This is a genomic window from Streptomyces sp. NPDC050287, from assembly GCF_044459385.1.
Taxonomy (GTDB): domain Bacteria; phylum Actinomycetota; class Actinomycetes; order Streptomycetales; family Streptomycetaceae; genus Streptomyces.
In genome coordinates this window covers 1-349,949 of record NZ_JBITIY010000010.1, presented here as the reverse complement: position 1 = coordinate 349,949, position 349,949 = coordinate 1, and the positions used below count along the sequence as shown (strand labels likewise).

Here is a 349,949-nt window from a genome sequence, read left to right as displayed (position 1 = left end):
ATCACATGACAGGTGGAGGTGCCCATGATGGCCACCATCCGGCCGGGCTCCACCGCCTTCGCCGCGGGCGCCGTCACATGCGCGTCGACGTTGCCCACGCACACCGCGATGCCCTCCGGCAGACCCGTCCACGCCGCCGCCTCAGCCGTCAAGTGCCCGGCCTTCGCGCCCAGTTCGCCGATCGGGTGCTCCAGTTTCTCCGTCACGAAGTCGGCGAAGCCGGGGTTGAGTGATTCCAGGTATGCGCGGGAGGGATAGACGCCGTCCTGCAACTGGCCTTTGTAACCGGCGGTGCAGGCGTTGCGCAGGTACGTGCCGCACAGCCGCCAGACGATCCAGTCCGCCGCCTCCACCCACCGCTGGGCGCGGTGGTAGATCTCGGGGTCCTCCTCCAGCACCTGGAGGGCCTTGGCGAACTCCCATTCCGAGGAGATCTTCCCGCCGTACCGCTCCAGCCACGCCTCCTTCCGCTCCGCGGCCAGTGCCGTGATCCGGTCGGCCTGCGCCTGGGCCGCGTGGTGGCGCCACAGCTTCACGTAGGCGTGCGGACGACCGGAGAGGCCGGGAAGCTCGCACAGCGGCGTGCCGTCCGCGAGCACCGGCAGCACCGTGCACGCGGTGAAGTCGGTGCCGATGCCGATGACCTGCTCCGGCCGCACACCGGCGGTCGCGAGCGCCGCCGGCACCGCGTGGCGCAGCACGTCGACGTAGTCCGACGGCACCTGGAGGGCCCAGTCCGGGGGCAGCCGGGTACCGTCCGGCAGCTCCCGGTCCAGGACCGCGTGCCGGTACCCGTGCTCGGCGGTCCCCAACTCCGCCCCGTCCCGTACGCGGACCACCACGGCCCGGCCGGACAGCGTCCCGAAGTCGACTCCTACGACACAGGGTTCAGGGATTCCGGCTGTCTCGTCTGCGGCGTTCACCATCAGTCTCCTCACATTGACGTATTCGATATATCGATCACTGTTCGATCATCTGAGCGCACCGAGGCGGAGGCTGCGCTCGGACCGGCGGATTCGACGGACGTGCCGGCTGCGGCTCCTGCCGAAGTAGCGCGCGCCCGGTCGAGCAGGATGGCGACGCCGAGAGCCGCTCCCTGCACCACCTGCTGGTCGTACGGGCTGACCTTGAGCGCGAGCAGTCCGTTGGTGATGAACTCGAGCAGGATCGCGCCGGATTGAGGGAGAATCGCATGCGGCCGGCGACTCACGTCGCCGACCTCGGGCCCCCAAGTGGGCTTAGTAGAAAGGTCTTTCGCCCTGCGGCACGCACGTGTGACGGCCCCTGGCAAGCGGGGGCGTGGTGCCGCAGTCGGATGGTCGGCGTTACATCGAGTGGATGCGGCGCGTGACGGAGTTCCCTTTCTCTGGGCAGGCCGGTGGTGCGACCGAGTCGTCGGTCAGTGCTGGGGGCGGGTCGCCGAGGTTCGCACCACCAGACTGGGCGGGATGACGATGTGGGGGGTCTCGTCGGACGCCGGGATCCCGGCATCGGGATCGCCGACGATCTCGATCAGCGCGCGCAGGGCACGTCGGCCGAGTTCGTCGAAATCCTGGCGGACACTGGTCAGTGACGGGCCGAAGTACTCGGTCTCCGGCATGTCGTCGAAACCGACGACGCTGATGTCCTCGGGCACTCGGTGCCCGGCCTGTTGCAGCGCCCGCAGCAGACCGAGTGCCATGTGGTCGTTCGCGCAGAACACCGCGGTGACATGGGGGTCGGCGGCGAGCCGCTTCCCGAGCTCGTATCCCGTGCCGGCCGTCCAGTCGGCGCCGGCCAGCGGTTCGGCCACCGGAGCGCCCCGCTTTTCCAGAGCGCTGCGCCAACCGTCCTCGCGCTCCTGCGCGTCGAGCCAGGAACGCGGCCCGACCAGGTGGTGCACCGTGCGATGGCCGAGGTCGAGCAGGTAGTTGGTGGCGAGTTCGGCGCCTGCCTCGTTGTCCACGGCGACCGAGGCCAGCGCGGTGTGGGTGCCGCAGCCGACCGCGACCAGGGGCACGTCGGGCGGTACGTTCGCCAGTGCGCCGACCGCGGAGGTCTGCGGGGCGATGACGACGATTCCCTCCACGCCCTGGTCCCGAAGCCGGTCGACGGCGTCCAGCACCGAACGCCGGTCGAGCGTGCCGACCGCGGCGACGGTGACGAAGTACTCGTGCTGTCTGGCCGCCTGCTCGATGCCGTAGAGCATGCAGGCCGGGCCGTACAGCGTGGTGTTGAAGCTGATCACACCCAGGGTGCGGGTGCGGCGGGTGGCCAGGGTGCGGGCGGCGGCGTTGGGGCGGTAGCCGAGTTCGCGGACCGCGGCGAGCACCCGGTCCCGGGTGGCGGGCCGCACGTTCGGGTGGTCATGGAGGACCCGCGAGACGGTCTGGTGCGAAACGCCCGCGATCCGCGCCACGTCCGCCATCACCGGTGCGCGATCCGCTTCCATGCCCCACCTCCTTACGCGCCCATCACGTTCCGAGCGGTGCGCTCCCCGGCCGGGGCCGGTAGTGCCGTGGGGGCATTGTTAGCGCACACATTTTGGCTGTCAATCTCTCCGCCCATTGTCTTTCGGAATTCTTGCCCGCGCCACCAGGGAGCCAAAGCCGCCCTGACCTGCTCACCCGTCACCCATGGCAGGGCCGGGGGGTGCCGGCCGAGCCCCGGAACCAAAGCAACGCATGACCTTTGTTTCCACACTCTTGACTGTCGGACTGTGTTGCCTGCAGTTCACCGCAGCGTAAAAAGATGGTGTCGCGAGACCGGTGGAACAGTCACCGACCACGTGAGAACGGCGCAGTCACACCACCGTGGTCCAGCTCCAACAGAGCGACCGACAGCTCGACCGTACCCCTCGTCTCCCTACAGCTCGGATGAGTGGACGGCATCCGTGCCCCTCATTGTTAGCGCTCACAATCCCCCGAGCGGTCGACGTCCCCCTGCTCTCTGCGCACACGGCGTCGCACCGGACAAGAACGCAAGACGGAAGAGGTTCACAGTGACAGCCAGACACCTGAGAGGACTCCGGCTGAGGGTGGTGGGCGCGGTCCTCGCGCTGCTCGCCGGCATCCTGGCCGGAGTCGTCAGCACCGCCGGGACGGCTCAGGCCGCTTCCTCCCTGCCCTGCGACATCTACGCCTCCGCGGGGACGCCCTGCGCCGCGGCGCACAGCACCACGCGCGCGCTCTACGCCGCCTACAACGGCCCTCTCTACCAGGTCAAGCGGACCTCGGACTCCGCCACCACCAACATCGGCGTACTCAGCGCCGGCGGCTACGCCAACGCCGCGGCGCAGGACTCCTTCTGCGCCGGTACGACCTGCGTCATCACCAAGATCTACGACCAGAGCTCGCACCACAACGACCTGACCATCGAGGGGCCGGGTGGCAACGGCGGACAGGACGTCGGCGCGATCGCCGACGCCCTGCCGGTCACGGTCGGCGGCCACGCGGCGTACGGCGTCTTCGTGTCCGCCGGCGTGGGCTACCGCGACAACAGCACCACGGGTATCTCCACCGGCAGCTCGCCCGAGGGCGCGTACATGGTGACCAGCGGCCACCACGTGAACAACCGTTGCTGCTTCGACTACGGCAACGCCGAGACGTCCGGCAACGACACCGGCAACGGCCACATGGACGCGATCAACTTCGGTACGGAGTGCTGGTTCTCGTGTTCCGGCGCCGGATCAGGCCCCTGGGTCGAGGCGGACCTGGAGAACGGACTCTTCTTCGGAGGGAACGGCTCGAACTCGAACAACAAGGGCAACTCCAGCGAGTTCGTCACCGCCCTGGAGAAGAACAACGGCACGACCACCTACGCGATCAAGGGCGGCAACGCCCAGTCGGGCTCCCTGACCACCTGGTACAACGGCGCCCTGCCCAACCTCGGCGGATACACCCCGATGCACCTGGAGGGCGCCATCGTCCTCGGCACCGGCGGTGACAACAGCAACGGGTCCGACGGCTCCTTCTTCGAAGGCGTCATGACCTCCGGCTACCCGACCGATGCCGCCGACAACGCGGTGCAGGCCAACATCACCTCCGTCGGCTACACCACCCCGGCCACCGGCTTCCCCGTGGCCGGCACCGCCTACCGGCTGACCAACACCAACTCCGGCAAGGTCCTGGACGCGGTGAACTGCGGTACCGGAAACGGCACTTCGATCGACATCTGGGCCTCGCTCGGCAACACCTGCCAGCAGTGGAAGTTCGCCGGCGCGGGCAACGGCCACTACACCATCACCAACGTCAACAGCGGCACCGTCCTGGACGACAAGAACTGCGGGCAGAGCAACGGCACCGCCGTCCAACTGTGGGCCTCACTCGGCAACACCTGCCAGCAGTGGGACGTCACCAAGACCGGCAGCCACTACACCCTCACCAACGTCAACACCGGAATGACGCTGGACGTCGCGAACTGCGGAACGGCCAACGGCACCGCGGTCCGCCAGTGGCAACAACTCGACAACACCTGCCAGCAGTGGAACATCGCCCCCTGACCGAACCGACCGAGTCACCGCCGACGGCGGCGAGCACCGCGGCACCGAGGGCCGTCACCGCCCGCCCTTCGCCGGCGGTGGCGGCCGCTCCACACGGGTGCTGACCGTCGTGGGCTCGACCAGGGACAGCGACTGGCAGGGCACCGCGACGGGCACCCGGGTGGCGAGTGCCGACAGTGCCGGGCTTCGGACCCGGCCGCGCGCCGGCACCGACATCCCCTCCTCGACCGACAAAGGCGCTCGGGGACGAGGTGACAGTGAAGCCGTCCACCCCAACCCCCCATCCCCCCAACCCCGCAGTTGCACTGACCGACTTGTCTCCCCCCAAAGGAACGTCGCACATGTCTTCAGAAGCCGGGCTGCCCCGCAGGTCCGTCCTCACAGCCGCCCTTGGCGTCGCGTCCCTTGCCGGGACATTCGCCGCCTCCGCTCCCGCCCGGGCCGCCGAGCGCTCCGCCGCGGCCGCGGCCGCCCCCGCCGCGGACCTCCCCGCAGCTGCCTCGCACTGGACCTTCGACGAGGGCACCGGTACCTCCGCCGCCGACTCCTCGGGCAACGGTCGCACCGCTGTCCTCCAGGGCGCGGCCACCTGGGACACCGGCAAGGTCGGCGCCCACTGCCTGAACCTCCAGGCAGGCGGCAACGCCGCGGCGTCCGGGCCGGCCCTCGACACCTCCCAGGCGTTCTCGGTGGCCGCATGGGTCAATCTCGCTCAGGCGGGCGGCTACCAGACCGCCGTCAGCATCGACGGCAAGGTCGTCAGCTCCTTCTACCTGGGGCTGCGCGACGACACCGGCACCTTCGCCTTCGCCCGGCTGAACGGGGACGCCACCGGAAGTGCCGCCGTGGCGGCCGCCGCCTCGGCCCCCGCCATCGGCGTCTGGACCCATCTGGCCGGCGTCAGCGACCCCGCGGCCGGCGTCACCCGCCTGTACGTCAACGGCGTGCTGGAAGGGGAAACCGCCTACACGGCAGGCTGGGCCGGCGGCGGCGACACCGCCATCGGCCGCGCCCTCTACGGCGGTGGGCACGTCGACCAGTGGCACGGCCTGATCGACGACGTGTGGATGTTCCCGTCCGTCCTCACCTCCGACCAGGTCGCGGCGCTGGCCGGGGTACCGGTGGAGACCACGACACCGCTGCTGAGCGTGGACGTCGCCACTCCCCTGCACGCCGTGTCCCCCATCCTTCCCGGCCTGATGTTCGAGGACATCAACCACTCGGGCGAGGGCGGCATCTACGCCGAACTGGTGCAGAACCGCTCGATGACCGCCGACGACACCGCGCCGGTCCACTGGTCCGCCGTCGGTGGGGCGACTCTCTCGCTGGACACCGCCACTCCACTCAACGACGCGCTCAAACGTTCCCTCAAGGTCGTGCTGCCGAGCGGCACCGGGGCCGGAACGCGGTCCGGGGTGGCCAATGACGGCTTCTGGGGGATACCGGTGCGGCCCAGAACCACGTACACAGCCCGGCTGTTCGCCAAGGCATCGCGCCGGATCGGGCCTCTCACGGTGACCATCGAGTCGGCGGACGGCTCGACGGTGTACGCGTCCGCACCCGTGCCCCACGTCGGCACCACGTTCCCCGACCGCCCTTTCGAGCTCACCCTGCGCACCGGTCCAGGCGCTCCCGTGGTCGGTGACGCGAGGCTGACCGTCACCACCGCCGACCCCGCCGCCGCGGGCGAGACCCTCTGGCTCCAGCACGTCTCCCTCTTCCCACCCACCTACAACAACCGTCCCAACGGACTGCGCGTCGACCTGATGGAGAAACTGGTCGCCCTGAAGCCGAAGTTCCTGCGCTTCCCCGGCGGAAACTTCGTCGAGGGCAACACGATCGCCACTCGGTTCGACTGGAAGAAGACCATCGGTCCGGTCTGGGAGCGTCCCGGCCACATGGACGACGCCTGGGGCTACTGGTCCACGGACGGGCTCGGACTGCTGGAATACCTGGAATGGGTCGAGGACATGGACGCCCAGCCGGTCCTCGCCGTCTTCGCCGGCTACTCGCTGAGGGGCGAACACGTGACCGGTGACGCACTCAAGCCCTACGTCCAGGACGCACTCGACGAGATCGAATACGTCACCGGCCCCGTGACCAGCACCTGGGGCGCGAAGCGCGCCGCCGACGGACACCCGAAGCCGTTCCCGCTCGAGTTCGTGGAGGTCGGCAACGAGGACTTCTTCGACGGCTCCGGATCGTACGAGGAGCGGTATGCGGCCTTCCACGACGCGATCAAGGCGAAGTACCCGCGACTGAAGCTGATCGCCACGACGCCGGTGACGAGTCGTGAGCCGGACCTGATCGACGAGCACTACTACCTCGCACCGTCCGCCGCTCAGGCCTCCACCCACAAGTACGACAGCCGGGACCGGGACTCGACGAAGGTCTTCGTCGGGGAATGGGCCGCGCAGGAGGGCCGTCCCACACCCGACCTCAACGCCGCTCTGGGCGACGCGGCATGGCTGGCAGGGCTGATCCGCAACTCCGACCAGGTCCTCATGGAGTGCTACGCGCCGCTCTTCTCCCACGTCAAGGACAACGTCTGGGCGACCAACCTGATCGCCTACGACAACCTGACCAGCTACGCCTCACCCAGCTACTGGGCGCAGCACATGCTCACGAGCCGGCTGGGCAGCACAGTGCTGCCGGCCTCCGCCCGTGCACTGCCGGCTGTCGCCACCGTCGCCACCCGCTCCGGGAGCCGTCTCTACCTGGCGGTCGTCAACTGCGGGGCGGAGAAGGTGAATGTGCCGGTCGAACTGAAGGGGCTGGCCAAGGGTGTCGAGAGGAACGCCACCGCCACCGTCCTGACCGGACCCTCGCCCACCACCACGAACACGCTGACCGAACCCAGCACCGTGGTGCCCAGGACCGGCACCGTCACCGGCGCCGCTGCTTCCTTCACCAGCACCCTGCCGCCGCTGTCCGTCACCGTCCTGGAACTCACCCTGACCTGATCCGCTCCGGCAACCACGCGGGCCGTGAAGGTCCCGCTCTGCCACGCCGAACTCGAGTCCTGATCCGTCCTCACCTGGCATTATGGAGCGACCGGCGAACCACTCGTTCTGTGTCGCAGTGAGGGCAAGAGGCAGTGCCACATCAGAATCCAGCTGACGATCACCTGCACGCCCTTCACCAGCAGGGCTGGGAGGCCGCGTGTTCTCTCCACCGGCACCTGAGCAACGGAGGTGAGTTGGCCCCGGTCGCCACTCCAGGGGTGCTGCTCGAAGTGGGTGAGATCGCATACGGCGACGTATCGGCGCACTACGCGCGCTTTTACGGCACGAATGTGACCTACAACCAGCGCTCGGGCTTCTACTTCGGGTCACCGCTGTTCGTCGCGGCCGGGCTGATCGGGGACACGGTCGCCAACAACAGCGCCCGGAACCGTGCGCAGGCGATGGCTCAGGCGCAATGGCGCGACTTCTCCTCCTGCCGCGCGATACTCACCGACCGTCGCATGTTGCTGCACGTCGCGGCCGAGAACCGTTGGGTGTCGCTGAGGCACCACGAGATCATCAGCTTTCTTCCCGTGATCGAACAGTGGGCGCTGTTCACCGACTACCAGCAGTGGGAGCCGATGCGGTTGGCCGGGCCGACCGTGCCGTGGCTGGCCGCCGCGACGATCTCCGTGCTCAACCGGGGCCGCTCCGAGTACCAGCAGCTTCCTCCACTGCCGCTGCCGAACTGATGTCTTCGTCGACACGGCCACCGCGGCACTCGTCGTCGCGTTTTTGAGCGCCGCGCCGGACGCGAGGCCGCCGTTCTGCCCTGCTGTCCGGCTCGCGCACGTCGGCGGCCGCGGCGCGTCCCCTGTCTACGCCGCCGCCTCCCCCGCCGGGGCGATCTCCGGCACGCCGCCCGCGCGCTGGGTGAACTGGGTCCGGTGGAGTTCGGCGTACCGCCCGTCCAGAGCCAGCAGTTCGTCGTGGGTGCCGCGTTCCACGATCCGGCCCGCCTCGACGACCAGGATCTGGTCGGCGCCGCGGACGGTGGACAGGCGGTGGGCGATGACGACCGCCGTCCTGTCCTGCAGGGCCTCGGCGAGCGCCTCCTGGACGGCGGCTTCGGAGGTGTTGTCCAGGTGGGCGGTGGCCTCGTCGAGGATGACGACGCGCTGGCGGGCCAGCAGGAGCCGGGCGATGGTCATGCGCTGGCGTTCGCCGCCGGAGAGCCGGTAACCGCGTTCGCCGACCACGGTGTCGAGGCCGTCCGGCAGGGACCGTACGAGATCGTCCAGGCGGGCGCGGCGCAGGGCGTCCCAGAGCTCCTCCTCCGTCGCCGTGGGGCGGGCCAGGAGGAGGTTGGCGCTGACGGTGTCGTGGAAGAGGTGGCCGTCCTGGGTGACCATGCCGAGGGTGGAGCGCAGGGAGGCGGCGGTCAGGTCGCGGACGTCGACGCCGCCGATGCGGACGGCGCCCTCGTCGACGTCGTAGAGGCGCGGCAGCAGCTGCGCGATCGTCGACTTGCCGGCGCCGGACGAGCCGACGAGGGCGACGGTCTGGCCGGGTTCGGCGCGGAAGGAGAGGCCGTGCAGGACCTCGGCGCCGCCCCGGGTGTCGAGGGACGCCACCTCTTCGAGGGAGGCGAGGGAGACCTTGTCGGCGGAGGGGTAGGCGAAGCGGACGTCGTCGAACTCGACGGAGACCGGGCCGTCGGGGACCTCGCGGGCGTCCGGCTTCTCCTCGATGAGGGGCTTGAGGTCGAGCACCTCGAAGACGCGCTCGAAGCTGACCAGGGCGCTCATCACCTCGACGCGGGCTCCGGCGAGGGCGGTGAGCGGGGCGTACAGGCGGGTCAGGAGGAGGGCGAGGGAGACGACGGCGCCCGGGTCGAGGGTGCCGCGCAGGGCGAACCAGCCGCCGAGGCCGTAGACGAGGGCCAGTGCCAGGGCCGAGACCAGGGTCAGGGCGGTGATGAAGACGGACTGGGCCGTGGCCGTGCGGACGCCGATGTCCCGGACCTGGCCGGCCCGGACGGCGAACTCCTCGGACTCCTGCTCCGGGCGGCCGAAGAGCTTGACCAGGGTGGCGCCGGGTGCGGAGAAGCGCTCGGTCATGCGGGTGCCCATCGCCGCGTTCAGGGCGGCCGCCTCCCGCTGCATACGGGCCATCCGGCTGCCCATGCGCCGGGCGGGGATCACGAAGACCGGCAGCAGGACCAGCGCGAGCAGGGTGATCTGCCAGGAGATGGTGAGCATCACGGCGAGCGTGAGCACCAGCGTGACCAGGTTGCTCACCACTCCGGAGAGGGTGTTGCTGAACGCGCGCTGGGCGCCGATGACGTCGTTGTTGAGACGGGAGACGAGCGCTCCCGTACGAGTGCGTGTGAAGAACGCCACCGGCATGCGCTGCACATGATCGAACACCGCGGTCCGCAGATCGAGGATGAGCCCCTCCCCGAGCGACGCCGACAGCCGTCTGCCGAGGATGCCCAGCGCCGCCTCCACGACGGCGATCAGCGCGATGAGCAGGGCCAGCCGGACGACAGTGCCCTCGTCGTCGCCGGCCACGATCGCGTTCACGACACGCCCGGCGAGGACCGGGGTGGCCACCGCGAGCAGCGCGGTCACCACCCCGAGGGCCACGAACCGGGCGATGCGGCGGCGGTGCGGTCGGGCGAACGCGCCGATGCGGCGCAGCGTCGCGCGGGCCAGGGGTCGGCGCTCCTGCTCGGCGTTCATGACACTGTGCAGCTGTGTCCAGGCCGTGGTCTCCATGCTCATGAGAGGAACAGTAGAACCTCAAGCAAGATTGAGGTCAACGAATGCCGGCAGTCCGCTCCTGCGAAGGATCCGATGACCGTACGTAAGGCCCTGTCCCCGCTCCCGCAACCCGCAGTTGGCGCGGGGTGGACAACCTCTCCCACTGTGACAGCGGTACACATCCCCGAACTCCCCGACATCCCTCACACTCCCGACCTCCCCGACTGCTCCCAGGGACGACTCCCCCGTCGCGTCCCGGTCCGTCGGATCCGCCAGATCCTGTGTCTGCTCCCGCTCCTGCTCGTCACCGTCGTCGCGGTCCAGCACCGCTCGGTGCTCGCCGAGGGCTTCGGCCACCTGCGCGGCGCCCAGTGGCCCTGGCTGGTGGTCGCGGCCGGTGCCACCTGTCTGACCTGGGTGGCCGCCGCACTGACCCGGCAGGGCGCCGTCGTCGAGGCCCTGCCCAAGCGCCGACTGCTGGCCACGCAGTTCGCGGCCGGGGCGGCCAACCATCTCCTGCCGTCCGGCCTGGGTGCGAGCGCGGTCAATCTGCGGTTCCTGACGGTGTGCGGGCTTCCGCTCGCCCGCTCGTCCGCCGCGCTCGCCCTGTATCTGCTGGCCGAGACGGTCGGCCGGCTGAGCCTGCTGGCCGCGCTGCTCGTCGTCTTCCCGGACGCGCTGCGGCTGGGCTCGCTGCTGCCCGACGGGGCGGTCGGCCCGCTGCTGTCGGCCGTCGCCGCGGTCCCGCTGGTCGCCGCCGGCGTGCTGGCCTGCGTACGGCGCCTGCGGACGGCCGTGTGCTCCTTCCTGCGGACCGCGCTGAGCGAGGCCCGCTCGGTGCACACCCGGCCGGCCCGGGCGTTCGCCCTGTGGGGCGGCTCGCTGGCCTTCCCGGCGCTGCAGGCGGCCGGACTGGCCGCGGTGGGGCAGGCGATGGGGCTGCCGGTGCCGCCCGCGCACATGGCGGTGGCGTATCTGGCGGCGACCGTCGCCGTCGCGCTGGTGCCCACACCGGGCGGGATCGGTTCCGTCGAGGCCGCGCTGGTCGTGGCCCTGGTGGCGGCGGGCGGCCCGGCCGCGGTCGCCACCGCGGTGGTCCTGGCCTTCCGGATCATCACCGTCTGGGTGCCCCTGGTGCCGGGAGCGTTGACGCTGGGCGCACTCGTTCGGCTGAAGGTGATCTGACCGCCTGAGCGAGTGTGGCCCGACCGTCCGGACCGACTGTCCGGCCCGGTCGTCCGCCCCGACTGTCCGGTCCAATCGTCCCGCCCGACTGTCCGGCCCGGTCGTCCGGCCCGGTCGTCCGGCCCGGTCGTCCGGCCTGACCGTCTCAGACCGTGATCCGCACCGGCCCGCCTCTCGGGTCCACGCGTCCGGTCCAGCGGGCCGTCAGGGTCACCGTCCGGTTCGGTACCGCGGTCCCGAGGCGCGCGCGGTGCAGGAGACGGCCGTCCTGGGTGACCCGCAGGAGCCGGCGGGTCAGCGGGACCGTCGTGCGCAGGACGTACGGCAGCCGGTCGCCCGGGGCGACACGGTTCGGCGCGATCCAGCGCAGGGGCGGGTCCACGAGCAGCGGGACACCGTCGGGCCGGTCCGCTCCGGCCAGGGTCCGCAGGACCGCGCCGGCCGCGTGAACGCCCTCGCGGGTCGCGGTGGCCGCGTTCTCCACGGCGTGCAGCACGCTGCCGACGGCGAAGACACCGGGGCGCGAGGTGTGCAGGGTGCCGTCGACGACGGGGCCTTTGGTGCCGGGGTCCAGGGTGAGGCCGCCGCGCCGGGCCAGTTCGTGGTCGGGTACGAAGTCGCCGGTGAACACGACGGTGTCGCAGGGCAGTACGGCCGTCCTGCCGTCGCGGTGGCGTACGCGCACGCCCGACAGCCGCCCGTGACCGAGGAGTTCGGTGACGGTGGTGTCGGCGAGGAGCGGAATGCCCTGCCTGAGGCGGCAGTCGAGGGCGCGGACGGGGGCGGTCTGGGGGCGCGGCAAGTCGGTGACCATCGCGACGACCCGGGCTCCGGCACTCCGTACGGTGTCGGCGGCGGCGTACGAGACGTCCTCCGCGCCGACGACCACCGCGCGGGTCCCGATGTGCTGCCCGTACAGATGCACCGCCTGCTGGAGTTCCCCGGTGGTGTACACACCGGCCGGGCGGGTGCCGGGCACGAGCCGGGCGGCGCGCGGACGTTCGCGGGCGCCGGTGGCCAGGACGACCGCCCGGGCCCGGAGGATCTCGGGCCCTTGTGGGCCGACGGTGCGCAGGGCCAGGGGACCGGCCCAGTCGAGGGCCGTCACCCCGGTGCGGACGACGGCTCCGGCCTGTTCGGCGGCGGTGACGAGGAGGCGGGCGTAGGCCGGGCCGGTCAGCGGATGCAGCAGAGTGCCGTAGCCGCCGTGGGCACAGTGCCGGGGCACTCCCCCGGCCTGCCGCTCCCGGTCCAGGACCTCGACGCGGCCCGCCCCGCCGACGGCCAGCCGCGCGGCGGCGGCGAGCCCGGCGGGCCCGGCACCGACGACGAGGACGTCGACGTCACGCTCGGCGCTCACACCCGCCTCCGCCCTCATCCATCCGCCCCACGATCAGTCCCCGCACCATCGCGGTGCCCGAGGACGTCAACCTCACGCCCGGCACTCACACCCGCCTCCGCCCTCATCCATCCGCCCCACGATCAGTCCCCGCACCATCGCGGTGCCCGAGGACGTCAACCTCACGCCCGGCGCTCACACCCGCCTCCGCCCTCATCCATCCGCTCCTCGATCAGTGCCCGCACCGCCGCGCCGCAGTAGAAGCCCTGGCAGCGCCCTGCCCTCGCCCGGGTCCGGCGGCGCAGGCCGTCCGGGCCGGACGGCGGGATGGTGCCGGCGAGGGCGTCGCGGATCTCGCCGCGGGACACCCGTTCACAGTGGCAGACGAGGCTGCCGTACTCCGGGTCGGCGGCGATGAGTTCGGGCCGCTGGTACGGGCGTGGGAAGGCCTCGCCGAGGTTGGGCATGCGGACCGGTTCCAGTTCCTCGGCCGGCCCCAGGTCCAGCCCGGTGTCGGCGAGCATCTCCGTGACGTACGAAGCGATGGCGAGCGAGGCGGTCAGGCCGGTCGAGCGGATGCCGCCGACGGTGACGTACGCCTGGTCGGGGTGGGCCGAGATGCGGTAGTCGTCGTACTCGGTGGCGGCACGCAGGCCCGCGTAGACGGCGGTGACCTCCTCGTCGAGGAGTGCGGGCAGGATGCGTCGGCCCTTGTCACGGAGGACCGCGAGCCCGTCGGCGGTGGAGCCGGTGTCCCGTTTGTCGTCGAGGTCCTCGGCGGTGGGGCCGAGGAGGACGTTGCCGTACACCGTGGGCGCGACCAGCACGCCCTTGCCGAGAGCCGTGGGGACGGGCAGCAGGATGTGGCGGACGAGGTCGCGGGCGAGCTTGTCGAAGACGAGGAGCTGGCCCCGGCGCGGGGTGACGGTGAAGTCGTCGTGCCCGAGCAGGCGGTCGAGCGCGTCGGCGTGCAGACCGGCCGCGTTGACCAGGCGGCGGGCGCGCAGGGTGCCCCGGCCGGTGTCGAGCACATGGACACCGTCATGCCGACTCGCCTTCCGCACCTGGCAGTTGAGATGCAGGTCGACTCCGTGGCGGACGGCCTGGGTGGCGTACGCCAGGGTCGTCGTCCACGGGCAGACGATGCTCTCGCCGGGTACGTGCAGGGCGGCGAGCGCGCTCGGGCCGAGGTGCGGTTCGCGCTCGTACAGCTCGGCGGGACCGATCAGCCCTGTCTCCCAGTACTCGTTGCGCTCGGCCTTCTCGGCCAGGCGGGGCAGCGCGGCGAGCTGCTCCTCGTCCCAGGCCACGAGGAGCGCGCCGACCGGTTCGACGGGGATACCGGACTCGGCGGCGTACGCGCTCAGCAGCCGGGCGCCGTCGCGGACCAGGCGGGCCTCCAGCGAGCCGGGGACCGCGTCGAAACCGGTGTGCAGGATCGCGGTGTTGGCCTTCGAGGTGCCCTGACCGATGTCGTCCTGCGCCTCGACGAGGGCGACGCGCAGGCCGGGGTGACGGGCCAGGGCACGGGCGATCGCGCAGCCGACGACTCCGGCACCGACGACCACCACGTCGTACGCCGCCGAGGGCAGCGGCCCGCGCCGGGTGACCGTCATCGAGGCATCCTCGCTTCCGCACCCGACCGCACCGGCACGCCCCGCCCGAACGCGGTCGCGGCGGGCAACGTCCCCCACCGGGTGACCGTCATACGGCCGCCCCGCCCAGCAGCGCGGCCACCGCGGCCCGGAACCCCGCCAGTCGCTCGGCGGCCGCGTCCGCGGAGATGCGCGGCTCGTACACGGCGGCGGGCTTCCAGTCCGGCAGTGCCTCGGCGACCGTCATGCCCGGTTCGGTGCCGAGGCGGGCCAGGGCGCCCACCCCGAGAGCGGTCGCGTCGGGCAGCGCGGACACCTCCACGGGGCGTTGCAGCAGGTCGGCCTGGGTCTGCATGAGCAGGGCGGAGCGAGTGAGGCCGCCGTCGACGCGCAGGACGTCGAGCGGGTCGCCGAGGTCGGTCGCGGCGGCCTCGGCGAGCGCGACCACCTGGGCGGCCAGGCCCTCGCACAGTGCCCGCACCAGGTGCCCGGGGCCGGTGTCCAGGCCGAGTCCGCTGAGGGAGCCGCGCAGGTCACCGCGCCACCAGGGGGCGGCGAGTCCGGCGAGGGCCGGGACGAAGGTGACGCCGCCGCTGTCCGGCACGGCCCCGCCCACGGTGTCGAGGTCGGCGGCGCCGGCGATGACGCCGAGGTCGGTGAGCCAGCGGACGGCGGAGGCGGCCGTGTACACCTGGCCGTCGAGGCAGTAACTGGTCCGTCCGTCGAGCCTCCAGGCGACACAGCTGACCAGTCCGGAGGTGCCGCGCGTGGGTGTGCCGCCGGTGTGGGCGAGCAGGAACGCCCCGGTTCCGTAGGTGCACTTGGCGCCGCCGGGCGCGGTGATCCGCTGGGCGAGCAGGGCGGCCTGCTGGTCGACGAGCACCGCCGTGAGCGGGATATCGGCTCCGAAGGCGGTGCTGACGCCGATGAACTCCGCCGCGTCCACGACCCGTGGAAGTCGCTCACCGGACAGGCCGTACAGATCCAGTGCGCGCGGCGACCACTCCACCCGGTCCAGGTCCAGGAGCTGGGTACGTCCGGCGGTGGCGGCGTCCGTGACGTACGCGCCGGTGAGGCGGTGGACCAGCCAGGCGTCGCTGGTGGTGACGACTCCCTCGGTGGTCAGGTGCCGTCGAATCCAGGCCATTTTGGGGGCGGCGAAGTAGGGGTCGAGGGGCAGGCCGGTCAGCTGCCGCAACTCGTCGGCGTGCGGGGTGAGTTGGGCGCACACGGACTCGGCGCGGCGGTCCTGCCAGACCAGGGCGTCGGTGAGGGGGCGGCCGGTCGCCGGGTCCCAGGCGAGCACCGTCTCGCCCTGGTTGGCGAGGCCCAGCGCGACGACGGGCTCACCGGCCTCGGCCAGCGCGCGGGTCCCCGCCGCCACGACCGAGTCGTACAGCTCGGCCGGGTCGACTTCCACCAGGCCACCGGACAGGTGGCGGGGCCGTACGGCGGCGAACCCGGTGCCGAGGACTCCGCGTTCGGGGCAGATCACGAGGGCCTTGGTGCCGGACGTGCCCTGATCGACGGCGAGCACCGGACCTTTCATCACGCCCCCTTAGTCGGTGATCACCGCTCGACAGCCTGCCGCCGTCTCCGGTACCGCGTCAAGCACCCCTGACCAGCGACGACATCCCCTCTTTTACTGGCTCGCGGCCAGTCGACTCACCGTCGCGGGAAAGATGTTCGGAATCCTCCGGGAACCGTGGAAGGCACCCGGCCGGCGCCCCTATAGTGACCGCCGACCCACGCCATCTCCCCAACCGCCGCCCACGGGAGGGCTGTTGTTACTCCACCGTGCCGTCGTCCTGCCCGGCCCGGAGTCCGGGGCGGGCGGCTGATGGCCAGAGACGGAGCCCGGCCCGCCTACGATCCCGCAGGCCACGACACCGAACTGCGCGCCGCTCTCCAGGAGGTGCGCGCCGGGCGCTGGATGTCGATGCGCACCCTGCTGGAGCGGGCCACGCCGTGGTGGCAGTGGACGCGGCGCACCCAGGTCCTGGCGGCCGCCGCGGCCGGCACCGACGTGGTACGGGCCTGGCTGGCCGAGGAGCCGCACAGCGTGCCGGCCGCGGTGATGCGGGCCCGGGTGGCGGTGGAGCGCGCGTTACGGGCGCAGCGAGAGAGCCATCGCCGTACGCACCAACTGTGGATCGAGGCCTGGGACGTGAGCGACGCGGCCACCCGGGCCGCGCCTCAGGACCCGGTGCCCTGGATCTGTCTGCTGGCGCTGGCGCAGCTGGACCGACGGCGGCTGTGGGAGGAGCACCGGACGGCGCCGCCCGCGCCCATGCTGCCGCCGGGCCCGTGGGGGCTGCTGGCCGAGGCGGACAAGCGCGACCCGTGCAACCGCGAGGCCCACCACCGCATGCTGCAGTTCCTGTACGCGCAGGCCTCCTCGGAGCGGCTGGCTCAGGCGGCCGGCTACGCGCACCACGTGGCCGAGTCGGCCCCGCCGGGCTCCCCGCTGCACATGCTGCCCCTGTACGTCCGGGTCGAACGCTACCGTCGCGGCAGCGGGCGCCGTGCCGCCCTGGACCTGCACTGGGTCGCCGACGACGCCACCCGTGAGGCGGGCCAGGCGTACGGGGCGTGGTTCCAGCGGGCCGATCCCGCCGAACGCTCCCCTGTCGACCTCAACCATCTGGCCCACGCCCTCTGGGGTGCGCTGCGGTTCGAGGACGCTGCCCGGGTGTTCGAGGCGATCGGCCCGTACTACACCCCCCTGCCCTGGGCCTGCCGCGCCGCCGAGCCTGGCGATCGGTCCGGGGCCGCACAGATCTTCCTCCAGGCACGTGCGCGCAGCCGGTCGGCGGCGCACGGGCCCGACGCCTGACACGCGATCCGAGTGCCCTCTTCCCCCCTCGCATCGGAGGTCCGAGCATGTCCCCCACCCCTGAACCGTCGCTCACCCCCGCCGTCCCGCAGCACGACGAGGAACGGCGGCTGCGCGAGCTCGGTTACCGGCCGGTGCTGGCCCGCCGTATGGGCGGCTTCGGCAACTTCGCGATCAGTTTCTCGGTGATCTCGATCCTGTCCGGCTGCATGACTTTGTACGGCTTCGGCATGGGCGCGGGCGGCCCCGCGGTGATGCTGTGGGGCTGGGCGGGCGTCGGTCTGTTCGTGCTGTGCGTGGGACTCGCGCTGGCGGAGGTGACCAGCGCGTATCCGACGTCCGGCGCGCTGTACTACATGGCCGACCGGCTCGGCGGGCGCCGCTGGGGCTGGTACACGGGCTGGCTGAATCTGCTCGGTCTGCTCGGCGCGATCGCCGGTATCGACTACGGGGCCGCCCTGTTCGCGGGGGCGTTCGCCAACCTCCGGTGGGGGTTCGAGCCGACGCCTCAGAAGACGATGCTGATCTTCGTGGCGATCCTGCTGCTGCACGCCGTACTGAACCTGTTCGGGGTGCGGCTGGTCAGCGTGCTCAACTCGATATCGGTGTGGTGGCACCTGGCGGGCGTGGCGCTCATCGTCGGCGCGCTGGCGATCGTCCCCGACCACCACCGGTCGCCGTCCTTCGTGTTCACCGAGTTCGTCAACGACACCGGCTGGTCCAACCCGGTCTACGTCGCCGGGATCGGCCTGCTGCTCGCCCAGTACACCTTCTCCGGCTACGACGCCTCGGCGCACCTGTCCGAGGAGACCTCCAACGCGTCGGTGTCGGCCGCGAAGGGCATCGTGCGGTCCATCTGGGTGTCGTGGCTCGCCGGGTTCCTGCTGCTCGCCGGTCTCACCTTCGCGATCCAGGACTACGACGCCACACGGGCCACCGACACCGGGGTGCCGCCCGCGCGGATCCTCCTCGACGGCCTCGGCACGACCGGCGCGAGCGCGCTGCTGCTCGTGGTGATCGTGGCCCAGTTGTTCTGCGGCAACGCCGAGGTCGCGGCGGCCAGCCGGATGGTGTTCGCGTTCAGCCGGGACAAGGCCCTGCCGGGCTCGGCCCTGTGGCGCAAGGTCAGCCCCCGCACCCAGACCCCGGTCGCCGCCGTGTGGCTTTCGGTGGTGGTCGCCTGTCTGCTCGCGCTGCCGTCCCTGTACTCGGCGACCGCGTACGGCGCGGTGACCGCCATCAACGTCATCGGGATCACACCGGCGTACGCCATTCCCGTGCTGTTGCGTCTGCGCGCGGGCGACCGTTTTCAGCCGGGTCCCTGGCACCTGGGCCGGTGGAGCAGGCCGATCGGCGGGATCGCGGTGGTGTGGGTGGCCTGTGTGACCGTCCTGTTCTGCCTGCCGCAGTCCTCGCCGGTGACGGTGGCCACGATGAACTACGCGTCCGTCGCGCTCGCCGTCGTGCTGGTCCTGGCCACGGTGTGGTGGTTCGTCGCCCGCCGTTCGTACGGCACGCCCACCACGGCCGCGTACTCCGACCGGGAACAGGCCGAACTGGCCGAGGGAATCGTCTGAAACCAGACGTTTCGGCGCCACTCGCGGTACGAAGTCCCGTGCCGGATACGGCAGGATGAGCGGTCGCGCCGACCACGGGGGCCGTCTGGCGGCGCGACCGCACATCCCGGAAAACAAGCAGGTGGCAACGTGACGCAACTTCACATCCGGCCGTCGGCGCAGGCCTTCGCCGCGGTACTTCTCTCCGGCGGTGACCGGTGAAGCGGGACCTCACCATGGACGACCTGGTGATCGCCGGAATCGCCGTGATCGCGGGTCTGCTGGCGGCGTTCCTGCTCCGCATGCTGCTGCGCTGGCTGGGCAAGCACGCCGACCGCACCCGCTGGGGCGGCGACGACGTCATCGTGGACGCGCTGCGCACGGTGGTGCCGTGGGTGGCGATCACGGGGGGTGCCGCGTCCGCCGCGGCGGCGCTGCCGCTGACCTCCGCCCTCCAGCGCACCGTCAACCAGGTCCTGACCGTGCTGCTGATCTTCGTGGTCACGGTCGCGGCGGCCCGGCTCGTCGCCGGCCTGGTGCGGTCGGTCACCCAGTCCCGCTCCGGCGTCGCCGGGTCGGCCACGATCTTCGTCAACATCACCCGGGTGCTGGTCCTGGCGATCGGGTTCCTGGTGGTGCTGCAGACGCTGGGCATCTCCATCGCGCCCATGCTCACCGCCCTGGGCGTCGGCGGTCTGGCGGTCGCCCTGGCCCTCCAGGACACCCTCGCCAACCTCTTCGCGGGCATCCACATCCTCGCCTCCAAGACCGTCCAGCCCGGCGACTACATCAAGCTGGCCAGCGGCGAGGAGGGCTACGTCGAGGACATCAACTGGCGTCAGACCACGGTCCGCGCGCTCTCCAACAACCTGATCGTCATCCCCAACGGGGAGCTCGCGAAGACGAACATGACCAACTTCATGCGTCCCGAGCAGCAGTTGACGATCCTGGTCCAGGTCGGCGTCGCCTACGACAGCGACCTGGAGCAGGTCGAGCAGGTGACCTGCGAGGTCGTCACCGAGGTGATGACGGAGATCACCGGTGCCGTCCCCGACCACGAACCGCTGGTGCGCTTCCACACCTTCGGCGACTCCCGGATCGGCTTCACGGTGATCCTGGGTGTCGGCGAGTTCAGCGACCAGTTCCGGATCAAGCACGAGTTCATCAAGCGCCTGCACCGGCGCTACCGCGAGGAGGGCATCCGCATCCCGGCGCCCGCGCGCACGGTGGCGTTGCAGCAGGGCACGGTGGTCATACCGCACCAGCGCGGCACGGAGGACGAGCCGGACGAAGTCCCCTCCGCCCGGCTCGACTGAGCCCTGCCTCAGCCGGTCCCCTACAGGGTGGCCGAGTTGTCGTGGTGGTGCCTGTCCATCCGGTTGTCCGGGGCGACGAGCGAGGAGCTCACCGGCGTGACCGTCCAGTCCGGGTGGCCGGGCATCCGCGGGGTCTTGGTGCCGTAGAGCCAGTCCCGCAGGAACCCGGACAGATCCTGGCCGGAGATCTCGGAGGCGAGGGCGATGTAGTTCTCGGTGCTCGCCGTCGAGTTGCGGTGGCGCTCCAGGAAGGTGCGCTCGATCGAGCTGAAGACGGTGTCGCCGACCAGCTGCCGCAGCGCGTACAGGACCAGCACGCCGCCGAGGTAGCGCTGGCTGTCGAAGAGGTTGGCCGCGTTCGGCGAGGCGACCGGGCCGGAGGTCCCCCGCCACTGGTCGCCGCGCGCGTACGTGTCCTTCATCCGGGCTTCCATCGTGGTCAGGCCGAGCGAGTCGGTCCAGCCGCGCTCGTAGCGGTACAGCAGCCCGTAGAAGTCGGCGTGGCCCTCGTTCAGCCACAGGTCGGCCCAGGTGGCGGGGCTGACGCTGTTGCCGAAGTAGGAGTGGACCAGCTCGTGCATCATGTGCGAGCCGATCTTCGACTCCTCCTGGAGCAGGAAGTTCGGCTTGTAGAGGGTGAGGGTCTGGGTCTCCAGGCCCGTGAAGTCGAAGGCGTTCGGGTCGTCGGAGTTGCAGGGCAGCAGTCCGTACGTCTCGAACGGGAACGCGCCGAGCCGCTGCTCGAGCCAGCTGACCAGCCCCGAGGTGAGCGAGAGTGCGGGCTCCAGGGCGGCGGCGCGGGCGGTGGGCACGACGTCCCTGAGGGGCAGGCCGTTCGGGCCCTGCCGGTTCTTGACCACGTAGTCGCCGACCGTGATCTGCACCAGTTCGGTGGCCATGGGCTCGCGGGACCGGTAGGTGTACGTGGTCCGGCCGTCCGCGTGGGCCTCGGTGCCGACGAGGTGGCCGCCCGCGACCCCGCGCAGTGTTTTGGGGACGGTGACGCGGATGGTGAAGTCCGCCTTGTCCTGCGGGTGATCGTTGCAGGGGAAGACGGTGTGCGCCGAGTCGGGCTGGGGACACACGGCGAAGCCGTCCGGGGTGGGGACCCAGGCGGTGTGCGCGAGGGCCCTTCGCGGGTCGGCGGTGTACGCCACGACGACGGTGGCCGCGCTCCGGTCCGGCAGGCTGCGGACCGGCGTGATCCGCAGCTTCTCGCCCACCTGCTCGAACTCGGCTCCGTGGCCCGCGACGCGGACGGACGTGATGTCCAGCCCGAGGGCGTCCAGGGAGAACCGGCTCAGGGCCTGGGTGGTGGTGATCTTCAGCGTGGCCGTCGCGGTGACGAGCCTGGTCGTGGCGTCGTAGGCCAGGTCGAGGCAGTACGCCGAGACGCGGTAGCCGTCGTTGCCGAGGCCAGGGAAGACGGGGTCGCCGAGGGTCTCGGCACCCGGGGAGGAGGCCGCCGGGGCCGCCTGGGCCGGGAAACCGACGGTCAGGGCCGTCGCGGTGCCGATCAGTGCGGTGGCCGGGGCCGTCACTCTGGTGCGATATCTCATGGTCCGCTTTCGCTCGGACAGCCGGGTGGTCAGGGCCGGCCGTCGGTCAAAGGGCGATCACCATGCAGGACCACAGGATCAGACGCGTCGGTTGCCTCAAGGGACGCACCGGATCCCCACAACGAGGCGAGGACCGCTGTCGAGCCCGGGTCGGCCACGAGATATCTTGATGTCGAGCAATGTTGCAGACGTGGAGCGGAGCACCCGGTGACTGACTCGACCATCATCTATACGCACACTGACGAGGCCCCGGCCCTGGCGACGTATTCCTTCCTGCCGGTGGTCCAGGCGTACGCGTCGCAGGCGGGTGTCGCCGTATCGACGCGGGACATCTCGCTGGCCGGCCGCATCATCGCCCTGTTCCCGGAGTACCTCGCCGAGGACCAGCGGATCCCGGACGCCCTGGCGGAGCTCGGCGAACTCGCCAAGACGCCCGAGGCGAACATCATCAAGCTGCCGAACATCTCGGCGTCGATCCCGCAGCTCAAGGCCGCGATCGCCGAGCTGCAGAGCCAGGGCTACGCGCTGCCGAACTACCCGGACGACCCGAAGACCGACGAGGAGCGGGACATCCAGGCCCGCTACGACAAGGTCAAGGGCTCCGCGGTCAACCCGGTCCTGCGCGAGGGCAACTCCGACCGCCGCGCCCCCGCGTCGGTCAAGAACTATGCAAAGACCCACCCGCACCGCATGGGCGCCTGGACCCCCGAGTCCAAGACCGACGTGGCGACGATGGGCGTCGACGACTTCCGCTCCACCGAGAAGTCCGCGGTGATCTCCGAGGCCGGCTCGCTGAAGATCGAACTGGTCGGCGACGACGGCTCCACCACGGTCCTGCGCGAGTCCGTACCGGTCCTCGAGGGCGAGGTCGTCGACGCCTCCGTCATGCACGTGGCCCCGCTGCGGGAGTTCCTCACGGCGCAGATCGCCAAGGCCAAGGCGGACGGCGTGCTGTTCTCCGTGCACCTCAAGGCCACCATGATGAAGGTCTCCGACCCGATCATCTTCGGTCACGTGGTGCGCGCCTTCTTCCCGAAGACGTTCGCGAAGTACGGCGAGACGCTCGCCGCGGCCGGCCTCACCCCGAACGACGGTCTGGGCGGCATCCACAAGGGCCTGGAGTCCCTGCCGGAGGGCGCCGAGATCAAGGCCTCCTTCGACGCCGAGCTCGCCGAGGGCCCGGCGCTGGCCATGGTCGACTCCGACAAGGGCATCACCAACCTGCACGTGCCGTCCGACGTCATCGTCGACGCCTCGATGCCGGCGATGATCCGCACCTCCGGCCACATGTGGGGCCCGGACGGCCAGGAGGCCGACACCCTCGCCGTCCTGCCGGACTCCTCCTACTCCGGCGTCTACCAGGCCGTCATCGACGACTGCCGCGCCAACGGCGCCTACGACCCGTCGACGATGGGCTCGGTCCCGAACGTCGGCCTCATGGCGCAGAAGGCCGAGGAGTACGGCAGCCACGACAAGACCTTCGAGATCCCGACCACCGGCACGGTCCGCCTCGTCGACCAGGCGGGCAACGTGGTGATCGAGCAGACGGTCTCCGCCGGCGACATCTTCCGCGCCTGCCAGACCAAGGACGCCCCGATCCGCGACTGGGTGAAGCTGGCCGTCACCCGCGCCCGCGCGACCGGCAACCCGGCGGTGTTCTGGCTGGACGAGACCCGCGCCCACGACGCCAACCTGATCGCCAAGGTCAGGCAGTACCTGACCGAGCACGACACCGAGGGCCTGGACATCCGCGTCCTGAACCCGGTCGAGGCGACCAAGCTGTCGGTGGAGCGCATCCGCCGCGGCGAGGACACCATCTCCGTCACCGGCAACGTGCTGCGTGACTACCTCACCGACCTGTTCCCGATCCTGGAGCTGGGCACCAGCGCCAAGATGCTGTCGGTCGTCCCGCTGATGGCGGGCGGCGGCCTCTTCGAGACCGGCGCCGGCGGCTCCGCGCCGAAGCACGTCCAGCAGCTGGTCAAGGAGAACTACCTGCGCTGGGACTCCCTCGGCGAGTTCTTCGCACTGGTCCCGTCCCTGGAGCAGTACGCCGACTTCACCGGCAACTCCCGCGCGAAGGTTCTCGCCGACGCCCTCGACCGGGCCACGGCGACCTTCCTCAACGAGGACAAGTCCCCGACCCGTCGCGTCGGCGGCATCGACAACCGCGGCAGCCACTTCTACCTGTCCCTGTACTGGGCGCAGGAGCTGGCCCGGCAGACCGACGACGCCGACCTGGCGAAGGCCTTCGCCCCGCTCGCCGAGACGCTCGCGGCGAACGAGCAGAAGATCGTCGACGAGTTGAACGCCGTCCAGGGCAAGCCGGCCGACATCGGCGGCTACTACCGGCCCGACCCGGCCAAGGCCGCCTCGGTCATGCGTCCCTCGGCCACGTGGAACGAGGTCCTGGCGTCCCTGAGCTGACGCGAGCGGCCCGACGGCCCCTTCTGTCCCGCGCCGGTCGGCGTACCTGCCCGGCCGGGGCGGGGCTGTGCCGGGGACCGGGTGCCGGGCCTCGCCACCAGCGGGGGCCTGGACGGCCGTGCCTCTCGAGAAACGGGTGCGCGATCACCTGCCGGTTGCTGACGGGCACGCTGCTCCCTCCGCCCTTCCTCGTCGTCGCGATGTGGCACCTTGATCGTGCGCCACGCCACTGACAACGCCCCCGGGAGCAGCCCATGACCCCTGCCCTGCCGTCCTTCGAGTCGCTGCCCGGTGCCGCGGGGTCGCCGGTGATCCTGCATGTGCCGCACTCCGCGCGGGAGATACCGGGTGAGGTGCGGGCCGGCATCGTGCTCGGGGAGGAGGCACTGGAGCGGGAGCTCGACCACATCGTCGACGCGCACACCGCGGAGCTCGCCAAGGCGGCGTCCGAGCTGTCCGGCGTCACCCCCTGGCGGTTCGTCAACCGGCTGTCCCGGCTGGTAGTGGATCCGGAGCGGTTTCCGGACGAGCGGGAGGAGATGCTCGCCGTGGGGATGGGGGCCGTCTACACCCGGACCACTCACCGGGAGCTCCTGCGGCCCGCGGACACCGACCCCGAGCCGTTGCTCGCGCGGTACTTCCGGCCGTACGCCGACGCGATGACCGAAGCGGTGGCCGAGCGGCTGGCCGTGGCCGGGCGGGCCGTGATCATCGACGTGCACTCCTATCCCACCGAGGCGCTGCCCTACGAGCTGCACGGGGACGGGCCCCGGCCGCCCGTCTGCCTGGGCACCGACTCCTTCCACACGCCGGAGAAGCTGCTCGCCGCGGCCCGGGAGGCGTTCGCCGGGTGCGGGGAGCTCGGGCTCGACAGCCCGTTCGGCGGAGCGTATGTGCCGTTGGCGTTCTACGGCCGGGACGCGCGGGTGAGCGCGCTGATGGTGGAGATCCGCCGGGACACGTACATGAGCGAGCCGGGCGGGCCCGCTGGGCCCGGGCTCGGCCGACTGGCCCATGCGCTGGCCGCCCTTGTCGACGCCGTGACCGGCTGACTTCGGTGAGGACACGGTGGACACCCTCGGCGAGAGCGACGCCCTGGTCGTGATCTCCGAGGAGACGGCGCAGTAATCTCAACTCCTGTGTCACGACGACGAGTCGACGGGAGCCACCACATGATCACCGGATACGTCATCGGCGAGAGCCTCCGCCCCGGCGCGGCGTTCGAGCCGCGGGGACTGCGGTTGCGCAAGGTGAGCCGCGTGGACGCCGCGGACACCGCGACCGACGCGCAGCCACGGATGTGGACGTTCGTCGAGTGGGAGTCCGACGGCGACGACATCGACGGGCTCGCCCAGGCGTTGGCCGACGCGCTGGAGCCCGAGAACGGCTGGTACGCCGACTTCACCGCCGGGGACGAGCGGGTGGTCGCCTTCGCCGGGAAGGTGTTCCGCTACCGGCACGGCGACGCGGCGGCCCGCGCCGAGGCGATCGCGTACGGGCGGTCGGCCGGGACGCCCGAGCATCAGCTCGACTGGCCGGAGTGACACCGGGTGGCACCAGGGGGTACCGGGGACACGGGTGTACCGGGGCGTCATGACGCCACCGGTTCGGCGTGTACGTCGTCGGGGTGGTTCAGGCCCAGGTGGTCGCGCAGGGTGGTGCCCTCGTACTCGGTGCGGAAGACGCCCTGTTCCTGGAGCAGGGGGACGACCTTGTCGGCGAAGACGTCGAGGCCGGTCGGGGTGATGTGCGGGACGAGGATGAAGCCGTCGGCGGCGTCGGCCTGGACGTAGTCGTTGACGGTGCGGGCGACGGTGGCCGGGGAGCCGACGAAGTTCTGCCGGTTGCCCATCTCGATGACCAGGTCACGGATGGACCAATTGTTGGCGGCCGCGCGTTCGCGCCACTCGCGGGCGGTGGCCAGCGGGTCGCGGTACATCCGCACCTGGGCGCGGCCCCGGGCGATGGTGTGCTCGCCGGGGTCCGGGTCGATGTCGGGCAGCGGACCGTCCGGGTCGTAGGCGGACAGGTCCCGGTTCCAGACGAATTCCAGGTGCTTGAGAGCGGTGGCCCCGCTGACCTGCTGGCGGCGCACCTCGTGGGCGAGTTCCTCGGCCTCGGCATCCGTGTCGCCGAGCACGAAGCTCGCGGCGGGCAGGATCTTCAACTGATCGTGGTGGCGGCCGTACTTGGCGAGGCGGTTCTTGACGTCCGTGTAGAAGGCCTGCCCCGCCTCCAGGGTGGCGTACCGGCTGAAGATGGCGTCAGCGGAGGAGGCGGCGAACTCGCGGCCCTCCTCGGAGTCGCCGGCCTGGAAGATGACGGGGCGGCCCTGCGGGGAGCGCGGGACGTTGAACTGGCCGTGGATGTCGAAGTGCCGGCCGGTGTGGACGAAGGAGCCGGCCTTCGCGTCGCGCAGGAAGGTGCCGGTGGCCTGGTCGGCGAGGATCTCGTCGCCCTGCCAGGAGTCGAAGAGCTCACCCGCGGTGGCCAAGAATTCCTGGGCCCGCACGTAACGCTCCTCCTGCGCGAGGAAACCGCCGCGGCGGAAGTTCTCGCCGGTGAAGGCGTCCCAGGAGGTGACCACGTTCCAGGCGGCGCGTCCGCCGGAGAGGTGGTCGAGGCTGGCGAACTGGCGGGCCACCTCGTAGGGCTCGTTGAAGGTGGAGTTGATGGTGCCGGCCAGACCGAGGTGCTCGGTCACAGCGGCGAGCGCGGCCAGAACGGTGAAGGTGTCCGGGCGGCCGACCACGTCCAGGTCGTAGATCTTCCCGCCCTGTTCGCGCAGCCGAAGTCCCTCGGCGAGGAACAGGAAGTCGAACCGGGCGCGTTCGGCGGTCCGCGCGAAGTGCGCGAAGGAGCTGAACTCGATGTGACTGCCGGCCTCCGGGTCGCTCCACACCGTGGTGTTGTTGACGCCCGGGAAGTGGGCGGCCAGATGGATCTGCTTCAGCGGCTTGCTGGTCATGTCGGTGCGGGTCCTTCCGGCTCAGGCGGTCGCTGCGGCGTAGCGGTTGGCGGGGCGGGCCAGGCCCAGCAACCCGCGCAGGGTGTCTGCCTCGTACGCGCGCCGGAAGGCATCCCGGCGCTGGAGTTCGGGGACCAGACCCCGGGTGATGGCCGGCAGGTCGTGGCCCGCGACGGCGGGCCGCAGCCGGAAGCCACTCAAACCTTCCGCCGCCAACTCCTGAAGCAAATCGGCGAGTTGAGCGGGCGTACCGGCGAAGATGCGGGCATCACTCTGGTACGGCTCACCCGCGAGGGCGTCGAGCCGTGCGCGTCGGTCCTGCGCCTGCGCCTGGTGGTCGTCGAGGAAGACCACCAGGTCACCGAAGACGTGCACGGGTTCACCGGCGCGCTTGGCCGCCTCCTGCTCGGCGCGGATCTCGGCGACGATCGCACGGGCCTGGCCGGCGTCGTGCGCGGTGACGTAGCCGACGTCGGCCTGGCGTGCCACCAGCCGGTACGGGACGCTCTGGTGGGCCAGCGCGGTCACCAACGGCTGCCCCTGCGGCGGGCGCGGGGTGATGGAGGGGCCCTTGACGCTGAAGTACCTGCCCTCGAAGTCGATGTAGTGCAGCTTGTCCCGGTCGATGAAACGGCCCGAGGCCACGTCCCGGATCTCCGCGTCGTCCTCCCAGCTGTCCCACAGCCGGCGCACGACCTCGACATGGTCGGCGGCCTCGTCGAAGAGGTCGCTGAGCTGTTCCTGCCCGGCCGGCGTGCGCAGCTCATCCAGGCTCAGCGGCGGGAAGGCGCGGCGGCCGAAGTGGTCGGCCTCGTGCGGGCGGGCGGTGATCTGCACCCGCAGACCGGCCCGTCCGGTGCTCACATAGTCGAGGGTGGCGATCGCCTTGGATATGTGGAACGGCTCCGTGTGGGTGGCGATCACGGTCGGCACCAGCCCTATGTGCCGGGTCAGAGGCGCGACCCGGGACGCGATCAGTACGGCGTCCAGACGGCCACGGACCTGGTCCGTACGGCCGTCCGGCTCACCGTAATGCGAGGACTGCAGGCCCAGGCCGTCCTCGAAAGTGACGAAGTCGAGCAGGCCGGCTTCGGCCTCGGCGACGAGATCGGCCCAGTACCCGGCGGTGAACAGGTCCCGGGGCCGGGCCACCGGCTCACGCCAGGACGCGGGATGCCAGCCGGTGCCGTCCAGGGCGACGGCGAGATGAAGAAAAGGGGAGGAATCGGAGGAACGGAGAGGAAAAGAAGGGGACACGGGTGGGCGCCTTCCTGGAGGTCCGTACGAGATCGCCGGGCCCGCGGGCGGGCAGGGCACGGCGGCTGGGGGAACGGCGTCAGGAACGACAGAGGGAGCCGGCCACGCGCTGCAGGTCGATGTGGGGCCGGGAGTGGAGGTGGACGGAGCGGAACACGTGCCGCACGGCCGCCACCTCCCTACGTCCGGCGCGCGAGGGCGCCTGGCCGATCTCGTCGTGAGTCACAACACCGCGGCCTCGCCGGATGTTCCTGGGCCGCGCACGCGCGCACCGGCCGGGCGGCCGGACCGCGGTCGCGGCGGTCAGAGTCGGTGCACACCGCTCCGGTCAGGACGTGCGGCCGGCGTGGGACGCCCAGTCCAGGATCTGCACGGCGGCGCCGGCGGCCTCCAGGCCCCGGCAACGGGCGTGGTGCCGGCGGGCGATGCCGGCGAGGTCGAGCTGGGAGCCGAATTCCGGGTGGGCGGTCAGGCGGCGGGCATAGGCCCACAGAGTGGGGTGACCGGCGATACGGTGCACCGCGGCGGCGTCCAGGTGGTGCCGGTGCACGGTGTCCAGTTGGACCAGGGTGACCCACAACTCGACGTCGGCCGCCGTCACCTGATCCCGGATCAGATACTCCCGCCCGACGAGCCACCGCTCAAGTGAACCCAGCGTCTCCAGCAGCCTGTCGAGCGCCGCGTCCTGCGCCGCCGGTTCCGAGGCCGACGTCGGCGCCGCGCCGGCCTGTTGCGCCGCCTCCTCGATGCCCTGCCGGCACAGCCGCTCGACGGCCTCGATCTCCGACTCGGCTCCGCACGGATACAGAGCCGGGCGGCCGCCGCCGAAGTGCCGGGCCAGGTCGCGGGTGATGTCGGGGGCGTGCGTGCTGACGATCCGGCCCGACCAGCCGTCGCTGAGCACCGGCCCGGCGGCCGGCCCGGCATAGCGGTGCGCACTCGCCTCGTACAGCGGCCGCAGGGCGGAATGTCCCCCGTCGGGGCCGTCGGGGACCGCGTCCAGGAACGTGACCGGACAGACGTCGTCCAGACCGAGCAGGCTGTGCACGACGGCGATGCGCAGGCCGTTCGGACAGGAAGGCGCGAGATGGAGCCGGTAGCGGCGCGGCACGGCGTAGTGCCCGCTGCGCGCGTCACAGCCGATCCTTCCCCGGAACGCGGGGGCGGGCTGGGCGGAGGGGACGGCGGAAAGCGGTGTGACGGACATGGGTCTCCCCGGGGTGTCGGGTGCGCAGACGTACGCGCGGCGGAAGCGTCGTCGAGGGCGGCCGGACTCAGCCCAGGGGGCTGATCGCGCTGCAGACCCGCAGCAGATCGATGTGCCGGCGGGAGGTCAGCAGAGGCGACGGCGGCGACGTACGGCTCACTCGACCGCTGGCCGACTCATCACGCATGCTTCCCTACCTGTTCACTAGGATTCCCCTCTGGAGGGTCGATCCGCCCCGGGCGTGCGTCAAGGGGGCGTCCAGGGAGCGGGCACGACGGACGCCCGCCGCCCGCCATCGGCGGACGGCGGGCGGCGGCGTAGCTGTTCCGGCCCCTTCGGGTCAGGCCTGGGCGAGGACTCCGTTCGTGGAGGCACCGGAGGCGATTCCGTACGCCGGCTCGGGCACCGACAGTGGTGCGAGCAGCGTGGAGGGGCGGCCGTCCACGCCGACCGGTACGTCGCCGTCGATGGTGATACGGCGCAGGGTGCGCTCGTGGGCGTCGGAGTCGTCGACGCCGTAGTGCTGGGTGGCGCGGTTGTCCCAGATGGCGACGTCCCCGGCGCGCCACTGCCAGCGGACGGTGTTCTCCGGGCGTTCGACGTGCGCCTGGAGGACACCGATGAGGGCGCGCGAGTCATGACCGGTGAAGCCGGTGAGCTTCTGCAGGAAGCTCCCGAGGACCAGCGTGCGTTCGCCGGTCTCGGGGTGAACGCGCACGACCGGGTGCTCCGTCTGGAACTTGACGGCGGTGAAGACCTTGCGGTGCTGTTCCAGCTCTCGGGACGGCGCCTCGGGGCGGGTGGCGGCGTAGTCGTAGTCGTTGGTGTGCACACCGCGCACGCTGTCGGCCAACACGCGCAGGGGTTCGGGCAGTTCGGCGTAGGCGGCGGCCGTGTTGGCCCACAGGGTGTTGCCGCCGTAGGGCGGGATGACCTCGGCGCGCAGGATGGAGAAGGCCGGGTAGGCGGGCACGAAGGTGACGTCGGTGTGCCACTGGTTGGCGCGGCCGCCGTGGTCGTTGTCGATACCGAGGGCGTACCGGCCGTCCACGGAGGGCACGGTCGGGTGCGCGACGGGTTCGCCCAGCAGCCGTCCGAACGCCTCGTGCCCCGCGGCGTCGAGGTGGTGCTGGTCGCGGAAGAAGACGACCTTGTGCTCAAGGAGGGCGGCGCGGATCGCGGCCACGGTGGCCTCGTCCAGGTCACCGCCGAGGCGTACGCCGGAGATCACGGCACCGATACGGCCGCCGACCTTGTCGACCGTGAGTGTGGTGGCGGAGGTGGAGGTCATGTCGGGGCCTTTCGGTGGGTGCCTGCTGTTGGTTGCGCTCGGAGCGGAAGGAAATCGGCGCAGGTGAGTGCGTGGACCTACCAGGGAAATCTGTCGGCAGGCCGGTCAGGAGAGACGGGCAGCGGCGCTGTGGGTCAGCGACACGCGCAGACGGCGGGGGCTGGACACCCCAGGCCGGCACGAAGCCGCGGAACGAGGAGATTCATCGCGGTCACACCCACGAGCTTGGGCATCGCCCGGCGCCCGGTCAAGGCTCCCCGGCCCCGCTTCACGACCCTGCAACACCCCCGACACCCCCGACACCCCCGAGGCCCCCGACACCCGCGAGGCCCCCGACACCCCCGGGGTTCTACACACCTCCCTGCTGCCGGCCTGGCACTCCCCCGTGGCCCCGACCCGGCACTCCCCTGTCGCGCCGGTCACCCCTGGTCGCCAAACCGCTTCCGCACCCGGCATGTTGGAGCCCACCGCGCTTGAAACGGATCGCGCACGGAAGGACCGCCATGTCGACCACCGTTCCCCCTGCCGCCCGCCCCTCCGGCGACGGCCGCCGGGAGGCCAACGCCGCGTCGGTGCTGCGGGCCGTGCTCGACCACGGTCCGGTGGCCCGCAGCGGGATCGCCCGGCTGTCCGGGCTGAGCCCCGCGGCCGTCTCCCGGCAGTGCACCGACCTGGCCCGGCTCGGTCTGGTGCGCGAGGTGCCCGAGCTGATCGCGGCGAGCGGTGTGGGCCGTCCGCAGATCCCGGTGGACCTGCACACCGGTGCCGCGGGCGGGCCGTTGGTCGCGGGGGTGCACATCGGGGTGCCCTCGTCCAGCTTCGGCCTGACGGATCTGCGCGGCACGGTGATGGCCAGGCAGGACGTCCCGCACGACGGGATTCTGGCCGCCGGACCGCGCGAGCGGGTGGGCCGGGCGCTGGCGGCGTTCCTCGCCGACCGGACACCGGCCGGCGCCCGGATTCTCGGGGTGGGCGCGGCCATCGGCGGCTGGGTGGATCCGGCGGCCGGCACCGTCGTACGGCATGACGCGCTCGGCTGGCACGGGTATCCGCTCGGAGCGGACCTGCGGCGGCACACCGGGCTGCCCGTCCGGGTGGACAACCACGCCCGTGCCGTCGCACAGTCCGAGTTGCTCTTCGGCCGGCCCGCGGCCCGGCGTTCCCTGCTGCACCTGTTCGTCGGGAACGTGGTGGACGCGGCGCTGGCCATCGCGGGCGTGGTGCACAGCGGGCCCCGCTCGGGCGCGGGTGACGTGGCGCATCTCCCGGTGCCGGACAGTTCGGCGCCCTGCCCGTGCGGCCGTACGGGCTGCCTGGAGGCGACCGTCTCCGACACCGTCCTCGCCGGGAGCGCGGTCCGGGCGGGGCTGATTCCCGAGCCCGACGCGGGGCTGCTGGTGGACGCGGCGGCGGCCGGGGACCGGCGGGCCGACGCGTTGCTGCGGGAGCGCGCGCGGGCGGTGGGCCGGGCGACCGGGCTCCTCCTCGACGTGCTCAACCCCGACCTGCTCGTGATCACCGAGCGGTCGAGCGCGCTCCATCCCGAGTACCTCGACGAGATCCGGACGTCCGCGATCACCCACGCCCACGTCTGCGACGACCCCGAACGGATCGTGGTCCCGCACGCCGGTCCGGACGTCCTCCTCGTGGCGGCGGCGACCGTCGTCCTGGGCCCGTTGTTCAGGAGCCCGTTGCAGATCGACGCCGGGTGACCGACGAAGTCCGCGGGGTGGACCGACCGGCGAATGGATCACTTGAGGCGACGTGGGGTGGGGCGTTCAGTCCCGCGGTGCGACGCGGATACGGTTCCCGTCAGGATCGGCTGCGAGGAAGGTCAGCCCGAACCCCGCATCATGAGGCTCGCGCAGGATCGTGACCCCGTTGGACTTCCACTGCTCAAAGATCGCGTTGACCTCGTCGGGTCCACCGTCGATGGCCAGGCAAACCTCACTGGTGCGCGGGACGTCCGGTGACAGATGCTCGAACTGGCCAGACCACAGACCGAGGTCAGCGCCTGGCCCGAGGTCGAAGGTGATGTATCCCGGAGTCTCGAACGAGGGGCTCATGCCGAGGAGGCCGCCGTAGAAACGAGCCGCGGCGGGAGCGTCGTTCACGTAGACGATGGACACGACGGATGTGGTCATGGCTGTTCCTTCTCACAGGCGGTAGATACGCATCCACCAGCCTGACCGGGATATGCGCCGCGTCGTGTCGCAATTCCTGAAAAAATTGGTGTGTGACCCCAGACCGCTTCTTCACCCTGATGCTGCTCCTCAATTCGAGGAATGCCGCGACCACACAGGAACTCGCCTCAGCGCTCGGGGTGTCCCTTCGAACCATCACCCGGGATCTGAACTGGCTCCGCGACGCCGGTCTGCCGGTGACCGCACACCGGGGCCGCCTCGGAGGCGTGACCATGCTGCCCGGATCCGGACTCGACCTCACGCGACTCACACCGGGCGAGCGTGATCATCTGTCGCTCACCGGGCTGGATGAGAAGCAACGTGCGGAGCTCAACGCATCGGTCGAAAGCCGGCGCGCGCTCTCCAAGATCGCCGCTGCACAGCCACGTCGAGTTCATGAGCTCCTGCCGCTCACCGACGTAGTGCACGTGGACAGCCGCCCCTGGCGTCAGGCACGAGCTTCCGGCACGACTCCGGCTTCGCTGATCGGCGCAGTGCGGCGAGGTCACCGGCTACGGATCGAGTACGACAGCCCACGCGAGTCATGCCCACGCGACCTGGTCGTCGATCCCTACGGGCTGTTCGCCAAAGCCGGCATCTGGTACCTCGTCGCCGACTGTGCCCAAGTGCCACGGATGTACCGACTCGAACGGATCACGACGTGGAAAGAAGCCGACCAGCCACGACGGATCCGCGAGAAACAGACCCTGGCCACCGTCGCTGCGGCGCTCATTGCTCAGTGGGAACACAACCACGCGATAGAGGTCAGCGCCACCATCGACCAGACCCAGATCGAGCGAGCGCAACGGATCTTTGGCCTACGACTCGCCTGGGACGACCACGAAGAATCCGCCACCGGCCGCAAGGCAACAATCCGCTTCCTGCATCTGGAGGACGTGCGAGCACTACTGCCGTTCGGGAGCGCCATCACTGTGCACGGCCCCACCGAAGCCAGGGCTCACCTTCACGACCTCGCCACCGATCTTGCCCACCACTATGCGCCGTCACCAACGTCCTGACCCGCAACAACTAACCGCCCCAGCCGGTAGCGGCCACCACCTCACGGGCGATGTCCACGACGGGCCGCCCGTCCGTCACCACCCTCACAGTGTCAGCAGCTACCCGCTCGTCCAAGAGCCGTGCCTTGCGGGCGCTCGCCTTCAACTCCTGCTCCAGTTCCGAGCCGAGCTCCCGGCCCGCCAACCGCTCGCCGGCGGTGGTGTCGGATGCGGTGAGCAGAACCCGTACGATCCGCACGCCTGCCCCCATGGCACGCTCGAACATGCCCGTCGTCTCGGGCAGCACACTCAGGGTGTTCGTATAGATCAGGCGGCGGTAACCGCGCTGGGCGAAGTTCCCCCATACGGCAGTCAGATTGCTCTCGGTGATCTCCGAGCGGTGCGGATCCCCGTCCGGAGCCGGATGCACCTGCCCCATGAAGTCACCCTCGATGACTGCGTGAGAGACCGCCACGGCTCGCAGCCGTGCCGAAACCTCCCAGGCCACCGTCGTCTTGCCGACACCGGCACGCCCTCCGATGAGCAGTACCTCCGTGTGATCCATGAAGGCAGCTTGCCAGCTCGCGACCGCATCACGCGATCCGATATCGCTCTATTCCTATGGCCGCAGCCCTACCCAACCAACAAGATCACGATCTACAGCTGGAGTACTGGCGACCCAACAGGTCTTCCACGATCAACACCAGCCGGGACAAGCGCGCCCTCCCCTGGAGTCATCGGTACATCGGGTGTATCGGTAAGCCTGAGTGCGCTCCACGTGGCTGTCAACGTCCTCATCAGTCATACAAACCGGCTCCGATAGGCCGTCTTGGGTCGTTATGGCCGTCATGAGCACATCAATGATTCTGTTCGAAGTCCTTGACTCCTCCGATGTATTGAGGTTGCCTGCGTTCTCGTTCCTCACTGCGCATTCCGCGTTCGGCCGTTGGCCGACCCCGACCGGAAGGACCGCGCCGCATGCGCAAGGTCACGATCAGACACGTACTCGCGGCTCTCCTGGCAGTACTGGCATCGGCTCTCCTGCCGTTTCCGGCGAGCGCGGCCGCGTCCGGCGACCAAGGAACCGCGACCGGCAGGCCCGGCTGGACCGGCACCTGGGAGGCCGCCGCGTCCGCCACCGCCACCGAACTGCCGGGCCAGTCGGTGCGCAACGTGATCCACACCAGCGTCGGGGGCCGCGCGGCCCGGATCCGGGTGTCCAACCGGCTCGGTACGGCGGCGCTCGAACTCGGCGCCGCAGCCGTCGCCGTACAGGAGGCCGACGTTCCGAAAAGCCCGAACGCGGTGGCCGGAACGGTGCGTACGGTCACCTTCGGCGGCGCCGCGTCCGTCGTGGTGCCGGCCGGCCAGGACGTGGTGAGCGATCCGGTCCCGCTGCGGGTGCCCTCGGACGCCAACCTGCTGGTCAGCCTGTACACGCCCAATGATTCGGGCCCGGCGACGTATCACCGCTCCGCCCTCCAGACCTCGTTCCTCGCCCCGGACGGCAACCACACGGCGGACCAGGACGGCGCCGCGTACACCACGACCACCGGCTCCTGGTACTACCTGACCGGCGTGGACGTGCTCGGAGCGCCGGCCGCCGGCAGCGTCGTCGCGCTGGGCGACTCGATCACCGACGGGTCCGGGTCCACGGCGAGCGCGAACCACCGCTGGCCCGACCGGCTCGCCGACCGGCTGCGCGGGCTGCCCCCACGCGCACGCCTCGGCGTGCTGAACGCCGGCATCGCGGGCAACCGCGTTCTGCTGGACGGCACCGGCCCCAGTGCCCTGTCCCGGCTGGACGCGGACGTGCTCTCCCGCAGCGGCGTCCGCGCTCTGGTCGTCATGGAGGGCATCAACGACATCAAGGGCAGCCCGAACCAGACCGATCCCGACGCCTTCGCGGCCGCGTACCGCGACATGGTGGCGCGCGCCCACGCCCGCGGCATCCGCGTCGTCGGCGGCACGATCACCCCGTACGGCGGGAACGGCGGCTGGACCGCGGCTCGCGAGGCCGTACGGCAGTCCGTCAATGACCTGATCCGGAACGGCGGCATCTTCGACGCGGTGGCGGACTTCGACGCCGCCGTCCGCGATCCGGGCGCTCCCGACCGGATCCTGCCGGCCTTCGACTCGGGCGACCACCTGCACTTCGACGACGCCGGCCTCCAGGCGATGGCCGACGCCGTCGATCTCCACTCCCTCACCGGAAAGGACACCCCATGAACAGGCGAACGGTCTTACGAGCCGGAGCCGGCCTGCTGGCAGGCGGCGCCGCGCTCGCCCTGCCGCCGGCCCCGCTCGCCGGCGCCGCGCAGGCGGCGCCCGCCGCCGACCCGACCGACGGCTGGACACAGACCTCGTTCACGTACAGCTGGCACAAGCCCTGGAACCTCGACCTCAGCGAGCGGCACAGCTACAGCGGCGGCGTCCACCGCATGTGGGCGTACGCCACCGACGAGCCGTTCGATCAGGACAGTGCCACCGATCCGCGCACCGAGATGCGCTGGAAGGTCGACTACGCAACGGGCAACCACATGTGGGACGCCGACGTCTACCTCCCGTCCGGCACCGACGGCGCCACGTTCGTCCAGATCCTGCGGGGCGTCCACCCCGCGGGCACCTACGCCACCGACATCATGCTCAACGTCTACAACACGAGCGGTGGCACCGTGCGGCGCTACGACGGCACGGTGCTCAAGACGGGTGCGTACAACACCTGGTTCAACGTGAAGATCGCCCACCAGGCGAGCAGCGGGACCGGGACCGTCAAGGTCTACTTCGACGACTCCCTCGTCCTGACGGTCGACGACCGGGGCCCCGCCACCCGCTACTTCAAGAACGGCGTCTACAACCACGGGTCCGGCCGCGCCGAGGCCCGCTTCCGCAACATTCGCTACTGGACGAGGTGACCGTACCGTGCGCAGACGACAGGCCCTCGCCCTGCTCGGCGGCACCGTCCTGGCCGGCGCGGCCGGCCCGACCGGGCGGGCGTACGCCGCCGACGAGGTGTACTTCCAGAACCGTGGCAGTGTCGAGGGCTGGGACTACGCCTACACGCAGAAGAACGGCGTGATCGCGACCGCCGACTCCCCGGTGTACAAGGGCGCCCACTCCCTTGAGGCCACCCAGACGTACATCGGCGAGACCGGTGGCTACCACTCGGAGGTCATCCAGCGCGGCGCACAGAGCGTCGGCGAGGACAAGTACTACGGCCAGGCCATCCGGCTCGCCCCCGACTGGGAGTTCCATGACCAGAACGTCACTTTCCAGCAGTGGTCCCCCGAGGACCCTGAGGGGCCCTGGCTCCTGATGTTCGTCATCGGGGACGAGATCCGCTTCGGCGGCTCCGGCGGGATCAAGGGCACGGTGGGCGCCATCACGGCCCTGCGCGGTACGTGGCTGCGCGTCGTCGCACGCCTCAAGCTGGCGGGCAGCGGCGCGGGCGCCTTCGAGGTCTGGCTCAACGGGAGGAAGACCGTCAGCATGACCGGCATCACGGTCCTTCCCTCGACCTCGAAGACCATCCGCTGGTCGAACGGGATCTACTGCACGGCCTGGCGGAACGGCACACCGAGCGGTCCCGACGTGCTGACGGTCCACCACGACAATCACCGGATCGCCTCGTCCTACGCGCTCGCCGAACCGGCCAACTGGTCCTGAGCACGCCGCGTCACCCCAGCGGTACGACGCGGTCGGGAGCTGGGGTGGCGCAACGGGCGAGGCCGGGCCTTTTTCCGAGCCGTGGTGACTTCGGACCTCCTCCCGCTTCGGACCCCTCCCGCAACCGCGCGATCGTGGGCGCGGCCACTCCTTCCGGGCCGTGCCTGCCTACGGTCCCGGTGTCACGAGTCCTGTCTCGTAGGCCACCACCACCGCCTGGGCCCGGCTGCTCAGGTCCAGTTTGTTCATGGTGCGGTTGAGGTGGGTCTTGACCGTCGCTTCGCTGATGCAGAGCCGGTCGGCGATGTCCAGGTTGGACAGGCCGCGCGCGGTGAGCTTGAGGACTTCGACCTCGCGTGAGGTCAACGCGTCCAGGTCGCACGGGGGTGGGGCGCCGGGGTCGGAGCGGGCCTGGCGGGCGAAGGCTTCGACCAGGCGCCGGGTCACGGTGGGTGCGAACAGGGCGTCGCCGCCGCCGACCGCGGCAACCGCCGCCAGCAGCCGCTCGGGTCCCGAGTCCTTGAGCAGGAACCCCGACGCTCCGGCCCGCAGCGCCCCGTACACGTATTCGTCGAGGTCGAAGGTGGTCAGCACGAGCACTCGGGGCACGGGGGCGGCCGCGTCGGCGAGGATACGCTCCGTGGCCTCGATGCCGTTCATGCCGGGCATGCGGATGTCCATCAGGATCACGTCGGGCCGCGTCGTAGCGGCCAGTCGCACCGCTTCCTCGCCGTCCGCGGCCTGGCCGACGGTCTCGAAGCCGGGCGCGGCGTCGAACAGCCCGACGAGCCCGGCGCGGATGAGGAACTGGTCGTCGACGACGAGGACTCTGGTCATCTGGTGCGTTCGTCCCTCCACCGTGCGGCAGTTGCCGAAGTCGGCAGGGTCAGGCGGACCGCGAAACCGCCTTCGGCGCGTGGGCCGACGCTGATGGTCCCGCCGTAGAGCTTGGCCCGCTCCCGCATGCCGATCAAGCCGAGTCCGCCGTCCGACGAGACCATAGCCGGAATCTTCCCCTCTCCGTCGTTGGTGACGCTGACGGTCAGTTGGTGCTCGGCGTAATGAAGTCGCACCTGCGTGGTGGCGTGGCGGCTGTGTTTGAGGACATTGGTGAGGGCTTCCTGGACGACCCGGTACGCGCACAGCTCGACGCCGGGTGGAAGCGGGTGCGCGATGCCCTGGACTTTCAGTTCGACGGGGACGCCGCCGGCCCGGACCCGCTGCAGCAGGTCGCCGAGGCGGGCGAGGGTGGGCATGGGGGCGGCCGACTCGGCGCCGGCCAGGTCGTGTTCCCGCAAGACCTTCAGCATGCGCCTCAACTCGTCGAGCGCCTCCGTGCTGGTGTCCTCGATGGTGGTGAGCGCGTTCCGGGCCGTTGTGGCATCGGAGTCGAGGACGAACCGGGCCAGGCCCGCCTGCACGGAGATCACCGACATGTGGTGGGCGACGACATCGTGCAGTTCGCGGGCTATGCGCCCGCGTTCGGCGGCGACCTCACGGCGGGCCCGCTCGGCCTGCTCGGCCCGCAGCTGCTGGGCGAGTGCGTGGGAACGGCGGGCCAGGGTGCCGGACCACACCAGCACCGAGCAGTACAGCAGCACCTGGCCCACGACCAACCCGGTGGACAGGTTGTCGCTGATCAAACCGGCGTACACCCACTTGGCGGTCATCGCGGCCGCGCAGCCGACGGCGATTCGTGCCGGGTGCACCGATGCCACCGTGTACAGGACGAGCATCGAGCCGAACGCCGAGGCCACCGGCCAGTACCCCAGGCCGATGTAGACGACGCCGGCCGCCTGCACGACTGCGAAGACCACCAGCGGTGCCCTGCGCCGCAGGGCGACGGGCAGATGCGCCAGGGCGAGGAGCACGTAAGCGCTCGCGTCGAGTTCGGGCCAGCCCTGCGCCACCGACGACTGCCCCAGCCGGACAGCCACCGCGGTCATGGCGAGCGCGATCACCGTGTCGACAGTGAGCGGCCGAGGCGTACGCATGCGCATCGCCGCAGCGTATGCCCAAGCCGCACGTGGCAGCGTCAAACTTCCGTGGTACCGCGGAAGTTGCAGGTACCTCCACCGCTACCGCACACAGTTGAGCGGGAATTACACCCGCCACCCGACGCGGAGGGTGCGCCGCCGACCTTACGGTCATCGGACACGGCGCCGCCCGACCAGCGGAGCCATACAGCTTCGTGGGCTGCTCGCAGGAACCCAACGGGGCGTTACCCGGCTCGCGCCGGAAGGAGCCAGCATGACCACACGCACACGCACTACACGGGCGACGCTGTTGCCGATCACCACGCGGAAAACCATGGCGCGCGGCAAGCGGGGTCTGGGGGCTGCAGCCACCATGGCCATCGGAGGCGTACTGGCGCTGGCTCCCACACCCGCGTCGGCGTCCGTCTCTCAGGGCTACGTCGTCGGCGCGGGCGTGGTCACGGATGACTGGGGAGACGAGGGGCCGCTGTCGGCGTCGCAGCACTCCAACTCCTACGCTGTGGGCCTCTGGCAGTGGGTGCTGTGGGCGGAGGCAGCCCCGGAGACGAACGGAACCGCATTCGATCTGGGAGACATCGACTGCCGCTTCGGCGCGAACACCACCTACGCGACCAAGCAACTCCAAAAGCGATGGAGGCTCAGTCAGGACGGGATAGTCGGCAAAGCAACCTTCAGCAGGGCCGACAATGAACTGATCCTCTTCGAAGGCAGTGGGTTCGACACCGTCGCCTACAGTGGCAGCGAAGGTGACATTTACTTCAACCGCGACGACGTCGGTGTGTACACCTTCCCGGTGGTTTACAAAGACGACGAAATCCTTGATGCCAGTTACAGCGCGGCTCCTGCCGAGGTCTGCGAATACGGCAACTGAGCGCGGCATGTCCGTGGCGTGAAGACGGCTGCGCGGGGTGTTCGAGTACCACCGGGCGGGGCAGCCGCCTGCACGGTCGACGCCGTGGCCGCCCCAACCGAGTCAGACCTTCAACAGAAGGAGCCAAAAATGCGCATTCCGCTCATCAAGCGCACCGTCGCCGTAACGGTCGCCGTGGTAGCCGGAACGGTGGTCTTCACCGCGCCCCCCGCCTGAGCCAGTTCTTACAAGGGATGCGCGTACCCCCGTCGTCTGCATCACACTCGCCGTAGACCCCACCGCCCGCCGGCGAGGCGGGTGACGACGAACCCGCAGCCGGGCGACATCGCGGCCTTCGACTGGGATGGGGGCAACAACTACACCGGCGGGCATGAGCACATAGGCATCGTGCGATCGGTGAGCGGCGGCGCCGGCTTCACCACCGTCGAAGGCAACACCGGCAATCCCAACGGCGGATCGGACGGTGTCTACGTCAAGTCCCGCAGTACGAACAGCGGATACGACGTGCTGTTCATCCGAGTCCGCTGACCGGCTGACCGGCCGACCGGTGTTGGGGTTCCCCGCACTGCGGGGAACCCCAACTCGGCATCAGTGCACCCCTTGTGCCCTCAAGACGGCGCCCGAGATGAACATCCGCGTGGGCAGGAAGTGACTCGGCTCGTCTCACCACAAGTGCTACAGGCTGGGCATATGTACTGCCCGGGGCGACTCGCGGCCCAGCACGGAACCGCCAGGAAGGAACCGCCGACACGGCGGTCCAGGTCAGGTTCGTGGGCACCGGCGACGCCAAGACCAACCGGATCGAGCAACGGAAACCTGTGGCCGCAGGCTACGCAACGGCGGAGCTCCCACCGAGTGCGGCAGGAGGAACAAGCCGCGGCGAACAGGTCCGCACGAGGCTTGAACACCGTCTGGCGCTGCGCTCCCGTCTTGACACAGACCGGGCACACTTCGAGAAGCTCGGTCCTGGTGGCTGCGTCTTCCACCGCCGCGTACACGGTGCGCAGCCTCTGGGCTTCGTGCTCGGCTGCCCGTCCGCCGCCGCGGCGCCCTCGGGTGCCTTTCAGGAGCGTGGCAAGCCGGTCCAACTCCTGCGGTCGCGGCGCACGCACGACCGCGACGCCGTCGGGTCGGGCTTCGAGCCAGTCGCAGTCCGCGAGAGCGGACCGTTCGCCTGTGGACATGAGCACCGTGTGGGGATATTCGCGGGCGTCGGCGCCCAGGGTCGCCCACTGGATGGCCCGCACCAGACGGGCGACACTGAAAATGTCCAGTGGGGACAGGGGGGCCACGTCCGCACCATGCCCGGGCCCGACCCTGTCGCGGTGCCCGATCCGATACACGGACCAGACCACGTCGGTTTCCGCGTCCTGCCGCGGTTGGAGCAGGCCTGGATGGACGATGAGGTCGTTGTCGTCCTCGGCAGGCGGTCGGTTCCTGCGGATGTCAGCGATCGCGTCTGCGACCGAGGCGGGGTCGGGAGCCGCGCACAGGTCAGTCGTGGCCGGCAGGACGTTCAGCGCCCGCCGCCCACGCCAGTGCAGGGTGAACTCTCCTGTCCGGGACCAGGTGACCGTCAACGGCGCGCCCCGCATGCGGAAGCGGGTGGTGCGGCCAGGGGCGGGAGCCGGCTGGTCGGCCTCCGGTACGGCCTTGAGCAGCTTGCAGGCGAGAAGCAGGAGGAGACCGGTGAAACATTCGAAGCTCATGCGGACTTGCTGTCGGCGGCGGGCCACTTCGGCGGCCCCCGGACGCACGGCCTCGATCGCGGTGCAGGCCTGCCAGAGCAGGGCCACCCGTCGGTAATGCGGGTCGCTGCTGAACAGATTGGTCGGATGCAGTTCGCGGGGTGGTATGGAGCGGTGGTCGACGGCGCGTGCCAGAGGCGAGCTCAGCATGATCTCCACCGCCGCGAGGGACGATTCGAGTGTGCGCAGGCGCACCTCCGCGGCCGCCTGGTGCCTGCCGGAGTCCTCGACGTTTCTCAACAGTCCGGTCAGCTCCCGTCGTGCCCGCCAGGAGCTCTCCTCGGAGGACATCAGCAGGCCGTGTACGTCGCTCACCATCCTGCTCAGGTCCCTCAGTTTGGCGATGCGCTGCTGCAGATGCGACCGCATCACGTTGAGGACGGCGACAGCCACCCGGTTCTCGTAGATGTCGGCGTCCTCCTCACTGCGCCTGGCCAGGAGACGGCTGGGCCGCACACCGGCAAGGGTGTAGGAGTCCCAGTCCTCCGGGCGGGCGGCCAGACGTGCCGCCGCTCCGGTGGCGATGGAGCGTACCCGGGACGTCGGCAGGGTCTCCTCCACCGTGCGCAGGCGCGTGTACGGGCGGTGACACACCGTACGCAGTGCACCGGACTCACGCTCGAAGACGTCTTCCACCGGGAGCGCTTCCGTCTCGTCGGACACGTCGAGAATGATCGGCGGCATGGCCAGCCAGTCGTCGAGCGTGGTGGCCTCGGCCAGACGGGCCGACAGCGCCAACAGATGACGTACGAGAAGGGAGTCGGGATCCGGCTCGGTCGCTTCCCGGCTCATCGCCGACCACGCGAGCTAATCTCGTCGTCCAGCAGGCGTTGCGTCGCCACGGGTTCGTGAGCGCTGTCGAACAGCATCAGGCTCTCGACGAGGTCGGTGCGCAGCGTGTCGAGAGTGTCGGCATGGATGTCGTACCGTCCCCGGACGGAGCGGAGGATGCGCGTGGCCATGAGATGGTCCAGTGCCTCTCCCGGACTGCCTCCGGCGGCGACGACGACGGGGGCGAACTCCTTGATCTGCAACTCCAGCCGGTTGCCCCAGCCGATGCGCATGTCCTCCGCGAAGCGTCTGCGCCAGTGCGTGTCGAGGAAGCCGATGATGCCGGCGGCCTGCGTCCCGAAAGTGGCCTGCGCTTCGGTGAAGGCCTGGTGGAGACCGCGATGCGCGAGGGGTTCGGGCAGCGCGGTCGCCCTCTCCGGGAGGTCCGGGTGCTGCCAGGGCAGTTCCAGGACGAAGGCCCGGTCGTACGTCTTGTCGGCGAATCCGACGGTCGTCTCGTCGTGGTTGGCGGTTCCGATGAACCAGACGTTGTCCGGGACGGCGATGTGTGTTCCGTCGATGAGCAGGCTGGGAGGGTTTCTGACCGGCGCCGTGGTCAGCGCCAGTCTGGGCCGGTCCTTGATGGCGAGTGCCGACAGCACTCCGCTGAAGTACTGCTCGGGATGGGAGAGGTTCATCTCGTCGAGGACGATGAAGAAGGGCCGGTCCTTGAAGGCGGGGCACTGGGCGCGGTAAAGAGCCTTGGTGAACTCGGATTCGTAGAAGATCCGGTCGAAGCTGTTGTAGTAGCCCATCAGGTCCTGCGGGTCACGCCAGCCTGCCTGGACGGGGACCACGGCCACGCTGTTGTCGCTGCCGAAGGCGGTGGCCAGTGCACGGGCCAGGCCGGTCTTGCCGATACCGCTGATGCCCTGGAACAGGTGCAGGCGGCTCATCGCCATGCCTGCCAGGACGAGGCGCAGCTCCGACAGGCCATAGGAGAGGCCGGCCTTCTGCCGGATGACCGCCTGCATCCGGCGCACGAGGTCGGGCAGTTCCGGCGTGTGCGGGTCGGACGGCCACGGCGTGCCGAACTCGCGGTCCATCTGCGAGCAGGCCGGGAAGGCATGGCCCTCCTTGCCGGCCTGGGCGGTGGCCTTGAGCTTGGCCGCTTCCTCATTGAGGAGTTGCTGGAGTTGGTCGTTGGCCGCCTTCAGCCAGTTGTTGGCTTCCAGATAGTTCTGGCGTTCGTTGACCGCGATGCGATCACGTTGCAGTGCGGACTCCAGCTCTCCGCGCTCCCTGACCAGTTCTTCGTTCTCGGCGGCCAGTTGCGTCACCTGCTGCCGCAGTTGCTCGAGCAGGCGCGCGTCGGCGCGTGGTGCTGTGGCGTTCTCCTCCGTCAGGCGAGCGTTCTCGGCGCGCAGTTCGGCCATGCGCTCGACGACCTGCTCGAGGGTCATGCCGCCGAGAGAGGCCAGTGCGCTGTCGTATGCGCCGAGGCGAGCGCTCAGGCGTTCATTTCCCTCGGTGACCGCCGCCAGCCTGCGGCGGTCCTCCTCGACCTGCTGCAGCAGTTGGTCGGTTCGGCTCGCCACCTCGCGCTCGATTCGTTCCGCGCGGCCGGCTTGCTGCTCCCTGAGCGCGGCTTTGAGCTGCGTGACGTCCTCACGTTCGTCTTCAAGCCGGAGCTGGGCCGACCGCAGGTCCCTCTCGCGCTGGGCGAGGTCGCTCTCACGCCGGTCCAGGGCCGCCTGCGCGTCCGCCAGGCGATGCTGCGCCTCGCTCCACCGGGTCCGCCAGGCTTCGTGTTCGGCCTCGAGAGCGTCCGCCGCCGCCCGGCGCTGGTCCGCCAGCCAGGCTTCCAGTTCTCGGCCGGCCTCCAGGCGACGCTGTGCGAACTCTGCTTCGGCCGCTTGCTCCCGGTCGGACCGGTCCCGCTCACTGCGCTCGAGGAGTTCCGCGCGGACGTCGAGGGACGCGCGCTGTTCCTGGAGGGCTGCGGCCTCCTCCAACTGGCGGGCCAGCGTGGCATCGAGCTCCTCGCGCTGGGCACTGAACCGCTCCCCCTGTGCCGCCAGGGCATCTGTGGCTTCTGCCTGGCGCTTCGCGAGCGCGCGGTAGAGCTGCCAGGCCCGCTCGAGCTCGGAGGCCGCGCTGCCGGGTTCGTCACCCGCCGCGAGAACCACCTGGGCCTCGGCCGCGACCTCCTGTATCTCCGTGAGCAGTGCCGCGGTGCCGTCCGCTGTCTCCGTGAACGGCGGCACGGTGCCGTCCTCGTCCTTCGGATCGGCGGTGGATCCCGCGGGAGCCGGCTGAGGGGCACGGGTGGCCGCAGTGCGCTGGGAGGCGGCAGGCTGGCCCGGCCACACCGCTCCCTTTACCTTGCCACGCGATCGCGGCTGCCTCTTGCCCATGGCGTCAGTTCACTCTCTTGCTCGTGGTGGATCGGCCACCGCTCAGACCGAGCAAGTGGCGGGCTGCTTCGTAGGCGAGAGTCCGGATGTGTTCCAGCTCGTCGGGGGCCGGGGCACCGGTCGATCCGTGCGTTGCGTTGTTGCGCAGGATCCGTGACCGGTCGAGATCTTCCAAGAGCGTGGGCCGCTGCCTGATGAACGTGCCGAAAGGATGGTGCGGGTTGTCTCCGGCTGCCCAGACGGCTCTGATGATGTCCCCCGCCAGTCCGTTGGCCGGTCTGGCGCAGTATTTGCGCATGTCCGGTGGCACGGAGGTGGCACCCAAGCGCTCGGCGGTCAGTACGAACGCGCGCTCGCGCACCCCTTGCACGCGGGACGTCTGCAGTTGGGCGGGGAATCTTTCGTTGAGCCCGGGAAGTATGCACTCGAAGACCCGGATCGCGTTGCGGGCGGCGTTCTCGCGCTCCCGGGCGGTGTCCTTGACGAGCGCCAACTCGATGTCCGCGAGATGGATGAACACCTCCGGATGGTCCCGGATCTCCTCGCCGAGGATACGCACGACGTCGGCGCGGGCGTCCTCGGCGAGTTCTCGGTCGACCTTGCGGGCGGCGGCTGTCCGATCGCGGCGGATCTTTCCGAGCAACTCGTCGATCAGCCGGCCCAACTGCTCGTCGCTCTCGGCGCGGCTGGCCAGCAGGTCGGCGAAGGGCCGCCCGTCGCCCACCGCGAACGGGTCGTCGACGGTCCACGGACGCCCTGACCCGTCGTCGCCCTCGACGACGTAACACACCAGGTAGGCCGGGTTCGCGGTCCCGTGGAACGCGATCCGCCGTGCCGCCACGGCGGTGTTGTCGCGATCGCGGGAAGCTCCCCGAAGACCCCGAGCCGCCAAGTCGTGGCTTTTGCACGCTTCGAGCACATCCCGCTCCGACGGGCGCATCGACGTGCCGTTGGTCCGGAGCGTCAGTGCGCTGACCTCCCTGGACGCGCCGGCTGTGCCGAACTGGATGGTGACCCAGCGACCACGGTGTTCCCGAAGGTCGGCGCGTACCGGGTCTGCGATCAGGATGCGGGGCAGCAGCGCCCCGGAGGTGGGATCCTGGAAGACACGCACGAGCCGGGGGTCCGTCTCCGCCACCTCCCCCTCGGCCACGGTCTGTCTCCCCGCCTCGGTCAGCGCAAGACCGGGCCCCATGAGCCGGCCCTCCACCAGCCGGGCGATCACTGTGCGGCACAGGGCGGTGTCCAGACCGATCAGCCGGGACATGTCGCCCACGTCCCGGACTCCGGCGGCGCACAGGCGCAGTACCACGGTCTGGAAGACGTCCAAGGTGCGGGAGTAGCCGGTCGGTGCTGTCACCTGGTGGACCCACACCGGCAGCAGGACGGGCCGGTACCGTTGCCGCGGCGGGAAGGCCAGCTGGAAGACCGGGGTCTCACGGTCGAACGACACGGCCGTCCGCCCCCTTCCGGCACAGTTCCAGGAACGCGGCAAGAGGCTTGACCGCTGAGGGGCTCCCAGGCCCGAACATGTCGTCGTCCCCGACCACGGCGAGCAGTCGCTGCTGTCGGCTCATCGCCACGCACAGCCGGTTCGTGACGGTCACATGGCCGTAGGCGCGCTTGGCATCGGCGCGTGCGTCCGGTGCGCAACTGCGCACGGTGGAAAGGTAGGTGACGGAGAACTCCATCCCTTGGAAGGCGTCGACGGTGCCGACCCGCAACCGGTCGAGCGGTGCGCCGTCCTCGTCGCGGCAGAGCCGGGGCACGGGGCGCCATCCGCCCGCATCGGTGAACTCGGCGAGCCCGGCTTTCTTGAGTTCCTTCCAGACCTCGGTGACCTGCGCCGCGTAGAACGAGATGACTCCGAAGGTCATCCGCGGGTACCGCTCGATCAATGCGGCTATCTCCGCCGCGATGGCAGCGGCCTCGGCGGGACGGGCGCGGCTTGATCCCCGCTGTGTTTCGCCGCCCGCTGACAGCGGCACGGGAAGCCATACCGCGGGGACCTCGCCGTACCGGTCGATCCCGTGCACGAACTCGGCGGCGTCACGGCCGTTGCGCAGTCGGCGGTCGTAGAAGTTCTCGCTGACGAAACTGCCGAGAACCGGGTGCATGCGGAACTGTGTGTCCAGCCGGACGAACCGGTGATGCCCGTCCGACGAACCACGCTCCCACTGCCGGGCCAGTCGCTGGAAGAGGCTTTCCTGCAACCGGTCGCGCATGTCGTCGCCGAGCGAGGTCAGTTCACGTTCCACATCGGGTTCCAGCATGTGCGGAAGCTGTTGGTGGTCCCCGACCAGCACGATCCTGCGGCGGGCCTGGGCAAGCGGGATGAGGAGGTCCAGCGGGTTGGCCCGGGCCGCCTCGTCGACGATGACGGACTCGAACACTCCGTCCTGACGGCCGACAGCGACCATGGCTTTGGAGACGGCCTGCTGGCAGGTCGAGGCGAGCGAGACGGTGTAGGCGCGCAGGGTGTTGTCGACGCCTTCCGGATCGCTGCGCAGATCGTCCCGGTAGTCGAGCAGCGCCGCCGCTATGGCGTCGGGTGACCGGGTCACGTCCTGTGCGAGTTGTGCGGCGAGCCGGTCCAGGAGGTCGACGATCGCGGGATCGGCCACGGTGACCTCCGGCAGCCGGATGCGCGCGGTGAGACGGTCGAGCAGGATGTCGCGCAACCCGGAGAGTGAATCGAGCAGTTCGGGCGGCGGCGACGTGGCGGCGACCGCCGCCCGCAGCGGCTCCCGGTACGAGATGCCGTCCAGCAGCGGGCTGTCGGCGAGATCGAGCCGCGTCAGCAGTGCTCGGGCGGTGCGGGGCCCGTCGTCGTGGAATCCGGTCGCGGTGCAGCGTAGAGCCCGGATGTACGGCAGGAGGTCCGCGCGAACCTCGGGGTCGGCCACCGCGGCGGCCCGGAGGCGGTGCTGGTCGGCACTGTCCCTGTGACTTCGGAGTTCCGACACCAGGGACGGTTCAGCGATGTCGCCCAGTTGGTCGAGCACCTGGTCGAGGAACTGGGGCAGGAACTCGGGCGGGACCGGTGCCACCCGGTAGGTGGCGGCCAACTCGGCGGCGGCTCGCCGGGCAGCCAGATGACGTCCCGCCGGGCGTTCACGCAGCCGTAGGTCGGCGGCGCGGGCCGCCTCGATGCGCCAGGTGTCGAGCGCGACTTTGCTGCCCCGGCCTCGGGAATCCACCTTGAGCGGAGGCAAGCCGAAGACCCAGCCACGAGTGACCAGGTGATCCACCGCGGCGTGCTGGAAACTCGTCAGCAGGGTGCTGCCGGCGACATCCCCGCCCTGGGCCAGGTCGCCCAGTTGGTTGACCAGAGCGGCGATCACCTGTGTCTTGCCTGTACCCGGCGGTCCTTGGATGATCGCCACATCGGGGGTGTTGAGGGCGGCGAGTACCGCTTCCCGCTGCGCCGGCGTCGGCCCGTGAGGAGCGAAGCAGTTGAGTGCGGAAGGGGAGAGCTCGGTGATCCGCCGTGGTGGCGGCTGCGGCCAGGAACGGCCCTCCAGCAGAGTCGGCAACGCGGGAATGTGCGTCCCGTCGGTGCGCAGCTTCTGCATGGCTTTCTCGCGCCGGTCGAGGCGGCGCTGATCACCGCGGTGTGCCAGGTAGAGCCACCCCTGGGACGGCGGGTCCTCCTGGTCGTTGAGGGTCGCGGCAAGCCGCAGCGTCTCGGTGACGCTGTCGTATCCGAGTGGTTCGCCGACCCACGCGTGCACCTTCTGCGCGCGGGACGCGACCAGCCACTCCCGATCGGTCAACGCCGTGTCCGTCACGGAGGCCGGAACCTCCGCCGCCGCCTCGATCTCGGCGCGTTCGACCGCTGTCGTGTTCTCCAGGGCAGCTCGCGTGCGGGGCAGCGCACGGTGGAGATCCACCGTGAAAGCGCAACGGCCGTCAGGCTCGACCTTGACGTCGGTGTACCGAATGATTCCGAAGTCGCGGATGCGTCCCCTGATGTGGCGGGCCTCCAGTTCCTGGTACCTGTCCCACATGGCCAGGTAACTGTTCTGACTGGCCACCAGGTCGAGTCCCTGCTGGATCCTCTCCCGGTCGCGCTGTCTGGCCGTCATGTCGCGGAACTCGACAGCACCGACGGCCAGCGCCTTGCGACCGGTGCCGTGCCGGTCGTGGACCGAGCTGAGCAGGCGGACGATGCGGTACCCGGCCGTGTGTTTCTCGACGTCGGCCATGAGCCCGGGCCCGTGCACCCGAAAGCCGGCTTCGAAACTTCCGGCTGGTCCGGCCGAGACCACCATGCGCCGGACGTCTTCGGGAGCCCCGGGACGTGGGCCCAGGAACAGTTCGCGTCTCATGAAGTCCAACGTGGACCCGACGTTGACGGTGTCCGCCCGGTCCGCGTACTTCATGGCGTCCTCGATGACCGCGTCATCGACGTCGAGCAGGAGTCCGGAGCTGAGCGGAACCGCGAGCCCGACGGCGGGCGCGTAGATGTGCGCCCGCAAGGTGAATGGTTGGTCCGCGTCGGACGCGGACGCGTCGGGCCTTCCGGCACGAGGACGGTGCGGCGGGACAGCCGCGGGCGGCCGCGGCCGGACCGGATGAGCGGTCACCGTCACACAACTGGTCCCGGCTGCCACGACGCCGTCGAGCTTTCGTTCGTCCTCAGGACGGGCCGGCGTGACTCCGAACGTGGCGGACTCGGTGACCAGGTCGAGGTGGCCTGTGGGCCGACGGTACAGGCGGACCTCGCTGCCGTCGGGAATGGGCTGGTCGGTGAACCCCTGCGGCACCCGACGCCAGTGGAACGACAGCAGAACGGGCTCTCCGGGCATACGGGCCGGCATGACCGGTCCCCTGGTCCGAACGCTCATCCACTCGCCTCCAGAGCCATCAGGCGTACCCAGCGGTGGATGACGCCCGGCTTCCCGAAGTGCAGCGTCCAGGTGCGGCCGTCGACGGGTACCGTTGCCTGGCTTCCCTGGCCGATCTCCCGCCATGGCCGACCGTCCTGATGGTCCAGCCAGAGGCTGTCGCGTGAGAGGTTCAGCACCGTGGCGTCCCGGCCCTGGAACTGCACCTGGGCGACCACGGCGTCGGGCCGATCCGGTGCGGGGGAGGTATGGCGAGCGGTCAGCGTTGTCCCGGCACCGGAGCGCAGCACGGTGAAGTCGGGCAGGGGCACCTCTGTCAGATCGACACCCGGGACATCGTCGCCGCGGCCCGACTGGGCTTCGGGCTCGATGCCCACCGGACCGGTCAGTCCGTGACGCAGCACCCAGACTCGGTCTCTGGGCCTCCCGCACGCGAGGCAGGAGAGCGCGGCGGCACGGTAGGTCCACCCGCATGCCGGGCACCCGACGGTCTGTCCCGCCGCGGAGTGCAGGGCCGCGGCCCACCGGGCAGCGGGCGGCCGCAGCAGAGGGTCGCCCACGGCGTCCACGAAGCACCGGGTGGCCAGGTCCCACAGCTGACCGGACAGCACTTCCCGTCGGGGCGTGATGCCCGACGTGCACTCATTGGTGTGTTCGGTGGGGTGATCGATCCAGGGAAGGCGAAAGCGGTCCGCGTACTCCTGCTGATAGGCAGGGTCGGAGTCCAGGACCTCATCGCCTCGAAACGGGTGACTCGCCGTGAGGGTCTCGAAGATCAGTACGCCGAGTGCGTGCGCGTCGGCCAGCGTGGTGGCGCCGCTGCGCCCCGACACGATCTCCGGTGCCCCGTAGCCCGGAGTGTGGACCGGTGCGGATTCGACTGTCGAGACCAGACCGAGATTGTCCACGTCGATGAGCCGGATCTCGTGCTGCTCGGGAGCGGCGGAAACCAAGACGTTCGACGGCGACAGGTCCTGGTACACCAGGGCGCGCGCATGGAGAAGGGCGACGGCGTCCGCGAGTCTGGCCAGCAGTCGCAGTCGGCGTTCCAGCCCTCCGGTGCGCAGGTACCAGGCTGCCAGGTCGTCCTCGTCGGGGACGCACAAGGTGTCCAACGGAACCATCTCGTCGGCCAGTTCCATCACGTAGCCGAGCTTCGGCGGAGCGAGCAGGGCGAGCACGCCGGCCAGCGGGACACCGGCCAGCGGCAGGCGCTGGATGCGGCGCAGCCGGGCATGAACGGCCTCTGCCGCCTCCTGGGTCGGCGCAGTGATCATCTTGACGGCGGTGCGTCCGCCTCGGGCCAGCCACACCTCACCCTGGCCTCCGGCTCCGATCGAGTGAGTCAGTGACCACAGTTGGTGGTACTCGTCCTCGACGGGCCGCAGCAGACCGCCGAGGTCCCAGCGCGATGCCACTGGTCGGGTTCCTCTCGCCGCGTGCCTCAGCCGGCTCAGGCGCCGAAGTCGGACAGGTCCTCGGGGCTCAGCACCGGTGTCCGGTCCGGCCGGGTGCTCTGGGCACGCTGAGTGACGGTGACCGTGACCCAGCGGAAGTACTGCTGGATGCGTCCGACGTCCTGTGCCTCGAACACACCGTTGGCCTCGTCGCTGACGAAACGGCGGAGCACTGCCTTGGCCTGCTCGGTCATGTCAGGACCGATGGCGATCGCCAGCCGGGTGGCCTTGGCGCCCTTCGGGGAGTCGAGCAAGGAGTCGAGGGCTTCTTCCCACTCGTCGGTGGGCATCCCGTCGGACACGAGGACGAGAGTGGGAGAGAAAGCCCGGGCCGGGACGACGGACTCGTCCCGCAGGACCAGATCAGCGAGTTCGAGGGCCGCGCCGAGCGGGGTACCGCCCCGGGCCTCCATATCGGTCCAGGAAGCCTCCGCTGCGGGCACCAGTTCCTGGTGCAGGACGGCACGGTCCTGGCTGAAGGCGATCACTCCGACGTGGATGACGCCTCGTCCGACGTCGGCCGTCGCGAAGTCGCCGAGCATGCGGCGGATGCACTCGTTGAGCACATCGATCTTCTCCTGGGGCTCCCCCATGCTTCCGCTCACGTCCGCCAGCACGAGTACCGGTAACGGACGCGCCTTCGCGGCCATGAAGCGCGGCGCACCACCCACGACGACCCCCCATCGTCCTCACCGCACTGGCAGTTGCACACCGACGCGCCTGGTTGCGGCAAGGTCATTCCTGACGCTGAGGCAGACAAGGTACTACGAATCGCGCCGGGCGGTCCCCCGCCGACGGCCGCTGCCCGCCGGCCCGCCGACGCGGTCCGTGCCCAGGGGGCGACCGCGCCGATCTGCCCGAGTGACCTCAAGGCCCCGCTCGCGGACAGGGGCACCGGCAAGGTGAACGTGTACGGGTTCCCGGACACGAACCCGGGGGCGATCGTCAGTCAGCAGGTTCGGGGGGCCGGCGCGGTCGCCTCTGAAGGCTCCGTTTCCAGCAAATGATCAAGAGGCCGGTTCAGATCTCCTCTGAACCGGCCCCTGACCCGCGACTTCGTAAAGTCGGGACGACAGGATTTGAACCTGCGACCCCTTGACCCCCAGTCAAGTGCGCTACCAAGCTGCGCCACGTCCCGGTGCGCTCGCACGGTTGCCCGTGTGAGCGCGTGGATCAACCCTACCGCATGCGGGTACGTCAGCCGCGCGCGCCGGGAGCCACGGGCTGCTGCTCCGCGCCTGGTGTCCCGGCGTTTGCGAGCGCGGGGCCGGTCGTCCGGCCGCCGCGCCGGGCCGGGACCAGCAGGGCGGCCAGGGCCGCGGCCAGGCAGAGCAGGGCGAGCAGGGTGAAGCCGTGGGTGTAGCCGGAGTCGTACGGCAGGCCCGAGGGCTGGAGGCGGCCGGTGACCAGGACGCTGGTGACGGCGGCGCCGATGGATCCGCCGATGGTGCGGATGTTGGCGTTCATGCCGGTGGCGGCGCCGGTCTGGTCGGCGGGGACGCTGCCCACGATCAGGTTGGCCATGGAGGCGAAGGCGAGTCCGATGCCGAGACCGAAGACGCCCGCGACCAGGGCGATCTGCCACTGCTCGTCGTGCCACCGGGCGAGGAACCCGCAGGCCGCCGCACCGAGTGCCGCGCCTGTGGTCAGGAGTTTCTTGGCGCCGAGCACCGGCTCCAGCCGGCCGCTGAGGACACCGGAGAGGAACATCGCGACCAGCATCGGAAGCATGAGCAGTCCGGCGGCCGTGACGCTGGCGCCGAAGCCGTATCCGGCCGAGGACGGCGTCTGCACGAAGCCCGGCAGGAAGGACCAGATCGCGTACATGCCCGCGCCGAAGAGGAACGCGGCGGTGTTGGTGGTCCACACGGCCGGCAGCCGCATGACCTTCAGGTCGATCAGCGGGGTGCGGGAGCGGGCCTCGGCGGCGAGCCACAGCGCGAACAGCACGACGGCGGCGGCGAACAGGCCGAGCACCCGGGCGGAGCCCCAGCCCCACACGGCCGCCTGGCTGAGCGGCAGCAGCAGGGCCACGAGCCAGGCCGACAGCAGCGCGGCACCCAGCCAATTGACCTGCCCCTGGGCCCGGTTGGACGACTCGGGCACATACCGTACGGCGATCAGCGTGGCGAGGGCGACGATGGCGACCGGGATCCAGAACAGCCACCGGTAGTCGAGCGCGGTGACGATGGGCCCGGCGGCGACCATGCCGACGCCGCCGCCGGCCGCGATCACGGCGGACAGGTTGCTGATGCTGCCGCTCACCTCGGACGGGGCGAACTCGTCCCGGATGATGCCGAAGGAGAGCGGGAACAGGGCGCCGCCGACGCCCTGGACGACCCGGGCGGCGATGAGGACGCCGATGCTCGGGGCGAGCGCGGCGAGCAGACAGCCGACCGCGACGGCGACCAGGACGGCGACCAGGGTGCGCTTCTTGCCGATCAGGTCGCCGACGCGGCCGAGGATCGGCGTGAAGATCGAGGCGGACAGCAGATAAGCGGTCATCACCCAGGTCGCCGTGGACTGCGAGGTGTGCAGCGCGTGCTGGACGGTCGGCAGGGCCGGCGCGATCAGCGACTGCAGCATGGAGAACACGCCTGCACCGGTCGCGAGGACCGCGAAGGTGAGACGGGTGGACTTGCGGGGCATGGAGAGCCTCTCCGAAGACAGGATGCGGCCGAGGCCTCGGTCCGCGGTCGGACGGGACCCGGTGCGCACTGCGGGCAGCACGGGGCACGCCGACGGCCACGGTGAGCGGTCGCGGAAAGGTGGTGGACGGGGACGGACGGTCGCGCGGTGCGGCGCCCGTGGGGTACGGGGACGTGGTCCCGTCGGCGATGCGCGCGGCCGCACGCATCCACGGCGAACACACCCCGCACTGGTAAAGTGGAGGTACACCTCCACTGTAGCGGAGGCGTACCTCCGCTTCAACCTCGCGCCGCCCCAGGAGGCACCGTGACCACCCAGCCGTTTCCCGTCAGCGAGATCGTCGCGTCCCGACGACCGCACCGGAAGGACGCGGCGCGCAACTACGACGCCCTGCTGGCCGCCGCCCGTGAGGCGTTCGCGGAGCACGGCGCGGAGGCCGCCCTGGAGGACATCGCCCGGCGCGCGGGCGTCGGCATCGGCACGCTGTACCGGAACTTCCCCACCCGCCGCCACCTCTTCGAGAGCGTCTACGCGGACGAGGTCAACACCCTGTGCCGGGTCGCCGAGGAGGTCGCCGACCGGGAGCCCTGGGAAGCCCTGACCGCCTGGCTCGACCGGTTCGCGGGCTACGTGGTGACCAAGCGGGCGGTCCGCGAAGCCCTCAACGACGAGTCGGAGATCTTCGCCGCGTGCCGCGATTCCATGCTCCGGGCCGGCGGCCCGCTCTTCGAGCGCGCCCAGCGGGACGGCGAGGCGCGCACGGACATGGACTTCGTCGACCTGCTGCGCATGGTCTCGGGCATCGCCGCGACGACCTTCGACGACGACGCCCAGCGCGACCGGGTGCTGTCCGTCGCCCTGGACGGAGTGCGCGCCGCCCGCTGACCACCAGGGACTGGTTATTCATTGTCATATCCAAGTAAGTTCGGCCGCATGTCCCTCCTGGCCAGGCCCGCAGTGGCCGCCCTCGCCGCCAAGACGATGCAACGCGCGACGGCACTCGCCGACCGGCGCTCCGGCGGGCGCGGCTCCGCGGCGGCCTCGCACGCCCGGTTCCCCGAATTCCCTCGTAACGTACGGGAGTTGACCATCCCCACCTCGGTCGCGCCGGCCCGGTCGACGGTGTATCTGCCCCCGGCCGGCGAGACCGGGACAACCGCCCCGCCGGTACACGTCAATTTCCACGGCGGCGGCTACGTCATCGGGCTGACGGAGATGGACGACCCGCTGTGCCGCTTCCTCGCCGCCGAGGCGGGGGTCGTGGTGATCAACGTCGACTACGTGGTCGCCCCGCAGCACCCGTTCCCCGCCCCGCCCCGGCAGGCGTACGAGGTCGTCCGCTGGGTGGCCGAGCACGGCGGGGAGCAGGGCTGGGACGGCGGCCGGCTCACCGTGGGCGGACAGAGCGCCGGCGGCGGACTCGCGGCGGCCGTGGCCCGGCAGGCGCTGGAGGAGGGCGGCCCCTCGATCGCCCTCCAGGTCCTGCACTATCCCCCGCTGGACCTGGCGACCCACGCCAAGGACAAACGCGCCGCCATCGGCAAACCGGTGCTGCGGCCGTGGATGGCCGACGTCTTCGACACGTCGTACGTCCCGGACGAGCGGCTGCGGACGGACCGGCTGGTGTCGCCCGCCCATCCGTCGGACACCGCGGATCTGACCGGCATCGCCCCGGCCCTCGTCGTCACCGCCGCGTACGACCTGCTGCGGTCGGAGGGCGAGCGCTACGCCGGCCGGCTGCGGAAGGCCGGCTCCCTGGCCGAGCACCATGACGTGGCCGGGGCCGACCACGGGTACGACGGCTCGGACGACGCGAAGGCGCGGGAGACGTACGCCCTGATCGCCCGCCATGTGCGGGAGGCGGGCCGGGGCTGAGACCGCGGCTTGTCGGCCCCGTGTTTCAGGGGCCTGGGCTCGTGGCGGCCGCCTCCAGGACGACGTCGGCGACCCGTGCGGGCTGCTCGACCAGGACGGTGTGACCGGCGTCGGGAACCGTGACCAGGTGGATCCGGGGGCAGGCCTCCAGCGCCTGCCGCTCGCCGTCCGTCAGACCGATCTCGTCGTGGTCGCCGCGCACCACCCAGGCGGTGACGCCGGAGTCGCACAGGCGCGCGACCAGCGACGGGTACCGGTCGAGGTACTCGTAGTAGCGCCGCACGATCCGCCGGCACGTGTCCGGATCATTGTGGCCCATGTCCGCCGCGAGCGCGTCCGCCCGCCGGGGCGGCAGCTCGCGTTTCATCGCCATGGGCAGCAGCTTGAGCATCCCCGCCCAGGCGGCGGTGGAGATCCCGGGCACCCGCCCGACGGAGTTCATCACGCCCAAAAACCTCGCCTCGTCCCCGCGTGAGAACGTCGGCGACAACAGGACCAGGGGCCCCGGGAACAGGCCCTCCGCAGCCATCTCGATCGCCACGTTCGCCCCGAGACTGTGGCCCACCACCACGTCACAGGCCGCATCGGCCGCGAAGTCCGCCATCAGGCGGGCGTAGCTCTCCATGGTGACGTCGTCGGGTGCCGAGGTCCCGCCGAACCCGGGCATCGTCGCCGCCACCAGCCCAAGGCCCGCCACCGCCGGCTCGGCCATCACGTCCGCGTAGAACTCGGTCGTGCACAGACCGCCCGGAATCATCAGCACCCGGTGCGGGGCGCCATCGACCGGCCCCGCACGCCGGACATCCCAGCTCTCACTCATCCTCCGAGCGTGACGCCGTACGCCGTCCCTCGCATCCGCAGCAGTGGGTGCCGCCGTCCCCGGCGTGCTCAGTCGACCGGCGGCGTGCCGTGCGTGTGGAAGGACTCGATGGTCTTCAGCCCCCAGGCCTGCCCCTTCTTCCGCTCGTCCTCGGTCCAGGTGACCAGCGGCCAGTCGGGCGCCAGCACCAGCCGGGTGAGCGGGTTGCACAGTTCGACGCGATTGCCGCCGGGCTCGTAGACGTACAGGAAGAAGGTCTGCTGGATGGCGTGCTTGTGCGGGCCCGTCTCGATGAACACGCCCGTGTCGATGGCGAGGTCGGCGGCGCGCAGGATGTCCTCGCGGGTGTCGGTGGCGAAGGCGATGTGGTGCAGCCGTCCGGTGGAGCCGGTCCAGTCCTCGGTGTAGAGGACGTCGTACGACTTGTCGGTGAAGGTCAGCCAGCGTGCGGCGATCCTGCCCGTGTCGAGCCGGATCTGCTCGGTGGGCCGGGCACCCAGCACCCGTTCCTGGAACCGCGCGTTGCCGAGCACGTCGGCGGCGAGGAAGTTGATGTGATCCAGCCGTCGCACTCCCACGCCCCGGGAGGGCTTGGCCTGCGGCTGGTTCTTCAACGCCGGTCTCAGTTCCCCGGGGGCCCGGTAGTACTCGCTCTCCCAGTAGAGGGCGTGCTCGTGGCCGTCGGGGTCGGTGGTGACGTACAGCTTGCCGAGGCCGGGTTCGTCCTCCACCCAGCGGCCGCCGGTGCCGCCCGCCTCCTCGACCGCGGTGACCCGGCGGCGGAGTGCCTCCTCGCTGGAGGTGCGCAGGGCGAGACGGCCGAGGCCGGGCTGTGCGCGGGCGGTGAGCACCAGGCTGTGGTGCTCGTAGTCGTCGAAGGTGCGCAGGTAGACGGTGTCGCCGTGCCGCTCGTTGACGGTGAGCCCGAGGTAGTCGGTGAAGAAGGCGACACTGGCGTCCAGGTCCGGGGTGAACAGCTGGGCGTGGCCGATGTGGGCGATGTCGCCGAGCGGCGGGGTCATCGTCGATCTCCTCGGGTGGGAGGGGGCAGCGGTGCCGTGCCCGCGGGCCTGGGGAAGACGGCGCCGTCGAAGATCTTGCGAGCGGTGCGGACGACTGCGGTACGGCGGGCGCGGGGCAGGCCGTCGGGAGTGGTCCCGAGGCTGCTTTCGATGTCGAGGAACCCCGTGGGATGTTCGATACGGACCCGGTCACCGGCCGCATCGAGTTCCGCCAGGCCGGCGCCGACACCGCCTTCGACGCGCAGGCCGGCGGCGACACCGGCCGCGCCAAGCACCCCGATCGCCGGGTGGCAGCGCACCGGAATGAAGGTGCGGGTGGTGACCGCGCCGCCCTCGCGGGGCGGGGCGAGCAAGGTCAGCTTGGGCACCGTGGCGTTCGAGACGTCACCGAGGCCCATCAGCCGGCCCGCCTGCAGGCGGATCGTGCGGAGCCGGTCGGCCAGAGCCTGGTCGGCCTCCAGCTCGGCGGGTGACTCGTATCCCGTGACCTTGAGCGCGGCGGCCTCGATGAGGACCGTCGTACGGTCCGGGCACAGGGCGACCCGGCCAGGACACCTGGCCGCGCCCGACACGCCGCCCACGGCGGGCGCGATCAGCCGGTGCGTCCGGGCGGGGCCGTCGTACCCCTTATTTCCAGCGTGGGGGCCGCCAGGTGGACCCGCCCCGGTCCCCCGGCTCCCTCGAAGCGGTCGAGGAGGCAGCGGGCCGCGCGGCGCCCGACCTCGTGGCCGGCGTTGTCGACGGTGGTGAGCCACAGGTGGCGCAGCCGGGAGATGCTCGTGTTGTCGTAGCCGGTGACGGAAAGGTCCTCGGGGACGCGCAGGCCCAGTTCCTCGGCGGCCGAGAGGGCGCCGACGGCGGCGATGTCGTTGACGGCGACGACGGCGGTGGGCCGCTCGCTCCGGCCGAGCAGCCGGACGGCCGTGCGGAAGCCGCCCTCCTCCGTCATGTCGCTGAGCTCCACGGGCGCCCGGTCCGCGAGGCCATGGGCACGCATCACCTCCTCGAAGCTGCGCCGCCGGAGCTCGCCGACGGCGCCGTAGCCCGCGAGGTGCGCGACATGGCGGTGGCCGAGGCCGATGAGGTGCTCGGTGACCAGCCGGGCCCCCTGCGCGTCGTCGCCCGCGACGACGTCCACCCCGGCCGGGGCCGGCTCGCGGGCACCCGCCACGACGACCGGTATGCGGGCGGCGGCCGTCTCCAGCGCGGCCGGGTCGGGCAGGGTGCCGACCACGACCAGGCCGTCGACCTGGAGGTCCAGGAAGGGACGGGCGAGGTCCTGGCCGGTGCGGCGGTTGAGACGGGCGTCGCCGAGCAGCATGTGCAGGCCGTGGTCGTGCAGCAGCGGGTTGAGGCCGTCGAGGAGGTCGACGAACCAGGGGTTGCGCAGGTCGTTGAGGAGGACACCGACGGTTCGGGTGCGCTGCTCGCTCAGGCTGCGGGCGGCGGCGTTGGGCCGGTAGCCGAGTTCCCGTACGGCCCGCAGCACGGCCTCCCGCTTCTCGGACCGCACCTGTCCTGAGCCACGCAGCACCAGGGAGACCAGCGACTTGGAGACGCCTGCCCGCTCGGCCACGTCCCGGATGGTCGGTTGTCCCATGAGATGGACCGTTCCATGTGGCCCGGCAGCTTGTCAAAGGGTTGACACCTGCCCATCATCGCGCTCAGGGTGGCTGGACAGCGTGTGGACCGGTCCAAGAAGGGTTGTCATGGTGGATTCGCTCGGTGTCGCCGTCGTCGGATTCGGCTGGATGGGCCGGGTGCACACCCAGGCGTACGCCCGTGTCCTGCACCACTACCCTCAGCTCGGTCTGCGCCCGGAGCTCATGGTCGTCGCCGAGGAGGTGCCCGGCCGGGCCGAGGAGGCCGCCGCGCAGTTCGGCTTCGCCGCCACGGCCCGCGACTGGCGGGAGGTGGCGGCCGATCCACGGGTCCGGGCCGTCAGCATCACCGCGCCGAACTTCCTGCACCGCGAGATCGGTGTGGCGATGGCCGAGGCCGGCAAGCACATCTGGATCGAGAAGCCGGTCGGCCTCACCCTGGCGGACGCGCGGGCGGTGGCCGGCGCGGTCGCCGAGGCGGGCGTCCAGGGCGCGGTGGGCTTCAACTACCGCAACGCGCCCGCCGTCGAGACGGCCCGTTCGCTGATCGCCTCCGGCGAGATCGGCGCGGTCACCCATGTCCGGGTGCGGCTGTTCAGCGACTACGCGGCGCACGCCGAGGGGGCGCTGACCTGGCGGTACGAGCGGGAGCGCGGCGGCAGCGGGGTGCTGGGCGACCTGGCTTCGCACGGCGCGGACCTGGCCCGTCATCTGCTCGGCGACATCGTGTCCCTGGCCGCGGACACGGCGGTCTTCGTCCCGGAGCGGGCCCGCCCCACCGGCGCCACCGCCGGGCACAGCCGTGCCTCGGGCGGCGAACTCGGCCCGGTCGAGAACGAGGACTACGTCAACTGTCTGCTGCGGTTCGCCTCCGGCGCGCGCGGTGTCCTTGAGGCCTGCCGGGTCTCGGTCGGCGAGCAGAACAACTACGGCTTCGAGGTGCACGGCACCAAGGGCGCGGTGTTCTGGGACTTCCGCCGGATGAACGAGCTCGGCGTCAGCCGCGGTACCACCTACCAGGACCAGCCGGTCAGCACGGTGTACGTCGGCCCGGGCGACGGCGAGTTCGGCGCGTTCCAGCCGGGCGCGGCGAACGCGATGGGCTACGACGACCTGAAGGTCGTGGAGGCCTACCGCTTCCTCCGCTCGGTCGCCGAGGGCGTCCCGTACGGGGCCACACTCGCGGACGCCGTGCACAGTGCCGCCGTACTGGAGGCGATGGCGCGGTCCGCCGAGAGCCGGGCCTGGGTGGAGGTACCCCCGGGACGGTGTCCCTAGGACCACCCCGGATCCGGATTCCAGGCCCCGCGACGACGGGCCCGGTGGACGGCAGGCTTCGAAGGGCGCCGGCAGCACGCCGGCGCCGGACGGATCCGTCTCACCGACTCCCGGGGGAATCCATGAACGACATCCTCGCCAGGCGCCTGACGGGCCTCGCGGGCATCACCGCCGCGCTCGCCCTGATCGTGGAAGTACCGCTGTACTTCGTCTACTCGGGCCCGCCGCCGGACGCGAACGTCCTGTCCCGGCTGCTGCTGGGCATCATCGGGCTGGCGTCTCTGGTGGTGTTCGTGACGGCCTTCCGCGAGCTGGTCAAGCGGGTCGGTCCGGCCCACGAGTGGGTCGGCTCGCTGGCCTTCGCCACCGGACTGGTGTACGCGACGATCACCCTGGTCTCCATGGGTCTGGAGGCGGGCGCGGTCATCGCCGCGGACCGTCCGATCGACCCGACGATCGACGTCAGCGGCACCTACATCCTGTACGGGTCGATCTCCCGGCTGATGCTGGCGCTGTTCCTGACCGCGTTCGGGTACGCCGTCTCCCGCACCCGGCTGCTGCCACGCTGGACCGGCCGGTCGGCGTACGTCCTCGCGGGCGTCAATCTGGCCTTCGTGCCGTCCCTGTTCTTCGGCAACACGCCCGCGAACTTCTACGCGGCCAACGGCTGGGGAACCACCGCGCTGATGGGCGCCGTCCTGAGCTACTGGCTGCTGGCGCTCGGCATCTCCGTCTACCGCAGCGCTGGATCACCGGTACCGCGGACCTGACACAGCCTCCCGCCCCGGGCAACCGCTCACCCGGCGGGCGCCTGGGGCGGCATGTTGTACGGCGTGACCACCTGGATCGCCGACGGCAGGCTCGGCCCGGCCGGGGGCAGGGCGCCATGGGCCCGCATGACGATGTGGCAGGCCTCGCGCATGTCCTGGCGCAGGTCGTGGTGGAGCACGGCGGACAGGCGGTGTTCGCGCAGCAGGCGGGTGTTGTCGTGGTCGAGGTCGTGCGCGACGAACACCGCGCACTCGCGGTCCAGGTCCTCGAAGGCCCGCAGGGTGGCGATGTTGCCGCCGCCGATCGAGTAGACGGCACGGATGTCCGGGTCCCGCTCCAGCGCGGCCCGGACGAGGTCGTACTGGGTGGCGTCCAGGCCCTGGCCCTCGGCGATCTCGACCACCGTGCGCCCGGGGTGGCGGGCGCGCATGGCGCTGCGGAAGCCCATCTCGCGCTCCTCCTCGTTGCGGAAGAAGCCGCTGCTGAGGCTGGTGAGCACATTGCCGGGACGGTCGCCGAGCCACTGGCCCATCAGGTAGGCGGCGGTCGCGCCGGCGGCCCGGTTGTCGCTGCCGACGTAGGCCAGGCGGGACGTGGAGGGCAGGTCGGTGACCAGGGTGACGACGGGGATGCCGGCGTCGGTGAGCCGGCCGACGGCGGCAGCGACCTCGGGAACGTCCGGCGCCTTGAGGACGACCCCCTGGGAACCGCGCCGGGCGATCCGGTCCAGTGTCCCGGTCAGTTCCCGCACCGGGCCGGTCTCCCGGAAGTGGAAGCGTGAGCGCACGACGGCCGGGTGCAGGGACGGCAGCTCGGCCTCCAGTGCGGCGCGGACGGCGGTGGAGAACCGCTCCGGCGTCTGCATCACGATGTCGATCATGAAGGTACGGCCGACCAGCCGGACCTGGGTACGCTGCCGGTCCAGGTCGGCGATGGCCTGCTGGACCTCCCTGGCGGTGCTCTCGCGGACCCCTCCCCGCCCGTTGAGGACCCGGTCGACGGTGGCCTCGCTCAGGCCCGCCTGACGTGCGATCTCCCGGATCGGGAAGGGGTGGCCCACCGACGGCTCCTTGAGGGGTTTTTGATGGCTCGCTGCTGGTTGTTGGAGGGGTTTGTACTGACAAGAATGGCAGAGCCGCGTCGCCGTCGGGCGACCGGATCCGTGTCGCATTCCGTGACCGAAAGTAGGACGACGATGTCCCTCATCGCCGCTCAGCAGCGGGCCTGGCTGACCGAGCAGGACTGTGACCTCGATGCCTTCCGCTCGCTGATCGACCGTACGACGGACCTCGCCGACTACCCGCACGCCTCGGCGGTCGAGCAGAACGTCCTCGTCTACGACAGTGAGCGCCTGCGTAACGCCGAAGCCTCCCGTGAGGTGCGGGCCGAGCTGGTCCGTGCCTTCGCCGACGGGCCCGGTGTCGTGGTCTTCCGGGGCGCCTTCCCGAACCCGGCGGTCGTCGACCGGCTCACCGGTGTCTTCGACGCCCTGATCACCGAGCAGCGCGCCTCGGGCGCCGACGCGGGCGACCACTTCGCCAAGCCGGGCGCCAACGACCGGGTGTGGAACGCGCTGGAGAAGGCCGCGCTCTACGACCCCGAGGCGTTCGCCGACTACTACGCCAACGACATCCTGGCGCTGGTCTCGGCCGCCTGGCTGGGCCCCGGCTACCAGGTGACCTCGCAGGTCAACGTGGTCAACCCGGGCGGCGCCGCGCAGACCGCGCACCGCGACTACCACCTGGGGTTCCTCTCGGACGAGGCCGCCGCGGCCTACCCGGCGCACGTGCACCGCCTCTCCCCCGTGCTCACGCTCCAGGGCGCGGTCGCGCACTGCGACATGCCGGTCGAGTCCGGTCCGACGCTGTACCTGCCGTACTCGCAGACCTTCGAGCCGGGCTACCTGGCCTGGCGGCTGCCGCGGTTCCAGGCGTACTTCAAGGCGCACCACGTCCAGCTTCCGCTGGCCAAGGGCGACGCCGCCTTCTTCAACCCGGCGCTGTTCCACGCGGCCGGCACCAACCGCACCCTGGACGTGCGGCGCGTCGCCAACCTGCTCCAGGTGTCCTCCGCCTTCGGCCGCGCCATGGAGACGGTGGACCGGGAGGCGGTCGCGAACGCGGTCTACCCGGTGCTGCGCGGACGGCTGGCCGGCGGCGTCGGCGACCAGTGGCTGGAGCGTGTGATCGCCGCGAGCGCCGAGGGCTACCCATTCCCCACCAACCTCGACAGTGACCCGCCGGTCGACGGACTTGCCCCGCCCTCGCAGGCGGACGTCGTACGGCGGGCCCTGCGCGAGGGATGGACCCCGCGGACTCTACGGGACGAGCTGCGGGCCGGCGCCGTACGGCGCGAGAGCTGAAAGGGCCTGGATCTCATGGGACTTCTCGACGACAAGGTCGTCCTCGTCAACGGCGGCAGCCAGGGCGTGGGCGCCGCCATCGCCCGGGCCGCGGTCCGGGAGGGAGCGCTGGTCGCCGTCACCGGGCGGCGCACCGAGCCCGGCGAGGCCCTCGTGGCGGAGCTGGCCGCGGCCGGCGGCAAGGCGATGTTCGTCCGGGCCGACCTCGCGGACGCCGAGCAGGCGAAGGCCTCCGCGGCCGAGGTGGTCGAGGCGTACGGCAGGATCGACTGCCTGGTGAACTCCGCGGGTCTCACCTCCCGGGGCACCCTGCTGGACACCACGCCCGAACTGTTCGACCAGCACATCGCCATCAACCTCAAGGCGCCGTTCTTCGCCATGCAGGCCGCCGTCGCGGACATGGTGGGCCGGGGGGCGCCCGGCACGGTCGTCAACATCATCACGTCCTCGGCGCACGGCGGGCAGCCGTTCCTCGCGCCGTACGTCGCCGCGAAGGCGGGGCTGATCGGCCTGACCCGCAACGCCGCGCACGCACACCGCTTCGACCGGGTCCGGATCAACGGCCTGAACATCGGCTGGACCGCGACCGAGGGCGAGGACGCGACACAGAAGGCCTTCCACGGCGCCGGGGACGACTGGCGCGAGCAGGCCGCCGCCCGCCTGCCGATGGGCAAGCTGGGCCAGCCGGACGAGATCGCCGACTTCGTCGTCTTCCTGCTGTCGGACCGGTCCGGGGTGGTCACCGGGTCGGTGATCGACTGGGACCAGAACGTCCTCGGCGGCCTCGACTAGCTCCCTCTCCCCAACGTCCTCCCCCCCCCCGCTCTCTCCGCCGGCACCCTCCCCGCACAAGAAACCAGGAGCTGCACCACCATGCGCATCGGAATCCTCGGCCTCGGCCGCATCGGCGCGTTCCACGCCGAGACCCTCTCCGGACTCGACGCGGTCGAGTCGCTCGTCCTGGCCGACCCGTTCGCGGACGCCGCCAAGTCCGCCGCCGAGCGGTTCGGCGGCGAGGTCGCGGACTCCCCCGAGGCCGTGCTGGCCGCCGGGGTGGACGGCATCGTCGTGGCCGCCGCCACCGACGCCCACCCGGCGCTGATCCTGGCCGCCGTGGAGGCGGGCGTGCCGGTGTTCTGCGAGAAGCCCGTCGCGAAGACCATGAGCGAGGGCGTCGAGGTGCTCCGGGCCGTCCAGGGCGGGGACGTGCCGATCCAGATCGGCTACAACCGGCGCTTCGACGCCGGGTTCGTCGCCGCCCGGGCCGCCGTGCACAGCGGTGAGCTGGGCAAGCTGCACACCGTCCGGTCGACCACGCTGGACCCGGCGCCGCCGCCGGCCGCGTACATCGCCGCCTCGGGCGGCATCTTCCGGGACTGCTCGGTGCACGACTTCGACATCATCCGCTGGGTGACCGGCCGCGAGGTGACCGAGGTGTACGCGGTCGGCGGCAACCGGGGCGCCGACTTCATCAAGGCGGCGGGCGACGCCGACACCACCGGCGCGATCCTCACCCTGGACGACGGCACCATCGCGGTGGTCTCCAACTCCCGCCACAACGCCCGTGGTTACGACGTCCGTATGGAACTCCACGGCTTCACGGACTCCATCGCCGTCGGCCTGGAGGACAAGCTGCCGCTGCGTTCGGTGGAGCCCGGGGTGACCTTCCCGGCAGGCACCCCGCACGACTTCTTCATGGACCGCTTCACCGCCGCCTACCGCGCCGAACTCACCGCGTTCACCGAGGTCGTCGCGGGCACCCGGCCCTCCCCCTGCACCATCGAGGACGCTCTGGAGGCCGGCTGGATCGCCGAGGCCTGCACCCTGTCGCTGCACGAGCACCGGCCGGTGACGATCGCCGAGGTCCGCACCGCCTGACGGCCGGTCCCTTCTCGCGTTCCGGGCGCCAACCGGCTTACGGCGCCCGGAAGTTGTCGGTGTTCGTTTACGGTCATGAGATCTTCGCGTACGACCATTTCAGGTACGGCCATGAAGATCCGCCCACGCGCAACGGACCGAGGAGCGACGCCCATGAACGCCGGCCAGCCGCGAGAACAGTCCCGAGAAGAGTCACGAGGAGAGTTAGGCGACGACCGCCGCACCGGCGCCGAAGGCCCCCGCAGTGTCGTCGTCATCGGCGCCGGGCCGAGTGGCCTCACGGTCGCCCGGGAACTGGAGCGTGCCGGACACCGGGTGACCGTCCTGGAGGAGCAGAGCACGGTGGCCGGCAAGTGCCAGAGCGTGGACGTCGACGGCCTGGCCTACGACCTCGGCGGACACATCTGCACGCCCCGGTACGAGCGGATCGCGGAGTTGGTGACCGAGCTGAACGTCGAGACGGAACGCACCAGTCGCTACCGCGTCCTGGACGCCGAGGGGCGCGCCCCGAGCCGCCAGGCCATGTCGTTCCTCCGCGACGACGCCTTCGCGCGCTACCGGGCCCTGCGCGAACGTGAGTTCCCGCGCATCGGCGAGCCCGGTCTCACACACTCCGCGCGGGCGCTCGCCGCTCCCGTCACCCAGTGGGTCGCCGAGCACGGCATGCAATCCATGGCCGCGTCGTTCGGCACCGGTTACACGGCGGCGGGGTACGGCTTTCTCGACGACGACATGCCCGCCCTGTACTTCGTCAAGTACGCCGAGATGACGGGCCTGTTGTCCCGCCGATCCGAACTGCTCGGCCACGCGGGCGCGTTCACCGTCGTGGGCGGGTTCGCCACACTGTGGCGCCGGATCGCCGAGGAGTTGAAGGACGTACGGTGCGGGGTACGCGTGACGTCGGTCGAGCGGCACGGTGGCGGGGCCGGGGTGCGGGTGCACACGGACTCCGGCCCGGTGACGGCCGACGACCTCGTGCTCGCCGTCGCCCTGGACAGCATCCTGCCGGTCCTCGACGCCGGCGAGGAGGAGCGCGACCTCGCCGGACGGATCCGCAGCAACGCCTACCACACCACCCTCGCCACCGCGTCCGGCCTGCCGGAGGACGCCTTCTACTTCCTCGAGGGCCACACCGCGACCCGCGAGGCGAACGGGCACTGCGTCTCGTACCACCACCGCTACCCGGGCAGCGACGTGCGGACCTTCTACTCCTACGGCCGCCCCGAGGACGTCTCCGCGCTGCTGGCGGACGACGTCGCGGCACTCGGCGGACGGCTGGAGGAGGTGCACCTGCGGCGCGAGTGGGCGTTCATGCCGCACTTCGGCAGCGCCGACCTCAGGGACGGCGCCCTGGACCGGCTCGACGCGCTGCAGGGCCGGGACCGCACCTACTACGTCGGCGGCCTGCCCGCCTTCGAACTGATCGAGTGCACGGTCGCCCACGCCCAGGACCTCGCCCGCCGCCACTTCCCACCCACGGGCGACGCGCATCCGCGCCCGGCCGCCGCCGGCCTGCCGACCCGTCACGACCGAGAGACCGAGAAGGAGCCGCAGGGATGAGCGAACCGAACCCGAAGCCGCTGCGCATCGGAGTACTGGGAGCCGCGCGGATCACCGAGCGTGCCCTGATCGAACCGGCCCGGGCGCTCGGCCACCGCCTCGTCGCGGTGGCCGCCCGCGACCGGTCCCGCGCCGAGGAGTTCGCCGCCGCGCACGGCGTGGAGCGGGTCGCGGGCTCCTACGCGGAACTGCTGGCGGACCGCGAGGTCGAGGTCGTCTACAACCCGCTCGCCAACGGCCTGCACGGGCCGTGGAACCTCGCCGCCCTCGCCGCGGGCAAGCACGTCCTGACCGAGAAGCCGTCGGCGAGCAACGCCGAGGAGGCCGCTCAGGTGCGGGAGGCGGCCGCGAAGGCGGGGACGGTCTTCATGGAAGCCTTCCACTACCTCTTCCACCCGGTCACCCGACGGCTGCACGAGATCCTGGCAAGCGGCGAGATCGGCGAACTGCGGCACGTCGAGGCGCTGGTCGCGATCCCCGCGCCGCCGGACACCGACCCGCGCTGGTCACTGCCGCTGGCCGGCGGCGCCCTGATGGACCTCGGCTGCTACGGCCTGCACGCCCTGCGCATGCTGGCGCCGTGGGCGGGCGGCGCGCCCCGGCTCGTCTCCGCCCGCGGCGGGGAACGTGCGGGCGCGCCGGGCGTCGACGAGTGGCTGAACGCCGAACTGAACTTCCCGAACGGCGCCACCGGCGCCGCGCGCTGTCACATGGCCTACGGCACGCTGGAGATGAGCTGCCGCGTCGTGGGTTCCCTGGGCGAGGCGAGCGCACCCAACTTCGTGCTGCCGCAGCTGGACGACCGGGTCGTGGTCCGTACGGCACAGGGCGAGCGCACGGAGCGGTTGGGTACGCGGTCCTCGTACACCTACCAGCTGGAGGAGTTCGCGGCGCGGGTTCGCGGGGGCGCTTCCCTGCCGTTGGACGCGGACGACGCGCTGGCGACGATGACGCTGATCGACGCGAGCTATCGCGCGGCCGGGTTCGCGCCCCGGCCACGGACCACGACGGGCGGCTGACATCCGGGGGTCCGGGGGCACGAATCCCCCGCTCACCGGTACAGCGCGGGCCGCTCCACCAGTTCCACCTCGACCCGGCCACCCTCCTCCAGTGCCCGTACGCCCGCCTCGCAGACCGCTGCCGCGGCGTAGCCGTCCCAGACGCTCGGGCCCGTCACCTCGCCCTGGCGGGTGGCGTCGACCCAGGTCTGGAGTTCGCGGTCGTAGGCGTCGGCGAAGCGGTCGGTGTAGTCCTGGGCGATGGTGCCGCCCCAGCGGCCGGCCATGTTGGTGACCATGGCGTGGCCGTCGCCGACACGGGCGGTGCCGCGTTCGCAGACGATCTCGGCCTGGACCTGGTAGCCGAAACCGCAGTTGACGAAGATCTCGACGTCGGCGACCGCGCCGCCGTCGGTCTCGAACACGACGAACTGGGGGTCCTGGATGTCGTCGGGCGCGTTCGCCGACGGTCGTGGCCGCAGCACCGTGACCGCCGTGATCTCATGGCCGAGCAGCCAGCGGGTCACGTCCGTCTCATGGGCGACCGAGTCGCTGATGAGCATGTCGCTGCTGAACCCGGGCGGACTGGCCACGTTGCGATGCCGGTTGTGGAGCAGCAGAGGACGCCCCAACTGGCCCGTCCCCAACAGGGACTTGAGCTTCATGTACTCGGCGTCGTAGCGCCGCATGAAGCCGACCTGGACGCGGCGCCGGCCCAGGCCGGTCTCCGCCTGAAGGACGCGCAGCGCGGAGGCCGCGTCCGGGGTGAGCGGTTTCTCGCACAGGACGGGCAGGTCGTGCTCGAAGGCAGTCAGCAGGGCCGCCTCGTGGGCGGGGCCCGGAGAGGCGACCAGGACGGCGTCGACGTCGGCCGCGGCCATCGCGGCGGCCGGGTCGGTGTAGGCGGTGCAGCCGGCGACCGGGGCCGCGACGGCCTTCGCACGTTCCGCGTCGACGTCGACGACGGCGGTCACCCGCGCTCCGCTGATGACCTGGTGGATGCGACGGACGTGGTCGGCGCCCATCCGTCCGGTGCCGATGACGGCGACACGGAGTTCTTCGCTCGTGCCACGCTGGGTCATGGTCGTCCCCTTCAGGCGCCGCAGGACCTCAGGAACTTACGGGTGCGTGCCGCGATGGGCAGCGGACCGTCCGGCTCGACCTGCCTGACGTGCTGCCAGGCGGACTCCCGGACGGAGGGGCCGCGGTGCGGGCCGGTGAGGCCGGTGCCCGCGGAGACCTTCGGGTTCCCACGGGCCACCTCGTCGGTGAGACGGACCGGGTCGGCCGGCGGACAGCCGTACGGACCCGGCTCGATCCAGGAGCAGCCCGCCTCGGCGACCTCGTCGAGGAAGCGTTCCCAGGGCACCTGTTCCGGGTCGTCCGGGAACCGCGCACCCCAGGAGTCCGAGGCCGGGCCGACCCGGATGAGGTCGAGCGCCGAGGTCATCTCAGGACGCCCCCTCGCCGGTGGCCACCACGGGTGCGGTGAGGTCGCCCTCTTCCGGGAGCTTCTCGACGTCGACGCCGCTGACCTGGGACAACTCGTGCTTGAGGGCGGCTAGTTCGGAGCCACCCGCCATGTGGTTGGTGAGTTCTTCCAGGCTGACCTGCTCGCGGGAGGCGGACAGTTCCATGGTGCCCAGGCGCAGGACGCTGAAGTGGTCGCCGACCATGTAGGCGTGGTGCGGGTTGTGGGTGATGAAGATGACGCCCAGGCCGCGGTCGCGGGCGGCGGCGATGTACTTCAGGACCACGCCGGACTGCTTGACGCCGAGTGCGGCGGTGGGTTCGTCCAGGATGAGGACGCGGGCGCCGAAGTAGACGGCGCGGGCGATGGCCACGCACTGGCGCTGGCCGCCGGAGAGCGTGCCGATGGGCTGTTCGAGGTCGTCGAGGACGATGCCCATGTTGCGCAGTTCCTCGTCGGCGGTCTTCTTCATCCGCTCGATGTCCAGGCGGCGCACGGGCCAGGGGCCCTTGGTCATCTCGGAGCCGAGGAAGAAGTTGCGCCACACCGGCATCAGCGGGACGACGGCCAGGTCCTGGTAGACCGTGGCGATGCCCTTGTCGAGGGCCTCGCGGGGGGTGCTGAAGCGGACCGGGGTGCCGTCGACGTGGAAGTCGCCCTCGGTGTGCTGGTGCAGCCCCGAGATGATCTTGATGAGGGTGGACTTGCCCGCGCCGTTGTCACCCAGCACGCAGGTCACCTCGCCGGGACGGACCCTCAGGTCGACGCCGTGCAGGGCGCGGATGTTGCCGTACGCCTTGCCCGCGCCGCGCAGTTCGACGAGCGGGGCGTCCGTCTCGGGGGCCGTGTCCTCGATGACGGCTCCGTGCGTACCGGAGTGCGTGTCGGACTGCGGTGAGGTCTTGTCGGTCGTCATTCGGGTCACCTCCGGGTCGCGGTCCGCTGGACCCACAGATTGATGAGGACGGCGCCCAGGAGCATCACGCCGAGGAAGGCCTTGAACCAGTCCGGGTTCCAGTTGGCGTAGACGATGCCCTGCTGCACCATGCCGAACATGAACGCGCCGAAGACCGGGCCGATCGCCGAGCCGTAGCCGCCGGTGAGCAGGCAGCCACCGATGACCGCGGCGGAGATGTAGATGAGCTCCTGGCCCACGCCCTCACCGGACTGCACGGTGTTGAACGAGAACAGCTGGTGCATGCCGACGAACCAGGCGCCGAAGCCGACCAGCATGAACAGGGAGATCTTGGTGAACGTCACCGGTACGCCCACGGCCCGCGCGGACTCCTTGTTGCCGCCGACCGCGAAGATCCAGTTGCCGTACTTGGTGCGCAGCAGCACCCAGGTGGCCAGGGCCGCGAAGACCAGCCAGTACACGATGGTGATCTTCACCGCGACGCCGCCGACCTCGAACGAGGAGGCGAAGACCTTCCTCGCCTGGTCGAAGCCGTCCATGGAGCTGATGTCGTCGGTCGCCACGTTCCCGGTGACCAGCTTGGTGACCGCCAGGTTCGCGCCTTGCAGGATCAGGAAGGTGCCCAGGGTGACCAGGAAGCTCGGCAGGCCGGTGCGGACCACCATCCAGCCGTTGAAGAAGCCGACCGCCAGCGACACCACCAGTGCCACGATCACCCCCATCCACACGTTCAGGGTGAGCTGGTAGGCGAGCATGCTCGCGGTGAGCGCCGAGGTCACCACCGCGACACCCGACGAAAGGTCGAACTCCCCGCCGATCATCAGCAGCGCGACCGGCAGCGCCATGATCCCGATCGTCGACGACTGGTACAGGATGTTCGCCATCGCGCTGCCCTCACGCACCGGCGGGGCCGCGACCAGGAAGAAGATGTACACCGCGACCGCACCGAGGAACACACCGATCTCGGGGCGCGCCAACAGCCGCAGAGGCAGTGGCTGTTGCCTGGTCCGGCCGTCGGTCTCCTTCCGGCCGGGAGCCGGCGGTGCGGGCACCGCCGGCGCAGCCTGCTGGGTCATACCCATCACCTGGTGCCCTTCGCGGCGAAGGCGGCGACCCGGTCGACGTTGGACTTGTCGACGAAGGCCGGACCGGTCAGCACGGGCTGCTCACCGCCGCCGCTGTAGTTGCCGTTGTACTTGTAGAGCCACAGGGAGTCCACGGCCAGGTAGCCCTGGAGGTAGGGCTGCTGGTCGACCGCGAACTGGATCGTGCCCTTGTCGATCGCGGTGGTCAGGTCCTTGTTCAGGTCGAAGGTGGCGATCTTGGCCTTGCTGCCGGCGTCGGACGCCGACTGCACCGCGGTCAGCGCGAAGGGGGCGCCGAGTGTGACGACGTAGTCGATGGACTTGTCCTGGCTGAGCTTGGCGGTGATCGTCGACTTCACGGACGGCATGTCGGTGCCGTTGACGTTCAGCGTCTGCAGCTTGCCGTTGAAGGTCTTGTCCACACCGTCACAACGCTGGGTCAGACCGATGTTGCCCTGCTCCTGGATGACACATATGGCGTTCTTGGCGCCGGCCGCGTTCAGCCGCTTGCCGAGCGCCTCGCCCGCCACCGTCTCGTCCTGGCCGAAGAACTCCATGAGACCGAGCTTCTGCCACTCGCTCACACCGGAGTTGAGGCCGACCACGGGGATGTTCGCGGACTTCGCCTTGTTCACGACGTCCTTGAGGGCGTCCGGCTTGGCCAGCGTGATGGCGATGCCGTCGACCTTCTGGTCGATCGCGTTCTGCACCAGGGTGGCCTGGGTGCCGGCGTTCGGGTCGGCCGAGTAGACGAGCTTGATGTTGTCCTTGGCGGCGGCGGCCTGCGCGCCCTTGCGGACGATGTCCCAGAAGGTGTCACCCGGGGACTGGTGGGTGACCAGCGCGACGGTCATCCGCGGCGTGGTGGCCTTGCCCGCGGAGGCCCCCGCGTTGCTCTCCTCGGCCTTCTTGCCGCCGGAGCTGCTGGAGCAGCCTGCGAGAGTCAGAGCTGCCGCTGCGGCGACGGCCACCACGGGGGCCATTCTGCGGGAGCGGTAGCGAGAAGAGCTGTCCATCTTTCCTGCACCTCACTGAGCGACGGGAGAACGTCGGGAAAGGGAAGGGGATCACGGGGATCCGAGGGGGCCGGGACCTGGAGAGTTCCGGGTCGTACTCCGCGAAAAGCGGCTGTTGCGCTGGGACCGGATCCAATCCCTTGCCACGCCCGCTGTCAATACTTTGTTAAGACATCATTTCACAAGCAGGTCCGAATGTAAGTACAAAGTATTGACAGTGTCGCCCCTCAAGTCCTACACCTGGGGCAACGGGCCCGCACGGACCCGCCTCCCCAGCCCGGGCAGAGGAGCGTCGCGCATGGACGGATCAGCCCAGCAGTTCGACGTGATCAGTATGGGCCGTATCGGAGTTGATCTCTACCCGCTGCGGCCTGGAGTGCCTCTGGCACGCGTGGAATCCTTCGGCAAGTTCCTCGGGGGCTCCGCGGCGACCGTGGCGGTCGCCGCCGCCCGCCTCGGCCGCCGCGTCGCCGTGATCACCCGCACCGGCGCCGACCCCTTCGGCACCTACCTCCACGACACGCTCACCGAGTCCGGCGTGGACGATCGCTGGGTGACCCCGGTGGACGGCCTGCCGACCCCGGTGACGTTCTGCGAGATGCTCTCCCCGGACGACGTCCCGCTGTACTCCTACCGCCGGCCGAGCGCCCCCGACCTGCAGATCCACACCGACGACCTGGACTACTTCGCCATCCGTGCCGCCCGGATCTTCTGGATCACCGGCACCGGTCTGAGCGAGGAACCGAGCCGGTCGGCCACGCTCGCCGCGCTCAAGGCCCGGGGCAGGGCGGGCACGACCGTCTTCGACCTGGACTGGCGCAAGACGTTCTGGGCGAACCCGGAGGACGCCCGCCCGTACTACGCCGAGGCCCTGCGGCACGCCACCGTCGCCGTCGGCGACCTCGACGGGTGCGAGATCGCCACCGGCGTCCGCGAACCACGCGCGTGCGCCGAGGCGTTGCTCGCGGCGGGCGTCGAACTGGCCGTGGTGAAGCAGGGCCCGAAGGGCGTGCTGGCCATGCGCCGGGACGGCACCACCGCCGAGGTCCCACCGGTACCGGTGGAGGTGGTGGGCGCCCTCGGCGCAGGCGACGCGTTCGGCGGGGCACTGTGCCACGGGCTGCTGTCCAGCTGGGAAACACAGCAGGCCGTGCGGTACGCCAACGCGGCGAGCGCGCTCGTCGCCTCCCGCCTCGACCGCGCCCCCGCGATGCCGACCGCACCCGAGGTCGAGGCCCTGCTCGCGGGCGTGCCCGAGCCGCGCACCGCACAGCACGCGGACATCCCGGCACCGCGCGCGACGGCCTGAGCGGGAGGCCTCGAGTGATCAACACCCTCATCGGTCGATGGCGGGGAGGGTCCGGTCGTGCGGAGCCGGTCGGCTCTCGCGGGCTCGCCGTGGCCGAGCGCGCCGACCGGGCTCACCGCGCCGACGTGTGAGGATTCCGGTCCGGGGTGCTCGGTCGCCCGCCGCTTCGGTCGGGCGGGATGCGGGCATGCCGACGCGCACGCGCGCAGGCGCGCAAGAAGACCGTGATCGACGCCAAGCACGGCATGCTGCGGAGCGCTGGGCGGGTGGGGGCGGGCGGTCCCTTTCTGAGCACCGGCACTCGGATGCCGCTGCGCTCCCGGACCGCTCGAGCACTGGTGCTCCCGACGCCCGCTCAAGCTTCCCTGGGCCTGCTCCTCGGGGAGTCTCCGCGGCCGCCCGCCGGGCCCGTCTCCTGCCCGGCCTGCCCGGCCTGCTTGGCGGCGACAGCGGAGCGCACCGTGCCGACGGCGAGCGGTGTCCTCAGTGCGCCCCGTCCAGCCGTGCCCGCTGGTCGGGGGTCAGTTCCAGTTCCACCGCCGCCAGGTTCTCCTCCAGCTGGACCACCGACGACACCCCGACCAGCGGGATGATCGGCAGTGCGCCGCCCAGCTGCCAGGCCAGGACCACCTGGTTGACGGTCGCGTCGGTGTCCCGGGCCACCTCGCGCAGGGCTGTGAGGCGGGCGGGCGTGCCGGGGTGGTCGTAGCCGGGCAGCAGGGGGCGTTCGGGGTGGGTGTAGGCGCCCTTCAGGAGGGGCGAGTAGGCGACCAGGGTCAGGGCGGGCTCGGCGCGCAGGTAGCTGAGCAGGTCGGGGCCCGCGGCGCCCAGGGTGCCGTCGGGGAAGAGACCGTCGGGGAGGTCGGTGCGGGGGCGGAGGTAGCTGTGCTCGTACTGGAGAACCTCGTAGCCGGGCAGGCCGGCGGCGGTCGCGAGGGCGCGGGCGCGTTCGACCCGCCAGACGGCGTGGTTGCTGACGCCCAGCAGGCCGACCGTGCCCTCCGCGACCAGTGAGGCGAAGCCTTCGACGGTCTCGGCGAGCGGGACGGTGCGGTCCTCGATGTGGGCGTAGAGCAGGTCCAGTTTCTCCACGCCGAGACGCTCGCGGCTGCGCTCCGCCGACTCACGGATCACCTTCGCCGACAGGCCTTCCGGGTTGTCGACGTAGCTCGTGCCGGGGGCCAGGGGACGGGCACCCAGCTTGGTGGCGATGACGATCTCGCCACCGATGCCGCGGCTGCGCCGCCAGCGGCCGAGGAGTTCCTCGCTCTGCCCGCCCTGGCCGCCGTCCTCCCAGAAGGCGTAGTTGTCGGAGGTGTCGATGAAGGTGCCGCCTGCCTCGACATACCGGTCGAGTACGGCGAAGGCGGTCTCCTCGTCGGTCCGGGAACCGAACAGCATCGCGCCGAGCGCGAGCGCGCTCACCTCCCGGCGGTGGGCCGGGTCGGTGCCGATCGTGCGGTACTTCATGGTCGTCCCTCCCGTTCGTGCCCGCACTCGGGGCACGAACGGGAGTCTTCATCTTGAAGCGCGCTCCAAGTCAAGGGACTTCACGTGCGGCGGGCGAACGGGCCCTCCAGCGCCGCCCACTGCAACAGCATGATCGTCTTGGCGTCGGCGATCTCGCCCGTCCGGATCAACTCCAGGGCCCGGCGGAAGGGGAGTTCGAGGATCTCGATGTCCTCGCCCTCCTCGTCCAGGCCGCCTCCTTCGTGAGTGTGGGTCGAGGGGCCGTAGGCGGCGGCGTAGAAGCTGACGCGTTCGGTGACCGAGCCGGGGCTCATGTAGACGTCGAAGACGTGCCGTACCTCGCCGATGGTGTGCCCGGTCTCCTCGACGACCTCGCGGCGTACGGCGATCTCCGGGTGCTCGTCCTCGTCGTCGAGAAGCCCGCCAGGGGTCTCGATCAGCATGCCGTCGGGGTGGCCGTTGACGTACACCGGGAAGCGGAACTGCCGGGTGAGCAGCACCGTTTCGCGGTCGGCGTCGTACAGGAGCATCGTGGCGCCGTTGCCGCGGTCGTGCGTCTCGCGCTGCTGGGTGCTCCAGGTGCCGTCGGCGCGCAGGTAGTCGAAGGTGGTGGCGCGCTCGACGTACCAGTGGCTGGACAGCAGGGTCACGTCCCGCACCCTGACCCGCGGGTTGCCGGTGAGGTCCCGGCCGGTGCGGTCGAGGCCGGTGCGGCCCCGGCGGTCGGGGGTGTCGACGCCGGCGGTCATCGGGGGCCTGCCGGAAGGACGGGGAGGAGCGAGTTGGTCATGCTCGCTTCTACCACTTCCGCTTCCACCACCGCGGACCGGGTACTCGGCGCCTCGCACAGCGAGCCGTGTCCCGCGCGCCCGGGACCAGGACGAAAGGGAGCAACGCCGTGACCGCACCGGAGCACCCCGCCGAGCGTCATCCGCAGCCCGAGTTCCCGTCCCAGGACCAGCCGCATCCCGGCTGGACGGGACCGATGGACCCGCCCCCGGACCACGGCGAGGAGTCCTACCGGGGCAGTGGCCGGCTGGAGGGCCGCAAGGCCGTGATCACCGGGGGTGACTCGGGGATCGGCCGGGCGGTGGCCATCGCGTTCGCCCGGGAGGGCGCCGACGTCCTCTTCACCCATCTGGACGACGAGAAGGACGACGCCCAGGAGACCGCCCGCTGGGTGCGGGACGCGGGGCGGCGTGCGGTGGCCGTGCCCTGTGACATCCGCGAGGAGGGCAACTGCCGGGCGCTGATCGACCGGGCCGTGGAGGAGTTCGGCCGGATCGACGTGCTGGTGAACAACGCGGCGTTCCAGATGTCGCAGCCCGACGGGATCGAGGCCATCTCCACCGAGCAGTTCGACCGGGTGCTGCGGACGAACCTGTACGGCATGTTCTGGCTGTCGAAGTTCGCGCTGCCGCACATCCCGGAGGGCGGCAGCATCGTCAACTCCACGTCCGTGCAGGCGTACAAGCCCAGTCCGCATCTGCTGGACTACGCGATGACGAAGGGTGCCATCGTCACCTTCACCCAGGGGCTGGCCCAGATGCTGGCCGAGCGGGGTGTGCGCGTCAACGCGGTCGCGCCGGGCCCGGTGTGGACCCCGCTGATCCCCGCGACCATGCCGGACACCGTGGAGTTCGGGAAGCAGGCCCCGCTGGGCCGCCCGGCCCAGCCCGCCGAGATGGCCCCGGCGTACGTCTTCCTGGCGTCTCAGGAGGCGTCCTTCATCACCGCGGAGATCGTCAACGCGACGGGCGGCACGCCGTTGCCGTAGCGGTGGGCCGGGACCCAGGCGTCGACCGGGCTGATCAGGTGCGCGGCTTGCGGGTCGCGGCGAACTCGTCGGCGACCGTGAGGTCGAAGTCCCCGTGGTCGCTGCCGAGGCCCTGCGCCACCAGTGCCGCCGCCGCGCAGCCGAGGACGGCGGCCTCGCGCGGGGTACGGTCCAGGCTCACGCCGCGCAGGTAGCCGGCGGAGAACGCGTCACCGCACCCGGTCGTGTCGACGACGTCGATCGCGAAGGCCGGGACCGTTTCGGTGCCCTCGGCGGTGACCAGGAGTGCGCCGTCGGCGCCGCGCGTGACCGCGACCACGCCGACACCGGCGGCCCGGAGTTTCTCCGCACCGGTCAGCAGGTCGTCCGCACCGGTGAAGCCGAGGAGCTGGTCGTCGTTGGGGAGCAGGTGGTCGACGTACGGCAGCGCCTCCTCGATCTGGTCGAAGCTGCCGAGCACACCGGGCGCCAGGAGGTCCATGGAGGTCACCACGCCGTGCTCCTTGGCGTACGACAGGATGCGCGCGGCCACGTCGACGCCGATCAGTTCCGGGCCGCCGAGGTGCAGATGGGTGGCCTCGGCGAGAGCGTCCCAGGGCACGTCGTCGAGGCCGTAGGTGACGTTGGCGCCGAGCAGGTGCAGGGAGGGCCGGTCGCCGTTGGGGCGGATGGGCAGGACGCTCGCGGAGGTGGAGGTGTCGAAGCGGCGGACCAGCAACCCGGTGTCGATTCCCGCCCGGTTCAGCAGTTGCACCAGCAGGTCACCGGTGGGGTCGGTCCCGATCGCGCCGGCGGTGCGGACGGACGCGCCGAGCTTGGCCAGGGTGAGCGCGGTGCCGCCGGCGGTTCCGGCGGCGGTCATCCTGATGTCGTCGACCAGCGTCGCGCCCTGGCCCTCGGGTATCGCCTCCACCGGCCGTACCAGTACGTCCAGTACGTGCACGCCCATCGTGACGACCTGCTGCGCCTTCATCGGGTTCCCTTCTGCACGGGTGGTACGGGTTGGGTGGTGCCGTAGTTCCGGGCGACGGCGGCCTCGATCACCGCGAGCTGCTGCCGCTCGTCGAGGACGCGGGGCGGTCCGAGCGCGGCCGCGCGCTGGTAGACACCGCAGGCCCACTCCAGCAGCAGCGCGTGCTCGACCGCCTTGTCGAGGGTCGGCGCGTGGGTGAGGGCGCCGTGGTTGGCCATCAGGACGGCACTGCGGCCGTCGAGCGCGGTGAGCACCGACTCGGCGAGTTCCGGGGTGCCGAAGGTGGCGTACGGTGCCACCCGTACGGTGCCGCCGAGTGTGAGCAACTGGTAGTGGACACACGGGAGTTCGGCGAGCACGCAGGAAAGGGCGGTGGCCATGGGGGCGTGGGTGTGGACGACCGCGCCGGCGCCGTGGCGGTGGTAGACGCCGAGGTGCAGATCCAGCTCCGAGGTCGGCCGCAGGGTGCCTGCCACGACCTTGCCGTCGAGGTCCACGACGCTCACCTGGTCCGGGGTCAGCGCGGCGAGCACCGCGCCGGTGGCGGTGATCGCGACCCGCTCGCCCACCCGCACGCTGACGTTCCCCGCCGTCCCGATGAGCAGGCCCTCGGCTCCCAGACGGCGGCAGGCGTCCGCCACGGCGGCCCGCTCCTCGCTCAGTTCCGAGCTTGAGTCGGTCATGCGCGCGACGGTAACGTAAACCTGAAACAATGTCACGTTCACCTTTGGAGGTTGTTCGCGTGAGCGAGCCCACCGCGGGCCTCGACCGGGCGGCCGGTCTCGCCTCCCTCCGGCGTACGCCCCAGCAGGCGCGCAGCAGGGCCCGCCTGGCCCGGGTCCTGGAGACCGCCGAGCGCGTCCTGATCGACGAGGGGACGGGGGCGCTCACCACGACCCGGATCGCGGCGGAGGCGAAGGTGTCGGTGGGGTCGCTGTACCAGTACCTTCCCGACCGCGGCGCGATCATCGAGGCGCTCGCGGCGGGCTACTTCGCCAAGCTCGAAGCCACGATGGACACCCTGGTCGAGGCCGCGACGGTGGAGCGCTGGGAGGACCCGGTCGGTGTCCTCGTCGACGCCTATGCCGAGATCTACCGCACCGAACACGGCTTCCGGGCCCTCTGGTTCGGCAGCGGCCTGACCGAGCGGACCCGGGCCGCCGACCGCGCCCACAAGCGCCGGATGGCCGACGGGATCCGCCGCGTCCTGCTCGCCCTCGACGTCCCCCTGCCGCGCGACGACGAGGCGCTCGCCCGGGCCTGTCACGCCGCGGTCCTCGCCGCCGACGCCCTCGCCCAGGAGGCGTTCCGCCGCGACCCACAGGGCGACACGGCTCTGCTCGACGAGGCGAAGACCATGCTGCGGGGCTATCTGACGGCCCTCACAGCGCGGTCCTGACGTCGGTGCGGGCACCGCACGCCCGGGCTGGAGCCGGCTGTGCCGGCCGGCGCGCGGGCGCCGACCCCGGGTCCGGGGGTGAGCAACGCGGCCGGCGGGGCCGCCGGACTTCGCGAAGCGTCGGACCCACCACCGGGGCGGCACGGTCGGTCAAGAGTGGTTCGCGGGTATCGGGGACCGAGTTGGTCCGTGATGGCGCCTCCGGTGCCGGGCGACCGCGTCCTCTTCGGCGCAGCGGACAGTGCGGCAGGCGACGCCGGCCGTTGCGTGAGGTGTCGCCGAAGGCGAGGCGTGGCGGTATCCGTGCCGGGCGCGGAGCCCAGGCGGTCGGCGCCGGCGAGGCAGACGACGTAGGCGAGTCCTCCTGGGGATTTCTGTCCCGGGGCCGACCTCTGCGGCGGAAGAACTCAGCCGGACAGCAGCGGGGCATCACGGCCTTCGCAGCTGCTGGAGCAGCCGCCTGTCACGGTTGGTGCGTGACGCTCACCCGCACGGTCAGTGCGCCCCTGTTGTCCTGGGAGCAGGGGCCCGCGGCGTCGTTGATGCTCAGGTGCAGGGTTCCGGTCTCGGCGGCCCGGAAGGTCAGTTTCCGTCCGACGGTGTGGAGGGGGGCCTTCGGCTGAGCGGTGAGGCGTGCCAGCAGCGCGCCGAATCTGGCCGCGGGCTTGACCTTGCAGCTCTTCGCCCCGTCGAGGGACCTGTCGGTGTTCGCGTCGTAACCGGCCGGCCCGGTCAGGGGCTTGCTCCGGTAGTCGACCGTCCACTCACCCGACACGAACTGTACGGTGACCCGGTCTCCTCGCTGGACGGCTGCTCCGGTCACCTTTTGCCAGCCGGTCGTGGACCGGACGACCTGACTGGTGGTCGTCGTCTTCGGGTCCTCGTTGGGCGGCAGTACCCCGGTGAGGAAGAGAGCGCCCACGGCTCCCGCTGCCAGCACCATGGCAGATGCCAGTGCCCACCACAGTCCCTTCCCGCCCCTCGGGCGGGACGGCTGCCGGTGCGCGGGCTTGAGTGACGTGGTGTGCCGTGCCGTCGGCGCGGCCTCCCCCGTCGGGACGACCTGGCCGCTGGTCACGGTTTCCGCGTCGGCCAACGGGTCCGAGGGCCGCGACACGCGCACGGTCGGCGTCGGCAGCGGCCCGGCATCCGCCTCCCCCGCCGCGACGCGCCGCAGCGCGGAACGCACGCCGGCCGGCGAAGGGCGCTCGTCCGGAGCCTTGCGCAGCAGCGCATCGACGACCGGCCGCAACGGGCCCAGCGGTTGCGGAAGGACGGGTTCCTCGTACGCCACCGCGTGCAGCGTCGCGGGCCGTGCCGGTCTGCGGAACGGGGACTGACCGCCGCAGACCGTGGCGAGGGTCGCCCCCAGGGACCAGAGATCGGAGGCCGGGCCGACCTCCGATCCCATGACCCGTTCGGGAGCCATGTACTCGAGGGAACCGACCAGTTCGCCGGTGGTCGTCAGGAACTCGCCGTCGTCCAGGGCGGCGATGCCGAAGTCGGTGAGGACGGCGGTGTCGTCGCCGCGCAGCAGCACGTTGGCGGGTTTGACGTCACGGTGCAGGGTGCCGGCCGCGTGCACGGCCTCCAGCGCGTCGAGCAACTGCAGACCCAGGACGGCGGTGTGCTGCGGGGTCAGCGGTCCGGACTCGGCGACCCGGTCCGCCAGCGAGGGCCCTTCGACGAGTTCCATCACGATCCACAGCCGGTCCTCGGACTCGACCAGATCGTGGACGCCGACCACGTGCGGGTGCGGCACCCGGGCGACGGCCCGCGCCTCACGGATCGCACGGCGCAGGCGGATACGGTGCTCCTCGTCGCCGTGGGTGAGGATGTGCAGTTCCTTGACGGCGACCGGGCGGTCCAGCAACTCGTCGTGGGCGCGCCAGACCGTGCCCATGCCGCCCCTGCCGAGGACAGCGCGGAGCAGATACCGACCGGCGATCAGCCGTTCCGAGCCGCGTGCCGCACGCGTCGCCGCCTGGTGATCGCCGTCTTCGGATATCACGTGCTCTCACGTTTCCTTCCCGGTGGACTGGGCGCCCGCCGGTCGTCACTGGTTCAGTGGCCGCCGACTCTATGGCCGTTCGGCCGTCGTTCGCTCGAACGGGGCCGAGCATAGCGGAGCACGTGTTTTGTCATATGCGAACAACTGCCGTCCATGAAAGGAGCTTTGGTGGCCTTACGACCTCACGGCTGGTCTCTTCCGCCGGGTTCCGGCTGCCTGCCCCGCCCGACGCCACTACGGCGTCACATCCTTCGCGAAAGCCGACTCTCGCAAGATAAGGAAGTCGGCCCTCTTCTTGCAAGTGAACTCTCGTAACGAGGGCCCGATGCTAGGATGTCGACGATTCTCGCAGCGGGAGGACGAGAACGAGGACGAGAACAACCGGGAACAAGGGACCAGGAGGAGTCGCACCATGACGGCGCAGGCGGGCACCGGCCGCACCAACCAGAAGCAGCGCACGCGGACGGCGATCCTGGCTGCCGCCCGGGAACTCATCGGCACGGGCGCCGAGGTGACCATGCCCGCGATCGCCCGCGCCGCCCTGGTCTCCGAGGCCACCGCCTACCGGTACTTCCCCGACCTCCCGTCACTGATCAGCGAGGCCCTGGCCGGCGTCTGGCCGCCCCCCGCCGAGGCCCTCGCACCGGTCGCGGACTCCACCGACCCCGTCGAACGCATCGCTTTCGCCTGCGAGTTCCTGCTCCGCGGCATCCTCGCCCGGCAGGGCTCGGTACGCGCGATGATCGCTGCCACCATCACCCGGCCGGAGACGGTGCCCACACGACCGGGCATTCGCTTCGGACTCATCGACCATGCGCTCCTCCCCCTCGAGGACACTCTCGGCGCCACGGACCCGGACGCGTTCGCCCAGCTCAAGCGGGACCTGGCGGTGGTCGTGAGCGCCGAGGCGCTGTTCACCCTCACCGATCTGTGCGGGCTCGCTCCGGAGGAGGCCGTCACCAGCGCCGTACGGACCGCGACCACCCTGACCCGGGCCGCCGCAGCGCGCTCCCTCACGTAACCGCCGAGCTCGTCCGCGGCGGCCGGACCGGACCGGCCCCTCGCGAGGAGGAGGTCGGTCCGGGCGGCCCCCCGTGGTGTCGTGGGTTCAGGTGACCAGCAGGCCGCCGTCCATGTGCAGGTCGTGGGCGTTGATACCGGTGTTGCGGAGCAGGAAGTCGGTGGCGTCGGCGATCTCGGCCATCGTCACCAGCCGTCCGATCGGGGTCTGAGCCGAGTGGGGTGGGTCGGGAACGTCGCGCCACTTGGGGCTGTCACCGATCAGACCCGGGTGCAGGGCGTTGACGCGGTGCGGGGCCATCTCCACCGCGAGGGTCTTCACCAGGCCGGAGATTCCGGCGTTGAAGGTGGTGACGACCGTCGAGCCGGGGTACGGGCGTTCTTTGGCGAGCCCGCCGAAGAGCACGACGGAGGCACCCGGGTTGAACCGGTCACGCAGCACGCGGACGGTTTCGGCGTAGCCGACGAGTTTCATGGTCACGGCCGCTACGGCGTCCGTGATGTCGAACCGCGCCAGCGTGTTCGCGGCCTGTCCGACGGCCGTGATGACGACGTTGTCGACGTCCGTCACACCGGCCAGCGAGGCGCTGATCGTTTCCGGCCGGCCAAGGTCCAGGGCCAGCCCTCGGGTGCCGGCACCGATCCGGGCGGCGGTGGCCTCCGCCCGCGCCTTGTCCCTGCTGGTGATGGTGACGGCGTCGCCGCGATCGGCGAAGTGCTGGGCGATCACGCCGCCCAGGCCGCCGCTGCCGCCGACGATGAGCGTGCTGGTCATGCCGTGACCGTCCTTGCGTCGTGGGTTGTCCGGAGGTTGCTCAGGGTGGTGCGGGCCTGCTCACGCATGGCCGGGACGAGCGGAAGAACGGCGTGCGGCAGGTTCGCCGCGACCGCCTCGAGCTCGGCGGGCGTGCCCACCTGCTCGAAGAAGCCGATGTGGAGGTGGGCACCCATCGGGGGAGCCGAGGCGATCACCGCACGGGAGAACTCCGTCCAGGCCTGGTAGTCACGCAGTTCAGCCGGCCCGTCCGGCGGCGCGGTGTCGCGCTGCGCGGCGTCGGCGAGCAGGGGCGTCGCGGCCCGGTGCATCTTGTGCAGCAGGCGGGTCTCGGCGATCGCCGCGGACTCCGGCGGATTCGTGCTCACCAACACAGACTCCATCTCTCCCAGGGATCCCGAGAAACTTAATGGCCACTTGGATATTAAGAGTAACAGTGCCCGCCGGGACTCCGACGAGGACCTCGACGACCGGCACTACAGTGATCACATGAAGGAGTCGCCATGAACGACCGGGAGACGCCCGAGGAGCCGCCGCGCAAGCGCCGGCGGGACCCGGAGGGGCACCGGGCAGCCATCCTGGAGGCGGCCCGCCACACCTTCGCCGAGCGCGGTTACGCCCGCACCACCCTCCGTGAGATCGCCGGCCGGGCCGGTGTCACCCACGGCCTGATCTCACGTCAGTTCTCGTCCAAGGAACGGCTCTTCCTCGCGGCGGTACCAGGCAACCGCGACCTGGAGCGGGTAGCGGCCGGAGACCGGGCGACGCTGCCCGACCGGATCGCCCACGCCTTCGTCCAGCGGATGGAGACCGACGCCGTCCACGACCCCCTCATCGCCCTCGTGCGCAGCGCCGCGTCCGACGAACGCGCCGCCGCTCACCTCCTGGTCGCGATGCAGGAGCACAGCGCCGCCGTCTACCGGTCCGTGCTCTGCGCCGGCGCCCCGGCAGCGGCCGGCGACGACCTGGACACCCGGGTCGCACTCGTGGGGTCACACATGATCGGCGTGGCTTTCAGCCGGTACATCGCACGAACCGAACCACTCGCCTCGATGCCACCCGAGCAACTCACCGAACATCTCACCCGGATGCTGCGGCACATCCTCCTTGACTGATACGGCAGTTGTAGACAGCCGTTGGTGAACCTTTCTGATCATGGTGTGGTGTCGGCGGGCGCGTGCCGGCGGCGGTGGCAGAGGCGGGCGCGGTGTTGATGTCGTCGGCGCCAGGTGGACCACCACAGCAGGTGGTCGCGGTCTCGTCCGGGCGGCGGAAGGATCAAGGCCCGCGGCAGGCGGAGGAGTTCGTGGCTGCTGAGGGGACGGGTCGGCCTCGCAGGGATCGTCGCGGGTGGCCTGTGCGGTGCGTTCGAGGGCGGCTGCGGTGGCCAGGAACGCGTAGGCGACCAGGGCGATCACGCTCCAGCGGGGCCGGACACTCTTCACCGACCGCGTACGACCGGCGTCCAAATCGCGCCGCAGTCCCGTCGCAGCGACCGGGTGGATATCCGGGCCGTCGCGGGCTCCCGGCCGACCCGGGGCCGTACACGAGCCGGATGATCAAAGGCTGATTCTTCATCCGGCGGTCCCGGGTCCCGAGCCAGAACACGCTCCGGCATCCTGCCTGTGCGGTCAGCAGCCTTTGAAGTGCTGGTCCGCGGACCAGCCGGTGTTGGCCCAGGCCTGCGCATTCGGAGGGGTGAAGCCGGGGAACTGCTTCGCCAACTGGGCGAGCAGCCAGTCGGTGAAGCGGGCGGCACCCTGCGGGCAGGTGTGGATGCCATCGGCGCTGCGGTCGGCCCGGCCATCCTTGACGCGCTGGTAGGTACTTCCCCACACCGCACCGGAGTCGAGCATGCTCGCCCTGCCGGAGGAACCCGCTGCGACCGCTCGGGCGACGCCAGGGGCGCGGTCCAGGTCGGTCATGTGCGGCCGGTAGAAGTCGTCGGGCTTGATCGGTGGCGCGGTGACGAAGACCAGTTTCGCGCCGGTGCCGGTCACCGTGGTCAGCAGCTTTTCGTAGGCGGCCCGCTGCTCCTTTCGGCTGCCCCAGTCGTAGGTGGTGAGCTGGTAGACGACCACGGTGGGTTCGGCAGAGGTGATCTTCTTGGGCAGCGTCTTCCAGTTCTTGTCGGAGAACGGTCCGACGACGTTCCCGCCGCCGTCGGAGGCGATTGACTGGAACCCGACGCCGCCGGCCTTGAACGCGGCGGCCAGGGGCAGCGCCTCGCCCACCGCGACGGAGTCGCCCATGAAGAGCACCTCGGACAGGCCCGGCCCGGCGGACTGCCCCCCTCCGGCTGACACGTCGGACGCCGGCCGGCCGGAACCGGTGGACTGGCCGGAACAGGCGGCGGTCATCAGGAGCAGACCGGTCAGGCCGAAGAAGAGATTTCGTGTCTTGGTCATGGCCTCGACGGTGCCGCCGCTGTGTCCCGTCGCTTCCGCCGTCATGTCGCGGTTGTGTCGCAGAGACCGCCACCACCGACGGCCGGTCCGGGCACTGCCGATACTGCAAGGGTGGCGGAGATTCTTATCATCGAGGACGATCCTTTGGTCCGGCGCGGGCTCCAACTCGCGCTCGGTCGACATGGCCATGATGTCCGCACGGCGGACACCGGCGAGGACGGGCTGCATGACTTGCACACGTCCGTACCGGACCTGGTGGTGCTCGACCTGATGCTGCCGGGCATCGACGGATTCGAAGTGTGCCGTCGTATCCGGGCGGCATGCGAAACACCCGTGATCATGCTCACCGCGCGTGGCGACGACTTCGACGTCGTGAGCGGTCTGGCGGCGGGCGCGGACGACTACGTCGTCAAGCCGGCCCAGCCCACCGTGCTCGACGCGCGGATCCGCGCTGTGCTGCGCCGCGCCCCCGGCACACCCGACGACCTACGGGTCCACCGCGACCTGCACATCGACACCATGACGCTGACGGTGTCGTTGCACGGCACGCCGGTGATGCTGACACCGACCGAGCTGCGGCTGCTGCTGACCCTGTCCCGGACTCCCGGCCGGGTGTTCAGCCGACAGCAACTGCTGCAGGAGGTGTGGGAGCACGACTACCTCGGTGACTCCCGGCTGGTCGACAACTGCGTACAGCGGCTGCGGGCGAAGATCGAGGCCGATCCTGCGACCCCCGAGTACGTGCAGACCGTACGCGGGTTCGGCTACCGGTTCGGACCGGTATGAACCGACGGCTGTGGCCACGCGGGCTACGTGCCCGGCAGCTGATCGCCTTCACGCTGGTGACCGTGCTCGGTGCCGCCGCGGCGGCCTGGTCGAGTGCCAGAACAGCAAGCACCGCGCTGGTCACCTCGACTCAGGCACGGCTCACCGAGACCATCGTCAGCCAGATCGGCGCGACCACTCCCCAGCTGGCCTATCCGCCGGACCAGGGTTCACTGGACCGGCTGCGCGCGGCCGTCGGCGCGAACACCCTGGTGACCTACCGGAACCTGAGCTCCGTGGACGGCGGCGCCGGCGAACTGGTCACCGATACGCTGCGCGACGCCGTGCGCACCCGGAAACGGCTCGTCACACAGCGCATCATTGCCCGCGGCAGGCCGTGGCTCCTGGTCGGCACGCCCGTCACGATCACGGCGACGGACGGTACCCGCACCCCGTCGGGCATCGAGGTGTACAGCGTGCGCGACCTGACCGGTGTCGAGGAGCAGATCGACGGTCTCGCCAGGTCCGCGGCCGGCACGGCCGCCTTGGCGCTGCCTCCGGCGCTGCTGCTGGCGCTGTTGGCCGCGGGCAGCGTGCTGCGCCCGGTGCGTGAACTGCGCGACACCGCACGCAGGTTGGCCGCGGGCGACCTCGAGGCGCGGTCGCCGCCCCAGGGCGCCGACGAATTGGCCGAACTGACCGTCACCATCAACGAGATGGCGGAGTCGGTGCAGACGTCGATGGCGGCGATGCGGCGGATGCAGGCCGACGCGAGGAGATTCGCCGCCGATGTCTCGCATGAACTGCGCACCCCGCTGAGCACGCTGACGGCGGTGGTGGAGGTGCTGGCCACCACGGCCGACGGGATGGAGGCGGACGCCCGGGAGTCCGCGCAGTTGGCGATCACCGAAACCCACCGGCTGGTCCGGCTCGTCGAGGAACTGATGGAGGTGTCCCGCTTCGACGCCGGCACCGCCCAGCTGCGGGTGGAAGAGGTCGAAGTGGCCGGTGCCGTACGGGACTGCCTGCGCGCCCGGGACTGGCTGGACCGGGTCGAACTGGTGGCACCGCACGGGATCCTGCCGCGGGTGGACCGGCGTCGACTGGACGTCATCGTGGCCAACCTGGTCGGCAACGCACTGCGGCACGGCGAACCGCCGGTGCGCGTGCACGTCCAGGCCTCCCCCGAGCATGTGTGGATCGAGGTCACCGACAGCGGACCGGGCCTGCCCGAGCACGTGTTGCCGTACGTGTTCGACCGCTTCTACAAGGTCGACGCCGCTCGCACCCGTACTCCGGGCAGTGGGCTCGGGCTGGCGATCGCGCAGGAGAACGCCCGTCTGCACGGCGGCGGCCTCACTGCGGGCAACGCCGAAGGAGGCGGTGCGCGATTCGTGTTGTGGCTGCCGCGGGACGTGGAGGAGCTGTGAAGCGGATCTGGTGGGCGGTGGCCACTGCGCTGCTCGCGGGCTGTGGAGTCCAGCCCTCCAGGGTGGCCGACGGGGGTGAGCCCCCGACCGGCCTGGCGCGCGGGACGACGCTGTACTTCGTCGACGCGCACGACGAACTGCGGCCGCGGCTGCGGCGAACCGGCCGCCTGGGCACGATCTCCGAGGCGCTGGCACTGCTGTTTTCCGGGCCCGGCGACTCGGGCCTGCGCACGGAGATCGCGTCGGACGCGACGACTCGGACCGTGGTGACCACCGCACCGGGGGTGATGCAGCTCATGGTGCCGATCACGATCCACGATGTGACCCCGCTGGGCATCGACCAGATCGTGTGCACGGCTCTCGGCGTCCATGTGCAGGGCGGCGGGTCGAAGAGCATGAAGGTACGGGTCAGCTTCATACAGCCCACCCCGGAGTCGGACGAGCGGCGGACCTGCCCACTGATCAGATGACGAGGTGGGCAGGTGATCAGCGCAGTTTGGTGATGTCGATGGTGGGCGGGGCCGGGGCGGGCAGCGCGAGCCACAGCATGGTGAGGCCGGCCATGAGCGCTGCGAACGCGAGCAACCCGCCACGCCCCCTGGCCCATTCGGCGCGGAACCGGATCGGGTCTTCGACCAGGTACTTCGACAGCGCGGCCAGACCGATCGACACGGCGCACACCACGAGCGTCCAGGACCACCCGCCGAGTCCCGTCCGCTGCGGGGAGAGCAGTACGAAGACGGGCCAGTGCCACAGGTACAGGCTGTAGGAGATCAGTCCCAGCCACCGCAGTGGCAGCCGGGCGAGGACTGTGGCGACCGGCCCCCGCGGAGCCCGCACGACCAGCCCGACCAGCAGCGCGGCGGCCAGCGAGTGCGCGAACAGTCCGCCGGTGAACAGCCCTGACGAGTCCACGCCGTCCACGAGGAACCACATCGCGCCGATCCCGGCCGCCAACAGCACCGACACCGCACCCGCCCATCGGCCGGCCGCACGCGCCGGCAGCGCACGCACTGGTGGGGTGGCGATCACGGCGCCCAGCAGCAGCGAGAATGCCCGGGTGTCGGTGCCGGTGTAGACCCGGGTCGGGTCCGCCGGGTCGACGAGAGCGACCATCAGCACCAGCGACACGGCGGAGGCCACCGCCGCTGTCACCGCGACCCGGCGGCCCACATCCGTCCGCTGCCCGCACCGGGCGACGATCAGCACGATCACCGGCCACACCAGGTAGAACTGTTCCTCGACCGCGATGCTCCACAAGTGCTCGAACACCCGGTCCGGGCCGAATCGGTCCCAGTAGCTGGCCGACTCCGCAAGCAGATGCCAGTTGACCAGGTTCAACTGCACCCACGGACCGTCCGCGAGCGTGGTCCGCACGATGTCCGGTGGCCCCACCGCCCAGACCAGCACAGTGACAGAAGCGAGCATGGTCACCAGCGCGGGCAGCAGACGCCGGATCCGCCGCCCCCAGAAGGCGCCCAGCGACAGGGCTCCGGTCGCTTCGATCTCCCGCAGCAGCAGGTCGGTGATGAGGTAACCGGACAGGGCGAAGAAGAGATCCACCCCGAGGAAACCACCGGAAAGGTGGCCCGTGTGGAACAGCAGAACGCCGAGGATCGCGATGCCGCGCAACCCGTCCAATGCGGGCACATACGGCCGGCGCCCGGCGGTCGACGAGGCGGCTCTGGGCAGCTGAATGTGCGTCATGGAGCCGACTGTGCTGTGCCCGCGTCGAATCGACGTCCCAGTCGGGTCGCAGTCATGTCGTAGCAGACTTGCGGGTCCGCCTACCGGCACCGCTACACCCGCCCCGTGTCCTACTACCGCTGCTTCGCCCCCGGGCCGGTGACTCTGGCTCGGCTGGTGTCACGTAACTGATCCCGCAGAGCCCACAGAGACCGCCCCGAGAGGATCGGCCGGAGCCCGTGCTCAGGGTGGTCCGAGTCTTCTTCTCGCCACCACCGGACGAGTGGACGAGACGCGCGTCGCACGCAACTCTGACGGAGCAGGTCTCGACCGAAGGAAAACTTGCCGAACAGGTCGGATTCCGCGGACCGAGTGTCACAAGCAAGGTCACTGCCCGGACTCCTATCATGCAGACCGAAGTTTCCAGAAAACTCCGAGAGGAATTCCGTCATGAAGGTGGTAGTGACATGAAGGTGGTAGTGATCGGTGGGACCGGGCTCATCGGCTCGAAGGTGGTCGCCGGGCTCAGCGAGCACGGACACGAGGCGGTCGCCGCCGCGCCCACCACCGGCGTCAACACGCTGACGGGCGAAGGGCTGGCCGACGTCCTGCAGGGCTCGTCAGTCGTGGTCGACGTGTCCAACTCCCCCTCGTTCGATGACGAGGCGGTCATGGAGTTCTTCCGGACCTCCACGGCCAACCTCCTGAAGGCGGAGGGGGGTGCCGGTGTGACGCACCACGTGGTGCTGTCCGTGGTCGGCACCGACCGCCTCCAGGAGAGCGGGTACTTCCGTGCCAAGCAGGTCCAGGAAGAGCTGGTCAAGGCGTCCGGCATCCCCTACACCATCGTCCACGCCACCCAGTTCTTCGAGTTCGCGAAGGGGCTCGCCGACGGGGTCACCGAGGGCGACACCGTGCGCCTGCCCGCCGCCGGGATCCAGCCCATCGTCTCCGACGACGTGGCCGCCGCCGTCGTCCGTTCCGCGGTCGGTGCCCCGGTGGGCGGTGTGGTGGAGGTAGCCGGCCCCGAGGCGTTCCAGCTCGAGGAGTTCATCCGTATGGGACTCGCCGCTCAGAACGACCCCCGCGAGATCGTCACGGACCCACAGGCGACGTACTGGGGCGCCGAGTTGCAGGAGAACACGCTCCTGCCGGGCGCGGACGCGCACATCGCGGAGACCACGTTCGCCGACTGGCTCGCGCAGCAGAAATAAGCCCTTCGGGTGACCCTCGCCACCCGAAGAGGGACACACCCTGCCTTTTGGCCGAGCGCAAGAAAGCCACGATTCATCACTGCTGCTCCGTGCCGGATTCCCCACGGCGGGATCGCTCCCATTTCCTTCTGGTCCAGGTTCTTTCCGGTCCAGTTGCTTTCCGGTCCAGTTGCTTTCCGGTCCAGTTGCTTTCCGGTCGAGTTGAGTTCCGCGAGGCCGAATGCCGAAAGAGAGGTGCATGGCCGAATTAAATGCCTCCGGCACCATCTGGCCGCGCGGCGGCGCGTAGCTGCCGTTGTGGTCAAGGGCCCCGCGGTCAGCCCGGTGCCGCGGCAGCGACACGGCGGCGCGACATGCCTCGACCGAGCCCGCCGTCACCATCCGGCGGGAAGGGCTGACAGGCCATGCAAGGGTGTGGATCGACGACCGTGACCTGTGCCTCGCCCGGGCGCAGCGTCAGCATGGACGTCGAGCCGCCCGGCTGGTGATCCGAGCGGACCGGTCGCCGGAGCGTGCCGTGGTACGGCTGGACCGGAACCCCGCGAGGTGCGACTTCGGCGTCCTGGAGGGCCGTGGCCGCGGACCTGGAGGCCGCCGTACAGGCCCCGACCGGCACCGCACGGACGCCGGCGGCCCTGCGGCCCCCTTTCGCGACGGGTGAGCGGGGCGGGCACCGGGGAGGGCCGTCACCGGCCCTCACTTCAGTGTCGCGTAGACGATGAGGTTGTTCACCGGGTGGCCCTGGGCGTCGAAGTCGCCGTCACAGGTGATCAGCCGCAGGGCGCGGTCCTGAGTGGGGCCGTAGACCTTCTCGGTGGGGAAGGAGTGCTTGCTGACGCTCTCGGTGCCGGTGACGGTGAAGTGCGCCGAGTCTCCCCGCGCGTCGGTGACGGTGATGTCCGCGCCCTCGGTGATCTTGTGGAGGTCGTGGAAGACGGCCTTGCCGTAGCGAGTGTCGTTGTGGCCGATGATGACGGCGGCCCCGGGTTCGCCGGGCACGGAACCGCCGGTGTACCAGCCGGCGGTCATGCCCTTCTCGGCCGGGGGGACTTCGACGGTTCCGTCCGTGTTGAGGCCGAGCTCCATCAGGGAACTGGTGATCCCGATCGAGGGGATGGCCACCTTGGCGGGCGCCGCCGGCCGCTCGGTCCGCGCGACGTCGCTGACGGGCGAGGGGGTGCCGGAGGCGGTGACGGAGACCGGGGCGGGGGCCTTGTCGGGGGCGGCGGACGAGCAACCGGTGAGCACGATGAGGGCCACGGGGACGACGAGGGCGAGGCGGGCGAGGACCGGCAGCGAGCCGAAGCGCCGTACCGGAGGGTGTGCAGGGGACACGACGGACTCCAGAGCAGGGGTGGGTGCAACAAGCGGTGGCGCCGCCCGACGGGGGACGGCGCCACAGGTGTACGGGTGGGGCGGCGGGCCGGATCAGCCCTCGCGCCGTGCGGCGGCGCGGCGGCGCACCACGAAGGTGCCCGCGCCCGCGAGGAGGAGGGCGCCGGCGGCCGAACCGGCCAGGGCGGTCGTGTCGGTACCGCTGTCGCCGGCCACGGCTTCGCCCGCGGCGACGCCGCCGCGCGGCATCCGCTTGGCGTCCTCGGCCTTCCGGGCCTCGGCCACCGCCTCCTTCTTCTGCTCCTGGGCCTTTGCCTCCTTCGCCTTCCTGACGTCCTCGGCCTTCTTCTTGGCCGCGTCCGCGTCGTCGGACGGCTTGGCGGACGTCGACGGGCTCGGTGTGGCGGCGAGGGCAGCGGTGGCCGGGGTGAGCAGCGCGCCGGTGGCCACGGCGGTCAGCACGGCGAGACGCAGGGTGAGCTGGCGGGACATGTATGACTCCAGTTCTGGCCCGGCCTCGGTGGCGCGGGCATGACCGAAGACTTGCTGCTACTTGTGAAGAAGCTGTCAGAGAGCCATGGTCATCGCATCAGGGCCGGGGAGGGCCGCCGCCACCGAAGTCCGGCAGGGCCGGCGGATCCGGCAGGGCCGGCGGGTTCTGTGGGGTTGGCAGGGCCGGCAGCCTCAGGGTGAAGACCGAGCCCTGTCCCTCGGTGCTGACCACGTCTGCCGTGCCGCCGTGCGCCTCGGCGAGCTTGAGGACGATCGCCAGGCCCAGTCCACTGCCGCCGGTGCTGCGGTTGCGGGACTTCTCCGCTCTCCAGAAGCGGTCGAACACGTGCGGGAGGTCGTCCGCCGGAATGCCGTTGCCGGTGTCCGCCACTTCCACGGCCACCTCGTCCCCGGCGTCGTTGACGTACGAACGCAGCGTCACCCGGCCGCCCGGCGGTGTGTGGCGTACCGCGTTGGAGAGCAGGTTGCTCACGGCCTGCCGCAACCGGACGGGGTCGGCCTCGATCAGCGGCGCAGGCGACCGGGTCCGCGACAGAGCCGACCCGGTCGTCTTGGCGACCCGCACGGTGACGCCCGCGGTCTCGGCCGGTCCCTGGTGGGCCGCGGCGACCTGGCCGAGCAGGTCGTCCACGCGTACCGGCTCCAGGTGCAGCCGCAGCGCGCCCGCGTCGGCCGCCCCCAGGTCCTGCAGATCGTTGATGAGGTGCTGGAGCTGCACCGCCTCGTCGAGGAGCGAGGAGACGAACGCCGGGTCCGGCTCGGCCAGACCGTCGTGGGCGGCCTCCAGCCAGCCGCGGATGTTGCTCAGTGGGGTACGCAGCTCGTGGGCGACGTCGCTGACCATGACCTTGCGCTGTTCCTCCAGCCGGGTCCGGTGCGCGGCCATGTCGTTGAAGGCCGCCGCCAGCCGTCCGATCTCGTTGTCCGCGCCGACCGGCACGGGCGCCGAGTCCAGACCGTCCCGCATCCGCTGAGCGGCGCCGGTGAGCGCGTGCAGCGGGCGTACGAGCCGGGCTCCGGCGATCACCGAGGCACCGACGGTGAGGGCGAGGACGAGGGCCGTGACACCCGCGATGCGTGCGGTGTTGGCCGGGGAAAGGTCGAACCCGGGCACGCTGACCGCGCCGGGGCCGTCGATGAACAGCAGGGCGGGCAAGGCGACATACCCCGAGAGCTGTTCGCGGCGGGCGCTGACGACACACGCGGCCACGGCCCGGTCGTCCCCGCTGTCCCAGGTCCTTGGCGCGTCGACCGGGCTGTCGGCCGCGTCCGCTTTCCTCTTTTCTGCCAGCTGCCGCTCGGCCGCCACCTCGTCGCTGAGGCCGGTCTCCGGCACGGGGACCGGTGCCGCCTGGCCGGCGTCCGTGCCCGCCTGGCCGTATCCGCGGTCCCAGGACAGGCCCAGGTTCAGTTTCACGCCCGTGCGGCCCTGCCGCTTCAGGCAGGCGTCGGCGAGCAGTTCGAGCGCGCGCAGGGCCTTCTTCTCGGTGGTGGTGGGCTCGGCGGCCCCGCTGGCTGCCAGACACTTCAGCTCCAGGGAGCGGTCGGTGCCGTCGCTCACGAACTGGATCCGGGGCCGTCCGCTCGGGCTCTCGACGACATCCGCGGCGATACCGGCCGAGGCGAGGCATTCCACGCTCCGGGCGGTGGCCTTGCGCAGGGCCGCACGTTCCTTCGCGGGCAGCAGGAACGGCCCCACGGCCCGTGGGTCGACGCGGTCCGAGCCGACCGGAACGGCGTCGGGCACCAGCACCGTGTCGACCGACAGGGGGTCGACGACCGCCGACGCCTGCCGCGGCAGCGTCGAGGTGGAGGAGGTGGACGAGGTGCCGTCGGCGGAGTCGAGGAGCGGTTGCCGGTCCTCCGTGGTCAGCACGATCCGGCGCCCGGACTGCCGGGCCAGTTCGCGCACGGTGGCGGCGGCGCCGTCCCAGCCGGTATGGCCGGCCGCGTAACCCAGCAGGGTGTTGTAGATCTTCGCGTCGGCACTGAGGTTCTGCCCCTGCTCCTGGCGGATCGCGACGGACGTCGTCTGCACGGCGAGCCAGGCGGTGGCGGCGACCGAGCACGAGGCCACCAGCGCCGAGACGGTCAGCAACCGGCCGAGCAGGCTCTTGCGGAGCGGCAGTCGCGTCCGCCGGTCACGCTTGTCGTGCCGGTCGTGCCGGTCGTGCCGGTCGTGCCGGTCACGCCGGTCACGCTTGTCACGACGACGCACGGCGTGCGCCCTTCGCCGGGTCGGTCAGCTTGTAGCCGACGCCGAAAACCGTGAGCAGCCGGACCGGCCTTCGCGGGGCGCGCTCGATCTTCTTGCGCAGGTTCATGACGTGCACATCGACGGTGCGGCTGCTGATGTACGTGTCGAAGCCGTGCAGCCGAGCCAGGAGCTGCTGTCTGGTGAAGACCCGGTCGGGTTCCGCCGCCATCGCGGCGAGGATGCGGAACTCGCCGGGCGTGCACACCACCGGGCTCCCGCCGACCGACACCTCGTGCCGCACGAGATCGACCCTGAGCGTGCCGACCGACAACGCCTGGTCGTCCTCGACGAGGGCAGGCGCGGGCAGGGAAATGGGCACGGGTACGGGTACGGGTACCGGGGCGGGGGCGGGTACTGGGGCGGCGGAACGCCGATTGCGACGCAGCAGCGTGCGTATCCGGGCCACCAGTTCACGCGGGCTGAACGGCTTCGTCATGTAGTCGTCGGCGCCCAGATCCAGCCCGAGCAGCAGATCGTCCTCGGTGCTGCGGGCCGTCAGCATCAGCACCGGTACCTCCCGGGACTCGGCACGCAGGATCCGCACCACGTCGAGGCCGTCGGCCCTGGGCATCATCACGTCGAGAACCAGCAGGTCGGGTTCCCGGTGCCGCACCTCCTCGAGAGCCGCACGGCCGTCCTCGACGACCATGACCGCGTGTCCCTCGTGCTCCAGGTAACGGCGCACCAGTTCTGCCTGCTTCGTGTCGTCTTCTGCGACCAGGATGTTTGCGCACACGCCGAGGATCGTAAGCGAGCGCATTGCCGCGGGACGGCTGTAAGTGGCTTTGCCCTGACGTGAGTTGCAGTCCAGCCGCAGATCTTGGCCTGCTCTGGCCGACCGGCTGACGAACCTGATCCCCTTTGCATGGCTGCCGGATCAGCGCTCTCCGCACACCTCAGCGCGCCCCGCGTACAGCGCTCGCTGCCGGTCCTGGTCCTGGTCCTGGTCCTGGTCCTGGTCCCCAACAATGATCAAGGGCCCGTTTCGGAATGCCTCCGAAACGGGCCCTGACCTGCGACTCTCACGAGTCGGGACGACAGGATTTGAACCTGCGACCCCTTGACCCCCAGTCAAGTGCGCTACCAAGCTGCGCCACGTCCCGATGCGCTTCCCGCGACGAGGTGCGGGAACGTGCGAACAGAACTTTACCGCACGTCGGAGGCCTCCTCGAAGGCGGGCGCGGGGCGGCCGGGGCCCTTCGTGCCGGGCGCGGCACAATCGACGTATGGGCAGCGCATCCGCAGGGCGACAGATCGGCGCACGGGACCGGGACGACGAGGGGCGGGCCCGCAACGCCCGGCCCCGGGACGGGCTCGGGCGACCGCTGCCGTACGGCGCGGACGGCGTGGAGCGACAGCCCGAGGGCGTTGTCCGCGCCCCGGAGGAGAGCGTCGCCGAGGCGCAGAAGCTGTTGGACGCGGGCAAGCCGTTCCACGCGCACGAGGTTTTCGAGGACGCCTGGAAGTCGGGCCCCGAGGAGGAACGCGAGCTGTGGCGCGGCCTCGCCCAGCTCGCCGTGGGCCTCACCCACACCGCCCGGGGCAACGTGACGGGCGGCGCCCGACTGCTGCGACGCGGTGCGGGGGCCGTGACGGAGTGGGCGTCGGAGACCGGACGCCGACGGCCGTACGACATGGATCTGGCGGGGTTGGCGACCTGGGCGCGGGGGCTGGCGGAGGACGTGGAGCGGGACGGCGGCAGCGTGGACGCGGGGGCTCGGGCGCCGCGGCTTCGGGGACGGGCCGGGTCGTCGTAGGCGCGGACGGGTCGCGCCCACGGCTTTCAGCACCGATCCCCGGCGCCGGTGCCGGATCACCGGCGCGGGTGCCGGATCACCGGCGAGGATGCCGGGGCACCGGCGCGGCTATCGCTCGCCGCCCCGACCCCTGCCACCGCGGAAGCCGCAGGCCCCGAACAGACTCGGTGATCGGAATGTCGGTGCCGTGAGGCAGACTCGGGGCGTGCGAAAGATTCATGTCATCGGTATCGGCGCGGGCGACCCCGACCAGCTGACCCTGCAGGCGGTCAAGGCGCTGCGGAGCACGGACGTGTTCTTCGTCCTGGACAAGGGCGAGGCGAAGGCGGACCTCGTGCGGCTGCGCCGGGACATGCTGGACGCGCATGTGCCGGAGGGGACGTACCGCGTGGTCGAGGCGCGGGACCCGGAGCGTGACCGGGCGGCGGGCGGCGCCGCGTACTCGCCGGCCGTCGGGGACTGGCGCAGTGCCCGTGCCGGGATCTACGCCCGGCTGATCGCCGAGGAGCTCGGAGCGGACGAGAGCGGTGCGTTCCTGGTGTGGGGGGATCCCGCACTGTACGACAGCACGATCGGCATTCTGGACGAGATCCTCGACCGGGGCGAGGTGGACTTCACGTACGACGTCGTACCCGGGATCAGCAGTGTCTCGGCGCTGGTCGCCCGGCACCGCACCGGGCTGAACCGGGTCGCCCGGCCCGTGCAGATCACCACGGGCCGCCGGCTCGCCGAGGGATTCCCCGAGGGCGTGGACGACGTGGTCGTCATGCTCGACGCCCACCAGACCTTCCGTCAGTACGCCGACCAGGACATCGACATCTACTGGGGCGCCTACATAGGTACGCCGGACGAGATCCTCGCCGCCGGTCCGATCGCCGAGGCCGCGCCCCGTATCGAGCGGCTGCGTGCCGAGGCGCGGGAGCGCAAGGGCTGGATCATGGACACGTATCTGCTGCGCAGGCGCCCCGGGGACTGACCGGGAACCGTACCGGTCATCGCGGGCCGAGGCGCAGCCACGTCAGCACTCCCCCGACGTCGGGTGCCGTCGTGACGCCCTCCGGCAGGGCTGGGCGGCGGACGATCACGACGGGCAGGCGCAGGTCACGGGCCGCGGTGAGTTTCGCGGACGTGGCCCGGCCCCCGCTGTCCTTGGTGACCAGGACGTCGATGCAGTGGTCGTGGAGCAGGGTCGACTCGGCGGCGACCGTGAACGGGCCGCGAGCCAGGAGCACTTCGGTGTGCGGGGGCACCGGCGGCCGGGGCAGTTCAACGGACCGTACGACGAAGTGGAGATCCGTGAGGTGGGCGAAGGCGGCCAGGCCCAGCCTGCCGGTGGTCAGGAAGACCCGGCGGCCGAGTCGCGGCAGCAGGTCGGCGGCCGCGGCCAGGGAGGCGACGGAGTGCCAGCGGTCCTCGGGGCCGGGTCGCCAGCCGGGGCGGCGCAGCACCACCGCCGGGACGCCGGTCGCCGCCGCGGCGCGTGCCGCGTTCGCCGTGATCGTCTCGGCGAAGGGGTGGGTGGCGTCGACGAGCGCGTCCACGTGCTGCTCGCGCAGCCAGTCGGCCAGCCCGTCCGCCCCGCCGAACCCACCGATCCGGACCTCCCCCGTGATCGCCCCCGGCCGTGCCACGCGCCCGGCGAGCGAGGTGGTGACGCGGACACCGCGGCGCGCCACGAGTGCGGCGGCCAGCTGACGGGCCTCGGCGGTGCCGCCGAGGATGAGGACGTGCGGGGACATGGCGAAAGCCTACGAGTCCCGGACGGCGAGCCGGGCGGGAGGCCGGGCGTCGGCCGCTGTCCAGGCCAGGTCCCTCAGCGTCCGCACACGAAATGCCCGCGTGGTCCGGCGGGACGCCGAGTACAGGCCGCTGTCCAGCCCACGCCCCTTGGCGTCCGCACACGGAATCCCCCTGCGGTCCAGCAGGAGCCCGAGTACAGGCCGCTACCCAGCCCACGCCCCTTGGCGTCCGCACACGGAATGCCCCTGCGGTCCAGCAGGAGCCCGAGTACAGGCCGCTGTCCAGGCCACATCCATCAGCGTCCGCACACGGAATCGCCGCGTGGTCCGGCAGGAGGCCGGGTCAGGCCGCTTTCGGGACCACGTTCCGTTATCGTCCGGACATGGCATCCGTACGCGCGGTACTGATCGACATCGACGGGGTGCTCACCGTGTCCTGGCGGCCGTTGCCCGGGGCGGTCGAGGCGCTGCGGGAGATCCGCGACGCGGGTCTGATGGTCGCTCTCGTCACCAACACGACGTCCCGGACGCGGGCGTCGATCGCCGCGAATCTGGACGACGCGGGGTTTCCCGTGGCGGCGGAGGACATCCTCACCGCGCCCGCCGTCACCGCCGCGTATCTCGCCGAGCACTGGCCCGGCGCGCGGTGCGCGCTGCTGAACAGCGGCGACATCCGGGAGGACCTCGGGGACGTCACCGTCGTCGATCCGGCGGACACCGACGCCGCGGTGGACGTCGTGGTGGTGGGCGGGGCCGGGCCCGAGTTCGGGTACGCGGCGCTCGACGGTGCCTTCCGGCATCTCCAGCGGGGAGCACGGCTGGTGGCCATGCACCGCAATCTGTACTGGCGCACCGAGGACGGCCTGCGGCTGGACGCCGGTGCGTTCCTGGCGGGTCTGGAGCAGGCGGCGCGGGTCGAGGCCGAGGTCACCGGCAAACCGTCGCCGGCCTTCTTCGCGGCGGCGCTGGCGCACCTCGGCGTCGGTGCCCAGGACGCGCTGATGATCGGGGACGACATCGAGTCCGACGTCCTGGCGGCGCAGCGCGCCGGGGTCACCGGGGTGCTGGTGAAGACCGGCAAGTACCTTCCGGAGACCCATGAGGCGGCAAGCGGGACGCCGGACCACGTGCTCGACTCGTTCGCGGACCTGCCGGCGCTGCTGCGTGGCTCAGCGGACCAGTAGCTGTACGCCGCCCACCACCGTCGCCGCGATGACCAGTTGCTCGAACAGGCGCTGGTTGATCTTGTGCACGGCCCATTTGCCGAGGAACGCGCCGGGCACGACGAACACCACGAGCACCGCGTCGAGGAGCAGCGAGTGGCCGTCGATCAGGCCGAGGCCGACGCTGAAGGGAACCTTCGACACGTTGACGATCAGGAAGAAGAAGGCGGAGGTCCCGAGGAAGCCGAGCTTGCGGAAGCCCGCGGACAGGAGATACATCGACATCACCGGGCCGCCGGCGTTGGCGACCATCGTGGTGAAGCCGCCGAGGACGCCGTAGGAGCGTGCCTTGACGCGCCCGGCGCGGGTGGCGACCGTGTCCGGCTCCTCCTCCGCGTCGGCCGTGCGGCGGCGCCAGACCGTCACCCCGGCCATCAGCAGCAGGATCGCGCCGATCGACGTGCGGACGACCCCGTCGTCGGCCCACACCAGGAACAGCGTGCCCCCGACCACGCCCACGGCGACCGCCGGGAACAGCCGCCACAGTGTGGGCCAGTGCGCGTGCCGGCGGTAGGTGAGGACGGCGAGCACGTCCCCGGCGATCAGCACCGGCAGCAGGACACCGGTGGAGGCGCGGGCGGGCAGCACCGCGGCGAAGATCGCCAGGCTGACGGTGTTGGCCCCGCTGACGGCGGTCTTGGAGAAGCCGACGAGCAGGGCGGCGAAGGCGAGGGCGGCGAACTCCCAGCCGGAGATGTGCCAGAGGGTCATCGTGTTCATGCGAACACTGATGCTATGTGCAAGGAACGGAGGGCCGTAAGGAGCGTCTCGTCAGATGGCCGGTGTCGGAGTGGACCGGAGGCGAGGCAGTGCCTCCCGACCCGTACCCCACTCCCCTGCCCCGCCTCCACAGTTCGTCGTCGAAGTGACCTTTCTTGCGTGTCCGCGCGACAAGTTGGTGGCTGCGCGGCGCGAACGGAGCGGGACGAAGGGCGCGCGGCTCATCGACTCGGCGCCGCCCGCGAGCACGATGTGTCGACTGTGGACCCGTCGCCCGCTCCCTGGCAAGATCCCCGGGACACCGCACCCGACCCGCCGGAGGAGACATGACCGACTCCCGGGAGCACGTCCTGCCCGGCACCCGCGGCACGATCAGCGTGCGGGAATGGCCGCTCGAACAGCCCCGGTACGTCGCCCTCCTCGTCCATGGATACGGCGAGCACGTCGGCCGGTACGACGAGCTCGCCGGTGTCCTGGTCGGCCACGGCGCCGCCGTGTTCGGGCCCGACCATCTCGGCCACGGCAGGTCGGCGGGTGAGCGGGTGCTGATCGAGGACTTCGAGGACGTTGTCACCGACGTGCACACCGTGGCCGCACTGGCGCGGGCCACGCATCCGGACGTACCGATGGCCATGGTCGGGCACTCCATGGGCGGCCTGATCGCGGCCCGCTACGCCCAGCGGTACGGCGACACGCTCGCCGCGCTGGTGCTGTCCGGGCCGGTGATCGGCGCCTGGGAGCTGCCGGGGCGGCTGCTGGCCCTCGACGAGATCCCGGACACGCCCGTCAGCCCGGCGGCGCTCTCCCGTGACCCGGCGGTCGGGGCGGCGTACGCGGCGGATCCGCTGGTCTGGCACGGGCCGATGAAGCGGCCGACGGTGGAGGCGTTCGCGCGGACCCTGGAGACCGTGTCCGAGGGCGGTGACGTGGGGCGGCTTCCACTGCTGTGGCTGCACGGCGAGGAGGACCGGCTGGTGCCGCTCGCCGGGAGCCGGGTCGGTGTCGAGGCGTTGTGCGGGGGCGGGGGCCGGCTGACCGAGCGGATCCGTCCGGGCGCCCGGCACGAGGTGTTCCACGAGACGGACAGGGCGCTGGTGTTCGCGGACGTGACGCGTTTCCTGGACGAGGTGCTCAGGGGCTGAGGCACCACCTGCGGGCCGTTCCCACCAGGTGTTTGCCCCAGTTCGCCCTGGGCACCCGCGCTGCCATGGAGTGGTTGCGCAGTGCTGCCTGCGTCGGAGAGGACCCCGAGTTGTTCTTTCCCGTGGGCACGACCGGACCGGCGCTGCGAGAGATCGCGGCCGCGAAACGCGTCTGCGCCCGCTGCCCGGTGATGTCCCCGTGTCTGGAGTTCGCGCTGGACAACGGGCAGACCTCGGGTGTGTGGGGCGGGACCTGCGAGGAGGAACGGGACGCGCTGCTCCGTACGGCCAGAGCCGACGTGAGAAGGGGAAGCATCGTATGACCGTCGTGAAGAGCACGATTCCCGAATCCGCCCGACAGGTGGTCGGGGACGCTCTGCAGAGCACCCTGGTGGATCTTCTCGGGCTCTCCCTGATCGGGAAGCAGGCCCACTGGAACCTGGTGGGACCCCGCTTCCGCTCGATCCACCTGCAGCTCGACGAGGTGGTGTCGGCCTCCCGCGACTTCTCCGACACGGTGGCGGAGCGCTCGGCGGCGCTCGGCCTGCCGCCCGACGGCCGGCCGGAGACCATCGCGTCCGCCTTCACGCTGCCGAGCCCGAAGGACGGCTGGGTGCGGGACACCGACGTCGTCGAGGTGATGGTCGAGTCCCTGGAGGCGGCCATCGGGCGGCTGCGTGAGCGCATCGAGGCAACCGAGAAGGCCGATCCGGTCACCCAGGACCTGCTGATCGGCATCACCGCGGAGCTGGAGAAGCAGCGCTGGATGTTCGACGCGGAGAACTGGCCCAAGGACAACTGACCGCCGCCCGGCCGAACACGCACGGAGAGCCGGACACGTACCGAGAAAAGGGGCACTTGATGACTGACGCCCTCGAACTGGACGCGCTGTGGGAGGACTTCCACCGCGTGGTGAACATGACCTCGCAGGAGCTGGCCGCCTGGCTGCGGGTCCGTGACGCCGACGAGAACACGGAGCCGCTGCCCGAGAACGCGGGCACGCCGACAGGGCAGCATGTCCTGGCGATCCTGCAGAAGCGGCGCACGGATCTCACCGACGACGACGTCCGCGTGATGTACAAGGTCGTGGACACCGTCACCGAGGCGACCGACGTGGAGAACGAACCCGCGGCCGAGGACACACGCCGGCGGCAGCGTCTCATGACGATCGGCCACGATCCGCTCAAGCCGTGAGCGAGCGACAGCGCATCGTACGGTAACTCGTCGGCGCTGACCGGGCGGACGTTCGCCCAGGAGGCGGGCATCGCGCTCAAGGACACCCCGCGGCCCCCGTACCGGCTGCTCGTCCTCGCCGTCCTCCTCACCGCCCGCATCCGGCGGCCCGGTCGCGGTGGCCACCGCCCGTGCCCCGCACCGGGCGGGCGGCGCGACCCGCGCCGCGTGGCCGGGGCGGACCGGCAGGAGCGGGACGACACGCTGTGCCGCGGCGGCTGTTCGGCGCTACGACGAGAGAATCGCCCCCCTCCCCCCTCTAGGCCTGTTGCGGAAGTGGCGCCGTATCCCGAAGACAAGGCGCTGTCCGGTGCGGAACGCCCACGTCTGCCGAAGGACAGCACCCGGACCGGCTGATCCAGCCGGCCGGAAACACCAACCGTCCGTTCTCACCGCCGTGTTGGTGCGTGCGGTACTGGACGAACAGGTGGCCGAAGACTGTCTGCGCCGCGCGGCGCGATCATGCCAGACTGCTCGCACGCCCTTCCGAGCCACCGGGCAGGGCTTGTCGAGCAGAGGAGCACCGTGTGACCGGGACCGAGTCGGCCGTCCAGCGCATCGACACGAGCAGACCGCATCCGGCCCGGGTGTACGACTGGTTCCTCGGCGGCAAGGACAACTACCCGGTCGACGAGGAGCTCGGCCGTCAGATCTCAGCGATGCAGGCGGACGCCCCACGCCACGCCCGCGCCAACCGCCGGTTCATGGAGCGCGTCACGCATGCGGTCGTGCGGGAGACGGGAATCCGCCAGTTCCTCGACATCGGTTCCGGCATCCCCACCGAGCCCAACCTGCACCAGGTCGCCCAGTCCGTCGCGCCGGACGCCAGGGTCGTGTACGTCGACAACGACCCGATCGTCCTCGCCCATGCCGCGGCCCTGCTGCGCGGCACCCCTGAGGGGGCGACGCACTACGTGCAGGCCGACGCCCGTGAGCCGCAGCGCATCCTCGAACAGGCCGCGTCGGTGCTGGACCTGGACCGGCCGGTCGCCCTGTCGCTGATCGCCCTGCTGCACTTCGTCGCCGACGAGGACGGCGCCCACGACCTCGTGGCCGCCCTGGTGGGCGCGCTGGCGCCGGGCAGTTGTCTGGTCCTGTCCGCCATGACGGCGGACTTCGATCCGGAGAACGTGCGCAAGGGCATCGCGGCGTACACGGCGAGCGGAGTGACGCTCGTGGCCCGCTCGCACGCCGAACTGAGCCGTTTCTTCACGGGACTCGACCTGTGGGAGCCGGGAATCGTGTCCCTGTCCCACTGGCGTCCCGCTCCGGGCGAGGAGCCGGAGGGCGACGGTCCGGTGTCCCTGTACGGCGCGGTGGGCATCAAACGCTGACCGGCATCAGGCGCTGACCGCCGTCATGCGTTGACCGTTCAGCCCAGCAGCCACCCCTGGAGTCGGCGGGTGACGCCGCGGTGCAGCACGGCGAGCGACACGATCGCTCTGCCCGTCCGCGACGCCCTCACCGCACTCGCTGTCCAGGCCGAGGACCGCACCGGCTACGGGCGCACCAAATTCCGCCGCTGGATCGACGCCGACCGCGACGGCTGCAACACACGCTCGGAGGTGCTGATCGAGGAAGCCGTCACCGGCCCCCACCAGGGCGCGAACTGCGCACTGACCGGCGGCTCCTGGTATTCGCCGTACGACGACACCTACTTCACCCAGGCCCGCGCCCTCGGCATCGACCACTTGGTCCCGCTTGCCGAAGCATGGGACTCCGGCGCCTCCGCCTGGACCAGCGCCGAACGCCAGGCGTACGCCAACGACCTCGACGACGCCCGCGCACTGATCGCGGTGTCCGCCGCCGGCAACCGCTCCAAGGCAGACCAGGACCCCACCACCTGGCAGCCCTCGGCCATCGGCTACCCCTGCACCTACGCAACCGACTGGGTCGCCATCAAGACCAGGTGGAGCCTCGCCATCGACCCCGCCGAGCAGACAGCGATCTCCGAGATCCTCGACACCTGCCCCAACGCGCCCATCAAGGTCACCCTCGCCCGCTGACCCATGCGGATAGGCCCGTGAGGGGTCCCCGAACCGTGGTTCGGGGACTCTTTCGGCGTCTGACGGCTCCGGCTCCGGTCGGGGCCGGATATGCGGCCCATGAGACGGCTGGTCGCCTATGGAGTCGACTGGATGAGTGGCCGGTCCCGGCGTGGCCTCAGGTGGCGGCGAGGATGTCGAGGACCGAGATCACCGTGGCGCCGGGCTCCAGGCCCTTCGGGGGATGCGGACCGTACGCCAGGTTCGCGGGGATGACGGCGAGGATCCGGCTGCCGACCCGCTGGCCGGCCAGGGCGCGGTCCCAGCCCGCGATGACGTTGCTCTGGCCGATCACAACCGGCAGCGGGCCGCCGTCCGCCTGGGAGCTGAGGAACAGGTGCGCCTCGTCCTTGCCGCGGGCGGTCTCCCACGCGGCCGAGGAGTGCTGCAGGACCAGGGTCTGCCCGGCCTGCACCACCGGACCGGTGCCGTCCACCATGCGCTTGACGACGAGCCCCTTGGGGGCCGCCTGGTCGGGGACGGTCAGGGTTGCGGTGGCGTCGTCCTTGTTCATGTGGACCTCGGGCAGCGCGTCGGAGACCGAGTTCTGCTCGCCGGGGACGAGGGCGTGGGCGCCGATGACGTTCAGGATGTCGACGGCGAATACGAGAGTGTCCTTGCCGGTGACCCCGAGCTGGGTGCTGCCGGTCGTCCCGTACGCGGCCGCCGGGGGTGCGACGACCAGGATTCTGCTCCTGGCGCGCTGGCCCTGCACGGCCCGGTCCAGGGCGGGCAGTGTCGCGCCCCGCCCGACGGCGAAGACCTGCGGCCGGGCGCCCTTGCCGTATGAGCCGGGCAGCGCCTTGCCGGTGCGCCACACCTTGGCGGTGTAGCGGACGACGACCACATCGCCGGGGTGTGCCGAACGTCCCCGTCCCTGTGTCCGCGGCGCGACGACGAACTTGCCGCTCGGCGCGGCCTTTGGAATTGAGATCGTGGCCCGGCTCCCGAACTGCCCGGAAAGGGTGGGCAGTGCGCCATCTGTGTGCACCACGGCGGGCCCGGCTGCCTCTGTTTGCACCGGCGCCGAGGGGGCCGTGAGCGGCCGGTGCCAGCCGTCCGGCCGGGACTGGGGGGATGAATCGTTGCTGCTGCACCCCACGAGCACGAGGGCTGGTGTTATCAGCAGCGCTGCGAATCGACGCATTTCTTTCCCGAGGATTGGGTCGGGCGACCGCCGAGGACTCGGATCGGTCGCCCCACCGTGGACTGTCTTCCGTTCAGCGCCAGGCCTTTCAGGACCAGCGTTCCGCCCGTGTCTCTGTTCGCCGTGGGACTCAGGCATCGTTTGAGGGTGGTTCCCCCGCGGGCTCTTTCGGCACACGGGGTTCTCTCACGAACTTCAGCTGTCCGGCCTTTCGAAGCTGAAACATTGCCGAAGTCCAAGCGGCCGCAAGCAGAAAGGCAGCGGTCTCGATGAACTGATGTTCATAGTCGCCGAATTCGACACGTAGCTCCACATAGAAGCCGATGAAAAGGAAAGCCACAAAGGCTTGCATAGCGGAAAACAAGATGAGCTTTGACATGTTGCCTCCTTCAGTCCATGGTTCAGCGGGGCCGTCACCTGTGAGAGCCCTGGCCGACACCGGATGAGCTCCGGCCAGGCGGCCAACCCGGTCGCCTGGCCGGAGCCATCTATTTCCTCAGGTGCGTCAGGCTGCTAGGCCGCGGGCAGACTCAACAACTCCGGTACCAGTGGTAGACCTTGGGATACCAGAACCCATGGTATTTCCACGCCGAATAAACGCCGAGGCACTTATGCCTCTTTACGGCTCTCTTTGCCATCCAGACGACCCACGCTGCGTAGCCGGACAGCAGGGCTGCCACTGCCATCCCGTACGGGCCCCCAGCCCAGCCCAACGCGAAGCCGAGGACGATGCTCCCGAATCCGACTGCGTAGGGCCCCTCGTCCGACAGCCAGTTGGTGGCCCACTTGTTGAAGTAGATCCGGACGGAGGCGCCCTCGTGCCAGCCGGCCTGCTTGCACCAGCAACTCTTCCAGAACCCCCACAGGTGCCACGTGACCTTGCCGAAGTAGCGATACAGCGTGGTCCAATGGTGCCACTTTCCGTTGAGGTCCTCCTTGTTCACCGGATCGGCGGCCGAATAGTCGTAGGCGTTTGCGCTGCCGCCCGGGACCGGGTCGACCGAGAGAAAGCGGCCCAGGGTCGGATCGTACAGTCGTACGCCCATGAGGAAGGCTCCGGTGAGAGTGTCGCTGGAGCGCTGCTTCCCGCCGAGCCAGCCATAGCGGGTCTGGCTGCTGCCCGGTGCTGTGTTGCCGTACTCGTCGGCACGGAGCACGACCGGATTCTGGGTGATGTCCACGGGGAGTTGGACGCTGACGTCTCCGTGGATGTTGGTCAGCTGGAGCACCGTGTCGCCCGTGGCGGAAGTTGTGGCTTCCATGTTGCCCGTCAGCCCTTGGACGTTGCGGGCGATGACGCTCCCCGGGTCCTGGGTGATCCACGACGGGCTGTCACCGTCGTCGCCGTAGTGGCTGGTGGTGTGGCCGGTCTGGCTCCAGATGCCGCCGGCCTGCGTCTCTGTCGTGGAGGTGGCGAGGCGCTGGGCGGCGTCCAGGTCCCAGGTCTGGCGCGTGGTGCCCATGGTCTGCCGGCGCACCAGGTCGCTGGCGTAGTAGTCGATTGTGGCGCCGTTGGCCTGGGTCGTGGTACGGCCGAAGGCGTCGTAGGTGACACCGCCGGCGATGAGCCGGTCGGCGCTGTCGTATGTGGCGGTGGCCGTCGTGGCCCCGGTGCCGGTGCACCCTGCCGCGGGCGCGCTGAGCGAGGTCGCGAGCGAGGTGCGGTTGGTGTTGTTGTCGAAGGTGTATTCGCGTCTGGTGCAGGTTCCGTCGGCCGCGGTGTCGTCGGTGCGGATGAGACGGCCTGGATTGTCGTAGGTGTAGTCCTGTTCCGCGGTGTCGCCAGCGGTTCCGGTGTGGTGAACGATCCTGCCGTGAATGGAGTAGTCGACGGTGTCGGCGAGAACGATCGTGCTGTCGCTGTCCCGCGTGTAGATCGCCGATGTCTCGGCGCCGGCGGTGTCCGCGTCGACGGTGAGGGTATAGCCGCCGGGCAGGTGCTCAGCGGCGAGGTCGCCTTCGATGTCGTAGGAGGCGCTGAAGGTTCCGGCGACCGAGTCGGTGATCGAGGTGGCCAGGCCGCGTGGGTCCATGGTGGTGTCGTAGGTGTAGGTGGTGTTGGACGGCACGGAGTCGGTGGTCTTCACCGTCCGGTCCAGGAGGTCGTACTCGGTTGTGGTGGTGTTCCCGGCGCCGTCGCTGTAGCTGATCTGGCGACCGAGCTTGTCATAGCTGGTGGCGGTGGTCTGACCATTGCTGGTGATTGTGGCGGTCTGACCGTTATCGGAGTTGTAGGTGGTGGTCGTCTGGGAGACCGCGGTGCCCACACCGCCGGTCATGCTGATGTTCGTGATCCTGCCGGCGGCGTCGGTGGTCGGCGTGGTGGTGCGGGTCACGCCGTTGGCGGTCTCCGTCGCCTGCGACGGCTGGCCCCAGAAGTCGTACTCAATTGTCCTCGTGGGCAGTCGGGTGGGGTTGGTACCGCCGCCGGTGATGTCACCGCCTGGTCCCGTGGAGCAGACCAGTCCCGCCCATTCCGGCCTGCCGTTGCACGCGCCGGTGCCCGTGGCCGACCAGTAGGTCGTGACCGTCGTGCCCGCGTCAGCGCCGGTCGACTTCGGCAGGGTGGTCTTGCTCACCCGGCCTTGGGAGTCGTAGACCGTGGTCTTGGTGAGGTTCTTGCCGCCGGCGTCCTGGATCGTGCTGGTGGTCTGACCCTTGACCCAGTCGTAGGTGGTCTTGTTGGCCACCGTGTCGGCATCGACCGGGTAGCCGTCGACATGCGCTCCAACGGTGACCGTGGTGGGCATGTCCTGGATCGTGGCCGAGCCGTCCGTCGGGCGACCCTCGTCGTAGGTGGTGACGCTGTGCCGTCGTGCGGCCACCTGCGTGCCCGCCGGCAGGCTGGTACCACCCGTACCGGCCTGGAGGGTGCCCGTCAGCGTGACAAAGTGCAGCGGCTCGTACATATCCGGCTCTCGCACCCCGTCACTGGAGTAGTTGTGGAGGGTGGACAGCGCCTGGGCGCGCTCAGCGGTCGACGCGTCGCCGATTCCGAGGCGGACGAGGGTGTCCAGTTGCCGACCGCTAGTGGCCAGCGCCAACTCCCGGTTTGTCGCGGTCAGTTCGCGAACGGTGTCACCACGGGGGTCGTACTCGGTCACGGAGATGTGCCCGCCGGGGGTGGCGGTGTTCACCTCCCGGCCCGAGGCGTCTGCGTAACTGATCCCGGCGCGCTTGTACGCGGCCGCAGTCAGCGCCTGGCCGTCGTGCGAGACGGGGACGGCATCCGGCGGGAACACCGCGGTGGCGTCGGTCGGCACATCGCTCTGCCCCCAGGCGGCGACGTCGGATGTGCCCATCGCGTATGGCGCGCTGGGGCCGGTGAGCGGCACGTCGTAGACCAGGCTGGTGGCCGCGGTGCCCTCCGGGACATCCGCGGTGCCCTGCCTCAGGCCAGGCCGCGAGGCCGCCAGCAGCATGCCGTTACCGGCTGTGGCGGCGTTGCCGGCCTGGCCGTACGTGAAGGTCCACGGCAGCTGTCCGGGGTCGGTCAGCTGGGTGACCCGGCCGGCGGTGTCGTAGCTGTAGTCGGTGAACAGTGACGGAACGATCTGCGGATTCCACACCCGGCGCAGATGCTTGGCATCGTCGTACAGGTACATCTGCACCGACTTCGACGTTGCCGCCGATGCGCCCGGCTCCGTGGCCCACAGACGGATCTCCTGGACCTGCCCGGCAACATTCCCGAACGCGGTGGGGGTGGCCGTGGTGGCAGTGGAGTAGACGAACTCCAGCAGACGGCAACCCCTGGTGGACGGGGTAACCGCGCAGGTGTCCGCGGACACCGCCGAGGTGGGGGCGATCACGTACTTCGGGCGGGCCAGGGTCTGGCCGCCGGAGACCACCTTCTCGGACACCACCGTGGTGGTTGAGTTCGCCGCGGAGAGATAACTGGTGGCCACCTGCCATGTGGTGGCGGCAGGGTCGACCTTGACGAACGTGGTGGTCGTGTCGGCGGTGTCCTTCAGCGTGAACGATCCGGTCAGTGAACCGGTGAGTGTAAAGGCCTCTGAACCTGGCTCCGGCTGCCAGCCACCGCCGCTGGTGGCGGTGAACCCGGTGCCGACGCCGTGGGAGTCGACCAGTTCGACCGAGGTGGCCGACGTCTGGCGGATGTCGCTCCAGTCGGAGTCGGAGGTGTCCGCGGTGACGCCCGAGATCCAGTCGGGGCCGAAGATGGCCACCTGCCCGTTGGTGTCCTCGCTCGTTGCGCTCTGCCGCGACGAGGTAGTGCGGTCCACCGACAGGCCAAACGCGGAGGCGTCGGGGGCGGAGAAGGTGAAGTCGCCGGTGAGCATGTTCACCTCACCCGGCCCCACTTCCTGCGTGGGTGCGTCACCGGCCTGGCGGTCCACCGTCACCGTCACCAGTTGGGAGTAGCCGGTGGTGGTGCCGTCGGTGAAGACGGCATGGATGTCGATCGGGCCGTCCTCGGGCAGGCTGGTGGTGATGTTCCACGTGAGCGCCGGGGGCGCGCCGTTGGGTGCGGCCAGGGGCCACGCGGTGACCGGGGTGCCGTCGGCGTTCTTGGACACATCGGCCAGCGGCACGGTGTGCCAGGAATCGGTCTCACCGCGCCGGTACTCGTACGTCACACCGGTGTAGGTGGTCTTGCCGGTGGCGGACAGGGCGACGCGCCGGGCGGGCCGGGCGCCGTCACCGGGCGAGATGACGGCCGCGCCGTCGGTGCCGACACCGAAGGCGTACTGGGTTGTCGCGGTGGACAGGTTGCCGCCGGAGTCGATGGTCTTGGCGTACAGCGTGTGCCAGCCGTCGGCGGGGGTGATGGAGATGTTCAGCGGGTCACCGCCGCTGCCGTCCACCGTGTCGTACACGCTCTTGGCCATCGACGGGTCGTCCAGGCCCCACTTGAAGCCCTGCCCGTCCGTCGAGGCCGTGTCCAGGGTGCAGGTCACCGCGCCGGGCGCCTTCGCCGACCAGGTGTTCTGCGGGTACGAGGGGCAGCTGATGGTCGGGGCCGCAGGCAGCGCCGTGTTCAGCACGAACGTGCTGTACCCGGTCCAGGATCCATAGTCGGTGGAGTCGTAGCCCCGCACCCTGTACCGCAGATGCGAGCCCGCCGGGAAGGCGCTGGCTGAGGGGATCGCCAGAGTGGTCGTGGAACCGGACGCCACACCCGCGCTGGTCGCGGTGTAGGTGTAGGTGGTGTCGTTGTACGCGGGGTCCGCGGTCACCTCGAACTGGGCCTTGACCGTGCCGCCGTCCGCGTCCGTCACCTTCGCCGACAGGGTCGGCGTCAGCGAGGTCACGTACCGCTTGCCGTTGTAGGCGTTCACCGCCGAAGGCGAGATCGCGGCAGCGGTCGGGACGGCCGGGTAGGAGTTGTAGGTCACCACCAGCTTCGGCGCGTACCCGGAAGTGGTGTAGTTCGCCGAACGGAAGCGCCGCCAGTTCGTGGAAGCCGTCTCATCCGAGCTGCGCAGCTGGATGCCGTTGTTCGCCACACCGTTGGCCCAGTCCTGGACCATCCCGGTCAGCGTCCAGTTCGACCAGTTCCCCGGACACGAGGAGTCGTAGCCCCAGTGGCCGCTGTTGGTGGCCATGTTGGTCGTCGTGGTCGACGGCTGCGCGCCCCAGGTCAGGGTCGTGGTGTCCAGGGCGGAGGTGATCCGCTTGGCCTGGGTCACCGCGGTGCTCGAGCAGCTGGAGGAGTAGTAGGAGTACAGCGACATCGTCGCCGACTGGATGTGCTTGCCCGTAAACGCCGACGTGCTGAACTTCAGATACGACCGCGCCGTGTCCGTCCCGCCGTCGTACGTACCCGACTTCAGCTCCTGGGAGGAGATCTGCGAGTCCAGGTAGTCCGGGTTCTGCACCCAGGTGTCAGTGGTCACCGCCAGCGTGGTGGTCGGGTCCACGGTCACCGGATAGGCCGCGGTGGCCAGGAAGTCCTGGTCAGGGGTGAGCACGAGGCTCTGCGAGCCGTCCGACGCGGTCTCGATCGTCGTGGCGACCCGCTCCTGGTGCGCCGACTCCCCGGACGCCGGGTCTTTGGACGCGTCCCACATCATCGGGGCGGGCGCCTCGGCCACCAGGTCACCGGCGCCGTTCTTCAGTAGCAGGTGCCCGGAGTCCGCCTGGGACAGCTTCAACCCGTCCAGGTGCAGCGGAATCCGGTAGGACACCGTGTCGTTGACAGGCTGCTGGGCCAGCTTGATGTTCTCCGAGAAGCCCTGCGCCAGCGCGGTGACCGACAAGGTCTGCCCGCTGCCCAGGTTGTAGGAGGCCGTGCCGCCCTTCACGGACGGGGCTGGCAGTGTGTCCTGCCAGCCCAGCCCGAAGGACTCCTTCCCCTCGGCCACGGAGGCCAGTTGGGTGTCACCGCCGTCGGAGACCGCGATGTCCGCGGCCGCCGCTGCCGGCGTGAGATCGGCGCCGGTGTCCGACAACGAGGTGTCGATGCCCTTCCAGGCCCCGTCCTGCTTGACGCGGATCGGCCCGGCATACGTCTCGGTCTGCAGCTCCCCACCGGGCAGCGCGTACGTCGTCGAGTCCGCCGTCCGCGCCGCCAGCACTTCGATCTTCCGGTTCTGCAGACGGGCCATCAGCACCGCCGACGCCTCATCCTGCGCCTGGGCAGGGCCCGACGTGGATGAAGCGGTTGATGTGGACTCAGGTGCCGTGGTGGCCGTATCCACGGCGAACGCCGTCCCAGTGTCCCCCGCGACCACCGCGGTCTCCACCGCCATCGCCAGCACAACACCCATGGCTATCTGCCGTAGCCGCCGGGCCTGCCTCTTCTTCGGTCTGCCACGAGTCGCAGGTCTGTGACGCATGATCAGTTCCCTCCCTGACACTCCGCGTTGCGGAGCCAACAGAAAACTGACTGATCTTCACGCAAGGGCACAGCTCACCCATGACAGCTATACGGCAGACTCACGTTAAACCCATGAAATCGCCATGGCGCATAAAAATAGCCACGCTGGCCGAAAGCTTGCGGTATCCCTGTTGCACCTTTTGTGCACTTTGAATCTGGCGTCGCCTGACGATGGAACCGCAGATGCGTTCCCCAGCCCACTTAAAGACTTTCCAAAGAGATGAAAGAAGAAGTGGATCAATCGGCAATAACTCGACAAAAGCCCTGGTGGGTCACCTTGCCTACTCCGTACGGCTAGGCGTTGACGGCTACCAAAATAATTCACTCACTGGCCACCCTGCCTTACATATCACGCCACAGCGGGGACACCACCATCGCTGAGGAGCTCGGGAAAGCCGTCGTCTCTGACTGAGGTGTGGACCTGGCACAGTTCGCCTCGTACGGTCCCCGACAGCTTCACTGCCCGGGGACCGGACACTTTGCATCACGGCTACAGGCCGATCTCGATGTGCTCCACGTCGGTGAACTCCCGAACAGACAGCGATCTCCGAGATCCTCGACACCTGCCCCAACGTGCCCATCAAGGTCACCCTCGCCCGCTGACCATGCGGATAGGCCAGTAACGGGTCCCCAACGGTGGTTGGGGGACCTTTTCGGCGTCTGACGGCTCCGGCCGGGCCGGATATGCGGCCCATGAGACGGCTGGTTGCCTGTGGACAGACTGGGCGCTCTTTCGCTGTGGCCTTGCGGGGACTGATCCTGGTGATCGGGGCACTAGCCTGCGCGTTTCACTTGCCGCGGTGTCCGGATCTTGACCGAAAACGCGAAAGTGCCCTCTGAGCTGGGAAGATGAGGCTTGTCGAAGGTCTCTGTCATCCCAGCAGGAAGGGCACTTTCTGCGTGCACACTACCGCCTCGCGCCCCAGGGCCCCTTCCGGTGGATCTCGGTGCGACGCCGCGGAGATCCACCGGAAGGGGCCCTGAGGACGTCCCCCTCACCCGAACAGGCCCGTGCGCTGGTGGGCCGCGAGGTCCGGTGGTGCGCTGGGGAATCACCGGCCCCATCGTCAGGAGGCGTCCCGTCATGACCGCTCGTCCGCCCTTGCCCGTCCGATTGCTCTCGTCGGCCCTGGCGGCGGGCGCACTGCTGGCCGCTTCGGCCTGCTCGGACGTCGACAGCGGCGCGCAGGCCGCGGACGGCACCGCGTCGCCGGTCGTGGAAGGGTCGCCCTTCGCGGAAGGGTCGCTCCTCGGACGGTCTGCCGCTTCGCTCGTCGCGAAGCCACCGTCCCCCTCCGCGTCCGGCCGCCTCACCGAGGCCGGCGCGCGGGCCGCGCTGGTCACCGAGGCGGACATCGAGGACGACTGGACGAAGGTCTCGGACGCCGCGTCCTGGCGGGACAAGCTGCTCGTCGGCAAGGTCGACGTCGCCGACTTCCTCACCGCCAAGTCCCAGGCCGCCGACTGTCAGCGGCTGCTCGACGCGCTCTACGGCGACGACCTGCTGGGCAAGCCGGCCGGGGCGTCCGCGCTGGAGGGCTTCCAGCAGGACGACTCCCGGCTGCTGTACCAGGTCGCCTCCTACGACCGGGCCACCCTGGACGCCTCCCTGAACTGGCTGAAGTCCCTGCAGTCGACGTGCGACGAGTTCACCGCGACCGACTCCGCGGGCGGCAAGCGGACGGTCCAGGTGACCGAGGCCTCCGTGCCGAAGGAGGGAGACGCCCGGCAGGGGCTGCACGTGACAGTGCAGGGCACAGCGGCCGACGCGCCCGCCACGCTCACCCTGGACATCGCCGTGGTACGTGTCGGCAACGACGCGATCACCGTCACCGCGGGCGGTCTGGACGGCGGCGAGGCCGACTCCGTCGAGCAGGCGGTGCGGCAGGGCACGCCGCGTCTGAAGGACGTACAGGCCGGCCGGACACCGGCCGCCACCCCGAGCGAGGTCGACTGACCGCCACCCGTCCCGCCCCCCTTTTCCCCCAACTCTCTTCCCATCCCGTTCCCTTCCCGCTCCCCTCCCGTTCCGCTGCTGCCGTTCCCGGGACACGGCTGATCATCGGACGGCACAATGGCCGCGACGGCCACAGGCGCGAGAAGGAGCACAGAAGTGAGCGAAAGCCACACCCCCTCAGGCACGTCGGCGAGGTTGAACACCGGTGTGGCCCACAACGCACGCGTGTGGAACTACTGGATCGGCGGCAAGGACAACTACGAGGTCGACCAGCAGGTCGGCGAGCACGTCGCCGGGATGTTCCCGATCATCCGGGACATCGCCCGCGCCGACCGCTGGTTCCTGGGCCGCGCGGTGCGCTTCCTCGCCGAGGAGCAGGGCATACGGCAGTTCCTCGACATCGGCACCGGGCTGCCCACGGTGGACAACACCCACGAGATCGCCCAGCGGATCGCGCCGGACTCCCGGATCGTGTACGTCGACAACGACCCCATCGTGCTGGTGCACGCCCGCACCCTGCTCACCAGCACCGGCGGCGGCGTCACCGACTACATCGACGCCGATGTGCACGACCCGGACGCCATCCTCGAACGCGCCTCCCGGACCCTGGACTTCAGCAAGCCGGTCGCGGTGATGATGCTGGGCATCCTCAACTTCGTCCTCGACACCGAGGAGGCCCGTGACATCGCCCGCCGGGTGATGGCGGCGATGCCCTCCGGCAGTCACCTGGCCCTCACCCACCCCACCTTCGACTCCGACCTCGGCGGCGAGGGCCAGATCCCGGCGATGAAGTTCTGGAACGAGAACGCCACCCCGCCGATCACCGCCCGCGGCCGCGAGGACATCGCCGCCTTCTTCGAGGGCCTGGAGCTGCTGGAGCCGGGGCTGGTGTCGTGTTCGCGGTGGCGTGCCGACTCCGACTCCCCCGTCGTGGTACCGCAGTTCGGCGCGGTGGCCGTGAAACCCTGACGCAGTCGCCGGTCCGGCCGCGGGTCCGGCCGGGCCCGTCGAGGAGGACGTATGACCACGCTTGCCGATCCCGTCCCCGGTGGACGTCCCGGGGACGTGGAACGGGCCGCCACGCTCGCCGGGGAACTGTCCGGGCGGGGCGTGCACGGCATCGTCCTCGCGTACGTCGACACCGCGGGCGTCACCCGCGTGAAGACCGTCCCGACGGCCCGGCTCGCGTCCGCCGCGGCCTGGGGTGTCGGCATGTCTCCGGTGTTCGACACCTTCCTGGCGAACGACTCGATCGTCACCACGGAGGTGCTCGGCTCACCGGACGGCGATCTGCGTCTCTACCCCGACCTGGACCGCCTGGTGACGCTGGTCGGGCAGCCCGGGTGGGCGTGGGCGCCGGTCGACCGGATCACGCAGGAGGGCGAGCCGCATCCCGGGTGCGGCCGGACGGTCCTGCGGCGGATCGTCCGGGAGGCCGCCGAAGAGCACGGCCTCAGCTTCCGGGCGGGCATCGAGGTCGAGTGGGCCGTGGCCCGGGGGCCGTCCGGCGGCGACTTCGTTCCCGCGACGACGGGACCGGCGTACAGCGCCGCCCGGCAGGTCGAGCTCAGCGACTACACCGCCGACCTGCTGGCAGCGTTCGCCGCGCAGGAGGTCGAGGTCGAGCAGCTCCATCCCGAGTACGCGGCCGGGCAGTTCGAGGTGTCGGTGGGGGCGCTCGACCCGGTGGCGGCGGCCGACCGGAGTGTGCTGGTGCGACAGACGGTGCGTGCGGTGGCGGGCCGCCACGGCCTCGCCGTCTCCTTCGCCCCGGCGGTCCTCGCGCAGGGTGTCGGCAACGGCGGCCACATCCATCTCTCCGCCTGGCGCGACGGCGTGAACCTGCACTCCGGGGGCACGGGACGGTACGGCATGACGGAGGAGGCCGAGTCGTTCGCGGCGGGGATCCTCGCGCACCTTCCCGCTCTGACGGCCGTGACGGCGCCGAGCCCCGCGAGCTACCTCCGGCTCAAACCCTCCCAGTGGGCCGGGGTGTTCACCGCGTGGGGCCGGGAGACGCGGGAGGCGGCGGTGCGGGTGGTCACCGGGACGGCGGGCGTGCGCGACCAGGCCGCGAACCTGGAGGTCAAGCCGGTCGACCTGGCCGCCAACCCGTACCTCGCGCTCGCCTGTGCGATCGCCGCCGGGCTGGACGGGCTGACGTCCGCGGTGCCGTTGCCCGAGGAGATCACCGGAGATCCGGCCCGGTTCGATGCCGAGAAGGCGGCGGCCCGGGGAGTGCGCCGGCTGCCGACGTCCCTGGAGGAGGCCGTCGCGGAGTTCCGCCAGGACGCCCGGCTGCGTACCGCGCTGGGCCCGGTCCTCGCGGACGCGGTGATCGCCGTACGCCTGGGGGAGATCGCGGCCGTCGACGGACTGGACGACGAGCGGGTGGCGGCGGCGTACCGATGGAAGTACTGACATGAGCACGGGCCCCGTCCACGAGGCGCTGGCCGGCGCGCGGCTGGTGGACCACCACTGCCACGGGGTCGTCACCGGCGACCTGGACCGACCGGCGTTCGAGTCGCTGCTCACGGAGGGCGCCCCCTGGCCGGGGATCTCGCCCTTCGACACCCCGGCCGGCATCGCCGTCCGCCGGCACTGCGCGCCCCTCCTCGACCTGCCGCGCCACGCCCCCGCCGACGTGTACCTGGCCCGCCGGGCCGAACTCGGCGCCCTGGAGGCCACCCGCCGCTTCCTCGCCGCCGCCGGAACCGACGTCTTCTGCGTGGACACCGGCTACACCCCCGTCCGTCTCACCACGCCCCGTCAGCTGGCGGAAACGGCGGACGCGACCGCGTACGAGGTCGTGCGGCTGGAGAGCGTCGCCGAGGCGGTGGCCGCGCGGGGAGTCGAGCCGGACGCCTACGCCGAATCGTTTCGGGCGGCGGCGGAGGAGGCCGTACGGCAGCCCGGTGTGGTGGCGGTGAAGTCGGTCGCCGCCTATCGCACCGGCTTCGACCTGGATCCGGTGCGGCCCTCGGACCCGGAGGTCACCGAGGCGGCCCGGCACTGGCTCGCCGTCGGTGGGCGGCTGTCCGACCCGGTGCTGGTACGGCATCTGCTGTGGACCGCCGTCGACCTGGGGCTGCCGCTCCAGCTGCACACCGGGTTCGGCGACGCCGACATCCGGCTGCACCGGGTGGACCCGACCCGCCTGACGGACTGGCTGCACCTCACGGCCGGCACGGTCCCGGTGCTCCTGCTGCACTGCTGGCCGTATCAGCGCCAGGCCGCCTACCTCGCCGCGGTGTTCGAGCAGGTGTACCTCGACGTCGGTCTCACCCTGCACCACGTCGGCCCCGCGCGGGCCCGGGCGATCCTGGCGGAGGCGCTGGAGATCACCCCGTTCCGCAAACTGCTGTACAGCTCCGACGCCTACGGCGTGGCCGAGTTCTACCACCTCGGCGCCCTGGCCTTCCGGCAGGGCCTCGCCGGTCTGCTGCAGGAACGGGTGGACGCCGACGAGCTGAGCCTGCCGGACGCGCTGCGCATCGCCGCATGGGCCGGGGGTGACAACGCTCACCAGGTCTACCGCTTTTCCGCCACCTCCTGAAAGTATGATCAAGCAATGTCTGACATGACCGATACCACGTCCGGCTGGCTCAGCTCCGACGAGCTCGAGTTCGCGCGCGCCCGTATGCCGATCCTGTACGTCGAGGCCGTGCCCGTGCGCGTCGACGACAGCGGCGAAGTCACCAGCATCGGACTCCTGCTCCGCATCGGTCCGGACGGGACGGTCAGCCGTAACGTGGTGTCGGGCCGGGTGATGCACCACGAGCGCGTCCGCGACGCCCTGCTGCGCCACCTGGAGAAGGACCTCGGCCCGGTCGCCCTGCCCCGCGTCCCGGCCTCCCTGCAGCCCTTCACCGTGGCCGAGTACTTCCCGACCCAGGGCATCACGCCGTACCACGACCCCCGCCAGCACGCGGTGTCCCTCGCCTACGTGGTGCCCGTCGCCGGTGACTGCCGCCCCCGGCAGGACGCCCTCGACCTGGTCTGGGTCAGCCCGCAGGAGGCTCTGTCACCGGCGCTGCAGAGCGAGATGCCGGGTGGCCACGGGGTGCTGCTCAAGCAGGCGCTGGCGCATGTGGGCTGCGTGATCTGAGGCGTCGCCCCGGCGGCGTTCAGTGCAGGTCGGCCGCCCGCGCGGGGTCGTTCACGACGGGGTCGTCCTCGACGGGGCCGTCGTCGAGGAAGCCGCCCGACTGGTGCTGCCACAGCTTCGCGTATGCGCCGTCGGACGCGAGCAGCTCCTGGTGCGTGCCCTGTTCGACGATCCGGCCGCGGTCGAGGACGACGAGCTGGTCCATGGTGGCGACGGTGCTCAGCCTGTGTGCCACCACCAGCGCCGTCCGCCCCTCCATGAGCCGCCACAGCGCCTCCTGGACGAGGATCTCGCTCTCGGAGTCCAGGGCGCTGGTCGCCTCGTCGAGCAGCAGGATCGGCGCGTCGCGCAGGATCGCCCGGGCCAGGGCGACCCGCTGGCGCTGGCCGCCGGACAGCTTGATCCCGCGCTCGCCGACCATCGTGTCGAAACCGGCCGGCAGCGCGTCCGCGAACTCCGTGACGTGCGCCGCCTCGGCCGCGCGGCGGATCTCGGCGTCGGTGGCGTCCGGGCGGGCGAAGGCGATGTTGTCCCGGAGCGTGCGGTGGAACATCGCCGGGTCCTGCGGCACGTAGGCGATCAGGCTGCGCAGGTCGGCCTGGCGCAGTCTGCTGATGTCCTGGCCGCCGATGAGGATCCGGCCGCCGTCGATGTCCGTCATCCGCAGCAGCAGCCGGCCGAGCGTGGTCTTGCCGCCGCCGGACCGGCCGACGAGGCCGAGCTTCGTCCCGCTGGGCACCGTCAGATCGAGACCGACGAAGAGCGGCTCCGCGCCCGCGTGCGCGAAGGTCACCCGCTCGAAGCGGACGTCGGCGCCCCGGGTGAGCAGCGGCTCCGGCGACGCCGGGTCGAGCACGGTCGGCGGCGTCAGCAGCAGCTCGGTGAACTGCGCGGCCTCCGTCATCGAGCTCTCCAGACGGCGGTAGATCTGGTTGAACTCGAACATGATCCGGGTCGCGTTGCTGTAGTAGGTGAAGGCGACCACGACCGCCTCCACCCCGTGTGCGCCCCCGCCCAGCGCGACCGCGAGCAGCAGACCCAGCGCGTTGGTGGCCACGAACATCGGCGCGACCAGTGTGTCGATGCGCAGATTCCCGTAGTCCCACGACCGCAGCATGAGCCGCCGCGAGGCCGCGACCCGGGACCGGTGCTCGGCCGCCTCGCGCTCCTCGGCCGCGAAGGCCCGGACCGTGTCCATGTTCATCAGGCTGTCGGCGACATGGCCCGACATCCAGGCGATCGCCTCCTCACGCTGGTCGACGAGCGCCTGCCGGCGACGGATGAGAGGCGTTACGCACACCACCGTCAACGCGATCATCACCAACAGCCCGAGGACGAGCAGGGGTTCGTAGCGCCACAGCACCACCGCCCCGAACAGCAGCGGCACCAGGCTGCCCACGACCTGGAACGTCAGCGTGTCGACGAACAACTCGAAGCGCGAGGCGAAGCTGAGGACCCGCTTGGTCAGCGACCCGGCGAAGTTGTCGTGGAAGAACGCGGCGTCCTTGGCGAACAGTTCGTCCATCCCGATCACGTACAGGTGCTCGATGCCGCGGGCGTCAAGACGGTTCATGCAGTGCAGACCGACGCGCCACAGCGCCTCCGACAGCAGCAGGACCCCGGCGAAGCCGAGGACGTAGGGCAGCATCGAGCCGACGGTGACACCGGTGTCGCCGGCGATACGGCCCACGAGCTTCGCGACGACCAGCGGCGCGAGGTAGTTGATGCCGATGTTGCCCAGCGCCGACATCACCATCGCGGGCACCGTCAGCAGGCGCAGCCGGGACAACTCCCGTAAGTAGTAACGAAGTGCGAGGAGCACCGAGCCCTTGCTCGGCGTGATCCTGCGCGGTTCGGGCGATCCCATCCCACCCCCCGAGTCGTGGGTACGGCCAAGCCGGACGGGCCGGGCCAGGAGTCGGAGTGTCCCGCGGGGGCACGGACGGAGTCCATGCGTTTTTGGAGCGTCCCGGTGCACTCAGGGGGCGCCCGGGGTACGTATTCTTCGACCGTGGCTGAGACCGACCCGACGCGGCTCCCCGATCCGACGCGGCTCCCCGATCCGACGCGGCTCCCCGATCCGACGCGGCTTCCCGAAGCGATGCGCCTTCCCGCCATGCCGCTGCACGATCCGTTCGTCGTCGCCGACGAGAAGACCCGCACGTACTACCTCTACACGTCCAACGACCCTTCCGTGTCAGGCGTGGACGGCACCGGCACGATGGTCTACCGCAGCCACGACCTGCGCGACTGGACGCGTCCCGTGGTGGTCTTCCTGGCCGCCGAGCAGAGCGGGATCTGGGCGCTCGACGGCGGATGGGCACCCGAGGTGCACGCGTGGGGTGACCGGTACTACCTGTTCACCACGCTGCACAACCAGGACAAGCAGCTTCCGGTGCCGCCGCCCGACCGGTGGGGCGTGCCGTTCCAGCTTCCGAACCACATGCGCGGCACGATCACGGCCGTCTCCGACTCGTTGCTGGGCCCTTTCACCGTCGTCGACCCCTCACGCCCCACCCCGCCCGCACACCTCATGACCCTCGACGGCACGCTCTACGTCGACCCGTCCGGGCAGCCCTGGATGGTGTACGCGCACGAGTGGCTGCAGACCGTCGACGGAACCATGGAGGCGATCCGGCTGGCTCCGGACCTGTCCCGGACGATCGGGGATCCGGTCTTCCTGTTCAAGGCGTCGGACGCGTCCTGGATCAGCGAGCAGATCCCCGGCGGCGTTCCCCATCAGCTCCCGCCGTACATCACGGACGGCCCTCAGCTGTACCGCACCCCTGACGGGTCCCTGCTCATGCTGTGGTCGACGTACGAGAAGAACCTGACCACCCAGGACGGCACCCTCGGCGGCGGCTACGTCCAGACCTACGCCGTCTCCCCCTCCGGCGACCTCACGGGACCGTGGCGGCAGCAGCGGCCCCTGGTCCGCGACGACAGCGGTCACGGCATGCTGTTCCGCACGTTCGAGGGCCGGCTGATGATGATCCTCCACCGCCCCTTCGACAACGCGCGGGGCAAGCTGTACGAGATGCAGCTGCTCGATCACGAACTACGGGTGCTCCGTCAGCGCACCGACCTCGATGGTGACCATTGACCGGCCCCGCGACCAGACCTCGACGGCGGCTTTGGCTTCCGCCGTGCCGGCTGGGGCCGCGGGATTGACGCGGCCGGGCAGGAGCACGCACAGCGGGCCTGCCGCTGTCGGCAGACCCGCTGATGAACACCGTCGGGACGACAGGATTTGAACCTGCGACCCCTTGACCCCCAGTCAAGTGCGCTACCAAGCTGCGCCACGTCCCGGTGCTGTCTGACCTGGGGTTTCCCCTGGCCGGACGCGCAGGAAAACAATACCGCACTCGGGTCGGTGGTCGCGCACTCGTTTACGCGCACCCCTCGGTCGGGGGCGCGGACGTCCACGGCTTGACCTCAACCTTGGTTGAGGTCGCACGATCGTCCGTATGGCGATCACCGAGGAACGAGGACGTACCCACGGGTACGCGGAACTGCCCCGGCTGATGGGGCTGATGACGGGCGACGAGAAACACGGACCGGCGGCGACGTCCACGCTGGACGCGCTGTGGGTGCTGTACGACCGGGTGCTCCGGGTGACTCCGCGGCGGCTGGACGATCCGGGCCGGGACCGGTTCCTGCTGTCCAAGGGGCACGGGCCGATGGCGTACTACGCGGTACTGGCCGCCAAGGGCTTCGTACCGGTGGATTGGCTGCCCGGTTTCGGCTCGTACGACTCTCCGCTGGGCCATCACCCGGACCGGGTGCTCGTGCCGGGGGCGGAGATCGGCAGCGGGTCGCTGGGGCACGGGCTGCCGATCGCCGTGGGCGTGGCGCTCGGACTGCGCGCGCAGGGGCTGCACGAGCCTCGGGTGTGGGTCCTGATCGGGGACGCCGAGCTCGACGAGGGCAGCAACCACGAGGCGATCGCGTACGCCGGGCCCGCCGGGCTGGAGCGGCTGCACACCGTCGTGATCGACAACTCCTCCGCGTCGCATGCCCGGCCAGGCGGGATCACCGCCCGTTTCGAGGCCGCCGGCTGGTCCACGGTGACGGTCGACGGCCGCGACCACGAGGCGCTGTACGGCGCCTTCACCGCCGCTCACCCGGGCCGCCCGCATGCCGTGGTGGCCCGGGTGGAGCCGAAGTCCACGTGACGTCCGTCCGCGTCGCGGCATCCCACTCCCTTCCAACGAAAGGCCCTGACTTCCATGGAGACCATGCGTGACCGTTTCGCCCCGGTCGTCTCACGGCTGCTCGACGAGGATCCGCGGGTCGCGGTGGTCCTCGCCGAGATCGGCCGGGACGGACTCGCCGAGGCGCAGCGCCGGCATCCGGACCGGGTCGTCAACGTCGGCATCCGCGAGCAGCTGCTCGTCGGGGCGGGCGCGGGGCTGGCCCTGACCGGGCTGCGGCCCGTCCTGCACACATTCGCCAGCTTTCTCGTGGAGCGGCCCTTCGAGCAGGTCAAGCTGGACCTCGGGCACCAGGACGTGGGGGCGGTGCTGGTCAGCGCAGCCGCGTCCTTCGACTGGCCGGCGGGCGGATACACGCACATGGCTCCCGGCGACGTGGCCCTGCTCGACACCCTCGACGGCTGGACCGTGCATGTGCCGGGGCATCCGGACGAGGCCGAGGCGCTCCTGCGGCACGCGGTCGCCGCGGGCGACGACAAGGTGTACGTACGGCTCTCGGTGCAGTCGAACCGTCGGGCGCACCCGGTCGACGGCGCCCGTTTCCGCACCGTGCGCGAGGGACGTTCCGGTGTCGTCGTCGCCGTGGGACCCGTACTGGACGACGTCCTCGACGCCGTGGCGGACCTGGACGTGACCGTGCTGTACGGGACGACCGTGCGCCCCTTCGACGCGGGCGCGCTGCGCCGGGCCACGGAGTCGGCCGGGACCGATGTCGTGCTCGTCGAGCCGTATCTGGCGGGCACGTCGACCCAGGTCGCGAACGACGCGCTCGCCGACGTGCCCCACCGGGTGCTCGGCCTCGGGGTGGGGCGACGTGAGCTGCGGCGCTACGGGGACGTGGCGGAGCATGCCACCGCCCACGGACTGGACGCCCGGTCGCTGCGGGAGCGGATCGGTGGGTTCGTCGGTGGACGGGAAAGGGCGGGGGCGGGGGCCGCACGCTCGTGAAGCGGGCGCTCGTGAAGCGGGCGGCGCAGAGCCTTCGTCGTGCGGGCGGCGCAAAGCCTTCGTCGATTCCTCCGGGACACCCTCAGCCCATGGCCGGGCGTCCCCACTCGGGGTGGGCGTCGAGCAGTCGGGTGGGGGCCGCCTGGCGCCAGGAGTCGGCGAGGATGTCCCGTAGTTCGTCCTCGTCCTCCAGCGCGGCGAGGCGGGCCCGGACCCAGGCGAACTGCGCCTCGTGGTCGGCGATCCAGAACTTCTCCGGCTCGGCCAGGACCAGTTCGTCGCGTTCCACCTTGGGGCAGCGCACGGCGAGGGAGGTCTCGTCCTCGGGAAGGGTGGCGAACATCTTGCCCGCGACCCGGAAGGTGGGCATGCTCCAGGCCATCTTCTCCGTCGTGTCCGGCAGGGACAGGGCGATCCGTCGTACGTCTTCGGCATCCGGCATGACAGGCACCGTAGCGTCTGGCACTGACAATCACCTGGTGAGGGAGCTCGCCGCGGCTTCGGCACGTGCCCCCACGTACTTGTAGTAGAGGGTCGTCGGCCGCAGCACTCCGGACGGGTTCGCCGCGTAGTCGGGGATCACGCCGGCCACGGTCCAGCCGGCCGTGCGGTAGAGGCGCTCGGCGGGGCTGTCGGTCTCGGTGTCCAGGTGGAGGAGAGTGACGCCGGCCTCGACCGCGGCCCGCTCGGCGACGGCCAGGAGCCGGCGGCCCAGGCCCTGTCCGCGGGAGTCCCGGTGCACCATCAGCTTGACCAGTTCGGCGCGGTGGCGGCTGTTGGGCTTGTCCGGGAAGGCCAGAGTGACCGTGCCGACGGTCCTGTTCCCGTCGTGTGCCGTCCACACGGCGAGGTGTCCGCTCGCGGCCGCGGCGGCGCGCTCCTTCCACCAGGCGACGGCCGCCGCGCGGTCGAGCGGGGCGAGGAATCCGACCGAGGCGCCGTCGTCGACGGTGTCGACCAGCAGGTCCGCCAACTCCTCGACCGCGGCTTCCAGCCGGGCCGCGTGCAGCCGGGTCACGATCACGGCAGCACCACCGCCACCACATACCGTGCGGCGTCCGGGCCGGGGCACCGGAAGCGCGTCGGGCCCCACACCCGCATCCGCAGGCAGTCCCCGGTGTCGAGGTGGTGCTCGACGTCCTGCGCGGTCACGTCGAGTGCCCCGGCCAGCACCCAGATGTGCTGTTCCAGGCCGGGCACGGGCGGGCGGTCGTAGGCGATGTCGGCGCCCGCGGTGAGCCGTCCCTCCACCAGTTCGCCGCGCAGTCCTGGGTGCGGCGGGGACACGGACCGTCGTACGAACCCGGAGGCCCGGTCCTCCCACAGCGGTTGCCCGGCGGCCCGGACCAGCAGCGCCTGCTCCGCCTCGACCTCGCTGAGCAGTTGGGACATGGTCCGTCCATAGACCTGGCACAGCCGGTTGAGCAGGGAGGCGGTGGGACTGATCTCCGCCCGCTCCGCCCGGGACAGGGTGGACCGGCTCACGCCGCTGCGTTCCGCCAACTCCCCCAGCGTCCAGCCCCGTTCGGCCCGCAGCTCGGCGAGGCGGGCGCCCAGCCGGGTGTCGACGGGGTCCGCGGTGAGGGTGCTCGCCGCACTCTCCGCGTCTTCCACGAGGTCTTGTCTCATATACGGGACGCTATCCCAGAAATGAAACAGCCAGGTTACATCCGGGCAGCGTCCTCCAAAGTGCGTCCGGCACCGGGCGCATCAGGGTGCCGCTCCGCTCCCCGCCGTACGGCACCGGGCGGAGCAGCACCCTGATCCGCTCCCCGCCGTACGGCGGCGAACACCCGGCGGGTGGGGCGACCCGTCGACGGGCGTACGGCCCCGCCCTGAGGTCGATGCCGGGCAGCGCCGAGCGCGGGACGAGGGCCACGCCCGCGTCGGCGGAGTCCGGTGCCGGCTGCCGGGCGGCGCCGGCTGCCGGGCGGCGCCGGCGGGCGTCGCGGACGGACTGGCGGCCAGTTTCCCGCCGCCCTGCGGATTCGGTACCCCCGGTCCATGATGGTCGTGCGAGACTCGGCCTCCTAGGTCGGCCGACCGGCAGGGAGCCAGCGATGACCACAGCACAGGACCTGTTGATCGTCTCCATGGGGGTGGAACCCGACGCCCCAGTCCACACCGGTGATCTTTCACTGGCTCTCGCGGGAGCCGAGCTGGTCGACCTCGTCGAGGCCGAGGCGGTCACCCTGGACGGCGACCTGATCGTGCCGGGCCTCCAGCCGGCGACGGGCGACCGTCTCCTGGACGATGCCGCGTCCTCGCTCGTCCGGCAGCAACCGTACGAGTCGACCGAGGACTGGCTGTGGCGCCGGGGCCGTGGTCTGGCCTCGGCCTATCTCGGCGCGCTGGAGTCGGACGGGCTGATCACGCGGGCCCGGGGCCGCTGGCTCCCGGTCCCGACCGGTCGCAGGTCCTTGACGGACTCGCCGCTGCGGCGCCACGCCGAGGAACGCCGGGCCTCGGGCGAGCCCGTACTCGCCGCGCTGGCGGCGGCCGTCGGGATCGAGGACAAGGCGACCGACTCCGCCGGGCGCCCGGAGGCGCCGGACGACGACCTGAGGGGCGCCGGCACGGGCGACGCGGTCGAGGCGGTGCTGGCGGCGGTCGGCGACGCGGTGACGGAACTGGAGTCCGTACGGCAGCGGCGGACCATCGAGGACGCGGCCTTCGACAACGTCTGGCGAGCCCCGTGACGGCGGCGGACCTGGGCCGGCTGGGCTGGGCAGGCCTGGGCTGGTCTGGGCTGGGCTGAACCGTTCGCCGGTCGTCCCGGTCGTCCCGGTCGTCCGCCGGTCGCCGGTCGCCGTACGACGCTCACAGCGGCAGCCCGTCGGCCTCCCGCTGTTCCAGGCGGGCCGCCAGGTCCGCCGCTGTCGCCTTCATGCTCTCCAGACCAGCCCTCCCCCAGGCCCGCGGCTCGGTGTCGGCGACGCACACGGTGCCCAGCACCATTCCCGTGCTGTCGATGAGCGGAGCCCCCAGGTAGGAGCGGATGCCGTACTCGTCGACCACGGGGTTTCCGGCGAACCGGGGATAGTCGCGCACGTCCTCCAGCACCAGTGCCTTGCGCCGCACCACCACATGGGGGCAGAACCCGTGGTCGCGCTCCATGTGGCGGCCCAACACAGGAGCGCTCTTCCCGGTGTCCGTCAGGGGCGTGTCGTCCGGGACACGCAGGCCGGCGAAGAACTGCCGCTGTTCGCCCACGAAGTTGACCATGGCGTACGGCGTTCCGACGCGCTGGGCGAGGTGGTGCGCGAAGGCGTCCAGCGCGGGCTCCGGTCGTTCCCCCAGGCCCAGCAGGGCCAGCCGTCGGGCACGGGCCGGGGCCTCCTTGTCCTCGGGGGTGAGCAGTAGTCGACCGGCCGGGCGGGGCAGGTCGTAGCTCATGGGCGGGCTCCGTCGCTGTGGACGCAGGTCATGTGCGGCTCCGTGGCAGGGTGTGCGGGGGTCACATGTGGGCGCCGTGGCTCGGCGCGGGGGCCGGGCTGTGCGCGATGAGGTGGCGTACCAGGGTGAGCAGGGTCTGCACCCCGGAACTGGAGATCCGGGCGTCGCAGCTGACCACCGGGATCTCCGGGGCAAGGTCGATGGCGGCGCGCACCTCCTCCGGGTCGTAGCGGTACGAGCCGTCGAACTCGTTGATCGCGAGGATGAAGCCGAGGCCGCGCTGTTCGAAGAAGTCGACGGCGGCGAAGCAGTCCTCCAGACGGCGGGTGTCGGCGAGGATCACCGCTCCGAGCGCGCCCTCCGACAACTCGTCCCACATGAACCAGAACCGTTCCTGGCCGGGCGTGCCGAACAGGTACAGGACGTGTTCCCGGTCGAGCGTGATGCGACCGAAGTCCATGGCGACCGTCGTCTCCACCTTGTTCTCGATGCCGTCGAGACTGTCGGTCGCGGCGCCGACCGTGGTGAGCAGCTCCTCCGTGCTGAGCGGGGCGATCTCGCTGACCGCGCCCACGAAGGTCGTCTTGCCTGCTCCGAACCCGCCCGCCACCAGGATCTTCAGTGCGGTGGGGAAGGGGTCAGAGCTGTCGTCGTAGTCCATCGAGCACTGCCTCCAGAAGGGCCCGGTCTGTCGGGTTGTGGGTGAACTCGGGTGGCTTGGTGGTCAGCGCCCCGCAGTCGACGAGGTCCGCCAGCAGCACCTTGGTGACCACCGCCGGCAGCTTGAGGTGGGCGGCGACCTCGGCGACCGAGACGGGTGCGCGGCACATGTCGAGGACCTGCGCGTGTTCGGGTCCGAGGTAGCCGAGGGGGGTGGCTCCGGTGGCCATCACGTGCGACAGCAGGTCGAGCGCGATGGTGGGCCGGGTGCGGCCGTTGCTGACCGTGAAGGGGCGTACCAGCCGCCCGGCCGCGTCGTCGAGCCAGGGCCCGTCACCGGCCGCCGCCACGCTCAAGGCCTCATCGCCGTTGATTCGACGGCGTGCTGCCGGGGTGCGGTCACCAGGTAGGGGCGGACGCTCTTGACCAGCATCGCCATCTCGTAGCCGAGCACCGCCGCGTCGGCCTCACGGCCGGCCAGTACGGCGAGACAGGTGCCGGAGCCGGCGGTGGTCACGAACAGCAGGGTCGAGTCGAGTTCGACGACGACCTGGCGGACGTCTCCGCCGTCGCCGAAGCGGACGCCGGCACTGCGGCCCAGCGAGTAGAGACCGGAGGCCAGGGCCGCCATGTGGTCGGCGCTGTCCGGGTCGAGCCCGTGGACCGACTTCACGAGCCCGTCGCAGGACAGCAGGACCGCGCTGGTGGTGTGCGGTACGCGCTGCACGAGGCCGCTCATCAGCCAGTCGAGATCGGTTACATGGCCGGTCGGCGCTTCGCTCGCCATGGTGGATCGACTCCTTGAGGTACGAAGGTCTGCGGGAGCGCTGGGGGGTGGGGTGACAGCGGGGGTGGTCATCCGGCGGGTGCGCTCCCGTCGTGCCGGGTGCCGTGGTCGATGTCGAGCCCATGAGCAGCGGGGCCGGGCCCGGTTTCGGTCCCGTCGTCCCGCCCCCGTGCTTCGCGTGACACCGGCGTGGGCAGGGGGCGTACGCCCGTCGAGGACGTCGAGGACGTCGAGAACGTCGAGAACGAGGACGGGGAGAACGTGGAGGACGCGGAGGTCGTGTCGGTGCCGTCCAGCATGCGGTCGGCGTCGATGTGGGCGACATGAGCATGTCCACGGTCCCCGTGCTCACGGTCCGCGTGCTCACGGTCCGCGTGAGGGAAGTCCATGGAGGTCGACCCCAAGGGGCGCCGGTCCAAGGGGGACCGTTCGCCGGACTCCCCGCCGCCGGAACCCATGTGGGCTGACGGCATGGCGGCTGAGCCCATGTGGGCCGACGCCATAGGAGTCGCCGTATCACCAGGTGCGGGCTCCAGGTGCTGCTGGGCCTCAGCAAGGCCGATCCCGCGTTGGAATGCTGCCATCAGGCCCGGGTCGTGCCCGGCCAGGTATTCGGGGTCCTGGCGCGGGGCCGGCCCGTCACGCAGTTGGGGTGCGATGTGCTCCTGGGCCCGGCGCCGGGGCAGCTGGGGCTTGCCCATGGTGCCGCGTACGGCACCGCCGCGGGGAGTGGGCGGCGTGGCCGTGTGTTCCGCGACGAGCGGCCGGTCATCGGGTCTGATACCGGGCACGGCCTCCGCCGGTGTGGGCCGCTCGGCCCGCGCGCCGCGCACGGGGAGCGGCGCCGGCCTGCCGCTGTTCGTGTCGGAAGCCGACATCGCCCCGGACCCAGACGTCGACCGCCTGGCCGGCGCGGTGCCCCCCGGGTGCCCGGGCCCCCCGGTCAGCTGCCGGCGCGGCGTGCCGGGCGGCGGGGAGGACGGCGGCGAGATCGGCGCGGGGGGTGCGGGCACCTGCGCGTCCCGCGCGCTCGGCGCCCCCCGGTGGGCTCCCCCGGCCCCGTGCTGCCGCGCCGGTACGGCCGGAACCGCCGTGCCCGTCGAACCCGCCGCGCCGTCCGGTGGCCGCGGTACGACGCCGGGGGCGCCCGGCACCGCGCCCAGCAGGGCCTGCGGCACGACGAGGACGGCCTGGACGCCGCCGTAGATGTTCGTCTGCAGACGGACGTGGATGCCGTGCCGCTTGGCGAGTTGGGAGACGACGAAGAGCCCGATGCGACCGTCCGCCAGCAGGCTGGCCACGTTCACCTGGTCGGGGTCGGCGAGCAGGGCGTTCATCCGGCTCTGTTCGACGACGGGCATACCGAGTCCGCGGTCCTCGACCTCGACCGCGAGCCCGGAGGTGACGAGGTTGGCGCGCAGCAGCACCTGGGTGTGCGGGGCGGAGAACACCGTGGCGTTCTCGACGAGTTCGGCGAGCAGGTGGATCACGTCGGCGACGGCGTGGCCGCGTAGTTCGCCGTCGATCGGGGGGACGAGCTTGACCCGGGAGTACTGCTCGACCTCGGCGATCGCCGAGCGCAGCACCTCGGTCATGGAGACCGGGTTGCTCCACTGCCGGCGTGAGACGGCGCCGCCGAGCACGGCGAGGTTCTCGGCGTGACGGCGGATGCGGGTGGCGAGGTGGTCGACGTGGAAGAGGCCCTTGAGGAGGTCGGGGTCCTCGATCTCGTTCTCCAGCTCGTCGAGGATGGAGATCTCGCGGTGCACCAGGGACTGCAGGCGCCGGGCGAGGTTGAGGAAGACCTCCAGCTTCTGTTCACTGCCGGCCTGGCTGGAGAGCTGGGCGGCCTGGACCACGGCGGCGACGGCCCCGTCGTGGGCGCGGGCGAGGTCCGCGGCGAGCAGTTCGAAGTCGTCGGCGTCCTCGGGCGGCCCGCCGGGCGGCTTTCGGCGGGGCGGTCCCTCGCCGCGGCGCAGCGCCTCGACCAGTGCCCGCAGATCGGCCTCGCCACGTGCGCTGCTGCGGCGCAGCGCGCCGATCCGGTCGCTGACGGACCGCGCGGCGCGGTCGGCGGCCACGGCGGCGATCAGTACGGCCGCGCAGGTCACCGAGACGGCACCGGCGAGCACTCCCCACAGGGTGAGGCCGGTCCGGACGCCGGTGGAGCGCACGGTGAACAGGACCGCGGCACAGCCGCTGAGGGCGACGGCGACGGGCGGCAGCACGGCGAGACGCATCAGCTGAGGCCGTATGTGGGTCTCGGGCAGCGCGTAAGCGGCGCGGGCGGCCGGCCGGCCGTGCCGCCCGCCTTCACGGCGGTCTGCGCGGGCGGCCGGTGCGCGGAGGTGAGACATCGGTGTCCTCGTCGTACGGGTCCGTCGGTCCTGGTTGCCAGGGTGCACATGCCGGTTGCGTGCCGCGGGCACGCGCATGCGGGCGTCGGTCGAGAGAACCGGCCTTTCCGGCCTCGCGTCGCCCGACGGACACTGACAGTAGTCGTCAACCTGTCAGGTGCGGTGGGCAGTTGACAAACTCGCACGAGGAGCGTCGCACTCTGGTATGAGGCGTCGTACGACAGACCGATAAGCCCCCCGAAACACCGGTCGTCGAACGGTATGCACTTGATCGCACCTGGTCAGAAGCGGTCACAAAAAGGCGGCGAGGGCCAAGGAGCCTGACGCCCCCGGCCCTCGCCGTTCACCTGTTCCGCGCCCGCGGTCGGTCCGCCGACTCGGTTTCCGGGTCTCCCGCACCTCCGCCCGCACCCCTCGAAACGTCACTCACCGTATCGGCCTTGGCCTGGTCTTGAGTCTCCGAGTCGGCCGTGTCCTGTCCTGAGCGCAGCCTGGGTGCGGGCGGGGTGGGCTCAGGTCGCGTCGGGCTGCTGCAGGCTGTCTCCGCGGTTGTTGATCGCGATGTAGGTGCCGATCCGCCGAAAATCGTTGATCACGCCGAACAGACTCTTGTTCGACGGCAGGAGAGCCAGGAGAGAAGGTTCCGCCCCCAACTGGGCCTGGAGCATCTCCTTGTAGGCGTTGTAGACCCTCGCCGTGTAGTTGGGCTCCTTCGCCGCGTTCATCCGGTAGTCGTTGGTGAGCGCGATGGAGGCGACGTCCATGAGGTAGCAGTCGATCAGGTCCGTGACGTCCGCCGGCTTCGCGCCCTCTTCACCGGTCCGCGCGTCCTGCGCGAGAACCTTGGCCATCCCCACGACGATGTCGCGGTAGATGCGGTGCCGTGTGCTGCTGGGGAACGCGGCCATGATGTGGTCGGCCTGACCGGCACCGTCGGTGTTCATGGTGCGCGGGGTCTTCAGATCGGACAGACCCGGAACCGGCAGCGGGATCCCCCGGAACATCTCCTCCTCGTCGGGGATGTTCCGGTTCCGGGAGGCCAGGGGATGCAGGCCGATCTCATGGGCGAGCATGCCCATGATGTAGCCGATCTCGTACTTCTCGAAGTAGTAACTGGCGAGGTTGATGTCCACCCCGTCGTCCCCCCGGTCCCGCACATCCGCCGGCGTCTCCGTCGTCCGCACATGCAGAGTGATCCGGCACGGACGGCTGCCGATGTAGTCCCGGATGGTGTCGTGCTTCTGCAGCACGTCAATGATCCGGACGGCCTTGTCGCGGTACTTCTCGTCGGTGTGCTTGAGGTTGGTGAACTCGAAGTTCCCCGACTTGAAGGGGACGAAGGTCGGCTCCGGTGCCGGTGCCGGTGGCACGGTGTTCGGGTCCGGCGGCATCTGGGCCGGGACTCCGGTGATCGCGGTGCCGTCGGTGCCGTCGGTGCCGTCGGTGCCGTCGGTGCCGTCGGCAGGTTGGGGCAGGGAGACCGGGTCCACCCAGACGGACTCGCGGAGAATCGGGGTGACGGCGTGTCGGGCCGCATCCCAGCTCTGGTCGGCGCTCTGCTGAGGCTGCGGGGTCACCTCGCCGATCAGGGCAGCGAGCAGGTCCAGGTGGCGCCCGCGCAGACCAGCGGCAGCGAGGGAAGAGTCCTCGGGCTTCGCTTTCAGGTCGCCCAGCAGGCTGCCCGGGATGTGGGGGCGGTGCGGGGAGTCGGCGTCCCGGTACTCGTCACGCAGACCGAGCTGATGAGTCAGCTCATGCACCAACTGGACCGGGTCGGCATCCGCCCACCACGTGTTCTGGTCCATCGCCCGGTCCCGGCCCGCCAGGTTCACCGTCAGATGCGGGGCATCGGCGGGATCGACGTACTCGACGGTGACGTGCAGCCGGTCACCGTTGGGCAACCGGTAAGCCGGATCGTTGAGGAACTCCCGCACACCCGCGTCGAGTTGATCGCGCACATGGGCGACCTGACCCTCCGGACCCCGTATCGCCAACCGCACCGTGAGATCCGTGACCTGCTCACCCCCGTACGAGAACCGCCGGGCATCAAAGCCGGAACGCACCACGAACCGGGGACGACTGTCTTGCGGGCCGCGCAACTTCGGTGTGGCGGGCGAAGTTTGTCGACTGGTCTTCTCGGCCTGCCGATCGCTGGTCGTCTCCTGCGGGAGCCGAGGGCGGGCCTCGTCCGTCGGGACAGGCCGCTGGATGCTGTCGCCGCGGTTGTTGGTCGCGATGCTGGTTGCGAGCCGGGTGAAGTCCCGTACGACACCGAACAGTCCCTTGTCGGTGGGCAGCAGGGAGCGGGCGGGGCTGTCGGCGGCCATGTGCTCCATGAGCAGGGACTTGTAGGCGTTGTAGACCTTGGCGGTGTTGCCGGGTTCTTTGGCCGCGTTCATCCGGTAGTCACTGGTGATCGCGATGGAGGCGACGTCCATGAGGTAGCAGTCGATCAGGTCCGTGACGTCCTTGGGCCTGGCTCCCTCCGAACCGGCCTGCGCGGCCTCGGCCAGCATGTCGGCCATCTTCAGGACGATGTCGCGGTAGATGCGGTGTCGTGTGCTGCTGGGGAACGCGGCCATGATGTGGTCGGCCTGACCGGCACCGTCGGTGTTCATGGTGCGCGGGGTCTTCAGATCGGACAGACCCGGAACCGGCAGCGGGATCCCCCGGAACATCTCCTCCTCGTCAGGAATGTTGCGGTTCCTGGAGGCCAGGGGATGCAGGCCGATCTCATGGGAGAGCATGCCCATGATGTAGCCGATCTCGTACTTCTCGAAGTAGTAACTGGCGAGGTTGATCTCGACCCCGTCCTCACCCCGGTCCCGCACGTCGGCCGGGGTCTCCGTCGTCCGCACGTGCAGCGTGATCCGGCACGGACGGCTGCCGATGTAGTCCCGGATCGTCGGGTGCTCACTGAGGAGTTCGATGATCCGGACGGCCTTGTCGCGGTACTTCTCGTCGGTGTGCTTGAGGTTGGTGAACTCGAAGCTGCCCGATTTGAACGGGATGAAAGTCGGCTCCGGTGCGGCGGGTACGGTGTCCGGGTCCGGCGGCGTGTGCGGCGGGACTTCGGGGGTCGCCATGCTGTCGGACGGTTGGGGCAGGGAGACCGGGTCCACCCAGACGGACTCGCGGAGAATCGGGGTGACGGCGCGTCGGGCCGCATCCCAGCTCTGGTCGGCGCTGTGCTGAGGCCGCGGGTCCAGTTCACCGATCAGGGCAGCGAGCAGGTCCAGGTGGCGCCCGCGCAGACCGGCGACGATGAGCGAAGGGTCCTCGGGCTTCGCGTTCAGGTCGCCCAGCAGGCTGCCCGGGATGTGGGGGCGGTGCGGGGAGTCGGCGTCCCGGTACTCGTCACGCAGACCGAGCTGATGAGTCAGCTCATGCACCAACTGGACCGGGTCGGCATCCGCCCACCACGTGTTCTGGTCCATCGCCCGGTCCCGGCCCGCCAGGTTCACCGTCAGATGCGGGGCATCGGCGGGATCGACGTACTCGACGGTGACGTGCAGCCGGTCACCGTTGGGCAACCGGTAAGCCGGATCGTTGAGGAACTCCCGCACACCCGCGTCGAGTTGATCGCGCACATGGGCGACCTGACCCTCCGGACCCCGTATCGCCAACCGCACCGTGAGATCCGTGACCTGCTCACCCCCGTACGAGAACCGCCGGGCATCGAACCCGGAACGCACCACGAACCGCGGTCGGGTGTCCCGCGGGCCCCTTGGGACGGGCACGGTGACCTCTGCCTCTTGGGGCCCGGGTGTCGCCCCGGCTTCCGTCGCCCCTTCGGCGGGAGGGTTCTGGGGCAGCCGCGGCCCCACTGCTCCCGTCTCCGGCGCCGGGGAGCCGGTCATGGCATCGGTGTCCAGCTCCTCCTCGCCGGATTCGTACTCCGACGAGGACGTTGCCGCGTACTGCGGGTTCGCGTTCTGGGTCCTCTCGCCCTGGAGGACTCCGTTGTGGTCCAGGTACGCGCCGATGTTCTCCGCGTTGTCGCGGATGTGGTTCCACAGCTGCGGCCGCTGCCGCATCCACTGCGGCATGCGCCAGCCGGGAAAGAACATCCCGTGGGTACCGGACGCCTGCACCCGATAGCCGAGCCCGCTCCCGACCTGCTCGTTGACCGCCTGATAGGCGAGGTCGCAGGAGGCGCAGGCCATCTTGAACCCGCCCATGCTGAGCACCTGGGGGTCGTCCGGGTCACCGGGGTGGTTCTCCCAGTGCTCGACCCAGTGGCCGAGCAGAGTGAGCTCGCCGTGTTCGGAGCCGTACGATCCCGCCACCGCCGTCCCTTCCCGGCCGCTGACGTTGAGGATCCTCGGGTTGGCCAACGCCCGCTTGACGAGGTCGAGTTCGGGGGAATCCGGGTGGTAGAGCCGGTACCAGCCGGTGGCCAGGGCGCGCAGCTTCGTCCGGTCCCGCAGCTCCCGTGCGATCCCGGGCCGCCTGCGCGCCAGCCACTGCTCGTCCCGCCGCCACTGCCGCCGGTCCGCTGCCAGACTCCGCCGCTCCTCCTGGACCGCCGCCTCGTCGGACTGCAGGTTGTCCCACCGCTGCTGAAGCTGGTCGTTCCACGCCCCCGACTCGTACAGCTCGTCCAGCCGCGCCTGCTCCTCCTCACGCTGGTCGAGGTCCCGCTGCCGCTGTTCCAACTGCCGCGACCACTGCCGGTGGCGCTCCTCGTCCCTGCTCCACTGCTCCAGCTTCCGCTGCCGCGGCGCCCCTCCTGCCTCCTGCCCGGTGACGAACCACCGCAGCTCCTCCTCCACCAGGTCTGCCTCGTCGCTGGTGAGCGCCTTCGAGCCGGTGTTGCCCGCGATGCCGAGTGAACCGTCCGGCAGCAGGCCGACGGCGATGTGCGGGGTGACCTGGGCGTCCGCCTGACGGTCATCCTTCTTCAGGACTTCCTTCACCAGGCGGGCCACCCGGTCCAGCATCCGCAGCGTCACCTCACGGTCCCGTTCCGAGGTGCCGGTGGGACGCGTCTGCGTGAACGGGCCGCCCGTACCGAGGCCGAGCGCCTCCCGCAGTTCGTCGTACTCCTCGGGCTGGAGCCGGCCGTCCTGCTCCGCCTGGTCCAGAGCCTCGGGGACACCGGTGCCCGTGTGCACGGTGAAGGCGCTGTCGAACGCCACGTCCGGGAATCCGCCCAGCCGTGCGTTGCGCCGCCGCACCACGTCCAGCAGCGCGTCGGCCCGCAGCTCGGGCTCGCCGAGCAGGTCGGCGAACTCGGCCGCGAACTCGCTCTCCGGGCCGGTTCGTGCGGCCGCTTCCTCGCTCTCGGACTCGGAGGCGGGGTCGGGGGCGAGGTCCATGTCCGCGTCCGTGTTCGCGTCCATGTCCGAGTCCGTGCCCGTGTCCATGGCGGCGTCCGGCATGGCGGCGTCCGTGTCCATGGCGCTGTCGGCGCCGGACAATGTGCTCAGTTCGTACGCCTCCTCGTCGCCCTCGAGTCCTGGGAGCTCGCTGCCGGTCGGGGACGCGGGGGACGGGGGCAGCGGGAGGGCCGCCGGGTCCTGTCGCGGGGCGGGCGGGGGTGGTGGTGGGGCGTGCGGCGGCACGGGCGGGGGCGGGGGCGGGGGCGGGGGAGCGTGCATCGGCAAGGGCTCGGGCGCAGGAGCATGCGACGGCAAGGGCTGGGGCGCTGGAGCATGCGACGGCAAGGGCTGGGGCGCTGAAGCATGCGGCGGCATCGGCGGGGGCGGAGGAGCGGTGTCCACTGCGGCTGTGCCGGCAGGAGTCGTGCCCTGCGTCTCCGGTCCCGTCTTCTCCGTGCTGCTCGCTTCCGGCGTCGTCCTCGGCTCGGGGGCAGGGGTGCGCAGGGTCAGCGGGACGAAGTCGCCGCCGCGTCGGCGGAGCTGGAGGTGCGGGTCGCCTTCGGCGGGGGGACCGGGGTAGGTGTGGGCGGTGCCGTTCTCCTCGATCAGGGTGACGGTGGTGCCGGTGGCGGCGGCCGCCCACTCGGCCATCGCGCGGTCGGCCTCGGGGCCCCAGGAGGCCTCGGCGAGGTGGCGGCGCAGGTGGCTGTCGCGGGCGTCCGCGCTCGGCGTGGGGGCGCCGGGACGGAGGTTCATGGGCGGGGGCTTGAAGAGGGAATCGCGCTCGGCCGGGTCGCCCGGGAGGCCGTTCAGGCGCATCAGCTGGGCGGGGGGCGCTCCGGCGCGGGTGCGCAGCCGCGCTGCCTCGCGGTGGTGCAGTCCTGGCTGCCCGGCCGCCTGGCGCAGGGCCGTGGAGAGCGCGCCGAAGAAGCCGTTGCCGCGGCCGGTGGGGGTGCCCTGGGTGTAGGTGGCGCCGTCGGGTGCGGTGAGGACGCCGTTCCGGTCGAGGCGGTAGCGCGGGCCGGTGCTGTCGGCGGGCGGCAGCCAGGGCGGGGTGGTGTGGCTGCGGTGCGCGGGCGGCTGCGTGGACGGCTGCTCGGAGGTGGGGCGCGTGGGGGCCGCGTTCGATGCGCCCGCCTCCGGAGTGCCGGTGTCGGCGGTGGAGTTGGCCGGGGCCGGCAACGGCGTGGCGACCGGGGGCGGGGTGCCCGGCGGGAGGGCGGCGTGGAAGAAGTCCTCGGCGGCGAAAAGGACCGGGTCGGTGGCCGGGCGGACGGCGGCCGGGTCGGTGCCGTGCGGGAGGAAGAGCTGCTGGTGGCCCTGGGCGGTGACCACGGTGAGCGGGGCGCCCAGGACCCGGGCGGCGAGCGCGGGCAGCAGGTCGGCGCCCCCGTGGTCGCCGGCCCGGCGCTCGGGCGGGGCCGGTTCGCCGTCCGTGTCACCCTGGCCACCCAGGTCAGCCGAGTCACCCCTGCCACCGGTGTCAGTCGTGTCAACGCGGTCGCCTCTGCCACCGGTGACAGCCATGTCACCCGCGCCACCCGGGCCGTCCTGGCGCGGCTCGCTCGCGAAGGGACGGGAGAGGGCGGCGGTGGCAAGCGCCACCCGTTGGGCGGGGGTCGGCCAGAACGTCTGCGGGAGACGGCCGAAGGTGTCGAACTCGGCCTGCTGCGCGGAGGTCAACTTCACGCCGGCCGCGTCGAGTTCGTCCTCGGTGAAGGTGTCGGCGGCGTCCAGTGCGAGGGCGTCGAGCAGGTCCTCGTTGCCGTCCTCGCCCAGCGCCCAGGCGAGGCGGTCGCGGGTGGCGTCGACGGCCTCCGCGGTGACCGCCGGGTCACCGGGGTCGGCCGCGAACCGGTCGGCGAGGTCGGTGCCGAGCAGTTGGGGCAGCCGGCCCCGGTCCTGGGCGACGGCGAGCAGCGCGTGGAAGAACGAGGCGCCGTCGTGCGGCATGTCGTGCACCTCGCGCACGGTGGCGCCGTCCGGCGAGGTGAGGGTGCGCGGAGCGGAGTCGGTGGGCTCGGTGATCGTGTACGGCTCGGGCGCCTCGGAGCGCCATTCCGGCGTGGCGTACTCCTGCGGCCGGTCCGGCACCGGGACCGAGGCCAGTTGCTGGTGGTGGGCGGTGAGGCGGGTGGCGGCGAGGTGCAGGCGGTGGTGGTCCGCGGCGGCGGCGTCGGTGCGCTGCTCCCAGAGGCGAGCCTCCCCCCGGGCGGCCTGCCAGGCGGCGACGGCCGGGGACTCGGCCACGGACCGGGGCAGGACGGTGGCCCGGTCGGGGTTGTCGTCACCGAGTGCGGCCTGTTCCTGCGCGGTCAGGTCGAGCCAGCTCTCGCGGGCCCGTGCCCGGGCGTCGTAGTAGCGCTTCTCGGCCTCGGCGAGGTCGCCCTGGGCCTTGGCCATGTCGTCCCAGGCCGTGCGGACCTCGTCGGGGAAGGTGGCGTCGTCGAGGAGGCCGTAGTCACGGGCGATGTCCTCGCGCAGCCAGACCAGGGCCGTGGTCTCGGCCTCGGCGGCACGCGGGCCGCGCCTGGCCTTGCCGAGCGCGTGCAGCGGGCGGCTGTCGGTGATCCGGTGGTCCACCTCGGCCACCGACAGCCAGCTCACCGGCAGCGCGAAGAGCATGCTGCGGTCGGTGACGACCTTGAGGTGGGTGCCGAGGGTGGTGTCCGCGGTGCCCTTGAGGGCGGTGGCGTCGTTCGCGCCGCCGATCGGGACCGTGGCGCCCGGGTTGGTCACGCCCGCGTTGCTGGTGCCGGCCAGCGGGGAGGTGCCGACCGCTCCCTCGACGTTGTCGGTGATGCCGGCCTCCAGCGCGTCGGAGGTCTTGTGGCGCTGCATGGCCTCCATGCGCGGCTTGTTCTCCACGGTGAGCAGCCGGGCGCCGCGGCGGTGCATCTTCGCGTAGAGGCGGGAGTCAGCGGTGTGGGACTGGCCGAAGAGGCGGGCGGAGGACTGGGCGGGCAGCGGCGAGCCGTTCGGGCCGAGTGCCTCGCGGAAGCCCGCGGTCAGCCCCACCTGGGCGGTGGCCTCCTGCTGGGCCTGGGCGGGGGCGGTGCCGAGGCCAGTGAGCGGGGTGAGGCGGGCCATGCGCACGTGTGCGGCGAGGGACTTGCCGGTGTGCCGCTTGCCGAGGTCGCTGTCGCCGAGGCCGTCCGCGCGGGCGGTGGCGAGGGTGAGGGCGTCCTGCACGTTGGCCGCGCCGCGGATGTCCACCGCGAGGATGCCGGAGCCGACCTGGTCGTCGAAGGGGAGGACGTCCGAGTCGGCGCTGTCGGGGCCGCCGGTGCCGTTACCGGTGGCGGAGGTGCGCCAGGCGGCGATGCCGTCCGGGCGGGCCTGCGCGGCGGTCAGCATCGTCACCGCGCGCTCCGGTTCCGGCACGTCCTGCTCGGTGAGCGCGCCGTCGGAGCCGTCGCCGTCGGGGGTGAGCAGGCTGGCCGGGAGGATCTCGTTGAGGCTGCCGACCGGGGCGAAGGCGCGCGGAGCGAGGGGGTCGCCGGCCGCGTCCGTCATGGTGACGGTCAGCACGTAGCTGGTGACGATCTCGGCGTGCGCCTGGGTGGTGGCGATGTTCGGCATCGCGGTGCTGCCGCTGGTCGCGGTCCGGGCGCTCGACCGCTGCTTGGCGGCGGTGCCCTGAAGCGACGGGCTGGCGGTGAGGACGCCGCCGCTGGTGGCCGCGGCGCGCTGGGCGGCGCTGAGCGTCACGTCGGCGCCGCGGTCCTGGGAGGTGCCGACGGCGTCGTCGCGGGCGATGGTGCGGTAGTCCTCCAGCTCGAGATTGGTGCGCAGCTTGTCCACGGTGGTGGTGACGGGGCTCAGTTGGAACCGGAGCTGCCCGGGGCTGCCGCCGACCGGCAGGTGGTGCGGGCTGGACCAGGCGCGGTAGCGGACCGGCAGGGTCATCCCGTCGGTGGTCAGCTCGTGCAGATGGGCGCGGAGGAAATCCGGCGAGAGCCGCTGGAGGACCTGCTCCCGGTCGTGCGAGGGCACCCCGATCCTCTCCAGCGGTCCCATCAGCTGCCGCGCCGCCTGGCTCGCGTCGAGTTGTCCGCTGGGGTGAGTGGGGAAGCGGCGGCCTCGCAGGAAGCCGGGCACCCGGTAGCCGCCGCCGAGGTTGTGCGGGGTGGTGGTGCCCAGGCCGTCCGGGGCGAGTCCGGCCTCGATGGCGTCCTGCATGGGCAGGTGGAACATCACCGCGTCGCGGATGCGCTGGAGCGCTGCGGCGGCCCGGCGCGGGGCGAGGCGGCGGCCGAGGCGCTCGGAGAGGCGCCCGGCCGCGGAACTGATCCGGGTCCCGGCGCGGGTGCCCACCGTACCCATCGCGGCGGTCCAGCGGTCCCGCACCGCGACGGTCTCGGCGGCGTCGGCGACCACCAGATACATCCGCCCGGCGAAGGTGAGGGTGGTGTTACGGCCCCGGGTGAGGGTCTGCGAGACGCTGCGGCCCTTGCCCCAGGCGTACTGGAGGGCGGTCGAGTAGGTGCCGGTCACCGCCTGGTGCCCCGGGGCCTGCTGGAGGGGCGAGTCGGAGCCCTGGAGGCCGACGGTGGCGTGCGAGACGGTGCTCGCGCTGCCGAGGACGCGGTGCTCGTTGCCGATGGTGGCTTCGAGGCTGGCCGGCTTCGGGTCGCTCTTCACGCGTATGTTGTGCAGTTCGCCGCGGACCGCCGCCTTCAGGTAGTGGGTCTGGAGCGGTCCTGCGCCGGTCAGTCCGGCGATGCGGGAGCCGAAGGGGCCCAGGTACTGGCCGAGTTGACCTGCCACGCTGAGGTTCGCCATCGCCCGGCGCAGCGCGGTGCGTACCGGGGCGCCGGGCGCGCCGACATGCCAGGACGTGCCGGTGGCCCGGTCGGCGGTGTCCTGCACCAACTGCTGACGCTGCCGCCCGCCCTCGGTGCTGAGCACCACGTGCGGGGCGCTCAGCAGCTTCCGGGTGAGCCGCTGGTCGGCCGATTCCGTCCTCGGCAGCGGGCGGGTGCCATCGAGGAGCTGGTCCGCCTCGACGGAGGAGAGCCGTTGCGGTGCGGGGGCGGGGGCGGGCGCGGGCGTCGGGGTCGGCCCGCCGGGTGGCAGGTTCGTCTGACTGGGGGGCGGGGTCGTCTGAGCGGGTGGCACGGCCGGCTGACCAGGTGACAGGGCCGTCTGAGCAGGTGGCGGGTCCGCGGGGGCGTGGCGGTCGGAGCCGTGCGCGGCGGGCACGGCCAGCTCGACGCGGCCCACGGTCTCGTTGCCGCGGGTGAACAGGGGCCGTTCCTCGACCTTGCTGACGAAGACGCCGGCGCCGAGCAGACCGACCGTGGCGAGCCGGGCCCAGCCGCGCGGGCGGCGGTGGCCCTCGAAGGAGGCGCCCAGTTCCACCTGATAGCTGTAGAGGTCGGCGCCGTTCTGGAACATGAGGTGGTCGTGGGCGACCGCGACCGTGTTCCGGGTGGCCTTCTGGTCGGTCCTGGCGTAGCGGGCGCCGACGGTCACGTTGCCGGTCTGGCGCGGCAGCCCGGCCTCGGGCACCTTGTTGTGGTCACGCGGCGAGATGCCCAGCTCGGCCCCGCCGGAGAGGGTGCTGGACGCCTGCTGCCCTTGGCCGGAGACCTCTGTGCCGATCACCGCGTTGCGCAGCGAGCGCTCGCTCATCGTGGTCTCGAACTGCCGGTCGGTGAGGCGCGCCCTGAGGATGAGAGTGTGGTGGCCGCGGCGCACCTTGCCGTCCTCGGTGAGGGTGACCGGCACCCCGGTGGTGGTCAGGTCGTCCAGGCTCTGCGCCAGGCTGGGCCGGTTCAGGGCTTCGCGTACCTGACGGTCGTTGTGCAGCGCGGTCCGCATCCGCCCGTCGCCGTACCAGAACCTGGCCAGCCGCGGGTGCCGCAGCATCAACGGCGGGACGAACAGCGACGGGTACGAGCGGTGCAGGGTGTCCAGGACGGCGTGCGTGAAGACACGCAGAGGGTCTTGGGGGGTGGGTTGCTGGGTCTGGGTGGGTTGCTGGGTCTGGGCCTGCTGGGCGGGCGGCTGTGGGGTCTGGTTCTGCTGCTGGGTGTGCGACTGAGGCTGGGGGTGTACCTGCGGCTGCGGTTGTACCTGCGGCTGGGACTGGTTCTGTACCTGGTTCTGCGGGCTGATGGGTCGGAAGCCCTCGGCGCGCACCTGACCGCTGAGGTGGACCGGGTCCTCTCGGGTGAGATACCACGGCACCGGCGGCTCGGCGTCCGGGTTGGGGCCCGCCTGGCCCGGCGTGCGGCTGTCCCAGCCCGCGAGGCGACGCGCGTCCTGGGTGGAGATCCAGTCCAGGCTGACCACCCGGACCGGGCGCGCGGCCGACGGCGGCTCGCCGGGCTTGCGCACCATGAGGGTGCGTTCCACCCGGTAGAGCGCGACCGGGTGGTTGCGGACGCGGCCGGTGGTCTTCCGGGCCGCGTCGGTGCCGAGGTAGTGGCCGCGCCCGGTGGTGAGGTCCGCACGGACCAACGGGCCGCCCTGGAGGCGTACGTCGGTCTCCGGGCCGGTGAGGGTGTAGTTCGGCCCTCCGGTGACCTGGACGCCGACGCGGGTGTCGCGGACGTGGCCGCGCTCGTTCTGGTAGGTGGTCTGGGTGAGGTCGCGCAGCTCGGCCTTGACCGACTCGGTGACCAGGGTGGCCCGGTGCGGCACCGACCGCTCCACGATCAGGTGCCCCAGCGGGTGCTGTCCGCTGCCCCGGGTCAGCTCGGGCCCGGTGACCGGCCCGGAGAACCGGCCGAACAGGGCGAGCAGCCGCCCCGGCCGGACGTACGAGACCAGGGTGCGGTGCGCCGAACTGCCGGGCCGCGCACCGGAGATGGCGAGCGCCACGTCCTCCGGCGGGTCCGTCAGGTGCAGCCCTGTGGTGTCGCTGATCCGGGGCTCGATCCCGTCCGGGAAGGTGAGCGTCTTCGGTGCCCGCCGGGGTCCCTTGAAGGGCACGGTGAGGTCGTCCGGCAGCCGCCAGCTCAGCCCGTCGCGCATGGCGAACTCAGCGGTGTGGACCTGCTTGCGCTGCCAACCGGGCTTTGATGCGGGCGAGTTGAGCTGGTCGCTCTGGTTGTTCGGGCTGCTGTCCTGCTTGGATCCGGTGGCCGGACCGGTGGTCTTCGGTGCCTCGGTGACGCGGTCCACCCGCACCCGGTAGTAGACGTCGTCCAGGTGCAGGTGCGAGCCCTCGTGGGCGCGCCACTCGGACTGGTTGTACGCCTGGGTGCCCTGGGTGTAGTCGGTCCTGCGGGTCCAGCCCAGCGAGACGCCGATCTTCAGCAGCCAGTTGAGCGGCGGTCCCATGCTCAGCGCCCCGGCGATCCGGCGCCCGACGCCGACGCTGCGCCCGCCGCCCGTACCGGCCTGGCCGCGTCGCATGGTGTCCAGCCGGACGGTGCCGCCGTTCACGTCGGAGAAGCGCTCCCAGCGGTGGTACGGGATGGCCTCGACCGTCAGCTCGTGGCCGACCCCGGACTTCTCCCGGCCCACGAAGCGTGCGCCGCGCGGGGCGGTGAAGGCGCCGGGCTGTTCGGTCAGCAGGCGCAGCAGTTCCGCCTCGTCGAACTGGGCGCGCAGGTTCTTCGGCAGCTTGCCCAGGATCTCCTGGGCCACCTGCTCGGGCGCGCGCAGGGTGGTCTTGCCGACGCCGGTGAGGAGGCCGGTCGGGGGGCGCTGCGTGGACCTGTCCGTACGGCCGGCCGGGGTACCGTCACCCGGGTCGGCGTCCGGGCTGATCAGGACCGTGGGCAGCCGGCTGCCGTCCTCGAAGGTGACGGTGGGCGGCGCCGGGGCGGGCGGTCGGGCGTCCGGGCCGGTCAGCAGCCGTGCCGGGCGATGCCGGTCGAGTTGGGTCTCCAGCGGAACCGGATCGCCCCGGTCGGGAGTCTCGGTGTCGGGGCCGTAGAGGTCGGTGACCCCGCCCATGCCGCGCAGCCACTCGCCGAAGGGGTCTGCTCCGTCCGGGTCCTGTGCGGCCGGGGCCGGGTCCAGGGCCGGGGCCGTTGCCGGCGTGATGGCAGGGGCAGGTTCGGGGGCGAGCGGGGCGGAGGCCGGGACCAGGGCGTCGTAGTGGTCGGTGCCGTTGTAGGCCAGGTGGAGAGTGCCGCTCCGGCCGCCCGGGTGGAGGGAGGTGACCAGGGGGTTCTGCGGCGACCGCGGGTCGGGGCGGACGATCCGGAGGTCGAGGTCGAGGGTGTGCGCCAGCGCGTCCGGGAGCAGGTCGGCGAAGGGGGAGGACCACAGCTCGGGGCGCTCGGCGGCCGCGGCGAGCAGTTGGCCGGAGCCGAGCCGCCGTGCCGCGGCAGGGGTCGGCGCCACCTCGGCGAGCTGCGGATAGTCGCTGTCCCGGAGGATCTGCCGCCACTGGCCGGGGTCGCCGTCGGTGACGACCGCCTGCGCGCGCTGGTTCCACTCGTCGGTGATCCGGCTACGTTCGTCGGGGTCCCGCACTCCGGACAGGGCGCGTAGCCGCAGGTCGTCCACCACGGTGTACACCGGGTCCGGGATCAACGTGCCCGCGGCGGCGCCCAGTTCGGACCCGGTGATCCGGTCGCGCAACAGGCTGCGCAGCCCGGCGACGTTCCGCGCGGCCCACGCGGGCGGTACGTCCTGGCTGCGCGCGCTGTCGAGCAACGACCGGAAGAGGCAGTTCCCGCCGCCCGGGGTGCGCAGTCGCTGGAAGGCCAGACCGTCCGCGTGCACCGTGTCCGCCGGGCCGGGCGTCGCGGTGCCCTTGCTGAACACGGTCAGGTCCTCGGCGAGGCTCTCCGGGCGGCTCGGCGCGGGCGCCAGGTCGGGCCTGCGGCGGGCGAGTTCGGCGGTGTCGTCGGGGCTCAGGGCCAGCTCGGAGAGCGGCAGCGGGGTGTTGGAGAGCGACCAGGTGATCCGCGCGGAGGGCGCGTAGGCGAGACCGCGCACGTCCTCCGGCGAGACCAGGGTGGTCGGCGGGAGGGTGGGCGGCGGCGGGGGCAGCAGGGCGTCGAGCGTGGTGTCGGGCCCGGCGGCGGAGCGCAGTGCGGCGGCGGCACGCAGGAATTCGGAGTATTGCGCGGGGGTGGGATCGGCTGCAGGGCCGGTGGCGGTGTCGGCCGCTGCCGGGCCGGTGGTGCCCACCGCCGGGTCGGTGGCGGCGCCGCCCTCCGGGCCGATACTGGCCCCGGCCGCCGGGGCGGTGCCGGTGCTGTCCGCCGAGCTGGTGGTGGTGCCGCCCGTCGCACCACGCCAGTCGGTGACCATCCGGCGCAGCAGATCCGGGGTCATCCGGCCGTCGCCGTAGCGGGCCGCGGTGTCCGGGCTGAGCCAGCGCAGGCCGTCCACATAGGCGAGTCCGGCCAGCAACTCCCGATTCTCCGGCCGCTGTTCGGCGTCCGGGCCGAGTGCTTCGCGCAGGGTGCGGATCTGCTGGAGGGTACGGGCCCGGGCGAAGGCGTCGGCCGGTTCAGGGCCCACATGCAGCCCGGCGTCGCGTGCCAGGGCGTCCAGGTCGGCACCGGACGGCTCCGGGGTGAACAGCCGCCAGCGGCCCGGTCCGTCCGGCCCTTCGGTGAGCACCGCGCGGACATTGCCGTCCCGGTCGCGGGCCGTGCCCACCTCGGTGGTCGGCGCGTACACCGGGCGCCCGGTCCGGTTCGCCACGTGCTGTGCCACCGGCAGGCCCGCCACCTCCGGCTGCCGCCCGGTCTCGCACGAGAAGAGAACCAGCGGCCGGTCGAGATCGCCGTCCTCCGCCCACGACTTGAGCACCTCGCCGAGCTGCACGCCGCTCACCTTCACGGTGGGGCGCGCCGCGTCGTCGGTGCCGAGCGTGACGGTACGGGAGGTGCCGTGTCCGGCGAAGTAGTCGGCTCCCCGCTCGGTCCCGGATCCGGGGAGCGCGGTCGGCGGGCCGGTGAAGACGGTGCGAGGGGCGGGCGGGGGCGCATCGGTCACCGGGGCCGTGGCGGTATCGGGCGCCGTGGCGGTCTCCGGGGCCGGGCGGGCGGAGGTGGTGCGCACACCGCGGAAGGAGTCCTGGCCGAGCAGCGCGCGACGGCCCGCGGCGTGCGCCGTACCGTCTTCGGCCGGGCTCTGGGAGATGGCCAACTTCTGTACGGCGCGCCCCGGTTGCGGCTTCACAGCCGCGTCCGGCACCCAGCGCCGCAGCTGCGCGACGGGGACCGTGTGGCCGTCCAGGGTGACGACGACCCGTTCACCCTCGGGTCGTCCGCGACCGTTGCCGTCGTAGGCGGTGCTCCCGCTGTCCGCGGGCCGCACGACGATCCGCCCCGGCGGCGGGGACGCCACGGGAGGTGTCTCCGGAGAGTTGTCCGAAGAGTTGTCCGGCGTGGTGGGCGGGGGCGGAGGCGGAGTGCCGCCGTTCCCCGACCCGCGTCCGCCGCCAGGGCCGGGGCCGGGGGCGTTCCCGCCGGTTCCGTTGCTGTTGCCCGACTCCAGGTGCAGGTCGGTGGCTGTCTCGGTCCAGGGACGGGACAGGGTGGCGAGCTTGGCCGAGGCGGGAGTCGTGGACGCGGAGTCCGAGCCGACTCCGTTTCCGACTACGGGAGTTGTCACTCCCGAGAGCACCTTCGGGAACGTGGCGGGGGTGGTGACCGGTCCGCTGTCGCCGGCCATGGTGCTCTGGGTGGCGGGGCGGGGTGCCGGGGTGGCCGCGGCGGGGGCCGGGCCGAGGGCGTCGGCGAGAGGCAGCAACACGTCTGCGCCGGGGAAGGCGATGTCCGCGCCGGGGAAGCCGGCGTCCGCGGTGCCGTCCGGCGTCATGACGGGCGGCGGGCCGGTGAGCGGGCGGACCCGGACCGGGGCGCCCGGCCCCTCGCGGGTCAGCTCGACGGCGGCGCGTACCGGGCGCCCCGCCCCGTCCGGCGCGACCGCCGGCCCGAGCACCACGGCCCGGTCTGTCCCGGCCCCGTCCAGCAACTCGGCCGCCTCCGGTGTCCCCTCCCCCGGCGGCGGTGTCTCCGAGACCACGATCGTCAACGGCGGCCCCGCAGCGGGTGCGGAGTTCGCCGCAGGGGTGGGACCGGCCTTCACGTCGCTCACGCCGCCGTTGTCGCGTACGTCACCGGTGCCGGCGTACGAGCCGGTGGTGCTCACCTTCGGCGGGGCGGGGGTGGTGTCGGCGGCCGGGGCGGGAGTGCTCTCGGCCGAGTCCGAAGTGCTGGGTGCATCAGGGGAGTCGACGGTCGCCGGAGCATTGGGAGAATTGATGGTCTCCGGAGAGGCAGCGGTCTCCGGAGAAGTAGTGGTCTCCGGCGACTGCGCGGTCTGCGGGGAGCCGTCCGCCGTGGTCTGTGAGCCGTCCGGCGGGGCCGCGCTGTCCGGCGTACGGGTGCCCTGCGGTGGCGCGGCGGAGGGAGCCGGGCCTCCGGCGGTGGGGGCGCCGCCCGGCCGGGCAGCGGTGGCAGGGCCGGACGTGGCGGAGGTGTTGGGGCTGCTGGAGGCGACGGGACCGCCGACCCCCTGGCCCGGCACCGGACCCGTACGGTCGGCCTGCTCGGCTGCCTCGTCCGGAGCGCTCTGGAGGTCGTTCTCCGGGGAGTTCGTGACCGAATTCTCCGGGGAGCCCACGACCGGGTTCTCCAAAGACGCGTCGGGCGCGACACCGTCCCCGTCGAGCGCGCGGCGGGCCTCGTCGGGGTCGACCTGCGAGTCCGAGCCGTTGTCCGCCACCGAGTCGGCGGTGTCCCCGGCGGTACGGACGGCTGGATCGACCGTGGTCGTGGGGCTGTTGCCAGAGGCACCCGGGGTGGTGGCGCGCGGGGTGCCCCCCGCGCTCGGGGAGTCCACCGTGCTCGGCGAGTCCACCGTGCTCGGCGGGTCCGCCATGCTCGGCGAGTCCACGGCGACCGGGGTGTCCACCGTGACGGGGGTGTCCACCGTGACCGGCGTCCCGAAGCCGTCGAGGGTGCGGCGGACCGTGTCGGTGTCGATCTGGGCGGCCGGGCCGTTCCCGGCGGGGACCACCCGTATCTCGGGCAGCTGCGAGAAGTTGCTGTGCAGGCTGTCACGGATGCCGATCTCGGTGCTGCCGGGCGGCAGGGCGCCGCGCAGGGCGGCGAGGTCGCGCAGCGCCTGCTCGCGGACCTCGGCGGGGCCGTCGTAGACCTGCTGCCACAGCTCGTTCTCGGCGGCGGTCACCGGCAGCGGGCCCGGGGAGTACGGCGGCGGATCCTGGGGCGTGTACGGCGGCGGGTTCTCCGCGGCGTAGGGCGGCGGCGGTGTCTGGCTGCCGGTGAAGTCGCCCTGCTGAGTGGTCTGTTGGGTGACGGGAGTCGGCGAGGCGAGTGCGGGGCCGTTGCCGCCGGTGGTGTCCGGACGCGAGGGGCCGTCGGTGCGGCCGGGGCCGTCGCCGCCGCGGGAGGGGGGCGAGTCGGCGGAGTCCCGTGTGTCGGAGTCGGTGTCGCCGCCGGAGACCGTGGGCGGCTGGTTGCGCAGCTTGTCAATGGCGTTGCGCAGTTCGGCGCCGGTGTTCAGGGCGGTGTCGGTGAGCGTGGCCTCGACCTGGCTGCTGAGGCCCGCGCCGACGAAGGTGGACCAGTTGGTGGACCAGTCGCCGTCGAAGGCGCCCTTGATCAGGATCTCCGCGAGCGCCTCGCCGGAGCCGGACGCGAGAAAGTCGGCCGCTCCCTTGAGCCCGTAGTGGCCGGCCAGTGCGCCCGGCCGGTCGGCGTTGTTCCGCAGCAGCTGGTTGTTCCGCCACAGGTCGGGGTTGTTCCGGAAGTTGTTCCGGAAGGAGAACGGGTTGTTGTTCGTGAGGTTGGGACTGTTCCCGTTCGGAGTGGGGTCAGGGCGGTCGTTCGGGGTGTTGTCGCGGTGGGGGTTCGGGGTGGGGTCGGGGTTCGGCTTGGGCTTCGGGTTCGGATTCGGGGTGTTGTTCTTGAGGTTGAGGTTGAGGTTGTTCGCCAGGTTCGGGTTGTTCTTGAAGTTGAGGTCCGGGCCGTTCTTGAGGAAGTTGTTGTCATAGCTCTTGACGATGTTCTTCGCGAAGTTGTCGAAGACGCTGGTGAGGAAGCCCGCGGCGGCACCGAACGCGCCGTCCTTGAGGATCTGGTCCCAGTCGAAGCCGTCCGGGCGGCGGCCGTCCGGCGCGAAGTTCATCATCGCCAGCCGCACCGCGAACGTGGTGAACGCCTCGGCGAACGCCTCGGTCAGGGACGGCGCCAGGTGGAGCCGCTGGAGCAGGTGACTGAGCGTGGTGAGGATCATGAACCGGCTGCGCAGCTTGGCCATCATGATCTGGCTGGCCGAGGCGCCGCCGGTGAAGAAGGACATCGCGAGGTAGAGGGCGATCTCGATGAGCAGCCGGATGACCTCGGCGATGACCTGCCACTTGGACTCCATGATGTCCATGGAGGTCTTGCGCCGACCCTCGGCGATCTTGTCGAGCTGCTCGGCGAACTCGCGCAGGTAGTTCTTGCCGGCGTCGTCGATGAGCATGCCCATCGCCTTGGCGTACGACTTGGCCAGATCGTCCGGCATGGACTCGGCGATGTCGTGGATCGACTTCTCGATCAACGCGGAGAGCTTGTCGAGCTTCCGGCCCAGGCCGGAGTAGGGCCGGCGGCTGTCGTAGGCGAGGTCCTCGTCGGCGTCGATCAGCTTCTCCCCGGTGAGGATGAAGATCATCGCGTTGACCTCGGGCGATGCCTTGATACTCATCGGGGGCCGTCCTGGGCCTCGCGCGGGCAGGACGGAGCGGCCGCTCCCGGCGCGGTGCGGGAGCGGCCGGCGGTGCGCGGGTCAGCGGCGGCCATGCCCGCCTGAACCGTCGTCGCCGTTCAGCCCGTTGGCGTCGATACGGCTGGTGCCCTGCTCGATCCCCTCGATGTTGCGGTCGCGGGTGTCCTTCATCATCCGGACCTGGCTGAGCGTGGCGTCGGTGATCTCCACCAGCGCGTCCCGGATGGACATCATGGTGTCCTTGGTGGTCTGCCGCTCCTTCTGCTCCTGCGGCTTGGCCTTCTCGGCGAACTCGCCCTCGGTGCCGGGCCAGTTGACCGTGGGGGCCAGCTCGTCGAAGAACTCCTCGGTCATACTTTTGGTCAGGGCGCCGATCTCCTCCAGCTGCCCCGCCAGGGCCTCGATGCGGCGCGGGTCCACGTAGTAGCGCTGTCCCACGGTCAGTCCTCCCCGTCCTCGCCGAGCGCGTCCCGCCAGGCAGGTGTCTCCTGGCCGCCGCGTGCCGTGTCCTCGTCGTCCTCGCGCAGCACCTCCGGGCCGAAGATCCGCTCCCAGTCGACCTCGAAGCCCTTCAGCTCCGGCACGTTGCTGCTGGGCTCCGTGAAGGGAGCCATCGCCTTCATCACGTGGCGGTTCATCTTCAGGCGCGCCGCGCTCGCCGCCTCCAGGACGCTGGCGGCCAGCTCCTGGGGGGACATGTCGCGGTACTTGTTCTCCAGGAACTCGATCCCGGTCAGCTCACCCTGCGGGCCCGCGGTCGCCCGGACCGCGCGGTCGGAGGACAGCACCGCGAACGACGCCTGCCGCAGCTCGCGTTCGGTGCGCGCGACCGCCTCCTGGGCTGCCTGGAGTTCGGCCATCGCCTTCTCCAGGCGCTTCTCCAGTGGTTCCGTCACGCCGTCCGTCCCTTCTCCGTCGTGCTCCGTGTGCGTATGGATGTCCGGTCCGTACGTCTGGCCGGTACGTCCGGATGTCCGGCCCGTACGTCCCGACCTGATCTCCGGTCCGTCAACTGCCCTGTCGATCTTGCCTGGTGAGGTCCCGGCTGTGGAAACCGGGGCCGGTCGGGGCTCGTCTCCTCGCGGTGGTCACCGCCCGGGGACGGCCGCACGATGGTCACCGCCCGATGACCGCCGGGGTGCCGCCCTCGTCGGTGCCCCATACGTCCGCGTCCTCCTCCAGGTAGTCGGCGGAACTGGTGGGCCTGCGGCCCGGCTCCGGCTCCGGCTCCGCCTCGGGAGAGTCGCCGCCGGTGGTCGCCACCCGGGAGGCCGGGGCCAGGAAGGTGTCGCTGTCCTCCTGGCGGTTCCACGGGCTGCGCCGGCGGCGGTTGCGGCGTTCGCTCTCCTCCGCCGCGTCGACCAGGACGGCCCGTACCCGCTCGCCGTTGCCCTTCTCTCCGCCCGCGCCCATGCCGCCCATGCCGCCGCCCATCGGCATGCCCGGGCTGCCGGGCGTACCGGGCATGCCGGGGGCTCCGGCCGCGGCGGCGGGACTGAGCGGGGTGCCCGCGCTGCTCGCGGCACCGTCGGAGAGCGGGGCGGCGCCGACCGCGCCGAAGCCGTCCGCGGAGAAGGAACCCGCCCCGGACGACAGCCCGCCGCCGGAGGCCGCGGTGCTCACATTGCCGCCACCGAGGCCCAGGTCGGAGAACGGCACGTCCCGGGAGGTGGTCCCACCACCGTCACCGCCGCCACCAACAGTGCCGAGATCGTCGAGGATGTCCGAACTGTCGAAGTTACCGGGCGAGTTGAGGTCGTGCAGGTCCACCGTCCGGGTGTTGCCCTGCGGGTCGGTGATGGTGGCGATGCCGGTGTCCGGGTCGATGACCTGGGTGCTGCCGTCGGGGAACCCGTTGGTCAGCCGGCCGTTGTCCAGGAAGGTGGTGGAGCCGTCCGGGTTGGTCACCCTCGCCCCGTGGGTGAGGTCGGTGACCGTGGTGGAGCCGTCCGGACGGGTGGTGGTGAGCAGCCCGTTGTCCGGGTCGAAGGTGGCCTCGCTGCCGTCCGCGAACTTGGTGGTGAAGTCGTCGCCGTCGAGCGTGGTGTGTCCGCCGGTCGGGGTCTCCAGGCCTGGCTGGTCGCTGTTGAGGTTGCCGAAATCGCCCAGGTCACCGGTCGACTGGGTGGGCAGGTCGGAGTTGATGTCACCCAGGTCGCCGAGGTCCCCGAAGCCGTTCTGGCCGTTCTGGCCATTGAGGTTGCCCAGGTCGCCGAGGTTATCGGTGGTGGTGGTGCCGTCCGGGTTGGTCGTCGTCGCCCGGCCGGTCGTGGGGTCGACGGTCTGGGTGGTGCCGTCGGGGAAGCTGGTCGTCAGCTTGCCGTCACCGCCGAGAGAGGTGACCGAGCCATCCGGATTGGTCACCTTGGCGCCGTCGCCCAGGTTCTGCGTGGTGACCGAACCGTCCGGGTGGGTGGTGGTGAGCACCCCGCTGTCCGGGTCGAAGGAGCTGCTGCTGCCGTCCGGGAAGTCGGTGGTGAGCTTGCCGTCGGTGAGCTGGGCGGTACCGCCGGTCGGGGTCTTGAGGGAACCTCCGGTGCCGTTGTTCACGCCGCCCAGGTTGCCGAGGCTCTGGGTGATCGCGTCGTTGGCCGCGGCGTTGTTCGTATCGCCCGGGCCGTTGGCCGGACCGCTGTTGAGGGTGCGCAGGGCGCTCAGGTTCGGGGCGACCGGGGCCGGGTTGGACGTGAACCACTGCTGGTCGTCGCCGCCCGGGTTGTTCACGTCGCCGAGGTTGCCCAGGCTCTCGGTGACCGGGTTGTTCGGATTGCCGGTGTTGCCGGTGTTGCCGAGGCTCTCGGTGACCGGGTTGTTCTGGTTCAGCAACTCGTCGAGGCTGCCGAGGTTCTGCTCCTTGAGCGCGTTGGGATCGTTGAGGCCGCCGAGGCTCTCCTCCAGGGCCTTGCCCTGCTCCTCGGCCTGGCGCTTGGCCTCCTCCTGCTCGCGCCGCTGCTCCTCCCGCAGCTCGTCCTGGTACTTCTTGTCCTCCTCGCGCTGCTTGTCCTGCTCCTTCTTCAGCTCGTCGGCCTCGCGCTTGTCCTCCTCGCGCTGCCTGTTCTGTTCGTTGCGCAGCTCCTCCTGGTACTTCTTGTCCTCCTCGCGCTGCTTCTCCTGCTCCTTCCTCAGCTCCTCCTGGTACTTCTTGTCCTCCTCCCGCTGCCTGTTCTGCTCGTTGCGCAGCTCCTCCTGGTACTTGCGGTCCTCCTCGCGCTGCCGCTCCTGCTCCGCCCGCAGCTCGTCCTGGTACCTGCGGTTCTCCTCGTTCTGCTTGTTGATCTCGTTCTTCTCGTCCTCCAGCTTCTTCTTCTCGTAGTCGTCGGCGGCCGTGGTGGTCGACTTCGGCTCGGGCACGTTCTCCGAGAAGTCCTTGCCGAGGTCGAGGAAGTGGTTGTTCAGGTTCGACTGCACCGTGGCGGCGGGCTTGCCCAGGTACTCGTCGACGCCCTGGCTCCAGATCTTGGCCGCCTTGTCGCCGACCTTCGCCCAGTTCGCGATGTCGGTGAGGTCGCCGTACTCCGGGTGCTCCTGGAGGAAGCCGGCCTGGGGCTCGTGGTAGGTGGAGCTGCTGTACCGGGAGTACGAGACCTTGATGTCCGTCTTGGCGACGTTGTTCGCGTCCACCCACTGGGCGAGGTCGTCCAGGACGTAGCGCAGCACCTGGTGCGGGTCGTAGTACGGGGACTTGGCCCAGTCCAGCCACGCCTTCAGCAGGGCGTTGGCGGCGTCCACCAGGTACGAGCGGCCCAGTGACAGTGCGCGGGAGTAGACCGTGCCGCCGGTGCCGGTCTGGCCGCCGGTGCCGGCCGTGGAGTTGAAGGTCTCGACGTAGTTGTCGTAGTTCTCGCGGATCTTCTTCAGCAGGCTGCGGAAGACCTCCGCCGCCTCGCCCTTCCAGCTCGCGTCGTCCCGGCCGAAGCGGTCCTCCCAGTCCTTCAGCACCACCGCGTGGTCCTTGAAGAACTTGGCCGCGTAGTCGAAGGAATCCCCGGTGGTGTTGAAGGAGTTCAGGTCCACCACGTCGGCCCCGGGCACTCCCAGGTTGCTGAACCGGGCGTCCTGGGTGCTGCCCCCCAGCAGGGCCAGGAGCGCCGCCCGCGGCCCGTTCATGTACCGGGCGAGCGCGACGGTGCTCATCTTGTCCTTGTTGTAGTCCGTGAACTCGTTGCCCTCACGGACCTGGGCGTCGTTGACGTTGTCGGAGCCGGGGCTGGCGAAGATGATCTCGTCTCCGGCCTTCACACGGCCCTCGAAGACGATCCGCGCCTGCTTGATCTTGGTCTTCTTGCCCTTGTCGAAGAACCAGATGTCGTAGTCCTCGCCGTTGTTCGTCATGAAGCCGGAGTCCTTGACGAGCAGGCTGAGGCTGCGCTCCTTGATGTCCATCCGGAAGAGCTTGCCGCCGTGGTCGGAGCGGAGGGTGTCGAAGACGGTGTTGCGGTCCGGCACCGGGTAGCCGGTGATGTGGGTGACCAGAGTGGCCCAGGTATCGGTCGACGGGTCGCCGGCTTTGGCGAACTTGTCCAGGTTCTCGTCGGAGTTGGGATCGTACCGATCGGCCACCGGGCGCCCTTTCTGGTCAGTGCTTGTCATTCATGCCGATGCACGGCGTCGTCACGCCGGTGTGCAGCCGGGTGTTCCTCCCGCGGGCGCACCGGGCGGCCGTGGCCCGGCCGGCACGCGCGAGACGGGCTCAGGTGTTGTCGTTGTTCTCCTCGCCGCCGCCCGCGGTGAAGGCGTCGACCTCCTCGAAGGTCTGCAGCAGCGTCTGCGCGTCGATCGCGTCGAGGTTCTTGTCCTTGGTCTTGTTGGCTTCGTCGATGGTCTCGGTGAGCGCCTCCTTCAACTCCTTGAAGAGGTCCATCTGCTCACCGAGCAGCTTGTCGATCGCCGTGGCCGCGGTGCGGATGTCCTCGATCAGCTTCGGTCCCGACACCAGCGGGTCGGTGACCATCTTGCCGATACGCAGGAGCTGCTTGTCCTGGGCGAGGTTCTGCGGGGTGGTGTGCCCGTCGATGAGCTGGCCGAGCGGGCGGATGGTGGACCCGTCGCCCTCCTCTCGGTGCTTCTTCGCGGCGGTGTACACCGGCTGCACCTCGTTGTCCCGGAAGTTCTCCATCTGCTTGAGGTCAAAATGCTTGACGTCGGCCTTCTCACCGGCCATGGGACGTCCTCCTGGCGCTTGGTACCGGACGGGGATACGAGGGCGGGCAGGGCCCGGCCGGCCCGCGCCCCGCGCGCGGGCGGCCGGACCGGTGGGACGGAGCCGGACGCGGACGGCCGGACCGGTGGGCATGAACCGGGCACGGACGGCCGGGCCAGTGGGCCGGATCCGGGCGCGCGGGCACGAGCCGGATCGGCGACCAGGGCCTGTCGTGTGGGTCAGGCCGGGCCAACGGGTCTAGCGGGCCCGGACGTTGCCCCAGTTGTCGGCGCTCTTGCGCTCGTCGCGGGAGTGGTTGTCGTGGATGCTCTGGATCAGCTCGCCGCTGTCGCCGAGCAGGTTGGCCATGTTCTTGGTGGCCTGGTCCCACTCCGCCTGGACCTGGATGTACATCTCCTGGTCCGAACCCTCCCAGGTGCTGACGAGCGGCTTCAGCTCGTCCTCCAGGTTGTTGAGGGTCGTGATGATCTGCTGGGTCTGGTTCTTCAGTTCCTCGATGGCGTTCTGGACCACGGGGTACTGCACGTCGATGATGCCGTCAGCCATGACGTCTCCTCTCGGGTGGCCGGGCGTCGGAGCCCGGAAAGCTCATGGGGTCCCGCCTCGCCGGCCAGCGCCGGCGCCGGAAGGGGGGCGGGTCAGAGCAGTGCTTCGAAGACGCCCTGGGTGGTCTTGCTGTTGAGGACCTCGGTCAGGTCCTGGTTCTCCTTCGCCAGGCGGTTGGCGGAGGTCACGTTCTCCTGGAGCGCGTCGATCATCTTGCTGATCTGTACGACGACCTTCTGCGCCTCGCCGTTCCAGCTGCGGAAGAGCTTCAGCAGGGCCTGGCCCTCGTCGCCGCCGACGCCGGAACGCGCGGCGATCTCGGCGACGTTGTTCTGGATTTTCTCGACCTGGCTCCGGGCCGACTCCAGGGACGAGACGCCCCCCAAGCCCTTGGCATAATCCGCTTTCCGTGCGGCACTGTCCGCCATGTCGCGCTCCCTTCGTTCGAGCAACTCTCGTCGCAACGTTGCTCGCTGAGGCTAAAGAGAACCACGTGTTCCGCGCAACGCGTGCAGGGAAGATTTGAGCATCGGTCAGTTCGCCAAATGTCTTATGTACCACGTGAGTTGTCCGCTTGTTTCACCGGGGTGAACGCCCCCCTCACCGACGAGGGAAGCGGGCACGTGAACTACCCGCCCGCTGACGCTACATGGACGGGAAACGGGCGGGAAACGGGCGCGCGCGGAAGGGAAACGGTCATCGCACTGGCCGGTTTCCGTCCATTGCCCGTGCCGCCTGGCTGGATTCCGCGGGATCCCGGAACCGCCGTAATTCCTGAGCTTTTTCTGAGGTTTCCCCTCCGCGCCCTCCGCACCACTCCGCATCCCGGCGCACCCCCACGCCGAGTTCGGCCGGTATTTTCCCCGCCCTCGCCCTTTCTTTTTCATTGGGTGCTTTACGTGTTTCTTGTCCGGCTCAGCGCGCGGTGCCCGCCGTGCCCGCTGCACCCGCTGTGTCGGCCTTGTCCGTCTTGCCGTCCGCGTCCGCGCCGAGCTTCTCCGCCCGCTCGACGGCCCCGCACCGCGGGGCTGTGATCTTGGCCTCAGCGGCGCCCGAGGCGGCGGCCGGGTCCAGGTCCGCGCCGGTCGGGAAGGCCGCGAGCAGCGGCGCCGGGACCGAGCCGATGTCCCCGGCCTCGTACCCGAGAGCGTCCAGCGCCTTCTGGGAGGAGACCCGGTACTTCACGCCGTTGTCCGCCACCAGATAGGTGGTCCCCGCGTGCGCGGCACCGCTCGCGTGCAGGGCCCGGACCAGGGCGCCGTGCCCTGGCCGTACCACCGAGGCGTCCGGCGGGGTGCAGGCCGGCTCCAGCGGCTGGGCGGTGCCCTCCGGCACCGCGACCGGGGCGAGCCGGGTCAGCGGGGCCAGCACCGAGCTGATCCGGGCGCCGCCGTCACCGCCGTCCACCTTCGCGCACAGCGCGGTGCCGCGCGGCGCGGACCGCGGGACCGGCGGCGCGTCCGGCAGCTCCGCGGACCCGGCCGAGCCGGCGTTCTTCGCCCGGTGCTCGCGCAGCGCGTCCGCGCCGAGCGTGCGCGCCTCGGGCGATCCTCCCTGGTAGGCGTCCCTCTGGGTGGCCGGATCGCCCAGCACCAGGGCGGCGCCGAGCCGGGTCAGCGGCACCAGGCCGTCCTTGCGCAGCAGGTGGTACGTGCTGCCGCCACCGGGCACGCTGATCCTGAACAGCTGGCCGATCCGGCTGGCCTCGCCGCCGAGGTCGGGGCCCTGCTCGCCGCGCCCGGGCACCGCGGGTGGGCGCAGGGCGGGGCCGGGCGCCAGCGCGTCCAGGAAGGCCGCGGAGACCGGCATCGAACGCTCGGAGCCGTAGCCGAGCGCGTTGCGGGCGTCGGAGGCGCGGTCCAGGGGCAGCCTGCTGCCCCGCCACACCAGGTACTCGGTGCCGTCCGGGCCGCGCACCAGCACCCCCTGGTCGCCGCCGATCCCGCGGGAGTCCAGCGACGTCCCGGCGACCACGGTGGTGGCGCCCGGCTTGTTCACCCCGGTGCCCGCCACGGCACCGGAGGTGCTGGGCAGCGCTCCCTCCGGCCCGGTGACGCACATGTGCCAGGCGCCGTCGTCCAGTTGGCCGGGCTCGGGCACCGCGTCCGGGGCGCCGGGGATGCCGACCGGGGCGCCCACCGGGGTGTCCCGGAGCGAGGCGGTGCCCACGTCCTTGGTCGTCAGGTCGGAGCCGCCGATCAGCCGCGCCGAGGCGTAGTTGCGCACCGGATGCAGCACGCCGTCGGTGCCGGTCCACAGGTAGCGGGCGCCGGTCTCGCGGTTGACCACCAGGTGTTCACCGTCACGCCAGCCGTCGTTGCCACCGGGGCGCAGCAGCCCGTACACGGTGCTGCCCGCGCCGATCAGCACGGTGACCAGCACGCCGAAGACCACGCCGCGGGTGGTGCGCCCGAGCGGGCTCTCCGGAGCGTCCGGGTCGGCCATCAGCAGGCCCGAGCTGAGCCTGCCCATCATGAAGCTGTGGGCGTGCACCTGGTCGCGTTTGGACTGCACAGCCTCTCCTCAACTCGTTCTCGATGACCCGGTGTACGGGCGTTGGGTGCAGGACCCCGTGTACGGGTGTACGGGTATACGGGTGTACGGGCGCAGTAGGGCGCCGCCCTGCTGTGGCTGGCCGGGCCCGCTCACACCCCGCCCACGGGCACCCGCATACGGGCGTACAGGCGCAGGAGCCCGCATACGGACGTACGGTGAACTCAGCCGAACAGCCCGCGCAGCCAGCCGAAGAGGCCCGCCAGCCACAGGCTGAGCGGCAGCAGCGCGACCGCGAAGCCGGTGTGTGCCAGCTCCGCCGCGCGGCCCCAGTACGGCAGCACCCGGCGGCCGGGCACCGTCCAGGCGGCGATCACGAGACCGGCCGCGGCGGCGAGCAGGACCGCGAAGACCACCGGGCGCCCGTCGGCGTCGCTGTGCACCGCCCAGGCGCGGGCGAGCAGCAGCAGCCCCCAGACCCCGGGCACCGCGAGGGTCAGCCGCTGCCCGATGTGCACCAGGCCGCGGGAGTGCAGGAGCAGCAGCAGGCTCAGCACGAGGGCGGTCACCACCCCGGGCAGGTCCGGACGCTCGGCGAGGACGACCAGGGCGGCCGCGGCGACGGTCCCGGTGGCGGCGAAGAGCGCGGTGACCCAGCGCCCTGCCAGCTCGGTGCGCTCGGCGACCTCGCTGCCCGCGTAGGGCTCGATGCCTTCCTGGAGCTGGCTGGCGGAGGACGGCAGCGCGGGCATCCGCATCCCGGCCAGCTTGAAGGCGAACGGCGCCACCGCCCCGGCGCCGAGCGCGACCACCGTCGCCACCAGCGCCACCGCGGCCGGCACGTCCAGGCCGCTGTAGCCCATCAGGGCCCCGGCGATCGCGGTGGCCACCGAGACCACCGCGGTGGCCAGGAGGGCCGGGGCGCCGACCGCGGTGGCGGCGAGCGCGAGGACCGCGCCGCCCGCGCCCGCGGCGCCCGCCGCGAGCAGCCGCGCGCCCGCGACCCGTGCCGCGTCCGGGCCGGTCAGGTCGCCGCCGGGCAGCACCCAGCCGGCCAGCGCCAGGCAGGGCGCGACCAGCAGGCCGAGCGCGGTCGCGGAGAGCCGGTCGCCGACCGCGCGGCTGGCCGAGGCCGCGCCGGCGAGCAGCAGCACCCCGGCCACGGCCGAGCAGGCCACCCGGGCGGAGGCGGGCACTCCGGGCCAGAACACCAGCACCAGGGCGGTCACCACGGTCGCCACCACGGTGCCCACCAGCAGCCCTCGGGCCGCGCCGGCGTGCCAGGTGTGCAGTCGCCGGCCCGCGGTGTCGGCTATCCCGTCCACCAGGTCGTCGAGCCGGGCCTCGGGCAGCGCCTCGGTGTGCGGACGCAGGTAGAGCACGTCGCCGTCGGCGAGCCCGGCGCGGGCGAGGGTGGTCTCCTCGTCGAGGGGGGCGTCGCCGAGGCGCTGGAGCACCCAGCCGGCGTGGTCGAGTCCGGCCTCCTCGGCCTCCTCGCCGACGTAGCGCAGCAGTGTGGGCAAGAGGTCGGCGACCGGCACGTCGGCGGGCACGGCCAGATCGACGGAGACGCTCGGCGCGCGTACGGTCAGGCGGCACAGTTCGGCCACCGCGCTGTCGGTCATCAGCTGAACTCTCGGCTTCCGTAGAGGCTTTGGTGGGGGGCTTCCCCGTAAAACGGGGGAACGTGCGAAGAGTACGGAAGGCGCGGTGCCGCCAGAAACCCGGGGGCAGGGCAAGGGAATTAGGTCCGCGTGCCCGGCGACCACCGCTCCCGCGTGGACAGTTGGCGTTCCGTGAATGCAGACTACTGCCGACACCCGCCGGATTGTGCCGCGGACCCGGACACCTGCCCGGTCCGGAGCCGACAGGTACGGGAGTTGCCCGACCGTGCGGTCATGCCCGCGGCTTTCGCCCGGATTTCACAGTTGTCCGGGAATCGCAGGAAACAGTACGGTGCGGCACTTTCCCGGTACCGGCCGCGGCGGTATTCGGTGCGGGCCGGAAAGACCAGTGAACCCGGAGGTTCTGTTCCTTGAGTGTGGTGCTGTTTCGCCGGCCGGCCCGCAGGCCAGGACCGGAGATGCCCGAAGGGCAATTGACCCTCCAGGAGCCGCCGGTCCTCGCCGAGACCGTTCCGGACACCTCGGCGATATGGACCTATCTGCCGATGGCGCTGATGTCGGTGTCGATGATGCTGATGTTCCTGCGCCCCGGCGGCGGGAACGGCGTCTTCATGTATCTGGCGATGGGCGTCATGGCGCTCTCCGCCGGTGCCATGCTGCTGGGGCAGCTGATGCGCCGCTCCAGCGAGCGCAAGCAGCGCCTGAAGGGTGAACGCCGCGACTACCTCCGCTACCTGGCGCAGACCCGCAAGCGGGTCCGGGCCACCATCGTGGAGCAGCAGCGGGCGCTCGCCTGGCGCCACCCGGAGCCCGCCTCGCTCCGCTCGCTGGCCCGCACCTCACGGCTCTGGGAACGCCGCCCGGCCGACGAGGACTTCGGCGAGATCCGGCTCGCGGTCGGCGAGCAGCAGCTGGCGCTGACCCTGCAACCGGTCTCCACCCGCCCGGTGGAGGACCTCGAACCGCTCACCGCGCACGCCCTGCGCCGCTTCATCCGCGCCTACTCCACCATCCCCGAGCAGCCCCTCGGCCTCTACCTGCGCTCCTCGGCACGGGTTCTGCTGCGCCCCGAGGGGACTGACGGCGAGGAGTCGGCCGAGCCGGGCGTCCCGCCGTACGAGGAGAGCGGCGCCCCGGCGTCCGGCCCGGGCGCCGACGCCGTACGCGCCCTCGTGCGCGCCGCGCTCGGCCAGCTCGCGGTGTTCCACGCGCCGGAGGAGCTGTGGCTCGCCGTCTGTGTCAGTGACGAGCGGCGGCCCGACTGGGAGTGGGTCAAGTGGCTGCCGCACGCGCTGCATCCGCACGAGGAGGACGGCGCCGGTCAGGTCCGCCGGATCACCGCCGACCTCGCCGAGCTGGACGACCTGCTGGGCGCCGAGTTCGCCGAGCGCCCCGGCTTCGACCCGGATGCCCGTCCCGGCCGTGACGAGCCCTACACGGTCGTCGTCCTGGACGGCGTCACCGTCCCCGAGGGCCACCGCTGGGAGGGCCACGGCTACCGCAACGCGGTGGTCCTCGACGTCTCCGGGGCGCTGCGCTGGCGGCCCGGCCGCAACACGCTGCGGCTGACCGTCGGACCGGACCGGGTGAGCCTGGTACGCACCGACCGCAGCCGCAAGGAGCGCTCCGTGCCGCTCGGCCGCCCGGACCGGCTCGGCCCGCTCGGCGCCGAGTCGCTGGCCCGGCTGCTCACGTCGCGCCGGATCAGCCTGGGCACCGACATCGCGCAGCCGCTGGAGACCGACGTCGAGCTGACCACCCTGCTCGGCATCCCCGACCTGCACCGGCACGACCCGCGCACCCTGTTCGAGCGGCACACCGGCTCCGGCCGGCTGCGGGTGCCGGTCGCGGTCGGCGTGGACGGGCGTCCGGTGGAACTCGACATCAAGGAGTCCGCACAGGGAGGCATGGGCCCGCACGGCATGCTGATCGGGGCCACCGGCTCCGGCAAGAGCGAACTCCTGCGCACCCTCGTCCTGGGCCTCGCCCTGACCAACTCCTCCGAGACCCTCAACTTCGTCCTGGTCGACTTCAAGGGCGGCGCCACCTTCCTGGGCCTTGAGGAACTCCCGCACACCTCCGCCGTCATCACCAACCTCGCCGACGAAGTCGCCCTGGTGGAACGCATGCAGGACGCCCTGCACGGCGAACTGATGCGCCGCCAGGAGCTGTTGCGCTCCGCCGGCAACTACACCTCCGCCCTGGAGTACGAGCGGGCCCGTGCCGCGGGGGCCGGCCTCACCCCGCTGCCCAGCCTGTTCGTGGTGGTCGACGAGTTCAGCGAACTGCTTTCCGCGCACCGGGAGTTCATGGATCTGTTCGTGATGATCGGCCGCCTCGGCCGCTCCCTCGGGGTGCATCTGCTGCTCGCCTCGCAGCGCCTGGACGAGGGCCGCATGCACCAGCTGGAGAGCCACCTCTCGTACCGCATCGGTCTGCGTACCTTCTCCGCCATGGAGAGCCGCGGCGTGCTCGGCGTACCGGACGCCTACCAGCTTCCGGCCCAGCCCGGCAACGGCTATCTGAAGTCGGGCGTGGAGGCCCTGACCCGGTTCCGTGCCGCCTACTCCTCCGGCGGCTACCGGCGCCGCACCGGAGCGGTGGTCCAGGCCCGCGTGGCCAGCCAGGTGGTGCCGTGGACCAGCGGCTGGGTGGTGCCGCGCACGCTGGAGGCCGCGCCCGAACCGGAGCCGAAGGCGGAGGAGAGCGGCGACGAGGAGACACTGCTCGACGTGGCCCTCGACCGGCTGCGCGACTCCGGTCCCGCCGCCCACCAGGTGTGGCTGCCCCCGCTGGACGAACCCTCCCCGCTGGACGCCCTGCTGCCCGGCATCGCCCCGGACCCCGAGCGCGGCCTGACCGCCGCCGGCTGGCCCGGCACCGGCAAGCTGCGGGTCCCGGTCGGCCTGGTCGACAAGCCCTTCGAGCAGCGCCGTGACCCGCTGATCGTGGACCTGTCCGGGGCCGGCGGCCACGTCGCCGTCGCGGGCGGTTCGCAGAGCGGCAAGTCCACCCTCGCCCGCACCCTGATCGCCGCCCTCGCCCTCACCCACACCCCCGCCGAGATCCAGTTCTACTGCCTCGACTTCGGCGGCGGCGGCCTCTCGCAGTTCGCCGCGCTGCCGCACGTCGGCGGCGTCGCGGCGCGGCTCAACCCGGAGCGGGTGCACCGCGCGGTCGCCGAGGTGATGACGCTGCTCGCCCGGCGCGAGCAGTTCTTCGTGGACCACACCATCGACTCCATGCAGTCCTACCGCCGCCGCCGGGCCGCCGGGGAGTTCCCCGACGAGCCCTTCGGCGACGTGTTCATGGTGGTCGACGGCTGGTCCACGGTCCGCCAGGACTACGACGACCTGATCCCGAAGTTCAACGAACTCGCCGCCCGCGGCCTCAACTACGGCATCCACCTGATCGTCACCACCACCCGCTGGGTGGAGTTGTCCGCCCAGGTCCGCGACCAGGCCGCCACCCGCCTCGAACTGCGGATGGGCGACCCGATGGACTCCGAGATCGACACCCGCAAGGCCCGCTCGGTGCCGCGCAGCGGCGGCCGTGGCATCACCGCCGACAGCAAGATGCACTTCCTCGCCGGCCTGCCCCGCCTCGACGGCAGCGGCTCCCTCGACGACCTCGGCGACGGCGTCGCCCACCTGGTCACCGAGGTGTCCCGGCACTGGTCCGGCGCACCCGCCCCGCAGGTCCGGATGCTGCCGCACCGCCTTCCGCTCGCCGAACTCCCCGCGCCCGAGGCCACCGAGGGCGGCGGCATGCGCCTCGCGCTCGGCATCGACCAGGACGCCCTGGAACCGGTCTGGCACGACTTCAGCCGCACCCCGCACCTGATCGTGGTCGGCGACACCGAGAGCGGCAAAACCAACCTGCTGCGCCGCGTCACCGCGGGCATCACGGACCGCTACGCCCCCACCGAGGCGAAGATCATCGTGGTCGACTACCGGCGCACCCTGGTGGACACCATCCCCGAGGAGTACCGCATCGGGCACGTGATCTCCCTGGACAACCTCAAGGAGACCATCGAGGGCGCGGCCCGCGCGATGAAGACCCGGGTCCCCGGCGCCGACATCGCGCCCGGCCGTATGCGCCAGTGCGACTGGTGGACCGGCCCGCGCCTGTTCATCCTGGTCGACGACTACGACATGGTCTCCAGCAACTCCTTCCAGAGCCCCTTCGAGCCCCTCTTCGAACACCTGACACTCGGCTTCGAGATGGGCCTCCACCTGGTCGTCGCCCGCAGTGCCATGGGCGCGGGCCGCGGCCTGAGCGACGGCCTCCTGCGCCGCCTCGACGAGGCGAACAACCCCGCCGTCCTGCTGTCCTGCCCGCCCACCGAGGGCCGCCTCTTCGGCAACGCCAAGCCCCGCAACCTCCCGCCCGGCCGGGCTCTCCACATCGCCCGCCGCCGGGAGCGGTTGATGCAGACGGCACTGGTGGAGGAGAGCGCGGGGCAGGGGGACTGACAGAAGGCACGCAGAGGAAGCAGGAAAGCGGGGGCCACCTGGACGGGTGGCCCCCGCTGGGGGCTTCGGGGTGCGAGCGTTGCCCCTCGGTCTTCAGCTCATTCCCTCCCCGCTCCGCCGGCTCCCGCCGGACGCCACCCCCGGGCACGCGCCCGGGGAAGAGCGAAGGCGGCCCACAGGACGGCGAGGACGGTGGCCGTGCCGAGGAGGACGAAGAGGGTGGCGCGGCCGGTGGCGCGGTCGGCGGTGGAGGTGTCCCTCATGGTCACGGGATCGGAACCGCGGTCGGTGCCGACGGGCGGACCGGAGTCGCCGAGGATGGTGGTGACGGCGGCGTAGGGGTCGAGTTGGGGGATGTCGGCGGGGTACGCGGTGGCGGTCAGGCGGCGGGTGACGGCGGCGGCGGAGTCGTCCGGTCGGGCGGCGCGGACCGCCGCGGCGGCCCCGGCGGCGTAGGCGGTGGCCACGGAGGCGCCGGCGCCGAGGTAGTGGCCTTCGCCGCGCGGGCCGCCCGAGACCACTCCGGCGCCGGGGGCGGCCAGGTCGACGCCGCCGGTGGGCAGTGAGCCGTCCGGCCGGGCGCCGCTGGGGAGCATGTCGGCGACCGACAGGACGCCGGGTTCGCCGGCCGGCCAGTAGGTGCGGGACGGGATCTCGTCGGTGCCGCCCCGGGACGGCGGGTCCGGGGTGGCCGCGGCGACCACCACCGCACCCGCGCGGCGGGCCTCGGCGACCGCGCGGGTCAGCTCCGGGGTACGGCGGGGCAGGGCCACCGTCACCGCGATCACCCCGGCCCGGGCGGCGGTCGCCTCGCGCACCGCCTCCGCGACCAGGCCGGGACCGGCCTCGCCGCGCCGGTCGGTGCCGCGCAGGGCCAGGATCCTCGCGCCCGGGGCGACTCCGGCCAGGGCCGGGCTGTCCCCGCCGGTCCCGGCGATCAACCCGGCCAGGAACGTGCCGTGTCCGACACAGTCGTCCCCGGCCGCCCCCTGGGCGGTGACCCGGCCGCCGAGCCCGGCGGCGTCGGGGGCAACCCCGGTGTCGATCAGGGCGACGGTCACGCCCGTACCGGTGCTGTGCCGGTGCAGCCGGTCCAGGTCGAGGCGCTGGCGCGACCAGTCCCGCTTCTTCGCCTGCCGGCCGGAGGCGGGTGTGCAGGCCACCTGCTCGGCCTCCGGATCGAGCGCGGAGGGCATGCCGGGCAGTTCCTGACCTTTCTTCGTCCCGTCGGCCGTGGGCAGGCCCGACAAGGGGGCCGCCTGGGCAGGGAGGGCCGCGGGCAGCAGCAGGGCGGCCGCGAGGCCGGCGCCGGACAACAGGCGGGCGCCCCCGCGGGCGGGCGGCCTCACCGGGCCGCCTTCGGGGCCGCGCCCGTGACGTCCTCGGGCAGGAGGATGCGCAGGTCGTCCAGGGTGGGTACGGCCAGTGAGCTGAGCCGTCCGGCCTGGCGGGTGACCATCGACTCGACCACCTGGCGGGCCAGGCGGGCGTTGCCGAAGGAGCGGTCCCGGGGCAGCGCGTCGAAGTACTCCTTGAGCAGCGGGCCGGTGCCGGCACTGCACTCGTAGCCCATGCTCGCGGCCTGGGTACGCACGATGGTGACCAGTTCCTCGGAGGAGTAGTCGGCGAAGGCGACCCGGCGCGGGAAGCGGGAGGACAGACCCGGGTTGGAGGCGAGGAAGCGCTCCATCTCGTCGGTGTAGCCGGCGACGATGACGGCGACCTCGTCGCGGTGGTCCTCCATCAGTTTCAGCAGCGTGTCCACCGCCTCCTGGCCGAAGTCGGCGCCGCCGCCGCGCGGGGTGAGGGTGTAGGCCTCGTCGATGAACAGCACACCGCCGCGGGCCCGTTCGAACACCTCGCGGGTCAGCTGGGCGGTGTGGCCGATGTAGCGGCCGACCAGGTCGGCGCGGGCCGCCTCGACCAGCTGTCCGCCGGAGAGGATGCCGAGCTGGCTCAGGATCTCCCCGTAGAGCCGGGCGACCGTGGTCTTGCCGGTGCCGGGCGGGCCGGTGAAGACCAGATGGTGGCTGATCGAGGGCACCGGCAGTCCGGCGGCGGCGCGGTGGCGGGCGGTGGTGATGAGGTTGACCAGGTTCGTGACCTCGCGCTTCACCTCGGCCAGGCCGATCATGTCGCCGAGGCGGGTCAGCGGGTCGTTGTCCGGAGCCGGGGTCTCGGTGGCCTGTGCGGCGGCGGTGGCGGAGACGTCCTCCGGCAGCAGCAGCCTGAGGTCGTGCTCGCCGACCTGCGGCAGGGCGGCGAGCCGGACCGCCTGCCGGTCCACCATCTCCTCGAACACCCCGCGCGCGGCACGGCCGTTGCCGAAGCCGGCGTCGCGCGGCATCGCCTCGAAGTGCGCGGCCAGCGCCGCCGCGGTGCCCTCGGCCAGCTCGTACTGGTGCTGGGCGCACATGTTCTCCATGATCGCGACCAGTTCGGGCACCGAGTAGTTCTCGAACTCGACGGTCCGTGAGAAGCGGGAGGCCAGGCCCGGGTTGGAGCCGAGGAAGGACTCCATCTCGCGGGAGTAGCCGGCCGCGACCACCACCACGTCGTCGCGATGGTCCTCCATCAGCTTCAGCAGGGTGTCCACGGCCTCACGGCCGAAGTCGGCGCCGCCATGGCCGCTGTCCGCGGTGAGCGTGTAGGCCTCGTCGATGAACAGCACGCCACCGAGCGCCCGTTGGAAGGTCTCGGTGGTCTTGATCGCGGTGCCGCCGACGATCTGTGCGACCAGGTCGGCGCGGGAGACCTCCACCAGGTGCCCGCTGCGCAGCGAGCCGAGTTCGGCCAGGATCGCCCCGTACAGGCGGGCGACGGTGGTCTTGCCGGTGCCGGGCGGGCCGGCGAAGATCAGGTGGCGGCTCATCGGCGGGGCGGACATGCCGAGTTGTTCCCGGCGCTGGGCGAGCTGGGTCAGGTTGACGAGGGTACGCACCTGCTGCTTGACGTTGTCCAGGCCGATCAGCGCGTTGAGGGCGCCGAGCGGGCCGTCCTCGCGGTCCGGCGCGGGCGCGTCCGCGGCTCCGGATCCGGCCGGGTCGGTGTTCTCGGCGCTACCGCTCCCCCAGGCGTCCCGCTTGCCGTTGCCGGTGCTGGTCAGGCCCTCCACGGCGAGCCGTTCGCCGGGCGCGGTCTGCACCAGGCCGCCGCCCTCGTTCTCCCGGGCGAGGCAGTTCACCAGCGAGACCGGCGCGGTGGACTCCACCCGGAAGCCGTCCTGGGCGCCGCCGGTGACCTCGCAGCCGCTGAGCGAGGCGAGGGCGCCCTCGTGGAGCAGGAAGCCGTGGCCCTGGGGGGCGTGCACCGCGGTGCGGTTGGCGGTCAGCTCGCCGCCCCCGGCGACCACCACGCCGTCCTCGCCGGACATCTCGACACGGAAGTCGCGGACGGTGACGTTGCCGCCGTCCTCCACGACCAGGCCGCTGGTGGCGGTGTCGGAGACCCCGCCGCCGGCCAGGTAGAGCGTGCTGCCGGAGGCCGCGCGCACGCCCGCGCCCGTCGGCCGTACGATCTCGCAGTCCTCGGCGCGGCCGCGGGCACCCTTGGTGGCCACGATGCCGTCGCCGGAGGGCTCCACCAGCCGGGCCCGGCGCAGCAGCGGGTTGGCGCCGCCGCGAACCGCGACCGCGGGTGAGCCGCCGATGACTTCCAGGCGGTCCAGCTCCGGCGCGGAGTCCTCCTCCAGGAGCAGCCCGGTCTCGTGGCAGTCCCGGATCGTCAGGCCGGTCAGCGCCGGGGAGGCGGCGCCGGCGACCCGCAGCGCCACGCCCTGCGCGCCGTCCACCCAGCAGTCCTCGAAGGTGCCGCGCGCCCGGTCGGTGACCAGCACGCCGTGGCCGCGGGTGCGCGAGACGCGGCAGCGGCGCAGCACCGGGTCGGTGCCCGCGGCCAGCGAGATCCCGGTACCGGAGGCCCCGGTGACCCGGACGTCCTCCAGCGTCGTACGGCCCGCGCTGCTCAGGTGGACTCCGGTGCTGGTGTCGTGCACCACGGTGCGGATCACCGAGGTGGTGCAGTTCTGCTCCAGGGCTATGGAGGGCTTGTCGGTGGAGGAGATGTCGCAGTCCTCGACGGTGCCGCGGGCCTCACCGTTGGCGAGCAGACCGTTGCCGCGGGCGTCGCGCACCGTGCAGCCGCGGATGCGCGCGTCGCCCTGCTCGGCGAGGACCAGGCCGCTGGTGCCCAGGTGTTCCAGGGTGCAGGACTCCACGGTGGTGGGCGTGGTCGAGGTGACCACGATTCCGGCGCCCTGCGGGTTGCTCACCCGGCAGTCCCGCAGCGCGAGCGAACCGGTGCCCCCGGCGAGCATCGCGGTCCAGGCGGCACCGACGATCTCGCAGCCGTCGAACGCGGCCTGCCCGCGCCGCACGTCCACGGCGGGCTGCTCGGCGTCGCCGCCGCGCAGGGTCAACTCGGAGAGCATCACGGCGTCGGCGCGCAGCGCGAGCACGCTGCCCGAGCGCGGCCGGATCTCCACCGTGCCCCGGCCCTCGGCGGCGGTGAGGGTGACCCGGGTGTGGATCACCAGGTTCTCCGCGTACGTCCCGGGCCGGACGCTGATGAGCGCGCCGGTACGGGCTGCCGCGAGTGCCTCACCGATGGTCCGGTAGCGGTCCCGGTCTCCCGGTCCGACCGTCAGTACCTGGCGCGACACGCACCAACCTCCTTGCCTCGGCGGCGTCTTGGACGGGCGCCCCGCTTCCGGGGGCCGCGTGTCGGCGAGCCGACGGTGTCATCATGCCGCCCCTCGGGGCGGGGCGGGCTGTCGGGGGCGCTGCCCCCGGTGCCTACGATCCGGGGGCGTCCGGTCAGACGCTCCACTTCTGGTTGTCGGTGCCCGCACAGCTCCACAGTTGCAGCGAGGCTCCGTTGTCCCGGTTGTTGTCCTTGATGTCGACGCACTTGCCGACGACGGTGTTGACCAGGTCGTGGCTGGCGTTCAGGACGAACTTCTGGGCGTTGTTGCCGTTGCACCAGGCGATCTGGATCGGGGTGCCGTCATTGAAGTTCGCGTTGGCCACATCCAGGCACTTGTCCTTGATGCGGATGGTGCCGTCGGAGGCGAACCGCCATTGCTGCGCCTCGCTGTTGTTGCAGTCCCAGACGTGCAGCTTCCTGCCGTCGCCGAAGTCGGCGTCCGGCACGTCGATGCAGCGGCCCGAGAGATGGCTGTGCAGGGAGACGGGAGAACTGAGGGTCAGGCCCGAACCGGCCTTCGCGGGCTGGTTGTTCCCGCCGCCGGCCTTCGTTCCGCCGCTCGGCTTCTTCGGCCGGCCGCTCTGACCGGAGTCCTGCTTCGGCTGATCCTCGGCCTCGCTCTTGTCCTTGTTCTGCGCCGGGGCGGGCGCGGAGGCGGAGGCTGGGGCTTCCCTCACAGGCTTCTCGGGCTTGCCGGAGTTCTTCTCGCTGTCGCCGGAGGCCCCGGTGTCGGGCGAGGTCACCACGAAATCGCCCGGCGCGTCCTCGGAACTCCCGCCGAGCACCGTTCCCGCCGCCGCCGACGTCTTGGGGGCCTTGTCGTCGTCTCCGCCGAGCACCAGGAACGGCACCGACACGAGCACCGCCCCCGCGACCGCCGCGCCGGCCAGCACTGCCCTGCCGGGCCGCCCCACCGGAGCGGTCCGCTGCTGCGGCCGGTCGATCGCGGTCACCGTCATGGTCCGCACGAGCGCGGGCAACCGGCTCTTGGCCGCCGCAGCGGCACCGGGGTCGGTCTCGGAGCCGGACTCGGTCTCTGTATCAGCCTCTGTCTCGGTCTCGGACCGGGTGTCGGAGGCGGTTCCGGCCTCGGTGGTCTTGCCCTGTGTGGCCTTGCCCTCTGTGGTCGTGCCCTCGGTGGTCGTGCCCTCTGTGGTCTTCTCCTCGCCCTCGGCGGCCTTCGTACCGGTCCCGGCCTCGGCGACCCTCGTACCCGTCCCGGTCACGGCGGCCTTCGTACCGGTATCGGCTCCGGTCTTCGTCTCTGCGGGCTCGGTTTCGGGCTCGGCGTGGGCGGCGGTCACGGCGCTCGCGGTGACGGTCGTCTTCTCGCCGCCGGAAGCTGACTCCGCGTGCGCCGTCGGTGATGTGGGGGTGTGCTCGGCCGACGGCGTCACGGGGTCCTCCCTGTGGTCTGGGGCGAGGGTTCAGGAGAGCTGTCGGTCGAGGGAGCGCCGGAACGTTCCTCCGCCGCTGCGTCCGCTACGGGCGTCCCCTGGTCGCCCGCCCCGCGTACGGCGCTGGGAAGACTGTCCGCCGGGACGAGAAGAGGGGCCGCAGCCCCGGCGTTGACCATCAGCAGGGTGCCGGGACCGCTCAGTGAACGGGCCAACTCCCGTGCCGGAAGCGTGTCATGGTGGACCTCCTGGGACATGAACTCGTGCGTCGGTGAGGTGAACACCAGCACCACCGGCGCCCCGTCCCGCCCGGCGGCCATGAGCGGCCGGCTGTCCGGTCCGCGCATCACGGAGACCTCCGCCTCCGCGAGCGCCTCGAGCGCCGCGTCCACCGAGCCGTAGCCGGTGGCGGCCCGCTGCGCCGCCGCGTCCACCGGGTCGGTGGGCTCCGGCCAGCCGAGCATCCGCGCCGAGGGCCGGTACGCCGGGTTGGCGCGGTACTCCCCCACGCCGCCGCTCTCGTCCGACTGCCATTCCCCCAGCACCGCCCACTCCGGCGGCGTGCGCTCCTCGGTCCACTCCGGGTCCACCACCCCGATCCAGTGCCCTGGCGCCCGGCGGGCAGCGGCCCGCACGGCCTCGGGTATGCCGGGATTGTCAGCGGCCTCGCGTAACACGGACTCGGCGCCCTGCCTGGCCTCTTGGCGTTCTCCGGGCCGCATCTCCACCTGAATCTTGGATCCGTACGAACTCTTGGGCGCCATGCGCGCACGCGCCGACACTGATCGGTCGGGGAGCCAACAGGATGCCACACACGCCCCACCCGTGGGCGTCCGGGGAAGATCCGTATCGGGCTCCCACGTGCCCGTTTACTGCCCGGTTGGAGAACTTTCCGGGAGCAGTGAGGCGAGGAGGGACAAAGGGACGGGGCGGTTGGGGCGGCTGAGCGGATGCCTTCCTCGCGACGGGCTAAGTTGGGTGCGCCGTCGGCCCCGGCGCCGTGCACACCTCGACGCGGCGCTGGCCCAACGCCCGCCCGGATCCCCGGAGTTCTTCCGGGCCGGCCGTTGCGCGGGCCCCTGACCACGACCGACAGCTCGCCCCCGAGGAGGAGTAAGCGCATGTCCCCCCAGCACCCCACCCCCGGCGCGAACGCGGAGGCGGCCGCCGCCCCGCGCGTACGGGAGGCCGGGTCCTCGCCCACACCCTCCGCACCGTCCCCGGAGGCGCCCACCCCGGACGCCGGCCCCGAGGCAGAGTCCGCGACCACGCCGACGGGAACAGACCCCACCGCGAGCGCCCCGACCGGGACGACCGCCGCTCCCGAAGCGGAGTCCCGCACTCCCCCGACCGCGAAGACCGCCGCCGCTCCACCCTCAGCCTCGGCCGCCGCCAAGGCCTCAAAGACCACCGAGGCGCCCGAGGAGGGCGTCGGCGTGGCCGCGGCCGTCGGGACAGCGGCGCCGGGGGTCAGGACCGCCACCGGCGTCCACAGCGGACGTCCCCGCAAGCCGGTCCTGGCGGGGGCCGCGATCGTCGGCGCCGTCCTGATCGCCGTACCGCTGCTGCTGGCCGGGGGCGCGAACGACGAGAAGCACGGCGACACCGCCAAGGGGCTGACCGCGCAGGGCTCCGACACGGTGCTGAACCCGGACTCCTCCCCTGCCGCCGTCGACGACTACGTGGCCCAGAAGCCCAGCCCGTCCCCGAGCAGGGAGAAACCGAAGAAGAGCGAGGCCCCTAAGGTCGTCGCGCCCCAGCCCCCCGCGCCCAAGCCCGTCACGTCCGCGCCGAAGGCCAAGGCGAGCAGCCCGCCCGCGAAGAAACCCAAGCCCAAGCCCAAGGCGGCCCCGGAGCCGGACTGGAGCACCGAGACCGTCTTCGCGACCAGTGTCCTGGAAGTCAACCAGGCCTGGACCACCAACCGCATACGCATGGTCATGCAGACCGACGGCAACCTGGTCGTCTACAACGAGAAGGGCAAGCCCATCTGGGCGTCCATGACCTTCGGCCAGAACCACCGGGCGATCTTCCAGACCGACGGCAACCTCGTCATCCACAACGGCGACGACCGCCCCATCTGGGCCTCCCAGACCTGGGGCAACGAGGGCGCCCAGCTGGTCCTCCGGGCCGACGCCAAAGTGGCCATCGTGAACAACGGCAGGGTTCTCTGGTCGACCTGACACCGACAGGACACTCAGCACCGGCACCGGCACCGGCACCGGCACCGGCACCGGGGAATGGCACCCGTGCGCGGCAGTGGAGGACAACAGGGCTGCCGTGCACGGGAGTCACGGAGCCGGGGCGGTCAGTGCTCGCGGCCCCGGACCGGTGCCGGCTCGTGACCGGTCGCGGTGTGTGGCCGGCCTCGGCTCATCCGTCCGCGATCAGCCCTCGCCGACCAGGTCGAGGTCGTCACGAGTCGCTTCCGTGGTGATCTCAGAGGTGATCTCCGGAACGGGCCACTCACGGTTAAGCGGCTGCGACACATCCCGCCACCAGGGACGCGTGGGGAGGTCTCCGGCGGGCTCGAAGGGCTGGCCCGGAACCGGGACGGCTGCGGACTGTCCCACCGCGCCGGCCGCCGCAAGCGTCCACTCACCGGGCTCCGACCACGCGTGCGCCGCGAGGTTGAAGGTCCCCCAGTGGATCGGCATCATCACGCCGTGCGGCTGTCCGCCCTGAAGGTCGAGGTGGGCGCGCATGCCCTCCTCGGGGGTCATGTGGATGTCCGGCCAGAACTCGCTGTAGGCGCCGATCTGGATCATCGTGGCGTCGAACGGGCCGTGCTCGGCGCCGATGTCCCGGAAGCCCTCGAAGTAGCCGGTGTCACCGCTGTGGTAGATCCGGTGCTCGTCCCCGGCGACGACCCAGGAGGCCCACAGGGTGTGCTGGGTGTTGCGCAGACCGCGGCCGCAGAAGTGGCGGGCCGGGGTGGCTGTCAGGGTGAGGCCGCCGACCTTGGTGGCCTCGTGCCAGTCCAGCTCGCGCAGCCGGTCGGCGGACACGCCCCAGTGCTCCAGGTGGGCGCCGACGCCCAGAGGCACCGCGAACAGCGTGTCCGTGCCGGCCAGGGCCTTGATCGTGGGCAGGTCCAGATGGTCGTAATGATCATGGGAGATCACGACGACGTCGACCGGGCCGAGCGCGGCCAGCGGCAGCGGCACCGGGTGCAGCCGCTTGGGTCCGGCGAAGGAGAACGGGGAGCAGCGCTCGCCCCAGACCGGGTCGAAGAGCACGCGCTGTCCGTCGATCTCGGCGAGCACACTGGAGTGGCCCATCCAGGTCAGCCGCAGCCCGGTGGCGGGGGGTCTGGCGATGTCGGCGAGTGTGGTGGGATGCACGGGCACCGTGCCCTCGGGGGCGCGGCGGGCGCGTTCTTCCTTGTCGAAGTAGAGCTTCGCGAACTCCACCGCCGAACCGGAGGGCCGGGTGCCGGTCGTGCCCCCGGGATTCTGGAAGACACCGTTCTTGAAGTGGGGCGATCGGCGGATGCGCGCCATGCGCTCACCGCTCGGATCCGCACCGAAAGCCGCGGGCCGCAGCGCGCGGAGCCCGGAGCTCGGGGAACGGAAACCGGTCACGGTGTACCTCCAGGTGGAGTCGGTGAAGCGTCCCATTATGGTCCGCCCCTCTGACAACGCTGAGACCGCCGGTCTTCGTTCCCACGTTGACAGATCGTGATCTCCGACCCCACGTTGACAGATCGTTATCACCGTCCGGATACTCACCCACCGTTCAGTAGTCCGCACTCAGCGACCACCTGCCGACGAGCGCCCTGCGGCCCGGGCTCGTCGTTCCGAGGAGCCCCATGACCACCCCTCTGATGTCGCTCACCTGGACCGATCACGTCACCGGACGCCAGGGCTTCCTGGTCGTCGACCGGCTGGTGCGCGGTGTCTCCAGCGGCGGACTGCGGATGCGCCCGGGCTGCACCCTGGAGGAGGTCGCCGGTCTGGCCCGCGGGATGACCATGAAGGAGGCGCTGCACTACAACCCCGAGGGCCGCTACGTCCCTCTGGGCGGCGCCAAGGGCGGTATCGACTGCGATCCCCGGGACCCGGGGGCGTACGAGCTCCTGGTCCGGTACCTGCGGGCCGTGCGGCCGTACATCGAGAGCATCTGGACCACCGGCGAGGACCTCGGTCTCACGCAGGACTTGGTGGACCGGGCGGCGACCGAGGCGGGGCTCGTGTCGTCGGTTCAGGCCGTGTTTCCGCTGCTCGACGACGAGGCGGCGGCCCGGCGGCGGCTCGCCGACGCGTTCGCGATCGAGGTGGACGGGATCGGGCTCGACGAACTGGTCGGCGGCTGCGGGGTCGCCGAGTCGGCCCTGGCCGCCCTGGACCTCGCCGGCGTGCCGTACGCCGGGACGCGGGTCGTCGTGCAGGGCCTGGGCACCATGGGCGGCGCCACCGCCCGGTTCCTCACGCGCGCGGGACTCACGGTGGTGGCCGTCGCCGACATCAAGGGCACGATGTTCAACCCGGACGGTCTCGACGTCGAGGCGCTGCTCGCCGCACGGGACGCCTACGGGACCGTCGACCGCGGCGCCCTGCGCCCCGGCGATCTCGAGCTGCCCGGTGACGCCTGGCCGGCGGTGGACGCCGAGGTGCTGGTGCCCGCGGCGGTCTCGTACGCAGTCGACGCCGTGAACCAGGAGCGGATCACCGCGCGCTGGATCGTCGAGGCGGCGAACATGCCGGTCCTCCCGGAGGCGGAGGAACTGCTGGCCGCGCGCGGGGTGACGGTCCTGCCGGACGTCGTCGTCAACTCCGGCACCAACGCCTGGTGGTGGTGGACCCTCTTCGGCGACATCGGCCCCGACGCCGACGAGGCGTTCAGCCACACCCGGCGCTCGATGCGCGCGCTGGTCGAGCAGATGCTGGCCCGCGCGCACGCCGACGGGACGACCCCGAGGGCGGCGGCGCACGCCATCGTCGCCGACCGGCTGCCGTTGATCGCGGAGCGGTTCGGGTGGTACCGGTGACGGCGGTCGCCGATAGGGTCGGGCACCGTGACCGTTCACCTGTGCGTTCTGTTGTGGGCCCGCTCCGGAGCCGGCGAGGCCCTGGCCGCCTACGAGGACAAGGTCCTGGCGCTGCTGGGCGAGCACGACGGCCGACTCCTGCAGCGTGCCCGTACCGTCGGGGCCGGGGTCGGCCCGGACGAGATCCAGCTGATCGAGTTCGCCTCGCAGGCCGGCTACGACGGCTTCACGGCCGACCCGCGACGCACCTCTCTGGCCGCTGAACGCGACGCGGCGATCGCACGCACCGACCTCCACCGCGTGGAACTGGTGGACCAGCGCCCCCACCCGGCGCCATCAGCGGTGACGCAATAGGGTGACCGCGTGGCAAGGGTGCGGTTGAGCGTGACGGAGCGGCGAGAGGAATTGCTGCGGGCCGCCGTCGAGCAGATCGAGGCGCGAGGTGTCGCGGCGGTCAGGATCGCCGACGTGGCCTCGGCGCTCGGGGTGAGCAACGCGCTCGTGCTCTACCACTTCTCGTCGAAGGAGAAGCTGGTCGCCGCCGCGTTCACCCACGCCGCGGAGGACGACCTCGCCCGGTTGCGCAAGCTGCTCGGTCGCCGCACCACGGCGCTGCGCCGGCTGCGCGCGGCAGTGCGCTGGTACGCCCCGACCGGCCAGGCCAAGGGCTGGCGGCTGTGGATCGAGGGCTGGGCGGCGGCGCTGCGCGAGCCCGCGCTGCAGGAGGTCACTCGGGATCTCGACAGGCAGTGGAAGGCGGCGCTCGCCGAGGTGATCGCCGAGGGCGTGGCCGCGGGGGAGTTCCGCTGCCCGGACCCGATGGGCACGGCCCTGCGCCTGACCGCCCTGCTCGACGGTCTCGCCGTACAACTCACGTCGTACGCGGGTGCGGTCCCGCGCGCGCGGGCACAGAGGTGGGTGGACGAGGCGCTGGCCCGGGAACTGGGGCTGACCCGCGAGGCGCTGACGGCCCAGGAGCCGTAACGCCGAGTGCCCGGCGCCCGCCCGCCGTCCTGGGGGCGAAACGCACGGGCACCCGCACCCTCAGGCCACCGAAGCGATCCGCGTCTTGATGTCGTCCGGTGACAGCGTGCCCTTGGCGGTCACGTGGTCCCCCGACGACTCCCCCCGCAGCCGGCGTCCGATCCACGGCACCAGGTACTCGCGCGCCCAGTGCACGTCGTCGCGCCGGATCTCCAGGGTGCCGCGCGGCGGGAGCGGCGGCCAGGGCTGCTCCGGGTCGGCAGGGATCTTCAGGCCGAGGGCCTGGCCCGCGCGCAGCGCCACGCGGGTGTGCCCCTCGGGCGAGAGGTGGAGCCGGTCGCCGTCCCAGGCACGGCGGTCCTGGATGGACTTCAGGGACCACAGGTCGAGCACGGGACAGCCGTACCGGTCGGCGACGGCCCGCACATGCCCGTTGTACGTGGCGATCTTGCCGCGCAGATGCTTGAGGACGGGGACGCCTCGGGTGTCGAAGCCGGTCGTCACCATCACGGTGCCGGCGACGGCGGTGAGCCGCGCGATGGCCCGCTCGAAGCGCTCGGCCACCTCGTCGGGGTCGGTGCCGGGACGGATGATGTCGTTGCCGCCGGCGCAGAAGGAGACCAGGTCCGGCGCGAGTGCCACGGCCTGCGGCAGTTGGTCCGCCACGATCTGGTCGAGCAGTTTCCCGCGCACGGCGAGGTTCGTGTAGGTGAAGTCGCCCTCGGGCCGGCGGTCCGCGAGAAGTACCGCGAACCGGTCGGCCCAGCCGACGAACGCCCCGTCGGGCCCGGGGTCGCCGACGCCCTCGGTGAAGCTGTCCCCCACCGCCACGTACGACCCGATCACTGATGTGTTGTCACTCTTCGAATCGTCTGCCACATCGGCCCATGATTCCCCTTCGGATGTGAGCTACGCGACCGTAGGAAAGGGTTGACGGGCGGTGAGATAAGCCACTGACCAAGGGTTGGTCAAACCAGGAATAGCCTTCTTGTCAACGCTGTTGGAGCTTCGACTGCCACACCCGGAACCCGGAGATCCGGAAGTGGCTCCAGGTGGTCCGGAAGGCGAAGTGCCCACTCGTGTACGGCTCCGGGTCCCGGTAGTCGAACACCAGCCGTCCGTTGTTCCACCATCGCACCGTCGGACCGTCGGAGACGATCCGCACCCGGTTCGGCCGGTTGGCCACGAGCAGCGGCTCCGAGTAGTCGTAGACGAGCGGCCGGACGCCGGGCTCGCCGACATAACGGCGCAGCCGGGTCGTGGTGTTGGTGTTGGCGCCGTAGCCGGCGTAGTACGTCTTCAGGAAGTCGTATTCCGCGAGCGCACCGCCCCGCGCGGTGGCGAACAGGTCGTCAGGGGAGCGGACGTCGAGGGCGTTCCAGAAGTTGTTGAGGTCGGACACGCGGTCGTTGACCCCGCCCTCGGACACCGGCGTGGCGGTGTACTCCAGGATGTACGGTCCTTCGAGCCGCTTCCTGAACCAGACCGTCGCCCCGGCGGGCACGTCGATCTCCAGGATTCCCTTCGAGGCGGCGACGGTGCCGCCCTGCTCGAGTTCCACGGCCCACTGTCCGAGGCCGTGGCGGAAGTCGTCGTGGGCGATCAGGCGGCGGTGGCGGGGCGAGGCGCTCGCGGTGGCCGTGGGGGCGAGGGCCGTGAGGGCGGCACCGGCCGCCAGGGCTCCGAACGCTCTGCGCGTGGTCGTCACGGGAAGCGGCTCCTTCGGGAGGGGTGATGGAGGGTTGGGGGCGACAGCGGGAGAAAGCGCTTACCCCGCAACGGAGTTCACTGTGACCTGACCGACCCCGCGCTGTCGACACCTCGGTCGCCCCTGCCACATGACCGCAATGTGATGATCAGGACGAGACAGGAAGTCCGCCGAGCCCCGGACATACCGAAGGCCGGACCCGGGGATCGGGGTCCGGCCTTCGGCAGCGTGTCAGGCAGATGGTCTACGGGGCGTCAGCCGACCGAGACGCCCTTCGTGCGGAGGTAGGCGACCGGGTCGACGTCGGAGCCGTAGTCCGGGGTGGTGCGGATCTCGAAGTGCAGATGCGGTCCGGTCACGTTGCCGGTCGCGCCGGAGAGGCCGATCTGCTGGCCCTCGGACACACTCTGCCCGCTCGAGACGGAGAGCGATGACAGGTGCGCGTACTGCGCGTAGTAGCCGTCTGCCAGCCTGATGACGACCTGGTTGCCGTACGCGCCGCCCCAGCCCGCGGAGACGACCGTGCCCGCGCCGACGGCCTTGAGCGAGGTGCCGGTCGGGACGACGAAGTCGACCCCGGTGTGGTAGCCGCTCGACCACATGCTGCCCGCCATGTGGTACGGCGTGCCGATGGCGGCGCCGGAGACCGGGAGGGTGAAGCCACCCGCGGTGGTGGTGGTCTCCGCGCTCTGAGTGGCCTCCGTCGGCTTCTGAGACGAGGACGACTTCGACGAGGAGGACGACTTCGGCGAGGAGGCGGACGCACCCGAATCCTCGGAGGGCGACTCGGACTTCGTGGTGCTCGCCGCGGCCTTCTTGCCGATCGTGAGCTTGAGGCCGGGATGGATCAGCGACGGGTCGTCGCCGACGGCCTGGCGGTTGTCGTCGTAGAGCCGGTGCCAGCCACCGCTCACATTCTGCTCGTCTGCGATCTTGGCGAGGTAGTCGCCGGTCCGCACGGAATAGGTCCTCACATCCGAACCCCGCACGGAAGCCGCCTTTTCGGCCACCGCCTTTTCGGTCACCGACTTCTTCGCGGCGACCGGAAGAGACGACTGAGCGGAATTGCCCGAAAGGGAATGGGCACTCGCCGCATGGGCACCGGTGGCCCCCAGAAGCGGAAGGGCGAGTGCGGCGCCGCCGGTTCCGGCGACGGCTATGGAACGGGTGAAGCGCTGGGTCTTCGGACGGCGGTGCTTACCCTTCGCGGGCATGGCGAATTCCTCTCCGGCGCCTGCGAGGTGAGCTGTCGGGTGCGGACTGGAGATGCCCGGCCGCTCCGAAGAAACGGCTTTACCCCTAGCCTGTTCCGGAGACCGGAACAGGCGGTTGTGCCTGTGGGTCCCCCGCTCCTGCCGTGTACGGGTGAGTGTGTGCGGGATCCGGGCGGCGGCAGGATTGGGCGTCCGTCCGGATGGAATCGTGAAGGTAAGCGACCAAGACGCGCAGGGACAAGTGAGAGGTTGCGTCCCATTGCGTTCCTGTTGATTCCCCAAGGGAATGACCGGTCACCCTCCGTCGATCAGGAGGAAGCCCCTCACCCGAATCCCCTTGAAACACGCGAGAATTACGTGGACATGACGGGCGACGCACGGTCACGAATATGACGCTCCTCACGCGCCGCCCCACAGAACGCCTGATTCCACATGGAGTTGGAATGAAGGCGCCAATTAGGGCACAACTCTCAGATGCGGCGCAGCCGGAGAACTGTCGCGTCCAGATCTCCCCGCAAACCGGTACGCAGTCCGTGGTGCAGCAGCACCGCCCCTCGGTGCACTTCGCCCGTTTCACGGCATTCGTACGACGCTGTCGGGTCGAGCCCGCGCAGCCGCAGTGCCGGTACCGGCTCACCGTAGTGCTGGGCCTGGAGCCAGGCGAGAACGACCGCCTCGTCGCCGAGGACGTACTGCACCGCGCTCAGCCCGCCCTCCGGGGGCCGCAGCCGGTAGAGGTCGCCGCGCTGCACGAGGGGCCGGATCTCCTTGTAGAGAGCGACCCACTCGCCGGCCTCGGCGAGTTCCTCGTCGGTCCACTCGGCGAGGTCTCCGCCGACCCCCAGCACTCCGGCCATAGCGCTGACGAACCGGAACCGCAGGGAGCTGACCCGGCCGTTGAGCTGCGTGTTGGGGCTGTCGGTGACCCAGGCGGCCATCACGCGCGCGGGGTGGATCTGACTGAAGCCGTGCTGGATGGCGAGCCGGTCGAGCGGGTCGGTGTTGTCGGAGGTCCACACCTGGTCCGTACGGCTCATCACACCGAGGTCGATCCGCCCGCCGCCGCCCGAGCAGGACTCGAAGGCGACGTTCGGGTGGGCCTGACGCAACCGGTCGAGCAGGCGGTACAGCGCGGTCACGTGGTCGACCCACAGACGCTGCGGGTAGGGGTCGCCGGGCCAGCCGGCGTCGGTGAAGCAGCGGTTGAAGTCCCATTTCACATAGTCGATCGGGGCACTGGAGAGCAGGGTGTGGAGCTGTTGCCAGAGGTACTCCTGGACGTCCTCGCGGGCGAGGTTCAGTACGAGCTGATTGCGCAACTCCGTCCGCTTTCGTCCCGGTTGGTACTGCACCCAGTCCGGGTGGGCGCGGTAGAGGTCGCTGTCCGGGTTGACCATCTCCGGCTCGACCCAGATGCCGAACTGCATGCCGAGGTCGTGCACGGAGTCGGCGAGGGGCTTGAGGCCCTGCGGGAAGCGGTCGGGGTTGGGCGTCCAGTCGCCGAGGCCTGCCCGGTCGCTGGTGCGCTTGCCGAACCAGCCGTCGTCGACGACGAACAGCTCGACGCCGATCGCCGCGGCCCGGCGGGCCAGCACCCCCTGCTGCTCCTCGGAGATGTCGAACTCCGTGGCCTCCCAGGAGTTGAACAGCACGGGCCGGTCCCGGTCCGCGTCCGGGATGACGTACGCCCGCTGGTAGGCGTGCCAGGCACGGCTCGCCCCGCCGAAGCCCCCCTCGCTCCACAGGCCGGCGAAGACGGGCGTGGTGAAGGACTCCCCCGCCTCCAGACGGAGCAGGCCGGAGTCGTCGTAGCCCGCGCCGCCGGTGATCTGCACGCGCGTGTCGGGCAGCTCGGCCACGGCGATGCGCCAGGACCCGGACCAGCCGAGGGCGCAGCCGTACACCTCGCCGCGCTCCTCGGTCGCGTCGGTGTCGAGCGCGACCCACGGCAGGTGCTGGTGCCCGGTGTGGCCGCGGCGGCTGCCGATGACCTTCTCACCGTAGGTGAGGGGGGCGCGCACCAGCCGGGACTCCGCCGCCCAGCGGCCGTGCAGCTGGGACAGCCGCCAGCCGCCGTCACGGTCGGGCAGGGTCCAGGTGGCCGAGTCGGCGCGCAGGAGCTCCACCGCGGGCCCCTGGTTGTCCAGGCTCACCCAGCGCTCCACGACGTCGTGCCGCATCCGGTAGTGCAGCGTGATCGCGAGCCCTCCGTCCCGGAACCGCAGCCGCAGTTCGTCGTCCTCGGCCCGCTCGTACGCCTCGAAGGTCCACTCGGTGCCGCGTCGCTCGTCCGTGCGCACGGACAGGGCCGGGCGGACGAAGCGGGGGCCGCCCTCGACGGGGTACTCCTCGCGTCCGTCGAGCGGGGACTCGAAGGGCCAGTAGTCCGGCAGCGGGCGTACGGCGAGGGCCTCGGCGTCGGCGAGCCCGATCCGTGGGCCCCAGTGCAGGTGCAGCAGCTCGTCACCCTCGGTGAGGTGGAGGGCGTAGCTGCTGGCCGGCCCGGACAGAATCCACGTACGGCCGTTGTCGGCGATTTCCAGCATGCAGTCCCTCACAGATACCAACAGACACGAACAGGTGTAATCAAGCCTCAACATCATCAGGGTCGGCGCACCCTCGGTGCAACGCCTGTGGACAACTCATTGCCTCAGGAACCCATGTCGTATCGTCGAGTGCGTGCCTGTCGCCGAGCCGCGTCGACGGGATCCGAACGAGGAGGAGCCCGTGACGCAGCAGGTCCCGTCCACCGAACCCGACCTGACCGGAGTGCGCAACTTCCGCGACGTGGGCGGGCTGCCGACGGTGGACGGACGCCGGGTGAGATACGGGGTGCTGTTCCGCAGCGGCCACCTCGCACACGCGACCGAGGAGGACGCCGCCTTCTTCTCCTCCCTGGGCCTGCACACGATCTTCGACTTCCGCAACGCGGCGGACCAGAGGCTGGAAGGGCCCGACGTCGAGCTGCCGGGCGTGCGCAACGTGAACCTGCCGCTGACCGACCCGGCGGACGGCGCCGAGTTCTGGACGATGGTCCGGGACGGCGAGATCGACCAACTGCGCGAGATCCTCGGCGAAGGCAAGGCCGCCAACCGGATGATCGCCTCGTACCGCACGATCATCAAGGAGCGCACCGCCGAGCATTCCCGGGTGCTGCACGCGCTCGCCGAGGACAGCCTTCCCGTGCTGATGCACTGCGCGGCCGGCAAGGACCGCGCGGGGCTGTCCGTCGCGGTGACGCTGCTCGTCCTGGGCGTGGAGCGGGAGGCGATCGTCGCCGACTACCTGGAGTCGAACGCCAAGCACCGCCGCTACAAGGTGCGCCGCAGCGGCACCTCGGCGTCGGCCTACTCCCCCGAGGTGATGGAGTTGCTCAGCCCGCTCTTCGAGGCCCGGGTCGAGTATCTGACGGCCGCGTTCGAGACGATCGACGAGACGTGGGGCGGCGTCGACGCGTACTTGGAGATGGGGCTGGGAATCACCCCGGAGATCCGGGACCGGCTGCGGGAACGGCTGCTCGACTGAGACGTACGGCCGCTGGTGCCTGGCACCCGCTACTGCCTGGCACCCGCCGCTGCCTGGCACCCACTACTGCTTGGCACCCACTTCGAACAGGAAGTAGATGAAGGCCGCGAACACGTGGCCGACCGCGATGTAGATGATCAACCGCACCCACAGGGCGCGCGGGAACTTCTCCTCCATGTCGCTCATGGCATCTCTCCAGGGGTGGGGCCCAGGCACAGTGTGGCCGTGGGGCTCTGCAGCAGGGTGTGGACGAGCAGGAGCTCGACGCCGTCGGGGTCCTGGGCGGCGATGCGGTGCGGGGTCAGCGAGTCGAAGTGCGCGCTGTCGCGAGGCGCCGGACGGGACGCGGACGGGAAGTGCCCGCACGCCGCGTCCCAGTCGGCAACTGTCTCATCGGTTCCGAGACCGTCGTACCTTGAAGTTCTCTCCCAGCCGAAGCCGGGAGACTCTCCCCTGGATCGCTCCGGGGAGTTTGACAGGTCATGCCTGTCCGACGACGACCCTTCCGGCCGCCGGAGCAAGTACGGGACTCACTCGGATTGTTGGGGGCTTGGCTGTCACCCCCAGCAATGCACTGATCGTATCAGAGGGGTTACGGAGCGATTAACGTGGCTCCACGCCGTCAAACTGAGGCGGGCGACAGCCCGGCGGCGCGGGCCGCGGCCTCCAGGGTGAGGGAGGCCTGGCGGCGCAGGGCGCGCAGCTGGGGTGCGACGGCGGGCAGGTCGGCGACCGGCCCGGTCGCCGTCTCGTTCTCGGCTTCCGGGGAGCTCATGCTCTCCATTGAGCCGCAGCCTTGCCCGCTCGGCAATTTTCTTGCCTCAGAGGCAAAGCCGCCGGAAGAGGGACGGTTCGCCGCCCGCCGGTTCCCCGCCTACCCGTTCGCCGTCTCCGCCCGTTCGCCGTCTACCGGTTCGCCACCGCCTGCTTGATCAGTGTCTTGCTGAAGTCCCACATCAGCCCGCCGCCGCTGTGCGCGTCGTCCATCACGGCGGTGAACGCGTCCACGAACCGGTCCACCTCCTCCTCGCCCACGACCAACGGCGGAATCAGCTTGATCACCTCCAGGTGGTCGCCGGATACCTGGGTGAGGATGCGGTGGTGCTGGAGCAGGGGGACGACCACCATCTGCGCGAAGAGTCCCTTGCGGGCGGCCTGCAGCACGGTCCAGCGGCTGCGCAGTTTCAGCGACTTGGGCTTTCCGAACTCGATGCCGATCATCAGGCCCCGGCCGCGTACGTCGGCGAGCAGCTCGTACTTGTCGACCAGCGCCGTCAGTCGGGACTTCAGCAGCTCGCCCATGGCACGGGCATGGGCTACGACCTGCTCGTTCTCCATCACCGACAGGACGGCCAGCCCGGCCGCCATGGCCTGGGCGTTGGACCCGAAGCTCGCCGAGTGGACCAGCACCCGGTCCATCGACGAGTAGACCTTCTTGAAGATCCAGTCCTTGCCGAGGGTGGCGCCGACCGGCACATAGCCGCCGGACAACGCCTTTGCCACGCACACCAGGTCCGGCTCGACACCGTCCTCATGCTGGTAGGCGTAGAAGTCGCCGGTGCGGCCGAGGCCGGTCTGCACCTCGTCCGCGATGAGGAGCGCCTTGTGCTTGTGCAGCAACTCCTGGGCGGCGCGCAGGTATCCCGGCGGCGACTCGTGCACGCCCTTGCCCTGGATCGGCTCGACGATCAGGGCGGCTACGTCACCCTTCTTCAACTCCCGTGCCAGGGCGTCGAGATCACCGAGGGGTACGGCCGTGTCGGGCAGCAGCGGGGTGAAGCCGTCCCGGAAACCGTCCTCGCCGTTGACCGACAACGAGCCGGTGGTCAGGCCGTGGAACGCGTGGTCGCAGTAGAGGATCCGCGGCTTCCCGGTGGCGTACCGGGCGAACTTCAGCGCGGTCTCCACCGCTTCCGTCCCGCTGTTGCCGAAGAACACCCGGTCCAGGTGCGGACTGTGGACCAGCAGCTTCTCCGCCAGCAGCCCGGGCAGCGGCTGGCAGTCGAAGCGGGTGAGGTCGGCGAGCCGGGCGTCGAGGACGTCGTGCAGCGCCCGGCGGACGACGGGGTGATGACGGCCCAGGCCCATCACCCCGAACCCGGCGAGCATGTCCAGGTAGTCGTTGCCGTCCGCGTCCCAGAAGTGCGCGCCCTCGCCCCGCTCGTAGACCTTGTCGAAGCCGATGGTGTGCAGCATGCGCGGGAGCTGGTGGTTGAGGTACTTGGTGTGCAGCTCGTAGCGCTCGGCCCCGCGCTCGGCCAGCAGCGCGCCGAGGTCGAACTCCCCGGCCTGCGAGGACGACGACGCGGGTTTGGCGGTTGTCATTCCTGTGTCTCCTTGGACAGTTCTTCCTGGACGGCCCGGCTCGCCTCCTTGACGGCGAGGCTCGCGCCGATCCGTCCGGCGACCTCGACGGGCGTGAGCCCGATGTCGGCGAGCACCTCGCTCCGTTTGGCGTGCGCGAGGAACTGCTCGGGGATGCCGAACCGCCGTACGGGGACGTCGACGTCGGCGTCGCCGAGGGCGAGCGCCACCGCGGCGCCCACACCGGAGGCGCGGCTGTTGTCCTCGACGACGGCGACCAGCCGGTGTGCGGCGGCGAGGCCGGGCAGCGCCGGGTCGACCGGCTTGACCCACCTCGGGTCGACGACCGTGCACCCGACGCCCCGGGCCGCCAGCAACTCGGCGGCCTGAAGGCAGACCGGCGCCATCACGCCGACGGCGACCAGGAGCACCTCGGGCCGGTCCGCGCGCCGCAGGACGTCCATGCCGCCGACGTGGTCGACCGCCGGGATCCCGGTGCCCACCGACTCCTTCGGGAACCGCACCAGCGTCGGCGCGTCGTCCACCGCGACCGCCTCCCTGAGCTGGGCGCGCAGCTGGTCGGCGTCGCGCGGCGCGGCGATCCTTAGGCCGGGCACGACCTGGAGGATCGACATGTCCCACATACCGTTGTGGGAGGGCCCGTCGGCCCCGGTGACCCCGGCCCGGTCCAGGACGAACGTGACTCCGCAGCGGTGCAGGGCGACATCCATCAGCAACTGGTCGAAGGCGCGGTTCAGGAACGTCGCGTAGACGGCGACCACCGGGTGCAGCCCGCCCGTGGCGAGGCCGGCCGCGGACACGGCCGCGTGCTGTTCCGCGATGCCCACGTCCCACACCCGCTCCGGGAAGCGGGCCGCGAACTTGCCCAGCCCCACCGGGTGCAGCATGGCCGCCGTGATCGCCACGACGTCGTCGCGCTCCTCGCCGATCCGTACCATCTCGTCGCCGAACACCGAGGTCCAGGACGGCCCGCCGGCCGGCGTGAGCGGCTCACAGGTGAGCGGGTCCATCACGCCGACGGTGTGGAAGTGGTCCTCCTCGTGGGCGAGGGCGGGTTCGTAGCCGCGCCCCTTCTCGGTGAGGCAGTGCACGAGCACCGGCCCGTGGAAGCGTTTGGCGCGCCGGAGCGCCGACTCGACTGCCTTGAGGTCGTGCCCGTCGATCGGGCCTACGTACTTCAGCCCGAGGTCCTCGAACATGCCCTGCGGGGCGAACGCGTCCTTGAAGCCCTTCTTGGCGCCGTGCAGCGACTCGTACACGGTGTTGCCGACCAGCGGGGTCCGCTGCAGGACGTCCTTCCCCCAGGCCAGGACCTTCTCGTAGCCGTCGGTCGTGCGCAGGGTGGCCAGGTGGTTGGCGAGGCCGCCGATGGTGGGCGCGTACGACCGCTCGTTGTCGTTGACGACGATGATCAGCGGCCGGTCCCTGGCCGCCGCGATGTTGTTCAGCGCCTCCCAGGCCATGCCCCCGGTCAGCGCCCCGTCGCCGATCACCGCGACGACATGGCCCTTCTCGCTCTGCACCTGGCGGGCCTTGGCGAGTCCGTCGGCCCAGCCGAGCGCGGTGGAGGCGTGACTGTTCTCGATGACGTCGTGCTCGGACTCCTCACGCGAGGGGTAGCCGGACAGGCCCCCCTTTCCGCGCAGCTTGGAGAAGTCCTGACGTCCCGTCAACATCTTGTGTACGTAGCTCTGGTGGCCGGTGTCCCACAGGATGCGGTCGACCGGCGACTCGAAGACCCGGTGGAGCGCGATGGTCAGTTCCACCACCCCCAGGTTGGGCCCGAGGTGTCCGCCGGTCCTGGCGACCGCGTGCACCAGGAACTCACGTATCTCCTCGGACAGTTCGCCGAGATCCGCCTCGGACAGCGCCTTCAGGTCGCGTGGTCCCCGGATGTTCTCCAGAATCGTCACGTCGGGCCCCCTATCGGTCCGTGCTGTTCAGCTCACGGTGACGGCCGGCTCCCCCGCCGCGACGCCGTCCTGCTCCATCTGCTCGGCGATCTTCATCGCCTCTTCGATCAGGGTCTCGACGATCTTCGACTCGGGTACGGTCTTGACGACCTCGCCCTTGACGAAGATCTGCCCCTTGCCGTTGCCGGAGGCGACCCCCAGGTCGGCCTCCCGCGCCTCTCCGGGCCCGTTGACCACGCACCCCATGACGGCGACCCTGAGCGGCACCTCCATGCCCTCCAGGCCCGCCGTGACCTCCTCGGCCAGCTTGTAGACGTCGACCTGGGCCCGCCCGCAGGACGGACACGACACGATCTCCAGCCGCCGTTGCCTGAGCCCGAGCGCCTGAAGGATCTGGATGCCGACCTTGACCTCCTCGACCGGCGGGGCGGACAGCGACACCCGGATGGTGTCGCCGATGCCCCTGCTGAGCAGCGCCCCGAAGGCCACGGCCGACTTGATCGTGCCCTGGAAGGCGGGGCCGGCCTCGGTGACGCCGAGGTGCAGCGGGTAGTCGCACTGCTCGGCCAGCTGCTGATAGGCGCTGACCATCACCACGGGGTCGTTGTGCTTCACCGAGATCTTGATGTCCCGGAAGTCGTGCTCCTCGAAGAGGGAGGCTTCCCACAGGGCGCTCTCGACCAGCGCCTCCGGGGTCGCCCTGCCGTACTTCTGGAGCAGCCGCCGGTCGAGGGAGCCGGCGTTGACCCCGATCCGGATCGGCGTGCCGTGGTCCTTGGCGGCCCGCGCGATCTCCTTCACCTTGTCGTCGAACTGCTTGATGTTGCCGGGATTGACGCGTACGGCCGCACAGCCCGCCTCGATCGCGGCGAACACGTACTTCGGCTGGAAGTGGATGTCCGCGATGACCGGGATCTGCGACTTGCGGGCGATGGTCGCGAGGGCGTCCGCGTCGTCCTGTGTGGGGCAGGCGACGCGGACGATCTCGCAGCCGGACGCGGTGAGTTCGGCGATCTGCTGCAGGGTGGCGCCGATGTCGGACGTACGGGTCGTCGTCATCGACTGCACCGACACCGGGGCCCCGCCCCCGACCGCCACCGGTCCGACGTGGATCTGCCGGGACACGCGTCGCTCGGCGATCGGCCGGACCGGTACCTCGGGGACGCCCAAGGAGATGGCGGTCATGGCGCTACTCGCGGTTTCCGGAGACGGTCTCGCGCATGGCGCGCAGCGACTCCTTGAGGGAACCCATGGTGGCGAGGACGGCGGTGGGCTCGTAGCCGCAGTGCGCCATGCAGTTGGCGCAGCGCGGGTCCTTGCCGCGGCCGTACTTGTCCCAGTCGGTCTCCTCGATGAGTTCGCGGTACGTGGGCACGTACCCGTCGCTCATCAGGTAGCAGGGCCGCTGCCAGCCGAACAGGGAGTAGTTCGGGATCGCCCAGGCCGTGCACGGGAAGTCGACCTTGCCCTCCAGGAAGTCCAGGAAGAGCGGGGAGTGGTTGAGCCGCCACTTCTTGCGGTTGCCGCCCGCGAAGGCCTTCTTGAACAGCTCGCGGGTCTGCTCCACGCCCAGGAAGTGCTCCTGGTCGGGCGCCTTCTCGTAGGCGTAGGCGGGCGAGATCATCATCTCGTCGACCTTGAGGTCGTCGTTGAGGAAGTTGAGCACCTCGATGATGGTCTGCGGGGTGTCGGTGTTGAAGAAGGTCGAGTTGGTGGTGACCCGGAAGCCGCGCTTCTTGGCCTCCTTGATCGCCTCCACCGCCTCGTCGAACACACCCTCCTTCGCCACGGACTCGTCGTGCCGCTCACGCAGCCCGTCGATGTGCACCGCGAAGGCGAAGTAGGGGGAGGGCTTGAACTTGTCCATCTTCTTGCGCAGCAGCATGGCGTTGGTGCAGAGGAAGACGTACTTCTTCTTCGCCACCAACTGCCGCACGATCTCGTCGATCTGAGGATGCATCAGCGGTTCGCCACCGGCGATGGACACCATCGGCGCGCCGGATTCCAGCACCGCCCCGACGGCCTGCGCCACCGGCATGCGCTGCTTCAGCACCCCGGCCGGGTGCTGGATCTTGCCACAGCCCTCGCACTTCAGGTTGCACGCGAAGAGAGGTTCGAGTTCCACAATGAGCGGAAACTTGTCCCGCTTGCGGAGCTTTTGTTCGGCCAAGTATGTAGCGACCTTGATGGACTGGCGCAGCGGCATGGCCATCTGGCTCACCTCCGGGGGAGCAGCAAGGAACGGTGCCATTCGTAATAAGCGGGAAGTACGGAACGAAGGACGCGGAAAGCCGATATTCCACCGCGCACCGTGCCGATCCGGACGAGTTCATGTTCTGGAGCGTCCACCACCACCCGGACGGCCGCAACCGGGCGCTCGCCCGTGCGTACGGCGCTCAGGAGCGTGGCCGCGGACTCCATGTCGACCGCGATCGCGCCGGTCGCGAGCAGTTCCGACCGTTCGTGACCGCGGACGACGTGATCGGAACCGGTGAGCGGCCCGGTGTGGACGGTGCGTCCGGGCAGGGTCCGTACGAGCTCCTTGACGAGCAGGTCGGTGCCCACGCACGGCACGGTGCCGCGCGGATCCCGGGTCTCCTCGGCGACGACCAGGTCGCCGGGGTGCATGCCGGGGGCGAGCCCCGCGCAGAAGCCGGTGGCCAGCACGGCGGCCCCGCCCAGCGCCGGGTCGGACAGGGCCCGGGTGACGGCCCGCTCGGCCGCCAGGGGTCCCATGCCGGTGCGCAGGACGGTGACCGGCCCGTCGGCGCCGCCCCGGTCGCCGCTGCGCAGGGCGAGGTGCTCGATGCCGAGCGCGCAGGCGATCAGCAGCGGTGCCGGAGCGGGCTGGCCGTCCATCAGCCCCCCTCGGCCCCGGAGAACGGCTCTCCGTGGACGTACCGGCCGAGTGCGGTGAGCGGGAAGACCTGCCGGTAGAGGTGGTAGTTGATGGAAAAGTCCCAGGGGAAGCCGGTGCCGGTGAAGTAGGGCTCGTCCCAGGAACCGTCCTCGCGCTGGGTGCTCGCCAGCCATGCGACGCCGCGCTCGACGGCCTTGGAGTCCTTCTCCCCGGCCGCCAGCAGGGCCATCAGGGCCCACCCCGTCTGGGAGGCGGTGGAGGCGCCCCGCCCGCTCCACTTCGTGCTGTCCTGGTAGGAGCGCAGGTCCTCGCCCCAGCCGCCGTCGTCGTTCTGGACGGACTCCAGCCAGGTCACGGCTCGCCGGATCGCCGGGTGCGAGGCGGGAAGCCCGGCGGCGGTCAGGGCGGGCACCACCGACCCGGTGCCGTAGATGTAGTTGACGCCCCAGCGCCCGAACCACGAGCCGTCCGGCTCCTGTTCGGCGAGCAGCCACTGGATGCCGCGCCGGGTGCGCGGGTCGTGCGACAGGCCCTCGACGGCCAGCATCTCCACCACGTGCGCGGTGACGTCGGCGGACGGCGGGTCGATGACCTCGCCGAAGTCGCAGAACGGCAGCCGGTTGGGGAAGGGACTGGTGTTGTCGACGTCGAAGGCGCCCCACGCCCCGTTCTTCGACTGCATCCCGAGGTTCCAGCGCACCCCGCGTCCGATCGCCTTCTCCACCCGCTCCGGGTCGTGGTGCCGGATCCGGCGCAGCGCGAGGACGACTTCGGCGGTGTCGTCGATGTCGGGGTAGTTGTCGTTGTGGAACTCGAACGCCCAGCCGCCCGGCGGCAGTTGGGGCCGTTTTACGGACCAGTCGCCGGGCCGCACGATCTGTTCGCCGAGCATCCAGTCGGCGGCCTTGACCAGCTGGGGGTGGTCGGCCGGCACCCCCGCGTCGGCGAGCGCGATGGCGGCGAGACAGGTGTCCCACACCGGCGACTGACAGGCCTCGATCATCCGGGCCCCGTCCTCGCGCCACACGGCGAAACGGTCCAGCGACTGAAGTCCCGCGCGCACCACGGGGTGTTCGAGGTCGTAGCCGAGCAGGTGGAGGGCGATGACCGAGTACACGGCGGGCGGCTGGATACCGCCCCAGCAGCCGTCGTTCTCCTGCCGCTCGATGATCCAGCGGGCGGCGGAGTCCATCGCCGCCTTGCGCAGCCTGCGCGGCGCGACCTTGCGCAGGGCGTGCAGCGCCTTGTCGAGCCGTTCGAAGGCACCGTCCCAACTAGCCAGGCCGGCAAAGGGCTTGGCCGGGTTCGGGTTCGCTGGATCGGAGTGCAGTTCGTCGAGCGGGAAGGGGGCGGGCCGCACCGGCCGCTTCGCGGAGACGATCGTCAGCGGGACGATGGTCTGACGGGCCCAGCACCCGAAGTCGTAGATGTTGAGCGGGAACCACTTGGGGAAGTAGATCAGCTCCGGCGGGAGTTCGGGCAGGTCCTCCCACTTCCACCAGCCGAACAGGGCCAGCCAGATCCGGGTGAAGACCCGGGCGGCGGCGATCCCGCCCCGGTCGCGGATCCAGGCCGAGGCCTTCGCCATGTGCGGTGCGTCCGGCGCGTCGCCGGCCAGACGCAGAGCGACGTACGCCTCGATCGTGGTGGACAGTTCGCCCGGACCGCCGTAGAAGGTGGCCCAGGTGCCGTCCTCCCGCTGCTCACCGCGGATGAACAGCGCGGCGGCGTGGGTCGTCGCGTCGTCGCGGATGCCGAGGAACTGCCGCAGCAGCAGGTCCTCGGCGTCCATCGTGACGTTGGTCTCGAGGTCGCCCTTCCACCAGCCCTCGGCGTCCTGCCTGGACAGCAGGTACTCGGTGGACCGTTGTACTGCGTGCACGGCGGCTTCGCGTGCCCCCGCCGCCACGGGGGTGGTGCTGTGGGTGTCGCTGGCCGAGGCAGCGCGGGGCTGCAGGGCCCCGGTGCTTCCGTCGGTCGTCGCTGTCATGGCTTCCCCTTCGTGCAGTGTGCAATCGGTGCGTCTGCTGTGGGTCCGCCGTCGGCCGGTGCGTCACTTCCCGCGACACCGGCCGGCGACTACGCGAGGGTTGTTCGACCGATAGTGATCATCTCTTTCGTACGACGACGAAGTCGGCGAGCGCCGTGAACTGCGCCCGTACCCGGTCGGGCATGTCGACGGCGTCCAGGGCTTCGATGGCGATGGTGTGCTGACGGCGGGCTTCCTCGGCCGTCCACTCGCGGGCGCCGGCCTCCTCGATGAGGGCGGCGCGGGCCGCGAACTCCTCCTCGGAGAAGTCCTCGACGTCGCTGCTCTTGGCGTCGGCGGCGAGGATCTCGCCGAGCCGCTCGGAGGCGGCACCGCCCGCCGCGAGCGCGGCCACGACCGGCAGGGACTTCTTGCGCTGGCGCAGGTCGCTCCAGGTCTGCTTGCCGGTGGCGACCGGGTCGCCCCAGATGCCGAGGAGGTCGTCGACGGCCTGGAAGGCGAGGCCGAGGTGGTAGCCGTACTTCTCCAGGGTGTCGGCGGTGCGGTCGTCCGCGCCGCCGAGCACGGCGCCGATGGAGCTGGCGCAGGCAAGCAGGGCGCCGGTCTTGTTGCCCTCCATCTCCAGGCACTCCTCGACGCTGACGCGGTCGCGGTGCTCGTAGGAGATGTCCTGCGCCTGACCGTCGATCAGCGCGCGGGTGGCGGTGGTCAGACGGCGGGCGGCGCGGCCGGCCTCGACCGTGCCGAGCTCCAGCAGCACCTCGTTGGCGAGGGCGAACAGGGCGTCGCCGACCAGGATCGCCTGGGCCGGGCCGTGCACCTTCCACACGGTGTCGCGGTGACGGCGCTGTTCGTCGCCGTCCATCAGGTCGTCGTGCAGCAGCGAGAAGTTGTGGACCAGCTCGACGGCGACCGCGCCGGGGATGCCGACCTCGGGCGCCGCGCCGGTGACCTCGGCGGAGAGCACCGCGAGCGCCGGACGCACGGCCTTGCCGCCGTCGCCGTCGGCGGGGTTGCCCTGGGCGTCGATCCAGCCGAAGTGGTAGGCGGAAACAGTGTCCATGGGGGCTGCCAGGCGGTCGATCGCCGTCCGCAGCACCGGTGTGGCCAGGGTCCGGCCGCGCTCCAGAAGCGCGGTCACGTCCACCGCGGTCCTCCGAGCGGCCGTCGAGGCCGGGGGCACAGTGGGCACAGTCTCTCCTCTTGTTGCGGTACCGGAGGGGCGGGAGCCCGCCATGCCGTCCTGATCCAGCATCAGGCCGCCTCCTCGAACTCGAAGAGGTGGCGGGGGCGGGGCCGGCCCAGGGTGCCGAGTGCGGCGTCGGCCGCGCTCACGCCGCTGCGGACAGCACTCTCCATCGTCGCGGGCCACCCTGTGGCGGTCCACGCTCCGGCCAGGTACAGGCCGGGTGACTTGGTGCGGGCGCCGGGCCTCAGGCGCCCGACTCCGGGCGCGGGGGCGAACGTCGCCGTACGTTCCCTGGTCACGAAGAAGTCCTTCACCTCGGCCTCCCGCGCGCGGGGAAGCAACCGCTCCAGTTCCGGCAGATAGCGCTCACGCAGCACGGCGACGGGCTCGTCGATCTCGTCGTGGGCCGCCGACTGGGACAGCGCGAGGTACTGCCCCGAACGCAGCCCGGAGGCCTCGGTCCGGTCGAAGACCCATTGCACCGGGGTGCCGAGGGCCGCGAAGAACGGCCGGGCGAGCACCGTGCGGTCGTAGACGACATGGACGTTGAGGATCGGCGCGGTGCCGATCTCGAGCAGCCGCTCGGGGGCGTCGAGCGCTCCGGCGGGCAGCAGGTCGTGGGCCTCGCGCTGCGGTACGGCGAGCACGACGGCGTCCGCCCGGAGCGTCTCGCCGGGAACCTGAACGCTCCACAGCCCGTTTTCGTCAGTGGAGATGGAGGTGACGCGTGTACGGACTTCGGTACGCACGCCCGCGGAGTCGAGCGCCTTGCGGGCCAGCCGGTCATGCAGTTCACCCAGCGGGACGCGCGCCCATCCGATGTCGGCGGCGCCCGGGTCGGACAGCAGACCGGTTTTGAACACCATCGCGGCGAGCGCGAGCGAGGCGTCGCCCGCGACCGCGTTGAGAGTGGCGACCCCGACCAGGTCCCACAGGGCCTCGATGGCACGCGCCGATTGACCGTGCGCGGTCAGCCAGCCGCCGAAGTCCTGGGTGTCCAGGTCCGGATCGGCGAGGTCGAGCCCCTTGAGCGCGAGCGCGGCCCGCCCCACCCTGGCCCGCTCGGCGAGCGAGAGATGCGGGTACGTGGCGAGGCTGCGCCCCAGATGCAGGGGCACCGGCAGCGCGTCGCGCCGCAGCCTGCCGAGCCGCCTGCCCGCGGGCCGGTCGACGTCGAGAACGGGCACGTCGAGACGATCCTGCAGCGGAGCCAGCGCCGCGCCCTCGATCCGGTCGAGGAACCAGCGGTAGGCGGTGCAGCAGCGCAGGTACACGTGCTGCCCGTTGTCGACGGTCAGGCCGTCGCGCTGGAAGGAGAAGGCGAGTCCGCCCAGGCGCGGTCTGCCTTCGAGCAACGTCACCCGGACTCCGGCGTCGGCGAGGGCAAGCGCGGCGGTGATCCCGGCGAGCCCGCCCCCGACCACGACGGCGTCTCGTCCTGAGCGTTCCGGCGTGTCCGCGAGCAGCTCGTCGGACGGTGTGCCGTCGGTCATCGTGCGCCCTCCCCAGCCCGGCCGCCGTGGAGGTTGAACGGTGCACGGCAGGCCGTCGCAGTCAGGGACGCCGTCTCCCGCCGGAGGGTTGCGTGCGGCATTTCTCCGGCGGCATCACCTTGGACCGGATTGTCCATCAGGCGCGCCTCCTGACGGTCCTGCGGGTCACATGACGGGCGTCCAGACCGGACAGGCCGCGCACGGCGACGTACGCCTTCTCCCGTCCGGGCAGCGAGACCCGGCCGCGCAGCACGGCCTCCGGGTCGCGCTCGATGCGGTCGAGGAGTCGGCGGTAGATGCCGGCCATGGCGGCGACACACGCGCCGCTGCGCCGGTCGAGCATCGGGAGCAGCCGGTAGCCCTCGGCGAAAAGGGCGCGGGCCCGACGCACTTCGAAGTGCACGAGGCCCGCGAAGTCTGAGCCCTCCGGTGGTTTCGGCCCCTTGAAGCCGGCCGAGCAGCCGAACTTGGCCAGGTCGTCGGCGGGCAGATAGGTGCGCCCGCCCTCGGCGTCCTCGCGGACGTCCCGCAGGATGTTGGTGAGCTGGAGCGCCAGCCCGAGCGTGTCGGCGTATTCCGGCGCGCGCTCGGCGCCGCGCGCCCCTGGTTCGGTGCCGAAGACGCCGAGCGAGAGCCGCCCGATGGCGCCCGCGACACAGCGGCAGTACACCTTCAGGTCGTCCCAGGTCTCGTAGGTCTCGCCGCTGACGTCCATCAGGACGCCGTCGATCAGTTCGTCCAGGCCGCCCAGCGGGATCGGGAAGGTCTCGGCGGCGTGCGCGAGGGCGACCGCGACGGGATCGGTGTCGTCCTCGGCGACCGCACCGTCGCGCACCCGGGCCAGCATCGCCCGGGTGTCCTTCAGCCTCGCCGTCTTGACCTCGCTCGCCAGCGCTCCGTCGCCGATGTCGTCGACGCGCCGCGAGAACGCGTACAGCGCCGACATCGCGCGACGCTTGGGCGTCGGCAGCAGTCTGATGCCGTACGCGAAGTTACGGGCCTGCTGCCCGGTCACGGTCTCGCAGTAGCTGTAGGCGGCGAGTACCGGTGCGGACGCGTGCGGTTCCGACTCCACGGTCCGGATCACCCCTCTCCTCGCAGAGCGACGCCCACCTCGCGCAGCAACTGGATCTTGCCGGGCTTGGGCGGGCCGGGCAGTACGTCGTATTCGGCGGCGGCGATCGCGCGGATCGCCGCCCCTCCCCCCGCCACGAACCCTGCGAGCAGCAGCTTCAACCTGCCGTGGACGCTACCCACCAAGGGGGCGCCTTCATTCAGGAGATCGCGGGCGCGTTGTGCCTCGTATGCAACCAGAGCACGCACCGACGCGCCCCCGGTTTTCATCGCGAGATCCGCTTCCTGAACGTGAAAGCGCTTCATGTCGGCGGCGGGCAGGTAGATACGGTCGCGGCCGAGGTCCTCGGCGACGTCCTGGAGGTGTTCGACGATCTGCAGGGCCGTGCAGATCGCGTCGGAGCGGCGGATCCGCTCGGGGGTCGAGGTGCCGGTGACGGCGAGCACCAGGCGGCCGACGGGATTCGCGGACAGTTCGCAGTACGCGAGGAGGTCGTCGTAGGTCTCGTAGCGCGCGACGAGCTGGTCCTGGCGGTTGGCGGCGATCAGGCCGAGGAAGGGGTCCGGGGTCAGGGTGTGGCGGCGGACCGTCGGCTGGAGGCGGCGCAGCAGCGGGTGGCGCGGCCCCGGGCCCGACCGGTCGAAGACGCGGCGGAGGTCGGCCTCGAAGGCGTCCAGCAGGACCATCCGGTCCTCCGCGTCCGCGGGCGACACGCCGAGCAGACGGGCGTCGGCGCCGCCGGGAGCCAGGTCGCCGTCGCCGATGTCGTCGACGAGGCGGGCGAAGCCGTAGACGGCCATGAGGTCGGTGCGCCAGGCCCGGGGCAGGAAGAACGGGGCCACGGGGAAGTTCTCCGCCGCGGCCTTGTCGAGTGTGTCGCGCTCCGCCTCACCGGCGTGCGGCATGCCGGTTCCCCTCACGGCCGGCTGCCCTGGGCGGGGACGGCACACGCTGCGTGGATCTGGGGAGTTTCCGTAGCCATTGCCGTCACATCTCCCGTTCTACACCGCCGACCCAATGCACACTATTTCGGACACGCCGCCCAGCCGTCCACGCGGCCAACCCCTGCGCAGGGCGTCGCACGTTATCGCCCCACTTGCCGCCTTTCGGGACCGGTACAGCTTACGTTGTACAGCGCTGCGCGGTTCGCTGGGGTGTCCTGCACATCACAACAACACACCGATTGGTCCCAAGATTCCTAACGCGAGCGCGAGTTGACCTTTCCTTTGCAGACGCGGAGCCCCGCCGGAGCAGTTCCGGCGGGGCCCTGGGAAGCGGGGTGGTCTCTTTCGACCGGGTGCGGGTGGACTACTTGCCGGTGAACTTCTCGTACTCCTTGAGAACCTCGTCGGTCGGACCGTCCATGCGCAGCTCGCCGCGCTCCAGCCACAGGACGCGGTCGCAGGTGTCCCGGATCGACTTGTTGTTGTGACTGACGAGAAACACCGTGCCGGCCTCCTTGCGCAGCTCCCGGATGCGTTCCTCGGAGCGCTTCTGGAACTTGCGGTCACCGGTGGCCAGGGCCTCGTCGATCATCAGGACGTCGTGATCCTTGGCGGCGGCGATGGAGAAGCGCAGCCGGGCCGCCATGCCGGAGGAGTAGGTACGCATCGGGAGGGTGATGAAGTCGCCCTTCTCGTTGATGCCGGAGAAGTCGACGATCTCCTGGTAGCGCTCCTTGATCTGCTCACGGGACATGCCCATGGCGAGCCCGCCCAGGATGACGTTCCGCTCACCGGTGAGGTCGTTCATCAGGGCCGCGTTGACGCCGAGCAGGGAGGGCTGGCCGTCGGTGTAGACCTTGCCCTTCTCGGCCGGGAGCAGGCCGGCGATGGCGCGCAGCAGGGTCGACTTGCCGGAGCCGTTGGAACCGATCAGACCGACGGCCTCGCCGCGGTAGGCGACGAAGGAGACCCCCCGGACGGCGTGCACCTTGCGCACGCCCCGCTCCGCGTCGTCGGAGCCTCGCTTGAGTATGCGGCTGAGAGCCGCGGTGGCGCTGCCCTTGCCCGTCTTGGCGCCGTTGACGCGGTAGACGATGTGCAGCTCGTCCGCGATGACGGTGGGAATCCGTGCGCCGTCGCCGCGGTCCCTGAGGTGGTCGCTGATGTGGTCGTCGATGTGGTTGTCGATGTGTTCAGCCACGGCCGTACCGCTCCTCCGCCTTCCAGAAGTACACGAAGCCGCCGAGGGCGAACAGCACGGCCCAGCCGCCCGCGACCGCCCAGACGTGGTCGGGAAGGTTCTCGGCGCCGTAGCCCTCGATGAGGGAGAAGCGCATCAGGTCCATGTAGATCGCGGCCGGGTTCCACTGGAGGATGTTGGCGATCCAGTCCGGCTTGTCGGCCAGCATGATCTTGATGGAGAACATCACGCCGGACGCGTACATCCATGTCCGCATCACGAACGGCATCAGCTGGGCCAGGTCAGGGGTTTTGGCACCCGCGCGGGCCATGATCAGCGACAGGCCGGTGTTGAAGAGGAACTGCATCACGAGCACCGGGACGATCAGTGCCCAGGACAGGTCGGGGTAGCTGCCGAAGGCGATCACCACGGCGAACACCACGATCATCGAGAACAGCAGCTGCTGGAGCTGCTGGAGCGCGAAGGAGATCGGCAGCGAGGCGCGCGGGAAGTGCAGCGCGCGGACCAGGCCGAGGTTGCCGGAGATGGCGCGTACGCCCGCCATGACGGAGCTCTGCGTGAAGGTGAACACGAACACGCCCGTGACCAGGAACGGGATGTACACGTCCTTCGACATGCCGCGTCCGGCGTTCAGGATGACGCCGAAGATGAAGAAGTACACGGCCGCGTTCAGCAGCGGGGTCGCCACCTGCCACAACTGGCCGAGCTTGGCCTGGCTGTACTGGGCGGTCAGCTTGGCCCGGGAGAAGGCGATGATGAAGTGACGCCGGTCCCAGAGCTGGCGGACGTACTCGACGAGGGAGGGCCGGGCGCCGCTCACGCTCAGCCCGTACTTGGCGGCGAGCTGCGCCGCCGTCAGGCCCTCGTCGGGCGACACCGACGCGCTCACCGCGACCGGGCCGTCGTGCGTTGTCTCACTCACTGGTGGAAACTTTCGTCTTCGGGATGCGCAGCCTGTGCGGGCATGGCGTGAGCCGGAGCCCCGGCACGGGCCCGGGGCCTCGGCGGGGCCCGGTTGCTGTCGGGTACGAGCTTGTCAGATGACGGGGGGCCGGCCCAGCCGAGTCAGCCGCCACACCGTACGCCACTTCATGGCCCGGCGCGGTCCGCACGGCGTGGTCCAGCCTTCCCGGAAACCGCCGAACCACGCTTTCAGGGCGGGCCGCGAGGGGCGGCGCAGCAGGGTGAGCAGCATCCAGACGCCCAGGTAGACGGGGATCAGGAGCGCGGGCAGGTTGCGGCGGGCGAGCCAGACGCGGTTGCGGGCGACCATGCGGTGGTAGACCGCGTGCCGCGAGGGCGCGGTCGTGGGGTGGTACAGCACCATGTCGGACCGGTAGTCGATCATCCAGCCCGCGTCGAGGGCCCGCCATGCGAGGTCGGTTTCCTCGTGTGCGTAGAAGAATTCGTCCGGGAGGCCGCCGACTTCGGCGAAGACCTTCGTACGGACGGCGTTGGCGCCGCCGAGGAAGGTGGTGACCCGGGAGGAACGCATCGGGTCGGAGGCGCGCAGGCGCGGTACGTGGCGGCGCTGGGTGGTCCCGGTCTCGGGGTCGGCGATGCGGAAGCTGATGATGCCGAGTCGGTGGTCGTCCGCGAAGGCCCGGCGGCAGAGTTCGGCGGTGTCGTGGCCGGCGAGGAGGCCGTCGTCGTCGAGGAACATCAATATGTCGACGTCGCGGCCGCCGGGGCCGAAGGCCTCGATGCCGACGTTGCGGCCGCCGGGGATGCCGAGGTTCTCCGGCAGTTCGATGGTCCGTACGCCTGCGGGGACGTCCGGTACCGGAGAGCCGTTTCCGACGACGACCACCTCGACGCGGTCGCCGTCCTGCTTGGCCAGCGAGTCGAGCAGGGCGCGCAGTTCGTCGGGGCGGTTGCCCATGGTGATGATCACCGCGCCGACCTTCAGCCCTGTCTCCATGGCCGTCACCTCAGCCTGCTCGACGCCAGGACGGAGACCAGGTGCAGCAGGGTCTGCAGCAGCGCGATGCCGGCGAGTACGGCGACTCCGAGGCGCGAGAAGAACAGGTCGCCCCGCATCTGGTCCAGCACCGCCAGGACCAGGATCAGCAGTGACGCCTCTATGCCGAGCACCAGCCGGTGGAACTTCAGCGCGGCGGCGGCTCTGCGGGCCAGTGCCATACCGGAGGAGCGCGGCTCGGACGCGGCCTCCTTGACCGGCGGCAGGCCGTTCTGATGGCGGGCGACACCCACGAGGTCGGTCTCGGCCTTGATCAGGATCGCGCCGAGCGCTGCCAGGGTGCCGAGGAAGGCCCACAGCCAGTCGATGCGCCCGGAGCCCCACAGATCGGCGGCGCGCAGGCCGAAGCCGACCAGCACCGCGGCGTCGGTCAGATAGGCGCCGACGCGGTCCAGGTAGACCCCGCCGAGCGAGTACTGCTTCTTCCAGCGCGCGACCTCGCCGTCGACGCAGTCGAGCAGGAGGTAGAGCTGGACGCACACCACACCGAGTACGGCGCCCGCGATCCCCGGCACCAGCAGGGCCGGGGCCGCGAGCACCCCGCAGACGGTCATCAGGTACGTGAGCTGATTGGGCGTGACCCTGGTGTTGACCAGGTAGCGGTCGACCCGCAGGGACACCTCGCGCATGTAGAGGCGCCCCATCCAGTGCTCACCGCTGCGCCGGTCCTTCACCCCCGCGGGGTGGACGACCGGGCGGAGTTCAGCTACCGATGGCCTTGACATAGTCGGCGTAGACGTCCTTGATCTGATCGGTCTTGAGGTCGAGGTGTTCGAGGATGGTGTAGCGGCCGGGCCTGGTCTGCGGGGCGTATTCCACGGCACGGACGAATTCGTCCGGGGTGAAGCCGATCTCTTCCGGCAGCACCGGCAGTCCGTGCCGTCGCAGCACCTCGGCCATGAAGGCCGACTCCTCGTGGGCTCCGCGCAGGTACATCGCGAAGGCCGCGCCCAGGCCGCACTGCTCGCCGTGGGCGGCCGCGCGCTTGGGGAACAGCAGGTCGAAGGCGTGGTTGATCTCGTGGCAGGCCCCGGAGGACGGGCGGGAGTCGCCCGACACCGACATGGCGATGCCGGTCAGGACCAGTGCCTCGGCCAGCACCTGCAGGAAGGCGTCGTCGCCGACACCGCCCGGGTGCCGCAGCACCGCCTCGCCGGCCTGGCGGGCCATCGCCGCGGCGAGACCGTCGACCTTCTCGCCCTTGACCCGGTTGGCGAGTTCCCAGTCGGCGACCGCGGAGATGTTGGAGATGACGTCGCCGATACCGGAGCGCACGAAACGGACGGGCGCCTCCCGGATCACGTTCAGGTCGATGACCACGGCGATGGGGTTCGGTACGCCGTACGAGCCGCGGCCGGCGTCGTTGTCCAGGGTGGCGACCGGCGAACACAGGCCGTCGTGCGCGAGGTTGGTGGCGACGGCGACCAGCGGGAGGCCGACGCGGGCCGCCGCGAACTTGGCGCAGTCGATGATCTTGCCGCCGCCGAGGCCGACGATCGCGTCGTAGTGGCCTGCCTTGATGTCGCTCGCCAGCCGGACCGCGTCGTCGATCGTGCCGCCGCCGACCTCGAACCAGGTGGCCCCGGGAAGACTCGGCGCGATCCGCTCGCGCAGCTTGGCGCCCGACCCGCCGCTGACGGCGACGGCGAGCTTGCCGGACTGCGAGATGCGCTCGTCGGCGAGCACGTAGCCCAGGTCGTCGAGGGCACCCGGGCGGATGTCGACGACGAGCGGGGAGGGAATCAGCCTGGTCAGTACCGGCATGCGATCTCCCGTCCACGGGCGAGATCGTCGTGGTCGTCGATCTCCACCCAGTTGACGTCGCCGATCGGCGCCACGTCGATACGGAAACCGCGGTTGACGAGTTCCTGGTAGCCGTGCTCGTAGAACTGCTGCGGGTCGGTCTCCCACACGGCCTTGAGGGCGTCGGCCAGTTCGGGGGCCGCGTCGCCCTCGATGAGGGTGACGCCGATGTACTCGCCGGTGGCCTCGGCGGGCTCCATCAGTTTGGTGATCTTCGTCATGCCCTTCGCGGGGTCGACGACGACCTTCATCTCCTCGTCCGCGAGGGACTTCACGGTGTCGAGGGCGAGGATGATCTTCCTGCCGTCGCCGCGGGCGGCGAGCAGTGTCCTCTCGACCGAGACCGGGTGCACGGTGTCGCCGTTGGCGAGGATCACGCCGTCCTTGAGGGCGTCCCGGCCGCACCACAGGGAGTAGGCGTTGTTCCACTCCTCGGCCTTGTCGTTGTCGATGAGGGTGAGCTTGAGGCCGTACTTCCGCTCCAGGGCCGCCTTGCGTTCGTACACCGCTTCCTTGCGGTAGCCGACGATGACCGCGGCCTCGGTCAGACCGATCTCGGCGAAGTTGCCGAGGGTCAGGTCCAGGACCGTCGGTTCCCCCTCTATACCCGCGGGCCCCACCGGCACCAGCGCCTTGGGCAGGCTGTCGGTGTAGGGGCGAAGACGCCGTCCGGCGCCGGCCGCCAGCACGAGGCCGATCATGCGGGTTCTCCTTCATCGTGTACGGCGGGCGCGCCGCCCTTGTGGGCGGACACCCAGAAGCGGATGCTCTCGACGAGCCCCACCAGGGCGACGGCCACGGCGAGAACCGTGAGCGCGACCTCGAACTGCGCGGCGGTCAGCGCCGCGGCCACAACGGTGACGAGCAGCGTCCGTCCTTCGTGCCCCCCGATGGCGCGCACCAGCCAGGCCGGGGGCGCTCCGGCGTCGCCGCGGATGCGGTACACCGTGTCGTAGTGATGGTAGGCGACTGCCGCCACCAGCCCGAAAGCCGCGGGAAGGGCTCCGTTCACCCCGGATTGGGCCGCGAGGATCAGGACGGTGCCGTATTCGGCGGCTCTGAACAGCGGCGGAACCAACCAGTCGAGGGGCCCCTTGAGGGGGCGCAGGACGGCGACGGCGGACATCAGGACGTAACCGACGGCACACAGGACCGTCTGCCAGCCGGCGCCCCAGAGCAGGGCCGAGCCGATCACGAGGGCTCCACCGACGAAGGACAGGTAGGCCATGGAACGACGGGTCCCGCGGCGCGCCGCGCGGCCCAACAACTCGGCGAGCGGTCCGCTGTCCGCGAGGTCCGCCAGCGCCTGCGCCGCCCGGTCGGTGCGCTGTGCCTTGCGCGTCAGCGACCGCAGCACCCGCCCCGCCGTCGTGTACGTCGCCGCGAACGCGCAGCCGATGAGCAGCACGTAGAAGGTGATACGCGGGGTGGTGGCCGCGGTGAGGACGGCGATCATCGCCCAGCGCTCGCCGATCGGCAGCACGATCATGCGGCGCAGCCAGACCGTCCAGCCGACGCTGTCGAGCTTGTCCGAAAGGGCCGCTGTGGGGCTGGTGTTGGCGGTGGCGTCGTGGTTGGCCTCGTTGAAGGAGAAATCGACGACGTGCCGGCAACTCTGCAGGATCATCGCGCCCAGCGCCAGGGCCCATACGTCGTCACCGCCCCGGGCGGCTCCGAGGGCGAGGCCCGCGTAGTAGGCGTACTCCTTGGCCCGGTCGAAGGTGGCGTCCAGCCAGGCGCCGAGCGTGGAGTACTGGAGGGAGTAGCGGGCGAGCTGTCCGTCGGTGCAGTCCAGGACGAAGGACGCGATCAGCAGGACACCGGCCGCGATGAAGCCGCCGCGGGTGCCGGTGGCCGCGCAGCCCGCCGCGATCAGAGCGGTGAGCAGGGAGGCGGTGGTGACCTGGTTCGGGGTCAGGCCCCGGCGGGCGCACCAGCGGGCGAGGTAGCGGGAGTACGGGCTGATGAAGAAGGTGGTGAAGAAACCGTCGCGGGCCTTCACGGCCGACTTCAGGCGTACGGCCTCGTCGTCGACGGCGGCGACGGACTGCCGTGCCTCGTTGCGGGCCTGCGGGTCGGCCGGGACCTCGGCGACCAGGCTGCCGAGTTCGGGGCGGTGCACCGTGGCGCCGTCGGCGTCGAGGGCGGTGACGATGCGGTCGGCGAGGCTGTCCACGGCCAGGGCGGTGCCGCCGCCCGCGGAGTTCTCGCGCGCTATCGCCCGGGTCAGGGCCTGGCGGCCGGCCGGCTGGGCGGTGACGGCGCCCGGGACCGCGGCGAGCGGGAAGCGGGGGTCGGTGAGGCCGAGGCGCAGTGCGTGGACGTGGCCCACGAAGCGGGCGTCGACCACGGCGACCCGCTGGTCGCCTGGGACCTGGGCGAGGAGCGTCTCGGTGTCGGCGGCGTCGGAGGCGATCCGTACGTCGAAGCCGAGGGACCGCAGGTCGCCCTCGATCGACGATCCGGGGACCGGCTGACCGGTGAGGATGGCGGTCGACAACCGAACTCACTCCCTGGGTGCCGACGCGTCCGCGCCGGGCATGTACATGGTGGGGGCCCGCCGTGCCGTGGTGTGACTGCACCAGGCGGGCGGCATGTCGGCAGAGGCTATCGGATGCCCGGAAGCCGGTGTTCACCGGCCGTTCAGGTGCCGATCAAGCGCAGATCAGGTGCTGATCAACAGGGATTCCTTCCGCCTTTGCCGCGATCATCATCGAGGATCGCGGGCCCCGCCCACAAACCCGCGTTCCCAGACCGGGCATCCGGGACATCGCGCCGAGGGCCGAAGCTTCGGCGCAGGGCGGGGCGGCCAGGTGCCCCCGGGGACGCGCCCCGCGCGGTCGCGTCGGCAGCACGGGCCGCCGACGCGCTCGGCGGAGTGCCCGGCGCGAGGTACGGGAGTTGGTCGAGTCGGCATGGCGGGGCCGGCTGTCGCAGCACGGTCGCCGATCACGCAGCCGCCCTGACCTGCGTAAGGTTTCCGCAGGTCACGGTATATGACAACGGTGTTCAGTGCCGCGTTGCCCGATACCCCCCACCCGTAGTTCACTGTGCTCCTGGGCGGACCACAGGAGGCGTTCTTCATGGGGGCTGGGCACGATCACGGGCATGCGCAGGGTGCGCCTGCGGGCCGCACCGCGACCGCGGCGTACCAAGGGCGGCTGCGGGTCGCGCTGTCGATCACGCTCACCGTCATGGCGGTCGAGATCGTCGGCGGTCTGGTCGCCGACTCGCTCGCCCTGGTCGCGGACGCGGCCCACATGGGGACCGACGCGCTGGGCCTGGCCATGGCGCTCCTCGCGATCCACTTCGCGGGGATGCCGCCGAGCGACCACCGCACCTTCGGCTACGCCCGCGCGGAGATCCTCGCCGCGCTCGCCAACTGTCTGCTGCTCTTCGGGGTGGGCGGCTACGTCCTGTACGAGGCGATCCAGCGGTTCATCACACCCGCCGGCACCGAGGGCGGACCGACCGTCGTGTTCGGTCTGATCGGTCTGGTGGCGAACATGATCTCGCTGTCGCTGCTGGTGCGTGGTCAGCGGGAGAGCATGAACGTGCGGGGCGCGTTCCTGGAGGTGGCCGCGGACGCGCTGGGCTCGCTCGCGGTGCTGGTCTCGGCCGTGGTGATCCTGACCACCGGCTGGCAGGCCGCCGACCCGATCGCCTCGCTGGTCATCGGCCTGATGATCGTGCCGCGCACCTGGAAGCTGCTGCGCGAGACCCTCGAAGTGCTGTTGGAGGCCACCCCCAAGGGCGTCGACATCGCCGAGGTCCGGGCCCACGTTCTGGCCCTGGACGGCGTCGAGGACGTTCACGACCTGCACGCATGGACGATCACCTCCGGGATGCCGGTGCTGTCCGCCCATGTGGTGGTGCGCTCCGACGTACTCAGCGCGATCGGCCACGAGAAGATGCTGCATGAACTGCAGGGCTGCCTCGGTGACCACTTCGACGTGGAGCACTGCACCTTCCAGCTGGAGCCGAGCGGGCACGCGGCGCACGAGGCCCGGCTGTGTCACTGACACTCGTGTTCGGTCGCCGGCCTCCCCGTTCCGACGGAATGCAGCGATCCGCCGCATGGTTGCGTCCTCATGCTCACAGCCCCGCCCCGGACGGTTCCGTCGCCGCCGCGCCGGGCACGATCAACTGCCGGGAGTGTCGGATTCGTACGGCACACTTGGGGCGCGAAGACCGATGTGAAGGATGGGTATGCCGATCACACCTGCCACCGCGACGCACCGTACGTCGAACGGCACCGCAGACGCGATCTTGCTGGAACTGGTCGACGAGAACGGTGTGACGATCGGCACCGCGGAGAAGCTCGCCGCGCACCAGCCGCCGGGGCAGCTGCACCGCGCCTTCTCCGTGTTCCTCTTCGACGAGCGGGGGCGGCTGCTGCTCCAGCAGCGCGCGCTGGGCAAGTACCACTCCCCCGGCGTGTGGTCGAACACCTGCTGCGGCCATCCCTACCCCGGCGAGGCGCCCTTCGCGGCGGCGGCCCGGCGGACGTACGAGGAACTCGGCGTCTCCCCTTCGCTGCTCGCCGAGGCGGGCACGGTCCGCTACAACCACCCGGACCCGGACTCGGGACTGGTGGAGCAGGAGTACAACCACCTCTTCGTCGGTCTGGTGCAGTCCCCGCCGCGGCCGGACCCGGAGGAGGTCGGCGAGACGGTCTTCGTGACCCCCGCCGAGCTGGCGGAACGGCACGCGCAGGACACCTTCTCGTCCTGGTTCATGACCGTGCTGGACGCGGCCCGTCCCGCGGTCAGGGAGCTGACAGGCCCGTCCGCCGGCTGGTGAGCGGGCCGAACTGGTCCTCCGCCGGCCGGTGAGCAGGCCGACGTGGTCCCTCCGCCGGCCGGTGAGCGGCCGGGCTACGGCACCGGCGAGGGCCTGAGCGGCAGGGCGGCCCAGATCACCTTGCCGCCGCTCGCGGTGTGCTCGACGTCGCACATCCCGCCCGCCTCACGGGTGATCTCCCGCACCAGCAGCAGTCCGCGGCCGCCGGTCCTGCCATGGTCGGCCTCCAGAGCCGTCGGGCGGTAGGGGTGGTTGTCCTCCACCGACACCCGCACCCAGTCGGCGCCGACGGCGACCTCCACGGCGAGCATCGGCGACAGCAGCGCCGCGTGCCGGACAGCGTTCGTCACCAGCTCCGAGACGATCAGCAGCAGGCCCTGCCGCAGGTCCTGCGAGACCGGCACACCCTGGCGGAGCAACAGGTCCCGTACCGCGTGCCGCGCCTGCGGGACGGAGGCGTCGAGGGCGGGAGCGGTGAACCGCCACACCCCCTCGTACGGCAGCGGATCCGGTGGACCCGGGTCGAAAGGCTCGTGCGTCCCATCCGCTGGGCGTGGACCGGACCCGCGCCCATGGTTCTCCATCGTCCGGTCGCCACCCTTGCGCTCGATTGTCACCACACGTCGAGTGTTGGTAATCGACTTCTCCCGCCCGGAGAACTGAACACAAGTCAGCGGGAATCGAGCGTTTGTGACCGTTGGCGTATGACAGGGTCAGATGTGGGACCGCTTCTGCCCCTCCCGCAGGGACTTCGCGAACTATTCGGGTTGTACGGGTTTGCCGGATTCCTTGATCCGTCTTCTTGCTCCCCCTCTTTCCTCCGCCCCTTCTCGATCCGCCGTTCTTGATCCCCCTTCTTGATCGGTGCTGTGGCCGGGGCGGATAGCATCCGGCGCATGGAGTCCCAGTTGCTGCACGCCGTCACCGACTCGGTCGCCACCGTGGTCATCCACCATCCGGCCAAGCGCAACGCGATGACCGCCGCCATGTGGCGCGCGCTGCCGCCGTTGCTGGACACGCTGGCGGCCGATCCGGGCGTACGGGCGCTGGTGCTGACCGGCGAGGGCGGCACCTTCTGCGCGGGCGCCGACATCTCCACCCTGCGGGGATCACCTCAGGAGGCGCAGGGGCTGGCGGTGCGCGCCGAGGACGCCCTCGCGGCGTTCCCGAAGCCGACGGTGGCGGCGGTCCGGGGGCACTGTGTGGGGGGCGGGTCGCAGCTCGCCGCGGCCTGCGATCTGCGGTTCGCCGAGGAGGGCGCGCTGTTCGGGGTGACACCGGCGAAGCTCGGGATCGTGTATCCGGCGTCCTCGACCCGGCGGTTGGTGTCGCTGGTGGGTCCGGCGACGACCAAGTACCTGCTGTTCTCCGGGGAGTTGATCGAGGCGGAGCGGGCGTTGCGCACGGGTCTGGTGGACGAGGTGCTGCCCGCGGGCGAACTCGGCAAGCGGGTCGTGGAGTTCACCCGGATCCTGGTGTCCCGCTCGCAGTTGACCCAGGCCGCGGCGAAGGAGTTCGCGGACGGGCGCACGGACCGGGACGCCCACTGGGCCGGGCAGGCGCGCGGCAGCGACGACACCGCGGAGGGGGTCGCCGCGTTCCTGGAGCGCAGGCAGCCGCGCTTCACGTGGACTACGTCAGGATGAAGCGGCTGCGGGCCCGCAGGCGGTCGACGATGTGCGCGGGAGCCTTGTCCGGCGAGCCGGCGTCGTAGGGCGGTCGCGGGTCGTACTCCGTGGCCAGTTGGACGGTCCGGGCGACGTCGTCGCCCGCGATCCGGCCGAGCAGCGTCAGGCCCATGTCGATGCCGGAGGAGACGCCGGCCGCGGTGACGTACTTGCCGTCGAAGACCACCCGCTCCCCCGTCGGCTCGGCCTCGAACCGCTTCAGGAGGTCGAGCGCCAGCCAGTGCGAGGTCGCCCGGCGGCCCGTGAGCAGGCCGGCCGCGGCGAGCAGCAGGGAGCCGGTGCAGACGGAGGTCGTCCAGGTGCTGGTGACGTCGGCGGCGCGCAGCCAGTCCAGAAGCCGCTCGTTCTCCATCTGCGGTGTCTGACCGGGGCCGCCGGGTACGACCACGATGTCGGGACTCGGCACCTCGTCGAGCGTCTTGTCGGCGGTCAGGGCGAGGTTGCCGGTGTCGGTGCGCACGGGGCCGGTCCGCTCCGCGACGAAGACGGTCTTCGCGTCCGGGAGGCGGCCCAGGGTCTCGTACGGGCCGACGGCATCCAGGGCGGTGAACCGGTCGAAGAGGACGATGGCGATCTGCATGTGCTTCCTTCCACGGGGTTTTCAGCGAGCGGGCACGGGGTGGAACCGGCGGCGGTACTCGGCCGGAGCCGTGCCCAGGGCCCTGACGAAGGCGCGCCGCATGGCCTCGGGGGTCCCGTAGCCGCTGGAGCGGGAGACCTCCTCGACACCGTCGCTCGTGTCCTCCAGGAGGCGGCGCGCGTGTTCGAGGCGGACGTGGTCGACGTAGCGGCCCGGTGTCATCCCGGTCTCGGCACGGAAGGCGCGGGCGAAGTGCCGGGGCGAGAGGCTGGCGCGTTCGGCGAGGGACTCGATGCTCAGGTCGGCGGCGGGGTGCTCGGTGATCCACCGCTGAACCTCGCGCAGTGGTTCACGGTGCGCGGTCTGGGCGGCGAGCTGGGCGCTGAACTGCGCCTGGTTGCCGGGCCGGCGCAGGAAGACGACCAGGTGGCGGGCGATGGCGAGGGCCACGTGCCGGCCGAGATCCTCCTCGACCAGGGCGAGCGCGAGATCGATGCCCGAGGTCACGCCGGCGGAGGTGGAGACGCGTCCGTCGCGTACATAGATGGGGTCAGGGTCCACTTCGACGGCCGGGTGGTCGCGGCTGAGTTTGTCGCAGTACGCCCAGTGGGTCGTGGCCCGCAGTCCGTCCAGCAGGCCGGCCCGGGCCAGCAGGATGGCGCCGGTGCACACGGAGACCAGGCGCTGCGCGCGCGGGCCGTGCTCGCGCAGCCAGTCGGTCAGGCGCGGATCGGGAGTGCGGGTGCCCTGGCCGCCGGGGACGAGGAGGGTGTGCGGGTCGGGTGCGGCGGTGAGGGGCTCGTCGGGTACGAGGGTCAGGCCGCTGGAGGTGCGCACGGCGGCGCGGTCCAGAGAGGCCGTGCGGATGCGGTACGTGCCCGGGGTGTGCTTCTCGGCACCGGCGAAGACCTCCAGAGGGCCGGTGACGTCGAGACTCTGGACGCCGTCGAAGAGGACGAGGAGAACGGTTCGCTGCGCCATGCGTACGATTCTTGGGGCGGGCCGGGGCGGCCGCAATGACGAGCAACCCACCTTTCCTGCCATCCGGGAAGCCGGGGTCTCCGCATGTCTGGATCGGGTACCGACCGGTCGGTAACCTGCCCGTCATGACTACCGTTGCCCTGGACCCGCGCGCGGGCCGCCGCTGCCACAACGTACTCAACTCCCTGCACGCGACGCACTACTTCTCCCCCGACCTGGGACGGGAGATGGGCGCGCTCGGCGTCACGCACCCCCGGGCCGTCAACTTCGCGGTGCGGGCGGCGGCGCTGGGGCCGGTCGGGGCCGGCGCGGTGACGGCGGCGTTCTACAACTACAAGCACGAACTCGTCGCCGCGCACGTGCCCGCGGTGTGGGAGACGGCCACCCCCGAGCGGGTTCTGGCGGCACGCGCGCGTGCGGTCGACACGACGCTGCGCCGGCTGCTGGGCGAGGAGGCGGTGTCCTCCCCGGAGATGGCGGAGGCCGCGGGCCTGGCCCTGCGCGCCGCGGAGTCCTGTTCGCGCAGCGCCCGGCCGCTGTACTCCGCGCACGCCGACCTGCCGGTGCCCGAGGAGCCGCACCTGGCGTACTGGCACGGGGCCACGCTGCTGCGGGAGCACCGGGGCGACGGACACCTCGCCGTGCTGATGTCCGCGGGGCTGGACGGTCTGGAGGCCTTGGTGACCCACACGGCGACCGGCAAGGGCATGACCCCGAAGTGGGTGTTCGCCACCCGGGGCTGGAGCCAGGCGGACTGGGACGCCGCGGTCGGACGGCTTCGGGAGCGCGGGCTGCTGGAGGAGGACGGCGAGCTGACCGAGCGCGGGCTCGCGCTGCGCGAGGAGATCGAACGTGAGACGGACCGGCTGGACCGGGACCCGTACGAGCACCTGGGCGCGGACGGCGTGGCCCGCCTGACGGAACTCGGCACCGCCTTCGCCCGCGCCGCGCTCACCGCCGGGGCGTTCCCGGCGGATCTGCTCGGCAAGCGGTGAGAGCAGGGGGCGGACCTTCCCGGGCTGGGCTGAGGAGCGCGGCGGCGGACCTTCCCAGCCTGGGCTGAGGAGCGCGGCGGCGGACTTCCGGCCCGGACCGAGCGGCACACCCGCGCACCTCCGGCCGGGCGTCGGTGACAAGGTTCTGAACGGGGCTCGGAGATCCGGCGGCGGACCGGTCCCGAGCGCCGGTCGGCAGGCATCCCCGGCCGGCGCCGAGCTGCGGGCCGGTAGACCTCCCGAGCCGGCACCGCCCCCCATGTTCCGAGGTCATCACGCATGCCGGGCTGCTGCCGAGGTACTCGTTCCTTCCCGGTCGTCGCGGCCGGGAGAGGAAAGGGGAGATCCGTGTTCCGTGCGATCGCAGACGTACTGCGCCAGATCGGTGGCGCCATCGCCACCGTCGTGACCCTGCCCTTCCGCGCGCTGGGCCGCCTCTTCGGCGGTGCGTCGGGCTCGACCCACAGCCGCCGGGCCTGAGCCGCCGGACGCGCTCCCGCCCCGCGGCCGACGCGCCGCGGGCGGCGGCCCGTCCCCGCCCCGCCGGGATTCCGCCCTGACCCACGAGTGTCGGTGCCACCTGCCACAATTGCCGCGCAACCTCAGTGGAGAAGGCGGTACGGGAATCGTGACACCACCCGGGTCCATCGAAGTAGGGTCCATCGAAGGCAGGATCGCCGAGGAACTCGGCGTACGGGAGCGGCAGGTCAAGGCCGCCGTGGAGCTGCTCGACGGCGGTTCCACGGTGCCCTTCATCGCCCGCTACCGCAAGGAAGCGACCGAGATGCTCGACGACGCGCAGCTGCGCACGCTCGAGGAGCGGTTGCGCTACCTGCGGGAGCTGGAGGAGCGGCGGACGGCGATCCTGGAGTCGGTGCGCGAGCAGGGCAAGCTGACCGAGGAGCTTCAGGCGCGGATCCGGGGGGCCGAGACCAAGGCGCGTCTGGAGGACATCTACCTCCCGTTCAAGCCGAAGCGGCGCACCAAGGCGCAGATCGCGCGCGAGGCGGGTCTGGAGCCGCTGGCCGAGGGGCTGCTCGGTGACCCCGGCGTGGAGCCGCTGGCCGCGGCGGCCGCCTTCGTGGACGCCGAGAAGGGGGTCGCCGATCCGCAGGCCGCCCTCGACGGCGCCCGGGCGATCCTCACGGAGCGGTTCGCGGAGGACGCGGACCTGATCGGCGAGCTGCGTGAGCGGATGTGGGTGCGCGGGCGGCTGGCCGCCAAGGTGCGGGAGGGCAAGGAGGAGGCGGGCGCCAAGTTCGCCGACTACTTCGACTTCGCCGAGCCGTTCACGGAGCTGCCCTCGCACCGGATCCTGGCGATGCTGCGCGGCGAGAAGGAGGAGATCCTCGACCTCGTCCTGGAGCCGGAGGAGCCGACGGACGGCCCTTCGTCCTACGAGGGGATCGTCGCCCACCGCTTCGGCATCACCGACCGGGGCCGGCCCGGCGACAAGTGGCTTCAGGACACCGTCCGGTGGGCCTGGCGCACCCGCATCCTGGTGCACCTCGGCATCGACCTCCGGCTGCGGCTGCGCACGGCCGCCGAGGACGAGGCCGTGAACGTGTTCGCGGCCAACCTTCGCGACCTGCTGCTCGCCGCCCCGGCCGGCACCCGCGCGACGCTGGGCCTGGACCCCGGGTTCCGTACGGGCGTCAAGGTCGCCGTGGTCGACGCGACCGGCAAGGTCGTCGCCACCGACGTGATCTACCCGCACGTCCCGGCGAACAAGTGGGACGAGGCGATCGCCAAGCTGGCCCGCCTGGCCAAGGAGCACGCGGTCGAGCTGATCGCGATCGGCAACGGCACCGCGTCCCGCGAGACCGACAAGCTCGCCGGCGAACTTATCACCAGACACCCGGAGTTGAAGCTCACCAAGGTGATGGTGTCGGAGGCGGGCGCGTCCGTGTACTCGGCCTCCGCCTTCGCCTCCCAGGAGCTGCCCGACATGGACGTGTCGCTGCGCGGCGCGGTGTCCATCGCGCGCCGGCTCCAGGACCCGCTGGCCGAGCTGGTGAAGATCGATCCAAAGTCGATCGGGGTCGGCCAGTACCAGCACGACCTGTCCGAGGTGAAGCTGTCGCGTTCGCTCGACGCGGTGGTGGAGGACTGTGTGAACGGCGTCGGTGTGGACGTCAACACGGCGTCGGCCCCGCTGCTGTCCCGGGTCTCCGGCATCACCTCCGGGCTCGCCGAGAACATCGTGGCGCACCGCGACGCCAACGGCCCCTTCAAGTCGCGCACCCAGCTGAAGGGCGTGGCGCGGCTGGGCCCGAAGGCGTACGAGCAGTGCGCGGGCTTCCTCCGTATCCGTGGCGGCGACGACCCGCTGGACGCGTCCAGCGTGCACCCCGAGGCCTACCCGGTGGTGCGGCGGATGGTGAAGACGTCCGGGCAGGAGGTCGCCTCGCTCGTCGGCAACACGGCGGTGCTGCGTTCGCTGCGGCCGCAGGAGTTCGTGGACGACACGTTCGGTCTGCCGACCGTGACGGACATCCTCAAGGAACTGGAGAAGCCCGGGCGCGACCCGCGGCCCGCGTTCAAGACGGCCACCTTCAAGGACGGCGTCGAGAAGATCTCCGACCTGTCCTCCGGGATGATCCTGGAGGGGGTGGTCACGAACGTGGCGGCCTTCGGGGCGTTCATCGACGTCGGCGTGCACCAGGACGGTCTGGCGCACGTCTCCGCGTTGTCGAAGACGTTCGTCAAGGACCCGCGGGACGTGGTGAAGCCGGGTGACATCGTCAAGGTGAAGGTCCTCGACGTCGACATCCCGCGCAAGCGGATCTCGCTGACGCTGCGGCTCGACGACGAGGCCACGGCGCAGGAGCGGCAGCAGGGCCCGGGCGGCGGCGAGCGGCGGCAGCGCAGCGGCCGTCCGCCGCAGCAGCGGCAGAATCGCGGGGGTGGCGGCGCCGGCGGCGGCTCCCGTCAGGCTCCGCCGCCACCCGCCAACAGCGCGATGGCCGACGCGCTGCGCAAGGCGGGGCTGGTCGACCCGAAGAAGGGCAGGCGCTGAGCGGTCGCCTTGAGGGGTCGCCGCTGAGCGGCAGTGGCTGAGGCGTCCGGTCCGGATTCTCCGTACGACATGGAGGGTCCGGGCCGGTTCGTCCGTCAGGTGGTCATGCGGACACCACGTGCGATCACCTGGGACGTGTCCGGAAGCGGGGGCAGGGAGACCGCCTGGGTCGACCTCGACGAGCGGGTGCCGCGGGCCTGGGCGGAGTGGTCGGCACCGTGCCCGACGGGTACCGGATCTCGTACATCCTGCCTTCCTGGCGTTCGGGGTCGGCGTCAGCGTTCGGTCACCTTGCCGTCGGCCACCTCCAAGCGGCGGGTCACGTGGACGGCGTCCAGCATGCGCCGGTCGTGGGTGACCAGGAGCAGGGTGCCCTCGTAGGCGTCGAGGGCCGACTCAAGTTGTTCGATGGCCGGCAGGTCGAGGTGGTTGGTGGGCTCGTCGAGCACCAGGAGGTTGACGCCCCGGCCCTGGAGGAGGGCGAGGGCGGCCCGGGTGCGTTCGCCCGGGGAGAGGGTCGAGGCCGGGCGCAGCACGTGGTCCGCCTTGAGGCCGAACTTCGCCAGGAGGGTGCGCACTTCGGCGGGCTCGGTGTCGGGGACCGCCGCGCCGAACGCGTCCAGCAGGGCCTCCGTGCCGTGGAACAGTTTGCGGGCCTGGTCGACCTCGCCGACCAGGACGCCGGAGCCGAGGGCGGCCGCGCCGGCGTCCAGCGGGACGCGGCCCAGCAGGGCGCCCAGGAGTGTGGACTTGCCCGCGCCGTTGGCGCCGGTCACCGCGATCCGGTCCGCCCAGTCGATCTGCAGGGAGACCGGGCCGAGCACGAAATCGCCGCGCCGGACCTCGGCGTCCCGCAGGGTCGCGACGACCGCGCCGGACCGCGGGGCCGACGCGATCTCCATCCGCAGTTCCCACTCCTTGCGGGGCTCCTCGACGACGTCGAGGCGTTCGATCATGCGCTGGGTCTGCCGGGCCTTCGCGGCCTGCTTCTCACTGGCCTCACTGCGGAACTTGCGGCCGATCTTGTCGTTGTCGTTGCTCGCCTTGCGGCGCGCGTTCTTCACGCCCTTGTCCATCCAGGAGCGCTGCGTCTGTGCCCGCTCCTGGAGGGCGGCCTTCTTGTCGGCGTACTCCTCGTAGTCGCCGCGGGCGTGCCGACGGGCTACCTCGCGCTCCTCCAGATAGGCCTCGTACCCGCCTCCGTACAGGGTGATCTGCTGCTGGGCGAGGTCGAGTTCGAGGACCTTGGTGACCGTGCGGGTGAGGAACTCGCGGTCGTGGCTGACCACGACCGTGCCGGCGCGCAGGCCGCTCACAAAGCGTTCCAGGCGTTCCAGGCCGTCGAGGTCGAGGTCGTTGGTGGGCTCATCGAGGAGGAAGACGTCGTAGCGGGACAGGAGGAGGGAGGCGAGGCCGGCGCGGGCGGCCTGGCCGCCGGACAGAGAGGTCATCGGCTGGTCCAGGTCGACGGCGAGGCCGAGCGAGTCGGTGACCTCCTCGGCCCGCTCGTCCAGGTCGGCGCCGCCGAGGTCGAGCCACCGCTCCAGGCTCGTGGCGTACGCGTCGTCCGCGCCCGGCGCCCCGTCGACGAGGGCCTGGGTCGCCTCGTCCATCGCCCGCTGGGCCTCGGCCACGCCGGTGCGGCGGGCCAGGAAGTCCCGCACCGTCTCGCCCGGCCGGCGTTCCGGTTCCTGCGGGAGGTGGCCGACGCTCGCGGTCGGCGGGGACAGCCTGAGCTCCCCCTCCTCCGGCGCCGTGAGGCCGGCGAGCATCCTGAGCAGCGTGGACTTGCCCGCGCCGTTGGCTCCGACCAGACCGATCACATCGCCGGGCGCGACGACGAGGTCGAGCCCGGAGAACAGGGAGCGGTCGCCGTGCCCGGCGGCGAGGTTCTTGGCGACGAGGGTGGCAGTCATCAGAGTGCCGATCCTAATGGGCGGCCCGAGCGGTCCGCGTCCCGGTTTTACCGTGCCCCATCGCTTCCACCAGCACACTCCCCGACGTCCGCGCCACCAGGAAGGACTCCCCCTTGACCGCCCCGGCGTCCAGGGCGACGCGGTGGCGGCCCGGTTCCAGGATGCCGTCGAAGAGCTCGTGGGTGCGGGTGCGGTAGAGGCGGTCGAGACGGTACGCGGTGAGGCGGACCCGGCACGGGGAGGTGACCTCGACGCCCGCCTCGCCGTCGGCGGCCACCAGGCCCGTCAGCCGGCGCTGTGCCACCGGGCTGGGGTCGAGGGCGTGCTCGATCTGGGCCACGAGCAGCGGGACGATCGGGGCGAGGCCGTCGACGTACGCCACCTCGACGCCGGCGTCCTCGAACGTGCGGCGTACGGCGGCCCGTTCCTCCTCGGTGATCGCACGGCCGAAGGCGACGGCACCGTAGGCGCGCAGTTCCTCGGCCGAGACGTCGTGCGCGTCACGGGTGATGTCGGCGCCGATACCGATGGTGCGCAGGGCGGCGGCGAGCTTGGCCAGGAGGGCGACGCGGGCACCGATCAGCAGCACCCGGCGCCGGGGCGCGGCGGGGGCGGCACCGTCCAGCAGGGAGGCCAGCGCGTGGCGGTACTCGGTGCCGCGGAAGCGGAAGGGCCCTATGCCGTGGTAGCCGTTGAGCGCCAGGTCGGCGTGTTCGTCGGTCTGCCAGGCGAAGTCCCGCCAGACGAAGTCCTCGCCGTCGCGCTGGATCACCGCGGTGACGGCGCCGCAGGCCAGGTCCTCGCATTCGGGGCAGCCGTAGACGATGTACCGGCCGCCGGGCAGCGGTGCGTGAGTCTCCAGGAGGAGGCTGCGGACCTGGGCGGTGAAGATCGCGGGCGGGACGTCTGAGGCGAGCGGGGAGACAGCGTCGAGGTCGGAGAGCTGGTGAAGGAGGGGGCGGCCGTCGACGATGAAGTCCACGAAGTCCCGGTGTACCTGGTAGCCACCGTCGGCGAGGACTTCACCGGCACGCATCGCCGGTGCCAGGCCGAAGGCCGCGTATGCGACAGACATGCTGTGAGTATCCCCACAGCGGGACCGATGTGAGCACGGCATGACATATTCCGTTAGCGTCCCCGCGTGGAAAGCGAACTGAGGGACGAGATCGTCGTGGTCGGCGGCGGCGTCATCGGGCTGACGACGGCCGTGGTGCTGGCCGAGCGCGGCCGACGGGTGCGGGTGTGGACGCGTGATCCGGTCGAGGGGACCACCTCGGCGGTTGCCGGGGCGCTGTGGTGGCCCTATGCGATCGAACCGGTCACGTCGGCGCGGAGGTGGGCGCTGCGCTCGCTGGACGTCTACGCGGAGGCGGCGGCCTCGCCCGAGGTGACCGGCGTACGCCTGGTCGAAGGGGTACTGGGTGAGGCGGATCTGGACGGCGCACGGGCGTGGGCGGGTGCTCGGGTGCCGGGGCTGCGGGCGGCGACAGCCGTGGAGTACGCCCGGTCGGGCGTGTGGGCAAGGCTGCCGCTCATCGACATGTCGACTCATCTGCCATGGCTGCGGGAGCGGTTCCTGGCGGCGGGCGGGGTGATCGAGACCCGTGCGGTGTCCGACCTCGCCGAGGCCGACGCACCGGTCGTGGTCAACTGCACCGGGCTCGGCGCCCGCGAGCTGGTGCCGGACCCGTCGGTGCGTCCGGTGCGCGGGCAGCTGGTGGTCGTGGAGAACCCCGGCATCAGGACCTGGCTGGTCGCCACGGACGTCTCCGGGGCGAAGACGTACTTCTTTCCGCAGCCGGGCCGGCTGGTGCTGGGCGGGACGGCGGACGAGGACGCCTGGGGGCCGGAGCCGGATCCGGCGGTGGCGGAGGACATCGTACGGCGGTGTGCGGCGCTGCGGCCCGAGATCGCGGGGGCGCGGGTGCTGGAGCACCGGGTGGGGCTGAGGCCGGCCCGGGACGCGGTCCGGCTGGAGCGTGAACTGCTGCCGGACGGACGGGCGTTGGTGCACAACTACGGTCACGGCGGTGCGGGTGTCACGGTGGCGTGGGGGTGCGCGGAGGAGGCGGCCGGCCTGGCACGGCACGGGGCCGCCTCCTCCTGACGGGCAGTCAGCAGCGGCTGGGCGGCGTAGCCTGCCTTCTCCTGGCGAACACTCAGCAGGCGGTTGGGCGTTACGTCCAGTCTCTCCCTGACGGGCAGTCAACAGTCGGTGGAGTGTACGGCCGCCAGCCTCCCCCTGGCGGACAGTCAACAGTCGGTGGGCGTTACGGCCGCCGCCTCCTGGCTAGTGCGGTGCGCTCAGCAGTCGGTGACGGGCTCGCCGGCCGTGAGGTGATACGGGGCGCGTTCGTCCAGGAGCAGCGGGACGAGCGCGCGCAGGGGCTGGCGGAGCGGGACGTAGGTGCCCTTCGACTTCACTCCGTGCAGGGCGAGTTCGTCCTTGACGTCCGTGTACTGGCCGGCGGTGAGCCGGTAGCCGCAGGGCGGGTCCTGGATCACCTCGGCCGGTTCCGGCGGGTCGTTGTCGGCGCCGCCGAGGTAGACGGGCCCGGTGTCCGCGTATCCCGCGAGCCGGGCACCGGCCGTCGCCGCCTCGACCTGGGCACGCCGCTCACCGGTGAACCTGAACAGGCCCTTCAGGGCGGCCAGTTGCGAGCTCACCCGGCGCCGGTTGTTGACCGCCTCCCCGACGTCCGCCAGCGGCTCGACGCGGCTCTCGATGAGCAGGCCGAGGGCGTGCTTGACGCCGGACATGTTCCTCAGGATGCGTTCCTGCCCGTCCCCGGCGACCTGCCGGATCGGTTCGCCGGTCTCGGGGTCCGTCCAGATGCCGTACGTGCCGGTCGAGTACCCGGCGCCGCGGGCGGCGGGGCGGACGTACGCCTCGGACAGGGTCCGCGCCTCGTCGTGGACGGCCGCGTCGGTGTTGAGGTTGCGCGGCCACAGGTCGAAGAGGTCCTTGTCGTAGTACCGGGGTGTGGCGCCGTACTCGTGCAAGTCGTAGATGATGTCCGGGCGTTGGTCGCGGACCACGGCGGCCGTCGCGCGGGCCTCGGCGGTCCGCAGAGCGAGGTGGTCGCGGTTGACGTCCACGCCGTCGCTGTTGCCCCGGGTGTCGGCGGCGCGGCCGTCGGGGTTGGCGGTCGGCACGACGAGCAGGGTGGTGCGGTCCAGGAAGCGGCGGGTCTCGCGGTCCTTCGCGTAGGCCAGGTCGCGGATCGTGGTCAGGCAGGCCTCGCGGCCGGAGGGTTCGTCGCCGTGCTGGCTGCACACGAGCAGCACCTTGTCCGGTGCGTGCGCGGCGCCGATCCGGGCCAGTCGGAGAGGGCGGCCCTGCTTCGTCGTACCGATGGTGGTGACGGAGACCCGGGCGCTCGCGCGGTCGACTGCCGTGAGGAAGGTCTGCTCCTCGGTTTGGGTCGTCCAGCGGGCGCCGTCCGTCTGTTCGAAGCCGGTGCGGGGCGGGGTTTCCGTGGCGGAGGCCGGTGTGGCGACCAGGGAAGCCGCCAGGGCCGCGGTGGTGAGGGTCAGGGCGCGGATCATCGGCCGCTCCCCGGGACGCGGAGGGTGCCGCGCGGTTGGGTCACGCCGTCGAGGAACGCGGCCTCGGGGACTGCGGGCGCGGAGCCCGTCGTGGCTCGGGCGAAGGCGACCGTACCGCCGACGAACGGGACGCGGGCCGAGGTGCGGGACAGGTCGACGGTCAGCGTGGGCCTGGTCGACGGCGGGTCGATGAGGTCCTTGTCCGTGCCCGCGACGATCAGCGCGAGGCGGTGCCCGGCCGGGACGACGTGGTCCGTGGCGCCCAGGTCGAGGGTGATGGTGTACGCCTTGCCCGGCGTGAGGGGAACTCCCTTCACGTCCGAGGCGTAGTTGCCCAGGTCGGCCCAGCCGCGGCTGATCACTGTGTAGTCGACGGCGGCTGTCTTCGCCCGGGTCTCCTTGAAGCAGGCGCTGTCACCGGTCGTGCTCGCGCCCCAGCAGGTCCGTTCGGTGAGCGTGGTGATGCCCTCGCCGGCGGCGGCGTAGTCGCGGATGGTGTCGGGGCCGAGGTCCACGAGGACGGCGGACAGGTGGGCCGTCGAGGTGGTCGGCGTGGCGGTGACGGTGACCTTCGAGGAGCCGGACAGGCGCAGGTCCTTCGTGAGCGGTCCGGTGGTGAAGCCCGTCTTGCCGGGAGTGGGCGTGTCGGTCCGGGCGGCCCAGTCGGTCTCGCTCAGCTGCGCGTCGTCGGTGAAGGTCTCGGTGCCGGTGCCCCGGCGCAGGCCGAGCGTGCCGACGCCTTCCTGGGCGCCCTCGGCGGGGCGCAGGGTGGTGGGGGCGGTGCCGCTCGGCGGCCACACCTTCGACGTGGCCCACTGGTCGGGGTGGCGCTCGATGTCGGCCATGGGTTCGCGGTCGATGCCGTTGTCGTAGCCGAGGAGTTCGTGGTCGAACCAGCGGTGCAGAGTGTCGACCCAGTGCGCGCGGCGGAAGTCGAAGGGGTCGACGTGGCCGGTCTGGGAGAGCCAGATCTTGCGCTCGACGCCGTTCTTCGCGAGGGCGTCCCACCACGGACCGACGTGCTGCATACGGACGTTGAGGTCCTGCATGCCGTGGACCAGGAAGACGCTCGCCTTCACCTTCGAGGCGGCCTTGACGTAGTCACGCTCGCTCCACAGTGGGGTCCGGTCGCCGGTGCGCGGGGCCCCGTCCACGAGCCTCTGCTGAACGGCGGCGCACTTCGCGCGGGCGTCGGGACTGTCGACGTAGTCGGACAGCCACTCCGGGCCGGAGTCGTAGAGCGGGGCGCCCTGGGAGAAGTAGTAGTCGTACCAGGTGGAGATGGCGCTGATCGGGACGATGGTCTTCAGGCCCTCGACGCCGGTGGCGGCGACGCCGTTGGCGATGGTGCCGTCCCAGCTCTTGCCGATCATGCCGGTTCTGCCGTTGGTCCAGGTGGCTTTGGCGCGGGTGCTGCCGGTGCGGGTGGTGTAGGCCTTGCCGCGGCCGTTCAGCCAGTCGACGACGGCCTTCGCGGACTGGATGTCGGAGCGCCCGCCGACGTCCACACAGCCGTCGGAGCGGTTGGTTCCGGCCAGGTCGACGCCGACGAAGGCATAGCCGCGGGGCACGAAGTAGTTGTCGTAGAACAGCGGCATCTGGACGACATGGCCGTCCGCGTCGTACGTCTTGAGCTGGCTCTCGTTGCCGCGCCCGCAGCAGGAGTAGTACGGGCTGGCGTCCATGATCACGGGAACTTTGCGGCCCTGCTGGGCGGGTTCGCGTGGCCGGACGATGTCCGCGGCGACGCGGTCGGTCTTTCCGTCCGAGTCGCCGTCGAGCCCGGTGTCCACCCAGACGGCCTCACGGACGGCGTTCTCGTACGAGTAGACCGGCCGGCTCTCTCGCGGGGCGGCGTCGGCCACGGCCGGGGTGAGGAGGGCGGCCGTCAGGGCTGCGACAGCCACCGCGGCGAGCGATCTCCAGGTCGTGAAGCGCATGCGTGTCGGCATGCGCCGGACGGTACATCGGTCAACTCCCGTACAGAAGAGGGCAATGGCGGGCCTGCGAGGTGGTTGAGAGCTCCGGGACGGTGTTCGTGACGGCCGAATGACATGCCTGTGACAGCGGTGGCCGTGGACACGCCAGGGCTCACAGGGACTGAATAGGCTGCGAACAGACTTCGGTTCCCCACGACTTGGAGCTTTCGTGCACCGCAGAATCTTCGCGCCGGGCGTACTCGCCGCGTCCACCCTTTTGCTGGCGATCCCGGCATCGGCCGCGAGTCACTCCCCCGGCGCCCCGGGCATCGGCGACCCCTACTACCCGGACTACGGCAACGGCGGCTACGACGTCTCCCACTACGACCTGCGGCTCAAGTACCAGCCTGGCACGGACGAGTTGGAGGGGACGGCGACCCTGCTGGCCCGCACCACGCAGGATCTGTCGCGGTTCGACCTGGACTTCCTGCTCGACGTCAGCGAGGTACGGGTGAACGGCGTGCCGGCGTCGTTCACGGCCTCCGGCGAGCACGAGCTGGAGATCACCCCCAAATCGCCGCTGGACAAAGGCACTTCCCTCACCGTCGTGGTGCGCTACCGCGGGGTGCCGTCCTCGAAGCAGGCGTACGGTTTCACCAGCTGGCACCGGACACCGGACGGCGGTGTCGGCGCCAACGAGCCCGAGGCGGCCTGGTGGTGGTTCCCCAGCAACGACCACCCCCTCGACAAGGCCACCTACGACGTGTCGGTGCAGGTGCCGGACGGCAGCCAGGCCATCTCCAACGGCACCCTCCAGTCGACGAGTTCGCGCGCGGGATGGACCCGGTTCAACTGGCGGTCGAACAAGCCCCAGGCCACCTATCTCGCGACGCTGGCCGTCGGCAGGTTCGACATCACGACCGGCACCACAGAGAGCGGCATCCCGGTCGTCAACGCCTACAGCAAGGACCTCGGCGACAACGACGGCGCGGCCCGGGCGAGCGTCGAGCGGACCGGGGAGATCGCGGACTGGCTGACCGGGTACTTCGGGCCGTACCCCTACAACGCCCTCGGCGGATACGTGCCGAACGTGACCACCGGGTACGCGCTGGAGACGCAGACCCGGCCGTTCTACAGCCCGCGGCAGTTCGCGAACGGGTCGAACACCTCAGTCGTGGTGCACGAGCTGGCCCACCAGTGGTACGGCGACCTGGTCTCCGTGGCCGGCTGGAAGGACATCTGGATCAACGAGGGCTTCGCACGGTACGCGCAGTGGCTGTGGTCGGAGCACGAGGACGAGGGCACCGCGCAGGAACTCGCCGACTACGTGTACGCCTCGCACCCGGCCGACGACGCGTTCTGGACGGTGAAGCCCGGCGATCCGGGACCGGAGAACCAGTTCCATGCCGCCGTCTACGACCGGGGCGCGCTCGCCCTGCAGGCGCTGCGCAACGAGATCGGCGACCAGGCGTTCTTCGCCGTCCTCAAGGGCTGGCCGCAGCAGTACGCCTACGGCAACGCGTCGGTGGCCGACTTCCAGAGGTACGCCGAACAGGTCTCCGGGAAGCCGCTGGCCGCACTGTTCGACACGTGGCTGTTCCAGCCGTCGAAGCCGGGGGCGCCGGCGGCACACGAGGCCTCCCTCGCTCGGGCGGCGACGGCTCCCGTACAGCCGAGGTCGTGGAAGAAGATCGCGGCGACGAACGACGTGCACGAGCACTGACGTCCGCCGGAGCGCGGTGTGTATCGACCAGTGTGACCCGCTACTTCGTGAGGCCCGACAGTTCCCTGTCCGTCGACTCCGACACCCGGCGGCGCACGCCGAACCAGCCGGCGATCAGGAGGACGGCGATCGCGGGGATCAGGAGGAGGGTCTTGCGGCCGACCTCCGGGTCGTTCCACATCATGCCCAGGCAGGCCAGGAGGAAGGCGATCGTGGTGATTTCGGTGACCGGGCTGAACCAGAGGCGGAAGGAGGGGCGGGTCACCACGCCCGCCTGAGCGCGGCGGACGAAGACGAGGTGGCAGACCATGATGATCACCCAGGTGCTGATGACGCCGAGCGAGGCGATGTTCAGCACGATCTCGAAGGCCTGGCTCGGCATGAGGTAGTTCAGGCCGACGCCGAGCACACACACCGCGCAGGTCAGCAGGATGCCGCCGTACGGGACCTGGCTGCGGTTCATGCGAGCGGTGAACCTGGGCGCCGAGCCGGCCATGGCCATGGAGCGCAGGATGCGGCCCGTGGAGTACAGGCCGGAGTTCAGGGACGACATCGCGGCGGTGAGGACGACGAGGTTCATCACGTCGCCCGCCGCCGGGACACCGATCTTCGACAGGACCGTGACGAAGGGGCTCTCGTCGGCCGAGTAGACCGAGCCGGGCAGGAGGAGGGCGAGGAGGACCACCGAGCCGACGTAGAACAGGCCCACGCGCCACATGATCGAGTTCACCGCGCGCGGGACGACCTTCTCCGGCTCGGCGGTCTCGCCGGCGGCCACGCCGACCAGCTCCAGGGCGGCGTACGCGAAGATCACGCCCTGCATGACCAGGATGACCGGCATCACCCCGTGCGGGACGACACCCCCGTTGTCGGTGATCACGCCGACGCCCGGAGTCCCGCCGCCCACCTCATGCCGAGTGGCCAGCAGGAAGATGCCGATCAGCATGAAGCCGACGAGCGTGGCGACCTTGATGATCGCGAACCAGAACTCCATCTCGCCGAAGATCTTCACCGAGATCAGGTTCACCGCCAGGACCACCGCGAGGGCGATCAGGGCCAGCACCCACTGCGGGATGTCGGTGAACAGGCTCCAGTAGTGCGTGTAGAGCGCGATCGCGGTGATGTCGGCGATCCCGGTCGTCGACCAGTTCAGGAAGTACATCCAGCCGGCGACGTACGCGCCCTTCTCACCGAGGAACTCACGCGCGTACGACACGAACGAGCCGGAGGAGGGGCGGTAGAGGACGAGCTCGCCGAGGGCCCGGACCACGAAGAAGGCGAAGACACCGCAGACGAGGTAGGCCAGTGCGAGTGCCGGTCCCGCGTCGTGCAGGCGGCCTCCGGCGCCCAGGAAGAGCCCGGTGCCGATCGCGCCGCCGATGGCGATCATGTTGACGTGGCGGGCCTTGAGGTCCTTGCTGTACCCGGCGTCGCCCGCGTCCGCGGGCACCTGGGCCGCGTCGGTGCGGGAGGCGGCCTGTGCCGATTCCACGGCGTCCTTGCTCACGGGTGAATCCACTCTCTGGTGCGCCCCGGCGGATCTCGCTCGGGTCTTGGGACATGCCTTGGCCCGTGCCCCCTCGGTCGGGGCACGGGCCAAGGGCGCGCCTTCCCCGCACCTCGCGTCGCACGCGATGGCACACGTCACACCGCGGAAGGTGCACACGGTCGCCGCGAGGCCCTCACACGGTCACCCGGAGGTGCGGAAGAGGGGAACGGAAGGCGGGTACGGAACAGTGGTACGGAAGCGGTTTCACATCACTGGTGAGACAGCGATACTGCTGCACATGACGACCGACGCCGAGGAGCCGGCCCTCACGATCGACGAGCTGGCCTCACGGGCGGGAGTCACGGTCCGCACCGTCCGTTTCTACGGCACGAAAGGGCTGCTGCCCCCACCGGTGATCGGGCCCCGCCGAGTCGGCCACTACGGCCGGGAGCACCTCGCCCGGCTCGCGCTCATCGAGGAGTTGCAGCGACAGGGCCTGACGCTCGCGGCCATCGAGCGTTATGTGCGGCAGCTGCCGGCCGACCTGAGCGCGCACGACCTCGCCATCCACCGTGCCGTGGTGGCCTCGTGGGCGCCGGACGCGGTGGAGACGGTGACGCGGGCGGAACTGGAGCGGCGGGCGGGTCGGCGGCTGGGCGACAGTGACGTGGAACGGCTCGCCGCGATGGACGTGGTCCGGGCCGACGCGGGCGCGTACCGCGTCGACCTCGGGCTGCTCCGGCTCGGCGTCGAGCTGCTCGACGTACCGCTGTCGCAGGAGGCGATCCTCGCGTCCCGGAATGCCCTCATCGAGCACTCCCGGGCGGCGGCCCACGAGCTGGCGGATCTGTTCCGCGCGGAGGTGTCGAAGCGGGATGCGCAGGACGTGAAGTCGCTGTCGGCGCATATGCAACCGCTGGTGGTGCAGGCGTTGCTGACCACGTTCCAGCGGTCGCTGAAGGAGGAACTGCGGGAGTGGGCGACGGAGTCGGTCACAGATGGGCTGATCCGTCGGCCACGGGTGGCCTCCGGCGCTTCTCACGCACATCCTGCCCGCCCGGCGTAGGACGGGTCAGGGCGGCGGAGGCGAGTTCCCTGCCCCGCCGCCCCACCTCACGCGTCCCGGAACCGCTCCCCCTTCTCCGCCTTCTCCACCAGCAGCGCCGGCGGCGTGAACCGCTCCCCGTACCGCTCGGCCAGTTCCCGCGCGCGGGCCACGAAGCCGGAGAGGCCGGTCCCTCCCCCGGCGCCGCCCTCGTAGCCGTTGATGAACTGGAGGACGCCGCCGGTCCAGCCGGGGAAGCCGATGCCGAAGACGGAACCGATGTTGGCGTCCGCCACGGAGGTCAGGACGCCTTCCTCCAGGAGCCTGACGGTGTCCAGGGCCTCGGAGAAGAGCATGCGGTCCTGCATGTCCCTGAAGGGGATCTCTGCATCTTCACGCGTGAAGTGCTCGCGCAGGCCCGGCCAGAGGCCCGCCCGCTTGCCGTCCTCGCCGTACTCGTAGAAGCCCGCGCCGCCGCTGCGGCCGGTGCGGCCGAACTCGTCGACCATGCGGTCGATGACGGCGTCGGCCGGGTGGGTCGTCCAGGTGCCGCCCGCCTCCTCGACGGCCCGCCTCGTCTCGGTGCGGATCTTGCGCGGGAGCGTGAGCGTGAGCTCGTCCATCAGGGCCAGCACCTTGGCCGGGTAGCCCGCCTGGGCCGCCGCCTGCTCGACGGACGCGGGCTCGATGCCCTCGCCGACCATCGCCACGCCCTCGTTGATGAAGTGGCCGATGACCCGCGAGGTGAAGAAGCCGCGGGAGTCGTTGACGACGATCGGGGTCTTCTTGATCTGCCGGACCAGGTCGAAGGCGCGCGCCAGCGCCTCCTCGCCGGTGCGCTCGCCCTTGATGATCTCGACGAGCGGCATCTTGTCGACCGGCGAGAAGAAGTGCAGTCCGATGAAGTCGGCCTGACGCTCGACACCTTCGGCGAGCGCGGTGATGGGGAGCGTGGAGGTGTTGGAGCACAGCAGCGCGTCCGGCTCGACGATGTGCTCGATCTCCTGGAACACCTTGTGCTTGAGCGAGGTGTCCTCGAAGACCGCCTCGACGACGGCGTCACAGCCGGCCAGGTCCTGGGGGTCGGCCGTGGGCGTGATGCGGGCCAGCAGGGTGTCCGCCTTCTCCTGGGTGGTGCGGCCCCGGGAGACGGCCTTGGCGCACAGCTTCTCGGAGTAGCCCTTGCCCTTGACGGCCGCCTCCAGGGAGACGTCCTTGAGGACGACGTCGATGCCGGCGCGGGCGCACGAGTAGGCGATCCCGGCGCCCATCATCCCGGCGCCGAGTACGGCGACCTTGCGGACCGGGCGCGGCTCGGTGCCCCTCGGCCGGTTGGCGCCGGAGTTGACCGCCTGGAGGTCGAAGAAGAACGCCTGGATCATGTTCTTCGAGGTCTGTCCGGCGGCCAGCTCCACGAAGTAGCGGCTCTCGATGACCTGTGCCGTCTCGAAGTCGACCTGGGAACCCTCGACCGCGGCCGCGAGAATACTGCGCGGGGCCGGGTAGGGAGCGCCGTTGGTCTGCTTGCGCAGCGTGGCCGGGAAGGCGGGCAGGTTCGCCGCGAACTTGGGGTGGGCGGGCGTACCGCCGGGGATCCGGTAGCCCGGCTTGTCCCAGGGCTGCTGCGACTCGGGGTTGGCCTCGATGAAGGCGCGGGCCTTGGCGAGCAGCTCGTCCTGGGTGGCGGCCACGTCGTGGACCAGGCCGTTCTCCAGAGCGCGCCGCGGGCTGTACTGGGTGCCCTGGAGGAGCACCTTCAGCAGCGCGTCGGCGATGCCGAGCAGGCGTACGGTCCTCACGACTCCGCCGCCGCCGGGGAGCAGGCCGAGGGTGACCTCGGGGCAGCCGATCTTGGAGCCGGGGGCGTCGAGGGCGATGCGGTGGTGGCAGGCGAGGGCGATCTCGTAACCGCCGCCCAGGGCCGCGCCGTTCATCGCGGCGACGACCGGCTTGCCGAGGGTCTCGATGCGGCGCAGGTTCCGCTTGATCGCCATGCCGCCGTCGAACAGTTCCTGAGCGGTCTCGGGCGTGACGCGGATGAGTTCGCGCAGGTCGCCGCCGGCGAAGAAGGTCTTCTTGGCGGAGGTGATGATGACGCCGCGGATGGTGTCCTTCTCGGCCTCCAGGCGGTCGGTGATCACCGCGAGGGAGTCGCGGAACGCCTGGTTCATGGTGTTCGCGGACTGGTCCGGGTCGTCCAGGACGAGGGTGACGACGCCGGTGCGGTCCTGTTCCCAGCGGATGGTGGTGCTCTGTGTCATGACAGGGTCTCCGTAGAGGTCTCTTGGGTCCGGATGTGGATCAGGAGCCGGCTCGGGAGTCGGTCCGGGATTCGGCTCAGGAGTCGGCTCGGGATCGGATCCGGATTCCGCCGGGGTTTCAGACGCGCTCGACGATCGTGGCGATGCCCATGCCGCCGCCGACGCACAGCGTGGCGAGGCCGTACCGCTTGTCCTGGCGTTCCAGTTCGTCGACGAGCGAGCCGAGGATCATCGCGCCGGTCGCGCCGAGCGGGTGACCGAGGGCGATGGCGCCGCCGTTGACGTTGACCTTGTCCAGGGACAAGCCCATGTCCTTCACGAAGCGGAGCACCACGGCCGCGAAGGCCTCGTTGATCTCTACGAGGTCGATGTCGTCGATGGTCAGCCCGGCCTTGGCCAGCGCCTTGCGGGTGGCCGGGGCCGGGCCGGTGAGCATGATGGTGGGCTCGGAGCCGGAGACGGCGGCGGAGACGATCCGCGCGCGGGGCGTGAGGCCGTAGCGCTCGCCGACCTCCTTCGAGCCGATCGCGGCCAGCGAGGCGCCGTCGACGATGCCGGAGGAGTTGCCCGCGTGGTGGACGTGGTCGATCTTCTCGACCCAGTGGTACTTCTGCAGCGCCACGGCGTCGAAGCCGCCCAGGTCGCCGATGTCCGCGAAGGACGGCTTCAGCCGGCCGAGGGAGTCGGCGGTGGTGCCGGGACGCATGTGCTCGTCGTGGTCGAGGACGACGAGACCGCCGCGGTCCTTCACCGGGACGACGGACCGGTCGAAGCGGCCCTCCTTCCAGGCGGTGGCCGCGCGCTCCTGCGAGAGGGCCGCGTACTCGTCGACGTCCCGCCGGGAGAAGCCCTCGATGGTGGCGATGAGGTCGGCACCGATGCCCTGCGGCACGAAGTTGACGTCCAGGTTGGTCATCGGGTCGTTGAACCAGGCGCCGCCGTCCGAGGCCATCGGCACCCGGGACATGGACTCGACGCCGCCCGCGAGGACGAGGTCCTCCCAGCCAGAACGCACCTTGGCGGCGGCCATGTTGACCGCCTCCAGGCCCGAGGCACAGAAGCGGTTCTCCTGGACGCCGGCCACCGTGTCCGGCAGTCCGGCGGCCACGGCGGCGATCCGGGCGATGTCGGAGCCCTGGTCCCCGACGGGGCTGACGACACCGAGCACGACGTCGTCGACGGCGGCCGGGTCGAGGCCCGGGAAGCGGGCGCGGATCTCGTGGATGAGGCCCACGACCAGGTCGATGGGCTTCGTGCCGTGCAGGGCGCCGTTCGCCTTGCCGCGGCCGCGCGGGGTGCGGATCGCGTCGTACACGTACGCTTCGGTGCTCACAGGTCAAGCCTTTCGGGTGAGGGTCGGCCCAGCGGGAATCGCGGGAGACGATGCCGTCCTTCTCCCACTGCTCGTTGTACGGCGGCGCCTGAAAAGATCTGCCGCTTCATGCGTGTCCCTTCATGCGTGGCCCTTGAGGAGGCCGGGCACATCCCAGTCGCGGGCCACGTCCGAGGTGTCGGCACCCGGTCGGGCGGGGCCCGTGCGGACGGTGGTCGGGGTGGCCGAGAAGCGGGGCGCGGGCGCGGGCTGGGTGAGGCCGTCGTGGTCGGTGAAGGTGCCACGGGCGGCGAGGTGCGGGTGGTGCGGGGCCTCGCGCAGCGTCAGGACCGGGGCGACGCAGGCGTCGGTGCCCTCGAAGACGGCCGCCCACTCGTCGCGGGTGCGGGACTTGAAGCGGGCGGCGACTGCCTCGCGCAGCTCGCTCCAGCGGGTCCAGTCCTTGCGGGCGTCCGCGAAGTCCGTGAGGTCGAGCAGGGCGAGGAACGTGTCGTAGAACCGGGGTTCCAGGGCGCCGACCGCCATGTACCGGCCGTCGGCGGTCTCGTAGGTGCCGTAGTAGGGGCAGCCGCCGTCGAGGAGGTTGGCGCCGCGCCGGTCCTGCCAGCCACCGGCGGCCATCATGCCGTGGATCATCGCGGAGAGGTGGGCGGTGCCGTCGACGATGGCGGCGTCGACGACCTGGCCGGTGCCGGTCGCGCGCGCGTGGTGGAGTGCGGCCAGGACGCCGACGACGAGGTAGAGGGAGCCGCCGGCGTAGTCCCCGAGGAGGTTGGCGGGGGCGGGCGGGGGTTCGTCCGGGGGGCCGATCATGCCGAGGGTTCCGGTGAGGGCGATGTACGCGATGTCGTGGCCCGCGCGCGGGGCGAGGGGGCCGTCCTGGCCCCAGCCGGTCATCCGGCCGTAGACGAGCTTCGGGTTGCGGGCGTGGCAGGCCTCGGGGCCGATGCCGAGGCGTTCGGCGACACCGGGTCGGTAGCCCTCGACGAGGATGTCGGCGTGTGCGGCGAGGTCGAGGACGCGGGCCGGGCCGCCGGGCGCCTTGAGGTCGATGATCACGGAGCGCTTGTTGCGGTTGGTGATGTCGTGCGCCGGGTCGATCGCGAGTCCGGGGCCCTCGGGCCGGTCCACGCGGACGACGTCGGCACCCAGGTCGGCGAGGAGCATGGCGGCGAACGGGCCGGGCCCGATACCGGCCAGCTCGACCACGCGCGTGCCGCTGAGCGGGCCCTGCTCCGGCGTCGTTGCCATTCGGCCCCCATGGTTGTGACACGACTGCTGTAACACCAGTGATGCTAGGAACGGGTCGTACCGGGCACAAGCCCGAGCGAGCAAGCGCTTAGCCCATTGTGGCCGGTATCGGCCCGGTCAGCGACCGCGTCCAGCTCCGCTGTCAGCCGCTTGGGGGCGGTGGCGCGGTAGCTCTCCTCGATCCAGTCGCACAGCGGCTCCGCGACCGGGGCGCCCTGGGGTTCCAGCGGGATGCTCACCCAGCCGGCCCTGCCCAGGGTCGCGGCCGTGGGCGCGCTGGTCGCGGCCGCCCAACTGCCGCCCGTGCGGCACTGGTTGTCGGACCGTCTCAAGCCCGGGGAGGGTCCCGGCCCGGAGCAGCGCGCCAAGAGCCGGTTCAACGTCCGCTTCGTCGGTGAGGGCGGCGGCCGGCGCGTGTACACGGAGGTGGCGGGCGGCGACCCCGGATACGGCGAGACGGCGAAGATACTCGCCGAGGGAGCCGTGTCCCTGGCCTTCGACGACCTGCCGCCGACCGCCGGTCAGGTCACCACGGCGGTCGCGATGGGCGACGCGCTGACGGAGCGGCTGCGGCGGGCCGGGATCACCTTCCGGGTGGCCGCGAGCCGGTGACCCGGCCGCCCGGTGGCCGCCCGGCGGCTACGGCGGCCACCGCACGACGGTCCCAGCGCCCACAGCGGCCACTGCACGACGGTCCCGGCGCCTACAGCGGTCACCGCACGACGGTCCCAGCGCCTACAGCGGCCACTGCACGACGGTGTAGATCATTCCGACGATCCAGGCGAGCCCGGCGAGCGTGGCGAGGACCAACCCGGCCACCACGGCGCGCTCGACAGGGCGGTCGGGGTCGGCGAGGGGCTTGTGAGCACGGTGCGAAGTCATGGGGCACAGCCTGCCGAGCGGGACGACGGCCCCACATCCGTACAGGTACTCAGACGACGTACTCAGACCGCTCCGCTCTAGGCAGCCGCTTCCCGCAGTGCCGCGCGGCACAGGGCGTCCGCCCGTCGTGTCGTCTCGGGCAGGCGGTAGGCCGGGGTCAGCGCCAGGGTGTGCGCGCAGGCGTTGTCGAGGCTCACGCGATGGCCGACGGAGACGAAGACCGGTTTGACGCCGTCCCGGGTGCGCACGGCGCGGCCGACCTCCTCGGTGCCGGCGAGCAGGGGGGACGTACTGCCGCGCGGGACGTCGGGATCGTCGTACACGAAGGCGAAGGGGTTCTTGGCGACGCCGATCGTGGGCAGGCCGGTGAGGACGCCGAGGTGGCTGGCGAGGCCGAAGCGGCGCGGATGGGCGAGGCCGTAGCCGTCGCAGACCACCAGACCGGGCGGGCAGGGCAGTTCGTCGAGGGCGGCGAGGACCGTGGGGATCTCGCGGAACGCGAGCAGGCCGGGCACGTACGGGAAGGAGACGCGGCCGACGGCCGTGGCCTCGGCGACGACGACGAGGCCGGCCGCGTCCAGGACGACGGCCGCGGCCACGACGAGGTCGCGCTCGTCGTCGTAGGCCACGTCGACGCCGGTCACCCGGCCGGTGCCGGGCGGCGGGCCCGGCTCGTCGAGCACCACGCGCCCTCGCAGTTCGTCCTGCACGGAGCGGGCCTCATCCTCGGTCGCGGGCCAGCCCGCGGGAATGCGCACGGTCGTCATGATGGGCACGAGCCTACGGGCCGTGAGCCGGGCGGCGTAGGCTCGTGATCATGTTCGTACTGGAGCTGACCCACACCGCCCCGCTCGATGCCGTCGACGCCCTGCTGGACGCCCATGTGGCGTGGCTGGACCAGCACTTCGAAAAGGGCGTCTTCCTCGCTGCCGGGCCCAAGAACCCCCGCGACGGCGGGATCATCCTCGCCGCCGTCGAGGGTCGTGAGCAGGCCGAGGAGATCGCCGCCGGCGATCCCTTCTCCACCGGCGGCGTGTGCACGTACCGCATCACCGAGTTCGCCGCCACCAAGACCGCGCCGGCCTTGGACGGGTACCGCGAGACGCTCGGCTGAGTCGAGCGGCTCAGCCCTTCTTCTGGCTCAGCGCGCGCTGCAACTGGTCCTTGTTCATGTTCGAACGGCCTTCGATGCCGCGCTGCTTGGCCTCGTTGTACAACTGGTCCCGGGTCGGGCCCTGGGGGCCCGTCCGGTTGCCCGACCGCTGGCCGCCGCGCTTGCTGGAGGACATGTCCTTGGTCGAGCTGCGGCTGGCGGTCTTCGACTCGCCGGACCGGGCGCGTTCCTTGTTGACCGTCCGCGCCGCGATCTCCTTGGCGCGTCCGGTGCTCTCGCCCCGGTCCTGCGCGCTCTCCTTGATGTGCTCGTACTGGCGCTCCCGCTTGGAGCTTGAACCTGCGGGCATGGTCGCTCACTCCTTTCGCGTCCGTGACCGAGTACCCGCATTCCGGTTCGTCACCACTTGAGGCGTGCCACCCGCCCCTGCTCCCCCGCGGCCCAGCAGCCGAGGTCCGGGCCGCAGTCCACGGTGTCGTACGAGCCCGTGTCCACGGTCCTCCAGGTACGGCCGCCGTCCGTGGTGAGGTCGGTGCCGGTCGGGCCGACGGCGAGGGCGGCCGTGCGGCTGTGCGGGAGCCAGGCGACGCCGGAGCGGTAGGCGGGCGGCGGCCGGTCGGCCGGCTGCCAGGCCCGGCCGCCGTCGGTGGTACGCGCGGCCGGCTGCGGGGAGGTCTGGTCCGGGCGGTAGTCGCCGCCGACGGCGAGGCCGTGCGCGCGGTCGCGGAAGGCGAGCGCGAACACGCCCCGGGCCGGATCCCCTGCCGGGATCGGTGTGTCGGAGGCCGTCCAGGTCAGCCCTCGGTCCAAGGAGTGCAGCACCCGCGCGCGTGCGGCCCCGCCGGTCGCCAGCCAGACGTCCCGGGGACCGGAGGAGACCAGGCACTGACCGCTCGCCGCGAAGCCCGCCTCCCCCTCCTGCGCGGCCGGCATCCCGGCACTGGGCAGCACCTTCCAGGTACGGCCGCCGTCACCGGTCGACAGGATGCGGAATTTCCCGTCCACGGGGTCGCTCATCGCGAGGCCGTGGCGGGAGTCGAAGAAGGTGAGGCAGTCGTAGAAGGCCTTCGCGTCGGTGTTGCGGAAGGACTCGGTCCAGGTCCGGCCGCCGTCCTCGGTGCGGTACACGCGGGACGCCTCGCCCTCGCCGATGGCCAGCACCACCGCGCGCCGCGCGTCGAACGCCTCGATGTCCCGGAACTGCAACTCGGCGGTGCCCGGCGGCGATACGTTCCGCCAGTTCGCTCCGCCGTCCGTGGTGCGCAGCACGGTGCCCCGGGTTCCGGCGACCCACGCGGTGTTCCGGCCGACGGCCGCCAGTCCCCGGAAGCGGACTTCGGGGCTGCCGGTGTCCTTGAGCTGCCAGTGCGGACTCCCGGCGTGCGGGCTCAGGGCGTCCGGGCTCAGGGGAGGCGACTCCCCCGCCTGTGCCGGTACGGCCGTCAGGGCGGCCAGAGCCGCCACGCAGGCCGCTCCCACCGCGATCGCACGACTCGCACGTCGCGCACCGCCCGTATGTCTCGTCAGCCGCGTGTTCCCCAAGGACCTCATGGCGGGCGAAGCTAGCCCACCAGCCAGGTGCCGTCCAGACGACCGGTCCGCCCTGTGAGGGTTTGCCACACTCGCCCCAAGTGCCCTTCCGGGCCCAGGCGATGAGCTGGATCACTCGCGTGAATGAACGCGGTGACAGAGGTCACTCGATATTCGTGTGCACGGATTGAGCCATTCCGGCGTCTCTTCCAGTGCCCGGCCTCATCCATCCCCGGAAGTCCGTCCCGCCGTCACAAGGGAGCAAGGCGTTGTCCATCGTCATCGAGCAGCCCGTCGAGGCCCGTCTCGTCGCCGCCGCGCCGCGGATGCCGAGCATCCCCGCGACTTTGCACTACGACCGGCGCGACCCGTTCGCCGTCCGTATGACCTTCCCCGCCCCGGCCACCCTGGAGGGCGTCGAGGTCTGCTGGACCTTCAGCCGTGAGCTGCTGTCGGCCGGCCTCCACGGATCCGAGGGCCACGGCGACGTACGGGTGCGTCCGTACGGCTACGACCGCACGGTCCTGGAGTTCCACGCCCCCGAGGGCACCGCCGTGGTGCACGTCCGCTCGGGCGAGCTGCGGAGGTTCCTCGAGGCGACCGGCGAGCTGGTCCCGGTCGGTCTGGAGCATCTCCAGCTGGACCTGGACCACGACCTGGCGGAGCTGATGCGGGACGCCTGCTGAGGCTTCCGGCTCCCCCCACACCCCGGGCTCACCGTCCCAGCAGGGCGTTGAGCTCGCCGTAGTCGAGCCCGTCGGTCAACGACTCGTACGTCCCCGCGTCCAGCAGCTCCCGCGCCGCGCGGCGGACCACGGCGTGCGCGGCCTGGGCGATCCCCGAACCGACGCTCACCGCGCGACACCGAGCGCGGCCGGCTCGGCGACCGACGGCGCGCCCGGACCGGCCATCACGTTCAGCGGCCCGTCGATGCGCCGCCCGCCATGGGCATGAGACTCACGACGCCACAGCAGCCGCCTTCGCCGTGCGTACCTCCCGGACCACCGTCCGCAGCACGGCCGCCGTCTCCCCGGCGCGCTCGGTCAGCTGTTCGGCGCGTCCTGGTGCGGGCCGGCTGTCGGGCGGCAGCAGCCCCGCGGCGTCCGCGAGGGCGGCGAGGGCCGCGTCCCGTTCGGAGATCTCCGCCACCGGCACCGACCCCAGCAGAGCAGCCCGCGCCTGTGTGCGCAGCGCCTGCACGACGGGGCCGCGGACCAGGGCGTACTCCACGGTCGGGAACACCCCGAGGATCCGCCGTTTCTCCGCCCGCAGGCAGCCCCCGGCGGCCAGTTGTTCCCGTACGGCGTCCAGGGTGATCCGCGCCCGCAGGCTCACCCAGCTGTGCCAGTGGTGCGGCCGGGACTCGCGGACCAGTTCGAGGAGGCCGTCGAGGACGGGGTCCCCGGTGTCGGAGTCCAGGTCGGCGGGCGTGGCGATGCCGTCCTCGTCGGTGAGCAGGCCGTGCTGAGCCAGCTCCACGAGGGCCCCGGCCCGGACAAGCGGGGGCAGCCGGCCGGCGCCGGTGACCTCCGTGCTGTCCCAGGCCAGCAGGCACAGGCGGGCCGGGAGCGAGAGCGAGCCGTGGGACACGGGGTCTCCTTCGGGCGTCGAGGGGGTTCACGTTAATCCGTTGACAGCCGTCGGAGCCGTTCATACGGTGTACAGCGGTTCTGTTGCCGTCGATAGGAGAAGGACGTTGCTCGTCTGAGGTTCCGAGACACCGCGTCACACACCCGAGGTGTGTGCGCTGTCTGCGACCTCGGCGTTCGAGCCGTCCTCCGGAACAGGGCCTTGTGAGCCCGTCTCCTTCGGAACCGGACCTTTCTCGTTCTTGAGGCCTCTCCCCGCCGGTCGCAGGTGTCTCGATACGCGTTTGCCCCTGATCGCTTCGAGCAACCGCGGAGACTCCGTATGTCCATCGCCATCACCTGTACCTCCCTCGCCTTCGCCTGGCCCGACGGCACCCCCGTCTTCGAGGGCCTCGACGTCGCTTTCGGCCCCGGCCGCACCGGCCTCGTCGGCGTCAACGGCTCAGGAAAATCAACCCTGTTGAAGCTGATCGCCGGGGAATTCGCCCCCGTCGACGGCACCGTCCGAGTCGCCGGCGAGGTCGGCTACCTCCCGCAGAACGTCACGCTCGACACCACGCTGAAGGTGGACGACGCGCTCGGTATCGCCGCCCAGCGGGCCGCGCTGCACGCCATCGAGGCCGGTGACGTGGCCGAGGAGCACTTCGAGACGGTCGGCGACGACTGGGACGTGGAAGAACGAGCCCTCGCCACTCTCGGCGAACTCGGGCTCGGGCACATCGGGTTGGACCGCACCATCGGCGAGGTGTCGGGCGGCGAGTCGGTGCTCCTGCGGCTGGCCGCGCTGCTGCTGCGCCGACCGGACGTGCTGCTGCTCGACGAGCCGACCAACAACCTCGACCTGTACGCGCGCCGGCGGCTGTACGCGGCCGTCGACGCCTGGCCCGGGGTCATGGTCGTGGTCAGCCACGACCGCGAACTCCTCGACCTCGTCGACCAGATCGCCGACCTGCGCGCCGGGGAGATCAGCTGGTACGGCGGCAACTACTCGGCGTACGAGGAGGCGCTCACCACCGAGCAGGAGGCCGCCGAGCGGATGGTCCGTGTCGCCGAGTCCGACCTGAAGAAGCAGAAACGCGAACTCACCGAAGCCCAGGTCAAGTTGGCTCGCCGCAAGCGGTATGGGCAGAAGATGTGGGACCAGAAACGCGAGCCGAAGATCGTCATGGGGGCGCGCAAGCGCGCGGCACAGGAGTCCGCGGGCAAGCACCGCATCCTGCACGAGGAGAAGCTCGCCGAGGCCAAGGACCGGCTGGACGAGGCAGTGGAGGCCGTACGGGACGACGACGAGATCCGCGTCGACCTGCCGTACACGGCCGTACCGCCGGGCCGCACCGTTCTCACCCTCCTGGACCTGGAGCTCGCGTACGGCGCGCGCGTGTCGGGCGGTTTCGACCTGCGCGGTCCGGAGCGGGTCGCGCTGATCGGGCGCAACGGGGCGGGCAAGACGACGCTGCTGCGGACGATCGCAGGGGAGTTGGAGCCGCTGGCCGGGGAGGCGAAGGCGCAGGTCCCGCTGCGGTTCCTGCCGCAACGGCTGGACGTCCTCGACGGCGAGTTGACCGTCGCCGAGAACGTGGCCCGGTTCGCACCGGTCGCCACCAACAACCGGGTCCGGGCGCGGCTGGCCCGCTTCCTTTTCCGAGGTGCCCGCGCCGACCAGAAGGCGGCGACCCTGTCCGGCGGCGAACGCTTCCGGGCGGCGCTGGCCGCGCTGATGCTGGCCGAGCCCGCGCCGCAACTGCTGATGCTGGACGAGCCGACGAACAACCTGGACCTGGCGAGCGTGCGGCAGCTGACGACCGCCCTGGAGTCCTACGAGGGGGCCCTGATCGTGGCCAGTCACGACCTGCCGTTCCTGGAGTCGGTCGGCATCACGCGGTGGCTGCTGCTGGAGGACGGAGAACTCAAGGAAATTGCGCCAGAAGCTGTCGGGGATCCCTTCTAGCGTCGGGTGCATGCCCGACTTCATCACCGGGGAACACCTGCGCAGGCACCGGCGGTGAAGGCGTGAGCGCCGGGAGGTGAGCCGGCGGGATCGATGCGGGCGCCGCCGGCACCGCCGGGCGTGACCCTCGCGGGTGTCGCCCCGCCCCGGCGGTCCCGGCGGCGCGGCGGTCCCGGCGGCGCGGCGGTCCCGGCGGCGCGGCGGTCCCGGCGCTCCCGGCTTCCTAGCGTCCCAGGCCGTCCACCGCCACCGTCGCCGCCTTGGCGATCAGAGCGTCCCGGCGTTCGGCGCCCTGTGTGTCGCGGCCGGACATGATCGCGAGCACGACGGGATCGCCACCGTCGTCCGGCCAGACCACGGCGATGTCGTTGCGGCCCCCGTACCCGGCGCTGCCGCTCTTGTCGGCCACGGTCCAGTCGGCGGGGAGGCCGGCCCGGATGAGCGTCTCGCCGGTGGTGTTGGTCTCCATCCACGTTCTGAGCAGCGCGCGTTCGTCCCGGTGCAGGGCCTTGCCGAGCAGGAACGCCCGCAGGTCGTCCGCGATCGCCCGAGGGGTACTGGTGTCGCGGAGGTCGCCCGGTGTGCCGTCGCTGAGGTCCGGCTCGTACCGGTCCATCTCGGTCACGTCGTCGCCGAGTCGCTCCAGGGCCTTCTCCAGGCCGTCGGGGCCGCCGAGTTCGTCGAAGAGCAGGTTGGCGGCGGTGTTGTCGCTGTACCAGAGGGTGGCGGCGCACAGTTCGCGCAGGCTCATCCCGGTCTCGACGAAGTTCTCCGACACGGGCGAGTTCTCGACCAGGTCGTCGCGCGAGTAGGTGACCACCTTGTCGAGCCCGGCCGGTCCGCGCTGCTGGAGCACGGCCCCCACCGCGAACGCCTTGAACGTCGAGGCGTACGCGAACCGTTCGTCCGCCCGGTAGGCCACCGACCGTCCGGTGCCCGTGTCCAGGGCGTAGACACCGAGCCGCGCGTCGAACTCGCGCTCCAACTGCCGGAACGCACCGGCGGTGGACTTCGGTGCCGCCGTGGAAGGGGCGGGCCTCTCGGCAGACCGCTCGACGGACCGCTCGAAGGCGGCGGCGGAGGCGGCGGACGCGGGCCCGGTCTCCTGGCCGCACGCGGGAAGCGCGGCGAGTGCGAGTAAGCCGGCCGCCCAGGCGGCGCCACGGCGCAGGCGATGCGGGTACGTCATGGGAGGGACCTCCAAGTCGTCGAAAAGGGACTCATGAAACGCCGGCCAGGACAGCGGACAGTGCCCTTGGCGGACACCACCCTCCGGCGGGGAGAGGGCCGTTGTCCAAGACGCCCGCACGCCGTCCCATGCTGTTCTGGCATAGCGACGCGGCGCGGTTTCGGCCCAGTGGGGCGCCGCTGTTTTGGCATAGTGGTCGCGTGGATCTTGTCGCGGCGTGCCGTGCCTTCGTCAATGTGAGCGAGTACGGCAGTTTCACGGTGGGCGCGGCGGCGGCCCGGACGGCCCAGTCGGTCGTGAGCCGTCGGGTCGCCGCGCTGGAACAGCGCCTGGGCGAGCGGTTGTTGGAGCGGTCCGCTCGCGCGGTGACGCTGACCCCGTTCGGCCGGGACATGCTGCCGCTGGCGCAGCAGCTGGTACGGCTGGCCGACCGGCTCGACCACGAGGCGGAGGCCGCACGGCACCGGCCCCTGCGGCTCGCCGTCCCCGGCGTCTGTCCCACCGGCGCCCTCGCCCACCTCATCGCGCGGGCGCACGAGCAGGGAATCCTGCTCGACCCGCGCCCCGCCGGGCCGGTGGAGCGCGCCGACCTGGTGATGTCCCGGCAGGTGCGCGCGGCCCTGCTGGCGGTGGCGCCCGGTGATGCGGCCTGGACGGTGCCGCTTGGTCTGGCGGTCTCGGAGGATCCGGGCGGCGGACCGCTCTACCTGGACGTCCTGCGCCCCGGCCGGGCCGACGGCGTGCGACGGCCGCGCCGCGTGTGGCTCCAGCCGGAGGACGACGTACCGCATGTCCGGGACCGCCTGGTGCGGCTGCGGGACGCCGTCGGGCTGCGCCCGGCCCAACTGGCCGTCGCCCGAGCCGTGGCCGTCGCCGTGGCGGACGTGCTGAGCCGGGGCGACGCGCTGCTCTGCTCGCGAGCGCAGGCCCGGGAACTCGGCCTGCACTGGCGTCCCGTCGGGGAACTCGGCCCCGGCCTCGCACGGGGGTACGTCCTGGCCGTGGCCGACGACGCCGACGCCGACGCCGCCCGCACGGGCCGGGAGTGCGGGGAGGAAATCGCCCGGTGCCTCGGCGCCAGTCAGTACCCGGAGGAATCCGTATGAGCACGGGGACCGAGCGACTGCTCGGGCAACTGCGCCGCACGCTGCGCGACGGCGGGCTGGGCGGCTCGTTCTGGGTGCGCGACCTGGACACGGGCGAGGAGATCGGCATCGACCCCGACATCGAGTTCCCCGTCGCCTCCCTCATCAAGGTCCCGCTCGCCCTGGCGACGCTGGAGCGCATCCGACGCGGTGAACTCGACGGCGCCGCGACGATCGAGGTGGCCCCCGGGCGGACGACCGCACCCGGGCCGACCGGCCTGAGCCGGTTCCGGCACACCGCCCGGATCGCCGTGGACGACCTGCTCTACCTCAGCACCTGCATCAGCGACAGCACCGCCGCCGACGCGCTGTTCGCGCTCACCCCGCCCGCCCGGGTCGCGGCGCTGCTGCACGAGTTCGGGCTGCGGGGCATCGCCGTACGTCACACCATGGGCGAGCTGACCGAGACCCCGCTCGAGCGATTCGCGAGGGCGGAGGCGCATCTCGCGTACGCGCTCGCGATCGACTCCGGCACCCCGGGGCGCGGTCACCGGCTGCCGCAGCTGGACGTCTCGCGCGCCAACACCGGTACGGCCCGCGCCTTCGTCGACCTTCTCCAGGCTCTCTGGCGGCCCCGGCCCGGGCCCGCCGCGATCCACCCGGAGGTCGCCGCCCGCCTGCGCGGTCTGCTCGCCGACAACCTGCTGCGCCAGCGCCTCGCCCCGGACTTCGCCTCCGACGCCTCCGTCTGGTCGTCGAAGACGGGCACGCTGCTCAATCTGCGCCACGAGGTCGGCGTCGTCGAGCACGCCGACGGCCGGGCCTACGCCGTCGCCGCCCTGACCGAGTCGCAGGTGGCCGCCGGCAGCCGGCCCGACGCCGAGGCCCTCATGGGACAGGTCGCCCGCCGTCTGCGCGACCACCTGCGCTCCGGGCCGCTCTGAGCACCCGCCAGGCGGGCCTGAGCCGGTGGGGCGCCCCGCCGCCCGGGCGCCCCGGGGTGTCGTCACCCGGGACGGCGCTGCATGATGGTCCGCTGACGCCCTATGGATTCCGGCGATCCCGGAAACCCCGTCGGCGCGCTCCCGACACGCCCATCCGATACGGAGTCACGCTCGTGCCCAGCAAGAAGGCCCTCGTCCGCCGCCCCAGCCCGCGCCTCGCCGAAGGTCTGGTGACGCACATCGAGCGCGAGAAGGTCGACGTCGACCTGGCGCTCGAACAGTGGGAGGCGTACGTCGAGGCCCTGCGCACGCACGGCTGGGAGACCGTCGAGGTGGATCCGGCCGACGACTTCCCGGACTCGGTGTTCGTCGAGGACACCGTCGTCATGTACAAGAACGTGTCCCTGATCACCCGGCCCGGCGCGGAGTCCCGGCGGGACGAGACCATGGGCGTCGAGGAGGCCGTGGCCCGCCTGGGCTGCTCGGTGAACTGGATCTGGGAGCCGGGCACGCTGGACGGCGGCGATGTGCTGAAGATCGGCGACACGATCTACGTGGGCCGGGGCGGGCGCACCAACGCGGCCGGTGTCCAGCAACTGCGGGCCGCGTTCGAGCCGCTCGGGGCGCGGGTCGTCGCCGTGCCGGTGAGCAAGGTGCTGCATCTGAAGTCGGCGGTCACGGCGCTGCCCGACGGAACCGTCATCGGTCACATCCCGAAGGTCGACAGGCCGTCGCTGTTCCCGCGCTTCCTGTCGGTGCCGGAGGAGTCCGGGGCGCATGTGGTGCTGCTCGGCGAGAGCAAGCTGCTGATGGCGGCGAGCGCGCCCAAGACGGCGGACCTGCTCGCCGACCTCGGCCACGAGCCCGTCCAGGTGGACATCAGCGAGTTCGAGAAGCTCGAGGGCTGTGTGACATGTCTCTCGGTGCGGTTGCGGGAGTTGTATGCCTGACCGGATGCGCGGGACCTTCTTCCGCCCCTCGGACCTGCGTTTCCTGAGCCATTTGCCACGCTCGGCGAACACTGCTGATCAGGGATCTTTACACGACTCTTAACCTACGGTCTCGTAACCTACGGATACGTAGCCTACGATTCCGTAAGTTACCCGGCACCGCTCGCCGGAAGCCCCTCGTTGTTGTTCCGCGTCCCCCTGGAGTACCCGTGACGATCACTTCCCCTCACCTCAGCAGCCCGTCCACCGCGTGGACCGACGCCCGCCTGCTGTACGCACTGGAGGAAGTGGTCGAACAGGAGCTCAACCGGCACCTCAAGGTGGCCAAGGACTGGATGCCGCACGACTACGTCCCGTGGAGCGACGGCCGCAACTTCCCCGGCCTCTTCGAGGACGGCGAGGCGTGGCGGAAGGAACAGTCGAAGGTCACCGAGATCGGCCGGATCGCGCTGGTGGTCAACCTTCTCACCGAGGACAACCTCCCCAGCTACCACCACGAGATCGCCTCGCTCTTCGGCCGTGACGGCGCCTGGGGCACCTGGGTGCACCGCTGGACCGCCGAGGAGGGCCGGCACGGCATCGTGATGCGCGACTACCTGCTCACCTCGCGCGCGGTGGACCCGGACCAGCTGGAGCAGTTCCGCATGTCCCACATGAGCGAGGGCTTCGAGTCGGACAACCGCCACTCGATGCTGCACTCGGTGGCCTACGTCGCCTTCCAGGAGCTGGCGACCCGCGTCTCGCACCGCAACACCGGCCACCAGTCCGGTGACCCGGTCTGCGACCGCATGCTGGCGCGCATCGCGACCGACGAGAACCTGCACATGGTCTTCTACCGGAACCTGCTGAAGGCGGCCTTCGACCTCGCGCCCGACCTGACGATGCAGGCGGTGCGCGACGTGATCGTGAACTTCCGGATGCCCGGCCACGGCATGCCCGGCTTCGAGCGGGCCGCCGCGCAGATGGCGATCGGCGAGATCTACAACATGCGCATCCACCACGACGACGTCATCCAGCCCGTCCTGCGCTTCCTGAAGGTCCTGGAGATCGACGGCCTCGGCCCCGAGGGCCTCAAGGCACAGGAGGAACTCGGCCTGTACATGGGCGGCCTGGACGCGGAGGCCTCGAAGTTCGACGAGAAGCTCGCCGCGCGCAAGGCCCGGATGGCGGCCCGCGCGGCCGGCTGACACCGCCGTACGAGGGCGCGGGGCGGGCGGCCGGCATCGAACCGGCGTGTTCCGGTTCCGGAAACCGACCGGCCCGCCCGCCTGCGCGCCACCACCCCGCTCTTGACGGGTCGCCGCTCCCGCCGGGCACCGCCGCGCCCGGACCCGCGGCAGGTCGAGGCCCAGGTCAGGTCAGGTCAGGTCAGATCCAGCAATGTGACACCGGCAGTGGTCGCCGCCCGCTGAGGCTCAGACGGCGCTCCGGGGCGTCACGGTCGCGTACGTCGCAACTGCAGCCGTTCCTTCTCCGACAGGCCGCCCCAGACGCCGAAGCGCTCGTCGTGGGCCAAGGCGTACTCCAGGCACGCGGACCGCATCTCACACATGCCGCAGATGCGCTTCGCCTCGCGTACCGAGCTGCCCGGCTCCGGAAAGAAGAAGTCCGCCCCGGTCTGTGCGCACAGGGCCTGTGCCTGCCAGGTGGAGTCGGCCGGGGTGATGGTGTCGATGTGCATGCGGGAGATCGTGCCGGGCGGCGAAAAACATTCCATCAACGCGGGATCAACGCCCCGTCCACGGCCCCCGGCCGCCCGATGATGCCCCGGCCGGGCACCGCGGCGCACGGCGGCGCGCGCAACGTGGACGGAACCCGCGCGATTGTCAGTGGGCGGTGCCAGACTCGGCAGTACAGGCAGCGGGCCCCTTCAAAGGAGGGCACCAAGATGCTCACCACCCGTCACGTCACCGGCGCTCCGAACTGGATCGATCTCGGCACCCCCGATATCGACGGCGCCTCCACCTTCTACGGCAGCGTGTTCGGCTGGCGGTTCCAGCCGGGCCCGCCCGAGGTCGGCGGCTACGGCCTGTTCCAGCTCGACGGCCGGACAGCCGCGGGCGGCATGCAGACCAGTCCCGAGCAGGGCCCGCCCTCCTGGACGGTCTACTTCCAGACGCCGGACGTGGACGCCACCGCGAAGGCGGCCGAACAGGCGCACGGCACGGTGCTGATGCAGCCCATGGACGTCATGGACCAGGGCCGCATGGCGATCCTCGCCGACCAGGCGGGCGTGACCTTCGGCCTCTGGCAGCCCGCGGCCAACAAGGGCCTGGACGTCGTGCAGGAGCAGGGCTCGCTGTGCTGGCTGGAGCTGTACACGCCGGACCTGCCCGCGGCGGCCGGTTTCTACCACGCGCTGTTCGGCTGGGAGACCACCGCCCTCCCCTTCGCCGGCGGCACCTACACCTCCGTCCATCCTCAGGGCACCGAGGCGGAGGCCATGTTCGGCGGCATCGTCGCCCTGGAGGACTCCCCCACCAAGGCGACGTCAGCGGCCTGGCTGCCGTACTTCGAGGTGCCGGACACCGACGCGGCGGTCAGCACGGCGCAGAACGGCGGCGGCACGGTCCGGCTGCCGCCCACCGATCTGGCGGACGTCGGCCGGATCGCCGAGATCGCCGACCCGTACGGTGCCCGATTCGCGGTGATCAAGAGCGCACCGCCACAGCAGCAGAGCTAGGAGTGGGGTATCGGGGCTGGGGTCACGACGGCCCGGGTCACGCCGAGGCGCGGCGGACCAGCGTCGTCGGCAGGACGACACCGGCCGGCCTACCCCCCGCCTCCCCCGCGCCCCCTGCCCCGTCCATCTCCCCCGCGTCCTGAGCCGTGGCGCGATCACCGTGACCGCGCAGCAGCAGCCGAGCCATCAGCCCGCCCATACCCTCTATGTCCTGACGGACCGTCGTGAGCGGTGGGTCGGTCTGTTCGGCGACGGGCAGCATGTCGTCGAAGCCGATCACGGCCACGTCGTCGGGCACCCGCCGCCCGTGCTCGCGCAGCACCCGCAGCGCACCGGCGGCGGTGAGGTCGTTGGCGGCGAACACCGCGTCGACGTCGGGGCAGCGGTCCAGAAGCTCCCGCATCGCCCGCTCGCCGCCTGCCGGGGTGAAGTCGCCCGGCACGACCAGCCGTGGGTCGGCGTCAGCCATGACCTCCCGGTACCCGTCGAGCCGGTCCGCGGCCGAGGTCTGGTCGAGCGGACCGGTGATGTGGGCGACCCGGCTGCGGCCGAGCCCGACGAGGTGGCGTACGGCGTCGCGGGCACCGCCCCGGTTGTCGCTGTCGACGTACACGACGTCACCGCGCTCGCCGTCACTCCAACCGGGACGCCCGCCGAACACGGTCGGGATGCCGGCCCGGCGGATCAGTCCGGGCAGCGGGTCGTCCAGGTGCAACGAGAACACCAACGCCCCGTCGACATGGCCCCCGGCGAGATAGCGGCCTACCCGGACGTGGTCGTCGCGGCCCTCGGTGAGCAGCAGCACGAGCTGGTTGTCGTGGGCGGTCAACTCCTTGCTGATACCGCGCAGTTGCAGGGCGAAGAAGGGGTCGGCGAAGACCCGGGTCTCCGGTTCGGCGACCACCACGGCGACGGCGTCGTGCCGTCTCGTCACCAGGCTGCGGGCGGCCTGGTTGGGCACGTACCCGAGTTCCTCGACCGCCCGCCGGACCCGCTCCACGAGCGGCTCCCGCACTCCGTCCCCGCCGTTGACCACGCGCGAGGCCGTGGCCCGCGAGACGCCGGCCAGCGCGGCCACGGCCTCCAGCGTGGGACGCGGGACTGTCTCGGACACGTGGGGCTCCTCGTCGGCGGGTGCGGTCAGGATAGTCCCGGCCCACCGGCGCGCGGCCCTCAATGGCCGCCGTGGTCCTGCGGCTCGTATCCCGGAATCGTCCCGTCCGTCTTCTTCACCAGGAACATCCCCACCATCCCCATGTCGGAGTGGCTCTGCACATGGCAGTGGTACATCCACGCACCCGCTCCGACGCCCTCGCCCGCGACCACCTGGAAACCGAAGGAGTCCCCCGGACCCACGATCTTGTCGTCGATCACCCGGCTGGGGTCGTCGGGGCCGGTGAGCATGCCGGTGCGGTTGTCGGCCCAGCGGTGTCCGTGCAGGTGGAAGGTGTGGTAGAACTCGCCGTGGGTGATCACCACGAACTCGACCCGATCGCCCACCGTGGCCTCGAAGTCGGGGCCGGAGTGCCCGGACTTGTTGTTGACCAGCATGTCGTTGAAGACGATGGTGTGCGTCTTGTCCGGCAGGACGTCGCCCGCGCGGCGCACGATCAGAGCGCCGTAGAGGCCCTTGCGGATGCCCTGCGTGCCGTGGTCGGTTCCGACGACGTGGTCGTGGTAGTGCCAGTAGCCCGCGCTGCCGGCCCGCCAGGTGCCGTCGGCGCGGCGGCCGGGGGCGTGGGTGCGCCAGGTGTAGGTGCGGGTGCCACCCGGTTCGACGTGGCTCTTGCTCGACTTCGTGCCGTCGCTGGAGAACTCGTAGTCCATGCCGTGGACGTGCAGGCTCGCCGCGACGTCCATGGTGTTCTCGAAGTCGATGTGCAGCGTGTCGCCCTCGTTGAGTTCGATCAGCGGCCCTGGGACGGTCGCCTTCCCCTTCGCGAGGCCGTACCCCATCTGCCCGTCGGCGAGCCGTTCGGCGTACAGCTTGATGTGCTTGACCTCGCCGCCGGCCGGGGCCGTCCTGGCCCGGGTGGCGGCGCCCATCGCCTCGGGCCCCAGGGACAACGATGTCGCGGCGACCGCGCCACCCAGCAGCACCCGCCGGTTGAAACCACGTCTGTCCATGCGGAACTCCCCACCTCGAGGCGGAATTTGCGGAGACGTACCTGTGATGAACCTGAGAGACGCTAGCGGTCCCGTGGCAGTTTATCCACACCCAGGACAAAGTTCGTGGGATTGCGGTCATAGGTATTGGCGAGTCGCGCAAAGGGGTCTAGCTTCCTTGGCGCTGCCCGTGTGACCGAGGAGGCGCCCATGCACTTACGAGGGTTGAGCACAAGAGGCGCGACAAACACCAGAAGACGGACCTGGGTGGCCACCGTGGCCGCCGGGGTCGTCGCCGCCGGTCTGCTGTCGGGCCCGGCCGCCACCGCGCGCCCGGACCCGAACCCGACCCTGACAACGATGTCCGTCAAGTCGCCGCCCGGCGGCGCGAACGTACGGGTGCTGATCTTCCACGGTTCGGCCGCGGCCGGCGACGAATCGCCCGTCGTGAACGCCGGGATCGAGGCGATCGAGAAGATCGGGCTCACCGGCCCGACGAACCAGCGCTACAAGGTCGAGGCGACAAACGACGCCTCGGTCTTCACCAACGAGACGAAACTGGGCCGCTTCAACGCGATCGTGTTCCTGACCGGCGGCGGAGACGTCCTCGACCCGGAGCAGGAGGCGGGCCTGGAGGCCTATATGGAGGCCGGCGGCGGTTTCGTCGGCATCCATGACGCGGCACGCGCGGAGCCGTACTCGGACTGGTTCACCGGTCTCCTCGGCGCCCGCCCCGCCGCGTCGAGTCCGACGGCCGTGCAGCGGGCGACCGTCGAGGTCGGTGACCGCCGGCATCCGGCCACCAAGGACCTGCCGGTCCAGTGGAAGCGCACCGACCAGTGGTTCAACTGGGCGAAGAACCCCTCGGGGGACGTGCACACCGTGGCCCGGGTGCGCGAGTCGACGTACAAGCCGGGTGCGAGCGCCAACGGCTCGGATCACCCGGTGAGTTGGTGCCGTGACTACGACGGCGGCCGTTCCTTCTACACCGGTATGGGCGGCACGGTGTCGTCGTACGACGAGACCGACTTCCGTACGCATCTGCGCGGCGCCCTGCTGTGGACCACCCGCCTGGTGCAGGCCGACTGCAAGGCGACGATCACCGGCAACTACAAGGCCGAGCGGCTCACCCAGCCCAACCAGCCCGGCCAGAACGACCAGATCGGCGAGCCGCACGGCCTGGTCACCGCGCCGGACGGCCGGGTGCTCTACATCGGACGGGGCGGCGCCGACTCCTCCCAGCCCGTGATCACCGACTGGAACAACCCCGACATCGGCAAGGGCAAGGGGCAGATCCACGTCTACGATCCCGCGACCAAGAAGGTCACGCTGGCGGGCGAGTTGACGGTGTTCGGGAACAAGGGCGGCGGCGACGAACTGGTCAAGGTCGAGGAGGGTCTGCTCGGCATCGAGCTCGACCCGCGCTTCGAGCAGAACGGGTGGGTGTACCTGCACTACACACCGCACTCGCAGCTCAACCGCGACACGCAGATGGCCGAGCGGCGCGTCTCCCGCTTCACGCTCGACCTCGCCACCAACAGGCTGGACCTGAGCAGCGAGAAGGTGCTGCTGAAGTGGCCGGTGCAGGTGCACAGTTGCTGCCACGCGGGCGGCGGGATGGCCTGGGACTCCAAGGGCAACCTGTACATCGCCACCGGCGACAACAACTCCAGTGGCTTCAGCGACGGTTACTCCGGCAACAACCCGCAGCCCAGCTACAAGGGCGTGTCCTTCGCGGACGCCCGCCGCACCGCCGGCAACACCAACAACCTCAACGGCAAGATCCTGCGCATCCACCCGGAGCCCGACGGGACGTACACGCTCCCCGAGGGAAACCTCTTCACCGGCAAGGAGACCGACGAGGGCGGCGGCAAGACACGCGGCGAGATCTACGTGATGGGCGTCCGCAACCCGGCGCGCATCTCCGTCGACAAGCAGACGGACACCCTGTACGCGGGCTGGGTCGGCCCGGACGCGGGCGCTCCGTCGACCACCTGGGGCCCCGCCAAGTACGACACCTTCGCCGTGATCACCAAGGCGAGCAACCGGGGCTGGCCGTACTGCATGGGCAACAAGCAGCCCTACCGGGACCGCAACCTGCCGGATCCGTCGAAGCCGCTGGGCTGGTACGACTGCGACCACCCGAAGAACGAGTCGCCCAACAACGACGGCCTGGTCAACCTGCCGCCGGTCACCGGCAACAACATCTGGTACTCGCCCCAGGGCGGCGGACCCGACTACCCGCGTGACGCGAACGGCATCCCCTCCTACAAGCAGGAGGAAGCCACCTATCTGCTGCCGTGGCTCAAGGGCGGCGGGCAGGCCGCGATGAACGGCCCGGTCTACCGCTACGACGCGGCGAGCACCAGCGGGACGAAGTGGCCCGCCTACTGGGACGGCAAGTGGTTCGTCGGCGACTTCTACGACGCCGACCAGCCGCGCAACGCCGTGATCACCGACCCGAAGACCCACGGCGACGGCGGTCTGCCGGTGCACTCGGAGTCCCTGAAGAAGATCGTGCCGATCGGCAACGACGGCATCAAGAACCTCATGGACTGGAAGTTCGGTCCGGACGGTGCGCTGTACGTCCTCGACTACGGCCGCGGCTTCTTCACCTCGGACACCAAGTCGGCGCTGTGGCGGGTCACTTACACGGGCGGCGGGCCCACGCCGGCCGCCGATCAGCTGGCGAGGGGGACGCAGTGATGCGCCGACGAAGAATCTTCACGGCTCTGCTGGCCGCGCTGCTCGTGGTGCTCGGACTGCAGGCACTGCCCGCGGCGGGGCAGACCCAGCAGTCCCAGGGTCAGGCCGCGGCCCAGGTGCTCACCTGGACGGCCGGTGACGGCATCACCCAGTACACCTCCGCGCCGGCGACGGCGGTGGCGGGCGCGGCGACGATCGTCTTCGAGAACAGCGTCGCCACCGGCAACACCACCGGGATGCCGCACACGTTGACGTTCGTGACCTCGGACCCCGAGTTCAACAACGACGTCCAGCTGAACATCCTCGCCAACCCCAACGACGCGCAGGGCGGCCGGTACACCGCGGAGGTCAACCTCACCCCGGGCCGCTACTTCTACCACTGCACGATCCCCGGTCACGGCCAGATGCAGGGCATCCTCGTGGTGACCGAGGGCGGCGGCGAGGACACCACACCGCCCGAGACGGCCGCCCGGGTGACCGGGGCACAGAACGCGCAGGGCGAGTACGTCGGCTCGGCGAGCGTGGCGATCAGCGCGACGGACGAGGGCGGCTCGGGGGTGGACACCGTCCAGTACGCGGTCGGTGACACCGGCGAGTGGCTGCCGTACACCACGCCCGTCGTCGTCGATCAGGTCGGCAGCCACACGATCCGCTATCGCGCACTCGACAAGGCGGGCAACGTCGCCGCCGAGAAGAGCGTGCGGTTCACGGTCGTCGCACCGGACACCGGCGACACGACCGCGCCGGAGACCTCGGCGACGGTCGGCGGCGAGCAGAACGCCGACGGGACCTATGTCGACATGGCCACGGTGACCGTCAGCGCATCCGACACCGGCTCCGGGGTCAACACCATCGAGTACGCGGTCGGGTCCGGTGCCTGGCAGCCGTACACCGCCCCCGTGATGGTGCACCAGGTCGGCACCCACACCGTCCGCTACCGGGCCACCGACAAGGCGGGCAACGTGTCCGCCGAGAAGAGCGTGCAGTTCACGGTCGTCGCGGCGACCCCGCAGGACACCACCGCGCCGGTGACGGGCGTGACCGTCGACGGCACCCGGAACTCCGACGGCGCGTACGTGCGCAGCGCCAAGGTGACCGTGAGCGCGACGGACGAGGGCGGCACCGGGGTCGACCGGATCGAGTACTCGCTCGACGCCGGACCGTACCTCGCGTACACGGCTCCCGTGGTGGTCGATCGCGTGGGTGCGCACACCGTGGCGTACCGGGCGACCGACAAGGCGGGCAACACCTCCGCCGCCCGCACGGTGAGCTTCACGGTGGTGGCCGGGGGCCAGGTTCCCGCGCCGAACTGCCCGGAGTTCGACGAGCGGTTGACGGTGATCGTCGGCACGGTCGACTCGGGTGTGCCCAACCGGGTCACCGACAACCGGTGCCGGATCAACGAGTTGATCGAGGACGAGAAGGAGTGGACCTCCCACGCGCTGTTCCTCAAGCATGTGAAGACGGTCCTGGACAAGCTCCTGAAGGAAGGGGTCGTCGACCAGCGGGAATACAACGCGATCCAGAAGGCGGCCCGGCAGTCGGGGATCGGCAAGCCCGGCCAGACCGAGGGCTACCGCACGATCATGGACGGCACCGCGGACTCCTTCGCCAAGTGGCAGCAGGTGGGCGGCGGTTCCTTCGCACTGAATACGGACGGGTCGATCACCTCGGGCACCGCGCGGGACGGGCTCGGCATGCTGTGGTTCCCCGAGCGCAAGTACGGCGACTTCTCGCTCAAGCTGCAGTGGCGGGACGACGCCCCGGGCACCGGTAACGCCAACTCCGGTGTGTTCGTGCGTTTCCCGTGGATCCTCGACCACCCGGAGGAGCCGCGGCCGGAGTGGGCCGCCATCAAGTACGGGCACGAGGTGCAGGTGCTCGACCGTCCCGACGGCGACATGTACAAGACGGGCTCGGTCTACGGCTTCGACCGGGTGGGGCTCGCCGGTGCGGGCGTCACCCAGAAGGGCACGTGGAACGACTACGAGATCCGGGTGGTCGACCAGCACTACTCGGTCTACCGCAACGGCGTCCTGATCAACGAGTTCGACAACATCGGCGGTCAGGAGTTCACGCCCCCGCGCGACGACGACCCGGGCACGGACGGCCGGCGCTTCGCCTCCGGCTACATCGGGCTCCAGGTGCACAGCACGACGGATGTGATCTCGTACCGGGACATCCGGATCAAGGAGTTGTAGATCCTGACGGCGGTGCCTCGGGCGGCTGAGCCGCCTGGGGCACCGCCTTCTTCGCCGCTCTCTTCGCCGCCGTCTCCGCTGCCTTCTTCGCCACCTGCTTCTCCGCCCTCTTCGCCCGGCTCGGCTGGACCCGCATCGGCTCCCCCGGCATCTTCGGGTACTCGGGCGGGTACGGCAGATCACCCAGCCCGTGGTCGTGCTCGTCACGGCGCGCCAGCTCCAGCAGCGTGTCCAGGGAGAAGCGGTGATCGTCCATGTCCGCGTGCACGTCGCCGAGTTCGGCGTAGCGCGCGGGCATGCTCGCGATGTCGAAGTCCTCAGGGTGGGCCACCCCGACCTCCTCCCAGCGCAGGGGCGCCGAGACAGGGGCGTGCGGGCGTGGCCGTACGGAGTACGCGGAGGCGATCGTGCGGTCGCGGGCCGTCTGGTTGTAGTCGATGAAGATGCGGGCCCCGCGCTCCTCCTTCCACCACTTGATGGTCACGTGCTCCGGCATCCGGCGTTCCATCTCACGCCCGACGGCGATGGCGGCGCGGCGTACCTGGGTGAAGGTCCAGCGCGGCTCGATCGGGACGAAGACGTGCAGGCCCCGGCCGCCGGAGGTCTTGGGCCAGCCGCGCAGGCCGCCGAACTCGTCGAGGACGGCGCGCAGTTCGTGGGCGGCGCGGACGGCGTCGTCGTAGTCGGTGCCGGGCTGCGGGTCGAGGTCGATGCGCAGTTCGTCCGGGTGGTCGACGTCGTCGCGGCGCACCGGCCACGGGTGGAAGGTGAGGGTGCCGAACTGGGCGGCCCACAGCACGGCGGCCTCCTCGGTGGGGCACATCTCGTCCGCGCTGCGGCCGCTGGGGAAGGTGATGTGCGCGGTCGGGATCCAGTCGGGCATGTTCTTCGGCGCCCGCTTCTGGAAGAACGACTCGCCCCTCACGCCCTCCGGGTAGCGCTCCAGGGTGGTGGGCCGGTCGCGCAGGGCACGCAGGATGCCGGGGCCGACGGCCTGGTAGTAGCGGGCGAGGTCCAGCTTGGTGAAGCCGCGCTCCGGGAAGAAGATCTTGTCCGGGCTGGACAGCCGCACGCTCCGGCCGCCCGCCTGAAGTTCCACCGCTGCACCCATGCGAGCCACGGTAGGCGCAGCGCGCACACCTCGCACACCGGGCGGTCCATGAAATTCCGGAGCAGAATCGGAGCCATGGATCTCCCCGTGATGCCGCCCGTGAAGCCCATGCTCGCCAAGTCCGTGGCGACGATCCCGCCGGGCATGCAGTACGAGGCCAAGTGGGACGGGTTCCGGGCGATCGTGTTCCGCGACGGGCCCGAGGTCGAGCTGGGCAGCCGTACCGGAAAGCCGCTGACCAGGTACTTTCCCGAGCTGGTGGCGGCGCTGAAAGAGCGGTTGCCCGAGCGGTGCGTGCTGGACGGGGAGATCGTCATCGCGCGGGAGGGACGGCTGGACTTCGACGCGCTGACCGAGCGGATCCATCCGGCGGACTCCCGGGTGCGGATGCTGGCCGAGCGGACACCGTCCTCGCTCGTCGCCTTCGACCTGCTGGCGCTGGCGGACGAGTCACTGCTGGACGTCCCGCTGAGCGACCGCCGGGCTCTGCTGACCACGGCCCTGTCCGGGGTGACATCCCCCCTGCACGTGGCACCGGCGACGACCGACATCGAGGTGGCACAGCAGTGGTTCCAGGAGTACGAGGGGGCCGGACTGGACGGGGTCGTCGCCAAGCCGCTGACCGTCCGCTACCTCCAGGACGAGCGCGCCATGTACAAGGTCAAGCACGAGCGGACGGCGGACGTGGTCGTCGCGGGCTACCGCCTGCACAAGAGCGGCCCGGTGGTCGGCTCGCTGCTGCTCGGGCTCTACGACGACCGGGGCGCCCTCCAACACGTGGGCGTGTCCGCCGCCTTCCCCATGAAGCGCCGGGCCGAGCTGGTCGCGGAGCTGGAGCCGCTGCGCATGGACGACGTCTCGGGCCACCCATGGGCGGCCTGGGGGGACGAGGCCGCGCACGAGACGGCCCGGCTGCCCGGAGCCCCCAGCCGCTGGTCCGGCAAGAAGGACCTGTCGTGGGTACCGCTCAGGCCGGAGCGGGTGGCCGAGGTGGCGTACGACCACATGGAGAACGGCGCGCGCTTCCGGCACACCGCCCGCTTCCGCCGCTGGCGCCCGGACCGGGCTCCCGAGAGCTGCACCTACGCCCAGCTGGAGGAGCCGGTGCGCTACGACCTCGCGGAGGTCTTCGGCGTCCGTGAGTGACTCAGGGCGTCGTCAGGGCTCCGGGCTCAGGGCTCAGGGCATCGTCAGGGCTCCGACTCAGGGGGCCGTCAGAGCTCAGGGCGTCATCAGCACCTTCACCGCGCCCTCCCGCTTCTTCTGGAACATCTCGTACGCCTGCGGTGCCTCCGAGAGCGGCACCCGGTGCGTGGCGAAGTCGTCGACGCCCAGCGGGTCCTCGTCGGTGAGGTACGGCATGATCTCGTCGCTCCAGCGCCGCACGTTGGCCTGGCCCATCCGCAGCTGGATCTGCTTGTCGAACATCGTGAGCATCGGCAGCGGGTCGGCCGTCCCGCCATAGATACCGGACAGTGAGATCGTGCCGCCCCGGCGCACCAGCTCGATGGCCGTGTAGAGCGCGGCGAGCCTGTCGACGCTGAAGCGTTCCGCGAACGGTCCGCTGATCTTGCGGGGCAGCAGGGCCGAGGCCTGCTGGGCGAGCTTGGCGGCGGCGCTGCCGTGGGCCTCGGTGCCGACCGCGTCGATCACGGCGTCCGGACCCCGCCCGTCGGTCTCGTCGCGGATCGCCTGGACCAGCTCCTTCTCGTTGTCGAAGCTCCTGAGGTCGTACGTCTCCACGCCCCGCCTGCGGGCCCGGCGCAGCCGCTCGTTCACCAGGTCCACGCCGAAGACCTGTCCGGCGCCGCGCACCTGGGCGACCCGGCAGGCCATGTCCCCGATCGGTCCGAGGCCGAGCACGGCGACGCTGCCGCCCGGGGGTATGTCGGCGTAGGCGACGGCCTGCCAGGCGGTGGGCAGCACGTCGGAGAGGTAGACGAACCGGTCGTCGGACGGCCCCTCGGGAACCTTGATCGGGCCGAACTGCGCCTGCGGCACCCGCAGGTACTCGGCCTGGCCGCCCGGGACGGCGCCGTAGAGCCGGGTGTAGCCGAACAGGGCGGCACCCATGCCCTGGCTGTGCACCTGGGTGGTCTCGCACTGGGTCGGCAGTCCGGTCATACACATCCAGCAGTTGCCGCAGGCGATCTGGAACGGCACCACGACCCGGTCGCCGGCCGCGAGGTCCGGGACCCCTGCGCCGACCTCCTCGACGATGCCCATGGGCTCGTGCCCGAGGATGTCGCCCGGTGTCATGAACGGCGTGAGCACCTCGTAGAGGTGCAGGTCGGAGCCGCACAACCCGGTGGACGTGACACGGATGACGGCGTCCGTCGGCTCCTGGATCTTCGGATCGGGCACGTTCTCCACCCGCACGTCCCGCTTGCCCTGCCAGGTCACTGCCTTCATCGCCCACTCCCTAGGTCACGGCGTGTCCGGTCTGTTCCGGTCTGCGGTTTCCGGTCTGCGGTTTCCGGTCTGCGGTGGCCACCGGGTACCCGAGCCCTCCGCTGCGAACCGCCGCACCAGGGCCGATCGGCTTATTCAACGAGCGCAATCAGAAGCGAACGGGTATGGCCATCGATGAACCGATTAGCGCACAATCAGAGACACGAGACAGGTGGCCACGGTGGGCATGGGACACAAGACGCGCACGCGGCGCGGTACTACCGCGGTGGCGCTGCTGGCCGCCACGGTGTCGCTGGCGGCCGGCTGCACGGGCGGGCGCGGGCCGGCCGACGACAGCAGCGGACAGCCGTCCCGGACGGCGGAGCGGAGCCCGAGCCAGAGCCCCAGCCCGCGGAAGAGCGGGACGACCGCCCCGCTGCTCGCCGTGAAGATCGACAACGCGCCCGACGCCAGGCCGCAGACCGGCCTGAACGCCGCGGACCTCGTGTACGCCGAGCAGGTCGAGGGCGGCCTGAGCCGGCTGATGGCCGTGTACGCGACCACGTTGCCGAAGGCCGTCGGGCCGGTGCGCAGCGCACGCGAGTCGGACCTGGAGCTGCTGCGCCAGTTCGAGCGGCCGACGCTCGCCTTCTCCGGGGCTCAGGGCAAGCTGATGCCACTGATCGACAAGGCGCCGCTGGACGCGCGGACCCCCGAGCAGGTCGCCGACGCCTACTACCGCGGCACCGACAAGCCGTCTCCGCACAACCTCTACCTGCGCCCCGAGAAACTGCTCGCCCACACACCGGGCAAGGACGCGCTGACGACCGGCTTCCGCTTCGGCGCCGCACCCGAGGGCGGGCGGCGCGAGACCTCACGGACCGTGCGCTACCCGGCGGCCCGCTTCACCTTCACCTGGTCCGCGGACCGGGACCGCTGGCTGCTCTCGATGGACGGCACGCCGACCGTGACCACCGACGGCAAGCGGGTGGCCCCGGCGACGGTCGTCGTGCAGCACGTGAAGGTACGCGAGTCCGCCTTCCACGACTTCCTCGGCAACAACACGCCGTACACCGAGACGGTCGGCTCGGGGACGGCGGAGGTCCTGCGCGACGGACGGTCCTACGACGTGAGATGGAAGCGTGCCCGGCCCACCGACGGCACGGATTTCACGACGGAGGACGGTACGCCGGTGAACTTCGCCGACGGACAGGTGTGGGTGCTGTTCAGCAAGGCGTGATGCCCGTGGGGGAGAGGCCGGCCGTCCGGGGAGCGACCCGTCAGGAGGAGCGGCCCGTCAGGAGGGTGCGGCAAGGGGTTCCGCGGCATTGCGGAGTCCCTCCGCCGCGTCCGAGACCCGCTGGATCAGGTCGAAGAAGACGATCTGCTCCTCGGCGGAGAGCGGGGCCAGGAACACCTGGTTCATCCTGGCCGTGCGCACGGCCAGCTTGCGGTGGGTGCGCAGGCCGTCCTCGGTCAGGCGCAACAGGAAACGGCGGCCGTCCTGTGTGTCGCGCACCTTGTCGAGCAGTTCGCGCCGGCCGAGCCGGCTGATCACCTCGGCCACGGTGGACCGGTCGAGTCCGACCCGCTCCCCCACCGTGCGCTGGTCGAGACCGGGCTCGGCGACGAGCGCGTTCATGACCGCGAACTGAGGTGAGGTGATCTCCTCGGAAACCATCGTGTTCCACAACAGGTAGTGCGCCTGCTGCAGCCGTCGGGCCAGGTGCCCGGGGTGGGTGGAGAGGTCCACCGCGGCCATGTGCGCTCCCGAGGTCGAATTCGTTGGTGCACTGAACAATACCGATCGGCGCCTGAACTGTCTCCGGATCCCTCCACCCGAACTGGCCTCGTATTACTACGGGGCCTTGACGCCCTGCCGCTCCAATGGCAGCGTGAAGGACACCTTGCTGAAATCATCAGTGCCCTGACTAATTGCGGACTGGGCGCTCGGACGGGATGGGGCCTCACGGATGGACAAGGTGGTCGCCGATGTCGCGCTCGACAGCCACCACAAAGCCGCGCGCGTCCACCAGGCGGGCCTCCTCGACGGCGTACTCGCACCCGTGCCCGTCCCGCGGCGCAAGGGCGCCCCACTCTCCCCCGGCGCCGACGAATACGTACGGCCCGATGCGTCGCTGAGCGCGCCGGCCGAGCTCAAGCCCTCCGTCCGTCCCTCCGACGGCACCGTCACCGCCGGCAACGCCTCGCCCCTCGACGAGGGCGCCGCCGCCCTGCTCCTCGTCGGCGAGGAAGGCCTGAAGGCCACCGGCCGTGACCCCCTCGCCCGGATCTCCGCGACCGGCGTCAACGCCCTCGATTCCCTGAGCGCCAGGAAGCGTTAGGAACCCCATGACTCTCACGCAGCACGACATCGACCAGGAGATCGCGGCGGAGCATGCCGCGTACGAGAAGCGCCTCGCCGACGGCGGCCCCGTCGAGCACCACCCGCGCCGCGACTACGCCCCGTACCGCTCGTCGGTGCTGCGGCATCCGCAGCAGCCGCCGGTCACCATCGACGTGACGAAGGACCCGGAGCTGGTGGAGCTGTCGTCCCCCGCGTTCGGGGAACGGGACATCACCGAGATCGACAACGACCTGACCCGGCAGCACCACGGCGAGCCGATCGGTGAGCGCATCACCGTGTCCGGGCGGCTGCTGGACCGGGACGGGCGGCCGGTCCGCGGCCAGCTGGTCGAGATCTGGCAGGCGAACTCGGCGGGCCGCTACGCGCACCAGCGCGAGCAGCACGACGCGCCGCTGGACCCGAACTTCACCGGCGTCGGCCGCACCCTCACCGACGACGCCGGCTGCTACCGCTTCACCACCGTCCAGCCGGGCCCCTACCCCTGGCGCAACCACGTCAACGCCTGGCGGCCCGCGCACATCCACTTCTCGCTCTTCGGGTCGGCGTTCACGCAACGACTGGTGACGCAGATGTACTTCCCGAACGACCCGCTCTTCCCGTACGACCCGATCCTGCAGTCCGTGACGGACGACGCCGCCCGGCAGCGTCTGGTCGCCAGTTACGACCACAGCCTGTCCGTCCCGGAGTTCTCGCTCGGCTACCACTGGGACATCGTGCTGGACGGCCCGCACGCCACCTGGATCGAAGAAGGACGCTGACCTGCCATGACGAAGATCGACACGAGCAGCCCGGAGAGTGTGCTGCCCACCCCGTCGCACACGGTCGGCCCCTTCTACGGGTACGCGCTGCCCTTCCCCGGGGGCGGCGACATCGCGCCCCTCGGCCACCCGGACACCATCACCGTCCAGGGATACGTCCTCGACGGCGAGGGCAAGCCGCTGCCGGACGCCTTCGTGGAGCTGTGGGGACCGGACCCCGACGGCAACCTGCCGACGACCGACGGATCGATCCGGCGCGACCCGGCCACCGGCGGTTACCTGGGCCGCAACGGTGTGGAGTTCACCGGCTGGGGCCGCATCCAGACCGACGCCAACGGCCACTGGTACGCGCACACGCTGCGGCCCGGCGCACGCGGACACAGCGCGCCCTACCTCAGCGTGTGCGTGTTCGCCCGCGGCCTGCTCGTGCACCTGTTCACCCGCATCTACCTGCCGGGCGACGAGGCGGCGCTCTCCGCGGACCCGCTGCTGGCCCGGCTGGAGCCCGTCCGCCGCGACACGCTGATCGCGACGGACGGGGGCAACGGAACGTACCGTTTCGACATCCGCCTTCAGGGCGAAGGCGAGACGGTCTTCCTGGAGTTCCAGTGACATCTGCTGCCTCGGACACCGGCCTGCTCGCCCCCGGGTGGGCAGGCTCCTGCGCGGCCTCCACGACGAGCGACAGCGCCTTTCTGCAGGCGCTGCTCGACGCCGAGGCCGCGCTGACCCGCGCCCAGGCCACGCTCGGGCTCGCCCCGGACGGGGCCGCGTCGGCGGTCGCCGAGGCGGCCGACGCCGCCCGCTTCGACGTACAGTCGCTCGCGGACCGCGCGCGAGGCGGCGGGAATCCCGTCATCCCGCTGGTGGCCGACCTGACGAAGGCGGTCGGCGACGAGTACGGCCCGTACGTGCACCGGGGCGCCACCAGCCAGGACATCATGGACACGGCGATGATGCTGGTCGCCGGGCGCACCCTGGCCCTCCTCCTCGACGACCTCGCCCGCACCGAGCGAGCCCTGGCCCGGGCGGCCGCCGAGCACCGTGACACGGCGATGCCGGGCCGGACGCTCACCCAGCACGCCGTACCGACCACCTTCGGGCTCAAGGCGGCCGGGTGGCGGTCGCTGGTACTGGACGCGCGGGACCGCGTCCAAGCCGTACGGGACTCACTTCCCGCCCAACTCGGGGGCGCGGCCGGGACGTTGGCGGCCTTCTCCGCGTACGGCGCCGAGGACGCGACCGCGCTGCCCGCAGCGTACGCCCGTGAACTCGGGCTCCGGGCACCGCTGTTGCCCTGGCACACCCTTCGCACGCCGGTCGCCGACCTCGCCGGATGTCTGGCCTTCGCGGCCGGGGCGCTGGGCAAGGTCGCCGTGGACGTGCTCACCCTGTCCCGCACCGAGATCGCCGAGGTCACGGAGGGCAGCGGCGGCGGCTCCTCCGCCATGCCGCACAAGGCGAACCCGGTCCGGTCCACGCTGGTCGCGGCCGCCGCCCGGCGGGCACCGCAGCTCGCGGCCACGCTGTACGGCTCGATGGCGGCCGAGGACGAGCGGCCGGCCGGGGCCTGGCACGCCGAGTGGGAGCCGCTGCGGGATCTGCTGCGGCTGGCCGCCGGCGCGGCCCGCGACGCCGCCGAACTGGCCGAGGGACTTCAGGTGCACGCCGACGTCATGCGCGAGCACCTCGGTCTCACGCACGGGCTGCTCGTCTCCGAGCGGCTGTCCGCCGAGCTGACGCCGGTGCTGGGCCGGGCCCGCGCCAAGGAGCTGCTGACGGAACTTGCCCGGCGCACCTACAGCGAAGGCCGGAGCCTGCGTGAACTCCTCGCCGATGAGCCAGAGTTGAAGGACATCGACCTCGTCGAGCTCTCCGACCCCGCCCGTTACACCGGCTCCGCCGGAGCCCTCACCGACCGTGCCCTGGAGCGACGTTGACCGAGAAGCTGCTCAACCACCGTGTCGAGGGGCCGACTTCGGGTCCTGCGCTGCTGCTCGGGCCCTCGCTGGGCACCTCGTACGCCCTGTGGGACAAGGTCGCGCCCGAACTGTCCGTCACCCACCGGGTGGTCCGCTGGGACCTGCCGGGACACGGGGGTTCCGCGGCCGATCTGATCGGGCCGGGCGCGAGCGTCGGTGACCTCGCCGGCCTGGTGCTGGCGCTCGCCGACTCGCTCGGCATCGAGCGGTTCGCGTACGCGGGCGTGTCCTTGGGCGGCGCGGTCGGCCTGCACCTGGCCGTGCACCATCCGGAGCGGGTCTCGTCCTTGGCGGTGATCTGTTCGTCGGCCCACTTCAACGGCTCGCAGCCGTGGGAGGAACGGGCCGAGCGGGTCCGGCGGGAGGGCCTTGACCGGCTCGCGGACAACGCCGACGCCCGCTGGTTCACTTCCGGGTTCACCGTGCCGGAACTGGTACGGGACCACCGGGACGCCGACCCCGAGGCATACGCCGCCTGCTGCGACGCGCTGGCCGCGTTCGACCTGCGGGACCGGCTGGACGGCATCTTGGCCCCCACGCTGCTGATCGCGGGCCGGCAGGACCCGGCGACCCCGCCGGCGCATCTGCGGGAGATCGCGGACGCGGTCCCGGGCGCCACGCTCGTCGAGCTCCCCGGGGCCTCGCACCTGGCGGTCGCGCAGTGCCCGGAGGCGGTCCTGACGGCGCTGCGGCCGCACCTCGGCCGGCCCGCCCCGCGGGGCATGGAGGTGCGGCGCGAGGTGCTCGGCGACGCGCACGTGGACCGGGCCCAGGCCCGGCAGACCCCGTTCACCGCGCGCTTCCAGGACTTCATCTCGCGCTACGCCTGGGGCGAGATCTGGACCGACCCGACGCTCAGCCGCCGCGAACGCAGCATGATCACACTGACGGCGCTGGTCGCGCACGGCCACTACGACGAACTCGCCATGCACGTCAGGGCGGCCCGGCGCAACGGGCTCACCCCGGAGGAGATCGGCGCGGTGCTCCTGCAGACGGCCGTGTACTGCGGGGTCCCGGCGGCGAACTCGGCCTTCGCGACGGCCCAGCGGGTGCTGGCGGAAGAGGACGACACCGGGGAGTGAGCCGGGCGGTGGCCGCGCCGCGACGGCATCGCGGGACCCGAGCCTGTTCGAGAGCAGCGAGCCGCGGGCCGACGGCGCAGGGGCGCCGGTACGGGGTGCCCCTGCGCAGGGTGATCCTGGCAGTGGTGGGATCAGCAGGGTTTCGCTCGTGCCCGCCTGCCGTGCCTAGGCTGGCGGTATGTCCACCATCCTGATCACCGGTGCCACCTCCGGCCTCGGCCGGTACATCGCCTTCGAACTTGTCCGCTCGGGCCATGTCGTGCTCGCGCACGGCCGCGATCCGGGCCGTACGGAACGCCTCGTCGAAGAGTTGCGTACCGAGGGCAAGGCGTACGGACACGTCGCCGACCTGTCCTCGCTGGCGCGGGTGCGCGAGCTGGGGGCCCGGGTCGCCGAGGCCCACCCGCGGCTCGACGTGCTGGTCAACAACGCGGGCATGGGCACAGGCGGGCGGGGAGCGGGCCGTGAGGTGAGCGCCGACGGGCACGAACTGCGGCTGGCGGTCAACTACTTGGCGCCGGTCGCGCTCACCCGTGCGCTGCTGCCCACGTTGCGGGCCAACGCGCCCGCGCGGATCGTCAACGTCGGCTCGGCCGGCCAGGAGCCCGTCGCCTTCGACGATCCGGAGCTGACCCGCGGCTACAGCGGTGTCTCGGCGTACCGCCGCAGCAAGTTCGCGCTCGCCGCGTACACCTTTTCGCTCGCGGAGGAGCTGGAGGGCAGCGGTGTCGCGGTGAACGTGCTGCACCCGGCGACCTACATGGACACCGCGATGGTCCGCGAGGGCGGCATCAGTCCCTGGAACACGGTCGCCGACGGCGCGCCTGGTGTGCTGGCGCTGGCGACCCGGGATCTCGGCTCGGGACGCTACTTCGACGGCACGCGGGCGGCGCGGGCGCACGAGGGTACGTACGACCCCGAGATACGCGAGCGGCTGGCGGCGGTGACCGAGCAGTTGCTCACCGCCTGACGGCGACAGCTACCGGACCGCGACATCCGCCTCACCACGACGGCTACATACGCGCGACATCTGCCCATTACGACAGCTACCTGCCCGCGGTGGAACGGCCTGGGCGCGCCGGCCGCCTCACGGCTGCGGTGCCGGCACGGCCTACCGCGGCTCCGGGCCCGCCTCCAGCGCCGCGCTCGCCCGCGCCGCCAGTCCGTCGGCCCCGCAGGAACGGGCCAGTGCCAGGCCCCGGTTGAGCTCGGAGGCCGAGCGGGACAGGATGCCGTACTCGACCCGGGCCGCCGCGTGTTCGTACTGGCAGGGCGAGGCCTCCAGGTAGGTGACCGCCTGGGCGGCCAGCCGGACCGCGCGCTGGCCGGTCTCCAGGGCGGCGGCGCAGCGCAGGGCCTCCCCTATCGCGGTGTCCGTGCCGAAGCGCTCGGCGCGCCGGCGGGCGTCGGTGGCGAGCTGGGCGGCGCGGCCCGGGTCGTCCACGGCGAGGGCGCGGGCGAGGTCGACGGCCCAGGGGACGACCACCGGGTTGTGGTGGCCGCGCGCGGCGGCGGCCTTCTCGGCTGCCTCCAGCTCGTTGACGCCCTCCTTGGTCCGGCCCACCGCGAGCAGGAGGCGGCCGCGGACCGAGCGGGGGTCGGGCAGCACGATGGTGGACGGGTACGGCGGGGCGAAGCCGTACTGCTCGGCCATGGACCAGGCCTCCTCGACGTGGCCGCGGGCGAGCAGCGTGTCGATGAGGTTGCAGGTCGCCGACCAGTACAGGGGCAGCCCGCGGCCGACGCGTTCGGCGATGTGCAGCGACTCGCGCAGGGACCTCTCCGCCTCCCGGAGCCGGCCGCGCCTGCGGTGTCCGAGGCCGACGTAGGCGTGCGCGAGGGCGAGGTGGCCGCCGCCCCAGCCGGCCGAGTCGTAGGTGCGCAGGGCCTCTGTGAACAGGCTCTCCGCGCGGTCGAGCCGGTCGGTGTAGGCGTACGAGGAGGCCAGCATCAGGGGGAGTTCGAGACCCCACTCGTTGTCGGTCCAGCCGAGTCCGGGTGCCAGGCGGCCGTTGACGAGAGCGCGGTCGCACGCCTCGACGATCTCCTCGGCGTTCTCGCCGTGCGTCATCGCGTCGAAGCCGCGCATGATGAGCAGCGCGCGCTCGGAGTTGTCCCGGCCGGCGCAGGTCCTGGCGAGCTCGGCGAGCCGCTCGGAGCGTCCCGGGGAGGTCGTCTCGCCCGCGTGGATGCCCTCCCACATGTACTGCGCGGCCTGCAACCGCATCCGGGCGGGGCCGGGTTCGTGCCGGGCCGCCTCCGTCTCGACGGTGCGGACGGCCTCCTCCAGCTGGTCGTTGTGGAGGAGGGCCTGGGAGAGGCGGAAGACGGCGTCGACGCGTTCGGCTCCGTCGAGGCCGGGCAGGGCGAGCGCGGTCTGCAGGTGGTCTATGGTCTTGGCGGGGGCGGTCAGCAGGGTGGCACAGCCGAGTTCGTAGAGCAGGTGCGCGTGGACCTCGGGCCGCGGGGGCTCCAGGAGGGCGCGTTCGAGGCAGCGGCGGGCCGCGTCGGGGGCGCCGACGGCGAGGTGGTCGCGGGCCGCCTCACGCAGCTGCTCCACGAGTTCCTCGTCGTCGTCCGGGTGGACCTGGAGGAGATGCCGGGAGGCGGCCGCGGCACCGCGCCCGGAGTCGGTGACGATCTGGGCGGCGATGCCGTGCATGGCGGTGCACAGGGCGGGCGGGATGGATTCGTAGACGGCGGTCGCGATCAGCGGGTGGACGAACTCCAGGTCGCCGCCGTCCGCTTGGGCGTTCGCCGGGTCGGGGGAGGTCAGGATGCGGGCGGTGCGCAGCAGTTCGGCGCAGCGCACCGCCTCGCCGCGGCTGAGGGTGGCGAGTTTGGCGACCAGGTCGACGGATATGCCGGTGCCGAGGATCGCGGCCGCCCAGGCGAACCGGGTGGCGTCGATGCCGAGTTCCTCCAGGCGGGCGACGAGGCCGCCGCCGCGGGCCGTGCGGTTCAGGGCGCGCAGTTCACCGGCCGCGCTCTCGGTGGGTTCCAGTCCGCTGTCGCGCACCTTGGCGAGGAGTTCCACGGTCTCGTACGGGTTCCCGTCGGTGACGGCCCACACCTCGCGGCAGAACGGGGCGTCGGCGTGCTCGCCGAGGGTGGCGCGGGTGAGGCCGGCGGTGCCCTGCGGGGTGAGAGCGCTCAGGGTGGTGGCGGGGCCGCCCGCGGTGGCGGCGACCGCGTCGAGGAGCCGGGCGCTCTCGCCGCTGACCTCGCCGGGGCGGCGGGCCACCACGACCAGCACGGGCAGGTCGTCGAGGCGTTCGGCGAAGGCCGCGAGCCAGCGCAGGGTCTCCTGGTCGGCCCAGTGGGCGTCGTCGATCAGCAGCACCAGCGGCCAGTCCCGCCGGGCCAGCCGGCGCACCGCCGCGACCAGTCCCTCGGTGACGCCCTGCGGGTCGGCCTGCCGTTCGCCGGGCTCGGTGAGGCCGAGGGCGGGGCCGGCGATGTCGTACCAGTCGCCGAGATACTCGCGGGCCTCCTCCGGCATCAGCGACACCAGCGCGGGCTGCAGCAGTTGCCGTACGACGTTGAAGGGGACGGACCTGAGGGTCTGGCCGCCGCGGGCCGACCACACCGTGCAGCCCCGCCGTTCGGCGATGCGGCGGGTCTCGGCGAGCAGGGCGGTCTTGCCGAAGCCGGCCTCGCCCCGGATCACCAGCAGGCTGCCCGAGGAGGAGCTGTCCGCGCCCAGGGCCTCGATCGCCCGTACGACGGCGTGGACTTCGGCGTCGCGCTCCCACAGGGAGGCCGAGGCGGCCGCTGTGGGCCGTACCTCCGTCATCCCGCTACCTCCCCATAGTCGCCCGAACGACGTACAGAACTCGAGAGTAGCCGTCCGACTGCCGACACGGAGACCCGTCCGGCTACCTGTTGCCTTGACGGGTGACGTGCGGTACGAGCGGTCGACGCGGCATGCCCGCGACCAGCCGCGATCAAACATGACTGTCCGTCAGAAACGGTGGCTCCGAGGGGAGGGAGGGGTCTTCTCACGCCGGAGGGAGACGGGTGCTGTTCCCGTTGACGCCGCCCTTCGGCGAGGGGCGGTGCGGGTGCGGGCCGCGCGGCTCCAGCCGCTGCTCCGGCCGCCCCGTCGCAGCCGCGGGTGCCTGCGGAGTCCGGCGCGGGCCGCGGCTCCTGGTCCGGTTCCCGATCTGGCTCCGGATCCGGCTCACGCTCCGGCTCCCGCCGGCGGAGAACGGGCGGGCGCCCGGCTCGGGACTCCCGGTGGGAAGGGGCAGCGGCCGGTGCGGCGCGGACCGGGACGAGCGGGTCGGGGCACGCGGTCCGGGGCCCTCTCATGTCTCTTTCACCGAGTGCTCATACGGTGGGGACATGACGCAGGTGACTCCTCCCGGCTGGTATCCCGACCCCGGGCAGACAGATGACGCTCCCGCCACCGAACGCTGGTGGGACGGTAAGGCGTGGACGGACCAGACCCGCCCCGCGGGATCGACCGCCGCATGGGGTCCGCCGGCGCAGGCCCCGGCCGCCGGACCGTATCCCGCGCATCCGGGCTATCCGGCGTACCCGGCGCAGCCGCCGGCCGGTCCGCGGCGCGGGCTGCGCAACGGCATCGCCGTAGGGGTCGCCGTCGTGGTCCTCGCCTGCATAGGCGTGGGCGTGTACGCGCTGTCCAACGGTGACGGCGGCAACGGCAACACGGCCGGCTCGCAGCCGGGACCGGGTGGTCAGGGCGGCCGGGGCGGGCCGTTCGGCGGCGGGTCGGGCGGTCCGGGCGGTCAGTCGCCGGATCCGAACGGGTCGCCCTCGCCCGGCCAGTCCGAGGCGCCGAAGATCGAGAGCGGTTCGGTGACCGACGCGATCGACGGGATCAGCCTGCCGATCCCGGACGGCTGGTACGGCCAGCAGCTCCCGGCGGGCGCGCAGGTCTCCTCGAACGACTCCTACGACTGCCCCGGCGAGCCCACCCAGAAGTGCACGAAGGGCGGCGCGTTCTCGGCGCCCGCGCTGGCGCTCCGGACCAAGGGGATCACGGCCGAGGAGGTGGCGAAGGCGGACATCGCGGCCAACGCCGCACAGTCCTACGGCACGGGCTACGGCGAGATCACCTCGCACGACGTGCTGGCGTCCGAGGCGGTGACCGTGGCCGGGCAGAAGGGCTACCTGGTGCGCTGGAAGGCGGTCACCAGCAAGGGCTCCGACGGGCTCGTCCAGTCGCTGGCCTTCCCCTCCCCCGCGAACCCCCAGCAGATGGTCGTCGTCCGCTTCGGCGTCGACGTCGATCAGACGGAGTCCGTCCTCGACGACATCACCAAGGGCATCAAGGTGTCGAAGGGCGGCGGCAGCGGCCAGAACGTCTGACCGGGCCGGGACACGCGGCGGCCGGGTGGGGCGCCTCTCCGCTCAAGAGGAACCCCACCCGGCCGGGGGGTGCGCGCCGCCCCCGTCCCCACGGTGCGGCGCGAACAGGTCACCGTCCAGTCATCCCATGGACGGCGGCCCGGTCTCAGGTCAGGCCCAGCGCGGGCAGCACCGCGGCCTCCACGAAGCAGACCAGGTAGTCCGGGTCCGCGTCCTTTCCCTCCAGGACGGGCCGGACGCGCATGACGCCGAACATCTGCGCCGGGATGTACGCAAGCGCCGGATGGTCGGCGGGAACCTCGCCGCGTTCGACGCCGCGGCGCAGGATCTCCTGGAGCGCGGCGATCTCCGGCTCGACGAGCGCCTCACGCAGCGCGCAGGCGAGTTCCGCGTCCTGGGTGACGGCATGGCCGAGCGCCTGGACCAGCTTGGTGTCCTTGGTGGACCAGGCGCCCGCGGCCCGCGCGGCCTGGCGCAGGTCCTCGGCGAGTGAACCGGAGTCGATGCCGGCGAAGCGCACCCGCCGGCTGGCGCGCAGGGCGGCCGCCACGAACTGGGGTTTGGTCCGCCATTGCCGGTAGAGCGTGGACTTGCTGCAGCGGGTGCTGGCGGCGACGCCCTCCATGGTCACGGAGTCGTATCCGCATTCGCGGACCTGTTCGAGGACGGCGTCGAAGAACTCCCGCTCACGCTCGGGCGTGATCTTGGAGCGGCGCGAGGCGGCGACCGTCTCCGGTCCGTCCGCGGCCTGCGACGTCATCTGCTCTCCTCGCTCGGTTCGGCGGCCCAAGGCCCGCATCCAGTGTCGTCCGAATGTGTCGTACGTCAATCGATACGTCAGTGTACCGGTACCCGACCGTATCGGTACACTGGCGTTTCGGTACGCACCCGTATCGATGAGTTCCGGTGCCGGACGAGTCACCCATGCGTCCGGCACCAGCACACGCACCACCACCGCCAGCGAAAGGGCCGGGGGATGAATGCCCGCACCGAGCCTTCAGAAGCGGCACCGAGCGCGACAGCGCGCCCGCCGCTCGTCCGTGAGCTCCTCCTTGTCGTAGGGCTCTTCCTCGTCTACAAGTTCGGCCGGCAACTGGCGGCGGGCCACACCGCCGAGGCGCTCCGCAACGCCCACCGCGTGTGGGACTGGGAGCCGGCCGTCCATCTGCCCGGCGAGGGCTCGGTCCAGTCCCTGTTGCTGCACAGCGACACGCTCATACGCATCGCGAACACCTACTACGCGACGGTCCACTTCCCGGCCACCCTGGGCTTCCTGGTCTGGCTCTATCTGCGCCGCCCGGCGCACTACGTGTGGGCCCGCCGGGTCCTGGCCGCGCTCACGGCCGCCGCGCTGCTGGTGCACCTGGTGTTCCCGCTGGCCCCGCCGCGCATGCTGGCCGAGGCCGGCCTGGTGGACACCGCCCGGGTGTACGGGCCCTCGGTGTACGGCCCGCCGCAGACCGACCACCTCTCCAACCAGTTCGCGGCGATGCCCTCACTGCACTTCGGCTGGGCCCTGATGGTCGCGATCGGCCTGATCGTGGCGACCCGGTCCCGCTGGCGCTGGCTGTGGCTGCTGCACCCTGTGGTGACCCTGCTGGTGATCGTCGGAACGGCGAATCACTACTGGCTCGACGCGATCGTGGCGGGCGCGATTCTGGGGCTCGTCCTCACGGTGATCCACCTCCCGCACCGGACGGTGACCACGGCCGGACGCGCCCGGGACACGCTCGTACCGGTCGACGAGAGCGCCCTGGTCGGAGCGGGCCGATGAACGCCACACTGCTCGCCGTCGTCCTGTCCCTGTTCTCCGCCGTCGCCTACGCGGCCGCGGCGGTCGCCCAGGAACGCCTCGCCGCCCGCAACCCGGGTTCTGGCCTGCTGCGGCTGCTCGGCTCGGGTGCCTGGTGGTGGTCGGTCGGACTGAACGCGTCGGCCGCGCTGCTGCACGTCGTCGCCCTCACGTACGGTCCGCTGACGGTGGTCCAGCCGCTCGGCGCGCTCACCCTGGTCGCGGCGGTGCCGCTGGGCGCGCGGATGGCGGGACGCCGGGTCAGCGCGGTGGAGTGGCGGGGTACCGCGTTCACCCTGCTCGGACTGGCCGCGATCCTGGTCGCCGCGTCCGGGCCCGCCCCGGAGCAGGTGCTGAGCACGCCCGAGGCGCTGGCGGTCGCGGGCGTGACCGCGACCCTGATCGGCCTGCTGGCGCGGCGGGGTGCGCGCCCGGGGCTGCGGCACGCGACCGCGTCCGGCTTCGCCTCCGGTGTCGCCTCGGCCCTCACCCAGACCGTCACGGTGGCCGCGACGGACCGCTCCGGCCCGCTGCTCAGCGTGCAGGTGATCGGGGTGGCACTGCTCGTCGCGGCCTTCGCGACCGGCGGACTGCTGCTGTCCCAGACCGCCTACCGGGACGGCCTCGGCGCCCCGCTCGCGGTGGTGACCCTGGCCAACCCGGTGGCCGCGGCGGCGATCGGACTGGCCCTGCTCGGCGAGCGCCTGCAGGGCGGCGCGGCCGGCGTGCTCCTCGCCCTGGCGGGAGCGGGACTGGCGTCCTGGGGCGTGCTCCTGCTCACCCGGGCGACCCCGCACACCGCCGCGGACGACGACCGCCTGGCAGCGGCCATGGCGGCCGACGACCACGCGGTGGCGGCCGCCATCGCGGACGACGACCACCCGGTCGCCGCGGTCCTGGCACTGGAGCCCTCCACCGCGACGACCGAACCGGCGCTGGTCCCCCGGCAGAAGAAGCCGGGACACCTCACATCGCACTGATCACTTCGCACTGATCACGGTGCTCTGATCACTCCGTCGTGACGGCCGGATCGCTGACTCCGGGGCGCCCGTTCTCGACGTGTCCGGCGAACCGCCGCACAAAGGCCGGGTCGGCCTCGGAGGTGACGGTCAGGTCGTACCAGCGCCTGCTCGCCGTGAGGTCGAAGGTGTGCTTCACGGTGGCGCCGGCCCGCACGGTGAAGGTCCTGGCCGGGCGGCCGTATCCGTCGGCGACCTTCAACCGGGCAGTGCCACGGCCCTTGTTGGTGAAGGTCAGCTCGACGTCGTCGCCGGTGTGCCGTGCGGTGACCTCGGGGCCGGCGGTCTTGTTCGGCCCCTTGAAGACGCGCAGGAAACCGTTGGGACCGTGCACGCTCAGGTCGTACGACCCCTTCGAGTACGCCGAGTTCCAGGTGTCCGAAACACTCTTGCCGGCCTCGGTGGTGTAGCTCCAGGGGCCGTCGGTGCGGTTGCCGGAGGTGACCAGGAACGCGGCACCGGCCTTGGCGCCGGAGGCGAAGGTGAGGGTGAACTTCCCGTTCGCCGTATCCGCCGAACCGTCCACGCGCGGCGCGTACTTGAGCGGGCGGGCGGGGCGCAGGCCGCGTTCCTGCCTGGGCAGGACCGCCTTGGCCGGCGGGGTCGGCACGTAGTCGGGGTGGCGGTCGCGGTCCGGCGGCTCGTAGCCGTCGGTGTCCGGCAGGGCGACGGGCTTGATGTCCCTCCGGGAGAAGTCGAACGCGGCGGTCAGGTCACCGCAGACAGCCCGCCGCCAGGGCGAGATGTTGGGCTCGTGCACTCCGAAGCGGCGCTCCATGAACCGGATGATCGAGGTGTGGTCGAGTGTCTCGGAGCAGACGAACCCGCCCTTGCTCCACGGCGAGACGACGAGCATCGGCACTCGCTGGCCGAGCCCGTACGGGCCGGCGACATGGCCGCTGTCCCCCTTGAAAAGGTCCGGGCCCGTATCGACCGTCGACTTGCCCTGCGCGGCCGAGGCCGGCGGGAACGGCGGGACCAGGTGGTCGAAGAAGCCGTCGTTCTCGTCGTAGGTGATGAACAGGGCCGTCTTCGCCCACACCTCCGGGTCGGCGGTGAGCGCGTCCAGGACCTGGGCGACGTACCAGGCGCCGTAGTTCGCGGGCCAGTTGGGATGCTCGGTGAAGGCCTCGGGGGCGACGATCCAGGAGATCTGCGGCAGCTTCCCGCCCAGGACGTCGGCCTTGAGCTGGTCGAAGTAGCCCTCGCCCTTGGTGTAGTCGGTGCCGGTGCGGGCCTTGTCGTACAGCGGGTCGCCCGGCTTGGCGTTCCGGTACTGGTTGAAGTAGAGCAGCGAGTTGTCGCCGTAGTTGCCCCGGTAGGCGTCGTTGATCCAGCCCCAGGAGCCGTTCGCGTCGAGGCCGTCGCCGACGTCCTGGTAGATCTTCCAGGAGACCCCGGCCTTCTCCAGGCGCTCGGGGTAGGTCGTCCAGCCGTAGCCGACCTCGTCGTTGCCGAGGACCGGGCCGCCGCCCTGGCCGTCGTTGCCGGTGTAGCCCGTCCACATGTAGTAGCGGTTCGGGTCGGTGGAGCCGATGAACGAGCAGTGGTAGGCGTCGCAGATGGTGAACGAGTCGGCGAGCGCGTAGTGGAACGGGATGTCGTCGCGGGTGAGATACGCCATCGTCGTCGACGACTTGGTGGGCACCCACTTGTCGTACGTGCCCCCGTTGAAGGCGGCGTGTCCGTCGTTCCAGCCGTGCGGGAGGTCCTGGAGGAAGGCCATGCCCAGGTCGTCGGCGTCGGGGTGGAAGGGCAGGACGTCCTTGGTGCCGTCGGACTGGTGCCAGACCGTCCTGCCGTTCGGGAGGGTCACCGGGCGCGGGTCGCCGAAGCCCCTGACGCCGCGCAGCGCACCGAAGTAGTGGTCGAAAGAACGATTCTCCTGCATCAGGACGACGATGTGCTCGACGTCCTCGATGCTCCCCGTACGGTGGTTCGCCGGGAGCGCGGCGGCGCGCTGGATGCTGTTCGACAGCGCGGTGAACGCCGTCGTGGCGCCCGCGAGTTGCATGAATCTGCGCCGGTTGACCTCGGGCATGGGTGGTGCCTCTCATCCAGGGGGCGGATGGCCGGAACATGACGGGATGACGGAATGCGTGCGGTGCGAGTGTTCCAAGAGCACCAAACGTCAGGGAAGGGTGTGGTGGCGCTGATGTGAAAGTCGTCGGTACGGGAGGTGTGGGGACGCCGCAGCGGGGGATGGTCGCGATCATGACAGAGACGCACACGTCGTCGTCCACCCCGACGAAACGGCCCGTCCGCCAGCTGCTGGCGGCCTCCGTGGGCAACGCCGTGGAGTGGTACGACTGGTACGCCTACACCTTCCTGGCCACCTACATCGCCACCGAGGTCTTCCCGAAGAGCGCGGACAACTCGCTGGTGCCGCTGCTGTCGACGTTCGCGGTGTTCGCGGTGGGCTTCTTCATGCGGCCGGTCGGCGGACTGCTGATGGGCACGATCGCGGACCGGCACGGACGGCGCGCCGCGCTCACGGTCACCATCCTGCTGATGGGCGGCAGCAGTCTGCTGGTCGGGCTGACCCCGACGTACGCGGCGGTCGGCGTCCTCGCTCCCGTGGTGCTCGTCCTCGCGCGGCTGCTCCAGGGCCTGTCCGTGGGCGGGGAGTTCGCCGCCTCGACGACGTTCCTGGTGGAGTCGGCGGGACCCGGCCGGCGCGGGCTGTTCTCCAGCTTCCAGTACGTGTCGACGACGGCCGGGCAGCTCGTCGCCTCAGGGATCGCCACCCTGCTCGTGGACACGCTCGGCGACGGGCAGATGAACAGCTGGGGCTGGCGGCTGCCCTTCGTGTTCGGGGCCGTCCTCAGCCTGGTCGGGTTCTGGATCCGGCAGGGCGCGCAGGAGACGAGGAGCGCCGAGCAGCGACAGGCACCGCGTCCCGGCCTGTTCGAGGCGCTGCGCCGCCACCCCCGCGAGTCCCTCCTCATCTGCGGCATCACGGCGGGCGGCACGATCGCGTACTACACGTGGACGTCGTACCTGCCGACCTACGCCGAACTCAACGCCGGCGTCGACAAGTCCGACGCCCTGCTCGCGGGCACGATCTCGCTCGCCTTCTTCGGCCTGCTCCAGCCGCTCGGCGGACTGCTCTCCGACCGCTTCGGCCGCCGCCCCCCACTCCTCTTCTTCGGCCTCGGCTTCGCCCTGCTCAGCGTGCCGCTGCTGCACGCCCTGCGCGACTCGTTCGCGGTGCTGCTGCTGGTGCAGTGCGCGGGCATGGTCCTGCTGACCGGCTTCACGTCGATCAGCGCGGCCGTCAACGCCGAGGTCTTCCCGCCCCGGGTGCGGGCGGCCGGCATCGGATTCCCCTACTCCCTGACGGTCGCACTGTTCGGCGGGACGGCCCCGTACGTCGGCACGCTCTTCAAGGAGTCGGGCCACTCCGGGCTCTTCCCCTGGTACGTGGCCGCCCTGTGCCTGCTGTCCTCGCTGGTGTACCTGCGGCTGCCCGAAACCGCCCACAAGGAGCTCGACCGGTGAACCCGCGCGGGAGCACGAACGGGAGCACGAACGGGAGCACGAACGGGGCCGCCGATCCGAGCATTCGGATCGGCGGCCCCGTTGTTTCTCGCGCTCGACGTGAGCTCACTTTTCACGCGCTCGACGCGCGCTCACCTGTCACGCACTCGACGCGAGTTCGTGGAAGCCGCTGCGGTGGAAGACCATCGGAGGGACATCGGGATACATGTCGAGTGCCTCGATCTTCAGCAGCACGATCGCGTGATCGCCCGCCTCGACGACCTCGTAGATGGAGCACTCGAGCCACAGCGTGGCGCCGTGCACGAAGACCGCACCGGCGTCGGTGGCGACCCAGTCGACCTCGGCGAAGCGCTGACCGTTCTTGGACGCGAGCGAACGCGCCACCGAACGGTGCTCGCCGGCCAGCACACTCAGCCCCAGGTGAGGTAGCTCGGCCAGCCGTGGCCAGGTGGAGGACGTGTTCGCCACGCAGACGGACACCAGGGCCGGATCCAGCGAGACGGAGGTGAACGAGCTGGCGGCCATCCCCTCCGGGGCGCCGTCCACCATCCCGCAGAAGGCGGTCACGCCACTGGGGAAGCAGCCGAACGCCTGCCGGAGCAGACCGTCGTCGAACCGCAGGTCGGATGCCCGGATCATGGTGTCACCGCCGTCGGGACGTACTTCCTGGCCGACTCGAGCCAGACGGCCAGGTCCGGCGAGGTCGCGTACTCCGAGTCGATCAGATAGAGGCTCGGCGCCGGACAACTGGCTCCGATCTCCACCAGTACGGGACGCAGGGTCAGCTCAGGGGCGAGCGCGTGCTGGAGTCCGGCCCCGAGCATCACCGGGAACGTCGGGATCCCGCCGAGCTCGCCCTGCCCGAACTGGTCGAGAAACAGCTTGAGGAGACCCGTGTAGGTGGCCTTGAACGTAGGTGACGCCACCACGAGCGAGTCGGCGGCCAGCACCGTGGCCTTGGCCTCGGCCACCTTGGGGTCACCCCAGCCGAGCAGGCCTGCCCCGAGATCCACCACGTCGACAACCGCGGACGGCGCGCTCCCGCTGAGTTCCCGGGCGATCAGCTCGGCGGCAGCTCGGGTACGCGACATCGGCTTGGGATTACCGACGACAACGACCGTCATATGAGTCCTCCATAGCAGCGGACGGATGCTGACCCCGTCAGTGAAGGAGCGGCGGATTTCCCGGTCAGGTGTGCGCAGTAAAGCTTCCATTGCGCCGCTGCCCCCTCGTGGACGGAACCGCCCGGACGGCGCAATGGGCGCGGAACGGTCATGATCCGCCGGTGACACTCTGCCTGGCTAGCTTCCAGCGACAAGGCCGGCGGCAGGACCTGACGCCGTCGTCGCAGGCAGAGAACGGCAGAGAACGGGAGGCCGGGTTGCAAGCCAAGAAGTTCCACCTGGGCTGGTTCATGAACGGCTACCGCGTGCACGGCTGGCGGGACCAGTGGATCGGCACCCACAAGTCCGAGGGGATGCTGCCGGACTTCTACGTCGACATGGCGCGCTCCCTGGAACGGGCGTGCTTCGACTACTTCATCCTCGAGGACTCGTCGTTCGTGCCCGACGCCTGGCAGGGCAAGCACGACTTCTACCTGGAGAACGCGTACGCGGTGCCCAAGTTCGACCCGTCGGTCCTGGCGTCGATCCTCACCCAGAACACCTCGCGCCTGGGGATCGTCGCGACCCTGGCGATCACCGAGTACCCCCCGTACCTGCTGGCACGACTCGTCTCGACGATGGACCATGTCTCCCGTGGCCGGGCCGGGTGGAACATGGTCACCGCCAGCTCGGACCGGGCGGCGCAGAACTACGGCCACGACGCCCAGCCGGACCACGACGTCCGCTACGACATGGCCGAGGAGTTCGCGGAACTGGTCGTCAGGCTCTGGGAGTCCTGGGAGCCGGGTTCCATGGTGGTCGACCAGGACGGGATCTTCGCCGACCCGGCCAAGGTCCACCCGGTGGACTTCAAGGGGACGTTCTACAAGTCGCGGGGCCCCATCAACTCGGCCCGCTCCCCGCAGGGCAGATCGGTCATCGTGCAGGCGGGCGGCTCGCCCAAGGGCCGTGCCTTCGCCTCGAAGTACGCCGACTCGATCATCGCCTCGGCGACCACGGTCGAGCAGATGAAGGAGTACCGCGACGACGTCCGGTCCCGTGCCGAGGCGCACGGACGCGACCCGGACTCCGTGAAGGTGCTGTTCCTGGTGTCGCCGGTGCTGGGCGAGACCCATCAGGCGGCCGAGGACCGCCGCCGGCTCGCCCAGGAGGAGGCGGCGGCCAACCCGGTGACCCGCCTTGCCGGGATGGGCTACGCGACCGACATCGACTTCTCCGTGTTCGACCTGGACACCCCCGTCAAGGACCTGGCGTCCCAGCTGGTGACCAACGGCCACCAGAGCTCGCTGCAGCAGTTCGTCACCCAGAACGGGGACCGCACGCTGCGCGAGGTCGCCGCCCAGTCGTCCACCAGCGCCGGGCAGCGCGTCGAGCTGTTGGGGACGCCGTCCGAGGTCGCCGACCAGATGGGGGACGTCATGGCCACGGTGGGCGGCGACGGGTTCCTGCTCACCCAGGACGTCCTGACGCGGCGCTCCATCAGCGAGGTCTGCGACGGGCTCGTACCCGAGCTGCAGAAGCGCGGGCTGACACGGACGTCGTACTCCTACGAGATGTTCCGCGACAACCTGCTCGAGTTCTGAGGTGACCTCGCCGCCCCGCGAGGTGCCACGGTCCTCGGTCGAGCGCGCCCAGATCCAGCGCAGAAGCCTGCGGGTGCTCACCCTGGGACAGGTGGTGGGCGCCGGAGCGCTCGGCGCTGCCGTCACGATCGGCGGCTTCGTGGTGGAGGACATCATCGGTGTCGCCACTCCGTGGGTGGGTCTGTCGACCGCGGCCGTCACCGCCGGCTCCGGAGCCATGGCGCAGATCCTCGCCCGGGTCATGGCCCGCCGCGGACGACGGGTCGGCATGCAGCTGGGTTACGCGTTCGCCGCCTCGGGAGGTCTGGTCGCGTGTGCGGGCGTGCAGTTGTCGTCCCTCGCGGTCTTTCTGTGCGGCCTGCTGCTGTACGGTGCCGGCTCGGCCACCAACCTGCTCGCCCGGTACGCGGCGACCGACCTGGCCGAGCCGGACCAGCGGAGCCGGGCGATGGGCCGGATCCTGTTCTCGGCCACCTTCGGTGCGATCTTCGGACCGACCCTCGTCGGACCGGCCGAGGCACTCGGCCAGTCCGTGTTCGGGCTCGAGAAGTACGCCGGTCCCTGGCTCCTGAGCTCGTTCTTCTTCCTCTGCGCGATGGTCAACGTGGGGGTACGGCTGCGCCCCGACCCGCTGACCGTCTGGGCGGAGGGCAATGCCGTGACCGTCGCCGCCCCGGCGATCCGCGTCACCGAGTCCCTGCGGGTGGTCGCCAGGGAGCCCGCGGCCCGGCTGGCTCTGCTGTCCATGGTGGTCGCCCAGGCGGTGATGGTCGGCGTGATGGCCATGTCCCCGATCGAGATGAAGACGCACCAGCACGAGATGATCATTCCCTTCGTGGTCTCGGCCCACATGGCCGGCATGTTCGCCTTCAGCCCGCTCGTCGGCCGCTTCGCGGACCGGGTCGGGCGGCTGGCGACGATGCGCGCCGGCGCGCTCGTGCTCGTCCTCGCCGGTTGCAGCGGGACGGTGCCGCACAGTGTCCCCTTGATGTTCGTCTCGATGTTCACCGTGGGGCTGGGGTGGGCGTTCGTCTTCATCGGTGCCTCGACGCTTCTGGTGGACACGATCACCTCCGGTGACCGGGTGCAGGTCCAGGGCGCGGTGGACTTCCTCACCGCCGTCTCCGGCGGAGCTGCCGGGGTCCTGTGCGGTTTCCTGCTCAGCTGGGTCGGGTTCTCCGCCCTCGCGCTGGGCTCCACGGTTCTGAGCGGGCTGATCCTCCTCGGGGTGTCCGGTCAGCGACGAAGGGAGAAGACAGCGGTGGACGCCGGATGACCACAGAAGAAGCCCGATCCGCTCCCCACCCGGCCGGCCCCGAGCCGTCGTCCTCGCTGCGGGCACTGTTCCAGGTCCCCGGCTACCGCTACCTCTGCGTCAGCTCCCTCGTCTGGCACACCACGCGGTGGGGTGGCCTGTTCACCGTGAGCTACCTGCTGGCCCAGATGGCCGGTTCGCCCATCCTCAACCAGGTCGTCGGCGCGCTCGTTTTCGCCCCGATGCTCGTCGGTGGCTTCGTGGCCGGGGTGATCAGCGACCGACTGGACCGCCGCAAGCTCATCCGCCGCGTCCAACTGGTGCTGATCCCGGTCCAGTTCACGATGTTCGCCCTGGTCCAGTCCGGCCGGGTCGAGGTGTGGATGACCTTCCCCTTCATGTTCGCGCTGGGAATCGGCGGATTGGTGAACATGACGGCGCAGCGCCCCCTCATCTACGAGACCGTCGGTCCGCGTCTCGCCGGCCAGGCGATGACGATCGAGGCCACCGCCCAGGCGGGGTCGGCCATGTTCGGCACGCTCGCCGGCGGTGCGCTCATCGACACCGTCGGTCTGGGGGCGGGATTCGCCGGGATGGGCGTGCTGCTGTGCGTCTCGGCGGCCTTGCTGCGGCTGGTCCCCGCTCCTCGCTACGCCACCGTGCGCGACCCCGGCACGCGCGTGTCGATCGCCGCGCAGGCCGTCGCCAGCGTCCGGCTCGCCCGGCGCAGCAGGCGCCTGATGGCCACTTTGGGGGTGACCGTGGCGATGAACCTGTTCATGTTCGGCTACATCCCGCTGGTCCCTCTCGTGGCCCATGAGTTCTCCGACGACGCCGTGCTCGCCGGCGCCCTGGGGGCCGCGGCGGGCGGCGGCCAGATCCTGTGCGGAATCGTCCTGAGCACCCGGCCTCTGCTGCGGCGCGGGCTGGTCTTCGCGGTCGGCTCGATGGTCGCTCTGGTCGGCCTGTTCTGCTTCTCCACCGCGCCCGTGTTCGAACTCGCGTTCCTCGCGCTGTTCGTGGCCGGAATGGGGCAGGCCGCGTTCGGGTCCATGCAGAGTCTCCTCGCGATCGAGTCCGCCCACGACACCGAGCGCGGCGTCGCCCTCGGGGTGCTCAGCACCGCGATCGGGGCGATGCCGATCGGCATGGTGGCGATCGGAGCGGGTGCCGAGCTGCTCGGTACCAGGAACGCCCTGACGCTGTCGTCCCTGGTCGGGATGGCCGCGGTGCTGACCGTCGTGCTGCGCCTGCGGGACCTGCTGTCAGCCGCCCCGGAGACCGAGCTGCGCCCGTCCGCCGGGGCCTGAGCGCATCTCGGTCGCACCGGCCGCCAGTCCGGAGCGCGGTCCGACGTGCGGGCGGAGGCCGTACGGCGACGGCGCTGACGACGGCGCTCGCCGCATCCGGTAACGGTTGGCAGCCGGTACGACAGCCGACCGGTACGGGCGGCGCGCACGGCCGGCAGCCGGTGCGATTGCCGGCCGGCGCGGGCGATGTACCCGAGTCCGCGGCGTGACGCCCACCCCCGGCCCGCCGAGCACCCCCATGGCATCGGCGGCACCGTGACCAAAACCGTATCCGTCACGAACCAGGCGCAATAGGAAAGCCACCGTGACGACGCTGCGGTGTCACACATCGCCGCTTTGATCTGGCCATCAGCGTGGAGACGAGCCGAACGCCTCGCCTCCTTCCTCACCGCACTGACCACGTTGCTCTGTGAGACCCCGCCGTAGGAGGCGACCTTGCCCACCAAGATCGAACATCAGCCCGATTCTGAGCCAAGACCCGGGCTGAGCCGTCGCAGCCTGCTCAAGGCGGCCGGCATCACGTTCGGCAGCGTCAGCCTGCTGAGCCTGCTCGAGGCGTGTGGCCAGGGGGCCAGCGAGGACGGCGCGGGCAACCTCACCCTGACCATGCCGTTCCTGCAGGACATGCAGGTCCCCGACCCCGACATCATGTACGAGGGTGAGGGTGTGGAGGTCATGGACGCCTGTTACGACGGCCTCGTCACCTACAAGTCCGGTACGTCCGAAATCATCCCGCAACTGGCGGATTCCTGGACGGTCTCCGACGACCAGCTGACCTACACCTTCAAGCTGAAGCCGGACGTCAAGTTCCACGACGGGACACCCGCCGACGCGGACGCGTGGCTGAAGAGCTTCAAGCGCCGGGCGGCGGTCAAGCAGGGGCCCGCCTACATGGTGACGGGGATCGCGAAGGCCGAGGCGAAGGACGCGACCACCCTCGTCATCAAGCTCAAGGAGCCCAACAACGCCTTCCTCCACTACGCGGCCTGCCCGTGGAAGATGCTGGTGACCAGCCCGACGGCGGTCGCCAAGAACGCGGTGGGCGGGGACCTTGCCCAGACGTGGCTCAAGACCCACGACGCGGGCACCGGCCCGTACGTCATGAAGGAGTTCGTGCCGGGCAGCCACTACACCCTGGAGAGATTCGACGGTTATTGGGGCGATCAACCGTATTTCAAGACGATCCGGATCCAGATCACCCCCGAGATCGCGACCCAGAAGCTCCAGTTGGACCAAGGTGCGTTCAACCTGGTCAGCCATGGGTTCGCCATCGCCGACGTGCTCAGCTACCGGAAGAACAAGAAGTTCTCGGTCGTCACGAACCTCGGCGCTTCGATGATGTCGCTCTACATGAACCCCGGCGCGGGCATGTTCAAGGACAAGTCCCTGCGTCAGGCGATGATGACCGCCCTCGACCGCGCCACGGCCGTCGAGACGTCCTTCAAGGGGCTCACCCCGGTCCAGGACAACTTCTGGCCGGAGGACATGTTCCCCAAAGGGCTCGCACCCTTCGATCCGAAGGTCGACCTCGGCCCGCTGACCAAGAAGGTCGCCGCGCTGTCGGACAAGAAGGTCGACTTCGCCTGGGTGTCGTCCAACGGCGCACCGGCCCAGCAGATGGCCGAACTGGTCCAGACCCAACTCGCCGCGACCGGGCTGGAGATCACCATCCGGGCGATGCCCTCCGCGGAGTGGTTCGACCTCTGCAACCAGCCGGCCGCCAAACGGCCCGACCTGCTGCTGGCGACGATGGGCGGTGACGCGCTGCACCTGGACACCGCGCTGCGGATCTTCCTGCGCACCGGCGCGAAGCCCCTCAACGCCTACCAGTACGGCAACCCCAAGGTGGACGCGCTCATGGACGAGGCGATCACCAAGGGCACCGAGGAGGCGACCAACAAGGTCTACCTGCAGATCACCAAGATCATCGCGGACGAGGCCCTGTGGGTCCCGTTGTGCCGGATCCCGCAGAACTTCGTCACCCACGCCGACATCGGCGGGATCGAACTCGACTCGTACCTCCCGTACATCTTCAACCCGGCCAAGATCAAACGAGTGTGAGCCGGTAGCGGCGTGCTCATGGGCGACGCCCCGCGCCGAGGAGACCGAAGAGATCCACGAGGACATGAGCGAGATCCTGCTCGACGAAGCGCCGGATCCCGTTCTGCCCGCGACCGACAACTCGTCTCGCGCACGTACCTGGAGGGGCTGGAGCCGGACTCCTCCCTCGCCGACACCGTCACCGCCACCAGGCCGAGGAGGGCATGAACCATGGCCAGCACCAGTACCACCGGGAACAGCGCCGCCGCACTCGCCGAACCACTGACCGCGTCACGCGCCCGGGTGGAGGACCTCACGGTCACCTTCCGGCGTCGAGGAGTGCCCGTCCACTCCCTGCGCGGCGTCACCCTGGACATCGATCCCGGCGAGATCCTCGCCGTCGTCGGTGAGTCCGGCTCGGGCAAGAGCGTGATGGCTCTGGCCCTCCTCGGCCTGCTCGCGGGCGACCCGATGCCTGTGATCACCGGGAAGGCCGAGGTGTGCGGCGTCGACATGGTGTCCGCGTCGGACGAGGAGCGGCGCCGCATGCGCAAGCTGCACCTCGGCGCGGTGTTCCAGGACCCCATGACCTCGCTCAACCCCACGATGCGCATCGGTCGCCAGGTGGTGGAGGCGGCCGGGTCCGAGGAGGAGGCGCTACGACTGCTCGACCTCGTCGGCATCCCGGATCCCGCACGGCGGATGAAGGCGTTCCCGCACGAGCTGTCGGGTGGGCTCAGGCAGCGCGTGATGATCGCCATGGCGGTCGCCGGCAAGCCCGACCTGGTGATCGCCGACGAGCCCACCACGGCACTCGACGTGACGGTGCAGGCGCAGGTTCTCGCCCTCATCCGCGACCTCTGCGACAAGCTCGGCACCTCCTTCATCCTGGTCACTCATGACATCGGCGTGGCCTCCCAGGTGGCGGACCGGATCGCGGTCATGTACGGCGGCCGGGTGGCCGAGGTCGGGAAGACGGAGGAGGTCCTGCGGGCACCGTCCCACCCCTACACCGTGGGCCTGCTGAAAGCCCGGCTGGATCTCGACCTGCCCACCGGCCGGCCCATCCCGGCGCTTCCGGGTGAGCCCCCGGACCCCCGGGCACATCCGCAGGGCTGCGCCTTCGCGCCCAGGTGTTCGGCGGCGATCCATGACTGCGCCGAAACGCTGCCGGTGCCGACGCCTGCGGCCACGCACTCGGGGGTGGCGGCCTGCATCGTGCCCGGAGCGACGAGTCAGGAGGCGGCGGTTCTCGCCGCGGCGCCGTCGTTCCGGCCCATGGCCGAGCTCGACGACGGAGCTCCCGCGCTGCGGGTCAACGGCGTCGACAAGCAGTTCACGGTCAGGCGCGGGATGCTGAAGAAGGATCAGCTGCACGCGCTGCGCAACGTCATCCTCGAGATCGCTCCCGGCGAGTCGATGGCCGTCGTCGGCGAGTCCGGGTCGGGGAAGTCGACGTTGCTCCGCGTCGTCGCGGGGCTGATGGAGCCCGACGGCGGGGATGTCGAGCGACTCGGCGGCCGGCCCCAGATGGTGTTCCAGGACGCCGGTGCCTCGCTCACGCCCTGGCTGACCGTGGGCGAGATCGTGGGCGAGCGGCTGCTCAAGGAGAAGAACAGGGCGGACCGCCGGGAGCTGGTCGACCGGGCGCTGCGTCAGGTGGGACTGCCCCCGGACGTGGCCGGTATCAAGGCGGGCCTGCTCTCGGGAGGTCAGCGCCAGCGGGTGGCGTTCGCCAGGGCCGTCATCGTCCCTCCGAAGCTGCTGCTGTGCGACGAGCCCACCTCCGCTCTGGACGCCTCCTTGGCCGCGTCCGTGCTCAATCTGCTGCAGGACCTGCGGCGTGAGCTCGGAATGGCCGTCATGTTCGTGACCCATGACCTGGCCGCCGCGCGTTTCATCTCCGACCGGACCGCGGTGATGTACCTCGGCCAGATCGTCGAACTGGGGCCGACCGAGGAAATCATCTCCTCCCCGAAGCATCCGTACACCAAAGCCCTGCTCGCCGCGATCCCCACTCCTGGGGCCGCGCCCGTGCGCCTGCCGGGCGAGCCGGCGAGCCCGCTCTCCGTGCCGTCGGGCTGCTCGTTCCACCCACGCTGCCGCGAGCGGATCGACCGGTGCTCCACCGAGGCGCCGTTCCTCTACTCCATCGACGGCATCGGAGGCCGGGAGGCCTCGTGCCATCTCATCAGGGTCCCCGCGAACGAGGGCTGACCAGGCGCGTAGCACGTCGTGGAGCGCGGAGCGGACCAGGGTCACAACGGCGCAATACGAGTGCCATGACGGCGCATTCGTCGTGACACCGGCCCTGGATGTCATGGGGTCACCACAGGTCAAGGCACGCGACGGCGCGGTGCCGAACTGCCCGGCGATCTCGTTCGCGGCAGCGGAGGCAGCAGGAGAGGCAGGAAGAGACACATGACGAAGTTCCACCTGGGTTGGTTCATGAACTTCGCGCCACCGGACTGGCAGTCCGAGTGGGCTTCCCCCGACGTGAAGGACTGGGCCAACGGCAAGTTCCACGTCGACATGGCGCGGTCGATGGAGCGGGCCTGCTTCGACTTCATGATGATCGAGGACACCGTCATGGTCGCCGACGCCTACGGCGGCACCATGGAAGGCTCCCTCAAGAACGCCGTCTTCGCACCCAAGCAGGACCCCGTGCCACTGGCCGTCATGGTCGCCGCCAACACATCGAAGATGGGTGTCGTGGCGACGATGTCGACCTCGTTCTACCCGCCCTACCTGCTCGCCCGCGCCTGCTCCACCGTCGACTCCATCGCCGAAGGCCGCTTCGGCTGGAACATCGTCTCCTCCGCCGAGGACCGCGCCGCCCAGAACTTCGGCCTCGAAGGCCTCCCCGAACACGACGAGCGCTACAACGTCGCCGAAGAATACTTCGACGTCGTCAACCAACTCTGGGACTCCTGGGAACCCGACGCCGTCGTCATGGACCGCGACACCAACACCTTCGCCGACTACCGCAAAGTCCGCACCATCGACTTCGACGGCAAGTACTTCAAATCCCGCGGCCCCCTCAACACCGTCCCCTCACCCCAGCACCGCCCCGCCTTCTTCCAAGCCGGAGCCTCCCCCCGAGGCCGCGCCTTCGCCGCCGGCGCCGCCGACGCCATCATCGCGGTCGGCACCGGCACCGGCGGCATGAAGGAATACCGCGACGACATCCGCGCCCGCGCCGAAGCAGCCGGCCGCGACCCCGACGAGATCAAGCTCCTCTTCGTCGTCTCCCCCACCATCGCCGCCACCGAAGCCGAAGCGATCGCCGCGCATCAACGCTTCGGTCAGTCGGACCTGTTCGTCGAGAAGGCGCTCGTGGGCATCTCGTCCAACACCGAGATCGACTTCAAGCAGTTCGACCTGGACGAACCGCTCCCCGAGGGCCTGACCACCAACGGCGAACGCGGATCCCTGGAGCACTTCATGCGGGGCGACGGCACCCCCGGCCCCAAGACCCTCCGCCAGCTCGCGATCGCGGCGAGCTCGTTCGGCATGGAGTTCATCGGCACTCCCGAACAGGTCGCCGACGAGATGCAGGCCGTGATGGAGCAGGTCGGCGGTGACGGCTTCCTCATCCACCGCAGGGGCCTGACGCGCAAGTACATCGCCGACATCTGCGACGGTCTCGTCCCCGAGCTCCAACGACGGGGGCTGACCCGCACCGAGTACACCGGTTCCACCCTGCGCGAGACCCTCGGCGAGTTCTGAAAGGCACAGCACATGACACAGATGTTCCACCTGGGTTGGTTCATGAACTTCACGCCACCGGACTGGCAGTCCGAGTGGGCTTCCCCGGACGTGAAGGACTGGGCCAACGGCAGGTTCCACGTCGACATGGCGCGGTCGATGGAGCGGGCCTGCTTCGACTTCATGATGATCGAGGACACCGTCATGGTCGCCGACGCCTACGGCGGCACCATGGAAGGCTCCCTCAAGAACGCCGTCTTCGCACCCAAGCAGGACCCCGTACCGCTGGCCGTCATGGTCGCCGCCAACACATCGAAGATGGGTGTCGTGGCGACGATGTCGACCTCGTTCTACCCGCCCTACCTGCTCGCCCGCGCCTGCTCCACCGTCGACTCCATCGCCGAAGGCCGCTTCGGCTGGAACATCGTCTCCTCCGCCGAGGACCGCGCCGCCCAGAACTTCGGCCTCGAAGGCCTCCCCGAACACGACGAGCGCTACAACGTCGCCGAAGAATACTTCGACGTCGTCAACCAGCTCTGGGACTCCTGGGAACCCGACGCCGTCGTCATGGACCGCGACACCAACACCTTCGCCGACTACCGCAAAGTCCGCACCATCGACTTCGACGGCAAGTACTTCAAATCCCGCGGCCCCCTCAACACCGTCCCCTCACCCCAGCACCGCCCCGCCTTCTTCCAGGCCGGAGCCTCCCCCCGAGGCCGCGCCTTCGCCGCCGGCGCCGCCGACGCCATCATCGCGGTCGGCACCGGCACCGCCGGCATGAAGGAATACCGCGACGACATCCGCGCCCGCGCCGAAGCAGCCGGCCGCGACCCCGACGAGATCAAGCTCCTCTTCGTCGTCTCCCCCACCGTCGCCGCCACCGAAGCCGAGGCCCTGGAGCAGGAGGCGCGGATCATCGCGACCGACTCCTTCATCGAGAAGGCGCTGGTGGGCATCTCGTCGAACACGGAGATCGACTTCAAGCAGTTCGACCTGGACGAGCCGCTCCCGGAGGGTCTGACCACCAACGGCGAACGCGGATCCCTGGAGCACTTCATGCGGGGCGACGGCAGCCCCGGCCCCAAGACCCTGCGTCAGATGGTCATGGCTCGCAACAAGCGGGGGCTGGAGCTGGTGGGCACTCCGGAGCAGGTCGCCCAGAAGATGGGCGAGGCGATGGAGGAGATCGGCGGCGACGGCTTCCTGATCAACAAGGGCGGTCGCGACCTCTCGCGGCAGTACATCACCGACATCTGCGACGGCCTGGTCCCCGAGCTCCAGCGCCTGGGCCTCACCCGCACCGAGTACACCAAGTCCACCCTGCGCGAGACGCTCCGCGAGTTCTGAGGATCGGGACGATGACGAAGAAATTCCACCTTGGTTGGTTCATGAACTTCATTCCCCCGGAGTGGGACAGCGAGTGGGCCTCCCCGGACGTGAGGAACTGGGCCAACGGCGACTTCTACGTCGACATGGCACGGTCGATGGAGCGGGCCTGCTTCGACTTCATGATGATCGAGGACACCGTGATGGTGGCCGACGCGTACGGCGGCACCATGGAAGGCGCGTTGAAGAACTCGATCTTCGCGCCCAAGCACGACCCCGTGCCACTGGCGGTCAAGGTAGCCGCGAACACCACCCACCTGGGTGTGGTGGCGACGATGTCGACGTCGTTCTACCCGCCCTACCTGCTCGCCCGCACCTGCTCCACCGTCGACTCCATCGCCGAAGGCCGCTTCGGCTGGAACATCGTCTCCTCCGCCGAGGACCGCGCCGCCCAGAACTTCGGCCTCGAAGGCCTCCCCGAACACGACGAGCGCTACAACGTCGCTGAAGAATACTTCGACGTCGTCAACCAGCTCTGGGACTCCTGGGAACCCGACGCCGTCGTCATGGACCGCGACACCAACACCTTCGCCGACTACCGCAAAGTCCGCACCATCGACTTCGACGGCAAGTACTTCAAATCCCGCGGCCCCCTCAACACCGTCCCCTCACCCCAGCACCGCCCCGCGTTCCTCCAGGCGGGAGCCTCCCCCCGAGGCCGTGCCTTCGCCGCCGGCGCCGCCGACGCGATCGTCGCCGTCGGCACCGGCACCGCCGGCATGAAGGAATACCGCGACGACATCCGCGCCCGCGCCGAAGCAGCCGGCCGCGACCCGGACCACATCAAACTCCTCTTCTGCGTCTCCCCCACCATCGCCGCCACCGAAGCCGAGGCCCGCGCCGAGGTGGAACGGCTGACCTCGTCCGCCGTCTACATCGAGAAGACCCTGGTCAGCATCTCGGCCAACACCGAGATCGACTTCAAGCAGTTCGACCTGGACAAGCCGCTCCCGGAGGGCCTGACCACCAACGGCGAACGCGGATCCCTGGAGCACTTCATGCGGGGCGACGGCACCCCCGGCCCCAAGACCCTCCGCCAACTCGCGATCGACTGGGCCAAGACAGGCGTCGAGTTCGTCGGGACCGCGGAGCAGGTCGCCCAGCAGATGGGCGAGGCGATGGAGGAGATCGGCGGCGACGGCTTCCTCATCATGAAGCCCGGCTGGGATCTGAACCGGAAGTACATCCATTCGATCACCGACGGCCTGGTCCCCGAGCTCCAGCGCCTGGGCCTCACCCGCACCGAGTACACCAAGTCCACCCTGCGCGAGACGCTCCGCGAGTTCTGAGACTCCCGCAGACACCCCGGACATCCCCGGACCTCCACCACCGCACCCCGCCACGACCGTAGGAGACATCATGCCGAAGAAGTTCCATATGGGTTGGTTCATGAACTTCATCCCGCCGGAGTGGGACAGCGAGTGGGCCTCCCCGGACGTGAGGAACTGGGCCAACGGCAAGTTCTACGTCGACATGGCCCAGTCGATGGAACGGGCCTGCTTCGACCTGATCATGATCGAGGACACCGTCATGGTCGCCGACGCCTACGGCGGCACCATGGAAGGCGCGTTGAAGCACTCGGCGTTCGCGCCGAAGCAGGACCCGATCCCGCTGGCCGTTCTGATCGCCGCCAACACAGCGAAGATGGGCGTGGTGGCGACGATGTCGACCTCGTTCTATCCGCCGTACCTGCTGGCCCGTGCCTGCTCCACCGTCGACTCCATCGCCGAGGGCCGCTTCGGCTGGAACATCGTCTCCTCCGCCGAGGACCGCGCCGCCCAGAACTTCGGCCTCGAAGGCCTGCCCGAACACGACGAGCGCTACAACGTCGCCGAAGAATACTTCGACGTCGTCAACCAGCTCTGGGACTCCTGGGAACCCGACGCCGTCGTCATGGACCGCGACACCAACACCTTCGCCGACTACCGCAAAGTCCGCACCATCGACTTCGACGGCAAGTACTTCAAGTCCCGCGGACCGCTGAACACCGTGCCCTCACCCCAGCACCGGCCCGCGTTCCTGCAGGCGGGAGCCTCCCCCCGGGGCCGTGCCTTCGCCGCCGGCGCCGCCGACGCCATCATCGCGGTCGGGACCGGCATCGAAGGCATGAAGGAGTACCGCGACGACATCCGCGCCCGCGCCGAAGCAGCCGGCCGCGACCCCGACGAGATCAAGCTCCTCTTCGTCGTCTCCCCCACCGTCGCCGCCACCGAGGCCGAGGCCCGCGCCGAGGTCGAGCGGCTGCACCACCACCCGTCGTACATCGAGAAGTCGCTGGTGAACATCTCCTCCAACACCGAGATCGACTTCAAGCAGTTCGACCTGGACGAGCCGCTCCCCGCGGACCTGACCACCAACGGCGAACGCGGATCCCTGGAGTACTTCATGCGGGGCGACGGCAGCCCCGGCCCCAAGACCCTGCGCGAGCTGGTGCTGCACCGTGCCAAGCGGGGTCTGGAGCTGGTGGGCACTCCGGAGCAGGTCGCCCGGAAGATGGGCGAGGCGATGGAGGAGGTGGGCGGCGACGGCTTCCTGATCAGCAAGCCGGGTTGGGACCTGTCCCGCAACTACATCAACGCCATCTGCGACGGCCTGATGCCCGAGCTGCAGCGTCAGGGCCTCACCCGCACCGCGTACACCAGGTCCACCCTGCGCGAGACCCTTCGTGAGTTCTGATCGCGTGCGGGCGTGACCGCACCGCACACCTCCCACGCCGGCGCTCTTGCCCGGTTCCGGCAGTCGGCCGGGCATCAGCTGACGATGATCCTGGTCGGATTCGTCATGGCCATGACTGCCCCGATCGAGCTGCTCTACGCGATCAAGGTGGGACTCGGCCCGGTCCTCGCCACCGTCTTCGTCGGGAGCTCCGCGGCCGGACTCATGCTGGTGGACATCCTGGGAACACGGGTCGTCACCCGGATCGACGCCCGCTCGACGGCCGTCGTCGGGATGGTGCTCTTCGCGGTCAGCGAGGCCTGCTACGCGCTGGCCGACCGCGCGCCGGAGCTGATCGCCGCCCGGGTCGTGCAGGGACTGGCCAGCGCGGTGGTCGCCGGCGCGGCGCTGCAGGTGACGGTGCGGATGCGCGCTCGCCCGCACCGCGCCCTCGGTTCGAACGCGAGCCTGCAGATGCTCGGCGGTTCCGTCGGCGCCCCCGTCGGCGGTCTGCTGGCCACCCAATACGCGGGGCTCGACGGCTACCGGCTCGCCTTCGTGGTCTGCTGCGGGTCGGGCCTGGCGACGGGCGCACTGGTGCTCCTGCTGCTACCACGCCTTCCCGCGTCGGAAGAACTCGGCCGACCCCGCATCGGCCTGCCCCGGCTCGCGGTCGGCCGAGCGGTCCGCGTCGCGCTCGTGCTGGGGCTCGTCGGCAACTACCTGCGCAGCGGGATCGAGAACACCGCCTTCCCGCTGATCGGGGACGCGGCGGGTCTCACCCCCGCGGGCATCGGCATCTGTCTGGGCGTGCTCGCCATGGTGGAGATCGTGGTCCTCGGCACCTCGGGCACGCTGTTCGAGAAGGTCCGTCCCGCTCGAGCGCTCGTGTGGGCGCTCGCGCTCGGTCTGATCGCCTTGGGTGCCCTCCTGGTCGCCCATTCGCTCAGCGGCTTCCTGACCGCGGCCGTGCTCTTCGGGCTTGTCGACGGAGTCGCCCTGGCGGCACCACCCGTGCTGGTCGTCGCCACCAGCCCGGACCCGTCGATCGCCGTGGCCAACTACCGGATCGCCTGCGGCGTGGGCTCGTTCAGCGGATCGGGCAGCGTCAACCTGCTCTTCGGGGCGCTGGGGGTGACGGGATGTGTGGTCGGCGGAGGGCTCGTCCTGCTGTGCACGGCCGTGCTGGCGGGATCGAGACCCCTGCGGGAAACGCGCGCGGCGCGCGCGCAATGACCCGGCAACTTGAGTGAACTTTCAATGAGACCACCGAGAGGTGGACTGGTTTCCCGATGGATCGCATCACAAGCCCGCCCGTGCACCGCAGGGTCGAGGACGAGCGGGCCGTCCCGTTACGGAGGAGCCATGGCCGTTGCTGAGCCCTACGTCGCCAAAGATCTGATCCCGGTCGAGACCAGGTTCGGTCAAGGCCTCAGACAGTACTTCCAGGGCACGCCGGTGGCGGCCTGGGTCGCCTTCACCGCGCTGGCCGCGACGTTCCTCGTCGCGATCTTCGCCAAAGCCATCGCGCCCTACGATCCCCTGGTACCGGCCGGGCCACCGATGTCCGCGCCCGGGGCCGGCTATCTCCTGGGCACCGACACGGTGGGACGTGACGTACTCAGTCGCGTACTGGTCGGCATGTCCACGAGCTGGTGGGGCGCCCTGGCGGTCGTCGCCTCCGGTGTCGTCTTCGGTGGGCTGGTCGGTCTCGTCGCCGGAGCCCTCGGCGGCGTCGTCGACAGCATCCTGATGAGGATCACCGACGTGTTCCTGGCGCTTCCCGGGCCGATCCTGGCGATCGCGGTGGTTGCGGCCATCGGCCCGTCCTACTTCCACACGCTCGTCGGCGTCTCGATCGTCTGGTGGCCGCTGTACACACGCATCATCCGAGCCGAGGTCCGCAAACTGCGGGCCTCTCCGCACATGGAGGCGGCCAGGATCTCGGGGGCCGGACCGGTGCGCCGGCTCACCAGGCACCTGCTGCCCGGAGCCGTCCCGGTCACCATCATCACCGCGAGCCTGGACGTGTCGGCGCTGGTGCTGATGCTCTCGAGTCTCTCGTTCCTCGGTCTCGGTGCGCCGCAACCCGCTCCGGAGCTGGGAGCGATGAGCGCACAAGGCATGACCAACATCTTCAGCGCGTGGTGGATCCCCGTGTTCCCCGCCGCGGCCGTGGCGCTGATCGCCATCGTGAGCAACTTCGCCGGCGACGCACTCAGAGACCGCATCCGTGACCGCTGACCGGTACAGACGAACGTGGAGGTGACATCATGCTGCTGATCTTGGGTCGTCGGCTCCTGGGAGCGTTTCCCGTCCTGCTCGCACTGGTGATGGTGGTCTTCGTCCTGCAGAAGGTGGCGCCGGTCGACCCCGTCGTGGCCCTGGTCGGGGAGAAGGCACCGCCGGACGTGTACGAAGCAGCCCGCCACCAACTGGGACTCGACCGGCCGGTGCCGGTGCAGTTCTTCCACTACCTGGGCCACGCGGCGCAGGGTGACCTCGGGACCTCGACCGTGACGCGCACACAGGTCTCGTCGGACATCATGAAGTTCCTGCCGGTCACGCTCGAGCTCGTGTTCACGGCCCTCGTACTGATCGCGCTGATCGGGTTCTTCCTGGGCCTGGCCACGGCACGTGGGTGGCGCGGATCGGGGGTGCTGCGCGTGGTGATGATCTCGGGTGCCTCGGTGCCCGTGTTCCTGGCCTGCCTGATCGCGATGCTGGTCTTCTACCGCTGGCTCGACCTGCTGCCGGTCACCGGCCAGACCTCGGCGTACGACGCGCCGGCGGGCCCGACCGGCTTCCTCCTGGTCGACAGCCTCCTGGCAGGCCGGCCGGGCCTGTTCCTCGACGATCTGCAACACCTCATCCTCCCGGCGCTCTGCGTCGCGATCGGGCCCGCGGTGGCCGTCGGCCGCGTCCTGAGAAGCAGCCTGGAGGGCACCCTCCGAGCGGAGTACGCCCGCACTGCCAGGGCCAAGGGTCTGAGCGAGACGCAGGTCCTCGTCAGACACGCACTCCGCAACGCCCTCGGCCCGGTGCTCGCACTGATGGGACTGCAGCTCGCCGGGATGATCGGGAACAGCATCCTGGTCGAGGCGATCTTCGCCAGACCCGGGATCGGCCTGTACATCTCCCAGTCGATCGGCAGGGGCGACTTCAACACCATCGCCGGAATCACCCTGGTGGTCGGCCTCCTCTACGTGGTGGCCAACATCGTCGTCGACGTCCTGCAAGCCGCAGCCGATCCACGGATCGCCATGTAGCGGCGTCCACGGGCGCAATCGGCCGGCAACGCATGGGAAGGGGCGCGGAAATCCGCGCCCCTTCTCCTGTGCCCATGACCACTCCACTCGACGTGCGCGCAGCAGACACCCCGGAGCCCGAGCCCGACGCGGAGGTGGAGGTGGAGAACCAGCAGCGTCCCGTGTACGCGCGGGGGACCCTGCGGCTGCTGGCACCCGTGCTCGACCGGCGGGCGCGCGTGCGCATCTGGCTCGGCGTCGGGTTCGCCGTCGCCGCGATGGGACTGATGGGTCTCATCCCGCTGATCCAGCAGGTCGTCCTGGACGACACGATCCTGTCCCAGAGGCGTTCCCGAGCCGTCTGGATCGTGCTGCTGCTCGTCACCGGAGTCGTCAGCTTCGTGGCGAACTACCTGCGCCGCACGATCGGCGGCAGAGCCGCCGTGCACATCCAGCGGGACCTCCAGATCAAGCTGCACCGGCACATGCAGTACCTGGACGCCTCGCGGCGCGACGAACTGCGTGCCGGTGACGTGATGTCGCGGGCGACCTCCGACCTCACGCTGATCCAGATGTTCCTCCAGCAGTTGGGCCTGGCCTACGGCAACGTCACCCTGCTCATCGTGTCGCTGGCCGTGATGGTCGCTCTCTCCCCCCTCCTGGCACTGGTGATGGCGGTGGCCGTACCCGTCTTCCTCGCCGTGGCCATGCGGTTCCGCAGCCGGTCGTTCCCCGCGAGCTGGATGGACCAGCGGTTCCAGGGCGCCGTGGCCGGGGTCGTGGAGGAGGCGGTCACCGGAGTCCGGGTCGTCAAGGCGTTCGGGCAGGAGGACCAGGAGCAGGCAGCGCTCAACGAGGAGGCGCGGGGGCTCTTCCAGTCCCGGCTGCGGACCGCGAGGATCACCGCGGTGTTCGGCGCGGGCATGGACGCCATCCCCGGTCTCACCCAGCTGGCCATCCTCGGTTTCGGCGGCTGGCTCGTCATGGAGGAACGGGTCACACTCGGTGTGTTCCTCGCCTTCTCCAGCTACGTCCTGCAACTCGTCGCCCCGGTGCGCTTCCTGTCCGGTCTGATGGCCACCAGCCAGCAGGCGCGTGCCGGCGCCCAGCGGGTCGTCGAACTGCTGTCGACCCAGGCAGGCGTGCGAGAGCATCCCCACGCGGTCCGGCTGGAGAATCCGGCGGGCCTGGTCGAGTTCGAGCACGTCGACTTCCATTACGCCGGTGGCGACCGCGTGCTGCACGACATCTCGCTGCGGGTGAACCCGGGAGAGCGGATCGCCATCGTGGGGGCCTCGGGTTCGGGGAAGTCCACCCTCGCCCACCTCATCGCCCGGTTCCACGACCCCACGTCGGGAGTGGTGCGCGTCGACGGCCGCGACATCCGCGAGTACACCCTGACCTCGCTGCGTGCCGCGGTCGGGATCGTGTTCGAGGAAGGCTTCCTCTTCTCGACGACGATCCGCGACAACATCGCGTTCGGCAGGCCGACGGCCACCATCGACGAGGTGGAGCACGCGGCGGTCGCGGCAGGCGCACACGGCTTCATCGCCGGGCTCCCCGACGGCTACGACACCGCCGTGGGCGAACGCGGCTTCACCCTGTCCGGCGGGCAACGGCAGCGACTCGCGCTCGCCCGAGCGGCGCTGACCAACCCCCAGGTGCTGATCCTCGACGACGCCACGTCCGCCATCGACGCACGGACGGAACACGCCATCCACCGCTCGCTGGGGGAGGTCCTCGCCCGTCGGACGACCGTGCTGATCGCCCACCGGCACTCGACCCTGCGTCTGGCGGACCGGGTCATCGTGCTCGACCACGGCCGGATCGTCGACGTCGGAACCACCGAAGAGCTGCTGGAGAGCTCCCCGCTCTTCCGCGAGCTCCTGACCGGACCCGACGCGGAGTTCGAGCCGGCACCCGAGGAACCGGTCACCGAGCTGGACCGCCCCGCCTGGCCCGAGAACGTGTCACGGCTCGGCGCACCCAAGATCAGCAGCCACACCAGCGAGGCCGCCACACGGGCGGCGTCCGGCTCGCAGGGCGGCCCCGGTATGAGCGGTGCCACCTCGACCCTGGCCGGCCTGGCCACGGTGTCGCCCACGCTGCTCCGGGCCGTGGAGAGCCTTCCCGAGCTGCGCGGCGAGCCCGACATCGACCTCGCGGAGGCGGCCGCGCCGCACGACCGGTTCACCATGGGGAGCGTCTTCCGCGCCTTCGCCAAGCCGCTGTTGCTGGCCTCGGTCATGGTGGTCGTCGACGCGGTGTCGTGGATCGCGACGCCGGCGCTGATCAGGCTGGGCATCGACCACGGCGTCCTCCAGCACTCCCGCCAGATGCTGGCCTGGGTCTGTGCGGCCCTCCTGGCCGTCCAGGGCGTCATCTGGATCAACAGCAGGGTGATGATCTACTTCGCCCAGCGCACCGCCGAGCGCATGCTGTTCGGGCTGCGGGTGCGGACGTTCGCCCACCTGCAACGACTCTCGCTCAACTACTACGAGAAGCACATGGCCGGCGACATCATGACCCGGATGACCTCCGACGTCGAGGCCTTCGCCCAGCTGTTGCAGCAGGGTCTGCTGACCGCGATGGTGAGTCTGCTGTCGTGTGCCGGAATCGCCGTCGGCCTCGTCGTCTTCGACGCCCGGCTCGCCCTCGCGGTCGCGGCGGTGCTGCCGGTCCTGCTGGTCTCGACGCTGTGGTTCCGCTCCGCCTCGGGGAAGACGTACCTGGTCGCGCGCCACCGGGTGTCGGTGCTCTACGCCGACATGCAGGAGAGCCTCGCCGGCGTCGCGGTCAGCCAGGCCTACTCCCAACAGCGGGCGAACGAAGAGCGGTTCGCCGTACTGGCCGACTCCTACTGCGCGGCCCGGATCCGCTCGGCCGAGCTGATGGCCCGCTTCTTTCCGCTGCTCCAGCTGCTGAGCACCGTCGCCAAGGCCATCGCGCTCATGGTCGCCGCTCCACGTGTCATCGCTGGTGACCTGTCCTACGGTCTGCTGATCGCGTTCCTGCTCTACCTCGACCAGTTCTTCACGCCGATCCAGCAGCTGTCCTTCGTCTTCGACCAATGGCTGCAGGCGAAGGTCGCGGTCGTCCAGCTGCGCGAGCTCCTGCAGACGCCGACGGGCACCCCGCTCGCCGAGGACGCCGTCGCCCCGAAGCGCCTGTCCGGCGCGATCTCCCTGGACCACGTGACGTTCGCCTACGAGAGCACCGGCCTGGTCGCGATGGACGACGTGAGCCTCGACATCCCGCCCGGACAGGTCGTCGCCCTGGTCGGCACCACCGGTGCGGGCAAGTCGACCCTGGTCAAGCTGGTGGCCCGGTTCTACGACACCTCCGCGGGCACGGTGAGCCTCGACGGCATCCCCATCAGGCGGCTCGACCTGGCGGCCTACCGCCACCAACTCGGGTTCGTCCCCCAGGAACCCTTCCTCTTCTCCGGGACGATCCGCTCCAACATCGCCTACGGCAACCCCGAGGCGCCCGACCTCCTCGTGGAACAGGCCGCCCGCGCGGTGGGGGCCCATGCCTTCATCGCCGGACTGCCGCTCGGCTACCACACCCCCGTCAGCGAGCAGGGCCGGTCACTGTCGGCCGGCCAACGCCAGCTGCTGAGCCTGGCCCGGGCCCTCCTCGTCGACCCGGCGATCCTGCTGCTCGACGAGGCGACGGCCAACCTGGACCTCGCCACCGAGGCGCGCGTCCAGCGAGCGATGGGCCTGGTCGCGAGGGGGCGTACGACACTGCTGATCGCCCATCGGCTCCAGACCGCGCGAGCCTCCCAGCGCATCCTGGTCGTGGACAACGGGCTGATCGTCGAGGACGGCTCCCATGACGAGCTCCTCGAGCTCGGGGGCCACTACGCGGCGCTGTGGGCGGCGATGGTGACGAACGCCGCCCACAGCCACGAGTGAGGACAGCCCATGGCTCCACTCGCCCCGCTCCGGTGGGAGCGGGGCGAGTGGAGCCATGGGCCGTGGTCGGCAGGCTGATCGGGGGTGTCAGGCCGATCGGACGGCGTGGGTCTGGAAGGCGATCAGGTCGCTCCGCAGCCGGAACTGCGACAGCGCCCTGGCCTGGCCGTGCTCGTCCTCCAGGACGTCCTCCAGGAAGAGCATGGGCGCTCCGACCTCCACACCCACCAACCGCGCGGACTGCGCGTCGGCCGCGGTCGCACCGATCGTCGTCGACTTGGTTCCGCGGATCCTGACGCCGAAGTGCCTCTCCAGGAACAAGATCGCGTCCGGTTCGTCGACGACGACGTCCCGGGACTGCTCGGGACTCAGCGCGACGTAGCTCACCAGGATGCCCAGCACCAGCTCCTGCCGGAGGACGAGCGACTCCATCATGAGCACGGTCCAGTCCCCGACGAGCTCCAGCCGTTCACGCACCAGGCCCGGACAGCCCATGACCTGGTGGTCCAGGGCACGGAGCTGGGTGTGGACGGCCCGCTCGCCGCCGAACGCCTCGACAGGGGCGATCTGGTTGATCCGCAAGGTCGTCACGGGGGCGGAGCGCGTACCGCGCTTCGGGCTGCGCGTGACGAGACCGTCCTTGGCCAGGAGCTGCAGGACCGCACGCACGGTGTTGCGGCTCGCCGACAGCGACTCGGTCAGCTCGCTCTCGACCAGGTACAGGCTCTCGGGGCTGCTTTGCAGCGAGGAACGCAGGAGGTCGTAGGCCCTGCGCATGGAGTTGTTCAGCCGGTCCGGAGTCTGGCGGCGCCGTTGGTACAGCGTCTCCGGGCGCACCGGGCCGACGGGGTGGGCGGCAGCGGCCACCGTCGACGGTCTCGGTTGTGCGGCGTGACGGGGCAACAGATCATCTGCCATGAGGAAACCCCCTTCGAAGAGGCATTCATCCAGCCTGAGCATGGAAGCAGCGCAGTGTTGCCTGAATCGTCCTCGAATGCGACGTACGTATTGCGCCCTGATGGCTCTCGCGCCGGCAGCGCACCCTCAGGGCCGGTCGGTCGTGCCGTCGCAGACGCGCAGGCGCGCGTTGGCGTCCAGCCAGAGCCGGGTGTCGGCGATGTCCTGGTGCATCCGCTCCACCAGGGCCTCCACGTCGGAGAACCGGCGCTGCGGTCGGATTTTGTGTTCGAGCCGGACGCGCAGCCACTGGCCGTAGAGGTCGCCGGAGAAGTCCAGCAGGTGTGCTTCGAGAAGGCGGATCCCGTCGCGACCGTAGAAGGTGGCCCTCCGGCCGACCGACACGGCCGCGCCGTACGTGGCGCCGTCGGGCAGGCGCACCAGTCCGGCCCACACTCCGTCGCTGACGCTCTCGTCGTCGCCCAGCACGAGGTTGGCGGTGGGGAACCCGAGTTCGCGGCCCCGCCGGTCGCCGTGCTCAACCGGTCCCTCGATGAGCCCCAGCTGCTTGTGCGCTGCTTTGCCCGGGTTCCGGTGAAGCTTCGGTAGCGCACCAAGCGGCGCGCGCAGGACGATGCCGCCCAAGATCTGGTCCATCTTGTCTGCTCCTTCGGTACGGGTTACGGGGTACGGAGTGGGTCGAGGACCAGTGCGACGGACCGCCGTTGCGGGTGAACGAGTCGGGGGTGACGTCTGGATTACGCCGTTTGTGCTGCTGCGGCGCGCGCCCTCTTGTCCCGGAAAGGGCCGAGCCCGGCGCAAAGGACCCGCAACCGGAGGGTGACCCTCGAGCAACAGCGGCACGCTTGACTCCCCGGCATGACGTTTCGAGGCACCAGGGACGGGCGCTGGCACGGCGCTCGCCGCAAGAGGCCGCGCGACTACCGCGTCATCGCCTCCGACCGGGCCACTCGCCGCATCCGGCTGCTGAGCGATGCCGCCCGGCAGGCCGGCCCGACCGAGCTCGACCACGAGTGGCTGGCCGACCGGACCGGGGTCCCCCTCGGCTACCTGGTCTGGCACTACCCGACCGCCGCCGACCTGCACGCCCTGCGCTCACTGCCCACGTGAACCGCGCCCCGGTGCGGGGCCCGGCGAGTCGGCGAAGGACCGCCGCCGAGGTACGGCCTGCGGGTCCCGGCGCGCGACCTGGGCCGGCACATACCGGGGTCAGGCGGAGGTCCGTGTCTCGGGGGCAGACCGGAGTCCGGGGTCGACGGCGAAGCGGAGGCGCACGTCGGAGGCGAGGACGAGGTCGTACGCCTCGTCGGTGTTCTCGACCGGGCCGGCCTCGGCCCTGCGCACCGATGCCGTGCCGGCGCCGAAAGAGGTGCCGGCCCCGGCAGCCGTCCACCACGACGAACCGCACGTCGACACCGCCCACTTCCCCGCCACCGCCCGGGTGGTCCGCGGCCCGGACGGCTCGGACTCGCCTACGGCCGCTCGGCGGCGATCGCCGCCCGGACCGACGACAATCGGTGGCCCGCCTGCGTCCTGGCGAACCGCGGCGAGGCGGGCATCGGCACGCCGGAACCCGCGAAGTGCGGCCCGCCAGGCGAGCGGAAACAGCAGACGAATGCGGCAACTCCCTTTCCCGCGAATGGAGTTGGTCACACATCGATCCAGCAATTGGCAGCCCGGACAGCGGGCATTGCCAGTACAGTGCGGCACCGAGGCCGAAGAGCACGTGACCGGCCCGCAACGCCGGAACCTGCACCGCCCCGGCACAGGGACATGCACGGCGTCCGCGTCAACACCCCCCGCGAAATCGTTCAGAAAATCGCTCTGGAGACACACCCTGATGCAGCTCACCAAGCGTCTCGTCCTCACCGCCACGGCTCTCGCCGCCGTCACCGCCGGCACGCTTTTGACCGCGACGGCCGGCCAGGCCGCAACCGCGCAGCGTCCTGCCCACCCCGGTGTCGACGCTCCCGCCGCGCTGAAGGTGCCCGACGGCAACCGCCTCACCGGCGTCTTCTCCGCCGCGGGCGTCCAGACCTACACCTGCACCGACGGCGCCTGGAAGCTGCTGGAGCCCGCCGCCACCCTCTGGGCCAGGAACGACGGCTCCCGCCGCACCGTCGCCCTCCACTCCCGCGGCCCCGTCTGGGTGTCCACGGTGGACGGCAGCGCCGTCAACGCCGCCGCCATCGCCAACTCCCCCAAGACCGGAACCATCCCCGAGCTCCTCCTGCAGTCCACCGCCACCCGCGGCACCGGGATGTTCGCCGACGTCTCCTACATCCAGCGCCTCAACACCCACGGCGGCGTCGCCCCCACCACCGCGTGCACCGGCACCGACCAGGTCGGCGTCCCCTACTCCGCGACGTACGCCTTCTACAAGCCCGCGAAGTGATGCGGTAGGCAGCGATGGCAGTGGCTTCCCGGACGACCTCCAGGCGGCCACTGCCGTGCCTGCCCCCCGCGGGAGCACGTTCGCGGTCCACTCCTTCTCCAGAGACGCCGTCCGGTACCCACCGTCACAAGGGGGTCACCGCCCCCTACATGTTGATCATGTGGCCGGCGAGGCCGTGGACGGCCTCCTGGACCGCCTCGCCCAGCGTGGGATGGGCGTGGACGTTGCGGGCCACCTCGTGCACGGTCAGGTCCCACTGCTGCGCCAGGGTCAGTTCGGGGAGGAGTTCGGTGACGTCCGGGCCGATGAGGTGTCCGCCGAGGAGTTCGCCGTATTTCGCGTCGCTGATCAGCTTCACGAAGCCCGTCGCGTCGCCCAGGCCCTGCGCCTTGCCGTTCGCGGTGAACGGGAACTTGGCGACCTGGACATCGAAGCCCTTCTCCCGCGCCTGCGCCTCCGTGTAACCGAAGCTCGCGATCTGCGGCTGGCAGAAAGTGGCACGCGGGATCATCGTGTAGTCGAGTTCCATGGTCTCGGCGTCCGCGAGCGTCTCCGCGGCCACCACGCCCATCGCCTCGGCCGCGTGCGCCAGCATCAGCTTCGCGGTGACGTCGCCGATGGCGAAGATGTGCGGGACCGAGGTACGGCAGCGGCCGTCCACGTCGATCGCACCGCGATCGGTGACGCGTACGCCGGTGTTCTCCAGGCCGTAGCCGGTCACGTTCGGCGCGAAGCCGATCGCCTGCAGCACCTTGTCGGCCTCCAGCACCTGCTGGGCGCCGTCCTTGCCGGTGACCGTGACGCGGACCTGCGGACCCGACTCGTCGATCGACTCCACCCGGGTTGAGGTGAGCACGTCGATACCCAGTTTGCGGTACTGGCGGGCGAGTTCGGCGGACACCTCGGCGTCCTCCAGCGGGGCGACGCGGTCCAGGAACTCGACGATGGTGACCTTGACGCCGTAGTTGTGCAGGACGTAGGCGAACTCGATGCCGATCGCGCCGGCGCCCGCGATCACGATGGACTGCGGCAGGTCCTCGGCCAGGATCTGCTCCTCGAACGTCACCACGCGCGAGGTGCGGCGGGTGCCGGGCAACAGTTTGGGGGTGGCGCCGGTGGCGATGATGCAGTGGTCGAAGCCGATGGTGCGGGTGTTGCCGTCGTAGTCGGCCACCTGGAGGGTGTGCGGGTCGAGGAACGTGCCGCGCCCGTTGATCTCCGTGATCTTGTTCTTCTTCATCAGGTAGTGGACGCCCTTGACCCGGCCGTCGGCGACCTTCCGGCTGCGGCGGAACGCCTCCCCGTAGTCGAAGGAGACCTCCCCGTCCACCTTGATGCCGAAGGTCTTCGCCTCGCGCGTGAAGATGTGCGCGAGTTCGGCGTTGCGCAGCAGGGCCTTGGTGGGGATGCAGCCCACGTTCAGGCAGACGCCGCCCCAGTACCTCTCCTCGACGACCGCGACCCGCTTGCCCAGTTGGGCGGCCCGGATGGCGGCGACGTACCCGCCGGGGCCGGCGCCGAGTACGACGACGTCGAAGCGCTCATCCTGCTCGTCCATGGACAGTTCCTTTCCGCTGGGGCGGCCGACTCCCCCGCTGGGGGCCGACCCACTCCCGATCGAACAACCTGTTCAGCACTCGGCAGCGGTGGCTTCCGCCACCGCGCGCCGCAGGGACCGCCGGAGAACGAGGGTCGACCACATGATCCACCACCTCGGCGACAGTCACCCCGAACGTAAACGTTCAGCACCCCGATGCCGTGATCTATGCCCACCCCACATCATCGGCCGGGCGACGCCTCGTCGACTCCTGCGGATGGCCCCGGCCCCGACACGATCAACAGGCCTGTCGACACTCACGGCAGCGCCGCGAGCGGACGTGTTTCTGCGGGAGGGGGAAGACCCTCTTGCCGGGCGCGGAGAGCGGGCGTGCTTTCAGACGCCACAAGGGCCTCCTGACGCCCGGTTCGCATCGCGATCTCGAGCTGGCAGGAGGCCCTTCGTGAAGCCGTTCAGTTGATGCGGACGATCTTCCAGAACTGGTCGTCGATGTTCAGGTCGTTCCACTGCACGACTGCCGCGCCGTTGGTGGTGGAGGACTGGGCGACGGCGGCGTTGAAGCCGCTGTTCACGTTCTTGAGTTCGTAGTAGCCGTTGCCCGCGTCGGTGAGGGTCCACTTCTGTGAGTTCGCGGTGGACGGCGTGTTCTGGACGACGGCGGCTCCGGCGGTGGTGGAGCCGTTACGGATGTCCAGGTTCAGGTTGCTGTTGACGTTCCTGATGGTCCAGGCTCCGCCGCCGGCGGACTGGAAGGTGAACAGCTGGCAGAAGCAGGCGGAGTTCTGCCACTGCTGGGTGGAGGTACCGGTGGCGGTCGAGCCCTGCGGGATGTCCAGGTACTTCCCGCTGTTCTTGTTGACGAGGACGTACTGCCCGGTGCTCAGTGGCGGCAGCGCGGTCTACCCATGTGTACCTGGGCGGCTACCCCGGCGCGTTCCGCGATGTCCTCGGCGTGGTCACCGACGAGCTCTTCCCCCTGCTGCCGGGCGAGACCACCGGCCTGACCGGCGACGTAGCGCCGGGCGCCACGGCCGACCTGTGGTCGGAACGCATCCGCCTCACCGGCGCACAGGCCGTCGCCTCCCACGCCGACGGCCCACTGGCCGGCCACCCCGCCGTCACCTGCCACCGGCACGGCAACGGCACCGCCTGGTATCTGGGTACCCACCCCGACCAGGACACTCTCGCCGCCCTGCTCCACCGCATCCGTCAGGAGGCCGGCGTCACACCGGAGCAGGACGCACCCGCCGGGATCGAGGTCGTCCGGCGCCGCGGCGCGCAGGCCGACTACCTGTTCCTCATCGACCACACCGGCAAGGGTGCCGAAGCACCTGCCGAAGGCGTCGAACTCCTCACCGGCACACCGGTCACCGGAACCGTCACCGTCCCACCGGGAGGCGTCGCCGTGGTCCGCGAGCCCCGCTGAGCCACCTGCCGGCGGTGGCCGCACGCAACCGGCACGAGGACACCGCGCCATCTCCTCACCGGCGAGAGTACGTAATCGCCGGACCCACCAGGAGCGGCTGCCGTTCCTCCGACCGGTACGGGAACAGGCAGGGCGTCGGATCAAATCCACGGGGGCGGCGAAACTGACGGGCTGCCGGCTCCAGTCACTGCTTGACGCTTCCGGTGGCCAGGCCGCTCTGCCAGTAGCGCTGGAGCAGGAGGAAGGCGATGACGAGCGGGACGATGGAGATCAGGGAGCCGGTCACGACGAGCGGGAGCATGTCGCTGCTGGCGCCGGCCCCGCCGTTCTGCGCCTGGGCGGCCCAGGACGAGAGGCCGACCGTGACGGGGTACAGGTTCGGGTCGTTGAGCATGATCAGTGGCTGCTCATGCGGCATCGAATCGTGCCCGTGAATCGGGCAGCCACGCTGTGCAGACGACTACACAAGAAGTGGGCCAGAGCCATCGCTGTTGTCCGCCCAGCTCTGCGTTGGCTCGGGTCCGTCGGACAGTTCATCGTCCTTTGCCCTCCGGGCCGACGTGCGCTTCATGGTGCACGGCTTCGCCGGGCTCCAACGTCCACTGCGCCCTGCGCACGGGGTAGATCAACTGCAGGAGGGGACCGGCCATCGCCGTCGTGACGAGGGCCATCACGACCATGGTGGAGTACAACTCGCCGTCAAGTGCGCCGAGTTGCAAACCAACGGTCAGAATGATGAGTTCGGTCAGGCCGCGGGTGTTGATGAGCACGGCAAGCGCACTCGCTGGCCGGCTCTTCATGCCGGTGGCCCGGGCCGCGACGAAGGCCCCGATGAACTTGCCGCCCACCGCCACGGCAAGGATGAGGCCAAGTTCCACAACGTCCGTGCCGTCCATACCCGACAGATTCACGTTCAGGCCCGCGACGACGAAGAAGACGGGTAGCAGCAGAAGGTCGTTCAGGTAGGAGAATCGCTCCGCGATCTGAGTGGTGACGTCCGCGCGTTCACCTCCCGTTGTGCGTCGCGGCATGACCGCGCCGAAGACGAAGGCCCCGAAGATGAAGTGCAGGCCGATCCATTCGGTGAAGGCGGCGGACGCCAGCAGACCGACAAGCGTGACGACCATCGCGGTCGGCCGACGGGGATCGGCCACCCGTCGGTGCTCCAGGAGGTGGCGCAGAGCGGGCCGGACGACCGTGAACATGAGCAGCAGGTACGGCACGAAGAGCAACAGGAGCCACTGCGAACCAGTGCCGGCACCGCTGACTGCCATGACCACGGCCAGCAGCGTCCAGGCCAGGACGTCGTCGATTGCGGCGCACGCCAACGCGACGTTCCCCAGCCAGGTACGTTGCATGCCACGGTCGGTGAGGATGCGGGCCAGCACCGGGAAGGCGGTGACCGACATCGCGGTACCCATGAAAAGCGCGAATCCCGTCCGGTCGTGGGTCGGGTGATGGTGGAACAGGTACAAGGCGAGCAGCGTGCCGAGCAGGAAGGGCAGCGCGATGGAGCCGGCAGCGACCGTTCCGGCCACGACCCGGCGTCCCCGCATGAGGCCGGCGTCCAGCTCGGCGCCCACAGTGAACGTGAAGAGAGCTACGCCGATGTTCGCCAGAGCGGTAAGGAACGGGCGGAGGTCCTGAGGAAACAACGTGTGCGAGACGGTCGCGCTCAGCAGCGTGGGACCCAGCAGCACGCCGAGCAGCACTTCGCCGATAACCGGCGGCTGTCGCAACCGCCGGGCCACCGCTCCCGCGGCGAACGCGAGGAGTGAAATCAACGCCAGAGCGAGAAAGAGCATCGACACCTGCTGGGTACTCACGGCCGTACGTCTCCCGAGGGAAGTGGTCCAGAGATTTGTCGTCACGTTGGGTCCGCACACGTCGGTGAAGGGGCGTACGGCGGAGGCGACCCAATGCGGACCCGGTCCGGCTCCCGGCAATCACGGACGAGCCCGCGTCCTCTGCCAACGCGCACAGAGCCGTCAAGGACGCGGATGCCACTCAACACGGCACGCGATGTTGTGAGGGGGCTCAACTCAAGAACACGGCCTGGTGACCTGTTACGGGCAGGCCAGCGACCATCACCGCCCTTCCGCGAGCCGTGACGTCTCCATCATTGTCCCCGGCTCCCGAATGGTCCAGGCGTCACCGTGCCAAGCCGCGCAGGACCGGGCGCGGTCGGCCCAGTGCCGGGCTCATGCAGTGCCGCCACCGGTGAGTGCCAAGCGCCGAGTGGCCAAAGGGGCATGACAGGCAAGAAGCTGGGACCGGCTCCACCTGCCGGGCCGGGGCCGGATCCGCGCTGTGAGCCACCGCTTCGCCGGGCAGGAACATCCGCTCGGCCCATCCCCCGGACAGGGACCAGGAGGTCACTCAGGATGCCGTCATCAGGGATCGTCGGACTGAACTGGGCCCAGCAGGCATGGCTGCTGGGCCCACACGACGACTTGCGGGATCTCACCTGGAGGCACAGGTGTGAGCTGAGCGTTCCGCTGAGGGTAAGGATCGACGCCGGCAGGACGAGGACGGCGTTCGAGCGACTGGTCGTCCGCTTCCCGATGCTGCGCGCCGTCGCGGTCAGTGGTGCCGACGGGGAAATCGCCCAGACGCTGCTTCCGACTGCCTCGGCCAAGGATCTGCTCGTGTTCGAGGTCGAGGACCGCAACCTCAATGACGCGTCGTCAGCGCAGATCGACAAGGTGGCCCGAGAGGAGAACCGGCTCAACATCGCTGTGGTACTGGTCCAGGAGCCGTCACGCTCAACGCTGATCCTCAAGGCCGCGCACTTCTTCCTGGACGCCTACAGCCTGACGGCGATCGCCTCCGAAGCCGTGCGGATCATCGAAAGCGGCTGCGCCTCGGAGGAGGCCGAAGAGGACAGGTCTCACTGGTCCATCCTGGAGTACGAGAAGAGTCCCGAGGCTCTGAGGCGTTCGGCACGCAACATTCGCCACCTGTGCGACATCGCGGATGAGGCCGCCCGGCTGGGGCTTGCGAAACCATATTCTCTGCAGCGCGAGTCCTCGATCGGCGGCAGTTGCAGCCGAAGGCTGGAGGTCGCCTGCCGGACGCTTGCGGCGAGCACGCGGGCCTCCCTGCCGGCGGTGCTGCTCTCGCTCTTCCTCATCGTCTACAACAGGATGTTCGGTCCGGAGCACGCCTGGCTGGCGGTGTGTTCGGCCAACAGGATCACGCCTGACGAACTGCGCTACGTCGGGCTGCAGACGCGTCACGGAGCTCTACTGGCCGACGTAGGCCTCGCAGCGGAGACTTTCGCCGAGTTCGCCGGAAGAACGGGACAGTCGCTGGTCCACGCGGTGCAGAACGCGAGGCACGACCCTCGCGGGCTGGTCGCCGAGTACAGCGCCCGCGGGCTGCCCGGCGATCCGCCGTTCTTCTTCAACTACGTACACGGCGCACAACCGCACAGCCCGATCGTCGCCGATCCAGTGGCGGGGATCGACGCACTCGATTTCCCGTGGGTGTCCGCGCCGAGCGGCCGTTTCGCCCTGGAGTTGAACTGCTTCTCGTTGTCCGGACTCGCGGGCGTGAACGTCGAGCATGATCCGGGGATCTTTCCGAGGGAGAGCATGACGGAACTGATGAACTCCATCTTGCGGCTCGCCGAGCGCATCGCCGACCGCGGTACGAGCATCCGGGTGGGCGAGCTGCGCAGGGGCGGCGACGCGTGAGGGGGGACCGGCCTGTGCAACCGGGAGCCTTCCTCGGTTGCACAGGCCGTGTGGCGCGGGAACGCCTCGCGCTCGCCCTCCGGCCGGGCCACGGTTCAGACTCGCTGATCTACGTGCTCCACCGCGATCGCGGACCACGAACCCATACTCGTGGGGAGCAACATGAGTTTGTCGCCGGGTACGATCAGCTTCTCCGCGACGATCGAGTCAAGAGCGATCAGGATATCGGCGGCGAAACAGTGAGCCATCGAAGACACCTGGGGCGCGTACACCCGGTCCGGCTTGAATCCCGCTGCCATGGCGAGAAAAACGCGCATCATATGACCGAGATTACCGGTGAGGATGTACCGGTAGTCGGACACCGGGACGCCCGCCGCTTCGGTCGCGCGGGAAACCGACTGGCCGATGCCTTCAGCGGTCTCACGCAGGGCGTGCGAGTGCCCGGCCGCGGGCTCTGTTCCCCCTGCGCCACCGGACGCCATGCCGAGTATGCGGAAACTCGCACCGGCTGGGGCAGTGGACACCACACATGAGGCCGCGCCGTCGCTCAGGGCCGTCCGCCCGGCGGCCAGGTAGCGCGTCCCTTCGGTGAACTCGTCCGCCGTCACCAGGAGCACCGATGAAGCCCGCCCCGCCGACAGCCATCCTGTTGCGATCTCCAGCCCGGTCCCCAGGTTTCCGCAAGCGTTTCCTCCGGCCATCATGACCGGGCCTGGTGGGCATTCCAGGCCCGCCAACAACCGACGGACTTCACGGGTCGGCGTACCCGCAACCGTGTCCGTGCAATACACGACCCCGTCCGTCGCTTCCCCCGGAGTCCCGCCCAGGCTCTGCCGCGCGGCCGAGACCGCCAGTAGCGTTCTGCCCTCTTTCGCGACCCGGCAGTGCGACATACCGTCCTGATGCAGATTATCGAGTTCCCGTGCGATCACTGGATCATCCAACTCGGACAGCGCTGCGCGGTCTCCCACAGCATAGGCGATTCTGGACAGGTAAGCACGAGTGCTTGACACAACGATCTCCGAGTTCCCGAGAACGACTCCTGGCCGGGGTTTGGGGGCCAGAGCAGGCTGGCGCAGTGAATAACCGGACGTCAAGACCCTGCTGGACGTCCCTTGACACGCTGAATACTCAGAGGCAAAGCTCATCGCATTGTAGTCTTCATACCAGGCGAGGAGTCTCTGGCGATGTGCGGACTTGCGGGTGTGGTGTCCCTTCACGGAAGAAACCCCATCGACGAAAAAATTCTGGACACCATGACCGTCAGCCTTGCACATCGCGGCCCGGACGCGACCGGAAGATTCCTGTCGGACGGCGTCGGGATCGGGTTCCGCCGCCTGAGCATAATCGATCTCGCAGGCGGAAATCAGCCGATGTTCAGCGAGGACGGGAACGTCACGCTGGTATGCAATGGAGAGATATTCAATCACAAGGAGCTGCGCTCGGACCTCGTGGCCAAGGGGCACACATTCCGAACCCGGTGCGACGTCGAAGTCCTCGTGCATCTCTACGAGGAAGAGGGGATGGGACTGCTCAGCAAGGTGAACGGTCAGTTCGCGTTCGCGACATACGACCAACGGCGGAAACAACTCTTCCTGGCCAGGGACCATATGGGGATCGTCCCCATGTACTACACCCGGACAGCGGGGCACCTGGTCTTCGGGTCAGAGATAAAGAGCATCCTCAGTCATCCGGACGTCCGCCCGGAAGTCGACATGACGGGCCTGGACCAGGTCCTGACATTTCCAGGCCTCGTGAGCCCACGCACCATGTTCCGCGGCATCCACAGCCTCGAACAAGGCCAGTACCTGTCACTCCGGGACGGCGAGATGGAACTGGTCCGCTACTGGGACCTCGACTTCCCGCCCGAAGGGGAAGACTGCGGGCGGGAATCCGATGACTACTACGTCGAGTCCCTGCGCGAACTGCTGTCGCAGTCGGTGCGCTACCGACTGCAGGCGAACGTCCCGGTAGGCCTCTATCTGAGCGGGGGACTGGATTCCTCGCTGATCGGGGCCCTGGCGAATGAAGCCGCGCCGAGGTCGCCGAGGCCGCACTCCTTCTCCATCGCCTTCCCCGGATCAGCGATCGATGAGTCTCCCTATCAGCGACTGATGGCGGACGCGATCTCTTCCCGGCACCACGAAAGCCCATGCGATGCGGCCCACATCACCGACAACCTGCAGCGCATGGTCTATCACGCCGAGTGCCCGGTCAAGGAGGTGTACAACACCTGCTCCCTCAGGCTGTCCGAGATGGCCGGCGCGACGGGGAACAAAGTCATCCTCACCGGTGAGGGGGCGGACGAACTCTTCGCCGGCTACCCCGGTTACCGGTTCGACCATGCGAGCAGTGGGCGGAGTAGCCGGAGAAACAGGCTCGATGCGGCGCTGGAGGAGGAGATGTCGCGGAAACTCTGGGGAGATACCCGGATCTTCTACGAGCGCGATTACCACGCCTGGAGCGAGACCAAGACGGAGATGTACTCGGACGGTGTAGTCGAGGACTTCGCGACCTTTGACTGCACGAACTTTCCGCTTGTGGACCAGCGGCGAATCGCCGGGCGGCATCCTGTGCACCAGCGTTCGTACCTGGATTTCAGACTGCGACTCTCGGACCATCTGCTCTCGGATCACGGCGACCGAATGGCGCTCGCGAATTCCGTCGAGGCGCGCTATCCGTTCCTGGACCGGGAGGTGGTGGAGTTCGCGACAAAAATACCCCCGCGCCTGAAGGTGAACGAGCAAGGGGAGAAGTACGTGCTGAAGCGGATCGCCCGAGGACTTGTCCCGCCCCCCATCATCGAACGGGAGAAATTTGGGTTCCGCGCGCCCGGCAGCCCCGCCCTGCTGCGGCAGCACGTTGAATGGATAAATGACATCCTGTCCTTCGAGCGCATCAAGCGGCAGGGGTATTTCAACCCTCTGGCGGTCGAACGGCTGAAGTCCAGCGGACTACGGCCCGACGCGGACATCAATCCCCATCTCACCGACGATCTGCTGCTGGTCGTACTGACCTTCGGAATACTCCTGGATGCCTTCAACCTGCCCGCTTACTCATGAATGCACTCCCCGACCGGCCGGGCATTCCCCTACGCCGCGGACAGGACTTCCGGGTTCGGCCGGGCACCCATTCCCAGCGAGAGGACACAGGGATGGACTTCGAACCGATCCATACGCTCGTGCGACGCACAGCCAAGCGGTTCCCGGACCACGTCGCCGTGGAGTGTCCGGAGGGGGAACTCACCTACGCCGCCCTCGAGGCCCGGTCTGACCATCTGGCCCGTACGCTTCAGGCGGCGGGGGCGGTACCGGGCACTGTCATCCCCGTCATCGCCGAGGATCGCAGAGAGGTCATCGTCGCCATCCTCGGTGTCCTCAAGGCCAGAGGGGTGTTCGCTCCCCTCGACCCCAGCGGTCCTCACCTGCGCACCGCGGCGATGCTCTCGGCCCTGTCGCCGGAACTCGCCGTGGTCGGAGCGACGCGGAGCGAACGGGATCTCCGAACCGTCAAGAACGCGGCGCCATCGGCGTCGGTGATCACCCTGGATCTGAACGGCAGTTGCGACGGCACCCCCGTGGAGACGCTGTCCGCACCGGACGACGAGTGCTACATCTTCTTCACCTCCGGCTCGACCGGGCACCCGAAGGGCATCGTGGGCCGGCTCAGGGCCGTGGATCACTACGTCCAGTGGGAGACCGGGCTTGTAGGTGTGCGGGAGGGCTGGCGGGTCAGCCACCTCGCCTCTCCGGCGTTCGACGCCATGCTCCGTGACGTCTTCGTACCGCTGTGCGCGGGGGGAACGGTGTGTGTCCCGCCCCGGGCAGCCCGGACGGACGCCCGGGAACTCATCCGCTGGCTCGACACGCGGCGCATCAGTCTTGTGCACTGCGTCCCGTCGGTGTTCCGTGGCATCGCCGCGGCCGCCACATCCTCGGATTGCGAACTGGCGTCACTGAAGTGGATCGCGATGGCCGGAGAGAGGCTGGCACCTCGGGACGTCGGCCTGTGGTTCGACAGGTACGGGGAGAGGATCGGTCTGCTCAACCTCTACGGTCCGTCCGAGGCGACGATGACGAAGACGTATCACGTGATAAAGCCCGCCGACGCCCACCGTGCGTCGGTCCCCATCGGAAGGCCGATGCCGGGCGCCGAGGCCTTGGTGATCGACAACCAGCGTCGGCTCTGCCAGGAAGAAGATGTCGGCGAAATTTATCTTCGCACTCCGTACCTCTCCCACGGGTACTACTGCCACCCGGACGCGACACGTGAGGTGTTCGTTCCCAACCCGCTGACCGGAGACCTGGACGACATTGTTTACAAGACCGGTGACTTCGCCAGGGTTCTGCTCGGTGGCGACCTGGAATTCCTCGGCAGGAAGGATCACCAGGTCAAGCTCGGCGGCATCCGGGTCGAGTTGGAAGAGATAGAGAGCGTCCTGCGCGAGCTGCCGGTGGTCAAGGAGGCCGCGGTGGTGTTCGTGGACGAGGTCGAGGTGCCCTACCTTTGCGCCTTCCTGGAACTCGCCGACGGTGAGTTCGACGAGCGCCTGGCGCGCAGCCGCCTCCGGGACCGTCTCTCCGAGACGGTGGCACCGGCTGTACTCGTCCCTCTCCCGGAGATACCGCGGACGGTCAGCGGAAAGATCGACCGTCGGTCGCTGCCCGTCCCACCCCCTGGGCACGGACTGCAGCCCGCCGACACGCTTTCCGGTCCTCGTACGCCGACGGAACGGACGCTGACAGAGTTGCTTCATGAGATCTTCCCCGCTCTGAAGACTGACGTCCGCGCCGACTTCCTCAATGCCGGCGGCCACTCACTGCTGGTCATGCGGCTACTGTCCAGACTCCACAGCGACTTCGGGATCGAAGTTCCGTTGCAGGCGTTTCTGGCGTCGCCGACCATCGAGTCGCTCGCACGGTGGATCGACGGCGCGATACCGGCCGGCCACACCTCGCTGGAGGAGTTGCGTCGAGGATGACCGGCGTGTGCAGGACGCTCGGCGTGCTGGGGGGAATGGGGCCGGCGGCGACTGCCGAGTTCCTGCGTCTGCTGGCGGCCGCCTCACCGGCGGACACCGACCAGGACCACCCCCGCCTGGTGATGCTCTCGGACCCGCGAATACCTGACCGTACGGCCGCGATACTCGACCAGGACCTCGCCCCCGCGCAGCGGATCGCCGATGGCCTGCTGAGGCTGTCGCAGTGGGGGGCGGATCTGCTGGCGGTTCCGTGCAACACGGCGCATGTGTTCATCGACCGGTTCACGGTGGAGTTGCCCGTCCCAGTGGTCCACATCGTCGACGCGACGCTACGGGAGGCCGTCCGGGAGAGTCCCGAGGGAGGCTGGCTGGCAGCGTCCACGGGTACGGTCGTGAGCGGTCTGTACCAACGACGCGCCAAGGCGCTCGGCTACGACCTCGCCCTGCCGGACCATCAGATCCAGCAGCGTATACAGAACACCAGTCTGCTGGTGAAGGCCAACCGGGTGGCCTCTGCGGCGAACGAGTTCCTCCAGGTCACCGAGAGGCTCTGGGAGCAGCGACGGCTGCCGCTGCTCGGCGCCTGCACCGAACTGCCGATCGCTTACGAGGCCGCGGGACTTCCGTCGGTGATGATGGTGTCCAGTCTGTCCGCTCTCGCCCGGGCGTGTGTCGCCCGTCTCTACGAGACGGCCGAACCATGGCCTTCCGAGCTTTCGACGGGGATGTGACGGCCGATCAGCCGGGCTTGCTCCCGCAGGGAGGGTGTCTGAAGGACCTCGCTGAGCGGCAGCTCGACCGCGAATGTCTCCTCGATCTTCATCATGAGCGCAATCAGGGCGAGCGAGTGTCCGCCGCATGCGAAGAAGTCATCCTCGGGGTGCACCTCCGGCACCCCGAGCGCCTCCTCCCAAAGGCCAGCCAGCCGCTGGATCACGGGGTCGGCGTCCTCCTGCCCCGCCTCTCCCAGTCCCTCGGGGGTCTGGTGGTCCGCGAGCGGTGCGGCTGGACGGCGGGGGTATGTGTCGGCGGGTCGCCCCGCTGTCAGCAGGGCGTTCAGTGGGGCGTCCGGTGCCGAGCACATCTGCCGCAGGATGTCACGGAACGTCTGCGTCATCCGCTCTACCATCTGCTCGTTCAGGACGTCGACGCAGTACTCGAAAACCACGTCCAGGGCATCGCTGGAGACAAGCACGGTCGCCATGAGGTCGTACGCGATCGAGTCGCGATCGATGGACAAGGGCCGTCCCCGGAGCGAGCCGAATGCGAGTTCGCCGGTCTTCGCCTCGGCTGCGGTGAACCCCACCTGCGTCAGCGGCCGAAATCCGGGACGTCTCGGCGGCGAAGCGAGCTCGATCACTCTGGAGTAGGAGAGTTCGCGGTACTCCAGCGCCTCGGTCACCGTGGACCAGACGCTTTCGATGAACTCTCGTACCGAAAGCCGCTCGTCGATGTATTCGCGGAGTACCAGCGTGTTGAGGAAGCAGCCGATCAGGCGGGCGGAGAGCTCGTCCTCGCGCTGGACGCTCGGAACCGCGACGAGTATGTCTCGATCCCCGGTGTAGGCCGCCAGTGTCAGGTGATAGGCCGCCAGGGCGATGGTGAACACAGTCACCCGCTCGCTGCCGGCGAAGGTGTGGACCGCCCGCGCCACGTCCTCGTCCAGGGGAAGCCGTACGACCGCGCCGCGGGCGCTCACCATGTGCGGGCGCAGGGAGCCCAGGGCCAGATCAAGCGGTGCGGGGAGGTTGGTGAGCCGCTCCTGCCAGTACCGGACGTGCTCGTCCAGGTATGGTCCGGTCATGGACGTGTGCTGCTGAGCGGCCACCTCCGCGTACTGACAGGTGAGTTCCGGCAGCGGCGAGGACTGACCCTTTTCGAACGCGCCGTACAGATCCGAGAGTTCGGTGAGCAGGATCTCCGCGGACATCATGTCGGAGGCGATGTGATGCACCACGACGAGCAGGCCCAGCCGGTCCGGGGCCAACCGGAAGACGGACCCGCGGATGGGGTACTGCGTCGCGAGGTCGAATGGTTCGTCGACCAGTTTCCGGGCATCCGGGTGCCGCAGCCAGTCGCTGTTCCCACCGCCGGAGCAGGCGTCGGCCAGGTCGACGATGCGAACAGGGATGTCCCAGTTCGGCTGTACCCGCTGCCGTGGTTCTCCATCGACCATGACGATCGTCGAACGCAGGACTTGATGCCGACGCACGATTTCCCGGACGGCCCGCCGGAGCGCGGCGATATCGGCCGCGCCGGACAACTCGACGGCCTCGGCGGTGTGCAACGCGGCCCCCGCCGTGCCGACGCGGTCCGCGATCCACAGGTCGCGCTGAGCAGGTGAGACAGGCGCCGTTTCCACGAGGGAATTCCCTTCTTCCGGTGCGCTGGTGAGCGTCAGACGGGCCGTCGGCACAGAACGGCGCAGGACAACGTGAGCTGCTGTGCCCGTGCCTGCTGTTCGGTGCTCCCTGTCATGGGTGACACGAGGTGTCGCACGATCTCGGCGCCGCTTCCCTCGATGAAGGCGAGCGCCTCCTCCGGGGTCCGCCAGAGAGTGATGTGATCCGGAGCGGGGCTGTTCACCGGAACGTTGACATACAGCAGTCCACCGGCCCGGGTCGCGTCGAGGAGCCTCAGCAGGGCCTCTTCCGGCCGGTCCAGGTGCTCCAGGAGCTCACTGGCCACGACCAGGTCGAAGGCGGCGGGCTGGAACGGGGCGAGCAGATCCTGCCGGTGCAAGGAGAACCTCTCTATGCCGAGCATGCGCAGCGCCCTGTCGGTCGCGGTGATGCTCCCGTCACTCACGTCCCAGCCCACCACCGTCTCGCCGGTCCGCTTTGCGGCCATCGCGAGCAGGAGCCCGTGGCCGGGTCCCACCTCCAGCACACTGGCGCCGCTACTGATCCGGGCCAGCACTTCCCGCTCATAGAATTCGAGCGACCGGGCGTGATTGGCCCACAGCAGCTGGGACAGCAGAAGCCCGTCGGTGTACGCCTCCATGAACGCGGCGTCGCTGTAGACGGTTTCGAGCACCTTCTCGAAAGAGTCGTGCCTGTAGTGCCCTGTGACACCAAAGTAAAACTCTTCCTCTTTCATACGGTCACAGGTCCAGCGGTAGTTACGGGCGTATCTTTCAGTGTTCTCCGCAGTTATCCTCAATATCTTGTCTGCGATTATCTCGCTGAATCGCCGTTCTTGCCGAGTCTCACTGTCGAAGCGCTCCCGCAGGTAGGTCCGGTGCTCGGGCCAGGCATCGAGAACATGAACCAGGAGCCGCTCAAGCGACGGGGCACACAGGTCATACACGGACGTCTCCACTGGAGATCCTCCAGTCACATATGAACTCGGTGGATTCGGCGCCATCGCCTGGGGCGTGGTATTCCACGGCCAGCCGCTGCAGGAATTGCAGGGTTTCCCGGTTGCGTCCGGTTGTCTTGCACCGGAAACGCACCGTGTCGCAGCTCCGTTCCAGAGCAAGCTCCGCGATCCGCTGCGCGACCGCCCGTTCCACGCCCCGGCCCAGCACGGGGCAGGACACCAGGAAGAGGTCCACGGTGCACACCGTCTCCTGCCAGCGCACTCCGACCGCTGCCGATGTGCCGTGGTCGCCGAAGCGGTCGCGCACAGTGACGAGGAGCACCGTGCTCGACGGGTCGGTGATGGCACCCGTGATGTCCTGTTGCGACAGTTCGATCCCGAGCGTGAAGTCGTGCGTGCGCCGAAGCATTTCGGCGAGCGACGCAGCCTCGTGCGGTTCCGGTGTCCGGTAACCGAGTTCCAGCCGGAGTCCCGCGAGGAACCGCTCCAGCGTCTGCGCCGTACCGGCGGCCGGCGGGCCTCCGCCTGCTGGAGGGGCCGAGGGCGGCCCCTCCAGCAGGACGTCGAACAGTCCCATGTCGTCGAGTTCCTGCTGCCAGTCGTCCGGCGAAGGACCGATCAGCATCAGCGAACACTCGCTTCCCGCATCCGCGAGTTCGCGCACGAGCTCGGGATCGGCCGTGACGATCGCGGTGTCGCGGGGACGGATGCGCAGCAGCGACGTCAGATCCCGTACCGTGCCTGTCACCGACTGCTCATCGATCGCCCAGCCGGAGAGGACGTCCGTGGCGAGCAGTTCCAGCTCCGGCGTCGGGGCCGCCCAGAGTCCGGCCGCCGCCGGGGTGTGCCGCAACGTGATCCGCACGTCGTCGCGGTCGAGCGGGCGCAGGAGGGGAACCACCAACTCGCAGCCGTCCCTGACCGACCAGGCGCCGTCGGCACCGGGCTCGCCGAGGATGCTGTCCCCATCGATGATCACTGCCTGGTACGAACCGTGCGCTCTGAGACGGACGATACGGGCGAGCCGGTGCGCCAGCGCACCATAGACCAGCTGGGTGTAGGGCACCCTGGCCAGGCGGAAGAGCGCCGGGCGGAAGGCGTGACGCGTGCCCACGCCGCGGATCACCTCCTCCATGTCGGCGAGGAACACGCTGGGCCGTCCGGCGAGCCGGGCACGCACGCCCTCGCGGATGCCGGTGGGCGCGGCCAGGCCGTCGGAGGCGGCGTCGCCGCCGACGCCCCAGGCACACAGAGGTGGAATGCTCGGCAGTACGAAGACCAGCGCTGCTCCCCAGCGGTACGCGGCCTCGACGGCCGCGTCCGCGACCAAGACGAGGGGGTCCGGCTCGCCCTCCGGATCCGCCATGGGCGGTCGACCGTCCGACCAGAGCTCCTCGAAGCGAGGAATGACGACCAGCAGGTCGGGCCTGAATGCCGCGGTCTCACTGCTGTCATCGACGCACTGCTGCACGATCTGGTCGATCGGTCCGACCCACGGCCGCACAGGCAGTCCGGCCTCTTCCAGGAACGTGCCGAGGTACGGCACCAGGGGATCGGCCGTGTACGTCGCCAGAACGGCGATGGCGAGCGGCCGTTGGCTCGCATGCGGTTGTCCACCTCGCTGCCAGGCCAGTCGCCGCGCCAGAAGTCCGGAGGCGTCAGGAACGCCGGCGATCGGCATGGCTCACCTCCACTCCCGTATGCTCCGGCTCCGGTGAGGTGCTGTCCCCCTCCAGCAAGGTGTCCGGAGACTCGCACAGCTGCTTGACCGCTCGCAGGAACGCCACCGCCTCACGGCCATTGACCACTCGGTGGTCGTAGCAGACGCCCAGGTGGAAGTAGCGGCGTTCAGCCACCTCCCCCGACGCATCCAGACAGAGCTCGGTCTGGACGGCGCACAGGCTCACGGCACAGGTCTGGCCCGGGAAGACCACGGGACGGGCCAGCACCACGTCGGGCTCGTCGCTGAGCGAGACCATGATGTTTCCCCCACTCAGGTCTTCCTCACCGAACTCCTGGCGGAGCGCCTTCACCCGGTAGTCCATCAGCGTCTCGGCGACCCTGGTCGGTGACTGACCGCGGGCGTTCCTGACGACCGGCACGTACAGGCCTCTGCCGACGTCGAGGGTCACACCGACATGCGCCTCAGTGGCGAGTTCGGCCGTATCGTCCGCACGCAGCCGGGCGAACATGAGGGGAAAGTGTTCGACCTGCTCAGCAACAGCTTTGATCAGCAGTTCGGCACGTCCCACGGGCAGCCCCGTCTGCTCAGTGAGGCGCTTCTGAAAGGCGAGGGCGGCGGCCGCCTGTACCTTGACCGCGGCGAAGGCGGTGGGAATCAAACGGTGGGACTGGCTGACGGCGCGGGCGACCGCAAGCTGGTTCCGGCCGAAGCGGTACCCCGGCAGCTCCTCCCGCTCGGTTTCCCTCCCGGCGAGAAGCTGCTCCACATGGATTCGTTTGACGATCCTGCGGTTCAGCCGGCGCAGATCCATGATGTCCACCCCGTGCAGATCCGCGAGTTCCCTGGCTGACCGTGTGAGGAGGATTCCCGCGTCCGCCGTGGTGATGTCCCGAACAAGCGGGCTGGAGGCCGGTTCCGCGATTGCCGCGCGTGACTGGTCGAGTTCGTCCTGCCCGGAGACAACCCTGCCGATGACTTCGCCGACCCCGTATTCCTTGCCCTCCTCTGCCATACGGTGCAGCAGGCCGCCTTCTTCCGTCTCTAGTTCTTCGATGGCCTTCGATGTCTCGATGAGTGCCACCGGCGAATTGACCGGCACCTGCTGGCCGTCCTCGAAAAGCCACTCCAAGAGCAGGTATTCCGTGTCGTTGTTGTTGAGCTTCGGTATGACGATGTCATGCATCAAAGGCATCCCTTATGGCCCGGCGGATGGTAGTGGGCTGGATGAGGACCTCGCGTTCGAGGTGCGGGGCCGCGGGGATGACCCGGGCTGCCGAACTGACCTGGACGACTGGGCGCTTCAAGAGGCCCCACAGGCGTTCGTTGATCCGTCCCGCGACCTCGTTGCCCCAGGTGCCGCCTGCCACTGACTCCTCCACCACGCAGATGACGTCGGCGCGCTCCAGAGTGGGCAGGAGCGGTGTCAGGTCGAACGGGTACAGCTGCGAAGGTACGATCAGCTGGCACGTGCGCTCGTCCTCGATCAGCAGCTCCTCCGCGGCGATGATGGAGCGGTGGGCCGTTCCACCTGGTGTGATGATGACGCATTCAACGTCGTCGGTACTTTCCGCGAACACGCGCGCGTAGTTACCGCCGCTGTCCAGGAAGTCGTAGGAGAACAGGTCGGAGACTGCGCCCGCGCCGAACATGCGGCGCGTGTACAGCGTTTTGTCCTCGAACAGGATCCCGGGCTCACCGGTGTCCAGAATCCGGCTGAGTACGGCGTGATTGTCGTGGAATGGTGAAAGCTCGGTCAGCGTCAGATGCGGGACCCCCAGAAAATGCTTCTGTGGGCTCTGACTATGGGTCGGTCCGTACCCGCGGCTCCCACCCACCGCGCACCGGACGATCATGTGCATGGGCAGCCGCCGCCCGTACATGGCGACGGACTTGGACGCGAAGTTGACGATCTGGTCGAAGCACAGGCCGATGAAGTCGGCGAACATGATCTCGACGATGGGGCGGCCGCCGCAGAGGGCCAGCCCCGCCGCCACGCCCACGATGGCACCCTCACTGATCGGGGTGCTCGTGACCCGCCCAGGGAACCGGCTGGAGAGTCCCACGGTGACCTTGAAAGCCCCGCCGTATGGGTCGACGACATCCTCACCCATCAACTGGACCCGGTCGTCACCCTCGAACAGTTTGTGCAGGGCGCGGTTGAGGTTCTCGGCCACTCGCTCGCCGCCGGTCACGCTTCCGGCCCCCCGTCCGACGGCTCCCACCCGCGCACGAGGTCGACCACCGCGGCCATGCGTCCACGCTGGGCCCTCTCGGCGACCGCGAATCGTTCGGGAAAGGCCCGCCGGTAGAGTTGGTACCAGTCGCGAGCCCTTACATCTGCCAGAGCGGCCGCGTCGCGTGTGTCGTCACCCTTGCTGTGCGGCCCCACCCTGACGGTGTCGAACTCGACCACCAGGGGGTGCCCTTCTCTGACCCGCCCGGCCAGGGAAGCCAGTTCCTCCCGGATCATGCCGACATCACAGCCACGCAGCAGCCGGTGGCCGATACCGAACGCCGCCGCCCGGTCGGCGATCGTCCCGGCCAAGTGCCTGTCCACCGGGGTCGACTGGGCGATCCCGTTGTTCTCGACGATGACCAAAACCGGCAGGGACCACAATGCGGCGATGTTGAGCGTCTCATAAACCGCGCCCTGGCCCCAGGTGCCGTCGCCGATGAAGGCGGCCACGAGTCCACGGGAGCCTGTCTGCTTGCGGTGCAGGGCGATTCCTGCGGCGACGGGAAGGCTCTCGCCCTGCACGCCGGTGGACAGGTAGCCGTCGCGGTGGATGTGCTGGCTGCCGCCGACACCGTGGCACACCCCGCCTTTTCTTCCCATGATCTCAGCGAGGAGACCGACCGGGTCGTCGAAGCGGGCCAGATAGTGGCCATGCCCCCGATGGTTGCTCAGGATGAAGTCGTCCGCTCCGAGCAGCGGCGCGAGAGCCACTGGGATGTATTCCTGTCCCAGGCAGGTATGGGTGGTGCCGCTGAGCTCCCCCTGCGCGAAAAGCTCAAGCACGCTCTCCTCGAAGCTGCGGATCAGCAGGAGCCGTGCGAGGTCCTCGTCCGGCGGACAGATCGCGGGTGTGGTCATACCTCGAAACCCTTTCCCCCGAGTGTCCGGCGGATGGCCCCGATCGAGCCGAAACCCTGGATCTCTCCGCGTGAGAACCTGATGCCGTAGTTGTCCTCCAGCGCTGTCACCAACTGCAGGTGGCGCAGGCTGCTCCAGCTGCCGCAGGCCTCGGGGGTCACGTCATCCTTGATGTCCTCCGCCCGGATCTCCAGCACGGCGGCGACCAGCTCGGCGAACGGCATCATGGTCCCTCCCAAGCGGCGGGGGCCGCCTCGCTCGAAAACCGCCTGCCGGATCGCCACGTCTGGGCTGCGGTGTCTGTGTACGGGCCTGGCTCGCATTCACCAGGATCAGTGCGGCACAACCCCGAGGGCGTCCCGTCCCGCAGCAACTGAGGCACATTTTCAGACCGTCCCTGGCCGCCGGACGACCAACAGGGGACTCCGGCCATGAGGGTCGACAGGGCTCGGGCCAGGGTCGCGGCCATGGCGGTGAAGAATTCGTCGGTGTACGGCACGTGTGCGAGACGGTCCGAGAAGGGATCGTGCACGTCCTCGGCGGAGAACGACGCCGCCTCCTTCAGCACCAGAACGGAGGTCGCGGGCAAGCCCGCGCAAAAGCGCCGCAGGGCGCCGTCGAACCGGGCGAACACGCCGGCCCAGGCGGCCTCCTGGAAGGTGGATGAGGCAGGGCACACCCCGATCAGCAGCGGTGTCCTCCCCCGGCCGCGGAAGGCGGCCACGGCGTCGAGGAAGTCGTGCAGGAGGTGTTCCAGGCGCACCAGCGGAACAGCGGCGGCGTGCCCGCCGTCCTGGGGCTCTGCCCGCAGCCAGTCCTCCCACCGGATCAGCAGGAGGTGCGCAGCGCAGTCTTCGTCGGCCCAGATGCCGCTGGGTTCCAGGAGTTGCTGGAATACCTGCCCGTAGGGCGCGGATCCCAGGTGACTCGGCAGCGAGGGTGCGTCGCGCCAGAAGCCGAGCGCGTCGAGCAGCAGATCGGCGGTGAACGTCGACAGTACGGCGAGGGTGTCCTTCACTGCCCTTGGCTCCCTGAAGCTCTGCCGGACGGCCGGATACGCATCGTGCGGGGTCAACTTGGGGTGGCCCCGGCCGTCGAGGACGAAGAGGTCTACGCCGGCGATGTCCGCTCCGCGGTCTGCCGGCAAGCGTTTGACGATGCCGAGATCGTCCGGTTCCGAGTACTGGAGACGGTTGCGCACCACCAGCGGGGCCCCCTCGCTCATGATGTCCCGTCGGCCTCTCGCAGGCGCGTCAGCAGTGCTTCGGCTGCGCTCTCCGAGAGATGTTCGACCTTGCTCAGCAAGTCCTCGAGGGCCGGACGACCAGGCGAGACCAGCGCCGACAGGCCCCCTCGGTCGATCCTGCCGTCGACTGTCAGCGGCAGGACCGGCACCGAGTGGACCACCGACGGGATCATGTGCTCGGGCAGACGGCCCCGCAGGGCGTCGCGCACCCTGCGGTGCAGGTCCGAGGACTGCGCCGGCTCGGCGGGGACGACATACGCAACGAGTTGCGGCCGACCGTTCGGGCCGGATTCGGCGAGGACGCCCGCGTCCTCCATCTCGGGCTGGTCGCGGATGGCCGCTTCGATCTCGTCCATGTCTACCCGGTAGCCCCTGATACTCACCTGTTGACCGGCACGGAGGACGGGCTTCAGGCCGCCTCCCGGCATCCGGCGGACGAGATCCCCGGTACGGTACATGCGGCTGCCCGGGACCGGGGAGTACGGGTCGGGCAGGAACCGTTCCGCGGTGAGCGCCGGGCGGTTCCGATAGCCGCGTGCCACAGCGAGCCCGCCGACGTGGACCTCGCCGACCGCGCCGAGGGGCACCGGTTCCAACGCGGAGTCCAGCACGTAGAAGGAGGCGTCGGCGAGGGGCCGTCCGATGGGCAGCACGCTCGGCAAGGTGGTGCGGCACTCCGTCCACGTCTGCACGATGGTCCCTTCGGTGGGTTCGTGAGCGACGAAGAAACGACATCGCGGCACCCACCGGTCGCGCAGTTCGACCGGGATCCTCTCGCCACGGGTGATCAGGATTTTGACGCTGGGAACCGACTCCGGGTCGATGGACAGGAGGTCGGGCGGCAGGTGGACGAGCGTCGCGCGGGAGGTGCGGATGGTCTCCTGCACGGAGGTGCCCACCCGTGCCGGGTCGGCCGGGCCGAGACAGAGTGTCGCTCCCGTGCACAGGGCCATGAAGATCTCCCACACCGACGCGTTGGAGCTGAAGGAGGCAAACTGCAGTACACGAGTGGAATCGGAGATGCGGAACTCGTCCTGGGAGCGGCGGATGAGGTTGGACACGCTGCGGTGGGTCAGTTCGACGCCCCTGGCCGGTCCGCTCGATCCACGGATGTAAGACACGCACGCCAGTTGACCGGGCTCCACCTTCAGGCCCAGGTTGTCCGCGCTGCCGGGGGCCTCGCTGGTCTCACCCACATCGATGACCTGGACGCGGTCGGGCAGGGACGCCAAGGCCCCGCGGTCCGCGACCGTGCTGATCACATGGCCGATTCCGGCGTCCTCCACCATGGAGCTGAGGAGAGCCGCCGGGTCAGCCGGGTCCAGGGCCAGGTACGCCGCACCGGCCTTCAGTACGGCCAGCACTGCGACGAGCTGCGCAGGTGAACGCCCGACATGGATTCCGACGACCGTCTCGGAGCGGATACCCCGCTCCCGCAACTGGTGGGCCAGCCGGCCGGCACGCGCGTTCAGGTCCCGATAGCCGATCTCTTCGCCCTGGAACCACACAGCGCACCGCTCCGGTTGCTGGTCCGCCTGACGCTCGAACATGACGTGGACCGGATGCCAGTCCTCGCCGGGCGCCGACACCGCCAATGCGGTCGCCAGTTCGGCACGTTCGGCGGGTTCGAGCATCGGCAACGCACCGACACCGGTGCTCGCGCGGTCCGCCAGCGCCAGCAGCAGTGCGCGGAAATGTCGCAGCATCCGCGCGATCACCGGCACGGAGAACATATTCGCGGAGAATTCCGCATACCCCGTGAGGCCGCCGTCCTCATCCTCCAGGTACAAGCTCATATCGAACTTGGAGGTGCCCGTGTCGAGGTCACGGCGCTCGATTCGCAGTCCCGGTATCTCGGCCAGGTCGTACGGCTCAGTCATGAGCACCAGTGCGACCTGGAACAATGGATGACGGCCGGGACTGCGCACGGGGGCTACGGCATCCGTGATCGCGTCGAACGGCAGGTCTGCTCGCTCGTAGGCGGCGGTCACCGCCCGGTGCGCCCTGCGGACCAATTCTCCCGCGGACAGGTCGTCGCCCGGTGTGAGCCGCAACGGGATCATGTTGAGCAGATACCCGACGACCTCGTGGCTGTCGGGGTGCTGTCGGCGCGCCGCCGGAAAGCCCAGCACCACGTCGCGCTGGCCGGAGTACCTGCGCAGCAGAATCGCCAGGGCAGCGGCCAGGGCCGCGAACACGGTCGTACCGTGCTCCGAGGCGAACCGGTTCACCCGGTCGGTCTCCTCCGGCGACAGGGCGAAGGGGAGACGGGATCCCGTCCCCTCTCCCGTGTCCGCCGCGGTTCCCTCATGGGGCAGGTCGATGAGCTCGGGGGCGTCCCGGAGTTCCTGCTGCCACCACCGCCGCAATTCTTCCCTGCGGGAGGCTTCCAGCCGCTCGCGCTCCCACGAGACGGCATCGAACCCGTACTTCGGCAGTTCCGGGAGCCTGGCCGCCTCACCGTCACGGTACAGGTGGGTCAGATCCCGCAGCAGGATACGCAAGGACCAGCCATCACAGACGATGTGGTGCGTCACCAGGACCAGCAGGTGGTGCTCGGCGGACAGCGTGATGAGCCGGGCGCGCAGCTGGGAGACAGCCAGGTCCAGCGGTTCTCTGGCGGCCCGCTCCACCAGCCGCTCGGCAAGGGCGGCGCGCTCCCCGTCATCCGTGACACCGGTCAGATCCTGTTGCTCCAGCACGGTTCGGTCGCCATGGTGGATCCGGGCCAAGGGGCCGTCCGGACCCGTCTCCACGACGGCTCGGAGCGCCTCGTGACGGGATACGAGCAGGTCGAGCGCCCTTCGCAGCCGCTCATCGTCCATCGTTCCGCGGAAGGTGAGCAGAACGGGAACGTTGTATGTCGGCCGGCTGGGGTCGAGGGCGTACAGGGAGTACAGCGCCTTCTGGCCCTGGGTGAACTGCTGCGAGCCACCGCTTCGGCCCGGTTGGACGGGCAAGGCGTCCACCGGCGGATTGCCTTCGTCACGCAGGCGGAGTCGCACCAGGTCGGCGAACGCTTTCGGTGTCGTGTCAGGGGTCAGCGTGTCGAGGGCCAGTTCGACGCCGAGGTCGCGCCAGCACCGGGACAGCACGCGGACGGCCAGCAGTGAGGTTCCGCCGAGATCGGCGAATCGAGTGCCCGGATCAACATCGCGGATCTTCAGAACTGCCCGGAAGGCATCCGTGACGGCTCGGCCCACACGGTCCACCGCGGGATCGGAGGGTTCTTCACAACCGCCCTCCTCCTTTGCCGCACAATTGTCCTGCATGGAAGCCTCACATCTCTCGCACGGGCCCGTGGCTCACTGAACGTCGTCTGCGGTGATTCCGCCCCTATGGAGACTTGAGTTCACGTCGAGCCGCTGTCGGACATTCGCCTGCGCAAGCTCAGCGGCCGCATGTCCGTCCAGACTTCGGAGATTCTCGCGAGACACTCCTCGCGTGTCCCCCGTGTGCCCTCCGCACGCCATCCGAGAGGCAGGTCTCGGTCCGCCCACCAGATGGAGTACTGCTCTTCTTCGTTGACGACGACGAGGTGGACTCGATCGTCGGGCAGGCCCTCACTCACGCGGACTTCTCCTCGCTCAGTGCTGATGTGCTCTCGGCCGGCTCCTCCCCCGGCTGCACGCCGCCTCGCGAGGCCGGTACGAGCAGCCCGGCGGCACACCCCGTGACGATGAGCAGGACGGACATGGCGTCGAGGGTCGTGGACAGGCCGATACGCTCGGCGAGAATGCTGCCCAGCAGTGTTCCGCTGAGCGTCCCGGTCATCTCGACCGCCGAATATCCCGAGGATGCACGGCCCATGAGCCGGTCGGCCGTGAACCGCTGCAGGGCCGTACGGCTGGTCATGAGCCACATGGCGCCAGGTATGCCGGCGGCCGCCATCAAGGTCGCCACGGCGACCGGGGATCGCAGGTTGAACATGACGTAGAACAGGACGCCGATCGGCAGGATACTTGCCGCCGTCAGATTGCGGACGGAGAACCGCTCCACGGCCCAGCGGGTCAACGGCACACCGACCAGATAACCAAGACCAAGTGCGGAGAGCAACACCCCCAACATTTTCGAGTCACCGTTCAGCATTTCTCTGACAAAGGGAACAAGGAGCACCGTCAGAGCGCCGTTGGCCAACGCGAAAGCCAACGTGGCAACCAGTATTCCCCGCAGCACGGAACGCCCGGCCAGATACCCGATTCCCTCGCCCAGTTCACGCATGATCGTGCGAACTGCCGCGCGTGATTCGGAGCGACTGGGACGGGATCTGACCCTCACGAGCACGATACAACAAGCAGACACCACATAGGTCGCGGCGTCAATCAGCAGAACTCCCGTGAAACCCGTGGCCACTAGAAGAATGCCGCCCAATGGCGCGCCGAGCAGCCGCACCGTGCCATCGATCAGTGAATGGATGGAGTTGGCTGACGCGAGATCCCGGCCCCGGCCCACAATCACGGGTATGAGGGCCGTCCTAGCAGGATCGAAGAATTGGCCGAAGACATTTTCAGAGAACAGAAGAAGGTAGAGCAGCCAAAGTTTGTCCCCGCCCTGCGCGAACACCATCGACCCGACACACGCGGCACGTACCAGATCGGTGACGAGCATGGTCAGACGCCGCTCCCAGCGGTCGACGAAGACGCCTGCGAGCGGCCCGATCAACAGTGCCGGGAGGGTTCCGGAAAGCAGCGCCACGCTGGTTTCCAGTGTCGATCCGGTTACCTCGAAGACGTGGTACGGGACGGCTACCACGAGCAGCCAGTTTCCGACGTCCGAGAGCAGCTGACCGAACGACAGAAGCTGGAAGTCACGGTGCTTGACAGCTGACATGGTCAATGCCCTCTCAAGGATGGCTGCCCGGACCGGGCAGCGGGGGCCCGGTCGTCGGCCCTCCCCGCGCGGCGCCCGGAGGAGGAACGGTGTCCGCCACGATCTTCCACGCCAGATCTCCGATGGTGGCGTGCCGGACGAGGTCTCTCACCGTCAGTCCCGTCACGCCGCGCGCTCGCAGCACCGACCTCAGCCTGAGCAGCATCAGCGACGTACCTCCCGCTTCGAAGAAGTTGACATCGGCCGGTATGCCGTCACGGCCGAGAACGTCCGACCACGCGGCTCGCACGACGGCCTGCCAGTGCGAGCCGGTCGTCCCACCGGCCAGGGACGGGTCCTCCTCGGGCCCTGTGCCGTCGGGCAGCGGCAGCGCTTTCCGGTCGGTTTTTCCATTGGCATCGGTCGGCAGGTCGTCTCGCACGATCAGGATCTCGGGAACCATGTGCGCGGGAAGCCGGTCCCGCAGGTGAGCGCCGAGACTGGCCAGGAGCGTGTCCGCGGGCCCCGGCTGTTCCGGGCAGACGAAGCCCACCAGACGGATGTCCGGCTCGTTCCGTCGGTCCGCCACCACCGCCGCCTTACGCACCCCCGGCGCGTTCGCCATGACAGCCTCGATCTCTCCGGGCTCGACGCGATATCCGAGGATCTTGAGTTGGTCGTCAGCACGGCCGTGCAGTTCCAGCATCCCGTCCGCGGTCCACGAGGCGATGTCTCCGGTCCGGTACAGGCGACCGCCGCCACGAGGGTCGAAGGGGTCCGGTACGAATTTCTCGGCGGTCAGTCCGGGGGCATCGAGGTAGCCTCGCGCGACGCCTGCCCCGCCGATGACGAGTTCCCCGCGGACTCCGACCGGCAGGGGTCTGAGTTCGTCGTCGACCACGTGGACCTGGGTGTTGGCGATGGGCGTGCCGATCGGCACCGTGGCCCCAGGTCGGTCACCGGCGACCGTATGCGCCACCGAGCCCACCACGGTCTCGGTCGGGCCGTACTCGTTGACCATCCGGGTCCCGGGGGCCCGGCGGGCCCACTCCCGCACGTACGCGCCCGGCAACTGCTCACCGCCGAGCACCAGGACGGACGGGGCCGGCCGGACCGGGCTGACATCGGTCTTCTCCATCACCGCCAGCAAGTGCGTCGGCGTACCTTTCACCATCCGGTATCCGCTGTCCCAGTGCTCGGCGACAGCGAGCGGTCCCCGTTCCTCCGGGAGGACGTCCACGCAGGCCCCCACCAGCAACGGCCCGAGCAGGCTGGTCACGGCCATGTCGAAAGCGACCGAGGTGTGCAGGGGCACGGTCGCGCCCGGCCCGACGCCGTATTCCTCCATCGCCCACCACAGGTAGTTGGCCAGCCCCCGGTGAGTGATCATCACGCCTTTCGGAGTGCCCGTGGAACCGGAGGTGTGGATGACGTACGCGAGCGCTTCAGGGCCGGGATGTACGGGCGGCACCGGTCGTCCGGCGGGGAAGGCCGCCCCGGCCTCGGATACGCACCGGCCGATGCGCATCACCGGCCCCGTCCACTCGCCGACGGACCATCCCCCGTCCCGGCCGTCCTCGGCGATCAGTACCCGGGCTCGGCACCGCGCCAGCAACAGGTCCCGGCGGTCCGCTGGATCCCGTACGTCCAGCGGGACGAAAGCGGCGCCGGTGGACAGTACCCCGAGGACGGCGGCCAGTAGCCCGGCGGACCTGGGGAGACTGACGGCTACCAAGTCCTCTGGTCCGGTGCCGAGTTCCAGGAGCCGTCGGCGGATCCCGTCCGCAGTGCTCCACAGCGCGCGGTAGCTGACCACTGTGTGGCTGTCACGGATGGCCGGCGCGTCAGGCCGTTCCCGCACCTGTCGGGCGATGCCTTCCAGCACACCGGCCAGAGGTTCTCGGCGCGGCCCCCGCGCCCAGTGCTCCAACCCGACACCATCCTGGTCCGGTACCGCTGGAAAGGCGTCCAGCCCGCCTCCCGTGCCCACGGCGGCCACAGTCTCCCGGAAGTGCCCGGCGACCCTGATGGCAACCTCTTCGCTGACCGTCCCAGCGGCGTACTCCAGTGTCACTTCGGCCCGGTCGCCGTCGAGTTCGACCCGTACAGCCAGACCGAACCTGGTTTCCCCGGGGTGGATGAAGCAGGGGGTGACGTCGAGACCGCCCATGCTGAACCGTTCGGAGTCCGCGTGCTCGACCGCGAAGGACACAGGGTGTATGGAATCGGCTCCGCCGCTCCCACCGGACTGCCGGGAGTGCGTCCCGGTCCGTCCGGCCTGGACACTCTCGATGGCCGTCAGCACCGATGTGCGGACTTGTTTGAGGAGGTGCTCGAAGGACCGGTACGCGCGCACCGGAACCACCAAAGGCACCGTGTCGACGAAGAACCCGATCGTACGCTCCAGTTCCGGAACGTTCCTGGTGCTGATCGGAGTGGTGAGGACAGCCTCGTCACGGCCCTGCCATCGGCTGAGCACGAGAGCGAAGGCCGCGAGCAGCGCCATGTTGGGCGTGGCTCCCACGGCGGCCGCCCTGTCGATGAGCGTGCGGTATGCAGAGGCCGGAAGGGTGAACCGGTGAATCCCCGCCGGACTCACCAGTTCCCCGCCTCGTGCGAGCCGGCCGTCGTCGGGTGCCCGGGACAGGCCGGCACCGGACGCAGGCGGGAGCCACCCACGGTCCTCGTCCGCGGACGTGTGCCGAGCTCGCTCCTGGACGGCGAACTCTCTGAAGGTCATGGCGATGGGAGGCAGGTGAGGCCGGGCGCCGGTCACACGCGCCGTGTACGCGGCCCGCAGTTCCTCCCGGAGGATCCCGAACGACCAGCCGTCGCAGGCGGAGTGATGCACGGTGATCACCAGAACGTGGCAGTCCGGCCGGACGTACACCAGCGCGGCACGCAGCATGGCGCCGGCGGAAAGATCGAACGGAAGCCTCACAAACCCACTGACGCATCTGGCGATGGCGTCGCCTTCGCATCCCTCCAGAAACCCCTGCGGCCGTTCTCCCTCTTCCTCACATGCCGCCGCACCGGGCTCCAGGCTGAGCCGGCCCAGCTCGACCCGTCGCGCCGCATCCACCCGCTGTACAAGACCGCGTTCGGTCCAGTGGAGCGTCGTTCGGAAGGCCTCATGCCGTTCGACCAGCAGGTCGAGGGCTCCCTGCAGGGCCGCCTGGTCCAGGCGGCCCTGCAGTCTCCAGGCGAGGACCATGTGGTTCACCGCCGAACCGGGGACCAGCTGGTCTGTCAGCCAGATCTGCTCCTGCCCGGACGACGAGACGCATTCCGTCGCAAGCATTCCTCATCCCCCTCACGCAGTCGTCCGGGGTCACACCACTCACCTGACACGGGGTCGGCCTCCGAATTGCAGGGCGATGTTCGCGACGACCGCACGGAGGAAATCGCCGTCGTCGTGGAAGAATCTGGCACGTATCCGCATGCACCAAACGGTCTGCGCCGCCGCAGCCGCTGCATTTCATCGATAATCCCCACAGCGCGGTCCTTAAAGTCGCCGGCTCACCGATGGAACCTGCTGACAACCCGGCTTGAGATGCATGCCTCACCTGCCTGGACGACCGGCGTATCAAGCAGAGTGCGTCGTACAGACCGGCCACGGTCATCGGATGATGCCAGCCACGAAGCATCCGATCAAGGCACTCATTCCCTTATTCGGGCCGAGGAATCGGGGTGTGGCGTCTCGCACCAACGCTTTCACTCCGTCGTGAGATCACGAAGTCGCTCATAGAACATGAATGGCCAACGTCAGAGCGCGTCAGCCGCAACGCGACGCAAGGGCATCGAGTGGGGTCAAAGCCTGGGTAAAGACTGGGGAGGCACGTCCTGACCGGTCGACGGCCGTCGAGACCGCCTCACCCGGGGCGACCTGACGGCGGAAGCCGAAGAAGGCCGGCAGCTCCCGGCTGCGGGTGAAGCTGCGCGCGACACCCCGGTGGAGCCGCCGAGGCTTGCTGTCCAATCGCGGAAAATCCGCACTTGCACGCCAGTCCCCACCGGGTGTCTCCCGCATCGCACATCCACGGCGTTCACCACGCCGTCCGCGTCGCAGTGGCTTCCGGCACTGCCGCGGGCGCCAGTCCGTCCGATGGCAGGACCATCCGGTGGGTGCCGGCCGTTCAGAGCTGATTGGTCTCCAGCCGTCGGGCCAGTTCCTCCCAGTGCACAGCACACTGGTGAGCCAGGTCGGCCACACCCTCCGCACAGTGCCGAGGTATCGCCTGGACCACTTTCGCCCAGGTCTCGGAGTCGATCGCCTGGAAGCTCAAACTGCGAAGCAGCAGCCGCCCGGCCTCCGTCGACCGGAGCGAGGGATCGCGTTTCAGTTTCTCCCACGACCGGTTCCCCTCGTTGGCAGAGGGCGGCGAGGCGGCCTCTCCTTCCCGTGCCCGAGGTGCTTCCGCGGAGAGCTCAGGCTGGCCCTGGGGATTTCCGTCCCCCTGCACGGGGACGGATGCCGGCCCCTCACCCCTCCTCAGCCGATTCCGCACGTCTCGCGCCGTGTTGGGGGAGATCCCCGCAGCCCGCGCGATCTCACGCAGCGATGCGTCCGGGCGGGCGGCGATCACCTGACTCGCCAGCACCCTTCCCTCGCTGCTGTCCAGCGGACGAACCCGACCGTCCTTGCCCACCCTCCTGGTCAGCTGCGGATCGATCACAGTTCCGCTGCGGCGCAGCTTTGCCACTGTCTTGGCGGACAGACCGGTCACCTCCGCGACAGTCCCATCGGACCAGCCCGGATATGCGTTCACGATACGGAGAGCGGCATCCCTTCTCTCAGCCAGAGACAGCGGCAGACCGTGTTCAATATTCATTTGAACTGAGAGCACATAGGATTCTTCTGCACTGCCTTCGAAAATCCTCGCCGCGATAAACTGCTCTCCCTTGGCAATGGCTGCCTCGACTCGATGCATCCCGTCGATCACCTGCATCGTATGCTCATGAACGAGAATCGGTGGCAGTGATGCGTCGGTCTCACGCAGAGCGCGCACATGAGTGACATCGATACGCTGTACACGAGGGGACCCGTCGAGGGCGAGGTTACTAATCTTCACTTTCACAACGGGCAGATCCTGATGAATTAAGAAGTTGAGCCGCTCCCGGCGCGCCTCGTCCAGACTCCCCTTGTTCATCGGTTGACGCATCACCACACAGACCCCTCTTTTGGGAAGGCGGGAGAGAAACCACTCTCTAGCGTGCACGAAGACGATACGAAGGGGTACCCCACCTTCAAAACCGAGCGAATCATCCGCAGGCAGCGAGAGATTCAGTGCAATACCCAGTCTCATGTGGTACACGGCGCGCCACACCGGGAAGAATCTTGCTCACCGTGAGCACATAGTCACCCCGAGTGACAACAGTGGCGGGGATGACCGCGCGGAGCGGCCCTTCGGTCGCTCACCGCGACGACGGCGATCGGTCGGCTCGGCACTGGCCGTGATAGTCCGAGAACTGCGAAAACATATCGCCGTGAGCGACTCATTCGCACTCGGTTTCGCTGGACCTGCCCCAAGAGAGAGCGCTACCCGAGTCGGCGGGATGATTCTGGCGTAGTCTGAGCGGGCAGGGCTGGAGTGAATGGATTCCAGCCGGTGGCGCTATCGTGTGCCGCGATCACCTAACGGTGGAGGTGTTCGAGGTGGCCTATGATTCCGTGGAATCATTGGTGGAGGCCAACATTTCCGACCCGGTTGTCAGTGAAAGCGAACAGGTCCTGGTACCCATCGATTCACTGCGTAATGGCGACTCGCCGAGGATCAGAGGTGTCGACGAGTCGCACGCCAGACTGATGGCAGAGTCCGGTACGGCTTTTCCGGCGATCTATGTCCAGCGCGGAACCATGCGCATCATCGATGGTATGCACCGGTTACTGGCCGCCCGACTCAGGAACGAGACCCATATCCTTGTGAAATTCTTTGATGACGACGATGACGCCGCATATCTCCGAGGCGTTGCCGCGAACATCACACATGGCCGTCCCCTGACTCTGGCGGACCGGAAAGCTGCGGCCGGCAGAGTCATCGAAATGCACCCGGATTGGTCCGACAGGGCAGTGGCTGCGACAGCAGGGCTCTCGGACAAGACCGTCGCCGCCCAGCGGCGTGCCAGTAAGCAGGTCACACCTCTCGATCGGCGGAGAGGTCAGGACGGCAGAGTCAGACCCGTCGATGCGGCCTTGGGCCGACAGGTCGCGAGCGAGCTGCTGACCAACAGTCCCGAGGCATCCCTACGATCGGTCGCCAAGACCGCCGGGGTGTCGCCAACCACAGTGCGAAACGTGCGCGACCGAATGCACCGTGGTGACTCGCCGGTTCCAGCCTCCCGGGTCCGGCCTCGACCCGATTCCCCGCAAGCCACGCGACCGAAGATCGACGAGCCGTCCGCAGGCCGCTGCGAGGAGCTGGGGCCCGACTGCAAAGCCGTTCTCAAGACGTTGAGCCGCGATCCGTCACTGAGGTACGCCGAGGCGGGTCGCACTCTTCTGCGCTGGCTCAGCGCCCATCCGTTGAGCGATGACGGCGAGGAATTCGTAGCTTCCCTTCCTGCCCACTCCATCCCGGTCGTGGCCCAGCTCATCGCCCAGTACGCACGCCAATGGGACGGTCTGGCCAAACTGGCCGCGACGCGCGCGAACCGGGCCTGACGCAGTGGCGCCCAGCGCCGACGGCCGCGGGCGGCGGCACGGCCGCCCGCGGCCGTGCCGTGAGGACGGTTGTCGCCGACGGTGGCGTACCAGGACGCACACGACCGCCTGGTACACCGCCGTCCCGCCATGAGGATGTTCCATCCGGGAGCGGGCGCGATCACAGCATCGACGACTGCCGGTGTGCAACCGAGGAATTTCTTGAATTGCACAGCGTCTGGCTGAATCCACCCGGTCGCGAATGGCATAGACGGTGCCTTGATGCGAGCTGCCAGGCGGCAGCGAAAGGTATTATGAGCCCGCCTGGGACTACAGGGAGGATGCGATCCGGAGGTTGCTCTTTCTGAGCAGCCATCACAGGGTCGAACAGCGGGACAGAAGACGCACGCGTCCCTCCCCCGCTGAGAATTCCGACCGCCGAGGAGAGACCGGATGACTCAAGAGGAACACAGCGCGCGCATGGCGAATCTGTCACCTGCGAAAAGAGCTTTGCTGGAGCAATGGCTCACGACGCAGGGACGGGATGTAAGGGCCGTATCTCAGGCACCGCCGGTAACAGCCACGGAACGACTCCTTTTGAAGATCTGGCGTGATGTCCTGCGCATCGAAGAGATTGGCGTCGAGGACGATTTCTTCTCCCTCGGGGGCGACTCCATCACCAGTTTGCAAATCGCTGTGCGTGCCGCCGAAGCAGGGCTGAGCATCAGCTCCCGCCAAGTACTCGAGGCCGAAACAGTGAGCCGCCTGGCCGAGTTGGCCAGGCCCATGGAGCGCGCCGTTGAGGACGTAGCCACCGGGCGTGTGCCGCTCACCCCCATCCAGCGCTGGTTCTTCGAGCAGGAGCTGCCCCACGCCGAGCGCTGGGATCAGACCATCCGGCTGGTGGCTTCAGCTGCCCTGGACGCCGACGTCCTGCGCAGCGCCCTCGCGTCGCTCGTCGGTCACCACGATATTCTGCGGGCGCGATTCGCTCCTGAAGAGGAAACCTGGGGTCAGAGCGTGCCGGTCGACACGTCGGTGCCGGTCCCACTGCGCGTTGTCGACCTCTCCCGCGCGGACGGCCCCGCGTACGAGGACGCGATGGCGGCGGCGGTCAGGGCCGTCGAGGCCGACATCGACTTGGGCCGGGGACCTCTGCTCTCAGCGGTGCTCTTCCAGTTCGGCCCCACCCGTCAGGACATGGTGCTGCTGGCGTTCCACCACCTTGTCGTGGATGGGATCTCCCTCCGGGTGCTCGTTGAGGACCTCGACCGGGCCTACCGCCGCTTGGCCCGCGGGCAGTCTGTGGACCTGCCGGCGCTCACGACCTCCTTCAGGAGCTGGTCGCAACTGCTGCGGCGATTCGCCGGACAGCCAGAGGTGCGGAGCCAACTCGCGTACTGGAGAGATGTCCCCTGTGCCGGCGCCGCGCGGCTTCCGGTAGACCACGAGGACGGTCCGAACACCGTAGGATCGACCGGGACGGTGTTCACGCGGGCTGACAGCCGAATTGGCCGGGCTCTGCTGTTCGAAGTCCCCAGGAGCAGCAGGGTTCCGGTACAACACGTCCTCCTCGCCTGTCTGTTGCTGACCTGGTGGCGGTGCCACGGAACCACTGCCCTGCAGATCGATCTGGAGGGACACGGCCGCGAATCCATTGACTCCGCCGTCGACGTGTCACGCACTGTCGGCTGGTTCACCACGATCTTTCCCGTGGTGTTGCGCGCTCCGGACACCCCGGAAGCCGGCGACCTGACAGCGGCTCTGAATGCGGTACGGAAGGTGATGACCGAACTCCCCATGGCCGGATTGGGCTACGGACTTCTGCGCTACCTGAGTCCAGGGGGAGACAACGGCATGGGGGACCTGCCTCAGTCACAGCTGAGTTTCAACTATCTCGGCCGGTTCGAGCCGCTGACCGCGGAGGACGCTGTTCTCGGTATCCCCCTTCAAATGCCCGGTCTTCTCCAGGATCCGTCCGGGCCGAGGCGCTACGTCGTCGAAGTCGCGGTGAGCGCTGTCGAGGACCGCCTGCTCGTGGCGTGGACCTACAGCCGGAGTCGGCACCAGCGGGAGACCGTCCAGCGACTGGCAGACGCTTATATGTCGGCTCTGGAGGACGCGGTACGACTCCTGGCTCGGCAGGAGGCTGGTGATGTCCGGCACGGAGTCGCGCCGTGACGTCCCGGCGGTGATCGATCGTCTGGCCGGCGAGTTGAAGAAGGCATCCGGAAATACTGCGAGTGCGCGGACACCTCAGCGGTGACATGCGCGAGATCGCGGTCACTGTGTACCCGTGATGGTCGGCGACCGCAGGCGGCCGCAGGAGCGCGTGTGCCGAATCGCCCGCGGGCCTGCGGCTGCCTGCCGAGGCCGGGAACAGCGCCGGTGCGAGCATCGCCATTTTCCGGCTCTGATGCCGCCGCCGTGTGTCACCGCTGCCGAATGCGTCATTCGAGCTTTCCCCTCGAATTTTCATGCCGTCGAGGACAGCGTTGCACTCCATGTGCGAACGCCATACCGTACTGCTGACGACTGGAACTCGCCGTCATTTCCAGCAGCTCCCGCGACGTGTTTTCTCAGTTCCCGAAGAGGGATGCTTTGCGCCCGTCGAGCGACTGTTGACTGGCATTCGCCAACTGTCACGGGGGCGTCGGCTGCACCGTGCTGACAGGCCAACGCACAACGGCGGATCCCATCGAGCTGATGAATCGAGGAGCGACCTGTGATCCTGACCGACGACCAGCTGAATGAGTACAGTCACAACGGTTTTTTCTTGATTCGGGACGTCTTCGATGCCGACGAGCTGCAGTTGATGGCAGCACAGGCGTCTGCCGAGTTCGCCGTGGAAGGGCCACGTCGCGTAATGGAGACGAACGGGAGGCAGGTCCGAGCGGTGCACGGGTCTCATCTGCACTCCCGGTTCTTCGCCGATCTGGTGAGGATGCCACGCCTCTTGGATCCGGTACGGCAGTTGCTGAGCGGTGAGGCGTATGTCCATCAGTTCAAGATCAACGCCAAGAAGGCATTCGGCGGGGAGCTTTGGGAATGGCACCAGGATTTCTATTTCTGGGAACACGAGGACGGTATGTCCGAGCCGAGGGCGGTGAATGTCGTCATACACCTGGACGCGGCCAACGAGTTCAACGGACCACTCATGCTCATTCCGGGCTCCCACCGGGAGACGGGAATATCGGCGGAAGGGAATCCCGTCGAACCGGACGGCGAGGTACAGGGGTGGGAGCGCACAGTGAGCGCCCGGCTCAAATACAGGATCGGCTCCGAAACGCTGCGCAAACTCGTCGACACGCACGGGATTACGTCGATCAAGGGAACCGCCGGATGCATCCTGTTCTTCGATCCACGTGTGGTGCACGGATCCGTTGGCAACATGACCCCCTACGACCGCAGCCTGTTGATCATCTCCTACAACAGCACGGAGAACCAACTTCGGGAAGTTCCGCATCCTCGCCCTGAATTTCTGGCCGGCCGAGAGTACGGCGCGCTTAAGTCATTGGCACGGGACCGTTTGCCGGGCACAGGATACTGAGAGAAGGTGCCATGCTGATCTGTGGTCTGAAACTTACGCATGACGGAGCCGTGGCACTCATCGACGGGAATCGTCTGATCACGAGCGTGGAGACCGAAAAGCTCGACAACGGGTACCGTTATTCGGAACTCGGCGATCTGACGGTGGTCGAGTCGGTCCTCAAGGACGTCGGCGTCGGTACTGATGACGTCGACGCCTTCGTCGTGGACGGTTGGGGACACGGCGAAGAACGGCCTCAGGTGACCACACGCTACCGGAGCAAGGAGATACTCCTCGCGGTGGCCCCGTACCGCGAGGAGCGACTCGAGGACGACACCACCCTTCCCCGCGTTTTCCAGGGACTCCCGTGGAAGAAGACCAGCTACAGGAGCTACAACCACGCGACCGGGCACGTCTTCTCTGCCTACTGCGCAAGTCCCTTCGCGGCATCAGGACAGCCCGCTCTTGTCCTGGTCTGGGACGGCGGGGTGCTCCCACGGTGTTACCGCATACGTGCTGGGCAACAGCCCGTCGTCGAAAACTTGGGGCCTATATTCGGGCTCATCGGCAATGTCTATCCGACGTTCGCCATGCACTTTCCCCCATTTCGTCCGGAGGACCTGGGCGATGATGGTCGATCCGCCTACCGCCAGCTCACGGTGCCGGGGAAGGTGATGGCCTACACCGCGCTCGGCGAGGTGCGAAGCGACCTGTGCGACGTGATGGACGACATTTACGACCAGCACCTCACCCTGTCGCTCGAGTTCGCCGGGATGTTCTCGGAGGAGTTCCTCCGGCGCACCGCGGAACGCGAGGTCGAGCCCGCCGACGCGATGGCGAGTTTCCAGCACTGGGTGGGTGGCCGTCTGGTGCAGGGGCTGGCCCTCCTTCGACAGAGGTGCCCGGACCTCCCCATGAACCTTGTTCTGAGCGGCGGTTGCGCGCTGAACATCAAGTGGAACTCCCGGATCCGGGCCGGCGGGCTCTTCGAGAAGGTCTGGGTACCGCCGTTTCCCAACGACTCGGGCTCGGCTCTCGGCGTGGCCTGCGCGGAGATGTCCCGGCTCACCGGCACTCCGACGCTGGACTGGTCCGTCTACAGCGGACCGGAGATGATCGTCGGGGAGGACGTCGACGGCTGGACGAACGGCCCGCTGGACGTCTTCGGGCTCGCACGGCTGCTCCACGAAACCGGCGAACCGGTTCTCATTCTTCACGGCCGTGCGGAGCTGGGGCCTCGGGCACTCGGCAACCGCAGCATTCTGGCAGCGCCGAACCGGCCGGAAATGAAAGACCTCCTCAACAAGCTCAAAGGCAGGGAGTACTACCGCCCGGTCTCGCCCATCTGCCTTGAACACCGGGCACCCGAGGTCTTCGACCCTGGCGTGCCGGATCCCTACATGCTGTTCGAACACCAGGTCCGCGACACTTGGCAGTCGCGAGTCCCGGCCGTCATGCACCTCGACGGCTCCGCCCGGCTGCAGACGGTGAACCACCACCAGAATCCGGTGGTCGCAGAGGTGCTGGAGGAGTACGCGCGGCTCAGCGGAATCCCCGTGCTGTGCAACACCAGCGCCAACAACTCGGGGCGGGGCTTCTTCCCGGATGTCGCTTCGGCGCTGCGTTGGGGGAGGACCCGCTACGTCTGGAACGGTGGCCGTCTGTGGACGCGCACCGGGGACGGGCAGAGGGCGATGGCGGAGAGGACGGTCGACCAGTGACCACCGAATCCTCAGCGGGCCTCCGTGCACCGTTCGGCCCGGACTCATACGAGCTGACACCGCTGCAGAGCGGGATGCTGTACCACAGCGTGCGAGCCGACCGGCCGGGACCATATGTCGAGCAATTCGTCTTCGACGTCCATGGTTTCGTTGACGTAGAGGCCATGAAGGCGGCCTGGGACGACGTACTGCGGCACCACCCTGTGCTGCGCACACGCTTCGCCTGGGAGGGCCTCGCCGAGCCCCTGCAGACGGTCGCTGCCGAAGCCGCCGTACCCGTACGGATTCGCCATCTCGGCGATGCCTTGACGGGACAGGACGAGGAGCGCTTTCTCGCGGCGGACCGGTCAGAGGGGTTCGACCTGGGCAAGGCTCCATTGATGCGGCTGACGTGGCTGCGAGGCGATGGCACCACCACTCTCGTATGGAGTCTTCACCATCTGATCATCGACGGCTGGTCGATGCCCATCGTGCTGCGAGACGTCGCGGCAGCGTATCGCGCCCGGGTGACCGGCGGAGTGCCCGACCTGCCCGAGGCCAGGCCTTTCAGCAGCTTCGTGGAGTGGATGCGGACCCTGCCCGGCGCCGCCTCGGCGAAGGACTTCTGGCAACGCCGGCTAGCGGGTTTCTCGGCGCCGCCGCCGCTGCGGATCAGGTCGAGCCTGTCCCCCACCGACGTGTGCGGGACTTCGGGAGCGGTCGTGACCAGGGATCTGCGGGCCGGCCTCAGCACGCGGACAGCCGCAGCCGCTCGTACGGCCAGGGTCACGCAGGCCACCTGGTACGAGGCAGCGTGGGCGCTCACGTTGAGCAGGCTGTCGGGCGAGCGCGACGTAGTGTTCGGGGTCACCGTGTCCGGTCGGCCCGCGGACCTGCACGGAGTCGAAGGCATCGTGGGGCCGATGATCAACACCCTGCCTCAGCGCATCGCCGTCGACGAAGGGGCGACCCTGCGTGACTGGCTCCGGGGGATCCAGCGCAGCCATCTCGACATGGAGCCGCATCAGCATGTCGGGCTCAGCACACTTCAGCGATGGACTGCTGTCCCTGCCGGCACCGCGCTCTTCGAAAGCATTCTGGTGTTTGAGAACTACCCCGGGGACACGCTGAGGTTCGACCTCGGAGACGGCAATGCCCTGACGGTACGTCAGGTGATCGAAGACACCGGATACCCGATCACCTTCATGGTGCTGCGTCGGCCTGAGGGCGTCCGTCTGCAAGCCCTGTACGACGACGGGATGTTTTCCGCCGGCGCCGCCGCGTCCCTGCTGGACCGGGTGGAGAACCTGCTCGAAGCCATGACGGCCGGCGTCGACGGGCCACTTGCTGACATCGGTCTCGCCAGTCCCCGAGAACTCGATCTCGTGCTCAAGGAATGGAACAACACGGCAGGCCCGCTGCCGGACCGCCCCGTTCACGTCATGGTCGTCGACCGGGCTGTCAAGGCACCTGAATCGCCGGCGCTCGAACACGCCGGCCATCGCCTCACGTATGCCGACCTGCTTGCCCGCAGCGAGGACCTGGCCCGGGCTCTGGTGGACCGAGGAGCGGGACCGGAGACCGTCGTGGCTCTGTTCCAACGCCGTTCGCCCGAGCTCCTCGTGAGCGTACTCGCGGTGCTTCGCGCGGGGGCTGCCTTCGTCGCCCTGGACCCCGCCAATCCGGACGCGCGCCTTGCCTACGCCCTCGAGGACTCGGGGGCCGTCATCATGCTCACCGAAGCCGCGTTCGACGAGCGACTCGCCGACTGCCCCGTGCCGCGCCTCCTGCTCGATGGTCCGTGGCCCTACGGGCAGGGGCCTCTGCCTGACCGGACACACCTCGACAGCCTCGCCTACATCACCTACACGTCAGGATCCACCGGTCGGCCGAAGGGCATCGCGATGTCCCATCGCGCCGTGGCGAACCTGATCAACTGGCAACTGCACCAGTCACCTACGCACCACGCAGGCAGGACCTTCGCCTACGCCTCGCTGAGCTTCGACGTGTCGTTCCAGGAGATCTTCGGAACTTGGAGCGCGGGCGGCACTCTGGTCCTGGTCACCGATGCCGACCGGCGCGATTTCGAGCGACTGCCGCAGGTCGCCGCCCGAGAGGCGGTACAGCGTTGGTACCTGCCTGCGGCGGCACTGACACAGATCGCGGCCAGTGCCGCCGCAGACGACAGCGTCGTGCCGTCACTCCGCGAACTCATCCCAGGCAGCGAGCCGCTCCATGTGACACCGGAGCTACGCCGACTGCTGGCCGCTGCCCCCGACTGCCGGCTGGAAAACCAGTACGGCCCCTCCGAATGCCACGTGGTCACCAGCCATGTCATGGAGGGTCCCTCGCAACTGATGCCGGAATGGCCACCCATCGGACGGCCCATAACCAACACCAGCATCTACCTCCTCGACGACATGAAACGGCCTGTCCCGATCGGGGCGACCGGCTTCCTGCATATCGGCGGCATCTGCTTGGCACGCGGCTACGTCAACCGCCCCGGCACGACGGCGGAGAAGTTCGTTCCCGATCCGTTCGCCGGCGTTCCCGGCGCGCGCATGTACGACACCGGGGACCGCGCGTACCAGGACCCGGACGGCACGCTGCACTTGATCGGACGGATGGACAACCAGGTCAAGATACGCGGCTACAGGATCGAACTGGGCGAAGTGGAGACAGCCCTCCAAGCCACAGGACTGGTTCGGGAGACAGCTGTGGTGGTGCACGGCCAGGAAACAGACCGACGGCTCGCGGCCTACGTCGTACCGGTCGACCCTCCACGCGACGAGGTCTCCTTCCAGGAGAGGCTGCGCGAGTTGCTGAACACCACGCTGCCCGAATACATGGTTCCGTGGTCTTTCACGGTGCTCCCCCACATGCCACTCACCGTCAACCGCAAGGTCGACCGCAAGGCCCTTCCCGCCCCTCGGCAGCCGGTGGCGCGGGCGGCCTCGATCCCCGGTCGACCGGCGGCGGTCCTCATCGCGGGGATGTGGGGTGAAGCACTGGACCGGTCGGTCGTCGACTTCGACGGGGACTTCTTCCAGATGGGCGGCCACTCGATGCTGGCCTTGCGGCTGATCGGCCGAGTGCGGAGCGCCTTCGGTGTACCGGTGGGACTCGGTAGCCTCTTCGATGACCGTTCGCCACGACGTCTGCTGGGACGCATCGAGGAACACCTGGGCGGGGCCGATGCCGCGGACGCGGTAGCCACTCAGTTCCTGGAGCAGACCGAATCGCGGCAGCAGCGGTGACGGGCACCACCCCGGCCATGGCGAAAACCGGTGTGCCCAGTGGGCTGCCCAGCGCGAACTCCTCTGGGGGTCCCCAGGGCGGAGGCTGGGGGAGGGACTTTCACAACTCGCCCCAGGGCCTTTGCCTCCGGGAAGTCGCTCACGACTGGAATGGGCTGGCCGACGCACCGAACTTCCGTGCAGGGCTGCGCGGATCGCCGACTGGGCTCTGTGCAACGCTTGCCTTTCTTTCAGGTCGCTAAGTCGATACGATGCCACTGCCTGGAAATTTTCCGATCGCTCAGCCGGTAATCACCCTGATCATTCTGCAGGACGACGAAAATCTCCATCTGACGGGAATGAAATCCGCATGTTGCCGGGTATCTGCCTGCACAGTATCTTCAAGGAACGTGCTCGTGCGGCCCCAGAACGGATCGCGCTCTCGACGCCACACGAGAGCATTTCCTACCAGGAGCTCGACGCTCGAAGCGACCGGTTGGCCGCACAACTCATCGAGCTTGGGGTACGCCCGAACGTATTGGTCGGACTATGCGCACGCCGAAGTCCCGAAGCGATCGTCGGAATGCTCGGTATCCTGAAGGCCGGTGGCGCCTATGTGCCGATAGATCCCAGTTACCCGGCCCAGCGCATCGAGTACTTGCTGACCGACTGCGCGGCGCCGATCGTGGTGGCAGCAGCGGACGCTGCCGATGCGGTGAAAGGGCGTCACCCGCAGATTGTGTGGATCGATGGCGACGAGGTCGACGTGCCCGGCACCGTAACGCTGGAAGGCGGTGCGCCCCCGGTCGGGGCGACCGAGAACGATCTCGCCTACGTCATCTACACCTCCGGTTCCACCGGGTCACCCAAAGGGGTGATGATAGAACATCGGAATGTGGTCCGGCTTTTCAAGCAGGTTCAGCCATGGTTTCACTTCGATCATCGGGACACCTGGTCGCTGTTCCATTCCATCAGCTTCGATTTCTCGGTCTGGGAGATATGGGGTGCGCTGTTGCACGGCGGACGGCTTGTGTTGCTGCCCGAGATGGTGCCTCGCTCGCCGGCGCTGCTGTTGTCCCTGCTGCGCTCCGAAAAGGTGACCGTCCTCAACCAGACGCCCTCTGCCTTTCACCAACTGCTCACGGTCATGTTCGCCGACGGGAGCAGCGACAGCGGAACGTCCGGCATGGCCCTGCGGCTGGTGATTTTCGGCGGGGAGCGGCTGGATCCTCGGGTATTGGCACCGTGGATGAACCGGAACGGCGATCGGCTTCCAGTCCTCGTCAACATGTACGGAATTACCGAGACCACCGTGCACTGCACCTACCGACGGATCACGGCGGCGGATCTGCGCACGGGGGGCGTGAGCCCCATCGGGGTGCCCCTACCCGATCTGCGAGTGCATGTGCTGGACAGCGACGGGAAGCGGGTGCCGGACGGTGTGCCCGGTGAGATTTACATCGCTGGGGCCGGGCTGGCTCGAGGCTACCTGCATCGACCGGATCTGACCGCGCAGCGGTTTGTTTCCGCGTTGCCGGGAATCGGCGAGTCGCGGCTCTACCGATCCGGGGACCGGGCCATGCGGTCGCCCGGTGGCGAGCTGATCTACCTCGGGCGGATGGACCACCAGCTGAAGATCCGCGGGTACCGGATCGAGCCCGGAGAGGTCGAGGAATGTCTTTCGCGTCTGCCGGACATCGCGGGAGTGGTCGTCACCTCGCGCGACTTCGGGGGCGGTGACGTCCGACTGGCCGCTTACCTGGTGCCCGCCGACCCGTCGGCCGCAAGTGGCGGGAACAGCTCCCGGCTTGTCGCTGCGGCGGAGAGACATGCGCGGTCGACGTTGCCACGGCATCTTAGGCCGTCCTTCTACGAGGTCGTCTCGAAAATTCCTATGACACCACAGGGAAAGGTGAATCGAGATGCGCTTGGCAAGTAATTACGCTGTATGGAAGGAGTCTGTATCGTGAACACCCTGTCCGGCGCACGCAAATCCGCCGCAGACATTCACCGGTCGATCAGCAAAGTCGTGCGAAAGGTGTTGGAGCGGGAGGACATCGACCCGGCTGTCGATCTGTTCGATCAGGGCGCCACATCCATGGCCTTCATCCGGATCGTGGCACAGGCGAACGAGATGTACGACATCACCATCGACGCAGCGGCGTTGGAGGAAGCGAGTATCGATTCGCTGGCCAAACAGGTGCGCGCGCAGACGAACGGCGGACTCCTCAAGGGAAAGGATGAACGATGACGAACGCGGTGCAGCAGAGTTTCACACCCACACCGGAAGAGGTCGCACGTTTCCACGAACTCGGCTATATGGGGCCTTTCAAGGTCTACGAGGTCGAAGAGATGAAGCGGTTGTGGCGGCGTGAGCGGCTCCAGCTGATGGACCGCAGCAACGCCGTCTACGCGGAAGGCGACGCGCAGGCGGGGAACACCAACATCGCCAACTACGACCGTCATCTCGACTCCACCTTCCTGGCCGACCACATATGCCGGCCAGAGATCGTCGACCGGGTGACCTCCGTGCTCGGGCCCAACGTCCTGTGCTGGCGCTCGGAGTTCTTCCCGAAGTACGCGGGTGACGAGGGAACAGATTGGCACCAGGCCGACACATTCGCCTTCGCTTCCGGAAAGCCACAGATCCTCTGGCCGGAGTCGCAGAAGGAGTTCGGCGGGACGATCACCGTGTGGACGGCGTTCACCGAGGCCGCCGAGGACACGGGCTGTCTGCAGTTCATCCCGGGAACTCACCGAACGATGCACTACGACGAAGCCAAGGCGATGCACTACCAGCCCGACAACATCAACAGGCAGCGGAAGGATGGCGTCTCGCGCGGCTTCTACGGCTACGACTACCGGGAGTTGCAGAAGGATCCCGACTGGAAGCCCGATGAGGACCGGGCCGTCTCGATGATCATGAAACCGGGTGAGGCGATCCTGTTCTGGTCCACCCTCATGCATGCGTCGAAGCCGCACACCGCGATGGACAAGGAGATGCGTCTGGGCTTCGCGGGCCGGTACGTGCCGACGTCTGTGGCGATCTATCCGGACACCGACGGTATCGACGAGTACGGCGGGCGGGTGAGCCTGAGTGAGTACGGGGCGGTTCTTGTCGCCGGCGTCGACGCCTACACCCACAACCGGAAGGTGACCGAGACCACAAGGGGCCACAAGTTCCGCGTCCGCTGATCTCACTCGCTTGAGGAGGCCTCGAATGCTGGGACATCACACAAGGACGGCAGTCTCTCGGCTTGCAGCGTCAGTGCTGTCCGTCAGGCCGCTCGCCGATGCCCTGGCCGCACCGGTCCGGGTTGTTCCCGTGGGCAGCGACACCACCGTTTCCCCCGTCGACCTGTCGGACGAGCAGTGGCAGGCGCTGCGGGGAATGCTGGACCGGATCGCCCGGCGAGCCGGAGTCGCAGGACTGACATTGTCCCGGGAAGAGGCATTCCACGACCTCCAGGTGTTCGAGCGCGTGATCAGCCAGCGGTTGGCGCTCGCGGAATGGGCGGACTGCGCTGCCTTGGTGTCGGCGGACAGGTTCGGCGAGACGGAAGGGGTCGTCGAGGAGACAGTGGCGGACAGCTTCGATGTGTTCGCCCACAAGGAGACCATCGCTTCCTGCGACGGCGTGCCGTTGAACGTCTACTCGGCAGGGCAGTCCGACGAAACGGTTGTGCTCGTGTTGGCCTGCGGTATGCCGGCATTGCTGGCGGAGTCCTGGGTGCGCTTTCTAGCACATGACCGCCGTGTGTTGACCTGGGAGAGCCGGGGGCTGTTCGGAGCGGCCGGACAAACCGGCGACTACGCTGCCGACATCGCCGCGCAGGTCGCCGATCTGTTCACTGTGATGGACCATTACGGCGTCACCGGCGCACACCTGGTCGGCCACTGCGGCGGTGCGGTGATCGCTCTGGCCGCCGCAGCTGACCGGCCGGAGCGCATTCCCTCACTCAGCCTCTGGTACGGCGCCTACGGGTTCGCTGACGGACACCTCGCAACACGGCATCAGGAGGGGCTGGTGGACCTGATGACCACTGCCGCCCGCAACCGCGCCGCCGCTCAGGTTGTGCACGCCGCGTTCTGCCAGGCGATGCTCACCAGCACACTCGCCGACGTGGCCCACCTCGTGCTGTACCCGTACGCGAGCCCGGAACTCCTCTACCGGTACTGTCGGCTGAACACAGGGATCACCAGTACCGACGTCGGACAGTACCTCCCCAGGGTGAAGCAGCCCACGCTGGTGGTCACCAGTCAGGACGATGACGTCGCGCATCCGGCCGGCTCGGAACGGGTCGCCGCGGAGTTGCCGAACGGGCACCTGCGGGTGGAGGCCCACGGCAACCACATCTCGCTCTTCAACGGAGAGGAAACCCTGCTCCGGGTGGCTGCGGATTTCATGACACAGCACGGCACCACGGCTGACTGACCTGGCACGCCGCGGCGTCTGCGGGCACGGACGGCATCGAGCCGGGCAGTGCCGTCGTGAGCCCCCGAGCGCAGACTCGTCCCCCTGACGGTCGGCGAGGGCGCCGCACACGGCGTCCTCGTGGTCGGTCGAAGACTTCAGCCCTTGGGCCGATCCCGGTGTGACGGGGCCGGGCCACTGCTCTCCCGCACGATCAGCTCCGGCTCGGTCCAGAGGGGCAGGGCCGGGGCGTTTTCGGGCTCGAGGAGCCGGTGGAGCAGGCCGAAGCAGCCCCGGCCGAGACCTTCGAAGTCGAGGCGGACGGTGGTCAGGGCGGGGTGTGCGTAGGCGGAATGGGGGGCGTCGTCGAAGCCCACCACGCTCAGGTCGCCCGGCACCTCACGGCCCGCCTCCCTGGCCGCGCGGAGTACGCCGAGTGCCAGGTCGTCGTTGCCGCAGAGCACGGCCGTGACCGACGCGTCGGCCAGCAGTGAGCGGGCGACGAGGTAGCCGGAGCGAGGGCTCCAGCCGGCGTAGATCGGTTCCGGGAGGGGCTTGCCGGCCGCCCGCAGGGCGTCGCGCCACCCCTCGGCGCGCTGGCCGACGCGGGTGGTGGAGGACGGGATCGCCAGGTAGTGCACGGTCTCGTGGCCGAGGCCGAGGAGATAGCGGGTGGCCTGGGCGGCGGCCGCCCGGTCGTCCAGCCAGAGCTGGGGCCGGTCGCCGGGGCGGCCGTCCTCGGGCCGTTCCACCGCTGCCGCTGCCGGGAACCCGGCGGGCAGTGCCTGCCATGCCCGTACGCCCGGTGCGTCGAAGGCGATCACCAGCACCGCCTCCCCCGGCCTGCTGACCCGGGCCGCGACATCCGCGGGCTTCTGGGCCGAGCCGGTGTCGAGCACGCTGATCTGGACCGTGAAGTCGGCCGCCCTCGCCGCCTCCTCGATGCCCCTCAGGGTCGCCGCGGCGCCGTACAAGGAGGTGTCGGAGGTCAGCACGGTCACCGAGCGCACCAAACCGCCGGCCAGTGCCCGGGCCATCCGGTTGGGCGTATAGCCCATCTCGGCGATGACGTCCAGGACCCGGGCCCGGGTCGACTCCTTGACCCGGGGGTGGCCGTTGACGACCCGGGAGACGGTCTGGTGGGAGACGCCCGCCTCCTTGGCGATGTCCCGGATGCTCACGGTCCTAGGAGCCTGTGGTCCCTCGCCGGAGCGGGGGGCGGGGGTCGCTTCCTGCATGGTGGGTGCGGCTCCTCGTGGGAACTGGGGGCGGTGACCGTGTCGTTGGACCAGGTGTTCTCGTTCTCGGCGGCTTCCTCCGAGGTCTGCCAGCCGAACCGGACAGGGGCGAAGGAGGAGAGCACCTTCACCTGTGCGTGGGCGGGAAGGTGATCAGCGGGTATCCGATCGTGGTGCCCTCGGTGCCCTCGGAGGAAGTGCTGAGGTCCACTCCCCTTCTTCGTCCGCTCCGAGCCAAGCCACCTGACCAGCCCCCATGTCTCCGCGGGCGCTTGCTCCCGCCGTTCGGCGCACTGTCGAGACCGTTACCCACGGGCTCGAGGCCACCGTCGGCGGGCCCTGGAAGCTTGCCGACCGCCCTCGCCCGACGGGAGGCCAGGAGAAAGTTCCACGCGGAGTATTGCGAGAGCCAAATGTTACCGTTCACACTACCCCTGCGCCACCGGCGCGTTAACGTCCGACGCCGGAAGCACGCAGGGGTCCGCCTGACGAACTCGGACTCCCGCTTGACCGCGGTACAAGGCTTCCCGCCCCTTCCGCTGCCAGACCGTCTGTCGCCGAGTCCCGCGGAGCCAAAAAATGTGAACGGTAACATTTCTGCCCGTAGCGGGCTCCCCGGGCTCACCGACCAATACCTGTGCCCGTTCCGTCCAGCCCGACGGCCGAACAACTGAACGCGAGGAGCCGGCCAGGCGCGTGCGCTGCGGCGGCATCCACCGCCCGTACGGCGGTCGGGCGCTCGTCGACCCTGAGCGGGCGAACTTCACACACCCAACTGTTCAACCTCTTGACCGGACCTGAAACAGGTGCTGCTCGTACATCCGCTTCGGATGTCGTTCATTCGCATTGAGAAAGAGTTGATTCCATGTCATTCAGGAGATCCTCCGTGACCCACTGGAGAAGACCTGCCCTCGTCCAGGCGTTGATCCTCAGCCTGGCTCTCGCCGGGCTCGTGGCCCTGGGCGGTGGCCGGACACCGTCGGCCGCCCTCGGCGGGACCGAGCCTGTCGCGGTAACCACCCACCAGGTCACGGTTCCGTCGGCACCGATGGGCTGGGCCTCCTGGAACAGCTTCGCCAGCAGCATCGACTACAACACCATCAAGGCCCAGGCCGACGCGCTCGTCTCGTCCGGCATGGCCGCCGCCGGCTACGAATACGTCAATATCGACGACGGTTGGTGGCAGGGCGCCCGTGACAGCAACGGCAAGATCGTCACCGACGAGAGCCTGTTTCCCGGTGGCATGAAGGCCATGGCCGACTACATCCACAGCAAGGGCCTGAAGGCGGGCATCTACACCGACGCGGGCAAGCAGGGTTGCGGCTACTACTTCCCCACGACCAAGCCCGCGGCGCCCAACACCGGCAGTGAGGGCCACTACCAGCAGGACATGCAGACGTTCCAGGAGTGGGGCTACGACTTCGTCAAGATCGACTGGTGCGGCGGCGACAAGGAGGGCCTCGACCAGGAGACCACGTACAAGGCGATCAGCGCCGCCAACGACGCCGCGGCCGCGGTCACCGGCCACAAGCTGGTCCTGTCGTTCTGCGAGTGGGGCACCGGCAACCCTTGGAACTGGGGCGCGGGCACGGCCCCGATGTGGCGCACCAGCACCGACATCATCTTCTGGGGCAGCAGCCCCTCCTCGGCCAACATGCTGGCCAACTTCGACAAGACACTGCACCCCTCATCCCAGCACACCGGGTACTACAACGACCCGGACATGCTGATGGTCGGCATGAACGGCTTCACCGCCGCGCAGAACCGCACGCACATGAGCCTGTGGTCGATCTCCGGCGCCCCACTGATAGCCGGCAACAACCTCACCACCATGAGCACCACGACCCGCGACATCCTCACCAACTCCGAGGTCGTCGCCATCGACCAGGACGCCCGTGGTCTCCAGGGCGTCAAGGTCGCCGAGGACACCAAGGGTCTGCAGGTCTACAGCAAGGTCCTGTCGGGCACCGGCAAGCGGGCCGTGCTGCTGCTCAACCGCACCTCCGCCGCCGCGTCCATCACCGCCCGCTGGGCCGATCTGGGCCTGACCGGGGCCTCCGCCTCCGTGCGCAACGTATGGACGGCGACGAACGCGGGCAGCTTCGCCACGAGCTACACCACCAGCGTCCCGGCCGGCGAAGCGGTGCTGCTCACCGTCTCCGGTACCGAGGCCGCCGGCACCACCTACGAGGCGGAGTCCTCCTCCAACACCCTTGCCGGTACCGCAGCCAACGCCACCTGCGCCTCCTGCTCCAACGGCTCGCTGGTCGGCTGGATCGGCAACAGTTCCGCCAACACCCTGACGTTCAACAACGTCAACGCCTCAGCCTCCGGCGTGAAGCTCGCCACCATCGGCTACGTCAACGGTGACAGCACCGCCCGTAAGGCGACGCTCCAGGTCAACGGCCAGCAGCCCACGGTGGTGTCATTCCCGCCGACCGGCTCCTGGACCACCCCCGGCACCGTTTCCGTGCTGGTCGGCATGGCCAAGGGCTCCACCAACACCCTGAAGTTCTCCAACAGCACCGGCTGGGCGCCCAACCTCGACGCCGTCCTCCTTCAGGACATCGCGGGCACCAACGGCAATGAGATCATCGGGGTCGGCTCCAACCGCTGCCTCGACCTCGCCAAGAACACCATCGTCAACGGCACCCAGCTCGCCCTCTGGGACTGCATCGGCGGACACAACCAGACCTTCACGTCCACATCGCGCGGCGAGCTCGTGGTCTACAGCAACAAGTGCCTCGACGCCTACAACAGCGGCACCGCCAACGGTACGAAGGTCATCATCTGGGACTGCACCGGCGGTACCAACCAGAAGTGGACCGTCAACTCCAACGGCACCATCACCAACAACCTGTCCGGCCTCTGCCTCGACGCCGTCAACAACGGCACCGCCAACGGGACCAAGCTCGACCTGTGGACGTGCAACGGCGGGACCAACCAGAAGTGGACTCTCAACTGAGAGTTGACGACGCCGTCGTTCCCGATCGGCGGACGGACCGGATTCTCCGGTCCGTCCGCCGATTCATTTGCTGCTCGGTGAGAGAGACGGCAGCTGCGCGCCCTCCTGATGTTTCCAGATCGGCACCCCGTGCTCGGGGTCGTCGATCAGCTTCTCGCATCTCTCGAAGGCTCCCGAAGCGGTCGGCACCCTGGCGGTTCAGCTCGCCACGGCCCACGGAACGCGTGTCACCGCCATGCGCGAGCCCGTCGCGGCCATGTGGCAGGCCGCAGATGAGCGGGGTGACGCCCTGGATGACCAGGAAGGGCACCGCGGCCTGGAAGGGGCTCTGGTGCTGGATGACGCCGAGGCGCCGCTCATCTGGCCGCTGCTGGTCCGGCTGCTGCACCGCGTGGGCCCGGGCCCCATGCCCGTGACCGGGTTCGTCTCGCTGGCCGTCGCCCAACTGTGGCTGCGGGCGGTGCCGATCAAAGAAAGCGGCATGATCCCCCTGCTCGGGCCTCGTGCTCAACGGTGTCGGCTTCGGTCTGGTCGTCGCCGCCCTCACCGCCGCTGCCGTCAACGTCGTACCGCCCACCCTGACCGGCATGGCGGGCGCCACCACCAGCCTGGTCCGCGACCTCGGTCAGACCCTCGGCCCGGCGATCGTCGGCGCCGTCGCCCTCGGCATGGCCACGAGCCGGCTCACCGGCAGCCTCCCCGGCGCAGGCCTGACCCCCAAGGAGCACGGCATCGCCTCCGCCGTCCTGCACGAGGGCGGCCCGCTCGCCCTGCACAGCGCCGACCTCGGTCCGCTCAGCGCCAAGCTCGCCCCGTACACCACGGACGCCCTGGCCCGCGGCTACCACAACGGCCTGATCCTCACCGCCGTTGCCTGTGCGGCCGCCGCTGTGATCGCCGCCGTCTTCGTCGGCTTCGGGCCCAGCGGCACGCGGCCGGCCGAGGCGGAGGGGAGCGCGGCGTGAGGTTCGCGACCTTCCTCCACGACGGGAAACGGCGGCACAGGTCAGTGCAGGTACCGCTCCACCGAATTCCGCGGCATTCTCGGCCACGCCCAACTGCCGTCGGCCGCAACCGATCTCATTCTGCTCGGCGACCTCACCGGCCGCTACGCCGCCGGCAGTTACAGCCGGCTTGCCTCCGACGGCCGGAGCATGGTCCTGCGTGCGGACCGCCAGGGGGCGGCTGAGCACGGGCACCGGATCACCGCGGCCATCGCCTGCCACGTGGCCCGGGCCGGCGGCACGGTCGACCAGCTGACGCGCCTCCTGCTGCACCCCGAGCACGAAGGCGGACGGCATGCGAGGAACATCGCCCTGCGCTCCGGGCAGACACGCGCTCTGGACTACATCCGCCGGGTCTGGGCCAACGGAAGCGGTCAGCACCACCAAGGCGCTGAGCTCCCGGCACGGCGCGTACGAGGTTCTCGCCGCGCTGCGGGACCGCATCGAGACCACGCCCTGGCGCGGGGAGCGGGGACGGACCGCGCTGCGGGTGCTGCGGGCACACCTGACCTTCGCCGAGATCGCGGGCGGCCCCCTGCACCACGCCAGCGAACGGCAGACCGCCGAGGAAGCGGGCATCTCCCGCACGACGCTGCGGGCCGTCTACGACACCGTCCTCAAACCGCAGGGCTGGCTGCGCCGACTTCGGGTCGGCCACGGCCGGGAGGGATCCACCTGGTACCTCGACTACGGCAGCGCCCCCAGCAGCCACGGTGCCCCCGCTCCGCTGTCTCGTCTCCGGACCACTCAGTTCCCCCCGTGAAGCGGCGGTGGTCGCCGACCAGGGCAATGAACTCTGCCGTCAGGATGGCCCCCATCCCCGGCAGGCTGCGGATGAGAGCCCCGTCAGGGTG

General features: G+C 70.4%; 268 protein-coding genes, 3 tRNA genes, 9 pseudogenes and 1 riboswitch. Of the genes and pseudogenes, 124 read left to right on the top strand and 156 right to left on the bottom strand.

Features of this window, described 5'->3' with window-relative positions:
* The 3 genes from ACIBK3_RS32705 to ACIBK3_RS32695 all read right to left on the bottom strand — a co-directional run.
* The coding region (locus ACIBK3_RS32705; RefSeq protein WP_399371034.1) for an FGGY family carbohydrate kinase at positions 1-926 on the bottom strand (926 nt) is incomplete at its 3' end.
* 8 nt (positions 927-934) lie between these two features.
* Positions 935-1,210: a hypothetical protein gene (locus tag ACIBK3_RS32700; RefSeq protein WP_399371032.1), complete on the bottom strand. Its 276-nt coding sequence runs from the start codon at positions 1,208-1,210 to the stop codon at positions 935-937.
* A gap of 189 nt (positions 1,211-1,399) precedes the next feature.
* Entirely contained in the window at positions 1,400-2,431 is a 1,032-nt protein-coding gene (locus ACIBK3_RS32695; protein ID WP_399371031.1) for a substrate-binding domain-containing protein, read from the bottom strand.
* A 549-nt stretch (positions 2,432-2,980) separates the two neighbouring features.
* Between ACIBK3_RS32695 and ACIBK3_RS32690 the strand changes: the two genes are divergently transcribed.
* A complete protein-coding gene (locus tag ACIBK3_RS32690) occupies positions 2,981-4,480 on the top strand; it encodes an arabinofuranosidase catalytic domain-containing protein (RefSeq protein WP_399371029.1) in 1,500 nt (499 codons plus the stop codon).
* Between the two features lie 54 nt (positions 4,481-4,534).
* Here ACIBK3_RS32690 and ACIBK3_RS32685 read toward each other — a convergent pair whose 3' ends face one another.
* Positions 4,535-4,696 carry a hypothetical protein gene (locus tag ACIBK3_RS32685; RefSeq protein WP_399371028.1) on the bottom strand — a complete coding sequence of 54 codons (162 nt, stop codon included), beginning with the start codon at positions 4,694-4,696 and terminating at the stop codon, positions 4,535-4,537.
* A 125-nt stretch (positions 4,697-4,821) separates the two neighbouring features.
* Between ACIBK3_RS32685 and ACIBK3_RS32680 the strand changes: the two genes are divergently transcribed.
* Both ACIBK3_RS32680 and ACIBK3_RS32675 read left to right on the top strand, forming a co-directional pair.
* Positions 4,822-7,443, top strand: coding sequence for a LamG-like jellyroll fold domain-containing protein (locus tag ACIBK3_RS32680; RefSeq protein WP_399371027.1), 2,622 nt, complete (start codon positions 4,822-4,824; stop codon positions 7,441-7,443).
* A gap of 260 nt (positions 7,444-7,703) precedes the next feature.
* Positions 7,704-8,177 (top strand): hypothetical protein, encoded by a 474-nt coding sequence (locus ACIBK3_RS32675; RefSeq protein ID WP_399371025.1) that lies wholly within the window; start codon positions 7,704-7,706, stop codon positions 8,175-8,177.
* Between the two features lie 126 nt (positions 8,178-8,303).
* Here ACIBK3_RS32675 and ACIBK3_RS32670 read toward each other — a convergent pair whose 3' ends face one another.
* Positions 8,304-10,205 carry an ABC transporter ATP-binding protein gene (locus tag ACIBK3_RS32670; protein ID WP_399371059.1) on the bottom strand — a complete coding sequence of 634 codons (1,902 nt, stop codon included), beginning with the start codon at positions 10,203-10,205 and terminating at the stop codon, positions 8,304-8,306.
* A 252-nt stretch (positions 10,206-10,457) separates the two neighbouring features.
* On the opposite strand from ACIBK3_RS32670, the gene ACIBK3_RS32665 reads away from it, so the two are divergent.
* Positions 10,458-11,375 carry a YbhN family protein gene (locus ACIBK3_RS32665; protein ID WP_399371058.1) on the top strand — a complete coding sequence of 306 codons (918 nt, stop codon included), beginning with the start codon at positions 10,458-10,460 and terminating at the stop codon, positions 11,373-11,375.
* Between the two features lie 145 nt (positions 11,376-11,520).
* Here the strand turns inward: ACIBK3_RS32665 and ACIBK3_RS32660 are convergent, their stop codons facing one another.
* The 3 genes from ACIBK3_RS32660 to ACIBK3_RS32650 all read right to left on the bottom strand — a co-directional run bounded on the left by ACIBK3_RS32660 (position 11,521) and on the right by ACIBK3_RS32650 (position 15,858).
* Positions 11,521-12,735, bottom strand: a complete 1,215-nt coding sequence (locus ACIBK3_RS32660; RefSeq protein WP_399371024.1) for an NAD(P)/FAD-dependent oxidoreductase — start codon at positions 12,733-12,735, stop codon at positions 11,521-11,523.
* Positions 12,736-12,896: 161 nt separating this feature from the next.
* Positions 12,897-14,330 (bottom strand): FAD-dependent oxidoreductase, encoded by a 1,434-nt coding sequence (locus ACIBK3_RS32655; protein WP_399371022.1) that lies wholly within the window; start codon positions 14,328-14,330, stop codon positions 12,897-12,899.
* An 88-nt stretch (positions 14,331-14,418) separates the two neighbouring features.
* Positions 14,419-15,858: an FGGY family carbohydrate kinase gene (locus ACIBK3_RS32650; RefSeq protein WP_399371020.1), complete on the bottom strand. Its 1,440-nt coding sequence runs from the start codon at positions 15,856-15,858 to the stop codon at positions 14,419-14,421.
* A 291-nt stretch (positions 15,859-16,149) separates the two neighbouring features.
* Between ACIBK3_RS32650 and ACIBK3_RS32645 the strand changes: the two genes are divergently transcribed.
* The 3 genes from ACIBK3_RS32645 (at position 16,150) to ACIBK3_RS32635 (ending at position 20,017) form a co-directional block, all read left to right on the top strand.
* Complete coding sequence (locus ACIBK3_RS32645) at positions 16,150-17,145, top strand: hypothetical protein (RefSeq protein WP_399371019.1); 996 nt, start codon at positions 16,150-16,152, stop codon at positions 17,143-17,145.
* A 47-nt stretch (positions 17,146-17,192) separates the two neighbouring features.
* Positions 17,193-18,722, top strand: coding sequence for an amino acid permease (locus ACIBK3_RS32640; RefSeq protein WP_399371018.1), 1,530 nt, complete (start codon positions 17,193-17,195; stop codon positions 18,720-18,722).
* 215 nt (positions 18,723-18,937) lie between these two features.
* Entirely contained in the window at positions 18,938-20,017 is a 1,080-nt protein-coding gene (locus tag ACIBK3_RS32635; protein WP_399371016.1) for a mechanosensitive ion channel family protein, read from the top strand.
* A gap of 20 nt (positions 20,018-20,037) precedes the next feature.
* Here the strand turns inward: ACIBK3_RS32635 and ACIBK3_RS32630 are convergent, their stop codons facing one another.
* Positions 20,038-21,576 (bottom strand): M1 family metallopeptidase, encoded by a 1,539-nt coding sequence (locus ACIBK3_RS32630; RefSeq protein ID WP_399371015.1) that lies wholly within the window; start codon positions 21,574-21,576, stop codon positions 20,038-20,040.
* A gap of 207 nt (positions 21,577-21,783) precedes the next feature.
* On the opposite strand from ACIBK3_RS32630, the gene ACIBK3_RS32625 reads away from it, so the two are divergent.
* From ACIBK3_RS32625 to ACIBK3_RS32615, 3 genes are all read left to right on the top strand, one after another.
* Complete coding sequence (locus ACIBK3_RS32625; protein WP_399371014.1) at positions 21,784-24,003, top strand: NADP-dependent isocitrate dehydrogenase; 2,220 nt, start codon at positions 21,784-21,786, stop codon at positions 24,001-24,003.
* A 254-nt stretch (positions 24,004-24,257) separates the two neighbouring features.
* On the top strand, positions 24,258-25,055 hold the full coding sequence (locus ACIBK3_RS32620) for an N-formylglutamate amidohydrolase (RefSeq protein ID WP_399371013.1): 798 nt from the start codon (positions 24,258-24,260) through the stop codon (positions 25,053-25,055).
* Positions 25,056-25,175: 120 nt separating this feature from the next.
* Complete coding sequence (locus ACIBK3_RS32615) at positions 25,176-25,547, top strand: hypothetical protein (RefSeq protein ID WP_399371012.1); 372 nt, start codon at positions 25,176-25,178, stop codon at positions 25,545-25,547.
* Between the two features lie 47 nt (positions 25,548-25,594).
* On the opposite strand, the gene ACIBK3_RS32610 is transcribed toward ACIBK3_RS32615, so the two are convergent.
* The 6 genes from ACIBK3_RS32610 to ACIBK3_RS32585 all read right to left on the bottom strand — a co-directional run bounded on the left by ACIBK3_RS32610 (position 25,595) and on the right by ACIBK3_RS32585 (position 30,726).
* Positions 25,595-26,971, bottom strand: coding sequence for an NtaA/DmoA family FMN-dependent monooxygenase (locus tag ACIBK3_RS32610; protein ID WP_399371011.1), 1,377 nt, complete (start codon positions 26,969-26,971; stop codon positions 25,595-25,597).
* Between the two features lie 21 nt (positions 26,972-26,992).
* Entirely contained in the window at positions 26,993-28,228 is a 1,236-nt protein-coding gene (locus ACIBK3_RS32605) for an LLM class flavin-dependent oxidoreductase (protein ID WP_399371010.1), read from the bottom strand.
* A gap of 79 nt (positions 28,229-28,307) precedes the next feature.
* Positions 28,308-28,385, bottom strand: coding sequence for a putative leader peptide (locus ACIBK3_RS32600; protein WP_399371057.1), 78 nt, complete (start codon positions 28,383-28,385; stop codon positions 28,308-28,310).
* A 171-nt stretch (positions 28,386-28,556) separates the two neighbouring features.
* Positions 28,557-29,435: a glutathione S-transferase C-terminal domain-containing protein gene (locus tag ACIBK3_RS32595; protein ID WP_399371009.1), complete on the bottom strand. Its 879-nt coding sequence runs from the start codon at positions 29,433-29,435 to the stop codon at positions 28,557-28,559.
* Between the two features lie 67 nt (positions 29,436-29,502).
* Positions 29,503-29,622, bottom strand: a complete 120-nt coding sequence (locus tag ACIBK3_RS32590) for a putative leader peptide (RefSeq protein WP_399371008.1) — start codon at positions 29,620-29,622, stop codon at positions 29,503-29,505.
* A gap of 153 nt (positions 29,623-29,775) precedes the next feature.
* Positions 29,776-30,726, bottom strand: a complete 951-nt coding sequence (locus ACIBK3_RS32585) for a TauD/TfdA dioxygenase family protein (RefSeq protein ID WP_399371007.1) — start codon at positions 30,724-30,726, stop codon at positions 29,776-29,778.
* A 503-nt stretch (positions 30,727-31,229) separates the two neighbouring features.
* Here ACIBK3_RS32585 and ACIBK3_RS32580 point away from each other — a divergent pair.
* Positions 31,230-32,438, top strand: a complete 1,209-nt coding sequence (locus ACIBK3_RS32580; protein ID WP_399371006.1) for an ROK family protein — start codon at positions 31,230-31,232, stop codon at positions 32,436-32,438.
* Positions 32,439-32,504: 66 nt separating this feature from the next.
* On the opposite strand, the gene ACIBK3_RS32575 is transcribed toward ACIBK3_RS32580, so the two are convergent.
* Entirely contained in the window at positions 32,505-32,870 is a 366-nt protein-coding gene (locus tag ACIBK3_RS32575) for a VOC family protein (RefSeq protein WP_399371005.1), read from the bottom strand.
* Positions 32,871-32,962: 92 nt separating this feature from the next.
* Between ACIBK3_RS32575 and ACIBK3_RS32570 the strand changes: the two genes are divergently transcribed.
* On the top strand, positions 32,963-33,928 hold the full coding sequence (locus tag ACIBK3_RS32570; RefSeq protein WP_399371004.1) for a helix-turn-helix transcriptional regulator: 966 nt from the start codon (positions 32,963-32,965) through the stop codon (positions 33,926-33,928).
* 10 nt (positions 33,929-33,938) lie between these two features.
* Here ACIBK3_RS32570 and ACIBK3_RS32565 read toward each other — a convergent pair whose 3' ends face one another.
* A complete protein-coding gene (locus tag ACIBK3_RS32565) occupies positions 33,939-34,472 on the bottom strand; it encodes an AAA family ATPase (RefSeq protein WP_399371003.1) in 534 nt (177 codons plus the stop codon).
* Between the two features lie 413 nt (positions 34,473-34,885).
* Here ACIBK3_RS32565 and ACIBK3_RS32560 point away from each other — a divergent pair, with 413 nt between their 5' ends.
* Genes ACIBK3_RS32560 through ACIBK3_RS32550 form a run of 3 tightly spaced genes read left to right on the top strand, consistent with a single transcriptional unit; the run spans position 34,886 to position 37,573 of the window.
* Positions 34,886-36,136: an SGNH/GDSL hydrolase family protein gene (locus tag ACIBK3_RS32560; protein ID WP_399371002.1), complete on the top strand. Its 1,251-nt coding sequence runs from the start codon at positions 34,886-34,888 to the stop codon at positions 36,134-36,136.
* Positions 36,133-36,822 carry a polysaccharide lyase family 7 protein gene (locus ACIBK3_RS32555; protein ID WP_399371001.1) on the top strand — a complete coding sequence of 230 codons (690 nt, stop codon included), beginning with the start codon at positions 36,133-36,135 and terminating at the stop codon, positions 36,820-36,822. Before ACIBK3_RS32560 ends, ACIBK3_RS32555 begins: the two co-directional genes overlap by 4 nt.
* A 7-nt stretch (positions 36,823-36,829) precedes the next feature.
* A complete protein-coding gene (locus ACIBK3_RS32550; RefSeq protein WP_399371000.1) occupies positions 36,830-37,573 on the top strand; it encodes a polysaccharide lyase in 744 nt (247 codons plus the stop codon).
* Between the two features lie 168 nt (positions 37,574-37,741).
* Here ACIBK3_RS32550 and ACIBK3_RS32545 read toward each other — a convergent pair whose 3' ends face one another.
* Positions 37,742-38,410, bottom strand: coding sequence for a response regulator (locus ACIBK3_RS32545; protein WP_399370999.1), 669 nt, complete (start codon positions 38,408-38,410; stop codon positions 37,742-37,744).
* Complete coding sequence (locus ACIBK3_RS32540) at positions 38,407-39,573, bottom strand: sensor histidine kinase (RefSeq protein WP_399370998.1); 1,167 nt, start codon at positions 39,571-39,573, stop codon at positions 38,407-38,409. Before ACIBK3_RS32540 ends, ACIBK3_RS32545 begins: the two co-directional genes overlap by 4 nt.
* 250 nt (positions 39,574-39,823) lie before the next feature.
* On the opposite strand from ACIBK3_RS32540, the gene ACIBK3_RS32535 reads away from it, so the two are divergent.
* Both ACIBK3_RS32535 and ACIBK3_RS32530 read left to right on the top strand, forming a co-directional pair.
* Positions 39,824-40,441, top strand: coding sequence for a peptidoglycan-binding protein (locus ACIBK3_RS32535; RefSeq protein WP_399370997.1), 618 nt, complete (start codon positions 39,824-39,826; stop codon positions 40,439-40,441).
* A gap of 297 nt (positions 40,442-40,738) precedes the next feature.
* Positions 40,739-40,969: a CHAP domain-containing protein gene (locus ACIBK3_RS32530; RefSeq protein ID WP_399370996.1), complete on the top strand. Its 231-nt coding sequence runs from the start codon at positions 40,739-40,741 to the stop codon at positions 40,967-40,969.
* An 80-nt stretch (positions 40,970-41,049) separates the two neighbouring features.
* Here ACIBK3_RS32530 and ACIBK3_RS32525 read toward each other — a convergent pair whose 3' ends face one another.
* The 8 genes from ACIBK3_RS32525 to ACIBK3_RS32490 form a co-directional block, all read right to left on the bottom strand.
* On the bottom strand, positions 41,050-42,981 hold the full coding sequence (locus ACIBK3_RS32525) for a DUF2357 domain-containing protein (protein ID WP_399370995.1): 1,932 nt from the start codon (positions 42,979-42,981) through the stop codon (positions 41,050-41,052).
* Positions 42,978-45,227 (bottom strand): hypothetical protein, encoded by a 2,250-nt coding sequence (locus ACIBK3_RS32520; protein ID WP_399370994.1) that lies wholly within the window; start codon positions 45,225-45,227, stop codon positions 42,978-42,980. The genes ACIBK3_RS32525 and ACIBK3_RS32520 overlap by 4 nt, the downstream gene beginning before the upstream one ends.
* Positions 45,228-45,381: 154 nt before the next feature.
* On the bottom strand, positions 45,382-46,830 hold the full coding sequence (locus tag ACIBK3_RS32515) for a hypothetical protein (RefSeq protein ID WP_399370993.1): 1,449 nt from the start codon (positions 46,828-46,830) through the stop codon (positions 45,382-45,384).
* Positions 46,814-50,227, bottom strand: coding sequence for a DEAD/DEAH box helicase (locus tag ACIBK3_RS32510; protein WP_399370992.1), 3,414 nt, complete (start codon positions 50,225-50,227; stop codon positions 46,814-46,816). The genes ACIBK3_RS32515 and ACIBK3_RS32510 overlap by 17 nt, the downstream gene beginning before the upstream one ends.
* Positions 50,224-51,645 carry a protein kinase gene (locus tag ACIBK3_RS32505; RefSeq protein WP_399370991.1) on the bottom strand — a complete coding sequence of 474 codons (1,422 nt, stop codon included), beginning with the start codon at positions 51,643-51,645 and terminating at the stop codon, positions 50,224-50,226. The genes ACIBK3_RS32510 and ACIBK3_RS32505 overlap by 4 nt, the downstream gene beginning before the upstream one ends.
* Positions 51,646-51,680: 35 nt before the next feature.
* Positions 51,681-52,334 (bottom strand): VWA domain-containing protein, encoded by a 654-nt coding sequence (locus ACIBK3_RS32500; RefSeq protein WP_399370990.1) that lies wholly within the window; start codon positions 52,332-52,334, stop codon positions 51,681-51,683.
* 414 nt (positions 52,335-52,748) lie between these two features.
* A tRNA-Pro gene (locus tag ACIBK3_RS32495) sits at positions 52,749-52,822 on the bottom strand.
* A gap of 59 nt (positions 52,823-52,881) precedes the next feature.
* A complete protein-coding gene (locus tag ACIBK3_RS32490; protein ID WP_399370989.1) occupies positions 52,882-54,333 on the bottom strand; it encodes an MFS transporter in 1,452 nt (483 codons plus the stop codon).
* A 306-nt stretch (positions 54,334-54,639) separates the two neighbouring features.
* Here ACIBK3_RS32490 and ACIBK3_RS32485 point away from each other — a divergent pair, with 306 nt between their 5' ends.
* Positions 54,640-55,218: a TetR/AcrR family transcriptional regulator gene (locus tag ACIBK3_RS32485; RefSeq protein WP_399370988.1), complete on the top strand. Its 579-nt coding sequence runs from the start codon at positions 54,640-54,642 to the stop codon at positions 55,216-55,218.
* Between the two features lie 48 nt (positions 55,219-55,266).
* On the top strand, positions 55,267-56,208 hold the full coding sequence (locus ACIBK3_RS32480; RefSeq protein WP_399370987.1) for an alpha/beta hydrolase fold domain-containing protein: 942 nt from the start codon (positions 55,267-55,269) through the stop codon (positions 56,206-56,208).
* 25 nt (positions 56,209-56,233) lie between these two features.
* Here the strand turns inward: ACIBK3_RS32480 and ACIBK3_RS32475 are convergent, their stop codons facing one another.
* The 4 genes and pseudogenes from ACIBK3_RS32475 to ACIBK3_RS32460 form a co-directional block, all read right to left on the bottom strand.
* Positions 56,234-57,028 carry an alpha/beta fold hydrolase gene (locus tag ACIBK3_RS32475; protein ID WP_399370986.1) on the bottom strand — a complete coding sequence of 265 codons (795 nt, stop codon included), beginning with the start codon at positions 57,026-57,028 and terminating at the stop codon, positions 56,234-56,236.
* Between the two features lie 68 nt (positions 57,029-57,096).
* The gene (locus ACIBK3_RS32470) at positions 57,097-58,050 is read right to left on the bottom strand and encodes a VOC family protein (RefSeq protein WP_399370985.1); all 954 of its coding nucleotides are present in this window, start codon (positions 58,048-58,050) and stop codon (positions 57,097-57,099) included.
* Positions 58,047-58,568 (bottom strand): annotated as a pseudogene (locus ACIBK3_RS32465) (PrpF domain-containing protein); the annotation flags it as partial. The gene ACIBK3_RS32470 and the pseudogene ACIBK3_RS32465, both read right to left, overlap by 4 nt.
* A gap of 74 nt (positions 58,569-58,642) precedes the next feature.
* A complete protein-coding gene (locus tag ACIBK3_RS32460; RefSeq protein WP_399370984.1) occupies positions 58,643-59,650 on the bottom strand; it encodes a LacI family DNA-binding transcriptional regulator in 1,008 nt (335 codons plus the stop codon).
* A 109-nt stretch (positions 59,651-59,759) separates the two neighbouring features.
* Here ACIBK3_RS32460 and ACIBK3_RS32455 point away from each other — a divergent pair, with 109 nt between their 5' ends.
* Positions 59,760-60,929 carry a Gfo/Idh/MocA family protein gene (locus ACIBK3_RS32455; protein WP_399370983.1) on the top strand — a complete coding sequence of 390 codons (1,170 nt, stop codon included), beginning with the start codon at positions 59,760-59,762 and terminating at the stop codon, positions 60,927-60,929.
* Positions 60,930-61,051: 122 nt separating this feature from the next.
* Positions 61,052-61,699: a hypothetical protein gene (locus ACIBK3_RS32450; RefSeq protein WP_399370982.1), complete on the top strand. Its 648-nt coding sequence runs from the start codon at positions 61,052-61,054 to the stop codon at positions 61,697-61,699.
* A 26-nt stretch (positions 61,700-61,725) separates the two neighbouring features.
* Here the strand turns inward: ACIBK3_RS32450 and ACIBK3_RS32445 are convergent, their stop codons facing one another.
* Positions 61,726-62,760: a LacI family DNA-binding transcriptional regulator gene (locus ACIBK3_RS32445; RefSeq protein WP_399370981.1), complete on the bottom strand. Its 1,035-nt coding sequence runs from the start codon at positions 62,758-62,760 to the stop codon at positions 61,726-61,728.
* 135 nt (positions 62,761-62,895) lie between these two features.
* Here ACIBK3_RS32445 and ACIBK3_RS32440 point away from each other — a divergent pair, with 135 nt between their 5' ends.
* From ACIBK3_RS32440 to ACIBK3_RS32420, 5 genes are all read left to right on the top strand, one after another.
* Complete coding sequence (locus ACIBK3_RS32440) at positions 62,896-64,062, top strand: phytanoyl-CoA dioxygenase family protein (protein WP_399370980.1); 1,167 nt, start codon at positions 62,896-62,898, stop codon at positions 64,060-64,062.
* A gap of 15 nt (positions 64,063-64,077) precedes the next feature.
* Positions 64,078-64,854 carry an SDR family oxidoreductase gene (locus ACIBK3_RS32435; RefSeq protein WP_399370979.1) on the top strand — a complete coding sequence of 259 codons (777 nt, stop codon included), beginning with the start codon at positions 64,078-64,080 and terminating at the stop codon, positions 64,852-64,854.
* Positions 64,855-64,935: 81 nt separating this feature from the next.
* Positions 64,936-65,940 carry a Gfo/Idh/MocA family oxidoreductase gene (locus tag ACIBK3_RS32430; RefSeq protein ID WP_399370978.1) on the top strand — a complete coding sequence of 335 codons (1,005 nt, stop codon included), beginning with the start codon at positions 64,936-64,938 and terminating at the stop codon, positions 65,938-65,940.
* A 153-nt stretch (positions 65,941-66,093) separates the two neighbouring features.
* Positions 66,094-67,500 carry a protoporphyrinogen/coproporphyrinogen oxidase gene (locus tag ACIBK3_RS32425; protein ID WP_399370977.1) on the top strand — a complete coding sequence of 469 codons (1,407 nt, stop codon included), beginning with the start codon at positions 66,094-66,096 and terminating at the stop codon, positions 67,498-67,500.
* On the top strand, positions 67,497-68,519 hold the full coding sequence (locus ACIBK3_RS32420) for a Gfo/Idh/MocA family protein (protein ID WP_399370976.1): 1,023 nt from the start codon (positions 67,497-67,499) through the stop codon (positions 68,517-68,519). Before ACIBK3_RS32425 ends, ACIBK3_RS32420 begins: the two co-directional genes overlap by 4 nt.
* 32 nt (positions 68,520-68,551) lie before the next feature.
* Here the strand turns inward: ACIBK3_RS32420 and ACIBK3_RS32415 are convergent, their stop codons facing one another.
* The 5 genes and pseudogenes from ACIBK3_RS32415 to ACIBK3_RS32395 all read right to left on the bottom strand — a co-directional run bounded on the left by ACIBK3_RS32415 (position 68,552) and on the right by ACIBK3_RS32395 (position 72,986).
* Positions 68,552-69,580, bottom strand: a complete 1,029-nt coding sequence (locus tag ACIBK3_RS32415) for a Gfo/Idh/MocA family protein (protein WP_399370975.1) — start codon at positions 69,578-69,580, stop codon at positions 68,552-68,554.
* Between the two features lie 77 nt (positions 69,581-69,657).
* Positions 69,658-69,948 (bottom strand): annotated as a pseudogene (locus ACIBK3_RS32410) (2-keto-myo-inositol dehydratase); the annotation flags it as partial.
* Position 69,949: 1 nt separating this feature from the next.
* Positions 69,950-70,885, bottom strand: coding sequence for an ATP-binding cassette domain-containing protein (locus ACIBK3_RS32405; RefSeq protein WP_399370974.1), 936 nt, complete (start codon positions 70,883-70,885; stop codon positions 69,950-69,952).
* 5 nt (positions 70,886-70,890) lie between these two features.
* Positions 70,891-71,967, bottom strand: coding sequence for an ABC transporter permease (locus tag ACIBK3_RS32400; protein ID WP_399370973.1), 1,077 nt, complete (start codon positions 71,965-71,967; stop codon positions 70,891-70,893).
* Positions 71,967-72,986 carry a sugar ABC transporter substrate-binding protein gene (locus ACIBK3_RS32395; RefSeq protein ID WP_399370972.1) on the bottom strand — a complete coding sequence of 340 codons (1,020 nt, stop codon included), beginning with the start codon at positions 72,984-72,986 and terminating at the stop codon, positions 71,967-71,969. Before ACIBK3_RS32395 ends, ACIBK3_RS32400 begins: the two co-directional genes overlap by 1 nt.
* A gap of 298 nt (positions 72,987-73,284) precedes the next feature.
* Between ACIBK3_RS32395 and iolC the strand changes: the two genes are divergently transcribed.
* Positions 73,285-74,295, top strand: a complete 1,011-nt coding sequence (gene iolC, locus ACIBK3_RS32390; RefSeq protein WP_399370971.1) for a 5-dehydro-2-deoxygluconokinase — start codon at positions 73,285-73,287, stop codon at positions 74,293-74,295.
* A 483-nt stretch (positions 74,296-74,778) separates the two neighbouring features.
* On the opposite strand, the gene ACIBK3_RS32385 is transcribed toward iolC, so the two are convergent.
* Both ACIBK3_RS32385 and ACIBK3_RS32380 read right to left on the bottom strand, forming a co-directional pair.
* On the bottom strand, positions 74,779-75,765 hold the full coding sequence (locus tag ACIBK3_RS32385) for an aldo/keto reductase (RefSeq protein ID WP_399370970.1): 987 nt from the start codon (positions 75,763-75,765) through the stop codon (positions 74,779-74,781).
* 80 nt (positions 75,766-75,845) lie between these two features.
* Positions 75,846-76,514, bottom strand: a complete 669-nt coding sequence (locus ACIBK3_RS32380; protein ID WP_399370969.1) for an NUDIX domain-containing protein — start codon at positions 76,512-76,514, stop codon at positions 75,846-75,848.
* A gap of 149 nt (positions 76,515-76,663) precedes the next feature.
* On the opposite strand from ACIBK3_RS32380, the gene ACIBK3_RS32375 reads away from it, so the two are divergent.
* The gene (locus tag ACIBK3_RS32375) at positions 76,664-77,542 is read left to right on the top strand and encodes an SDR family oxidoreductase (protein WP_399370968.1); all 879 of its coding nucleotides are present in this window, start codon (positions 76,664-76,666) and stop codon (positions 77,540-77,542) included.
* Positions 77,543-77,576: 34 nt separating this feature from the next.
* Here ACIBK3_RS32375 and ACIBK3_RS32370 read toward each other — a convergent pair whose 3' ends face one another.
* Together ACIBK3_RS32370 and ACIBK3_RS32365 are read right to left on the bottom strand one after the other, a co-directional pair.
* Positions 77,577-78,515, bottom strand: a complete 939-nt coding sequence (locus ACIBK3_RS32370; RefSeq protein WP_399370967.1) for a carbohydrate kinase family protein — start codon at positions 78,513-78,515, stop codon at positions 77,577-77,579.
* Positions 78,512-79,198, bottom strand: a complete 687-nt coding sequence (locus ACIBK3_RS32365) for a class II aldolase/adducin family protein (RefSeq protein ID WP_399370966.1) — start codon at positions 79,196-79,198, stop codon at positions 78,512-78,514. The genes ACIBK3_RS32370 and ACIBK3_RS32365 overlap by 4 nt, the downstream gene beginning before the upstream one ends.
* Before the next feature lie 59 nt (positions 79,199-79,257).
* On the opposite strand from ACIBK3_RS32365, the gene ACIBK3_RS32360 reads away from it, so the two are divergent.
* Entirely contained in the window at positions 79,258-79,914 is a 657-nt protein-coding gene (locus ACIBK3_RS32360) for a TetR family transcriptional regulator (RefSeq protein ID WP_399370965.1), read from the top strand.
* Between the two features lie 463 nt (positions 79,915-80,377).
* Here ACIBK3_RS32360 and ACIBK3_RS32355 read toward each other — a convergent pair whose 3' ends face one another.
* Positions 80,378-81,925, bottom strand: a complete 1,548-nt coding sequence (locus ACIBK3_RS32355) for a serine/threonine-protein kinase (protein ID WP_399370964.1) — start codon at positions 81,923-81,925, stop codon at positions 80,378-80,380.
* 412 nt (positions 81,926-82,337) lie between these two features.
* On the opposite strand from ACIBK3_RS32355, the gene ACIBK3_RS32350 reads away from it, so the two are divergent.
* Positions 82,338-82,946, top strand: a complete 609-nt coding sequence (locus ACIBK3_RS32350; protein ID WP_399370963.1) for a TetR/AcrR family transcriptional regulator — start codon at positions 82,338-82,340, stop codon at positions 82,944-82,946.
* Between the two features lie 87 nt (positions 82,947-83,033).
* Here the strand turns inward: ACIBK3_RS32350 and ACIBK3_RS32345 are convergent, their stop codons facing one another.
* Together ACIBK3_RS32345 and ACIBK3_RS32340 are read right to left on the bottom strand one after the other, a co-directional pair.
* On the bottom strand, positions 83,034-83,720 hold the full coding sequence (locus ACIBK3_RS32345; protein ID WP_399370962.1) for an SDR family oxidoreductase: 687 nt from the start codon (positions 83,718-83,720) through the stop codon (positions 83,034-83,036).
* Positions 83,717-84,088: a hypothetical protein gene (locus ACIBK3_RS32340; protein ID WP_399370961.1), complete on the bottom strand. Its 372-nt coding sequence runs from the start codon at positions 84,086-84,088 to the stop codon at positions 83,717-83,719. The genes ACIBK3_RS32345 and ACIBK3_RS32340 overlap by 4 nt, the downstream gene beginning before the upstream one ends.
* 135 nt (positions 84,089-84,223) lie before the next feature.
* On the opposite strand from ACIBK3_RS32340, the gene ACIBK3_RS32335 reads away from it, so the two are divergent.
* On the top strand, positions 84,224-84,835 hold the full coding sequence (locus ACIBK3_RS32335; protein WP_399370960.1) for a TetR family transcriptional regulator: 612 nt from the start codon (positions 84,224-84,226) through the stop codon (positions 84,833-84,835).
* 516 nt (positions 84,836-85,351) lie between these two features.
* Here the strand turns inward: ACIBK3_RS32335 and ACIBK3_RS32330 are convergent.
* The gene (locus ACIBK3_RS32330) at positions 85,352-86,128 is read right to left on the bottom strand and encodes an SGNH/GDSL hydrolase family protein (protein ID WP_399370959.1); all 777 of its coding nucleotides are present in this window, start codon (positions 86,126-86,128) and stop codon (positions 85,352-85,354) included.
* A 111-nt stretch (positions 86,129-86,239) separates the two neighbouring features.
* On the opposite strand from ACIBK3_RS32330, the gene ACIBK3_RS32325 reads away from it, so the two are divergent.
* From ACIBK3_RS32325 to ACIBK3_RS32315, 3 genes are read left to right on the top strand one after another with little or no spacing between them, the layout of a single operon-like run.
* The gene (locus tag ACIBK3_RS32325; RefSeq protein WP_399370958.1) at positions 86,240-86,914 is read left to right on the top strand and encodes a response regulator; all 675 of its coding nucleotides are present in this window, start codon (positions 86,240-86,242) and stop codon (positions 86,912-86,914) included.
* Positions 86,911-88,323: a sensor histidine kinase gene (locus ACIBK3_RS32320; RefSeq protein WP_399370957.1), complete on the top strand. Its 1,413-nt coding sequence runs from the start codon at positions 86,911-86,913 to the stop codon at positions 88,321-88,323. Before ACIBK3_RS32325 ends, ACIBK3_RS32320 begins: the two co-directional genes overlap by 4 nt.
* Complete coding sequence (locus tag ACIBK3_RS32315; RefSeq protein ID WP_399370956.1) at positions 88,320-88,793, top strand: hypothetical protein; 474 nt, start codon at positions 88,320-88,322, stop codon at positions 88,791-88,793. The genes ACIBK3_RS32320 and ACIBK3_RS32315 overlap by 4 nt, the downstream gene beginning before the upstream one ends.
* Positions 88,794-88,809: 16 nt before the next feature.
* On the opposite strand, the gene ACIBK3_RS32310 is transcribed toward ACIBK3_RS32315, so the two are convergent.
* Positions 88,810-90,030: an acyltransferase family protein gene (locus tag ACIBK3_RS32310; RefSeq protein WP_399370955.1), complete on the bottom strand. Its 1,221-nt coding sequence runs from the start codon at positions 90,028-90,030 to the stop codon at positions 88,810-88,812.
* A gap of 446 nt (positions 90,031-90,476) precedes the next feature.
* Between ACIBK3_RS32310 and ACIBK3_RS32305 the strand changes: the two genes are divergently transcribed.
* Positions 90,477-91,223: an SDR family oxidoreductase gene (locus tag ACIBK3_RS32305; protein WP_399370954.1), complete on the top strand. Its 747-nt coding sequence runs from the start codon at positions 90,477-90,479 to the stop codon at positions 91,221-91,223.
* Positions 91,224-91,919: 696 nt separating this feature from the next.
* On the opposite strand, the gene ACIBK3_RS32300 is transcribed toward ACIBK3_RS32305, so the two are convergent.
* From ACIBK3_RS32300 to ACIBK3_RS32280, 5 genes are all read right to left on the bottom strand, one after another.
* A complete protein-coding gene (locus ACIBK3_RS32300) occupies positions 91,920-92,558 on the bottom strand; it encodes a class F sortase (protein ID WP_399370953.1) in 639 nt (212 codons plus the stop codon).
* A gap of 93 nt (positions 92,559-92,651) precedes the next feature.
* A complete protein-coding gene (locus ACIBK3_RS32295; protein WP_399370952.1) occupies positions 92,652-93,050 on the bottom strand; it encodes a sortase-dependent protein in 399 nt (132 codons plus the stop codon).
* Between the two features lie 97 nt (positions 93,051-93,147).
* Complete coding sequence (locus ACIBK3_RS32290) at positions 93,148-95,199, bottom strand: sensor histidine kinase (RefSeq protein WP_399371055.1); 2,052 nt, start codon at positions 95,197-95,199, stop codon at positions 93,148-93,150.
* A 76-nt stretch (positions 95,200-95,275) separates the two neighbouring features.
* Positions 95,276-96,049, bottom strand: a complete 774-nt coding sequence (locus ACIBK3_RS32285; RefSeq protein WP_399371054.1) for a response regulator transcription factor — start codon at positions 96,047-96,049, stop codon at positions 95,276-95,278.
* 308 nt (positions 96,050-96,357) lie between these two features.
* Positions 96,358-96,431: transfer RNA gene (locus ACIBK3_RS32280), tRNA-Pro, on the bottom strand.
* 123 nt (positions 96,432-96,554) lie between these two features.
* Between ACIBK3_RS32280 and ACIBK3_RS32275 the strand changes: the two genes are divergently transcribed.
* Positions 96,555-97,085, top strand: a complete 531-nt coding sequence (locus ACIBK3_RS32275) for a DUF309 domain-containing protein (protein ID WP_399370951.1) — start codon at positions 96,555-96,557, stop codon at positions 97,083-97,085.
* Positions 97,086-97,290: 205 nt separating this feature from the next.
* The gene (gene cobF / locus ACIBK3_RS32270; protein WP_399370949.1) at positions 97,291-98,061 is read left to right on the top strand and encodes a precorrin-6A synthase (deacetylating); all 771 of its coding nucleotides are present in this window, start codon (positions 97,291-97,293) and stop codon (positions 98,059-98,061) included.
* Between the two features lie 16 nt (positions 98,062-98,077).
* Here the strand turns inward: cobF and ACIBK3_RS32265 are convergent, their stop codons facing one another.
* Positions 98,078-98,824: a cobalt-precorrin-6A reductase gene (locus tag ACIBK3_RS32265; protein ID WP_399370948.1), complete on the bottom strand. Its 747-nt coding sequence runs from the start codon at positions 98,822-98,824 to the stop codon at positions 98,078-98,080.
* Positions 98,825-99,207: 383 nt separating this feature from the next.
* On the opposite strand from ACIBK3_RS32265, the gene ACIBK3_RS32260 reads away from it, so the two are divergent.
* Positions 99,208-100,008, top strand: coding sequence for an HAD-IIA family hydrolase (locus ACIBK3_RS32260; protein ID WP_399370947.1), 801 nt, complete (start codon positions 99,208-99,210; stop codon positions 100,006-100,008).
* Here ACIBK3_RS32260 and ACIBK3_RS32255 read toward each other — a convergent pair.
* Positions 99,994-100,767, bottom strand: a complete 774-nt coding sequence (locus tag ACIBK3_RS32255; protein ID WP_399370945.1) for a sulfite exporter TauE/SafE family protein — start codon at positions 100,765-100,767, stop codon at positions 99,994-99,996. The genes ACIBK3_RS32260 and ACIBK3_RS32255 overlap by 15 nt on opposite strands.
* Positions 100,768-101,093: 326 nt before the next feature.
* On the opposite strand from ACIBK3_RS32255, the gene ACIBK3_RS32250 reads away from it, so the two are divergent.
* The 7 genes and pseudogenes from ACIBK3_RS32250 (at position 101,094) to ACIBK3_RS32220 (ending at position 105,148) form a co-directional block, all read left to right on the top strand.
* Positions 101,094-101,909: a lysophospholipase gene (locus ACIBK3_RS32250; RefSeq protein WP_399370944.1), complete on the top strand. Its 816-nt coding sequence runs from the start codon at positions 101,094-101,096 to the stop codon at positions 101,907-101,909.
* A 65-nt stretch (positions 101,910-101,974) separates the two neighbouring features.
* Positions 101,975-102,232, top strand: a complete 258-nt coding sequence (locus tag ACIBK3_RS32245) for a WhiB family transcriptional regulator (protein ID WP_399371052.1) — start codon at positions 101,975-101,977, stop codon at positions 102,230-102,232.
* Positions 102,229-102,711 (top strand): Dps family protein, encoded by a 483-nt coding sequence (locus tag ACIBK3_RS32240; protein WP_399370943.1) that lies wholly within the window; start codon positions 102,229-102,231, stop codon positions 102,709-102,711. Before ACIBK3_RS32245 ends, ACIBK3_RS32240 begins: the two co-directional genes overlap by 4 nt.
* A gap of 59 nt (positions 102,712-102,770) precedes the next feature.
* Positions 102,771-103,103: a DUF3140 domain-containing protein gene (locus ACIBK3_RS32235; protein ID WP_399370942.1), complete on the top strand. Its 333-nt coding sequence runs from the start codon at positions 102,771-102,773 to the stop codon at positions 103,101-103,103.
* Positions 103,100-103,596, top strand: a pseudogene (locus tag ACIBK3_RS32230) (endonuclease); the annotation flags it as partial. The gene ACIBK3_RS32235 and the pseudogene ACIBK3_RS32230, both read left to right, overlap by 4 nt.
* A gap of 73 nt (positions 103,597-103,669) precedes the next feature.
* Entirely contained in the window at positions 103,670-104,476 is an 807-nt protein-coding gene (locus ACIBK3_RS32225; RefSeq protein WP_399370941.1) for an SAM-dependent methyltransferase, read from the top strand.
* Between the two features lie 69 nt (positions 104,477-104,545).
* Positions 104,546-105,148 carry an HNH endonuclease family protein gene (locus tag ACIBK3_RS32220; protein ID WP_399370940.1) on the top strand — a complete coding sequence of 201 codons (603 nt, stop codon included), beginning with the start codon at positions 104,546-104,548 and terminating at the stop codon, positions 105,146-105,148.
* A gap of 157 nt (positions 105,149-105,305) precedes the next feature.
* On the opposite strand, the gene ACIBK3_RS32215 is transcribed toward ACIBK3_RS32220, so the two are convergent.
* From ACIBK3_RS32215 to ACIBK3_RS32205, 3 genes are all read right to left on the bottom strand, one after another.
* Positions 105,306-106,181, bottom strand: coding sequence for an FKBP-type peptidyl-prolyl cis-trans isomerase (locus tag ACIBK3_RS32215; protein WP_399370939.1), 876 nt, complete (start codon positions 106,179-106,181; stop codon positions 105,306-105,308).
* Between the two features lie 283 nt (positions 106,182-106,464).
* Positions 106,465-106,713: a hypothetical protein gene (locus tag ACIBK3_RS32210; protein ID WP_399370938.1), complete on the bottom strand. Its 249-nt coding sequence runs from the start codon at positions 106,711-106,713 to the stop codon at positions 106,465-106,467.
* Positions 106,714-106,864: 151 nt separating this feature from the next.
* Positions 106,865-113,065, bottom strand: a complete 6,201-nt coding sequence (locus ACIBK3_RS32205; RefSeq protein ID WP_399370937.1) for a DNRLRE domain-containing protein — start codon at positions 113,063-113,065, stop codon at positions 106,865-106,867.
* A 1,194-nt stretch (positions 113,066-114,259) separates the two neighbouring features.
* Here ACIBK3_RS32205 and ACIBK3_RS32200 point away from each other — a divergent pair.
* From ACIBK3_RS32200 to ACIBK3_RS32180, 5 genes are all read left to right on the top strand, one after another.
* Positions 114,260-115,132, top strand: coding sequence for a hypothetical protein (locus ACIBK3_RS32200; RefSeq protein WP_399370936.1), 873 nt, complete (start codon positions 114,260-114,262; stop codon positions 115,130-115,132).
* 156 nt (positions 115,133-115,288) lie between these two features.
* A complete protein-coding gene (locus tag ACIBK3_RS32195) occupies positions 115,289-116,101 on the top strand; it encodes an SAM-dependent methyltransferase (protein ID WP_399370935.1) in 813 nt (270 codons plus the stop codon).
* A 51-nt stretch (positions 116,102-116,152) separates the two neighbouring features.
* Positions 116,153-117,553 carry a glutamine synthetase family protein gene (locus ACIBK3_RS32190; protein WP_399370934.1) on the top strand — a complete coding sequence of 467 codons (1,401 nt, stop codon included), beginning with the start codon at positions 116,153-116,155 and terminating at the stop codon, positions 117,551-117,553.
* A 1-nt stretch (position 117,554) separates the two neighbouring features.
* Positions 117,555-118,688, top strand: coding sequence for an amidohydrolase family protein (locus tag ACIBK3_RS32185; RefSeq protein ID WP_399370933.1), 1,134 nt, complete (start codon positions 117,555-117,557; stop codon positions 118,686-118,688).
* Between the two features lie 24 nt (positions 118,689-118,712).
* Positions 118,713-119,240: an NUDIX hydrolase family protein gene (locus tag ACIBK3_RS32180; RefSeq protein WP_030680361.1), complete on the top strand. Its 528-nt coding sequence runs from the start codon at positions 118,713-118,715 to the stop codon at positions 119,238-119,240.
* A 19-nt stretch (positions 119,241-119,259) separates the two neighbouring features.
* Here ACIBK3_RS32180 and ACIBK3_RS32175 read toward each other — a convergent pair whose 3' ends face one another.
* Complete coding sequence (locus tag ACIBK3_RS32175) at positions 119,260-121,107, bottom strand: ABC transporter ATP-binding protein (RefSeq protein WP_399370932.1); 1,848 nt, start codon at positions 121,105-121,107, stop codon at positions 119,260-119,262.
* 234 nt (positions 121,108-121,341) lie between these two features.
* Between ACIBK3_RS32175 and ACIBK3_RS32170 the strand changes: the two genes are divergently transcribed.
* A complete protein-coding gene (locus ACIBK3_RS32170) occupies positions 121,342-122,343 on the top strand; it encodes a glycoside hydrolase family 43 protein (RefSeq protein WP_399371050.1) in 1,002 nt (333 codons plus the stop codon).
* 132 nt (positions 122,344-122,475) lie between these two features.
* On the opposite strand, the gene ACIBK3_RS32165 is transcribed toward ACIBK3_RS32170, so the two are convergent.
* Positions 122,476-122,549, bottom strand: a tRNA-Pro gene (locus tag ACIBK3_RS32165).
* Between the two features lie 158 nt (positions 122,550-122,707).
* On the opposite strand from ACIBK3_RS32165, the gene ACIBK3_RS32160 reads away from it, so the two are divergent.
* Both ACIBK3_RS32160 and ACIBK3_RS32155 read left to right on the top strand, forming a co-directional pair.
* Complete coding sequence (locus ACIBK3_RS32160) at positions 122,708-123,415, top strand: transketolase (RefSeq protein ID WP_399370931.1); 708 nt, start codon at positions 122,708-122,710, stop codon at positions 123,413-123,415.
* Positions 123,416-123,469: 54 nt separating this feature from the next.
* On the top strand, positions 123,470-124,402 hold the full coding sequence (locus ACIBK3_RS32155; RefSeq protein ID WP_399370930.1) for a transketolase family protein: 933 nt from the start codon (positions 123,470-123,472) through the stop codon (positions 124,400-124,402).
* An 82-nt stretch (positions 124,403-124,484) separates the two neighbouring features.
* Here ACIBK3_RS32155 and ACIBK3_RS32150 read toward each other — a convergent pair whose 3' ends face one another.
* Genes ACIBK3_RS32150 through ACIBK3_RS32140 form a run of 3 tightly spaced genes read right to left on the bottom strand, consistent with a single transcriptional unit; the run spans position 124,485 to position 126,031 of the window.
* A complete protein-coding gene (locus tag ACIBK3_RS32150) occupies positions 124,485-124,844 on the bottom strand; it encodes an MmcQ/YjbR family DNA-binding protein (protein ID WP_399370929.1) in 360 nt (119 codons plus the stop codon).
* Between the two features lie 30 nt (positions 124,845-124,874).
* Positions 124,875-125,426, bottom strand: a complete 552-nt coding sequence (locus ACIBK3_RS32145; protein WP_399370928.1) for a GNAT family N-acetyltransferase — start codon at positions 125,424-125,426, stop codon at positions 124,875-124,877.
* Positions 125,423-126,031 carry a helix-turn-helix domain-containing protein gene (locus tag ACIBK3_RS32140; RefSeq protein ID WP_399370927.1) on the bottom strand — a complete coding sequence of 203 codons (609 nt, stop codon included), beginning with the start codon at positions 126,029-126,031 and terminating at the stop codon, positions 125,423-125,425. Before ACIBK3_RS32140 ends, ACIBK3_RS32145 begins: the two co-directional genes overlap by 4 nt.
* 431 nt (positions 126,032-126,462) lie before the next feature.
* On the opposite strand from ACIBK3_RS32140, the gene ACIBK3_RS32135 reads away from it, so the two are divergent.
* Complete coding sequence (locus ACIBK3_RS32135) at positions 126,463-127,101, top strand: GPP34 family phosphoprotein (protein ID WP_399370926.1); 639 nt, start codon at positions 126,463-126,465, stop codon at positions 127,099-127,101.
* 121 nt (positions 127,102-127,222) lie between these two features.
* On the opposite strand, the gene ACIBK3_RS32130 is transcribed toward ACIBK3_RS32135, so the two are convergent.
* The 14 genes from ACIBK3_RS32130 to eccD form a co-directional block, all read right to left on the bottom strand.
* Positions 127,223-127,798: a GAF domain-containing protein gene (locus tag ACIBK3_RS32130; RefSeq protein ID WP_399370925.1), complete on the bottom strand. Its 576-nt coding sequence runs from the start codon at positions 127,796-127,798 to the stop codon at positions 127,223-127,225.
* A gap of 61 nt (positions 127,799-127,859) precedes the next feature.
* Positions 127,860-128,459 (bottom strand): GTP-binding protein, encoded by a 600-nt coding sequence (locus ACIBK3_RS32125; protein ID WP_399370924.1) that lies wholly within the window; start codon positions 128,457-128,459, stop codon positions 127,860-127,862.
* On the bottom strand, positions 128,437-128,808 hold the full coding sequence (locus tag ACIBK3_RS32120) for a DUF742 domain-containing protein (protein ID WP_217236617.1): 372 nt from the start codon (positions 128,806-128,808) through the stop codon (positions 128,437-128,439). Before ACIBK3_RS32120 ends, ACIBK3_RS32125 begins: the two co-directional genes overlap by 23 nt.
* 2 nt (positions 128,809-128,810) lie before the next feature.
* A complete protein-coding gene (locus ACIBK3_RS32115; RefSeq protein ID WP_399370923.1) occupies positions 128,811-129,245 on the bottom strand; it encodes a roadblock/LC7 domain-containing protein in 435 nt (144 codons plus the stop codon).
* A 68-nt stretch (positions 129,246-129,313) separates the two neighbouring features.
* A complete protein-coding gene (locus ACIBK3_RS32110; protein ID WP_399370922.1) occupies positions 129,314-131,602 on the bottom strand; it encodes an ATP-binding protein in 2,289 nt (762 codons plus the stop codon).
* Positions 131,603-132,114: 512 nt separating this feature from the next.
* A complete protein-coding gene (locus tag ACIBK3_RS32105) occupies positions 132,115-150,570 on the bottom strand; it encodes a hypothetical protein (protein WP_399370921.1) in 18,456 nt (6,151 codons plus the stop codon).
* Positions 150,571-150,651: 81 nt separating this feature from the next.
* Positions 150,652-151,029: a hypothetical protein gene (locus ACIBK3_RS32100; RefSeq protein ID WP_399370920.1), complete on the bottom strand. Its 378-nt coding sequence runs from the start codon at positions 151,027-151,029 to the stop codon at positions 150,652-150,654.
* Between the two features lie 2 nt (positions 151,030-151,031).
* On the bottom strand, positions 151,032-151,487 hold the full coding sequence (locus tag ACIBK3_RS32095) for a YbaB/EbfC family nucleoid-associated protein (RefSeq protein WP_399370919.1): 456 nt from the start codon (positions 151,485-151,487) through the stop codon (positions 151,032-151,034).
* A gap of 220 nt (positions 151,488-151,707) precedes the next feature.
* Complete coding sequence (locus ACIBK3_RS32090) at positions 151,708-155,151, bottom strand: AAWKG family protein (RefSeq protein ID WP_399370917.1); 3,444 nt, start codon at positions 155,149-155,151, stop codon at positions 151,708-151,710.
* A 130-nt stretch (positions 155,152-155,281) separates the two neighbouring features.
* The gene (locus tag ACIBK3_RS32085; protein ID WP_399370916.1) at positions 155,282-155,752 is read right to left on the bottom strand and encodes a type VII secretion system-associated protein; all 471 of its coding nucleotides are present in this window, start codon (positions 155,750-155,752) and stop codon (positions 155,282-155,284) included.
* Positions 155,753-155,989: 237 nt separating this feature from the next.
* A complete protein-coding gene (locus ACIBK3_RS32080; RefSeq protein WP_399370915.1) occupies positions 155,990-156,298 on the bottom strand; it encodes a WXG100 family type VII secretion target in 309 nt (102 codons plus the stop codon).
* A 92-nt stretch (positions 156,299-156,390) separates the two neighbouring features.
* Positions 156,391-156,726 carry a hypothetical protein gene (locus ACIBK3_RS32075; protein ID WP_030677051.1) on the bottom strand — a complete coding sequence of 112 codons (336 nt, stop codon included), beginning with the start codon at positions 156,724-156,726 and terminating at the stop codon, positions 156,391-156,393.
* A gap of 487 nt (positions 156,727-157,213) precedes the next feature.
* Positions 157,214-158,812, bottom strand: coding sequence for a type VII secretion protein EccB (eccB, locus tag ACIBK3_RS32070; protein WP_399370914.1), 1,599 nt, complete (start codon positions 158,810-158,812; stop codon positions 157,214-157,216).
* 203 nt (positions 158,813-159,015) lie between these two features.
* Positions 159,016-160,416, bottom strand: coding sequence for a type VII secretion integral membrane protein EccD (eccD, locus tag ACIBK3_RS32065; RefSeq protein ID WP_399370913.1), 1,401 nt, complete (start codon positions 160,414-160,416; stop codon positions 159,016-159,018).
* Between the two features lie 458 nt (positions 160,417-160,874).
* Between eccD and eccCa the strand changes: the two genes are divergently transcribed.
* Entirely contained in the window at positions 160,875-164,891 is a 4,017-nt protein-coding gene (eccCa, locus tag ACIBK3_RS32060) for a type VII secretion protein EccCa (protein ID WP_399370912.1), read from the top strand.
* A gap of 98 nt (positions 164,892-164,989) precedes the next feature.
* Here eccCa and ACIBK3_RS32055 read toward each other — a convergent pair whose 3' ends face one another.
* The 4 genes from ACIBK3_RS32055 to ACIBK3_RS32040 form a co-directional block, all read right to left on the bottom strand.
* Positions 164,990-166,240 carry a S8 family serine peptidase gene (locus ACIBK3_RS32055; protein ID WP_399370911.1) on the bottom strand — a complete coding sequence of 417 codons (1,251 nt, stop codon included), beginning with the start codon at positions 166,238-166,240 and terminating at the stop codon, positions 164,990-164,992.
* Positions 166,237-169,551 carry a right-handed parallel beta-helix repeat-containing protein gene (locus ACIBK3_RS32050; protein WP_399370910.1) on the bottom strand — a complete coding sequence of 1,105 codons (3,315 nt, stop codon included), beginning with the start codon at positions 169,549-169,551 and terminating at the stop codon, positions 166,237-166,239. Before ACIBK3_RS32050 ends, ACIBK3_RS32055 begins: the two co-directional genes overlap by 4 nt.
* 154 nt (positions 169,552-169,705) lie before the next feature.
* Entirely contained in the window at positions 169,706-170,992 is a 1,287-nt protein-coding gene (locus tag ACIBK3_RS32045; RefSeq protein WP_399370909.1) for a ricin-type beta-trefoil lectin domain protein, read from the bottom strand.
* Positions 170,989-171,714 carry a type VII secretion system-associated protein gene (locus ACIBK3_RS32040; RefSeq protein ID WP_399371048.1) on the bottom strand — a complete coding sequence of 242 codons (726 nt, stop codon included), beginning with the start codon at positions 171,712-171,714 and terminating at the stop codon, positions 170,989-170,991. The genes ACIBK3_RS32045 and ACIBK3_RS32040 overlap by 4 nt, the downstream gene beginning before the upstream one ends.
* 399 nt (positions 171,715-172,113) lie before the next feature.
* On the opposite strand from ACIBK3_RS32040, the gene ACIBK3_RS32035 reads away from it, so the two are divergent.
* Entirely contained in the window at positions 172,114-173,175 is a 1,062-nt protein-coding gene (locus ACIBK3_RS32035) for a mannose-binding protein (protein WP_399370908.1), read from the top strand.
* A 204-nt stretch (positions 173,176-173,379) separates the two neighbouring features.
* Here ACIBK3_RS32035 and ACIBK3_RS32030 read toward each other — a convergent pair whose 3' ends face one another.
* A complete protein-coding gene (locus tag ACIBK3_RS32030; RefSeq protein WP_399371047.1) occupies positions 173,380-174,576 on the bottom strand; it encodes an MBL fold metallo-hydrolase in 1,197 nt (398 codons plus the stop codon).
* A gap of 227 nt (positions 174,577-174,803) precedes the next feature.
* Here ACIBK3_RS32030 and ACIBK3_RS32025 point away from each other — a divergent pair, with 227 nt between their 5' ends.
* Genes ACIBK3_RS32025 through ACIBK3_RS32015 form a run of 3 tightly spaced genes read left to right on the top strand, consistent with a single transcriptional unit; the run spans position 174,804 to position 176,966 of the window.
* Entirely contained in the window at positions 174,804-175,982 is a 1,179-nt protein-coding gene (locus ACIBK3_RS32025; protein ID WP_399370907.1) for a Glu/Leu/Phe/Val dehydrogenase dimerization domain-containing protein, read from the top strand.
* Positions 175,983-176,009: 27 nt separating this feature from the next.
* Positions 176,010-176,336 carry a hypothetical protein gene (locus ACIBK3_RS32020; protein ID WP_399370906.1) on the top strand — a complete coding sequence of 109 codons (327 nt, stop codon included), beginning with the start codon at positions 176,010-176,012 and terminating at the stop codon, positions 176,334-176,336.
* Positions 176,337-176,366: 30 nt separating this feature from the next.
* Entirely contained in the window at positions 176,367-176,966 is a 600-nt protein-coding gene (locus ACIBK3_RS32015; RefSeq protein WP_399370905.1) for a TetR/AcrR family transcriptional regulator, read from the top strand.
* Positions 176,967-177,026: 60 nt separating this feature from the next.
* Here ACIBK3_RS32015 and ACIBK3_RS32010 read toward each other — a convergent pair whose 3' ends face one another.
* From ACIBK3_RS32010 to ACIBK3_RS31995, 4 genes are all read right to left on the bottom strand, one after another.
* Entirely contained in the window at positions 177,027-177,812 is a 786-nt protein-coding gene (locus tag ACIBK3_RS32010) for an SGNH/GDSL hydrolase family protein (protein WP_399371046.1), read from the bottom strand.
* Between the two features lie 145 nt (positions 177,813-177,957).
* Positions 177,958-178,674: a DUF6250 domain-containing protein gene (locus ACIBK3_RS32005; protein ID WP_399370904.1), complete on the bottom strand. Its 717-nt coding sequence runs from the start codon at positions 178,672-178,674 to the stop codon at positions 177,958-177,960.
* 254 nt (positions 178,675-178,928) lie between these two features.
* Positions 178,929-179,888, bottom strand: a complete 960-nt coding sequence (locus ACIBK3_RS32000; protein ID WP_399370903.1) for a peptidoglycan DD-metalloendopeptidase family protein — start codon at positions 179,886-179,888, stop codon at positions 178,929-178,931.
* A 4-nt stretch (positions 179,889-179,892) separates the two neighbouring features.
* Positions 179,893-180,052: riboswitch (cyclic di-AMP (ydaO/yuaA leader) on the bottom strand.
* A gap of 306 nt (positions 180,053-180,358) precedes the next feature.
* Positions 180,359-182,434 (bottom strand): alpha-galactosidase, encoded by a 2,076-nt coding sequence (locus ACIBK3_RS31995; RefSeq protein ID WP_399370901.1) that lies wholly within the window; start codon positions 182,432-182,434, stop codon positions 180,359-180,361.
* 181 nt (positions 182,435-182,615) lie between these two features.
* On the opposite strand from ACIBK3_RS31995, the gene ACIBK3_RS31990 reads away from it, so the two are divergent.
* Positions 182,616-183,413: a tyrosine-protein phosphatase gene (locus tag ACIBK3_RS31990; protein WP_399370900.1), complete on the top strand. Its 798-nt coding sequence runs from the start codon at positions 182,616-182,618 to the stop codon at positions 183,411-183,413.
* A gap of 63 nt (positions 183,414-183,476) precedes the next feature.
* On the opposite strand, the gene ACIBK3_RS31985 is transcribed toward ACIBK3_RS31990, so the two are convergent.
* The 20 genes and pseudogenes from ACIBK3_RS31985 to ACIBK3_RS31890 all read right to left on the bottom strand — a co-directional run bounded on the left by ACIBK3_RS31985 (position 183,477) and on the right by ACIBK3_RS31890 (position 204,687).
* A complete protein-coding gene (locus ACIBK3_RS31985) occupies positions 183,477-183,599 on the bottom strand; it encodes a DUF6126 family protein (RefSeq protein WP_015656364.1) in 123 nt (40 codons plus the stop codon).
* Positions 183,596-184,188 (bottom strand): annotated as a pseudogene (locus tag ACIBK3_RS31980) (XRE family transcriptional regulator). Before ACIBK3_RS31980 ends, ACIBK3_RS31985 begins: the two are co-directional and overlap by 4 nt.
* A 131-nt stretch (positions 184,189-184,319) precedes the next feature.
* The gene (locus ACIBK3_RS31975; RefSeq protein ID WP_399370899.1) at positions 184,320-185,738 is read right to left on the bottom strand and encodes an aspartate aminotransferase family protein; all 1,419 of its coding nucleotides are present in this window, start codon (positions 185,736-185,738) and stop codon (positions 184,320-184,322) included.
* Positions 185,735-187,651 (bottom strand): 1-deoxy-D-xylulose-5-phosphate synthase, encoded by a 1,917-nt coding sequence (dxs, locus tag ACIBK3_RS31970; protein WP_399370898.1) that lies wholly within the window; start codon positions 187,649-187,651, stop codon positions 185,735-185,737. Before dxs ends, ACIBK3_RS31975 begins: the two co-directional genes overlap by 4 nt.
* Before the next feature lie 27 nt (positions 187,652-187,678).
* Positions 187,679-188,836: a flavodoxin-dependent (E)-4-hydroxy-3-methylbut-2-enyl-diphosphate synthase gene (ispG, locus tag ACIBK3_RS31965; protein WP_399370897.1), complete on the bottom strand. Its 1,158-nt coding sequence runs from the start codon at positions 188,834-188,836 to the stop codon at positions 187,679-187,681.
* Between the two features lie 4 nt (positions 188,837-188,840).
* Positions 188,841-189,863 carry an adenosyl-hopene transferase HpnH gene (gene hpnH / locus ACIBK3_RS31960; RefSeq protein WP_037716058.1) on the bottom strand — a complete coding sequence of 341 codons (1,023 nt, stop codon included), beginning with the start codon at positions 189,861-189,863 and terminating at the stop codon, positions 188,841-188,843.
* Between the two features lie 5 nt (positions 189,864-189,868).
* Positions 189,869-190,510 carry a 1-hydroxy-2-methyl-2-butenyl 4-diphosphate reductase gene (locus tag ACIBK3_RS31955; RefSeq protein ID WP_399370896.1) on the bottom strand — a complete coding sequence of 214 codons (642 nt, stop codon included), beginning with the start codon at positions 190,508-190,510 and terminating at the stop codon, positions 189,869-189,871.
* Positions 190,510-192,501: a squalene--hopene cyclase gene (gene shc / locus ACIBK3_RS31950; RefSeq protein ID WP_399370895.1), complete on the bottom strand. Its 1,992-nt coding sequence runs from the start codon at positions 192,499-192,501 to the stop codon at positions 190,510-190,512. The genes ACIBK3_RS31955 and shc overlap by 1 nt, the downstream gene beginning before the upstream one ends.
* Before the next feature lie 118 nt (positions 192,502-192,619).
* On the bottom strand, positions 192,620-193,684 hold the full coding sequence (locus tag ACIBK3_RS31945) for a polyprenyl synthetase family protein (RefSeq protein WP_399371045.1): 1,065 nt from the start codon (positions 193,682-193,684) through the stop codon (positions 192,620-192,622).
* Between the two features lie 71 nt (positions 193,685-193,755).
* Complete coding sequence (gene hpnE, locus ACIBK3_RS31940; protein ID WP_399370894.1) at positions 193,756-195,183, bottom strand: hydroxysqualene dehydroxylase HpnE; 1,428 nt, start codon at positions 195,181-195,183, stop codon at positions 193,756-193,758.
* The gene (locus tag ACIBK3_RS31935) at positions 195,180-195,284 is read right to left on the bottom strand and encodes a DUF6380 family protein (protein ID WP_399371043.1); all 105 of its coding nucleotides are present in this window, start codon (positions 195,282-195,284) and stop codon (positions 195,180-195,182) included. Before ACIBK3_RS31935 ends, hpnE begins: the two co-directional genes overlap by 4 nt.
* A 35-nt stretch (positions 195,285-195,319) precedes the next feature.
* Entirely contained in the window at positions 195,320-196,270 is a 951-nt protein-coding gene (gene hpnD, locus ACIBK3_RS31930; RefSeq protein ID WP_399370893.1) for a presqualene diphosphate synthase HpnD, read from the bottom strand.
* The gene (gene hpnC / locus ACIBK3_RS31925; RefSeq protein ID WP_399370892.1) at positions 196,267-197,163 is read right to left on the bottom strand and encodes a squalene synthase HpnC; all 897 of its coding nucleotides are present in this window, start codon (positions 197,161-197,163) and stop codon (positions 196,267-196,269) included. The genes hpnD and hpnC overlap by 4 nt, the downstream gene beginning before the upstream one ends.
* A gap of 403 nt (positions 197,164-197,566) precedes the next feature.
* Entirely contained in the window at positions 197,567-198,367 is an 801-nt protein-coding gene (locus ACIBK3_RS31920) for an ABC transporter ATP-binding protein (protein WP_399371041.1), read from the bottom strand.
* A gap of 28 nt (positions 198,368-198,395) precedes the next feature.
* Positions 198,396-199,325, bottom strand: a complete 930-nt coding sequence (locus ACIBK3_RS31915) for an ABC transporter permease (RefSeq protein ID WP_399370891.1) — start codon at positions 199,323-199,325, stop codon at positions 198,396-198,398.
* 114 nt (positions 199,326-199,439) lie between these two features.
* Positions 199,440-200,324 carry a glycosyltransferase family 2 protein gene (locus ACIBK3_RS31910; protein ID WP_399370890.1) on the bottom strand — a complete coding sequence of 295 codons (885 nt, stop codon included), beginning with the start codon at positions 200,322-200,324 and terminating at the stop codon, positions 199,440-199,442.
* Positions 200,325-200,329: 5 nt separating this feature from the next.
* Positions 200,330-201,109: a CDP-alcohol phosphatidyltransferase family protein gene (locus ACIBK3_RS31905; RefSeq protein WP_399370889.1), complete on the bottom strand. Its 780-nt coding sequence runs from the start codon at positions 201,107-201,109 to the stop codon at positions 200,330-200,332.
* Positions 201,087-202,148, bottom strand: coding sequence for an iron-containing alcohol dehydrogenase family protein (locus ACIBK3_RS31900; protein ID WP_399370888.1), 1,062 nt, complete (start codon positions 202,146-202,148; stop codon positions 201,087-201,089). Before ACIBK3_RS31900 ends, ACIBK3_RS31905 begins: the two co-directional genes overlap by 23 nt.
* The gene (locus ACIBK3_RS31895) at positions 202,136-202,888 is read right to left on the bottom strand and encodes a sugar phosphate nucleotidyltransferase (RefSeq protein WP_399370887.1); all 753 of its coding nucleotides are present in this window, start codon (positions 202,886-202,888) and stop codon (positions 202,136-202,138) included. Before ACIBK3_RS31895 ends, ACIBK3_RS31900 begins: the two co-directional genes overlap by 13 nt.
* Entirely contained in the window at positions 202,885-204,687 is a 1,803-nt protein-coding gene (locus ACIBK3_RS31890) for a DUF5941 domain-containing protein (protein ID WP_399370886.1), read from the bottom strand. Before ACIBK3_RS31890 ends, ACIBK3_RS31895 begins: the two co-directional genes overlap by 4 nt.
* 583 nt (positions 204,688-205,270) lie before the next feature.
* Here ACIBK3_RS31890 and ACIBK3_RS31885 point away from each other — a divergent pair.
* Together ACIBK3_RS31885 and idi are read left to right on the top strand one after the other, a co-directional pair.
* Positions 205,271-206,209 carry a cation diffusion facilitator family transporter gene (locus ACIBK3_RS31885; protein ID WP_399370885.1) on the top strand — a complete coding sequence of 313 codons (939 nt, stop codon included), beginning with the start codon at positions 205,271-205,273 and terminating at the stop codon, positions 206,207-206,209.
* A 187-nt stretch (positions 206,210-206,396) separates the two neighbouring features.
* Positions 206,397-206,990: an isopentenyl-diphosphate Delta-isomerase gene (gene idi, locus ACIBK3_RS31880; protein WP_399370884.1), complete on the top strand. Its 594-nt coding sequence runs from the start codon at positions 206,397-206,399 to the stop codon at positions 206,988-206,990.
* Positions 206,991-207,064: 74 nt separating this feature from the next.
* Here idi and ACIBK3_RS31875 read toward each other — a convergent pair whose 3' ends face one another.
* Positions 207,065-207,574 (bottom strand): ATP-binding protein, encoded by a 510-nt coding sequence (locus tag ACIBK3_RS31875; RefSeq protein ID WP_399371040.1) that lies wholly within the window; start codon positions 207,572-207,574, stop codon positions 207,065-207,067.
* 312 nt (positions 207,575-207,886) lie between these two features.
* Here ACIBK3_RS31875 and ACIBK3_RS31870 point away from each other — a divergent pair, with 312 nt between their 5' ends.
* A complete protein-coding gene (locus ACIBK3_RS31870; protein ID WP_399370883.1) occupies positions 207,887-208,636 on the top strand; it encodes an enoyl-CoA hydratase/isomerase family protein in 750 nt (249 codons plus the stop codon).
* Here ACIBK3_RS31870 and ACIBK3_RS31865 read toward each other — a convergent pair.
* The gene (locus ACIBK3_RS31865; protein WP_399370882.1) at positions 208,623-209,258 is read right to left on the bottom strand and encodes a DJ-1/PfpI family protein; all 636 of its coding nucleotides are present in this window, start codon (positions 209,256-209,258) and stop codon (positions 208,623-208,625) included. The genes ACIBK3_RS31870 and ACIBK3_RS31865 overlap by 14 nt on opposite strands.
* Positions 209,259-209,279: 21 nt before the next feature.
* Positions 209,280-210,239 carry a GlxA family transcriptional regulator gene (locus tag ACIBK3_RS31860; protein WP_399370881.1) on the bottom strand — a complete coding sequence of 320 codons (960 nt, stop codon included), beginning with the start codon at positions 210,237-210,239 and terminating at the stop codon, positions 209,280-209,282.
* 125 nt (positions 210,240-210,364) lie between these two features.
* Here ACIBK3_RS31860 and ACIBK3_RS31855 point away from each other — a divergent pair, with 125 nt between their 5' ends.
* The 3 genes from ACIBK3_RS31855 (at position 210,365) to ACIBK3_RS31845 (ending at position 214,253) form a co-directional block, all read left to right on the top strand.
* A complete protein-coding gene (locus ACIBK3_RS31855) occupies positions 210,365-211,234 on the top strand; it encodes a hypothetical protein (protein WP_399370880.1) in 870 nt (289 codons plus the stop codon).
* A 348-nt stretch (positions 211,235-211,582) separates the two neighbouring features.
* Positions 211,583-211,714, top strand: coding sequence for an LPFR motif small protein (locus ACIBK3_RS31850; protein ID WP_399370879.1), 132 nt, complete (start codon positions 211,583-211,585; stop codon positions 211,712-211,714).
* A gap of 148 nt (positions 211,715-211,862) precedes the next feature.
* On the top strand, positions 211,863-214,253 hold the full coding sequence (locus ACIBK3_RS31845; protein WP_399370878.1) for a Tex family protein: 2,391 nt from the start codon (positions 211,863-211,865) through the stop codon (positions 214,251-214,253).
* 275 nt (positions 214,254-214,528) lie between these two features.
* On the opposite strand, the gene ACIBK3_RS31840 is transcribed toward ACIBK3_RS31845, so the two are convergent.
* The gene (locus tag ACIBK3_RS31840; RefSeq protein ID WP_399370877.1) at positions 214,529-216,169 is read right to left on the bottom strand and encodes an ABC-F family ATP-binding cassette domain-containing protein; all 1,641 of its coding nucleotides are present in this window, start codon (positions 216,167-216,169) and stop codon (positions 214,529-214,531) included.
* Between the two features lie 13 nt (positions 216,170-216,182).
* The gene (locus tag ACIBK3_RS31835; protein ID WP_399370876.1) at positions 216,183-217,244 is read right to left on the bottom strand and encodes an oxidoreductase; all 1,062 of its coding nucleotides are present in this window, start codon (positions 217,242-217,244) and stop codon (positions 216,183-216,185) included.
* Positions 217,245-217,310: 66 nt separating this feature from the next.
* Between ACIBK3_RS31835 and ACIBK3_RS31830 the strand changes: the two genes are divergently transcribed.
* Positions 217,311-218,276, top strand: a complete 966-nt coding sequence (locus ACIBK3_RS31830; RefSeq protein WP_399370875.1) for an FAD-dependent oxidoreductase — start codon at positions 217,311-217,313, stop codon at positions 218,274-218,276.
* Positions 218,277-218,473: 197 nt separating this feature from the next.
* On the opposite strand, the gene ACIBK3_RS31825 is transcribed toward ACIBK3_RS31830, so the two are convergent.
* Both ACIBK3_RS31825 and ACIBK3_RS31820 read right to left on the bottom strand, forming a co-directional pair.
* Positions 218,474-219,718, bottom strand: a complete 1,245-nt coding sequence (locus tag ACIBK3_RS31825; RefSeq protein ID WP_399370874.1) for a M14 family metallocarboxypeptidase — start codon at positions 219,716-219,718, stop codon at positions 218,474-218,476.
* Entirely contained in the window at positions 219,715-221,670 is a 1,956-nt protein-coding gene (locus ACIBK3_RS31820; protein WP_399370873.1) for a Xaa-Pro dipeptidyl-peptidase, read from the bottom strand. The genes ACIBK3_RS31825 and ACIBK3_RS31820 overlap by 4 nt, the downstream gene beginning before the upstream one ends.
* 196 nt (positions 221,671-221,866) lie before the next feature.
* Between ACIBK3_RS31820 and ACIBK3_RS31815 the strand changes: the two genes are divergently transcribed.
* Entirely contained in the window at positions 221,867-223,360 is a 1,494-nt protein-coding gene (locus ACIBK3_RS31815; protein WP_399370872.1) for a M1 family metallopeptidase, read from the top strand.
* A gap of 40 nt (positions 223,361-223,400) precedes the next feature.
* Here ACIBK3_RS31815 and ACIBK3_RS31810 read toward each other — a convergent pair whose 3' ends face one another.
* Positions 223,401-224,867, bottom strand: a complete 1,467-nt coding sequence (locus ACIBK3_RS31810; RefSeq protein WP_399370871.1) for an amino acid permease — start codon at positions 224,865-224,867, stop codon at positions 223,401-223,403.
* Between the two features lie 280 nt (positions 224,868-225,147).
* Here ACIBK3_RS31810 and ACIBK3_RS31805 point away from each other — a divergent pair, with 280 nt between their 5' ends.
* The gene (locus ACIBK3_RS31805; protein ID WP_399370870.1) at positions 225,148-225,915 is read left to right on the top strand and encodes a MerR family transcriptional regulator; all 768 of its coding nucleotides are present in this window, start codon (positions 225,148-225,150) and stop codon (positions 225,913-225,915) included.
* Positions 225,916-225,962: 47 nt separating this feature from the next.
* Here ACIBK3_RS31805 and ACIBK3_RS31800 read toward each other — a convergent pair whose 3' ends face one another.
* From ACIBK3_RS31800 to ACIBK3_RS31785, 4 genes and pseudogenes are all read right to left on the bottom strand, one after another.
* The gene (locus ACIBK3_RS31800; RefSeq protein WP_399370869.1) at positions 225,963-228,155 is read right to left on the bottom strand and encodes a 3-hydroxyacyl-CoA dehydrogenase NAD-binding domain-containing protein; all 2,193 of its coding nucleotides are present in this window, start codon (positions 228,153-228,155) and stop codon (positions 225,963-225,965) included.
* A 118-nt stretch (positions 228,156-228,273) separates the two neighbouring features.
* Positions 228,274-229,488, bottom strand: a complete 1,215-nt coding sequence (locus tag ACIBK3_RS31795) for an acetyl-CoA C-acetyltransferase (RefSeq protein ID WP_399370868.1) — start codon at positions 229,486-229,488, stop codon at positions 228,274-228,276.
* A gap of 120 nt (positions 229,489-229,608) precedes the next feature.
* Positions 229,609-230,739, bottom strand: coding sequence for a CaiB/BaiF CoA transferase family protein (locus ACIBK3_RS31790; protein ID WP_399370867.1), 1,131 nt, complete (start codon positions 230,737-230,739; stop codon positions 229,609-229,611).
* Between the two features lie 44 nt (positions 230,740-230,783).
* Positions 230,784-230,996 (bottom strand): annotated as a pseudogene (locus tag ACIBK3_RS31785) (hypothetical protein); the annotation flags it as partial.
* Between ACIBK3_RS31785 and ACIBK3_RS31780 the strand changes: the two are divergent.
* Positions 230,986-231,351, top strand: a pseudogene (locus ACIBK3_RS31780) (saccharopine dehydrogenase); the annotation flags it as partial. The pseudogenes ACIBK3_RS31785 and ACIBK3_RS31780 sit on opposite strands and share 11 nt — an antisense overlap.
* A gap of 123 nt (positions 231,352-231,474) precedes the next feature.
* Here the strand turns inward: ACIBK3_RS31780 and mmpA are convergent.
* Positions 231,475-231,621, bottom strand: coding sequence for a morphogenic membrane protein MmpA (gene mmpA, locus ACIBK3_RS31775; protein ID WP_399370866.1), 147 nt, complete (start codon positions 231,619-231,621; stop codon positions 231,475-231,477).
* A gap of 77 nt (positions 231,622-231,698) precedes the next feature.
* A complete protein-coding gene (locus ACIBK3_RS31770) occupies positions 231,699-232,388 on the bottom strand; it encodes an endonuclease V (RefSeq protein ID WP_399370865.1) in 690 nt (229 codons plus the stop codon).
* Between the two features lie 50 nt (positions 232,389-232,438).
* Between ACIBK3_RS31770 and ACIBK3_RS31765 the strand changes: the two genes are divergently transcribed.
* Positions 232,439-232,735 (top strand): YciI family protein, encoded by a 297-nt coding sequence (locus ACIBK3_RS31765; protein ID WP_399370864.1) that lies wholly within the window; start codon positions 232,439-232,441, stop codon positions 232,733-232,735.
* A gap of 10 nt (positions 232,736-232,745) precedes the next feature.
* On the opposite strand, the gene ACIBK3_RS31760 is transcribed toward ACIBK3_RS31765, so the two are convergent.
* The gene (locus ACIBK3_RS31760; RefSeq protein WP_399370863.1) at positions 232,746-233,084 is read right to left on the bottom strand and encodes a plasmid stabilization protein; all 339 of its coding nucleotides are present in this window, start codon (positions 233,082-233,084) and stop codon (positions 232,746-232,748) included.
* Between the two features lie 50 nt (positions 233,085-233,134).
* Positions 233,135-234,286, bottom strand: coding sequence for a WD40/YVTN/BNR-like repeat-containing protein (locus tag ACIBK3_RS31755; RefSeq protein ID WP_399370862.1), 1,152 nt, complete (start codon positions 234,284-234,286; stop codon positions 233,135-233,137).
* A 248-nt stretch (positions 234,287-234,534) separates the two neighbouring features.
* Here ACIBK3_RS31755 and ACIBK3_RS31750 point away from each other — a divergent pair, with 248 nt between their 5' ends.
* Positions 234,535-234,951 (top strand): SsgA family sporulation/cell division regulator, encoded by a 417-nt coding sequence (locus ACIBK3_RS31750; protein ID WP_399370861.1) that lies wholly within the window; start codon positions 234,535-234,537, stop codon positions 234,949-234,951.
* 28 nt (positions 234,952-234,979) lie between these two features.
* On the opposite strand, the gene ACIBK3_RS31745 is transcribed toward ACIBK3_RS31750, so the two are convergent.
* Complete coding sequence (locus ACIBK3_RS31745; RefSeq protein WP_399370860.1) at positions 234,980-235,120, bottom strand: hypothetical protein; 141 nt, start codon at positions 235,118-235,120, stop codon at positions 234,980-234,982.
* Between the two features lie 102 nt (positions 235,121-235,222).
* Positions 235,223-235,855 (bottom strand): GPP34 family phosphoprotein, encoded by a 633-nt coding sequence (locus tag ACIBK3_RS31740; protein WP_399370859.1) that lies wholly within the window; start codon positions 235,853-235,855, stop codon positions 235,223-235,225.
* 321 nt (positions 235,856-236,176) lie between these two features.
* On the opposite strand from ACIBK3_RS31740, the gene ACIBK3_RS31735 reads away from it, so the two are divergent.
* The gene (locus tag ACIBK3_RS31735; RefSeq protein ID WP_399370858.1) at positions 236,177-237,802 is read left to right on the top strand and encodes an ABC-F family ATP-binding cassette domain-containing protein; all 1,626 of its coding nucleotides are present in this window, start codon (positions 236,177-236,179) and stop codon (positions 237,800-237,802) included.
* A gap of 223 nt (positions 237,803-238,025) precedes the next feature.
* Here the strand turns inward: ACIBK3_RS31735 and bla are convergent, their stop codons facing one another.
* Complete coding sequence (gene bla / locus ACIBK3_RS31730) at positions 238,026-238,991, bottom strand: class A beta-lactamase (protein WP_399370857.1); 966 nt, start codon at positions 238,989-238,991, stop codon at positions 238,026-238,028.
* Positions 238,992-239,191: 200 nt separating this feature from the next.
* Here bla and ACIBK3_RS31725 point away from each other — a divergent pair, with 200 nt between their 5' ends.
* The 4 genes from ACIBK3_RS31725 (at position 239,192) to ACIBK3_RS31710 (ending at position 243,157) form a co-directional block, all read left to right on the top strand.
* A complete protein-coding gene (locus ACIBK3_RS31725; RefSeq protein WP_399370856.1) occupies positions 239,192-240,097 on the top strand; it encodes a LysR family transcriptional regulator in 906 nt (301 codons plus the stop codon).
* A complete protein-coding gene (locus ACIBK3_RS31720) occupies positions 240,094-241,020 on the top strand; it encodes a serine hydrolase (protein ID WP_399370855.1) in 927 nt (308 codons plus the stop codon). Before ACIBK3_RS31725 ends, ACIBK3_RS31720 begins: the two co-directional genes overlap by 4 nt.
* Before the next feature lie 173 nt (positions 241,021-241,193).
* Complete coding sequence (gene ddaH / locus ACIBK3_RS31715) at positions 241,194-241,970, top strand: dimethylargininase (RefSeq protein ID WP_399370854.1); 777 nt, start codon at positions 241,194-241,196, stop codon at positions 241,968-241,970.
* Between the two features lie 209 nt (positions 241,971-242,179).
* Positions 242,180-243,157, top strand: a complete 978-nt coding sequence (locus ACIBK3_RS31710) for an acyl-ACP desaturase (RefSeq protein ID WP_399370853.1) — start codon at positions 242,180-242,182, stop codon at positions 243,155-243,157.
* A 248-nt stretch (positions 243,158-243,405) separates the two neighbouring features.
* On the opposite strand, the gene ACIBK3_RS31705 is transcribed toward ACIBK3_RS31710, so the two are convergent.
* On the bottom strand, positions 243,406-243,651 hold the full coding sequence (locus ACIBK3_RS31705) for a WhiB family transcriptional regulator (RefSeq protein WP_399370852.1): 246 nt from the start codon (positions 243,649-243,651) through the stop codon (positions 243,406-243,408).
* 207 nt (positions 243,652-243,858) lie between these two features.
* Between ACIBK3_RS31705 and ACIBK3_RS31700 the strand changes: the two genes are divergently transcribed.
* Entirely contained in the window at positions 243,859-244,653 is a 795-nt protein-coding gene (locus ACIBK3_RS31700) for a VOC family protein (RefSeq protein ID WP_399370850.1), read from the top strand.
* Between the two features lie 37 nt (positions 244,654-244,690).
* On the opposite strand, the gene ACIBK3_RS31695 is transcribed toward ACIBK3_RS31700, so the two are convergent.
* Both ACIBK3_RS31695 and ACIBK3_RS31690 read right to left on the bottom strand, forming a co-directional pair.
* Complete coding sequence (locus tag ACIBK3_RS31695) at positions 244,691-245,767, bottom strand: LacI family DNA-binding transcriptional regulator (RefSeq protein WP_399370849.1); 1,077 nt, start codon at positions 245,765-245,767, stop codon at positions 244,691-244,693.
* Positions 245,768-245,826: 59 nt separating this feature from the next.
* Complete coding sequence (locus ACIBK3_RS31690) at positions 245,827-246,780, bottom strand: multicopper oxidase domain-containing protein (protein WP_399370848.1); 954 nt, start codon at positions 246,778-246,780, stop codon at positions 245,827-245,829.
* Between the two features lie 189 nt (positions 246,781-246,969).
* Between ACIBK3_RS31690 and ACIBK3_RS31685 the strand changes: the two genes are divergently transcribed.
* Complete coding sequence (locus ACIBK3_RS31685) at positions 246,970-249,465, top strand: ThuA domain-containing protein (protein ID WP_399370847.1); 2,496 nt, start codon at positions 246,970-246,972, stop codon at positions 249,463-249,465.
* A complete protein-coding gene (locus ACIBK3_RS31680; protein WP_399370846.1) occupies positions 249,465-251,666 on the top strand; it encodes an OmpL47-type beta-barrel domain-containing protein in 2,202 nt (733 codons plus the stop codon). The genes ACIBK3_RS31685 and ACIBK3_RS31680 overlap by 1 nt, the downstream gene beginning before the upstream one ends.
* On the opposite strand, the gene ligD is transcribed toward ACIBK3_RS31680, so the two are convergent.
* The gene (gene ligD, locus ACIBK3_RS31675) at positions 251,653-252,777 is read right to left on the bottom strand and encodes a non-homologous end-joining DNA ligase (RefSeq protein WP_399370845.1); all 1,125 of its coding nucleotides are present in this window, start codon (positions 252,775-252,777) and stop codon (positions 251,653-251,655) included. The two genes, ACIBK3_RS31680 and ligD, sit on opposite strands and share 14 nt — an antisense overlap.
* A gap of 75 nt (positions 252,778-252,852) precedes the next feature.
* Between ligD and ACIBK3_RS31670 the strand changes: the two genes are divergently transcribed.
* A complete protein-coding gene (locus ACIBK3_RS31670) occupies positions 252,853-253,923 on the top strand; it encodes an ATP-dependent DNA ligase (protein ID WP_399370844.1) in 1,071 nt (356 codons plus the stop codon).
* 75 nt (positions 253,924-253,998) lie between these two features.
* Here ACIBK3_RS31670 and ACIBK3_RS31665 read toward each other — a convergent pair whose 3' ends face one another.
* Positions 253,999-255,189: a zinc-dependent alcohol dehydrogenase gene (locus ACIBK3_RS31665; RefSeq protein WP_399370843.1), complete on the bottom strand. Its 1,191-nt coding sequence runs from the start codon at positions 255,187-255,189 to the stop codon at positions 253,999-254,001.
* 226 nt (positions 255,190-255,415) lie between these two features.
* Here ACIBK3_RS31665 and ACIBK3_RS31660 point away from each other — a divergent pair, with 226 nt between their 5' ends.
* Complete coding sequence (locus tag ACIBK3_RS31660) at positions 255,416-256,408, top strand: DUF3048 domain-containing protein (protein ID WP_399370842.1); 993 nt, start codon at positions 255,416-255,418, stop codon at positions 256,406-256,408.
* Between the two features lie 57 nt (positions 256,409-256,465).
* Here the strand turns inward: ACIBK3_RS31660 and ACIBK3_RS31655 are convergent, their stop codons facing one another.
* On the bottom strand, positions 256,466-256,930 hold the full coding sequence (locus ACIBK3_RS31655; protein ID WP_399370841.1) for a MarR family winged helix-turn-helix transcriptional regulator: 465 nt from the start codon (positions 256,928-256,930) through the stop codon (positions 256,466-256,468).
* Positions 256,931-257,141: 211 nt separating this feature from the next.
* On the opposite strand from ACIBK3_RS31655, the pseudogene ACIBK3_RS31650 reads away from it, so the two are divergent.
* The 6 genes and pseudogenes from ACIBK3_RS31650 to ACIBK3_RS31625 all read left to right on the top strand — a co-directional run.
* Positions 257,142-257,489, top strand: a pseudogene (locus ACIBK3_RS31650) (3-oxoadipyl-CoA thiolase); the annotation flags it as partial.
* Positions 257,490-257,520: 31 nt separating this feature from the next.
* Positions 257,521-258,294 carry a protocatechuate 3,4-dioxygenase subunit beta gene (gene pcaH / locus ACIBK3_RS31645; RefSeq protein ID WP_399370840.1) on the top strand — a complete coding sequence of 258 codons (774 nt, stop codon included), beginning with the start codon at positions 257,521-257,523 and terminating at the stop codon, positions 258,292-258,294.
* A 6-nt stretch (positions 258,295-258,300) separates the two neighbouring features.
* Positions 258,301-258,906 (top strand): protocatechuate 3,4-dioxygenase subunit alpha, encoded by a 606-nt coding sequence (gene pcaG, locus ACIBK3_RS31640; RefSeq protein ID WP_399370839.1) that lies wholly within the window; start codon positions 258,301-258,303, stop codon positions 258,904-258,906.
* Complete coding sequence (pcaB, locus tag ACIBK3_RS31635) at positions 258,903-260,234, top strand: 3-carboxy-cis,cis-muconate cycloisomerase (protein ID WP_399370838.1); 1,332 nt, start codon at positions 258,903-258,905, stop codon at positions 260,232-260,234. The genes pcaG and pcaB overlap by 4 nt, the downstream gene beginning before the upstream one ends.
* Entirely contained in the window at positions 260,231-261,358 is a 1,128-nt protein-coding gene (pcaD, locus tag ACIBK3_RS31630; protein ID WP_399370837.1) for a 3-oxoadipate enol-lactonase, read from the top strand. The genes pcaB and pcaD overlap by 4 nt, the downstream gene beginning before the upstream one ends.
* Before the next feature lie 178 nt (positions 261,359-261,536).
* A complete protein-coding gene (locus tag ACIBK3_RS31625) occupies positions 261,537-262,328 on the top strand; it encodes an SDR family NAD(P)-dependent oxidoreductase (RefSeq protein WP_399370836.1) in 792 nt (263 codons plus the stop codon).
* A gap of 141 nt (positions 262,329-262,469) precedes the next feature.
* Here ACIBK3_RS31625 and ACIBK3_RS31620 read toward each other — a convergent pair whose 3' ends face one another.
* Positions 262,470-265,154 (bottom strand): ATP-binding protein, encoded by a 2,685-nt coding sequence (locus ACIBK3_RS31620; RefSeq protein ID WP_399370835.1) that lies wholly within the window; start codon positions 265,152-265,154, stop codon positions 262,470-262,472.
* Between the two features lie 551 nt (positions 265,155-265,705).
* Between ACIBK3_RS31620 and ACIBK3_RS31615 the strand changes: the two genes are divergently transcribed.
* Positions 265,706-266,695: a DUF2510 domain-containing protein gene (locus ACIBK3_RS31615; RefSeq protein ID WP_399370834.1), complete on the top strand. Its 990-nt coding sequence runs from the start codon at positions 265,706-265,708 to the stop codon at positions 266,693-266,695.
* Positions 266,696-266,840: 145 nt separating this feature from the next.
* On the opposite strand, the gene ACIBK3_RS31610 is transcribed toward ACIBK3_RS31615, so the two are convergent.
* Positions 266,841-267,455, bottom strand: coding sequence for a TetR/AcrR family transcriptional regulator C-terminal ligand-binding domain-containing protein (locus ACIBK3_RS31610; RefSeq protein WP_399370833.1), 615 nt, complete (start codon positions 267,453-267,455; stop codon positions 266,841-266,843).
* 216 nt (positions 267,456-267,671) lie between these two features.
* Between ACIBK3_RS31610 and ACIBK3_RS31605 the strand changes: the two genes are divergently transcribed.
* Both ACIBK3_RS31605 and ACIBK3_RS31600 read left to right on the top strand, forming a co-directional pair.
* The gene (locus ACIBK3_RS31605; protein ID WP_399370832.1) at positions 267,672-268,469 is read left to right on the top strand and encodes a phosphatase PAP2 family protein; all 798 of its coding nucleotides are present in this window, start codon (positions 267,672-267,674) and stop codon (positions 268,467-268,469) included.
* The gene (locus ACIBK3_RS31600) at positions 268,466-269,467 is read left to right on the top strand and encodes a hypothetical protein (RefSeq protein ID WP_399370831.1); all 1,002 of its coding nucleotides are present in this window, start codon (positions 268,466-268,468) and stop codon (positions 269,465-269,467) included. Before ACIBK3_RS31605 ends, ACIBK3_RS31600 begins: the two co-directional genes overlap by 4 nt.
* Positions 269,468-269,495: 28 nt before the next feature.
* Here ACIBK3_RS31600 and ACIBK3_RS31595 read toward each other — a convergent pair whose 3' ends face one another.
* A complete protein-coding gene (locus ACIBK3_RS31595; protein ID WP_399370830.1) occupies positions 269,496-271,547 on the bottom strand; it encodes a phosphocholine-specific phospholipase C in 2,052 nt (683 codons plus the stop codon).
* Positions 271,548-271,708: 161 nt separating this feature from the next.
* On the opposite strand from ACIBK3_RS31595, the gene ACIBK3_RS31590 reads away from it, so the two are divergent.
* Entirely contained in the window at positions 271,709-273,007 is a 1,299-nt protein-coding gene (locus tag ACIBK3_RS31590) for an MFS transporter (protein ID WP_399371039.1), read from the top strand.
* A gap of 138 nt (positions 273,008-273,145) precedes the next feature.
* Here the strand turns inward: ACIBK3_RS31590 and ACIBK3_RS31585 are convergent, their stop codons facing one another.
* Together ACIBK3_RS31585 and ACIBK3_RS31580 are read right to left on the bottom strand one after the other, a co-directional pair.
* Positions 273,146-273,646: a flavin reductase family protein gene (locus tag ACIBK3_RS31585; protein ID WP_399370829.1), complete on the bottom strand. Its 501-nt coding sequence runs from the start codon at positions 273,644-273,646 to the stop codon at positions 273,146-273,148.
* Complete coding sequence (locus ACIBK3_RS31580; RefSeq protein WP_399370828.1) at positions 273,643-274,131, bottom strand: NADPH-dependent FMN reductase; 489 nt, start codon at positions 274,129-274,131, stop codon at positions 273,643-273,645. Before ACIBK3_RS31580 ends, ACIBK3_RS31585 begins: the two co-directional genes overlap by 4 nt.
* A gap of 257 nt (positions 274,132-274,388) precedes the next feature.
* On the opposite strand from ACIBK3_RS31580, the gene ACIBK3_RS31575 reads away from it, so the two are divergent.
* From ACIBK3_RS31575 to ACIBK3_RS31515, 13 genes are all read left to right on the top strand, one after another.
* Complete coding sequence (locus ACIBK3_RS31575) at positions 274,389-275,714, top strand: NtaA/DmoA family FMN-dependent monooxygenase (protein ID WP_399370827.1); 1,326 nt, start codon at positions 274,389-274,391, stop codon at positions 275,712-275,714.
* 1 nt (position 275,715) lies between these two features.
* Positions 275,716-276,990, top strand: coding sequence for an MFS transporter (locus ACIBK3_RS31570; protein WP_399370826.1), 1,275 nt, complete (start codon positions 275,716-275,718; stop codon positions 276,988-276,990).
* A complete protein-coding gene (locus tag ACIBK3_RS31565; RefSeq protein ID WP_399370825.1) occupies positions 276,987-278,279 on the top strand; it encodes an MFS transporter in 1,293 nt (430 codons plus the stop codon). Before ACIBK3_RS31570 ends, ACIBK3_RS31565 begins: the two co-directional genes overlap by 4 nt.
* A gap of 435 nt (positions 278,280-278,714) precedes the next feature.
* Positions 278,715-280,340: an ABC transporter substrate-binding protein gene (locus tag ACIBK3_RS31560; protein WP_399370824.1), complete on the top strand. Its 1,626-nt coding sequence runs from the start codon at positions 278,715-278,717 to the stop codon at positions 280,338-280,340.
* 210 nt (positions 280,341-280,550) lie between these two features.
* Positions 280,551-282,536 (top strand): dipeptide ABC transporter ATP-binding protein, encoded by a 1,986-nt coding sequence (locus ACIBK3_RS31555; RefSeq protein WP_399370823.1) that lies wholly within the window; start codon positions 280,551-280,553, stop codon positions 282,534-282,536.
* A 204-nt stretch (positions 282,537-282,740) separates the two neighbouring features.
* Positions 282,741-284,048 carry an NtaA/DmoA family FMN-dependent monooxygenase gene (locus ACIBK3_RS31550; protein ID WP_399370822.1) on the top strand — a complete coding sequence of 436 codons (1,308 nt, stop codon included), beginning with the start codon at positions 282,741-282,743 and terminating at the stop codon, positions 284,046-284,048.
* Between the two features lie 12 nt (positions 284,049-284,060).
* Positions 284,061-285,377 carry an NtaA/DmoA family FMN-dependent monooxygenase gene (locus tag ACIBK3_RS31545; RefSeq protein ID WP_399370821.1) on the top strand — a complete coding sequence of 439 codons (1,317 nt, stop codon included), beginning with the start codon at positions 284,061-284,063 and terminating at the stop codon, positions 285,375-285,377.
* 11 nt (positions 285,378-285,388) lie between these two features.
* Positions 285,389-286,705: an NtaA/DmoA family FMN-dependent monooxygenase gene (locus ACIBK3_RS31540; RefSeq protein ID WP_399370820.1), complete on the top strand. Its 1,317-nt coding sequence runs from the start codon at positions 285,389-285,391 to the stop codon at positions 286,703-286,705.
* 70 nt (positions 286,706-286,775) lie between these two features.
* Positions 286,776-288,092 (top strand): NtaA/DmoA family FMN-dependent monooxygenase, encoded by a 1,317-nt coding sequence (locus tag ACIBK3_RS31535; RefSeq protein ID WP_399370819.1) that lies wholly within the window; start codon positions 286,776-286,778, stop codon positions 288,090-288,092.
* A 12-nt stretch (positions 288,093-288,104) separates the two neighbouring features.
* A complete protein-coding gene (locus ACIBK3_RS31530; protein ID WP_399370818.1) occupies positions 288,105-289,307 on the top strand; it encodes an MFS transporter in 1,203 nt (400 codons plus the stop codon).
* Between the two features lie 129 nt (positions 289,308-289,436).
* Positions 289,437-290,315: an ABC transporter permease gene (locus ACIBK3_RS31525; RefSeq protein WP_399370817.1), complete on the top strand. Its 879-nt coding sequence runs from the start codon at positions 289,437-289,439 to the stop codon at positions 290,313-290,315.
* A 29-nt stretch (positions 290,316-290,344) separates the two neighbouring features.
* Positions 290,345-291,340: an ABC transporter permease gene (locus tag ACIBK3_RS31520; RefSeq protein ID WP_399370816.1), complete on the top strand. Its 996-nt coding sequence runs from the start codon at positions 290,345-290,347 to the stop codon at positions 291,338-291,340.
* A gap of 74 nt (positions 291,341-291,414) precedes the next feature.
* Positions 291,415-295,239, top strand: coding sequence for an ABC transporter ATP-binding protein (locus ACIBK3_RS31515; protein WP_399370815.1), 3,825 nt, complete (start codon positions 291,415-291,417; stop codon positions 295,237-295,239).
* Positions 295,240-295,326: 87 nt separating this feature from the next.
* On the opposite strand, the gene ACIBK3_RS31510 is transcribed toward ACIBK3_RS31515, so the two are convergent.
* Together ACIBK3_RS31510 and ACIBK3_RS31505 are read right to left on the bottom strand one after the other, a co-directional pair.
* Entirely contained in the window at positions 295,327-296,157 is an 831-nt protein-coding gene (locus ACIBK3_RS31510) for a GntR family transcriptional regulator (protein WP_399370814.1), read from the bottom strand.
* Positions 296,158-296,283: 126 nt separating this feature from the next.
* On the bottom strand, positions 296,284-296,793 hold the full coding sequence (locus ACIBK3_RS31505) for a riboflavin kinase (RefSeq protein WP_399370813.1): 510 nt from the start codon (positions 296,791-296,793) through the stop codon (positions 296,284-296,286).
* A 222-nt stretch (positions 296,794-297,015) separates the two neighbouring features.
* Between ACIBK3_RS31505 and ACIBK3_RS31500 the strand changes: the two genes are divergently transcribed.
* Positions 297,016-297,267, top strand: coding sequence for a hypothetical protein (locus ACIBK3_RS31500; protein WP_399370812.1), 252 nt, complete (start codon positions 297,016-297,018; stop codon positions 297,265-297,267).
* Between the two features lie 99 nt (positions 297,268-297,366).
* On the opposite strand, the gene ACIBK3_RS31495 is transcribed toward ACIBK3_RS31500, so the two are convergent.
* Positions 297,367-297,591 carry a hypothetical protein gene (locus ACIBK3_RS31495; RefSeq protein WP_399370811.1) on the bottom strand — a complete coding sequence of 75 codons (225 nt, stop codon included), beginning with the start codon at positions 297,589-297,591 and terminating at the stop codon, positions 297,367-297,369.
* A gap of 406 nt (positions 297,592-297,997) precedes the next feature.
* Between ACIBK3_RS31495 and ACIBK3_RS31490 the strand changes: the two genes are divergently transcribed.
* Complete coding sequence (locus ACIBK3_RS31490) at positions 297,998-298,552, top strand: DUF3455 domain-containing protein (RefSeq protein WP_399370810.1); 555 nt, start codon at positions 297,998-298,000, stop codon at positions 298,550-298,552.
* Positions 298,553-298,697: 145 nt separating this feature from the next.
* Here ACIBK3_RS31490 and lpdA read toward each other — a convergent pair whose 3' ends face one another.
* Complete coding sequence (lpdA, locus tag ACIBK3_RS31485) at positions 298,698-300,110, bottom strand: dihydrolipoyl dehydrogenase (protein ID WP_399370809.1); 1,413 nt, start codon at positions 300,108-300,110, stop codon at positions 298,698-298,700.
* Between the two features lie 452 nt (positions 300,111-300,562).
* Complete coding sequence (locus ACIBK3_RS31480; protein WP_399371038.1) at positions 300,563-300,994, bottom strand: RICIN domain-containing protein; 432 nt, start codon at positions 300,992-300,994, stop codon at positions 300,563-300,565.
* Positions 300,995-301,014: 20 nt separating this feature from the next.
* Between ACIBK3_RS31480 and ACIBK3_RS31475 the strand changes: the two are divergent.
* Positions 301,015-301,536 (top strand): annotated as a pseudogene (locus ACIBK3_RS31475) (beta-galactosidase trimerization domain-containing protein); the annotation flags it as partial.
* A 184-nt stretch (positions 301,537-301,720) separates the two neighbouring features.
* Here the strand turns inward: ACIBK3_RS31475 and ACIBK3_RS31470 are convergent.
* A pseudogene (locus ACIBK3_RS31470) lies at positions 301,721-301,939 on the bottom strand (carbohydrate ABC transporter permease); the annotation flags it as partial.
* A 130-nt stretch (positions 301,940-302,069) separates the two neighbouring features.
* On the bottom strand, positions 302,070-303,362 hold the full coding sequence (locus ACIBK3_RS31465; protein ID WP_399370808.1) for a cation:proton antiporter: 1,293 nt from the start codon (positions 303,360-303,362) through the stop codon (positions 302,070-302,072).
* Between the two features lie 426 nt (positions 303,363-303,788).
* Here ACIBK3_RS31465 and ACIBK3_RS31460 point away from each other — a divergent pair, with 426 nt between their 5' ends.
* The gene (locus ACIBK3_RS31460) at positions 303,789-305,234 is read left to right on the top strand and encodes a condensation domain-containing protein (protein ID WP_399371036.1); all 1,446 of its coding nucleotides are present in this window, start codon (positions 303,789-303,791) and stop codon (positions 305,232-305,234) included.
* A 95-nt stretch (positions 305,235-305,329) separates the two neighbouring features.
* On the opposite strand, the gene ACIBK3_RS31455 is transcribed toward ACIBK3_RS31460, so the two are convergent.
* Complete coding sequence (locus tag ACIBK3_RS31455; RefSeq protein ID WP_399370807.1) at positions 305,330-306,247, bottom strand: 3-oxoacyl-[acyl-carrier-protein] synthase III C-terminal domain-containing protein; 918 nt, start codon at positions 306,245-306,247, stop codon at positions 305,330-305,332.
* A 174-nt stretch (positions 306,248-306,421) separates the two neighbouring features.
* On the opposite strand from ACIBK3_RS31455, the gene asnB reads away from it, so the two are divergent.
* From asnB to ACIBK3_RS31440, 3 genes are all read left to right on the top strand, one after another.
* Positions 306,422-308,296, top strand: a complete 1,875-nt coding sequence (asnB, locus tag ACIBK3_RS31450; RefSeq protein ID WP_399370806.1) for an asparagine synthase (glutamine-hydrolyzing) — start codon at positions 306,422-306,424, stop codon at positions 308,294-308,296.
* A 119-nt stretch (positions 308,297-308,415) separates the two neighbouring features.
* Positions 308,416-310,215, top strand: coding sequence for an amino acid adenylation domain-containing protein (locus ACIBK3_RS31445; RefSeq protein WP_399370805.1), 1,800 nt, complete (start codon positions 308,416-308,418; stop codon positions 310,213-310,215).
* Positions 310,212-310,946: an aspartate/glutamate racemase family protein gene (locus ACIBK3_RS31440; protein ID WP_399370804.1), complete on the top strand. Its 735-nt coding sequence runs from the start codon at positions 310,212-310,214 to the stop codon at positions 310,944-310,946. The genes ACIBK3_RS31445 and ACIBK3_RS31440 overlap by 4 nt, the downstream gene beginning before the upstream one ends.
* On the opposite strand, the gene ACIBK3_RS31435 is transcribed toward ACIBK3_RS31440, so the two are convergent.
* The 13 genes from ACIBK3_RS31435 to ACIBK3_RS31375 all read right to left on the bottom strand — a co-directional run bounded on the left by ACIBK3_RS31435 (position 310,898) and on the right by ACIBK3_RS31375 (position 329,675).
* Entirely contained in the window at positions 310,898-312,577 is a 1,680-nt protein-coding gene (locus ACIBK3_RS31435; RefSeq protein ID WP_399370803.1) for a condensation domain-containing protein, read from the bottom strand. The genes ACIBK3_RS31440 and ACIBK3_RS31435 overlap by 49 nt on opposite strands.
* 35 nt (positions 312,578-312,612) lie before the next feature.
* Entirely contained in the window at positions 312,613-313,536 is a 924-nt protein-coding gene (locus ACIBK3_RS31430) for a class I SAM-dependent methyltransferase (protein ID WP_399370802.1), read from the bottom strand.
* On the bottom strand, positions 313,517-315,217 hold the full coding sequence (locus ACIBK3_RS31425; protein WP_399370801.1) for a hypothetical protein: 1,701 nt from the start codon (positions 315,215-315,217) through the stop codon (positions 313,517-313,519). The genes ACIBK3_RS31430 and ACIBK3_RS31425 overlap by 20 nt, the downstream gene beginning before the upstream one ends.
* On the bottom strand, positions 315,195-316,403 hold the full coding sequence (locus ACIBK3_RS31420) for a 2-oxo acid dehydrogenase subunit E2 (protein ID WP_399370800.1): 1,209 nt from the start codon (positions 316,401-316,403) through the stop codon (positions 315,195-315,197). Before ACIBK3_RS31420 ends, ACIBK3_RS31425 begins: the two co-directional genes overlap by 23 nt.
* Entirely contained in the window at positions 316,396-317,412 is a 1,017-nt protein-coding gene (locus ACIBK3_RS31415) for an alpha-ketoacid dehydrogenase subunit beta (RefSeq protein ID WP_399370799.1), read from the bottom strand. Before ACIBK3_RS31415 ends, ACIBK3_RS31420 begins: the two co-directional genes overlap by 8 nt.
* On the bottom strand, positions 317,409-318,314 hold the full coding sequence (locus ACIBK3_RS31410) for a thiamine pyrophosphate-dependent dehydrogenase E1 component subunit alpha (protein ID WP_399370798.1): 906 nt from the start codon (positions 318,312-318,314) through the stop codon (positions 317,409-317,411). Before ACIBK3_RS31410 ends, ACIBK3_RS31415 begins: the two co-directional genes overlap by 4 nt.
* Positions 318,311-318,541 carry an acyl carrier protein gene (locus tag ACIBK3_RS31405; protein WP_399370797.1) on the bottom strand — a complete coding sequence of 77 codons (231 nt, stop codon included), beginning with the start codon at positions 318,539-318,541 and terminating at the stop codon, positions 318,311-318,313. The genes ACIBK3_RS31410 and ACIBK3_RS31405 overlap by 4 nt, the downstream gene beginning before the upstream one ends.
* A complete protein-coding gene (locus ACIBK3_RS31400; protein ID WP_399370796.1) occupies positions 318,538-319,539 on the bottom strand; it encodes a hypothetical protein in 1,002 nt (333 codons plus the stop codon). The genes ACIBK3_RS31405 and ACIBK3_RS31400 overlap by 4 nt, the downstream gene beginning before the upstream one ends.
* Positions 319,536-322,772 carry an amino acid adenylation domain-containing protein gene (locus ACIBK3_RS31395; RefSeq protein WP_399370795.1) on the bottom strand — a complete coding sequence of 1,079 codons (3,237 nt, stop codon included), beginning with the start codon at positions 322,770-322,772 and terminating at the stop codon, positions 319,536-319,538. The genes ACIBK3_RS31400 and ACIBK3_RS31395 overlap by 4 nt, the downstream gene beginning before the upstream one ends.
* A gap of 140 nt (positions 322,773-322,912) precedes the next feature.
* Positions 322,913-323,131, bottom strand: coding sequence for an MbtH family protein (locus tag ACIBK3_RS31390; RefSeq protein WP_399370794.1), 219 nt, complete (start codon positions 323,129-323,131; stop codon positions 322,913-322,915).
* Positions 323,128-324,390, bottom strand: coding sequence for an MFS transporter (locus tag ACIBK3_RS31385; protein ID WP_399370793.1), 1,263 nt, complete (start codon positions 324,388-324,390; stop codon positions 323,128-323,130). The genes ACIBK3_RS31390 and ACIBK3_RS31385 overlap by 4 nt, the downstream gene beginning before the upstream one ends.
* Before the next feature lie 13 nt (positions 324,391-324,403).
* Entirely contained in the window at positions 324,404-327,670 is a 3,267-nt protein-coding gene (locus ACIBK3_RS31380) for an amino acid adenylation domain-containing protein (protein WP_399370792.1), read from the bottom strand.
* Positions 327,671-328,505: 835 nt separating this feature from the next.
* Positions 328,506-329,675 carry a ParB N-terminal domain-containing protein gene (locus ACIBK3_RS31375; RefSeq protein ID WP_399370791.1) on the bottom strand — a complete coding sequence of 390 codons (1,170 nt, stop codon included), beginning with the start codon at positions 329,673-329,675 and terminating at the stop codon, positions 328,506-328,508.
* Positions 329,676-330,010: 335 nt separating this feature from the next.
* Between ACIBK3_RS31375 and ACIBK3_RS31370 the strand changes: the two genes are divergently transcribed.
* From ACIBK3_RS31370 to ACIBK3_RS31330, 9 genes are all read left to right on the top strand, one after another.
* The gene (locus ACIBK3_RS31370; RefSeq protein WP_399370790.1) at positions 330,011-331,030 is read left to right on the top strand and encodes a ParB N-terminal domain-containing protein; all 1,020 of its coding nucleotides are present in this window, start codon (positions 330,011-330,013) and stop codon (positions 331,028-331,030) included.
* A 432-nt stretch (positions 331,031-331,462) separates the two neighbouring features.
* Positions 331,463-333,190 carry a condensation domain-containing protein gene (locus ACIBK3_RS31365; RefSeq protein ID WP_399370789.1) on the top strand — a complete coding sequence of 576 codons (1,728 nt, stop codon included), beginning with the start codon at positions 331,463-331,465 and terminating at the stop codon, positions 333,188-333,190.
* A gap of 544 nt (positions 333,191-333,734) precedes the next feature.
* Positions 333,735-334,559 carry a phytanoyl-CoA dioxygenase family protein gene (locus tag ACIBK3_RS31360; protein ID WP_399370788.1) on the top strand — a complete coding sequence of 275 codons (825 nt, stop codon included), beginning with the start codon at positions 333,735-333,737 and terminating at the stop codon, positions 334,557-334,559.
* Between the two features lie 11 nt (positions 334,560-334,570).
* The gene (locus ACIBK3_RS31355) at positions 334,571-336,259 is read left to right on the top strand and encodes a carbamoyltransferase N-terminal domain-containing protein (protein ID WP_399370787.1); all 1,689 of its coding nucleotides are present in this window, start codon (positions 334,571-334,573) and stop codon (positions 336,257-336,259) included.
* Positions 336,260-336,333: 74 nt separating this feature from the next.
* Complete coding sequence (locus ACIBK3_RS31350) at positions 336,334-339,495, top strand: amino acid adenylation domain-containing protein (protein ID WP_399371035.1); 3,162 nt, start codon at positions 336,334-336,336, stop codon at positions 339,493-339,495.
* A gap of 349 nt (positions 339,496-339,844) precedes the next feature.
* Positions 339,845-341,413 (top strand): amino acid adenylation domain-containing protein, encoded by a 1,569-nt coding sequence (locus tag ACIBK3_RS31345; protein ID WP_399370786.1) that lies wholly within the window; start codon positions 339,845-339,847, stop codon positions 341,411-341,413.
* A gap of 27 nt (positions 341,414-341,440) precedes the next feature.
* Entirely contained in the window at positions 341,441-341,725 is a 285-nt protein-coding gene (locus ACIBK3_RS31340; protein WP_399370785.1) for an acyl carrier protein, read from the top strand.
* Positions 341,722-342,669, top strand: coding sequence for a chlorinating enzyme (locus ACIBK3_RS31335; protein ID WP_399370784.1), 948 nt, complete (start codon positions 341,722-341,724; stop codon positions 342,667-342,669). The genes ACIBK3_RS31340 and ACIBK3_RS31335 overlap by 4 nt, the downstream gene beginning before the upstream one ends.
* A 130-nt stretch (positions 342,670-342,799) precedes the next feature.
* A complete protein-coding gene (locus ACIBK3_RS31330; RefSeq protein WP_399370783.1) occupies positions 342,800-343,909 on the top strand; it encodes an alpha/beta fold hydrolase in 1,110 nt (369 codons plus the stop codon).
* Positions 343,910-344,046: 137 nt separating this feature from the next.
* Here ACIBK3_RS31330 and ACIBK3_RS31325 read toward each other — a convergent pair whose 3' ends face one another.
* Positions 344,047-345,126: a LacI family DNA-binding transcriptional regulator gene (locus tag ACIBK3_RS31325; protein WP_399370782.1), complete on the bottom strand. Its 1,080-nt coding sequence runs from the start codon at positions 345,124-345,126 to the stop codon at positions 344,047-344,049.
* A gap of 865 nt (positions 345,127-345,991) precedes the next feature.
* On the opposite strand from ACIBK3_RS31325, the gene ACIBK3_RS31320 reads away from it, so the two are divergent.
* From ACIBK3_RS31320 to ACIBK3_RS31310, 3 genes are all read left to right on the top strand, one after another.
* Positions 345,992-348,091 carry a ricin-type beta-trefoil lectin domain protein gene (locus tag ACIBK3_RS31320; RefSeq protein WP_399370781.1) on the top strand — a complete coding sequence of 700 codons (2,100 nt, stop codon included), beginning with the start codon at positions 345,992-345,994 and terminating at the stop codon, positions 348,089-348,091.
* A 503-nt stretch (positions 348,092-348,594) separates the two neighbouring features.
* Entirely contained in the window at positions 348,595-349,056 is a 462-nt protein-coding gene (locus ACIBK3_RS31315; RefSeq protein ID WP_399370780.1) for a hypothetical protein, read from the top strand.
* A gap of 334 nt (positions 349,057-349,390) precedes the next feature.
* The gene (locus tag ACIBK3_RS31310; protein WP_399370779.1) at positions 349,391-349,858 is read left to right on the top strand and encodes a hypothetical protein; all 468 of its coding nucleotides are present in this window, start codon (positions 349,391-349,393) and stop codon (positions 349,856-349,858) included.
* Positions 349,859-349,949 lie beyond the last annotated feature (91 nt).

Excerpts from the sequence above, each read along its gene's own strand:
- ACIBK3_RS31860 (WP_399370881.1), bottom strand. The coding sequence starts at position 210,239 with ATGGCGCAGCGAACCGTTCTCCTCGTCCTCTTCGACGGCGTCCAGAGT.
- ACIBK3_RS32320 (WP_399370957.1), top strand. The coding sequence starts at position 86,911 with ATGAACCGACGGCTGTGGCCACGCGGGCTACGTGCCCGGCAGCTGATC.
- ACIBK3_RS32525 (WP_399370995.1), bottom strand. The coding sequence starts at position 42,981 with ATGAGCCGGGAAGCGACCGAGCCGGATCCCGACTCCCTTCTCGTACGT.
- ACIBK3_RS32535 (WP_399370997.1), top strand. The coding sequence starts at position 39,824 with ATGACCACACGCACACGCACTACACGGGCGACGCTGTTGCCGATCACC.
- ACIBK3_RS32305 (WP_399370954.1), top strand. The coding sequence starts at position 90,477 with ATGAAGGTGGTAGTGATCGGTGGGACCGGGCTCATCGGCTCGAAGGTG.
- ACIBK3_RS31580 (WP_399370828.1), bottom strand. The coding sequence starts at position 274,131 with ATGACGGTCGTTGTCGTCGGTAATCCCAAGCCGATGTCGCGTACCCGA.
- ACIBK3_RS31515 (WP_399370815.1), top strand. The coding sequence starts at position 291,415 with ATGACCACTCCACTCGACGTGCGCGCAGCAGACACCCCGGAGCCCGAG.
- ACIBK3_RS31690 (WP_399370848.1), bottom strand. The coding sequence starts at position 246,780 with ATGGACAGACGTGGTTTCAACCGGCGGGTGCTGCTGGGTGGCGCGGTC.
- ACIBK3_RS32685 (WP_399371028.1), bottom strand. The coding sequence starts at position 4,696 with ATGTCGGTGCCGGCGCGCGGCCGGGTCCGAAGCCCGGCACTGTCGGCA.
- ACIBK3_RS32480 (WP_399370987.1), top strand. The coding sequence starts at position 55,267 with ATGTCCCTCCTGGCCAGGCCCGCAGTGGCCGCCCTCGCCGCCAAGACG.
- ACIBK3_RS31805 (WP_399370870.1), top strand. The coding sequence starts at position 225,148 with ATGACGACCGACGCCGAGGAGCCGGCCCTCACGATCGACGAGCTGGCC.
- ACIBK3_RS32115 (WP_399370923.1), bottom strand. The coding sequence starts at position 129,245 with ATGGCGAGCGAAGCGCCGACCGGCCATGTAACCGATCTCGACTGGCTG.
- ACIBK3_RS32075 (WP_030677051.1), bottom strand. The coding sequence starts at position 156,726 with ATGGCGGACAGTGCCGCACGGAAAGCGGATTATGCCAAGGGCTTGGGG.
- ACIBK3_RS31460 (WP_399371036.1), top strand. The coding sequence starts at position 303,789 with ATGACAGGCAAGAAGCTGGGACCGGCTCCACCTGCCGGGCCGGGGCCG.
- mmpA (WP_399370866.1), bottom strand. The coding sequence starts at position 231,621 with ATGACTTCGCACCGTGCTCACAAGCCCCTCGCCGACCCCGACCGCCCT.
- ACIBK3_RS31995 (WP_399370901.1), bottom strand. The coding sequence starts at position 182,434 with ATGCTGGAAATCGCCGACAACGGCCGTACGTGGATTCTGTCCGGGCCG.
- ACIBK3_RS32370 (WP_399370967.1), bottom strand. The coding sequence starts at position 78,515 with ATGAAGGCGCAGCAGGTCGTCACGATGGGCGTGCACGTACTGGACGTA.
- ACIBK3_RS31705 (WP_399370852.1), bottom strand. The coding sequence starts at position 243,651 with ATGCACATCGACACCATCACCCCGGCCGACTCCACCTGGCAGGCACAG.
- ACIBK3_RS31585 (WP_399370829.1), bottom strand. The coding sequence starts at position 273,646 with ATGATCCGGGCATCCGACCTGCGGTTCGACGACGGTCTGCTCCGGCAG.
- ACIBK3_RS32105 (WP_399370921.1), bottom strand. The coding sequence starts at position 150,570 with ATGAGTATCAAGGCATCGCCCGAGGTCAACGCGATGATCTTCATCCTC.
- ACIBK3_RS32265 (WP_399370948.1), bottom strand. The coding sequence starts at position 98,824 with ATGTCCCCGCACGTCCTCATCCTCGGCGGCACCGCCGAGGCCCGTCAG.
- ACIBK3_RS31910 (WP_399370890.1), bottom strand. The coding sequence starts at position 200,324 with ATGGAGACAGGGCTGAAGGTCGGCGCGGTGATCATCACCATGGGCAAC.
- ACIBK3_RS32585 (WP_399371007.1), bottom strand. The coding sequence starts at position 30,726 with ATGACCTCCACCTCCGCCACCACACTCACGGTCGACAAGGTCGGCGGC.
- ACIBK3_RS31670 (WP_399370844.1), top strand. The coding sequence starts at position 252,853 with ATGGATCTCCCCGTGATGCCGCCCGTGAAGCCCATGCTCGCCAAGTCC.
- ACIBK3_RS31405 (WP_399370797.1), bottom strand. The coding sequence starts at position 318,541 with ATGATGCCGTTCGCCGAGCTGGTCGCCGCCGTGCTGGAGATCCGGGCG.
- ACIBK3_RS31765 (WP_399370864.1), top strand. The coding sequence starts at position 232,439 with ATGTTCGTACTGGAGCTGACCCACACCGCCCCGCTCGATGCCGTCGAC.
- ACIBK3_RS31865 (WP_399370882.1), bottom strand. The coding sequence starts at position 209,258 with ATGCAGATCGCCATCGTCCTCTTCGACCGGTTCACCGCCCTGGATGCC.
- ligD (WP_399370845.1), bottom strand. The coding sequence starts at position 252,777 with ATGGGTGCAGCGGTGGAACTTCAGGCGGGCGGCCGGAGCGTGCGGCTG.
- ACIBK3_RS31800 (WP_399370869.1), bottom strand. The coding sequence starts at position 228,155 with ATGACACAGAGCACCACCATCCGCTGGGAACAGGACCGCACCGGCGTC.
- ACIBK3_RS31500 (WP_399370812.1), top strand. The coding sequence starts at position 297,016 with ATGACGTTTCGAGGCACCAGGGACGGGCGCTGGCACGGCGCTCGCCGC.
- ACIBK3_RS31350 (WP_399371035.1), top strand. The coding sequence starts at position 336,334 with ATGCTGTACCACAGCGTGCGAGCCGACCGGCCGGGACCATATGTCGAG.
- ACIBK3_RS31955 (WP_399370896.1), bottom strand. The coding sequence starts at position 190,510 with ATGGACGGCCAGCCCGCTCCGGCACCGCTGCTGATCGCCTGCGCGCTC.
- ACIBK3_RS32490 (WP_399370989.1), bottom strand. The coding sequence starts at position 54,333 with ATGCCCCGCAAGTCCACCCGTCTCACCTTCGCGGTCCTCGCGACCGGT.
- hpnE (WP_399370894.1), bottom strand. The coding sequence starts at position 195,183 with ATGACCGACGGCACACCGTCCGACGAGCTGCTCGCGGACACGCCGGAA.
- hpnC (WP_399370892.1), bottom strand. The coding sequence starts at position 197,163 with ATGCCGCACGCCGGTGAGGCGGAGCGCGACACACTCGACAAGGCCGCG.
- ACIBK3_RS31325 (WP_399370782.1), bottom strand. The coding sequence starts at position 345,126 with ATGCAGGAAGCGACCCCCGCCCCCCGCTCCGGCGAGGGACCACAGGCT.
- ACIBK3_RS32400 (WP_399370973.1), bottom strand. The coding sequence starts at position 71,967 with ATGGGTATGACCCAGCAGGCTGCGCCGGCGGTGCCCGCACCGCCGGCT.
- ACIBK3_RS32695 (WP_399371031.1), bottom strand. The coding sequence starts at position 2,431 with ATGGAAGCGGATCGCGCACCGGTGATGGCGGACGTGGCGCGGATCGCG.
- ACIBK3_RS32125 (WP_399370924.1), bottom strand. The coding sequence starts at position 128,459 with ATGGACTACGACGACAGCTCTGACCCCTTCCCCACCGCACTGAAGATC.
- ACIBK3_RS31505 (WP_399370813.1), bottom strand. The coding sequence starts at position 296,793 with ATGGACCAGATCTTGGGCGGCATCGTCCTGCGCGCGCCGCTTGGTGCG.
- ACIBK3_RS32175 (WP_399370932.1), bottom strand. The coding sequence starts at position 121,107 with ATGGGATCGCCCGAACCGCGCAGGATCACGCCGAGCAAGGGCTCGGTG.
- ACIBK3_RS32205 (WP_399370937.1), bottom strand. The coding sequence starts at position 113,065 with ATGGGTGTTGTGCTGGCGATGGCGGTGGAGACCGCGGTGGTCGCGGGG.
- ACIBK3_RS32460 (WP_399370984.1), bottom strand. The coding sequence starts at position 59,650 with ATGGGACAACCGACCATCCGGGACGTGGCCGAGCGGGCAGGCGTCTCC.
- ACIBK3_RS32455 (WP_399370983.1), top strand. The coding sequence starts at position 59,760 with ATGGTGGATTCGCTCGGTGTCGCCGTCGTCGGATTCGGCTGGATGGGC.
- ACIBK3_RS31875 (WP_399371040.1), bottom strand. The coding sequence starts at position 207,574 with ATGGAGAACCATGGGCGCGGGTCCGGTCCACGCCCAGCGGATGGGACG.
- ACIBK3_RS31625 (WP_399370836.1), top strand. The coding sequence starts at position 261,537 with ATGTCCACCATCCTGATCACCGGTGCCACCTCCGGCCTCGGCCGGTAC.
- ACIBK3_RS31655 (WP_399370841.1), bottom strand. The coding sequence starts at position 256,930 with ATGGCCGCGGTGGACCTCTCCACCCACCCCGGGCACCTGGCCCGACGG.
- ACIBK3_RS32000 (WP_399370903.1), bottom strand. The coding sequence starts at position 179,888 with ATGCCCGCGAAGGGTAAGCACCGCCGTCCGAAGACCCAGCGCTTCACC.
- ACIBK3_RS32555 (WP_399371001.1), top strand. The coding sequence starts at position 36,133 with ATGAACAGGCGAACGGTCTTACGAGCCGGAGCCGGCCTGCTGGCAGGC.
- ACIBK3_RS32255 (WP_399370945.1), bottom strand. The coding sequence starts at position 100,767 with ATGAACACGATGACCCTCTGGCACATCTCCGGCTGGGAGTTCGCCGCC.
- ACIBK3_RS32250 (WP_399370944.1), top strand. The coding sequence starts at position 101,094 with ATGACCGACTCCCGGGAGCACGTCCTGCCCGGCACCCGCGGCACGATC.
- ACIBK3_RS31590 (WP_399371039.1), top strand. The coding sequence starts at position 271,709 with ATGGTCGCGATCATGACAGAGACGCACACGTCGTCGTCCACCCCGACG.
- ACIBK3_RS32610 (WP_399371011.1), bottom strand. The coding sequence starts at position 26,971 with ATGACCAGCAAGCCGCTGAAGCAGATCCATCTGGCCGCCCACTTCCCG.
- ACIBK3_RS31985 (WP_015656364.1), bottom strand. The coding sequence starts at position 183,599 with ATGAGCGACATGGAGGAGAAGTTCCCGCGCGCCCTGTGGGTGCGGTTG.
- ACIBK3_RS32405 (WP_399370974.1), bottom strand. The coding sequence starts at position 70,885 with ATGACGACCGACAAGACCTCACCGCAGTCCGACACGCACTCCGGTACG.
- ACIBK3_RS31660 (WP_399370842.1), top strand. The coding sequence starts at position 255,416 with ATGGGACACAAGACGCGCACGCGGCGCGGTACTACCGCGGTGGCGCTG.
- ACIBK3_RS31755 (WP_399370862.1), bottom strand. The coding sequence starts at position 234,286 with ATGAGGTCCTTGGGGAACACGCGGCTGACGAGACATACGGGCGGTGCG.
- ACIBK3_RS31400 (WP_399370796.1), bottom strand. The coding sequence starts at position 319,539 with ATGAGCGAGGGGGCCCCGCTGGTGGTGCGCAACCGTCTCCAGTACTCG.
- ACIBK3_RS31605 (WP_399370832.1), top strand. The coding sequence starts at position 267,672 with ATGAATGCCCGCACCGAGCCTTCAGAAGCGGCACCGAGCGCGACAGCG.
- ACIBK3_RS32260 (WP_399370947.1), top strand. The coding sequence starts at position 99,208 with ATGGCATCCGTACGCGCGGTACTGATCGACATCGACGGGGTGCTCACC.
- ACIBK3_RS32565 (WP_399371003.1), bottom strand. The coding sequence starts at position 34,472 with ATGGATCACACGGAGGTACTGCTCATCGGAGGGCGTGCCGGTGTCGGC.
- ACIBK3_RS31425 (WP_399370801.1), bottom strand. The coding sequence starts at position 315,217 with ATGCCGATCGCCGGCGTTCCTGACGCCTCCGGACTTCTGGCGCGGCGA.
- ACIBK3_RS31835 (WP_399370876.1), bottom strand. The coding sequence starts at position 217,244 with ATGTCTGTCGCATACGCGGCCTTCGGCCTGGCACCGGCGATGCGTGCC.
- ACIBK3_RS32635 (WP_399371016.1), top strand. The coding sequence starts at position 18,938 with ATGGACGACCTGGTGATCGCCGGAATCGCCGTGATCGCGGGTCTGCTG.
- ACIBK3_RS32180 (WP_030680361.1), top strand. The coding sequence starts at position 118,713 with ATGACCGATACCACGTCCGGCTGGCTCAGCTCCGACGAGCTCGAGTTC.
- ACIBK3_RS32330 (WP_399370959.1), bottom strand. The coding sequence starts at position 86,128 with ATGACCAAGACACGAAATCTCTTCTTCGGCCTGACCGGTCTGCTCCTG.
- ACIBK3_RS32155 (WP_399370930.1), top strand. The coding sequence starts at position 123,470 with ATGGAGACCATGCGTGACCGTTTCGCCCCGGTCGTCTCACGGCTGCTC.
- bla (WP_399370857.1), bottom strand. The coding sequence starts at position 238,991 with ATGACGTACCCGCATCGCCTGCGCCGTGGCGCCGCCTGGGCGGCCGGC.
- ACIBK3_RS31345 (WP_399370786.1), top strand. The coding sequence starts at position 339,845 with ATGTTGCCGGGTATCTGCCTGCACAGTATCTTCAAGGAACGTGCTCGT.
- ACIBK3_RS31610 (WP_399370833.1), bottom strand. The coding sequence starts at position 267,455 with ATGACGTCGCAGGCCGCGGACGGACCGGAGACGGTCGCCGCCTCGCGC.
- ACIBK3_RS32620 (WP_399371013.1), top strand. The coding sequence starts at position 24,258 with ATGACCCCTGCCCTGCCGTCCTTCGAGTCGCTGCCCGGTGCCGCGGGG.
- ACIBK3_RS31565 (WP_399370825.1), top strand. The coding sequence starts at position 276,987 with ATGACCACAGAAGAAGCCCGATCCGCTCCCCACCCGGCCGGCCCCGAG.
- ACIBK3_RS32190 (WP_399370934.1), top strand. The coding sequence starts at position 116,153 with ATGACCACGCTTGCCGATCCCGTCCCCGGTGGACGTCCCGGGGACGTG.
- iolC (WP_399370971.1), top strand. The coding sequence starts at position 73,285 with ATGGACGGATCAGCCCAGCAGTTCGACGTGATCAGTATGGGCCGTATC.
- ACIBK3_RS32335 (WP_399370960.1), top strand. The coding sequence starts at position 84,224 with ATGAACGACCGGGAGACGCCCGAGGAGCCGCCGCGCAAGCGCCGGCGG.
- ACIBK3_RS31620 (WP_399370835.1), bottom strand. The coding sequence starts at position 265,154 with ATGACGGAGGTACGGCCCACAGCGGCCGCCTCGGCCTCCCTGTGGGAG.
- ACIBK3_RS31720 (WP_399370855.1), top strand. The coding sequence starts at position 240,094 with ATGAGCACGGGGACCGAGCGACTGCTCGGGCAACTGCGCCGCACGCTG.
- ACIBK3_RS32245 (WP_399371052.1), top strand. The coding sequence starts at position 101,975 with ATGGAGTGGTTGCGCAGTGCTGCCTGCGTCGGAGAGGACCCCGAGTTG.
- ACIBK3_RS31900 (WP_399370888.1), bottom strand. The coding sequence starts at position 202,148 with ATGCCGGTACTGACCAGGCTGATTCCCTCCCCGCTCGTCGTCGACATC.
- ACIBK3_RS32140 (WP_399370927.1), bottom strand. The coding sequence starts at position 126,031 with ATGAGACAAGACCTCGTGGAAGACGCGGAGAGTGCGGCGAGCACCCTC.
- ACIBK3_RS31770 (WP_399370865.1), bottom strand. The coding sequence starts at position 232,388 with ATGACGACCGTGCGCATTCCCGCGGGCTGGCCCGCGACCGAGGATGAG.
- ACIBK3_RS32650 (WP_399371020.1), bottom strand. The coding sequence starts at position 15,858 with ATGAAAGGTCCGGTGCTCGCCGTCGATCAGGGCACGTCCGGCACCAAG.
- ACIBK3_RS31840 (WP_399370877.1), bottom strand. The coding sequence starts at position 216,169 with ATGACTGCCACCCTCGTCGCCAAGAACCTCGCCGCCGGGCACGGCGAC.
- ACIBK3_RS32210 (WP_399370938.1), bottom strand. The coding sequence starts at position 106,713 with ATGTCAAAGCTCATCTTGTTTTCCGCTATGCAAGCCTTTGTGGCTTTC.
- ACIBK3_RS32275 (WP_399370951.1), top strand. The coding sequence starts at position 96,555 with ATGGGCAGCGCATCCGCAGGGCGACAGATCGGCGCACGGGACCGGGAC.
- ACIBK3_RS32385 (WP_399370970.1), bottom strand. The coding sequence starts at position 75,765 with ATGAAGTACCGCACGATCGGCACCGACCCGGCCCACCGCCGGGAGGTG.
- ACIBK3_RS31615 (WP_399370834.1), top strand. The coding sequence starts at position 265,706 with ATGACGCAGGTGACTCCTCCCGGCTGGTATCCCGACCCCGGGCAGACA.
- ACIBK3_RS31680 (WP_399370846.1), top strand. The coding sequence starts at position 249,465 with ATGCGCCGACGAAGAATCTTCACGGCTCTGCTGGCCGCGCTGCTCGTG.
- ACIBK3_RS32450 (WP_399370982.1), top strand. The coding sequence starts at position 61,052 with ATGAACGACATCCTCGCCAGGCGCCTGACGGGCCTCGCGGGCATCACC.
- ACIBK3_RS32040 (WP_399371048.1), bottom strand. The coding sequence starts at position 171,714 with ATGCGGCCCGGAGAACGCCAAGAGGCCAGGCAGGGCGCCGAGTCCGTG.
- ACIBK3_RS31735 (WP_399370858.1), top strand. The coding sequence starts at position 236,177 with ATGTCCATCGCCATCACCTGTACCTCCCTCGCCTTCGCCTGGCCCGAC.
- ACIBK3_RS31600 (WP_399370831.1), top strand. The coding sequence starts at position 268,466 with ATGAACGCCACACTGCTCGCCGTCGTCCTGTCCCTGTTCTCCGCCGTC.
- ACIBK3_RS32670 (WP_399371059.1), bottom strand. The coding sequence starts at position 10,205 with ATGGAGACCACGGCCTGGACACAGCTGCACAGTGTCATGAACGCCGAG.
- ACIBK3_RS32160 (WP_399370931.1), top strand. The coding sequence starts at position 122,708 with ATGGCGATCACCGAGGAACGAGGACGTACCCACGGGTACGCGGAACTG.
- ACIBK3_RS31555 (WP_399370823.1), top strand. The coding sequence starts at position 280,551 with ATGGCCAGCACCAGTACCACCGGGAACAGCGCCGCCGCACTCGCCGAA.
- ACIBK3_RS32470 (WP_399370985.1), bottom strand. The coding sequence starts at position 58,050 with ATGACCCCGCCGCTCGGCGACATCGCCCACATCGGCCACGCCCAGCTG.
- ACIBK3_RS31490 (WP_399370810.1), top strand. The coding sequence starts at position 297,998 with ATGCAGCTCACCAAGCGTCTCGTCCTCACCGCCACGGCTCTCGCCGCC.
- ACIBK3_RS32415 (WP_399370975.1), bottom strand. The coding sequence starts at position 69,580 with ATGACCCAGCGTGGCACGAGCGAAGAACTCCGTGTCGCCGTCATCGGC.
- ACIBK3_RS32560 (WP_399371002.1), top strand. The coding sequence starts at position 34,886 with ATGCGCAAGGTCACGATCAGACACGTACTCGCGGCTCTCCTGGCAGTA.
- ACIBK3_RS32350 (WP_399370963.1), top strand. The coding sequence starts at position 82,338 with ATGACGGCGCAGGCGGGCACCGGCCGCACCAACCAGAAGCAGCGCACG.
- ACIBK3_RS31510 (WP_399370814.1), bottom strand. The coding sequence starts at position 296,157 with ATGGCAGATGATCTGTTGCCCCGTCACGCCGCACAACCGAGACCGTCG.
- ACIBK3_RS31895 (WP_399370887.1), bottom strand. The coding sequence starts at position 202,888 with ATGATCGGCCTCGTGCTGGCGGCCGGCGCCGGACGGCGTCTTCGCCCC.
- ACIBK3_RS31760 (WP_399370863.1), bottom strand. The coding sequence starts at position 233,084 with ATGCCCGCAGGTTCAAGCTCCAAGCGGGAGCGCCAGTACGAGCACATC.
- ACIBK3_RS32395 (WP_399370972.1), bottom strand. The coding sequence starts at position 72,986 with ATGGACAGCTCTTCTCGCTACCGCTCCCGCAGAATGGCCCCCGTGGTG.
- ACIBK3_RS31975 (WP_399370899.1), bottom strand. The coding sequence starts at position 185,738 with ATGACAACCGCCAAACCCGCGTCGTCGTCCTCGCAGGCCGGGGAGTTC.
- ACIBK3_RS32150 (WP_399370929.1), bottom strand. The coding sequence starts at position 124,844 with ATGCCGGATGCCGAAGACGTACGACGGATCGCCCTGTCCCTGCCGGAC.
- ACIBK3_RS31410 (WP_399370798.1), bottom strand. The coding sequence starts at position 318,314 with ATGACCACACCCGCGATCTGTCCGCCGGACGAGGACCTCGCACGGCTC.
- ACIBK3_RS32510 (WP_399370992.1), bottom strand. The coding sequence starts at position 50,227 with ATGAGCGTTCGGACCAGGGGACCGGTCATGCCGGCCCGTATGCCCGGA.
- ACIBK3_RS32025 (WP_399370907.1), top strand. The coding sequence starts at position 174,804 with ATGACCACCCCTCTGATGTCGCTCACCTGGACCGATCACGTCACCGGA.
- ACIBK3_RS32420 (WP_399370976.1), top strand. The coding sequence starts at position 67,497 with ATGAGCGAACCGAACCCGAAGCCGCTGCGCATCGGAGTACTGGGAGCC.
- ACIBK3_RS31550 (WP_399370822.1), top strand. The coding sequence starts at position 282,741 with ATGACGAAGTTCCACCTGGGTTGGTTCATGAACTTCGCGCCACCGGAC.
- ACIBK3_RS32380 (WP_399370969.1), bottom strand. The coding sequence starts at position 76,514 with ATGACCGCCGGCGTCGACACCCCCGACCGCCGGGGCCGCACCGGCCTC.
- ACIBK3_RS32295 (WP_399370952.1), bottom strand. The coding sequence starts at position 93,050 with ATGTCCCGCCAGCTCACCCTGCGTCTCGCCGTGCTGACCGCCGTGGCC.
- ACIBK3_RS32240 (WP_399370943.1), top strand. The coding sequence starts at position 102,229 with ATGACCGTCGTGAAGAGCACGATTCCCGAATCCGCCCGACAGGTGGTC.
- lpdA (WP_399370809.1), bottom strand. The coding sequence starts at position 300,110 with ATGGACGAGCAGGATGAGCGCTTCGACGTCGTCGTACTCGGCGCCGGC.
- ACIBK3_RS32185 (WP_399370933.1), top strand. The coding sequence starts at position 117,555 with ATGAGCACGGGCCCCGTCCACGAGGCGCTGGCCGGCGCGCGGCTGGTG.
- ACIBK3_RS31385 (WP_399370793.1), bottom strand. The coding sequence starts at position 324,390 with ATGTCAGCTGTCAAGCACCGTGACTTCCAGCTTCTGTCGTTCGGTCAG.
- ACIBK3_RS32110 (WP_399370922.1), bottom strand. The coding sequence starts at position 131,602 with ATGTCTCACCTCCGCGCACCGGCCGCCCGCGCAGACCGCCGTGAAGGC.
- shc (WP_399370895.1), bottom strand. The coding sequence starts at position 192,501 with ATGACAGCGACGACCGACGGAAGCACCGGGGCCCTGCAGCCCCGCGCT.
- ACIBK3_RS32580 (WP_399371006.1), top strand. The coding sequence starts at position 31,230 with ATGTCGACCACCGTTCCCCCTGCCGCCCGCCCCTCCGGCGACGGCCGC.
- ACIBK3_RS31665 (WP_399370843.1), bottom strand. The coding sequence starts at position 255,189 with ATGAAGGCAGTGACCTGGCAGGGCAAGCGGGACGTGCGGGTGGAGAAC.
- ACIBK3_RS32035 (WP_399370908.1), top strand. The coding sequence starts at position 172,114 with ATGTCCCCCCAGCACCCCACCCCCGGCGCGAACGCGGAGGCGGCCGCC.
- ACIBK3_RS31905 (WP_399370889.1), bottom strand. The coding sequence starts at position 201,109 with ATGTCAAGGCCATCGGTAGCTGAACTCCGCCCGGTCGTCCACCCCGCG.
- ACIBK3_RS32680 (WP_399371027.1), top strand. The coding sequence starts at position 4,822 with ATGTCTTCAGAAGCCGGGCTGCCCCGCAGGTCCGTCCTCACAGCCGCC.
- ACIBK3_RS31320 (WP_399370781.1), top strand. The coding sequence starts at position 345,992 with ATGTCATTCAGGAGATCCTCCGTGACCCACTGGAGAAGACCTGCCCTC.
- ACIBK3_RS32365 (WP_399370966.1), bottom strand. The coding sequence starts at position 79,198 with ATGACCGACTCAAGCTCGGAACTGAGCGAGGAGCGGGCCGCCGTGGCG.
- ACIBK3_RS32655 (WP_399371022.1), bottom strand. The coding sequence starts at position 14,330 with ATGACGGTCACCCGGCGCGGGCCGCTGCCCTCGGCGGCGTACGACGTG.
- ACIBK3_RS32130 (WP_399370925.1), bottom strand. The coding sequence starts at position 127,798 with ATGAGCTACGACCTGCCCCGCCCGGCCGGTCGACTACTGCTCACCCCC.
- ACIBK3_RS31870 (WP_399370883.1), top strand. The coding sequence starts at position 207,887 with ATGGAGTCCCAGTTGCTGCACGCCGTCACCGACTCGGTCGCCACCGTG.
- ACIBK3_RS32235 (WP_399370942.1), top strand. The coding sequence starts at position 102,771 with ATGACTGACGCCCTCGAACTGGACGCGCTGTGGGAGGACTTCCACCGC.
- ACIBK3_RS31935 (WP_399371043.1), bottom strand. The coding sequence starts at position 195,284 with ATGCCGCACGCAACCCTCCGGCGGGAGACGGCGTCCCTGACTGCGACG.
- ACIBK3_RS31545 (WP_399370821.1), top strand. The coding sequence starts at position 284,061 with ATGACACAGATGTTCCACCTGGGTTGGTTCATGAACTTCACGCCACCG.
- hpnH (WP_037716058.1), bottom strand. The coding sequence starts at position 189,863 with ATGGCCATGCCGCTGCGCCAGTCCATCAAGGTCGCTACATACTTGGCC.
- ACIBK3_RS32500 (WP_399370990.1), bottom strand. The coding sequence starts at position 52,334 with ATGGCCGCGAAGGCGCGTCCGTTACCGGTACTCGTGCTGGCGGACGTG.
- ACIBK3_RS32640 (WP_399371018.1), top strand. The coding sequence starts at position 17,193 with ATGTCCCCCACCCCTGAACCGTCGCTCACCCCCGCCGTCCCGCAGCAC.
- ACIBK3_RS31540 (WP_399370820.1), top strand. The coding sequence starts at position 285,389 with ATGACGAAGAAATTCCACCTTGGTTGGTTCATGAACTTCATTCCCCCG.
- ACIBK3_RS32430 (WP_399370978.1), top strand. The coding sequence starts at position 64,936 with ATGCGCATCGGAATCCTCGGCCTCGGCCGCATCGGCGCGTTCCACGCC.
- ACIBK3_RS32135 (WP_399370926.1), top strand. The coding sequence starts at position 126,463 with ATGACCACAGCACAGGACCTGTTGATCGTCTCCATGGGGGTGGAACCC.
- idi (WP_399370884.1), top strand. The coding sequence starts at position 206,397 with ATGCCGATCACACCTGCCACCGCGACGCACCGTACGTCGAACGGCACC.
- ACIBK3_RS31820 (WP_399370873.1), bottom strand. The coding sequence starts at position 221,670 with ATGCCGACACGCATGCGCTTCACGACCTGGAGATCGCTCGCCGCGGTG.
- ACIBK3_RS31355 (WP_399370787.1), top strand. The coding sequence starts at position 334,571 with ATGCTGATCTGTGGTCTGAAACTTACGCATGACGGAGCCGTGGCACTC.
- asnB (WP_399370806.1), top strand. The coding sequence starts at position 306,422 with ATGTGCGGACTTGCGGGTGTGGTGTCCCTTCACGGAAGAAACCCCATC.
- ACIBK3_RS31825 (WP_399370874.1), bottom strand. The coding sequence starts at position 219,718 with ATGATCCGCGCCCTGACCCTCACCACCGCGGCCCTGGCGGCTTCCCTG.
- ACIBK3_RS32475 (WP_399370986.1), bottom strand. The coding sequence starts at position 57,028 with ATGAGTGAGAGCTGGGATGTCCGGCGTGCGGGGCCGGTCGATGGCGCC.
- ACIBK3_RS32345 (WP_399370962.1), bottom strand. The coding sequence starts at position 83,720 with ATGACCAGCACGCTCATCGTCGGCGGCAGCGGCGGCCTGGGCGGCGTG.
- ACIBK3_RS31375 (WP_399370791.1), bottom strand. The coding sequence starts at position 329,675 with ATGAGACTGGGTATTGCACTGAATCTCTCGCTGCCTGCGGATGATTCG.
- pcaH (WP_399370840.1), top strand. The coding sequence starts at position 257,521 with ATGACTCTCACGCAGCACGACATCGACCAGGAGATCGCGGCGGAGCAT.
- ACIBK3_RS32595 (WP_399371009.1), bottom strand. The coding sequence starts at position 29,435 with ATGTCCGTCACACCGCTTTCCGCCGTCCCCTCCGCCCAGCCCGCCCCC.
- ACIBK3_RS31380 (WP_399370792.1), bottom strand. The coding sequence starts at position 327,670 with ATGCTTGCGACGGAATGCGTCTCGTCGTCCGGGCAGGAGCAGATCTGG.
- ACIBK3_RS31335 (WP_399370784.1), top strand. The coding sequence starts at position 341,722 with ATGACGAACGCGGTGCAGCAGAGTTTCACACCCACACCGGAAGAGGTC.
- ACIBK3_RS32545 (WP_399370999.1), bottom strand. The coding sequence starts at position 38,410 with ATGACCAGAGTCCTCGTCGTCGACGACCAGTTCCTCATCCGCGCCGGG.
- ACIBK3_RS31595 (WP_399370830.1), bottom strand. The coding sequence starts at position 271,547 with ATGCCCGAGGTCAACCGGCGCAGATTCATGCAACTCGCGGGCGCCACG.
- ACIBK3_RS31790 (WP_399370867.1), bottom strand. The coding sequence starts at position 230,739 with ATGGCAACGACGCCGGAGCAGGGCCCGCTCAGCGGCACGCGCGTGGTC.
- ACIBK3_RS31520 (WP_399370816.1), top strand. The coding sequence starts at position 290,345 with ATGCTGCTGATCTTGGGTCGTCGGCTCCTGGGAGCGTTTCCCGTCCTG.
- ACIBK3_RS32310 (WP_399370955.1), bottom strand. The coding sequence starts at position 90,030 with ATGACGCACATTCAGCTGCCCAGAGCCGCCTCGTCGACCGCCGGGCGC.
- ACIBK3_RS32645 (WP_399371019.1), top strand. The coding sequence starts at position 16,150 with ATGGCCAGAGACGGAGCCCGGCCCGCCTACGATCCCGCAGGCCACGAC.
- ACIBK3_RS31310 (WP_399370779.1), top strand. The coding sequence starts at position 349,391 with ATGCGAGGAACATCGCCCTGCGCTCCGGGCAGACACGCGCTCTGGACT.
- eccCa (WP_399370912.1), top strand. The coding sequence starts at position 160,875 with ATGCCCGAAGGGCAATTGACCCTCCAGGAGCCGCCGGTCCTCGCCGAG.
- ACIBK3_RS32630 (WP_399371015.1), bottom strand. The coding sequence starts at position 21,576 with ATGAGATATCGCACCAGAGTGACGGCCCCGGCCACCGCACTGATCGGC.
- ispG (WP_399370897.1), bottom strand. The coding sequence starts at position 188,836 with ATGACCGCCATCTCCTTGGGCGTCCCCGAGGTACCGGTCCGGCCGATC.
- ACIBK3_RS31685 (WP_399370847.1), top strand. The coding sequence starts at position 246,970 with ATGCACTTACGAGGGTTGAGCACAAGAGGCGCGACAAACACCAGAAGA.
- ACIBK3_RS32590 (WP_399371008.1), bottom strand. The coding sequence starts at position 29,622 with ATGCGTGATGAGTCGGCCAGCGGTCGAGTGAGCCGTACGTCGCCGCCG.
- ACIBK3_RS31365 (WP_399370789.1), top strand. The coding sequence starts at position 331,463 with ATGACTCAAGAGGAACACAGCGCGCGCATGGCGAATCTGTCACCTGCG.
- ACIBK3_RS31420 (WP_399370800.1), bottom strand. The coding sequence starts at position 316,403 with ATGCATGACATCGTCATACCGAAGCTCAACAACAACGACACGGAATAC.
- ACIBK3_RS32540 (WP_399370998.1), bottom strand. The coding sequence starts at position 39,573 with ATGCGCATGCGTACGCCTCGGCCGCTCACTGTCGACACGGTGATCGCG.
- ACIBK3_RS32440 (WP_399370980.1), top strand. The coding sequence starts at position 62,896 with ATGTCCCTCATCGCCGCTCAGCAGCGGGCCTGGCTGACCGAGCAGGAC.
- eccD (WP_399370913.1), bottom strand. The coding sequence starts at position 160,416 with ATGACCGACAGCGCGGTGGCCGAACTGTGCCGCCTGACCGTACGCGCG.
- ACIBK3_RS32200 (WP_399370936.1), top strand. The coding sequence starts at position 114,260 with ATGACCGCTCGTCCGCCCTTGCCCGTCCGATTGCTCTCGTCGGCCCTG.
- ACIBK3_RS31525 (WP_399370817.1), top strand. The coding sequence starts at position 289,437 with ATGGCCGTTGCTGAGCCCTACGTCGCCAAAGATCTGATCCCGGTCGAG.
- ACIBK3_RS32425 (WP_399370977.1), top strand. The coding sequence starts at position 66,094 with ATGAACGCCGGCCAGCCGCGAGAACAGTCCCGAGAAGAGTCACGAGGA.
- pcaG (WP_399370839.1), top strand. The coding sequence starts at position 258,301 with ATGACGAAGATCGACACGAGCAGCCCGGAGAGTGTGCTGCCCACCCCG.
- ACIBK3_RS32085 (WP_399370916.1), bottom strand. The coding sequence starts at position 155,752 with ATGGCCGGTGAGAAGGCCGACGTCAAGCATTTTGACCTCAAGCAGATG.
- ACIBK3_RS31700 (WP_399370850.1), top strand. The coding sequence starts at position 243,859 with ATGCTCACCACCCGTCACGTCACCGGCGCTCCGAACTGGATCGATCTC.
- ACIBK3_RS32615 (WP_399371012.1), top strand. The coding sequence starts at position 25,176 with ATGATCACCGGATACGTCATCGGCGAGAGCCTCCGCCCCGGCGCGGCG.
- ACIBK3_RS31885 (WP_399370885.1), top strand. The coding sequence starts at position 205,271 with ATGGGGGCTGGGCACGATCACGGGCATGCGCAGGGTGCGCCTGCGGGC.
- ACIBK3_RS31440 (WP_399370804.1), top strand. The coding sequence starts at position 310,212 with ATGACCGGCGTGTGCAGGACGCTCGGCGTGCTGGGGGGAATGGGGCCG.
- ACIBK3_RS32435 (WP_399370979.1), top strand. The coding sequence starts at position 64,078 with ATGGGACTTCTCGACGACAAGGTCGTCCTCGTCAACGGCGGCAGCCAG.
- ACIBK3_RS31855 (WP_399370880.1), top strand. The coding sequence starts at position 210,365 with ATGACTACCGTTGCCCTGGACCCGCGCGCGGGCCGCCGCTGCCACAAC.
- ACIBK3_RS32080 (WP_399370915.1), bottom strand. The coding sequence starts at position 156,298 with ATGGCTGACGGCATCATCGACGTGCAGTACCCCGTGGTCCAGAACGCC.
- ACIBK3_RS31535 (WP_399370819.1), top strand. The coding sequence starts at position 286,776 with ATGCCGAAGAAGTTCCATATGGGTTGGTTCATGAACTTCATCCCGCCG.
- ACIBK3_RS32170 (WP_399371050.1), top strand. The coding sequence starts at position 121,342 with ATGCGCCTTCCCGCCATGCCGCTGCACGATCCGTTCGTCGTCGCCGAC.
- ACIBK3_RS32575 (WP_399371005.1), bottom strand. The coding sequence starts at position 32,870 with ATGACCACATCCGTCGTGTCCATCGTCTACGTGAACGACGCTCCCGCC.